Source organism: Rhodococcoides kyotonense (assembly GCF_900188125.1).
Lineage (GTDB): Bacteria > Actinomycetota > Actinomycetes > Mycobacteriales > Mycobacteriaceae > Rhodococcoides > Rhodococcoides kyotonense.
Genome location: NZ_FZOW01000002.1, coordinates 171,278 through 556,604, shown reverse-complemented (window position 1 = coordinate 556,604; position 385,327 = coordinate 171,278). Strand labels below are relative to the sequence as shown.

Sequence of the window (385,327 nt, the reverse complement as noted above, 5' to 3'; positions counted from 1 at the left end):
TTCACTGCTCGCTCACGTTGCTCGGGCGGGTAACGCTTCGACATGTGCTTCATCCTTCACAAAGGACGAAGCGGCATCAAACCCGAGACGGTTCATCTTCCTAGCTGGCTTGGACAAGACGTCGACGATGACGTCGACTTGATCGCAAGCGCCAGAAAGTCACTTGCCCAGTCGCTGCGTGGCCTAGACCTCGCTGCGTCCCTCCCCGGTTTGATCGACCTGCGGTTCTCCGGAGGGGATGTCCTTGAGGGTGGATCCTTAAGCGCAGATATGAGCAGCCTGATCAAGAAGTTTCAAGCTGAGCTGCAAGCTGCAATGCCTGCTGTGCAGGCCGAATCGGGAGCAGCGGACCTCAGCATTTCAGGAATCAGCGAAGGTAGTGTTGTCGTCCACCTCAGACCTCGCATCGCGGGACCAGCTGACCAGTCCCTGACACCCCATCTGATGCCGGATGCATTCGAGGAAGCGTTAAGTACCGTCCTCGGCCTGCACGACGACTTTGAACAAGGAGACGCGTGGGCAAGTCTCTTGCAAAAACCTGACGCCCTCCTCGAATCAGTTCGAAAGTTCGTGGTAGCGCTCGACGAGTTTCACGCCGATGTGGAAGTTGACGCATTTGTCACCAACGGCGATCGACTGCACTCGTCGCTGACGAAGCGTGGACGTTCTGATGCGATCAGATTCTTCGCACACCGAGAGAAACTCTTAGACAATCAGGTCATCGCGGGCAACGTGCGAGGCTTGAGCGATGCTGGATGGATCGAAATCGTCAGCCCGGGAAGAAGAGGAAAGCGGCGCATAAAGGATGTCCCAGCAGACCTTCTAGATAGCGGGAAGTTGGCGTACGGAAAATACGTCCGCATCAAAGTTTCAGAGCAAACTGCTTCCAAAAAGAAGTCCATCTACCGGTTTAAAGAATTGCTGACAGGCGACGAAACAGGCATCGCTGAGTAGCGACAAGCGTAGCCACCCTCATCTCCACTCGGGAGATCTGCGCGATCGCGATGTCGTCGCTGTTGCGAGTTGCCGACAGCACAACCTGCGGCTTGCCAACACAACTAAACGCTCCACCGACAAGTTCCGCGCCTGAGCGAGTTGGACCGTGCAACCAGGTGAGACCACCCACGATCACCCACGTCCAGAACCAGCAGTTATTTCGAGTTGTGTCAATATGTGTCACTCTCGCGGCTGTTCGAACGTCCATTCACGTCCGACACCACCTCTGACCAGCACCTCGATGGTGCCCCCAGTCGGACTCGAACCGACACTGTGCGGATTTTAAGTCCCTAGAAGTGGATCCACCTGAACTTCAAAGGACTCGATATTTGTTTATTTACAACAGCTTTCGTACATCAACGTCCGAACCCATACATCTCCGAACGTACCGACTTGTGACACCCTCGTGACACCGAACTGCGCCCTTGCTGATCGCTTCGAACTGCCCTGAACCGCCGCGGACCGAGGTGGGATGCGACGGACAGACGATCGCACTACACAGGAGAGTGGCAGCGGATCGTGTGACACCGACAATCGCCATCATTGCCCCCTATTCCGCTAGCTATCCGGATCACAGACCTCACGCCTTCAATTATGTGGTCTACCCGCCGATCCGACCCACAGTCACACAAGATCTGAAGCTTACCGTCCTCACCTACCTCGGCGCGTTGGAGAGATCCGATTGGCAGACAGCGCGCGCACTGTGCGCTGATACCGCAACCGTGTGGCACAACGACGGTAAGGGCGACGAGACTCTCGACGACTATTTCACCGGGGTACGCGGACAAATCAGTCGGTACGAATCGATCCGCTACGACATCATCCGTCAATTCTCCGAACCCGGCGGCGTCCTTCAGCAACACGTAGTCCGTGTGGTCGGCACAGACGGGACACGCGGTGGGATACACGCAGCCCTGCACTTCGGCTTCGACGACACCGGCCTGATCACTCGCATCGAGGCGTACGCCAACTACATCCCCGACGACCGGAGCAGCGCTGGCCCGGCATCCCGTTCATGATCTTCGATGGTCGACGACTGCCGGAACCGGCGTAGCCTTCTCACTTATGGTGTCGACGTCGAACAGTCCGTTGGGTGAGTTCCTGCGCGCGCAGCGCGGTCGGATGACACCGCAACAAGCAGGGCTCGCATCAGTGGGCGGACGCCGAGTCCCGGGTCTGCGCCGAGAAGAGGTCGCCGTACTCGCCGGGGTGAGCGCGGACTACTACGCCCGTCTCGAGCAGGGGCGCGAGCGTTCACCGTCCGCTCAAGTCCTGGATGCACTGTGCTGCGCGCTTCGCCTCGCGCCCGATGCATCCGATCACGCCTTTCGACTCGCCCGGTTGTCGCCCGAAGTGTCACGTACCGACGACATCGTCGACCCAGAACTACTGGACACGATGGACGCGTTTCCGTATGCGGCGGCCTATGTCACGAATGCAGCGTTCCGTGTGCTCGCCGCGAACACCACCGCGGCAGCACTCATCGCCCCGGTGCGGCGAGACGGCAACATCTTGAGCACGATCTTCCTCGACCCCGTCGCTCAGGAGTACTACGCCAATTGGGACGACGTATCACGAGCAGCGGTGAGCGCGTTACGTTTTGCAGGTGGGTTCGTGCCTCCGCATCCCGAGGTCACTGCCCTCGTCGCCGGTCTGTACGAAGACAGCCCCGCCTTCCGCGGACTGTGGGACGACCAGGCAGTCGCAGGACTATCGATGACCCGCAAGACAATTCGCCACCCCGACGTGGGGACCATGGAGTTGAGATACCAGACCTTCGACGTACGAACCTCGCCCGGCCAGCAGCTGACAGTGGCTACCGCGGCCGCCGGATCCCCCAGCGCCGACGCACTGGCACTGCTGGGGACGGCCGCTGCAGCACGCCAACACACGTCGACGTCCTGACATCAATGTTCGAATGCACTTGCGCGTCAACAGATCATTCGGATGTCACAGGTCGACTATTCGAGTGTCGGCGATGGTCCCGGCGAACTCGTATCCGAAAAGATCTGCCGGAGTCCGGAATCCGGAAGTGCGTTCCCCGGCCAGGACGCGGCGCGCTGCAGCGATCGCAGCCAACGGTGTGAACGTGTATCCGTTGACAGTGTCGAGGATCGCGCTCACGACCTGCCCACCGCGCCCAGTCACCGTCACCGACGCCTGATACCGGTTCACCTCTCGTTCCTCCCGAGTGGGACCGTCGGGCAAATCGGCAAGATCACCGTCGGGAAACGCATCGCCCGAAACATGAACGTAGGTATCGATATTGGGCGCATTCGTACTCTTCCACAGTGACACCAGATCTGGGAGCGTCACCGGGAAACACGTTGCAGGCCCGTCGCCGAAATCGAACATCCGTGTGCTCCAAGGATCCTGCTCGACCAACTCGCCGCTTACCCGATGCAGACACTGCGCCGTCAGATTCTCCGCCGCGCTGATCGCAGATCCGCGAGACATCGATCCCGCGACATGCAGAGCAATACTCACATGGTCGACATCCCCGTCGACACCTCGGGCAGCATGCCCGGCGAGGGAGCCGAGCATCGCCACACTCCCTCCACTACCGGGCAGCAACATGACCCCCGCCGTCACCGCCTGGGACTCGAGCGTGCCGGCGAGGTGATAGCTGTCGAGTTCGGCCGCGACGTCGAGATAGTCGACGCCGACGCGAATTGCGGCGGTCATCAACGGTTCTGCCGTTCGTGCGTACGGCCCCGCACAGTTCAGGAGGACTCGGATACCGCCCAGCGCGCTGTCGATCTCGGAAGGATCGTCGAGACCGAAGACCCGGTGCTCCAGGCCCAATTCCGCAGCGAGCGCGGCGAGAGTGTCTTCGGTGCGCCCAGCGAGTACGGGATTGAGCCCCGCCGCTGCAGCTTCCGTGGCCGCCATCCGTCCGGTGTATCCGGTCGCGCCGTAGATCATCAGTGTGTTCATGGTGCCGCGCTCGTGGTCAGATGACATAGCCGCCGGCGATCTCGATCGACTGCGCGTTGACCCAGCGGCTGTCGGAAGACAGAAGTCCCGCGATGGCGTCGGCGACGTCGGCTGGTTCTCCGACACGGCCGAGCGCTGTCTGCGACGACAGCAAAGCCTCGAATTCGTCGTTCAAGCCGCCACCGAGCTCGGTACGAATAGGGCCAGGCGCGACGGAGTTCGCTCGAATTCCTCTCTCCCCCAATTCTTTCGCCAAGTATCGAGTGAGGACTTCGAGGCCGCCTTTGAAGCTGGCATAGGGCGCTACCCCGGCCGTGGCGACGCGCGATGTTGCGCTGACCATGTTGACGATGTGCCCGCCGTCGGCGATCAAGGGCTCGAGCGCCTGAGTGAGAAAGAACGGCCCCTTCAGATGGACCGCGAACAGACCGTCGAACTCCTCTTCGGTCACCGTCGTGAAGGGGTGGTACGCGCCGTAGCCCGCGTTGTTGACCAGATAGTCGAAATCGGTTCGGCCCCACGTATCGATCAACGTTCGAGCGACCGTGTCCCGGAACGCAGGAAACGACGAAGCGTCCGAGACGTCGAGTGCCAGCGCCACAGCACTACCGCCCGCGTCGACTATCTCGGCGACGACCTTCTCCGCCGACACCGGGTTGTTGTTGTAGGTGAGGATGACGGCGAGTCCGCGGCGGGCGCATTCGAGTGCAGTGGCGGCACCGATGCCGCGGCTACCACCGGTGATCAGAACGATATTCACGTGGAACTCCTCTAGAACTTCTTCATAGATGGTTGTGTCGCAATCGGTGTGCGACCGATCGGCTACGACTCAACCCCGACTTCGAGACGGGAGGAAGGGTGCATCAGCCTGGGTGCGCCGCACCCAGGCTCGCAGACCCTTCCCCGCGGTCGACCCACCAACGAGGCTGAGCATCATGACTCACACCATCGACGACGCCTTGCTCACGAAGTGGATCGAAGCGTACGTACACGCGTGGTCCACCAACGACCCCGACGACATCGCAGCACTGTTCAGTGCAGCAGCGGAATATCACGAAACACCCTACGAGACAGCATGGATCGGCCGTGACGCCATCGTCGCGGGGTGGCGCAGCCGCTGGCCCTGGCAGAGCGGCGGATGGACCTTCGAATGGACGATCGCGTCCATGTCACCCGGACGGGCGACGGTGACGGGACTCGGGCGCTACCGCGAACTCGGCGACTTCGACAACGTGTGGACCCTCGAGTTCGACGACGACGGACTGTGCAGCAGGTTCCATATGCTCAACGAGCAGTCAGCGTGAGAACGCTGCGGAGACTGGGTGCGCTGCACCCTGTCTCGATGCTCATCACCCGCGTACCGTCAATTCGATGACGGACGACAACGATCTCGGGCAGTTCTTGCGCGCGCAGCGGGCCCGGATCACACCCGTCGATGTCGGCCTTCCACTGGTCGGATCACGCCGTGTCGCAGGGCTTCGACGTGAAGAGGTCGCGGTCCTGGCCGGTGTCAGCGTCGACTACTACGCCCGACTCGAACAAGGCCGCGAACGAGCACCCGCAGCGCAGATGATGAATGCGATCTGCGTCGCGCTGCACATGGGAATCGATTCCCGCAGAATCGCATTCAGGTTGGCACGGTTGACTGCGCCCCAGGTCGTAACGGAAGCAGTCGACCACGAACTACAACAGATGTTGGACAACCTTCCGACCGCCGCCGCCTATGTCGTGAACCCGGCCTTCCGCGTCCTCGCTGCGAACCGTGTCGCAACCGCATTGATCGGCGCCGACCAGTACGACCAGACGTTCCACTACGTCTTCACACATCCTGCCGCACACCACTATTTCCTGAACTGGGATACCGTCGCCCAAGCCGCAGTCAGCTCACTGCGGTCGGCGGCAGCGCACCCATCACCACACCCGGAGGTCACCGCGCTGATCGACCGACTCGGCCGAACAGGCACCTTTGCCGCCATGTGGAGCGACCCCAACATCGCGGGAGTGACCATCCCCGACATGAAGATCAACCACCCCGACGTAGGGCGAATATATCTGTCCTACCGCACATTCGACGTCCGAGGCGCCCCCGGTCAGCAACTGATCGTCGCCACCGCCCTTGCAGGATCACCGAGTGCTGACGCGCTGGCACTCCTCGGGACGATCGACGCCACCCGCAACCTTCGACATCCCGAACCTACGAACGGAACATCATGACCGACAACACAATCCATCCCATCTCCCTCGATTCTGCGCGGGACCGCGCCCTGGAAGTGAGGGCCCTGTACGAGGTACTCGAGCAGCGTTTCAACGGAAAGACCTGGACCCTCCACGAGCTCATGATCGGCTTTTCTAACGACGTCGGAACCATAGGGAGGCTTCTCCTGGCGCACGACGGCACCTGGGAGATCGACGGCGACGTCGACGAACAGCTGAAACACAAACTCGCCGAATCATTGTGGTGGATATTCGTTCTCGCCGATCGACTCGACATCGACATGTCCGACGCCTACAGCGCCACCATGGATCGAATCCACGCAGGACTGGCAGCCACCGTCGGAAACGAAGGAAGCTCGTAACTCCATGACTTCAGCAGAAGCTTTCCCGGCTCGTGTACTCGCCGTCACCTTCGACTGCCCCGATCCGCGCGAACTCGCCCGGTTCTATCAGCAGGCTGTAGGTCTGCCCATATCCACACAATCGGACGACTTCGTTCTACTCGGAGACCTGGACGGGACCGGTCTTGCGTTCTACCGGCTCGATACATACCAGCGCCCGACCTGGCCATCGCCGGGAGTCGAGAAACAAGCTCACCTCGAACTCGGCGTCGACGACCTCAACACAGCGCAAAAACGACTGGTCGTATTGGGCGCCACCGTGTCCGACGACCAGCCTGCCGACCCCAACCGCCGGGTCCTGACAGACCCTGCGGGACACCCGTTCTGCATCACACAGATGTCCAGTAGCGGAAAAAATAAAGGTACGCATCGGCGAAGATGCCATGGTTCGATGATGGTCCCATGGTCTGGTCCGAGCGTAACGATGTCGTCGAGCTGGGTTGCGGAGGATCGGTCGGCACGGGCGTGGATGCTGGGTCGCTGATCTCCTCCTCGCGCGCTGGGGCTGCGGTGAGGGTGCCCAGAAGGTTCAACGTCTTTGCCGACGCCAGTTCCGGCGACACGTGACGGACACCAATAGCATGCCGCTGGACAGGTCGATGTCCAGCTTTTCGCGCAGCGGGTTCATCGTATCGACCTCGGGATGAATCAGGTGACTGATTCCGTTGCGGCCATGACCGACTTCGACCCAGGCCTAGCGGTTCCGAAATCGTCCACTTCGAACACCGGCAGGAAGCCCTGACACGACAGCCCGAACAAGAGGGCGCGGATCACGTGCCGACCCTGTCGAATACCTATGGCAGAGAGGATCGAAGTAGACTGGTCGCTCGGTAACTGGACGCTTCGGTGTCCGCGCGTCCAGCAGCAGGCGCGCCACACTCGTATCCGCGCGCCGTGTGCGCGGCGGGTCCTTGGTGAAGAAAGCACACGCCTGTGACACATACCCCTGAACGGAGCAGTGCCGACCGGTCTTCGGACTTCACGGCTCAGCTCGCCGAATTCGCCCGCTCACTACGCGATCTACGGCGGTCGATGCCCAAGACTCTCGACGAGATCCTCTCCTCCGCGATCACGTTGATCGACCACGCCGACAGCGGCGCCATCGCCACCGTCGACAAAGGCACCCGGACGATCGTCGCCTCGACCAGCGACCTCGCCGAGAAACTGTGCCGACGCCAATACGAGATGAGTGAAGGTCCTATCCTCAGCGAAGTCCGCCACCTCGACGTCGTCGTCGCCGATGACCTCGACGTGGAGGCGCGGTGGCCACATTTCGCGTCCGCTGCCGTCGACGAAGGCATCCGGTCGCTCGCTGCGTTCCAGCTCTACAGCAACGGCGACGACGTCGGAGCACTGGTGCTCTTCAGCACCACCACCCAAGCATTCGACCCCGACGCGATCGTCGTCGGCGAAGCCCTGGCCGCGCACGCAGCGATCGCGATGCTCGCAGTCCGCGACGGCGAACAGTTCCGGGCCGGGCTCGCCTCACGCGACATCATCGGCCAAGCCAAAGGCATGATCATGGAACGCTACGACGTCGACGCAGTGCAAGCATTCGACTGGTTGGTGACCCTCTCGCAGCAACAGAACATCCCACTCCGCGCCATCGCGCAGTCCCTCGTCGACGCCGACCACCCCACCACACCCAGAACATCCACCACCTGAGCCAGTCCGACCTGTCGTCCGGTGTTTCAGACCCGGTACAGCGAGGCAACGATCGTCATCGGCGCCGCCTGTTCACCCCTGCGCGATCACCGCGCGGCGGCGTTGTCGAGACACCGGCAACGCCGCTCCATTGCCTCTCGGGTGTGTTTCTGGACTTCCGTATCTCGGTCCCATGGACACCGAGAGCATCGAACTACGCTGTTACCCACGGGTGTTCGGTAATTGCAATGACGGGCACACTGCGGGAGTTTCGGCCCGCACCCACCGGGTCCGCCCTCACCAACGCCAGACAGGTGCCGTTATCGTTCCGTTGCCGTTCGGATTTCGTACCGTGATGGTTCGGGAAGTGATCCGGAGACGTTCGCTTGGCAAGATCCTTCTCGACGACGGTGGACTGCGCAGTCCACCCTCGACATATGTGTGTGTAATCGTGCGAAGGAAGGGGCCACTCATGACCACTGCAACCGTGGTGTTCCACGACGATCTCGTCGACGTATCGGACGCAACCCGGCGCTACGGTATCGACGTCGAGAAGTACTCCCCCGCCTACACGGTGTTGCGCCTGCGCGGTGAGTTCGACATGACGACACTGGCCGAGCTGACCGACACCCTCGCCGACCTCGCGGCCGGTGACGCGGCAACGGACGTGGACCTCTCCGGTGTCACGTTCCTGTACTCCGGCGCAGCCAATGCGCTCATCGACGCCGCCCACGATTCCCACGGCAGGCTGCGCTTGTTCGCACCGAACCGAGCGGTAGAGGTAGTGTTCACCGCCCTCGGTGCAGCACAGCTGCTCTCGGTACCTACGTTCGCCTCCGCCTGGCAGTCTCATGCCGCCTGACACCGAAACAGCCTCACAGTCATCACGTTCGGGCGAGGCTACTGTCGACGACGCTGTCCACGACGGCGCTGTCGAACGCGTGCCTGCGACAACGGTTCTGGTGGACTCACCACTGTGGCCGACCTACGCGTATCTGTCACTCGCCCTGATAGCACTCGTTGCGGCAATCGTTCTCGCGGCAACAAGCCTGGTGGTGCGGGCAGGCGCCGCTGCTGTCGCGTGTGTCGTAGCCGCGGCCATGGGACTGCTCCGCTACCGCAGACTGCGGTAGTGGAGCCCGCCCCTACCTCACCTGACGTCGAAATCGACATTCGAGCTGTAAACATTCTGGGCCGCAACATCATCGAACGGGTGGTGAAGGCAGTATTCGATGCCCAAGCACTCCGCGATCACCGCGAACTATGGCTTTTCTGCTCCGCTGCGTGTCAGTACGAGGGCGGTGCCTCCCACGGCGATCACCGAGATGGCGATGGCGATCGAGGACCATCCTTCGCTGTGCCAGTACACATCCTGCAGCGTGATCAACAGAGCTGCCTCGTCGACGATCAAACCGAGAGCGATACCGAGCGCAATTCCCATCCAGGACCGCGCTTTCGGGCTTCGATCGACCAACCCGAACACCGCAACCGCTGCCAGCAGCAGGATCCCCCACAGATAGTGATGCAGATGCACTCCGCCGGCGCTGACGTCGCCGACGTTGCTGGTGTCGATCTGGATCAACCAGGTGACCAGACGCGCGCCACCGAAGGTAAGCGTGAACGCCAGCCACGCCAACACCACACCCCGTCGCGCCGGGTCGACCTGCCGCAGAGTCCGCGGGAACCGGACACGCTGCGGCGCGGTGTCAGGCACGGGTGCTTCGCTTCACCCAACCCCACGCAGCGGTCGCCACGAACAGCACGATGCCGACGATCGCCAACCACAACAACCCTTTGACGACGAAACCCAGAATCGCGAACACCAGCCAGAGAACGAGAAGAAAACCTATGAGTCCTAACATGACTCGATCCTAGACCGCCGCCGAAACGCGCGCGCCCAGCACCCGCGACGGTGCAGGCTCACATGAGGTGCTTCGGGTCGGACACCGACACGCGATGCCCGTCGGCATCGAGCCGGTCGATGACCTCTGCCAGCAGTGCCCGGGCAGCGTCGTCGACGGCCCGGACATGCTCGAAGGACAACTCGATCCGGTGACCGTCGGTGAACCCGGCAGTGAGCTCGGCAAGAATCGACTCCGCCCCCGCGAACCGCAGATCGCCCTGCAGTTCGAACACCGTCGCGTCGTCTCGCTGCTCGATCGACCGGACGGCCGATTGCCCAGTGGCGCTGGTGTGCATCATGTGTAGTTCCAGATCGCGCGAGAGCCGTTCGAACACAGCCACACCGCGGACACTGTTGCCGTGATCATTCAGCCGAGGTGAGATGACCGCGATACCGACCTGGCCCGGCAGGACACCGATGATCGCCCCTGCCACACCGCTTTTCGCTGGAATGCCGACGCTCGACATCCAGTTCCCGCTCCCGTCGTACATCCCGCACGTGGCCATGGTGGCCAGAACATGCCGGGTGATCCTGGCATCGAGGAGCCGATCACCTGTCGCGGGATCGATGCCGCCGTTCGCGAGCACCGCCGCGATCGTCGCGAGATCACGGCAATTGGCGGAGATCGCGCACTGGCCCGCGTATCCCTCGACGACGTCGAGGGGATCGGCGCCGAGCTTGTCGACCGCACGCAGCAGATGTGCAATGCCGGTGTTTCGGTCATCGCTCGCCAGTTCCGCCCGCCGGACCTTCTCGTCGATCTCGAGTTCGCGGCCGGCGAGCGCGCTGTGCACGGCGCGGATTCGCTCGACACGGTCTATCGCCGACTCGGCGCGGACCATCGAATGCACGGCTAGAGCGCCTGCGTTGATCAAGGCGTTGCGGGGCCGCCCGGTACCGGGTTCCAACGAGATCTCGTTGAACGAATCGCCGGACGGTTCGACGTCGACGACGTCGAGCACTGTGTCCAGTCCGTGATCGTCCAACGCCAACGCGTAGGTCAACGCTTTGGAGATGGACTGGATCGAGAACTCTGTGCCGGCGTCACCTGCGGTGTAGAGCGAGCCACCGACCGTCGCCAACGCGACACCGAAGACCTCCGGGTCGGCAGACGCCAGCACGTCGTTGCCGGTCGGCACAGCACCGCCGTCGAGGTGAGCGCACTCTCGCAGCACTCTGTCCAGATACTGGCAAATCGGTGACTGCATCAGAGGCGACATTCGCTGCAGCTACCCACCCACGGCCCCATCGAATCCAGTACCCAGAACCCTGTGCGGCACAACGACACTCCACCCTCCCCTGCCGACGGTCGATCGTCGCTCCGTCCGCAGCCTTCCTCGCCTACCGCGGTCCAGCACACGCACAGTGTTTCCCGAATGCAGGGCCGGGTAAGCAGATCGGCATGACTTCCACCGAGGATCGTTCCGCCGGCGCCGCGAAAGTCGCCGAGCTGATGAGCGAATCGAAGCTGTGCATGTTCACCACTACCGGACGCGATGGGCACCTACTCTCGCGCCCGATGGCGCTGCAAGAGACCGAGTTCGACGGCGACCTGTGGTTCTTCGCCCGCAACGCCTCCCGCAAAGTACAAGACGTGCGCGCCGACAGCTCCGTCAACATCTCCTTCCAATCCGGAACATCCTGGGTATCCCTCTCCGGCACAGCAGAGATCGTCGACGACGAAGACAAGAAGAAGGACCTGTGGAACAAGGCGGCCGCGGCCTGGTTCGACGGCGGCCCCGAATCGGGCGAGGTGGTCCTGATCAAGGTCCACGCCGAAGGCGCCGAATACTGGTCCGCCCCAGGATCGAAAGTCTCCACACTGATCGCCTACGCGAAATCGCGGATCACGGGCGAGAAGCCGGATGTCGGCACCAACGACACCGTCGACCTATAAACCCAAAACTATTGCCACTCCCTGGAACCGAAAGACAGTATCTATGACCGACGAACTGCCAGGCACGCAGTTTCACGCGCAGGTGACACAGGACGGACAGGTGGTAGTGATGACCGTCGACGGAGAACTCGACATATCGACCGTGAACGACCTCGCCGCATACGCGCAACCGGTCGCAGCATCAGCGAACGACGGACTGGTCGTCGACCTGACCGGGGTGCGGTTCCTGTCCTCGAGTGCGATCACCGAACTCGTACGTACCCGCGACTCCCTACCGCCAACTGCGGTGATGGCGCTGGTAGCGGTGAACAATCGTGTGGTGCAACCGATCCGGTTGTCCGGCATCGACCGCATGATGGCGACCTTCGATGATCTCCCCGCCGCGGTGGCCCACGTCCGCGGCCACACGCAGGCGGCACCGTCATGACCGGCAACACGGCAGACGACGCCGGCGCACATCGGTGGACCTACAGCGGCCCGGCCGTTCCGGAGGCTGCGACCACCCTGCGGCGCCGGATCCGGCACTGGGCATCCGACCTCAGCGTGCCCGAGACGGTCGTCGACTCGATCGAACTGGCCACCTACGAAGCGCTCGCCAACGTCGTCGAACACGCCTACACCCACACGCAGGATCGCGGGGAGATGACGCTGACCGCGATACACGAGCAGGACACTCTCACCGTCACGATCGCCGACACCGGGACCTGGCAGCCCCCCACGCCGACACCGGACCGCAGCCGCGGCCTCGCCCTCATCGACGCCGTCAGTGACCGCGTCGAGCTCGAGAGCACCGAGGCTGGCACCGTGGTGACCATGGCCTGGACATTGTCCGCAGTACCTGCACCATGACTCGGCGACGCAGACATGTGAACACAGGCGAGGTGGACCGGTGCACCCCCGGACCCGAGTCGTCGACGCGCGCGAGCGCACGTGGTGTCCTGGTCGGTGATGTCGACAGGAAGGCACGTGAATTCTGATGTCAGGCAAGCACACTCGGACAGACAGCCAGGAAGACGGTACACCGACCGACGGCGACAGGTCCCTCACCGATCCGACAGCAGACATCGTGCACCTGGTCGACACCGCGCAGCTCGTCGAGACGGCCCCGTGCGGGATTCTCGTCGTCGATGCCGACTCCGAGATGGTTCTCTACGTCAATTCCACGTTGCTGGATGTGGTGGGGCGTAACCGAAACGACATCGTGAACACAGTTGCGGCGCAGTTGTTCACCGACGACAGCGTCGAAACCCTCTCGATGCTGATCGCAGCCGCCGCAAGCACGGACGGTCCCCCCATCGGAGCCCCTGCCGCCCTGCACATTCCGGAATCGACGGCGGGGCTGCCCGTCTCACTGATGGCCAACCGGCACCACACCAGCACCGGCGGCGCAGTCGTGACGATCTCGGTGCACTCGAACGCCGACCGACTGATCCGAGAGAGCGCGTTGGTGTCGGATCGCGACATCGCGCACGCCGCGCAAGTCGACGCCGAAGCCGCCCTGGGACGCACCCAACTCGCACTCGGTGAATCCGAGGACGCGCGTAAGACCGCCGAAGCCGAACGCACCCAGATTCAATTGTTGGCGACGACCTTGCAGCGCACCCTGCTGCCACCGGTCCTGTCCGCGCCCACTGGACTCGACGTCGCCGGTTTCTACCATCCCGCCTCGCTCGACGAGGTCGGCGGAGACTTCTACGATGTCTTCCCCCTCGACGCGGTTACGTGGGGCTTCTTCCTCGGTGACGTCAGCGGCAAAGGCGCCGGCGCTGCCGCGGTCACCTCACTCACCCGCTACACCCTGCGCGCGGCCGCAGTATTCGACCGCGACCCGATCGCCGTGCTGGAGAACTTGAATACTGTTCTGCACCACGAATTTCGGGGCGATGACCCACGGTTCTGCACCGTCATCTACGGCACCATCACCCCCACCGAGACCGGGGCGGTGATCCGACTCGCGAGCGGCGGCCATCCACCTGCGCTGCACCTGCGCGCCGACGGCACCGCCGACTACGTGCACACCCACCACGGGCAACTCGTCGGCGCCTTCGCAGACGCCCACTTCACCTCCGCGTCCATCACCCTGAAGCCTGGAGATGTCCTGGCGCTCTACACCGACGGTCTCACCGAAGCCGTCACCGGACCCGGACGGGCCGCTACGACGACGACGGAGCCCTCGAAGCCTTCGCGGCCGCACAGGCACCGACCACCGCACACACCATCATCGACCACCTCGCCGAACTACTCGCGAGCTTCGGCAAAGGTCTGCAAGACGACGTCGCCCTGTTGGCCCTCGGAGTCCCCGCCGGTGAACCGAGTTGAGCGGAGACAGGGGCGTCAGGATCAAGAATCGCGGCTGCCGCGCAGGCGTCAGACCGCCGCTACGTCGGGCGTCAGCGGGCCGAGGAACTCGGGGATCAGCATGTCGGCTCGCACGAGGAACGAGTACGCGCCCGCCCCGGCGACCTCGTTCTGCACCAAAACGAGACCGTCATCGCGCACATCCGCAACGGTCACCAGGACGGTGGCGGCACCTGCGGTGAAATGACAACGATCTCCGACATTCATGGCTCGTCCATACCCGCGTTCACCTCAGTTCAATCGCAGCCGGACACCGCCGCTGCGGATTCGACTCCTGAGGTACGGATTTCCCGGAGGGTGCACAATCGTCTCACGTCGCGCGAAAGGCGCTAGTCACGATGGCCGATGTCAACGACACGTCCAACGGGCTGCATCCCTTGCCCCCAGCATCCACTGCGCGGCGTCGATCGGCATCACCCGCGTCCACAGGGCCGCTGTCTACCCGCCGACATCGTGAAAGGACCACTCTCGGTGAGACGGTTCACGCCCGCATGCACCCGTGCGAGACAGGGACTGGGTTCTCGGTTCAGAGGTGCGCATCCCGCCCGAGCATCAGTGGACGCAATGGCTGTCGACATTCTCGCTCGCAGAGTGCGCGCGTGCCGTGTCCGGGTTTGCCGCACGCTCGATCGGGTAGCCGCAGCGCAGCTCGGCAGTTGAGACCACAGCTCGGAGTCAGCACCGGTGAGACGTCTTCGACTGTCGGTGCGGACGCTTGCAGTACTGTTCGCTGCCGCGCGCCGCTTACAGTACTGCTGGTGTTCCCCACCCGGCGAGATGCACGACGGTGAAGCCCATGCTCGTCCACCGATGCCGGTGTGCCACAGCTTTTCCCGCGCGTGGCGATCGCCGCCGACGCCACAGATACCGTGCGACCACCGTACAGCCGGGACTCGGCCACCTGAACCAAATCGGTGTACGACACTGGCAGCGGCCGTGTCGGTGCTTCCGGTGATCGCGCTGCTGGTGTTCGTACTGCAGAACACCGAGCACGCGCGCATCGAGTTCCTCGGCGTCAACCTCGACATCACGCAAGGATTCGCAATACTGTTTTCGTCGGATTCCTGGTGGCCGTGCTCGGCAGTGCCGCACTGCGGCCGCGGCGTCTACTGCGCCGCCACTGACACCGTCCACCGCCATACACACTCCGTAGATTCCGCTGTTGCGATCGTGGCGCAACAGTATGCGGCTGCGGTTCACGCGTACGGGTGAAATCGGGTGTGATGCAGCATCGTTGCGCCGAGAACGATCAGCGCCACTGCCCCGCCCGCCAACGCGACGTGCGCTCGCGGAACCCAGAGATCCAAAACAAGGATTTGCCACGCCACCCACGCGATGACCACCACGCCGATCGCGCCGGCAGCCGCAGCCGCCTCGGGCACGTCGACCAACACCGCGGCCGCGCAGATCAACGGAACGATTCCGAGCGCGATCAACACGAACATCCCCGAGACCAGGAAATCCCAACTGTGCCACGGCGGCAGCATGTCCACCCGCAGACCCAGCGAGCGACCGGTCGGATCGGACACCAACGACATCCCGTTGAACAGGCCCGCCGCCCCGAGGACAACCAGAATCACCGCGATCGACAGCTTCCTCACCGGCGAACTCACGTCACAGGTGAGCGCGAGGTGGCGGCGCGGTACAGCACACGAGAATTCGCGCCCGCCCACCCACCGACCGCGGGCACCAGGAACGGCGCGAGCGCAGTACCCAGCAGCACTCCCGCGAGTGCGAACGCGGCCACCGTCGCAGCGATCGAGGCGAACCACCGCCCCATCGAAGCCATGGCGGCAGGTGCGATCGCCGGGAACCGCGGCGAGATCGACAGAGTGCGCACCGCGGACAGGACTGCCCACACACCCGCTACGGCCACCGCGCATGCGAGGACCGCGACACCGACCTCCCGAACCGTCCAGTCGACGCCCGGATTGCCGAACAGTGCCGCATACGGCGCTCCCCCGAACCACGCCGCGGCGTAGAAACCCACGTACAGCCGAAGGATCGAACCGAGCAGATGCGGTGACTCGGTGCGCTCGGCCATAACCCACCGTATCCCTGCGTACGTACAGACCGGTCCGGTTGGCCACCCCACCACGGTGTTGCGAGCGCTCGCTGGCTCGGCTGGGGACTGTGACCTGAGGCCCATCGCGGTCACGGCTGCTCTATCGGTGCGGTGTCCGGACAGATGGTTCGGTCCTCGGTCGTAGCCGCGGGATGGGTGTGCCGGCGCGATTTCCGCCAGGTACCCACAACGAACGGTTCAGGCTTGGCCGCCTGCAACAGTGTCACCACTGCCCGGCCGGCATGATCTGCCCCGCCGACCACCTCATCACCGGACAACTCGTACCGGCGACCGCCCACCAACACCGCCACCATCAGCAGGCTCCTGCTGGTGACGGTGTCGTCGAGAACGAGGTCCCACGCCTCGACCTGCTCGAGGTCGCCGATCTCGCGCCGCATGTCGTCGGGATCGGACCACAGCACCACGACATACGGACTGTCGGTTTCACTAAGCAGATACCGATCGACGTCGGCATCGAAGCTGACCCGGAAGCCGAACGGGGCGGCGAGCGCATCGAGCTCCGACGCTGTCTCCACAGGTGTCACGTAGCCAGTCCTTGCCGTGACCCCCAAAAATGGCGACCGACGATGAACTCGGTCCAGGACACACTAGCCCCGACGGTGACGCCGCGGATACCTATCACCACAACGATCGCCGCGGGTGTAGATTCGGGCCAGGTATTCCACCCCCAGGAATGCCGACTCAACCTGCTGTTCTTGCAACGTCCCGACATCGGCGGCGCAGGTCTGGCCGAATCGAGCCAGCCATGACCAGACCATCAGTCCACGCATCCGGATTCGGCCTCCCCCGTGGCCCGGTCGGCACTACGTCCGATGAGTGAGGATCCCTGCCCTCGACTCGACGTCGACTCACCAGCATTGCCTACGGTAGAAGCGCTGGTGCGCGCCACATCTGCGGCGGTCGGTGCCGACGGAACCGCGATCTCCGTGATCACCGGCGACAGGAACGTCGTGGACTTGGTCTATGCGACCGACACCACAGCCGCACGCATCGACGAACTTCAATTCACCATCGGCGCTGGACCGTTCCTCGACGCACTCCACGCCCATACAGCCGCCCGGGCATCGCAACCGATGTCCGACCTCGAAGACTCGACCGTCTCGAGTGCATGGCCGCTGTTCGCCGCCGAACTACGCAGCGAGCTGAACGTACGCCGCGTCCTGGCATATCCGATCACCGCCGACGGAGTCCTACTCGGAGTGTTGGAGTCCTACCGCCGGGGCCCCGATCCGTTCACGGCAAACGAACTCCATGCCGGCCACTCGTTGGCCGAGGAACTCGGCGACGCACTACGAAACGACCTGAGCGCATACGTCATGGACGACCTCACCGAACCCAGCGCCAGTGACCGCAGCTTCCGGTCACCACGCACCGATGTGTACATCGCCATCGGCATGCTCGCCGCCCGCCGCGGCACCACCGTCGTCGACACCAGCGCCGCACTGCGCGCATACTCCTACGCGATGTCTCAGTCGATCACCGCACTTGCCGCCGACATCGTCCATCGAGGACACGACTTCGACGCCAACTGGTGAACCGAGGACCGAGGACGGACGACGAGTGTGAGTGCAGACCGAACTCGGCGACCCACCGTCACTGCAGGAACCGTTGTGACCATGACATCGACCCAACGCACTCCTGCCGGATTCTCGTTCGACCGTGATCGGTTGCCAGCTGCCTCTCACCGTAAGCGCAGTTACCGCACCGTCAAGATGTCTTGACGCATTAGCGATTGACACCGTTCAGCGAACCGCATTTCGGGGTGTCGGGCTGAAGTGGCGCTTCGGCACCGAACCACGTACCGGTGGACATCGTCGCCACCCGGCGGCGCAGGTGCGCCGGGTGCCCTCGGACCGAGACGACTCGACTGCTTTCGCAATCAAGTCCACGCACGTCGGCTCACGTCCATCTGGACGCTCATGAGGCAGTTGTGACAGCGTTGTGACACCGAACGCGAACGGCATTGAGCCTCAGGGCCCTGACCTGCGGAAATGAAATATCCAGCGCTCGAAATCCACGAACTCCGCGGATCTGAAATCCGCTGCCTCAGTGGTCCACTCAGATCCGTGGTTGGCCGCTGAAGTCCACGATACCACCCGAAAACCGCTGTCCTGGTCCAAGATTCTGGATCCATATGGACTTCAGTGCCCCCAGTCGGACTCGAACCGACACTGTGCGAATTTTAAGTCCGCTGCCTCTGCCAATTGGGCTATAGGGGCGACCTCGGTCCGAAGACCGCGTCGGCCATCTTATCGGTCCCGCCCTACCCCGGGATCACCGGCGGCACAAAGTCGAACGTGGTCCCGAGCAACCAGACGAGCAGAAGCACCACCGGGAAGTGAAAGATGAACTGCAAGAACGTGAATCCGATCAGATCCCGTGCCCGCAGACCGAGAACTGCCAGCAACGGCAGCATGAAGAACGGGTTGATCAGGTTCGGCAGGGCCTCGGCGACGTTGTAGATCTGGACGGTCCAGCCGAGGTTCATCTGCACGTCCGTCGCGGACTGCATAACGTACGGCGCCTCGACGAGCCACTTGCCACCACCGGACGGCACGAACAACCCGAGCACGACGGTGTAGATCGCAATCACGACGGCGAATCCCCCGCCGCTGCCGATGTCGGTGAAGAAGTTCGCGAGATGCTCGGAGATCGTAACGCCTCCCCGGCCCTCGGCTTTCGTCAGAATTGCCGCCATCGCCGCGTACAGCGGAAACTGCACGAGGATTCCCGCCGTCGCCGGTACTGCCTTGGCTACGGAATCGAGGAACCGCCTGGGCGTTCCGTGGAGGACCAGTCCGAGCATGAGGAACACCAACAGATAGCCGTTCAAGCTCGACACAACAGACAGCACCGGCAGCGTCAACAGTTGCGACACAAGCCAACCCAGCGTCATCGCGCCGGCGAACCACGGCAGGATTCGGCTGTACTCGAGCCACTCCCCCGGCCTGGTGCGTGGCGCGGGTTCGGCGACGGTGTCGTCGAGATTCACGTCCATCGACTCAGCGGTCTTGATCGCTTCGCCCTTCGGCGCCGAGAAGTGCGCGATGACGACGGTCAGCACTGTGATGATCAGGCACGTCACCAACGACTGCCACGTGAAGATCGTCTTGCCGAAATCGAGCACACCGGTGATCTGCAACAACGCCGGCGGCAACGAGCTCGCCGTCGCCTGGAGTTGCGCGGCGGACGACGACATCCCGAGCGCCCACACAGCACCCAGACCCATGAACGCGGCTGCGCCGAGTGCTCGGTAGTCCACGCGAAGATCGGTACGTCGGGCAATCGCTCGGGCCAGCAAGCCACCGAACACCAAACTGAGTCCCCAGTTCAGAAACGACACCGAGCACGACAGCAGCGCCACGAAACTGACTGCGCTGCTGGGTGAACTGGGGACCAGGGCCAACCGCGTAATCAACCGAGCAACCGGCGGCGACGTCGCCACCACGTAGCCGGTGAGGACCACCATCGCCATCTGCAGCGTGAACGCCGTCAGGTCCCAGAAACCGTTACCGAACGCGTCGACGACATTCTGCGGCGACGACCCGTTGGCGAGTGCTGCGACTGCCACGACGACAACGCCTGCCAGGGCGAAGATGTACGCGTCGGGAAACCATTTCTCGGTGGCGCGGGCAAGAGCCTGCGCCGCACGAGCCAAACCCTTCTCGGCCGGTGCCTGCGTCGTCGTCATCTATGTCCCTCGCTTCGGAAGTTGTGACCCCCAGCACAGAGTTCACCGAAAGACTGTCCGATGCAAGACACATCGCCGCAGGCGACGTCTGCAAATATGCAGCTTCGCTACCCGTGCGTGCATAGTTTGCGCAGAGACCAACTATGCACGCACGGGTGGCGGAGCCGCACTCATGGCGATACCGTCGAGAATGTCGTGCTCACTGACGACGAGCTCGTCGATGCCTGCGCGCCGGGCGAATTCGTCGGCGAGCGCCAGAGTCACGAGCGAGCCACCGCCTATGACGTCGACCCGCCCGGGATGCATGGGGCCGAGAGCTGCACGCTCGTCGTGTGTCGAGCGAAGCAAGCCGTCGCAGACCTCACGCAGCTTCGTGAAGGAGATGCGCGACAGGTGAATTGCGTCGGGATCGTACTGCTCGAGTCCGAGACCAAGTGCGGCAAGAGTTGTCATCGTTCCGGCGACTCCGACCCACGTCTTCGCCTTCTCGACCGGCACCGCATCGAAGGCAGCCTGCAACCGTTCACCGGCGAAAGCCTGTGCGGCAGCGATCTCTTCGTCGGTCGGTGGATCGGACGGCAGGCACCGCTCGGTCAGTCGAACACAGCCGATGTCCGCGGAATACGCCGCCTCGACTCCCCCGGCATCGCCCAGGACCAACTCCGTCGAGCCACCGCCCAGGTCGACGACCACGAAAGGCCCACCGTCGAAACTCAAGTCGCCGATGGCACCGGCAAACGACAGACGCGCTTCCTCGTCACCGGTGATGACCTCGGCAACCGACCCGGACACGATCGGATCCAGAATCTCGCGCGTCATCGAGAAGAAATCCTCGCGGTTCGACGCGTCGCGAGTGGCCGACGTCGCGACCATCCGCAGCGCCGTCACGCCCGCCGAGCGAATGATGCCTGCGTACTCCTCCAGAGCGACCCGTGTGCGCTCGATCGCCTCGGGTGCAAAGGACCCCGTTGCGTCGACACCTTGCCCCAGCCGTACGACGCGCATCTCGCGGGAGACGTCCGTCAGGACACCGTCTTCGATGTCGGCGACGAGAAGCCTGATGGAATTGGTACCGCAATCGATCGCCGCAACCCGAGTCATGCTGTCTCTCCGCGCAATTCGGCGATGGTAGGCCAGTCGGCCGGAATTGCGGTGCCGCGCAGACGATTTTCGGCGGCGAGCGCAACGGACTCGTCACCCAGCGGATTCAAGCCGGGACCCTTCGCCAAAGAATGAGCGATGAGCACGTGCAAGCACTTCACCCGGTCGGGCATACCGCCGCCGGTGAAATCCGTTCCGAGAGACTCGATCTCATTGCGCTCGGCGAGGTACGACTCGTGGGCACGTCGGTAACCGGCGGCCAGGTCCTCGTCCTCCGACAGCCTGAGAGTCATCTCCCGCATCACCCCGGCAGATTCCTGACGGCTAGCCTCTGCCGTCAGACGCGGATCGGTCAAGTAGTAGAGCGTGGGGAACGGAGTGCCGTCGGGCAGCTTCGGCGCTGTCTTGACGACCCCGGGCTTTCCGTCCGGCGACCTGTACGCGATCTCCAGAACGCCACGCGGTTCACGTCCGAGCTGGGCTGCAACAGCGTCGAGATCTTCTTGCGAGACTGCCGAGCTCACCCGACCGGCCCTCCTTCTAGTGCTGGTGCAGGCGCAGGAACGATCGCCGGAAGCGGTGTCGTCTCCGGTTCGTCGCTCGGCTGTGGCTGCACTGCCGATTCCCAAAGATCCCTGTACCAGGGACCCTCGGATTGTTTGGTTGCTTGTTCTTCTGCGTCCGACTTCGCGACGTCACCGGGGAGCTGCACCGTGTACGGCGTCTCTCCCGGCATCACCCAGAACAGCCGGGTGCGCGCTTCGGCGGCGATGCGTGCCGGTTCGTTGAGCTGAGACTTCTCCAGCTCGAGATTTCGGACGTCGTTCTGCAGCCCCTCACGGTCGGCCAGAACCTGCGAGAGTTCCGCGCGTTGCGAGAAATAGGTGCGTAGCGGCATCGCGAGCGTCAGCGCCAAGGCACAGACGACGACGGCCAGAACGACCGCCCGTCCCGTCGACAAGCCCAGGAACGTACGGTCCTTGCCAGACGCACGGGCGCCGACGCGTCGTGGCGCGGCTTTTCCGGCGACGACGGCGTCGCGCGCCTGATCGGACGGTTCCGGCGCAGCGGCACCGGAGCTGTGTTGGTCTCCCGACGCAGCCCCGGTCTGCCGAGTGCGGGCGGTCGACGAGCGACCCGGAGGCCGGGGATCACGTCCACCTGGACTGGTCCCCGGTCTCCCTCGCCGCGCCGCCATCAAACCAACTCCGCCTTGTCGCCTCGAAAAGAGCTATCCGTCGTAATTGAACCGGGGGAAAGCCAGCTCGCCGGCGTAACGCGCCGCGTCGCCCAGAGCTTCTTCGATTCGCAGCAACTGGTTGTACTTGGCGACGCGCTCGGAACGAGCGGGTGCACCGGTCTTGATCTGGCCGCTGCCGACGGCAACTGCCAGGTCGGCGATGGTGGTGTCCTCGGTCTCGCCGGACCGGTGGCTCATCATCGTCTTGTAGCCGTTGCGGTGTGCGAGATCGACGGCGTCGAGGGTTTCGGTGAGCGTGCCGATCTGGTTGACCTTGACCAGCAGCGCGTTGGCGGCGCCCTTGACGATGCCGTCTTCGAGACGCTCGGGGTTGGTGACGAACAGGTCGTCGCCGACGAGCTGAACCTTGTCACCGATCTGCTCGGTCAGTGCGACCCAGCCGTCCCAGTCGTTCTCGTCGAGCGGATCCTCGATCGAGACCAGCGGGTACGCGTCGACCAGCTGGCCGTAGAACGCGGACATCTCCTCGGCCGACTTGGTCTCACGCTCGAAGGCGTAGCCGGTGCCTGCGGTGTAGAACTCCGTTGCTGCGACGTCGAGAGCCAGCGCGATGTCCTGGCCTGGCTTGAGGCCGGCCTTCTCGATCGCCTCGAGGATCAGGTCGAGAGCTGCCTTGGTGCCGGCCAGGTCGGGAGCGAAACCACCCTCGTCGCCGAGACCGGTGGACAGGCCCTTGGCCTTCAGCACGGACTTGAGCGAGTGGTAGACCTCGGCGCCCCAGCGCAGGGACTCCTTGAAGGTCGGTGCGCCGATCGGCGCGATCATGAATTCCTGGACGTCGACGCCACTGTCCGCGTGGGCGCCACCGTTGATGATGTTCATCATCGGCACGGGCAGGATGTGCGCGTTCGGTCCGCCGAGGTAGCGGAACAGCTCGAGGCCTGCAGACTCGGCAGCAGCCTTGGCGACGGCCAAGGACACACCGAGAAGCGAGTTCGCGCCGAGGCGGGACTTGTCCGGGGTGCCGTCGAGGTCGAGAAGAGCCTGGTCGACGGCGCGCTGCTCGATGGCGTCGAGGCCGATGACGGCCGGTGCGATCTCGTCGAGAACTGCGTTGACGGCCTTCTCGACGCCCTTGCCGAGGTAGCGATCGCCGCCGTCGCGAAGCTCGACGGCCTCGTGCTCACCGGTGGATGCACCGGAGGGAACTGCCGCGCGGGTCAGAGTTCCGTCGTCCAATGCGACCTCGACCTCGACCGTGGGGTTGCCACGGGAATCGAGGATCTCGCGAGCTCCGACCTGCTCAATGATGGCCACGAATGCATCTCCTTGTAACGGGGGCGGGCTGATAAGTGCCGGGTGTCAGACTAGCCGCTCGCCGACGACGGGCGCATGTCACTACGCTCTCGTGCCGACCGAGTAGGCCGCGGCCGCGTCACGGACGTCGCGCAGATAGACGCCGGACTGGTTGTAGGCCATCAGCGCACGCTCCCAGCCTTCGGGAGTGGCGAGGTCACCACCCCGTGCGCAGAGATACCGAGCAGCGGTGAGTGCCGCGTCGTCGAGATTGTCGGGGTCGGGCATGCCGTCACCGTTGGCGTCGACACCCCACTTGCGCCACGTCTCGGGGATGAACTGCATCGGGCCCATCGCCCGGTCGTGGACCGGGTCGCCGTCGAGCAGGCCGCCGTCGGTGTCCGGGATTTCGGCGACGCCCGGGCCGCCGTCGAGCGGGATTCCGCGGATCGGGGGCGAGACGGTGCCGTCGGGCGCTACGGACGAGCCCTGATACGTGCCGTGCCTGCTCTCGATGTAGCCGATGCCCGCGAGCGTCGTCCATGCGATTCCGCAGTCGGGCGACGTCGCGGCCATGATCGCCGCCGCATGGGCGTATGCGGCAAGCGCGGGTGCCGAGATGTTCAGTTCCGACGATTGCGGCTCGGCCCACGCGAGCAGCAGGTCTGCTGTGCGGCCTGGCGCGTTGAAATCGATGACGGGCACCGGCGTTCCCGGACCGGGCGGAATGCCTTCCGGAATCTCACGCGGCGGTTCCGAGGAGCCACACGCAGCCGCCACCAGCGCCACCGACACGACGGTGAGCACCCACCTCAGTCGGTTCTTCACTCGGTCCATCCTGCACACCAAAAGTAATAGAAACCTAAAGCTAGACGTATGCGCAGGTCAAAGCAGGTTTGTTCCCGGTTTCAGGGTGTATGTTGCTCTCAACCGCATGAGGGTCGCCTACCCTTGTTTATTCGTTCAGGAGCACCAGACGTTGTCCGTTCTCGCCGCCGCAGGATCCGCTCCGTCGATCGCCACTCAGACGTTCGGAAGCGGACTCATCGGCCTCCGCGAAGGCCTCGAAACCGGCATCGTCGTCATGATCCTCGTGGCGTTCCTGGTCAAGGCCCATCGTCGGGATGCACTGAAGTGGGTGTGGCTGGGCGTCGGCATTGCAGTGGCAATGGTCGCGATCATTTTCTTCGTCATCCACTTCGGCACGTCGACCGTCACGGGCCTGACCGCCGAGATCATCGCAGGCATAGCGTCGCTCGTCGCCGTCGCAATCGTCACGACAATGGTTCTGTGGATGCGCACCGCGGCCAAGGACATGTCCGGCGAGCTCCGCGGCGGGATGGAACGCGCACTGGCCGTCGGACCGATCGCTGTCCTGACGCTGTCGTTCTTCGCCGTCGGGCGTGAAGGCGTCGAGACGGCCTTGCTCATGGTCGGCTACGCCGAGAACACCCACGGCAGCCTGTGGCCACTGCTCGGCCTGCTTCTCGGTATCGTCGTCGCCGCGTTTCTGACGGTCCTCTTGTACTTCGGAGCTATCCGCATCGACTTCGCCAAATTCTTCCGATACACCGGTATCTTCCTCATCGTCGTCGCCGCGGGCATCCTCGCGTACGGCATCCGCGCCTTGCAGATCGGCGGGCTACTTCCCGGCGGCAGCGCAATCGCGTTCGATATCACCGCGCAGTACGACGCATCCAGCTGGTACGGCACCGTCCTCGCCGGCATCTTCAACTTCCGGCCCGAACCGACCGTGCTACAAGCGGTCAGCTGGGCTGCATACCTCGTCATCGTTCTGTTCCTCTTCCTTCGGCCGGTTCGTGTTCCCGAACCGGCACTCACCTCATGAAAGGCGTCGTCTCGATGCGTCGTACCACTTACGCTCTGGCCGCGATCGCGGTTCTTCCCCTGGCGCTCGCCGGTTGTACGGAGAAATCCACGTCCGACGCGAGCGCCGAGGACATTGCGGTCGCCGCGACGGACACCACATGCGACGTCGCGAGTACCGAAGGCAAAACAGGCAATTCGACGTTCCAGATCACGAACAACGGAAGCAAGGTCACCGAGTTCTACGTCTACGGTGAAGGCGACCGCGTCATGGGCGAGGTCGAGAACATCGGCCCCGGCCTGACGCGTCAGCTCATCGTCGCCCTCCCCGACCCCGGCACCTACCAAACCGCATGCAAGGCAGGCATGGTCGGCGACGGTATCCGCGCCGACTACGTCGTCACCGGCGATGCGGTACGCCAGGCCGACGAGAACGGCCTGCTCGAGGAGGCCGCGTCGGGATACAAGCGGTACGTCGTCAGCCAGGTCGACGCATTGCAGGAGACGACGGCTCAGTTCGTTGCCTCGGTCAAGGCCGGCGACATCGAGGCCGCCAAGGCCCAATTCCCCATCACGCGTAGCTATTACGAGCGTATCGAGCCCGTCGCCGAGAGCTTCCCCGACGACCTGGATCCCCGCATCGACCTTCGTGAGCCCGACGTCGAGCCCGGGGATACCTGGACAGGCTTCCACCGAATCGAGAAGGACCTGTGGGCCCAGGGACTGCAGCCCGACACGAACGCCATGGCAGATCAGTTGCAAGCCGACATCGCCGAGCTGGCCGAGAAAGTGAAGGCCGACGACTTCACCGTCGATCCGATCCAGGTCGCCGGTGGCGCACAGGGATTGCTCGACGAGGTCGCCAAGACCAAGATCAGCGGTGAAGAGGACTTCTTCTCGCACACGGACCTGTGGGATTTCCAAGCCAACGTCGACGGTTCGCAGGCAGCCGTCGCCGCGGTGCGTCCGATCATCGATCAGAGCGATCCCGATCTGGGTACTTCGATCGACGCACGCTTCGCAGAGCTCGATGCGGAACTCGCGCAGTATCGTCAGGGTGACGGTTTCGTCTTCTACGACACCGTCACCGAACCCCAGCGACAGGCGCTGTCGAACAAGATCGACGCACTGTCGGCAGAAGTGAGCCAGGTACAGGGTGTCGTTGCAGGACAGTAATTCTCGGCGCTTCTCCCGGCGGCAGCTGTTCGGCGCCGCCGGGGCAGGCGCTGCAGTGGTCGGCGCAGGAGCGGTCGGGGCTTTCGCTGTTGCCGATTCCGGCGATGCGCCGTCGGACATCGTGGATTTTCGCGGTGACCATCAGGCCGGCATCGTCACCCCGGCGCAGGACCGAATGCATTTCGTGGCGTTCGACATCACGACCGACTCTCGTGACGAGTTCGTTGCACTCCTTCGCGAATGGACGGAGATGGCGGAGCGACTGACCCGCGGGGAGGAGACGTTCGAGGGCGGCGCCGTCGGCGCAGGCGAATACAAGCCGCCGTCGGATACCGGTGAAGCCCTAGGCCTTTCGGCGTCGTCATTGACGTTGACGATCGGGTTCGGGCCCGGGCTGTTCTCACGGTTCGGTTTGGAGGGTTCGCGGCCGGCTTCGTTGGCCGACCTGCAGCATTTCCCCGGTGACAATTTGGATCCGTTGCGATCGGGTGGCGACCTGTGTATTCAGGCGTGCGCTGATGATCCGCAAGTTGCTGTCCACGCAATTCGGAACCTGGCTCGGGTGGGCTTCGGCACCGTGTCGGTCAAGTGGTCACAGCTCGGGTTCGGGCGAACGTCGTCGACCTCGACGACGCAGGCCACGCCCCGAAACCTGTTCGGATTCAAGGACGGAACGGCCAACTTGAAGGCAGAGGAGCCGGGACTTCTCGACGATTTCGTGTGGGTAGGTGACGGCGATCAGGACTGGATGCGTGGAGGCTCGTTCCTCGTGGCCCGTCGAATTCGGATGCTCATCGAATCCTGGGATCGCACGGTGTTGAACGAGCAGGAACGAGTCATCGGACGTAGCAAGGGATCCGGTGCTCCACTGGGCCTCCAGGACGAGTTCGACGACCTGGACCTCGATTCCAAAGGGCCGCACGGATTCTTGATCGACGAGGACGCGCACGTGCGGTTGGCGTCGAAGGAAGAATTGGGCGGCATTCAGATCCTGCGTCGGGGATACAACTTCACCGACGGATCCGACGGTTTCGGCCACCTCGACGCCGGCCTCTTCTTCATCGCATACTGCCGCGACCCGCTGACCCAGTTCGTGCCCATGCAGTTGGCCCTGGCTCGCAAGGATGCGATGAACGAGTACATCCAGCACGTCGGATCGGCGGTGTTCGCTTGTCCCCCGGGGTTGGGTGAGTCGGAGTATTGGGGTTCGACGTTGTTCGGCTGATCCCCTCGATCGCTTGAATGGTCCATTCATACGGTCAGATAGCTTCCGGGGTTCATCCAAGCGATGAGTTTTGCGACGCTACCGGGTCTACACCCCGTCCTTTCACGATCGACCACGGGAGCGCACGTGCCACAGCTACTTCGGGTCCAGAACTTCAACGTCTCCAGCGATGGCGTCGCGGCGGGGGTGAACCAGAGCTTGGAGAGCCCGTTCGGATTCGACCACTCGGGCATGTTCGCGTGGTGCGGTGCGACCGCGAGCTGGCCGAACCGTACGGATCCGGGCGGCACCCGCGGACTCGACGACTACTTCACGCGGGACTTCGCCCACAACATCGGCGCAGAGATCATGGGTCGAAACAAATTCGGATACCAACGCGGACCGTGGGAGAACCTCGAGTGGGAAGGCTGGTGGGGTGACGAACCGCCCTTCCACACCCCCGTTTTCGTTCTCACGCATCACGAGCGTCCGTCCATCACACGCGGCGAGACGACGTTCCACTTCGTCGACGCAGATGCAGCCACGGTGCTCGGCCAGGCACGGGAAGCAGCCGACGGCCGTGACGTGCGCCTGGGCGGAGGCGTCACCACTGTCCGCGAATTCCTCGACGCGGACCTCGTCGACACCATGCACATCGCCGTGTCCGGCGTCGAAATCGGATCGGGGCTGAAGCTCTGGGACTCCCCCGACGAGCTGAACGACCGCTTCGAACACGAGGTCGTGCCCAGCCCCAGCGGTGTGACGCACCACCTGTTCTGGCGGAAGTAGGCGGGCCGGCGTTCGGCCCCCGACCCACCCGCCCCTCGCCCGACCACCCGCCCGACCACCGCTTGAATGGTCCATTCATACGATCAGATGGCTTGAACGGTTCATCCAAGCGGGACGGGGGCGTGCCAGGTCCGGAGCGAGGGCGGCCCTCGGTCACTCAGAGTGAGCAAATGTCACATTCGCTCCGGAACAGGGGGCGGGCGAAGAAGGGGCGGGCGAAGAAGGGGCGGGCGGAGAAGGGGGCGGACGGAGAAGGGGCGGGCGGGCGGAGAAGGGGCGGGCGGAAGAAGGGGGGCCTACTTCCGGCCCCAGTTCTCTATCCACTCGATCGCGGTGAGGTTTCCGGGCTCGGCGCCGTGGAGCTTCGCGGACTCCTCGGCACCCCGGACGCGTCGGGCGAAGTCGAGGACGTTCCGGCGCAGCAGGTCTTCCGCGCTCTCCCCGCCATGACTGTGGTCGGCGCCGATGTGGACGGTCCGCAACTCGTCGGGCACGAGTTCGTCGGGCAACCCTGCTTTCGACGCGCGCCCGACGACCTTCTGCGCCAACGCGAGTGCGGGTTGCGCCATCGCGATCCCGTCGAGGCAGGATCCGCGCGCCTTCTCGGCCGCCTTGCGTTCCTCCCACGCCTTCTCCTGTGTTGCGACGTCGATGGGCCCCGTCGACCCGTCGGTCAGATGAGGCGTGCGGTGCGTCAACTTGGCCACCAATCCGGCCGCCACGTCATCGACATCGAACGAGTTCTCGGCGGCATCCTGCGCGATCCGTGAGTGGAACAGCACCTGCAGCAAGATGTCCCCGAGCTCTTCCTTGAGGTCGACGAGGTTGCCGCTGTGAATCGCGTCGAGCAGTTCGTAGGTCTCTTCCAGCAGATAGCCGCTCAGCGACGCGTGGGTCTGCTGCGCTTCCCACCCACCGATGGTGCGCAGGCGATCCATCAGCACCACTGCCGCGATCAGGTCGTCGCCCGGCAGCTTCGGTGACTCGACGACGCGATCGCCGCGCCTGATCCGTTCCAGCACTTCGGGATTGCGCGGATCGGTGCTGACGAGCACGCCGGCAGAACCGTCGGCCCGTGCGGTGCCCGAGAACAACCACCTCGTCCGGACCGGGACCTCCTCGGTGAATTCCACTACACCACTCAGGAATTCGATCGCCTCCGCCGGAACCATCGTCGGCCGAACCGGATCGAGCAGCACTACCGTCATCACACCCCCACAGTCTGCTCCAACAACACCGACCGAGACGGCTTACCGTCCAAGGACAAGATCAAGTCGGCGATGAACTGGACCAGTTCTACATCGCGCACTCGGGCGGCGCCGACGCCTCCGCCTTCGACGCGTGGCAACGGAAGCTGCACGACACCCGTCGTGGCTCGGTACTGCGCATTCGGGTACAGCCGCTTGAGGCGGATCTGCTTCGAGTCGGGCAGGTCCATCGGCGCCAGCTTGACCTGTGTACCAGCGACGTTGATGTCGGTGAGCGCATATTCCTTGGCGATGAGACGAAGCTTCGCGACCGAGACGAGCCTGCCCACTTCCTCCGGAAGCGGACCGTAGCGGTCGGTCATCTCGTCGATGACTGCTCCCATCGACTCCGAATCGGTTGCCGCAGCGAGCTTTCGGTACGCCTCGAGCCGCAGTCGGTCACTGGTGACGTAGTCGGGCGGGATGTGCGCGTCGACCGGCAGATCGATGCGAACCTCCTTGGGTGCCTCGTCCGTCGAGATCGGTTTGCCGTCGGCCGCAGCACGATATGCCTCGACGGCCTCGCCGACCAGTCGGACGTAGAGGTCGAAGCCGACACCCGCGACGTGACCGGACTGCTCGGCACCGAGAACGTTTCCGGCACCACGGATTTCGAGGTCCTTCATGGCGACGGCCATACCGGCTCCGAGGTCGGAGTTCTGCGAGATCGTCGCGAGTCGGTCGTACGCCGTCTCCGTCAGAGGCTTCTCCGCCGGGTAGAGGAAGTACGCGTATCCGCGTTCGCGACTACGCCCGACGCGTCCGCGCAACTGGTGCAGCTGCGACAGTCCGAGCGAGTCACTGCGTTCGACGATCAACGTGTTGGCGTTGGAGATGTCGAGACCGGTCTCGATGATGGTGGTACACACCAGCACGTCGGTCTCTCGCTGCCAGAACCCCTGCACCGTCTTCTCCAGGGTTTCCTCGTTCATCTGTCCGTGCGCCGTCGTGACACGGGCTTCCGGAACGAGATCTCGAATTCGCTTGGCTGCCTTGTCGATCGAGCTGACGCGGTTGTGAACGAAGAACACCTGGCCATCGCGCAGCAGTTCGCGTCGGATAGCGGCGGCGACCTGCTTGTCGTTGTACGCACCGACATACGTCAGGACGGGGTGACGCTCCTCGGGCGGCGTGAGGATGGTCGACATCTCACGGATTCCGGCAAGGCTCATCTCCAACGTACGAGGGATAGGTGTCGCGGACATCGTCAGCACGTCCACGTGGGTACGCAGCGACTTGATGTGTTCCTTGTGCTCGACGCCGAATCGCTGCTCCTCGTCGACGATCACGAGGCCCAGGTCCTTCCACGTGACACCGGTCTGCAGCAATCGGTGCGTGCCGACGACGATGTCGACGGTCCCGTCCGCGAGGCCCGCCATCACTTCCTTCGAATCCGAGCCGTGCGTGAAGCGGGACAGACCCTTCACCGTCACGGGGAACGACGCCATGCGCGCCTGGAACGTCTGCAGATGCTGTTGCGCCAGAAGGGTTGTCGGCACCAACACGGCCACCTGCTTGCCGTCCTGCACAGCCTTGAACGCCGCGCGGACCGCGATCTCGGTCTTGCCGTACCCGACGTCGCCGAGAATGACGCGGTCCATCGGGACGGCCTTCTCCATGTCGGCCTTGACCTCGGTGATGGCCGTCATCTGGTCCATCGTCTCGGTGAAACCGAACGCGTCCTCCATCTCGCGCTGCCACGGTGTGTCCGGCCCGAACGCATGCCCCGGCGCTGCCTGACGCGCGGCGTACAGCTGCACGAGCTCGCCCGCGATCTCTCGAACTGCCTTGCGCGCTTTGCGTTTCGTGTTCGCCCAGTCGGATCCGCCGAGCTTGCTGAGGGCAGGCAACTCTCCACCGACATACCGCGAGAGCTGATCGAGCGAGTCCATCGGAACGAACAGACGATCACCGGGATGGCCACGCTTGCTCGGCGCATACTCGATGACGAGATATTCACGACGCGCACCGCCGACGGTGCGTTCGATCATCTCGACGAACCGACCGATGCCGTGCTGATCGTGTACGACGCTGTCGCCTGCGACCAGCGCGAGCGGGTCGACCTGATTCCGCCTCTTGGCGGGCATCTTTCGGCCTTCGGCCGCGGTGACGCGGTTGCCGGTGAGGTCGCTCTCGGTGACGACCACGAGTTGCGCGTCGGGCAGAATCAGTCCTTCGTGCAGCGAACCACACAGCACGCTGACGACGTCGGGAAGCGGCTCGGCACCCGAATCGATGTGCGCCGCAGGGACATCCGCTTCGCCGAGTCGCTCGATGATACGTGTCGCCGTGCCTGCTCCTGCGACAGCGATGACGGCACGCCCACCCGTCGACACATGCGCCCGCAGCATCGCGAACACACCTGCCAGCAGTTCCTCGGAGCCACGGACCTCCGGCACACCCTCGACGGCGAGCTCGAACTCGTCGTCGCCACCGGATGCCAACGGGCTGACGGTCCACCACGGTCGGCCCTGCGCCTGCGCGGATTCGCGAACCTGGCGCAGCGAGCGATACGCGGACGCACCGAGATCCAGGCTGACACCGCCCAGGCTGGTGGTGTCGAGCGTCGACGTGTCCAGTGGGGCGGCGCCGCCGACCGACGCCGCCGTCCACGACGCTTCCAGGAATTCCTGCCCCGTGCGAACCAGATCGGTTGCGCGCGTGCGGATTCGCTCCGGATCGCACAGCAACACGTGGGCACCGCTCGGCAGGATGTCGGCCAACAGTTGCAGTTCGCCCGGCTGCAGCAGCGGCAGCAACGCCTCCATACCCTCGACCGGGATGCCTGCGGACAGCTTGTCCAGCATCTCGACCAGAGCTGCGTCCGCTTGATTGTCCGCACTCAACACGGCGGCACGGTCGCGGACCTCCTGCGTCAGAATCAGCTCTCGACAGGGCGGTGCGATGACGGCATCGACCTGGACGTCGGCCAACGATCGCTGATCGGCGACGGCGAACGCACGGAGTTCGGTGACCTCGTCACCCCAGAATTCGACGCGGACCGGATGATCGGCCGTCGGCGAGAAGATGTCGAGAATGCCGCCGCGGACCGCGAACTCACCACGCTTGCCGACCATGTCGACACGGGTGTAAGCGAGCTCGACGAGCCGATGGATCAGGCCGTCGAAGTCGGTCTCGACGCCGACCTTGAGGGTGACCGGCTCGATCTCACCGAGCCCGGGAGCCATGGGCTGTACGAGTGAACGAACCGTCGTGACGATCACCTGAAGCGGCGGGCCGTAGTCCTTGTCGTCGGGGCGCGCGAGCCGGCGCAGCACCTCGAGCCGCCGCCCGACGGTATCCGCGCTCGGTGACAGACGTTCGTGCGGCAACGTCTCCCACGACGGGAACTGCACGACCGAGGTGCCGAGAATCTGTTCGAGTTCACCGGTCAACTCGTCGGCTTCGCGACCGGTGGCCGTCACGACGAGGACCTGAGCACGATCGGCGATCGCCGCCGCGACGAACGGCCGCGCAGCATTGGGGGCGACCAACGTGCGCTCGGCCGCACCCACCGCCTCGGCCACGGATCGCAGAGTCGTGTCCGCCAGTGCCACACGCGCAAGGCCCGACAGGTGAAGCGAGGAATCGGAAGGCAACTGTGGGGCTCCTGAACGAGATCGGCACGACTGTTGACCCGGCATCTACCCCGCACGCGAGGTAGGGAAACCGGCGACCGCGCTCGATCCTATCCGGCTGGACCCGACGCAGCCGATCTAGTGCCTGATGACCCGTCGGGCAGCGAACTCGCGGAAGTACTCGAGCTTGCCCGGCGTGACGAGCGACGGCAGCAGGTAGTACCAGAGACGCTCCATGCGCGACGGCAGCTCGGCCGTGTTGGCGGTGGCCACCGCGACCATGTGCACGCCCGTCAGGATCTCGAGGACGAGCGACCCGATCGTGCGTGAGTCGGCCGTCGAGTCGATGTCGCCCTGCTTGATGGCCTTGGCCGCCAGCGCGTCGAACGCGTCGCTCCACCCGGCCATGACGTTGCCCTGGGTGCCGCGGTAGTCGCCGATCTGATGGCTGAGCCGCAGCATGGCGGACACCATCGGATCACTGACCGACAGGTCGACCACGATGTAGGAGATGCCGATGGCAGCCTCGAGAGCCGGAATGCGGCCGTCGTTGAACTGCCTGCACGCAGTCGTCAGACGGGTGTTTCCCTCGTCGATGACCGCGCGGGCCAACTCTTCCTTCGACCCGAAGTGGAAGTACAGAGCACCCTTGGTGACCTGAGACTGAGAAATGATTTCGCTGAGACTCGCGTTCGCGTAGCCGAGACGCAGAAAAACGTTCGCTGCGCCCGCCAAGACGGTGTCGCGAGTGATCTCGGCGCGGGCCTGTCTGACCATTGGATCCGCCTTCGCAATACTGGGCCGCCACTGCGCAAATTACGAACGAACGGTACCACCCAGTGGCTTTACGGCCTCGATCAACTTGCTTCCGGTCCGAACAATAAACGCCTGAACGTGTGACGTGCCTCTCACTGCTGTGAAAGCGACTGTACTCGCTCTTTTGCTCGCAAGAGTGAAAATGGACCGCTCATTCTCCGCCCAATTGCGGTGCAGCCTCCAGATTGGTGAGACCGTTCCAACACAGATTGACGACGTGCGCGGCAACCACTTCCTTGGGCGGCTCCCGCACGTCGAGCCACCACTGGGCCGTCATCGACACCATTCCGACGAGCGCCTGCGCGTACAGCGGTGCAAAACCAGCATCGAATCCGCGACGCGTGAAGTCGCCGGCAAGTATGTGCCCGACCTTGCTGACAGCATCGTTGAGCAGCGACGAGTACTTGCCGTCCGCAGCGGCGACGGGTGAATCTCTCACCAGGATGCGGAAACCGTCGGTGCGGTCCTCGACGTACGTGAGCAGGGCCAATGCGACGCGCTCGACGCGGACCCGTGACCGGTTCTGCTCGAGCGACGACGTGATCATCCACAACAGCGTCGACATCTCGCGGTCGACGATGACGGCGTACAGCCCTTCCTTGCCGCCGAAGTGTTCGTAGACGACGGGCTTCGAGACGTGCGCTCGTCCCGCGATCTCCTCAACCGACGTCGCCTCGTATCCGCGCTCTGCGAACAGCGACCGCCCGATCTCGATCAACTGCTCCCGGCGCTGCGTACCGGTCATCCGTACGCGCGGCGGACGCTCGGGCTCGGACATATCGCCTCCCACGGTTGTGGCTCGTCCCCCGACCGTCGCGGAGCCTCGCTCACGAGCCTAATGGTGCGTCCGACACGTTTTCGCAGGAGCGGTTCGACGGACAACCACCTCTCATGCAAGACTCGTTGCGCTCGGCGGTGGAGCCGTGGCTACGTAACCTGGGATACCGGGTTCCGATGGCCGCAAGAAACCGCTGGTCGATGATCCGCCGTGGTGTAATGGCAGCACCTCTGATTTTGGTTCAGATAGTTCAGGTTCGAGTCCTGGCGGCGGAGCGAAGAAGCCTTTGGATCAGTTATGCGCGATTTTCGCCGAGGAGCTCAGTTGCCAGTGCAAACCGCCGTGGTCGTTCTCGCAGCGGGTGCAGGGACCCGAATGCGGTCGAAGACTCCGAAGGTTCTTCACGCACTCGCCGGTCGTACGATGCTCGCCCACGCTCTGCACGCGGCAGCCGACCTCGGCCCCGACCATCTCGTCACCGTCGTCGGCCATGACCGCGAACGCGTCACCGAAGCTGTCGACGAACTGAGCGTCGAACTGTCGCGCACGATCCACACCACCGTCCAGGACAGGCAACTCGGCACCGGCCACGCTGTGCAGTGCGGCCTGAAAGCGCTGCCCGACGACTTCGAGGGCACCATCCTCGTCACTGCTGCCGACGTCCCGCTGCTCGACGGCCACACTCTCAAAGCTCTGCTCGACGAACATCTCAGCGCTCCGACCAAGGCCGCCGCGACGATTCTGACCTTCGTCCCGGCCGACGCCAACGGGTACGGACGCATCGTGCGCACCGACGACGGGGAGGTCGGCGAGATCGTCGAGCACTCCGACGCCACCCCCGAGCAGATCTCGATCACCGAGGTCAACTCCGGCGTCTACGCGTTCGACGCAGCAGCACTCCGCGCGGCGCTCGGCAAGATCAGCACGCAGAACGCGCAGCACGAGCTGTACCTCACCGACGTCGTCAAGATCAGCAAGAGCAGCGGACTGTCCGTCTACGGCACGCAGCTCGCCGACCCCGACCTGGTCATGGGCGTCAACGATCGCGTCCAGCTCGCCCGCGTGACCGCCGTCCTCAACCGCCACATCGTCGAGAAGCACATGCGCGCGGGCGTGACCGTCGTCGATCCGTCGACGACGTGGATCGACATCGACGTCACCCTCGGTGCGGACGTGCGACTCGAGCCCGGCGTACAACTGCTCGGCAACACGCACATCGGCGAGGATGCCGTCGTCGGTCCCGAAACGACTCTGCGCGACGTCGTCGTCGGCGACCGTGCATCCGTCGTACGCACGCAGGCAGAACTGGCACACATCGGGCCCGGCGCAACCGTCGGGCCCTTCGCATATCTTCGCCCGGGCTCCGAGATCGGAACCTGCTCCAAGGTGGGAACGTTCGTCGAGACGAAGAACTCCACCATCGGCAACCATTCCAAGGTTCCGCACCTCACCTACGTCGGCGACGCGACCATCGGCGAACACTCCAACATCGGAGCGTCGTCCGTCTTCGTGAACTACGACGGCGTCAACAAGTCGCGGACCGTCGTCGGCTCGCACGTACGAACGGGATCGGACAACATGTTCGTCGCACCCGTTCGGGTGGGTGACGGCGCCTACACCGGAGCAGGAACTGTGCTCCGCAACGATGTACCACCGGGAACGCTCGCCGTTTCCGCTGGTTCCCAGCGCAACATAGAGGGCTGGGTCGAGAAGAAGCGACCGGGGACGGCGGCAGCAGACGCTGCCGCACGAGCCCTGGCCGCCGAGTCGCAAGAACCGAAGGACGGCGAACAGTAGTGACCACCCCAAACTGGATCGACAACCAGAAGAACCTCATGCTCTTCTCGGGTCGAGCCCATCCGGAACTCGCGCAGCAAGTGGCGAAAGAACTGGGGATCGAAGTCACCCCTCAGACTGCGCGTGACTTCGCCAACGGCGAGATCTTCGTTCGCTTCGAGGAATCGGTTCGTGGATCCGACGCATTCGTGCTGCAGAGCCACCCGTTCCCGCTCAACACGTGGCTGATGGAACAGCTGATCATGATCGACGCGCTCAAGCGCGGATCGGCCAAGCGGATCACCGCGATCCTGCCGTTCTACCCGTACGCCCGCCAGGACAAGAAGCACCGTGGCCGCGAACCCATCTCAGCTCGCCTCGTGGCCGATCTGCTCAAGACCGCAGGCGCCGACCGCATCATCACCGTCGACCTGCACACCGATCAGATCCAGGGCTTCTTCGACGGCCCCGTCGATCACATGCACGCACACAGCCAGCTCGCCGAGCACATCCGCGGCAAGTACAGCCTCGAGCACATCACCGTCGTCTCCCCCGACTCCGGCCGCGTCCGCGTCGCCGAGAAATGGGCGGACAGCTTCGACGGCGCTCCGCTCGCGTTCATCCACAAGACGCGTGATCCGTTGGTGCCCAACCAGGTCAAGTCGAACCGCGTCGTCGGTGACGTCGAAGGCCGCACCTGCATCCTGATCGACGACATGATCGACACCGGCGGCACGATCGCAGGCGCCGTCAAGGTGCTCAAGGAAGCCGGTGCCGGCGACGTCGTCATCGCCGCAACCCACGGTGTGCTGTCCGACCCGGCAGCAGAGCGCCTCGCGAACTGCGGAGCCAAGGAAGTCGTCGTCACCAACACCCTGCCGATCACCGACGACAAGCGCTTCGAGACGCTCACCGAGCTGTCCATCGCACCGCTCCTCGCCCGCACCATCCGCGAGGTCTTCGAAAACGGTTCCGTGACAAGCCTGTTCAATGGTTCTGCTTAGAACAACTGGGTCGTTCCGCAGGCTCCACTCCCGCGGCTCCGCCTAGCACCAACAGCCCGAGCGGTATTTTTCCTTTCCGCCCCGCCACTCTGCCCCTGGTCGGATGAGCTTGATCACTACGGTGATCGAAAAGCGCAGTTCGACCGGGAGGGGGTGTGCGGGGCGGCTTGCGTTGTGCCCTAATATGGTTCGTCGTGATCGACGCACAAATCCTGGACAGCCCGGCTGCAACTTCTACCGTCCGAATCGCTCGTTGGACCCCGGGAGGGTGCGTCTGGTGCGGAAGCACCGACTCGATCGAGGACTATCGGAACGAGCCTCGCTGCAGCCTCTGCCGCGACAAAGAATCCATCATCGACGAGGCCAAGCACTTCATCGGAATGTACGGTCTGCGCCCGCTGGGCGGCACGCTTGCATCCGACGACGACGAAGAGCGTGAGTACCGCGTCACCGCTCGCGACGCACGTGCCGTGCTCAACAGCATCCGCCTCGAGAAGCTCCCCGATCCGGCCGCAGTCCGCAAGGCGTTGCGCCCCAGGGCTGCTGCTGCCGTCGCAGCGCCGCGTGTCGCGCCTGCAGGCACGTCCTCGTCGGCTCCCGCCAAGTCCGCGCCGCCGAAGAAGTCTCAGGCAGGCGTCACCGGCATCGACATGATCGAACTGCAGTCACGCGTCCAGAAGCTTCTCGTGCAGCTCACCGGAATCGACGAGCAGATCACAGCCCTCGACGGTCAGCAGAGCCTGCCCGCCCGCGCGCGGCTCAAGGATCTCGACAAGCAGCGCACGACGGTCCTGACGACCCTCGCCGCTCTCGAGAAGGCTCGTCGCCGCACCAACTGATCCCACCGTCACGCAAATGCATATGCATTTGCGTGACGGTGGGCGTTGTCGGGGGACGCCAGTAGGCTGGCCGGGTGTTCAGGTCGCTCACGCGCTTTCAGATCGTCGTCGACGTCGGTTTCGCCCTCGCCTTCACCGTTCTGTTCTTCGCTGCCGCAGTGGAACACAACGGCGTAGGCGCGACCATCGTTCTGCTCGGATACGGTGTCGCACTCGGCCTCCGCCGACTCTCCCCCGTCCTTGCGCTCGGACTGTCCTGGATCTGCGCGATCGGCCAGATGGCCGCCGGCCTCGGCACGCAGGCAGGCAACATCGCGATCCTGTTCGTGTTGTTCGCAACCGCCGCGTACGGTTCCCCCCGCCTGAGGAAAGTCGGACTCGCCTCGGTCGTGCTCGGCGGTGTCGTTGCAGCTCTGTTTCTCACGTTCGTCGGTGGCGACCAAGGCTTTCTGTACGAGGGCACCAGATCTGTCGGTGAGTACACCCGTCAGCTGCTGATCGTGCTCGTCGGATCGTGGGCGGTGCTCGGGCTGTCGTGGTCGCTCGGTCGTATCGCGCTCGCGAACCGAACATCGATCGAAGAGAAACACCAACGCGCGCTGGCCGAAATGGAGCAGGCTCAGGCGCTTCAGGACGTCGCCGTAGAACACGAGCGCAACCGCATTGCCCGCGACATGCACGACATCGTTGCTCACTCCCTCGCGGTCGTGATCGCACAGGCCGACGGCGCGCGGTACGCACGCGTCTCGGATCCCGAATCCGTCGACACTGCCCTCTCCACCATCTCCACCACCGCCCGCGACGCACTGCGCGACGTCCGAGGAGTGCTCGCCCAACTCCGGCACAACACGGACGACGCGCCCGCAACCGAATCGCAGGACCTGTCCACGCTCGTCGAACGTATGCGTACCGCGGGGCTGCGCATCGACTTCGACGGCCCCGGTGACACCTCCGCGCTCGGCGCGGGTGGCCAACTCACGCTGTACCGAATCGCACAGGAAGCATTGACCAACGCACTCCGACACGGAGATTCGTCGCACGCCGTCTCGATGAGCCTGACGTGCGACGACGCGGGCACGACGATGACGGTCCGCAACCGCGTGCGCGCCGCGGAGAGCACCGGCGGGCACGGGCTGATAGGAATGCGTGAACGCGCGGCATTGTCGGGCGGCACGCTCACGGCAAGTCTCGACGAAGGAGTATGGACACTCGTGGCACGACTCCCCGCAGCGGAAATCCAGGTCGGTCCTGCAGAGCCCACTCCCGCCGAGGTCGAACGATGACACCCATCCGCGTCGCACTCGTCGACGACCAGCAACTCTTTCGTGCGGGCATCAGGATGCTCGTCTCGTCGCAAGCCGACCTCGAGTTCGTCGGTGAAGCGGGCAACGGGCGCGAGGGCGTGAAGTTGGCCGCGTCGGCGTCGCCCGACGTCGTGCTGATGGACATTCGTATGCCCGTGCTCGACGGGATCGCAGCGACCGAGGAGATCGTCGCAAGCTCCGCCACTCCCCCGAAGATCGTGGTGCTGACGACATTCGACCTCGACGAGAGCGCGGCACGTGCCATCAAAGCGGGTGCGAGCGGTTTCGTGCTGAAGGACGCGGACCCCGAGTTTCTCCTCGCTGCGATTCGCACCGTTCATGCAGGCAATTCGGTCATCGCCGCGTCGGCGACCACTGCTTTGCTCGAGCACTTCACGGAAAGACCTGCAGCGCCGGTGATCCCGGAGCCGTTCACTCGACTGACATCCCGTGAACAGGAGATCTTCCGCCTGGCGGCGAAGGGGATGAGCAACTCCGAAATCGCCGCGGGTGAGTACCTCAGCGAGGCGACGGTGAAGACTCACATCAGTCGGATCTTCACCAAGCTCGACGTCCGCGACCGAGTTCAGCTGGTGGTGTACGCGTTCGAGCACGGCCTGGTGCGGTGACGCGCCGTAGCCGCACGTCATCCTCGAGATGTACGAGGTCTGGACTGCAGCCTGATTCTTTCGCGGCCGCGTACTCTTAGCGTTTCAGGCATGACACACACGCTTCCACCCGTCGCTCGGGTACACCAGGTTCGCAAAAGCTACGGAGACACGACGAACACCGTCCATGCTCTCGACGGCGTGTCCCTCGACATCCATCGCGGCGAGTTCACCGCGATCATGGGCCCGTCGGGCTCCGGCAAGTCCACGCTGATGCACGTCATGGCCGGACTCGACTCGGTCACATCGGGACAGGTCACTCTCGCCGACACCGACATCACCGATCTGGGCGACGACGCCTTGACCGAATTACGGCGTAGGCAGATCGGCTTCATCTTCCAGTCGTTCAATCTCGTTCCGACACTGGACGTCAGGGCAAATATCATGTTGCCGTTCGAACTCGACGGTCGCGCGCCCAGCGCGGCGGAATCGTCATGGGTCGAGCATCTGATCACGACGCTCGGCCTCGGCGCACGGACGGACCACCGGCCGCATCAGCTGTCCGGTGGCCAACAGCAACGCGTCGCGATCGCTCGTGCTCTCGGTTCCCGTCCCCATTTGGTCTTCGCCGACGAGCCCACCGGCAACCTCGACTCCCGAACCGGACGCGAGGTGCTGTCGCTGCTCGCCGCATCGGTGCGCGAATACGGCCAGTCGATCGTGATGGTCACGCACGACCCCGTCGCCGCCGGGTACGCCGACCGCATCGTCTTTCTCGCCGACGGGCATGTCGTGGACGAGCGTCGCCGGTCGACGCCAGAGCAGATCTCCAGTTTCATGCTCGCGATGGAGGCGGCAGCATGAGGGCCATGACGAACTCGTCCGGACGACGAGATCACGGTGCAAGCATTCTGGTGACTGCGTTGGCGTCGTTCTTCGGTGTCGTACTGATCCAGGCAACTGCGTTCCTGCTCGACATCTTCGGCGACGAGGGGGAAGGTTCGATCGCGATCGCGCTGTACTGCGTCGCGATGGTGTTCATCCTGCTGGCGTTGTACGTCGCCGCGGTGGTCACGGCCAACACCTTCGGGGCCATCGTCGCGGGCCGTACGAAAACCATTGCGCTGCTGCGACTTCTCGGTGCGTCGGGGCGCGAGCTCCGTCGGTCCGCGTCGCGAGAGGGCTTGTCGGTCGGATTGTTCGGCGCGGCGGTCGGTCTTGTGGTCGGCGTGGCGTCGAGTCATCTCGCCCGGGCACTCGCCGTATCGGCCGGCAAGCTACCCGACGTCGCCTATACGACGCTTCAGCCCCTGGTTGCGATGCCCGTCGTCATCGTCGTCGGGACCACGTGGGCCGCGTCGTACATCGGGGCGAGGCGCGTCCTGGAGGTGACGCCTATCCAAGCGACCGGCACCGTCGTCGAGACTCCTGGAGTGGCTGCATCCCATCGACGGGCGCGAACGACGTTGGCCGTCGTCCTGATCGCGGGCGGTGTGATCCTGCTCGGTCTCGGTGTCGTCATCGGAACCATCACTCCTGCAGGTGTTCTCGTCGCGTTCGCCGGCGGGGCCGCGTCGTTCACCGGGGTCATGGTGGGTGCACATCGAATTGTGCCGTGGCTGCTGCGGCTGGTCGGGCGACTGCTCGGTGGTTCGCCGTCGGCACGGCTCGCCGCAGCCAATGCCACGCGATACCCGGAGCGGAGTACGCGAACAGCGTTGGGGCTGTTGATCGGTGTGACGCTGGTCGTGACGTTCGCAGTCGCGATGTACAGCTACCGGGCGATGCTGGAGAACGAGTTCAGCGCGGAATCACTCGACCAGGTCCTGACGGTGACCGTCGGCATCATGACCGGCTTGATCGGATTCTCCGGCGTCATCGCTGCGGTCGGAATGGTCAACAACCTGTCGCTCAGCGTCATTCAGCGGACTCGTGAGCTGGGATTGTTGCGCGCACTCGGGTTCACGCGCAAGCAGATTCGCGGGATGATCATGTCCGAAAGTGCGCAGATGGTCGTCGCGTCGATGGGCTTCGGGTTGCTGCTCGGCATCGTCTACGGGTGGGCCGCGGCGCAGTCGCTGCTGGGATCGATCGCACAGTCGGGAATCACGCTGCCGACGCTGCCGTGGGCGGTCATCGTGGGCACGGTGTTGTGCGCAGCAGCACTTGCGTTGGTCGCGTCGCTGGCCCCTTCGCGTCGAGCGAACACGATCTCGCCGGTCGTCGCCCTCGCCGATGCGTGAGGCGGGAGTGGGTCAGCGCCGCCGGGCCAGGATGAGCGCGAACCGCTCCTGCGAATCGGTCCAGAATTCGTCGACACCGAACCCTGCGTCGGCGAGTTCACGTTCGATCCCGTCGCGCCGGAACTTCGCCGAGATCTCCGTGCGCAGTTCTTCGCCGTCCTCGAACACCACGTCGAGGTCGAGGTCCTCGATGCGTACGTGCTGCGTCCCGTCGGCGCGGAGGCGCATCTCGATCCATTCGTCCTCGGCGTTCCACAGCGCCACGTGCTGGAACTTCTGCGGATCGAAGTCGGCTCCGAGGCGCGTGTTGAGCACCGACAACACATTCGCGTTGAATTGCGCTGTGACACCGGCCGAGTCGTCGTACGCCGGAACCAGCACATCCGGATCGATGACGAGCCCGACGCCGAGCACGAGGAATTCGTCGGCCACCAGGGCGCCTGCGATGTCCGCAAGGAAGACCTGCCGCTCCTCCGGCACGAGGTTGCCGAGCGTGCCGCCGAGGAACGCGATGGTGCGCCGTCCGTCGGCAGGCAAATTCTGCAGCGTGTCGGTGAAATCGCTGACGATTCCCTGCACCTCGAGCGAGGGAAACTCCTGTGAGATCTGCGCGATCGCCCCGGTCAACGCCGACGGTGAGACGTCCTGCGGCACGTACTTGCGCAGCGACCCATGCTTGGTGCCCGCGGCGAGCAACAGACGTGTCTTCTCCGACGACCCGGACCCGAGCTCGACGAGAATGGCCGCATCGGTGCGTTCGGCGATGTCGTAGGCATACGTTTCGATGAGTGCCCGCTCGGTGCGCGTCGGGTAGTACTCGGGCAGCTCGGTGATCCGCTCGAACAGATCGCTCCCCGCCGCGTCGTAGAACCATTTGGGCGACAACCACTTCGGCGACGCCGTCAGCCCCTGTCTCACATCGGTGCGGAGATCCTCGAGCAACCGCTCCGGTGAGATGTGCACGTCGAGTGCGGTGTCGGACATGGTTCTCCTTCAGTCGAGGTCGGTGATGTCGACGCTGCCGGGATTGGCGCAGACGAACTTGTGATCGCCGATCGGATTCCAGCGGGGGTCGTCGTCGAGGGGCTCGGATGCAATGGTCACCGAATCACCGGTGTCGAGCACGGCGAGCGAGTGATACACGGTGGTGGCGTAGAGGTTCCGGCCGTCGCCGAGCAGGAGGTTCAATCGCGGGTTCGGCGACGCTGCCAGCACTCGGGACGCAAGCTGTCGCAACGCTTTTTCGGGTTCGTGGTCCTGGAAAAGACGTTTCAGAACGACCCACAGGACCGCGGAATCGGTGGGTGCGGGGAGTGTGAGCAGGTCGCGCGTCGGGATGTCCGACGCGAGTTCGACCAACACGTCCGGGAAGCCGAACACCACCCCGTTGTGACTGAAGGCCCACTGCTCGTCCGTGAACGGCGCGCACGCGGTCCGCTCGATGGGCATTCCGACGGTGGCGGAGCGCACCGCGGCAACCACTGCGGTCGATTCGACGTCGGCCAGGGTGTTGTCGATTGCCGGATCCGACCAGATGGGCATCGCGTTGCGGTAGGAACCCACGCCCCTCGGGCCCCACCACGCCGCACCGAAACCGTCGGCGTTGATGGTGCCACCGCCGCGCATGTCCTTCGGCGCCCACGACTGGACGCGCAACGAGTTGGCGCCTGCCGTCAGGACGTCGGCGACGCCGCGGGCAGGCCCCAGATAGCCGAGGTGCCTACACATCGACTACGTCTCGCGCACAACGGATTCCGGCGAATATCTGCCTGCGTATCGGATGGTCCCAGTTGCGGAACGTGCTGCGACAGGCGACCTCGTCGGTGCCGAACGAACCACCGCGCAGCACACGATAGTCCCCACTCCAGAACACCTCCGAGTACTCGGCGTACGGGAACGCCTCGAAGCCCTGGTAGGGCTCGAAGTTCGACGACGTCCACTCCCACACGTCGCCGATCAGCTGCTGAACACCCTGCGCCGACGCGCCGTCGGGGTAGGCGCCGACGTCCGCCGGTTCGAGGTGGCGTTGGCCGAGGTTCGCATGGGTCTCCGTCGGCTCGGCATCGCCCCACGGATACTTGGACACCGAGGCGGTCGACGGGTCGAATCGGGCCGCTTTTTCCCATTCCGCTTCGGTGGGCAGCCGTTTGCCCGCCCACGTCGCGTATGCCTCTGCTTCGAAGAAACAGACATGCACGACAGGCTGATTCGGGCGCACCGGTGCCGTCACACCGAATGCCCGACGCCACCAGCCGCCGTCGGCGTCGCGCTCCCAGAACTGCGGTGCACTCAGCCCCTCGGCGCTCCGATGCGCCCACCCGCGTTCGCTCCACAGCTCGGGGCGCTCGTATCCGCCGTCGTCGATGAACGCGGTGTACTGGGCATTGGTGACCGGCGCGACGTCGATCGCGAACGTGGGCACGTACGTCGAGTGTGCGGGCCGCTCGTTGTCCAACGCCCACGGATCGAGGGACGTGCCCATCGAGAACTCGCCTCCGGCGATGACGACCTCTCCCGACGCGGGGACTCGTGCAGGCGGCGGCGACGGCGCGGTCAACACCGCGGGCCCGACGCGCAACTGGTGCGTCGCCAGCATGGTCTCGTCGTGCTGCTGTTCGTGCTGGGCGATCATGCCGAAGGCGAATCCGTCGCGTTCGAGCCTGCGCCCACCCAGCGGACTCGTGTCGAGTACGTCCCACACCTTGTCGCGGACCGTCGACACGTACGCGCGGGCCTCGTCGGGAGACAACAACGGCAGGGCCGGTCTGCTCGACCGGGAGTGTTTGAACGCGTCGTACAGCTCGTCTATGTCCTGGCGGACCGGCTCACGGCCGCCGACGTCGCGAACGAGCCACAGCTCTTCCTGGTTGCCGATATGCGCGAGATCCCATACCAGCGGGCTCATCAGCGGCGAATGTTGTGCGATCAGATCGTTCTCGTCGACGCACTGTGTGAGCGCTTCGCTGCGCGCGCGACTGCGCGACAAGACCTTCTCGACGGTGGCTCTCAATTGCTCTGTTTCGCTCACACCGGCTCCCTGTCGGTCGAAGGTCTGGTGGTCGATGACGTGGGTATATCGCCGCGGCGACATCGCTCGGCGGCGAGGAACAACGACTCGGCGTGATCGGTCGAATTCTCCGCGGCGAGGCGCAGAAGATCCTCGGCGACGCGTCGAAACTCGGCGTCGGCCAGGCCGTATCGGGCCGCATCGATCCAGCGCCCCGACGTATCGAGCGCGCTTCGATACGCCGACTCCACGACGTCGGGATTGGACAACAGGGCGTCGAACGCGGCAGCGGGAACGACCCACTGGTTGTCCGGCTGGGCGTCGAGATAACGGACTTCGAGATGACCACATGCTCGGACATGCGGAAAGAGCGTCGTGAGGTGGTACTCGAGATCGGCGACGGTCGGGCGGCGTCCGATTCGGCTCTCGTCCGCGATCCACTCCGCGAACGACATACCCTCGGGTGCTTCCCAATTCTCCGTGTCCCCGCGAATACACAGCAACGGCACGTCGAGCGCCCATCTCGCGTAGTCGGAGATGGGATCACCGGTGCTGGGAACGTCGGTGCGCGAGCCGTCCAACTCGAGCCACGTGCGCATGCGCTGCGACGCCCACCCGTCGTCCGGCGCGCCGTGAAGCTTCGGGGAACACGCGAAGGCGGCGACGAAAGCGGGACCGATCGTCTCCAGCATCCGCCAGCGGCTGGTGACGTCGGCACGATCGGCACCGGCGTCGACGCTGATCTGTGCGGCTGCGGTGTTGCACATCATCAACTTGCCGTACGGGCCGATGGTCGTGAATCGGTTCTCCATCGCGCAATACCGCGGCAGAACCAGCAGGCGGTGTGCGGCACGGTCGGCATCCGCAGGCACCGACGACAGTGTGACGCTGTGGGCTCCGAGCAGTACGTCGACGAATCGTGCGTCGGCATCGAGTGCGTCCTGTAGTTCGCGCACCGAAGCGTACGGAGAGCTGGAAAGTTCTATCTGGCCGCCGGGTTCGACTGTGACGGCGCTTCCCCCTGGCAACGGCGAGGCGGGTGAATCGGGTGAAATGCTGCGCGGCGCGTACTCCCCCAGAGCGATCGCGAGATGCGCGAGCGACGGCCTGTCGCCGTCGGCGGTATGCGTCAGAAATTCGAGTTCGGCGCCGATGAGCTGCGGTGGCCCCAGCTTGAAACAGACACTTGCGACATATGCCTCGGCCGCTGGGCGCGAGGACAATTCGAGGGACTTCTCGTTGGACGACATGGGAGCCTCCTAGCTCTCGTCCCCACTACCCCGGGCGGATTCCGCGGAAACGCCGGGTTGATCGCTCCCGAACCGCTTCCCGTGTGAAAGCCTGTCTTCGACACTAGCCACGAGTCCACCACAGTGCACCGACAATGTCCGTCTCCGGAAGGCTCCGACATGTTCGACCTGGACAGAATTCGTCGAGATACCCCTGCCGCCGCGACCGCCGTGTTCCTCGACAGCGCCGGGTCCTCGTTGCCGCCGGACCCCGTCGTTGAGACGGCCGTCGCGCATCTGCGTCGGGAAGCGGTCGTCGGTGGCTACCGCGCAGCAAACGAGCGAATGTCCGATCTGTCCCGTGTCAAGACGTCGATCGCGGCGTTGATCGGGGCACAGGCGTCGGACATCGCGTTGAGTGACAGCGCAACTCGCGCGTGGAGCGATTTCTTCTACTCGATTCCTCTGAACAAGGGCGACCGAGTTCTACTGTGCGAGGTCGAATACGCGAGCAATGCGATCGCGGCGTTGCAGCGGGCCGCGGCGGTCGGCGCCGTCGTCGAGTTCGTGCCGAGTGATCCGAGTGGGCAGATCGATCTCGACGCATTCGAGAAGATGCTCGACGACTCGGTCCGAATCGTCTCGCTCGTGCATGCCCCGACCAACGGCGGACTCGTCAATCCGGCGCGTGAGGTAGCCGAACTGGCTCACCGCCACGGCGCGCTCGTGCTGCTCGACGCGTGCCAGTCGATCGGGCAGATCCGCGTCGACGTCGAAGAACTCGGAGTCGACGCCCTCAGCGCGACAGGCCGAAAGTGGCTACGAGGTCCCCGCGGCACCGGCTTTCTGTATCTGCGGCCCGAACTGGCCAGTTCGCTCGAACCGCCCGCGCTCGATCTGCACAGCGCCCAATGGACGAGCGAGAACGAGTACCGCCTCGCGCCCGACGTCACACGATTCGAGTTCTGGGAGTGCGACGTCGCAGCCCGGCTGGCGCTGGGCACAGCCGTCGACTATCTGCTCGACATCGGGATCGACAACGCGGCCGAGGCGATCTGCGAGCGTGCCGACTACCTGCGCGCGGCGTTGCGGAGCGTCGACGGCGTGACCGTGCACGACCTCGGTGAACGCAAGAGCGGCATCGTCTCGTTCACCGTCGACGGCAAGGCACCGACCGACGTCCGCGACGCGTTGGCGGAGAAGAACGTGACGGTGACCGTCAGCCACCGGCGCTCGACGCTCGTCGACATGACACAGCGCGGGCTCGACGCCGTCGTCCGGGCGTCGCCGCACTACTTCGTCACGTTCGATCAGCTCGACGAGATGGTGAAGGCACTCCGCGACTTGTGAGCGAACAGACCGGCTATGTATTTCCATTCACATACGGCGAGGCCGGCCACTACCGTGCCCAACACCGCCGGCCACGTGATTCGGTCGTCGAACATGATGTAGGCCCACACCATCGTGGTTCCGGGTGTCAGATAGAGCAACGCACTGGCCCTGGTGGCGCCGCTGCGCCGGACCACGAACATGTACGTGCCGTACGCACCGAACGTCGACAGCACAACGAGCCATACGACGGCCGTCCAGAACCCCGTGGTCGACGGCGGCGTCACCTCGCCGGTGACGACGTTCCACGCCATGAACAACGTCGCGGCAACTGCACCTTGGATGCACATCGCGAGCGGAATCGGCTCGCTCGTCTGCATTCTCCGTTCGAGAACCGTGCCGAACGACAGCGACAGCATCCCTGCCAACGGCAGTAGATATGCGGGCCACGACGCAGTGCCGCCGCCCAGATCACCGGCGACGACGATGATCACGCCGCCGAAACCGACGGCCAACCCGATCGCGCGCCTGCGCTCGAACGATTGCCCGAGCACACGCGTCGACAGCGCTGCGACGACGAGCGGTTGCATCGCGGCGACCAGCGCGGACGTCCCGGCCGGCACTCCGGCACCCACGCCCGCGAAGATGCACGCGAGATAGAGGAACTGGCTGAAGAAACCGAGGACGGTGTGTCTGCGCACGGCTGTCCACGTCGGGCGCAGGCCGCGGAACCAACACCACAACCCGAGTACGACGACGGCGCATACGTACCGCCAGCCGAGCAACGTGTGCGCCGACGCGTGGGCGGTGCCCAGTTCGGCCCCGATGAATCCGGAACTCCAGAGGACTACCAGTGCAGTGGCGGCGATGGCGTCGGTTCGCGTCATACCTGTGAGGTAACCATACAGGTCTGTATACTTGCAGTGGACCTGTGAGAGGAGACACATGACGAAGGCGCTCACGCCTGCGGGCGAACGCATTCTGACCGTCGCGAGCGCACTGTTCTACGAACGCGGCATCCGAGCCGTCGGCGTCGACCTCATCGCCGACGAGGCCGGCACGACGAAGAAGACGCTCTACGACCGCTTCGGCTCGAAGGACGGTCTGGTCATGCGGTACCTGGAACGCCGATACGAGACGTGGTGTGCGTTCGTCCTCGACTTCCTGGACGCGTACGAGCCCGGTCCCACACGCGTCCTCGGGGTCTACGACGCGCTCGAGGCGTGGATGCGGGACAACCACCGCGGCTGTGGATTCGTCAACGCGTTCGCGGAGTACGGCGGCACCGACCACCCCTCACTCGAGGTGATCAGGTCCGAGAAGGACTGGACCCGCGCGCTGTTCGTGCGTCTCGCGACGGAGGCCGGTATGGCGTCGCCCGACGACCTGGGCCTCCGTTTGTCCCTGCTCCACGAGGGTGCCGTCGTCATGTCCACTGCCGGACAGCGCGACGACGCCATCGAGGTGGCTCGTGATGTCGCGTCGCGCCTCGTGAGTGGCAATGTATAGCCCAGTACACATTTCTGCTCACGAGGAGAGTCGTGTAAAGTACTCCGGGTTGTCTCGGCGAGGGTAGATCCCCACAGGAACTACCGTGATCGACGCGGCTCGGCCCCTGGCCTTGCTCGTTCGTGTCTGCCCCGACGAAGCCAAGTCCACCCAGTGATCCAGGAGCCATTCTTCATGTCGAGCGAAGCAAACAACCTCAAGGCGATCGTCCGCACCGAATTCGGCAAGGGCGCTGCACGTCGCACCCGTCGTGACGGCCAGGTCCCCGCAGTTCTGTACGGACACGGCACCGACCCGCAGCACCTCGCGCTGGACACCCGCGCATTCGCTGCTGTTCTGCGTAACCACGGCACCAACGCCGTTCTGACCCTCGACATCGACGGCTCGGAGCAGATCGCGCTGACCAAGTCCGTCGTCGTGCACCCGATCAAGCGCAGCATCGAGCACGCCGATCTCCTCGTCCTGAAGAAGGGCGAGCGCGTGTCCGTCGAGGTCAACGTCGTCGTCGAAGGTGACGCTGCTGCCGGAACGCTCGTCACCACCGACTCGACCGTCGTCGAGATCGACGCCGACGCGCTGTCCATCCCCGAGTCGATCACCGTCTCCGTCGAAGGCGCCGAGGCCGGCACCCAGATCACCGCCGGTGGCCTGACCCTGCCGTCCGGCGTCACCCTGGTGTCCGACGCCGAACTCCTGCTCGTCAACGTCGTCGAGGCTCCGTCCGAGGAAGACCTCGAGGCAGAGGGCGAAGGCACCGAGGACATCTCCGAGGTCGGCGAGGCCGAGACTCAGGAAGAGGCTGCTTCGGACGACTCCGAGAGCTGATTTCTCCTTCTCTTCCGACGCGCCGTTCCCACACCGGGAGCGGCGCGTCGTCGTTTCTCGAGTCGATGGGAGCATGGACACCGTGAATTCGGACAACGCGCTGATCGTCGGCCTCGGCAACCCGGGGCCTCAGTACGACACCACACGCCACAACGTGGGTTTCATGGTCGCCGATGTGCTGGCGGCCCGCATCGGCGCCACGTTCTCGTCACACAAGAAGTCGAATTCCGATGTCGTGCAAGCACGTTCGAACGACCGGTCCGTCGTCGTCGCGAAGCCGCGGACGTTCATGAATCTGTCCGGGCAACCCGTCGCGGCTCTGGCACGGTTCTTCTCCGTCGAACCCGGCAACATCATCGTGATTCACGACGAGCTGGACATCGACTTCGGCACGATCCGGCTCAAGATCGGCGGTGGCGAGGGCGGCCACAACGGTCTGCGATCCATTTCGCAGCACTTGTCCACGAAGGACTACCAGCGCGTACGCGTCGGCGTCGGACGGCCTCCCGGCCGAATGGACCCCGCGTCGTACGTTCTGAAGCCGTTCTCCGCGGCCGAACGCAAAGATCTCGGTGTGATCTGCGAGGAGGCCGCCGACGCGGCCGAGTTGATCTTGCGCGTCGGGCTCGAGGCCGCACAGAATCAGGTCCATCCCCGCTCGTGAGTGTTTATGTATAGCCCTCTATACATAAACACTCACGAGGGCGTCAGCCCAGCAGCGCCGCCGAATTCGACCGACGCAACTTGCCCGACGACGTCTTCGGGATCGACCCCGGCCCCAGGACGGCCACGGTCCTCGGACGCACTCCGACCTCCGAGTACACCGCATGCACCACCTCGTGCTCGATGCGCTTGACCTCGTCGGGATTCTGAAAATCGTTGGTCTCCACGGCAACTGCGAAACTCTCGCGCTTCTCACCCGCGTCGAGCCGGATCGCGACGGCATTGCCCGGGCGCACGCCCGCCACCGAACCTGCGGCACGCTCGATGTCGGTGGGATAGATGTTCCGGCCGCCCATGATGATGACGTCCTTGATGCGACCGCAGACGACGACCAGACCTTCCTCGGTGAAATAGCCGATGTCGCCGGTGTCGAGCCAGCCGTCGCCGTCCTGAGTCGCAACGGGACCGTCGACGGTGATGTAGCCGGGCGTGACAGCTTTGCCCCGCACCTCGATGATGCCGACGCCGCGCGGGGTGAGCACCTGCCCCTCCTTGTCGACGACGCGTCCCTCGAGGTTGGGAACCATCTTGCCGAGCGTCGCCAGCCGTCGGACATTGCCCTTGGTCGTCGGAACTGCACGACCCATCGCTTCGAGGAGATCGGCGTCGACGACGTCGAGTACCTGACCTTGCCCCGGGTCCGGAATGGACACTGCGAGAGTCGTTTCCGCCATCCCGTACACCGGAGCGAGAGCGTGCGGATCCAGACCGTACTGCCGACCCGCTTCCGCCAATGCGATCATCGTGTCCGGATCCACGGGCTCGGCGCCGTTCCATGCGTACCGCAGCGTGCTGAGGTCGAGATCCAGGTCGTCTTCCGCCTGACGCAACCGTCGCGCAAGCAGTGAGTACGCGAAATTCGGTGCAGCCGTGACAGTTCCGCCGTACTTGTGAATCAGCTTGGCCCACAACAGCGGTGACCGCAGGAAGTCGAGCGGCGTGATGCTGACGACCTCGGCACCGACCTGCATCGGCACCGTCAGGAAGCCGACCATCCCCATGTCGTGGAACAGCGGAAGCCAACTGACCATGACGTCGGAGTCGACGTCGAACTTGATCCGGTCGATCATCGCGTACGCATTGACGTAGAAGTTCTCGTGCGTGATGCGCACCGCCTTCGGCGAACCGGTGGATCCGGACGTCAACTGCTGCAACGCGATATCGGACTCCTCGGTCGGTATCGGGTCGACGTCGCGGCCGTCGTGCATGTCCTCGATCTTCAGTACCGTGATGCCGCGCTCTTCCAGAACCGGCGCAGCGATGTCGAACGGCGCTCCGAGGACGACCGCCTTCGCTTCGATCATCTTCACGACGGTTTCGGTGTCCTCGCCCCACACCGCGAGGTCGGTCCGCGGCGTCGGTTGGTGCAGCATCGTGACCGAGCCACCGCGCATCCAGGCCGCCTGACATGCGGGCGCGATATCGACCGGCTGACCGGCGAGAATGCCGATCGCGTCGCCGTGGCCGATCCCCGAATCGGCGAGCGCGCCCGCCATCCGCCGTGCGAGGCCGTGAATTTCACCCCACGACTGCCGCAGCGCCTCGTCGGGCTCACCGGTGACGAGTCCTCGTCGACTGCTGCCCGCCGTGGCGAACATTTCTTCGGTGAACTTGCTCATGCAGTTTCCTCCGTCGCAGACGCTTCTCTAGGCTATTCAATCCATGTACGGACGGGAACCGTTACCGCCTACGCCCTCCGAGTACCCTGGTACCGGCAACAAACCCCACTTCACCCAAAAAGAGGTTCGCTTGAGTACGCCCGATTCGGTCGAGACCAGCACTACCCCTACCGAGTCGGTTCCGAAGAGCGTGCACAAAGAACTTGACGGCGAGGTCGCTCGCCGTCGTACGTTCGCCGTCATCTCCCATCCCGACGCCGGTAAGTCGACGCTCACCGAAGCGCTCGCTCTGCACGCCCGTGTCATTTCCGAGGCGGGCGCCATCCACGGCAAGGCCGGACGACGCTCGACGGTGTCGGACTGGATGGAGATGGAGAAGGCCCGAGGCATCTCGGTCAGTTCGACGGCACTGCAGTTCAACTACCAGGTGGATCCCACCGTCGACGAGATCAACGTGATCAACCTCGTCGACACCCCCGGACACGCCGACTTCTCCGAGGACACCTACCGCGTGCTGACGGCCGTCGATGCGGCGGTCATGCTCATCGACGCAGCGAAGGGCCTCGAACCTCAGACGCTCAAGCTGTTCCAGGTGTGCCGCCAGTTCGGTATCCCGGTCATCACCGTCATCAACAAGTGGGACCGGCCGGGCCAGGCGCCGCTGGAACTGCTCGACGAGATCGAGCAGCGCATCGGCCTGACGCCGACGCCGCTGTACTGGCCCGTCGGTATCGCCGGCGACTTCCGCGGCCTGCTCGATGTGCAGGCTGGCAACTACATCCGGTTCACTCGCACGGCCGGCGGTGCGACCATCGCACCGGAAGAGCTTCTCGACGCCGACGCCGCACTCGCCCGCGAGGGCTCGGAGTGGGAGACCGCGCTGGAAGAGAGCGAGTTGCTGACGTCGAGCGGCCAGGCGCACGATCAGGAACTGTTCCTGGCCGGCCAGACGTCGCCGGTCATCTTCGGCTCGGCGATGCTGAACTTCGGCGTCCGCCAGATCCTCGACACCCTCGTCGCACTCGCGCCCGCTCCCGGCCCGCGCGACGACATCAAGGGCGGAGTCCGCGAGGTCACCGACCCGTTCAGTGCCGTGGTCTTCAAGGTCCAGGCCGGCATGGACACCGCGCACCGCGACCGCCTCGCGTTCATGCGCGTCGTGTCGGGTGTGTTCGAACGCGGCATGGTCGTCACACACGCTCAGACCGGCAAGCCGTTCACGACGAAATACGCACTGACGGTGTTCGGTCGCGAACGCACCACGGTCGAGAACGCATATCCCGGTGACGTCGTCGGCCTCGTCAACGCGACGGCCCTCGCCCCGGGACACACGCTGTTCACCGACAAGAAGGTCGAGTACCCGCCGATCCCGTCGTTCGCGCCCGAGCACTTCGCGGCACTGCGCGTCGACAGCGCGGACAAGTACAAGAAGTTCCGACGCGCGGTCGAGCAGATGGACTCGGAAGGCGTCGTACAGGTGTTGCGCAACGACATTCGCGGCGACGCGTCCCCTGTGCTCGCTGCCGTCGGGCCCATGCAGTTCGAGGTCGTCACGGCCCGCATGAAAACCGAATTCGGCGTCGACGCCCGGCTCGAGCCCCTCGGGTACTCCGTCGCGCGACGCACCGACGCGGAATCTGCCGTCGAGCTCGGCCGTCAGCGCGGCGTCGAGGTGTTCACGCGCACCGACGGCGCACTGCTCGCGCTCGTCAGCGACAAGTGGCGCCTGCAGTACCTCGAGAAGGAGATGCCGGAACTGACGCTCGAACCGCTGGTCGCCGCAGGCGAATAGTGCTGATCCAGCTGCTCGACGCGCAGGTCTCGATCTTCGGTCACGCTATTCTCTGGCGGGAAATCGTCGGAAACGGCTTCGGTTTGGCATCGGCGATCGGTGGGATGCGACGCCTCGTCTGGGCGTGGCCGGTGGGCATCGTGGGCAACGCGTTGCTGTTCACGGTGTTTCTCGGCGGGGTGTTCCACACGCCGCAGGCGCTCGACCTGTACGGGCAGGCGGGACGACAGCTGCTGTTCATCGCAGTGAGCGTCTACGGCTGGTGGCGGTGGTCTCGCACTGCACGGACACACGCCCGCGCCGTCATGCCGCACTGGGCATCCACACGCGAACGGGTCGCGATGGTCGTGGTCATGGCCGTCGGGACCGTCGGTTTCGCGCAGCTCTTCGAGTATCTCGGCTCCTACGGAAAATGGGCCGACGCATGGATCTTCACCGGATCGCTGCTCGCGACCTTCGGAATGGCACGTGGGGTCACCGAGTTCTGGCTCATCTGGATCTGCGTCGACGCCGTCGGTGTTCCACTGCTGTTCAGCGCGGGTTTCTACCCGTCGGCGGTGCTGTATCTGGTGTACGCGGTTTTCGTTCTCTGGGGCTTCACGACGTGGTTTCGGATACAGAACCGGAAAACTGATAACAAAATCACCCCGTAAACAGACGAAGTGTTATTCTTCCGGAGTCCGAACGGGCTTCGAGTACGTTTCATGCTCGATGCCGAAGGGTTCACGCTGAAGACTCGGGGTTGAAGATGACACAGGGATCCAGCTATCCGCTGGCGGGTATCAAGATCGGCCAGGCACCTGCCCACCGATTGACTACGCCTACTCCCAAATTGGCTGCGGGCGTCTCCGCAGTGAAGTCCGATTCCCCGGAGTCCGTAGCCGAGACATCCTCTTCGGTGCCCGCAGAAGTGTCGCTCGACAAGGTGAGGCCCGAGGTGTCGGGCGAGGACACAGTGAAGTCCGAAAAGAAAAAGGACGACCACAGCACCACGAACGAGCAGCCATCCAAGGAATCGAACGAGGTTGAAGTGACCAGTAGCGAGCAGATCTCCGAGCACGGCCTGCCCACCAACGGCCGGTCGAGCACGCATGCATCCAGTAGCAGCACGAGCTCGTCGTCGAGCATCGGCCGCAGCGGCGCACCGGACCGTCGAACCGCGATGGGCGTCGCATCGGTACGTATCGCCGGGCGCTTGACGCAGAACGAACTAGGCAGCCGCACCGGCGACATCCGCACACCCGATACCTCCGTCGGCCCCGATGAGCTGCTGCAGCTTCTCGGCGAGTACCTCGTGTCCGGCGGTCTGCAGAACCCGGAAATTCACGTGCGCTCCAACGGCCAGACCATCGTTCTGGACCTGCTGAACCCTGCCAAGGGTTACCGCTGACCCCTCCCCCGGGGGATGTGGACCTTCCAGGCCGAGGGGGCAGGAAGGTCCACTCCTCGGTGGCCGCTACTCGCGCCGTTCCAGCCGCGTCGGTGTCGCATCGCGCGGAATGTCGGCGCTGGTGCAGGGTCGCTCGTCTGCGGTGAACCACCCGCGATAGTGGAACAGCCGACCGAGCATCGGTGACGTGACGTCGATCTGGATACGGTGCCGCTGCTCGGTCTCGTCCCACCATTCACGACCGACAGTCGTCGCAGACAGTAGGTGTGGCGTCGGTACCCCGAGCACCTTCGGAGCGCCGCTTTCCAGGACGAGCCCACCGTCTTCGACACTGCACGTCGTGCGTACCACCATGTCCGAATGAAACCCCAGATAGTCCACCGCGACACCGGGTTTCGACGGCGTGACCATCACCGAATTCATGCCCTGCGGTGCGCCCACGAACGAGAACCGCCGGACGAAAGCGAGAGTCTCGCGGCCGATGTCGTCGACGTACGCGTAGTTGACGATCGTGAACGGCACGTCCCGACCCTTGCCTGCAGGGAACAACCCCCGTCGCGCGCCGAGCCACAACATCGGCGGCGGCACCAGCGGCGAGTGCGTCATCTCTTCCATGACCCCGACGCCCACCTGACATCGCTCGTCCGACGACGACAACCCGAAGCGCCACTGCACCTTCGGGTGGAGGTCGTCGAACTTCTCACCCAGAGCCGTGCGGACCACGGACGTCATCGATGGGGCCACCCTCTCACCGTAGCAACCCCATGTGTGCGTTTATACATAGCCGACTATGTACAAACGCACACATGGCTCAGTCCAGTTCGGCCGCGAGCTCCATCCACCGCTCCTCGGCGACGTCCTTGTCCGCGAGGACTTTCTTCAGCTCGGCATCGAGTTCGAGGAGCTTCTTCGGATCGGTTGCCGCCTCGGTCAATTCGGCGTGCAGCGCGATCTCTCGGTCGGACAACCTGACGACGAGCTTCTCCAGCTTGCTCAGCTCCTTGCGCGCGGCGCGCTCCGACGCTGCGTCACGCACGGCACGCCTGACGGGGCCACCGGTCGTCAGTGAATCCGGCGTCGCCTCCGCGGCCAGGACGGCCCGCCGACGCAGGTATTCCTCGATGCCTCCGGGAAGGTTGGTCAGCTTGCCGTCGCCGAACAGAGCCCATGTCGAGTCACAGATGCGCTCGATCAGGTACCTGTCGTGACTGATCACGACGAGCGTGCCTGCCCAACCGTCGAGCAGATCCTCGAGCTGTTGCAAGGTGTCGATGTCGAGATCGTTGGTCGGCTCGTCGAGCAGTAGTACGTTCGGTTCGGCCATCAACACACGAGTGAGCTGCAGCCTGCGTCGCTCACCACCGGAGAGGTCACCGACGGGAGTCCGCTGGCGTGCAGGCGTGAAGCCCAGCCGCTCAGCAAGCTGACCCGCCGATATCTCCTTGTCCCCCAGCGTGATTCGTTCGGCGACCTCTTTGACCGCTTCGAGCACCCGAAGATTCTTCGGCAGGTCGTCCAGCTCCTGCTTCAGCCAACCGATCTTGACGGTCTGCCCCTGAATGCGCTTGCCCGCAGCCGGTTCCAATTCGCCTGCGAGAGTGCGCAACAGCGTGGTCTTGCCGGAACCGTTGACACCGACGAGTCCGACGCGCTCTCCCGGCGCCAGACGCCACGTGAAGTCCTTGACGAGTTCTCGGCCGTCGGGGGTTTCGAGACGCGCATCTTCGAGTTCGATGACGACGCGTCCGAGTCTGCGGGTCGCGAAGGATGCCAGTGCCACGGAATCGCGCGGCGCCGGGACGTCGGCGATCAATGCTTCCGCGGCCTCGATGCGGTACTTGGGCTTCGACGTGCGCGCAGGGGCACCGCGGCGCAGCCACGCGAGCTCCTTGCGGGCGAGGTTGCGTCGACGCTCCTCGGACGCATCGGCCTGACGCGACCGCTCGGCACGCGCGAAGACCCAGTCGTTGTAGCCGCCCTCGTATGCTTCGACGCGGCCGCCGACGACTTCCCACGTCTGATTCGCGACGGTGTCGAGGAACCAGCGATCGTGAGTGACGACGACGAGCGCGCTGCGACGCGAGACCAGATGCGCGGCAAGCCATTGCACGCCCTCGACGTCGAGGTGGTTGGTGGGCTCGTCGAGCGCGAGGAGATCGAGATCCTGAACGAGCGCCGCGGCGAGCGCGACGCGTCGACGCTCACCACCGGACAGATTGTCGATCGGCGCGTCGAGACCCGAGCTTCCTGCAGGACCGAGATCGGCAATTCCGATGCCGGTCAGAATGTTTCGGACTCGCGAGTCACCGGCCCACTCGTGTTCGGCCATGCCGAGAGGATCGAGAACGACCTGCCCGACGGTCGATCCCGGCGGCAGCACGCCACGCTGCGTCACGACGGCCATACGGAGACCACCGACACGACTGACGCGTCCCGAGTCCGGCGGCTCGACACCGGCGAGCACCTCGAGCGTCGTCGTCTTGCCGCCGCCGTTGAGGCCGACCATTCCGATGCGCTGGCCCTCCTGCACGCCGAGGGACACGCCGTCGAGAAGTGGCTTGACGCCGAACGACTTCGAGACGTTTTCGAGGTTGACGAGATTGACCATCAGGAAAAACCAATCGATTCACTAGTAACGACACGAGCGCCGGGAACCGGACCACTCGCAACACGCACGGTGCGGCACACGCCCGCACCGGATAGCTCGGCGCCGACGGCGACCGCAGATTCGGAGTCGGCACACAGGAAGGCACACGTCGGGCCCGAGCCCGAGACGATGCCCGCCAGCGCACCCGCCGTGACGCCTGCGCGCAACGTCCGACGCAGTTGCGGGAGCAACGACACCGCGGCGGCCTGCAGATCGTTGCCGAGCAGCGGCGCCAACGCCTGTGCGTCGCCGGAGGCAAGCGCATGCATCAGCTCGTCGGGCCCGCCGATGCGTGGCGGTGAGCCCTTTGCGCGGAGCTCGTCCAGTTCACGGAACACCGCAGGGGTCTGCAGGCCACCCTTCGCCAGCGCGAGCACCCAGTGAAAAGTGTTGCGCGACAGCACCGGGAGAAGCTTCTCACCGCGCCCGGTTCCGACGGCCGTGCCGCCGTGCAGCACGAACGGCACGTCACTACCGAGCTTCGACGCCAGGTCGGTCAGCTCTTCACGCGACAGGTCCAGCTCCCACAGCGCGTTGAGCGCGACCAGCGTGGCCGCCGCATCGGTGCTGCCACCGGCCATCCCGCCTGCGACGGGGATGCCCTTGTCGATGGTGATGTCGACGAGCGGCTCACGCCCCACTGTGTCGGCGAGCAGAGCGGCCGCCTTCCACACGAGGTTGCGCTCGTCGGTCGGAACCTCGGACGCATTCTCGCCGCGCACGGAGACCCTCAGCGACGTCGCGGGTACGACCGATACCTCGTCGGACAACGACAACGCCTGGAAGACCGTCGTCAGTTCGTGATAGCCGTCCTCACGCAGGTCACCGACCGACAGGTGGAGGTTGACCTTCGACGGAGCCCGAACGACGACGGGACTGGGCACGACTGAGAGCACGAGAGTCCACAGTAGTGGAGAAATCCTGCCTGCATTCTTCCGGCAGTCCTTTTGCGGACGACAGTCGTCCGCGATTGCTGGAATCATCGGTTCTATGCGGGAAACATCGGCACGACTGCTCAAGCTTCTGTCGCTGCTCCAGACACGACGCGACTGGGCAGGCGCGGACCTTGCGGATCGACTGAACGTGACGCCGCGGACGGTGCGACGTGACGTCGACAAGCTGCGCGAAATCGGCTACCCCGTCAGCGCCACCTCCGGCGTCGGAGGCGGGTATCAGCTGGGTGCGGGCGCCGAGATGCCACCACTACTGCTCGACGACGACGAAGCACTCGCCGTCGCGTTCGGGCTGCAGAGTGCGGCGGGCGGATCGGTCGCAGGAATCGGGGAGGCGTCGCTGCGGGCACTGACCAAGTTGCGCCAGGTGATGCCGTCGCGCATCCAGAATCGGCTCGACGCGTTGCGCATCGACGTCGTCGAGCGGCCCGCGCGCTCGGCTGTCGATGCGTCCGTTCTCGCAACGGTGGCCGGGGTCTGCCACAACCGTGAGCGGCTGCGCTTCGACTACCGCACACACGACGGCACCGAGGCGCGGCGCGAGGTGGAGCCGTACAGCCTCGTGCGTGCGGGGGCCCGCTGGTACCTGCTCGGGTGGGACGTCATGCGCGAGGACTGGCGCTCGTTCCGCGTCGACCGCATGGAACCGAAGATCCCGACGGGTCCGCGATTCGCACGACGCGAGCTGCCCGAAGGCGGTGCGGCGGCCTTCGTCGCGAAGGGCATCAACCACGCGTACACCCAGGTGAAGGCACGGATTCTGCTGCACGCGTCGATCGAGACCATCGCGCCGATGGTGGACCAGGACTGGGGCACGCTCGAATCGGGAACCGAGGACACGTGCACCATCGTGCTGTCGGGCGATTCCCTGCAGTCGATCGCGCGCTGGCTGTACGCCTTCGACACCGACTTCACCGTGCTCGAACCGGCATCGTTGCGTGAAGAATGCCTGAAGGTCGCCGAGTGGCACGCGCGGGTCAGTGAGCGATACCGGGCGGGCATCGCTTGAACGTGCGGTTCAAGCCATCTGATCGTATGAAAGGACCATTCAAGCGGTGGTGCCGGCCAACCTGACATACGCCGCCGCGTCGAGAGTCTCCCCGCGCGCCGAGGGCTCGATCCCCGCCTCCCGCAACCGGCGCTCGGCCTCGACGGGCGACCCCGCCCATCCGGCGAGCGCAGCGCGTAACGTCTTGCGGCGCTGCGCGAATGCGGCGTCGACGACGGTGAACACCCGCTTGCGGTGCTCGTCGTCCATGGACCACGGCGGGTCGTCGTAGCGGTCGATGCGGACGAGTCCCGATTCGACCTTCGGCACCGGCCAGAACACCGAACGACCAACGGACCCAGCACGTTTGACGGTGCCGAAGAAGTTCGCCTTGACGCTGGGGATGCCGTAGATCTTGCTGCCCGGGTCGGCGGCGAGGCGGTCGGCCACCTCGGCCTGCACCATCACCAGCGCAGTGCGCAGCGACGGCAGCTCCGAGAACAGGTGCAGCAGAACCGGAACCGCGACATTGTAGGGCAGGTTCGCGACCAACGCCGACGGTTCACCCGGAATGTCGGAGGCCTTGACCCGAAGTGCATCGAACTCGACGACGGTCAGCTGGTCGGCCTGCGACGGCGCACGTTCGGCGACGGTCTGCGGGAGCCGGGCCGCAAGCTTCGGGTCGATCTCGACGGCGACGACCGCGTCGGCGACATCGAGGAGCGCAAGCGTCAGCGAGCCGAGACCGGGGCCGACCTCGAGAACCGTGTCGGCTCCCCCGACGCCCGCCGACGCGACGATGCGTCGCACGGTGTTGGCGTCGTGCACGAAGTTCTGGCCGAGCGTCTTGGTAGGACGGACGTCCAACTCGGCGGCGAGAGATCGCACTTCCGCGGGCCCGAGCAGCGCCGCGGGTTCCCTCACATTTTCTGGCACTTCGAAAACTCTACGCACTGGCTAGCGGTAGCCGAGACGGCTGGTGCATGCGGGCCATGCGCCCCAGCCCTGAGACTTCTGCGTCACCGACGCGATGGCGATCTGCTCCTCACGCGTCGCGAGGTCGGCGCGCGGTGCGTACTTGAGTCCGCCCTGACGTTCCCAGGTGTTCTGGTCGAACTGCACACCACCGAAGAATCCGTTGCCGGTGTTGATGGCCCAGTTGCCGGTCGCCTCGCATTGCGCGAGCGCATCCCAGATCGCCCCGTTCTCGACGGGAGGAACCTCGGTGCCGGGCTTCGCGCCGACGCGCACGATCTTCGGCTGCGCCGGAACCTTCACGTCCTCGGACACCTTCTCGCGTCCGACTTCCTCGCCGTTGACGGTGTTGATGTTCCACGTGATGTCGGAGACGCCGGGCGAACCCGGATTCTCGACGACGGTCTTGCTCATGTTCATCGTCGGATCCTCGATGCGCTGCTCGGGAGCGGCGACCTCGGTGGTTTCCGACTTGGTCTCGGTGCGGTCACGAGTCACGACGATCTCGGCGCCGTCGGCGACTTTCTCGTCGGGACCAGGAGTCACGGTATCGGCCTGCTCGAGCGGCATGCCTGCTTCTTCGAGGAACTCACGGACCGTCGGAGCGGCCAGCGTCAGAGCCGCGGGAGCAGCGGCGCCGTCGACGACCGAGGCCTGCTTCGGCAGCGCGACGTCGAGTGTCGTTCCTTCGAGCGGCAGTCGCTCACCACGTGACGCGGATACGTGCACGTCCTCGGCGAGATCCATCTGCGACAGCGCCTCGTCGACGGTCAAAGCCGTCGTCCAGATCTGCTCTTCCTGGCCGTCGATGGTCACGTTCAGCTCACGTGCACGCCGCAGCACGACGGTTTCGCCGTCGGACAGCTCGGTGTCACCCGACGGCGCGACGAGATCCTTGTCACCGGGGGCGTATCCGGCGGCCACGAGAGCTCCGTTGACGTCGGACGTCATCGTGCTGAGGGAGATCGTTTGGCCGTCGACGTCGATCGTCACCGTCTTGTGACGCGCGACCGCAACGGCGCCTCCGACGATCAGGGTGGCCAGCAATGCGGCGACGACCAGGTACAACGTCAACGACCTGGTGGAGTTGAGGCGAGCAATACTAGACACAGACAGTTCCTGGAGTCGAGAGCGTTACCTGTTCGCGAAACGCCCGGCGGCTGGATCACGGTACGGTAACGAATCGATGGACATCCTGCAACCTCGCGTGCGGCTGCGCCGCCCGTGCGCGGAGAGTTTGCGCGGAGACCAACTACTCACGCACGGGCGCGAAGCGCATACACCCGCTCGGCATTGGCAGTGACATGACCAGCGAGTTCGACGGGGTCCTGCCCGCGGATCTCGGCGAGGGCCCGCGCGGTGTACGGCAGGCAGTACGACTCGTTCGGCGCCCCGCGGAAAGGATGCGGCGTGAGGAACGGCGCATCGGTCTCGACGAGCACTTGGTCGTCGGGAATGAGTACTGCCGCCTCCCGCAGCGCGTGCGCGTTCTTGAAACTGACGGTCCCGGACAGGCTGAGCACATACCCGGCGTCGATGCACTGCCGCGCGATCTCCGGTCCCGACGAGAAGCAATGGAAGATGACGGTGTCCGGGGCGCCTTCGTCTTTCAACAGAGAAAGCAGATCCTCGTCAGCCTCCCTGTTGTGGATCATCAGTGGCTTGTCGAGGCGCTTGGCGAGATCGATGTGCCAGCGGAAGCCGTCGTGCTGCTCTTCCACCGTCGCGCAGCCCTCCAGCTTGCCCGGCCAGTAGTAATCCAGACCCGTTTCGCCGACTGCAACCACCCGAGGATCCGCCGCGAGCCTGGAAATCTCGGCCTTCACGTCGTCGGTCAGCACGTTGGCGCGTGTCGGATGGATCGCGACGGCCGCCCAGACCCGCGAATCCCAGTGGGACGCGTCGACGGCGAAGCGCGCGGCATCGAGGTCGTCGGCCACTGTGACCACACGCCCGACGCCGACGGACTCGGCTCGGTCGAGGATCTCGGAAACCCCTGCAGCATCACGGGCACCACACGCGTCGAGGTGCGTGTGGGCGTCGACGAGGCTGTGCAGTGGCTCGGGCAAAGGTGGCGCGGGACGTTCTCTGGTCACGCCGATAGAGTAGGCGCCACCATGACTGCGCCAGCTGATGCCTCACGGCCCACCTTCTACGTCACGACCGCGATCGCGTACCCGAACGGTGCCCCGCACATCGGGCATGCGTACGAGTACATCTCGACCGACGTCATCGCGCGTTTCAAGCGCCTCGACGGGTACGACGTCATGTTCCTGACGGGTACCGACGAGCACGGCCTGAAGATGCAGCAGACGGCCGTCAAGGAAGGCGTCGACGTCCGTGACCTGGCCGCGCGCAACTCCGAGGTCTTCCAGCAGCTGGACAAGACGCTCGACATCTCCTACGACCGGTTCATCCGCACTACGGACGCGGATCACCACGAGGCGAGCAAGGCCATCTGGGCCAAGATGGTCGAGCGCGGCGACATCTACCTCGACACGTACGCCGGCTGGTACTCGGTGCGCGACGAGGCCTTCTATACCGAGGGCGAGACGGCGATCGCCGAGGACGGCGCGCGCATCGCCACCGAGACGAAGACACCGGTCGAATGGACCGAGGAGTCGACGTACTTCTTCAAGTTGTCGGCGTATCAGGACAAGTTGCTCGAGCTGTACGAAACGCGCCCGGAGTTCATCGCGCCGGGAACGCGTCGCAACGAGATCGTCTCGTTCGTCAAGAGCGGACTGAAGGATCTGTCAATTTCGCGGACCACGTTCGACTGGGGCGTCCAGGTCCCGGACAACCCGGAGCACGTCATGTACGTGTGGGTCGACGCGTTGACCAACTACCTCACCGGCGTCGGCTACCCGGATGCCTCGTCGGAGAAGTTTCAGAAGTACTGGCCGGCGAGCCTGCACATCATCGGCAAGGACATCACGCGGTTCCACACCGTCTATTGGCCCGCGTTCCTGATGTCGGCGGGTATCGAGTTGCCGCAGCGTGTGTTCGTGCACGGCTTCCTGAACAACAAGGGCGAGAAGATGTCCAAGTCGGTCGGCAACGTCGTCGACCCGTTCACGTTGGTGAACGAGTTCGGCCTCGACCCGCTGCGGTTCTTCCTGCTGCGCGAGGTGTCGTACGGCCAGGACGGCAGCTACTCACCCGAGGCCATCGTGACCCGCATGAACGCGGACCTGTCCAACGAGCTCGGCAATCTGGCGCAGCGGTCGCTGACGATGGTGGCCAAGAACCTCGACGGCAAGGTCCCGACGCCCGGTGCATTCACCCCCGACGACGAGGCGTTGCTGGCGCGCGCCGACGCACTCCTCGACATCTGCCGTCGTGAATTCGACGTCCAGGCACTGCATTCCGCGCTCGAAGCGATCTGGTCGGTGCTCGGTGAGACCAACCGATACTTCTCGCAGCAGGAGCCGTGGGTTCTGCGCAAGACCGATCCGGACCGCATGGCGACCGTTCTGTACGTGACGCTCGAGGTACTCCGCATCGTCGGCATCCTGGTTCAGCCGGTCATGCCCGGATCCGCAGCGAAGATCCTCGAACTGCTCGGCAATCCGGCGCACCAGTTCAGCGACATCGCGACGCGCATCGTGCCCGGCGAGTCGCTGCCCGCGCCGTCGCCGGTGTTTCCGAAGTACGAACCCAAGACCGCTTGAATGGTCCTTTCATACGAGTAGATAGCTGTGGTGGCGCTTTCAAGCGAACAGACCCATCGCTTGAATGCGCCATTCATACGAACAGATAGCTAGCAGGGTCCATTCAAGCGGAAGTGGACACCGCCTTCTCCAACTCCACCAACGACTCCTCGAGGTGCGTGAGCATCCGCTGCAGGTGCGGGACGCTCCGCCGGCACCCGATGAGCCCGAAGTTCAGCGAATCCCCGTTGCTGGCGACGGTGATGTTCAAGGCCATGCCGTCGCACACGATCGACGCCGGGTAGATGCCGTCGAGCTTCGCGCCGTTCCAGTACAGATCCTTCGGCGATCCGGGCACATTGGAGATGATGACGTTGAACGGCGGCGGCGTGTTCCTGACGAACCCTGGCACGGGTCCGAACAGCAGCGGCAACATCGTCACCGCGCCGAATGCCAAGGACTCCAACGTGTTCAGCTCACGCATCATGTCCTTGCCTCGGGTCGTCGACCGAGTGATGCGCTGAAGCCTGGCGAGCGGATCGGCCTCGTCGGTACCCAGGTTGCACAGAATCGTCGTCACCGAATTACCGGCCGAACTGTCTCCCGGTTTACGTAACGACACGGGAACCATTGCAATCAAGGGCGATTCGGGCAGCGCGTCCTCGTCGATCAGATAGCCGCGCAGAGCTCCGGCACACATGGCGAGCACGACGTCGTTGATCGTGATGTCCAAACCTTCTGCGACGGTGCGCATTCGGGCGATCGACCACGTCTCGGCGGCGAATCGCCGTGCACCGCCGATCGGAACGTTGAACATGGTCCGGGGCGCGCGCAGCGGCAGCTGAGCACCTTCGTCGCGCAAGGCACGCAACCCGATTCGCGCGGCGGCCGGCGCAAAATCGAACAGATCGCCGACGAGCGCGAGCCCCTGGCCGACACGTTCCGTCACCCCCGGCACCGGCTTGTCGGGTTTCACACGGAACAGACTCGGATCCCACGTCGCGACGCCTGTGCGGTCGTCCGGATCCTCACTGAGAGTGTTCAGCATGAGCTTCAGGGCGGACACTCCGTCGACCAGCGAGTGATGAACCTTGGTGTAGAGCGCGACCCTGCCGTCGGCGAGCCCTTCGACGATGTACACCTCCCACATGGGTCGGTATCTGTCAAGAGGCGTACTGTGGTTCAGCGAGAGGAATTGGAACAATTCTCGAATCCTCCCGGGAGACGGAAGCACCACGCGCCGGACGTGGTATTCGAAGTCGATGTCGGTGTCACGCGACCACGCGATCTTCCCGACGACGTCGACAGGCCTGCCTGGCCGCTTGCGAAAAAGCTCGTGCACTTCGCCGCTGGTGAAGCTGCGCTGCATCTCGTCCGCGAGATCATGCGCCTCACCAGCAGGAACGAAGAGTTGGAGACCACCGACATGCATGGGATGCTCTCGCGATTCCGCAATCAGAAACATGGATTCGGTAACGGGCATCAGGGCCATGTGCGATCACCTTTACGCGTAGTTTGCATCACGGTGTGACATCGAACACGACCTTACGTTTAGAGGACCTAAGTCACGGGCTATTGTCCGTTACTAGGAGTTCCAAGCAACTGCAGATCGGAGGCGAGGACGATGAACAACGTGCTCACCGCTTTGACACGGTCGGAGTACACCCCGGCCACCTACACGTCGAGCAGAATCGACATGTCCAGCGGAAGCCTGCCGTCGAAGGCGCTCTCCGCATATCTGCAGCTCACGGTTCGGCCCTTCCTGTCCGTCTGGGCCAAGACGGCTCACCTGCCGTGGCCGATGCACGTCGTCGACTACGCCGGAAAGTTGGTGCCGCCGGTGAAGGGCACCCGGTGCCGACGCGTCGAACTTGCCGAATGTGGGGCCGAATGGGTCGCCGCCGACGGCGTCTCCGAGGACAACGTCGTGCTCTACCTGCACGGCGGCGCGTTCGTCTGTTGTGGCCTCAACACGCACCGTCGCCTCGTATCCAGGGTCTCGCAGAGCGTCGACGCACCGGTTCTGTCGGTGGACTATCGGATGATGCCGAGAAACCCCATCTCCCATGCGGTCGAGGACGGCGTCGACGCGTACCGCTTCCTGCTCTCGTCCGGCTACCGCCCCGACCAGATCTTCATCGCGGGCGACTCCGCCGGCGGATATCTGGCGTTCATGGTCGCGTTGACGCTCGGCACGCTCAATCTGCCCAAGCCTGCGGGAATCTTCGTCATGTCGCCACTGACCGACATGGACCCCACGCGCAAGATCGAGCACGAGAACGCGTCGAAATGTGCGGTGTTCCCGGCCGGCGCGGTACCCGCGTTGACGATCATGGCCGACCGCGTCGAAGCCAAGATCGTCGTCGAAGGCAAGCGCGGCCCGCGGGTGTCCCCCGTCGACGCCGACCTGAGCGGCCTGCCGCCCGTGCTCATCCAGGCCGGTTCGTCCGAAATGGTGCTCGCCGACGCCGAATTGATGGCCATCCGCCTCGAAGAAGCAGGCGTCGAGTGCGAGCTCCAGGTGTGGGAGGACCAGGTCCACGTCTTCCAAGCCGCGGACTTCCTCCCCGAGGCGCGTCGGGCGATGATCGAAATCGGCGAGTTCGTGCGAACACACAGCGCGTTCGACGCCACCTTCAGCACCGCCTGAGTAACGTTGCAGGCATGGCAGTAACAGGAAACAAAGAGGTCGACATCGAGGCCGAACCGGCAGCCGTTCTCGAGGTCCTTGCCGACGTCGAGGGCTTGCCTTCGTGGTCACCCGTCCACAAGAAGATCGAGGTCCTCGACCGCTACGACGACGGGCGTCCCCACCACGTCAAGATGGCGGTGTCGATTCTCGGCATCAACGACGAGCAGGTCGTCGAATACACGTGGTCGGACACGAAGGTGTCGTGGGACCTCGTCGAAGGCTCGCAACAGAAGTCGCAGCACGGCGAATACACGTTGACGCCGACGGCCAAGGGCACGCACGTCGCCTTCTCGCTCACCGTCGACCCGAAGATCCCGGTCCCCGGTTTCCTGGTCAAGAAGGGCACCAAGACGGTACTCGAAGCCGCGACGGAAGGCCTACGGCAGCAAGTCGTCGGCTAGTTCTCGCTCCATCCGGTCATTCCGCAGGCTCCGCTCCCGCCCTCGCCTGGAGCACGGCCTCGTACAGCTCGCGCTTGCTGACGCCGCCGACCGCCAGTTGGGCACATGCGTCCTTCAACCGCATGCCCGACGCGACGAGCTCCTCGACGTCGCCGATCAAGTCCTCCGGATCCTGCACGACGCGTTGCGCCCCGGCGAGTACGACGGTGATCTCACCGCGCACACCGTCGGCGGCCCACGCGGCGAGTTCGCCAAGGGTCCCGCGCTTGACCTCCTCGTAGGTCTTGGTGAGCTCGCGGCACACCGCCGCCCGACGGTCGGGGCCGAGCACTGCGACGGCGTCGGCGAGACATGCTTCGAGACGATGGGGTGCCTCGAAGAACACGCAGGCGCGCGGCTCTGTCTTCAGCTGCTCGAAGAACGTGGTGCGCTGGCCTTGCTTGCGTGGCGGGAAGCCGTCGAAACAGAAGCGCTCCACCGGTAGCCCGGACAACGCGAGGGCCGTCGTCACCGCCGACGGTCCCGGTAGGCACGTGACCGGCAGATCCTGCTCGACGCATGCCGCGACGAGCCGGTAGCCGGGGTCGCTGACCGACGGCATGCCCGCGTCGGTGACGAGCAGGACCTTCTTCTCTTCGCGCACGGCCTCGACGAGCATCGGGAGGCGGTTGGCCTCTACCTGGTCGTAGAAGCTGACCACCTTGCCGGTGATCGTGACCCCGAGCGCCGACGCCAACTGCTTGGTCCGACGGGTGTCCTCAGCTGCGACGACGTCGGCGCTCTCCAGCGCGTCGCGCAGTCGCTGGGACGCGTCGCCCACGTCGCCCATCGGGGTGGCAGCAAGAATCAGCATGCTCCCATCGTCCCGCACCACTGCACGCCGCCTACGATCGGCATGTGACCTTGTTGACCGAGCGCTTCGTCGTCAGTCCCGGTCCGACGTCTCGGGGGGACGATGTGTACCGCGACGACGATCGTCGACGGGGCTGGATCGTCACTCTCGTGCTGACGGCCGTCGCCGCGATCACGCGGTTCGCGATGTTGCGCTACCCGACCGACGCGGGCACGCCCGTCTTCGACGAGAAGCATTACGCGCCTCAGGGATGGCAGGTGTTGACCGGCGGGGGCATCGAGGACAATCCCGCGTACGGGCTCGTCGTGCATCCGCCCGTCGGGAAGCAGTTGATCGCCGTCGGCGAGGCGATCTTCGGCTACAACGGCTGGGGGTGGCGGTTCTCGGCTGCACTCCTCGGAACGCTGTTGGTACTGATCGTGATTCGCATCGTGCGACGGTTGGCGCGGTCGACGCTCGTCGGTGCGATCGCCGGCATTCTGCTGATCGTCGACGGGGTCACGTTCGTGTCGTCGCGCATCGGCATGCTCGACATCTTTCTGGCCTTCTTCGTGACCGCGGCGATGGGATGTCTCGTCGTCGATCGTGACGATGTCCGAGCACGGATGGCGACCGTGCGGCTCGAAGGGCGAATAGGCGCAAGCGATTTCGGACCACGCCTGGGCGTGCGGTGGTGGCGGTTCGGCGCAGGAATCCTGCTCGGGCTCGCGTGCGGCACCAAGTGGTCCGGCATCTACTTCATCGCGTTCTTCGGATTGCTCTGTGTCGCATTCGATCTCGCAGCGCGACGCGCCACCGGTGTACGACGACCATGGGCCGGCACCGCCGTCCGCGACATCGGACCCGGCCTGTATGCACTCGTCGTCATCCCGCTGATCGTGTACTTGTGCACGTACGCAGGGTGGTTCGCGAGCGAGAACGGCGTCGATCGCCATGCCGTCGGGAATCAGATCGGTACGGGTGGGCCGTTCTCGTTCGTTCCGGGCGCGCTGCGTTCGCTGTGGTACTACAGCGGCAACGTGCTCGAATTCCACTCGGGGCTGACCAACTCGGCGGGCAACCACCACCCGTGGGAGTCGAAGCCGTGGACGTGGCCGATGGGCCTGCGCCCCATGCTCTATTACTTCGCCGACGGCGAGAACGTGCAGGGCTGCTCGGCGACGTCGTGCGTCAAGGCGATCATGCTGATCGGAACCCCGGCCATGTGGTGGCTCGCGGTGCCGATGCTGTTGTGGTGCATGTGGATGATGTTCGTGCGGCGGGACTGGCGCTTCGCCGTCGTGCTGACCGGATACGCTGCCGGCTTCCTGCCGTGGTTCACCACGTTGGACCGTCAGATGTACTACTTCTACGCAGTCGCGCTCGCCCCGTTCATGGTGATGGGGTTCGCGCTGATACTCGGGCAGATTCTGGGCTCTGCGCGGGCCTCGGCCGAACGTAGAGGGACGGGCTTGTTGCTCGTCTGCCTCTACGTCGGCCTCGTGATCGCCAACTTCATCTGGCTGTGGCCCATCCTGACGGGCATGCCGATCACGCCCGAGACGTGGCAGCAGCAGCTGTGGTTGCCGTCGTGGCGCTAGCGCGCCACGTGCACGAAAATACATAGCCCCCTATGTATTTTCGTGCACATGCGCTACCGCGCCTTCGCGAAACTCGTCTTCCCACCGAACACACCGTCGAGACTGAAACGTCCGGCTCCGACGGCAGCGAGCAGCAGCGAGCCGACGCCCAGAGCGAGAACCAGTTCGTAGCCACCCTCGGAGACGAAGACGCCCAGGTCGTAGTGCACGAACAGGAATGCGCCGAGCATGTCGAGGAACAGCAGAATGCCGATGATCGGGGTGAAGATGCCCGCGACCAGTGCGATGCCGCCGATCAGTTCGACGAACGTCGCGAAGTAGGCGGACACGGCGGGCAGCGGGACGCCCATTCCTTCGAAGCCGGCTTTGGTGGCGTCGAGACCGTTGGTGTTGAGTTTCTGCCAGCCGTGGGCGATGAAGATGATGCCCAGGCCGATCCGGGCAACGAGGGTTGCGAAGTCACGGAAGATGGTCGAGTTCATGAGAAATCCTTCGGGCACGGCGATGAGACCCGACAACCCTGACATACTCTTGTTGAAGCGTCAATCTAAAGCGCGTTCGAGAAACTCTCGCACCCGCGCGTCGGACAGACCCAGCGCCCGAAGCTCCGTCACGTACGCAATCGCAGCCCGCGCCGCGCTGTCCTCCGTAGGATCTCCGCCCGACGCGATGAACGTCCCCAGCCGACCACGGGCCTCGATGACGCCCTGCGCCTCGAGCTCCTTGTACGCCTTCGCGACGGTGTGCGGGGCGATCTGCAGTTCCTCCGCGAGCCCCCGGACGGTCGGAATCTTCGTCTCTGCAATCAGTTCACCGTTTCGCACCTGCTCGAGAATCCCGGCGCGAAGCTGTTCGTACAACGGAGTCTTCGACGCCGGGTCGAGGTGAAAGCGCATGTGAAGAACCTACGCGAGCTACACGCCTGCGACCGCGTCCGCGACGGGAGTGTCACCGGAGGTCAGCATGAGCGTCTTACCGATCGCGGACGGCGTGTCCAGCAACGCCGCGATCACGTGTGCGACGTCTGCACGTGGCACAGTTCCCCGTTCGAGCGGCGGCTGCGACAACTTCACGTGCCCGGTCGGGTCGTCGTCGGTCAGTCCACCCGGGCGAACGATGGTCCACTCAAGCTTGGTACGCGCCTTGAGATCCTCTTCCGCGGCAGTCTTGGCTGCGATGTACGCCTTCCACGTGTCCTCGGCGTCGTCGGCGACGGGTTCGCCTGCTCCGAACGAGCTGACCTGCACGAAACGCTTCACGCCCGCCTTCTCGGCCGCGTCGGCGAGCAGTACCGACGCCGCGCGGTCGACGGTGTCCTTGCGCTCGATTCCGCCGGACGGTCCCGCTCCGGCGGCGAACACGGCCGCGTCGGCGTCGTGCAGGAGGGCGGCGACGTCGTCGACCGATGCGGTTTCCAAGTCGACGACCTCGGGCAACGCACCCAGTGCTGCGACGGCATTGCTGTGATCGGGGTTGCGGATCAACGCCACCGCCCGATCACCCTGAGCAGTGAGCACCTCCGTCAGCTGCTGGGCGATCTTTCCGTGTCCTCCGGCAATCACTACTCGTCGATCAGTCATTGCTCTCGCCTACCCGACAGACACGATCGACAAACAATGGCAGCATCTACGGACATGACCGCGATCATCTATCACAACCCCCGCTGCAACACCTCCCGAACGGTGCTGAAGATGATTCAGGAAGCCGGGATCGAGCCGACCGTCGTGAAGTATCTCGAGACACCGCCGACGAAGGACGGGTTGCGCAAGCTCCTCGACGACGCCGGTCTGAAGCCGTCGCAGGCCATCCGCACGAAGGAAGCCGTCTACAAGGAATTGGGGCTCGCCGACAAGTCCGACGACGAGCTGATCGCTGCGATGGTCGACAACCCGATCCTCATCGAGCGTCCGATCGTCAAGACGGACAAGGGAACTGTCCTCGCGCGTCCGGCGGAGAAGGTCACCGAGGTCCTATGACATGTGCACGAAAATACATAGCCCGCTATGTATTTTCGTGCACCTAGGCGCTGTCCCGAGAAATCGGGCACGACATACACCGCGGCCCACCCCGGCCGGAGCCGAGTTCCGATCCGCTGATCTCCAACACCTCGATGCCCGACGCGGCCAGCCGGGCGTTCGTCTCGACATTGCGCTCGTAGGCGACGACGACGCCGGGAGCAAGCGCGAGGGTGTTGTTGCCGTCGTCCCACTGTTCACGTTCAGCGGTGACGTGATCGAGTCCGGTGTCGATGACGCGTAGCTTCTCGATGCCCATGGCATCGGCCGCGGCTTCGAGGAACGGATCGGCGCCGCGGATGCGGACTCCACGATCCTCGCGGTGAATCGTGAACGCGGACAGGGTATCTCGTATCGCCGGGTACATGACGACGGCATCGGTGTCGACCATCGTGCACACGGTGTCCAGGTGCATCGAGGCACGCTCCTGAGCGATGGGCACCACCAGAACCGTGTGCGCGAGGTCGTCCTCGAACAGGCTGCGCGCCAACGCTTCCGCGCCCGCTGGCGTCGTACGCTCCCCGACGCCGACGGCGACGACACCCGGCGACAACAGCAATACGTCTCCGCCCTCGACTGGGGCCGTCCGCGATTCGTAGGCTCGCCGCACGCCGAGGAACCGCGGATGGAACGCGTAGATCAGATCGGTCAGCGACGTCTCCCTCAGCCGCGCGGGCAACGCGAGCGACGTGATCGCGACACGATTGCGAATCCAGAACGACGAGTCGCGCGTGAACAGCAGGTTGGGCAGCGGATCGATGACGAAGTCTGCGCCGTGATGCATGCGACGCACAAGTGATGCACCACCGATCTCGGGCTGGCCGGTCTCCGCGGCCAACAGCTCGTCGAACGTCATGCCCGCCATGAGAATCTGGGCGAGCTCGGGCGCCGGGATGCCGCGCAGGTGCACGGCCAGATCGTGGGCCAACGCACGTCCGAGTCGGCGCTCGTTGACCGCGGCGGAGATGCCCTGCATGCGCGCGGCGCCGCTCGACGTCAACGACTCGGTCAACAGATCCGACAACAACAGCACCTCGACGCCCCGGCCGCGCAGCAGATCCGCGAACGCGTCGTGCTCCTGCTGCGCTCGGTCGACCCACGGCACGCCGTCGAACAGCAGTTGGTCGTTGTTGCGTGGTGTGAGGCGTCTGAGCTCGTCACCGGGCCTGTGCAGCATGACGGTTCGCAGCGTTCCGACTTCCGAGTCGGCGCCCAGTTGTGCAGTCATCGCTCCATGATGCGCCTGTGGCGCCCGAGTGTGGGGACTGGCGGTACAGATCGACTATCCATCCCACGGGTGACGCAGGCGCTTACCCTCGAAGAATGCCCATGCCCGAATGGACTGTCCGCGAACTCACACCCGGCCAGCTGTCCGACCGCAGCGGAGTTGCGGTGTCCGCGCTGCACTTCTACGAGAAACAGGGCCTGATCACCAGCCGACGGACGTCGGGCAATCAGCGCCGCTACCACCGCGAGACGCTACGACGCGTCGCGTTCATCCGGATCTCGCAGAAGGTCGGGATCCCCCTCGCCGACATTCGCGACGCGTTGGCCGAGCTGCCGGAGGAACGCACGCCCACCAAACGAGATTGGGCGAAACTCTCCGGCCGCTGGCACGACGACCTGGAGCATCGCATCGCGCAGCTCATCCGCCTGCGCGACGACCTGACCGGCTGCATCGGCTGCGGATGCCTGTCACTGACGAGTTGCACCTTGGCCAACCCGCAGGACGAGCTGTCCAAGAAGGGTCCGGGCGCGCGGCGGTTGGACGTCGACCTATGACCGCGGGCGCAGCAGCTTGCTGAACTGGTCGTTGGCCTTCTGCATCACGAACTCGTAGGGCGGTGCGAACTTTCGCGCCCACCAGTATCCGAATCGGATGTCGCCCGACGAGTACACCAGGTAGCGGTTCTTGCGGATGCCCGTCAGAATCGCGTCGGCCACTTTCTCCGGGGAGACGGCGCGTTGCTCGAAGCGTCGCTGCAGCTTCTTCACGCGAGGGTCCTCGCGGTCTACGCCTGCGATCTCGACGGTGTCGACCAGCCCGGTCTTGACTCCACCCGGAACCACGAGGCTGACGCCGATGCCGTGCCGTTTGAGGTCGTAGCGCAACACCTCGGATGCGCCTCGGAGCCCGTATTTGCTGGCACTGTACGCGGCGTGCCACGGCAACGGGATCAAACCGGCCGCCGACGAGACGTTCACCAGATGTCCACCGCGCCCGGCCTTCACCATCGGCGGCACGAAGTTCTCCATCACGTGGATGGGCCCCATGAGGTTGACGTCGACCATCTTCTTCCAGTGCCGGTGCTCGAGATTCTCGATGGTCCCCCACGCAGCGACCCCGGCGACGTTCATGACGATGTCGAGGCTGTCGACCTTCTCGTGCACCTCGGTCGCGTATGCGGTGACGGCGTCGAAATCGGACACATCGAACGCCTTCGACGACGCCACCGCGCCCCCGACGGCGGCGACGGTGTCCTTCAACGACGCCTCGTCGATGTCGGTCAGGTACAGCTCGGCGCCTTCGCGTGCTGCCGCCAGAGCGGTCGCGCGGCCGATTCCGCTGCCGGCCCCCGTGATGAATGTCTTCTTGCCGCGTAGATTCGTGATGGTCATACTTTTGACTCGTCCCCCTGCTCTCGAACAGATCGACTCTTCACTGCACGATACGCGGCGGGCGGGCCGGAGCACCGGAGGTTACATGGCGATCGTCTCGAAAGGCTTCCACGGCAAGCGCCGTGGGAACGACGGCCGGATTCCGCCCGGCCAACATCTGACGACGGATTTCCCTGTGCTGTCGGCAGGTCCCACGCCGCGCGTGAGTACCGACCGCTGGGAGTTCACGATCGTCACGGAGATGGGCGAGAAGCATCGATGGAACTGGCAGCAGATGCGGGCGTTGCCGAACGACAAGCCGATGGTGGATATCCACTGTGTGACGACATGGTCCAAACTCGACACCCGATGGCGTGGCGTCTCACTCGACACCCTGCTCGACGGAATCGACACGGCGGCAACGCATGTCATGGCACATGGATACGACGGCTACACCACCAACCTCCCGATGAGCGAAATACGCGGTGGTCGTGCGTGGCTCGCGTTCGAATTCGGCGGCAAGCCGCTCGGGCCCGAACATGGCGGTCCTGCACGGCTTCTGGTACCGCATCTGTATTTCTGGAAGTCGGCGAAGTGGGTGAACAAGCTGACGTTGATGATGCGCGACGAGCCGGGATTCTGGGAACGCAACGGCTATCACGACTACGGCGATCCCTGGCAGGAACAGAGGTATCAGGGAGATTGAAATGGCTCGTGGCGACACTGATCGACAGACAGGCAGAGACGGCCAGCGCAGTGACGCTGACATTCGACGTCGACGGCTGGCCCGGACATCTCCCCGGTCAGCATGTGGACGTACGCCTGACGGCCGAGGACGGCTACAGCGCGCAGCGCAGCTACTCGATGGCGACGCCTGCCGACGGCAAGACCGTCGTGCTGACCGTGCAGACCGTCGACGACGGTGAGGTCTCGCCGTACCTGACCGATGTTCTCGAGGTCGGCCAGCAGGTGGAGGTGAAAGGCCCGATCGGCGGGTGGTTCGTGTGGGAGTCCGCGGATGCGGCGCCGGTGTTGCTCGTCGCGGGAGGATCCGGCGTCGTGCCGTTGATGGCCATGATCCGGGCGCGGATCGACTCGAGATCCGCGGCGAAGTTCCGGCTGATCTACTCCGTGCGCTCGCCGGGCGAAGTGATGTACGCGTCGGAACTCGCGGCCCTGCCCGACGGCGTCGAGGCTCACGTGCGCTACACCCGGGACGATCCAGGCGGGCAGCCGGGGCGATTGACGACCACCGACATAGCCGACCACGGATGGCCGTCGAGCATCGCCCCGCGGTGTTTCGTCTGCGGGCCGACAGGGTTCGTCGAGACGGTCGCGGACATGCTCGTCGAGCAGGGGCACATGGCGTTCCGAATCAAGACCGAACGCTTCGGCCCGATCGTGAGCACCGAAGAACGCTAGAGACGCTTGCTCATCTCTTCGCGGTAGTCGGCGATCGTGCGTTCTATGTTCGCAGCATCGGTGTCGGCGCCACGCTTGCGAGCATCGTCGGCCCGACTCTGCAGGGTGCCGATCGCTTTGCGAAGTTCGGCGTCGGACATTCTGTGATGCGTGATTGTGTGCTCCATGTCACACAGTGTCCGCCCGACGCCGACTCCCCGCAACCGACCTGGTCGCTACACGTTGATCGACGACGCCGGAACGTCGGCGGGAACGAAACTCGACAGGCTACGAGCAGCGAATTCGCGGAAGTAGCCGAGCTTGTTCGGCGGCACGAGGGACGGAAGAACCGTGTGCCAGACCTTCTCCATGCGCGACGGTGCCGTCTCCAGCGTCGACTGCGCCTCGGACACCATCAGAACGCCGGCCAGCATCTCGCACACCAGCAGTGCAGCGTTGCCCGAATCCAGATGATCGGCGACGTCACCGTGCTCGATGGCCCGATCGAAGAGGTGCTCGAAGATGTTCCCCCACGTACCGAACACGCTGCCCCGGGCGGTCTCGGATCCGTCGATCTCCATCTGCAGGCGGTACATGACACGCACGAGAGGGTCCGACGCCGCGAGCTCGAGCACCGAGTACGAGATGCCGATGACCGATTCCAGAGCGGGAGAGCGGCTGTCGACCAGGCCTGCGCATGCCGTCGAGACACGCTCGTGCCCTTCGTCGACGATCGCCTTGGCAAGTTCTTCCTTGGACGCGAAATGGAAATACAGCGCGCCCTTGGTGACTCCGGACTGCGCAGACACCTGACTCAATGTCGCATTTGCATGTCCGACTTCGAGAAAGAGGTCGGCGGCCGCGCGCAGCGCTGCCGCACGTGTTGCTTCTGCCCTCAATTGCCTAACCATGTAGCTTCACCCCTGCTCAGTTGCCTGTTTGACACCGACGCCGCCATGCTGTGATCAGTCGTGGCCTGGGCGAATCCGTAGTCTCGAACTTCGCCGAACCTGCCGCCTGTCCGGTTGCGCGAGATAATAGTAACCGCAACGAACCAATCTCCGTGATCCAGAAGTGACAATTGGGCCGCTTAATTGCCATTTCACATAACGATCGAAATAAAAAGTTCCACTTCCCCAGTTTTTGTAACGACTTCGATGTCCTCTTTGTATGCACGGAATATAGCGCCCGATTCCGTCGCCTCCTCGGCCTGCGCCCAGACGTCCTGGATCGGATCACGCAACGTACCGCTCGGTTCGAAAACGGCGTACACGCCGCTGGGAACCTCGAAGAACACATCGCCGACGGGCACATCCCCCGGCGACAGATACTTGACTGCCACGACAGCGTTGTAGATGCCGTGCTCGTCGGGAACGAAGACGGTGGTGACATCCACGTCGCCTGCCGACCGCTCCCGAATTCGCTCACGCAGGAACCGAATCAACTCACTGTTGCTGATATCGGCGCCTGGAGTGACGCGAGGCGCGACCAATCCTCCGAACAACTCCGCGGGCCTCGCGGTCACTCGATGCGTCACGCCTTGTATCCCGTCTGCTCGATCGACAGGTACAGGTCGATCTTGTACGCATGCGGGTAGTACTCGTAATCCGCGGTGAACGTGCGCGTGATCTCGCCTTCCTCCTCGGCATGGTCGATCTGCTTCCACAACCGCGTCATGATGTCGGGAAAATGGCCGACGGCCGAGAACTTGGCATATTTAGCGCGCGGGACTTTCGCGACAAGGTGTCCACGCGTCACCTGACTCAGCGCGGAACACTGATATCCGACGATTTGCGTGTTGTAGGAACCGATTCCGGGCGCGAAGTCCGTGTAGATCGACGCGAGCGGGCCCGGTATGTCCTGATTGAGTACCGACGACCACGCCACATCGAGGGCTGGATCGTTCAGCCTTCCCAAAGCCCGTTTAGGGCTACGAACCGGAAGACCGGCGACCCACGTTTCCTCGAGGTCGACAATCTCGAAAGCCATTCACACTCCACGTAGCATCTTTGCGCCGTACAACCGAGGTATCGCCCCGTGCTGGACCACACACTCCGATCACCGATGCTACCGGGCCTGATGCTGCATCGTTCTCATCACCCGCAGCATGTCACCGTGGTGTACTTGGCCAGCGACTTTTTCGTGTGCACCGCATTCGAGGAGAACCAGATGGGCCGAACCACACGGATGCCCTCCCGCTGGCCCATCTTCACGGTCGTCGCCATCGCGATCGCAACACTGCTCCTCGGCGGGTTCGGTGGCAGTTACCAAGGCAAGCTCGGCGAAGTACAGAAGAACGACAACGCGTCGTACCTCCCGGGTTCGGCGGAGTCGACCGTCGTCGCACACGAGTCCGCCGACTTCCTGCCGGTGCAGTCCATCCCCGGGTTCGTGTTGTTCGATCGAGGCACCGGCCTGACCGACGACGACAAGAGTGCCATCGAGGACGCGCGTCGCCAGATATCCGGTATCGACGGCGTCGACGGCCAGGGCATGACTCCGCCACAGTTCTCGGCCGACGGGCAGACGGCTGCTCTGTACGTGCCGCTGGTGGCGAAAGCGGACGGCGTCGACGTCGCCGGTGACGTTCTCGCCGCCACCGAGGAAAACGTCGTCGAGACTGCCCATGCTGCCGTGCCCGACGGTGTCGACGTGCTTCCTGCCGGCCCGGGCGGGTTGCTGGTCGCGTTCATCGACGCGTTCGCTGGACTCGACGGCGCATTGCTCGGCGCGGCCCTACTGGTGGTGATCCTGATTCTGTTGGTGGTCTATCGATCGCCTGTGCTGTGGGTGTTCCCGATTCTGTCTGCCGTACTCGCCGTCGGGTTGGCGTCGCTCATCATCTACTACCTCGCCAAGCACGACGTTCTGACGCTGACAGGTCAGAGCCAGGGTATTCTCTTCGTTCTCGTCATCGGCGCGGGGACGGACTATGCGCTGCTTCTGATTTCGCGCTATCGCGAGGAACTGCACGTGTATCCGAGCAGGTTCGACGCGATGATCAAGGCGTGGAAAGAGTCCGCGCCCGCCATCCTCGCATCCGCGGGCACGGTGATCGTCGGACTGCTGTGTCTGATGTTCTCCGAGCTGAATTCCAACAAGAGCCTCGGTCCGGTCGCCGCGATCGGAATCGCATGCACGGTCCTTGTCATGATGACGTTCCTGCCGGTCGCACTGTCTCTGTGCGGCAGGTGGGTGTTCTGGCCGAGGCGTCCCGAGGTCGACCATGCAGCCGATCTTGCGACGCACGGACTGTGGGGACGCATCGCCGACGCCGTCGGATCCCGGTACCGGCCCGCCTGGATCGGCGCGACGGTCCTGCTACTGCTGTGCCTGGTGGGTATTACCAGTCTCGACACCGACGGCTTGACCACCACCGAGAGTTTCACCAACGAGCCCGACGCCGTCGTCGGTCAGCAGTTGTACACGGCGAAATTCGACCCGGGCACCGGCGCTCCGGCCGTCATCGTCACCGCGCAGGATTCGGCCGACGAGGTCATTCGTGTCGCCGGGCAGACCGAAGGTGTTGCGCAGGCACCCGGATCCGTCTGTGTACAAGTCGATTTCGCGAAGCTCGCCGATCTGATCGCCACGGTCGGACCGTCAGCGCTTGCAGGACAGACGGGGTGCCCGCCGCCGACGCTGCAGGTACAACCCGTCGACGGGCGAATCCTGATCAACGCGACGCTCGCCGACGCGCCGGACTCCCCCGCCGCACTGGACACCGTGGAGCGACTGCGCGCCGCACTGCACCCGATCGACGACACCCTGGTAGGCGGTAATTCGGCTGCGACGCTCGACGTGCAGGCGGCGTCGGTGCACGACCGGAATCTGATCATCCCGATCGTGCTGGTCGTCATCTTCGTCGTGCTGTCGATTCTGTTGCGCGCGTTGCTGATTCCGTTGATTCTCATCGCGACGGTCGTGCTGTCGTTCGCGGCGACGCTCGGTGTCAGCGGCTGGATGTTCACGCACGTGTTCCACTTCGCCGGCGCCGATCAGTCGTTCCCGCTGTTCGCGTTCGTCTTCCTCGTCGCGCTCGGCATCGACTACAACATCTTCCTGATGACGCGCGTCCGCGAGGAGACGCTCGTTCACGGAACGCGCCCGGGCATTCTGCGTGGACTCGCCGTCACGGGTGGAGTCATCACGTCGGCAGGCGTCGTCCTGGCCGCCACATTCGCGGTGCTCGGGGTTCTCCCGCTCGTTTTCCTCGCCGAAATCGGGTTCGCCGTCGCATTCGGGGTTCTGCTGGACACCATCGTGGTGCGCAGCATCCTGGTTCCCGCACTGTCCTACGACATCGGGCGGGCGATCTGGTGGCCGTCGGCGTTGGCTCGGAGTGCGCCGAAGTAGTCCTGGGAAAAACCACCATGCGTTGGTTCCCGGGTAGTGCCCTGCCCCAAGAGACAAGAATTCATACAACGAACCGCATACACGGTCGGCTTCCATGCGGTACTAATACTCATGGTTGGTCGGCACTCGGCAAATCAACCGGTCCACACGCTCCATCCACTGAAACAAGGGGTTTTCCGAATGGATCTCGCAGCTATCATCTCCAGCTTCCTCGCGACCGGCAGCTCCACCGGAAGCTCTGCCTCCGACATTCCGATCATCGAGCTGCTCGGTGCCCTCGGATCGGGTTCCGCTTCCTGATCTCACACCGAACGCAAACAGGCCCGGTCGACACTGTCGACCGGGCCTGTTTCTCGTGGTGGAGCTGAGGGGAATCGAACCCCTGACCTTCTCGATGCGAACGAGACGCGCTACCAACTGCGCCACAGCCCCTCACGGCCCAAGACCGCTGCGCAACAGTATCAAAACACCGCGTGTTCCACGAAACCCGGGGTGATCTGTCGCGTAGCTGTGGCGAGATCTACTTCGGTGCCGTAACAATACTTCTGGCGTCGGTCGACCGGCCGTCGCCGAAAGCTCGGTCCCCCCTCAACACGGTTCAAGGAGCATTGCCAGATGGACTTCTTCGCATTCCTCACCACACTCTTCTCCACCGGCAGCTCGTCGGGCAGCAGCGCGCTCGACACCCCGGCACCGCCGGTCATCCTCAACTGACGCTGGACGCAAAAACACTGCAGGCCTGGTCTTCGGGAGAAGACCAGGCCTGCAGTGTTTTCGGTGTCGGTGGGTCAGGCCCCCGAAGCCCGGCGGATGTCGTCGTGCACCGGTGCGGGCTGCTGGAACGGCTCGTCGTAATGGTCCAGATGCTCGAACTCGGGATCCTCGTCGTCGATCTCCAGAACGACGGCTCCCGGCCTGCGTAGGCGCTGCGGGACGAGCCTGAGCTCCTCGTCGGTGCGGGATTCGACGCCGAGGCGCGAGCGGCCCATCCGGTTCATGCGTCGACGACGGATCTCCTGCTCGATCTGCACCTGACGGCGAAGGTAATAGAGGTAGCCGACGAGCGAGACGACCGACAGACCGCACAGCCACCACAGCATCGTCGAGATGATGACGGCCAGTGCACCGGTAGTGATGGCAGCGAAAACCAGTCCGAGGACGGCACGTTGGCGGAACGAGTATCTGGCGGCACGGGCGATGGCATCTGCTTCGGGATCGAAGCCACCGCGTCCACGACGATTCGGAACGTAGTCACGCTCGTCCTTCTCGTCCAGATCGGTGTCCTCGGCTTCTGCGTGAGTGTCCATCGGGTCCTCCGCGTCGATTCTCGGTGCTGTGCGCCCGAAGACGACACTGGCGGGTGCCGATACTCGCTCGTCGTGTTCGGGTCGCCAATCTGGGTCGCTCGCATGCCCTGCAGCTGGGCCGCGAGCGGGCTTCTTGCTGCCGCCACGATGCAGAACCCGCGTGGCGAGTGCCGCGTCGGACGTCTGCATGATGCGCGGCCGCTTGCTCATCATCATCGGGAGCAGGACGAACAGCCAGATGGCGACCAGACCGATCCAGATGATCGAGTTGGGCATTCCGGCGTTCCTTCCCTCTTCGTCGGCTGCGGCAAAGACTGACCTGATCAAGGCTATGCGGATACCCCAGCGGAACCGGGTAGACGCGCCGACATCGAACTACACACACGTCACTTTAGTCACATGCGTCTCGAGTCTGCAGGAGCGCATGGGCCTCATGTCCCAGTTGTGCCCCGACGAACCGGATTTCCTGATGAGACGACGGCTACTGGTGCATCAGGCCCAGGCGGCTCGGCCCGTCCGAACGAGGCGATCGGCGACGGTCGCCTGCACCTCGTCGACAGTCATCGCGACGAGAAGGTGATCACGCCAGCGGCCGTCGACGTCGAGGTAGTTGCGCAGCAGCCCCTCCTCGCGGAAGCCGACGTTGCGCAGAACCGCTTGGCTGGCGAGGTTTTCGGGACGCACGGTTGCTTCGACACGATGCAGACCGACGGCACCGAAACAATGGTCGAGCCCGAGCGCCAACGCTGCCGTGGCCACACCCCGTCCGTTGACGTCCTTCGCCACCCAGTAGCCGATCCACGCCGATCGAAGCGCCCCGCGCACGATGTTGCCGACGGTGATCTGACCACAGAATTCCCCGTCGACCTCGATGGCCATCGGAAGCATGTGGCCTTTGCGCGCCTCGGACTTCAGCCCCGAACACAGCGCGGGCCACGACGAAATGTGGTGGCGGGCATCCCAGGAACCCTCGCCCGTCGGCTCCCACGGTTCGAGATGCTCGCGGTCGCCGAGTCTCAACCGACTCCAGGCGGCGGCGTCGCGCAATCGGACGGGCCGGACGGTGACAGTGCCCGCAGCAACGGTCAGGGGTCCAAGTTTCGCCGGCCAACCAGGGTGGCTCGACCACGTGCGCGGCATCTGTCGATATTACCCAGGTGACCGAATGTCACCTTCGCTCACTCCGATCCGCCCGCCAAGTGACCGAATGCCACCCTCGCTCACTCTGAGTGACCGAATGCCGCCCTCGCTCACTCTGAGTGACCAAATGTCACATTCGGTCCGAAAAAAGAGTCCGCACCTACCCCCGCTGAGCCAAGAAGGACACGTCAACTTCCTCACCCGTGCGGACTTCGGTCACATCCGGATCGATGACGACGAGGCAGTTGGCTTCGGCGAGTGTCGCGAGCAGGTGCGACGACGCCCCGGGCGCCCCGCCGAGCGCCTGGACGAGATATTCGCCGGTGCCCTCGTCGCGCATCAGTTGTCCGCGAAGGTATCCCTTGCGATCCTCGATCGACGTGATCGGTGCGACGGTGCGTGCGGTGACGGTACGACGCATGGGCTGCCGGCGTCCGAGTGCGATACGAATCAGCGGACGCACCATCACCTCGAACACGACGAGCGCACTGACGGGGTTCGCGGGCAGCAGGAAGGTCGGCACTTCGTCACGTCCGAGCTGTCCGAATCCCTGTACGGATCCGGGATGCATCGCGACGCGTTCGACTTCCAGATCTCCGAGGTCCGAAAGAGCCTCGCGGACACCGTCGGACGCGCCTCCGCCGACAGCGCCTGCGATGACGACGATCTCGGATCGAATCAGCTGACCTTCGACCACCTCACGCAGTCGCTTGGGATCGGTACTGACGATGCCGACACGATTGACGTCCGCACCCGCGTCACGAGCAGCAGCTGCCAACGAGTAGGAGTTGACGTCGTACACCTGGCCGGGGCCTGGAGTCCGGTCGATGTCGACGAGTTCACCTCCGACGGAGATGACCGACAACCGCGGACGGGGATGGACGAGCACCTTGTCGCGCCCGACGGCAGCGAGCAGACCGACCTGTGCCGCACCGATGATGGTTCCCGACCGGACCGCGACGTCACCGGGTTGCACGTCGTCGCCGATCTTGCGGACGTAATCACCCGACCGCACCGGACGGAAGACCTTGACGCGTGCATGCCCGCCGTCCGTGCGGTCGAGGGGCAGCACGGCGTCGGCGAGCGTCGGCAGCGGCGCACCGGTGTCGACGCGAACGGCTTGACGAGGCTGCAGCCGGATCGGTTGCCGCGAACCGGCCGTCACCTCGCCGACGACGGGCAGCGTCAGATCGATGCGCTCGTCGTCCTCGTTGCGGAGGTCGGTTCCGGCAGCCGAGACGTCGACGCTACGAACCGCATAGCCGTCGATGGCCGCCTGATCGAAGCCGGGCAGCGGCCGCTCGGTGACCACTTCTTCTGCACAGAGAAGACCTTGCGCTTCCGAGATCGCGACCCGAACAGGCCGTGGAGCAACCGCCGCAGCAGTCACCCGGGTCTGCTGATCCTCAACCGAGCGCAATGTGGCCCTTCCTCTATCCGGTCAAACGTCGGGCCTACTCGTAGGTTGTGAGTTGAGGCGCCCAATCGTCGCTCAGACGCTCGGTCAGCCACTCACGCAACGCAGGACCGTAATCGTCACGTTCGAGAGCAAAGTCAACCGCAGCTCGAAGGTATCCCCCGGGATTTCCGAGGTCGTGTCGGGGTCCACGATGTACGACGACGTGAACCGGGTGGCCTTCGGCGATCAGCAGCGCGATCGCGTCGGTGAGCTGAAGCTCGCCTCCGGCGCCGGGCTCGATGCGTCGCAACGCGTCGAAGATGGCCCGGTCGAGCAGGTAGCGCCCCGCGGCGGCGAACAGCGACGGGGCGTCCTCGCGCTTGGGCTTCTCGACCATGCCGGTGACCTTGAGCACGTTGGGGTTGGCGGCGTCGGGAACGGTCTCGACCGAGAAGACCCCGTACGACGAGACGTTCTCCTCGGGAACCTCGAACGCGCACAGCACAGTTCCGCCACGCTTGGCGCGCACGCGAGACATGACGTCGAGGACGCCGCGAGGCAGGACCAGGTCGTCGGGCAGCAGAACGGCGACGGCACTTTCGTCGTCGTCGAGAACTTCCTCCGCGCAGGCGACTGCGTGGCCGAGCCCCAGCGGCTCTGCCTGGACGACGGATTGGACGTCGAGCAGCGCGGGTGCGACGCGCACCTTCTCGAGCATCTTGAGCTTGCCGCTGGCTTCGAGCTTGGTCTCGAGCACGAGATCTTCGACGAAGTGGGCGACGACGCCGTCCTTACCGGGCGAAGTGACGATCACAAGACGCTGCGCACCGGAGTCTGCGGCCTCGCCTGCGACGAGCTCGATTCCGGGGGTGTCGACGACCGGCAGCAGTTCTTTCGGGACCGTTTTGGTCGCTGGCAGAAAGCGGGTTCCCATTCCGGCTGCAGGAACGATTGCCGTCCGAAAATGGCGTGCTGCTTCTGTCGCGGCTTCTGTCATGCTGCCCACCCTATCCGTGGTTTCTGCGGATCTGCTCCGCGTGTACCGACTGTCCCCTGCTTGCCTACACTCGAATCCATGCCTCTGGAGACCCCGTGACGCCGGTTTCGAAACAGGAATGGCGTCGCCGAATCGTGGCATCTCGCCGCTCCGTCGATGCCGACGTGCGAGTCGCAGAATCATTGAAACTTTGTCACGCCGCCGCCGATTCGGCGCGCGGAACCGCTGCGGTGGCGGCGTACGTGCCGGTCGGCAGCGAGCCCGGTTCACTCGATCTGCTCGACGCGTTGCGCCGGGAATCGAGCGTCGTCATGGTGCCTGTAGCGGGCGAACCAGGCCCGCTTCACTGGGCAGAGTACACAGGCCGGGACAGCTTGAAGGCCGCTCGTTACGGTTTGCTCGAACCGACCGGGGAGATACTGGACCCAGCGTCGGTGAGCAGGTGCGATGTCGTGTTCATTCCCGCTCTTGCAGTCGATCTTCGGGGCGTTCGCCTGGGCCGGGGCGCTGGGTTCTACGACCGCACTTTGGATCTCGTCGGAACGGGTGTTCCGGTCGTCGCGGTGGTCCGTGATGGGGAACTGGTCGACGAACTACCGGAAGAACAGCACGACCGCCGCTGCTCGCATGCACTGACCCCGTCGCGTGGACTGGTGTCGCTGTCCGGGGAATAGACGTCCGAATCGCTGTGTTGGCAGTCAAGACTGTAGAGTGCTAATGCTCTCTCTTGTCAGAGAAAGTTTTCAGCAGTTTTTCGGCACACCATGGTCTCGACCGAGCAGGGCGAATTCTCTTGGTGACCAGTGGACCAGCGCGGAGGAACATCGATGCCCACATATTCATACGCTTGCACCGAGTGCGACAACCGATTCGACATCGTTCAGTCGTTCAGCGACGACTCGCTGACGGTATGCCCGCAGTGCACCGGCAAGCTGCGCAAGCTCTTCAACTCCGTCGGCATCGTGTTCAAAGGCAGCGGATTCTACCGGACCGACAGTCGCGGCGGATCGAGCACGGCCAGCGAAAGCGCCGGCGAATCCAAGAGCGACAAGGCGCCTGCGAAGACCGAGTCGAGCACGTCCTCTTCGGCTTCCACCAGCAGTTCTTCGAGCTCGAGCACGTCATCCTCGACGCCGTCCGCCGCTGCTGCCAGCTCCTAGTTTTCAGCGTTCTCCACAGGCCCCGGCGTTATCCACAGCCGGGGCCTGTGGCGACTGATGGGTAGGCCTTCGCCCGCTAGCGTGTCGCCATGCCTCAGCGACCGCCGCGCCTCGACGCCACCCTGCTCGACCGAATCATGCTTCGACCTGGATGGACCCGCACCGCCCTGGTTCGACGCATCACCGCGGGCGGGCTCGCGCTGGTCGCCGTCGTCCTGTTCGTGAAAGACGCGTCGCCGACGGACCGGGTGGGGGTCGTCGTCGCAGCCCGTGATCTGACGCCGGGCACGCCGCTGACGGACGCAGATGTCGTCGTCGCGGATTTCGAGCCGGCTTCCGTCCCGTCGGGGGCACTCACCGACATCGCCGACGCGACGGCACACACTGTCGCAGGCCCGATTCGAGCCGGTGAGCCTCTCACCGACGTTCGATTGCTCGGTTCTCGCCTGGCGGCAGCTGCGCTCGATTCGACGGACGCCAGAATCGTGCCGATCCGGCTCACCGATGTGGGCGTGACGGACCTTCTGCGCGAAGGCGACACCGTCGACGTTCTGACCGTCGGAGGCCCAGACGATCAGGCAGCACGAATACTGGCGTCGCGATCGATCGTCGTGCTCGTCTCGCCGAAGGACGCGCGAGACCGCGGCAGCGACCGCGTGGTGTTGGTGGCCATGCCACCGGACGACGCGACGACCGTAGCCGCCGCGTCGCTCGTCAGTTCACTGACAGTGACGTTCCATTGAGAGTGTCAGCCGATGCTGAAGGGCTGGCCCCACAGTGTGACGGTGGACGTCACGGTGTCGGTTTCGATGGTGACGTCGACGTACGAACGCGCTTCGGCGAACCCTGCGCAACCCGAGACGCTCAGCGTCTCGTCGGCGTACGTGAATCCGCCGCCGTTGCCGTCGAAGTCGAAGTCGTTGTCTACCTGGGTGGCGACGTCGACCCCGTCGATCGTGGCCGTGGTCTCGTCGCCGACGAGCTTGACGTCGTTCAGCTGACCGGGAGCGAGATCGAGGTAGAGGCCCGCACCGATGTTGTACGTATTGGGCTGCGTGCGGTCGATCCGCGGAATCGGCAGGTACGGATCGAGTTCCGCGGTGTTGCCCTGTCCGAACGACGCGCCGACGCCACCGCCGATGCCTGCACCGAAATCGACCTGGCAGCCGACGAGGAAGCCGGGCTCGATGGTGCCGCCCGTGGCATTCGACGTCTCGACGGTGTAGTTACCGGTGACCCAAACGTTGCGCTGAGTCGGCGTGCCACCCATCGACGGCGAGATCAAGCCGCTCTGGCCGAAGCCCTTCACCGTGACCGTGGTGCCGTCGATGAGTGTCTTGGTGATCTCGTTGTCCGGCAACGGCACGAACGTGTCTGCACTGGCTGCGCCTGCGGACCAGAAACCGATGGCGACGGCACCGACCGCGCCGATGGCCGCCATCCGTACGGCCGCGGTCATGTTGTTCTTCAACGTCTTGGTGTCCCCTCGTGAGGTGTGTGCGAAGTCTGCGGAGCGCGGTCGTCAGCCGATGCTGAACGGCTGGCCGTACAGAGTGCCCTTGTAGCGGTAGTTACCGGTCAATTCGAGGGTGGTGTACGCACGTGCCTGCGCGTATCCGCCGCAGTTCTCCACCGAGATGCCGACATCCTGGTACTGGATAGCCGTCGTTGCGCCCTTGACGTCCTTCGACGCGATCTCGACTGCGGCGACCTCGCGGTCCTGCAGCGGGATGTTGAAGTCGGCGCCGCCTTCGATCGTGTTCTCGGTCCATCCGGCACCGCCGATGAGGAACGGGATGGGGAACAGCGTGATGATGTTGGTGTTGCCGCCTTCGATGCCCGCGCCTGCTTCGAGGCCGAGCTCGAGATCGGTCATGTCGAGCTGGCAGCCGACGAGGTAGCCGGTCTTCAGCGTGCCCGTCGAACCTTCGGGAACTTCAGCGAGAGCAGTGCCGGTGGCCCAGGCGTTGCGGTTGAGACCGTTGAATGCGATCTGCGGGGCGACCTTGGCGGACTCGTCGAAACGCGCGATCTTGTAGGGGCCCGCGATCTTCTCGCCTCCCGGCAGCGGGACGAACGTCTCGGCGTTGGCCGCACCCGCCGACATCAGTCCGATGGCCATCGACGCTGCCGCACCGAGCACGGCGATGCGGCCGAACCTGCGCAGCGCCGAAAAACGAGACACGTTCATGGTTCCCCTTAGCAGCATGAATCCGACTGCCCCAGCGAAGAAGCGAGGCATATTCTCCGGGAAGGATACGGGACGAATCAGCAATAGTCATTGACAAAGGACGAGTATTTTCGCGGCGTTCGGTGAATACCTGCACTTTCGAACAGGTACGCCTCATCCATGCTTCGACGGCATGTGTGGGCTAGCCTCGTTCGAACGACCGATATCTGGGAGGGTTCATGCTCAAGGGCTTCAAGGATTTCCTACTCCGCGGAAACGTCGTGGACCTCGCCGTCGCAGTGGTCGTCGGCGCTGCGTTCACGGCGATCGTCACCGCGTTCACCACCAACATCGTCAACCCACTCGTCGCTGCGATCGGCGGATCCAACGAGTACGGCTGGGGATTCCAAATCACCTCCAGCCCAGAGACTTTCATCAATGTCGGTGCTGTCGTGACGGCTGCGATCAACTTTGTCATCATCGCCGCCGTCGTGTACTTCATCCTGATTCTTCCGGTGAACACGGCCAAGAAGCGCTTCGTCAGTCAGCCCGAAAAGGAGCTGAGCGACGTCGACGTCCTCGTCCAGATCCGGGACATCCTGGCCGGCGGAACCGACGTCGGACGCAAGCTCTCGACGCCCGCCGACGACACCGGCGGCAGCGGCGAAGCCATCGGGGACACCGACGACACGAGCAGCGGACAGCACGCGAAACCGTAGAGCGTCCATATAAACCGAAAGCCCGCTTCTGCCGATTTATCCGGCGGAAGCGGGCTTTTCGTTGTACTCGAAAGTCGATCAGTTGAATTTCTGCAACGGAAATTCCGAAAGCTCGATCGACGAACCGTCGGCGTCGCAGGAGTTCGCTACCGCAGTTGCATTGTCGACGAGCGCCTGGCCCGACTCACTGTCCGGCTCGGTCAGTTCGAGCGAGTCGGCCGGCAGTGCTGCCACGAGCGTCGTCAGGCTGTCCTTGACGGAATCCGACGCCTTGTCCGCGGACGCCGAGAATTCAGCTAGTGCAGCATCCTTGTCGGCCTCCCACTTGTCGACCCCCTCTGCGCTACCAGGACCGGCCTCCGTCAGGTCGACGAGGTTGTTGTAGGCAGTCGCGAACTCGGCGCAGACTTCCGCGTTGGCACCCGCAGCAGAGTCGCTGCCGGAATCGCTACTGCTACAGCCTGACAAGGCCACAAGCGCGGACAGTGCGACAACCGAGATCAAAGTCGAGCGCATGAAGTATCAGCCATTTCTCGTGCGGTCTACATCTGACGACGCTTACACACGGATCCTAAAGGGAACAGGGACACACAGATCGGGCCCGCCCGGAGAATTCCGGACGGGCCCGATCATTTTGTCAGCGCCTGGGCGCTGAGATGAAGCTCAGATCAACCGATCGAGATCAGTTGAAGGTCCACGGCTGGCCGTAGGTGACAGCGATGTCGCCGGTGGAGCTGGTGACCGACACGTACGGGCGGACGCGGACGTTGCCGAGGATGCCGGTTGCGGTGCCGTGCAGGTTTGCGACCTGGATGGTTCCGCTCGGGCCGGTTGCGTCAGCCGAAGAGGTGGTGATGTCAGCCGAGTCGTTGATGACTGCGTAAGCACCTTCGGACTGCACGACGCCGGGGCCGGGCTCGAGGGTGATGTTGCCGGTAGCAACGGGGAGGAGCTCGATGTCAGCTCCAACGCTTCCGCTCGCGCCGTCTGCAGCGTCGAGACCGACCGAAGCGCCGACCGACGGGGTGGCCCAGTCGATGGACAGCGATCCGCCGAGGCTGGCCGGGTAGCCGACCTGGTAGCCGATGGCTACGGTGCCCTCGAAGTCGTCAGCGTCAGGTCCGGTAACTTCCCAGCCTGCAACGCCGTTGGCGAACCACTCACGGGTGAGCGGGTTGCCGTCCAGCGGAGGAACGCTGTTGAGGAACGTGTCGGACAGCGTCACGGTGATGAGGTTGCCATTGGCATCCACAACCGAGTTGGTGCTGTCGACAGCGGCGGACGCGGTACCCGTACCGAGCACCAGGCCGACAACCGAAGCGCCGGCAACAACAGCAGCGCCCATGGACTTCAGTCCACGGCTACGCCGCGGCTTCTGGATCTCCGTCATTTACTTCCTCATCATGTTCAGTCCCAGCGCGTTCGCACGGGAAGCTTGTGGCTTTCACCCTCAGGGGCCAGTCGGCAGCTATGCCGAAGGTTCCCGAGCAGAACTAGATCCTGGGATCGCGTTCGTAGTAGTCCGACATAGGGGCTCGGAGCGTGTTGTCCACGCCCTTGCTGCCGAAGCTGAGGGGAACATTAGAGGAGTTGCCGGATCGTGACAATCCCTACGATCGGGTGTCGTACATGGCCGAATCGTTATGTGTTTCCTGCGTGTGAACGGTTTTCACACCATACTTGCGGGTAACCTGCATCACAGACCACCCGGTCGTTTCCGTTCCGTTACAAACCTCACCGCCAGGGATAACGGCTTTGAAGTGGGCAGACGTTCCGTTTACACCCAGCAACGTCGCGGCGCCAGTATGTTTGAAAGTTCTTTTAATCAGGCTGATCCGAATGCAGGCGGCATGAAGGCAATGCTTCGGGTCGCTAACACCAGGTAAACGATCGCCCAACATCGATGTGATTTACATTCCCAAATGTGTTGTGGATCACATCAGATGTGATGTGGGGGACGCTCTCGGTCGAACCAGTCGTCCGACGTCGACTCGTCACGGCCGGCTCGTTCGTCACCCGTCGTCTCGGGTAGAACGTCACCGAATATGCGAGCGAGCCGGGCCCGATCGATTCGGGCCCGGCTCTTCTCGTCTTCGTTCTCGTCTGCCATCAGGCGACCTGGTCAGGCATCGAGCCCGGACAGGTCTGCGATCACCTGAGCGGCCAGCGGCGACAATGTCGCCATGCCGTCGCGAATAGCCGCGCGCGACGACGCAAGGTTCACCACGAGGGTGCTACCGGAGACACCAACGAGGCCACGTGACAGTCCTGCGTCCATCGACCCGGCGGCGAGGCCCGAGGATCTGAGAGCCTCGCTGATACCGGGGATCTCGCGGTCCAGGATCTCAGCCGTCACATCCGGAGTCACGTCGCGCGGGGACACACCCGTTCCCCCGATCGACACCACGAGATCCACTCCACCGATCACAGCGGTGTTGAGCGCATTTCGAACGTCCACCTCGTCCGACGTGACTGCAACGACCCCGTCCACCAGGAATCCTGCTTCGGTGAGTAGTTCCGTCACCAACGGGCCGGTCGAATCCTGTCCATTGCTGTGCGCGGTGCGGTCGTCCACGATCACGACCAACGCTCGGCCGGCCAGCGGTGCCTCTAGTTCCATACTGCTCACCGTAGTAGTAGCCCCGTGCGCGGTCTCACGCTGTGCGTAAATCGTTGCAACAGTGGCGAGCGCGTCGGTATCCGTATCCGACAACATCAGCGCCCACCGGGGAAGCCGGGGATCTGGAACGGCGACTGCGATTCGGTCGGTGCCTGTACTGCCGCCGTCTGTGGCTCAGCGGTTCCCAGCGTCACATCGACGGTCTTGTCGCTACCCCCGTCGGTGTAGGTGATCTTGACGGAGTCGCCGGGTGCGTGCGAGCGCACGGCCGCGATGAGTGCGTCACCGCTCGAGATCACGCGGTCGTCGACCTTGGTGATCACCGCACCCTTGGGGATTCCCGCGGATGCAGCCGGGCCGCCTTCGGTGACCTCGACGACCGTCGCGCCGTTCGCATCGTCCTGCGAGGGCACCTGCACGCCGATCATGGCCTGGGTCGCCTTGCCCGTGGTACTCAACTCGTCGGCGATGCGCTTTGCCTGATCGACCGGGATCGCGAAGCCGAGGCCAATGGAACCGCTTTGCGTTCCCGACGACTCACTGCCGCCGAGAGTCGCGATCGCGGTGTTGATGCCGATGAGCTGACCGTCGGTGTTGACGAGCGCGCCACCGGAGTTGCCCGGGTTGATCGCCGCGTCGGTCTGGATGGCGTCGATCACGGAATTCTGGTTGCCCGACTCACCACTGGTGGACACCGGACGGTTCAGCGAGGACACGATGCCCGTCGTCACGGTACCGGCGAGCCCGAGGGGCGAGCCGATCGCGACAACCTGTTGTCCCACTTGAAGATTCGACGAGGTACCGAGCTCGATCGGCGTCAGGCCGGTCTTGCCCTCGACCTTGATGACGGCCATGTCGGACACTGCGTCGGCGCCGACGAGCGTGGCGTCGGCGGTCGATCCGTCCGAGAAGGCAACGGTCAGTTTGCCGTTCGCGCCCGCACCGGTAGCGACGTGATTGTTGGTGAGGATGAGGCCGTCGGAAGACAGGATGACTCCCGAACCTTCGCCTTCGGCCTGGCTGCCCTTTACCTGGATCTGCACGACGCTGGGCAGGACCTTGTTGGCGACGGCCTGGATCGACCCGTCAGGGATGTTCGCAGCCGGCTGCGCGGCAGTGACCGTCGAATTCAGCGAATTGGTCGCGGAACCAGTGCCATTGGCGTTGTTGGTCGCCAACGCGCCTACCGCACCGCCGATTCCGCCACCGACGAGAACGAGAGCGATTGCTCCGGCGACCAGAGTGGTTCGGCCGGGCCGACTCTTGACGGCAGCGGGCGCCTGCTGGACGGGCTGATGACTTTGAGGAGCCGCATGCTGCTGGTTGTACCCGTAGTTCTGCTGATACGGATTGTGGCCGTAAGCGGATTGACCGAATTGTCCGGCCTGCTGGCCGTATCCGCCCTGCGGAGCATGCTGCTGCGCCCCGAACTGCTGAGTTGGATGCTGATCGGACTGCTGCGGAGCGGGGTTCTGCTGCGTCGGATGCTGCTGAGTGGACGCAGAGTCGTTCTGCTCAGGGTCTTTACGATCGTCGGTCATCTGCTTGTCGCTTCTTTCAGTAGAAACCCCGTCTCGATGTACGAGGTCGCCCGCCTTGTTACCGACTACCTTGCCGTGCGGGACTGAGAGCGCGCTGAGACTGAGCTATCAGTTTGCCGAGACTGTCCCGTCCGTGATGACTGCACCTTCACCAGGTAGGACGATTCGGATCAAAGCCCCGCCTCGGTCCGATACCTCGACGCCAATGGTGCCGCCGTGCTTGACGACGACCTGCCGGACGATCGCGAGGCCCAGTCCGGAACCAGGCATCGAACGAGACGCCGTCGACCGGTAGAAGCGCTCGAAGACCAGCTCACGGTCCTCTTCGGGAATGCCAGGGCCTGCGTCGTCGACAGTCAGCTCCATCAAACCGTCGCCGATCTGACGCATCACGACTCGGACCTCGCCGCCGCTGGGACTCCACTTCGCAGCATTGTCCAGAACGTTCAGTACGGCGCGTGACAGCCCCGCCTGATCGCCGTACACGAACCACGGTTCGAGCACCGCCTTGAAGTCGATCTCGTTGCGACGACGTCGGGCGCGCTCGAGACTGCGTTCGATGGCATCGGCGAGATCGACCCGCTCGTATACGGTTTCGGGTGCATCCTCGCGGGCGAGGTCGACCAGATCGCCGACGAGCGTGGACAGTTCCTGGATCTGCGCGACGACGTCGGAACGCAGCTCGGCCATGTCCTCGTCCGGAATCGACGGCGCGCCGGGGCGTCCCGACGCGATCAACAACTCCATGTTGGTGCGCAGCGACGTCAGCGGCGTGCGGAGCTCATGGCCGGCGTCGGCCACGAGACGGCTTTGCCTGCCGCGCGATTCGGCCAGAGCTCGAAGCATCGTGTTGAAACTCTCGGTCAGCCGGGCCAATTCGTCGTCGCCGGTGACCGGGATCGGTGTCAAGTCGTCCGTGCGCGCAACTCGCTCGGCGGCAGCGGTCAATCGGGCGATCGGGCGCAGACCTGTCCGGCCGACTGCCATGCCGGCACCCGCGGCAAGCACGACACCACACCCACCGACGACGAGCAGCACCCAAGCAAGTCGATCGAGCACTTTCCCTGTGGGCGAAAGCCTTTGAGCGATGACGATCGCACTACCGTCCACCGTGCGTTGGCTCAGCACACGCTGTCCGTCGACCGTGCGAAGAGAGCTGTCGGCCTCGCCCTTGGCGACAGCGATTTCCTCGTCGCCTATCGGCACCTTCGAACCCGGCGGCACGTACTTGGTCAGGTCCGGAAAGATCAGCGCGACCGACACGTCGGTGCTGTAGAGCGTTGCGCCCGCGACGTAACGCGGGTCGAACGTGACGACGTTGCTGTTGATCAACGCGTCCGCGCGACTGCGCAATTGATTGTCGACGTCGCCGTACAACGCACGGGAGACCACCGCGTACGCGGCGATCGCCATCACGGCGACCGCGATGGCGACCACCGATGCAGCGAGAAGCGTGACGCGCCAACGCAGCGAGACCGACCTGGTCAACGGCATGGGCGGACGCATCGCTGGATCGGTGGTGAGGGGGCCGGCAGGCCGACGTCCGAATGGAGCAACCATCACGGAGGCGTCTCGCGGAGAACGTAACCGACACCGCGGACGGTGTGGATCAGACGAGATTCACCCTCTGCTTCCGTCTTCCGGCGCAGATATCCCACGTAGACCTCGAGTGCATTGCCCGACGTCGGGAAGTCGTAGCCCCACACCTCCTCGAGAATGCGGCTACGCGTCAACACACGACGTGGGTTCATCATGAGCATCTCCATCAGCGAGAACTCGGTGCGAGTCAGGCTGATGGACCGGTCTGCGCGCGTCACTTCACGGGTGACGGGGTCGAGCGAGAGATCGGCGAATTCCATCGCTTCCGATTCTTCGCCTGCCTCCATCGCCGTGCGGCGAAGAAGTGCACGAAGTCGCGCGAGCAACTCTTCCAACGCGAACGGCTTGGGGAGGTAGTCGTCGGCTCCGGCATCGAGCCCTGCCACACGCTCGGACACCGAGTCGCGGGCCGTGAGGACCAGGATCGGCAGATCGTCACCGGTGCTGCGCAGTCGACGACACACTTCGAGGCCGTCGAGACGCGGCATCATCACGTCGAGAACGAGGGCATCCGGCCGGGCCGCAGCGATCTTCTCGAGTGCATCGAGACCGTCGACTGCCAACTCGACGGTGTACCCGTTGAAGGTGAGGGACCGCCGAAGCGAGTCACGGACGGCTCGATCGTCGTCGACCACCAGAATGCGCATCGTTACAGTTTGGCCCGACGGACTGAGATATGTCTGAGAGGGGTCTCCTACTCGGCTGGCAAACGCCGAGCCAACGGAAGATTCCACCGTCTCCACAACGCAAGAATGCGCAGGCCGGTGGCAAGTACTGTGCCGACGACCAGGCCTAAGTTCTCGGGCAAGCCCACCGCTGCGACTGTCGCAACCGTCGCCGAGCCGAGCAATGCGGGCACGGCGTACAAATCACGACGCAACAACAGCGGCACCTCGTTGACCAGGATGTCGCGAATGACACCACCGGCTACTGCCGTCGTCGCACCGATCAAGCAGGCGGCCAGGGAACTGCCGCCGCTGTCGAGGGTGATGCTCGCGCCCGTCGCCGCGAACAAGCCCATCCCGAACGCGTCGAACAGCAGTACGCCCTTCCACACCCGGCTCAGCGCGGGATGCGCGACGAACACCAGCAGCGACGCCGCCAATCCCACCGTGATGTTCGGCCACCGGTCGAGCGACGTCGGCGGATGGATGCCGAGCAGAACGTCCCGGATGATGCCGCCGCCGATGCCCGTCGTGATTCCGACGACGCAGACGCCGAACAAGTCCAGACGCTTCTTAACGCCGATCAGCGCGCCCGACGCAGCGAACACCGCGATACCGACATAACCGAGCACATCAACGAGCACCGGGTAATGGTCGCACTTGACTCGTTCGTTACCGAATTAGGCAGTGTCGGTTTCGGATGGATCAACCGATCCGCCGACGCACGAAGTCGATACGGACCTGGAACCAGGTTCCCAGCGTATTTCAGGCTTCTTCCAAGGTATCGAGACAACCATTGTCTCGTAAGCAAACATCCACGAAAGGACACGAAATGCGCGCATCGTTCAAGAAAGCCTTCGCAGTGGTTGCCGCGACGGGAGCAATCTCGCTCGGAGGCTCCGCTGTTGCCCATGCAACCGACCGAGCACAGGTCCCCGATGTCGCCGGAATGACTATCCCCCAGGCAACAGAGGCATTCTACGAAGCCGGATTCGACAACGTCACTGCGAATGTTCCCGACTCACAGGATCCGGTCATCGGAACGAATTTCCAGGCTGGTACTTACGTCAACGAAAATGCCTCGATCCTGTTGATCGTGCCGAGCCGATGAGGTGATGGCCCGAGGACAGTCCAATCCCCTCGAAAGTCGCTCTCGTGATGAACTATTCGACGAGCGCGCGCTGTAACTCGCACCCATCCTCACAACGAACGTCTCCGTGATCGACCGGATCTGACAAGGTCCGGTCGATTCTCGTTTCACGACGACAGTTCAGGTCCTTTCGATCGCGCACTTGACGCATCCGTGACCGCCCGAAGCAGATCGGTACGGGTTTGGTACCGGCTTTCCAGTCATGTTCCCCGGACGTCGAGGCAAGGATTGTCTCGTAGGTAAACGCCGATGGAAGGAGGCGACATGCACGCGTCGATAAAGAAGGCCGTCGTATCGGTAGCTGCCGCTGGAGCAATCTCGGTGGGAGGTCCAGCCGTCGCGTTCGCTGCCCAATTGGAGGTCCCGAACGTCACAGGAATGACAGCGAACGAAGCAAGAGAGACCCTCTACCAAGCAGGATTCGACAACGTAATCGGAGACAACGCCGATTCGACGCATCGCGTCACGGGTACGAACCCCCGGGCCGGCACATACGCCGACGAAGAAACAACGATCATCCTGATCGTCCCGAGCGACTGAATCACCGGGCCCGAAGACCTGATTGCCCGATAGTTTGCTCGACATGTCACGTCCGGCCCTGCAGGCCCAACTTGTGGGCAATCACGACCTCGCCGTAACCGAATGGAACCGGACCACCGTCGGTGGCGTCTAACCTTTCGACGCTTGACCGACGGAGGGGGTTCGATGCAGCGGCGCTGGCTGGCGTTGGGTGTGGTGGTTCTCGTCGCCGGGTGCGGTGGCGTCGATGGCGCAGCGGTCCCCCAAGCCGCGCCGGACCCCTGGGATCCCTGCAGCATCCCGACGGAGGCCATCGCGGCGACCGGGTTGGGTACGGAGGTCGTAGAAGCGGGCTGGGGTGAGGGCATATCGATGCCCGATTGGGAACGTTGCTTATGGCAAGGACCGGCAACAGACCCCTGGTACTACTTCGGCGTTCTGCGATCCGCCTCGATCTCCATCGAAGAGCTACGTGCCGATCCACAGGTTGCAGACGCAGCGGACATCAATATCGAAGACCGTAGGGCCGTACGTTTTCACACCACGATCGCCAAGCCCTCTGAAAGGTGCGAACTCGCCCTGTCTACAACGGGCGGGCTACTTCGGCTTTACGTGAGTGTCGCGGGCGGCTCGGTTCCGCGACAGAACCCGTGCGATGTCGTTGTCCGTCACGCCGAGGATCTGCTGCCGAATTTCCCATCGAAACCATGAATTCATTGGAGACACAATGCCACCGAGTACGCCTGGCCCGAAGTCGCTGTGGGGGTCGCTGGAATCAGCTGCCGATAGTGGGGACCTCTACCTGAACGCCGAGGCCGCCGCACGGTGCCATGAAGCTTGCACCGACCATCTGGTGAAGCTTAGAGCCCACAAAGAAAAAGCAGAGACTTTGACGGCAGTGAATGGGCTGGGCACTCTCCCATCCGGAATCGCACTTGCGCAGAGGTTTTCGGAGAAGGCAGCGGGCGGACCGAACAACCTCGTCGATGTACTACAGAGTCACATCGATGTGGTCACAGCGATGCAAGCGGTCTTTCAGAAGTTCTTCGACGCCACGACCGACACCGATCAAGCCAATGCCTCAGGAATCGCAGCTCCGGGCGGAAATTGATAACGGGACTGCCGTCGTCGCACAATTCTCATTCGATTTACTGATCCTCATTCGATACATCGAATGAGGATTTGGAATCGACGTGAAGATCGGGCGCTGGACAGGCCGAAAGCCCCTCGCAGCCCATCACCCCGCCGCAACCTGCGCCCGGCTACAGCTCCTGCAATCGGACGGTCCCGTCGTCGTCGATGCTCCACCCCGGGTTGTGGCAGATTTCCCACAGCAGCCCGTTCGGGTCCGCGAAGTGGCCGTGATACCCACCGAACGCGGCCTTCTGCGGTTGCTTGACCAGCGTCCCGCCGGCCTGGACTGCTCGCTCGACGATGGCGTCCACCTCCGCCGGACCGTCGACGTTGTGTGACAACGTCAAGCCGCCGACCTTGGCAGGTCCGCCCACGTGACCGAGGTCCTCGGTGAACTTCTGCGCGTCGAACAGCCCTAGCACCAGTCCGGGCCCGATCTGGAAGAACAGAATCTCGCCGGGCACGTCCAGGAGAGTCGACCAACCGAGTCCGTCACGGTAGAAAGCCCGCGCAGCATCGAGGTCCGGGGTCGCGAGCGTCAAGAAGTGAATGCGCTGATCCATCCACCCATTCTGACGCCTCCCGCCCACATCTGGCAGGCTTTGAACTGGAAGACCTTCTACAGAACAGGGTGAACAGTTGCCGATCGTCGACAACGCTGTCTACGTCGACGGCGTCCGAACCGCCGACCCCGAGAGCCTCGACATCACATACGAAGTGATGCGCGAGCGCAAAGGCATGGCCTGGATCGGGCTGTACCGACCCGAACTGGGGGAAATCAACTCGGTAGCAGCTGAATTCGGACTCCACCGACTCGCTGTCGAAGATGCCATTGCCGCGCACCAGCGACCCAAACTCGAACGGTACGGCGACCAACTGTTCGTCGTGCTGCGTCCTGCCCGCTACATCGACGAAACCGAGAAGGTCGAGTTCGGCGAACTGCACGTCTTCCTCGGGCCAGATTTCGTCATCACCATCCGTCACGCGGAGTCACCCGAGCTGGGCACGGTGCGCAAGCGACTCGAATCCACTCCTGAGTTACTGACGCAGGGAACCCAGGCCGTCCTCTACGCGATCCTCGACCAGGTCGTCGACGAGTACGAACCAGTCGTGCAGGGACTGCAGAACGACATCGACGAAATCGAAGACCAGCTCTTCTCACGCGATCCCACCGTGTCGCGCCGGATCTACACGCTGTCCCGCGAAGTCACTGAATTTCAGCGTGCCGCAGCCCCTTTGGTAGCGATGATCGAGTCACTGAAACGCGGCGAGGACAAGTACGACGTCGACATCGAACTTCAGCGCAACCTCCGCGACGTCCTCGACCACTGCGTTCGCATCACCGAACGCGTCGAAGCGTTCCGCGTCAACCTACAGAACGCACTGCAAACCAATGCGACTCTCGTTGCGCAGCAGCAGAACGACGAGATGCGCGCGATGACGCAGGTCAGCCTGGATCAGACCGAGCAGACGAAGAAGATCTCGTCCTGGGGTGCCATCCTGTTCGCTCCGTCGCTGATCGCCGCAATCTACGGCATGAACTTCGACGACATGCCGGAGCTCAAGTGGCACTTGGGGTATCCCATGGCGCTGCTGATCATGGTGCTGTGCTCGAGCCTGCTCTACGTGGTGTTCAAGCGTCAGAAGTGGTTGTGACGGTTACGTACCCTTCACGTTCAGGATCTGACGCAACTCGTGCTCGACGGTCACGAGATCGACCGCATCCTCCATGACGACGTCGATATCCTTGTAGGCGTCGGGGATCTCGTCGACGAACTCCTCGCCGTCACGAAACTCGATGCCCACCATCCTGTTCCGCAGATCGTCGACGGTGAAACGCTTACGAGCCTCGGTCCGCGAGAACCTCCGACCGGCGCCGTGCGGAGCCGAGCACAGTCCTGACGCACTCCCCTTTCCGACGACGACGTACGACCTCGTCCCCATCGATCCGGGAATGATTGCTTTGACGCCGTCGTGCGCGTCGACGGCCCCCTTACGCGTCAGCCAGACGTCCTTGTTCCCGTGCTTCTCCTTGACGGTGTAGTTGTGATGACAGTTGATCCGTTCGATTTCACGGTGGTCGTCGGTGCCCATCCACGTCGCGAACACGGCCCCGAACCGATCCATCATCTCGGCCCTGTTGAGGTACGCGAACCGCTGCGCCCACCTCAGATCCTTGATGTACCGCCCGAATTCGGGTGTGCCCTCGGGGAGGTATGCAAGATCCTTGTTCGGCAGATCGATCCACCACTGTGCGCACAACCGCTGCGCGACGGCGATGTGCTTCTTCGCGATCTTGTTGCCGACGCCACGGCTACCCGAATGCAAGAACAACCACACGACATCCGTTGTGTCCAAACATAATTCAAGGAAGTGGTTGCCCGAGCCTAGAGATCCGAGCTGCTCCCGCCACTTGGGCGAGTGCGTCAAGTCGACGTCGTTCGACGCAGCAAGACCTTCGAGCTCGGCCAGCTTGGACGCTGTGAATTCCCAGTCGCCGATACCGCGGTTGTAGTTGCCCATAGACAATGGAATGCTTGCTTCGATCGAGAGGCGCAGATCGGCAAGGTTGCGGCCCGCGAGGTCGGACTTCGCGAAAGACGTTCGTACCCCGATCATTCCGCACCCGATGTCGACGCCGACCGCAGCTGGAATCACTGCACCCAACGTTGGAATCACGGTGCCGACGGCACTGCCCATTCCGCTGTGCGCGTCGGGCATCAGCGCGACGTGTGGATGAACGAACGGCATGGATGCGGTCTCCCGCGCCTGCTCCAGAGCGTTGTCGTCGAGATGCGACGCCCAATTGAGCAGCTTCGAGCCCACCTTCTTCGGGGGCATGGTGTTTCCTTTCTGCCCCCGGCGATCGGGAGCGCTATTCGAACAAGTGCTTCACGAACGGGATCGAATCAGCCTGCGACTGAAGCAATGCACCGCTGTGGTCGGTCGGGTAGGTGTGCAGAGTGACGTCCTGCCCGTTGGCCTTCATCTGCGCGACCAGCGAAAGGGCCGCCGGTGCAGGCACATCCACGTCCGTCAGACCTTGGCCGATGAATACTGGTCGGTCGTAGCCGCTCGTCGGCACGCCCATGTAGTCGTTCACCAGTCCGTAGAAGTTCGGAATCTGATTCAGCGGTTTGGCGAACAAATCACCCGACACCACACCGCCGAACTCTTCCTCCGCGTCCAGCACACACAACGTTTCGGATGTGTCGACGGCAGCTCGACCTTCCTCGGTGAGGTACGAATCGATGTCGACCTCTGGATGCGCCGTCCGCAGACCCGACAGGATGTACAGCAGATACGTCGTCAGCGCTTTGCTCGCCCGGACCGGTAGGACGCCGGGACCCAGTGGCAGCAAAGCCAATTCGATATTGGCCGGCACTCCGGTGCCGACGGCACCGCGGTAGTCGAGTTCGGGTCCGCCGAATTCCGTCGCGTATCTGGCCGTCGTGATCGCCGCGCCGCCACCTTGAGACTGGCCGACGACGACCCACTTGTTCGACAGGGAGGCGTCGACCTCTCGTGATGCTTTCACCGAATCGACAACACTGTGGGCCGAGACCTTGCCGTCGAGATACGGCATGAGCCCTGGAGTGCCCAGGCCGACGTAGTCCGTCGCGGCGATCGCGTATCCCTGAGCCAGCCAGGTACCGAGGTATTGACGGTCGCGCTGAGCGTCGGCAGGTCCGATGAGCGAGGGCGCGCAGTTGTCGTCGAGGCCTGATGTTCCGTGAGCCCATCCGATCACGGGCCAGCCGCCGTCGGGCGCGGTGCCTTCGGGGACGAAGAATGCGCCGGTCGAGAGCGCGGGCTCACCGTTCGATCCGATGGTCCAGTACGTGATGCGCTTGGCCTCGGCAGTGCCGGGAAGCCACAGATCCGACGCCAGGGCCTCGACTGCGACGACGGTGCCCGGCGTGCGATCGGCCTCGTCCGCAGACGCAGCGACTGCCGTCGACGTGACGACGAGCAGCGTCAGAGACGCGACGAGCGCGGACCGAAAGGCAGCGAAACGAAAGACAGAGGCGATTGGCACTTCGACACACTAACGGCAGACACGCACCCCCTGCGAGGCCTTTTCGCACGCGGCGACCAGTTGCATCCTCGGCGGTTTTGTGCTCCACGTCTCAAATTGAGACGGATGAGACGCAGATCACGGTGTTCAATCAGCAACACATCTTCCCGACAAGGTCGGCAACCCCGCCGCCCTCGCATCCAGGAGGCGCACTTTGAGCAGGCAGAGCCTTACCAAGGCACACGCGAAGATCTCCGAGCTTACGTGGGAACCCACGTTCGCCACCCCGGCAACTCGCTTCGGCACGGACTACACGTTCGAGAAGGCACCGAAGAAGGACCCGCTCAAGCAGATCATGCGGTCGTACTTCCCGATGGAGGAAGAGAAGGACAACCGGGTCTACGGCGCGATGGACGGCGCGATCCGCGGCAACATGTTCCGCCAGGTCCAGCAGCGCTGGCTCGAATGGCAGAAGCTGTTCCTCTCGATCATTCCGTTCCCCGAGATCTCCGCGGCACGTGCAATGCCGATGGCGATCGACGCCGTCCCGAACCCCGAGATCCACAACGGTCTGGCTGTGCAGATGATCGACGAGGTCCGGCACTCGACGATTCAGATGAATCTCAAGAAGCTGTACATGAACAACTACATCGACCCCGCCGGGTTCGACATGACGGAGAAGGCTTTCGCCAACAATTACGCGGGCACCATCGGCCGCCAGTTCGGTGAAGGATTCATCACCGGTGATGCCATCACCGCCGCGAACATCTATCTGACGGTCGTCGCCGAAACCGCGTTCACGAACACGTTGTTCGTCGCGATGCCCGACGAGGCAGCCGCCAACGGCGACTATTTATTGCCGACGGTCTTCCACTCGGTGCAGTCCGACGAGTCCCGCCACATCTCCAACGGCTACTCGATCCTACTGATGGCACTCGCCGACGAGCGCAATCGTCCACTGCTGGAACGTGATCTGCGGTATGCGTGGTGGAACAACCACTGCGTCGTCGACGCGGCCATCGGCACGTTCATCGAGTACGGCACCAAGGATCGTCGCAAGGACCGCGAGAGCTATGCGGAGATGTGGCGCCGCTGGATCTACGACGACTACTACCGCAGCTACCTCATTCCGCTCGAGAAGTACGGCTTGACGATCCCCCACGACCTGGTCGAGGAGGCATGGAACCGGATCACCAACAAGGGCTACGTGCACGAGGTCGCCAGATTCTTCGCGACGGGATGGCCGGTCAACTACTGGCGCATCGACACCATGACCGACAAGGACTTCGAGTGGTTCGAGCACAAGTACCCGGGCTGGTACAGCAAGTACGGCAAGTGGTGGGAGAACTACAACCGCCTCGCCTACCCGGGCCGTAACAAGCCGATCGCGTTCGAGGAAGTCGGCTACCAGTACCCGCACCGCTGCTGGACGTGCATGGTGCCGGCTCTGATCCGCGAGGACATGGTCGTCGAGAAAGTCGACAACCAGTGGCGCACTTATTGTTCCGAAACCTGCTACTGGACCGACGCGGTCGCGTTCCGGGGCGAGTACGAGGGCAAGGACACCCCGAACATGGGCCGACTCACCGGTTTCCGTGAGTGGGAAACGCTGCACCACGACAAGGATCTCGCCGACATCGTCAAGGATCTCGGATATGTCCGCGACGACGGCAAGACGCTCGTCGGGCAGCCGCATCTCGATCTCGATCCGAAGAAGATGTGGACGTTGGACGACGTCCGCGGCAACACCTTCCAGAGTCCGAACGTGCTGCTGAACCAGATGTCCGACGCGGAGCGGAAAGCGCACATCGCCGAATATCGCGCCGGCGCGACCGCGCCCGCCTGATCCAGGCCCGGTGGGCAGCGCCCGAACCCCTCGGCGCTGCCCACCGTATCCAGCGTGATCGACACATCCACTTCAGGAGACCCTCGTGGCCGACACCCACCGCATCACGTTCGAACCGGTCGACATCGAGATGGACGTCCACGAAGACGAACACATCCTCGACGCGGCATTCCGACAGGGCATCCACCTCATGCACGGCTGCCGCGAGGGCCGCTGTTCGGCCTGCAAGTCGTTCGTGCTCGACGGCGATATTCAGATGGAGAATCACTCGACTTTTGCGTGCAACGAAGCCGAAGAAAACGATGGATTCGTATTGCTCTGCCGTACAAAGGCTTACAGTGACTGCACGATCGAACTGCTCAACTTCGACGAGGACGAACTTCTCAATGGAATTCCGATTCAGAGCGTCACCACCCGTGTCGCGTCACTGGAATCGGTCACCGGCGACATCGTGGCATTGCGGCTCGAGCCCGTCGAACCGGCCGTGTTCGACTTCAAACCGGGTCAGTACGCCGACCTACGAATACCCGATTCCGACGACGTCAGATCGTTCTCCATGGCGTCGACACCCTCGACGCCGAACAATGTCGAATTTCTCATCAAGAAGTATCCCGGTGGCAAGTTCGCCGCACTGCTCGACGACGGGATAACCGTCGGCGACGAGATCGACCTGACTGGACCGTACGGCACGTCGACTCTGAAGGACGGTCACGTCCTGCCAGTGGTGTGCATCGGCGGCGGTGCAGGCATGGCCCCGATCCTGTCGTTGGTTCGGCATATGAGCGAGACCGGGAACACCCGGCCGGTTCACTTCTACTACGGTGCCCGGACACCGAAAGATCTGTTCTACGTCGACGAAATCCGTTCGCTCGGTGAATCTTTGGTCGACTTCACGTTCGTCGCATGTGTGTCCGATGCAGCAGGCGCACAGTCGTCGGGCGCAATTGCCGTCGAGGAAGGCAACGTGACCGATGCAGTAGACCGCCTCGAACCGTCCATAGCGAAGTCGGAGGTCTACCTGTGCGGGCCTCCCCCGATGGTCGACGCAGCACTCGAACTCCTCGACGTCCGAGGCACGCCGTCCGACCAGATCTTCTACGACAAGTTCACCAGCCCGGCGTTCGACTGAAACGAAAGAGGCCAGACATGACCGCATCCCCCGGGGCGAAGCAGCGCAGCTTCCCCACGATCGAGTTCACCGACTCCGAAGCCGGAGCGCTGGACTTTCCCAGCTCGAAAAGCCGGAGCTACAGCTACTACACCCCGGCCAAGCGTCGGGCGACGATGTACGAAGACGTCACCGTCGACGTGCAACCCGACCCCGACCGGCACCTGACGCAGGGCTGGATCTACGGATTCGGCGACGGCCCCGGCGGCTACCCGCAAGAGTGGACGGCTGCCAAGTCGTCGAACTGGCACGAATTTCTCGACCCGAACGAGGAATGGGATCAGACCATCTACCGCAACAATTCTGCGGTGGTGCATCAGGTCGAACTCTGCCTGAGCAATGCGAAAAGAGCACGCGCATACGACGGCTGGAATACCCCGTGGCTCAAGTTCATCGAGCGCAACCTCGGAGCGTGGATGCATGCCGAGAACGGTCTGGCCCTGCACGTGTTCACATCGATTCAGCGGTCGGGCCCGACCAACATGATCAACACGGCCGTGGCGGTGAACGCTGCGCACAAGATGCGGTTCGCTCAGGACCTCGCGTTGTTCAACCTCGATCTATCCGAGGCCGATGTCCCGTTCGACGGGTCGGCCCACGTCGAGGTGTGGAAGAGCGCTCCCGAATGGCAGCCGACGCGAGAAGCCGTCGAACAGCTCACCGCGGTGCCCGACTGGTGCGAGTTGCTGTTCGCGTCGAACATCGTCTTCGAACAGCTCGTGGGTTCACTGTTCCGTACCGAATTGGTGATGCAGATTTCCGCGCGCAACGGTGACTACATCACGCCCACGATCGTCGGCACGGGTGAGCACGATTACGACCGCGACCTCTCCTACACACGCACCCTGTTCCAGCTGCTGACACGAGATCCCGAGCACGGCGACGCCAATCGCGCGCTGTTCGGCGAATGGATGTCGGTGTGGGTGCCGAGATGCCTCGACGCCGCCCGTGCCCTGCAGCCGATCTGGTCGCAGCCGGCCGACAAGGCCGTCACGTTCGCGTCCAGCCTGGACGCCGCAGTCACGAAGTTCACCGTTCTCCTCGAATCCCTCGGCCTCGACATCCCCAAGGAGTTGGCACGATGACCATGCAATTCGGATCGTCCACGGAATTCTCGAACATGTGCGGCGTCACGCTCATGAACACCCCGGTGGGACGCGTCGTCGCCGACGTGATGGGCGCCAAGGACGGCGTCGAACTCACCGAGTACCCGTCGATGATTCGTGTCGACGGCACCAAGCTGCTCTCGTTCGACTACGACGAGCTGACCGACGCTCTCGGCCAGGAGTTCGACGGCTCGGTATTCGAGGAGATCAGCTCGACGCACTACGGCCGAATGGTCCATCTCGACGACAGGACAATGCTTTTCGCCAGTCCCGAGGATGCAGCCGAGTACATCGGGTTCGACCTCGCCGAGATTCCCTGACGCTCTCTCACGAAGGGAACTTCGACATGCACGACGAGAAGACGCGAGACATGTTCCTGCGCAACGCACATCGGGCTGCAATGGAACGATCGATCGCCGCACACCTGGATCGAACAGGCGAAGGTGTCGAGCGGATTCCGACACTCACGCTCCGCGACGTCAGACACGAGAGTCACACCACGACGCTGCTCCAGCGGCGTAGCGCTCTGGGTCTGAGCATCTGTCCCAACAGCCGGATCTTCGTCGACGAACACGGCAAACCTATTTCGCTCGAACAGATTTCGCTGCACCTCTGAGGGAACTTCGTCACCACACCGCTTCGAAAGGAAATACGATGGCCAAGGAATTGCGGTTCAACACCGAGGCGCGCGCCCTACTGGAACAGGGGGTCGACGCCCTCGCCGACGCGGTGAAAGTGACGTTGGGACCGAAGGGGCGCAACGCCGTACTCGAGAAGCTCACCGGGCCACCGACCATCACCAACGACGGCGTCACCATCGCACGTGAGATACAGCTGCGAAATCCGTTCGCCAACATGGGTGCTCAGTTGGTGAAGGAAGTCGCGATGAAGACCAACGGCGTCGTCGGCGACGGCACGACGACGGCGACCGTTCTGGCGCAGGCGATGGTGCGCGAAGGACTGCGAGCCGTCGACGCCGGCGCGAACCCGATGAGGTTGCGACGGGGAATCGAGACCGCTGTGTCCGCCGTCGTCGGGTCACTGCGCGCACAGGCGGTGGACGTGGTGGGCAGCAACGATTTGCAGCGAATCGCCACGTTGGCGGCCAGCGACGACGAGGCGATCGGGCAGTGCGTCGCCAAAGCCGTCGACTACGTCGGAAAGTCCGGAATCGTCACGACCGAGGAGAGTGAAACACTCGGCATGGCAGTCGATGTCGTCGACGGCATCGAGTTCGACCACGGATACATCTCCGGCTACATGATCACCGACCCGGAGCGCGCCGAAGCGGTGCACTACGACCCCGTGATCCTGCTGACCAACAAGAAGATCAACCAGGTGCAGGACATCATGCCGAGCATCGAGGCGGCCAAGCGCGCCGACCGTCCGCTCGTCGTGGTCGCCGAAGACGTCGACGGCCCCGCGCTGCAGTTGCTCGTCGGCGGCAACATGCACAAGACGATGCAGTCGGTCGTCGTCCGAGCTCCCGGTTTCGGACACCGGCGCGTCGCCGAACTCCAGGATCTGGCCATCGCTCTCGGAGGTCAGGTGATCGCCAAGGACACCGGACTCGAACTGTTCGAGGTCACCGTCGACCAGCTCGGATCGTGCGAGAAGATCACCGTCACCGAGCACGCCACGACCATCGTCGGGGCGCGCGGGGACCAGAAGCTTCTCGACGCCCGCGTCTCGCAACTGGAAAGCCAGCTCGAACGCACCAAGATCGACGGCGACCGCGACAGTCTCGAACTCCGGATCGCACGCTTGACCGGCCGCGTTGCCGTCGTCCGTGTGGGAGGCGCGACCAGCGTCGAACTGAAGGAGCGGATGTTGCGCGTCGAGGATGCTGTTGCGGCGTCGAGGGCAGCGTTGGAGTCCGGCATCGTGTCGGGTGGTGGAACCGCTCTGGCTCAATCACACCGAGCGCTGGCCGACTTGGAGCTGACCGGTGACCAAGCCATCGGAGTGGACGTCGTACGCAAGGCACTGGCCGAGCCGCTCCGTTGGATTGCCATCAACGCGGGCTTCGAGGGCGACGACGTCGTCGACGTCGTTACCGACCTACCGTTGGGACACGGATTCAACGCTCTCACAGGCGAGTACGGCGACATGTTCGACGACGGTGTCATCGATCCGTTCAAGGTCACACGCGCAGCTCTCGAGAGCGCCGCTTCGATTGCGGCACTGCTGATCACGACCGAAACGGCAGTCGTCGAGGAAGTTCTCGGCAATCCCGGCGCGATCGTGGCACCGGGCTTCGGCGATCTCGCGGAAGGCATGGTCCGGCCGTCGAACATCTACTAGTCGGAAGCAGGCGATGGCGTCTCTAACGCCATCGCCTTTCCGTGTGCGCACTTCGGTGGCAGCCGGATGATGGAAAACGAGTCGGAAATCGTTTTTCTCCACTAAAATCGGTGGCGCGTACGACTTTCCCTTTATTCGACACGATGGCATGTGAGTTCGCAGATTCGGACAGTGCGCTCGATGTGCAGGCGGGGATCAATGGGCAACCACATACCAGGGCGGGACCTTCGCAAAGCGCGCGAGAGGTTCTTTGCGGACCAGCAGTTCGACGAGTCGGTTCGCGATCCGATTTCCTTCTCCTGGGAACGATCCCGTTCGCTCAACGTCCACCCGGACCGCCTGAGCTTGCCGTACGTTCGCGACCCTGACCTCGACAGTCCGCTGGTCGTCGCGGCCGATCCGGTACTTCGTCAGCTCGCCGACGGGCTGGTCGACGAGCCGGTGTCGGTGATCCTGACGTCCGCCGACGGAGTAGTGCTGGACCGAACGACCGGGAGCGGGGAACTGATCAGGCGGCTCGACACCGTCAATCTCGCTCCCGGTTTCAGCTATTCCGAACAATTCGCCGGCACCAACGGAATCGGAACCGCACTCGAGACTCGGCAACCCACCCTGGTGTCCGGGGCCGAACACTACGTCGAGGATCTGGGCGGACTCGTCTGCGCGGGCGTGCCGATCATCCATCCCATCAGCGGAACGGTCGTCGGCGTTCTCGACGTCACCGGATGGGTCGACGACGGCGCCCCGCTGCTGGTCACGTTGGCTCGCTCTGCCACCGCGCAGATAGAGGGGCGCTTGCTGTCGCAGTCGAGCGAGGAGCAGACCGCACTGCTCAACGCCTACCTCCGCGCGTGTCGACGCTCGCCCCAAGTCGGAGTGCTCGCTCTGGGTGACGACATCGTGCTGCTCAACAAGAGACTGCGCAGGGCGCTCGCTCCCCAGGATCAGGCTGCCGTCGTCGAACACGCAGCCGATCTGACCAACGGCGCCGGAAGCCAGTACGTACTCACTTTGCCGGGCGGACAGTCGGTTCGGCTGTCACGGGCGATGGACACCACCCTGTCCTCGCGTCGGGGAATGGCGGTGTATCACGCGTATCTCATGGGGCCGGTCACGACGCACATCGCCGTCGACAGGGCCAAAGCGCTCCCCGGGATCGTCGGCGACAGCTCGTCGTGGAGACACAGCTGTCAGCAGATCGCACAGTGTGCCAAACAACAGGAATGGGTGGCTGTGTCCGGTGAACCGGGAAGTGGCCGGTTCAGCATTCTCAAAGCATCTGCGATACAGCATATTTCGACCAAGACGGTCTTCTTCTCCGCGATCGGCCTCATGGAGGCGGACACTATGCGCTCGCTCGAGTACGAGCTGGAGCAGGACGGATTCAGTGTCATCATTCGCGACGTCGACGAATTGCCCGACGAGCAACAACGTTCCATCGCCGACATCGTTCAGGGACGCGAACACGCAGGCTGGATCGGAGTGACGATCGGCGCAGGGGCGGACCGAAACGACAGCGACGCCCTCGTACTCCCGTTCTTCGCCCACACCGTGCACGTGCCTGCTCTCCGGCACCGCATCGAGGATCTGCACAAACTGATCCCGTACATCCTTCGCCAGCTCAGCCACGGTCGCGAATTGACTCTCTCCCACGCAGCAATCCGACAACTGACGAAGTACAGCTGGCCGGGCAACGTCGCCCAGTTACGCGAGATACTGCAGGAAATCGTGCAGAACCAGAGGTCGGGCACAGCCGACATCGACAAGCTGCCCCCGATCACCCGGTCCCTGAGCCGTCGAACGCTCACCCCGATGGAAGCGCTCAACCGAGACGCCATCGTGCGCAGCCTCGAAAGCAACGGGGGAAGCAAACAGGCCGCGGCCGATGCACTCGGCATGTCGCGGGCCACCATCTACCGGCGGATCCGCGAGTTCGGCATCGATCTCTGACCTCACCGGCCAGGAGCCTGGTCACGTTAGGTGAGCGAGGGCGGCCTTCGGTCACCCCGGGTGAGCGAGGGCCCCATTCGGTCACCCCAGCTGAGCGAGGGCGGCCTTCGGTCACCCCAGCTGAGCGAGGGCCCCATTCAGTCACTTCAAGTGACCACATGTCACATTCGCTCACAACCATGGCCAGGGGCAACCAGACGGCTAACTCGGGTCGTACGCGCCCGTTCGTACGGCCTTGACGAGCCGGCGCGGGACGCGGAAGTCCTGACCCCCCACACGGACGGTCACGAGATCCGGTGCGACAGCTTTCCACTGCGCCCGACGGCTCCTGGTGTTCGAGCGGGACATCTTCCTCTTCGGAACGGCCATGGCTCAGGCGTCCTTTCGTGTGCGGCGCCCGTAGCGCTTCTCGAACTTCTCGACGCGGCCCTGGGTGTCCATGATGCGGGCGGCTCCGGTCCAGAAGGGATGGGATTCGGAGGTGACGTCGACGATCACCAGCGGATAGGTGTTGCCGTCTTCCCATTCGACTTCGCGGGTCGATGTGATGGTGGAGCGGGTGAGGAATTTGCTTCCTGTGCCCGCGTCCTGGAAGACGACCGGATGGTAGTCGGGGTGGATTCCTGGCTTCATTCTGTTGCCTCTCTGGATTGCTCCGAATACGGAGATTCTGTTGTCTCGCAGGGATCTTCGTGGAACTGCCCGAACGGGTCGTTCCACGTTGCCCACCGATTGGGAGTGAGCATTTCGTCGTCGGACACCAAGGCCCACTGCAGTGTTCGGTCGATCTCCGACGGGTCGGCCGCGTGCACCAACACCACCATCGAGGTGTCCCTGTCACCGAACTCGTCGTCCCACCGCAGTGCCGCCATCGCACGACGCGTCGTGTCGACCTGGTCCTGTTCTTCGGGAGTCATTGCAGCGAGCCACTTTCCGGCGCTCGCGACGCGTAGTCCCCCACCGGCGGATTCGATCCACAGGGCCTCGTCGGGTTGTGTTGCGACCCAGGCTCGTCCGCGTGCGGTGACGACTCCGTCGAGCAGAACGTCGATGGCCTCGTGCAGGCGCTCAGGATGGAACGGCCTCGTGGCAGTGAATTCGACGAGCGTGACCCCGCAGTCGGCCGTCAACGGCGGCTGTCCCCGCAGCAGCGGCGAGAACGCGTCGGAAATCTCGCCGCGACGCGCATCGAACGGCACCGCAGCGAGCAAGGCTTCCGCGTCGAGCGTGTCACCAGGTCCCGCCCAGGCGACGGGTGCCCCAGGTGCAAGACGCGTGAGAACGGCGCCGAGTTTCGCGCGTTCCCAGCCGTCGACCTCCGGCCCTGCAGAGACGACCAGCGCGTCGGCGTAATCGACCTGTCCGACGACGAGTTGTGCGACGGTCCGGTCGTCGTCTCCGCTCGCGACGATGCCGCGGTCGGCGAGGGCGTCGTCGCCCGAGGCGTCGGCGAGCCATGTCGACGCGTCGAGGCAATCGACGACCGCGGAGATGCGCACGTCGCGGGACGCCGACCCGTCGACCTGACCGACAACACCGGCGACGACGACGTTCTCGATCGCCCAGCAGAGCGCCTCGGGTTCGAGGGCGGGGTCCATGGCGACAACGATGCGGTCGATCGAGCTGCGCCGGGCGAGTTTCCTCAGCAACGGCAGCAGATCCTCGCGGAGCGTGCACGACACGCAGCCGTGCGCCAACTCCAGAATGGTCTCGCGAGGACTTTCGCCCGCCGCATAGAGAGTTCGCCGGACGACGCCCTCGTATACGCGGCTCAGATCATGTCGGACGGCGACGGTTCCCGGTGCGAGCAATGCCGTCGTCACATCCTCCATGGCCCCCGTCCAACCGGACACGAGCACGAGTGGTGTGCGACCGTCCACGAGAAATCCCTTCTATCGACAACGATTGTCATTTCGTACAGATGCACGCTACATTCGAATCAACGCTTTGTCGAAAACGATTGTCACAACCGCTAGAGAGGAACGCGCATGTCCGCGCACTGCCAGGTGACGGGGAGGAAGCCGGGGTTCGGCAAGTCCGTCTCGCACTCACACGTCAGGACCAGCCGCCGCTGGGATCCGAACATCCAGAAGAAGACGTATTTCGTTCCGAGCCTCGGCCGACGCGTCACGCTGACGCTCTCGGCGAAAGGCATCAAGACGATCGATCGTGACGGCATCGACGCCGTCGTCGCGAAGCTCGTCGCACGAGGGGAGAAGTTCTGATGGGCAAGAGCACCGACGTCCGCCCGATCATCAAGCTCAAGTCGACCGCAGGCACCGGGTACACGTACGTGACCAGGAAGAACCGTCGTAACGACCCCGACCGCATCGTGCTGAAGAAGTACGATCCCGTCGCCCGCAAGCACGTCGATTTCCGAGAGGAGCGCTGATATGGCGAAGAAGTCGAAGATCGCGAAGAACGAACAGCGCAAGGTCGTCGTCGCACGCTGGGCGGCACGTCGGAGCGAACTGAAGGAGATCATTCGTAGGCCCTCGACACCCGATTCCGAGCGCGCCGACGCTCAGGCGGCACTGCAGCGTCTGCCGCGCGACGCGAGTCCGGTACGATTGCGCAATCGTGACGCTGCGGATGGACGTCCGCGCGGTCACCTCCGGAAATTCGGACTGTCTCGTGTGAAGGTGCGCGAGATGGCTCACCGGGGGGAGCTGCCAGGCGTCCACAAGTCGAGCTGGTAAGGGAAAAGGTACGCAATGGCAGTCAAGAGAGCACCGTCGAAGAAGGTCCGCGCAGAAGCAGGCCGTCGACCGAAGAAGAACCCGCTGAACGCCGCCAAGGTCACCACGGTGGACTACAAGGACATCAACCTCCTTCGCCAGTTCATCTCCGACCGCGGCAAGATCCGTAGCCGTCGCGTTACGGGCCTGACCCCGCAGCAGCAGCGTCAGGTTGCCGTCGCCGTCAAGAATGCTCGTGAGATGGCGCTGCTGCCGTTCACCAGCCGCTAGAGACTCTGTACAGAAAGGCCACACACCACTGGGTGTGTGGCCTTTCTGCGTAAGCACTAGAGTTAGCTCGCCACTGCAACCGAGCCCAGAATCGAGAACCCCAAGCCCTCATGTCCGGTGTTCTCGAGGGTTTCACGGTCATCTTCATCGTCATCGCGCTCGGGTATGTGCTGGCTCGTCGAGGGGTCCTCGGCCCGCACGGGCAATTCGTACTGAGCCGCCTCGTCTTCTACGTCGCGACGCCCGCGCTCCTGTTCGTCACGCTTGCGACGTCGGATCTGGCCGTCATCCTGTCGCCGATTCTCGTCGTCGCCGGAGTCACGGCGTTGGTCGTCGGGACGATCTATTTCGTCATCGCCAAGGTCGTGCTGAAACGTGCGGTCCCGGAGGCGACGGTCGGCGGGCTCGCGTCGTCGTACGTCAATGCCGCCAACCTCGGTATCCCGATCGCGGTCTTCGTCCTGGGTGACGCCAACTTCGTCGCGCCTCTCCTGCTGTTCCAGATCATGGTGTATTCGCCCTTGGCGCTGACCATCTTGGATCTGTCGACGATGGGCAAGAAGGCGTCGATCCGCAACATCGTCGTGACGCCGTTCAAGAACCCGATCGTGCTCGCCGGCGCGGCGGGACTGCTGTTGTCGATCTTCGGCATCGAGCTTCCCGAAGCGCTGATGCAACCGTTCGATCTCGTCGGCGGCGCTGCGGTACCCGGTGCGCTGTTGGCGTTCGGGCTCTCGCTCCACGGGACTCGGGTCCTGCAGAAGGGCACGAGTCCTCGACGCGACGTGGTCATCGCGTCGTCGCTCAAGATGGTCCTGCAGCCGGCACTCGGGTTCGGAATGGCCGTCGCTATGGGCCTCGAAGGCCACGAGCTCTTCGCCATCACCGTCATCTCCGCACTGCCGACCGCACAGAACGTCTTCGTGTTCGCCAACCGCTACAACCGCGGTGTCGTCCTCGCGAGGGATACCGCCTTCGTCACGACGCTCATCTCGATCCCCGTCATCGCCTTGGTGACGGCTTTCCTGGCCTGAGCGGATACTCACCATGTCCAAAGGTTCTACTCAGCTGCCGGCGCTACGTTGGTGGCATGAGGTTAGTGGCTGCGGGACTCATGCTGTGTGTCCTGCTCGGCGGCTGTAGCAGCCAAGCGGCATCCGACGACTCGGACGCCGATTCGACGACGAGCAACGCCCCCGCTGCGCTGATGCACACCCCGAGCGCACCGCCCGTCCCCGTCGAGGTTCCGGTCGGTGAAGTCGGCACGATGTTCGACTCCACTCCGGGGTTGGTGCGTGCGACGTCGACGCCGTTCGAATCGTGGAGTCAGATCTCCCCCAACACCATCGCCATTCACTTCGTCACCGGCACGCCGGAGTGCTACGGCGCCGAAGCGCAGGTCACCGAAACGGATTCGGAAGTGATCGTCGCGCTGCGTACGGGAACTCTGCCCGAGGCGGCCGACAAGGCCTGCATCATGGTCGCCGTCTACGGAACGATGCAGATGACGCTGCAATCGCCCGTCGGCGACCGCGCTGTCGTCAACGCTGCCTGAGAGTAATCTGCTCATCGTGACCGATGAGCTACCGGACAGACACCGCGCCGACGTTCGTGCGGCAGACGCCGATCGAGCACTCGTCGCGAAACTCCTGAGCGACGCTCTCGCCGACGGCCAGCTGACTCTCGCCGAATACGACACCCGTACCGCCGCCGCGTACAAGGCCAAGACGTACGGCGAATTGGATGTGCTGACCGGCGATCTCGCTCTCCAGCCGCTCGCGGAATCCGTCGGCGGCCCCGATCACGAGCGAGCCGTCGCGATCATGAGCGGCTTCACCCGCAAGGGCGAATGGACCGTTGCACGACGCGTCGACGCCATCGCCTTCTGGGGCGGCGGCGAGTTCGACTTCAGACAGGCCCGATTCTCGGCCCACGAAGTGACCCTGAATTGTGTCGCCATCATGGGCGGCATCGACATCACCGTGCCGTCGACCATCGGTGTCGAAGTCCGCGGCGCCGGAATCATGGGCGGATTCGATCACCTCAGCCAGACCGCCGCCCCCAACGCACCCCACCTGATCGTCACGGGGTTCGCGTTCTGGGGCGGCGTCGGCATCAAGGTGAAGGACTAGGCCTTCTTGCGTCGCTTCAGATAGTCGCTGACCACCGCGGCGCCGAGTCCGTCGAGATCGGGCGCGATGACGCGTCCGCCGACGCGCTCGGCCATCCTGTCGACGACGCGCGCCAGCCCCGGATCGTCACCGAGCCGGAAGATCGTCACCTGCGCACCGAGCTTGGCGATGGTGTCGAGTTCTCGCACCGTCAGCCCGAGTGTCCGCGGATGCGGCGGGTAGTCGAAGAACGCATGCCCGTCCGGTTCCAGATGGGCCGTCGGCTCGCCGTCGGTCACGATCAGCACGACGGGCTGTGCGTTCGGGTGCCTGCGCAGATGCCTGCCCGCGAGCAGCAGCGCATGATGCAGGTTGGTGCCCTGGTCGTAGGCGCCGTCGAGGCCCGCCAACTCCGATGCGGTCAACTTCTGCGCGTGCCGACCGAATCCGATCAACTGCAGATCGTCGCCCCGAAAGCGCGTGCTGACAAGATGATTCAGTGCGAGCGCGGTCCGCTTCATCGGAACCCAGCGACCGTCCATGACCATCGAGAACGACGTGTCCACCAGCAGTGCGACGGCTGCCTGCGTCCGCGTCTCGGTCTCACTGATCTCGACGTCGGTGACCTGCAGCTGAACAGGGAACGTCGAGCCCTCGGCGGCCGTCCTGAGCACCGCGTTGTTGACCGTACGTGTGACGTCCCACGGCTCGGTGTCACCGAACTCCCACGCACGTGACGCACCGGTGGGCTCCCCCATCGCGCCTGCCTTGCGCGTGTCTCGCTCGCCGCCGCGTCGGGAGATCTTGCCAGCGACGTCCCTGAGCGCCGACTGCCCGAGCTGACGCATCGCTTTCGGCGACAGACGCCATTGCCCGTCGGCGCCCTTGTCCATGAAACCCTGCTGCTGCAGGGCTTTTTCGAGGTCCGACAGCGTCTTCGCATCGGCAGCAGCCTCGGGGCCGAGCTGACGCAGCAACGCCTCGGCGTCGATGTCGTCGAGCGCGGCACCGTTGTACTGCTGCGACAGTTGATTTCCCAGATCTTCGAGCTCGGCGATGTCCTGTAGTGCGCCGGTGCCGTCGCCGAGCCCCATGCCGTTCTCTCCGCGGAAGTTCTGCGACCCGTCCCAGTCCTCTCCCGGCCTGGCCTGCTGCAGGTTCTGGTCGAGCTGGTCGAGCTGACTCAGCAGTTCCGAATCCCCGAAAGCCTGCTGCGCCAACGCATCCAACTCGGCGCGCTGCTCCGGGCTGAGTGAATTCCGCAGCCGTTGGGCGGCTGCGGCACGCTGAGCCAACGCGTCGAGCAGTTCGTCGATGTTCTTCGGGTTCTCGGGGAAGTGCTGACCGTGCTTGCGCATGAAGTCGTCGAACTGCTGGTCGGTGTCCTCACCCCGATTGTGCTTGTCCAGCAACTCGTTCAGGTCTTTCAGCATCTCGCTGATGGCCTGGCGATCCTCGTCGGTCGCACCCTCCAGCGCCTTCTTCATGCCCGCGAACCGCTGGTCCAGCATCTCGCGTCCGAGCAGATCCTTGATCTTCTCGTAGTTCTCTCGTGCTTCCGACGAGCGCCAGTCGTAGTCGGCGAGTTCCTGGACGGCCTGTGCAGTCGACGGCGACAGGTCACCGATCTGCATCTCCTGGAAGCGGGCGTCGTCGTCGAGTGCTCGGGCGAGCGTCTTGCGTTCTTCGAGCACCGCCTTGTCGAGCAGCTCCCGAACTTCCTGCAATGTCCCGTCGAGATTGTTCTTGCGCAACAGATCTCGTCGGCGGCGGTTGGCTTCGGACGCGAGGTCGTCGAGACCCCGCATGCTGTCGGTGCCGCGCCTGAGCATTTCCTGCATCGCTCGACGCGGCGATGCACCCTCGAGGACGTCGTTGCCGATCGCGTCGAGCGCTTCTCTGAGGTCGACCGGAGGGGCCAGCGGATCAGGTCCCCCGTGATATCGCCCGTATCTGCTGGCCGGCATCAGCTGTACACCGTCTGTCCGTCGTCGTCCGGGTCCTTCGCGATCCGACGCGCCAGGTACAGCCCTTCGAGCGCCAATTCCGTTGCAGCAGCACGCTCCCCGTCCGACGACGCGTCGAGGCGGGTCGCGATCTCGTCGAGCACCTCGAGGTCCGGCAGCTCACCGAGCAGTGCCTTCGCGGTGATCCGATCGCCGGTGACGACCGGTTCGCCTTCCTCGATCGCGGTGACCAGGGGCGCCAGATTGATTCCGCCGAGGCGATCGCGAACGGTGTCGGCGGTCGCGCGTCGTAGAAGGTGCTCGAGAACTTCCACCTCACGGCCTTCCTCGCCGGATTCGAACTCGACCTTGCCGCGCAGCACCTCGATGACCGTTCCGAGGTCGACCGGGCGGGCGACCGCATCTCCCTCACCGAGAACGGCAGCGCGGTGAACTGCAGCGGCGGCGACGGTCTCGGCTGCGGCGATGGCGAAACGAGCCGAGACGCCCGAGCGTTGATCGACCGACGGCGACTCACGCAGCAAGCGCGTGAACCGAGCCAGAACCTCGACGAGGTACGACGGAACCGTCGCAGGCAGCGTTGCCTCCTGCTCGATGACGGAGACCTCGTCGTCGAGCTCGTGCGGGTAGTGGGTGCGGATCTCCGCGCCGAAGCGATCCTTCAGCGGCGTGATGATGCGTCCGCGGTTGGTGTAGTCCTCGGGGTTGGCGCTGGCGACGAGAACGACGTCCAGCGGCAGACGCAACGTGTACCCACGGACCTGGATGTCGCGTTCTTCCATGACGTTGAGCAGCGACACCTGGATGCGTTCGGCCAGGTCGGGGAGCTCGTTGATCGCGACGATGCCCCGGTGGCTACGAGGAACCAGCCCGAAGTGGATGGTCTCGGGATCGCCGAGGCTGCGACCCTCCGCCACCTTGACGGGGTCGACGTCGCCGACCAGATCGGCCACCGACGTGTCCGGCGTCGCGAGCTTCTCGGAGTACCGCTCGCTGCGGTGACGCCACTCGATGGGGAGACTGTCGCCCAGTTCGTTTGCCTTCCGAATGCTGGCCGGAGTGATGGGTTCGTACGGATGCTCGCCGAGCTCGGAGCCCGCGATGACCGGGGCCCACTCGTCGAGAAGCAGGTTGAGTGTTCTGAGGAGTCGAGTCTTGCCCTGCCCACGTTCACCGAGCAGTACGACGTCGTGACCAGCGAGAATGGCTCGTTCGAACTGCGGCAGCACCGTCTTGTCGAAACCGAGGATCCCCGGCCACGCATCCTTGCCCTCACGGAGGGCGTCGAGCAGATTTTCCCGGAGTTCTTCCTTGACCGAACGCTGCACGTGTCCGGACGCGCGCAACTCGCCGACGGTGGTGATGCCAGGTTTGGTAGAGGTCACTTCACCACGCTACGAGTGTTCGCAAGTTTGTGCACCCCATCGCTTCCGCCGAGATCGAGGTTATGTCACGAATTTCGACGTTTTGGGGTCTTAACTTCGATCTCGGCGAGAGGGCTAGCACACACTCGCACGGATCTGCTCGGTCGGATGCAATTGGGGATAACTAATTTTCTTATCCACAGATTGCACTTCGACCGGTCAGGCCGAGTTCTTCTTTGTGATCGTATCCGCATGGACAATTCGCCATTCGTCGGATCCGATGCGGTGAAGGACGGAATCTTGACCCGGTCCGAACTACGTCGAGACCACACACGAATCTATCGGGATGTCTATCTGCCGCGGGAGTGCACGCTCGACGCCCTCACACGGGCTCGGGCGGCGTGGATGTTCTCGCGCGGGCACGCTGTCGTCGCAGGTCCGAGCGCCGCGGCAATTCACGGTTCTCGCTGGATCGATGCCGACCACACCGCCGAACTGATCTGGCACGAGCATCGTCAACCGTACAGCGCCATACGCATCCGAGCGGACATCCTGGCTGCCAACGAACTACAAGTGGTCGACGGTATTCGGGTCACCACGCCTGCACGTACCGCGTTCGACCTCGGCCGTCGGGGGAAGTTTGCTCGCGCACTCGAGATGGTCGACGCACTGTGCAACGCAACGGGATTGAGCCCGGCCGCTGTGTCCGTACTCGCGGAAAGCCACCGAGGAAGCCGCGGCATCGTCCAGTTACGGCAAGTTCTCGAGATTGCGGACGGCGGCGCCGAGTCACCGCAGGAATCGCGGTTGAGGCTGCTGGTACTCGACAGTGGTCTACCTAGGCCGACGACTCAAATCGAGGTTCGCGGCTCGGATGGTCGAGTATTCGCGCGGATCGACCTCGGTTGGGAGAGATGGAAGATTGCAATCGAGTACGACGGTGAGCACCATTGGTCGAACCCGGCACAACGTGCCTGGGATATCGAACGCACATATCGATTGGAGCAACTCGGATGGATTGTCATCCGCGTCAGCGCCCTCCAACTGCGGAGAGACCCCATGGGGGTCATGTCCCGCATTCGCGGGGCACTGCTAGCCGCTGGCGCGCGCATCTGACTAGCCGCCGAGATCGAAGTTACGTTCCGAAATTCCGAGAAATACGTGCATAACTTCGATCTCGGCGGGGGGGGGGCTAGTGCGCGAAGTGGCGCGAACCCGTGAGGTACAGAGTCACGCCTGCGTCCTGGGCCGCGGCGATGACCTCGTTGTCGCGGACGGATCCGCCGGGCTGCACGACGGCCTTGACGCCCGCGTTGAGCAGGACCTGAAGGCCGTCGGGGAACGGGAAGAACGCATCGGACGACGCGACCGATCCCTCGACCCGGTCACCCGCGCGCTGAACAGCGAGGTGCGCTGCGTCGACACGGTTGACCTGACCCATGCCGACGCCGACGGACGCGCCGTCCTTGGCGAGCAGAATCGCGTTCGACTTGACGGCTCGTCCTGCACGCCAAGCGAATTCGAGATCCTTCAGCGTCTCGGCGTCTGCGGGCTCACCGGCTGCGAGAGTCCAGTTGGCCGGGTTGTCGCCCTCGGCGTCGATCGCGTCGCGCTGCTGCAGCAACGTGCCACCGGAGATCGGCTTGAGCTCGATGCCCGTGGCGGACGGCGGCGTCGCCAGCAGAACGCGAACGTTCTTCTTGCGCTGCAGAACTCCGAGTGCGCCGTCGGCGTACGACGGTGCGACGACGACCTCGGTGAAGATCTCGGCGACCTGTTCGGCCATCTCGACGGTGATCTCACGGTTGGCCGCGATGACACCGCCGTATGCGCTGACCGGGTCGCACGCGTGCGCCTTGCGGTGCGCCTCGGCGATGTCCGCCCCGACGGCGATGCCACAGGGGTTGGCGTGCTTGATGATTGCGACGGTCGGAGCGTCGTGGTCGAACGCTGCACGCCATGCGGCGTCGGCGTCGGTAAAGTTGTTGTACGACATCTCTTTACCGTGCAGCTGCTCGGCCTGCGCGATGCCTGCACCGCCCGGAGCGATGTACAACGCTGCAGCCTGATGCGGGTTCTCGCCGTAACGCAGAACCGCCGACCTGTCCCAGGTTCCGCCGACCCACTCTGGGAACTGCGAATCGGCGTCGGACACGAGAACGCTGCTCATCCACGACGCAACGGCGACGTCGTATGCCGCAGTGTGCTGAAATGCCTGCGCTGCAAGCGAAGTGCGCTCGGCGAGGGTGAAGCCGCCACCGGCGACAGCACTCAGAACATCGGAGTAGCGCGAAGGATCCACGACGACAGCGACCGACGGATGGTTCTTCGCCGCGGCACGCACCATGGACGGCCCGCCGATGTCGATCTGCTCGACGCACTCGTCCGGCGTCGCGCCACTGGCAACGGTCTCGGTGAACGGGTACAGGTTGACGACGACGAGCTCGAACGCCTCGACGCCCAGCTCCTCGAGCTGCTGCAGGTGCTCGGGGCGTCGGGTGTCCGCCAGCACGCCGGCGTGCACGCGCGGGTGCAGCGTCTTGACGCGTCCGTCCAAGGTCTCCGGGAATCCGGTGAGATCCTCGACCTTGGTGACGGGGATGCCCGCGTCGGCGATCTTGGATGCCGTCGATCCCGTGGAGACGAGAGCGACGCCTGCCTCGTGCAAGCCGGTGGCGAGCTCGATCAGTCCAGTCTTGTCGTAGACACTGACCAATGCACGCCGCACTGCCTTACGTTCACTCATCGCCTTATCTGAGCCTTTCGTCCATCGGAGACAACACCTCGGGCAGCTACGGCTGCGATCACGTCGACCAACAGCCTGCGTTCCACAGTTTTGATTCGCTCGTGCAGCGACGCCTCGTCGTCGTCGCTCTGCACGGGTACAGCTTCCTGAGCCAGAATCGGCCCGGTATCGACGCCGGCGTCGACCAGGTGAACCGTCGACCCGGTCAGTTTGACGCCGTGCTCGAGCGCATCCCGGACCGCGTGCGCACCGGGGAACGACGGCAGCAACGCGGGGTGCGTGTTGACGATGCGGCCCGCGTACGCGCCCAGAAACGTCGGTCCGAGGATTTTCATGAAGCCGGCGGTGACGACGAGATCCGGCTCGTACTTCGCGACGGTGTCCGTCAGCGCGGCATCCCACTCCACCCGGTCCGAGTAATCGCGCAAGCCGACGCGGAAATGGTCGATGCCTGCAGTGTGCGCATGGCGGGCGGCGTCACAATCGCGATCGACACCGACCGCGACGATGCGAGCCGGGTAGTCGTCGTGCGCTGCACCGATGAGTGCCTGCAGCAGCGAGCCCGTCCCCGAAGCGAGGACGACGACTCGTGCCGGGTGCTCATGCGAGGCAGTCAGCGCAGTTCTCCTGAAATCGTCGGGGGACGCCCAGCTCGTCTGGTGTGCCGGGGTCAACCAGGAGAGTAGTCGCTACTGCTCCGACCCCCGGCAAGCAGGTCCACTCTCGAGTGGCCGCCGACACGTCCGCGTGCCGCGGCGTCGGGTGGAGAAAACTCCACCCCGAATCCGCCCTCTGGCTCCCTGTGTCCACGCCGTCGTCGCCCATAGCGTCGACTCATCGGCCCAGCCACGACTTCGAGGAGCATGCGATGGATCTTGCAGTACATGTGGACGGAGTGACCAAGTCCTACGGTTCCGGCGACAACGAGGTTGCCGCGCTGCGAGGTATCACCGTCGGATTTCCGCACAGAACCTTCACGGCCGTGATGGGTCCGTCCGGATCCGGCAAGAGCACGCTGATGCACTGCGCCGCAGGGTTGGACACACCGGACTCGGGCCATGTCACCGTCGGTGGACACGACCTCGCCGGTCTCGACGACGTGGCACTCACCGAACTCCGCCGAGACACCATCGGATTCGTGTTCCAATCCTTCAACCTTCTGCCGACGCTGACCGTCGCGCAGAATATCGAACTGCCCCTGCGGCTCGCGCGTCGCACGATCGACCGAACGCGAATGATGAAGGTAGTCAACGCAGTCGGACTCGATTCCCGCGTCGATCACTTGCCCGACGAGCTGTCGGGCGGTCAACAGCAACGCGTTGCCATCGCCCGCGCTCTCGCCACCGAGCCGTCCGTCGTGTTCGCCGACGAACCGACCGGCGCATTGGACACACGCACTGCTGCAGACGTCTTGGCACTCCTGCGCGAATCGGTCCACTCGAACGGACAGACCATCGTCATGGTCACCCACGACCCGGTCGCTGCCTCGTACGCCGATCGCGTCGTGTTTCTCGCCGACGGCCGGCTCGTGGGCGAGATGTACCGTCCGACGGCCCGTGCCGTCGCCGACAGGATGACGCACCTGGACACCGACGTGGCTGTCGCAGCAGGAGGGCTCCGATGATCCGGCTCGTACTCGCTTCGCTGAGATACCGCATCACCTCGTTCGTCGCGACGTTCCTCGCCTTGTTCCTCGGCGCCGCAATCGTCATGGCCTGCGGCGGGTTGATGGAAACCGGGGTTCGTGCCGCGGTTGCGTCGGACCGATTCGCGTACGCGCCCATCGTCGTCACCGGCGTACAGACTCACGCCGGAGTCGCCCTCACCGAACGGGTCCGCATGGACACGTCGATCGTCGACCAGGTTTCCGCGGTGCCCGGTGTTGCCGACGCGATTCCGTCCCGGTCTTTGCCTCCCGCCGTCCTCGTCGACCGGCGCATCGACTCCGTCGGTGTGCTCACCGAGCCCGGCGCCGACACCGCCGCCGTAGCATCCGCGATAAGCACGGCATTGGGAAGCAGCGCAACAGTTCTCACCGGTGAGAACCGAGGGCTCGCCGAGTTCCCCGACGCACTTGCGAGCCAGCGGACGTTGACCATCCTCGCCGGCATCTTCGGCAGCTGGGCCGTGATGATCGTGGTGTTCGGCGTCGCCTCGATGCTGAGCCTGTCGCTGGGACAACGCCAACGTGAGATGGCTTTGCTGCGAGCCATCGGCAGCACCCCGCGTCAGGTGCGCCGCATGATTCTCGGCGAGACAGTACTGCTGTGCATCGTCGCGACGGCACTCGCGGTGACCCCTGGCTTCTTCCTCGGCCGTTTCCTGTTCGGCCAACTCGCCGCCAGCGGAATCGTGTCCTCTGCCTTGATATTTCACCAGGGACTGATCCCGGTGATCGTCGGTATCGTCACCGCGATGGCTGCGGCGATCGCAGCGACGCTCGTCGCAGGACGCCGCGCCGCCAACACGAAGCCGCTCGCCGCTTTGTCCGAAGCCACCGAGCCGACGCGGTGGCTCACTCGTCCACGGCTCGTACTCGCCGTGCTGTTCCTGGCGTCGGGAATCTCGATGTCCGTCGTCACGGTCGCCGTCATGGACAACGGCCCCATCCTTGCGAGCACCGCAGGCCCGGCGTCGGTTCTCGTCGGCATCGGACTCGCCTTGCTCGCACCGGGATTCATGAAGGCCATCGTGGTGGTCGTCGGATGGCCCGTGCGCATCCTCGCGGGGCCCGCCGGATTTCTCGCGGTCCACAACGCTCGCATACGCAGCATCCGAATGGCCGGAGCCGTCGCACCGATCGTGTTGCTCATGGGTATCGCCGTCGGCACGCTCTACATGCAGAGCACCGAGAACGCAGTCAAGACGGAGGCCTTCGCCTCCACTCTCCTCGCCGATCTCGTCGTCACGAGCGGTGGGTTCGCACCAGGCGTCGTCGACGAGATCGCGACGCTCCCCGGAGTTGCCGGGGCGTCGGAATTGGTGACGTCCGACGGCTTCGTCGACGGCCCAGGCGGTGGCTCGGACTTCGGGTTCCGTGGTGTGACGGCTGCGGGCGCGAAGGACACGATCCGATTCGACTCGACAGCCGGTTCCGTCGAGAACCTCACGGGTGACAGCGTCGCGATCTCGGAGAGCCAGTCGGAAGACTTCGGAGTCCAGGTCGGCGACACCCTCGGTCTCCACCTGGGCGACGGTTCGCCGCTGAGCACCACCGTCGTCGCGATTCACGCCGACGATCCGAACGACCCGAGCCTTCTGCTGCCCGCCGACGTGCTCGCAGCGCACACGACACCAGGACTGGCTCAGCAGATTCTCGTCCGCGCAGAACCAGGGGTCGACCAGCAGACTCTGCGTGCGGACATCTCCGCGCTGGCGCCCGGGGCAACTGTGTCCGACCGGGCATCGCTGATCGGCGACAACACCCGCGTCCAGCAGATCCTGGTCTCGGCCAACTACACCATCGTGGGGATGATCATCGGCTACGCGGCGATCACGGTAGTCGGCACCCTCGTCGCCGCGACTCGAAAACGGTCCCGGGAGTTCGGACTTCAGCGACTGACCGGATCCACTCGTCGCCAGGTACTCGAAATGCTCACTGTCGAAAGCGGATTCGTCGTCACTACCGCGGTGGTTCTCGGGACGGTGGCGGCATCCGCGACCACGATTCCATACAGCCTGGTCAAGAGCGGGTCCGTGGTGCCGTCCGGATCGCCGATGATCTACATCGGTGTCGTGGCGCTGGCGGCCGTCCTGACGATCGTCGCGACTGCAGTGCCTGCATGGCGAGGTATGGCACGACCCGCGGTCGAGTCCGTCAGGCGCCCCGAATGACGCCCACTCTGGCACGATGACCGGAATGGGCCACCGAATTCGGCGCGCCGGACGCGCGATGCTGGTGGGTGTCGCGCTCGCCGTGCTCTCCCAGATCGGTCTGTTCGCAGCCCTGTTGGCCGCCGTCGTTCTGATTCTCTGCCTGGCCGGTGTCGGCCTCGTCCTGCTCCCCGAGTCGATGATCGTGGTGCGGTGGGTGTGTGCGATCGGGCGCCGGCTGGCGACGCACTCGGGTGTTCCCGTCGACGATCCGTATCGCCCACCGCCGGACACCTCTCGTGGTCGGGTGCGCTGGATTCTGACGGACCCTGCCACATGGCGCGACCTCGCGTGGTTGGTGCTCGGCGTTCCGGTCGGTCTGCTCATGTTCCTTCCCGCCGCCCTGCTCTATTACGTCGGTGAGGGAATCGTTCTTGCCGCTGGTCTGTGGCAACCGATTCACGACGCAGGATACGGTCGCTGGTACGGGCCGATCCACATCGAAAGCCATCTCGATGCCGGGCTTGCTGCAATGACTGCCGTGCTGTTCTTCGTCGTGTGGACGTACTTCGCCCCAGCCATGGTTCGTGCGCACGCTCTGTTCACGCGTTCGTTGCTCGGTCCCACCAAGGCCGCAGCTCTCGCCGCTCGAGCGCGTCACCTGTCCAGAACCAGAGACGACGTCATCGATTCCGGCGCTGCCGAATTGCGACGTATCGAACGCGACCTGCACGACGGCGCCCAGGCACGGCTCGTCGCCATCGGGATGACACTAGGGGCTGCGGAGCGAACCCTCCACGACGACCCCGACGTCGCACGCGAGCTGCTGGCCGCCGCGCGCTCGTCGTCCGCTGCTGCACTGACCGAACTCCGTGATCTGGTGCGCGGGATCCATCCGCCGGTGCTGGCAGAACGCGGATTGGTGGACGCCGTCCGCGCCCTCGCACTATCCAGTCCGTTGCCGATCGCCACCGTCGCGACCATCGAGGGCAGGCTCCCTCGGCCACTCGAATCCGCCGTGTATTTCGCCGTGTCGGAGCTCGTCGCGAACACTCTGAAACACGGCGACGCCACCGATGCGACCATCACGATGACACTCGCGTTCGACACACTGCGCGTCCGCCTGCAGGACAACGGTTGCGGCGGAGCATCATTCGACACCGGATCCGGACTCGCAGGCATCAGACGGCGCCTGTCGGCATTCGATGGCACCATGACACTCGACAGCCCGCCGGGTGGACCGACGATCATCGAACTGGAGGTGCCGTGCGCATCGTCGTCGCCGAAGACCACCTCCTCCTGAGGCAAGGTCTGGTCGCGCTGCTGCAGTCCTACGATTGCGATGTCGTCGCTGCAGTCGACACCAGCGAGAACCTGGCCGAGACGATTCTCGAGACTCGACCCGATCTCGCGATCCTCGACGTCCGGTTGCCACCGACATTTTCCACCGAAGGTCTACAGGCAGGGTTGACTGTTCGCCGTTCTGTGCCTGCGTTTCCGATCCTCGTGCTGTCGCAGCACGTGGAGCAGCTCTACGCGAGAGAGCTTTTGTCCGACGGCAACGGTGGCGTCGGCTATCTCTTGAAAGACAGTGTGCTGGAACCGGATCAGTTCATCGACGCGGTTCGACGCGTCGCTGCGGGCGGTACTGCGATGGACCCGGCCGTGATCGCCCAGTTGATGGCGCGACGCTCGCGCGACCGCCCCATCGACATGCTGACCTCACGCGAACGCGAGGTGCTGGGATTGATGGCAGAGGGGTGCTCGAACACCGCGATCGCCGGCCGTCTCGTCGTCAGCGAGGGCGCCGTCACCAAACATATCGGCAACATCTTCGGCAAGCTGACGTTGGAAGCCGACAGTGTCACGAATCGTCGTGTGTTGGCCGTGCTGGCCTACCTCGACGCCGGCTGACGCAGTTCTCTCGTCACGACTTGTTGCCGTCGTCCTCTGTTTTTTCGATGTCTTCGGTGGTTTCTGCGTCCACGACCTCGGCCTCTTCGTGCGCTGGATCTTCGGGTGCCTGCTCGGGCGGATCCACGACGTCCGGTTCGTCCACGACCTCGGCTTCGACGACTTCCTCGGTCTCTGTGTCGTGGGACGGCAGCGCGTCGGGCTCCGGGACCACCTCGGCGTCGACCGCTCTTTCCTCGTGCACGACGGGGGCGGCGAGGGCGGCCACGGGCTCGTCGGGAGGTGTCTGCTCGTGGGTCGGCGTACCGTCGTCGAGCTGCTTGGAACCGCCTCGCCAGGCGGTGATCGCTGCCGAGACCGAGCCGACAACGGCGAGCCACGCGAACGTGAGCAGTCCGAGGGACCAGACGGTGACCTGGACCGTTCCGAACGTCCCCAGGTCGCCGCCCGCTGCGTAGCCCAACAGAAGCGTCACGATGCCGACGACGGCCGAGCCGAGCCACACCGACGACAGTGCGTAGTGGACGTCGACCGTGCGGTGCGCACAATCGCGCCCGAGCAGTGCGCCGGCAGTCAACGGAACCACCAGCATCAGGAACCAGACGGTCTGCGCGCTGCCTTCCGGAAGCACGGCCAGTACCGGCAACGGCGGAACCGGTCCCCCGGTGGTGCTGAAGATGCTGACCGCGACGTCACCGACATGCGCCTCGGATCCGACCGCAACGGCAAGCGATCCGAGCACGACGTTCGGAAGATACAGAATCGACAGAATCGTGAGACCGAGCGCGCCGACGACACCGTTGCCCGCGGTGAGCAGCATGTCCGTCGTCGACCAGGATGCGAGCAGCGACGCGAGAACGATCCCGGCGGCACCCGCCACCAACACCATGGACGCCCGGATCGTCGGACGTACCGTGTCGCGTACCCAGTCGGGAAGAGCCTGCACGACGTCGGACTTCCACGTTCCCATCGCGACGCCGACGCCTGCGGCAATCGCGTGCACCGCGGCGACCCAGACGAACGCGACTAGAGCGTTGGGACTCGAAAGGCCGATGGTTCCCGACGCGTCGGCCGCCACCGCGAGGGCGACTGCTGTCACCGACACGGGCCCGAGAACAGCAGCACCGACGATCATCGACACAGTCCGACGGGACGACGTCTCGTCCACGGCAGCAGCTACTCCACGCGCGACGGTCAGCATGAAGACGAGGGTCGGCAGGAGAGGCAGGACGCCGAGCGCAGTGCCCGAAATGCTCATCGGGACTTGATGAACCGCGAACCACAGGCCGGCGATGGCACCGAACGTGCCGGTCAACTCGCTGTTGACCGACACAAGGGTGACGAGGACCAGGGCGGCGAGCGCCGCGATCAGCACACCTGACTTCCTGAAACCGATACGCGCCAGCACGCGCGACTGGTCCGGCGTCAGGATTGGGGTGCGCCCGGTCGCGCGGGGCGTACGCGTCGTTCGCCGCTTCTCGTGGTTCAGTAGAGCGCTCATCGGCTACGAGCGTTGCACTAACCCGTGAGCCGATCGGTCAGGCGCGCCGGTTACTTCTGTTCGTCCTTGTCCGGAGTCGTCCCGAAGGCCTGAGTCGGCGCACTGTACGGGGGCTGATCGGAGCCCGACTCGTCGTCGCGATCCGACTCGGGAGGAACCGCATGCTGGGCAGCACCCTGCCCGGATGCTCCCACCGGAGGCTGGCCGTACTGGTACTGGCTGTACGGGGAATTCTGCGAAGCCGGACCGGTCAGACCGCTCGAACCCGGCTGCGACGACTCACCCACGGGGTACCCGAGGCTGCCGGTGGTGTTCTGGGTGCCGGACGGACCGGAATACGTGGGAGGGGCGTAACCACCCTGGCTCGGCGAACCGTAGGACTGCTGGGGCTGGCCGTAGCCGTAGCCCTGCCCCTGTGGATTCTGGCCCTGCGGGTTCTGTGCCTGGGGGTTCTGTGCCTGGGGGTTCTGCTGACCGTATCCCTGGAACGGATTCTGCTGGCCGTACGAAACAGGCTTCGGTGCAGGCGCTTTCAAAATCTCGGAGGCGAACAACGTTGCTGCGACGGCCGCAGCGGTCTGCAGGAATCCGAACACCAGCACGGTGAGGGCGCCTGCTCCGAGACCGATCGAACTTCCGATGCCGCCGTTGTTACCGATGTTGAACGCCTGGAACACGAGAACGATCCACCCGGAGAACGCCAGCGCCGCCGAGATACCGAGGGTGTTCGGCTGCTTCGGCAACAATCCGACAGCAGCGACGAGGCCCGACGCGAACAACAGCGCAATGGACGTCGGATCACCGTTGCCGGGCAGGAAGAAGTTGTTGGCGATGTCGAACGCCGAGTACTGGCCAGCAAGACCGGCGAACAAGTTGACGATGCCGAAGGCCACGACCACGAGCGTCAAGATCCGCGGAAGCGGCGACGGCTTGGCGGACGCCAGCACCGGGTTGTACGAACCGGATTGCGGCGTGTGGCTGGGCTGATTCTGCTGGCCAGGCTGGCTCGGCTGACCGGGCTGCCCGGGTTGTGAGTACGGGTTCTGCGAGTACGGGCTGTGCCCCTGCCCGTAGGAAGGCTGCGAGTAGGGCTGACCGTACTGGGACTCGGGGTTGTGCTGCTGAGGCGACGAGCCTGGGGACGATCCGTATCCGCCGTATCCACCCGATCCGTATCCGGGTGAACCGGCGCCACCAGAGCCTGGGCCCTCGGGTGAATAAGTCATGACACACTCCTCGAAACGAAAAAATCGGGTCCGTAGACCAAACTAGTCTACGGACCCGACAGGGTGGACGGCCGCAGAAATCAGCCTGCATCCACCAACGACGGCGTCGACGCTTCCAACTCTCGTACGAGCGGGAGAACGTTCGCGCCGAAGTACTCGATCTCCTCCTGGAAGTGCAGGAAGCCGCCGAGAATCAGGTCGACGCCGCGTTTGCGGTACTCCACAATGCGTTCCGCGATCTGCTCGGGTGTGCCGATCAGTTGACTTCGGAATCCGTCGTTGTACTGGACGAGGTCGTCGAACGACGAGTCGGACCACATCCCCTTCCCGTCCTTCGTCGACGAACCTGCTTGCTGCACAGCGCTTCTGAATCCTTCGACGGCAGGCTTGTTCGCCTTGTCCACGATCTCGCGGAGCGTGTCCTTCGCTTCTTTCTCCGTGTCACGGGCGATGATGAATCCGTTGAGGCCGAACTTGACTTCGCGGTCGTTTTCACGAGCGATCCGCCTGATGTTGTCGAGCTGCTCGGTGACGCCGTCGAAATCCTTTCCATTGCTGAAGTACCAGTCCGAGTATCTCCCCGCATTCTCCTGCGCCGCCGACGAGTTACCGCCCTGGAACAGTTCGGGATTGGGGCGGCCCGGTGAATTCAGCGGCTTCGGCTTCAACGTGAAATCGTGGATACGGTAGAAGTCACCACGGAAGTCGACGTCGTCCTCGGTCCATATCTTCCGTAGTACCTGCAGGAATTCGGCGCTACGCCGGTATCGCTCGTCGTGCTCGAGCCATGGTTCGCCGAGATGCGTGAATTCGTCCTTGAACCAACCACTGACGACGTTGACGGCGAACCTCCCGTTCGACAGGTGATCGGCCGTCGCACCGAGTTTGGCGAGGACGCCGGGCTGCCACAATCCCGGATGAACGGCGGCAATCACCTTGAGTCGCTCGGTTGCGAGCAGAAGGGCGAGACTGAAACTCGTCGACTCGTGTTGGTACTCCGCGCCGTAACTCGCTTCGTAACGCACCTGACTGAGCGCGTACTCGAACCCGTTGTTCTCGGCCGTTTGCGCGAGCTTCTTGTTGTACTCGTAGTCCCAACTGGTGCGCTGCTCGATGTCACTCGTCACCAAACCGCCACTGACGTTGGGCACCCAGTATGCGAATTTGATTGCGTCTGAGATTTTTTCGGTACTCATGTCTCTCCTAGATGTGGCTGCGCCACCCGTGCGTGCATAGTTGGTGCCGGCACCAACTACGCACGCACGGGTGCGTCAGCGCAATTACGAATACCAGGTCGGCTCGGGCAACTCGCCGGTCAGGACCCAGCGACCCACCTCGCGCCGCTTGTAGGCGACGGGATCGTGCAACGTGTGCGTACGAACGTTGCGCCAGAAGCGATCGAAGCCGAACTTGCTCGCCGTCGCCCGCGCCCCGAGAGCTTCGAACACCGTCGACGTGATCTCGAGCGCCACTTCCGACGCACGCGCCTTCACAGCGGCGACGCGGACCTCGTGGTCACCTCGCTGCTCCGGCGTCACATTCCAGGCGTCCTCGTGGATCTCGTTCGCTTCCAACGCAACTGCGTCCGCAAGCGCTTCGACGGCCCAGAGCTTGGATGTCAGGTCACCGTAGATGTCGATGATGTACGGCTCGTCGACGGCCTTGTCCACAGTGCTGTGCAACCATGCCCGCGTCTTGTCCTTGGTGTACGCGGCGGCCTCTTCGAGCGCACCCCTCGCGATACCGAGGTAGAAGTTGACGAACACCAATTGGATGGTCGGCACGTTGAGTGTGTTGTAGACCCGCGGCTGAAACTGCTTGTCCACGAAGCCCGCTGCGCTCGACCAGTCGACGCGAACCTTGTCGATCGTGACACTGCCACTTTCCGTTCGACGCTGGCCGATATTGTCCCAGTCGTCGTGGAACGTCAGGCCCTCGATGTTCGACGGGACGATCGCGAACACGTGCGCGTCACTCCCACTCAGTGCCCCTTCGAGCACGGTGACGTCGGAAACCCGGCTGCCTGTCGAGAAGGTCTTGGCACCCTCGAAGACGATCGTGTCACCCTCGTCGGTGACGACGACGTCACTGTCCCGCGGATTGACCGCACCGCCGAAGAACCACTTGTTCGACGTGGCGTCGGCTTCCACGGCCTCGATCTGCTCGGGGGTCCCGACGAGACGCGCAGCCCAGAACCACAGCAGGTGGTAGCCGAGCAGCTGGCCGATCGACCCATCGGCAGCGGCGACGCGGCGGATCACCTGGTACGCCGTCGGCCAGTCCTGTCCGCCACCGCCGTGTTCGACGGGTCCCAACAGTGTCACGAGGCCCGAATCCTTCAGAAGCTGAACCTCGTCGACCGGCGGGGCATCGCCCTTGTCACGAGCGACGGCATCGACCGCGAGCAGCTGCGCCACCTCCCCCGCCCGCGATATCCAGCCGTCGGGGGACGTCGGTGTGTCCGGCCAATCCTTGGTCAACGCTCGATTCTCGGTTGTTGTCATGCGAGCCAGTGAAACTGTTACGCGGAGTAATGAACACAGTTGCGTTCAGCGTGATTTTGAGACGATTCTTCAGGGACCGTGAAGTTGGGCTTCACGGTCCACGGTTCCCCGACCGCTTGAATGTCACATTCATACGGTCAGATAGCTACCCGGGTCCATTCAAGCGCCCGGGTTGCCGACCAACGCCGCCACCCGCTCGGCCAGGTCGCGGACGGGTGTTCCGGTCACCCACCGGGTTGTCGACTACGAACAAGAGCCGAATACAGACCGTTCACCTGCGAATACGGGCATCAGCAGACCTACCGCGTGCGTGTTTTCGAGCTCCAAACCATTTTTGTGACTTATCTCGAGAAACTTCGTTTTGCACCGTAACGTTGCACAACATGCGCCGATTTAAGTGACGCAAACCACATACCGGTGGGTCTCCCGCCTTTCACCAAGGACGTCCAATGCGCACATCCCTCCTCGCAACATTCGCAGTTGCCGGCGCACTCGCTGCAGCAGTCGTTGCACCGGCAGTGTCCAACGCGGCCGACACTGTCGTGACCTTCACCGTTGCCGGCGGCGCCCTCAACATCACCGCGCCCGCAAACCAGACCCTCACCGTGACCGGGAACCAGGCGACAGGCGGCATCACACCCGTCGTCGTCTCGGACCAGCGCCGAGGAATCAACGGCTGGACGGCATCCGCTGTCAGCACGGCATTCACCAAGCCCGCGCCCGATCCGGCCTCGATTCCGGCAACCGCAGTGACCTACCAAGGTTCGCTCCCAGCAGTCACGGGCGTCGCGATCGTCACGCCGTCGTTGTTGCCGGTCGTGCTCGACACCACCAAGAGTGTTCAGGTCGCCACCGCAGTCGTCGGCGCGAACACCGCAACTTGGACGGGCAACGTCACCGTCACGCTTCCGAACGACGTCGTCGCAGGTGTGTACACCGGAACCATCACGCATTCGGTGGCTTGATCCGCACATGTCACTCGATCGGGGATTGGCGGCCGGAGTCCTGGCTCTGCTGACGTTCGCTTCGGCGATCGTCGGCCAGGCTCCGGCAGCCGCACAAGAACCAACTGCCCCAGTGCCCGTCGGAAGCGTCGGGATCCGGCTTCTGGAAGCTCCTGTGTCGCTGCAGGACGACCCACGGGCACTGGCGTACATCATCGACAACCTGCCACCAGGAACGACGATCACCCGTCGTATCGAGGTCAGCAACAGCAGCGATCAGGAGCAGGCGATCTCCCTGTACCCTGCTGCCGCCTCGATCGCCGACGGGGGTGACGGCTTCGAAGTGGCCGAGGACCGCACCGCCAACGAACTGACCACCTGGATGACAGTGGAGCCGACCGACGTCAGCCTCGCGCCGAATGCCGCCGCCGAGGCCGTCGTGACGATCGCCGTGCCCGCCGACGCACCGGAAGGTGAGCAGTACGCCGTCGTGTGGGCCCAAACAGCAGGCGCGCCGAATGCCACGGGTATTCAGAACGTCAGCCGCGTCGGGATCAGGACCTACCTGTCGGTCGGACCGGGAAACGGACCCCCGGCCGACCTAGAGATCGACGGAGTCACTGCCGCACGCAACGCCGATGGTGCACCGACCGTCGTTGCGTCCATCTCGAATACCGGCGGTAGAGCGCTCGACCCCAGCGGCACGATCACCCTGTCCGATGGGCCTGGCGGAATCTCGACGGCCCCCACGCAAGGATCCGGCGGATCCATTGCTCCCGGGCAATCGGGCGAGATCACCTTCGCACTGGACTCGGCACTACCCGCGGGCCCGTGGCAGGCGGCCGTGTCGGTCGCCAGCGGTCTGGTGAACAAGTCGACGACCGTGGATCTGACGTTCCCCGAACAAGGTTCGGCCGCTGCGACCTCCTCCGACGGCATCCCGTCCTGGCTGTGGATCGTGGTTGCAGTGGTCGTCGTCGCACTCGTAGCCGGGGCTGTGCTGGCAGTTCGGCGACGAAAGGCAAACTGACGTGAAGTCTTTCGCCACCGCCGTGGTCCTGACGGTCATGCTCACCACGGCACTGTCCCCTCTCGCCGCCGCCCAGCCGGCGGCGGGAGTGGGCTGTGTCGACGTGGTCACGACGACCACACCGGTTCCGACGCCCGTCATCGAGACGACGGACCCACCGATACCGTGCGAGCCTGTCGCCACCGAAAGCCCCTCTACAGCAGCAGTTCCGACGACCGCGGTGCCGACAACCGCCGTACCGTCGACAACACCGCCGACCACAGCAGCACCGACGACCGCAGTGCCGACGACAGCGGTTCCCGCCGCCACGACGACCTCTCAGGTCCCGACAGTCCCAGTTTCGACACTGCCGGCTCCGACGACCCCTGTTCCGACCGTGCCAAGTCCGACGCCTGCAGTTCGAGCCGCGGCTCCTGTTGCGGCAGCAGCGGATCTGCTGGATATCGTCGTCCCATCGGCGATGACGGGTCCGGCGACGATCACTCCCGGCACGACGTGGACCGGGACGATGAGCATGAACGTCCTGGGCGTAGGCACAGGAGGCTGGAAGTCGAACGTCAGCTTGTCCGCCATCCGCGGCAACACGACCGGACGAGTCATCACACCGACCTCGGCGACCTATTCCGCGCCGAGTTCCGTCTGCACTCTCGGTGTCGCCGGGACCTCCCCTGCCGCCAGCGTCGCGTTGACGAGCACACCAGTCTTGGCGAAAAGTGGTGGTGCGCTGTGCCTCACGAGCTGGACCTCGACGGTGTCCATCGGCATTCCGTCCACCAACGTCATCGCCGACACCTACCGTGCGACCCTGACGCACTCGGTCTACTGACCTCCGACCGCTTGAATGTCACATTCATACGACCAGATAGCTACCAGGGTCCATTCAAGCGGACGGCCGGGACGCAACAACCCCCGCCACCCGCTCGGCCAGTTCGCGGACGGGGATTCCTGTCGCCTCGGATACCCGGTGGAGATCGTCGTGCTCAGGCTTCGCCCGGTGAGGACCGATCTTGACGCGGACGGTCATGCCCTCGATCTCCACGTCGGTCCATCGGCGCGGCAGGGTTCGGCGGTCGACGATGGTGCGCCGGACGCCGAGGGTTCCGGTCTCGGCCACCAGTCGCTCCTCGACGCTGCCCGCTACGTGCCGGGCGCACAGGGCGGACACCGTATGCATCGGCCGACCCTTCTTACCGATCGCCGGCGAGATCCACGCGTCGGCAGCGCCTGCCTCGAGAAGCCTAGGGATCAGTTCACCCAGGACCTCTCCGGTGACGTCGTCGAGGTTGGTCTCGAGCACGACCATCGCCTCGACCGGATCCGTTTGCGACACAGGGGTTCCCAGCACTGCCGTCAGATCATTGGGCCGTCCCGGGGTGTCTCGACCACCTGCGCCGTATCCCACCGAGTGCATCGTCATCGCCGGCACCGGGTCGTACCGAGCCCCGGACGTCGCCAGCAATGCAGCGCCCGTCGGGGTCACCGTCTCGGTATCGGTGTCGACGCCGACCACCCGTGCACCACGCAACAACCCGAGCGTCGCGGGCGCGGGCACCGGCAACAGACCGTGCGCCGCGTGCGTCTGACCGATCCCCAGCCCTACTGGCCCCGAGTACACGGCGGTGACGCCCAAAGCTTCCAAAGCTGCTGCCACTCCGACGGTGTCGACGATCGTGTCGACGCCACCCAACTCGTGCAGGTGCACTTCTTCGACCGTGGAGTCGTGAATCTTCGCCTCGGTCTCGGCCAAGGATCGGATCGCGCGCACAGCGAAGTCCGAAACCTCCTCGGGCACAGCTCGTGCCGCCATCTCGAGCAATTCCGACGCGTGCCGCGCGGGCACGTGCTCGTCGACAGTCACGACGGCGTGTGTTGCGCGAACACCTTGCCTCTCGACCGACTCTGTGGTCACACTCCATCCCGTGATACCGGTCGATTCGATCGCTGCCCTGACCTTGTCGATCGGCGCACCCAGATCGAGCAGCGCACCGAGCATCATGTCACCGGAGACACCCGCGATCGGGTTGAGCCACAGAATCATTCGTTCGAACCGGTTCTCGTGAAGGACTTGGAGAGTCGGAAAGCAGCCATGGCGGCACCGAACCCCGAATCGATGTTGACGACCGTGACGCCCGCTGCGCACGATGTCATCATGGCCAGCAGCGCGGTGACGCCGTCGAGTGCCGCGCCGTACCCGGTGGATGTCGGTACTGCGATCACCGGCCCTGCAACGAGGCCTCCGACGACGCTGGCCAGCGCACCTTCCATGCCGGCGACGACGACAACGGCATCGAAACTGCGAATCGCGTCGACACGCGCCATCACGCGGTGGATACCGGCTACGCCGATGTCGCGAATTTCCTTGACCGACATGCCGATTGCAGATGCGACAGCAGCGGCTTCCGCCGCCACGGGGCCGTCCGCAGTGCCGGCAGTGACGACGCCGAGCGTGAACGCGCCCGGTGATGCACTTCGCCAGAACAGCACGCGGCCGAGCGCGTCGTACGCCGAACCCGGCACCGCATCGCCGACGACGGCAGCAGTGTCCGCGGATACCCGAGTCACCAGGACCGGCCCGGAGTTGTTCTCCAACAACGATTCCACGATCGCCGCGATCTCGGCATCGGTCTTACCCGGTCCGTACACCACCTCGGGAAGTCCTTGGCGGCGTTCGCGATCCAGATCGACCGTGTAGTTGGCCTCGCGCGTCATCGAACGACCGGCGTCAAACTGAGCAGCGCGTTCATGCTGCCACTACGAAGCCCTCGGAGGTCCAGAGATCCGAACACGAACCCGGCCCGATCCAGAATACGGAGAATATCGTCGCGAGAGTCGAAGGCCGCAGCCATGTCTCGCTCGGCGACCTCCACTCGGGCGAGGGTGCCGTCGGCATGGGTACGCACGCGGAGCTCGCGAAACCCCAGATCGTGCAGCGCCTGTTCGGCCTGCTCGATCTTCCCGAGCACCTCGGCCGTCACCCGGTCCCCGTAGGCGATGCGCGACGACAGGCACGCCGCCGCGGGCTTGTCGGCGGTCACCAGACCCCACGATGCACTGATGGCACGCACGTCGGCCTTGGTCAGTTGCGCGTCGACCATCGGGGCGATCGCACCACGCTGCGCCGCGGCAGTCTGCCCGGGGCGGTGGTCACCCAGATCGTCCAGGTTGGTTCCGAGCGCCATGGACGCACCCATCATCGTCGCCAACGGCGTCAACGCGTCGAACAGCGCAGTCTTGCAGTGGAAGCACCGATTTCCGGTGTTGGCCACGTACTCCGGGTCGTCCAGTTCGTCGGTGCAGACCTCGACGTGCGCGATGCCGTGCTCACGTGCGAATCGGCGGGCCGAGGCGCGTTCCGACGCAGGCAAACTGGCCGAGACGGCAGTCACCGCGATCGCACCGGAGCCGAGCGCACGATGCGCTGCCATGGCGAGCAGCGCGGAGTCCGCGCCTCCCGAGAATGCCACCAACAGCTTCGTTTCCTGGGACAACCGGGTCAGCAGCCGATCGGCGGGCGCGCTCACTCCGCCACGTCCGACAGGTACGGAATCGTCTGCGGGCCTTCGGGAAGGACACATACACGTGCATCCGGGCCGACGCGGAGCAGTTCTTCCTCCACCGCTGCAGCGATGTCCTCGACCAGGAACAGATGAGCCGTCTGCAGCTCGGCGTCGGACAGGTAGGTGGTGTGCATTCCGACACGTGCCTTCGCGAGAACTCGTGCGAGCACCTGAACCTGCCACTGGTCGGGCACCGTCTTCTCGCGCGCCGAGATGGCAGTCAACAACTCCGCCGGCGTCGGCTCGGAGGCGAGTACCTCGCGGAAGGAGCCGTGGTCGGGGAACCCGTCGCTGCATTCGGCAGCGCAGATGATGAGTCCACCGGGTTTGACCACCGTTGCGGCCGCGGTCATTCCCTTGACGGCCTGGTAGACGCTCTGGTCGAGAGGAAATCCCGAGTTCGTCGTCACGACGACGTCGTAGAGCTGGGGCACCGGCACCATGGACAGTTCTCGAACCACCTCGCGAGTGGTCTCGTGCATCGTCAACAGTTCGCCACCGAACGCGGCGACGACCTTCTGCTCACGGTTGAGCACCACGTCGAACGCGAAGTCGACGCCGGTACCCGACGCGATGGCTCGAACGTCGTCGTGCACCGGGTTGCCCTCGCACACAGCCCACGTCGCGTTCTCGCTCCCGATCCGCGCCGCGTTGTGCAGCGTCAGGACGGTGTCGAGTCCAGCGAGACCGGGAGCTACCAGCTTCGGTCCACCACTGAATCCTGCGAAGAAGTGCGGCTCGACGAAACCGGTGGTGATCTTGATGTCGGAATCGACCCAGTGGCGGTTGAGCCACACCGGCACACCGTCACCGTAGGTACCCATCCACTTCAGCGAATCGTCGTCGCGTGCATCGTGATTGATGATGCGCATGGTGTCGACGAGTTCGTCGCCGAGCATGATTCGAAGTTCTTCATCCGTGTTGCCACGATGGGTACCGGTGGCCACCAGGATCGTGAAATCGTCCTTCGTCGAGATTCCCTCGAGCTCGGCGAGCAACGCTCGCACCATCAGCTCACGCGGCTGCGGTCGCGTCAGGTCACAGAGTGAGATCGCAATCTTCTGACCAGGTTTTACGACCTCACGCAGCGGCGGTCCTGCAACGGGCTTCGCAAGCGCCTCGCGCAGAACGGCCGGAACATCCTCGGCAGCGGCTTGATAGGTCGGCGCGACGACAGTGGTGCGGTCTTCCGGCAGCTCTACCGTCAGACCTGTTCTGCCGTAGGCGAGTTCCACCGGGATTCTGGACTCGGCCATCACATCTCCTCGTTCTCGTGTTCATGGTGCACGCGGCGGGCGAACTCGCCCCTACCGCGGCCGAATGGGGCAGCCCAGGAATAGGCTGCCCCACGCGGGCTTTCGATGGCTGTGTCTACGACGCTACCTGGATCGCTAAGGAACCATCCAGCCGAGGACCGGCGTGGACTGCAGCACGATCAACACCGTGATGACTGCCAGCAATCCTAGGCTCCACGGAAGCAGCTTGCGGAACAGCGTACTTTCCGACCCTGCGACTCCCACCGCGGCCGACGCGACGGCGAGGTTCTGCAGCGAGAGCATCTTGCCCATGACACCCGCCGAGGAGTTCGACGCGGCCATCAGCGTCGCCGACAGGCCGGTCTGTTCGGCTGCAGTCACCTGCATGGCACCGAACAACGAGTTCGACGACGTATCGGAACCGGTCAGTGCGACACCGAGCCAGCCGATGATCGGCGACAGGACGGCGAAGAAGACACCGGTGGAGGCCAGCGCGAGTCCGAGCGACGTCGTCAGGCCCGAGAGGTTCATCACGAACGACAGTGCCAGCACCGACGTGACGGTCACGATGGTCCACTTGAGCTGAACGAGAGTGGCGCCGAAGGTACGAAGTCCCTGAAGCGGCTTGATCTTGTAGATACCCATCGTGATGATGCCCGAGAGCAACAGCAAAGTCCCGGTTGCTGCGAGGTGATCGAACTTGAATTTCTGCGCAGCAACTGCATTTCCGTCGGCGTCGACCACGTCGAGGCCGGGCCACTGGAACGTCGTGCTTCCGATGCCCACGAGGGCGGACTTGACGGCAGGAATCTGCGCGATCGAGAAGACCGCGATGACAACGAGATACGGTGCAGCCGCCATCAGAACGTGTGGGAGCGGCGGACGCTTGACCACTGCCGCGCCGGTGACCGCCGTTGCCGTACGGGACGATCCGACGCCACCGCCGTCGGAGATTCCTTCGGTCGGGGTGTGGTCGTCGTCCGTCGGTTCCGTCGTGGAGATGACTTCCCGCGGCTGCCAGATGCGCAGGAATGCAAGAACTGCCACGATCGTCGCGACGGCGGCGAGCACGTCCGTCAGTTCCACTGCAATGAAGTTGGACACCAGGAACTGAGCGAGACCGAACACGAAGCCAGCGACGAGCGCTACGGGCCAGGTCTGCTTGACTCCGCGCTTTCCGTCGACGAGGAGAACGAGCAGCATCGGCACGATGATCGCCACGAGCGGCGTCTGACGGCCGGCCATGCTGGACAGTTCCATCAGGTCGATTCCCGTGACGCCGTTGAGGGCGATGATCGGAGTACCCATGGACCCGAACGCCACCGGCGCGGTGTTGGCGAGCAGACAGATGACCGCTGCCTTGATCGGGTTCATGCCCGTCGCGATCAACATCGCCGCTGTGATGGCTACCGGAGCACCGAAGCCGGCGAGCGACTCGAGCAGCGCGCCGAAGCAGAAAGCGATGAGTACGGCCAGGATTCGGAGGTCGTTGGAGATGGACCGGATGGTCGTACCCAACGTCTCGAACCACGGAGTATCAGCGCTGAGTCGATAGATCCACAGGGCGGTGATCAGAATCCACAGGATGGGAGTCAGCCCGTAGGTGACCCCGGCCGTCGCAGCGGCGAAGGTCTGCCCGATCGGCATCCCCCACACGGCAACAGCCAGGACCAGCGCCACGGCTAGCCCGCTCAGAGCCGAATATTGTGCTTTGACGCGAAAGACGCCGAGCAGCACGAACATCGTGACAAGGGGGACGGCGGCGATCAAGGCCGACAAGGCCAGGGATCCACCGACGGGATCGGTTATCTGCTGAAACATCAGATCTCTTTCGATGTCTTTATCGGACTGTGCGGGAGAAGGTTCCGTACAGGGATGCAATGTGAGACGCGGAGGCGCGAATCAGTTCGGTCGTGTGCCCGCTCATCTCATCCAAGGTCGACGGGCCGGATGCTATGGAGAACGCTGCCGTCACACCGGCGTCCAGACCCTGCTTCGGGTCGAGGAGCACGCGCCCCGCCAGTACGACGACCGGACATCCGGACGGTACCGCACTCGCGACTCCCGCAACTACCTTTCCGTTCAACGACTGTGAATCGAACGAACCTTCGCCTGTGAGAACGAGATCCGCATTCTCGACCAATTCGTGGAATCCGACTGCTCCGAGTACGAGTTGGGATCCTGGAAGGAATTCGGTGGTGAGAACCGTCGACAGCGATGCAGGCATACCGCCTGCCGCACCGGCGCCGGGAAGAGCGGTCGCGTCGATGCCGGTCGCGTCGGCGAGGACGGACGCAAGGTTCGAGAGACCGGAGTCGATGCGCTGCACATGATCCGGGCTCGCGCCCTTCTGCGGCCCGAATACCGCTGCAGCACCGCGACTTCCGAGCAAAGGATTGTCGACGTCGAGGGCGACGCGAAACCGAACGTCGGTTGCATGCTCATGCAAGCCGGTCAGGTCGACCGAGCGAATATCGCTCAATCCTTGTGCCCCGTAAGCGACTTCGGAACAGTCGGCGTCCAGGAACTTCACTCCCAGCGCACGAACGAAACCGGTGCCACCGTCGTTGCTCGCCGACCCGCCGATGCACAGCAGGATGTCCGTCACACCCTCGTCCATCAATTTCCGCGCGAGAATCCCGACGCCGAAGCTGTCGGCGCGCATCGGTTGCAATTCGACGTCGGACACATGTGGCAGTCCGTTCGCTTCCGCGGCCTCGATCACCCCGGTCGTGCCGTCGCCGGAGACGGCGACGCGGGCCGTGCGGGGCCGTCCGATGGCGTCGACGGTGTCCACTTCACGAATCTCCGCGTTCAACCCCGCCGCCAGCGCATCGAGCGTCCCCTCGCCACCGTCCGCGAGCGGGCATTCGATCACAGTTGCCGCCGAACCCAGGACGTCTCGAACTCCGGCCGCCATTGCTGCAGCCGCCTCGGCGGCAGTGCATGTGCCCTTGAACGAGTCCGGAGCCGTGACGACCACGTAACTTTTCGTCATCTCTGTAGGCTAGGTCACAGGTCGTCCGTCAGATATAGGCCTGCCGCACACAGTTTTACTGAATCTTGACCCAGTTTCTGGGCGTCACGCACTGTCGTGATGCGCCGCCACGGACTCCGCAGTCAGCGCGATCCGCATGGTGACAGCGTCGTCGAACCTTCGGAGATCGAGTCCTGTCAGCGATTGAATGCGATTCAACCGCTGCACGACGGTATTACGGTGGGCATGCAACGCCGTTGCGGACGCGACGACCGACAGATCGTGATCGAGGACGACGGCCGCCGTGTGTCGCAGGGTGCCCGACAGCGGTTCGAGCGAACGGTAGGCACTGTCGATCGACAGCTCGTCGGCCTGCTGCCCCAGCAGGATCTCGAGATCGAAGCGGGCGATGTCGTGCACCTCGCCGTCACCGAAATGCACTGCCCGCGTGACGATGTCGAGCCGTCGCGCATCGATTGCGAGTTCTTGCGTTGTCGCAGAACGCCTTCCAGCGACCACCGTCGCACGGCGGGACTGCAGCCGATCCAGAACGACGTCACGTACACCTGCTCCGGCGCGGCCGATCAGAAACCAGGTGACACCCGAGCGCTCTATTCCGACCACGTGATCGAGACCCGCGATGCTCGCACGCAACCGACCCGACGGCGCATCGGACCCGGCGGTGTCGAACGCCGCAAGCAAACTCCACGGGGGCTGACTGGGACGACCGACGTCGCTCAGGACGGAACCCACACGCGCCTCGCCGATCCTCGGCTCACTGATGAGCGCGTTGAGTAAGTCCTTCAGCGTGGATTCACGCCAGTGCGAATCGTTGAGCTGCTGCTCCTGCCGCAGAAGCAATGTCACGGTCAGAACCACCACTCGCGCAAGAGGTTCGACGCTCGACGGCTTGCCGGTGACTCCGACGACACCCACGGCGTCGCCGTCGACGACCAGCGGTACGTTCACTCCGGCCTTCGCCTGCTCACGATCCCTCTCGATACGGACGATGTCGCGAGACTCGAGCGCGGCGATGGCACCGTCGTGACTGGTACCCAGCCGCGTCGGGTCCGCCGACGCGATGATGATGCCGCGGTGATCCATGATGTTGACGTTGTGCGCGACGACGGGACGCACCTGATCCACGACTCGTTGTGCCAGTTCCGCGCTCAGCATGGCGATCACCTCCGCTTGAATGTCGCATTCATACGATCAGATGGCTACCAGGGTCCATTCAAGCGGGCCCGGGAACGTACGCGGGCCAGGAATCGCAAGCGGGCCAGGAAACGAAGAAGGGGCCCGCCGACACTGCGTGCCGGCGGGCCCCTTCGGGAAGAACTGCTTACTTCACGGACAGCGATTCCAGGATCTCGCGAGCCAGTGCGGCGGTCTCGGACGGCGTCTTGCCGACCTTGACGCCTGCGGCCTCGAGAGCGTCCTTCTTCGCCTGAGCCGTTCCGAGCGAGCCGGAGACGATGGCGCCTGCGTGGCCCATGGTCTTGCCCTCGGGAGCGGTGAAGCCTGCGACGTAGCCGACGACCGGCTTGGTCACGTTGGCCTTGATGTAATCGGCTGCGCGCTCTTCCGCGTCGCCACCGATCTCACCGATCATGACGATGAGCTTGGTCTCGGGGTCAGCCTCGAACGCCTCGATGGCGTCGATGTGCGTCGTGCCGATGACCGGGTCTCCACCGATGCCGATGGCGGTCGAGAATCCGAAGTCACGGAGCTCGAACATCATCTGGTAGGTCAGCGTGCCCGACTTCGAGACCAGGCCGATGGGGCCGGTTCCGGAGATGTTGGCAGGCGTGATGCCGACGAGAGCTTCACCCGGGGTGATGATGCCGGGGCAGTTCGGGCCGATGATGCGAGTCTTCTTGCCCTTCTCCACGTTGTAGGCCCACGCGAACGCGGAGTCCTGCACCGGGATGCCCTCGGTGATGACGACGAGCAGCGGGATCTCCGCGTCGATCGCCTCGACGATGGCGTCCTTGGAGAATGCCGGCGGGACGAACGCGATGGAGACGTCGGCGCCGGTCTTCTCGATTGCCTCTGCGACAGAAGCGAACACGGGAAGCTCGATGTCGTTGCCCTGCGCGTCGACATGCTTGACCGTGGTTCCGGCCTTACGTGCGTTGACGCCACCGACGACATTGGTGCCTGCCTTGAGCATCAGCGCGGTGTGCTTGGTTCCCTCGCCACCGGTGATGCCCTGGACGATGACCTTGTTGTCCTTGTTCAGAAAGATAGACATGGTTTCCTCTACTTCGCTGCCAGCTCGGCGGCCTTGTCGGCGCCTTCATCCATGGTTCCGGCGAGCGTCACCAGCGGGTGCGCGGCGTCGGCGAGAATCTTTCGTCCCTCTTCGACCTTGTTGCCGTCGAGGCGGACGACCAGCGGCTTGTTGGCGTCGTCGCCCAGCTTCTTCAGCGCGCCGACGATGCCGTTCGCAACTGCGTCACATGCGGTGATACCACCGAAGACGTTGACGAACACGCTCTTGACCTGCTCGTCACCGAGGATGACGTCGAGGCCTGCAGCCATGACCTCGGCCGAGGCGCCGCCACCGATGTCGAGGAAGTTGGCGGGCTTGACGCCGCCGTGTGCCTCACCGGCGTATGCGACGACGTCCAGCGTGGACATGACCAGTCCAGCGCCGTTGCCGATGATGCCGACCTGTCCGTCGAGCTTGACGTAGTTGAGGTCGTTCTCCTTGGCCTTGGCCTCGAGAGGATCGGCCGCGTCCTTGTCCTCGAAGTCAGCGTGGGCCTCGTGGCGGAAGTCTGCGTTCGCATCGAGCGTGACCTTGCCGTCGAGCGCGAGGATCTGGTCGTCCGGGGTGCGAACCAGCGGGTTGACCTCGACGAGAAGCGCGTCTTCCTTGATGAAGACTTCCCACAGCTTCTGGATGGTCACCGCAGCGGCGTCGAGCACCTCGGCGGGAAGCTTGCCCTTTTCGGCGATATCACGAGCAAAAGCAAGGTCGACGCCCTTGACGGCATCGACCGGAATCTTCGCGAGTGCGTCCGGGTTCTCCTCGGCCGTCACCTCGATCTCCACGCCACCCTCGACCGAACACATCGCGAGGTAGGTGCGGTTGGTGCGGTCGAGCAGGAAGGAGATGTAGTACTCCTCGGCGATGTCGGAAGCTTCTGCGACGAGAAGCTTCTTGACGACGTGGCCCTTGATGTCGAGCCCGAGAATGGCTTCTGCGTTCTCGGTGGCTGCAGCGACGTCCTTGGAGTACTTGACGCCACCGGCCTTGCCGCGGCCTCCAACCTTGACCTGCGCCTTGACCATCACTGGCTTGCCGATTTCCTCGGCAATCTGTGTTGCACCCGCAACCGTGTCGGTGACACGGCCTGCGGACGTGGGTACGCCATGCTTGGCGAACAATTCCTTCGCCTGGTATTCGAAGAGATCCATCAGCTCACCGTCTCGTCTACGTTGACGCCCGCTCAAGGGGTGTGAGCGGGTCCGGTCATCGACTTTATCCACGTGCCCGACGGCTCCATCGCCCGCCCGGATGGTATGTGGTCTATCTCACCGGGACGCGGCATGTGTCCCACGTCTCACTGGGTGCGTCGTCGAGCCGAAAGTACCGCTGCCACACCGAGAATCACGACGGCGAGACTTCCGGCCACCACACCGGGACCGACCGACGGGTCTGTCGCACGCGCGGAAGTGAGGGGCCATCCCGTCACGTAGACGATCATCGCGACGGATCCGCCCGCGAGCAGCGCGGCACCACGCGTCGGCCTCGCTCGAGACGCGACGACGGCTGCGATCACCACGGTGACCGCAAGCGCGAGTTGCCCCCACACGTCCCATCCCCACGGGAGCTCGGTCACGGAGGCCGCGGTCACGTCGGCGCCTCGATACAGCGGCAAAGCCAGACCGATAGCCGCGACGACGGCCCCCGACAGTGCAACCGATCCGACGACGCGATCGGCTGTCACTTCGGACGTGTCGACATCGTCACGCTCTGCACTTCCCGCCGACAGAGTCGCAGCGCCGCACACGACGGCCGCGACGACGGCAACGAGGATCGCGATCCCGCCGGTTCCGACCTCGATCCCGGTGATGTCGGTCGCGAGCACGACCGACTGCAGAACACCGGCCGACGTCATCACGACGGCCACGCTCAGCACGCCGAGCGCCGGCCTGGCCGTGGCTGCGAACAAAGAGAAGAACAACGGAACCGATGCCACGACGAGTACGAACCCTGCGATGACGGCCGTGCGTGTCGCGAGAATCGTCGGCGACGGTAATCCGTCGGGCACGACGAGAACCGGCAGCAACCCGCCTGCGATCGACGCCACGCCCGAGACGACACCCGCGGCCCCCGCGACGACGTGCCACCGCGTCGTCGACGCTTGTCCGTCACCGAGCCCGGGCCGCCTGATTCGATCCGCGGTGGCGCGCCGATCACGCGCGGCTGCGGCGGGCAGTGCTGCACCTCCGGCAACGAGAAGTACGACGGCAGCGACGGCGCCGACGACCGACCCCGGCGAAACCTCGATCCCCGGTCCCGACGACAGTCCCGCGACGACCCTGGATCCGAGGATTCCGAACAACGCCGCCCCTGCGCCGAGCAGTGCGCCCGAGGCCACGACGGGTGAGATCGACGCCAGAGCCGCCGCCGCGACGACCAGAACGGCCAGCGCGACGAGGGCCGAACCGACTGCCGTCGTCCACGGCGACGCGATGACCGCAGGCACGAGCACGATCGAATCCGTGGACGCGAACGGCGGAACGAACAAAGCCCCGGCGCCGACGACGGCAGCAGCAACGACCGACACCGACAGAAGCGCGCCGATGCGGGCTGCGGAGGCGCGGCCGGTCAGATCCGGGCTGGCCGACTCCCCGTAGCCGTCGTCGAGAGAGGCACGTCCGACGGCAATCCAGCCCGACACCCCACCGACGACGGCCAACGCGTGCGCTGCGAGAACCAGATACGCGCCGACGCCCGGCTCGAGAGCGGCCGCCGTGACGGGACGGAACAGCTCGAGACGGTTGGCGTCGATCGGATCGAGCATCAGGCCCACGTCGAGAACAGTCAGTCCGAGAGCAACGGATCCGTACCCGGCCGTCAGCGCCCCGGCGAACGCCGGACTACGAAGCAACGACACCACCGCACCCACCGCGACGACGACGAGCGGAACCACCGACACGATCGCCGCGGCGACGACGCCTCCCTCGGGGGCGCGACCGGACTGCGAGGTGACGGTGTCGGCCGCATTCGCTGCCAGTGCGATCAGGGCCGCTGCCGAGACGAACGCTGCCGCGGCAAGAGCGGGAGGACGGGCACTCTTGTCCCCTACTGCGGAGCCCTCGATGACTCGAGGAGGAACTTTGCCTGATCCGTGGATCTGAGATGGGGACGCCACACAGGAGACGCTATCGTTCGTTCTCGGGAACTCCGATCACGTGTGCCGCGTTTCGACAACGGGATCGTGGGTACTCGCGGGTTGTCGGAGACCCCAAGCGTGTCTCCGCATTTCGCCTGTTCGCATTGTGAGCCATCTCACATATAGGACCATAGGCCCCGTAAAACTTGCGCCGGTCGCAATCGTTTCGTTACCGTCTGCCGAGTCTTAAGTCACGAGCAGATCACGAAACGGAGGCCGCAGGTCTTGTCGCAACACCGCGCGTCCTTCACCGCCAGCCGATTCGTCAAACCGGCAGCGGTCACCGACAGCGCACCTGCTGTCTACTCGCCCGAGACCGTGTACTCCCAGGAGACCGTGTACTCGCGAGAGACCAGCTGGGGTTCCGAGACCGAAGACCTCGAGTCCACCGGGTACGACTACTTCGCCAGCAGCTACGGCTCGGCCGAGAGCTACCACGACTCCGAGCTCCACACCGTCGCCGACGTGCAGATCGATACCGTCACCGAGACCATCGCCGCCGTTCCCCGCAAGGGTGGAGCGCACCGCATCCCGACGCCACCCACCGCACTCAAGGGCCGTGCCGCGGTCCTCGCAGTCGCCGCCGGTGCAGTCGTCGCAGCGGGTCAGGCCGTCGTGGATCACGAATCCACCACACCGAACACCTCCGAGGAAGTCGCACTCGCGGCAGGCGCAGCACCTGCAGCCCCCGGAATCGTCGCCACCGCAGCCCCCGAGGCCGCGGAATACGCAACGGACACCACCGAGACATCACCGTCGTCGGCGCCGCAGATCCTCAACGTCGCGAACCCGGTCGATCTCAGCCAGTTCAACGACTTGCTCGCCAAGGGCCAGCGCTTCAGCGAGGAACGCGCTGCACGCGAAGCAGCGGCACGTCGCCCGCTGTTCGTACTCCCCGCAGTCGGCACGTACACCTCCAACTTCGGCACTCGCTGGGGCGTTCTGCACGCCGGTGTCGACATCGCCAACTCCATCGGTACGCCGATCCTCGCAGTCGCCGACGGCAAGGTCATCGACGCGGGACCTGCGTCCGGGTTCGGCATGTGGGTTCGCCTGCAGCACGCCGACGGCACCATCACCGTGTACGGACACATCGACAGCGCAAACGTCACCGTCGGCCAGGAAGTCATGGCAGGCGACCAGATCGCGCGCATGGGTAACCGTGGTTTCTCCACCGGCCCGCACCTGCACTTCGAGGTCCACCTCCCCGGCGAAGCCAAGATCGACCCGCTGCCTTGGCTCGCGTCCCGCGGCATCAGCCTCGGCCCCGAACAGGACTAGTCACTCCCGTTCGCTTCGCCCAACCTTTTTTCGCCCACCTCCGTTCGCCCCTCCTTTCGCCCCCCTTTCCGGAGCGAATGTGACATTCAGTCACTCAGAGTGAGCGAAGGCGCCATTCGTTCGCCCACCTCCTTTCCGGAGCGAAGGCGTCATTCGCTCACTCACGGTGAGCGAGGGCGTCATTTAGTCACCCACAGTGAGCGAAGGCGCCATTCAGTCACTCAGAGTGAGCGAATGTGACATTCAGTCACTCACAGTGAGCGAAGGCGCCATTCAGTCACCCACAGTGAGCGAGGGCGCCATTCGCTCACCCGAGCCACCCCCGGTCCGAGCGCGCGGAACTACAGCTTGGTCATCGGCACGCCGCCGATCAGCATCATCTTGACTCGTCCGGACGTTCCGAAGTCGACGAGCACCATCGCGGACGTACCGCTGCCCGTGGACTCCAGGACCGTTCCGAGACCGTACTTGTCGTGGTTCACGCGGTCGCCGACCGCCAGGACCAGGGTGTTGTTCTTCGCCCGGGCGGCACCGAAGCTGGGAGTGGACTGGGCTGCACGACGGTCGTCGTAACCGCCACCGAAGCCGCGACCGGCACCGAATCCTCCGCCGCCGAAGCCACCGCCGCCGTAACCCGGCCGCCCTCCACCGATTGCTCGGCCGGACACACCTGGATCCTCACGCTTCCACTCGATGAGCGACTGTGGGATCTCTTGTAAGAAGCGTGATTCGGGATTGTTGATCGGCTGGCCCCACGCCGAGCGCATGATGGCCCGCGTGACGTACAACCGGTGACGTGCACGGGTGATGCCGACATACGCGAGTCTGCGCTCCTCGGACAGCTCATGCGGGTCGCCGAGCGCACGCATGTGCGGGAACTGACCGTCCTCCCAGCCCGTCACGAATACGACCGGAAATTCGAGCCCCTTGGCTGTGTGCAGCGTCATCAGCGTGACGACGCCTGTGCCCGAGTCCGGGATCTGATCGGTGTCGGCTACCAACGACACTCGTTCGAGGAAGGCTGCGAGCGAACCGGGCTCGGGAGTTCCTTCCTCGACTTCCACCTCGATATCGGACTCCGCCTCGACGGCTGCCAGATTACGGGCTTCGGACGTGAATTCGCGTGCGACGCTGACCAATTCGTTGAGGTTGTCGAGGCGTGCGCCGTCCTGCGGATCGCTGCTGCCTTCGAGTTCGGAGCGATACCCCGTCTGGTCGAGCACGGCTTCGACGACGTCACCGATGTCGGCGATGTCGTTGCCGTCGCCGTCTGTCCTGCCGAGGACGACCCGCAGTTCGTCGAGCAATTCGAGGAACTGCCCGATCAGCTTCTGCGCACGCGAGTTGAGAAGGGCGACTTTGCCGTCCGCCGCGTCGTGCAGCGCTTTGGAGAAACTGATGTCCCGCTGCTCCGCATGGACGGCGACGCATGCCTCGGCGCGATCACCGATTCCGCGTTTCGGGACGTTGAGAATGCGCCGCATGCTCACGGTGTCGTCCTCGTTGGAGAGCACGCGCAGGTATGCGACGACGTCGCGAATTTCCTTGCGCTCGTAGAAGCGCACGCCGCCGACGACTTTGTACGGCAGCCCGAGACGGATGAAGATCTCTTCGAGCGCGCGTGAGGAGTTGTTGGTGCGGTAGAAGACCGCAACCTCGTCGTAGCGCACTCCCTCACCGTCGACGAGTCGATCGATTTCGGACGCGACGAACGACGCCTCGTCGTGCTCGTTGTCGGCGACGTAACCGACGATGAGCTCACCCTCGCCGGAGTCGGTCCAGAGGCGCTTGTCGCGCCGTCCCGTGTTGCGGGAGATGACGGAGTTGGCTGCCGACAGGATGTTCTGGGTGGAGCGGTAGTTCTGCTCGAGCAGGATAGTCCGCGCGTCGGGGTAGTCACGCTCGAACTCTTCGATGTTGCGAATGGTGGCGCCACGAAACGCGTAGATGGACTGATCGGCGTCACCGACGACGCAGAGCTCACCCGGGTCGATCGTGCCTTCGAGCGCCCCGTCGGAGTCCTCACGACCCACGAGCTCTCGGACGAGCATGTACTGGGCGTGGTTGGTGTCCTGGTACTCGTCGACCAAGACGTGACGGAAGCGTCGACGGTAGTACTCGGCGACCTGAGGGAACGCCTGCAGCAGCCCGACGGTCTCGCCGATCAAGTCGTCGAAGTCCATCGCGTTGGCGGCACGGAGGCGCTGCTGATAGTGGCCGTAGACGCGCGCGATGAGCTTGGGAAGCTCGACCGTCTCCTTCTCCGCGTCCGCTGCTGCGTCCTCGGGGCCGATCAGTTCGTTCTTCAGGTTCGAGATGTGTGTGGCGAGCAACCGTGCCGAGAACTTCTTGGTGTCGATCTGTAGATCCTTGGAGATCATCGTCAATAGACGACGCGAGTCGTCGGCGTCGTAGATCGAGAAGTTGGAGTTGAGCCCAGGAAGCAGCGACGCCTGGCTGCGGAGGATGCGCACGCAACTGGAGTGGAACGTGGAGACCCACATGCTGTTGGCCCGTGGACCGACGAGACCTGCAACACGTTCACGCATCTCGGCTGCGGCCTTGTTGGTGAAAGTGATGGCCAGAACCTGGCCGGGCGACACTCCGCGCTCCGCCAACAAATAGGCGATACGACGCGTCAGCACCGCCGTCTTTCCGGACCCCGCACCTGCGACGATGAGCAACGGCGACCCCGAATGCACCACAGCCTCGCGCTGCTGGGGATTCAACCCCTCCAACAGCGCTTCCGACTTGCTTCTACCTGGCACGGGGACAACCTGAAGATTCGTGTTCATCGCGCACCCAGATTACCGGTGGGGACCGACACGAAGTTACCGGTGAGAATGTCCGGCGAACAGTCGACTTTCATAGGCGGCACACAAGTGGCAAACTGGATCGGTGATCGAAACAGCCGTTCGTCGCCGCCTCCTGATCTCGGTCGAGCTACCAGCGACGCGACAAGGGGATTGTCGATAACAGTGCCCGCCCCGAGGTCCTCTTTTCGACGAGGATCCGGGGTTCTTTCATGTGACCGCTGCGACTCCCGTCCACGCACCCGCGTAACGGTGTCGAACAAGGCAACGATCCACGATGTGACACTAGGAGAAGAAAATGGCATCCACCAAGCAGAGTGACTCCGAATCCACGTTGCCGACGACCGAGGCCGAGATCGATGATCTTCGCCACGAGATCGATCGCCTGGACGCCGAGATTCTGGCAGCCATCCAGCGCCGTACCGAGGTCTCTCAGTTGATCGGCCGCACTCGCATGGCATCCGGTGGTCCTCGCATGGTCCACAGCCGCGAGATGAAGGTCCTCGACCGCTTCAGCAGCCTCGGTCAGGAAGGCCACACGCTCGCCATGCTTCTGCTCCGCCTCGGCCGCGGACGCCTAGGCCGCTAGACCCTTCGAGGGCTCGTTGTGCATGGCGGCTCCATGCACAACGAGTTCCCTGCTAGGTCAGCGCGATGTACTTGGTCTCCAAGTACTCCTCGATCCCCTCGCTTCCGCCTTCACGACCGAAGCCGGAAGCCTTCACACCACCGAACGGCGCGGCCGCGTCCGAGATGACTCCGCGGTTGACGCCCACCATGCCGCTGTCGATAGCGTCGGCGACGCGTAGCGCGCGATCCAACCCTTGTGTGTAGATGTACGACGCCAGTCCGAACTCGGTGTCGTTGGCTGCGTCGATTCCTTCTTCCTCGGTGTCGAACCCGATGATCGGTGCCACCGGGCCGAACACCTCTTCCTTCAGGATCCGGGCATTCGCCGGCACGTTCGTCAGCACCGTCGCCGGGTAGAAGTAGCCGTCTCCGCCCGGTGCCTCGCCGCCGAGGGCGACTGTCGCGCCCGCACTCACCGCGTCGTCGACCAGTTCTTGTACCTTGCTCAACTGGTCGGCGTTGATCAGAGGCCCGAGTTTCGTATCAGGGTCGATTCCGGGTCCTAGTGTGAAGGTCTTCATCTTCTCGACGAGCTTCGCGGTGAACTCCTCGCGAACACTGTTCGCCACGTGGAAACGGTTCGCGGCGGTACACGCTTCACCGCCGTTGCGGAGCTTGGCCAGGATGGCACCATCGACTGCCGCGTCGATGTCCGCGTCGTCGAACACCACGAACGGTGCGTTGCCGCCGAGTTCCATCGACGTCCGCAGCAGGCCGCCCGCCGATTGTTCGACGAGCGTGCGCCCGACCTCGGTCGAGCCGGTGAACGTCAGCTTTCGCAGCCGCGCATCTTCCAGCAGGGGCGCGCTGACCGCGCTCGACTTCGACGTCGTCAGGACCGACAGAACACCGTCGGGCAGACCTGCTTCGGCGAAGAGCTGAGCGAGGAACAGCATGGTCAGCGGAGTTTCACTCGCAGGCTTGACGATGATCGTCGAACCGGCAGCCAATGCCGGACCGATCTTGCGGGTTCCCATCGCCAACGGAAAGTTCCAGGGCGTGATCGCCAACACGGGCCCGACGGGCACCTTCGTGACCAGGATCCGGCCGTTGCCAGCGGGAGCAGGGGTGTAGCGGCCACCGATGCGGACGGCTTCCTCGGCGAACCAGCGAAAGAATTCTGCACCGTACTTGACCTCGGCCTTGGATTCGGCCAGAGCCTTGCCCATTTCCAGAGTCATGACGGCGGCGATGTCGTCGGCGCGGTCGGTGATCTTCTCGAAGACCGTGCGGAGGATCTCGCCACGCTCACGCGCAGGTGTCTTGCCCCAGGACTTCTGGGCCCCGGCCGCCGCGTCGAGCGCTTTGATCGCGTCGCCTGCACTGGCGTCGGCGACGCGAGACAACGCCTTTCCCGTCGACGGATCCCTGACCTCGAACGTCGCACCGTTCTCTGCGTCGACCGCGTGGCCGCCGATCCACAGTTTCGGCGGAATGGATTCGATGAGCTTGGCAGTGTCCATACCTCCAGTCTGCCCGTGCCGCGCGCCCAGCAAACGAGAAGACGCGCACACGAGCGGCCCGCCCACTAGGGTTTGTGGATATGAGCAGTGACATCACGGGCAGCGAGGCCTGGAAGAATCTGAAGGCACACCACGCGTCCATCGGCGAGACGCACCTGCGAACTCTGTTCGACGACGACCCGGAGCGCGGTCGCGAGTTCACACTCACCGCTGCGGATCTGCACATCGACTACAGCAAGCACCGGATCGATCGTGAGACCGTGTCGCTGCTCGTGGAACTCGCGCGGGCAGCGGACATCGAGGGACGACGCGACGCGATGTTCTCGGGTGAGCACATCAACACCTCCGAGGACCGCGCGGTGCTGCACACCGCTCTGCGTCTGCCCGCCGATGCAGAGCTCGAGGTCGACGGCCAGAACGTCGTGGCCGATGTTCACGAAGTCCTCACGCGCATGGGGGAATTCACCGATCGCGTGCGGTCCGGTGAGTGGGTCGGTGCAACCGGCGCGAAGATCGAGACCGTCGTCAACATCGGTATCGGTGGCAGCGACCTCGGACCGGTCATGGTCTACCAGGCCCTGCGCCACTACGCCGACGCAGGCATCTCGGCGAAGTTCGTCTCCAACGTCGACCCCGCGGATCTCGTCGGGGCCTTGGACGGGCTCGATCCGGCCACGACGCTGTTCATCATCGCATCGAAGACGTTCTCCACTCTCGAAACGCTCACCAACGCAACTGCTGCCCGACGCTGGCTCGTCGACACACTCGGTGAGGATGCCGTCGCCAAGCACTTCGTCGCCGTGTCCACCAACGCGGAACGCGTCGCCGACTTCGGTATCGACACCGCCAACATGTTCGGCTTCTGGGACTGGGTCGGCGGCCGGTATTCGGTGGACTCGGCAATCGGGCTGTCGGTCATGACCGTCATCGGAAAGGACGCGTTCGCAGAGTTTCTCGACGGTTTCCACCGCGTCGACGAGCACTTCCGTTCCACACCGCTGGCCGAGAACGCGCCGGTACTGCTCGGCCTCATCGGCCTCTGGTACAACAACTTCTTCGGCGCGGAAACCCGTGCAGTGCTGCCGTATTCCAATGACCTCGCACGCTTTCCCGCGTACCTGCAGCAGTTGACGATGGAGTCCAACGGCAAATCCGTCAAGGCCGACGGGTCCCCCGTCACCACGTCGACGGGCGAAATCTTCTGGGGCGAGCCGGGAACCAACGGACAGCACGCCTTCTACCAACTGCTGCACCAGGGAACACGACTGGTCCCGGCCGACTTCATCGGATTCGCCGAACCCACCGACGATCTCCCGACGCGCGACGGCACCGGCAGCATGCACGACCTGCTGATGAGCAACTACTTCGCGCAGACGCAGGTCCTCGCATTCGGCAAGACCGCCGACGAGATCGCAGCGGAGGGAGCAGCGTCGGATGTGGTGCAGCACAAGGTGATGCCGGGCAATCGGCCGTCGACGTCCATCCTCGCTCCGAAGCTGACGCCGTCGGTCGTCGGGCAGCTCATCGCACTGTACGAGCATCAGGTGTTCGTCGAGGGCATGGTGTGGGGCGTCGACCCGTTCGATCAGTGGGGCGTCGAACTCGGCAAGACCCAGGCACTCGAGCTCACGCCCGTCCTGACCGACACCGAACCTCCTGCACCGCAGTCCGATTCGTCGACCGACGCTCTGGTCCGGTGGTACCGGGACCAGCGGGGACGCGCGAAGTAGCGGGGCGCGGCGGCCGTTCAGACTCGGGCGAGAATGGCCGCCGTATCCACACCGGTCGGCAGAGTGCCGAAGGCACCACCCCAGTCGCGGGCCAACCGGCTGGCGCAGAAGGCGTCCGCGACGGCAGGGTCACCGTGCCGCACGAGCAACGCACCCTGGAACACCAGGGCCATCAGTTCGACGACGCGTCGCGCGCGGTATTCCATGTCGGAACGGTCCGACAACTCCTTGCCGAGGAGGGAGATGGCGTCGTCGAGGCGGGAATCTGCACCCTGCGCGTGCCCGACCTCGGTGAAATACGCCTCGACGCAGTCCGGTTGTTTGGCAAGTGCGCGAAGGGAATCGAGCGCGGCTACGTTCCCTGACCCTTCCCAGATGGACATCAGGGGCGACTCCCGGTACAGCCGGGGCATGCCCGACTCCTCGACGTACCCATTGCCGCCGAGACATTCGAGAGCTTCTGCTGCATGCGATGGCGCACGCTTGCAGACCCAGTACTTGCTGACCGCCAGTGCAATTCGACGCAGTTCGCGCTCCTGAGCATCGCTGGATCGATCAGTGGCCCCAGCGAGCCGCATCATGACCGTCGTCGCGGCCTCCGACTCGATGACCAAGTCCGACAACACGTTCCGCATCAAGGGCTGGTCGACCAACCGAGCACCGAACGCCGATCGATGCCGCGCATGGTGCACTGCTCGGACAGTCGCGTTCCGGATTCCCGCGGCCGAGCCGATGACGCAGTCGAGACGCGTCATGTTCACCATCTCGATGATCGTCGGGACCCCGCGGCCTTCCTCGCCGACGAGCCACCCCGTCGCACCGTCGTATTCGATTTCGCTCGACGCGTTGGACTTGTTCCCCAGCTTGTCCTTGAGTCGTTGCAGGACAATGCGATTGCGAGTTCCGTCGGGCAGCACTCGCGGGAGCAGGAAGCACGACAGCCCACCGGGTGCCTGAGCCAGCGTCAGGAACATGTCCGACATCGGCGCCGAGGTGAACCATTTGTGCCCGACGATGGAATACGTTCCGTCCGAGGACGGTACAGCCGTCGTGGTGTTGGCACGAACGTCGGAACCGCCCTGCTTCTCGGTCATCGACATGCCTGCGGTCAGCCCGCGTTTCTTTGTCGGCACCCGAAGCCCGAAGTCGTAGTGAGTCGACGCCAACAACGGCTCGTAGACGGACGCCAACGACGAATTGTGCCGCAGCGCAGGCACGGCGGCGTACGTCATCGAGATCGGACACATGTGTCCCGCGTCCGCTTGGCCCCACGCGTAGAACTTGGCCGCTCGCGCGACGTGGGCACCGGGGCGATCACACTGCCACGGCGTCGCGTGTAGCCCGTTCGCGACGGCGACGGACATCAAGTCGTGCCAGTGGGGATGGAACTCGACCTCGTCGATGCGGTTGCCGTAGCGGTCGTGCGTGTGTAGCACAGGGGGATTCTCGTTGGCGAGACGTCCCCATTCCTGCGCCTCGACGCTTCCGGCCAGTTCGCCCAGTTCCCGCAGGTCCGCCGACGCCCACCCGGCGCCTTCACGTTCGAGTCCCTCCAGCAAGGAGGCATCTTCGGACGTGTCGTACGGAAGCAGGTCCGGGACCTGGTTGAACACCTCGTGAGTCGTACTCATGAGCGAACTCCTAACGAGCGGAGAGCGAAGGCGACAAGGCCGGGGACGACGTCCGGAGCATCGCCGGAACGATCGGGGCTGAGCGGGCCGACCAGAACTTCACCGACAGCGCCGACGAGCCCGGCCGCCGCCAGATCGGCATCCTGTTCCGGAACGTCACCGGCAGCGATACCGGCGGTGATCGCACCCGCGATGGCGTCGGTGAAGCTTCGTCGGAAGACCAGCCGCTCGGCGTCGACGGCAGCATCGACGGGTTCGGCGAGAAGCGCGTACGCCATGGTTCGGTTCTTCATCGCTCTGCCTGCGAAGGTCTCGACGATAGCAGTGACGCGTTCGACAACGTTGCCCTGCGACCCGGCGTCGGCGACAGCTCGGACTTCCCGCCCACACACCTCACGAAAGAGGGCGACGACAAGGTCGGACTTGCTCTCGAAATGCGAATAGACACTGCCCGCCGACACGCCGGCTGCCGCGGCGACCGAGGCGATCGACAGGCCTTTGTAACCCTGTGTGGACAGCACCTCGACGGCAGAGGCGAACAACTTCTCGCGCCCGGCGTCGAGTCGAGCTTGCACGGCGTCCGTGCGGCGATACGGCATATCAAGGATTGAAGCATTGATTCATTGCTTCGAGCAAGGCCTCGTGAGTACCGTCGACACCATGGCAGTGAGGATCGAACGTTCGGGCCCCGTCACCACCGTCGTGCTCTCGCGTCCCGAATCCAGGAACGCTGTCGACGGCCCGACTGCCGCGGAACTCGTCGCCGCCTTCGAGGAATTCGACGCCGACGACGACGCGGCCGTCGCGGTCCTCTGGGGAGAGGGCGGAACATTCTGTTCCGGGGCCGACTTGAAGGCACTCGGCACCGAACGGTCCAATCACGCAACCGAACACGGCGACGGCCCGATGGGCCCGACGCGCATGCACCTGTCCAAACCGGTCATCGCTGCGGTGTCCGGATACGCGGTGGCGGGTGGACTCGAACTGGCACTGTGGTGCGATCTGCGGGTCGTCGAGGCCGACGCCACGCTGGGAGTCTTCTGCCGCCGATGGGGCGTACCCCTGATCGACGGCGGCACCGTCCGACTCCCTCGCTTGATCGGCCAATCCCGAGCAATGGACCTGATTCTCACAGGCCGAGCCGTCGACGCCGACGAAGCACTGGCGATCGGGTTGGCCAACCGCGTGGTCCCCGTCGGGCACGCGCGTCGGGAGGCCGAATCTCTCGCGAGCACCCTGGCGGCCTTCCCGCAGACATGCATGCGCCAGGACAGACTTTCGGTGCTCGAGCAGAACGGACTGGACGAAGACGCGGCCATCGTGGGCGAATTTCGGCACGGCGCACTCTCGATGGCGGCCGACGCATTGGACGGTGCACAGGCCTTCGCCGCGGGCGCCGGTAGGCACGGTGCACCGACACCGTGAGCTCGGATCGCCTGTCCGTCATCGACGAGATCTTCCTGCGCACGCATCGCGGCTACGGTATTCCGATCGTCCTGCAGGGCATTCTTCGGAGCGACGACTCCGTACCACGCGTGGAACTTGCTGCCGTGCATGCCAATCTGGCCATGGGGCGGCTCGGCCGTCGGGTGAAAACGCCGTCGATTCCCGGTGCGCGAAAACGATGGATTCCCTCGACCGACACACTCCCCCTGACTGTCGACGACGGCCGGATCCCGGAATCCGGCGTCCTCGACTGGGCGGATATGCAGGGCGATATCGACCTCGATCCCGAGTTCGGACCCGGGTGGCGACTGTCCGCGACGACGACGCGAGGCGGTGGAACCGTCGTGTCGCTCGTGTGCTCCCACGCACTCGCCGACGCCGCAGGCCTGATCGACGCTGCAGCACATGCCTTCTCGGGCACAGCGCCACAACAACATCCACGTCGAACGTCGGATCTGGCCGACGCCGTGAAACTCGGAACAACGGTCACAGTCGGCTCCGTGCGCGCCATCACAAACCTGATCGCCGACGCCGAATCACGACGACAGCTGGCATCGCATCTGAAAGCCTCGAAACCAGCCGCTGGACGCGATACCGCCATCACCACAGCGGTATTCGACATCGGTCGGACGGTGAGCAACGCCGAATTCATCACGGTCGTCGGTGACATCGCAGTCGAGCTCGGACTGACGCCCCCTGCTTCGGTCAACGTACCGTTCCGTTCGAATACTCCGGGCGCCAACAGGATCGGCATGGCCACCATCGACGTCGCGCCAGGAGACACCGTCACCGACATCAAGGCAGCCTGCAAGCGAGCCTTTGCGGACCCGGCTGGAGCACCAGCCGGATTTCCGGCGGAGACTGTCCAGCTGTTGCCCGACCACCTCGCCGCATCGTTGACGGCGTCGGCAGCACGCGCAGATGTCCTGTGCTCGAACATCGGTCGTCTTCCCGACGCGGTGACGTCCATCGGGCCACACCGAGTCGTGTCGATCGCGACGAGAGCGATCCATCCCGGTGCACATCCGGCAACCACTGCCACGCCGTTGTCGGCTTACCTCGCGACGATTGGCCAGGGGTGCACGCTGTCCCTCGTCGGCACCGACGCAGCGCTCTCCGCCACGTCCGACCGACTGAGCCGTGCTGCCGGCGCAGTACTGACGCGCAGACAACTCGATGCCCGATCGTGGAGATAGGACTACCGTGAACGCATGAGCGAGCACGACATCCACAGCAAAATCGAGCAACTGGTCGCCACCGAGCACAAGCTGCGGTCGCAGATCGAGGCCGGCGACGTCGACCCCGGTGACGAAAAAGCCGAACTGGCATCCCTCGAGCGTGCGCTCGACCAGTGCTGGGACCTGCTGCGCCAGCGACGCGCACGCCTGGACGCGGGGCAGAATCCCGACGACGCGCACGCGAGCAGCGTCGAACAGGTCGAGCACTACCTGCAGTAAGTCACACGAGTCGGTCGGTCAGCGCGTTGGGCAGGAAGCGCAGGGCCACGTCGATGCTCCGCCACTTCAGACCCGGAAGCGCCGCCCGACGCGTTTCCTTCTCGATGGCGTCGACCATGGCGGTGACGCCCTCGTCGAGCGTGGCGGTCATCGACGACGCGTCGCCCGCTTTCGCGGACATGTCGGTGGCGATGAAACCGGGCAAGAGCGTCGTGACGGCGATGTCGGTGCGAGCCAGTTCGGTAGCCAGCGCCTCACCGAGTGCTGCGACGCCGGCCTTGCTCGCGGAGTAGACGGCTTTGGGGCCGGGGAGTCCGCGGTCGGCGCTGATGGACGACACCAGCACCAGGTGGCCGTGCTTCTGCGCCCGGAATATCTCGAGCGCAGCTTCGGTCTGCGACAGCGCTCCGACGAAATTGGTTCGGGCAGTAGCAAGATTGGCGTCGGCCCGCCCGCTGCCGATCTTGGCGCCTTTGCCGAGTCCTGCGTTGACGACGACGCGATCGAGACCACCCAACTCGTCGCGCAGCTCGCCGAAGACGGTCACGACGGCATCGTGATCGGTGACGTCCAACGCACGCACGGCGACGCGGATGCCCGGGTTCTGCGCGAGCAACTCATCGCGCACGGTCTCGAGACGATCCACCCGACGGGCACACAGCGCCACGTCGCGTCCCATCGCGGCGAAGCGTCGTGCCATCTCCTCCCCCAGGCCCGAACTCGCCCCGGTGATCAGAATCTTCTGTCTCCTCTGCCCCATGGCCGACGAGCCTATGCCACTCTGGAGAAATGACCTTGAACAGCACGGACGAATTCGATGTCATCGTCATCGGCGGTGGACCGGTCGGTGAGAACGCCGCAAGTTATGCGATCGCGGGAAGCGACCGCACAGCCGTCATCGTCGAACACCAGCTCGTCGGCGGCGAGTGCTCGTACTGGGCATGCATGCCCAGCAAGGCATTGCTGCGGCCCGGCGAGGTGCTCGACACTGCGCGCAACATGCCGGGCGTCAAAGAACTGGTCGGCGACGCCTCGCTCGATGTCGAGGCCGTGCTTGCGCGTCGGGAATCGTTCACTCATTCTCTCGACGATTCATCGCAGGTCGAGTGGGCCGAGTCGGCCGGGATCTCGGTCGTGCGTGGTCATGGCCGCATCTCCGGCGAGAAGACGGTCGATGTCGACGGCCGAACACTGACCGCGCGACATGCGGTCGTCCTCGCGACCGGAACCACCGCGTCGGTCCCGAACACACCTGGCCTGCGCGACGCACTGCCGTGGATCTCGCGCGACGCCACCAACATGCACGAGGTACCAGGCCGCGTCGCCGTCATCGGTGGAGGCGTCGTCGCCTGTGAGAGTGCGACGTGGTTGCTGTCGTTCGGCGCCGAGGTGACGATGATCGTGCGCGGGTCGTCGTTGCTGGCGAAAGGCGAGCCGTTCGCGAGCGAGCTCGTCGCGGATGCACTGCGTGAGCGCGGCGCAAAAATCCTGTTCGACGCCGATCTGCAGAGCGTGTCCCGGCCGGACGCACAGGACACCGGCGTCGGGAAAATTCATGGCGGGCCGGCGCAGCTGACGGTCGGAGGAGACACCATCACCGTCGACGAGATCGTCGTCGCTGCAGGCAGGAAGCCCACCAGTGGCGACCTCGGATTGTCGACGATCGGGCTGGAAGACGGCGCGTCCGTCGAGACCGACGATCATCTCGGCGTTCCCGGCCTGCCGTGGCTGTATGCGGTGGGCGACGTCAACGGCCGCGCGCTGCTCACCCACATGGGCAAATATCAGGCTCGCGTTGCAGGCGACGTCATCGCAGCACGCGCCGACGGGACGCCACTCGACGGCAAGAAATTCTCGGCGACGGCCGATCACGGGCAGATTCCGCAGGTCGTGTTCACCGCGCTCGAGGTCGCGGCCGTCGGGCAGACCGAGAAGGAAGCCCGCGACGCGGGAATCGACGTCGAGATCCTCAGTGCCGACATCGCCGTTGCCGGTTCGTCGCTGCAGCAGGACGACTATTCGGGCCATGCCCAGTTGGTGGTCGATCACGCGAAGGACATCATCGTCGGAGCCACGTTCGTCGGGCCCGGTGTCGCCGAGTTGGTCCATGCCGCAACGGTTGCCGTGATCGGAAAGGTGACGCTCGACGACCTGTGGCATGCTGTCCCGTCGTACCCGACGGTCAGCGAGGTGTGGCTGCGACTACTCGAATCACGTCGCGGTTAGGACGGCGATAGCTCACACTGTCCGCATGGACACGCAGCGGGGGTTCGAGCGGCTCGTCAATTTCAGCGATGCCGTGGTGGCCATCGCCGCGACATTGCTGATTCTGCCGTTGGTGGACATCGCCGGCCCGAGCGACGGCATCACCACATGGGACCTCATCGGCGAGCACAGTGCCGAGATATTCGCGTTCGTGCTCAGTTTCGTCGTGATCTTTCGACTCTGGCTGACGCACCACGGAATCTTCCGCGATCTGACCGGCTATACGATGCCCTTGGCGTGGGCCAACTTCGTGTGGCTGCTCAGCATCGTGTTCCTGCCCTTCCCAACGAAACTCATAGCGGAGAAGAACGGATTCGACCCGAGCGCGACGTCTCTGTACGTCGGCACCATTGCGGTATCGGTCGTCGCGATCTTTCTCGTGGAACTGGTCATCGAGTTCAATCCCGACATCGCCCCCTACAATTCCGGGCGAAGTCTTCTCGGCGGTTCCATCACAGCGGTTCTGATGCTGATCGCGTTCGCGTTGTCGTTCACCGTCGTCGGATTGTGGTCGATGTTCGCCCTCGCGCTCGAATCTCCTGTCCATCGCCTCATCGACCGCCGTAGACGCTAGATTGGACGAGGTGAGCACCGAAACCGGATCGAAGCAGCAGCCATTGTTGGTGCTGGGCAAGATCACCGAGATTCTCGACGCGTTCTCGTTCGACCGTCCGTCGATGACGCTCGGTGAGATCCAGCAGAGCACAGGTATTCCGACGTCGACGGTGCAGCGGCTCGTCACGAACCTCGTGTCCCAGGGATTCCTCGACCGAGCAGGCGACCAGATTCGTATCGGTGTCCGCATGGCCTATTGGGCAGCCACGGCAACGAAGGATCTCGATGTTCTGTCCATCGTCAACCCGGTGCTCAAGGAGATGCGCGACATCACCGGAGAGACCGCATGCTTCTTCCGTCCGGAACAGAATTACCGGGTGTGCGTCGCAGTCGCCGAGACGACGCACGCACTGCGCCGAGACATGTACGTGGGCAAAGTGATTCCGTTGAACGTCGGGTCCGCGAGCCGGGTACTGCTGGCGTACGACGCCACGCTGGCGGAACGCATTCTGTCCGGCACGCTCGAGCAAGTGACTGCCGACTCGATCACCGAGGCCGACACACTGCGCGCGGCCGTCGACAAGGCACGCGCCGACGGGTACGCGATCACCACCGGGGAGCGTGAAACCGGTGCGTCGGGACTGTCTGCGCCGGTGTTCGATTCGGCGACGGATGTCATCGGCGCCGTGACCATCAGCGGCCCCACGCTACGAATGCCTCTGTCGCAGTGCGAGGAATGGGTGGATCTGCTCGTATCGCATGCCGAGCAGATCACCCGTACCCTGGGCGGCCGCTACCCGGCCTGACCCCACGCCTCTGGATTGACGGGATGCGGCGGCAGCGATCCGGTGGCCATCGCCGCCGCGTTCTCCGCACACAACCTCGCCATCTCGGACCTTACGGCCACCGTTGCGCTGCCGACATGCGGCAACAGAACGGTGTTCGGCAGACCGGCCAAGCCAGGAGCCAATTCCGGCTCGGCTTCGTAGACGTCCAATCCTGCTCCCGCGATGACTCTTTCGCGCAACGCCGTCACGAGTGCTGCCTCGTCGACGACGGGACCACGGGCGGTGTTGATCAGAATCGCCGTATTCTTCATTGCGTGCAACACGCGATCGTCGACGAGGTGGTGCGTCGCTTCACTCAGCGGAACATGAAGCGACAGAAAATCACTCGTCGCGACAAGCTCTTCCCATGCCACGTGTTCGACGCGTCCCGCGAACTCACCCAACTCTTCGTCGCTCACCTCACGGTCCGACGGAGGGCGCGGGCAGAACTTGACGGTCATGCCGAACCCCAATGCGCGACGCGCCGTCGCTCGTGCGATCCGACCGAACCCCGCGAGCCCGAGCACTCGGCCCGACACGTCCGTGCCGAGCATGAATTCCGGCTTCCATCCGGTGAATCCACCGGAGCGGACGAGATTGTCGGACTCGATGGCCCGCCGCGCCGTCGCCAGCATCAGCAGCAGAGCGATGTCGGCCGTCGAATCCGTCAGCACCCCAGGAGTATTGCCGACGGTGATCCCGCTCGCCGTAGCCGCGGCGACGTCGATATTGTCGAACCCCACTGCGTAATTGGAAATTCCGACGAGCTTGGCCGACGCGAGCAGTTCGGCGTCGAACTTGTCCCGCAGTTGCGAGACGACGACGGAGTACTCACCGGACGCACATCGTTCGGCGAGCCCGTCGTGATCGAGTTCGAGCAGCTCCACCTCCCCTGCCGCGGCGAGGATATCCATGCCGGGATCGGGGATACGCGTCGTGACGAGGATCTTGCTCATATGACCCACTCGAATGCCGCGGCGTTCGACCGCGCACCCTGAACGGTTTTGGAGCGCATGGGCTCACCCAGCTCGGCGAGGAGTTTCTCGGATATGTCGACCATGGTGGCAAGCGTATCGGGCTGGAACCAGTCCGGCCGCGTCGCGAACAAGATATCTTCGCTCGATGTGTTGCCGCTGGCGCCGGGAGCGAAGGGGCAGCCTCCGAGGCCGCCGAGTGAACCGTCGACCAGCGTGGCTCCTGCGGTGATGGCTGCGAGCGTGTTCGCGACGCCGAGACCCCAGGTGTCGTGGCCGTGGAAGACGATGCGGCGCTGCGGGGTTTCCTGTGCGACGCGGGTGATCAACGACGACACCTGCACAGGGACGGCTTGCCCGAGGGTGTCGCAGATGACGATGTCCGTTGCCCCATGGGCACGCTCGTCGCGCGCGATGTCCAGCACACGGTCCTGCGGTACCTGCCCCTCGAACGGGCAGGTGAACGACGTGGCGATGCACAACTGAATCTGCCCGTCGACACTGCGCGTGATCTCGACGGCCTCCGGCATCGCGGCCAGACTCACTTCCGTCTCCCGGCCGATGTTCGCCTTGTTGTGCGAATCCGACGCCGAGAAGCAATATTGGAAGTTGCGTGCGCCGGCGGCGGCAGCCTTCTCGATATGCCGGGGTGTGGCCACCCAGACCCAACACTTCTCGAGCTCCTCGGCGGTCAACTCGCCAATGACCTCCAGGGTGTTCGCCATCGGCGGTACCAGATCTCCGCGCGCCATCGAACCGATCTCGAGCGACGGAACACCAGCCGCCAGAAGGCCTCTGGCCACCTCGAGCTTTCTTTCGGTGGACAGCAGTTTTCCGGTGAGCTGCAAGCCGTCGCGCAGCGTCACATCACGCAACTGCGCTTTAGGTTCGAACTCGTACATCAGGCGTCCTCCCTGCCCAGTAGGTCTCGCAGTACTTCTGTCGTATGTTCTCCCAGATCCGGCCCGACGGAACGAATCGGAATCGAACGGTCGCCGATGACGGGAACCACCCCGACGAATCCGACGTCGGCAGGCTGTTCGCCTCCCGTGTCGACGGCGAAGTGCTGGATCATGTTGCGCGCGTTGTACTGTTCGTCGGCGACGACATCGGCTGCAGTGTAGATCGGGCCGGACGGCACCCCGGCGGCGTCGAGTTGCTTCAATGCCTCGTCGCGAGAACGCATTCCGGTCCACGCGCTGATCGCGGCGTCGAGTTCGTCACGGCGCTTCCAGCGTCCGGCGTTGGTGGCCAGCTCGGGATCTGCACCGAGGTCCGGACGCTCGATCGTGTCCATGTAGCGCTGGAAGATGGCGTCGCCGTTGCCTGCGACGACGATCGAGTGGCCGTCGTTGCACATGTAGGCGTTGGACGGTGCGATCCCTTCCATCCGGCCGCCGGTGCGTTCACGTTCGACGCCGTAGGCAAGGTAGTCCGGGATCAACGATTCCATCATCGACAGAATCGATTCGTTGAGTGCGACGTCGATCGACCGCTGTTCCAGCGACAGTCCACCTTTCGCTACTTGGCGTTGGAAAAGTGCCATGACACAACCGAATGCGGCGTACAGACCGGCGATCGAATCGCCGATCGATACACCCACACGGACAGGCGGACGGTCGGGATCACCGACCAGATTGCGGAAGCCACCGTACGATTCGGCGACGGCGGCGAAGCCCGGCCGCTCCGACATCGGCCCGGTCTGCCCGAATGCCGAGATGCGGGTGATGATGAGATCGGGGTTCTTCTCGCTGAGAGTTTCGGGCGACAGACCCCACTTCTCGAGTGTTCCGGGTCGAAAGTTCTCGAGCACGATGTCGCATTTCGCGGCGAGATCGATGACGTCCTGGCGGCCTTGCTCGGTACGCAGGTCCAGCACGATGGACTTCTTGTTCCGGTTGATCGTGCGATACAGCATCGAGGTCGTTCCGGAGTACAGACGCCAGTTGCGCAGCTCGTCGCCGGTGCCGGGGCGTTCGACCTTGATGACTTCGGCACCGAAATCCGCCAGCATCCTGGCCGCGGTCGGTGCGGCGATGTAGTTTCCGAGTTCCAGAACTCGGACCCCGCTCAGTGGGAGTGCATTCATGTCCAATTACCCTCTCAGAGAACCCAACTCATGGGCAGGATCAGCAGAATCGCGACGACGGACGCGACGGAGACGCCGACCGAGCATGTCTTCAGTGTGCCCCTTGTGCTCTGCCCCATCAACGACTGCAGCAGCCAGAACGTATTGCTGGTGACGTGTACCGCGAACAGCGAACCTGCACCTGCGGCCAGCGCGATGAACACCGGGTCTAGGCCGATCAGCGGCGCGACGGGCGCGAGGATGCCCGCCGACGTGATCGCCGAGATCGTCACCGAGCCGACGGCGATGTGCAGGGCAGCCGCGATGACCCACACCATCAGCAACGGCGCTGCAGTGCTGGCGGTGAAGTACTGTCCCAGGATCTCGCCGAGTCCCGCTGCCTTGATCATCGCGGCGAGCGAACCGCCGACGCCCGTCAGGATGAGAATCTGACCGCTCTCGGCGAAGCCGCGACCCAACGCCTTCTCGACGCGTTTCTGGCCGACGGTGTAGCGCGCGATCAGGCAGGTTCCGACAAGACCGATGAGTAGTGCGATGACCGGGCTCGAGATGAATTCGACTATCGGAATGGAGATTTCGGCTACTTCGAGCACTGCGCCGGTCGCGATGAGAAGAAGGGACAAGAGCAGCGGGGACAGCAGTACGACGAGGCGGGTCTCTTTTTCGACGCGTACTGCCTGCGCGACCCCGCCGGATCCGGTGGGCTCGTCCTCGACCTTGTCTTCCTCCAGTTCCGCGCCGTCGGGAGTGGAGCCTGCGGAATGACCCAGTGAGATGAATTCCTGCTCGTCCTTCTCCTCGTTCCACCAGCCGCGCCGGAATGCGAACGTCATGATGGCAATGGAGATGACGACGACGGGAACGATCAGGATCAGCCCGTAGATCATCATCTTGCCCAGTGGCACACCGAGGAGGCCCGCAAGTGCGAGGGCAGCGACGCCGGGAACCATGAACACGATGCCGCATTCGAGGCCGATTGCCAGCGCCGTCGCCATGCGGGCGGTACCGAGTTTGCCGATTTTCGGCGCCAGGTTGCGTGCGAGCGGTGCCGAGATGACCAGCAGAACGTCGAGGAAGATCGACTGGAGCACCGTCGCAATGGTCAGCGACAGCGCGTACGGAAGCCGCTTGGGGCCGAACGTCTTCAGCAGGGTTCCGACGAGGCGTTGAATAGCCTTCATCTCCTGCAGTACGGCGCCCATGAGCACGCCGAATGCAATGAGGAGCCCTACCTCGGCCATGATCTCGCCGAAACCTCCGGTGATGGTGTCGACGGTGGTCGACACACCGAGTTTCGTCGCCAACCCGAGGTAGCCGGCGCCGAGGACCAGTGAGACGACGGGGTTGAAATGGAACCGGACGATGAAGACGACCACCGCCAGGACGGCTATCGCCGTATGGATCACGATCCACATATCGGACATCAGGGTTCTTTCCACGTAGTGAGAGGCGCCATCCCGCGCGCCCGAGTGTGACGAGCCACACCTTCGCTCACATTATGGGCATAGATTCACTTCATGGGCAACAGTGCGGCTCCGCCCGTGCGTGCAAAGTTGGTCCCCGCCCCAACTACGCACGCACGGGTGGCGTAGCCGCACCCGGCTGGGCTCGCTTGACCTGATCGGCAGCTTTCGACGCATCCAACTCGACCGGCGAGCGCACGATCACGTTCCCGACCCGCAGAATCCCGTCGTTCAGGGGTTCCGTTCGCAGGCCACCTCGACCGATCAGCGCCTTGCGCGCCCCGTCCACGACCATCGTGTCCATCCAGGCACACGGGTGAGCAGGGCGACCTCCGCGGAACCGGACCGGACCGTCACCGGAATCCAGTTCGAATTCCAGACCGCGCAACGGGTCGAGCTCCAGACCTCGTACGACGACGTTGCGCCTGGCCACTGCCGTGTCCGGCATGTCCGTCGCCAGCACGTCGCCAACGGCTTCCCATGCCTCGACGGCCAGGAACGTCACCGCCGCCTCGGTGTGCGCTTTCACGCCGAAGAAGCGGTCCCCGCGAATGCCCTTGCCCGCGACGACGTCCACTCGATCGACGAGATCGGTCCGCACGTCGTCGGCCGGGCCATCTTTCGACCGACCGAAATACGCGTGCGCCGGCGACACCAGAAGCTGCAGAATTTCCGCGCGATACTCGAACACCATGCCGTCGAGTCTCCACTACGTACACTCGTCGCCATGGCTTTCAACACCAGAATCGCCACGTCGGACGGCGTCGTCGAGGGCAAGACGGTGGGCGATCTCGTCACCTGGCGAGGGATCCCCTACGCAGCGCCTCCCGTCGGTCCCCTTCGCCTGCGCGCGCCGCAGCCTGCTCTGTCGTGGAACGGCGTGCGCGACGCGACCGAGTGGGGCAATGCCTCGGTCCAGCACAAGCGCGGCACGATGCTGTCGATCGGCAAGTACCAGCCGTCGAGCGAAGACTGCCTGACGCTCAACGTGCTGGCACCAGGACGACCCAGCGCGACGCCGCGGCCGGTCATGGTATTCATCCACGGCGGCGCCTACACGCTCGGCACGTCGGCGACACCGTTGTACGGCGGCGGCTCTCTGGTTCGTCGGTCGACGAAGGACGGCGACGGCATCGTCTACGTGTCGATCAACTACCGGCTCGGTGCGCTCGGTTATCTCGACCTGACCCAGTTCTCCACCGAGACAAGGCAGTTCGACTCCAACCTCGGGCTGCGCGACCAAGTGGCCGCCCTGGAATGGGTCCAGCGCAACATCTCCCAGTTCGGCGGCGACCCCGCCAACGTGACGGTCTTCGGCGAATCCGCGGGAGGAAACGCCGTCACAACGCTGTTGGCCACCCCCGCCGCGAAAGGCCTGTTCGCACAGGCGATCGCCGAGAGCTCGGCGCCGGGCCTCGTCGGCACGCACGAGAACGCGACACTCTGGGCAACCGAGTATCTTGAATTCCTCGGCGGCGACGACCCGGCACACGCACTCGACACCGCAGACGTCACCCAATTGGGCCGTGCAGGAACCAAACTCGCCCTGACTGTCGCGACACGAACCCCGGGTCTGCACCCGTTCGGACCCGTCGTCGACGGGGACTATCTACCGCAGAATCCGCTCGACGCATACGTCGACGGCACTGCACACGACGTTCCGTTGATCATCGGTACCAACGGCCGCGAAGGCACGTTGTTCCCCAAGGTGCTCGACGCGTTGCCCACCAACCCGGAACGCATCGACAAGCTGTTCGCACTGACCGACCCCGACGCCAAAGCCGTTGTCACCGAAGCGTATCCAGGATACCCGGGCGAGAATGCAGCAATCGACCTCGGCGGCGACTTCACGTTCTGGAAGCCGTCGCTGGAAGTCGCGGAAGCGCATTCGCGTCGGGCACCCACGTACAGCTATCGCTTCGATTTCGCGCCGCGCATCATGCGACTGCTCGGGCTCGACGCGACGCACGGCTTCGAACTGTTCGCCGTGTTCGGCATCGGTGCAACCGCTTTCGGAAAGGCGATGACGCTGCCTGGCGGACGGAAGGCGTTCGCCGAGGTCACCGAGCAGGTGCAATCGCACTGGCTCGAGTTCGCACGCACAGGCGCGCCGTTGCCGTCATGGCCGAAGTACGACGAGCAGAGCCGCGAGACGGTCATATTCGACAGCCGCACCCGCGTGCAACGAGATCCCCGACGCGACCGTCGTCGCGCCTGGGAGGGCTACCGCGGGTACGCGAGTCAGAAGACGGAACCGTCCCCTACTTGAGCAGACGCGACATGCGGCGGTCGGCGAGAATCTTGCCGCCCGTCTGGCACGTCGCACAGTACTGAAAGGAACGCTCCGCGTAGGAGACCTCGCGGACCGGGTCGCCGCAGACGGGACACGGCAGGCCTGTTCTGGCATGTACCCGCATCCCGGACCGCTTCTCCCCCTTGAGCCTCGCGGCGTCCTGTCCCTCCGACCGGGCCACCGCGTCGGCCAGCACGTCACGCATGGCCCGATACAGAACCGAGACGGATTCGGCGTCCAGCTTGCTGGACGACGCGAACGGCGACAGTTTCGCCACGTGCAGTATCTCGTCGGAGTAGGCGTTACCGATGCCGGCGAGAAGCGACTGGTCGACGAGTGAGGTCTTCAGCCTGGCCGTCGTGCTGCCGAGGATCTCCGCGAACTCGGGTTCGGTGACGGCCAGCGCGTCGGGACCGAGTCGAGCGATACCAGGGACTTCCTGGGGATCGTGCACGAGCCACACGGCGAGCCTCTTCTTCGTCCCCGCCTCGGTGAGGTCGAAGGCGGGTGTCGACCCCTCCGGCGTGAAGAAGTGCACCCGCAGCGCAAGAGGCCCCTTGCCGGGCTTCGGGGGTGCGGCACTGGGGTTGTCCGTCCACCGCAACCAGCCGCCGCGGGACAGATGCGTGATGAGCCACAGGTCGCCCGCCTGCAACGCCAAATGTTTGCCGAAGCGCGCGGCATCGGTCACATCGCGCCCCTGCAGGACGGTGATCGGAGGGTCGAACGTCTTCAACACACTCAGCGCCGCGATGTCGATGCGGCCGACGACGGATCGCACAGCATGCTCGCGTAGAAACCCGGCGAGCGCTTCGACCTCGGGTAGCTCAGGCATGGCCCCATTATGCGGTCCCGAACCGCTTGTGCACGGGATATAGACTGGCGACCATGGTTTCAACCCCGTACGAGGATTTGCTGCGGCTCGTGTCCGAGACCGGCACCGCGAAGTCGGATCGCACCGGCACGGGAACCACCAGTATTTTCGGGCATCAGATGCGCTTCGATCTGTCCGAGGGTTTCCCTCTGATCACGACCAAGCGAGTGCACCTCAAATCTGTCGTGTACGAGCTCCTGTGGTTCCTGCGCGGCGATTCCAACGTCGGTTGGCTCAAGGAACACGGCGTCCGGATCTGGGACGAGTGGGCAGCCGAAGATGGAGAGCTTGGGCCGATCTACGGAGTGCAGTGGCGGTCGTGGCCCACCCCGTCGGGTGAGCACATCGATCAGATCACCCAGGTTCTCGAGACGTTGAAAACCAACCCCGACTCCCGACGCATGATCGTCTCGTCGTGGAACGTCGGCGACATTCCGCAGATGGCCCTGCCGCCGTGCCATGCCTTCTTCCAGTTCTACGTCGCCGACGGCAAGCTGTCCTGCCAGCTCTACCAGCGCAGCGCGGACCTGTTCCTCGGAGTCCCGTTCAACATCGCCAGCTACGCCTTGCTGACTCACATGGTCGCGGCTCAAGCAGGCCTCGGCGTCGGTGACTTCGTCTGGACGGGCGGTGACTGCCACATCTACGACAATCACCGCGAGCAGGTCGCCGAACAGCTGGCCCGCGAGCCGTTCCAGTATCCGACTTTGAAACTGGCACAACGAGATTCCATCTTCGATTACACGTTCGAGGACATCGAGATCGTCGACTACCAGCACCACCCCACCATCAAGGCGCCGGTGGCAGTGTGACGAAGATCGGACTGATCTGGGCACAGACGGTCGACGGTGTCATCGGCGACGGCAACACCATCCCGTGGCGCGTTCCCGAGGACACCGCTCATTTCAAATCGACGACGCTCGATCACCCGGTCGTCATGGGCCGCAGGACGTGGGACTCGCTGCCACCCAGGTTCAGGCCGCTGCCGGGCCGGCGGAACATCGTCGTGACGCGAAATCCGGACTGGCAGGCCGATGGCGCCGACGCGGTGTCCAGCGTCCGAGAGGCCTTGGACTCGGTCGACGGCGACACCGTGTGGATCATGGGCGGTGGCGAGATCTACCGAGCCGCAATGCCGTTCGCGACAGAACTTCAGGTGACCGAGATCGACCTTCCGATATCCGGAGACACAGTCGCGCCGGATATCTCGAGCGAGTGGGTCGCATCGCCGGGCGAGTGGCAGTTCTCGCGTCACGAGTCGACTCGGTACAGGTTCGTGGAGTACGGCAAGGCTTACCGAACCAGTTGATCTGCACGGACTTTCGTCGACTCCGCTCTGCACGAAAGCCCGATTGGGTCATACTGGGCTCATGGACAAGAAGTCACTCACCGCCCTTGCCCGACAACAGCTCAAACTCGCCGTGGGCGCGTCGAGTGGCCGCAGTTCGCAGACCGTCTACGGCGGCCATCAGCGGCACCTGCGTCAGACCGTCGTCGCACTGGCCGCAGGCAACAAGTTGGCCGAGCACGACCTGAGCGGTGAGTCGACCGTGTTCGTGCTGAGCGGCAAACTCGAGCTCGTGAGCGGCGAGAAGTCCTGGAAGGGTTCGACGGGCGATCTTCTCGTGATTCCCGACGCCCGGCACAGCGTCGAAGCGATCGAGGACGTCGCGTTTCTGCTGACCGTCGCCGTCTAGCTCCCCGGTCCGCGGACCACCATGACCGGGCAGTCCGCAGTGTGGATCAAGGCGTAACTGGTGGACCCCAGCAGCATTCCGGTGAAACCGCCCCGACCGCGGTGACCGACGACGATCAACGACGCTTCTTCGGACAGCTGACTCAACACACGCACCGGACGATCCTGCGCGACGACGCGTCGCACCTCGACGTCGGGATACTTGTCCTGCCATCCGGCCAGGCTCTCCGCGAGCAACGCCTCTTCCGACGCCTCGATGGACGCCCACTCGCGTGGGACTCCCGAGATCTGCGCAAGATTCACATCCGACCAGACGTGCACCGCGACGAGTGGTGAATTACGTTGCGCTGCTTCGTCGAACGCGACACCGACAGCGCTCTGATTCTGCGCGGACCCGTCGACACCGACGACGACCGGACCGTACGCGGGCGGCCTACCGTCGATACTGCGGCCGCGAACCACGACGACGGGCGCATACCCGTGAGCGCACAGCGCCACGGCCGACGACCCGAGGACGCCGGAGTCCGACTCGCCGAGCCCGCTGGCACCGAGCACGATCGCCTCGCGGGCCTTGGATTCGGCCATCAGTACCTCGACGACCTTGCCGTCGATCGCCTCGACGACGACGTCGAACTCGGGCCGCTCGACGCTTTCACGCGCCAGAACCTCGGCGGCCACCAAACGAGAACCCGCCACTGCGCGGAATTCGGCGACCTCGTCCGCGACGAGATGCGCCGGCGGGTCGACGGCGATGACGATTCGCAGAGTCCACCCGCGTGACGCGGCAGTCCGAGCGGCCCAGACAACGGCTCGGTCGGCGGATTCGGACCCGTCGATTCCGACCACGATCGTGTTCTTGCCTGTCACGAGCCCGCCTCCCCGTCGAGATCGGATGTCCGGCCTCAGGATAGACGACACACGCGAAAGGTGCCTCTCTCCAGTTTCGGCCGGAGAGAGGCACTTCACCCACGGACCCCCCGGGGTTCTGTTGTTCGCGCAGCTAGGATGCGCGAAGTCTTCTGGCCTCGAACGACGTTGCCTGCGTCTCGAGGTCGGCCAGGAAATCGGACAGGATCTCCGCACTTCGAGCGCCCAGTTCGAGGTCACTGCGCTCGAAGAAACGCCAGTACGCCAACGCCGGCCGTACCACTTCGTCGATGTGGCGCCTCAGGTCGTAGATTCCGTGTCGCTCGATCAGCATCGAACTGCGTTCGAAGCCGGGCAGACCGCTCCCGGGCATCTGGAAGTTCATGATGACTTCGGTGACGACTGCCGCCGTCTGTGCGGGCACGATTTCGAAAGCGGCCGCGGCGACGCTACGCAGGAACTCGACCTGACGTTCCTGATCGGACACGATGCGGCCGAGCAGAGCACTGGCGACGGGGTCGGCGCACTCGATCGCCGCGTTTCGGTGACTGACCATCGTCGCCATGACGTCGATGGTTGCGTGCGCTATCGAACGGAGAAGGTGATCGCCTTCCATCGCCGACGCGATCCCCACGGTCATGCATTGGAATCGAGCGCGGTCGAGCGCAATGGGATCGACGCTGCGAGTGGCGACCAGATAGTCCTCGATCGCCGTCGCGTGGCGCGATTTCTCGTCGGACCATGCCGACGTCCACGACACCCATGCGCTGTGGACCGCGGGCGAGGAGACCGACTGATGATTGTTGTGCGTGAGCAGCGTCGTCACCAGCGCAGCTTTCGCGGTCTCGGTCAGCCTGGAACGTGGTGCGCTCCAGAACAATTCAGGTTCGACATAGTCGGACGAGACCCAGATCGTCGATGTGTCGATGTACTCGCTCAGCTTCATCTCGATCGTCGGCTCCAACTCTCGGAGCAGCGTCAGTTGACTCACCTGTCCGCGCACGTTCTACCCCCTGAATCGATGGTCGTCGCCCCCTGGTCCGTGCTTCGGCGTCGTCGGATCCGCACCGTCAGAACGTAGGCGCCGGAACACCACGCTGGGAACCGGATTTCGATTGTTTAGGCAATGTCGCAAGGCCCCTCACCGTCAGTTGAGAGGCTTCACAAGTTGTTTCGGCGTACCTCTGGATAACGCGTTGATAACAACCTATGATCGAGTCCGTTAAGGGGGTCGGAAACAAACTCGAGGTACGAAACAGGGGAAATTTCGTCGAAGTTTGAATACGAAATCACGTGAGTGAGCAATAATACGCACCGGTAACTTTGTTTCCGCCAGACCTGAAGTTCCTACACGAAGGGCTGATCTGTGACCGTTCACAACACGACGAGCCTCGGAATCATGGTTGCGGGCGAGCCTGCATCTGCTCCGCTTCGCGACTTCCGTGCCGTGGCGAGGCTGCTCGTCGGCCACTTCGCTGCCAACACTCCGTGCGGGTCTCTCCCGGGCGAGCAACTGCACGGTGACGTCACCGAATTCACCGTCAAGTGCATCAGTATCGCAGTACAGATGCTCGACGAGCGCCGCGCTCCGAACGACGCCGACCTGGCGGAACTTCGAGCAAAGGCGAGCCAGTGGGCACGCGAGGGTGTCCCCCTCGAATCGGTGCTGACGGTGTACCACGAAGGCATTCAGATCGGCTGGAACCTGGTGTCCAAACGAGCTGGCGACGGGGATGCGAAGAGCCTCATCGAAGCAGCACGCGTGTTCGTCCTGCTGTCGGAGAAGGTGTCGATCGCGGCGTCGAAGAGCTACGTGGAAGAGCTTCAGGCAGTTGCGAGCGAGCACCACACCGCGGCACACACACTGGTGTCCTCGTTGCTCAGCGGCCACAACGCGGTGTCGTTCGCACGCCAGAGCGGAATCGAACTGGCCGACAGTTACCTCGTCCTCGCGTTGTCCGTGCCACCGCATCCCGACGAGAACGACCCGGCCATCCAGAAGACCGTCGCTGCCCGTCGAAAGTTGCGCCGCGTGCAGGCGGAGCTGGCCACCGTCTGCGGCCGAACGCCACTGTCCATGCTCAGCACCGAAGGTGGCACCGTCCTCATTCCCGGTGTGCACGACGAGGAATGGGTCGAAGCGCTCGTGCACCGGATCAGCACGGCAGCCGAGGTGCCGGTCACCGCGACCGCGGAACAATCGGCAATCGCCGACATCCCCACCGCCGCCGACCAGGTCCACGAACTACTCGTACTCGCGCACCAGTTGCATCGCCCGCCTGCCCTGTACCGCATGGACGATCTGGTGCTCGAGTACCAACTCACGCGACCCGGGCCGGGTCGTCGGCACCTGCGCCAGATTCTCGAACCGCTCGACGCATCACCCGAGCTGCTCGAGACGCTGGAGATCCACATCTCACACGACCTCAACCGGCAGCGTTCGGCGCGCCAACTGCACCTGCACACCAACACCGTCGATTACCGGCTCAAGAGAATCGCGCAGCTCACGGGGTTCGACCCCACACGCCCGTCGGGCATCAGGCACCTGCAGGCAGCCCTGGTCGCCCGACGTCTCGAGGCATCGCAGGGAGCCGCGTAGACAGTCGCGGGAATAGTCCCGGACGGCATACAGTTACACACGCTGACGGTGTTCGATCCATGCCCCGGGTACCAACACATTGCCGCTTCGAGCGGCCTCCTGCCGAGAGGCGCACTGGCGGACACTGTCACCGAGGAACCGCCCACACTCGTGTGGGCGGTTCTTTTCGGTTCAGGTGGGTCGCGAGACCTCGGCGCCGGGAACGTCGTTTCCATCGGGTACCCTGACCGTGCGCCTTCGTAGCTCAGGGGATAGAGCAACCCTCTCCTAAAGGGTAGGTCGCAGGTTCGAATCCTGCCGAGGGCACCACATCTAGCCGCAGTTGGAGCTCCTGTGAGTCCCGGTTCACGGGACCGAATCGACCCCACCAGGCCTGAAAGGCGCGTGATTGACGCGTGAGCTGGGAAGTTATCCGTCCTCGCCAACGTAACCATCTCCACCGGCTCGCCGGGGTCGGTAGCTACGCTTCGGTCGCGGACCTACCAGGTCGGCCCGGAATCGGCGAGTGTCGGCGGCAGTAATCGACGCGACGGCCCGCGTGGCGAAGGCGTCTGCGATGTAGCGCCTGTAGACGGCTTCGGTCTCCCGGGCATACCTCGGCTTCAACGACCCAGCCAACTCCTCGAAGTACTGCTGGGCGAATTGCCTGATCTCCCAGTCGCAGTTCCGAGGGCGACGCAGCAACTACTTTGTGCCGGTGAGCGTTTAGATCGTCGCAGTACTCCCGGGCTACTTCCTTCGAGCAGAACGGGTGTTGTCGGTTGACTTCTCTGACTCGACCACCGGGCCGAGCCGCACCGAAGGGGATTGGTCGCCCGTTCTCGTCGCTTGCCTTCTCGGTCCACCGCGCCCGATACGACGAGACGGGCTTGCCACCCCTGATGCGGTTGCCTCCGGCGATAGTGCTGCGCTACCGAGGCCACCTTCAACCCACAAACTCACCGCAACATGAGACCTGGTTGCCATCTGACGCTAATCGAACCGTCCCGTCACACCAATTGGCCAGGGTGGTCGTGAAGTCTTCCCAACTTCAACAACGATTGCCAACACGGCACTCTTTTGCTAAATTCGAACATGAGTTCGAGAGATTGGGGGATCTCGTGGGGACAGTCGATGCCGTTGCGGTTGTCGATACACGACTCACAGCAGCAGAGGTGCTGGCATTCGCATCCCGAATACAGCAAGCGATCGACCTGGCCGATGCGGCAGCAGGTATCGACCTGATCTCCGCGCTCGAGACTGTCAAGAGCGCCTGCGCAGCAGTGCAAGCAACCGCAACCGACGCTGTGGCGACAGCTATCGCGACCACACGCCGTGAAGCCGGTCTCCCGAAGGCACAGTGGCACAAAGGAATTGCTTCACAGATCGGACTGGCGCGCCGTGAGTCTCCGAACAAGGGCGGCAGATTCCTAGGACTCGCCCAGTCATTGGTTCACGAGATGCCACATACTCACCAGCGTCTACTGGCCGGCGAGCTCAACGAGTGGCGGGTAACTCTCCTCGCACGCGAAACCGCATGCCTGACGGTGGAGGATCGGCGGGAGATCGACAAGCGACTGTGTCAGGATGTCGGCACGTTGAAAGGCCTCGGCGACAAAGCAATCGAGGCCAAAGCTCGTGCCCTGGCTGCGGAACTCGATCCTGCATCGGTCGTGAAGAAGCGCGCGAAAGCCTTCTCGCAGCGGCGCACCAGTACTCGTCCACAGCCCGATTTCATGTGCCAGTTCACGACGCTGACTTCCATGGATCGTGCAGTGGCTATGTGGGCGACCCTGAAACGCGACGCCGATTCGATGGTGGGCGTCGGCGAAGAGACTCGGACGCGAGACCAGATCATGGCCGACCTCGCCTACCAACGCATCACCGGCGCCGCGTCGGCGAAGGCCGGCGCGCAGGTGACGGTCAACCTCGTGATCTCCGACGACTCGCTGCTGTCGAACGGAGGCAACCCCGCCCACCTCGCCGGATACGGCGACATTCCGGCGCCTATCGCACGACATCTCGTCCGCGAGGCGTCCGAGGCCGACAGCACAGTGGAGTTACGCAGGGTGTACGCCGCTCCTGGGACCGGAGCGCTCACCGCGATGGAATCCAAGTCGCGGCGCTTCCCCACCGCGTTGGCCAGGCTGATCGACATCCGCGATCGAACATGCCGAACACCGTGGTGCGACGCGCCGATACGACATCACGACCACATCAGAGCGCACGCCCGCGGGGGTGAGACCAGCGCCGACAACGGTGCAGGGCTGTGTGCGGCGTGCAATCACGCCAAGGAGGCCGAAGGCTGGTCGTCGGCACCCCGTCCCACGAAGTACGGCGTGGTGCACGTCTACGATTTCGAGACCCCGACCGGGCACCAGTACAGCTCGGAGGCACCGCCGATGCCGGTGGTCAAGCATTACGTGTCGTTCATCGAACACGACATCCACATCGACCTTCGGGCCGCGTGAGTGCCTGATGCGTCACTCGGGAATGGAAAGCCCCACCGCACCCGTTACACTGAACGATGGCGCGCGTAGCTGCTCGTCAGACGTCGTGGAATGCTTCTACTTCCGCCCGGCTCCGGCCGCGTTGTCCATGTGCACCCTGCACAGGCTTTTCTTACGGCGATCGATACTGCCCACCGGCAGTCTCGCCACCCTATGCATTCTCGGGCTGCCGCCCATGGGTGCATTACCCTGCCCGAAAGGCGCATCACCCTTCATGACTACGTTTGCTTCGTTCGGCGTGCCGACCGCACTCGCCGAAGTTCTTTCCGCTCAAGGCAAGACCGAGCCCTTCCCCATCCAGGCAGACACCCTGCCCGACACGCTTGCAGGACGCGACGTCCTCGGGCGCGGTAAGACCGGAAGCGGCAAGACCTTGGCGTTCTCCATCCCGATGGTCGCCCGCCTCGCCGACAGCGCGAACGGACGCCGCCGCGCAGGTCGTCCCCGCGGACTGATCCTGTCGCCGACGCGTGAGCTGGCCACCCAGATCGCCGCCGCGATCGAACCGCTCGCCGCTGCCTATTCGATGAAGGTCACCACCATCTTCGGTGGTGTCTCGCAGAACCGTCAGGTGACCGCACTCAGTGCAGGCGTCGACATCGTCGTCGCGTGCCCCGGTCGACTCGAAGATCTGATGAAGCAGCGCTACGTCAGCCTCGAGAGCGTCGAGATCACGGTCCTCGACGAGGCCGACCACATGGCCGACCTCGGGTTCCTCCCGGGTGTGACGCGAATCCTCTCTGCCACACCGGCGAAGGGCCAGCGTCTGCTGTTCTCCGCAACGCTGGACAACGGTGTCGACAAGCTCGTCAAGCGATTCCTCACCGATCAGGTCACCCACTCGGTGGACGAAGCCACCTCACCGGTTGCGGCCATGACGCACAACGTGTTCGAGGTCGACGGCGTCGAGGCGAAGAAGAAGCTCGTCCACACCCTGGCGTCGGGGACGGGTCGTCGAATCCTGTTCATGCGCACCAAGCATCAGGCACGCAAGCTTGCGAAGCAGTTGACGGACGCCGGAATTCCGTCGGTCGATCTGCACGGCAACCTGTCTCAGTCGGCACGTGACCGTAACCTGCTGGCGTTCTCGTCCGGTGATGCACGGGTTCTCGTCGCCACCGACGTCGCCGCCCGTGGAGTGCACGTCGACGATGTCGCACTCGTCGTGCACGTCGATCCGCCTGCCGAGCACAAGGCGTACCTGCACCGGTCCGGTCGTACCGCGCGTGCCGGAAGTGCAGGTGACGTCGTCACCGTCGTGCTGCCGGAACAGCGTAAGGACACCGCAGTTCTGTTGCGCAAGGCCGACATCAAAGTGACGCCGATTCGCGTCACCTCCGACTCACCCGAGGTCGCTCGGCTGGTCGGCGAGCGCGCGGCGTATGTCGAGCCAGCCCCCAAGGCTGCACCGCAGCCGCAGCGACAAGCCAAGCCGCACAACGGTTCCGGACGTGGCGGAAATGCTCGTGGCGGTAACCCGCGCGGACGCTCCAGCCGCGGGTCCGGTACGGCAGCCACTGCCGGTGGCGACGGACGTCAGCACGCAGCCGGCGGAGGCCGTCGCCGTCGCCCGGCCGGACCTGCAACGAGCCAGCGCTCACGCTGACTCGTCGGTCACAGGGTTCGTGCGTAGCAGAGCGACGTCGGCTCCGCTGCGTACGGCCCGAACGCGTCGATCTGTGAATAGCCTTCGCGTTCGTAGAACCTGACGGCATCGGGTTGACCCGATCCCGTTTCCAGCTTGAGGACGCGGATCCCCCGGATGCGCGCCCACGTCTCGAGCTCGCGGAGGATGGCGACAGCAGCGCCTCCTCCGCGCTCGGCGGGGATGACGTACATGCGCTTGATCTCTGCTTCGCCGTCGCCGAGCAAGCGAAGTGCGCCACACCCGATTCCGACCGTATCGTCGTCGCGCGCGACGACGAAGACCGCGATGTCGTCGGCGCTCGGCGCGACGCCCGGTTCGTGACTGCTGTTGCCGTACCGCGCATCCAGTTCGGCTCGTTGAGCCGCACGCAATTGGGCGCCGACGGGCGTGTCCCAGTTTTCTTCGTCCACGGTGATCACTGCTGACGCCTCTCTCGTTGTGCAGAGTCTATGCCGCTTGCTGGCACACTGAACAAGTGAGCGAGAACCCCCGTGTCCGAGACAGGCCGTCGGTACTGACGCCTGCCGAGTTGGCCACGGCAGCGGTCATGAGCAGCTTCTCCGTTGCGTTGTCCGTCGTCGCGATGGTCGTGCCCCTGGCGACCGCATTGCAGATCGTGGCCGCGGTGCCGATGGCGGTCGTGGCGCAGCGTCACCGCACGCGAGCGCTCGTATCGGCAGCGGTCGCGGGCACGCTCGTCGCGTTCGTCGCGGCAGGCACGACGACGGCCATCACGGTGGCGACGTCGGCACTGCTCGGCGGCATGGTCGGGCGGGCGAAGCGTCGAGGGCACGGCCTGTTGTCGGTCCTGGGTACCGCGTCGATCGTCGGTCCTGCCCTCGGATTGCTCACCGTTCTCGTGCTCTGGATTCTGACACCGCTCCGAACGCTGTTTCTTCGGACGATCGAGAACACCATCGAAGGCGTCGCGCGGCTGATGTCGCGAACCGATGTTCTCGTGTCGACGGCCGACGTCGTACGGTCGAGCGTCGGCGCCGTGATCGACAACTGGTGGTGGTGGATCCTCGGCACGATGAGCATCAGCATCATCGGCGCTGCCCTGTTCACGTGGCTCATTCTCGGGGCCGTTCTCGACCGGCTCGCGACCATTCCCGTCGTCGACCATCTGCCTTCAGGCGGTGACGGTGAGATCGGCCCGCTTCCGATTCGTTTGCACGACATCCGTTTTCGATACGACGGTGCGCACGTCGATGCGTTGCACGCTATCGATCTGACCATCGACTACGGGGAGTTCGTGGCCGTCGTCGGGCACAACGGGTCCGGAAAGTCCACGCTCGCCAGAATCCTGGCCGGCCGAACGCCCACGTCGGGCACCGTCGAACGCCCAGGCATCGCCGGTCTCGGGCAGGTGGGTGGCACAGCCGTCGTGCTTCAACGCCCGGAAAGCCAGATCCTCGGAAGCCGAGTCGCCGACGACGTCGTCTGGGGTCTCGCGCCCGATGCCGACACCGACGTCGAGGCCATTCTCACGGAGGTCGGTCTCGCCGGAATGGGTCCACGTGAAACCGCGTCGCTGTCGGGCGGAGAGATGCAACGACTCGCAGTGGCCGCGGCGCTGGCCAGACGCCCCGCGTTGCTCATAGCCGACGAAGCGACGTCGATGGTCGACGCCGACGGCCGAGCCAGCCTCGTCGCGTTGCTGGCCGGTCTACCGAAGCGTCATCGAATGTCGGTTGTCCTTGTCACGCACCAGGAATCGGAGACGACCGCTGCGGACCGCGTCGTACATCTCGACGGCGGCAGACAGGTCGAGCACACCCCCGGATGGATGCGTGCCCGCTACCTCGACGACACGACCACCTTCCGCGCCGGCGCACCGCTGCTGAATCTCAGCGACGTCGAACACACCTACAACCGCCGCACACCGTGGTCGCAGAAAGCCCTCAACGGCCTCGACCTCACCGTGCGACAAGGTGACGGCATTCTCGTTCTGGGCGGCAACGGATCCGGAAAGTCCACGCTTGCTTGGATTCTCGCCGGATTGACAACCCCCTCGACCGGAACCGCGATGTTCGACGGGTCGCCGATCTCCCGCGACGTCGGCGCCGTAGGTCTCGCATTCCAGCATTCGCGTCTGCAACTCCAACGCCGGACCGTGTCCGAGGACATCGAAGCCGCCGGTGGCCCCGAAGTCGGTTCCGCACACGTGGCCTACGCGATGGACGCCGTTGGCCTCGACCGCATACTGGCGGGACGCGACATCGACTCGCTGAGCGGCGGGCAGATGCGTCGCGTCGTGATCGCCGGCCTCATCGTGAACAAACCCCGAATCCTGGTGCTCGACGAGCCACTCGCCGGCCTCGACCCACCGGGCCGCACCGAGATCATCGGAGTACTCGGCACTCTTCGGCATCGTGGAATCGCGATCGTCGTCATCTCCCACGACGTCGATGGCATGGACCGGGTCTGTGACAGGACGATCGTGCTGGGCGGCGGGCGCATCGTGTCCGACGAATCGAGAAGAGGAGTGTCGTCGTGACAACCGTTGTACTGCGTCAGGTTCCGCGGTCGTCGCCGATCCATCGCCTGTGGGCCGGAACCAAACTGATCTGCGTCCTGATGCTCAGCATTCTGTTGGTGGTCGCGCCGACGTGGCCTGCGATCGGTGTCATCGTGGGGTTGCTCGTCGTGACCGCGGTCGTCGCGCACGTGCCGCCGACGGCGATTCCTCGTCCGCCGATCTGGATCTGGGGACTGTTCCTGATCGGCGCGCTGATCAACGCCCCACTCGGGTTCGATGCGGTGCTGCTGTTCCTCCGTGCGACCGTGTTCGCATTCGTCCTGTTGGGTGCGTCGATGATGCTCGGCTGGACCACGTCCATGAGCGATATCGCACCCGCCGTCGCGGTGCTCGGCTACCCGCTGAAGAAGCTGAGACTGCCGGTCGACGAGTGGGCGGCCACCGTCGCATTGTGTCTGCGTTCGCTTCCACTGCTGATCGAAGAGATGCGCGTCATGATGGCCGCACGTCGACTGCGACCTAAATCGGTGCTGAACAGCGCTGCCGACAATTCGATCGTGGACCTCGTCACCGCGACGATGTCCATCGCGATCCGCCGCGCCACCGAGATGGGAGAGGCCATCACCGCTCGCGGCGGAACCGGCCAGATCACCGCGTACCCTGCTCGCCCCCGTCTGCCCGACGCCATCGCCCTCGGGATCGTCGTGTTGTGTTGTGTCGCAGGCATCGTCCTCACGATCATGCTGGGCTGACGCTTCCCGTTGCCGAATCGCGACGCGTCGTGCATCATCACGGCGTGCCCCACAATCGCCGCGCTCTGTCCGCCGCGCGTGCGAGCGCTGCCCTGATCACCGCCGTCATCGCAGCATCCTGCGCAACGGCGGACACCACCCCGGTCGCCGAGCAGCCATCCGAAACACCCGCGTTCACGAAGATCCCACCGACGTCGGCGGTGTCGACGTGTGGTCCAGGATCGGGTGCGACGCTGACCGACGGCGTACTGACGATCGCGACCGACGACCCGGCGTATTCGCCGTGGTTCGCCGACGACGATCCTTCCAACGGACGCGGATTCGAAGGAGCCACGGCACGCGAGATCTCACAGCGACTCGGCTACGGCGAAGACCAGGTTCGATTCGTGCGCACACCGTTCGCCGACGCGCTGGCGCCCGGCCCGAAGCCCTTCGACTTCGACATCAACCAGTTCACCATTCTCGGCGAGCGCCGCGAGAACGTCGACCTGTCGTCGCCGTATTACGCTGTCGCGCAGGCCGTCGTGGCCATGGCGGACACGCCTGCTGCCGCAGCGACCGACCTCGCCGGGATCCGGAGTGCCAGGATCGGCGCGCAGGCCAATTCCACCAGCTTGCAGTCCATTTCGGCCACCATCGGGGCGGCACCGACGGAATTCGACACCACCGACGACGCCAAGTCCGCATTGCAGAACGGCGATGTCGACGCCATCGTCGTCGATTTCCCGACGGCATTCCAGATCACGTCGTCGGATGTCCCGGGAAGTGTTGTGGTCGGCCAGTTTCCGCAGCCGAACGAAGTCACCGAATTCTTCGGAGTAGTGCTCGAGAAGAACAGTCCGATGACACCGTGCGTCAACGGTGCCATCGATTCGATGTACGCCGACGGAACAGCCGACGAGCTTGCACAGACCTGGCTGGGCAACATCACCGGCGCCCGGGTACTCGAATAGGGACTACTCCCCGCCGATGCGCTCGGTGCGTGAGTTGAGAGCCTTGACGAACACCTCCGGGATGTCGCGCGGATCCTCGGCGATGTAGCTCGTGCCGCCCGTGGCGGCTGAAATCTTCTGTAGAGCAACGGGATCGGCATCGGTAGTGATTCCTACGGTCACGATCACGACAGGCCGAACCGGATCCTGCTCGCGTTGCAGAGTGGCGATCAGGTCGTCGAGGCTCGGACTCCCGGCGTCCTCGTTGGCACCGTCGGTGAGAATGATGACGCTGTTGACGAAATTGGGGTCATATCCTTCCTTGACTCGGCGGAACGCGGCGAGAGTGGTGTCGTACAAACCGGTTCCGCCACCGACGAGTGACGGCATCGTGCGGATCGCAGACAGAATCGCCTCGCGCTGCGGCAGGCCGTTCACGAAGTTGGTCACCGGACCCAACGGCACCAGTTCGCGGAAATCCTGACCGTTGCCGCCGAGGTTGATGGAAAACGCCCACAACCCCATCTCGGTTCGGTCGCTGAACAGCGAATTCGCGCCGAGGCTGGCATCGACGGTCAAGGCGATACGCGTCGAATCACCGGATTGTGCTGCCATGGAACCGGATACGTCTTCGACGACCAACGTGCGCAAAGGCAGAGCGAGAACTGCCCAGTCTCGCAACGTCGTTTCGATCGCCAGCGGATTCTTCAGTTCGAGCGAGGCGACGGATCCGACGCCTTTGCCGTCGGGCAGCGCGGTTCCGTTGGCCTGGCGGAACCCCGCGGCCGACAATGCGTCCGTGGCAACGGTTCCGGACAGCACCGACGACAGCGACGCACCGGCGTCCTTGACGCGGTCGTACTCGAGGCCCGCGGCCGCCGTGACCGCCAGCGGATAGTTCAGGAAGTAGCTTCCGGTCGGCGGCACCGATGCGGTCAACGGCGCAGCATCGTGCGCGGCGTTGTATGCCTCCAGACTCTGCTCGGTGGAGACGCTGCTGCCGCCGTCGGACGCCACCTGTGCCACGAGGTCCGCGACGTCGTGGGGCGTATCGGCGATGCGCCCGAAGTCCTGGGCCATCGGAACCAACGCCGCAGATACCGCATTGGCGTCGGAGATGGCGACCTCCGATTCGGCGAGCGCCCCGAGAATCGACGCCAACGACGCGCTGCTCGTGAGAGGGTCACCGATCCGCTGACCCTGCGTCTGCAACACCTGAAGCCACGTGGCTGCAGGCGCGGTCGAGGCATCCGGAGTGACGACGACCGGCAACGTGTTCGCGACGGACGACTTCGCCAGCTCGGGCAGAGCACCCGTGGAACGCAGCGTCTTGAGCAGCCACAACGTGGAGTCCGGGATCCACAGATCGGGACGGTTCTCGTTGGCCCCGGCCAGTTCCGCCGCGGTATCGGTGGGCGCCTCGGCGCGGATCTCGAAGTCGGCGCACCCTCGCGCGACGTCGTCGGTCTGCGCGAGGACGTCGGTGATCACCGGGGCGATCGTCGGATCGACGGCAACGGAGACCGTCTCGACGCCGTCACATCCAGCGGAGCTCGCTCGTACCGCCTGAACGCCGAAGTAGCCGCCGACGACGACAACCACGGCGACGACGACGATGGCACCCCACCTGTAGGCGGGATTCGCACGCGTCCCTGTTCCGTGGCGCCCCGACATTCTCCGTAGTCCCCCAACCAGTCAGTAGCAAACGGCTCACCCAACCTAGCCGCTGAATCAGCGACCGGACCTGCTTTTGAGAGCATTCACAAACACGTTGGGGATCTCGGCGGGATTTCGCGCGAGGAAGCTCGTACCGCCGGTGGCCGCCGAGATCTGTTGGAGAACTCCGGCGTCGGCGTCGTCGGTGATGCCGATGGTCACGACAATGACCGGCTTCGTCGGGTCCTGCTCGGCACGCAGGGTGGACAACAGTTCGTCGAGCGAGATGCTGCCGTCGTCTTCGTTCGATCCGTCGGTCAGGATGATGACGCTGTTGATGTAGTCGGGGTCGTATCCGTCCTTGACGGTCCGGAACGCGGCCAGCGTGGTGTCGTAGAGTCCGGTGCCTCCGCCGACGAGGCCGGGAAGAGCCCGCGTCTGCTGCAGCAGGAGATCGCGCTGGGACGTGCCGTTCACGTTCTCGTCGAGGCGCCGGATGGGAACGAGCTCCCGGTAGTCCTGACTTCCTCCGCCGAGTCCGATGGAGAACGCCCACAGTCCGAGAGCAGCGTTGTCGGGAAAGAGCCTGTTCCCGGTTTCGCTCGCCTGCACGGTCAGCCCGATGCGAGTGTCGGCGCCCGCGCTGTAGCCCATCGACCCGGACACGTCTTCCATGACGAGCGTGCGCGACGGCAGCGCCAGGACCTGGTAGCGCTGCAACGTTGCTTCGGCCGTCTGCTGGTCCGCGATGGTCAACGTTGTGACATCACCCAAACCGCGGCCGTCGCTGAGCGAAGTCCCCTCGGGCGCTCGAAAGCCGGCGTCGGACAATGCGGACAGCCCGGGCTCCGATGCCAACACGTCGGCGACGGCACGACCGACCGCCTTGGCGCTGTCGTGTCGTTCACCTGCGGGCTCGGTGACGGCCAACGGGAAGTTGAGGAAGAAGCTGCCGGTGGGAGGAGCCGTCGCCCCGAGTTCGGTGCCGGTGTCCTTCTGGTACTCGATGAGCGACTGCTCGGAGACCACCGCGACACCGCCGTCGGCCGACATCTCGTCGAGCCGAACGACGGGATCCGCTTCCCCACGGGTAGCTGCCTGCGCCTGCGCGATGGGCACGAGCGCGGCGGACACCGAGTCGACCGCGTCGGCGTCGCTCCCCGCTTCGGCCAACGCACCCAGGATCGCCGCGTCGGAGATCGTGTTGCTGAGCGGATTTCCGATCCGCAGTCCTTTGAGCTGCAACGCGGTGAGCCAGGTGTCGAAGAACGGAACCTCGTCCCGACGTGCGGCGATCACCGCCGGGGTACTCGCCACCGACTGACTGGCCAGATCGACGAGGGCGCCCGTCGCGCGCACGGTCTTGCCGACCCACAGCGACGAATCCGGAATCCACAACGCCGGCGCGTCCGAGCCCTTCGACACCGCGGCCGACGCGTCGGCGGAGTCCGTGGCCGTGACCTCGACGGAGCCGCATCCGAGTTCGTCGGCCGACTTGCCGTCGAGCACGCTGGAGACGACGTCGGCAATCGCCGGATCCGCTGCCAGGGTGAACGTCGACGGGTCGGGGCAGTCCGAACCGAAGGCCTTCTGCGCAGCGAAGACGCCGCCGCCGATCACGAGGAGGGCCACGACTGCGACGACCCCGTATTTCACGAGTCCCGTCGACCGGGGCGCGCTACTCGGTGCGCTGTGTCTTCCTGGCATTGCGGAACCTCTCCGTAGTGAGCGAGAGGCAGACTCCCGCTGTGCGGTTGGCGGCGGTAGTGCTCAGCTGCTCCGGGGTGGGTGGTTGGTGGGTGCGACTCCTATGAGTACAGGGACTCGAAGGTCTTCAGCGACTTCTCGATGTCACCCTTCAACGCACGCGCGACGCCCGATCCGATCGGCCCGAACAGCGGGGCGCCACCGAGATCGATGTCGAGACTCAGATCGGATCCCCCGCTCTTGCCCGGTGCGACGGACAGTACGAGGCCGATCTTCACCCCGCCCTTCCCACTTCCTTTGAGTTTCAACTTCTTCGGCGGGTCGTAGCTCTCGATGGTCCAGCGAACCCGATTACGCATGCCTTTGACGCTGGCCACACTGTCGAGAGTCGTTCCGGCAGAGAGTTGTTCGGGGAGCTCACCGCGCCACGCCTCGTGAATGGACAACCACTTGTCGTACTCCGAGAGGTCGGACGCATGTGCCCACGTCGATTCGGGGTCGAGGGGGACGTTGACGGAAACCTTCAGCTTGGCCACGCAGGGATAGTAACCACACGCACCGAACCGCCCGTGTGAGGTATGACTCGCACGGGCGGTCGGTCCTGTGACAGTTCCCAGTCAGGGCGGTCGGTTCAGTGTGCGGAGGCCTTCTCCGCGCCGATGCCGGTCAGCGATCGAACTTCCATCTCGGCCTGCTTCGCCTTGTCTTCGTTGTCCTTCGACAGCAGAGTTCCGACGATGCCGAGCACGAAGGCCAGAGGGATGGACACGATGCCCGGGTTGGACAACGGGAACCACGCGAAGTCGGAGCCGGGGATCATCGACGTCTTCGATCCGGAGACGGCCGGTGAGAACACGATGAGCACGAGCGTCGAGATCAGGCCGCCGTACATGCTGCACAGTGCGCCGGTGGTGTTGAAGCGACGCCAGAACAGCGAGTAGACGATGGTCGGCAGGTTCGCGGCCGCGGCGACGGCGAATGCCAGCGCGACGAGGAACGCGATGTTCTGCCCGTTCGCGAGGATGCCGAGTCCGATCGCGAGGATTCCGATCACCACTGCCGTGATGCGCGAGACCTTGACCTGCTTCTTCTCGTCGACGTCGCCCTTCTTGATCACCGACGCGTAGATGTCGTGTGCGAACGACGCCGACGCGGTGATCGTCAGGCCTGCGACGACGGCGAGGATCGTCGCGAACGCAACCGCCGAGATCACACCGAGCAGCACGACGCCGCCGAGTTCGAACGCGAGAAGCGGTGCAGCAGAGTTCTGCCCACCTGCCGACGCGAGGATGCGATCCGGTCCGACGATCGCCGCGGCACCGTAGCCGAGCACGAGAGTGAAGAGGTAGAACGCACCGATGAGCGCGATGGCCCAGACGACGCTTCGACGAGCTTCCTTGGCCGTCGGCACGGTGTAGAAGCGCATGAGAACGTGTGGGAGACCGGCAGTTCCGAGCACCAGTGCGATACCGAGCGACAGGAAGTTGAGCTTGCTCATGTTGCTGCCGCCGTACTGAGCACCGGGCTCGAGCACGTTGGTCGCTGCAACTGTTTCGCTTGCCGAACCGGAGATCGTCTCCTGAGCGCTACCGAGCAGCTCGGACAGGTTGAAGCCGAACTTCGCGAGCACCAGCACCGTCATGAACAGTGCACCGGCGATGAGCAGGACGGCCTTGATGATCTGCACCCATGTGGTGCCCTTCATGCCGCCGACGAGGACGTAGACGATCATCAGGACGCCGACGACGGCGATGACGATGGATTGTCCTGTGCGATCGGAGATGTCGAGCAGCAGAGCGACGAGCCCACCCGCGCCTGCCATCTGCGCGAGGAGGTAGAACAGCGACACCGTGAGCGTCGACAGCGCTGCGGCAGTACGCACGGGGCGCTGCTTGAGACGGAAGCTCAGCACGTCGGCCATCGTGAATTTACCTGTGTTGCGGAGCAATTCGGCGACGAGCAACAGTGCCACGAGCCACGCGACGAGGAAGCCGATGGAGTACAGGAAGCCGTCGTAACCGTAGACGGCGATGGCTCCCGCGATGCCGAGGAAGCTGGCCGCGGAGAGGTAGTCACCGGCAATCGCGACGCCGTTCTGTGGTCCGGAGAAGCCACCACCCGCGGTGAAGAACTCCGACGCCGTCGCGTTCTTCTTCGACGCGCGGATGACGACGAACATCGTGACGGCGACGAAGGCACCGAAGATCGCGATGTTGACGAGGGGTTCGCCGACGGTGGTGTCGGCAGTTTGGGCGAGAAACGTGCCGCTCATGCCTTGGCCTCCTGGGATGCGATCATCTCGTTGCGGAGCGCCTCGGCGCGCGGGTCGAGTTCACGGTTCGCGAATTTCACGTAGATGCCCGTGATCGCGAAGGTCGTGACGAACTGCCCGAGACCGAGGAGAAGGCCGACGTTGATGTTGCCCCACACCGGGGTGGACATGAAGTCGTGTGCGTAGTTGCTCAGCAGCACGTAGACGATGTACCAGATCAGGAAGAACGCGGTCATCGGAAAGACGAAGCTGCGCAGGCGTCGTCGCAGTTCCTGGAACTCCGGGCTGGCTTGCATGTCGACGAACGCCTGTGCGTCCGGGGGTGTCGTGTCCGGTCGTGTCACCTTCGTTGCTCCCTCTTCTACTCGTCACGGGCTGTGACTCGGAACTGAGAGATGACGGTAGTGAGAGGCGCGTCACAAGAGAATGCAGTGGCGCCGATCACACGGCAAACTGCTCGACCGTGCGACGAGCGGTCGCCGGGCGACGGTGAACGGGCTTACAACTCGCGCTCTCGGTCGCGTCCCATATCGAGCCGTTCGGGGGCGTGCAGCCTCGTGAAGATACGGCCGACGTCGGCGGGAACGGACCTCGCCGTCAGCTTGCTGACGGCGATCATCAGCACGAACGCGAGCGGAACACTGACGGCCGCCGGATACCCCAGAATCGCGGCAGGCCAGCCGGACCACACGGCGTCGGACACTCCGAACACCGACAGCGACGCGGCGGTCAGCGACACGAGACCACCGCCGACCAGACCCGCTGCAGCACCGGCGGCCGTCAGCCCACGCCACCAGATCCCCAGAACGAGCAGCGGACACAACGTCGACGCGGCGACCGCGAAGACGAGGCCGACCGTGCGTGAAAGATCGAGCGAGACCACCCCGAGCGACAACGCCAGGGGAACGATGCCTGCGAGGATCGCCGCGACCCGGAAGTCACGTACTCGGCCGCGCAGCACATCGGTACTGAGGACTCCGGCGATGCTGACGAGCAGGCCCGACGACGTCGACAGGAACGCCGCGATCGCACCCGCCGCGACGACGGCAGCGAGCAGCTGGCCACCTACACCCGACAGCACCGAGCCCGGTAGCAGCAGCACGGCCGCATCCGACGTGCCGGTGATGGACAGCTGCGGTACGTAGAGCCTCGCGAACACACCGAGCAGCGTCGGGAACAGATAGAACATCCCGAGCAGACCCAGGACCGTCAGCGACGTGAGCCGCGCAGCGCGGCCGTCGGGGTTCGTGTAGAAGCGGACGAGCACGTGTGGAAGTCCCAGCGTGCCGAGGAACGTCGCGAGGATCAGCGAGTAGACCTGATACAGCGGGTGTGTGCCGCCCAGCCCCCAGCCGGGCTGGGCCCACTGCCGATCCGTCGTCGGCGATCCCGCGACGACGGGGACGGGCGAATCGGCATCGAGAACGAGCGTCGTGCCGTCGCCGAGTTCGTGGGTGCCCTCGTCGAGAGTGATGCGCCCGTCGGCGGACTGCTCGTCGACGGTGCCGCGCACGGTCACCTCGATCGGCGAATTCACTTGAACCAGAACGTCGGTGCTGATCTCGACGGTCGTCTCACGGTCGACGGTCGGCGGCGCAGGGCTGCCGACCACACGATCGTCGGCATAGAAGTGCACTGCGAGGACGACGGCGGGCACCGCGACGGCCGTCAGCTTGAGCCAGTACTGGAACGCCTGCACGAAGGTGATCGACCGCATCCCACCGCCGACGACGTTCGCGATGACGATGAGTCCGACGACTGCCGCGCCGACCCAACTGGGCACACCGAGCAGAATGTTCAGTGTCAGGCCTGCGCCCTGGAACTGCGGCACCAGATACAACGCACAGATGATGACGACGACGAACATCGCGAGCGTGCGTAGACGCCGTGAGCCGAGCCGGAACTCCGCGAAATCGGGAACGGTGTACGCGCCGCTGCGCCTGAGCGGGGCCGCGACGAACAGCAAGAGGCCGAGGTAGCCCGCGGTGAACCCGATCGGATACCACAGCGCGTCGGCGCCGTATTTCGCGATGAGTCCGGCGACACCGAGAAACGAAGCGGCCGAAAGGTATTCACCGGAGATCGCGGCGGCGTTCCAGCGCGGTCCGACGCTACGCGACGCGACGAGGAAGTCCGACGTCGTGCGCGCCAGGCGCACTCCGTAGACGCCGATCGCGACGGTGGCGACAGCGGCGAGCACCAGCGCCGCCACCGTCACCCACGGCACGGTGTCCATGTCAGTCGCCGTCCATCTAGTCGTCCACGAGGTCGACGAACTCGTGCTCGTTGCGCTCGGCCTGCCGCACGTACACCCATCCGACGAACAGCAGCAGCGGATAGACCGCGACACCCAGCACGAGCCACGGCAACCGGATGCCGAACAGGGTGGCGTCGGAGAACGCCGGGACGACGAGCGAGACGAGCGGAATGGCGAACAGCACGGCCAACGTCAGCAGCGCCAACCGAATCGACAGCAGCAGCTGTGCGCGAATCAGGCCACGGACCATGGCGTCGCCGACCTCGGTCTGCTCCTGCACCTCGACGCGTGTCCGAACCATCCGCGCCCCGCGCCGACCGGCGAGAACGACGCGTTCTCGCTTGCGCGGGCCGGTCACCGACTCGACCAGGACTGCAGCGGGCCGCGGACCAACCGGTCCTTGAGTTCACGTGTGTGTCGTCGGCTGACCGGTAGTTCGACGGCAGGCAGGTCGCCGTCGGCACGCAGGCACACCACCAGACCCGAACCGACGGTGCGTATTCCGGTCACGAGCGTCAGCGACACCAGGTACGAGCGATGCACTCGAAGGAAACCACTACTCCCCCAACGGCTTTCGAGCGTCGAGATCGGAATTCGCACGAGATGCGAACCCGACGTGGTGTGCAGTCGCGCGTAATCGCCTTCTGCCTCCACCCACCCGACGGTCGACCGCCCGACGAGCGTCGTGGTTCCGCCGAGCTCGACGGGGATGATCTCGTCGGATGAGGCCGACTCCGGAGCCTCGGCTCGCTTGCCGGACGCGATGATTCGGCGCAGCGACTCCGTCAGGCGTTCTTCGCGAAGCGGCTTCAGCAGGTAGTCGACGGCACCGAGATCGAATGCCGCGACGGCACGATCGTCGTGTGCCGTCACGAACACCACGGCCGGTGGACGGCTGAAGTTCGCGAGAATGCCCGCCAACTCCATGCCGTCGAGGCCGGGCATGTTGATATCGAGGAACACGGCGTCGACCGCAGGCGCCTGCGGTCCGACGGGGTGCTGCAACCGTCGTAGCGCGGTTGTCGCGTCGGAGGCGGTGTCGACCTGTGCGACGCACTCCTGCCTGCTCAGAAGGTAGGCGAGTTCGTCGAGGGCAGGCTTCTCGTCGTCGACAGCAAGCACCACCAGAGCAGTCGACGACGGGTTGTCCACGGACCTCATCGTGCCAGATGCCCCCGTCATGCTCGGATACCTGCCCGAAACTTCGGAACTCGCATGCTGACCTTCGTTCCCGCGCCCGGCGCGGTGTCGACGACGAGTCCGTAGTCGTTGCCGAATGCGGCACGCAACCGGTCGTCGACATTGGACAGTCCGACGTGGGCGCCTTCGTCGACGGTCAGCGAACCCGAGCGGAGAATGTCCGGGTCCATGCCGACGCCGTCGTCCTCGACGCTGATGAGGCAGTCGGTCCCCTCATCGGCCGCGACGATCGTGATGGTGCCGCCGCCTGCCCGCCCGGACAGACCGTGACGCACCGCGTTCTCGACGAGCGGCTGCAGGGCGAGAAACGGCAGGACCACGCTCAGCACCTCGGGCGCGACCTGCACCGTGACCTGCAACGAATCTCCGAACCGAGCCCGTTCGAGCGTCAGGTAGCGGTCGATGTTGCGTAATTCGTCCGCCAGCACGGTGAACTCACCCGCGGTCCGGAACGAATAGCGGGTGAAGTCCGCGAACTCGAGCACCAGTTCGCGTGCCCTGTCCGGATCGGTGCGCACGAACGACGCGATCGTTCCGAGTGCGTTGTAGATGAAATGCGGGCTGATCTGGGCACGCAGTGCACGCACTTCGGCGCGATCGAGACGCGCGCGCGACGCGTCGAGCTCGGCGAGTTCGATCTGCCCACATGCGTACCGGGCGACTTCCGAGATCGCCCCGAGCATGCCGGGTCCCGGCACGGACGTCGTCACGGCACCGAGAACGCCCACGACACCGACGTCCTCGATCAGCAACGGTTGGGCGATGACCGCGCGAACCGGGTGGTCGGCGCCGAGCGGATACGACAGCAGTACGCGTCGCTCCCCCTCGCTCGCGCGCGCCGACGCGTCCAGAAACGCGGCGGCCAGTTCGTCGTGCGGGCCGTTCCACGTCAGGAGTGTGCCGTCGGCGTCGGCGATCCCGAGCGCATCGCTGCCGGTCAGGGCGCGCAGATACGGTGCTGCCTCGGACGCGGATTCGAAGTTCAGGCCTCCGCGCAACGGTCGTGCCGCCAACGAAGCCGTATGCAGCGTCGAGTGGACGGCACGTTCCTCGGGTGTCGTCAGTGCTCGACGGCCACGGAAACTGATCAGTGCGATCACCGCGACCGCGCACGCCAGGATGACGGCGAACCAGACGATCGCAGAACTCACTCGGGCTGCCGCTCGGACTTCCTCACGAACCACGACGGCTCGCCGCGGCTGGTGCGCTCGGTGGCGTCGGGAAGTGCCATGCACAACGCACGCACCATGTCGAGTACCGCCGCGGCCTCCGGCGTCGGTCGATCCACCATGGTCCTCACCCTCCTGAGCAGGTGTTCGGCGCGGGCACGGCCGCGAACCGGTCGGTCAGCCACGACACCCCGAACGGGATCGCGGCTTGGTCGGAATGACCTTGCCCCGGCTCCCGCCTGACTTCGACGACGTCGCCCATCGAGCATGCCCTGGCAATGGCGTCCTGTGTCCACTTCGGGTCGATCAACTGATCCTGCTCGCCCACGAGCGCCGCCAGCGGAACCGTCGTCGACGCACGGGGAAGCGCGACGGACTGCAGCCACTCCTCCATGCGCACGCGCGAGGTTTCGGTGCTCGGGGCGGAATCGTTCGACGTCAGAAGCGTCGCGGCCTCGGCCTTCTGCACTCCGAGCAGATCGGTACAGGCGGTGAGTGCGCGTTGTTCGCTACTCAGCACGCCTCGGACGTACTCGGATCCATCCACGTCGGGCTCCCGATACTGCAGACCGTTCACGAGGAACGGCGTCAGCAGCGACTGCGGCAACGTCGGTGTCGCGCCGACACGGTACATCGGGCTCAGATCCAACACCGGGGACAGCCCCACTGCGCCGACGAGGTCGAGCCCGTCCCGATAGTCTGCCCGCTCCGCAGCCGACCAGACAGCTTGTCCGCCTTGCGAATTGCCGATCGCACCCCACCGCGTTCCGGCCTCGGGTACGACGGCACGCGCGGCACGAACCGCGTCGACGACGTTGTAGGCCGCCGCGTCGGGATCCAGGTACGGGTGCGGCCCGCCGGTTCCGATGCCCTCGTAGTCGGTGACGGTGACGACCATGCCTCGTTCGAGGAACGGCGAGACGATTCCGATGGCTCCCAACAGATTCGGATACAACGAGGGCGCGCATTCGTCGGTCACCCCGGTGGTCCCGTGTCCGACGGACACGATCGGCCAGCCGCCCTCCGGCGGTTCGCCTTTCGGTACGAACACCACGCCGGACACCTCGGTGCCTCTGGTTCCGTCGGCCGACGTGGACCGATAGACGACGCGCGTCGCGGTGGCACCGAGAACACGCACCGCAAAATCCAAGTGGCCCATGGGTGTAGACGACACGAGTGCACCCCGCTCGTCACCGGTGGGCGCGGGCGATGCCGGCGGTGGCGTCGGCTGCGTCGTGTCCGCGTGTGGCTGAGCACAACTCGTCAGAACCAGGGCGGTGACGCACGCTACTACCGCGCGCCTCACCGGATGCGCCGTTCGATCCGCGCCTGCGCTGCAGCCTCTTCGACATCCAGACCGTCGAGAATCTCGCGTAACACTTCGTCGTCGAGCTCACCGGAGTCACGCGCCTTGACGAGCGCGTTCCGCTGCGCGACCAAGACGTTTCGGCGCAGAGTGTCGAACAGGGCACCTGCGGCGGCGATACGTTCCTCCTTGTCCTCGGTTTCCTCGGCGTCCAGACGGGCGCGCACGGAGCGACGCACTCTCTCCAGCACGGCATCGACCGCTTCCTTGCTCGCACCGGGAACACCGTGTGCCGCAGCGTCGGTCAGGCAGGATTCTGCGGCGGAGCGGGAGATAGCCCGGGCAAGGGTGTGCTGCTCGTCGGTCTGTTGTTGCTCCAGCGGGTCGGCGACGTCGAGGCGCCGAATCAACAACGGTAGCGTCAGGCCCTGGATCAGCAAGGTGCCGACGGCGACGACGAACGCAACCGCCTGAATGACGGCTCGGCCGGGGAACACATCGCCCGCGACGGTCGCGAGCGGCACACCGGACGCGGCAGCGAGGGTGACGACCCCGCGCATCCCTGCCCACGACAGCACCAGGTTCTGTTTCCACGTCAATCCGAGTGCATCGGTCTTCTCGGAGTTGCTTCTTCTCAATGCTTTTCGGACCACTGTGCGCCGACCCGTGTTGACGAAGATCCACGCGGGCCGCACTGCGATCACGACGACCAGAATCAGCAGCGCGTACGCGAAGATGTGCAGCACCGGCAGACCGTTGCGCTCGACTTCACGAATGACGGATTTCAGCTGAAGGCCCATGTACGCGAACACGAATGCCTCGAGAAGCAGATCGAGCGTCGGCCAGACCTGCCGTTCCTGGATACGCGTCGTGACCGGGACGTCGGCGGTGACTCGGCCGAGCACGAAACCGGCGGTCACGACCGCGAGCACGCCCGACGCGTGGATCTCCTCGGCAGCGAGGTACGCGGTGAACGGCAGGACGAGTCCGAGCACGGTTTCGAGTGCCGAGTCCTGGATGCGTGAACGCACGAAGCGAACGACTCTCGACAGAATGAGCCCGACCAGAACGCCGCCGACGATCTCGTACAGAAAGAACAGGACCGGCGAATCGATCGCGATCTTCTTACCGGTGACCGACGCGACGGCGAGTGTGAACAGTGTCAGCGCGGCCGCGTCGTTGACGAGGCTTTCGCCCGTGAGGATGGCCATCATGCGCGACGGCAGGCCGAGCTTGCGGCCGACGGCGACAGCAGCCACCGCGTCGGGAGGTGCGACGACGGCACCGAGGACCAGCGCTGCACCGAGTGTCAGCTCGGGTACCAGCCAGTTCGCGAAGTATCCGACGGCCAGCGTCGTGACGACGACCATGACGATTCCCAGCCGCAGGATGTGGCCGAGGTTCTTACGGAAGCTGACGAACGAGAAGTCGAGAGCCGCCGAGTACAGCAACGGCGGCAGAACGACCCCGAGGATGAGTTCGGGTGCCAGCGTCACGTGCGGGACGCCGGGGATGAACGACGCGATGGACCCGACCGTCACCAGCACCAACGGGACCTGCAGGTCGAGACGCTTCGCGAAACCGGCCACCGCGACAGCGGCAATCACCACGAGTAGAAGAATCGGTCCGTCCACACGTAGATGATGCGCTACCGCGCCTGTGCGTGCGTAGTTGGTCGTGGGACCAACTATGCACGCACAGGCGGCGCAGCCGCACTACTTGTCCGGAATTGCCTTCTTGGCTGCGTCCTGGACCTTGTCGACCTTGTCGGCGTACTTGCCGCCGGTCTTGTTGTCGATGAAGTCGCCTGCCTTGTCGACCGCGTCCTCGATCTTGTCCGAGTTCTCGGCGGCGGCCTTCTTGCCCTTGTCGACGAGACCCTTCAGATTGTCTGCGAAACCCATGATCGCTCCATCTCGTACGTGGTTGTGTCCGACTTCGAAAGCTTACTGCGCACTGCCCGCGACAGGCATCGCACCGAAGAGACGTCGCTTCTCGCCGTGCAGGGCGGCACTGATCCACCACGCCGCTTCCACAGCGACGATTCCGACGGCACCGATGACGATGGCCGTCGTCGTCATCGCAATGTTCGACGGGTCGAGTTTGAAGAACGTCCGGCAGAACGGGATCGTGAACAGCAACAGGTAGCCGAGCACGGAACCGGCGAGCAGCACGATCTTCCACCACACGTAGGGCCTCGCGACGACGGCGAGCACCCACACCGCGATCATGATCAGCGTGATCAGGGCCGTCGTACTGGCTTGTGTGACTTGGGCTTCCGTCGCGTTCGGGCCCTGGTAGGCCAGGAGGTACGACACGAACGTCGCGGTGCCGACTATCAGTCCCGACGGCACGGCGAGTCGCATGACGCGGGGAACGAATCCGGTGCGGGCGCGTTCGTTGTTGGGCGCCAACGACAGAACGAATGCCGGGATGCCGATCGTGAACCACGCCGCGATGGTCACGTGCCGCGGCAGGAACGGATACGGCAACGGTTCGAAGTGGAACACCTGCGACAGCACACCCGAGATGCCGATCAGGAAGGCCAGCAGCACGGAGTAGACGGTCTTGGTGAGGAACAGATTCGAGACGCGTTCGATGTTGCCGATGACACGTCGGCCTTCACCGACGACGTACGGAAGCGTCGCGAACTTGTTGTCCAGCAACACGATCTGCGCGACGGCTCGCGTCGCCGCACTTCCCGAGCCCATCGCGACGCCGATATCGGCGTCCTTCAGAGCGAGGACGTCGTTGACGCCGTCGCCCGTCATCGCGACGGTGTGGCCTCGCGACTGCAGAGCCCCGACCATCTGACGCTTCTGATCCGGTCGGACGCGACCGAAAGTGGTGGAGTTCTCCACCGTGTCGGCCAACTGATCCGTGTCTTCGGGCAGGGTACGTGCGTCGATCGGGCTGCCGGCGAGACCGAGCGAGCCCGCGACCGCGCCGACGGACACCGCGTTGTCGCCGGAGATGACCTTGACCGCAACGGACTGGCTCGCGAAGTAGTCGAGCGTCGAGCGGGCGTCGGTGCGTACCTTCTGTTCGAGCACCACCAGCGCACGCGGCGTGACGACCCCGGGCGCCGAGTCGTCGTCGACGGGTAGGTCGCTGCTGGCGAGCAGCAGCACGCGCAAACCGGCCGAACCGACCTCCTCTGCCTGACGTGCGATGTCGGATTCGGGCTCGAGCAGCACGTCGGGTGCGCCGAGCAACCAGTTGCCATGCTCGCCGTACGACAGCCCACTCCACTTCTTGGCGGAGGAGAACGGTGCGACAGCGGTCTCGGTCCAGTTCGGGTCGTCGGGAAACGCTTCGGCGATCGCGAGCACGCTGGCGTTGGGCCGAGGGTCGTCGTGCGCAAGGGCTGCGAGTACCTGTGCCATGAGGGCACCGTCGCCGTCCTCCACGACGCGCAGTTCGGACAGACGCATGCCGTTCTCGGTGAGCGTTCCGGTCTTGTCAGCGCAGACCACGTCGACGCGCGCGAGCCCTTCGATCGCGGGCAGTTCCTGCACGAGGCACTGACGCTGCCCGAGCCTGATCACACCCACGGCGAACGCGATCGACGTCATCAGCACCAGGCCTTCGGGAACCATCGGCACGAGAGCTGCGACCATACCGTTGAGCGCCGGGCCGAGCGACTGACCGCTCGAGAACAACTGGTTGTAGATGATCAGCGCACCCGCCGGAATCATCAGGTAGGTGATGAACTTCAGAATCTTGTCGATACCGCTGCGCAGCTCGGAATGCACGAGCGTGAACTTGCTGGCTTCCTCGGCGAGCCGAGCGGCATAGGCGTCGCGACCGACCTTCGTCGCCCGGTACGCGCCGCTGCCCGACACGACGAAGCTGCCGGAAAGCACTTGTGCGCCAGTGGTTTTGTGAACGGCATCGGCTTCGCCGGTCAACAGCGATTCGTCGACTTCGAGGCTTGCCGTCTCGATGATCTCCCCGTCGACGACGATCTGATCACCGGGACCGAGTTCGATGACGTCGCCGAGCACGACCTCGTCGGGCGCGACTTCTCGCGCCACGCCGTCGCGTCGTACCACGGGTTTGCTCTGGCCGACGATGGCCAGCTCGTCGAGCGTCTTCTTCGCACGGATTTCCTGGATGATGCCGATGCCGCTGTTCGCGACGATCAGCAGGCCGAACATGCCGTCGACGATCGATCCGGTCGACAACACGATCAGTAGCAACACTCCCAGAATCGCGTTGATTCGCGTGAAGACGTTGCCTCGGACGATGTCCTTGACAGACCGGCTCGCGCGAGCCGGAACGTCGTTCGATTTCCCCTCGGACCGAAGCTGCGCGACCTGCGCCTCGGTGAGCCCCGATTCCCTCTTGTCCATCTCGACCGACATGGTGGCTAGCCTAATCGGGTCGGGTCACCCGAGCCGCGCCCACCAACGATCGTCGGCGACGCCATGCGCGACGTCGATGCGCTGCCCCGGCATCGGCACAGCCGTCGTGACTCCTACTTCTTCGGCTGCGGCCTTCAACCGGACGATCGGCTCCGACCACGGATGGAACGCGAGGTTGAACGTGGCCCAGTGCACCGGAACGAACACGTTGCCGCGCAGATCGAGATGCGCACGGACCGCTTCCTCGGGATTCATGTGGATGTCGGCCCAGCGTGGGTCATAGGCACCGACCGGCAGCAGCGTCAGGTCGAACGGCCCGTACTTCTCACCGATCTCGGTGAACTTGGCGGTGTATCCGGTGTCGCCGCCGAAGAACACACGATGCTGTGGGCCGGCGAAGGCCCACGACGCCCACTGCGTCAGATCGCGTTTCAGGCCTCGACCGGAGAAGTGCCTGGCCTCGGTGCACGTGACGGTCAGGCCGGCGATCTCGGTCTGTTCGTCCCAGTCGAGCTCGACGATGCGGCTCTCCGGAACACGCCAACGCCGCAGGTGCGCACCGATTCCGATCGGCACGACGAACGGCGCGTCCTGCAGGCTCGCCAGCTGTTGAATGGTCGCCTTGTCGAGGTGGTCGTAGTGGTCGTGCGAGATGACGATCGCATCGACTGCCGGAAGCGCGCGCAGCGGCAGCGGCGTCGGGTGCAGCCGTGCCGGTCCGAGAGTGCGCGACGGCGAGACGCGGTTGCTCCACACCGGATCGGCCAGAATCCGCCGACCGTCCAACTCGATCAGGACCGAGGAGTGTCCGTACCAGGTGACGGCCGTTTCGCCGGCATCGGCAGGGGCGATCGTCGGCGCAATGGGAACGGGTCGCTGAGGCTTGCCGAGGGCACGGCGCTTGCGGAACGACGTCAGAATCGACTCGTCACTGCCACCGGTGAACGACGAACTGGGCTCGGTGTTGTGGAACCGCCGGTCCCGGTAGCGACTGGAGTTCGCGGCGTACGGCGCGATCTTGGCGGTACCGGCACCCAGCTGCGTCGGCAATCCCCACGCGGCACGCGTCAACCATGCGGCTGCAGCGACGCCCAACGCGATCGGCACGATCGATTTGCTACTCACGCCGACCACAGTAGGTCAGTCCGGGACTCGAGGGCGTGGTCACGACGCAGGTCCGCGCGTGCGAGGCGCTGACGTGGACCGACGCGGACTCGGTGTTCTCCGACGGCGTAACGCGACTCTGCGTGGTCCGGGCTCCGCGGCACGGAAGTAGAATTCGGGCCGTCGCTTTTGCTCTGAAAGGAGATCGCACCCAGTCATGACCACCGAACAGCGGGAATTTCAGGCCGAGACGCGCCAGCTCTTGGACCTGATGGTTCACTCGATCTACTCCAACAAGGACAGCTTCCTTCGCGAGCTGATCTCCAACGCGTCCGACGCGCTCGACAAGCTGCGTCTCGAGTCCTACCGGGACAAGGATCTCGATGTCGACGTCTCCGACCTCCACATCGAGTTGGACATCGACAAAGAGGTCCGCACACTGACCATCCGTGACAACGGCATCGGCATGTCGCGCGACGAGGTCATCGATCTCATCGGCACGCTCGCCAAGTCCGGTACCGCGGAGGTCCGCAAGAAGCTCAAGGAAGCCAAGGACGCCGCCGCGTCGGAGGAGCTGATCGGCCAGTTCGGCATCGGCTTCTACTCCACGTTCATGGTGGCCGACAAGGTCACACTGCTCACCCGTAAAGCGGGCGAGAGCGCGGCGACGCGATGGGAATCGTCCGGCGAGGGCACCTACGAGATCTCCGACGTCGACGACGCCCCGCAGGGCAGCTCGATCACGCTGCATCTCAAGCCGACCGACGAAGAGGATCACCTCTACGACTACGCGTCGGAATCGAAGATCAAGCAGCTCGTCAAGAAGTACTCGGACTTCATCGCGTGGCCGATCCGCATCGACGTCGAGAAGCGCGTCAAGTCAACGGACGAGGACGGCGAGGACACCGTCACGATCGAGACGGAAACCGTCAACTCGCAGAAGGCCCTGTGGACTCGCCCCAAGGACGAAGTGTCCGAGGAGGAGTACAAGGAGTTCTACAAGCACGTCAGCCATGCGTGGGACGAGCCGCTCGAGGTCATCCCGTTCAAGGCCGAGGGCACGTTCGAATACCAAGCGCTGCTGTTCATTCCGTCGCAGGCACCGTTCGATCTGTTCATGCGCGAGGGCAAGACCGGCGTGCACCTGTACGTCAAGCGCGTCTTCATCATGGACGACTGCGAAGAACTCATGCCCGAATACCTGCGCTTCGTCAAGGGTGTCGTCGACGCACAGGATCTCTCGCTCAATGTTTCACGTGAAATCCTGCAGCAGGACAGGCAGATTCGCGCGATCCGTCGCCGGCTGACTCGCAAGGTCCTCTCGACGATCAAGGAACTGCAGACCGAGAACGCCGAGAAGTACAGCACGTTCTGGTCGCAGTTCGGCAAGGCGCTCAAGGAAGGCCTGATCGCCGACAACGACAACCGCGAGACCATCCTCGGGCTGTCGTCGTTCGAGTCGACTCACTCCGAGTCCGGCGTCACGACGCTCGCCGAATACGTCGACCGCATGAAGGACGGCCAGGAGCAGATCTACTACATGACGGGCGAAAGCCGTCAGCAGATCGAAAGCTCCCCGCACATGGAGGCTTTCAAGGCTCGTGGCCTCGAGGTTCTTCTGCTCACCGACTCGGTCGACGAGGTGTGGGTCGGCAACGTCCCCGACTTCGACGGCAAGGCATTCCAGTCCATCTCGAAGGGCGAGGTCGACCTCGACACCGAGGAAGAGAAGAAGGAAGCCGAGTCCAAGCGCGAAGAGCAGGACAAGGAGTTCGAGGGCCTGCTGACATGGATGACCGAGACCCTCGCCGAGGACGTCAAGGAAGTTCGCCTGTCCTCACGCCTGACCACGTCGCCCGCATGCGTCGTCGGTGACGAGTTCAGCTTCTCCCCGCAGCTCGAGAAGATGTACAAGGCGTCGGGCCAGTTCGTTCCGACATCCAAGCGCATCCTCGAACTGAACCCGACCCACGACCTCGTGACCGGGCTCAAGAAGGCACGGGAAGAGCGCAGCGAGGACGCATCCTTGGCCGAGACGGCCGAATTGCTCTACGCCACGGCACTTCTCGCCGAGGGCACCGAGCTGAAGGATCCGGCCAAGTTCTCACGTCTGCTGGCGGATCGGTTGACGCGGACGGTGTAGGGGGCTTCGCCCCATGTGCACGGAAATACGTAGCCCGCTATGTATTTCCGTGCACATGCTCGGCGAAGCCGAGCTTGTCCAGCGCGGCGAGATACGCGTCCGCGTCGAAGTCCGGCACCAGTGCCGACTGCAGGATGTACCCCTGGCACAGCCCGACGATGATGGGCGCGACCGCACGGGCGCGCTCGTCGGCATCGTCGAAACCCTTGTCCGCGAACCACACTCGTAGGTAGCGCTCGTACAACCCGCGTAGCTCGAGCACCACGGGAATCACCGTCGACGTCTCGCGCGGCTCTGCCGCAGCCGCCGCCCATATCTGCACCAGAATGCTCGGATTCCCGACGTCGCGCGTCATCCCGGCCAGGAACATGCGAATGACGGCCTGCGGCGGAGGTAGCGGATCCTGCTTCTCCAACCCGTCGAGGTCCTCCGACCGGCTTTTCAAGACGTCCCGCGTCACCGACAGGATCAGGTCCTGCTTGTTCTTGAAATAGCTGTAGATCGCCCCTGCGGACAGACCGGACTCGGCGATGATGTCCGACATCGACGTCCGCTCGAATCCAGCGCGCGAAAAGCATCGCATCGCTGCGTCGATGATCTGTCGCCGACGCTCTTCGCGGTGATCTTCGCTGACTTTGGGCATCCGCCCATATTAAAAACGAAGGCTCGTTCTTGACAACCGGCCCGTACGAGCGTTTTATAAAGAACGATTATTCGTTTTATTTAGGAGCCGACCATGAAGCCCACCACCTGGCCACGTGCCGTCGCCATCGCACTTGCCGGCGCGGCGGCGCTCGCCGTCGTCGTCCTCGCGTTCCTGTGGCCATCCGTCACGTCGAAGGTCCACGAGATTCCTGTCGCCGTCGTCGGCGATTCACCTGCTCTGACCAGCCAGTTGTCCGAGACGTTCGACGTCAGCACCGTCCCCGATCGTGCTACGGCCGTCGCGCAGATCGAGGCACGCGAGGTCTACGGCGCCGTGATTTCCGGACCCACGCCAGAGGTGCTGACCGCCTCCGCGAACGGAACCGTCGTCAGCCAGGTGTTCTCGGGTGTCGCATCGAAGCTCGGTACGACGGTGACCGACATCGTTCCACTGGCATCGACGGATGCCCGCGGCGCAGGCCTGTCGGCGATGGGATTTCCGCTGGTGATCGGCGGAATCGTGGGCGGCGTGATCATCTCCATGCTCGTGAAGGGCGCGGGGCGACGACTGCTCGCCACCGCGATCTACGGCGTCGGCGCCGGGATCGTCGTCGCCGCGATCACGCAGGGATGGTTCGGAATGCTCCAAGGTGCCGTTGTCCCGAACGTGGCTGCCGCCGGTTTGTCGGTGCTGGCAGTGAGCGCACTGATCGTCGGACTGACGTCGATCATCGGCCCTGCAGGCATCGGCGTCGCGGCCATCCTGATGATGTTCATCGGAAATCAGATCTCGGGAGCCGCGCAGCCGTGGCAGTTCCTCCCGCGGCCCTGGGGCGTCGTCGGACAGTTCTTCCCGCCTGGAGCGGGCGCGACGCTGCTACGGAATCTGTCGTACTTCCCGAACGCCGCTACTGCTCAGTCGTGGCTGGTGCTGGCCGCGTGGGTCGCGGCGGGCGTCGCATTCATGGCGATCGGGCACCGCAGAATGCAGGCCTCGACGCGTTCGGTGGTGCGCGCCTCGTCCGTCGACGAGCCGGAGCGTGTTGCACTATAGGCACCTACGGCCTATGTGCACGAAAATACATAGAGGGCTATGCATTTTCGTGCACGTGCGCTACGCGCTCAGCAACGCGAAATTACTCAATTCGGCGCGCAACTGATTCATCGCCCGGTGCTGAGCCACTCGAACCGCTCCGGCTGTCATTCCCAGCGCCCTACCGGTTTCCGGGGCCGTCATCCCCCACACGACTCGCATCAGGATGATCTTCCGGAGCCGCGGTGCGAGAGTGTTCATCAATCTCTGTGCGTCGCTGTGTACTTCGGAATCCAGAGCGTGTTGTTCGGGTCCGTCGTCGGTACTCGGCTCGTCCGTCACCAACTCGAGCGAATACGAGCGTCGCAGAGCAGCTTTCCGGCCCGCGTCGGCCAGTTTGTGCGACGCGATGCCATATACGAACGCCAAGAACGGTTTTCCGAGATCCCGATACGTCGGCACCGCGGTCACGAGCGCCAGACAGACTTCTTGTACGACGTCGTCCGCAGACACGTCCAGATTCGCGGAACGTGCTGCGCAATAACGCTTCAGGTACGGCCGCACCAACGCGATCACCTCGCCCAGAGCGACCTTGTCCCCGGCCACGGCCAGCGGCACCTGCGCGTCGAGTGCATCGACGACGTCGAGATCTGCCATCGCTTCGTCCTCCCTGCTTCTACTCCCCTGTGTGTAGTTCGATCCTGCGGTGGCGGAGGTTTGGTCGCCACCCACCCCAGGGTGAACAAATCCACCCCGCGGGTGATACGCGGCAAGTCGTCGGGAGGGTTCGAAGATGCCCACGCGTCGAGCAGAGTTGTTGTCGTAACGCATCGACAGCTAGAGGCGAAACCCTCTACACCAGCAGACATCGGAGGGCCATCATGATGCAGCGGACTCGTGGACGGAGCACAGTGGTCGCCGACGACGGCACGGCACTTGCCGTCTGGGAGTCGGGCAACCGGGATGCATCGATGACCGTCGTGTTCGTGCACGGGCATTGCCTCGCGAAGGAATCGTGGGCCGACGTGCAGGACGAGCTCACCGGCATCTGGGGTGAGGACGTGCGCATGGTGTCCTACGACCATCGCGGGCACGGCGGCTCCGGAAGCGCGGACCCCGCCACCTACACGATCGAACAACTCGGCCGCGACCTCGCCGCTGTCATCCGGACGACGGTTCCCGAGGGTCGCTACGTCGTCGTCGGGCATTCGATGGGCGGTATGACGGCCATGGCCTACGCCCGTCAGGAACTCGGCGAACTCGGTGACCGCCTGGTCGGGGTCGGGCTCGTCGCAACGGCTGCGTCGGGCCTCGCCGAAGAAGGCCTCGGGGCGTATCTCGCCCACCCGCTGGTGTCGATGTTCCAGACCGCGGTGCACCGGGCCCCGTCGATCATGGACCGTTCGAAGCGTCTGAGCAGGGGAATCTGCGGGCCGATCGTTCGCTCAGCGGGCTACGGATCACGACGCGTCAGCCCTCGCGTCGTCGCGGTGGCGACGGCGATGTTGAACGAGACGTCCGTTGTGACGATGGCGAGCTTCTTGACGTCGCTGCACGATTTCGACGAGTCGGAGAGCCTGGCCGCGTTGGCTGTCGTTCCGACGTTGGTGCTGTGCGGGTCCGACGACGTCATGACACCGATGCGGCATTCGGAGGCGATCTCGCGCCACCTCCCGGCGGCGCGCCTGGTCACCGTCGAGAAGGCCGGTCACATGGTGGTGCTCGAGCGCGCCGGGGAGGTCGCCGACGCCATCGCGACACTCGTCGAACGCGCGACGGCCGACACTCGAATGCTAGAGGTCGCGCTGTGAGATGACCCCGCTCTGCAGCGCCCGCTCGGCGAGCCGGACACGCTTCTGATTCTGCGGCAGGTCCTCGACGCCGAACTTGGCGAACAACACTCGTAGATGCGTCTTGACGGCGTCGACGCTGAGGAAGATCTCGGTGGCGATCTGCTGGTTCGACGACGGGTTGGCGAACGTCGCGTTGTGCTTGTAGGGCCGGCACAGTGCGACCAGCACGGAGCGCTGAGTTTCGGTGAGGGAGCGCGTATTCGGCATTTCGGCGGCGATACGCGTCGCCTCGTCGCCGAGACCGGAGAAGTCGTGGAACGTGAGCAGCGAACTGCCGATGCGGATGGTGTCGCCCTGACGCAGGCTACGTCGCCCGGCCAGGCGATCACCATTGACGAACGTGCCGTTGCGGGACAGCCCGTCGTCGACGACGGTCCAGTGCGTTCCCATCCATTCGATGGCCGCGTGCAGGCGCGAGACTTCATGATCTTCGGGAAACGAAATATCTGCGTGCGTGGATCGACCGATGGTGAGACGGCTGCGATCCCGCGACAGCGTCACCTCGTGCCGCACGCCGCCGTGGCCTTCGTATTGAAGGCGCGGATCCTCGTATTCGACCCCACCCACCGCTACATCCTGCTCTCCCCGACTCGATGAGAGCAAGATGTAGCGGGGATTCGGCTACTTCTTGACCGGCGGGGCGTTGAGCAGGGTGATGAACTGCTGCGCGTTGGCAGCTACAGCGCCCAGTCCGCCCAGGGCGGTACCGGCGAGCGAGGCGGTCGATCCGAGCAGCAGCGCGCCGCCGATGCATCCGGCGATCGGGCCTGCTCCGAACAGCAGAGCAGCGGGAGCCGACACGACACCGGCCGCGACCGCACCGAGGAGGCATCCACCGACGAGTCCCGTTGCGGCACCGAGGAATCCGCCGACCGATGCCGACAGGCTCAGGTTGTCCTTGACGCCTGCGACGGCGGCCGGCAGATCGACCTGCTGGAGTCCGGGCAGCTGAGTGGACACGGGCGTAGCAGCGGCGGGCGTCACGTCGGCCGTGAGGACTGCGTGGTTGCCGTCGATGTCGGCTGCGACGGGATGGGCGAACCCGTCGAACGCAATGGACAGGGGCACCGAGTCCACCAGGGCGCCGCCGGCGTCGCGGACGACGAGGTGGTTGTCCTCGTTGCTCAGGCTTCCGGCCGTGGTGTCGACGATGACCTGGCCACCGTTCTGCGTGACGTTCCAGCCGACCGGCGCCGGGGCTGGAGCCGGGTCCGCGTAGGACGTTCCCATTGCGGTCGTCATGGCCGCGATGACCAATGCCGACGTGGCTGCGAATTTTCCGATCTTCATGTTCCCCGTCTTCCGGTGATGTACGTGCGCACCCGGTCGGGTGCGGCGCAAACGTACGGGGGAAAAGGGGTCCGACGTCTTGCCGATGCGAGTACCGGAGAAGGCCGTTTCGTTAACAGAGTCGCAGAGTTACACCAAAGGGACAGAACGGATTTGGCAACATTCAACTATCGGTAATGACCACCCTACTACTTCCCGAACAAACCGGGTCCCTTACCGCCGCCGTGCCCGACCGCGAAGTCGTAGGCGGACTCTGCGTGCTCGTGCTCGTCGAGGCCGTCCGCCTCGTGTTGAGCGTCCGCTCGAACACCCATGACCGCCTTGATGCCGAGCGCGATCAGAGCCGTCACGACGCCGGTGTACGCCATCACGACGACGACCGCGACGAACTGGACCCACAGCTGATGGAATCCACCGCCGTACAGAAGGCCGTCGACACCAGCGGGCATGTGTGAGCTGGCGAGCAGACCGATCATGAGGGTGCCGACGATTCCTCCGACGAGGTGCACGCCCACGACGTCGAGCGAATCGTCGTATCCGAACCGGTACTTCAGACCGATCGCCAGTGCACAGAGCGCGCCTGCGGCGATACCGATGGCGGCCGCGCCGATGGGCGTCACCGATGTGCACGACGGAGTGATCGCCACGAGCCCGGCGACGACGCCGGATGCAGCACCGAACGACGTCGCCTTGCCGTCGCGCATCTTTTCCACGACGAGCCACGCGGCCATGGACATCGCACCGGCACCGAGGGTGTTGACTAGTGCGACGGCAGCGACACCGTCCGCGGCCAGAGCGGATCCTGCGTTGAAGCCGAACCACCCGAACCACAGCAGACCCGCCCCGAGCATGACGGCAGGCAGATTGTGCGGACGCATCGGATCGCGCGGCCACCCGGCCCTGTTGCCGACGATCAACGCGAGTACCAGACCTGCCATACCTGCGTTGATCTCGACGGCCGTTCCGCCGGCGAAGTCGATCGCACCCAGCTTGTTGGAGATCCAGCCGCCGAACGTGGACGTGAGGCCGTCGATGGAGAACACCCAGTGCGCGACCGGGAAGTAGACGAGGGTCGCCCACAGCGCTGCGAAGACGACCCACGGCACGAAGCGCATGCGGTCCGCGACGGCACCCGAGATCAATGCGACGGTCACCATCGCGAATCCGGCTTGGAACGCCGCGAACACGAGCGCCGGAATCGCGCCGACGAGTGGGATCGAGATCGCGTCACCCGAATATGTGCCGCCGAGCAGATCCTGTAGGCCGGCGAACTGCAGCGGATTGCCGATCCAGCCACCGATGATGTTGTCGCCGAACACCATCGAGTAGCCGAAGACCAACCACAACAGCCATACGACGGCAATCGCCGACAGGCTCATCATCATCATGTTCAGCACGCTCTTGGACCGGACCATGCCGCCGTAGAAGAACGCCAGCCCCGGCGTCATCAACAGGACCATCGCCGTGCATGCCAGCAGCCATGCGGTATCGCCCGTGTCGGGCGCGCCGAACGTCATCGACCCAGGAACTTCGGGGCGCGCTTCTCGTTGCGTGCGCGTCGAGCTTCCTTCATGTCCTCGCTCGTCCAGGCTGCACCGAAGGCTTCCCACTGCTGAGGCGTCGGATCGTCGTGGGTGCCGTCGTCGTTGAAGACGAGTTTGAGGTGCCGCAGCGCCAGCGGCGCGAGCTCGGTGATCGACGCGGCCCATTCCTGCGCCACCGCCAGATCACCGCGCTTGTTCGCGAGACCACTGATGTAAGCGCGTTCGGCGTCGAGCCGCTCGCCGCCCATGAGGATCGTGCGCGCGACGCTGCCGCCTGCGAGGGATGCGAGTCGCTTGATCGTCCAGTTGTTGACCGCGATGCCGAGACGAGTCGACGGGATCTCGAAGAACGCACCGTCGGCGACGACGCGGAGGTCGCTGGCGATGGCGAGCTGGGTCCCTGCCCCGACCGCGGGACCGTTCACGGCGGCGATGACCGGAATGGGCGCACCGTCGACTGCGCGGAGCAGCAGTTCCAGTGCCTCGGGGAACTCCTGGGCGAAGTCGTCGCCGCCGAGGTCGGCCCCTGCGCAGAAGCTCGATCCCTGCCCCGTCAGGACCACGACCCGCGCGTCCGATGCGACCGCATCCTCGATCCCGAGTCGCAGAGCTGTGCACAGCTCGGTGTTCAGTGCGTTGCGTCGCTCCGGACGCTGGAGTTCGAGGGTGACGACCGCGCCCTCACGTGTCTGTCCGATCATGGCTCCAGACGTTACTCATGGGTACGAAGGAACGCTGCTCGCGGGCTGATCTACTGGTGACGTGATCACCTCGGACATCGCTGTCATCGGAGCAGGACAGGCGGGTCTGTCGGCCGGGTACCACCTGCGTCGTGCAGGCCTCTCGGTCGGCGACGGATTCGTCATGCTCGACCGCGCACCTGCTCCCGGCGGAGCCTTCAGTACCGGTGGCCGTCGCTGACACTGAGCACGGTCAATCGTGTACACGACCTGCCCGGCTTGGAGTTCGCGGACACGCTGACCGACGAAGCACCCGAAGCGGTGATCGCCGCCGAGGCCGTGCCCAGGTACTACCGGATCTACGAGGAGAAGTTCGACCTCCAGGTGCGACGACCCGTCACCGTCTCCGTCGTCTGCGACCGTGAACCGCGGTTCCGGATCGAGGCAGGCGACGTCGTCGTGTCGGCACGTGGGGTGATCAATGCGACGGGGACCTGGGAGAAGCCGTTCATCCCTCGCTACCCCGGTGCCGAGACGTTCCAGGGCAGGCAGCTGCACACCAAGGACTACACGACGCCCGACGAGTTCGCCGGCAAGCACGTCATCGTCGTCGGCGGCGGCATCTCGGCCGTGCAACAGCTCGACGAGATCTCGCAGGTCACCTCCACCACGTGGGTGACGCGTCGGGAACCGGTGTTCCGCGACGCCGACTTCGGCCCCGACGCGGGCCGCGCGGCCGTCGCGATGGTCGAAGAACGCGTGCGCGCCGGATTGCCGCCGGGCTCGGTCGTCTCGGTGACGGGACTGCTGCTCACCGATCGATTGAAAGCGGCCCGCGAGCGAGGGGTTCTGGAGCGTCGGCCGATGTTTTCGTCCATCGTTTCCGATGGTGTTCGCTGGGAGGACGGCTCTTTCGTGCGCGCCGACGTCATCCTGTGGGCCACTGGGTTCCGCAGTGCGCTGGACCATCTCGCGCCGTTGCGGCTCCGAGGACACGGTGGCGGGATCGTCATGGACGGTCGGCTCGCCACCCGGGTCGCCGCCGACCATCGCGTGCACCTTCTCGGCTACGGGCCGTCCGCGAGCACCATCGGCGCCAACCGCGCCGGGCGGGCTGCGGTATCGGAGTTGCTGGAGACCTTGGGCTGATCCCCGCCGAGTCCGCACTTATGCAGGGAAAAACGGCCAATTCATCTGCATAAGTGCGGACTGAGCACGGTCAGTAGCTCCTCACTGATCACGAAAACCGAAAGGGCAGTCATTCGCGACGTCGCTGCCTACATTGCCTACCCGGACGGCCTGGCGGAACCGGGAGTCAAGAGAGACAATTCTGGCAACGCCGGAGACTCGGAGACCACACGATGACCACCGCCGAACGCCGCACCAACAGCAGCCCGCGATCACGCAGGGTACGTGCTGCCGCTGCGCGTGCATACATCGTCACCGCCGAGTACGACAAGGTCGAGGTTCCTCAGTGGATCCGGGACGTCGCCGAGGGCCGAGACATAGAGCCTCGTCAGAAGAGTTGACGCTATGGCTAGATAGTTGTTTCGTAAGAACACATTCGACCCTGCGTCAACAACTATCGGGCACTCATGAGCGGGGCATCGAAAAGCAGAGCGGCCGCAGCGTCGGTACGTATTGCATCGCCGGTCGTGTAGCGGTCAGGAGCAGCCCCCGGACCCAGACCACCCATCACGCCATCAGCACATCGGTCGGATTCGGTGGACACAATGTGGCACTCACGTTCGGGAAAGCATGACGTGATTGCCCGATAGTTCGGGTCAGAAGTCACATCCGGCCCTGCAGCACTAACTATCGTGCAACCACGACACCTACTTACTTGACACCTCGAGTACCAGCTAAGAATTTCAACCAAATCGCCCACTTCTGCACTCGGTGTCATATACCTTACTTCTCATGTCCTCCACATCGGACATCCTGCCGCGAAACGCACTGCGCCCCGGCGGGCGAAACGTTTTGCGCTCGTACTGTTTTCACCTACCGAACAAGGAAGTTCGAACATGGGAAAGCTCGACGGGAAAGTAGCATTCATCACCGGCGCGGCCCGAGGTCAAGGCCGCAGCCACGCGATCAGGCTCGCCCAGGAGGGCGCCGACATCATCGCGGTCGACATCTGTGAGCAGGTCGGGACGGTCGGATTCCCCCTCGCCACCGAGGAGGACCTGGCACAGACGGTGAAAGAGGTCGAAGCCCTCGACCGCCGGATCGTCGCAACCAAAGCCGACGTCCGCGACACCGCAGCGCTGAAGAAGGCCGTCGACGACGGGGTCGCCGAACTCGGGCGCCTCGACATCGTCCTCGCCAACGCGGGCATCGTCAGCTTCGCACCCGTCGAAGACCTGACGGACGAGATGTGGGACGACATGCTCGACATCAATCTCACGGGCGTGTTCAAGACCGTCCGCGCGGCGCTGCCGCACATCAAAGCGGGTGGACGCGGTGGCTCGATCGTCCTGACGAGTTCGACCGCGGGCATCAAGGGCCTCGGCAATCTGGCGCACTACGTCGCGGCGAAGCACGGCGTCGTCGGATTGGTGAAGACGTTCGCAAACGAGTTCGCGCCGTTCGACATTCGCGTCAACTCCGTGCACCCGACATCGGTGAACACCGACATGATCCACAACGAACAGACATACAAGACTTTCCTGCCCGACAATCCGAACCCACAGAAGGAAGACGCGGCAAGCGCATTCAGGTCGCTCAATGCGCTGTCGGTCGACTGGGTCGAACCCGTCGACATCTCCAACGCCATCGCGTTCCTCGTCTCCGACGACGCCCGGTACATCACCGGCGTCCAGCTTCCCGTCGACGCAGGGTCGGTGATCAAATGACCGGCAAGCTCGAAGGCAAAGTCGCCTTCATCACCGGTGCCGCCCGGAGCCAGGGGCGTAGTCATGCCTTGCGATTGGCGCAGGAAGGCGCCGACATCATCGCCGTCGACCTGTGCGGGCCCGTCGACACCATCGAGATGTACCCGGCTGCAACGGAAACCGACCTCGAAGACACGGTCAAGCAGGTCGAAGCACTCGACCGCCGCATCGTCGCTACGAAGGCCGACGTCCGAGACTCGGCGGCTCTGAAGAAAGCCCTCGACGACGGGGTCGCCGAACTCGGCAGGCTCGACATCGTCCTCGGCAACGCAGGCGTGTTCGAGATCGCCCCGGCGCTCGACATCACCGACGACGGTTGGCAGAACATGATCGACGTCAACCTGACCGGGGTGTGGAACACGTGCAAGGTGGCGCTCCCCCACCTCATAGCGGGCGGGCGCGGTGGTTCGATCGTGTTGACGAGCTCGACCGCAGGGCTGAAGGGCACACCGAACACCGTCCACTACACCGCGACCAAGCACGGTGTCGTCGGCATCATGCGGACGCTCGCAAACGAATTCGGGCAGCACAGCATTCGCGTCAACACGGTCCATCCGACCGGCGTGGACACCGTGATGATCCAGAACAAGAAGACATGGGGACTGTTCGCGCCCGACGACCCGAACCCGAGTCGCGAGAAGGCCGAACCGATCTTCGCGACGACCAACACCCTGCCGATTCCGTGGGTCGAGCCCATCGACATCTCCAACGCGATCGCGTTCCTGGTGTCGGACGAGGCCCGATACATCACCGGCGCAACACTTCCCGTGGATGCCGGGTACACGATCAAATGACTGCCACACTGTCGATCGTCGAGATTCGCCGCCGTATCGCGGCGAATCTCGTCGGTCGTGACCACGAACTGGACCTGGTGCTGGCCGCCGTCGCGGCCGGTCGAGACATGCTCATCGAAGGCCCGCCCGGAACCAGCAAGAGCACACTCCTCGGGGCGATCACCGCAGAGTGGGGTATCCCGTTGCTGTTCGTCGAGGGCAATGCGGACCTGACACCAGCGCGAATCGTCGGACACCACAATCCCGCTCGTGTGCTGCGCGAGGACTACAGCGAGGACAACTTCGTTCCCGGACCGCTCGTCGAGGCGATGCGCACCGGTGGATTCCTGTACGTCGAAGAATTCAACCGCGCACCCGAGGACACCCTGAACACGTTGTTGACCGCAATGGCCGAGCGACGCATCACCATTCCGCGCGTCGGTACCGTCCAGGCGCTTCCGACGTTCCGCGTCGTGGCATCGATGAACCCGTACGACAACGTCGGCACGACGCGTCTGTCCACGAGCGTGCACGATCGGCTGTGCCGCCTCGCCATCGGGTATCAGGACGCCGAATCCGAGCGTGGAATCGTCGCGCTACGAACGGAATCGGATTCTCTGAGGCTCATCTCCGATGCCGTTGCGATCACCAGGGCGACGCGCGAACAGGACGACATCACCCAGGGCAGCAGTGTGCGAGGGGCGATCGATCTGACTCTCGTCGCACAGCAGCTCGCGGACCTGCGAGCGGTATCGATACCCGACGTCCCCGACATCGCGCCGCCCCGCGACCTTCCGCAGGACTACCAGACAGTGATGCTCGACGCGGTACTCGTGGCCCTGTCGGGTCGCATCCACGTCGACGAGACAGCCGACGCCACACCGGAAATGATCTTGCACCGAATCTGGGAGGACCATTTCGTACTGAATCCAGCTGCCGCAGCACCTGGTTGAAGAGCCGTCGAAGCCGACTCCCCGGTGCGCAAGCCGGGGAGCGGTAAGACGTCGGGAACTCTGAAACCGTTGCGCCGCAAGCCGAAGCACCTCGACGAGTCCCCGTCGTTGTTCAAGCCCGGCGGCAGCGGATCCGTTCTGATTGTCGACGGCCGCAGCAGGACAGGAAAGGCGACCGGCGAGAACAACCCGTCGGCCCCCGGTTTCACCGAGGAATCCGGCGAGGTGATTCCGCTGCGCGACGCGACCGACGAGGAGTCGACGGCGGATGCCGCCACCCGTATGCGTGCACGAAAGATCGCTGCCCGCTTGGCAGTTAGACGTCCGCGCCGCGATACTCGTGCCCGACGCGGGATCGGTGATCTGACGTCGTTGCGCTACCGCGACGGATCCGACGAGGTCGACATGGATCGAACCATCGACGTACTCGCGGCGAACCCGTTCCCCGAGGACGACGACATCGTCGTGCGAGATCGGTTGCACACCAAGCGATCGGTCGTGCTCGTCGTCGACATCTCGGGATCGATGAAGGGAGAACGCGTCAGGACCGCCGCTGCGACGGTCGGAGCTCTGGCCGGCGAGATGAACCAGGACGACCTTGCCGTCGTGGCATTCTGGTCCGACGCCGCAGTACTCACGCGGTTCGGCGATCCCATGACGCCGCTGGGCATTCTCGACACCATTCTGCGTATCCCCGCCCGCGGCCTGACGAACGTGCAGTTCGCCCTCGAGACGGCGGCGGGACTGTTACGGAACGTGTCTTCGCCCGACAAGCGGGTTCTGTTGTTGTCCGATTGCGTCCACAACGCCGGGCCGGATCCTCGCTACACGGCCGCGAAGATCGCGCGTCTCGACGTCCTTCTCGACACCTCGGGCGAGAACGATGTCGAATTGGGACGCGACCTCGCTCGCCTCGGGCGCGGACGGATCCGCACGGTCCGCACCTACCGCGACGTCGGACCTGCGCTGACGGCCTTCTTCGGCGGCTGACCGTAGACGCGTCGGTAGTCGGCCTCGAACGTGCGCCTTCCCACCAGCCTCCACGCGATGCGGGCAGGCAGAGGACTCCGCGCGAGGAAGAAGGCACGCTCCTCGCGCGTGGCGCTCAGCAGAATGTAGCCGAGTATCACCAACATTCGATCCTTCGGAATCGCGTCGGCGCGGACTCTCGGTGACCCGGATCTACTCGGCCTCGCACTGAATGCACTGTGGAACCTGGTCCCAGCCGACCTCGATCCTCGACGACGACGGCAGATCAGCATCGAAATGATCGAGCTCGGCACCTCACACGATCGACCGGTGTTCGCGATGATCGGCCACCACGGCGCGTTCCTCGCCGACGCCGCCGAGCGTCGATTCGACTCGATGCGACACCATCTCGAAGACGAGATCGCGCTCGCCGAACGCTACAGCTGGCAGCAATCACTCGCGACCTGTCACGTCGCACGGGGAATGCTCGCGCACGCATCCGGTGACATCGAGACTGCGCACCGACTCTTCGACGAAGGCGGCGCCGCGATGCGCGCGTCCGTCGCCGTCGACGCCGAGGCCATCCACGCTCTCGCTTACGTCACGACATCCTTCTCGACAGGGACTCTCGGCGCATTCGAACCAGGCTTGCGCATGCTCTACGAGCAGTACCCTTCCATCGCGGCCGACATGCTCGCTCTTGCACTGGCCGAGCTCGGACGACGCACGGAGGCGCGTCGAGTACGACGAGCTGCAGGCCCGATTCGACACGATTTCTTCGAGTCCCTGTTCCTCGCGCTGCGGGGAACAGCCGTGCTGGAGACCGGTGAACTGGACGAGGCCCGCACGGTCTACGCCTCGCTGAGCAGATTCTCCGGCCAGTTGGCCGGGATGGGGACCGGCGCATACGTGGTGGGCCCGGTCGACACCGTTCTGGCGCGCCTCGCGGCAGCTCTCGGTCATCACGGTGACGCAGAATCACACCGCGAGAACGCGATCGACCTTGCCCGAGCCTGGGGAAATCCGATGTGGATCGAGGCTGCTACTAGAAAGCCGCAAGAACACTCCAAGTGAGTCGGCTCAGTCTGTGCGCACCACACAGACGAAGGAGCTGGAATGAGTACCTTGCTCGGCAGACTCGGCGCGATCTGCGCCGCCCACCCGTGGCGCACGATCGCGATCTGGATCGTGTTGCTCGCCGCCACCGCGTCGGCCGCTGCCACGTTCGGCGGCCAGATGCAGGACAACTACCACGTGGAGGGCCTCGAATCGATCGCGGGCAGCGACCTGCTCGCCGAACGATTTCCCGACCTCGCCGGGACCGATGCTCGGGTCGTGGTGCACAGCGACGAAACTCTGGATCCAGACGTTCTCGACGCGTTACGTACCCGGCTGGAGAAACTGGACGGTGTCGGCACTGTGTCGCCCGCGCGCATGTCCCCCGACGGCGACACGGCACTGGTCTCGGTCCAGTACCGCATCCCGGTCACCGATTTCGCCGACACCGACGGCGTCGACGCACTGCGGTCCGCAACTGCACCACTGGAAAGAGAGGGTCTGCAGGTCGAATTGGGTGGTCAGGTCGCCGAAAACATCAGCAAGCCAGGTGGAGCGGCCGAGGCAGTTGGCATCCTCGTCGCAGCGGTCATCCTGCTGGTGGCGTTCGGATCCGTTGTCGCCGCGGGACTTCCGATTGCGGTAGCGATCGTCGGCGTCGGGATCGGTTCGGCGATCGTCGTCGTTCTCGCGTCGTCAACGGAGATCAGCTCGATGGCACCGACCATCGCGACGATGGTGGGCATCGGCGTCGGAATCGACTACGCGTTGTTGCTCGTCACTCGATTCGCCGACTATCTTCGATCGGGTCTATCAGTCGAAGACTCTGCAGCACATGCCAATTCGACGGCAGGAGTATCCGTCGTGTTCGCCGGTACGACGGTATTGCTGTGCTTGCTCGGCCTTCGACTGGCAGGCTTGCCGGTCTACGCGTCGATGGGATACGCGACGCTCGCCGTCGTCGGTTCCGTGATGCTGACGTCGATCACGCTCGTGCCCGCGCTCTGCGCATGGGCGGGACCGCGCGTGTTGCGGAAGAAAGCGACGATGCCCGACGGCCCGTCGCGCACCGAGCGATGGGCACGGATGGTGTGCCGAAAGCCCGTCGTATGGACCCTCGCCGCAGTCATGCTGCTCGCCGTACTGGCCGCACCTGTCCTCGACATGCGGATGTGGCCGCAGAACGCTGGGACGCAACCGACGTCGAACACGACGAGGCTTGCGTACGACTTGATCGACGACGAATACGGCCCAGGCGCTAACGGTCCGTTCATGCTTGCCGTCGATCTTGCGCAAGCTTCTCCGGCCGTAGTGGCAGACACGCTGTCCCGGGAACCCGGCATCGCCACCGTGGGGACTCCGCTGATCAACCCCGCCGGTGACACCGCGGTGGTGATGTTCGAACCCACTACCGGTCCGAGCGACGAAGCGACAGTGGCTCTGCTCCACCACCTTCGAGCCGAGGTACTGCCGCCCGGGGTGATCGCGACCGGTGTGACGCCCATCTTCTCCGACATCACCGACAAGGTCGCCGATCGGATCTGGATCGTCATAGCCTTCGTCGTCGCACTGTCGGTCGTTCTGTTGACAGCAGTGTTCCGATCCGTCGTCGTCGCCCTGAAGGCCGCAGTCATGAACCTGCTGTCCGTGGCCGCGGCGTACGGCGTCATGGTCGCGGTGTTCCAATGGGGCTGGGGCACAGAGCTGTTGGGGCTACCGTACGCAGTACCCGTATCGAGTTGGGTACCGATCCTGATGTTCACGATTCTGTTCGGTCTGTCGATGGACTACGAAGTGTTCCTGCTGTCCCGGATCCGCGAACTATGGCTTCGATCCGGCGACCCTCACACGTCGGTGGTCGATGGTGTCGCGTCGACCGGCCGCGTGATAACCAGCGGCGCAGCCATCATGGTGGCCGTGTTCCTCGGGTTCGCGATGGATTCCGACGTCACGATCAAGATGATGGGAGTCGGACTCGCCACAGCAGTGCTGGTCGACGCAACGGTCGTGCGCATGGTGCTCGTTCCGTCCACGATGACGCTTCTGGGACAGTGGAATTGGTGGACGCCGTTCAGGAACCCAACTCGTCGACGACATATTTCGCAAGAGATCCCAACCGAGCACGCTCCGGCATACGCGTCGGGACATTCAGAGCGTCCAGGGGGGCCGACGTGACCGGTCCGACGCAGATGGCGGCGACGGGACCCCTTAGCGCAGTGAGGAATTCGTCGAGAAGTCCGTTGTCCTTGGCTGTCGACAGCAACGATGCGACGGCCGGGGCGCTGGTGAAGGTCACGGCGTCGACCTCGTTGTTCAAGATCTTCGCGAGAAGGTCGATCAACGGCTGCTGATCGACCGGCCGGATCCAGCGATAGACGGGAATGGCGCGGACGTCGGCGCCGAGTCGTTCGAGGGATTCGCTGAGGTGAATGGTCGGTTCCCATTCGGTGATCGTGCCGTGAAGTTGCACTGCGACGTCGACGCCGGCGATACCTTCCGCTTCGAGATGGTCGGCGACTTCCTGGGATGCTTCGGTCGTCGGCGACCAGACTTCGCGCAGGCCTGCGCCGCGAATTGCGCCGCGCGCCTTGGGACCTCGTGCGATTATGCGCGAGGACCCAAGTGCCGCAAGCAGTTCGGTGCGGTTGTTCCATCCCTCGGCGGCGTCGAGCCAACCGCGAAAACCGATGCCGGTACTGATGACCGTCAGCGCGGGAGGATCGGCGATGATGCCGTCGGTCTTCTCGCGAAGATCCGAGTCGTCGAGCAGAGGGAGTACGTGTATCGCAGGGACGTGTACGGTCTCGGCGCCGCGGCGCTCCAGCAGCGTCGCGAACTCGTCCGCCCGCCGCTCGGCCGTCAGCGCAATCGTCTTACCCGACAGTGGTCCCATGTCGGACAGAATACGGCCCCGCCGCGTAGAACGGCGGGGCCGCCACTGATGACTAGCTGCTGAACTTGTCCGGATCCGGGCCGGTGCGGCCGTCGGGCGCGTCGAGAGCGTTGATCTGCTGGATCTCGTCGTTCGTCAGCTCGAAGCCGAAGACGTCGAAGTTACTCGCGATGCGCTCGGGAGTGACCGACTTGGGGATCACCACGTTGCCGAGCTGGATGTGCCACCGCAGGATGATCTGGGCAGGAGTGACGCCGTGAGCGTCGGCGATCGGCTTCAGAGCCGGCTCGTCGAGGACAGTGCCCGACCCGAGTGGGCTCCACGCTTCCGTCGCGATGCCCTTCGAGGTGTGGAACGCACGCAGTTCCTCCTGGATGAGGCGCGGGTGCAGCTCGATCTGGTTGACGGCGGGGACCTCACCGACCGCGTCGATCAGCTTCTCGAGGGTAGGAATGGTGAAGTTCGAGACGCCGATGGAACCTATCCGGCCGTCGGCCTTGAGCTTCTGGAACGCCTTGAACGTGTCGATGTACTTGTCACGGTCGAGCTGCTGCCAGTGGATGAGGTACAGATCGAGGTAGTCGAGGCCGAGCCGCTCCATGCTGGCGTCGAACGCAGCGAGCGTGGAGTCGTAACCCTGGTCGTCGTTCCACAGCTTCGTGGTGACGAACAGCTCGTCACGCGCAATGCCGGACTCGGCGATCGCCTTACCGGTGCCGGCCTCGTTCTGGTAGATCTTCGCGGTGTCGATGCTGCGGTAACCGACCTTCAGAGCCTCCGCCACCGCGTCGTGTGCGCCGTCGTCGGGGACCTGCCATACGCCGAAGCCGAGCTGAGGAATCGCGTGTCCGTCGTTCAGAACGATCGTCGGGACAGTACTGGTCTTCGGTGAAAACGTCATACTCCAGGCCAACCGACAACGCCCCTCGTCTATTTCCGGGGATGTGGAAGACATACTTGTCCACGTGACTGCCACGCTCCGCATCGATGACCTTGCCGCATTTCACGGCGACCGCACCTTGTTCTCCGGGCTCGATCTCACCGTGACGGAAGGCGACGTCATCGGCCTGGTCGGCGCGAATGGCGCAGGTAAATCGACGCTGCTGACGCTCCTGGCCGGTGTCGGAAGCGCCGACTTCGAAGGCGATATCTACACGAGCCCGCCCGACGCGACCGTCGGCTATCTCGCGCAGGAACCCGACCGCATCGACGGGGAATCCGTGCTGGACTTCATCGGGCGACGCACGGGCGTCACAGCTGCCGAGCAGGCGATGAACGACGCGGCCGAGGCACTCGGGTCCGGTGATGGCGACGATCTCTACACGCCTGCATTGGAGAAGTGGCTCGCTCTCGGCGGGGCAGATCTGGCCGAGCGGACTGCGAAGGTGCTTGCCGACCTGGGACTGGACGTCGACGGATCGGCCTTCATGACGTCGTTGTCCGGCGGTCAGGCCGCGAGGGCAGGGCTCGCCGCCATCCTCCTCGCGCGGTACGACATCCTTCTGCTCGACGAGCCCACCAACGACCTCGACCTCGCCGGACTGGAACAGCTCGAACGATTCGTCGTCGAGACCCGCGCCGCGATCGTCGTCGTCAGCCACGATCGCGAGTTTCTCGCGCGGACGGTCACCGGCATCGTCGAGCTGGATCGTGCCCAGCGACGCATCGACGTATACGACGGCAGCTACGAGTCCTACCTTGCCGAGCGGGAGATCGCACGTCAGCACGCACGCGAGAAGTACGACGAATTCGCCGATACCAAAGCATCGTTGGAGTCGCGCGCACAGATGCAACGGAACTGGATGGAATCCGGTGTCCGTAATGCGCGGCGCAAGGCGACCGACAACGACAAGATCGGCCGCAAGACACGAGCGGAATCCACGGAGAAGCAGGCAGCGAAAGCCCGTCAGACACAACGCCGTATCGAGCGGCTCGAGGTGGTCGAGGAACCACGCAAGGAATGGGAACTGCGGATGGAGATCGCGACCGCACCTCGAAGCGGCACCGTCGTCTCGGTTCTGAGTGGGGCCGTGGTGCGTCGCAGCTCGTTTGTTTTCGGCCCGGTGACGACACAGATCGAATTCGGTGACCGCGTCCTGATCACCGGTGCAAACGGTTCGGGCAAGACCACACTGCTGTCCGTGTTGCTGGGCAAACTCACGCCCGACGAGGGAAGCGCATCACTGGGATCCGGCGTCGCGATCGGCGAAATCGACCAGGCGCGTGGCCTTTTCACCGGGTCTGCGACGGTGTCTGCATCCTTGAGTGCCGCGGTTCCGGACTGGCCCGACGCCGACGTGCGTACATTGCTCGCGAAATTCGGTCTGCGGGGCGACGACGCATTGAGGGAGGCGTCGTCGCTGTCGCCCGGCGAGCGGACGAGGGCCGCTTTGGCATTGCTTCAGGCGCGCGGGGTGAACCTTCTCGTTCTCGACGAACCGACCAACCACTTGGACCTCCCCGCGATCGAGCAACTCGAACGGGCTATGGAGAACTTCGAGGGCACTTTGCTGCTCGTCACGCACGACCGGCGGATGCTCGACACCGTCCGCGCGACCCGGCGCTGGGTCATGGACGGCGGGCAGCTCACGGAGGCTTAGCCCTTTCACACAAACGCATATGCATGTGCGTGTTAGCTGCGGTTGACAGATCGTTGGGTTTATACAACACTTTGTTCCATGAGCCCCATAAAGCGTGGTACCACGCTCCCGATCTACAACCGGGTGGGAGTTCTGCGGGCCGAACGCAAGATGAGCCGCGCGCAACTGGCACAACTCGTCGAGGTCAATCCACAGACCGTGGGCGCCCTAGAACGAGGCGACCACTACCCGAGCCTCGACCTCGCGATGCGAATATGCGACGTCTTCGATCTCCCCATCGAAGCCGTCTTCTCACGTACGGAACTCGGACCACTCTCCGCCGAATTGTTTCGAAGGGCACCATGAGCACCGTCGAACCCACCATCCTCACCCGATACCAGGACTATCGGACCCGGCGATTCCTCGAGAACGACGCGAAAACCCGTCACTGGCTACCGAAGTGGCGAACACAGCATCGCCGACGGATCCTGGCCGTTGCCGTTCTGTCCATCCTGTTCGTCCTCCTCGCCCTGTCGATCGCATCCTTGTTCTGGAAGTGGGCACCGCTGGCGTGGGTTCCCGCCACGCTCGCATTTCTCGTGCTCTGGACGATGCTGCAAACCGTGTCCGGTCGCCACAGTGACGCACCCGTCGGGGCGCTCGACGAGTGGGAAGTGCAGCAGCGCAACGAGGCTCGGTCGATCGGCCTGACCGTCACGCAAGGACTGGTCCTCACCGCAGTCATTGCGCTGGTGATCCTGTCCACCTCCGTCGACAACGACCGACTCGCCTACGCGGGCGGCCTCTGGACACTCATTGCTTTGTTGACCGGAATCTGCTCTCCCGCAATTATTCTCGCCTGGATTACTGCAGATCCCGATCCCGACGACCTCTGAAGTACCCGACACGAAAGGGCACCATGAGCACCCTCACGATCGACGACATCTCGAAACGGTACGGCGACAAGATTGCCCTCGACTCACTGAGCTTCGACGTACATCCCGGCGAACTCGTCGGCTTCGTCGGCAGCAACGGCGCAGGCAAGACCACGACGATGCGCATCGTTCTCGGTGTGCTGTCCGCTGATTCGGGGCAGGTCCTGCTCGGCGGCAAGCCTGTCGACCTCGATGTCCGACGCACCATCGGTTACATGCCCGAGGAACGCGGCCTGTACCCGAAGATGAAGGTCGGCCCACAGCTTGCGTATCTGGCCGAACTGCACGGACTTTCCGCCGACGACGCGAAGTCCGCTGTCGCGAGATGGACCGAACGCCTCGGGATCTCGGAACGCCTGAACGACACCGTCGACGCCCTCAGCCTCGGCAATCAGCAGCGTGTGCAGCTCGCCGCCGCACTCGTCCACGACCCCGCCGTTCTCGTGCTCGACGAGCCGTTCTCCGGATTGGATCCGGTCGCCGTCGACGTCATGAGCGAAGTCCTGCGCGAAAAGGCGTCGTCCGGTGTGCCGGTGATCTTTTCGAGCCACCAGCTGGATCTGGTGCAGCGCCTGTGCGACCGCGTCGGCATCATCTCCGGTGGTTCCATGAAAGCCGTCGGCACCGTCGACGAACTCCGAGGCTCGGGTGACGCCCAGCTGCAGATCCACGCCCCCGGCGCCCAGGAAGGTTGGGCCGACACCATCCCTGGCGTCACACCGATCAGCCACTCCGACGGCCGGACGGTGTTGAGCGTCAAGCCAGGGACCGACGACCAGGCCATCCTTCGCTCCGCACTCGCCACCGGACCGGTACACGAATTCTCCTTCCACAAGCCGTCGCTCAGCGACTTGTTCCGAGAGGCAGTAGCATGAGCCATCAAGTGTCGTCCACCCGCGCGATCGGCCTGATCGCCAAGCGCGAGTTCACAGTTCAGGTGATGAAGAAGAGTTTCGTCATCAGCAACGTCATCATCCTTGCCGTCATCATCGGCGGCATCTTCGCCTACTCGATCTTCTCCGGCGGCGACGACGAGGACCGCGACGTCATCGGCGTCGTGGGTGGTGGACAGATCGCGACGGTCCTCCAATCCACTGGAGAAGCCGTCGGGAATCCCGTGGAGGTGCGTGAGATCTCCGACGCGGCCACGGCGCGTGCCGACGTCGAATCCGGCGATGTCGCAGTCGCTCTCGTCCCCGAAAGCGCAGGCGCATACACCGCGATCACCGACTCCGAACTGGAGGGCACGCTCCGCGCGATCGTCGAAGGCAGCGTCCAGACCCAGGCGATGAACACTGCGTTGGACGCGCAAGGCGTCGACCAAGCCGCTCTTGCATCCGCGACTGCCAACGCGACTGTCACCGTCGAGGCGATCGATCCCCCGGATCCCGAAGCAGGACAACGTGTTGCACTGTCCCTCGCCGCGGTGTTCGTGCTCTACGCCCAGATCATCGGATTCGGCATGTACGTCGCGATGGGTGTCGTCGAGGAGAAGTCGTCGCGCGTCGTCGAATTGCTGTTGTCGACGGTTCGGCCGCTGCAGTTGTTGTGGGGCAAGATCATCGGTATCGGCGCGGTCGGCATACTGCAACTCGCGGCGTACGGCGCGGCGGGGGTCGGGGCCGGACTGGCCACCGGGACACTGACTGTCACCGGTACAGCCCTCAGTGTCTTCGCCAGCACGCTCGGTTGGTTCGTGCTCGGATTCGCGTTCTTCGCAGTGCTGTACGCGGCCGGCGGGTCCATGGTGTCGCGCCAGGAGGACGTCAATTCGACGACCATGCCACTGTTGCTGCTGATCATGGCGATGTTCTTCTCGGCGTTCTACTCCGTCGGCGATCCCGAGAGCACACTCAGCAGTGTATTGAGCTGGATCCCACCGTTCTCCGCGGTCATGATGCCGCTACGGATCGCAGCAGGCGTCGCGCCGGTCTATCAGATAGTCGGCACCGCACTGATCATGGCGGCCACCACGGCGGCGTTGGCCGTCGTCGCCGCGAAGATCTACCAACGTTCCATTCTGCGTATCGGCAAGACCGTCACCTGGAAGGAAGCGTTCGCTCGCTAAGCTGCGAATCATGAGCACACGAACATCCGCTGCCGAGATTCTCGATGCCGTTCTCGACGGCGGATCGTTCGTGTCCTGGGACCGACCCCCGCTCGATGTCTCCCCCGGGCCTGCCTACGCCGCGGATCTCGCCAAAGCCAGGGCCAGGAGCGGCGTCGACGAGTCGGTCCTGACCGGCACCGGGTCGATCGACGGCCGCCCCGTCGCGGTCGTCGCCTGCGAGTTCGCGTTTCTCGCCGGATCCATCGGTGTTGCGGCAGCGGAACGCATCGTCACGGCCATCGAACGAGCGACCGTCGAGAACCTGCCACTGATCGCGTCCCCGACGTCGGGAGGCACGCGCATGCAGGAAGGGACCCTCGCGTTCGTACAGATGGTGAAGATCGCCGGCGCCGTCACGACGCACAAGAACGCGGGCCTTCCGTACCTCGTGTATCTGCGTAATCCGACGACGGGTGGCGTCTTCGCGTCGTGGGGTTCGTTGGCGCACGTCACGTTCGCCGAGCCGGGTGCCTTGATCGGATTTCTCGGTCCACGTGTATATCAAGCGTTGTACGACAAGCCTTTTCCCGACGGCGTCCAGACCGCGGAGAATCTCTACCACCACGGCGTCATCGACGGTGTCGTCCCACTCGACAGTCTCCGGCACCTGCTCGTGCGGGCGCTGCGGGTGGTCAGCGGCGACACCGACGCGCCAGCCGAACTCGAGCCAGCGCCGACCGATATCCCCGAGCATTCGGCGTGGCATTCGGTCGAAGCGTCACGTCGCGAGGACCGTCCGGGGGTTCGAGAGCTACTCGAACACGCTGCGACCGAACAGGTTCCACTCAGCGGCACAGGTCAGGGCGAGTCCGACTCGACGATCCTGTTGTCGCTCTGCAGGTTTCGAGGAATCTCGTGCGTCGTGTTCGGCAACGATCGCAGCAGTCACAGTGTCACCGCGACGATGGGCCCCGGCGCACTCCGAGAAGCGCGTCGAGGCATGCGGTTGGCCGAAGAGCTGGGCATTGCACTGGTGCTCGTCATCGACACGTTCGGCGCCGCACTGTCGAAGGAAGCGGAAGAAGGCGGACTCGCTCCCGAAATCGCGCGCTGCATCAGCGATCTCGTCACCGTCGACACACCGACCGTATCCGTACTGCTCGGCCAGGGCACCGGCGGCGGTGCGCTGGCACTACTCCCCGCCGACCGCACACTGTGCGCCCAGAACGCCTGGCTCGCACCGCTGCCGCCCGAGGGCGCAAGCGCGATCGTCCACCGGGACACCAGCCACGCTCCCGATATGGCCGAGGCACAGGGCATTCGATCGGTCGACCTTCTGCGCGACGGTATCGTCGACGCCATCGTTCCCGAGCATCCCGACGCCGCCGAGGAACCCGTCGACTTCTCGTTGCGCGTGGCGACCGCGATCGCGCGGGAGTTGCAAGGTATCGCGAGCGTCGAGGATCGCGTCGCATCTCGCCTCGAGAAGTACCGACGTTTAGGGGTTCGGGAGTACCGCGACTGACTGCACATTATCGACGCGAATCGACGGGATTCCGCCACTTCGGCCCGATACCGTGCACTCAGTTGCGCGGAAGAGTACGACTGGACGAATTGATCGACTTCCGACGCCGCCGCACCACGGTGATGATCTCGTCGACGACGCTGTCGAGGTTCGCCAGCACCGTCGCGGCCGAATAACGCAGCACCAACCACCCGTCGAGGACCAAAGTGTTCTGCCGTCGGCGATCGTTGTTGAATGTGGCAGGGTCGCTGTGGAACTCGCGCCCGTCGATCTCGACGATGACGCGCGCTCGGAAATCGACGAGGTCACCGTAGAACGGACCCACCCTCGCGTTGATCTTCATTCGAAAATTCCGGGCGGTCAAGGCGCGCGCCACGATTCGCTCCGGTTCCGAGCTGGTACCGGGGCAACAGCGGCGAAGCTGCTCGCGAAGGGCAGCCATCCCCTTCATCCCTGCGGATACATCGCAGATCTCCGCAACTCGTCGCCAAGGAATTTGTGTGCCGATCGCGGCATCGAAGAACTTCTCCAGTTCCAGCTTCGGAAGAACCGCAGCAACATCGACGAATGCCTGCTCGATCGCGACGACTCGAAACCCTCCGTACGTTGCGACGGTCGGCAGCGTCCGGCGATAGATGCGCACCCAATCGGGGGAACGTGATTGCCCCGACGGGTCGATCGTGAATTCGACGCGCTGCGGTTCGTAGTCGATCAGCCCCCATAGCCAGGCTGCGGTCGTGTGACTGGCCACCGCATTCGGCTTCCACAATGCGACGGCCCGGCACAGATCCTTGTAGTCCGGTTTCTCGGTCGCATAGATCTCCGGAAGCAGACGGATCAGTTCGCCGGACTTCACTCGTCGGGAAATCACACTTCGACTCATCCCCGACTCCATCAGTTGTGCCGCTGTCATTACCCCCATGACGAACTACCGTCGCCTATCGAGGCTCCTGGCGGTAGAGGCAAATCGAGGCCTGTGGACAGCCCGCGACTGGCTGCACAGTATCGACGCACATCGACGGGATCCCGCCAGTTCGGGCCGATAATGTGCAACGACTGCCCCGGGGATAACCCCGATCCGTACCCACATGCAACGTCCGCAGACATAGGGTGGCCGATATGAGCGGCGAGTACAGGACGGCCTTCGACAGCAGCATCTCCGATCGCGAAGGGTTCTGGCTCGAAGCAGCCGAACACGTCACGTGGGACACGCCACCGACCACGGCGTACGACGGCACAGGCTGGTTCCCGGATGGCCGGCTGAACACGTGTTTCAATGCGCTCGACCGCCACGTCGAGGCGGGATACGGCGACGGCATCGCGCTGATCTACGACTCGGCGATGCTCGGCACGACGCGGTCGTACACCTATGCCGAGCTGCTCGAACAGGTCGCGACGTTCGCCGGGGTGCTCACGAAACAGGGCGTCACGCGCGGCGATCGGGTCGTGTTGTACCTCCCGATGATCCCCGAGGCCGTCGTCGCAATGCTGGCGTGCGCGCGGATCGGCGCCGTGCACTCGGTCGTGTTCGGTGGCTTCGCCGCCAAGGAACTCGCGGCCCGGATCGACGACGCCGAACCGAAGCTGATCGTCACCGCGTCGGGCGGTCTCGAACCAGGGCGGACCATCGAGTACCTACCGATCATCGAGAAGGCACTGTCTCTGTCATCGCCCACACCAGTCATCGTCAAGAAACGCCCCGAGATACCCGCGGAGCATTCGTGGCTGGACTGGGACACCGAGATCGCCGACGCCTCTGCCGCCGAACCGGTTTCGGTGCAGGCCACCGACCCGCTGTACATCCTGTACACGTCGGGAACCACCGGCAAACCCAAGGGCGTCGTACGCGACAACGGTGGTCATGCCGTCGCACTGACGTGGTCGATGCGCCACATATACGACGTCGGGGCAGGCCAGGTCATGTGGACGGCGTCGGACGTGGGATGGGTCGTCGGACATTCGTACATCGTCTACGGTCCGCTGCTCGCCGGTGCGACCACGGTTCTGTACGAGGGCAAACCCGTCGGGACTCCCGACGCTGGCGCGTTCTGGCGCGTCATCGCCGACCATGGCGTCCGCGCGCTGTTCACGGCGCCGACGGCACTGCGCGCGATTCGCAAAGTGGATCCGCACGCGGCAGAGCTCGAGAAGTACGACGTCTCGTCGCTCGAAACGCTGTTCGTCGCCGGTGAGAGGCTGGACCCCGACACGTACGAGTGGATCAGTGCCACGTTGGATCGCGCCGTCGTCGACCATTGGTGGCAGACCGAGACCGGCTGGGCCATCTGCGCGAATCTTCGTGGTGTGGAACGTCTTCCGATCAAAGCCGGATCGGCGACGGTTCCCGTGCCGGGCTTCCAGGTCGAGATCCTCGACGCGACGGGCACGCCGGTCGAGGCAGGCACCGAAGGCAACGTCGTCGTGAAGCTGCCGTTGCCACCGGGCACGCTGGTCGGGCTCTGGAACGACGAATCGCGTTTCCAGCGTTCGTATCTCGATACCTTTCCCGGCTACTACCTCACCGGGGACTCCGGATACATCGACGCCGACGGCTACGTGTTCGTCCTCGGCCGCAGCGACGACGTCATCAACGTTGCGGGACATCGCCTTTCGACGGGATCGATGGAGGCCGTCGTCGCGAGCCACCCGGCGGTTGCGGAATGCGCGGTCATCGGCATCCACGACGACCTGAAAGGCCAGCGCCCGAGCGGATACGTCGTGCTGAAGTCGGGAGAAACGATAGAGGAAGACCAGTTGCGGACCGAACTCGTCGCGATGGTCCGCGATCAGATCGGTGCGCTCGCGACGTTCCGTGACGTCACGGTCGTCGGCGCGCTGCCGAAAACGCGCTCGGGCAAGATCCTCCGCAAGACGATGCGGCAGATCGTCGCGGGTGAGGAGTACGGGGTGCCGTCGACCATCGAGGATCCGGCGGTGCTGGACGCTTTGGCAGAGCGGCTACGCCGGTCGTGAGTGAAAATGTATAGCGGGCTATACATTTTCGCTCACATAGGCGGGAACTCGCGCAACCTTGTCCGAAACCCGCGCGAGAATAGTGCCCACCGCACCCTAGTCTCAGAGGCATGACCCAGCTCGATACCCGCCCGAAAACCGACCTTCTCGCCCTCGGCGCCGTGACGGTCACCGTGCTGTCGTGGGCGTCGGCGTTCGTGGCGATTCGCGGCGTCGGGACGTCCTTCGGCGCAGGGCCTCTCGCGCTCGGCCGACTGCTGATCGGCACGGCGGCCCTCGGACTCGTCCTGCTCGCCCGCAGAACCTGGGTCAAACCGAACCGCACGCAATGGCTGCAGATACTCAGCGTCGGAGTGTTCTGGTTCGCGATCTACAACGTTGCACTGAACGCCGCAGAACAGCGCGTCGACGCGGGGACCACGTCGATGTTCATCCAGATCGGCCCTATCCTCGTGGCCTTGTTCGCCGGACTGATGCTCGGTGAAGGCTTTCCGAAATGGCTCGTCATCGGCGCCGCGATCGCGTTCTCCGGAGCCGTCATGGTCGGCGTCGTCACCGCAGTCACGACGACGGACACCACCAGAACCGACGCCGACGCGTTGGGCATCGCACTGTGTCTCGTGTCGGCGGTGACGTACGCGATCGGTGTCCTCAGCCAGAAACCGGTACTCCGTAGCGTTCCCGGCCTTCAGGTCACATGGATGGCCTGCGCGATCGGGGCACTGTGCACCCTGCCGTTCGCACCCGCGCTGGTCGACGACCTGAGCCACGCATCGGCGGGCGCCACCGGTGGGCTGATCTACCTCGGCCTCGTCCCGACGGCGCTGGCGTTCAGTACCTGGGCCTACGCCCTGTCACGCATGAACGCAGGCCGGCTTGGCATCACCACGTACGCCGTCCCGCCGCTGACGATCCTGATGGCGTGGGCACTGCTCGGTGAGGTCCCGCACTACCTCGCAGTCCTCGGTGGCGTCGTCTGCCTCGTCGGCGTCGGACTTTCGAGACGGAAATGATGGGTCATTCCGCAGGCTCCACTCCCGGCGTTAGAGGGACTTGAACCTCGCGATCGCCACTTCCCTCTCGTGCTTGTGATCGACGATCGGCTCCGGATACTCCTTGGGCCGACCGTCTTTCAGCATGTGCACGGCCTTACCTTCGACGCCGCGCAGCTCGGGTACCCAGCGCCGCACGTATTCGCCTGTGGGATCGAACTTCTCGCCCTGCGTGATCGGATTGAACACCCGAAAGTACGGCGACGCATCGGTTCCCGTCCCAGCCGTCCACTGCCACCCGTGCTGATTGCTGGCCAGGTCCCCGTCGACGAGTTGGTTCATGAAGTACCGTGCACCCCGCCACCACGGAAGGTGTAGATCCTTGACCAGAAACGACGCGACGATCATCCGGACCCGATTGTGCATCCACTTCTCGGATTCGAGTTGGCGCATACCGGCGTCGACGATCGGAAAGCCGGTGCGTCCTTCCCGCCACGCCTCGAACAGGATGTCGGCCTGCTTGCCGGTGTCGAGGTCGATGCCGTCGAACTTCTTGTCGTAGTTCTCGCGAGCACTGTCGGGTCGTTGAAAGAGTATGTCCGCGTAGAAGTCTCGCCACGCGATTTGCCGCCGGTACGCGGCACTGCCCTCGCTGCGCAACGTCGACAGATCCTTCAGCATCGTGCGCGGATGGATGTTGCCGTACTTGAGATACACCGACATTCGGCTCGTCGAGTCGAGGTCGGGGCGATTACGCTCGTCGTCGTACGCCGCGATGCGATCGAGGAATTCACTCCACGCGTCCAGCGCCGCCTTCTCGCCCGCAGGCGCGTCCGACGCATCCTTCTCCGTCGGAATCTTCACGCGCCTCGGCACACCCGTCACGTCCGACGGATCCACCCATGTCACCGACGTCTTCGCCGGCCCGCGCCAGCCATGGTCCATCCACTGCCGAAAGTACGGAGTGAACACCCGATACGGTTCACCGTCGTTCTTCGTCACCCGACCCGGCGCGATGGCATACGGCGATCCCGTCGCGTGCAACGACACATGCTGCCCGACGCGTTCGTCGCGCGCATGTCCGTACGGCCCGTAATCGGCGCTGATGTGAACCTCGTCGGCATCGACCGCCTTCGCGACCTTCGGAACCACCTTCTCCGGGTCACCCTTGACGACGAGCAACCGCCCGTCCATCTGCTCGTCCAGCGCGGCGAGGCTGCGAAACAGGAAATCCCGACGCGGCCCACCGGACGGCTTCAGTAGTGCGTCGTCGAGAACGAAGAGCCCGAGCACCGGATCGCCCGACTCCGATGCGGCCCCGAGAGCGGGGAGATCGGCCAGTCGGAGGTCGCGTCGAAACCACATCACAGGCATGGCATCAGTCTTACCCGAGGGTTTCTCAGAGAAACGCCACACTTGCCACACAGTGACCGCAGAATCCGCTCCTACCTTGAGAAACACGAGCACGAAAGGAGCAGATCATGAAGAGCACACAGAGGTTCCCCGGAGCCCAGTCACTGGTGAACAGCACCTGCAGCTTCGAGACGTACTACCAGGCCCTGTACACGCAGGCACCCGCCGTCGCATGGTCGTTGGACACGGACATCTCGCGCAGGAGCGCGCTCGAGGAGTTCTTCGCGAAAACGCCCGAGGAACGACAGAAGACCGTCGACAGCTGGGCTGCCTAGGCACAATGGGGCTGTGCCCGATACTGCGCCGAACAGCCCCGCAACTGTCCTCGTCGTCGACGACGACGAGGACGTCCTGTCCTCGCTGCAGCGCGGACTGAGATTGTCCGGCTTCACTGTGATCACAGCGCCCGACGGCGCAGCAGCACTCGGCGTCGTCTCCGGCCAGTCCCCCGACGTCGTCGTTCTCGACATCAACATGCCCGTCCTCGACGGAGTGAGCGTCGTCAAAGCACTGCGCGCGATGGGCAACGACATCCCCATCTGTGTGTTGAGCGCCCGGTCGTCGGTCGACGACCGGATCTCCGGCCTCGAATCAGGGGCCGACGACTATCTGACCAAACCGTTCGTCCTCGCCGAACTCGTCGCGCGCGTCAACGCGATGCTTCGACGACGCGCCGCCGCGCCGGTGCCCGAGCCGTCGGGCGCCGGTCCGTCGTCGGAGATCGTGGTCGGCGCGCTGTCGGTGGACATCCCCGGCTACCGCGCCCACAGCATGGGCCGCGAACTCGACCTCACCAAGAGAGAATTCGAACTTCTCGCCGTACTAGCGAGGAACAAGGGCGTCGTCCTGACGCGTGAGCGGTTGCTCGAGTTGGTGTGGGGCTACGACTTCGTCGCCGATACCAACGTCGTCGACGTCTTCGTCGGCTACCTGCGCCGAAAGATGGAATCCGGCGGCGCGAGCAGAGTCCTGCACACCGTGCGAGGCGTCGGGTTCGTTCTGCGGGACGCATCATGAGGTTGTCGCTGCGTCTGCGCGTCGCCGCCGCCACCGCGCTCGGGGCGACGATCGTCGTCGCGTCTCTTGCCGTCGTCACCTCGGTGGCCATCTCACGCAACAACGTCAATCAGCTCGACGAGCGTCTGACCACGGCATCCCAGGCCCTCGTCCCGAACACCGCGGTCCTCGAAACGTTTCTGAATCAGCTGTCGTCGGCGTTCGCCGTCACGATCCGGACCGGCGACACCATTCGCGCGTCGACGCCGATCCAGCTGCCCGATCTCCCGGAGGGATCACAAACCGTCGACGTCGACGGGCAGAGGTTCCGTGTCTACACCACGACGACGACATCTCTCATCGATCTGTCCATCGCGATCGGGGTTCCTGCCATCGAGGCGCAGCAGGTCACCGACGAGCAACAGCGACTGGTCCTCTTCATCGGGCTCGGCGCGATAGCCGTGTCGACCGGACTCGGTTGGCTGTTCGGTGGTCGAGCGGTCAAACCGTTGGTCACTCTGACACGGCAGGTCGGCGCGCAGCCACCGATCCCGCCGGGCACGAGGACCGGGGTGAAGGAAGCCGACGAACTCGCCGTCGCGATCGGCGGAATGTTGCAGCGCGTCAACGACGCTCAGGAACGCACGAACGACGCGCTGGCAACCGCGCGTGATTTCGCGGCAGTGTCGGCGCACGAGTTGCGCACGCCACTGACCGCGATGCGCACCGACATCGAGGTGTTGCGGACACTCGACCTGGAACATGCTCAGCAGCAGGAGATTCTGCGTGATCTCGAACGAACCCAAGGCCGCGTCGAAGCAACGCTCGGCGCGTTGGAACGACTGGCCTCGGGCGAGCTGCAGAGCGACAGTGACCGCGTCGACACCGACGTCGTGGAAATCTCCGACGTTGCCGCGCAGGACGCGATGCGGCAGAACCCCGATCTGACCGTGCGCATCGAGTCCGAGCCCTCGGTGACGATGCCTGCCCTGCCTGCGGGTCTGCGACTGGCGCTCGACAACGCGATCATCAACGCCGTCCGGCACGGGCGCGCCGACCAGGTGGTCATCTCGATCTCGCGGTCCGACGCGCAGGTGCGCATCACCGTCGACGACAACGGATCCGGAATCCCTTCGCCGGAACGCACCTCCGTGTTCGAGCGGTTCTACCGCGGATCGGCCGCCGCCAAGGGCGGGTCGGGACTCGGGCTCGCTCTCGTCGAGCAACAGGCGGAATTACACGGTGGCACAGCCTATTTCACCGACAGTCCACTCGGAGGGGCTCGATTGGTGCTCGAGTTGGGTGCGGCTGCGCCGCCCGTGCGTGCATAGTTGGTCCAGAGGGGAACTACGCACGCACAGGTGCCGCAGGCGCATCACTGTCGAGAAGATCGTCGACGTCGACCGACTTCGGATTGTCCAGCACGTAGGCCAGCCGTTCCCGGTCGAGCTCGCCTGTCCACCTGGCGATCACGAGGGTTCCGAGACCGTTGCCGGACAGGTTCGTCAGCGCACGCCCCTCGGACATGAAGCGGTCGATGCCGACGATGAGCGCGATGCCTGCGACCGGAATCACTGAATCGAACGCCGTCAACGACGCCGCGAGCGTCACCAGACCAGCACCGGACACACCGGCCGCGCCGTTCGACGAGATCAGCATGAACACCAGCAGACCGATCTGAGTCCAGATGGGCACGTCGATGCCGAAGGCCTGCGCGATGAAGATGGCACCCATCGACATGTAGATCGCGGTGCCGTCGAGGTTGAACGAGTATCCCGTCGGAATGGTCATGCCGACAACGTGTTTCGGCGTACCAGCCGCCTCCATCTTGGCCATCATGCGCGGCAGGACGGTTTCCGACGACGACGTGCCGAGCACGATCAACAGCTCGTCCTTGATGTAGCGCAGGTACTTGAAGATGCTGAAGCCCGCGAGGCGGCAGATCGGTCCGAGTACGAGCGTCAGGAACAGAATGCACGTCAGCCAGAACGAACCCATGAACGTGGCGAGCGAGCCGAGGATCGCGCTGCCGTGCTCGCCGATCGTGAATGCGATACCGCCCATGGCACCGAGCGGCGCGACCCACATGACCAGCTTGATGACGCCGAACATGATCTTCGCGAACGTGTCCAGCGCGCTGACGACCGGCGCCGCCCGCTTGCCGAGCATCGTCACCGCGACGGCGACGAGGATCGCGAGGAGAAGCACCTGCAGCAACATGCCGTCGACGAATGCACTGGCGAACGAATCGGGCACGAGATTCAGAATGAACCCGGTGAGACCGGTACCGCTCGCTTCGCCCGCCGATTCGATCGTCCCCGCGGCCGCGGACGAGTCGAACGAGGCGACGTCGTAGTTCAGTCCGCGTCCAGGCCCGATGATGTTGACGACGACAAGACCGATCGCGAGAGCGAAGACCGTCGTGACGTTGAAGTACATGACGGTCTTGAACGCGAGTCCACCCGCCTTGGCGAGGTTGCCCATGCCCGCGATGCCGACGACGATCGTCGCGAAGATCGTCGGTGCGATCACCACCTTGACCAGCTTGATGAACAGATCCGCCATCCACTTCATCTCCGACGCGACGCCCGGTGCCGTCAGGCCGATGACGATTCCGATGCTGATACCGACGAGCACCCAGAAGTAGAGCTGGTGGTAGAACCGCTTTCTCTTGACGGGTTCGCCCGTCTCGGTGGTGTGCGACATGGATCCAACATCTCGCAGTGGCGCCCGTCACATCAAAATTCATGCGTAGATTTGAGGTGAATCTGACATTCAGGACATCGGAGGACCGTGAACAGACGCTCGCTGCTGCTCGGGGCGTTGGGTGTCGCGGCCGGTGGCGTCGCGTGCTCGCGACCCGCGATTCCCGACGTCGGCTCCCTCCGGTTGGCTACCGGACCGGCAGGCGCGACGTACCGCGAAACCGGCACCGCGCTGGCGGACCGGTGGAACGCGGTGCTCGGACGAGAGGTCGTGAGCATCGTCGAGACCGACGCGGCCGTCGACAACGCTCGTATGCTCGACGACCGCGCCGTCGAACTCGGATTCGTCAATTCCGACGTCGCCGCGCCGTACCGAGACAGATTCGTCGCCCTGTTCCGCGTCTTCGATTCGGTGCTGCACCTGGCGGTGAAGATCGGCGGACCCGTCAGGACACTGCAGGATCTTCCAGGACGACGAGTGGCCATGGGGCTCACCAACTCCGGCACCCGATTCACGGCGCAACGCCTACTGGGCGCGGTGGGCATCGACGTCGCTCCCCTGTCGTACGGTCAGAACGAGGCAGCCGACGCTCTGCTGCGCGACGAGGTCGACGCGGTGTTCTCGCTGACCGCCATGCCGACGCCCGCGATCGACGGGCTGGTCGCGGCGTCCTCGAGCAGCGGACGCGGTATCGAATTCGTCGACCTGACAACCGAAACCGACCAGGTACAGACCGCCTTCCCCGGCGAATACCTCCCCGTCGTGATCTCGGGAACCGTCTACCCGGGTGTGCCGTCCAGCCGAACGTTCGCGGTACCGACACTCGTGTTGGTACGCAACGACTTTCCGTTCGACCTCGCGAAGTTTCTGACCCACCACACGTTCGACAGCGCCGAAGCTCTGTCTGCGAATCGTCCGGAAGCAGACCAGATCAACCCGCGCACCGGGGCGGCGACGACACCCATGACACTGCATCCGGGATCGGCCGCGTGGTTCCGCGAACACAAGCCGTGATCTCACACCTGCGGTAGTCGAACCGTAGCCACCAACCCCGTGGGCGATGCCTGCCGCAGCTCCACCGTGCCTCCGGCGTCGGCGACGACATCGGTGACGATCGCCAATCCCAGCCCTGTCCCGTCGACGTTCTGATGCCGCGGCGCTCGCCAGAATCTTCCTGTTGCGGAGTCGATCTCGTCGGATGTGAGGCCGACACCGTCATCGACGACCTCGATGACGCACCAGCTGTCCTCGAGCGACGACCGTACGGCGACTGTGGTGCCGCCGGACAGTCTCGCCGCATTGGACACCAACTCGTCGAGTACTGCGACGAGCCCGCCGGGAGGCTGACGAATCACGCTGTCGGGCAAGTGTGGCCCGTCGACGACCAATGCCATACCCACATCGCGAGTCATGATCTCCCAGTGCGGAATTGCCACCTCGTACACACGACCGACGGTCCACGCATGCTCGTCGGGAATCGGTTCTCGCGAGGCGGCACCGAGCATGGACTCGAACGTGCGCCCCAGCTCGACGGTTTCGGCGATCGCATCGTCGTGTGCTTCTCGCGCATCACCGTCGCGCAGCCACGGTCCGAGGTTCTCGACGGACAACCGTAAGCTGGCCAACGGATTTCGCAGCTGATGCGCCGCGTCGGAGACGAACGCGCGTTGCCGCTCCATGGAACGCTCGACGGTGCCGACCATCGTGTTGAACGACGCCGACAGTTCACGAAGTTCGGGCGGGCCTCGATCGACGTCTGCTCGGGCACCGAGATCGCCGGCCCGCACTTGCACTGCTCGACGCTCCAGTTCGCGAACCGGCCGCATGATCCAGCGCGTCAGCGGCCAGAGCCCGGCGATCAGCCCTGCCACGGGAACAAGCAGAACGAGGAGCCCGATGGTCCACTGCGACAGGCTGTTCGCGCGCAGCTTCGCCGTCGATGCTTCGATCACCACCACCGCGGTGACCTGAGAATCCCGGCCCACGGGTTCGACGACGCGCAACGGTCCTGCCGTCCGCGGGAACACCGTCGGAGCCTCCGATACGCGGCCACCGGCGAACGCTCGTCGTACCTGGCCCACGAAGACGGCATCCTCGGGCAACGCGAGCCCCGGATCGTGAAGGACCAATCCATCGAGCCCGATCACCCACACCGACGAGCCGTACAGCGCTGCATATTCGGACAGCTCGGCATCGAGTCGCGTGTAGTCGCTCGCTTCGACGGCCGCATCGACCAGAGTGGCGAACCGCGTGGCGTCACCGGTTCGGTCGATGAACACTCTCTGCGTCGACCGCTCGCTGACGAGTACCGCGTACGGAATGCCCACTCCCAGAACGAGAAGCACGATGACCGGAATCAATCCGATCATGATGCGGCGTCGCACTCAGGCTTCCACGGACAGGGACTCGAGGCGATACCCGACGCCCCGGACCGTGGTGATCGACGCGGCCGCACCGAGTTTCGTTCGCAGTGACGCCATGTGCGTGTCGAGTGAACGTGTAGCACCTTCCCACGTCGACTGCCAGACCGAGGTGAGAATACGATCCCGTTCGACGACCGATCCTGCTCTCTGCGCCAATAGCACCAGAACGTCGAATTCCTTGCGCGTCAACGTGATCGGTTCGCCGCCGGACGTCACCTCGCGGCATTCGCGATCGATCGCCAGAGGCCCGTGCGTGATGACGCCCTTGGGCTCGGGAAGGGTGGGGCCGATGCGTCGTAGCACGGCGTCGACACGTGCCGTCAGTTCGGCGATTCCGAAAGGTTTGACGAGATAGTCGTCGGCACCGGCGCGCAGTCCGCGCACTCGATCCGACACCGCGCCTCGCGCGGTCACTGCAATGACACCCGTCGACGGATGGTCGCGGAGCATTCTGATGACGTCGACACCATCCCCGTCGTCGAGACCGAGGTCGACGAGCGCGACGTCGTACTGTCGTTGTGCGACGGCGACCCGCGTCGAGGCGACGCCTGTCACTCGTTCGACATCGAAGCCCTCGGCGCGCATCGAGCGACTGAGGGCTCGGGCCATCCGATCGTCGTTCTCGACGATCAGTGCCCACATCTGCAGCTCCGCCACCGGTGTGCGCATAGTCGGTCGCTGGACCTACTATGCGCACACGGGCGCCGAAGGCGCATTACTTGACGTCGAGCAGATCGATCACGAAGACGAGGGTCTTGCCGGAGAGCCGGTGACCCGCGCCTGCGGGGCCGTATGCCAGCTCGGGAGGAATGGTCAGCTGACGCCGTCCGCCGACCTTCATGCCGGGAATGCCGTCCTGCCATCCCTGGATGAGGCCCTGCAGCGGGAACTGGATCGACTCACCGCGGTTCCACGACGAGTCGAACTCCTCACCGCTGTCGAACTCGACGCCGACGTAGTGGACCTCGACATTGCCGCCGGGAACAGCTTCTGCGCCGTCGCCCTCGACCAGGTCGACTACGACGAGATCGGTGGGCGGTGGGCCTGCTTGAAACTCGATAATTGGCTTCGTCACGGGTCCCACACTACGTCGCGACTGTCAGCCGATCGGCTCAGCCATGCGAATTACATCGTATGCGCAGGTCAGCACGTTGCCCGTCGCCGCGTCGGCCATCTCGACCTTCCACGCCTCGGCGAACTGGTCGACGCCCGGGTGCATCGAGATGGTGCCCGAGATCAGGATGGTGCCGCGCTTGAACAGACCGCGCTCGCGGAGGACGTCGAGCCAGTACTTCGGCGCGAGCAGATCGGCGAGTGAACCGGTCTGGATCGGGGTATCGCCGACCCATGCCTTCAGGGTGATGTCATCGATGCGATCGGCGACGTCGGACAGTCGCCACGCTGCGGATCCGAGCACGTCGGGAGACGCGTTCTTGCTCCATGCAACGCTGTGTACCTCGAGGTCGCGGTCGGTGTGGTCGCACGCGACCGTCAGCAGGACATCGTCGTCGGTGTCGCCGAGGATGACCAGTGCCCACTCGGCCTCACCGGACGTGCGACCGTGCTGGACGTGCACGGTGTCGGTCTGCTGTGCCAGGTAGGGCGAGATCGGGTACATCGCGGGCGTGACGGTCGGCGCGGGAACGCCCAGCTCGGCCAGCTCGGCGATGTGGTGCGCGACCTCTTCCTGGTTGCGACCCGCGTATCCCGCATTGAGGAGATTCAGCGGTTCGACGGATTCGGTCGTCCCGTCGGGCAGCGTGAAAGTGAGCATGAGTGAGGACCTCTCCCGTTACTTTTTTGTTTCCGATACGCCGAAAAGCTTGCGCATACGTCTTGTATACAGCAAGTATGGAGAGCGATCAACGGATCCACGTGATTCCAAGCACATCGAAGGAGTTGCCATGACTGCGCAGACAGTCGACAAGAAAGGCCTGGCGAAGGCATTCGCCGCGAGCCTGACCGGGACGGCATTGGAGTGGTACGACTTCGCCGTCTACTCGGCTGCCGCCGCACTGGTCTTCCCTCTCATCTTCTTCCCGGACAGCGATCCCCTGACCGGAACCCTGCTGGCGTTCTCGACTTACGCGGTCGGGTACATCGCTCGTCCTGTCGGCGGTTTCGTCTTCGGACGACTCGGCGACGTGATCGGGCGTAAACAGCTGCTCGTCATCACCTTGTTGCTGATCGGTGTCACCACCTTCGCGATCGGCCTCATCCCCGGTTACGACACGATCGGCATCGTCGCGCCGATTCTGTTGGTGACGATGCGCTTCGCGCAGGGTGTCGCCGTCGGCGGTGAGTGGGGCGGCGCCGTCCTACTCTCGAGCGAATACGGCAATCCGCGTCAGCGCGGATTCTGGTCCTCGGCCGCTCAGATCGGACCGCCTGCAGGCAACCTGCTCGCGAACGGTGCACTCGCAGGACTGACGCTCGCGTTGACCGAAGAGCAGTTCGAGTCCTGGGGTTGGCGTGTTGCGTTCCTCTTCTCGGCCGTTCTCGTCGGCTTCGGACTCTGGATTCGACTGAAGCTCGAAGACACCCCGGTCTTCAAGGCTCTCCAGGAAAGCGGCGACCGATCCGAGGCACCGATCAGCGAAGTCTTCTCGACGCAGCGTCGCCCACTGATCGCCGCGATCCTCTCCCGCATCGCGCCCGACGTCATCTACGCACTGTTCACGGTCTTCTCGATCACGTACGGCACGCAGAAGCTGGGCTTCGAACGCAGTGAAGTCCTCATCGCGATTCTGGTCGGCTCTGCGTTCCAGCTCGGATTGATTCCGCTGGCCGGTGCGATCTCGGACCGCATCAACCGTCGTCTCGTCTACGCTGTCGCCGCAGTCGGCGGCGTCGCGTGGAGCGCGATCTTCTTCCTCATCATCGGCGGAGGCTCGCTGCCGCTGCTGATTCTGGGCGTCGTCGTCGGACTTGCGTTCCACTCGTTCATGTACGGACCGCAGGCAGCCTTCGTCACCGAGCAGTTCACGGTCCGGTTGCGCTCGACGGGCAGCTCGCTCGCCTACACCCTTGCCGGCGTCGTCGGTGGTGCGATGGCACCGCTGATCTTCGTGTTCCTTCTCGACAAGACCGACAGCTGGGTGCTCATCGTCGGCTACGTCACGATCGTCGGAATCCTGACGCTCATCGGACTTGCATTGGGACGCAACCCCGATCGCGCCGAAGAAGAAGAGTACGAGGTGATCTCGAACGCTACGCCCGCAGCAGGATCTGCAGCGTGACCTCGAGATGATCGTCGATAGCCCGATGCACGTCGCGTTCGTCGCCGCTCTCCAGAGCGGCGACGATCGCCTCGTGTTCGGTGCAGACGTTCTGCTGCCGGTCGGCGGCGGAGAACAGTGCAGTCAGACCGACCCGCAGCTGTCGAGCGCGGAGCCCCGCGTACGTTCTCGACAACAGATCACTTCCTGCCGCGTCGATCAGAATCTGATGGAACTTGCCGTCCAGGTCGATGAAATCCTTTGCAGCATCGGCAGTTCGGATGTCGGCGAGGACCTCCTGCTCGGCGAGCACCGAACGCATCGCCGACGCGGGCGCCTTGCCTGCGTTCAGCGACGTCGTCGCCGCATGACGCTCCAGCACCCCGCGCAGGTCCATCAACTCGTCGATCTGACGGCCCGACATGGCGGGGACGTGAGCACCACGTTTCGGTACCATCTCGACCAGACCCTCCGCCTGCAACATCAGCAGCGCTTCGCGAACAGGGGTGCGAGACACGCCGATTCGCGTCGCGAGATCCTGTTCGTTGAGGAAGGTGCCGGTCGCGGCGGGCGAAGTGAGCACCTGATCGCGCACGAAGACGTAAGCCTTGTCCCTACCCGACAGCGATTGCATACGATATGTATACCTGTCGGCGCCAGATGAAACCAGGAGTTCTTCTATGAGCACCACCGTCCGAATCAGTCTTGCCCAGGTCAACAGCGGCACCGAACCGGCCGAGAACCTGAAGATCATCGACACCCACGCGCAGGCCGCGAAGGACGCGGGCTCCTCGCTCGTCGTGTTCCCCGAAGCCATGATGCGACGCTTCGGCGTGCCGCTGCGTGGCGTCGCAGAACCCGTCGACGGACCGTGGGCCGACGAGGTCCGCGAGATCGCACGACGACTCGACATCACGATCGTCGCAGGCATGTTCACCCCGGCCGACGAGGGCCGCGTCGGGAACACGTTGCTCGTCACCGGCCGCGGCATCGACGCCAGCTACGACAAGATCCACCTGTTCGACGCGTTCGGATTCGCCGAGTCCGACACCGTCGCGCCGGGCCAGGATCCCCTCGTCGTCGACATCGACGGCATCAAGGTCGGCTTCGCCACCTGCTACGACATCCGCTTCCCGGCTCTGTTCCAGAAGCTGGGTGACCTCGGGGCCGACCTGATCGTCGTCGCGGCATCGTGGGGAGCCGGGCCGGGCAAGGTCGAGCAGTGGTCGCTGCTCGCTCGTGCTCGAGCACTCGACTCGACGGCCTTCGTCGCCGCCTGCGATCAGCCCGAGCCCGAGAACGCGGAAGGAACCGCGCCTCTGGGCGTCGGACATTCAGTTGTCAGTTCTCCGCTCGGCGAGATCCTCGGCGAGCTCGACGCCACACCTGGCCTGCTGACCGTCGACATCGACACCGTCGTCCTCGACGGCATCCGTGAGAAGTTGCCGGTGCTGGCGAACCGTCGCCAGTTCTGACTCTCCCGGCGTAGGAACGAAGAAGCCGCCCACCCCCTAGCGGGAGTGGGCGGCTTCTGTGGCTCTGCTAGCGCGCGGACAAGTCCTTGTAATCGCGCTCGGTGTAGCCGGTGTAGATCTGACGCGGACGGCCGATCTTCGTGGACGGATCCTCGTGCATCTCGCGCCAGTGCGCGATCCAGCCCGGGAGACGGCCCATAGCGAACAACACCGTGAACATGCGCGGCGGGAAGCCCATCGCGCGGTAGATCAGACCGGTGTAGAAGTCGACGTTCGGGTACAGCTTGCGCTCGATGAAGTAATCGTCGGTGAGCGCGGTCTCCTCCAGCTTGAGTGCGATGTCGAGGAGCTCGTCACCGTTGCCCAGCTTGTCGAGGATGTTGTGCGCGGTCTCCTTGACCAGCGTCGCGCGCGGGTCGAAGTTCTTGTAGACGCGGTGCCCGAAGCCCATGAGCTTCACGCCGTCTTCCTTGTTCTTGACCCGACGCAGGAAGTCGGTGGCGTCGCCGCCCTCGGCCTTGATCTTGTCGAGCATCTCGAGCACTGCCTGATTGGCACCGCCGTGCAGCGGGCCCCACAGAGCGTTGATGCCGCCCGAGATGGACGTGAACAGGTTGGCGTCCGACGAACCGACGAGGCGAACCGTCGACGTCGAGCAGTTCTGCTCGTGATCGGCATGCAGGATGAGCAGCATGTCCAGGGCGCGCACGATCTCGGGATCGACCTCGTACGGCTCGGCCGGGAAGCCGAACGTCATACGCAGGAAGTTCTCGACGAGGCTCTTCGAGTTGTCCGGGTACAGGAACGGCTGACCGACGGACTTCTTGTAGGCGTACGCCGCGATCGTCGGGAGCTTCGCCAGCAGGCGAATGGTCGACAGCTCGACCTGCTCCGGATCGTTGGGATCCAGCGAGTCCTGGTAGTACGCAGACAGTGCATTGACCGCGCTGGAGAGCACCGGCATCGGGTGCGCGTTGCGTGGGAAGCCGTCGAAGAACCGCTTGAGGTCCTCGTGCAGCAGCGTGTGCCGACGGATCTTGTCGGTGAACTTGTCGAGCTGGTCCTCGGTGGGGAGCTCGCCGTAGATCAGCAGGTAGCTGACCTCGATGAAGCTGGACTTGCCGGCCAGTTGTTCGATCGGGTAGCCACGGTAGCGCAGGATTCCCTGGTCGCCATCGATGTACGTGATAGCCGACTTGGTCGAAGCGGTGTTGACGAAACCACCGTCGAGAGTCGTGTAACCGGTCGCAGCCAGCAGCTTTCCCAGTTCGATGCCATCATTGCCTTCGGTCGCCTTGGCAATGGACATGCTGTGTTCGCCACCTGGATAGGTGAGGGTGGCTTTGGCGTCATTCTCAGCGGGCACGAATGGTCCCTCTCGAACTCGTGTAACGGACACGTACTTAAAACGGACACTTCTGTAGTCGATAGAGAAACTAGTCTCTCGGCGCCTCGGACGCCCACGGAGGGTCCGCACCCGGGCGTGAAACCGTGATGGCTGCAGCCCGAGCAGCGAAGCTCAGTGCTCGCTCCCAATCTTCCTTACTCATGTCACGAACGGCGCTCGATGTGACAATGGTCTCCTCGTTCAAAAATTGCAGTAAAGCTCCGTGCACGGTGTCACCAGCGCCGATGGTATCGACGACGTCCACGGATACTCCTGGAACCGAGATTTCTTCCGACGCACGGAACACCGACAGACCGTCGCCACCGCGCGTCATCACCACGGCCGACACACCCGCGGCGAGCCAGTCGTCGACCGTCGTTCCCTCTTCGCCGAGTCCGAGCCAATACGAATCGTCCTCGGAGACTTTCAGGATGTCGACGTCGGGAAGCCACGATCTGAATCGAGTCCGAAAGCCGTCGGCAGTGATGTCGCCGCTCGTGCTGTCGATCGCCGCGGGACGGATGTTGGGATCCAACATGGTCAGCTTGCCCGCGGCGTGTGCACGCTTCAACAGGTTCGCGTACACCGATGCACCGGGTTCGTACAGCAGTGACAGCGTGCCGAACGACAGTGTGTGGACGTCGTCCGGAAGATCACCCGGATCCTGGACGAGTCGGTCCGCGGTGCCGTCGGCGTAGAACGAGTACTGCGCGCTGCCGTCCGACGCGAGGGTGGTCATCGCGAGCGTCGTCGGCTCGTCTCCGCGCTGAACCCACGAGGTGTCTACGCCTGCATCGTGGAGACTCCCGAGGATCTGCTCGCCGAACGGATCCGACGACACCCGAGAGAGGAACGCGACCTTCGAGCCCAGCCTGCCGATCGCGACCGCGACGTTGAACGGTCCGCCACCGAGTTTCGGCGACAGCAACGGACCTTCGTGCACCGGCACGAGATCGACCAGTGCTTCTCCACACACGAGGATCGTCATGCGGCGCGATACTCCATTCCCCACGAACCGGTCCAGGACTTGCCCGGTGCCAGTACCAGCAGATCGATGCCCGAGTTGAACGCGTCGGGCGGGCATGTCATCGGTTCGATGGCCAACGCGCGTCCACGATCCGGATACGCCTGCTTCTTGGCCGGATCGGCCGTGAACACCTGAATCCAATCGAATTCTCGGTCGGTCCACAACACCGTTGCGTTTCCGTCGGGGCCGGTGAGAACGTGGCGCGCCTTGCCGTCCTCGTCGGGCACTTCGGCACTGAAGGGTGTGTCGAGCCAGACGCCCTTCAAGGATTTCGCGTTGGTGAAGTCGTACTCCGTGTCGGCTGTCGGTACCGACGGTCCCGTGGGGAGGTTGCGCTTCGGATCGAGTTGCAGCCGTGTGCCCGCGGACAGTTCGAGGGTGCACTCGTCGAGCGGAACGTCGCCGACGCGTACGAACGAATGGAAACCGATCCCGAACGGCGCGTCGGTGTCGCCGTCGTTGGTCGCCGACGCGGTCACGACGAGACCGTCGTCGGTCAGTTCATGCGTCACGGTGAGCGAGACCTTGTACGGCCATCCCTTGTGCAGTCCGATGTCGATCGACTGCTGCACCTTCGCGTCGGAATGCTCGACGAGAGTCCATTCCTCGCGTCGAACGAATCCGTGACTCGCACTGTTGCGTTCCGGCTCGGTGATCTCGAGTTCGTGATCGACACCGCCGAACGTGAACTTCCCGTCGGCGACGCGGTTGGGCCACGGCGCGAGCACGAGACCCGCCGACAACGGCGGCTTCTTCCCGAGTTCCCATGTTTCGGTGAGCGGCGAACCGTCGTATTCGAGCGCGCGCAGTCCCGCACCGACCCCGGCGACTTCGGCGCGATAGTTACCGCTCGTCAGCAAGTAATTCTGTGCGTCAGTCATGCTGCCCATTGTCCACCCTCGAGACGCGATATCGAACGAATGCGGGAAGTGCGACCGCAGCGATCACGACTCCGACGACGACGAGAACCCCGCCACCTGCGGCCGCAGCAGCAGTACCGACCATGGCCGCGCTCGCGCCGTGCAGCACGTCACCGATTCGCGGGCCTCCCGCCACCACGACGATGAACACTCCCTGCAGACGGCCACGCATGTCGTCGGTCGCAACCTGTTGGAGCATCGTGCTTCTGAATGCCGCAGAGATCATGTCGGCGCCACCGCCGAGAGCGAGGAACGCCACCGCGAACCACAGCGCGATCGATACCGCTCCGCCCGTTGCCATTCCGACACTCACACCGAATCCGACCATCGCCAGTCCCCACACGACGATGCACACGATGACCGCAAGTCCCTGACGCCGGACACGCGGCAACCATCCCGAGAACACACCGCCGAGAACGGCTCCGGCCGACAGCGCCGCGAACAACAACCCGAGAACGAGCCCGCCCGACGCCGGATCACCGAACGTGTCATGCGCGATCTGCGGGAACAACGCGCGAGGCATGCCGAAGATCATCGCGATGATGTCGACGACGAACGATGCCAGCAGCACCTTCTGCGTCGCCAGATAGGTGAATCCTTCGATGACCGAACGCAATCCGGCTTTCCTGCCCGCTTCGGCCGGAGGAATCTTCGGCAACCGAACGACGGCCCACAATGTCGCGAACAGGGCGATCGAGTCGACGAGATACAGCGTCTGCAGCCCCGCGAGCGGAATCATCGTGCCCGCGATCAGAGGACCGGCGATAGCGCCGAAGTTCATGACCGTCATGTTGAGCGAATTCGCGGCAGGCAACTGGGACCCCGGCAGCAACCGCGGGATGATGGCACTGCGCGTCGGCTGATTCACGGCGAAGAACGCCTGTTGAACGGCCAAGAGACACAACACGACCCACACGTTGTTCAGGTCGGCGAACGCCTGCAGCCACAGCAGCGTCGACGTCGTGATCAGACCGACTGTCGTGATGCTCAGCAGCGTACGACGATCCATGACGTCGGCGAGCGCACCGCCCCACAACCCGAACACGATAAGCGGCACCAGTCCGAACACACCCGTCAGGCCGACATACGCCGAACTGCGTGTGATCTCGAAGATCTGTTGCGGCACAGCGACGATACTGAGCTGAGCACCGATGACGGTGACGATGTTGGCGACCCAGAGTCTGCGGTACGCCTTGTTCTTCAGTGGTGTCGTGTCGGCGAGTACGCCTCGTAACTTGTTCTTCTTCAGCGCTTCGGTCACGGCTGGAGGCGCTCCACCACTGCCGACGCGACCGTCAGGCGAATCCTGTTGTGCAGCCGATTCGTTCGGCCCTGCCAGAACTCGACGGTAACCGGGGCGATTCGGAACCCACCCCAATTCGGCGGTACCGGAACGTCTGTGCCGTCGAACCGTGCGGTCACCTCGACGAGCGCCTGTTCGAGTTCGGCGCGCGAGCCGATGGTCTTCGATTGATCCGACGCCCACGCACCCAACTGCGAGCCACGCGGACGCGTCGCGAAATATTCTGCTGTGATCTCGGCCGACACCTTCTGCACCGTTCCCCGGATCGTCAGTTGACGCTCGATCCCGATCCACGGAAACGTCACCGATGCATATGGGGTGCTTCCCAGGTGACGGGCCTTGTCGGAGTCGTAATTGGTGTAGAAGACAACGCCGTCCGCGTCGAGGTCCTTGCACAGAACCGTGCGCGTGGACGGATGGCCCGCGTCGTCGACCGTCGCCAGAACCATCGCGTTGGGCTCCGGAATATCAGCGGCAATCGCGTCGGACAGCCACTGCTGCGCCACCGGATGCCAGCCGTTTCGCACGGCTTCGACGTCGAGGTCGGTGTCTTCGCGGTAGTCCACACGCATGTCCGCGAGGGGTCGTCTGTCATTCGGCACGTACCCGAACGTTACTCCCGGGTACGACCCGATACAGTTCTGACCAGGCAAGCCCCCGCGCGAGTCGCACGGCTACAAGGAGAGTCCTAAGGTCATGGCTGTTCAACAGGTACCCGAAGATTTCGTCAGCGGCCTCGAAGGTGTGGTCGCGTTCACCACCGACATCGCCGAGCCGGACAAGGACGGCGGCGCACTGCGTTACCGCGGCGTCGACATCGAAGACCTCGTCGCCAAGCGGGTCACGTTCGGCAACGTCTGGGCACTGCTCGTCGACGGCCGCTTCGGCCCAGGCCTGCCGCCGGCCGAACCGTTTCCGCTCCCGATCCACACCGGCGACGTCCGCGTCGACGTCCAGGCAGGCCTGGCGATGCTCGCCCCCATCTGGGGATACCAGCCGCTGCTCGACATCGACGACGCCACCGCCCGCGACCAGCTCGCCCGCGCGTCGGTCATGGCACTGTCCTACGTCGCCCAATCCGCCCGCGGCATCTACCAGCCCGCCGTGCCGCAGAAGAAGATCGACCAGTGCGAGACCGTCACCGCACGGTTCATGACCCGGTGGAAGGGCGACCCCGACCCCGCGCATACCGAGGCCATCGACGCCTACTGGGTCTCCGCTGCCGAGCACGGCCTGAACGCGTCGACGTTCACCGCCCGCGTCATCGCCTCCACCGGCGCCGACGTCGCCGCCTCGCTCTCCGGCGCGATCGGTGCGATGTCCGGCCCACTGCACGGCGGCGCCCCGGCCCGCGTGCTGCCGATGATCGAAGAAGTCGAAAAGACGGACGACGCCCGCGCACTGGTCAAGGGCATCCTCGACCGCAAAGAGAAGCTCATGGGCTTCGGGCACCGCGTCTACCGCGCCGAAGACCCCCGCGCCCGCGTGCTGCGCGCGACGGCCAAACGCCTGAACGCCCCTCGCTACGAGGTCGCCGCCGCGCTGGAGCAAGCCGCGTTGGCCGAGCTGCGTGAGCGTCGCCCCGACCGCGCCATCGAGACCAACGTCGAATTCTGGGCCGCGGTCATCCTCGACTTCGCCGAGGTACCCGCGCACATGATGCCCGCGATGTTCACCTGCGGCCGCACGGCCGGCTGGTGCGCGCACATCCTCGAGCAGAAGCGGCTCGGCAAGCTCGTCCGCCCGGCAGCCATCTACACCGGCCCGGCGCCCCGCAAGCCCGAATCCGTCGACGGGTGGGGGCAGATCGTCTAGTGCAGCTGCGCTGCCCGTGCGCGGATAGTTGGTCTCCGTTGTAACTACGCACGCACGGGTGGCGAAGCCGCATCGACTAGCCTGTACGTGCCATATTCACCAACGCCCGTTTTCTCCCCGACGCTTAGGATGCGCTGCTCACATGGCCGATTTGCCGATCATTCCCGCTGACCTTCTGCCCGCCGACGGACGTTTCGGCTGCGGACCGTCCAAGGTTCGCCCCGAGCAGCTGCAGTCCCTGGTCGACGTCGGTGCATCCGTGTTCGGCACGAGTCACCGCCAGAAGCCCGTCAAGGACGTCGTCGCTCGCGTGCGCAGTGGCCTTCGGGACCTGTTCAGCCTGCCCGACGGTTACGAGGTCGTCCTCGGCAACGGCGGTACGACAGCGTTCTGGGACGCGGCCGCGTTCGGCCTGATCCGCGAGAAGTCGCTGCACCTGACCAACGGTGAGTTCAGCTCCAAGTTCGCATCGGTCGCCAAGAACAACCCGTTCATCGGCGATCCCATCGTCGTCAAGGCAGAGCCGGGCAGCGCCCCTGAGCCGACGTCGGATCCGTCCGTCGACCTCATCGGGTGGGCACACAACGAGACGTCGACGGGTGTCGCCATTCCGGTCAGCCGTCCTGCCGGTTCCGAGAACGCCCTCGTCGCCATCGACGCGACGAGCGGTGCAGGTGGTCTGCCGGTGAACGTCGCCGATTCGGACGTCTACTACTTCGCCCCGCAGAAGTGCTTCGCCGCCGACGGTGGCCTGTGGATCGCTCTGATGAGCCCGGCTGCGCTCGAGCGCGTCAGCGAGATCCAGTCGTCGGGCCGCTGGGTTCCGGACTTTCTCTCACTGCCGATCGCCATCGACAACAGCAGCAAGGACCAGACGTACAACACGCCTGCGCTCGCGACGCTGCTGCTGTTCGCAGACCAGATCGAGTGGCTCAACGGAAACGGCGGCCTGGACTGGGCCACCAAGCGCACGGCCGATTCGTCGTCGCGCCTCTACACCTGGGCCGAGCAGAGCGAGTTCGCGACGCCATTCGTCCAGGATCCGGCGCACCGCAGCCAGGTCGTCGGCACGATCGACTTCGACGAGAAGATCGACGCAGCTCAGGTCGCCAAGATCCTGCGTGCCAACGGCGTCGTCGACACCGAGCCGTACCGCAAGCTCGGACGCAACCAGCTCCGCGTCGGCATGTTCCCGGCCATCGAGCCGGACGACGTCACCGCACTGACGAAGAGCATCGACTACGTGGTGTCCACACTGAACTAGCAGCCGGCTCACAGCATGGGCGCTTCCTTCGAGAGCTAAAGTAGTTGGTATCCGCAACTATCTCGAAGGGAGCGCCCGTGCGTGTTCTGGCACCCCTTCTGCGACTGAAGGTCACCATCGCCTACTTCGCACTCGCTCTGTCGGCGACTGCGTTCCTCTCACATCTCCACCCCCGAGCGCAGTGGCACGTCCTGCTCGAGGCGAGCACCAACCTCCGCAACCTGGGCGACGGCCATGTCGGCACTCTCGTCGCGAGCGCGTTCCTGACCGACGGTGAACCGAACTGGCTGTGGCTCGGCTCGATCGCGGTCCTGTTCGCTGTGGCCGAGTGGGTGTCGGGGTCGACGCGTTTCCTGTCGACGTTCGTCGCAGGCCACGTCGGCGCAACAGCACTCGTCGCGCTCGGCCTGTTCGTCGGCATTCACGCGGACTGGCTGGCCGACTCGCTGGCAGTGGCCGTCGACGTCGGCGTCAGCTACGCGGCAGCCGCCGTGGCCGGGTCGATGATTCGCTACCTACGCCGTCCGTGGCGTCTCGCATGGGCGTCGGGATGGATCGCGCTCGTCGCAGCCGCTGCGGCGTTCGACCCGTCGTTCACGGCATTCGGCCATACCGCGGCACTGTCGATCGGATTCGGCCTCGGCTGGCTGTACCTTCGTCGCGACGCAAAGCGGTTGATCGACAATCGATCCCGCGTCGCGACTCTCTCCCACCCCACGCAGACGCATGTGCGTTCGCGTGGCCGGTGGCATCCCTCGCAGGCTCGTTCGGCTGCGGTCGAACCTGTGCAACGGCAGCACTCGATGACTAGTCTGTGACAGCGGAAGAGCGTGTCGGAGACCCGGCGAAGATCACGAGTGGATTACTGTCGAGTGCGGACGATATCGCGAGTCGGCGCGATGAGGAGGTCAAGGTGCGAGATCTACACGTGGTCGGTCTCGAACCCGATGGGCAGTACGTGATCTGTGCAGATCCCAAAACCGGCGACAAATTCCGGCTTCCGGCCGACGACAAGCTCCGCGCTGCCTCCCGCGGTGACATCGCTCGTTTAGGACAGATTGAGATCGAAATGGACAGTTTGCTCAGGCCCAAGGAGATCCAGGCTCGAATTCGCGCCGGAGCCACCGTCGAACAGGTCGCAAGCGATTCCGGTATGGCACTGAGCCGCGTCGAGATCTTCGCCCACCCCGTCCTGCTCGAGCGCTCCCAGGCCGCATCGATGGCCCAGGCAGGTCACCCGATGCGCGCCGACGGACCCGCGGTTCAGACCTTGTCCGAGGTCGTCACCCAGGCATTCCGCGCTCGCGGGCACAGTCTCGACGAGGCCGCGTGGGACGCATGGCGCGATGACGACAACAAGTGGGTCGCCCAGCTGAAGTGGCAGGCCGGACGCACCACCAACAAGGCGCACTGGCATTTCATGCCGGACGGCCACGGCGGCACCATCACCGCGCTCGACGACGCGGCATCCGAGCTCATCGATCCCGACTTCGGCCGTCAGCTTCGTGGTCTCGCTCCGGTGCGTGCACTGGAGCCTGCTCCCGAGGAAGATCCCCAGCAGTCGTTCGACGAGTACTACGGAACCACGGCGGACAGCGAGATCGAAGCGGCCGTCGAACCCGAGCCGCAGCCCAAGACCCCGGAACCGCGCTACGACGCGTCCGCACCCAAGAAGGACAAGAAGGGCAAACCCTCGATGCCGTCGTGGGAAGATGTGTTGCTAGGTGTCCGTTCCAGCGGCCACAGCTGACATCGGGGAGGGTGCAGGCAGTGGGGGCCAAAGCATCGACCATCTGGTACGTGGACGCGCCTGATCCGATTTCTGTTCTGCGCCAGAGCAGTTCGTCGGATCCGGACGCGGCGACGGCGCTCGTCGGTAGTCTGTTCTCGGACAAGGTTGCCGTGCCGACGCAGCAGGCGCCGATCTCCAAATGCGCCGCAGTGGATGTCGACGAGGTCGCGGTCGGTAGCTACCCGGGCATAACCGTCGTCTGTAGCACCCGCATCGCCGACGCCTCACCTGCATCGCTGTCCGAGTACTGGTCCCGTCCGTTGGCGTCGGAACGCACGTATCTGATCGCGACCGACCCCGAGACTGCCTGGGGTGCATTCGCGTACTGGGAGCGCGGATCTCTGCGACGCTCGTTCAGCGCGACACCGATCTACATATACGAGGACATCGGCCTGCCGCTGGTGTGGGAGCGGCCGTTCTGGGCCGGGGAGCACCCGCTGATCTACCCACCGGGAGTGCTGCCGGATCCGCAGTCGCTACCGTTCCATCCGCAGGAGTTCGCCGAAGCGGCCAACGCTCATTGGCTCGGCTTCCGCTACACCGGCGCTCCCAGAGGCGACGAGTTCGATCCCAATTCACTACCGGTGTCGGGCTTTTCGCTGTACACGCCGGGCGACGAACCCACCGCGGCGCCTCCCGCGCCCACCCCGCCGGAACGTTCCTTCAAGCGCTGGTGGCGACGGAAACCCCCAGCGCCACGAAGCTGAGAACGGCGCCGACGCTCGCGCCGTAGACGAGCCATCGGACGGTAGGCGTGTGACGCCACCGCAGAACGGTCGGCGCCGCACCACCGACCACGACGAGGTTGATGCCGATCGCCAGGAACACGTTGACGGCAGCGAGCTCGAGGCCGAAGGCGGTGAGGGCCGTCCCGACCAGCACCGCCGCGACCGCTGCTACCGGAATACCGGTGTAGAGGACACCGCCACCGGTCACTGCAGCCGCACCCGCTCGTAGAACGCCATCGCAGCAGCGGTGGCGACGTTGAGCGAATCGGTACCCGGCGCCATCGGGATTCGAGCCCGAACGTCCGTGGCGCGCATGGCATGTTCGGTCAGCCCTGGACCCTCGGCGCCGAGCAACAATGCCACCTTCTCGCCCGTCATCGCCTCGGCCAACGGGATCGCCGACGGGTTGGGCGTCAGCGAGATGGTCTGAAATCCGTTGTCCCGCAGAATCTTCAACCCACGAGGCCAATCCGGAACACGCGCGAAGGGCACCCGCAGAACATGGCCCATCGACACACGCACAGCTCGTCGATACAGCGGATCCGCGCACGCCGCACCGAACAGCACCGCGTCGGCGCCGAGCCCTGCTGCGTTGCGGAACATCGACCCGAGGTTCTCGTGATCGTTGACGCCCTCGAGTACGACGACCGTGCGCGCATCCTTCAGCACATCGGCCAGGTCGAGTTCGGGCGGTCGGTGAGCGGCGGCGAGCACTCCCCTGTTCAAGTGGAAGCCGACGGCTTCGGCCATCACTTCTGCCGTCGCGCGATAGAACGGAACGTCCACGTCGTCGAGACGCGAGCCCATCTCGGTCAACCGACGGTCCACGCCGAGAAGACTGATCGGGGCGAACCTCGACGACAGCAGTCGTTCGGCCACCAGAACGCCTTCGGCGATGACGAGCCCTTTGCCGTCGGGCAGGTCCGGTCGGCGGTCGGAGGAGTTGAGATCGCGGAAGTCGTCGAGACGCGGATCGGCGGAGTCGTCGATGTCGATTACGTGTACCACGTGTCCATCTTGGCAGGGTGTGAAAAGCTCGACTGTGATGAGTACCGATGACACGATCACGATCAGAACAGCGACCGACGACGACTGGAGTGCCGTAGCCCTCCTCGACGCGCACGCATTCGGCGAACACCAGAACTCCGAGGATCTCGCCGAGACGCAGATCCTGACGAGTTCGCAGCACGTCGTCATGGCGTGGCACGGCGACACTCCCGTCGGCGTCGCGATGCACTTCCCGATGTCGGTGACGGTCCCCGGTGGCGCACAGGTCGAGGCGTCGGGTGTCTCGTGGGTGTCGGTGGCCCCGACGCATCGCCGACGCGGGATTCTGCGTCGTATGTTCACGAAGCAGCACCGGAAGCTGCAGGACGCGGGCGCGCCGCTGTCGCTGCTGACCGCGAGCGAAGCCACGATCTACGGACGCTTCGGTTACGGCCCGGCCACCGAGGAGCATCGCGTCGTCGTCGATCGGCGGTTCGCGCAGTTCCACGCAGGCGTACGGCCGGTCACCGGCGTGCGGCTCGTCGAATCGACGGAGGCGTCGACGCTTCTGCCGGAGATCTATTCGCGCTGGCAGCGCCGTACTGCGGGTGCACAGCCGAAACCGCCGATCCGCTGGGAGCGTTTCTTCGCCGACCGCGAGAACCGCAGGCAGGGCCTCACCGAGCTGTTCTTCATCGTGCATCCCGACGGCTATGCCGCGTACCGTCGCAGCGAGACCGAGAGCAAGATCGTCGTGCAGGAGTTCATCGCCGTGACGGACGACGCCTATGCCGAGCTGTGGCAGGTACTCGCAGGCGTGGACCTCGTCGACACCATCGAGGTCAACCAAGCCCCCGACGAGGCCCTTCCGTTCCTGCTGACGAGCAACCGGCTGCCCAAGATCACCGGACATCACGACGCATTGTGGTGCCGGATCATGGACGTGAAGGCCGCTCTGGAAGCACGCACGTACGGCGTCGACGCGCAGTTCGTGCTCGAGGTGGACGACCCGTTCCTCGACGCAGGCGGGACGTTCGACGTCACGATCACCGCGGGCCGGGCCACGGTGACGCGCACCGAGGCCGCACCCGACGTCACACTGAAGATCGACGTGCTCAGCTCGCTGTACTTCGGGCAGCATCGGGCAACGCGATTCGCGGCGGCCGAACGACTGTCGAGCCGTGACGCGGATGCGCTGCACACCGTCGACCTCGCGTTCTCGACAGACCGCTCGCCGGTGATGGGCTGGGCCTTCTGACCACTGCTGCAGACCCCGCTCGCGCCCTGACATTTGTCATCTCCGACCCGTGACGGTGTCAATCCGACCGATGATGCCGTGCACTACCCGGCCGTCCTCGAACCGGCGATGCTTCTATGCATGAAGCAACCGGATGAAGGAAACCTGTTCACGGACTTGATGGAGTTCGGTCCGGCCCCGACGATGGCCCGCGAAGTGGTCGTCATTCTGATCTCGCTCGCCCTGATCGGAATCGTCTTCGCGATCGTCGGACCGAGTGTGCTGGTGTTCGTCGCTGCCGCAGTGGCATTCGTGTTCCTCGGCATTCGTTTCGCGCTCGGCCTGCGTGGTTGGAGCCGGTCATGAGCATGATCGAAGTGTCGAACATGACGCGACGCTACGGCAGCGGAAAGACGGCGTTCGAAGCCGTCAGCGCGCTCGACCTGGTGGTCGAGGAAGGCGAACTGTTCGGCCTCCTCGGCACCAACGGCGCAGGCAAGACGTCCACTCTCGAAGTGATCCAAGGGCTTTCCCGACCGAGCGAGGGCACGGTGTCGATCATGGGTCTCGACCCTGTCCGCGACCGTCGGGACGTTCGGCCGAATCTCGGCATCATGCTGCAGAAGGGCGGTCTGCCTTCGGACCTCACCGCTTTCGAGAGTCTGACGATGTGGGCCGGAACGTGCAGCGATCCACTCCCCGTCGCCGAGGTTCTGGAACGTGTCGATCTGACGGACCGCGCGAGCACGCGCGTGAAGTTCCTGTCCGGCGGCGAGCAGCGACGCCTCGACCTCGCATGCGCGATCATCGGACAACCTCGCGTGTTGTTCCTCGACGAGCCGACGACGGGTCTCGACCCCGAAAGTCGCCGGAACACGTGGTCTTTGATCGAGGATCTCAAGCGCTCCGGTGTCACGATCATGCTGACCACGCACTACCTCGACGAGGCCGAGGGCCTGGCCGACCGGCTCGCGATCATGCACAAGGGACGCGTCGTACGCGCGGGCACGGTCGAGGAAGTGGTGGCCGACCATCCCGCCAGCATTCGTCTCGATCTACCAAATGTCCCTCTACCCGAATTACTTTCGGCCACCGTCGATGTGGAGGACGGCAAGCTCGTCATCAGGACCGGGGAACTGCAGGACACCTTGACCGAACTGATGCTGTGGGCGCAGCGATCGGGCGTGCGCATCCACGGCCTCGACGCCCGTGCTGCGTCGCTCGAGACCGTGTTCCTGTCCATTGCAGACGAATTCGACCAGCGACAGGAGATTTCGGCATGAGCACTTTGACCACACTGTCCCGCAGCGAGTTCACACTGCTGATCCGTAACCGAGTGTTGCTGTTCAACGCGTTGATCATGCCGCTGCTCTTTCCGATCGTCATTCTGGTGATCGGCCGCGACGACGGACTCCCCGACACCGTCGTCTCGGGAGCCCTGGAAGTCTTCGCCCTGTTCCTGCTCGTGTTCCTCGTGTACTACAACTTGCTGTCCGCGTATGCGACACGGCGAGACGAATTGGTACTCAAGCGACTTCGCACCGGCGAGGCCACCGACAACCAGATTCTTCTCGGCCCGGCCGTACCGTCGTTCGCACTGACTGCCATCCTGACGATCGTTCTGACGGTGATCATCGCCGCGCTCGGCGGCGGACTCCCGGTCAACCCTGTCCTGTTCGTCGCCGGACTCGGCGGCGGCGCAGCGATGTTCGCGGCGCTGGCGCTGATCACGTCGTCGTTCACGCGCAATGCCGAGGCTGCCCAGATCACGAGCCTGCCGGTCATCCTCATCGCGATGGCAGGTACCGGGTTCCTGCGCGGCATCGTGCCCGAATCTCTCGACAGAGTCCTCGATCTGACACCGATGGCTGCCGTGCTGGATCTCGTGAACCTCGGCTGGCTCGGCACGACCGATCCGGAATCGGCACCGCTCACCGTCGTCGAGACGTTCTCCCCTGCCGTGATGCCGCTGGTGGTCGTCGCCGCATGGATCGTCGGATCGATCGTCATCGCCAAGACGCACTTCCGCTGGGAACCGCGTGCGTGAATCTGGAAGGGTAGGCGACATGGAACTGCGCCGTTACCTCGACCCACGGACGACGTGGCAGGACACGACCGAGGTCGACAAGGTCCGGCTCTACACCCGCCAGTCGTTCATCACCATCATCGTCGCGCTCGCCATCGCATCGGTGACCGAAACGATCTCGAACAGCGAATGGCTCGCTGCCGTCGCGATCGTCGCGAGTTGTATCGCGACGATCGTCACGATACGACGGCTACCGAAGTTGGGCGGGACCGATCACGGCGACGCGCGCCTGCCGCTGGCGATCGCTTTCGCCACCGGAATCGCGGCAGGAATCGCCGGCCAGGAACCTCAGCTGTGGCTCTGGGTCCTGCTGATCGTGTCCATTCCGATCACCGCGATGACGACCCTCAGGATCTCGATGGTGCTGGCGGTGGTCGTCGGGGCCATCGCCGCCGTCACGTTCTCGGGGATCCTCGCCGGCATCGTCGCGTTGTTCATCGTCGCCGCGATGGCAGGAAGCGTGCATCTGTCGATCTGGCTGCTGCGCATCGTCAACGAGCTCGACGCGTCGCGTCATGCAGCGTCGGCACTGTCGGTCGCCGAGGAACGACTGCGGTTCTCGCGCGATCTGCACGACGTCGTCGGCCGGGCCCTGTCGGCGATCGCCGTCAAGAGCGAGCTCGCGGCGACGCTGTCGCGGCGGGGCGACGACCGAGCCGCCGCCCAGATGGACGAGGTCAGGGACCTTGCCCACCGATCCATGACCGAGGCGCGGCAACTGGCACGCGGCTACCGACAAGTCGATCTCGTCGCCGAGATCGACGGCGCGCGTTCACTGCTCGGCGCTGCAGGCATCGACACGGAGACGGTCGGCTCCGCCGACGTCATCGACCCGGCCTACACCGAGGCCGCGGCGTTTCTCGTCCGCGAGGGCGCGACCAACGTCCTGCGCCATTCCGACGCCACGTGTTGCCGAATAAGCTTCGGCAAGAACAGCGTATCGATGACCAACGACCGACCGCACAGCAACGGATCGAAGGACGGCACGGGAATCACCAGCTTGAAGGAACGGCTGGCAGGGGTCGGCGGTACCGTCGACGTCGCCTGCACGGCAGACGAATTCACGCTGTCGGCGACGTTCCCGTCTACGGTGGAATCATGATCCGTGTACTGCTCGCCGACGACGAGAATCTCATCCGCACCGCGCTGGCGACCATGATCGCACTCGAGGACGACATCGAGATCGTCGCGCAGGCCGAATCCGGCGAAGAGGCCGTCGACGCCGCGAAGACGCACGCGCCCGACGTCGCGGTGCTCGATCTGCAGATGGGCGGTATCGACGGGATCGAGGCGGCAGGGCAGATCGCCGCGGCTCTCCCGTCGTGCGCTGCCATCATCGTCACCAGCCACGGCCGTCCCGGCTATCTGAAGAAGGCGCTGGCGGCCGGGGTGCGCGGCTTCCTTCCGAAGACCACGTCCGCGTCGACGCTCGCCGAGGTCGTGCGGACCGTGCACGGCGGCGGTCGCTACGTGGACCCGACACTGGCTGCCGAGGCCATCGGCGCGGGTGATTCGCCGCTGACGCCCAGGGAGGCAGACGTTCTCGAATACGCCGCGGACGGTGCGTCGATCGCCGAGATCGCGCAGCGAGCGCACCTGACCCAGGGCACGACGCGGAACTATCTGTCCGCGGCGGCCGCGAAACTGGGTGCGGCCAACCGTCACGAAGCCTGTGCCGTTGCCCGACGCTACGGCTGGATCTGAGATCGGCGCGGCTCCTCGGAACGGGCCGTTCCCACCTCGACGGCCTGCTCGGACGCGTCGCACACGCGGCTGCGTCGGACCTCCATGACCGGTAGCCGCAGGCGGTCGGTGCCCCGGACCAGTGTCACGCGCAGCTTTCCCCGCCTCATCAGATAGACCCCCGCCACGACGCCGGTCGCGAGCGAGACGATGCCGCCGAACACCAGTGGCGCCCGCGGGTCGAGAACGTCTGCGAGCCAACCGAGAACAGGGCTGCCGAGCGGCGTTCCGCCGAGGAAGCAGAGCATGTAGATACCCATGACGCGTCCACGCATGTCCGACGGCACCGACATCTGCAGGATGTTCATCGCCGACGTCGTGAACGTCAGTGTCAGCGCACCCGTCGGGACGAGCAGAATCGCGACGAGGACGTAGTTCGGCATCAAGCCGACGAGAAGCTCGAACGCACCGAAGGCGATCACGGCACCGATGAACAGCCGAAGTCGCGGCGAACTGGTCCGTCGTGCTGCGAGGGTCGCGCCCGCGAGGGTTCCGACCGCCAACGTCGTCGACAGCAAGCCGTACGCGTCGGCGCCACTTCCGAACGAATTACGTGCCAGCACAGCGAGGCTCAGCGGGAAGTTCAGCCCGAACGTCGACACCATGAAGACCGTCGCCAACAGCACCCGGAGGTCGGGCCTGCCCCATACGTAAGCGAAGCCTGCACGCACCTGACCTTTCGCGCGCGGTGCAGGTTCGACGCGGTACAGGTCCTTGGCACGCATCGCCAACAGTGCACCGAACACTCCGGCGAAGGACACCGCGTTGATCAGGAACACCCACCCGGTGCCGATCAACGTGATGAGGACGCCCGAGACCGCCGGGCCGATGATGCGCGCCGAATTGAACGTCATCGAATTGAGCGCGATCGCGTTGGACAGCGTTTCCTTGCCGACCATCTCGATGGTGAACGATTGGCGGACAGGCGCATCGATCGCCGACGAGCAGCCGAGCACGAACGCGATGACGTAGACATGCCAGAGTTCGACGATGTTGCCGACGTCGAGCACACCGAGGACAAGTCCGCAGACGGCAGCGAAGGCCTGCGTGATCATCAGGAGCTTGCGTTTGTCGTAGCGGTCGGCGAGCACGCCACCCCATACCGACAACAGCAACGTCGGCCCGAACTGCAGGGCCATGACGATGCCGACGGCGAAGCCGTTTCCCCCGGACAGGGTCAGTACGAGCCAGTCCTGTGCAACCCGCTGCATCCACGTCCCGACGAGGGACACGATCTGCCCGGAGGCCCACAAACGGTAGTTGCGTGTTCGCAGCGCAGCGAACATCGACGGAGCAGTAGGCACTCTTTACATACTAACCCTGGGTAACGATCTACTCCGAGTCGCTCACCAGAGCACCGATGATGTCGACGGCATCTCGCAGGACGGCCAACTGTGCACCGTCCAACCCCTCCAACTGAGCCGTCATCCACGCTTCACGCGCGCTGGCCTCGTCTGCGATCAGCTCCTTGCCCGCAGACGACAACGAGACGATCACCTGACGGCCGTCGGTGGGGTGCGGAGTGCGCACGACCAATCCGAGCTCGGCCAACGACGCGATGACGCGCGTCATCGAGGGCGGCTGAACCTTCTCGCGCAAGGCGAGTGCCCCTGGCGTCATGTCCCCTTCTCGGCTCAAAGTCGCAAGAGCCGACAGCTGAGTCAACGACACCTGCGAATCGACTCGGCGCCCCCTGAGATGGCGAGTCAATCGCACTACGGCGAGCGAGAGATCGCTCGCCAATTCACGGTTGTCCTTAACGCTGTATCCCGACGTCACAGCGGAGAGATTACGCCTAGAGACGCCTGAAGGCTCACGTAACCGCGTCAGTGATGGGTCCGACGACGAAATATGCAACGAACAGCGCAGCGACGACCCAGAGCAAGGGATGTACCGATTTCGCTTTCCGGGCACCTACCGCGAGTACGACCCAGGTGATGAAACCGACTCCGATCCCGTTGGCGATGGAGTACGTGAACGGCATGACGACAATGGTCAGGAACGCAGGAAGCGCGATCTCGAACTTCGTGAAATCGATGTCGCGGACCTGCCCGATCATCAAGGCACCGACGACGACCAGGGCCGGAGCTGCGGCCTCGATCGGCACGATCGCGGTGAGAGGCGTCAGGAACATCGCGGCGAGGAACAGCACGCCGGTGACGACGTTCGCGAGTCCGGTTCGCGCGCCTTCGGCGATGCCCGACGCCGATTCCACGAACACCGTGTTCGACGACGCCGATGCGGCGCCGCCTGCGATCGCGCCGGTGCCCTCGACGACGAGAGCCTTCCCGATGCCGGGCAGCGTGCCCTTCGAGTCGACGAGGTTGCCTTCCTTGCCGAGTCCGGTCATCGTGCCCATCGCGTCGAAGAAGTTGGCGAGCACGAGCGTGAAGACGAGGAGGCTGGCCGCGAGCACACCGATGCGAGTGAAGGCACCGAACAGATTCACATCACCCACGAGCGACAGATCGGGAATCTGGAAGAGGTTGTCCGGCAGGATCGGCACGCTCAGGTTCCACCCCTTGGGGTCGACGCCCTGAGACGGTCCGACATCGGTGAGCGCTTCGATGATCGCCGCGACGCCGGTGGTGACGACGATGCCGATCAGCAAGCCGCCGCGCACCTTTCGCACGACCAGGACGCCCATCAGCAGCACACCGAACACGAACACGGCCGTCGGCCACGACGCGATGGACCCGTCGATGCCGAGCGCGACGGGAACCGTCGTGCCTGCGACGTCGGGGATGCGGCGGACGAAACCGGAGTCGACGAGACCGATGAAGGCGATGAACGCACCGATGCCTGCTGCGATCGCGGCCTTCAATTCCGCTGGGATGGCGTTGAACACGGCGGTACGGAAGCCGGTGACCGCGAGCAACACGATGATGATGCCGTCGATGACGACGAGTCCCATTGCCTCCGGCCAGGTCACCTGCGGCGCGATCGTGACGGCGAGCAGAGTGTTGATGCCGAGACCCGCGGCGATGCCGAACGGATAGTTGGCGACGATGCCGAACAGGATGCTCATGAACCCGGCGACGAGAGCCGTCACCGCGGCCACCTGAGAGACCGGGAGAATGTTGCCGAGTACGTCCGTCTTGGCCGCCGCGTCATCGGGCGAGAAGCTGCCCAGGATCAGCGGATTGAGGACGACGATGTAGGCCATCGCGACGAATGTGACGAGACCGCCACGTACTTCGGCGCCGACGGTGGACCCGCGTTCGGTGATCTTGAAGTAGTTGTCCAGCAGCCGGGACGAGAAAGCCATGGGGGTAACCTACATTCGTGGACAGGCAGAACGTGAACAGGGAGACGGTGCTCAGTCCGCGCCTGACGGATCCGGCGCCGGTACTCGCTGTCGGAATCCTCGCATGGATCGTCGCCACCGTCGTAGTCGTCCTGAGCGGCGATCGCTGGGCATTCGCAACGACGACCTGTTGGACCGGAATCGTCGTCGGCGTCCTCGGTTTCACGGTGTTCCTGGTCCAGCGTGCGGCAGCGCGACGCGGCAGCAAGACCGCACAACGTGGCCTGTCCTAGTAACGGCGGTCATACCGACGCGCTGACGTGCGGAAATTCACCTGGCATCGAGGTTGAGTAACACAGATTTAACGTGGAGTATCGGTTATGTCAGTTCATTAGCAACATCGATTCCCGAAAGCAAGGCCATGAAGCTCGTTTCGCAGTTCCGTACCCGCCGCAACCACGTTCGTTCGCTCCGCGCTCTCTACGCCCGCGCGCACGCCGTTTCCAGCCCATCGATGCGCGACGAGTTGCTCGTCATCGCTCAGCGAAGCGACTTCGCGCGCTAACAGCCACCGCGGCTGCACCCCAGATCACCCCGAACAACCAGCCTGCCAACACGTCCGTCGTCCAGTGCGCACCGAGATAGATGCGCGAGAAGCCGATCAGCAACGACGCGACGGCAGGTAGGGCAAGTACCACCGGATTCCGAAGCCACGACACGGTCGACCGCCACATCAGCGCGGTCACCGTCGTGGCCAGGATCGCCGACATCATCGCGTGCCCCGACGGGAACGAATGCGACGTGATCTCGACCAACCGGTCGGGAATCAGCGGACGATCCCTCGAGAAGTACAGCTTGAGCAGATTCATCAGGGCATAGCCGGTCAGCATCGACACGGCGACCATCACTGCATCGGTCCGTCGACCTTTCAGCGCAAGTGCAACCGTCGTGATCGTCGCGAGTACGGACATCGCGAACGTGTTGCCGATAGTCGTGATCACCCAGAACACGTCGGTCAACCACGGCACCCGGTGCTCGACCATCCAGCGAAGGACTTCACTGTCCACGCGGTCTCCCCCAACTCTCGTCGTGGTGAGTGATGCCGTCGTCCGTCACCCACGACGCCACTCGACGCTCCCCCTCGACGGCACCCGTCAGTCGAACCACCAATTCCCGATGTACGACGACCCGGCCCACCGGTAGCTCGGACTCCGACGCCGCGAAGGCGAGTACCGCACCGGCTTCCCGGTCCCACGAGCTGACTCGGCCGACACCGACGACCTCACCGTGAATCGACTCCGACGCGGTGCGCACGTCGAGGATCGACGCCAGTGTCGACGCCGTCGCCATCGAGGACACCACGGCAACCTCCGCGGGCACGACGCCCACGAGCCACGGGCGATCGACGACGACCGCATCAGCGGGATCGATCAGCGCACCCGACACGGCCCGTACCTCGTCCGGAACATCGAGATCGTCGAGTTCGACGGCACCCGACGCCACCGCGTCGGCGACGAGCCGATGCGTCCGCGCGATCACGGCAGGACTCGGAGTGCGCGCCGGGTCGGCCAGTCGTTCCAGAAGCAGCCCGGCGAACTCGGCGCTGTCGCACACCGACGGTGCCAACGCCGCACCGATCGCATCCGCGACAGGATGATCGAGTGGATCGAGCAGACCCGCGAAGGTGACGTCGGATGGCGCTCGGTAGCTCCCCAGTCGGTGACCGTTCACGACGGCATGCCTGCGCAGCCACCACGCCGTATACCCGTCGCGGTCGTCGAGCGCGGCGAGAGTCGTGCGATCGCCGGCCAATTCCGACAGTGCCTCCGCCCAGCGGCGCTCGTCGACCAGATCCAGATCGCGGACGGCCACGAGAGTCTCCGGATCTTCCCGCAGCGACGCCCACCACGCGTCCTCGTCGGCGAGGTCGTGATCCGGTCCGGTCGGCAGTTCCTCGGTGACGACGCCGAATCCCCAGCCGACACCGACTGCACGCAGGGCCTCGGCACCGAACTGTTCGACGACCGAGCCCGCGACGACACCGAACGGCGAGTCCTCGGACAACAGGTTCACCAGTGGCGCATCGGGAAGCACCAGCTCGTCGGCGGCACGCAGATCACCCGAAAGATCCTCCAGCGGTAGCGAACCCAGCCACGACGGCAGATCCCGCAGGCCGCTCGCCAGCGACAACACGGTGTCGGCGAGTTCGCGTACGGCATCGTCGTCGTCCCAGTCGAGCTCGTCGAGCACGACCTGCAGCGCCGGATCGGACACGAGCTCGGCCGGCGTCGCCTCCGTCGCACCCAGGCGAATCAGCAACGGAGAGAACGCATCCGGGTGAACCAACCGTGCCCAGTGCACTCCCTCGACGCCCTGTGCCCCGACCGCGACGACCGTCGTGCGCGGGCCTGTCACCGTTCGCCCGTCCGACAACGGAACAGGAAGGGCCGCAAGCTCTTCCGCAGCAACCCCGTCGGTCACGAGCGGGGCCGACGCGTCGTACAGCCGGCGCCACCAGGACGGCTCGTGCGACGTGCCGGAGAGCATGTCGGCCAACCTCGCCAACCCGATGCGATGAACGTTCACTGCTGCGAGCGCCGGACCGTGCCGCGGCCCAGACACCGACGGCGCCGCGAGATCGGGCATCACAGGAGCGAGCACGGCAGCGAGTTCGTCGGTCAGACCCGGCAACACGATCGCGCGCGACGGGACCAAATCCGTGCCGTCCGCACCGGGAAGCCATGGCGTCGAGGCGGATTCGCGCACGATCTGCTCGCGCAGGATGCCGTCGACCTCACTGCGCGCGAACCCGGGTTCGGGAACGAACAGCGGACGCGACGCCGGCGGAAGTGCGGCGAGAACACGGCCGTAGCCGTCCGCGATGCGCTCGACGGGTGCGCCCGGCAGGATTCGCCGCCGGTCCGGTTGCATCGGCACGTCGGCGATCACGATGGCAGGCAACGACAATTCCTCGTCGGACCGCGTCGGCGCCCGCAGGACGTCCTTCGCAACCGGGACCGGAACACCGTCGATCATCGGTGCAAGCCACCGAGCCCGCTCGGTGCGGAACTGCCACCAGGAAAGATCCCCGATGGATACTTCCTCGGCACCGCCGTCGACAATTCTCGTGCTGCGGAGGAAGCGCTCACCGCCGATCTCGATCGACTCCAGCGCGTCGAGTTCCAGAAGGAGGTCGACGGCCTCGGCCCTGAAGGACTCGAGCGCGACGTCCGCGTCGCGCAGGACGATCTCCGACGAGAAGCCCTCTGCCGGTGCGATATTCGTCGGCCACGCCAACCGCAGGACCGGCACTCCCGCGTCCGGGACGCTCGCCCCGGCATCGGCGAGAACCCGCGCCGTCCGGTCGGCGCTGAACACGATTCCACCTGCAGCGGAACGGAACTCGATCTCGCCGGACACCGAACGTACGGCGGTGAATCCGACGCCGAAGCGACCGACACCCGACGTCTTCGCCGACGCACGCAGCGCCGTCAGCGCATGCACACCACCCACGTCGAGAGCGGCTCCCGTGTTGGCCACGTGCAGGGCGTCGCCATCCATCCACACCCGCAGATGCCCTGGGACACCCGCCCGCGATGCTGCATCGGCGGCGTTCTGCGCCAACTCCGTCAGCAGTCGGTCACGGTAACCGGAGCGAACCAGATCGGCCTCGGTCGACGCGTCCTCCCGAAGCCGGGTGGGCGACGACGTCCACGCCGACACCACCCCGGCACGAAGCGCCTCGGTGTCGAAAGGATCGCTCAGTCCGTCGATTGCGGCTCCTGCGGAATGACGTCCAACACGGCGTCGTCGAACGGTTCGAACTGCGGAGATCCTGCACCGGTTCGCAACTCGGTGTCCGAGTGTGCGCCACAACCGTATTCGGCGTGCACGACGCGTCCGTCGGCGGCGAACTCGTTGCCGCACACACCGAACGCGGCCGACAACGATCCGGCGATCGGCAGGTAGAACCCACACAGCCCACACGTCGACGGCGCGGCCTTCGCCATCTCGCTGTCCGGGCCGAATTCGCCGTCGTGCCAACGCTCGGCCGCGTCGAGGCGTCCTTCGCGGCTGGGGACCTGCGTCCGGCCGAGGCCAAGTTCGTACGCGACGTCGTCGACCTCCGGGTCGCCCGTCGCGACATACCCCGGTACGAGCCGAGGGTCCTGCTGACGGGGAGGCAGAAGGTCACCGGGTCCGAGATCGCCGGGACGGATGCGCTCGTCCCACGGCAGCCACTCGGGTGCAACGAGAGCGTCGGGTCCTGGCAGCAGCACGAGCTCGCTGATGGTTGCCGTGTCGGCATCTTCGGGCGCCGCGACGACGACAGCCCACTGCCATCCCCGGTAACCGGGCAGGTCGCTGACGAAGCGATGGGTTGCGGCGCTGTGGTCCTCGGCCGTGACGCCGAGGTACTCGCCGACGCCGCCTTCCCCCAGATCGACGATCGCCTGCCGCGCCGATTCCGCGGCGTCGGCGAGCACGGGACGAATCCGATCGTTCTCCGTCTGGACGCGCTGAGGCTGTTCGAGCTCTGGTGACGATGCGAAACTCACATATCCATAGTGCCGCATGTCGTCGAAAGCGCCCAGTTCGGGCCTGCCATGATGATCCGATGACCGTCCCTCTCCGCACAGCGCCCTGCGCGGTAGTCGTGGCGGCACTGTTGGTCGGCTGCTCCACCGAACCGACCGAGCCCGAGCCGACCACCGTCACATCGTCGACCGTGCGGGTGGTGGCGACGACGCCGCACGACGTGTCCGCATTCACCCAGGGCCTCGAGATCTCGGGCAACGAGCTCTACGAGGGCACCGGCCGCACCGGGTCGTCGTACGTGCGGGTGACGTCGCTCGACACGGGTGAGGAGCTGCGACGCGTCGACCTGTCGTCCGAGTATTTCGGTGAGGGCCTGACGGTCTCCGGCGACACCGTCTGGCAGATCACGTGGCGCGACGGTGTCGCATTCGACCGCGATCCGGCCACGCTGCGCGAACGACGACAGGTGAACTACGACGGCGAAGGCTGGGGACTGTGCGACGACGGCGATCGCCTCGTCATGAGCGACGGGTCGTCGACGCTGACGCTCCGTGACCCCGAGACGTTCGACGAGACCGGCTCGGTTGCGGTGACCATGGACGGTGAGCAGCTCGGCAACCTCAACGAACTCGAATGCGCCGACGACGGTTCCGTCTACGCCAACATCTGGCAAAGCTTCGACATCGCCCGGATCGACCCCGACACCGGCGTCGTCACCGAGATGATCGATGCGTCGCCGCTGTGGAATTCGATGACCGCGGACGAACGCGCGGGCGCCGACGTCCTCAACGGAATCGCGCAGATACCGGGCACCGACCGATTCCTCGTCACGGGAAAGCTGTGGCCGACGATGTTCGAGGTGCAGTTCACACCCCAGCCGTGAGTCGGTGTCATCGCGGCTCCGAGTTTTAGGACAGAATTGATCTCGTGACCGATCCCCGACACTCCGATACCCCTCCGGGTGAGGATCACCCGGGATTCGACAACTACCGCCCTGCGCCTCGTCAGGCCAGCAGGCGGACTCCGTTGCCCCCGCTGCATCCCCCGACGCCGCCTCCAGGAAAAGGCAGCGGGCCGAAGCCGCCGCCGATGCCACGCAAGCTGACGGTCACCCGCGTCGCCGCGATGCGCAGTCGCGAGCTGACAGGCAAAGGCATCGGCGCGTTCCAGCGTGCCGCCAAGGCCGACGGTGCCGACAAGTCCGGTCTGACAGCACTGACGTACGCGACTATGGCGAACTTCGCGTCGGACGCGGCACTCGCCGTCGCACTGGCGAACACGCTGTTCTTCTCGGCGGCCACCGGCGAGGACAAGACGAAGGTCGCGCTGTACCTGCTCATCACGATCGCGCCGTTCGCCGTCATCGCACCGCTGATCGGGCCGATGCTGGACCGTCTCCAACATGGTCGACGCATCGCGCTTGCCACGTCGTTCGTGCTGCGTACGACGCTGGCGATCGTTCTCGTGTTCAACTTCGACAGTTGGGTGCTGTATCCCGCAGCGCTCGGCATGCTCGTGCTCAGCAAGTCGTTCGCCGTGCTCAAGAGCGCGGTGACACCGAGGGTGCTGCCGCCGGAGATAGACCTCGTCCGCGTCAACTCACGGCTCACGGTGTTCGGGCTGCTCGGCGGCACGATCGTCGCAGGCGGTATCGCGGCCGCGATCGCGTGGTTGGCCGGGTCGTCGGGAGCGCTGTGGTTCGTCGCTGCCGTGACGGTGTTCGGCGCGTACCTGAGCATGCGCATCCCGTCGTGGGTCGAGGTCACCGAAGGCGAAGTGCCCGCGACGCTCAGCTATCACGGCGACGACGCCGCCACCGAGGTCATCCGACGCGAGAAGCAGGCAGTCGCGCCGCCGAAGAACCGTCGTCAGCCCTTGGGCAAGGCCGTCATCGTCGGGCTGTGGGGCAACGGGACGATCCGCATCCTCACCGGGTTCCTGACGCTGTACGTCGCATTCGTCGCCAAATCGGAGACCGAACACGAGCCCATCAAGCAGGCCGCGATGCTCGGACTCGTCGGAGCGGGCGCCGCGATCGGCAACTTCGCGGGCAACGCCGCCGGTGCGCGCATCAAGCTCGGCAGGCCGGCGATCGTCGTACTGCGCTGCACTGCGGCGGTGACAATCTTCGCGATCATCGCCGCCATCACCGACAGCCTGCTCACGGCCGCACTGGCCGCGCTCGTCGCGTCGTGTGCAAGTGCACTGGCGAAGGTCTCTCTCGACGCTTCCCTGCAGTCCGACCTGCCGCCCGAGTCCATCGCGTCGGGATTCGGGCGTTCGGAGACCGTTCTGCAGCTGTGCTGGGTCCTCGGCGGAACACTCGGAGTGCTGCTGCCGACCGAGTACTGGCTGGGTTTCACCGTCGTGTCGGCGTTGCTTACGATCGGTCTCGTGCAGACCTTCCTCACCTACCGAGGGAAGTCGCTGCTGCCCGGCCTCGGCGGAAACCGACCCGAGCACGCCGAGCAGACCTTTCCCGACGCCGCCACCCGACAGAACGTGAGCTAAGTGAACCTCGCACCGAAAACCAAGAAGATCCTGGCAATCGGGGCGGTGGGAGCCGTCGTCGTGGTCGTCGCGTTCGTGGCCGTACTCGCTCTTCTCATCCGAGACGCACCATCGCACCGACCGACCATCACCGCGTTCGCCGACGGCCGGACCATCGACGTCCAGCCGTACCTCTACTGCCCGGTCGATCAGCCGCTGTGCGGCAGCGACGGCGAGAGCGTCACGCTTCCGGTGCGCGAAGGTCGACCGCTACAGCTGTCGCTGCCGAACGAGATCTCGTCGGCGCCGTGGATCCTCGCGGCCGTGTACTCCGACGAGTCCGGCGCCGACGCTGTCGAGTCAGACACGTTCTACCTGCCCGACACCACTCCGTCGGTGACGGTGCCGCCGGTCGACGACCAGGGGCGCGCGCTGCTGGGCGTCGAGGTCCGACTGCCCTCGGGTGTCATCGACACCGACACCCAGCAGGAAGAGATCATCAGCCACGCGATCTGGTCGATCGCGACGACGCAGCCGAGCTAGCTGTCGAGCTCCCGGGCCACCGCGCGTACGACTTCCGACATCTTGTGCGCGGTCTTGCGGTCCGGGTACTTGCCCTTGCGCAGATCCGGCTGAATGGTCGCCTCCAGCAGCGTGATCATGTCCTCGACCATGCCGTGCAGCTGATCAGGAGTGTGCTTGCGCTCGACCGGTTCGCGGCGATTGCCGGTGTTCTGACGCACGGACGGGGCAGGCTCGAGCACCTTCAGCGTGAGCGCCTGCGGGCCGCGTCGACCGGCAGCCATGCCGAACTCGACCTTCTGACCGGCCTTGAGGCCCTCGACACCAGGAGGCAGCGCAGACGAACGAACGTAGACGTCCTCGCCGTCTTCCTGCGAGAGAAAGCCGAAACCCTTGTCGACGTCGTACCACTTCACCTTGCCGGTCGGCACTGCGCTCACCCGTCCATTCGCTCGAAGTCCTTCAACACAGCTTTCGCGCCCCACAGAGAACGTAGGACGCGAATACTGCAGTCTACAGCGGTGGGGATGCAGGGGGCACCTGGGTTTTCGCGGGCCGGGAGTCGAGCCTGCAGCAGCGACACCCATATTGTTGAGTGCGTGCCCGAGCCAACTCGTTCTCACAGCAACACGCTGCTTCGCGTCGCGCTGACGATCTTCGCCGTCGGATTGCTCGCGATCGTGGCGATCTTCGCCGTCCCGGCGATCACCCACGAACAACCGCCGCTGTGGCTTTATCTGACTGCAATGCTGGCGTCGCCCCTCGGCTTCGTTCTGGCGATAGTCTTTGCCCTGATGTCCGGTAGACGTGCGAGGTAGAGGGGCCGACAAGTGCGAGTGATCCTGAACATCATCTGGCTGATCTTCGGCGGCTTCTGGCTCGCGCTCGGATACTTCGCGGCGGGCATCGTCTGCTGCATCCTCATCGTCACCATCCCGTTCGGCATCGCGTCGTTCCGCATCGGCGTGTACGCGCTGTGGCCGTTCGGCAAGACCGTCGTCGAGAAGCCGACATCGGGAGTGGCGTCGGTGATCGGCAACGTGATCTGGGTGATCGTCGCCGGCATCTGGCTCGCGATCGGTCACATCGTCACGGCCGTTGCGATGGCCATCACCATCATCGGCATTCCCCTTGCCATCGCGAACCTGAAGATGATCCCGATCTCGCTGATGCCGCTCGGCAAGGACATCGTCGACGCCTGATCACTCCAGCCCCTCCCGCCCCATTCCGGATTGGTGTGACTTCAATCACATAACAGCGGGGTAACGGAAGGGCAACGGGCGGGCGTCGTCGATGCCTCAGCGCCGCTAGCTGCAGATTCGCCGAACCACCCCTCGAGGGTGCAGTGCGACGTCCCCGACACCCCACAGAACCGACAGTTACCAAATGGTGACACTCCGCCGGAAGTTCAGTACGGTCGTCAGCGGCTGAGAAACTTCAGCCGAAACCGATCCCGCAGCGCCAAACCTCGTCCCGCGGACATCGGACCCTCGACGAACACCCAGGGGACGAGGACGGGGGACCCACACGTCCTCTCGGATAACCGGAAAGCACTGTCTCGGCAGCGTTTTCCTTGGGGTGAAGCCTTTTTTCTCGAGGAGGAAAAGGCCGGGCTACCTCTCAGCCCGAACCCGACAGCTGACCTCGCAGGCGCCAGTGGAGAGGATTTCAACTCGTATGAGCGGACGTCATCGCAAGCCGACCACCACCAGCCGCACCGTAGCCAAGGTCGCCGTCACCGGCGCAATCATGGGCACCGCGGGCATCGCCTTCACCGGCACCGCCAATGCAGCACCTGATTCCGACTGGGACCGTCTCGCTCAGTGCGAAGCAGGCGGCAACTGGGGCATCAACACCGGCAACGGTTTCCAGGGTGGCCTGCAGTTCTCCCCGAGCACCTGGACCTCGCACGGCGGCGGACAGTACGCAGCTACCGCGAACCAGGCCAGCCGCGAAGAGCAGATCGCCGTCGCCGAGAAGGTTCTCGCGTCGCAGGGTTGGGGCGCATGGCCCTCCTGCTCGTCGAGCCTCGGCCTGAGCAGCGCGCCCACCGAGCGCAGCGTTCCGGCATCGCCGCAGTCCGCTCCCGAAGCACCCAAGCTCCCCGACCTGACGTCCATCCCGACTGTCGACGGCACCGCCGAGGTCATCGACGGCATCACCACTGCCGTGCAGACCATCACGAACGACCCGCAGATCACGTCGTTCATCCAGGACGCCACCAAGGGCATCCAGCTGGATCCGCAGCTCGTCGAGTTCTACCAGGCGAACAAGGCATTCCTGCCTCAGTAAGCCCCATACATACGAGAAAGGCCCCCGAGATTCTCTCGGGGGCCTTTCTCGTGTTGCTGTCCGTCGACCAGCGTTACCGGTTGACGACGGTCACCGGATGCGCGTACGGCAGCTGGTCCACCGGCAACGGGAACTCCGTCTCCTCACCGAACGGGGACAGGCCTCCCGAACGAGAGGACGAGAGCTCGGTCACCGCGTGGTCACCACGAGCGGTTTCGGGCCAGCCTGGATCGACATAGGGCTTCTTCGACTTGTTCACCATGTGCCCATTTTGACACCTGCGCTGCGGCGTACACCAGCCCAGGTCACTAATCTGTTAAGCAATGACCGATACAGCAGTGCCTCCGGACCTTGCGGCGTGGCTGAAATCTCGTACCGACACCGAGCTCGTCACTACCTTGACGCTGCGGCCGGACCTGACCGTACCGCCGCCCGGGACCGTCGGCGTGCTCGCCGGACGGGCCGAGCAGCGAGCCTCCATCCTGCGTGCCGCCGACACTCTGGACACCCTCGGATTGACCATCCTCGAGATGCTCGCGATCGAGGGCGCACACGAGATGCCGGTCACGCGAGCACAGCTGGATGCGATCATCGCCAAGCGCGCGACCGCGAAGGCCGTCGACCGCGCCCTCACGGCACTGCGTGAACGCGCTCTGATCTGGGGTACGACGTCGCTGCGCATGGTTCCCGCCGCCAAGGACGCCGTCCCATGGCGAATCGGCCGCATCCTCGACGCCACCGAACATCTCACCGCCGAGCAGATCACGCAGGCCCTCGCCGGTCTCGACGACAGCGAACGGGGCCTGCTCGAGACACTGGCCCGGTCGTCGCCCACCGGCCGCACCCGGGACGCTGCACCCGACACACCACCGGACAGGCCCGTCCAGAAGCTCCTTCGCGCCGGTCTGCTCATCTGGCTCGACGAACAGACCGTCGAACTCCCCCATCAGGTCGGCCAGGCATTGCGAGGCGAGCCGATCACCGACCCGACCTCCTTGGCACCGCCCAAGCCTGCCGGCACCAAGCTCACGGCGGCCGACGTCAACGCGGCCGCGGCAGGCGAGGCACTCGAGCTGATCAGGCACTGCGCGGCGATCGTCGAAGCGCTGTCGGACACGCCCGCTCCCGCGCTCAAGGCCGGTGGACTCGGCGTGCGCGAGATCAAACGCATCGCGAAGGTCACCGGCCTCGACGACGCCCGCGTCGGATTGCTCGTCGAACTCCTCGCGGCCGCGTCGCTCATCTCCAGTGGCACCCCGGACCCGCTGCCCAGGAACGACTCCGGCGAGGACTACTGGGCGCCGACCTCGGCCGCCGACTCGTGGACGACGGCAACGACTGCGGCCAGGTGGCACACGATCGCGTCGGCGTGGCTCGAGCTGCAGCGGGCGCCGTGGCTGATCGGGATGCGCGACCCGAACGACAAGCCCGTCGCCGCCCTGTCCGAAGAAGTGCGCTCGCCTGCCGCACCGCGCGACCGGCGGACGATCCTCGAGTACCTCGCCGACCTCGGCACGGGCACCTCGGCGGGAGAGATCGACGTCTCGCGAGGCCTCGCGTGGCGTCGACCACGCTCGGCGGCTCGGTTCTCACCGCGTCCGGTCTCGCGCATGCTCGCCGAGGCGACGGCGCTCAGCATCGTCGCGCGCGGCGCACTGTCCACACCGGGTAAGGCTCTGCTGCACGGCGGCGACGCCGAGGCCGAGATGCGCGACGCACTGCCCGCGCCGATCGACTACATCCTCCTTCAGGCCGATCTCACGCTCGTCGCGCCCGGGCCGCTCGAACCGGACCTGTCGGACCGGATCGACCTCGTCGCCGACGTCGAATCCGCCGGTGCCGCGACGATGTACCGCATCACCGACGCCAGCCTGCGTCGCGCTCTGGACGTCGGTATGTCCGCAGCCGAACTGCACTCCCTGTTCGAGGTGCACTCCCGCACTCCCGTACCGCAGGGCCTCACCTATCTGATCGACGACGTGGCACGCAGGCACGGCAGGCTGCGCGCGGGTGTCGCGTCGTCGTTCGTGCGATGCGAGGACCCGGCGTTGCTGGCCGAGGTGCTGAAGTCGCCCGCGGCCGAGCAGCTGGCTCTGCGCGCACTTGCTCCGACGGTCGCCATCTCGCAGGCACCGCTGGCGGAGGTCATGTCGTTGCTGTCGTCGGCCGGGTTCGCGCCGGCGGGCGAGGACTCCAGCGGCGCGATCGTCGACCTGCGATCGCATGGTGCCCGGGTACCTGCCCGACGTCAGCGACCGACCTACCGCAACCAAGCAGTCCCGACCGAGGAGCAGCTCGGCAAGCTGGTCACCGAACTGCGCGCAGGCGATCGCGCGGCCTCCGCAGGAGGGAAGACCGTCCGCTCGGATGGCACCCGCGCTACCGGCTCGGCGACGATGGCGCTGCTGCAGACGGCGGTCAAGGTGCGTCGCAGCGTGTCCATCGGGTACGTCGATGCCCAAGGTGTGGCGTCGCAACGCGTCGTGGATCCGGTCAGTGTCGGAGGGGGTCAGCTCGACGCGTTCGATCCGGCGACAGGAGTGGTCCGGCGGTTCACGCTGCACCGCATCACGTCGGTGGCGTTGGTCGAGTAGGGGGCCTTCGGCCCATGTGCGTAGAAATACATAGAGGGCTATGTATTTCTACGCACATGCGCCGGAGGCGCCGGATGTGGACAATGGAGAAGTTGCGCTCTTTCATGCGCGACACGTAGTTCTCTAGGAGGAACCGGTGACCGACGGACCCTTGATCGTCCAGTCCGACAAGACGCTGTTGCTCGAGATCGATCACCCGCAGGCCGGCGAAGCTCGCGGCGCCATCGCCCCGTTCGCGGAGCTCGAGCGCGCGCCCGAGCACGTCCACACCTACCGCATCACCCCGCTCGCGCTGTGGAACGCCCGAGCCGCGGGCCACGACGCCGAGCAGGTCGTCGACGCGCTCGTGAACTTCTCGCGCTACGCGGTTCCGCAGCCGTTGCTGGTCGACATCGTCGACACGATGGCTCGGTACGGGCGCCTGCAGTTGGTGAAGAGCCCGATCCACGGACTGTCGCTGATCAGCCTCGACCGGGCCGTGCTCACCGAGGTCATGCGACACAAGAAGATCGCACCGATGCTCGGGGCCAAGGTCGACGAGGACACCGTCATCGTCCACCCCAGCGAGCGCGGGCACCTCAAGCAGATGCTGCTGAAGATCGGCTGGCCGGCCGAGGACCTCGCCGGGTACGTCGACGGTGAAGCACACCCCATCGACCTCGACCAGGAAGGCGGCCACTGGTCGCTGCGCGACTACCAGGAGATGGCAGCCGACTCCTTCTGGGCGGGCGGCAGTGGCGTCGTCGTGCTCCCCTGCGGTGCAGGCAAGACGATGGTCGGCGCGGCAGCGATGGCCAAGGCCAAGGCGACGACGCTCATCCTCGTCACCAACACCGTCGCGGGCAGGCAGTGGAAGCGTGAGCTGATCGCGCGTACGTCGTTGACCGAGGAAGAGATCGGCGAGTACTCCGGCGAGCGCAAGGAGATCCGGCCGGTCACGATCGCCACGTACCAGGTGATCACGCGTCGGACGAAGGGTGAGTACAAGCACCTCGAGCTGTTCGACTCCCGTGACTGGGGCTTGGTCATCTACGACGAGGTCCATCTCCTTCCCGCGCCGGTGTTCCGCATGACGGCCGATCTGCAGTCGCGTCGGCGCCTCGGCCTGACCGCGACGCTGGTCCGTGAGGACGGCCGCGAAGGCGACGTCTTCTCCCTCATCGGGCCCAAGCGATACGACGCACCGTGGAAGGACATCGAGGCACAGGGCTGGATCGCACCGGCCGAGTGCATCGAGGTCCGCGTGACACTGACCGACGCCGAACGCATGTCGTACGCCGTCGCCGAACCTGAAGAGCGCTACAAGCTGTGCTCGACGGCGCATACCAAGATCGCCGTCGTGAAATCGATCCTGGACAAGCACAAGGACGCTCCGACGTTGGTGATCGGCGCCTACCTCGACCAGCTCGACGAACTCGGCCAGGCGCTCGACGCGCCGGTGATCCAAGGATCGACGAGAAACAAGGAACGAGAACTGCTGTTCGACGCGTTCCGACGGGGTGAGATCCAGACGTTGGTGGTCAGCAAGGTCGCCAACTTCTCCATCGACCTTCCGGAAGCGTCTGTGGCAGTACAGGTTTCGGGAACGTTCGGGTCACGCCAGGAGGAAGCGCAGCGCCTGGGACGCCTGTTGCGTCCGAAACACGATGGTGGACAAGCGCATTTCTACTCCGTCGTCTCGCGCGACACCCTGGACGCGGAATACGCGGCACACCGTCAGCGCTTCCTGGCCGAGCAGGGGTACGCGTACCGCATCACCGACGCGGACGACATGCTCGGTCCCGCAATCTGACACCGCGTGCTAATAATGGGCGTGTGCGCCAATTCCAGTTTCCGGTCGATGTAGCCCACGCCCATTCGGTGAACGAGACGATGGCCGACGTGCGCAGGCTTCGCGTGTCGGCCATCGTGACGGCTGTGGTGTTGATCGCCGCCGGGATCTGGTTCTTCTGGCTGGCGCATCCGTGGTCGTACATTCTCGGAGCGGTGTTCTTGATCACCGCGGCGACATCGCTGTGGGTGACGGTGTGGGCTCCGCGCAAGGTCGGCACCGTCGAGGATCTGTATGCCAAGGGCGGACTGGTGCCTGCGGTGATCTCCGAGAAGCGAGCGCGTGGAGTGACGTTGTTGGCACTGATCGACATCGCCAAGCCCGGTTCCGAGACGAAGCATTACGCGCTGGTCACCCGCAGCATCCGCTCACTGCCCGGTCACGAATTGGTGGAAGGCGAGCTCGTGCCGTCGATCTCCGTTCTCGCCGACCGAAACAAGAACACGATCGGCGACACGTGGCAGATGGTGTCCCCGATGCCGATCGCGTGGGGCACGAAGGACAAGTCGATCATCGACCGAGCCACGTCCGAGATCACCGAGGCGGAGTGGGCGCTGCTCGTCGCGAACATCGGCCTGTCCCCCAAGGTTCGTGAGGCCGACAACCAGCAGTTGCTCATCGACCCTCACGACCTCGAGTAGAGCTGTTACGACAGAGCCGGGATGACCTCGCGCTCGAACAGTTCGATTCCGGAGCGGTCGTAGGCCGCCTCCGGGAAGTAGAAGATGCCGTAGCCGAGGCCCTTGGCCTTCAGTGCCGACAGGTTTTCGACGATCTGCTCCGGAGTTCCGACGCCGGGCAATCCGCGGAACGCGTTCAACGCCGCGTCGGCCTTCTCGGCGCCGACGTACTTCGTCAGACGGTCCTGCAGCTGGTTCAGCCGATCCTGCACCTCGGCTTCGGTGGAACCGATCGCGACGTTGTAGTTCGACGACCGAACGATGGCGTCGAAATCACGCCCGACGGCGGCACAGTGCTGCTTCAGCAGTTCCGACTTGCGTGCGAACCCGTCGGGGGTGCCGTCGAAGTTGGTGTAGTCGGCGTACTTGGCCGCGATCTTCAGCGTCACCTTCTCACCGCCGCCGGCGATCCACAGCGGAATTCCGCCGTCCTGCAACGGTTTCGGCCACACGCGTGCGCCGTCGACCTGGTAGTACTTGCCGTCGAACGTGGCCGAGCCGGTCTCCCACGCCTGCTTGAAGATCTGCACACCCTCGTCGAGCGCGCGGAGGCGGTCGCCTGCCGCAGGGAATCCGTAGCCGTAGGCACGCCACTCGTGCTCGTACCACCCCGCACCGATGCCCATCTCGACGCGACCCGCGGAGATCAGGTCGACCGTCGCTGCCACCTTCGCGAGGTACGCGGGGTTGCGGTAGGCCATCGCGGTGCACATCTGACCGAGTCGGATGCGCGACGTCGACGCCGCGAACGCCGACATCAACGTCCAGGCCTCGTGCGTCGCCTCCTCCGTCGGTTCCGGAACGGTGTGGAAATGGTCGTAGACCCACAGTGATTCCCACGGGCCGGAGTCGGCGGCGGTCGCGAGATTCCGCATCACGTCCCACTGTGCGGAGGGGTCGATACCGACCAGATCGAGTCGCCAGCCTTGAGGAATGAACAGTCCGAATCGCATGGCGCGAATCCTACCGACCAAGTAGACAATCTATTCTGGTGGCCATGAGCACGAGCACGCTCGCCGACCGGTTCCAGTCCCACCGCGGCCATCTTCTGGCCGTCGGATATCGAGTCACGGGAAGCGTCGCGGACGCCGAGGATGCGGTCCAGGAAAGTTGGCTGCGTCTGTCGGCGGCCGACGCGTCGGCGATCGAGGATCTGCGTGGTTGGCTCACGACGGTCGTGGCGCGCCTCTGCCTGGACCGCCTCAAGTCGGCGACGGTGCGGCGCGAAACCTATGTGGGACAGTGGCTTCCGGAGCCGATCGTGTCACCGCTCCACACCCCGGCGTCGGATCCGTTGGACGTCGTGGTCGCCGACGAGGACACGCGGCTCGCGGCCCTCGTCGTTCTCGACACCCTCTCCCCCGCACAGCGCGTCGCATTCGTTCTGCACGACGGTTTCGCCGTCCCGTTCGCCGAGATCGCCGACGTTCTCGACGTGAGTACCGCCGCAGCACGGCAATTGGCGTCACGCGCGAGGAAGCAGGTCGACGGGGCGCCGTCCGCGGTGTCGGACGCCGAACACGACGCCGCCGTCACCCTGCTCATGACGGCAATGGCGAGCGGTGACCTCGACCGCGTCGTCGCCGCGCTGCATCCCGAATGCCGAACGATCGGCGACAGCGGTGGTACGACGCGTACCGCGGTGCAAATCGTGCACGGCCCGCGAAACTGTGCCCGCTTCTACCTGGGGTTGGTGGCCAAGTACGGCCCCGAGACGTTGACGGCGATGGTCCCCGCGTCCGTCAACGGGCAGTTGGGCTACTTCTCCCACGGTATCGAAGGCGAGGGCGGATTCCCGTCCCGAGCAGGTGGTTTCACCGTCCGCGACGGCCTGGTCTGGGCGTCGTACGACTTCGCGAACCCGGCGAAGCTCAGGGGTGTGACGGCACCGAATCGGCCCACGGAACCCGACACGTCTCCCCCGAACCGAAACCCTGCTCGGTGATCCCGAGCGAGGAGTTGATGCGCGCTCTCATGTTCTCGAGGCCGATCTGATAGGTCAGCTCGACGACACCTGCTCGCCCGAACCGACGTTCGAGATCCGCGACCTGCTCGTCGGTCACGGACACCGGCGTCGACGTCATCGCGTCCGAATACGCGATCGCCGCTCGCTCGTCGTCGGAGTACTTCGGCGAGGTCGCGTACTCGTCGATGTCTCGAAGTCGATCGACGTCGAGACCGTCGAGACGCTGGATCATCGTCCCGAAGTCGACGCACCACGAGCATCCGAGTGTCCACGCTGCTCGATAGACGGCGAGCTCTCGGACACTCACGGGAAGCCTGGTCGACGCCTTGTCGGCCGCGAGTTCGCTGACGCTGGAGGCGAAGAACAGCTTGGGATGATGCGCGAAGACAGCGAACGGTTCCGGGACCTCACCGAACATTCGCGCCGCTGCCTTGTACGCCAGCCGCACCGGTAGGGACGCGTTCTCCGGGGTGACGGGTGGGATTCTCGTCATGACTACTTCTCCTCGATAGTGATGGCACCTACCAATCGGACGAGTCGGGCGCCCGAAATGTGACCCGACCCTGATAGGGCCGGGAGTGGAGCCTGCAGGAACGACCCGGATAGGCTGGGAGTGGAGCCTGCAGGAACGACCCGGTTAGGCTGCAGGAATGTCCGTCGCGCATCAGAGCCGAACCGTGGAGCGCCTCCGCCCCTTCGGATCCACGATCTTCGCCGAGATGACGGCGCTGGCGCTCGAGAAGAACGCCGTCAACCTCGGCCAGGGCTTTCCCGACACCGACGGACCGGCATCCATGCTCGAGGCCGCCCAACATGCGATCGCCGACGGCCTGAATCAGTACTCGCCCGGTCCGGGCCTTCCGGTTCTGCGTGACGCTGTGGCCGCGGACAGGAAGCGGCGCTACGGCATCGACTACGACCCCGCGAGCCAGGTGCTCGTGACGGTCGGCGCGACGGAAGCGATCGCGGCGACCATTCTGGGTTTGGTGGAACCGGGCGAAGAGGTACTGCTCATCGAGCCGTACTACGACTCGTACGCCGCTGCCGTCGCGCTCGCAGGCGCACGCCGAAAGACCGTTTCCCTCGTAGCCGACGGCACCGGTTTCGCACTCGACCCGGACGCCCTCGAACGAGCCATCGGCCCCGACACGAAGCTCTTGATCGTCAATACCCCTCACAATCCCACCGGGACCGTACTGAGCCGCGGCGAGCTGGTACGCATCGCCGAGATCGCGTGTGCGCACGACCTTCTCGTCATGACGGACGAGGTCTACGAACGCCTGACCTTCGACACTCCGCATACCTCGCTCGCCACGCTTCCCGGCATGTTCGAGCGCACTGTGACGGTCTCGAGTGCCGCCAAGACGTTCAACGCAACCGGATGGAAGACGGGCTGGGCGCTCGGCCCTCGTGACCTCATCGACGCAGTGCGCGCGGCCAAACAGTTCCTGACGTTCGTCGGGGGCACACCGTTTCAGCCCGCCGTGGCGCACGCACTGACTCACGAATCCGACTGGGTCGAGAATCTGAGGGTCGGCCTGCAGTCGAAGCGAGACCTGCTGTCCTCGGCCTTGACCAAAGCCGGTCTCGACGTGAAGTCCAGCAGCGGAACATATTTCGTGTGCGCCGACATCGCTGGAATCGGCGAGACCGATGCGCTCGAGTTCTGCCGAAGCCTGCCCGACCGCATCGGTGTCGCAGCTGTACCGGTCACCGCGTTCGTCGACCATCCCGAACCGTGGAAGACGTTGGTACGCTTCGCGTTCTGCAAGAAGGACGAGGTCCTCGCCGAGGCAGCCGACAGACTTCTCGCCCTGTGACCCGATGAGCGCCCGCACGATTCCGGCCGGGTTCGTCGCCAAGGCTGTCTCCCTCGCCGAAAGTGGCGGCGTCGACCTGTCGTATCCGCTGTCGATCGCAGGAATCGGGCACGACATTCTCGACGATGCGCACGGACGCCTGACAGCGGAACAGGTCACGGTGTTCACGCAGGCGGCGTGGCAGATCACCGACGACGAGCTGTTCGGCCTGGCCTCGACACCCATGCGCCGCGGCAGTTTTCGCGTCATCTGCCTGACTCTCATCCATTGCCCCGATCTGTCCACAGCTCTGGTGCGCATGGCCGAGACGACGCGTGTCGTCTCGGGGATGCCGCCGATGTTGATCACGCGCGGCGACATCTCGACCCGCCTGACCATCCCGCCTGCCGACAACAGCCACCTGCCCGAGGCCGCACGGGAGACGGCCGGGCAGTTGCTCACCGACTTCCGCATGGTGCTCGTCCATCGATTCGCCGCATGGCTGATCGGTGGGCGTGTGAAACTGCATTCGGTGGAGTTGCCGTACGAGATGACCGATCCGGCGACAGGCAAGTTGTACGACCGGATGTTCGGTGCCCGCGTGACGTTCGGAGCGCAGGCGGCGGCCCTGGAATTCGACAACTCCGCGATGCGAGCGCCCATCGTCCAGACCGAGGACACGTTGGCGGACTACCTACGCGAGTCGCCGAACCTGCTGTTCACTGCCCGGGATTACGACAGCACCGCGTCGTCGCAGGTCCGCAGGGCCTTGGAGCTCGGCCTGCAGAGCCAGGCGCCGGGCACGGACGACATCGCCCGCATGTTGTCCGTCAGCACCGCGCATCTACGACGCCTCCTGCGCCAGGAGGGAACGTCCGTCAACCAGATCCGCGAGGAAGTTCTTCGCGACGCAGCCGTGTCGGGTCTCAGCCGCGGCGACTCCGTCGACGACATCTCCAGCAAACTCGGGTTCTCCGAACCGTCGGCGTTTCGTCGGGCCTTCAAACGGTGGACCGGCCAGACTCCAGGGTCGTTTCGCTAGGTCAGACAGAACTCGTTGCCCTCGGGATCGGTCATCGTGATCCAGGTGTACGGGCCCTGCGAATCTCGATACAGAATGGTCGCCCCCTTCTCGACCAGAGTCTGGGCGACCGTCTCACGCTCGTCGCCCACTTGGATGTCGAGGTGCTGACGATTCTTGGCGGTCTTGGGCTCAGGAACGGATTGGAACAGCAACCGCGGACCGCTCGGATTGGCCGGGTTCGCGATGGCGGCGCCGACCTTCCACACCAGATTCCCCTCGAACACCGTGGTGTCCTCCTCCTGTGCGTGGCCTTGCTCGACCATGCTGCGGATGAAGTCTCCGTCCGAGGGTTCGACCTGCCACCCCATCGCCTCGGCCCACCATTTGGCCTGCTCGTGAGGCTTTTCGCAATCGATCGTGACCTGTACGTCGTATGCCATGGAAGACACCATAAGCCGCCGCACCGACAGATGTTCGGATTTTCGCTGGAACATATGTTCGAATCGAGCTAGGCTAGCCGACATGAGCGTGGAACTACAGGGTTCGCTGTTCACCGATGCCGCCGAGGATTTCGGGCCGCTCGGGTCGTCGGTGACGCGGCGGACACTGACCCGTGGCGCCTGGGTCGACGTCCGACCGGGATGGGCCGGTTCGGTCGACTTGTTCGATCGATTGGTCGACGGGGTCGACTGGCGAGCCGAGCGACGCCAGATGTACGACCGAGTGGTCGACGTTCCCCGGCTCGTACGGTTCTACTCCGAATCCGAACCATGGCCCGAACCGGCGATGTCCGAGGCCAAGAGCGCATTGGACACGCACTACCGCAGCGAACTGGGCGAACCGTTCGCGACCGCCGGATTGTGTTACTACAGAGACGGATCCGACAGCGTCGCCTGGCACGGCGACAACATCGGCCGCAGCGCGGTCGAGGACACGATGGTCGCCATCCTCTCCCTCGGCGCGACGCGACAGTTGATGCTCAGGCCACGCGGGGGCGGCGCGTCGCTCAAATTCACTCTCGGACACGGCGATCTGATCGTCATGGGTGGATCGTGCCAGCGCACGTGGGAACATGCGGTGCCCAAGAGCACCCGCGCGACCGGGCCACGCGTCAGCGTGCAGTTCCGGCCGCGCGGCGTTCGTTAACCGCGCCTACGTGTCACGGCGTCGGCGAGTGCGTCCAATTGTGTTGCGGTGGTGTCCCAGTCGAGGCAGGCATCGGTGATGGACTGCCCGTAGGTCAGATCCTCCTTGTGGCCCAGGGTCAAATCCTGACGTCCTGCCACGAGGAAGCTTTCGAGCATGACGCCGCTGATGCCGTGCTCACCCTCGCCGACGCGTCGGGCAACGTCGGTGACGACGTCGACCTGCTTGTTGTGGTCCTTGCGGCTGTTGCCGTGGCTGGCGTCGATGACGACACGCTCGGGCAGGTTCGACTTCCGCAGGCGTGCAACGGTGTCGGCGACGGACTCCGCGTCGTAGTTGGGTCCGTCGGTGCCGCCGCGGAGAATGACGTGGCAGTCCGGGTTGCCGGTCGTGCGGATCAACGCAGCCTGGCCGTCGAGATCGGTGCCGGGGAACACGTGGCTCGACGCGGCCGCGCGGGTCCCGTCGACCGCGACCTGGATGTCGCCCTCGGTCGAGTTCTTGATGCCGACCGGCATCGACAGCGCGCTGCAGAGCTGACGGTGCACCTGACTTGCGGCGGTGCGCGCGCCGATGGCGCCGTAGCTGACCAGGTCCGCGATGTACTGCGGGGTGATCGGATCGAGGAATTCGCATCCGACCGGCAGACCGAGTGCGGAGATGTCGACCAGCAGCTGGCGTCCCACACGCAGGCCTTCGTTGATGTCGAACGAGCCGTCGAGGTGCGGGTCGTTGATCAGGCCCTTCCAGCCGAGCGTCGTACGCGGCTTCTCGAAGTAGACGCGCATGACGATGTGCAGTCGATCGCCCAGCTCGGAGGCCTTCTCGGCGAGCTTGCGCGCGTACTCCATCGCGGCGGTCGTGTCGTGCACCGAGCACGGTCCGACGACGACGATCAGCCGATCGTCACGCCCGTCGAGGATGTCGACGACACCGTCGCGTCCGCGGCGAACGGTCGCCGACACTGCGTCGTCGGCTGCATGTTCGCGGCGCAGCAACGACGGCGCAACCAGAGGGCTGATGCTGATGGTGCGCTGATCGTCCAGATCCGTACTGGCAGGGGTGATGTCGATAGTCATGAGAACACTTTCTGTTTCTCAGACCGACTCTCGGAGAGCTCCACTCACACGTCGAGCCGGTCTGCATCCGGCTCGTGGGGTGGGGTCTCAGCGCATGGCGTCGCTGGCTGACCCACCCGGGGCCGGCCTGCTAAACCAAAAATACGTGCGCTGCATGAGCAAGACCGTAGCACGGTGTTCGCGAGTGCCGTGCGCGCACTCGTTGCTGTACTCGCCGCCCATACCGTCACGCGGTCCACCACGACGTCACGCGGTGATACCACTTCGTGTTTCGGCGAGGAGACGCAGCGATGGCTCGACCAGGTGTCTGCGGTTCGTCTGCCTCACAGCCAGAGTCACGTCGAGACGGTGTCGAACCGTCGTCATCCAGGCTGCGAGCGGCTATTTCACGTCGTTCGACGGCACTCGGCGGCCGTCGGACCGAGATTCCAACTCCGGTCAGAATGTCGAGATCCAGATCCCATACGAGGCCCGACGCTCGGCGCCACACGACGAACGCGTCGTCGATGTGGCGTCGCGCTTGCGCAGGTGTCTTGCCTGTGACCGTCACGAGATGGTCGAACGCTTCGCGCTCTTTCCCCGTCACTTGGGCGAAGCCGTAATGAGTGACGCGATGGCAGTCCGTACACAGGCAGATCAACCTGGCGAGCCTCTGCGTCCGCGCTATCCAGTCGTAATCCCACCGTTCGTGGACTTCGAGCCATCGGTCGACGTGCCTGTCCGCCTCCGCGCCACAGATCTCGCACTTCATTCCTGCCCGCCTGGTGATGGTCCGGCGAAGACGCTCCCAGTCTCCGGGCTCGACACACGATCGGACGTTGGTGAACCAACAGGTGTCGGGAATCAGATCGACGAACAAGCCGTCACCGAGAGTTCTGTCCTCACCCGGTAGAACGTCCGGAATCTCGGGACGAGCGGCCCATCGTGCGAGTTCCTCGATTCCGGCCCGCGGCGCGTACCAGCGCTTCGCAGTCGGATCCCACCTCGCACCTTGTTCTTTGGCCAAGTCTTTCTCTGCGTACGCGACGTCCAACCACAGTCGTTCGACCACTGCTGCCCCCCAGCTCGCGGATTTCACTTCGTCCCGACAGCGGAGAACCCTAGTGGCTGGGTCCGACATGTCGTCCGAAGCAGGACTCGACGCGAACATGACGCAGAGGTCAGTCAGCTTGCGCGAGCAGCCGCGTCATGTTGGCTTTCAGCGCGTCCGTCAGCTCCGGATGCCGGGCCGTGAACTGGGCATCGAGCTCGGCGACCACCTCACCCGCGCGAGTCAGCAGCTCCTCGCCGTCGGCCGTGACCCGCAGCGTCGACGCGGACCCGGCGTGCGCGGTGGCGTCGTCGACAAGGCCCTTGTCCTTCAGCGCGGCGACTGCCGTGTGGGCGCTCTGAACGGTGATGCGGGAGCGCCTCGCGAGTTCGCTGAACGAGATGTCCGGGGTGCGACGGATGTGCCCGAGCAGGCCGTACTTTCGCGTCGTCAGGCCCAGTGGCTTCAATCCCTCGTTCAACTCGGCATCCCAGATGCGGCTTGTCGTCAGCAACATGATCGTCGGGCTGAACGGCGGCACGTCGGGCATGGAGGAAGGCTACCGATTCACACAGACGCCACGTGCACCTATGCTCATGCCTGCAGTTGGTTCGCCCAGCGGTCGTGAGGAGCCCCGAAGACCGCAGACGGTGACGCAAGAGGGAACCCGGTGTGAATCCGGGACTGTCCCGCAGCGGTATGCAGGAACGACCGCCGTCATATGCACTGGAGAAGCCTCTCTGGGAAGCGACGGCCAGTAGATGCGACCTTCTATTCAGGTCGCGTGCCTGCGAGTCCGAATACCTGCCTTCTGTGCTGTGCACGCCGTGTGCAGCGGTTCACCGCCTCGTGGAATGGGCGAGTAGACCTGCAGCGTGTTCTTCCATGGGCTCACTCAGGCTTCTCGCGCGCTCGGTGGTGATCCTCCCATCTGATGCACCTTGGAGACAGACGAAGTGACATTCGAATTCACCGCCACGGTCCTCGGCTCCCCGCGGATCGGTCCGAAACGAGAGCTGAAGAAGGCCGTCGAGTCCTACTGGGCAGGGAAGATCGACGCCGCCGCTCTCGAATCGGTGGCCGAGACACTCCGTAGGGAAAACCTGAAAGCCCTGGTCGCTGCAGGCCTCGACTCCGTCCCGGTCGGCACGTTCAGCTACTACGACCACGTCCTCGACACCGCCGTACTACTGGGCTCACTGCCCGAGCGCGTGCAGCACATAGCCGACGAGAAGGACCGCTATTTCGCCGCCGCGCGAGGCAACGACACCATCGCGCCGCTCGAGATGACCAAGTGGTTCGACACCAACTACCACTACCTCGTGCCGGAGATCTCGTCGACGACGACGTTCTCGCTGCATCCGCAGAAACTCCTCGACGAGCTGAAAGAGGCTCGGGCACTGGGAATTCCCGCTCGACCCGTCGTCCTCGGGCCCGTCACGTTCCTACTGCTGTCCAAATCGATCGACGACGCACGCCTGTTGGATCGCCTCGAGGACATCCTCCCTCTCTACGCGGACCTGCTGAAGCAGCTGGCCGACGCAGGTGCCGAGTGGATTCAGATCGACGAGCCCGCCTTGGTGGCAGACCGGACGTCGGACGAGATCGATTCGGCCAAGCGCACATACGACTACCTCAGTGCCCTGGAGACCCGACCTGCCATCTTGCTCGCGTCGTACTTCGGGGATCTGGGCGGCGCACTGCCGGTGCTCGCGTCGACCGGCATCGAGGGGTTGTCGATCGATCTGACTGCGCCGGGAACAGTCGAACAGGTTGCTGCGGTTCCGTCGTTGGCGACCAAGAGGATCGTCGCCGGCATCGTCGACGGCCGGAACGTCTGGCGAACCGATCTGGATCGATCTCTTGCAACGCTGGCGAGTCTGCTCGGAAGCGTCGGATCCCTTGCTGTGTCGAGTTCCTGCTCGCTGCTCCATGTTCCGTACACGCTCGACGGTGAGGACGGGATCGCCGATCCGCTACGGTCGTGGCTCGCGTTCGGCTCCGAGAAGGTTGCCGAGATCACCGTTCTGGCGCGAGCGCTACGTTACGGCACCGACGCCGTCGACAGCGAATTGTCCGCAGCCCGAGCAGCATCGGCGACGCGTCGCGCCGACCCGAGGTTGCACGACGCGTCGATCCGGGCCCGCCTCGACGCCGGATTGTCGGTGGATCGCAGTTCCGCCGAGGAACGGCGTCGGTCCCAGACGTTGGGTCTGCCGCCGTTACCTACCACCACGATCGGCTCCTATCCGCAGACCACACGGATTCGTGTCGCACGGGCAGCGCTGCGGAACGGCGAGATCGACGAGGCCGAGTACCTCCGTCGCATGAAGGCCGAGATCACGGAAGTCGTTGCACTGCAGGAGAACATTGGGTTGGACGTGCTCGTGCACGGCGAGCCGGAGCGCAATGACATGGTGCAGTACTTCGCCGAGCAGCTGAACGGGTTCGCGGCGACGACGAACGGATGGGTGCAGTCGTACGGTTCTCGGTGCGTTCGGCCGCCCATTCTGTTCGGCGACGTCAGCCGAACCGGTGCGATGACCGTCGACTGGATCACCTTCGCCCAGTCGTTGACCGACAAGCCGGTCAAGGGAATGCTGACCGGGCCGGTGACGATTCTGGCGTGGTCCTTCGTCCGCGACGACCAGCCGCTCTCGGAGTCCGCCGACCAGGTCGCACTTGCGATCCGCGACGAAACCGTCGACCTGCAAGCTGCGGGCGTTCGGATCGTCCAGGTCGACGAACCCGCTCTGCGCGAGCTGCTTCCGTTGCGGGCCAAGGACAAGGAGCACTACCTTCGGTGGTCTGTGCGGGCGTTCAAGCTGGCCACATCCGGTGTCGCGGACTCCACTCAGATCCATACGCATCTGTGCTACTCGGAGTTCGGTGAGGTCATCGATGCGATCGTCGCACTCGATGCGGATGTCACGTCCATCGAAGCGGCGCGTTCGCACATGGAGGTGCTCGACGACCTCAATCGCGTCGGCTTCGACCTCGGAGTCGGACCCGGTGTCTACGACATCCATTCACCACGTGTTCCGGGCGTCGACGAAATCGCGGAGTCGCTGCGCGCGGCGTTGAAAGCGGTTCCGGCCGAACGCCTCTGGGTCAATCCCGATTGCGGTTTGAAGACTCGCGGTGCCGCCGAGGTCGAGGCGTCGTTGCGGAATCTGGTGGAGGCGGCGCGTTCCCTACGTGAGTGAAAATGTATAGCCCTCTATACATTTTCACTCACGAGGCGTAGCCCTTCGTTCAGCTTCACCATCGCTGGTAGAGCCTTCTCGACCGCCCGTCGCTCTGCGGGCGTGAGCTGACCGATCTCGGCCGACAGCACCTCGATCCGGCGATCCGTGCGACGCTCCCGCCGGGCCGTTCGTTCTTCGTTCACGCGGAGTACGACGGCTCGGCCGTCGGTCGGATCGGGGTGACGGTCGAGGAGACCCTTGTCGACCAGGGTTCGAACGAGAGTGCTGACGGTGTTGTGCCGGAGTTTCAGACGGGTGGCGATGTCGCCGATCCGACTGTCGGGAAACGCCAGGACCGTACGCACTACTTCAGCCTGCGCCAACGGGAGTGTCTCGTCGGTTCCCGACTCCGGCAGATGTGCGCGCAACACCCGACGAAGGTCGAACGCCGCGTCGAGCACTCCCCTGGCCAGATCGTCGTTCGAGTTACTCACGACACAAAACTATATCTGACACAGATATTGTTTTCCTCGCCGGAGTCAGGATAGCGTTGCCTCACCTTGCTCAGCAATCTCGCACGAAGAGGCACCGTGAAACGCGCACTACTCCTTTCGATCGTCACCGCCGCCGTCGCACTCGCGGCTGCATGCGGCACCACCGAACCAGCCGCGACCAGCTCGCCAACCCCGACCCCGACCACTGCAGAATCCGCAGCCCCCGGCCCTACCGGAGTGCCCGACGGCATGGGCTCCCCTGGCGTCGACGACGGCGTCTTCCCCCGCACCGTCGGGCATTTCGGCGGAACCACCGAGATCACGGCCGAACCGAAGCGCATCGTCGTCATCGCGACGGGGCAACTCGACAGCATCCTGACCTTGGGCGTTCTGCCGACCGGCGTCGCGTACGGTGACGGCGCCGCGCTCGTTCCCGACTACATCGCGAGGGAATTTCCCCAATACGCTTCACAGATGGCCGAATTCGTCGACGTCGGACACCGTCAGGCACCCGATCTCGAAGCCATCGCAGCCCTCCAGCCCGATCTGATCCTGGCGAACAAGGCCGCGTCGGAGGACAGCTACGGAACATTGTCGGCAATCGCACCGACCGTCCTCACCGAGGGCACCGGAGTCAACTGGAAGCAGGACTTCCTCCTGCTCGCCGATGCCGTCGGCCGGACCGAGCAGGCACAGTCGTTCATCGACGACTTCGTCTCGCGTGCACACGATCTCGGGGACTCGCTTCCGGACGAGCCGACGGTCTCCTTCGTCCGGTTCACCGCAGATCGCGCACGAGTCTTCGGCGTCCCGTCGTTCGCCGGCTACATCGCATGGGACGCGAACCTCGCCCGCCCCGAGAGCCAGCAGTTCGACAAGACCTCACAGGACTTCAGCGAAGAGGAGATCAACTTGGCCAACGCCGATTGGGTTTTCGTCGGAAGCCAGCAGTCCGACGCCGGCTCCCGGGCCGAGCAGTACACGACGAATCCTCTGTGGACCGGAATGAGCGCGTCGACCGAAGGCCACGTCGTCTCGGTCGAGGACGACCCGTGGTACCTCAATGCCGGGCCGACGGCGGCGACGATCGTGCTCGACGGTCTGGAGGAAACCCTGCGCTGACGCACCTGTGCGTGGAGAGTTGGTCGCCGTACCAACTCTCCACGCACGGGCGGCGAAGCCGCAACTAGGTTGCGCACAACATAAACGTGCACTACCGTTCTTCAGGTGACCAACGAACTCGCACTCGACCGTCAGGTGTGCTTCGCGCTGTACTCCGCATCGCGGGCTACCACCGCGGTGTATCGCCCGATGCTCGAGCGGATGGGCGTCACGTATCCGCAGTACCTCGTGCTTCTGGTGCTGTGGGAGAAAGACGGACGAGGAGTCCGCGACATCTGCGCCGAACTCGATCTCGACACCGGAACCCTGTCGCCGCTGCTCAAGCGGCTCGAGAACCTGGGCTTCGTCGAGCGTCGACGCCTCACGACGGACGAACGACGCGTCGAGATCTATCTGACGGAAGCCGGAAGTGCACTACGTACCGAGGCACTCGACATTCCGAAGGAACTTGCCGGCAAGACCGGAATGACCGTCGAGGATCTCGAACATCTACGAGATTCGCTGGTCAAGCTCACCGACGCGCTCCACACCACGAAAGGGTGACTACTTCCATGAAGACCATCTACACCGCCGAGGCCCTGGCTACCGGCGAAGGCCGCAACGGCCACGCACGTACCTCCGACGGTCTGCTCGACGTCGAACTCGCCATTCCTGAGGCCATGGGCGGCAACGGCCAGGGCACCAACCCGGAGCAGCTGTTCGCCGCAGGCTACGCGGCGTGCTTCCACTCGGCACTGCAGCTGGTCGCCCGGCAGAACAAGGCCGACGTCACCGATTCTGCCGTCGGCGCGCGCGTCGGCATCGGCCCGAACGATCAAGGCGGCTTCCAGCTCGAGGTCACTCTGGAGGTGACGCTGCCGAACCTCGGCCGCGACGAGGCTCAGGCGCTCGCCGACAAGGCCCACGAGGTGTGCCCGTATTCCAACGCGACTCGTGGCAACATCGACGTCACCGTGACGGTCACCGAAGACTGAGAGGCCGAACACCATGCAAGCCAAGGAAATTCATCTCGCATCCCGTCCACACGGTGAGCCGGTCACGGACAACTTCCGCACCGTCACCACCGATCTGCCCGCGCTGGAGGACGGCCAGATCCTCGTCCGCAACACCGTCATGTCGGTCGATCCGTACATGCGCGGACGCATGAACGACGTGAAGTCGTACGTCCCGCCGTTCCAACTCGACGCGCCGCTCGACGGAGGCGCGATCGGCGAGGTCGTCGAATCCCGTTCCGACGCAATCGCAGTCGGCGACGCCGTGTCACACGGTAAGGGCTGGCGCGACGCCGCGGTCGTCGACGCCAAGTCGGTGCGCAAGGTCGATCTGGACAAGGCGAAGGCGTCGGCGTACCTGGGCGCGCTCGGCATGACCGGTCTGACGGCGTACGCCGGGCTCACCGCGGTGGCGCAGTTCGAGGAGGGCGACACCGTGTTCGTCTCCGGCGCCGCCGGTGCCGTCGGCTCGCTCGTCGGGCAAATCGCCAAGGCGCTCGGTGCATCTCGCGTCATCGGCAGCGCCGGTTCGCCCGCGAAGGTGGCGCGCCTGCTGGAACTCGGCTTCGATGCGGCATTCGACTATCACGACGGTTCGGTGAAAGAGCAACTCGCACAAGCTGCTCCGGACGGCATCGATGTCTACTTCGACAACGTCGGCGGTGATCATCTCGAGGCAGCGATCGCGTCGGCCAACAAGTACGCCCGATTTGCGTTGTGCGGAGCCATTTCTCAGTACAACGCGACGGAACCGACTCCTGCACCGCGCAACCTCGCTCTCGCCATCGGCAAGGAGCTGACACTGAAGGGCTTCATCGTGGGCTCCTACGGTCAGCTGTCGGGCGAGTTCTCCGAGAAGATGGCGCAGTGGCTCGCCGACGGCGTCGTCGAGTGGGACGAAACCGTCGTCGACGGGCTCGAGAACGCGCCGCAGGCATTCATCGGCCTGCTGCGCGGTGAGAACACCGGAAAGATGGTCGTCACCATCTGATGTCGGCCAGTGGCACGGCAGCTACTCGTCGTGCCACTGGTAGGTCACTCCGGTCAGCTCCTCCGATTTCTCCCACAGGCCGGCGGCCACGGCCCGATCACGAGCTCGCGCACTGTAACCCACGATCCTCGGGTACCCCCGCTGTTCGAACGGACCGTCCGGGCCGATGTACAGCCCGCTGGTCACGTCGGGTGACGTCGCGGCGTACAGCTCGGGCAGCGCACCCATCTCGGCGCTCTGCGCGAACAGCCGATTCCCGACGCCCAACACCTTGTCCTGGATCGACTCGGTGTGCGCCTGCAGATTCGTCCGCGCGTAACCTGGATGAGCCGCAAGCGATTTCACGGAAGACCCGGCCGCCGCAAGACGACGATCCAGCTCGAGCGCGAACATGAGGTTTGCGAGCTTGGACTGCCCGTACGCTGCCCATCGACGGTACGGTCTGCGGTCGTAGTTCACGTCGGTCAGGTCGATCTTTCCGATCTGATGCAGTCCACTCGACATCGTCACGACGCGGTCGGTGATGCGCGGCAACAACAAACCGGTCAGCGCGAAATGGCCGAGGTGATTGGTGCCGAACTGCATCTCGAAACCGTCGGACGTTCGGCGACTCGGTATCGCCATCACACCTGCGTTGTTGATCAGCACGTCGACGCTCTCGACCGTGTGCGCGAACTCGCGCACCGACGTCAGATCCGCCAGATCCAGCCGACGCGCATGCACGCGCGGCCCGATACTCCGCGCGACGGAATCGCCTTTTCGAGTATCTCGACACGCCAGTACGACGTCGGCGCCAGCCGCACCGAGGGCACGAGCCGTCACCTCCCCGAGCCCACTGTTGGCCCCGGTGACGATGAAGCGTCGGCCGGATTGATCGGCGATGTCGGATGCGGTCCACGCGCCACCTGCGGTCATCGCTCGAGCCTAACGCCGTCCCCGACTAGCGTGAGCTGATTACGGCGGCGCGATTCATCGGCGGGCGATCCGTCGCCATCAACGACCCGGTGACCGAGTGAAACGGGTCGTGTTCGGATCCGAACACGACGTGATCGACTGCCGAGTCGGCGATTCCCAGCCTGCCGAACATCGTCGCGATGATCTGACGGCTCATCATCGCGAGCTCGGCCGTCGGACGGTTCCGATGCGCGCGCACGCCGAGGTTGACCTGACCGATCGCGTCGATCCCCAGTCTGTCGTACGTGTCGAGCAGAATCCCGATCTCGACGCCGTATCCCGGCGCGAACGGGATCGACGTCAACAGCTCCCGCGTTGCGGCATATTCACCACCCAACGGCTGCAGCACGCCCGCCAGTTCCGGCCGCAACGAGGACAGCAGCGGCCGCGCGACGAGTTCGGTGACGCGACCGCCTCCGTGCTCGGTGGCGATGCCGTCGACACGTAGTGGCCGACGGTAGAAGCCCTTCACGAGCTGCACACGAGTGCCGAGCAACAGCGGTCCGAGCAGCGACGGCACGAAGTCGGGGCTGGGATCGACGAGGTCGGAATCGACGAACACGACGATGTCGCCCGTCGTCGCCGCGAGCGATCTCCACAGCACCTCGCCTTTCCCCGGCCGCGGCGGCACGTCGGGCAGTACGTCCTCCCGCGAGACGACCCGAGCCCCGGCACGACGCGCCTCGGCGCCGGTGGCGTCGCTCGAACCGGAATCCACGACGACCAGTTCGTCGACGAGGCCGCCGAGGAGCGGAACGATCGACGAGACGACGCCTGCCACCGTCGCTTCTTCGTTCAGCGCAGGCAGCACCACCGACACCGTGCGGCCGCCTTTGGCCTCGACGAGTTCGGTCACCGACCACTCGGTCGCCCGCCACGAATGTCGAAGAAGCCCGGGACTCACTGCGCCACGCCCATCGCCGACGCCAGCAGCGGCCACGAGTCGTGCATGTCGTCCTGCCAGTAGCCCCACGAATGTGTGCCCGAGTCTCGGAAGTTGTAAGTCGCTGCGATGCCGAGGGAATCGAGCCTGGTCTGCAGCTGCCGTGAGCAGCGGTCGGTGGCGGATTCGATGAGCGCGCCCACCGCGAGTTGCTCGACGAGCTTGCTCGGGCTTCCACCGACGTCGGGACCGCTCAGCGTATCGAGCGGTCCCGGCAATCCCGAACCGCTCGAGACGTAGATCGCTGTTCCGCGCAACTTCTCTGCATTCACGTAGGCATCGTGGTCCACCCAGGCCGGATCGTCGTCGGGCCCCCACATGTTGAGAGTGCTTCCGCGACCGCGCATTTCGACGACGGATTTCACGTAGGCCCGACCCAACGGATCCGACGTCATCGCACACCCGCTGTACGACGCGGCCCCGCGATACAGTCCGGGATGTTCGATCGCCAACTGCAACACCGACGTTCCCGCCATCGAAATACCCGCGATCGCGTTCACACCGTTGCCGCCGAATTCGGTATCGACGACGGGTGGCAATTCCCGGCCCAGGAACGTGGACCACTTGTTGCGTCCGAGAACCGGGTCGTCGCGGTACCAGTCGGTGTAGTAACTCGCTTCGCCTCCGGTGGGAACGACGACGTTGACCTGCTTGTCGCGGAAGAAGTTCGACATGTCGGTGCGGTCGAACCAACTGCTGCCGCCGAGACCGCCTGCCGCGCCGTTGAGCAGGTACAGCGTCGGCGCCGGGGTGTTCGGGTCTGCGGCACGAAGGACCGTCAGCTCGATCGATCGGTCCATCGACGGCGAGTACACCTCCACCGTGACGATGCGGTCGGAAGGTGCTGCGGCAGAGGGCGTTCCGAAGGAGACCAAGAGCGTGCACGCCACGACCACGGTGACGATCGAGGACATGACGGAGCGATACGGCATTTGCGAAATGCTATGTCGACGTCGGCGGCAGATACGGCGCCCGACGGCAAGTCTGTCAGAAGTCGGTGTGCGCCGTCGTGAACGTTGGGGCCATTCACAACACGAAACATGCGACGTCGGGGCCTCTGCCCCACCATGATTGACGGCGCGCGGGGGCACATCGGAGCTGCGCACTCATTCTGCACGTCGCTCACGAAAGAAGGTTCGCGTGGTCAGTTTCGGACTCATCGGAGAGTGGAACCCCGTTCCCGGACACGTCACGACCTGGAAGCCGACTGCCGAATCCATTGCCCGCGTGCATGCTGCCCCGCCACACCCGGTACCGCCGTCGCACATTCAGGAGGAGTATCTGAAGTCGGCATACCGTAACCGCGACTCGGGCTTCAGGTTCTCGCGACTGTGTCTGGTCACCTTCGACATCTTCGAGCCGTTGGACCTCGACGCGATGACGCAGGCGATCAACGGCTTCGTCCGGCGACACGACACGTTCGCGAGCTGGTTCCACACCGACGAGGACGGCGTCGTTCGCCACGTCACCGACCCGGATGCCATCGAGCTGGTTCCGACCTATCACGGCGACTTCGACAGTCGGGAACGCCTACGCGAGCACGTCCAGGACACCACTCCTGGTCCGACCAGTTGGGACTGCTTCTCGTTCGGCGTCATCGACCACGGAGACACCTTCACCGTCTATGCGGGCGTCGACCATCTGAACACCGACGGCATCTCCCAGGCGCTCACGTTCTTCGAGCTCCGCACCCTGTACACCGACGCCGCAGCGGGCACACTGAACGTGCAGCCGTGCATGGGCAGCTACCTCGAGTACTGCACACGCGAACGCGAGGCGAGTGCACAACTGACGCTGGAATCACGCGAGGTCCGCACGTGGATCGACCTCGTCCGCGCAAACGGCGGTGATCTGCCGACCTTCGCACTGCCCCTCGACGCACGCACGGACGAGTACACCCGTTCCGAAGTCCGAGACATCCCTCTGTTCGACAAGGGCCTGGCGGAGGCGTTCGACGAGGCCTGCGAGCGCGCGGGCGCCAAGATCACCGGCGGCATCTTCGCAGCCGCGGCGATCGCCGAATACGAATTGATCGGCAAGGAAGGCTATCTGGGGCTCACCCCGAAAAGCACACGTACGACGCCTGGCGAGTTCGGCGCGATCGGATGGTTCTCGAGCCTCATCCCGGTGCACTTCACGGTGTCGGGAACGCGCACGTTCTCACACCTCGCCGGTGTCGCACAGCGTGCGTTCGAAGCCGGAAAGCTCCTGTCCGACGTCTCCTACCACCGCGTGCTGGAACTCGTCGCACCCGACAGCGGGATCACGACGCAGCCTGGATGGTCGGCGCCGATGATCTCGTATGTCGACGTGCGGAAGCTCCCCGGCGCCGACATCGTCTCGAGCGTCAACGGTGGACTGTTCGGCAATCAAGGCAGTTCCGACGAGGTCTACATGTGGATCAACCGCTTCGAAGACCACACCGGTGCGACGTTCATGTTCCCTGGCACCGACGTCGCACGCGAGTCCATCCAGCGCTATTTCGATGCCATCGGCGAGGTCTTTCTGTCCGTCGCACGTACCGGTGACTACTCGTTCGCGGACTCGGTAGAGGGAAGGACCGCGTAATCGTCGTGACGTCGACTCGCCACATCGCCCGCCGCAGGCTGTGCGCATGTCTGGTGGCGGTGTTCATGCTGATGATCGACGTCACGATCGTCAACGTGGCGCTGCCGTCCATCGCCGACGACATCGGCGCCGACGCCAGCGCCCAGGCTCTGATCGTCTCGTCGTACACACTCGCGTTCGCGTGCACGCTCCTGACCGGCGCGTGGCTCGGAGGTCTGATCGGTCGTAGAACGGTATTCGTCTGCGGCATGTCGGGTTTCGTCGTCGCATCGATTCTGTGCGGCTCCGCGTCGTCGCCCGAACTTCTCGTCGCCGCGCGCGTGGCGCAAGGAATCGCGGGCGGACTCGTGTCGGGCCAGACCGTCGCGGTCATTGCGTCGTCGTTCCCTCGCGCGCGCCACAGCGTCGTGTTCGCACTCTACGGTGCGACGGCGGGAGGCGCGGCCATTCTCGGCCCGTCGATCGGCGGAGTACTGGTCTCTCTCGATCTCTTCGAATGGGGCTGGCGGACAGTGTTCTTCGTCAACGTCCCACTCGGACTGGCGGCACTCGTGATCGCCGCGTCCAGCCTGTCCGACGCCAAACCCGCCGCCCTGCCGCGCTTGGACCTTCGCGGTGTCGTGCTGTCCACACTCGGCCTGGTTCTGCTGGTCCATCCGCTCGTCCACAGTTACCGCCACGGATGGTCGACGACGACGATCCTCACTCTCGTCGCGTCTCTGGGATTCATCGGATTGTTCGTGATCCACGAAATACGCTGGTCCCGGGCGAATCACGAGCCCATGCTGCGGCTGGAGTTGTTCCGGCGGCGCACGTTCGCCGTCGGATGTGCGTTGTCGATTCTGATGTTCGGCTCGTTCACCGGGTTCTTCTTCACGGTGTCGCTGAGCCTGCAGTTCGGGCTGGAGCTGACACCGATGCGCACCGGACTCGTCACCGTTCCCTTCGCGGTCGGCGCGGCACTGTTCTCCGTTCTGTCACCGATGTTGTTCGGGCACATCGGGACTCGCATGTTGCCGCTCGGGTTCGTACTGTTCGGCGTATCGATGATGTGCTTCGCGGCGGTGTCCTACCACGAGTCGACCGCGACAAGCCTTCTGGCGCTGGCTGTTCCGTTGTTCGTCGGCGGCGCAGGCATAGGCGTGTTCGTCGCTCCGCTGCAGACGACCATCGTCTCCGGCACGGACTCGTCCACGGTCGGTTCCGCGTCGGGCATCATTCCGACGGTGCAGCAGGTCGGCCAGGCCGTCGGGCTTGCGTTGATCGGTCTCCTGTTCTTCCACCGTTTGTCCGAACTGACCCCGTCGGTGCCCGCGGGCAGCGTCGGATGGGACGCGGCCCAGCCGTACGTCGTCGCGCAACGCCACGTCTTCTACGTGCTCTCGGCGGTGGTCGCCTGCGCCGCACTGCTGGCACTTGCCCTCCCCAAGAGGGTCGGCAGCCTGCCCGAAGTCCCCGTCACCGTCTGATCCGCCCCACACGCCAGGAAAAGGACCACCGTGCGCACTCGTCTCACCGCAGTCTTCGTCGTCGTCGCTGCGACATGCGCCCTGCTCTCCGGGGCGCCTGCCGCGGGCGCCGACCCCGTCGCACTGTCCCCCGACCCGGATGCCTTCTATTCCGCGCCGCCGACTATCGGTGACGCAGCGCCCGGTGACGTGCTGAACAGCAGACGCGCGGACGACCCCCGCTATCCGAACACCGACATCTGGCAGATCGCATACCGCTCGACGAACTCCGCCGGCGACCCGATCGCGGCGGTCATGACCGTATTGATGCCGCGTGGCCGAGGCGAGGGGACACCGCTGGTGTCGTACCAGGCGATCGTCAACGCGTTGGGAACCAAGTGCGCCCCGTCGCACGGCTTGTTCTCCGACGAGTTGATCGAGGCTCCCGCCGTCTATCTGGGCATGGTCGCCCGGGGGTGGGCCGTCGCCGTGCCCGACTACCTCGGCCCGACGGCCGCGTACGGCGCCGCCAAGATGGCAGGTCAGGTGACGCTCGACGGAGTACGCGCAGTGCAGCGGTTCCAGCAACTCCCACTCGCCGACTCCCCCGTGGGCCTGCTGGGCTACTCCGGCGGCGGCCTGGCGACGTCGTTCGCCGCCGCGCTCGCGCCCAGCTATGCGCCCGAACTGAAGATCGCGGGCATCGCCGAAGGCGGAATCCCGTCGGACCTGGCCCAGATCGCTCAGAATCTCGCCTACAGCCCGCTGCCGCATCCAGGTTTCGGCATGGCGATGGCCGTCGCGCTCGGCCTGGAACGCGAATATCCCGACCGCTTCCCGATCACCGAGAATCTCAACGACCAGGGAATCGCACTGCGCAACAAAATGTTCAACGAATGCCGGCGGTCCATTCTCATCGACGGTGCATTCCACAGCGCCAGGGATCTGACGACGGCCGCATCGCTCGCGGAGACACCGAGCGCGCAGGAAGTGCTGCGCGAGAACAGTGTGGCCTTCTACGACGGCATTCCGACGGCACCCCTGTTCGTGTGGCAGGGAGTCAACGACTTCATCGCGCCGTTCCAGCCCGTCCGCGACATGGTCGGTCGATACTGCGCGGCAGGCGCCAGCGTGCAGTTCCGTGGATACCCAGCGGCCGAACACTTTTCGGCCACCGTCCTCGGCCTCCCCGAGGCGTACCTGTGGTTGGACGCCAGGTTCCGAGGTGAGCCGGCAACCGGCAACTGTTGAAGCGGATAGGCTGAGCGCCATGGCCCGCGCTCCCCTCCCGATACGCAACGGCCTCGGACCGACTCGCGTTCGCATGCCCGACGAGCAGTCGTCGTCGACCGTTCTGGGGTACCTCACCGGCCGATTTCCGCAGGACGCGGACCGTTTGCGCGAGAAGGTCGCAGGACGCGAGGTCGTCGACGCCGAAGGGACTGCGATCGACGAGAACACCCCGCTCGTGCCGCGCGCCGACATCTACCTCTACCGCGACGAGCCGGTCGAGCCGGTCGTGCCGTTTCCGATCGAGATTCTCCATCGTGACGACAACCTGGTGGTGATCGACAAACCGCACTTCCTTGCGACGACGCCACGCGGTGCCTACGTGGCGAGATCGGCTCTGGTCCTGCTCCGACGTGAACTCGACATGGCGGATCTCAGTCCGGCGCATCGACTCGACCGACTCACGGCGGGCGTGTTGATCTTCACTGCGCGGCCGGAAGCCCGACGCGCCTACCAGGATCTGTTCGCGCAGCGGACCGTCGAGAAGGAGTATCACGCCGTCGCTCGATTCGATCCGAACCTCGAGTTTCCGCGGACCATCCGCAGCCGAATGATCAAGGAGCGAGGAGTACTTCGCGCCGAGGAGGTCGACGGGGAACCCAATGCGGAGACACGCGCCGATATCCTCGAGACCGACGGTGTCCATGCGCTCTATCGACTGCGTCCGAGAACCGGTCGCACACATCAACTTCGGTTGCACATGAGTTCGCTCGGAGTTCCGATCCTCGGCGACAATTTCTATCCGGACTTCTACGATGTACCAGGCGACGACTATTCCGCGCCGCTGCAGCTCCTCGCTCGGTCGATCGAATTCGTCGATCCGTTCACGAACGAACGTCGAACGTTCACCAGTACCCGGTCGCTGACACTTTATTCGGGCATCGACAGAACATCGCCGTGAGATGCGTTGTCCTCGGCGATTTCCGCGGTTCTGACAGTGATTCGATGCGACAGGACCGCCATGGTGAACAATCCGATCGCGACGTTGAACAGAGCCGCGAATCCTTGCTGCGCGAAATCGACGAGTGCATTGAGCAACGTGAAGATCAGCGCCGCGATTCGCAGCATGCGCAGCGGCCACAGTTTCCTGTTTCGCAGCGCGACGACCGAGGGTAGCGACAGTGCGAACGTCAGGCACGAGGACACGAACAGAATGCCGCTCGCAATTCCCATCTTGTCGATGTCGATCGTGGTGTCCTCGGAATCGAAATGCAGGTCGCCGAGCACCAACTGCACGATGCCGAAGACGACGCCGACGAACGACGCCAGCGTCATCGCCCACGCCACGACCGGCACCCACCGTGGGCTCTTGAAGAACCCGGGTATCAAGCGCGGAAGCACGTTCCGGGCGTCGTAGAGTCGCGCGCGGCCGGGCCCACAGTTCTCGAGCAGCAATCTCAGACCGTCGACGGTCCGGGTCTCGGCTCCCTCTGCTTCGGCGCGATCGACCATACGCAACGCCCATTCACGCCGATGCTCCGGCAGCCCGTGCGCGACGCCTTCCGCGGCGATGAGAGCAGCATTGGCGAGCGTTTCGTCGCGGGACGGCCGACGTGCGTCACGGACGACTCGATTCCCGACGAGAACGACGACGACCAGTACGTACATGATCTCGGCCGACGGCCCGTAGAAGTAGTCGTTGTCCTTCGTGACGAACTTGCCGACCTCGTCGAGGAACAGGCCGAATCCGATTCCGCCGAGCACGACCGCGAACGTGCGCACACCGAAGCCGATGAACATCCAGCCCGCCAGCAGTGCCAGCATCATCGCGGCACCACCCCACAACGCGTGCGCGATATGCAAGGTGCCACCGCCGACCTGGGGATAGCCGGTCAGTTCGAGGTACAGGCGTGTGACGAGAATCGTCGCGATCGCAATGATCATGAACGCTTCGGCGGTTGCACTTCCGTAAGCGTTGCGCAGTATCCGCGACCGTCGAACCCGGACGGTCGACGACGCGACATCGGTGGCCACCGCACAAGTATGAGCGCCTCACCCGTCCGTGCGGTTCGTTTCCGCGGCACCGGTGTTCGGACTCGAAAGCTACGATCACCCCCATGAAGTTCCGAAAGCTCGCGATCACGTCCGGCTTGTCGCTCGCACTCGTTCTGGCAGGCTGCAGCGCCGACGACCAGGCGGATGCGAATCAGACGCTCGACAACGCGGCAGGTTCGGCCAGCAGTGTCGCCGCCAGCGTCGGCGAGCAGGCGGGAAATCTGTTCGACGACGCCAAGGTCCAGGCCTTCGTCGTCGCATTCCGCGCGCAGTTCGGAGCCCTTGCCGAGAACCGCGACGACAACGCGATCAAGGCATTGTTGAACAGCACGTGCGTCGAGATCGCGAGCGGCACCGACGAGTCGGCCATCGTCTCCGAACTCGAGGTCGAGGCGGCGTCGGGTGATGCCCGTCCGTCGACCGAGCAAGCTCAGCGCATCTACGACCAGGCAAAGCTCGCCTGTAGTTGACAAATCGGTTTGCTGAAACTGCAATAGAGAGATGAGCACGCCCGAGCAGGAGATCGACGACGTCATCGCAGGGGTCGGCCCACGCCTGCGACGCCTGCGCAACGAACGAGGTACGACGCTCGCAGCTCTCGCCGACACCACCGGCATCTCGCTGAGCACCCTGTCGAGGCTCGAATCGGGTGACCGCAAACCGAGCCTCGAACTGTTGCTGCCGATTGCCCGCGCACACCAGATCCCGCTGGACGAACTCGTCAGCGAACCACCCGTCGAAGACCCCCGAGTCAAGGGCACACCTGTCCGTCGAGAGAACGTCACGATCCAACCGCTGACGCGTCGCCCGGGCGGCATGCAGGCCTACAAGATCGTCGTCGACCCCGTCCGGTCCGAGCCGTCACCTCGCGTCCACGAAGGGTACGAGTGGCTGTACGTCCTCAACGGAAAGTTGAGGCTCGTGCTCGGTGAACACGACATCGTCATGAAGCCCGGCGAGGCCGCCGAGTTCGACACACGCGTCCCACATTGGTTCGGCGCTGCCGACGGTAATCCCGTCGAATTACTCAGTCTGTTCGGCCCGCAGGGTGAACGAATGCACGTTCGCGCCAAACCAACCGAGTCTTAGTGCGTCGGCTACTTTCCCGTCGGTGACGTATGGCAGAGTGAGCGACCTCTGAGGCGTCGAGAGTGAACTGCGTCTCAGAGTCGGCTGGTCCGATTCCGTCCACCACCACGAACTCGCAAGGAACGTTCATGACAGACAGAACTCCCGATACAACGGCGTCTCGGGGACCCGCTTCACGCACCGATGTGGACATCGCGACGGGCGTGCTCGTCGGAGTAGGCGGCGGTAGCGTCGCGGCGGCCGTCGACGACTTGTTCGCCACCGCCCGCGACAACCGCGTCAGCCTCTTCGAGCTGGCGCGTGCGGTCATCACCTTGGCCGAGGGCAAGGATCGCGGCGATTCCGACACTCGCCGAGTCGCATTGGCGCGCTGGGGCTCGCTGCTCGCGGCACGATCAGCGTCGGAAAACAGTGTCTCCGCGTAACTCGGGAAAACGCGCCGTCATCTTGTCGATCTGACGGTACATCTCGTACAGCTCCAGTCGCAGCGTGCTCGCCTGCGACTCGAGCTCCCGCGCGCGTGTCAGCGCTTTGTCGGCACGCGCGCGGAACGCACGAGCTTGCGCGATCTCGATGGACGTCGTGCATTTCTCGATGTGCTCCGCGAGCCCTGCAGCGAAAACACGCGCTTGAGCCAGGTTGACGTCGTAGTTGTCGTCACGCGGTGTGTCTGCACGCGATGTGTCGTCGATGAGATCGTCCTAGGTTCGTCAGAAGGTATTCGGTTCGATCCGTGAATGACCCGCGGAACACAATACGCGGCAACGCACGTGGCCCTCTCGCGCCCTACGAGAACACGAGAGCCAGCACGACGGACGCCGACGTCGCCGCGATCGCGACGATGATCAACGTCGCGACGATTCGCTGCCGGAAAGGCCGACCCGAGCCCGCCGTCGCATCGCCGGACGTCGGAAACGCGTCGTCGAAGAAATCGTCCGTGTCGACGCCGAGTTCGTCGAAGTAGATCGTGTCGCGTGGGGGGACCCACTCCTGTCCGGTGCTCCGAACCGCGGCCGTGAGTCGCAGGAGACGCTCCTGGGCCTGTACGGGGTAGTACTCCGACGGTGCATTGATCGGGAGGACGCGCGCCAGCCCGATGGGCGACGGGTGCCGAGCCTCGAGCGCAGCGAAAGCTGCCGATGCAGTGGGGTCGTCGTCGGTCTTGCCCGTCAGGAACCACGCCGCGCCCGCGGCAGCGCGATCGCCCATCAGTAGGTGTGTGTAGGCGAGAAGCTCGAGAATGGGTTGCGACGCCGGGGCAGTCCTCAAGGCGGCGTAGAGCCGGTCACGCGCCGCGGCGTTGTCGCCTCTCGCGAGATCGCTTTGCGCGTGTTCGATGACGTCCACCGAATCAGCGTAGGCCGGGAGTCGCCGCGATGCCACGTTCGCCACGACTCGGGCTATGGCCACTTCGCGAATGTGATTCGGACTGCTGGGTTTTCGATTCCGAGCCACGTGTGGGCTGCGCGATATCGGGAAGAATATGTTCGCCGTGAATTTCGGCGGATGCGCATCGAATACGACAGCGCGACTACGAATTGTGGTGGCCAGGGCCGGGATCGAACCGGCGACCTTCCGCTTTTCAGGCGGACGCTCGTACCAACTGAGCTACCTGGCCGTGCGGCACCGGTGACAATGCCAAAGCCGACTTCGGAATTCCCACAACTCTCGAAACTCCGATGCCGGCCTGTTGCGCTACCCACCGGGAAACCCGGTGCTACCGCACGCAAGTCAGATACTTTCGTATCGACTTTGCGACCCTGACGGGACTCGAACCCGCGACCTCCGCCGTGACAGGGCGGCGCGCTAACCAACTGCGCCACAGGGCCTTGCTCGAATTTCATCTCTGAAATTCACTGCCGCAAACCTTAGCAGATGTTTTTTCTGCTTCGAACCGCGGCGGCCTGCAAGAGACTGCTGTACTGCTGGCCGGTTTGTCAATTCCGACCGTGTCCTACCGTACCCCCTACGGGATTCGAACCCGCGCTACCGCCTTGAAAGGGCGGCGTCCTAGGCCGCTAGACGAAGGGGGCCCGCCGGATTGCTCCGGCGCTACCCTCAACGGCGTTCCGTTGGGAGCTGGGATAGCTTAGGACACTTCTCTCGGAAAACTCAAACCGGCAGGTCAGAGGCATTTTCGACGACCGCGGCGGTGTTCTCGGGCCATCCGTGGGTCCGCCACCGATCCAGCCACTGTGGTGTTGCCATCGCGAACAGGACGACCTCGAGCGATTCCTCGAACATCGCGCGGAGATCGCTGCTGTCGGCGATGAGGTCCGCCATGTACCGCTGACCGGCAAGCGACGCCGACAACACCCTGATGAACTTCTCGGGGGCGAACTCGGCCGAGAGGTCACCCGTGGACTGAGCCCGACGGGCCAGCTCCAGGCCTGCCATTCCCCACACTCGTCCACCGCCGGACTGGACCTCGCTGTAGAACTCGGGCTCGACGATGAGACGGAACTCCGCTCGAACGATGACGTCCGCCTGAAAACCACGGGCGATGTCGTCGATGATCCCGTGGATCACCTCGAACGGGTGCAGCGTCGAGTTCTTCCACCTCTCGGTGATCGCGACATATCTGTCCAGGGCTGCGCTGAGCACCGCCCTCGCCAGGTCTTCCTTCGACTGGAAGTGGAAGTACATCGCGCCCTTGGTGGCGTTCGAGCCTTCCAGGATGGTGTTGACCGACGCCGCCGCATACCCGCGCCGGGCGAACTCCGATGCCGCGGCCTCGACGATCGCTGCCCGGGTCCTACGTGCGCGCTCTTGTTGTGCCATTGCTTTCCGTGCCCTCCGAACCCACGCGACCCGCTTCTATCTGCGGGCGTACCGCAAATTCGAGCCTACTTCACCGGAGCACGAAATGACCGGCCTCCAGCTTGGAAGTCCCTGATAAACCGGGAATCGGACAATTCGAAGGACCGCAACAAACAATCCGAGTGGTATGCTCTGTGCGGCTCGAGTGCGCTGCAGGGGGTGCGCACTCGGGTCGCCCCTTTCCGCCGCGCACTCACTTCCTGCGGCACTGGCCCCCGATTCGCGCCTCGCCCAATTCTGCGCTGGCGACGTCCAAGCAAATCTCACATCGGCGACACCGGATCCCGCGAACGCTGCAGCGGAAAACGGGCCGTCGGCCCGGTTGTCCACCGCATTGGACCGAAACGACAGGAAACCCGAACTCATGACTGTCGAGCGGTATCGACAGAGGTAATTGAACTCCGAATTACTGTCTCGGATAATGGAATTGACATCCTCACGATCGATTTCCATACCGGATTCCGAATACGGTGTGCCACAACATACTTCGGCACAGAATCTGCACCGAGAGCCGATAAACCCCTACCTCCGAATGAATTTCGTCCCAGGCTCCAGATAACAGTTCGAAATCGACACGGACCATGTTTCACACACCGCATCGAAGTGCATTTATTGTGATCTAGAACACATCGGGTCGACGACGACTACGAATCCAGGTGAGAGCATGTCCCGCGCACAACTCTTAACCCGTTCGGCAACAACGATTCTCGCTCTGTGCCTCGTTCTGGCATCCCCGCACACGGTCGACGCGGATCCATTGTCGGACTTCGTGTCGCCTCCCCAAGACCCTTCCTTGGCCGAGCCGACGCCGTTGGGCGAACCGTGGTTCGATCCGCCCGAAGGTTACGAACAGCTCGCTCCGGGAACGGTTCTCGATACGCGGGAGGTCACCGTCGGGCCGCTCATCACGCCGACCAGGTCGACCCAGATCCTTTTCCGCTCCACCGATTCCAAGAATCGCCCTGTCGCAGCCGTGACGACTGTGATCGTCCCCACCGCCCCGTGGACCGGACCCGGCCCGCGTCCGGTCGTCGCGTACAACATGGCGATCGACTCGCTCGGAAACACCTGCGCGCCGTCGTGGACCATGCCACGCGGAATCGCACCGGAAATCGCTGCGGTGCAACTGTTTCTGGCGAAGAACTATGCCGTCGTCGTCACCGATCATCAGGGGCCTCGGCAGGCCTATGCCGCCGGCCGTATGGCAGGACACGCCGTCCTGGATGCGTTGCGCGCCATGGTGAATCTGCCGCAACTCGGGCTGCCACACGAGTCACCCATCGCGATCACCGGGTACTCGGGCGGTGCGATCGCGTCGGGCTGGGCAGCTCAGCTAGCCCCCAGCTACGCCCCGGACGTCAACCTTGTCGGCACTGCGTTCGGCGGCGCGCCCATCGACTATCGAATCCTGTTGCGTTCGATGAACGGATCCAACGCCGCGTCGACGCTGTTCCTCTCGGCCGCCATGGGAGTCGCCCGTGAGTACCCGGAGATGTTCCAGCTCATGAACGCCAACGGACTGCGCCTGACACAGATCGCCAAGGACATGTGCATCTACCTGTTGGCACCGGGCGGCCTGGTGGCACCGATACCGGTTCAAGCACTGTCCGACATTCCCGACGTCGACAGAACTCCCATCGCCGAGGCGATCATCGCCGACACCCGCATGGGTGGCGATCTCGCACCGACGACGCCCGTCTTCATCTATCAAGGACAGCAGGAGTTCTGGATCCCCCGCGAGGGCGCCGAAACCTTGTACGACGAGTGGTGCGCGCACGGCGCGAACGTGCGGCTCGAGGAGTACGTGGGTGAACACCTCGTCGTCGCGCTCTCCGGACTACCTGGTTCGCACGCGTGGATCGACGACCGTCTCGCAGGTAAGCCTGCACCCGAAGGCTGCAGCAGCTTCGGGCGATAGCGAGGCAAGGGGGTACCTCGCTCGACCCTCGATGTGCACCATTACACTTTCGATCCGCGCCCCTATAGCTCAGTTGGTAGAGCTACGGACTTTTAATCCGCAGGTCGTAGGTTCGAGTCCTACTGGGGGCACCATCCTGACCAGGCAACTCCTGGTCAGAGGCGGTATCCGAGGCTTCAAGATCACCCGAAGTGGTCACCGAATGGTCACGGACGGTTTCCTGCAACGCCTGGTCACGGGGTTTCCGAGGCACCAGACCGGCTGCCGCCTCGGCTGCTTTCGACCCGACACCCTTGAGCAGATGCGAGTACGTGTCCGCGGTGATCGCGATCGACGAATGCCCGAGCCGCTTCGACACGACAGCGAGCGGAACATCGGCCGCGAGAAGAAGGCTGGCCTGTCCGTGCCTCAGATCGTGCAGGCGGATCTCGCGTAGCCCGAGGGTCCGGCAGACCTTCTTGAAGCGCTCTGTGACGCTCTGGGGCGGTATCGGCGTGCCGTCCTCGCGGGCGAAGATCAACCCGTGATCGGAGTAGCCGCTCCCCCACGCCATCCGCTCGGCATCCTGCGCGAATCGGTGCGCCAGCAACACTCCAGCAGTCTGCTCGTCCAGGTCGACGACGCGGTCCTCACCGGACTCGGTCTTCGGCTTTCCGAACTGAAACTGCCGGTGCTCGCCGTGGCAATAATCACACTCGATTCCGGTGCCGTCGACCTCGACGAGTTGCTGCCGAACCGTGATCACCTTGTTGATGAGGTCGACGTCGTCCCATCGAAGGCCGCACATCTCACCGCGCCGCAGGCCCGTCATCGCGGACACCTCGAACAGCGGACCCAGCCGCTCACCTGAGACGTGATCGAGGAACGTGCCGAGCTCGTCGACCTCCCACGGCTTCACCTTCGGCCGCCGAGCCTTCGGTAGCTCCAGATTCTTCGCTGCGTTGAACGGCACCAGGTGCTTCGCCTGCGCCGATGTCAACGCGCTTCGCAGTGTCGCGTGGATCCGGCGGATGGTGGCCGCGCTGCGAGGCTTCGGGTTGCGTCGTTTCCCCTTGCTGATCTTCGCGCCGACGGCCGGCGCCGATGGCGGCTCGGCGAGCGCCTGGAGCATCTTCTCGATGTGGTGGCCCCGGAGGTCACCGAGTCGGAGCCTGCCGAGGTGCGGGATCAGGTAGGAGTGGACGTGCTGGGTGTAGCTACGGAGCGCGGTCGGGCGCATCCCCGCTGCCTTCTTCGCCTCCAGGAACGACAGCAGGTAGGCCTCGACGGTGAGCTGCCGATCGTGGGAGACCTGGCCGTTTCCGACGGTGACGAGGAACTTCGCGAGTTCGGCCTCGGCTTCGTCGCTGGTGCGGTACCCGGACTTGCGGACCTGCTGGCGTTTGCCTGTCTCGGGGTCGATGCCGATGTCGACGAGGAACGTCCAGGAGCCGTGCGGTTTGCGGCACGACTTCCGACGTCCACGCGCGTCGTACTCGATGGGGCATTTGCAGCGCTTGGAGACAGAACCCTTCACGGTGTCACTCCTCGTCTCGCGCAGGCGTCGGCTTGAACAGGAACTTCGTCACCTTCAGTGCGTTGAGCTTCGCCCAGGCCTCGTCGAGACTCTCCGAACTCGCTGTCGCAGATGCCGTTACAGCTGCCGTGTGCGCGATCGCTGCCTTCAGTTGCGCGATGGCAGCGTCGAGCTGCTCGTCGCTGTCCTGCGCCGCGTAGGCGCCGTGAGAGAGCTCGAACATCCGGGACGCTTCGATCGACTCACCAGTCGGTAGCTCGATCGAATCGACCGTGGGTGGCAGCAGGAACAGGTCAGACACGCTGGTGTTCAACACTTTCGAGATCGCGATCAGTTCGACGGCGGTGAAGGATCGGCCGCCCTGCTCGGCCGTAGATACCGCCTGCCGACTCCACGCGCGACCGAGGAGCGGCTCAAGTGCCGCCCCGAATTCTTCCTGCCGCATCCCGGCCGACTTTCTTGCCTGCCGGACGCTCTCCCCTACTACGGATTCGATCTTCAACGCTTCTCCCCGTTCGACTTAATGACAGGCTCAGCATGACATGGTTTCTGACTGTTGACAACACTTAGCACCAGGGTTACGTTCTTACATGACAGTCATTACATGCCTGTCATTTACGGATACGGCCACCTCACAGGAGTGAAAGTGATCAAACGCAACTGGACAGAACAGGAAGTCAGAGCGCTCGGCGTGCGAACCGACGTCCCAACCGCCAGCTCTGTTCTCGGACTCGGTCAGGTCAAGGGATACGAGTTCGCGAAGGCAGGCAAATTCCCCGTGCCGGTCCTCCGAATCGGACGGCGCTACATCGTCCCCGTCGCTGGACTGCTCACCGCTCTCGGCATCGAAGCCGATCAGCGCCAACTCACCGCGTGAGCTGCGGACAAAAGAAAACCCCCGACGCAGTTCCGCGGGTGCGACCGCAAGAACGCCGAGGGCTCGAATCCACCACCACCCCGCCAGAGCAATAAGGAATTCACATGGCAGCGTATACGAACCGCACCGAAATAGCAGGCCTTCGAGCAGCCACCGGTGGACCGATCACCGCGCTCACCCGCGACCTCCTCGACGACAACACACCAACCGTCGAGTTCAACATCTCCCTGTTCGCGCAAGCCGACACCGAGAAAACCGCCTGGTTCCACCAGAGCGACAACCACGGCGAACTCGTCCACCAGTGGAGTCTCACCCCCGACCGCGCACACGACCTCGCCATCGAACTGTTGCTACAGGTCACCCGCGCCCGAGAAATCCAGCAGGTAGAGCAGGCCAAGGGAATCGATGTGACACTCCCGGACGCGTATGTCGTCGAAGTGGACCACGCCGACCTCCTGGAGGTCGAGTAACCATGCCAGACAACAACATCGAGGGCTGGGTGACAATCCAGATCGCACCCGCCTACCGCATCGTCATCGGAGAACGGAACCCCACCCCGAAACCGAAACCATCCGGTGGCTACTACGAGAACGACCCTTTCCCAGGAGAATTCGCGACATTCTGGTTAGTTCAAGAGCTCCGATCGGTCGACGGCCAAACCCTTCCAGCGCCGTACACGACACGCGTCATCCCAGGCCACATCGTCAACAGTCGGATCGAGCCCATCGACCTGCGCACCCACAAGGCTTGGGAGTTCTGACCCTTGACCAAGACGAACGGCGCGAACCCCCTTCCCTCCTCCCTCTTCTCACTCGGAGAGGGAGGAGGGGCGGGCGCTGTCGCACAAGCATTTCCAGGCGCCACCCCCGACGAGATCTTCGCGGCCATCGGCGCCTGGATGGTTCAGCAGAAGCAGGGCACACACGACGAGAACGTCGCAGCCGAAGCCGACCGCCTCCGAGTCCGCGAGGACGCGAAACTCCTCCTCGCAGCCGAGCAGTCCGCCGACGGAACACCACGCGTCCCGCTGAAAGAACGACTCCTCTCCGTCGCCGGACTCAGCACCCTCGGCGCAGTCGAACCACTCATCCGCGGCGTCATCTACCGCGACACCCTCGCCCAACTCTCCGGCGCACCAGGCTCCTACAAATCGTTCATCACATGCGGCATGGCCGGAGCACTCACCACCGGCATGAGCAACTGGGAAGGCCACCGAATCCCACGCCGCGCCAAAGTCGTCTACGTCGCAGCCGAAGGCGCATCTGGCCTACGAGCACGCTTCATCGCCTGGTGCGAGCTCGCCGGAGTCGACCCAATCGAACTCGAAGACTGGCTCTACGTCCTCCCCTGCCCAATCCAACTCGGCAACCTCGTCGACGTCACCGAAGCCGTTGACCTCGTCAAGGAAATCGAAGCCGACCTCCTCATCCTCGACACCCGCGCCCGCTGCACCATCGGACTCGAAGAGAACTCAGCGACCGAACAAGGCCGAGCCATCCACGCCGCCGAAACCATCCAAGCAGCAGCCGGATGCACTGTCCTCTCCGTCCACCACAGCTCACGCGCCGGAACCGCAGGACGAGGTAGCAACTCCTGGGACGGCGCCGTCTGGTCCGACCTCCGCCTCGAAGGATCCGAACTCATCGCGAAGATCCACGTCGAGAAACACAAAGACGTCCCAGCAGGCATGGACTACCACTTCAAGCTCATCGAGCACGTCGTGAGCAGCGCAAACATGCCCGAAGCCTCCGAGGATCAGCGCCACACACTCGTCGTCGTCGGCAACGACGGTATGTCCGCAGGAGGAGTCGGGACAAACCTCCTCGCAGTCGAGAAGAACGCCGCCCGCATCGTGGACATAATGCGGACAAACAGCACCGCAGATGGACTCTCCGGCGCAACGCTTCGCGACCTCTCAGTCGAAGACGGAATCAAGCGCACCCCTTACCACAACGCGCTAAAACTCCTGCAAGAGCGCGGGACCCTGCGCAACATCGGCTCTGCGAAGCGCACACACTTCGTGCTCGCACCCGTCGATCTGAACGGAGGCGACGACAACTAATGTCCCGAATATCCCAACTATGTTCCGGCTATATCCCGACCGCCGTTGAATGTCCGTCCCGCTCTCCCTCTCTAGGAGAGCGGACAACCGGGACAAACACAGACACCGACACTCCCGGTGGACTCGCGCGCAGCACACACAACACCGCCACCTCGCCAACACACCACCACCTCGCCAGCGAGCTTTGGTGGACCCGCGCGCGTGTGCATGTGCGCGCACGCGTGGTAGTCGACGCCGCCGATTTCTGCTTGGGTTCTGGGCGTCGTCGTTCGCGCCGGTGTGACCACGGTGTGACCACTCGACTTGTGAGCTGCGGTTTCGGGTCGCTGATCGGATATCAAATCCGCAGGTTGGTGAACGTGTGAGCGCATTCGACGAGCTCGTAGCCAGTCTCACGGTCGGTCCACCGCTGCCGGGTGCGCTCTGCCGAGGAAGCGCGCCGATGTTCGACAACGACCTCGACGGCGAGAACGTCACAGCGAAACGTCAACGCCACCAGGCGGTCGTGCAGATCTGCCAGGCCTGTCCCGCGCTCGAAGCCTGCCGAGCCTGGAGTGCCGTCGAACCCATGTGGCGAGTAAACGGCGTCGTCGGCGGCGAGATCCGAGCCCCGGCCGGAAGCGAAGCAAGCGCGCCGAGAGGCGTGACCAAAGGTATCCGCGCCAACACCTCAACCAGGAGAACGACATGACAGACACCACGCCCACTACCGCGCCGAAAGCCTATGAGGACCTCGCAGCGCTGATCACAGCTGTCGACAACGAAGACCGCGACGGGATCCAGATGATGCTCGCGGCGCTGTCGATCGACGAATTCGAGGAACTACGCGTCGCCGCTGTCGAAGTCCAGCGGCACCACCTGTGGATCTACGCGCGAGTCCACGACGAATTGAACCGATCTCTTAACAACGACCAGATCCAGGAGGACACTCATGGCGCTTAACGTCGGCGAGCTCGTCGCCACCCTCACCGTCGACGACGCCCGCTTCACCCGAGCGATGGACGACGCCACCGAGCAATCCGCGCGGATGGCCGATGCAACCCAGACTGCCGGCCGACGGGCATCGACGGCCCTCACCGAGGCAGCAACGTCCGCTGACCGCGTCACCACCTCGGCGCGGCAAGCCCGCGAAGCTACCGAGCAGATCGGATCGGGAGCGCGCGAAGCCTCGAATGGGTTGAAGCGCATCGACGCGACTGCCCTGACCGCGATCGTGCGCGGCGCAGATGATGCAGCAGATCACCTGAAGACCCTCGACAAGTGGCAGCTCGACGCCCTCATCAAGGAAGCGAACCGCGCGGGCCAGAGCATCGGAGACGAGGTCCGTCAGGGCGCATCCCACGCCGAGCGGTCCCTCGCGCAGCTCGACGGCCAAGGCCTGCAGCGGCTCATCCGTGAAGCTGAGGAAGCACGCCGCGGATTGAACCGGGTCGCCGACGCTGCTGAGGACGCGACAGAGGACCTCTCCGATGTCGGTGGGGACTCCGGTGGCGATGCGGGCGGGAACTTCCTGGCAGGGTTCTCTAACGCGATTTCTGGTATCTCGTCGAAGGCTGGTCCGGTCGCGGGTTCGATCCTCGGTGTCGCCGCCCTCGGTGTCGGTGCGGGCATCGCGCTCGCTGCAGCGATCAAAGAGGGCATGGAGAACGAGCTCTCTCGCGACATCTTCCAGGCTCAAACGAAGACGACCGAGGCTCAGGCAGCGAAGTTTGCTCGCGCGGCCGCAGAAGCGTACTCAGACGTGTTCGGTGAATCGGTGGAGGCGAACCTGTCGACGCTGAAACTGTCGCTGCAGAACAACATCATCGACCCAGGAGCAAGCCAGAGAGACGCCGAAGCTGTCGTCGCGAATCTGGAAACCATCTCGCAGGCCTTGGACGGTGAAGTGACGACGTCGGTGCAGGCCGTCTCTGCGCTGATGTCGACAGGCCTCGCGGCGTCGGCGCAGGAAGCGTCGGACATGATCGCCAACGCGGTCGGTGGCTCGGCGAACAAGGGCGAGGATCTGCTCGAAGTGATCAACGAGTACTCGGCGGGCTGGAAGAACGCCGGGATCTCGGCGGAGATGGCGCTCGCGTTGATCGAGCAGTCGACAGACAACGGTGCGTGGAACGCTGACGTTGCTGGTGATTCGTTGCGCGAGTTCGGGCGTCGGGTGTCGGAGGAGGGCGAGACGATCGTCTCGACGCTCAACGACATCGACCTGAACGGTGAGGAGATGTTCGAGGCGTTCAAGGCTGGCGGCCCGGACGCGAACAAGGCGTTCGATCTGGCCTTCGACACCATCTCGAAAATCGAAGACCCGGTGAAGCGAAACACGGCCGCAATGGGTCTGCTCGGTGACACGTCCGGTGACTTCATTTCCGTTCTGACGCAATGGGACCCGTCGAAAGCACTCAGCGACTTCGGCGAGTTCGAAGGCGCTGCAGGCAGGCTCGCGGCGACGATGGGAGGCAACGACGCGACCTCCGTCGAAGGCGCCTTCCGATCCATCTCGACCGTCGTCGACGGCTTCAAGGCTGGGCTCGCCGAGGCTTTCGGGCCACAGATCGCTGAGTGGGCGAACAACATCAGCAACAACCGCGCTGGGGTCATCGACTTCTTTATCGGCGTCGGCAACGCCGGCTTCGACGCAGGCGAAGCCGTGCTGCGATTCGTCGAGGGCGGCCTCCGCGGTCTCGCCGAATTCGCGGGGTCAGCTGCCGAGGCTGGCGCGTCGTTCCTGGACATGGGCGCGAACATCCTGTCGGTCGGCGAGTCGATCCCTGGCTTCGGTGCGGTCTTGGGCATCGCGACGGACGGGGCAGCGGACAAGCTGCGTGCTCTCGCGGACACCACCCGCAACGGAGGCGACGCGATCGACAGCACACTCACCGGCGCTGCCAACGCCATCAACGACACCCTCATCCCGGCCCTCCAATCGGGCAGGGAGCGCTTCAACGAGTTCACCGGGGACATGAAGCTGTCTGCGGCGTTCAACGACGAGTCCGCGAAGGTGGCGTCCACCATCGCCGGAATCGGCATCGCAGCCGACGGCACCACCATGCAGCTCGAAAACTTCAACGGCCAGATCGACCACACGAACACCGCGCAACACGAGATGGACCTCGCGGCCCGCGGCCTCGCCGACGGATTCCGCGAGCAGGTGCGCACCGGCCTGGAGGCAGGCAACACCGTCGAGACGTTGACCGGTCAGTACCAGGGCAACCTCGACACCCTCCGCGAGCAGCTGATGGCGACGGGCATGTCGAACCAGGCCGCGAACGACTACATCAACACCCTCGGTCTCACGCCTGATCTCGTCGAAACCCTCATCAAGCAGCCCGGTATGCCCGAAGCGCACTACGCGCTGGATGTGTTGAACGACAAAGTGATTGGCGTCCCGGACGCGAAGTCCGTGGTGGTGTCTGCGTTAACCGATGAGGCACGCGACGAGCTGGAGAGCTTCGGCTTGAAAGTCAAGACACTGGAGGATGGTTCGGTGTCGATCACGGCGGACACCGAGGAGGGCCAGCGGATCATCGAGGAGTGGCGCAACCGTCGCCGCACTCTCGAAGTGACGGTCGTGCCGAGGACGGAAGCGCTTGCGGCACAGGGTTTGCCGACGGACTTCATCGGCCCGGTCAACGTGGTGCAGAACGCTGACGGGGCGTTCACACCGAAGAACGCGAACGCGCACATCACGACTAAGCAGATCACCACGTACGGCGAGCCCGAGACCGAAGGTGAAGCGTACGTCCCGTTCGCGCTGTCGAAGCGTGCTCGCTCGGAGCAGATCCTCGCGCTGACTGCGCAGCACTTCGGCCTGGGGCTGGTTCGGATGGCCGACGGCGGGATCATCGAGGGCGGCAAAGAGGCTGCGATCGCGTACGCAAAGGCTCACGACGATGAACCGTACGTCTACGGGGAGCTGGACTGCTCGGGCTACCAGTCGGGCATCTACAACAAGCTGACCGGCAAGAACGTTCGGTTCACCACGGACTCGGACTTCGCCGCGCTCGGCTTCGTGAAGGGTTTCGACCCGAACGGATACACGATCGGCACGAACGGCGGCGTTGGCATGAACGGCCACATGGTCGGCCAATTGTTCGGCGTCAACGTCGAGTCCGGTGGCGACGGCATCCAGTATGGCGGCCCAGCGCAGTCACCAGAGAACTTTCCGATGATCTGGCATCTTCCACTGTCGGGTGGCGACGACCCGAGCACGGAGAAGCTGAGCGGTTTCAACGCCGAGAACGATCCGGACGGTTCGAAGGCGTTGGCTGCCGGTGAATTCACCGAACGGTATCGACTCGCTCACGGCGTCGAAGAGGACCGGGTCGGTTTCGGGATGTCGTCGTCGGGTGTCGGTCTGTCGACGGACGGCGACCGTGTCTTCGTCACGAACTGGCCCGTCCAGCTCGGCGGCAAGGACGAACGCGAGCCGATCCTCACAGCAGGGTTGAAGGTGTTCGCGAACGGCGGATTCGAAGACCACTCACCGGTGATTGTCCGGGGCGGCGATGTGCGCATGTTCGGTGAGCCGGAGACCGAGGGCGAGTCGTACATTCCGCACGCCGGTTCGAAGCGTCCTCGCGCGACGGGCATCCTCAACCAGACCGCGAACAAATTCGGCTACCGGCTCGTCCCGATGGCCGACGGTGGGCTCACCGGGTTCGGTGGCTACCAACCGGACTCGGACCGGCCGACGCTCGACATTCCGTTGAACGGTCATGGCGTCTCGGCGAACAAGGCCCGCGCGAACGCCTACGCGCTGGCGGCGTTGGGGATCGGCGGATTGAACACTCTCGCATCGGGATTCGACGCGAAAGGCAACTTTACCGGCCAGTTCGACACAAGCTCGAATTCACCGGCGTTCATCGAGGCTGGACTTAGTGACCTTCTCACCAAGTTGGACGAGCTCATCGCGGCTGCGAAGGATCCGGCACCGGTCGACGTCCAGGTCGACATCGACCAAGGGTCGCGGACCGCGAACATCTCGATCATGAAAGCGGGGTTGGGATAACGGAAGTGACCACTGCGTGACCACATGTTCTTCGACCTGCGGGCAAGCGACCCGCATCGGACTCTCAATCCGCAGGTCGAAGAACGACCCGGCTAGACACTCGAGATTCCGCTACCACACTGGTAGAATGAAATCAATTGCAGCACAAGCGATTACAGGAGATCGAACCACATGACGACAACCCAGAACGTTCGCCGCATCACAACCAGCGCCGACAGCAGCGACCCGGACTCGCGGAACTACAGCCGCCTCGGATACGTCGACAACGACGGCGTCTACCACTTCAGAGACGGCTCCACACTCCCCACCATCGGGGTGACGCTCGTCGTCGGCGAGGACGGCACACCCTCGACAGTGCCCACCCCGGACGGAGAGCGGCCCGAGTGGTCCGCGCAGCAGCGACTCCACTGCGTCGACGCCGAACTGCAGGACGCCTACGACGCCGGCCGCATCGAATGAGCGGCCTCGGCGAGAGCATCGCAGCGCACTACGAGAAGCAGCACGCGCAGATCGAGCAGGACGCCAGCGAGGACCAGGCGGCCGCGAAGGCCGCTCACCCGGAACCTCCGACGAGCTTCCACGACGCGACGAGCCGCATGGTCGAGAAGATGCACCGCATCGCAAACAGGAAGAGAGACAACAACAATGGCTGACGCAACAGTGAGTCAGGTAGACGGCGAGATCCGCGAGGCGCAGGCCGCAATCGACGCCCTCGAACAGGCCGTGACGAAGGGTGACGACACGGTCACAGCCGAGTCGGTCAGCGAAGCGAGGAGCCGCCTCAGTTTCCTGCAGCTCCGTCGCCGTGGCGCCGAGCACCGGGAGCGGGAGGACAACGAGCGGGCACGCCGTCAGGCCGTCGTCGATGCCTACGCCGAGCGGGACGAGTTCTACACCAACGGCACAGCGCCAGCGAGGGAGGCGTACGCGGCACTCGTCGACGCCACCCGCGCGTTCCAGGTGGAGGTGCGGAAGATGTGGGCCGCGCACGCCAGTCTCGGCGCACAAGCGGTCGAGCTGGGTGTCGAGCTGCGTCAGGACCTCCGCTGGGAATTCGACTTCTCCAGCTACGTCGACGAGGACGGCCACACGTTCGCTCAGGCCGCGTTCAAGGAGGCATCCGGGCAGGCCCTTCCGCGCCCACACGGATTGCACGACGCCGCCACTCACACGGGTCATGCCGAGCAGACTGCACGCGAGGAGAGAGCGGAACGCGAGCGGCAGGCGAAGTTTGAGGCCAGCTACGAGACGCACAGTGACCATCCTGTGACCACGCAGCTCGCTACCAGCTGAAACACCACCCGAATCGGATCCTTGATCCGCAGGTTCCAACCCTCCAGGAGACTCAGTGGCGCTCGATCCGAGCGACGGCCGCGACATCGCCAACGGTGTCGCGGCCGTGTACGAGACAGCCGAGCTCGCGCTGCTCGCGAAGATGGCCGACCACCTCGCAGTCGACGTCGACAGAGAGGACTGGGCGCGACGGCAACAAACGGAGCAACTCAAGTTCCGCAACGAAGCTCGCGCGATGCAACGCCAGCTCCAGGACACCGGTGTGCAGGCGATGGGACACGCGGTCACCGGCGCGGCGAAGCTCGGCCGTCGAAGCGCTGACGAGGATCTCGACGACAACGCTGTCGCTCCCCGCGCGGGCGGACCACGGCATGAGGATTTGCCGCCGAGCGTTGCGAAGCGTGCCCGGTTCGAGATGGGTGAGGTCGCCGACGTGACAGCGAAGATCACGACGGCGTCGGACAATTTGTACGTCAAGGTGAAGATGAATGTCGAAGCGCGGCACAACGCGAACCCTGGTGGTCTCCGGGTCGACGCCGTCCAGCAGGCCCTCGACGTTCTCACTGCCCGCGGCATCACTGGGTTCCGAGACAAGGCAGGACGGAATTGGACGCTGGCGACGTACATGGAGATGAAGTCGCGGACGGTCGTGAATCAGCAACTCATCGACTCGCACACCGATCGGATGAAGGAGCGCGGGCAGACGCTTCTCGTCGTGTCCTCGCATCGCAATCCGGCGCCGCAGTGCCAGCCGTACGAGGGGCAGGTGCTGAGCCTCGACGGGGAGGAAGGCACGGTCACGAGGAAGAACGCTGCAGGCCCTGGCACCGTCGACGTGAAGATCAAGGCAACGCTGGAAGATGCTCGCGCGCAAGGGTTTCAGCATCCGAACTGCACGCACGCTGTCTCGGCGTTCATTCCCGGTGCGTCACGCACGTTCACCACCGAGCCCGACCCGGAGGGGTACGAGGCGACTCAGCGGCAGCGGGCCATGGAACGCGCGATCCGCGACACGAAGCGGAAGCAGGCGACCGCGGTAACCCCGGCAGCGAAGCGAGCCGCCACCGAGAAACTGAGAGCGCAGCAGAAGGCGATCAAGGACCACATCGAGCAGCACAATTTGAAGCGCCGGCCGAAGCGGGAGCGCATCGATCTCGGTTACACCATCGGCGACGTCGACCCGGATGGCATCTTGCCTCCGTTGCCCAAGCCGAAGCCGAAACCCCCGACGCCGAAGCCTGCTGTCACACCGAAACCGAAACCAGCAGCCAAGCCGAGACCTGAGGCGAAACCCGAACCAGCGCAACGCCTTTCCGATCAGACTCGGGAACTCATTTCCGAGGCTCAGACGACGATGCCGAAGGATCGGATGGGGTGGCTCGACACGACGCTCCGCTACCCGCGCGACAGCAACGGCGCGAAGCTCGTCCCCGAGAAGCTCGCACGACACCTGGACTCCACCCTCGCGGTCGGCAAGGCGATCCGCGACGACGCGTTCAAGGTGATGGCGAACGACGTCGAACTGGTAGCGCTGAGGAAGGATCTCGCCACCGCGGACTACCTGACCACGTCGCGGCTGGTGAAGAAGATCGCTGTCCGCGAGTCGGCGATCATCCGCGAGACCCTCGCCGAGGTCCGCGACTTCGGCGGCGTCCAGCAGTCCGCGCGACTGTCCTCGCTGGACCTGGCGGAACCGGGCACCTCCGACGGAATCGCAGCGCTCCGTCGAGCTGAGACGCTGTTCCCGTCGGACTGGTTGCGGGTGACGTCAGCGAATCAACTCAACGTCGGGTCGGCTGACCGCGCGTTCTACCACGGGACGCACGACTACATCGCCGCGCCGAGCAAGGATTATCTGCCTGGCTATCGAGGCGCGTTCGACTCGTACCCGGATGAGGTGATGGCGCACGAACTCGGGCACCGCATGGAGAAGATGATCCCCGGCCTGACCCACCTCGAATACGCGCTCGTCCGGTCGCGGTCGACGAAGAATGGAACGCTGGAGCCGCTGACGCAGATCTATCCGAATCAGCCTGGCTTGGAAGGGGAGGTCGGGTACGCCGATCAGTGGGAGAATATCTACGCGGGCAAGTCGTACGCGAAGGACTCGCAGTCCGATCCGGCGAAGGAAGCCGCTGAGGCGTTCCAGGTAGGTTTGCAGGACACGTTCGGCCGGAGCTCACTGGGTGGGGAGTTCGACAAGTCCAACCAGCTACAGGAATTCGTGATTGGAGTGATGGCGCTGTTATGACATGGAAAGTGATTTCGCGGACCGATCCGACTCGATGGTTGGAAGGCGCCGACGACCTGGAGTTCACCGCCGATCCGGAGACGACGTCGGCGCTGTCCGATCTTGCGAACTACAGCTACCTGCTCACTCCGACAGGCCCCGGACAGTCCGGCGTCCGCACGCCGTCTGAGCTGCTCGGTGCGGCGTGGAATCTGATTCCGGCGCCGTCGGTGACCGGTGATCATCCTGGCTATCCGGCGTTGCCACCGACTGTTCCGGGCGCGGCGTACTAAACCTCGACTAATGTAGAGGTTGGTTTCTTCTCCTGGGAGCACCAACAGTTTCGGCCCCACCCTCGCGCATCGGGTGGGGCCGAAACTCGTTGCAGCTCAGTGACCATCGCGTGACCACTGCAGCCCTCACCTGCTGAAACACCACCTGAATCGGATGTCTGATCCGCAAGTCATCGACGTTTCGTCTGCCCCGGCATCCGCCGCTGCAATCGTCGACGAGAACCGAGCGTCAACCCAGCCGGATCCTTGGCCCGACCAGCAGAAACGTCGGTGTGAAGGACGCCCGATTCGAGTCTCCGCAGAATCGCGCGGATCTCACTTATGGCCGCCGCCACTTCACTCTCACGCATCTTCATGTCAAGTTCTGCGCGTGCTAGGCCGACGCTCCGCTCGATCGTTACCGGCTCGGACGGCAGCTCATCCACCCCGAGGTAAGCCGCGACATCGGCTCGGCGCCACTTCAGCCGACTGGTACTGCCGCCCATCTTCAGCGCCTTCGAGTACAGAGGGTGAGTGTTCCGGTTGTTGCGGATCGTTCCGGCCGAGACACCGAGAATGCTCGCAAGCTCACCGATCCCCATCAGCGAGGGATTGGCTGTCACTTCACGTCGTCAGGTTGTACGCGGCCGAGACATCCGTTCCCTGACCTGCATTCAAAGTTGCTCGGTCGTGGTTCGGCCGTGAAGTTCCATCCGGAGATGGTGTTGTAGTAGCGCCAGAGCGGCTCACCGCACTGAATGCAAGGCACGTTGGTTCGTCTAATCTCTCTCCGCATCCCCATGCAGAAAACGGTATACAGAACCACCGACAAAAACGTTCGTGTGATGTAGACAACCACTGATCCATATACCCCGAGACCAGAAAGAGGTAGCTTTGAGTGATGAAGCGGACCACCAGCACCACGGCAGCGATTCGACGCGCCCGGGCGCGGGGCGTGGACACGATGGCTATTCAGCCGAGACGGATGTTAACGGCCCAACGCCGGCAGGAAACCTCGGCAGAGTCGATAGTCAAGAAGGCAACCAAAGTAGTCAGCGGCACGAGGATCCGCTAGTCGACGAAGAGAATGTTGTCGACGTCGTCGATGACATTCTCGAAGGTGAGTTGACCGAATCTGAGGTATCGGAGCAGATCCGACTTCAGCAGCGCTGGAAGGCTCCGTTACCGCCTCCAGCTGCGCTCGCTGCTTATGAGCGTGTTCTTCCTGGCGCAGCCGATCGTGTGCTCTCGATGGCGGAACGCGGGGTAGGCATCCGTGAGGCACGGCAAGGGACCATTCGCGCTGCAGTAGACGGCCAAGTAAGAGTAGAGGTCACCGTTGCCGAGGCGGACCGAGACTCTTTGAAGCGTGGTCAGTACTTGGCTACCGCGGTGTCGGCACTTGTTTCAGCCCTCGCGTTTGCGGGCATGTTCCTCACCCCCTGGGCTGCAGTCGGATTCGCGGTGCCGCTTGCTCAAATAGCCTCGACTCTTGTGCGCACGGTCTCGGACGGACACAACCCCTCACGCGATAGCGGAGGCAAGAAGGCGGACGAAAACGGGGAGAAGGATTCCTCGCCGACCGAAGATTAGCCCGCGCCTAGCTGTCCGCTGACGTGGCCACAAAGTGGTCACAGAGGAACCGTGTGACCACGTCAGCAACCATCACCAGCAGTCAGCGCACACCCTCCCCGACCAGCATCTACTGTCTCTCACTGGGTTTCACCGTCATCGGGTGTCACGGACTCGTTCTGACTTTTAATCCGCAGGTCGTAGGTTCGAGTCCTACTGGGGGCACCACGTGTGCGTCTGAGCACATCCAGTTAATCGTCAGCACCGCTGCATTTCCGTCTGCGTCGTCGCGCCACAGAGCCGGTCACGGATGACGATTACACGTCGATCAGGCGACGAATGAGTCGCGATCGGCGACCCGAGATACCCATATCGGGCACACTTCGGCGAGGAACGCACAGCACATCGACAGGGAACGTGCAGCATTTTTCCGTTATGCAGTCGTACACTCGGTAACGGTTCGAGAACGGGGAACGAATCTGCAACGGGGGAAGAACTCCGAAGTACCAGCCGGTAACCATGGCGCGCGATGCAGCTCGACGCGAGCGCAACGCGAAGTTACGGTGCCGTAGGCTGGGTCCGGTTATCCGCAATGTCTGGAGGCAATGTAATGGCGAGGGATCTGACACAGCTGGAACTGCTTCAAGAGCTGGTTCCTGTTGCGGAAGACAACGTGAACCGCCACTTGTCGATGGCCAGGGAGTGGCATCCACACGACTACGTGCCGTGGGACGAAGGCCGCAACTTCGCCGCACTCGGCGGCATCGACTACGACCCGGAGCAGAGCCAACTGTCCGAGGTCGCCAAAGCCGCGATGATCACCAACCTGCTCACCGAGGACAACCTGCCGTCCTACCACCGCGAGATCGCCGAGAACTTCTCGCAGGACGGCGCCTGGGGCACCTGGGTCGGCCGCTGGACCGCCGAGGAGAACCGCCACGGCATCGTCATGCGCGACTACTTGGTCGTGACCCGCGGCGTCGATCCCGTCGCACTCGAAGAAGCCCGCATGATCCACATGACCAACGGGTTCGCCTCACCCGCCGGATCGCAGACAGGTCTGCTGCATTCGGTGTCGTACGTGACATTTCAGGAACTCGCGACGCGTGTCTCGCACCGCAACACCGGCAAAGTGTGCGACGACCCCATCGCAGACCGCATGCTGCAACGCATCGCCGCCGACGAGAACCTGCACATGATCTTCTACCGCAACATCAGCGCGGCAGCACTCGACATCGCACCGGACCAGACGCTCGACGCGATCGCCGACATCGTCATGAACTTCCAGATGCCCGGCGCCGGGATGCCGAACTTCCGACGCAACGGCGTGCTCATGGCCAAGCACGGAATCTACGACCTGCGTCAGCACCTCGAAGAGGTCGTGTGGCCCGTGCTGCGCAAGTGGAAGATTTTCGAGCGCGAGGACTTCACCGGCCGCGGCGAGAACAAGCGCGAAGAACTCGGAGCGTTCCTCGAGGACCTCGAGAAGCAGGCCACCAAGTTCGAGGAGATGCGCGACCGCTCGCTCGCCCGTGAGGCAGCAAAGGCGGACAAGCAGGCTTCCTGAGGGCTCTGCCGGTTCCATCACCATCACTTTCAGAAGGCTCTTTTTCGATGACATTGCGGATCGGTTCGCTCGAGCTGCACAGCCCGGTTGTTCTCGCCCCCATGGCGGGTGTGACCAATGTGGCGTTTCGCACTCTGTGCCGCGAGCAGGAAATCGCCCGCGCAGGCAGCACGTCGGGTCTGTACGTCTGCGAGATGGTCACGGCACGTGCCCTCGTCGAACGGCAGCCCGCGACGATGCACATGACCACCTTCGGCCCTACCGAGACGCCTCGGTCACTGCAGCTGTACACCGTGGATCCGGACACCACGTACGCCGCCGCGAAGATGATCGTCGACGACAACCTGGCCGACCACATCGACATGAACTTCGGCTGTCCCGTGCCGAAGGTCACGAAGAAGGGTGGTGGTGCAGCGCTGCCGTACAAGCGTGCGCTCTTCCGACGGATCGTCGCCGCCGCGGTGAAGGCGACCGAAGGCACATCCGTACCGGTGACGGTGAAGTTCCGCGTCGGCATCGATCCCGAACATCACACCCACCTCGACGCAGGGCGCATCGCCGCCGAAGAAGGCGCCGCAGCGGTCGCGCTGCACGCCCGCACCGCATCCCAGCGTTACTCCGGGACCGCGGACTGGAACGAGATCGCGCGTCTGAAAGAGCATGTGACCGACGTTCCGGTTCTCGGCAACGGTGACATCTTCTCGGCGTCGGACGCGGTGCGCATGATGGACGAGACCGGGTGCGACGGCGTCGTCGTCGGTCGCGGCTGCCTCGGACGGCCCTGGCTCTTCGCCGAACTCAGTGCACGTTTCGCCGGACGTGCAGAACCGACGCCACCCTCGCTCGGCGAGGTGGCCGTCATCATTCGTCGTCACGCCGAGCTGCTGGCCGACCATCACGGCGAGGACAAAGGCCTTCGTGAGCTGCGCAAACACGTCGCCTGGTACCTACGCGGCTTCCCCGCGGGTTCCGATCTCCGTGTGCAGATGGCGCTGGTCAAGACACTGACCGAACTCGACGACCTCCTCGGACGCCTCGATCCGGACGTTCCGTTTCCCAAGGACGCGGAAGGCCCGCGCGGGCGTCAGGGTTCGCCGGGCGCGGTGTCGCTCCCCGAGGGATGGCTCGACGATCCGGAGGACGATCGGGTCCCGGTGGGCGCCGATCTGATGCATTCCGGAGGCTGACCTGCTTCGACGGTTCACGCCGTTGTCCGAAGTGGACCGAAGCCGTTTCGTCAGTATCATGGCTGGGATCGCCTGACTCGGCGAGCAAGAGATTTCGCCAGGAAGGCCAGGAACAAATTCGTGGGTGACGATCGGGATCCGGGCCCGCCTGTGCCTGAAGGCCGGGCGCCCTGGGAGCGGCCGATCTCCCGCGTCCGACCGCAGTCGTCCGAGCGTGCTCCCACTCCGCCTCCACCTCGCGCCCCTGCCACTCCCGCCGCTCCCGAAGCCGACGAAGAGCCTGCAGCAGACGACGGCCCTCGTGACGGTGGACGGTTGAGCCGCCTGGTCAAACGAAATCCTCGAACAACGGCAGGTGTGTCCGTCGCGGAGTTGATGGGCAAGATGGCCGACGACGATGCGCAGTCGGCCGCGTCACCGGCGTCGCCCGAGCGACCCGACGTCGAAGCACCCACCGAGAAGATCGATCCGATCACCGACCGGACTCCGCCCCCGGCTCCCGCCCAACCCGAAGCCGTCGGCGTCCCGGCCGAGCAACGTCCCGCTCTCACACGGCTCGCGATGAGCAAGGTGCGACGACGCAAGCGCGTCAGGAACGTCGCCCGTGGGTTCGTCTCGATTCTCGCGATTCTCTCCGTTGCGCTCACGGGCGTCGTCTGGGGCTATCTGCGCAGTACAGACCGCGGATTCGCCCAGGTGGCCGCACTCGATCCCGATTCCACCGACGTCGTCGACGCTGCAGGCCAGTACGGCGACGAGACGTATCTGATCGTCGGAACCGACACTCGTGCGGGCGCCAGCGGCGAGATCGGCGCCGGAACGGTCGACGACGCAGAAGGCGCGCGTTCGGACACCGTCATGCTCGTGAACATTCCTGCCGACCGCAGCCGCGTCGTCGCCGTCTCGTTCCCTCGCGATCTCGACGTCACACGTCCCGAGTGCGAGGCATTCGACAACGACACGAACACCTACACCGACGAGACGTATCCGGCTGCCGACGGCGACAAGCTCAACGCGACGTATGCGCTCGGCGGACCGAAATGTCTCGTCAAGACGATTCAGAAGATCTCCGGCCTGAAGATCGGCCACTTCGTCGGAATGGATTTCGCCGGCTTCGAATCGATGGTCGACGAGATCGGTGGCGTGGACGTCTGTACTCCGCAGCCACTCGTCGACGGAGAACTGGGCACCGTGCTCGCCAACACCGGTGAGCAGCGCATCGACGGGCGAACTGCCCTGAACTACGTCCGCGCACGGCACGTCGACTCCGAGGGCAACGGCGACTACGGACGCATCAAGCGTCAGCAGAGGTTCCTGTCGTCACTTCTGAGGTCGGCACTGTCCAACCAGGTTCTGCTCGACCCCGGCAAGTTGAACGGGTTCGTCAACGCGTTCACCAGCGACACGTTCGTCGAGAATGTCAAGACGCAGGATCTCGTCACACTCGGACGGTCGCTGCAGAACGTCGATGCAGGCGCAGTCACGTTCCTGACGCTTCCGACGTCGGGCACCAACGACTGGGGCAACGAGATCCCCATGGACGACGCCATCTCCGCCATCTTCAGCGCGATCATCAACGACGAACCGCTGCCCGGTGAGGAGCGTGAGGAAGCGGCGCCGACGTCGGCGGCACCTCCCCAGCAGACTGCCCCCGTCCTCGCGGTCGACCCGACGACGGTGTCCATCCAGGTGTCCAACGCATCCGAGACTTCCGGGATGGCCGCCACCGCGTCCGAGGAACTGTCGACGTACGGGTTCCAGATCGTGGGTGTCGGCAACTTCGTCGGCACTGCAGCTCAGACCGTCGTTCGCTACTCCCCCGGACAGGAATCGGAAGCCGCGACGGTTGCGTCGGCGATTCCGGGTGCCGTCGTGGAAGAGGGTCAGGGACTGGACAGCCTCGTCGAGGTCGTGCTCGGCGCCGACTACCCCGGCTACACCACCGCCCCGACGACGTTCGGTGAGCCGATCGACGTCACACAGGTCCAGGGCAGTACCGAGTCCGCACCTCTGCCTGCAGACCTGGCATTCACCAATGCCGCGGACGACACCTGCGCTTAGCTCGATCCATTCATACCCCGTTCACTCCGGGGTCCATGACTCGATGTGTGTGACCCACTAAACTTCGTGGTTATGCGCGTCGCCTACAACGAACAGATGAACGAGTTGGCCGATCTCCTCGGTGAGATGGCCACTCTGGCCGGATCCGCGATGGAAACGGCAACCCAGTCCCTTCTCCAAGCCGATCTGGTCCTTGCGGAACAGGTCATCTCCGACCACGACAAGATCACCGACCTCAGTGCGATCTGCGAGGAGAAGGCCTTCTCGCTCCTCGCTCTCCAGGCTCCCGTCGCGGGAGATCTGCGTTCGGTGGTCTCCGGCATTCAGATCGTCGCCGATATCGACCGTATGGGCGCTCTCGCCCTGCACGTCGCGAAGATCACCCGCCGCCGCCACCCCAACCACACGTTGCCCGAAGAGGTCAACGGATACTTCGCAGAGATGGGCCGCATCGCCGTCCAGCTCGGTGCGTCGGCACGCGAGGTACTCGAGACGCGGGATCCCGAGCGGGCTGCCAAGCTCCGCGAAGAGGACGAGGCGATGGACGATCTGCACCGCCACCTGTTCACCGTCCTGATGGACCGTGAGTGGAAGCACGGTGTGGCCGCTGCCGTCGACATCACGCTGCTCGGACGCTTCTACGAGCGCTTCGCCGACCATGCCGTCGAGGTCGGACGCCGAGTCATCTTCCTCGTCACCGGTGAACTCCCGACCGAACTGAACACCACGCACCTACCGAGCGCCTGACTTCGACCGAATGTCACATTCGGTCACTACCGGGATCCATCCCGCCGGTGACCGAATGTGGCCATACGGTCGCTCCACGTGATCGCATGTGACATTCGCTCCGAGGTCGGACCGACACGGTCGCCGCCGCGCACGAAAAACCCCCGGACACGGTGTGTCCGGGGGTTTTCTGTCGATCGTGTCTATCCGAAGCGGCCGGAGATGTAGTCCTCGGTCGCCTTCTGCGACGGGTTGGAGAAGATCTTCTCCGTGTCGTCGATCTCGATGAGCTGACCGGGCTTGCCGGTCGCCTCGAGGTTGAAGAATCCGGTCTGGTCGCTGACGCGGGCAGCCTGCTGCATGTTGTGCGTCACGATGACGATGGTGAAGTCCTTCTTCAGCTCACCGATCAGATCCTCGATGGCGAGGGTCGAGATCGGGTCGAGAGCCGAGCAGGGCTCGTCCATGAGCAGGACGTCGGGCTGCACCGCGATGGCGCGGGCGATGCAGAGACGCTGCTGCTGACCACCGGAGAGGCCTCCACCAGGCTTGTCCAGACGGTCCTTGACCTCGTTCCAGAGGTTGGCGCCCTTGAGCGAACGCTCGGCGACCTCGTCGAGCTCCTTCTTGGACTTGCCGCCCTGCAACTTCAGGCCTGCCACGACGTTGTCTCGGATCGACATCGTCGGGAACGGGTTGGGGCGCTGGAACACCATACCGATGGTGCGACGGACACCGACGGGGTCGACACCGTTGCCGTAGATGTCCTCGCCGTCGAGCAGAACCGAACCTTCGACGCGGGCACCAGGGGTGACCTCGTGCATGCGGTTGAGCGATCGGAGAACCGTCGATTTGCCGCAACCGGACGGACCGATGAAGGCGGTCACGCCGCGCGGCGGCACCGCGAGGGTGACGTTCTGGACGGCGTGGAACTTGCCGTAGTAGATGTTGACGTCTTTGAGGTCGAGACGTTTTGCCATGGTCGGCTCCTGTGATTCGCGAGCAGGGAGAGTCTGGGTCGGTCGAGCAGGTCTAGACGTTCTTGGGCGAGAAGAACTTGGAGACCAACTTCGCGCCGATGTTGAGCAGAGCAATGATCAGGATCAGCGTCAGTGCTGCTCCCCACATGCGCTCGGAGGTGAGCGCGCCGGTTCCTGCCTTCTGCAGGTCGACCATCATGAGCGGCAGTGACGTCTGCGGCCCCGAGAACAGGTTGAAGTTGATCGCCGTCGCGGATCCCACGAGGATCAGGACCGGTGCGGTCTCGCCCATGACGCGGGCCAGCGCCAGCATGATGCCGGTCACGATGCCGGACAGAGCCGTCGGGACGACGATCTTGGCGATGGTCTTCCACTTCGGCACACCGAGTGCGTACGACGCCTCGCGCAGGTCCTGCGGCACGATGCGCAGCATTTCCTCGGCGGATCGGACGATGACGGGAATCATCAGCAGAACCAGAGCGAAGGACACGGCCAGGCCGGAGCGTTCGAATCCGAACGTCGCGATCCACAGCGCGTAGATGAACAGAGCGGCGACGATGGACGGCACACCGGTGAGGATGTCGACCATGAACGTGGTCGCTTTGGCGAGTCGAGTTCCTGCGCCGTACTCGACGAGGTAGATCGCGACGAAGATACCGATCGGGATCGAGATGAGTGCGCAGAACAGGCCTTGCGTCAGTGTTCCGACGATGGCGTGGTACGCACCGCCACCCTCGATGAACTGGGTGATGCCGGCCTGGGAGTTCTGCCACCACGCCGGAGCGACGACGGCGGAGAGTCCCCGCGAGATCACGGTGAAGAGCACCCAGACCAGGGGCACGAGAGCGATCAGGACAGCTGCGCTGACCAGCACGGTGGCCATCGCGTTGGAGAACTTGCGACGGGGACTGACGCCCTTGAACGTCGGTTCCTTGACCGGACGATCCATGGTTGCGGTCATGGCCTAGTCCTTCTTTCCTGCGATCGCGGCGCGTGCGCCTGCGTTGACCACGAAGGTGAGTACGAACAGAACCAGGCCGGCAGCGATGTAGGCACCTGCCTGCAGCTGGTTGTTGAACTCACCGGCGGCGAGAGCGATCTTGGTCGCGAAGGTGTTGCCACCGTCGAACAAGGTCCATCCGAACGTCGACTGTGTACTGCGGATGATGATGTAGAGCGCGATGGTCTCACCGAGTGCGCGGCCGAGTCCCAGCATGGAACCGCTGACGAATCCGGACTTGCCGAACGGAATCACCGTCGTACGCACGACCTCCCATCGCGTGGCGCCGAGGGCGAGAGCTGCCTCGATCTGGCCACGGGGGGTCTGAACGAACACTTCACGGGTGACCGCGGCGATGATCGGGAGAATCATGACGGCGAGCACGATGCCGCCGGTGAAGATGGTGCCGCCACCTGCGATCGACACCGAGCCGGTAGCGAAGAGCGGGAACCAGCTCAGGTTCTCGTTGAGCCATTCGGCGAACGGGCTGATGGCAGGGGCGAGAACGTACAGGCCCCAGAGACCGAAGACGATGGACGGCACGGCCGCGAGAAGGTCGATGACGTAGCCCAACGGGCCCGCGACCTTCTTCGGTGCGTAGTTCGTCAGGTAGATCGCGATGCCGAGCGCCACCGGCATCGCAAGGATCAGCGCGAAGATCGACACCGTCGCCGTCACGAGGAACAGGTCGCGGATACCGAAGATCATCGCGGACGTGTTCGAGGTGTTCCACTGACCGTTGTAGGTCAGGAAGTTGACGGTGTTGTTCTGCAACGCGGGGATCGCGCGCCACAGCAGAAAGATGCCGATAGCGGCGATGAGCGCGATGATGAAGACACCCGAGCCCGTGGCGAGGGTGGAGAAGATCCTGTCACCAGGGCGAACGACTGTGCTGCCCTTGGCCTTGTTGTCCGGCAATTGCTTGGGTTCTTCCGTTTTCCGCGGCGCCCCGCCTGCAGAAATGCTCGCCGCAGATGGACCGCCGGTGATCGATTGGGTGTCGCTCATACCGCTCACGTCTCTCGGGTGGTGGTTGACGACGGAGGTCCTGCCCGACGCCACGGCCGCTATGGCCGTGGCGTCGAATCAGGCTCTCGTCTCATTGAATCAGGCGATGGCGTCGATCGCAGTGACCAGACGCTCCTTGAAGGACTCGGGCAGCGGAACGTAGCCCGCTGCTTCGAGGCCCTGCTGGCCTTCGTTTGCCGCGCTGAGCAGGAACGACTTGACTGCTGCCGAGGTGTCGGCGTCGTAGCCCGCAGAGCAGACGATTTCGTAGGTCGCGAGAACCAGCGGGTAGCTGTCGGCTGCGTCGCTCGCGTAGAGAGCGTCGATGTCGATGGCGAGGTCGTTGCCCTCACCGGAGAACGTGGCGGTGTCGATGGCGGCACCGGCCGTCTCGCTGTTCAGCTCGACCGGTCCGTTGCCGAAGTCGACGGCAGCGGTTCCGAGGCTTTCCTGCTCGGCGAAGCCCTTCTCGACGTAGGTGATCGAGCCCGGGGTTGCCGCGACGGCCTGTGCGACGCCCGAGGAACCGTTCGCACCCTCACCGACGCCACCGGCCCAGTCGGAGCTGTGGTCGAGGGTCCAGGCCTCGGGAGCGGCAGCCGTCAGGAAGCGCTGGAAGTTGTCGCTGGTGCCCGAGGAGTCGGAACGGTAGATCGGCGTGATCGGGGTGGTCGGCAGCGTCGCGCCCTCGTTCAGTGCGGCGATGGCCGGGTCGTTCCACGTGGTGATCTGGCCGTTGAAGATGCGAGCCGCGACCTCGGGGGTGACGACCAGGTTGTCGACACCGTCGAGGTTGTAGGCAACGGCGATGGGCCCGAACACGAGCGGGAGGTTCCATGCCGGGTTGCCCTCGCAACGCTCGGCCGCCTGAGCTGCCTGCTCGTCCTTGATGGTCGAGTCGGAACCGGCGAAGTCGACGAGGCCTGCGACGAACTGCGTGCGTCCGTTACCCGAACCGCTCGTCGTGTACTCGACGGCCTGCCCCGCGCAGACGCCGGAGTAGATGGACGTGAAGTTGGACATGGCGTTCTGCTGAGCGGAGGATCCCTCACCGGTCAGCGGGGACTTGCCCTCGCACGTTGCCGACGACTCGGTGCCTTCGGCCGACGTTACGTTCGAATCGCTGCCACATGCAGTCAGCAGCATTGCGCCGACCGCGACTGCGCCTACGAGAGATGCGCTGCGCTTGAGCTTCACCTGTTTCCTCCGAGGAATCTTGAGCCGTTCCACGACCCGAGCCTGTCGACTCGAATCGTGGGATTGAAGGTGCCGGCCTCGAGAGAACCTCGCACCGGGCAGCATCGGAACCACCCAGAGGAGAACGTAGGGGCAGACGGTTGACGGCTACCCCCAGCTTGGTGAACGGGAGATGAACAGCTGGGCTGTATGTCCGGTTCTAGCCGCGCGAGTAAGCAGCGTCGACGTGAAACCGTGTGAAACCGAGCCGCTCGTAGGTATGAACGGCGGCCGCGTTGTCGGCCTCGACGTACAACAGGACGGCGCCGAGCTTCCGTCCACGCAGGTAATGCAGGCCCGCGAGTGTGAGAACCCGCCCGAGTCCGCGTCCTTGCGCGGCCGGGTCGATGCCCACCACGTACACCTCACCGATCTCGTCCTCGCCTGCCTCGGCGGGATGAACCTTGGTCCAGTGGAACCCCAGCAGCGTGTCGGTGCCCTCTTCGAAGGCCAGGAAGACTCCCGCGGGATCGAACCAGTCCTCGGCGCGACGCTCGGCGATGTCCTTGTCGGTCCATCCGCCTTGCTCGGGATGCCACGCGAAGGCTGCGTTGTTGACACGCAACAGTTCTGCGTCGTCCTGATGCCCTCGGTAGGTACGCAGCGAAACACCGTCGGGCACAACGACATCCGGAAGCTCGGGCGACGCGAGAGGACGTCGCATCTGCAGCAGTTCGCGTGCCACCGTCAACCCGAGGCTCGACGCGACGGCCCGCGCAGGCGCGAGATCACCATGCGCCCAGACTCGGGCGCCGTCGCCGCCTTCGGCGAGAGCACGCTCGACGAGCGCGCGGCCGACTCCCCTACCCCGGAACTCCGGATCGACGACGACCTCTGCCATCGCAGGAGAGCTCTCACTCGACGGCGACACGCCCGCATATCCGACGACGGCTGCCCCGTCCGTGACGACGAGGTGCACCACGTCGCCGTCCGAGGACACGGCCTTGACCGCCTGCTCGGAAATCGGGGCCGTGCCGTCTGCTGCCGTCGCGCGCGAGACGATCAGACGGATGGCTTCGGACGTGGCCGAGGCGATCGCCCCGGACTCGGTCCGGGCGATGTCGAACGACACTGTCACCTTCTCTACGCTGTGCTTCCGTTTGCCGAGCTGTATTCGATGTCGTCACCGTCGTGGCCGTCGACGAAATCTTCGGTCGTGGTGTCGGCGTCGGGCACGATCGCGCCGCCCTTCGAGTTCCGGCTCGGCCTGACCGCCTTGTATCCGACGTTGCGGACGGTGCCGATGAGCGACTCGTACTCGCTACCGAGCTTCGCGCGAAGGCGTCGGACATGCACGTCGACGGTCCTGGTGCCACCGAAGAAGTCGTAACCCCAGACCTCTTGCAGCAGCTGTGCACGCGTGAACACGCGGCCGGCATGCTGCGCGAGGTACTTGAGCAGCTCGAACTCCTTGTACGTGAGATCGAGTGGGCGCCCGCGCAGGCGCGCGGTGTAGGTGCCCTCGTCGATGACGAGTTCGCCGAGCGTGATCTTGCCGGACGCCTCAGGGCTCGCGACGCCGCCGGAGCGACCGACGAGAAGCCGCAGACGCGCGTCGAGTTCTGCCGGCCCGGTACCGGGAAGCAGGATGTCGTCGAGACCCCATTCCGAGTTCACCGCGACGAGACCGCCTTCGGTGAGCACCGCGACGACCGGAATGGCCGATCCGGTGCTGCCCAGGAGCCTGCATAGTCCGCGCGCAGCCGCGAGGTCGGTCCGCGCATCGACCACCGCTATGTCCGCCGAGCCTGCTTCGAGAAGCGAGGAAACCTCGGTGGGCGCGGGCCGCACGTGGTGCGCCAGGAGCGCGAGCGACGGTAGAACAGCCTCCGGATTCGGATCGGAGGTCAGAAGCAGAAGCTCCACACCGCCTCCATTTCTTGCCGCTGTCGTGCCGAAATCGCATCGAGTCGACGTGTCAGGTCACCAGCACACCCGGGACCGAGTGAGCTGCTTGTTCAGGGGTTCAGACTAGCGTGCCCGCACCCACCTCCGTTCAACGCAGTGCCCGATTCGTCGGTCACAATGGTCGAATGCGGAAACTGATCATCGGTCTCGTGAGCCTGCTCGCGGTTGCCCTCGTCGTCGACTTCGGCGCCGCCGCCTACTCCGAGTACCGAGTCTCGCGTGCCATCCGCGAAGGTGGGGATCTGCCGTCCGATCCCCAGGTGACGATCCATGGATTCCCGTTCCTGACGCAGGCTGTGGACGGGAGATACCAGAACGTGGAGATCCGAGCGCAGGACGTGCCGAACGACTACGTCCGCGCGACCACCATCGAGGCCAACCTTCGCGGCGTGGCCATCCCACTGTCGGACCTCGCCGACGGATCGGTGCGTACCGTTCCCGTCGAGGAGCTCGACGGACGGGTACGCATCGACGCAACCGATCTCGGGCGCTTCCTCGGCATCGTCGACCTGCAGGTATCCGCTCCCCCGGCCGACAAGTCGGACGGCACGGGCGGCTCCGGAGGGTCGGGTATGACGACGAACGGCGGCGTCGTTCTCACGGGAACCGTGCCCGTCGGACCTGTCGAGACGTCGGTCAGCGTGCAGGCGAATCTGATTCTCGACGGAGACAGTGTCGACATCGTCGCGAGCGACTTCTACTTCGGGCCCGAGGGCAGCGCCGACTTCTCGATTCCCGACGCCGTGAAGCCTGCCGTGCTCGGCCTGTTCACCAAGACGATCGACCGCCAGACACTGCCGTTCGGAATTCTGCCCACCGACGTCTACGCGGAGGGCTCGCAGATCGTCATCGAGGGCTCCGCGGAGAACCTGACGATCGATCTGGACCAGATCGACGCGTCATGATCGGAATCACAGTTCTCGTCGTCGCGCTGGCCGTCGCGACCGCCGTCGGACTGTTCGTCCGATCGCGGTCGGGTCGCGTCCGGAGCACCGACGCCCAACCCGAGTCACCGGAGTTGCGTGGCCTTCTGCTCGACGCGGGCGCGACTCTCGATACGCCGACGATCCTGCATTTCTCGGCGGACTGGTGCGGGCCATGCGCTGCCGTGCGTCGCGTCGTCGGGCAGGTACTGAGCGACACCGACGGGCCGGCGGAACTCGAACTCGACATCGACGCGCATCCCGAGCTCGCTCGCGAATTCGGCGTGCTGTCCCTACCAACGACATTCGTCCTGGACCGCACGCTCACCCAGCGTGCACGGATCTCCGGCGTCCCGACGGCAGCGGCCCTCCGATCGGCCCTGGTCGACCTGTAGTTTCGGCTGGTCGTGTTGTCCGGTAGCATGCTTTCCGTGTTCTCCCGCCACGAGCTGATGCTCACCAGTCGCCGCACGGTCGATCTGTGCCGACTGGGCGGTTGTTGCTGTCGCTGCTGCTGATCGTCCGAACGCCGGTGCGTCTGTGCACCCTGGCCCGAAGTTCGAGATGACCCACGCGAACGTCGTTCGCCTCTGCCTGCCGATTGCCCGTTCTCACAACGAACGCTGGAGCACGTACACATCATGTCTTCCGATACCCGTTCCACCGTCGACCAAGTCGACGTTCGTGGTCCACGGTTCGCCGCCTGGGTCACCACCGTGGTTCTCGCTGCAGTGCTGATTCTGTCGGTCGTGTCGCTCACGGCCGCAGCAGTACTGCTCGCGGTACAGACTGTCGTCTTCGCCGTCGGCGCCGCTCTCGGCCCGCGGCGCAGCCCGTACGGCCGCATCTTCGCGGCCGTCGTCGCACCGCGGATCTCTGCCACGTCCCAACGCGAGCCCGTCGCTCCGCTGAAGTTCGCGCAGCTCGTCGGGTTCCTCTTCGCCGCCGTCGGCGTTGTGGGCTTCGCGCTCGGCCTGTCGGTTCTCGGTACCGTCGCGACCGGATTCGCACTGGTCGCGGCGTTCTTGAACGCGGCATTCGCGTTCTGTCTCGGCTGCCAGATCTATCCACTCGTGGCACGACTGCGGACACAATCCGCACGTGCCTGACCGCTCGACCCACCACTGACCGAAGTAAAGAAAGATCGAAAGGAAACCCATGGCCCGCTCCGACGTCCTGGTCTCTGCCGACTGGGCCGAGCAGAACCTGAATGCCCCGAAGACCGTCTTCGTCGAGGTCGACGAAGACGCAAGCGCCTACGACGGCGGTCACATCGAAGGCGCAGTGAAGCTCGACTGGCGCAAGGACCTTCAGGATGCCGTTCGCCGCGACTTCCTCAACCAGGATCAGTTCTCCGACCTGCTGTCGGCCAAGGGCATCTCGAACGACGACACCGTCGTTCTGTACGGCGGAAACAACAACTGGTTCGCCGCCTACGCGTACTGGTACTTCAAGCTCTACGGCCACAAGGACGTCAAGCTCATCGACGGTGGCCGCAAGAAGTGGGAACTCGACGGCCGCCCGCTGTCGAAGGACGTGGTGACCCGTGAGGCCGCCCAGTACCGCGCAGAGGCTCCCGACCTGTCGATCCGCGCATTCCGCGACGAGGTCATCGACGCCATCGGCAACAAGAACCTCGTCGACGTGCGTTCGCCCGACGAGTTCTCCGGCAAGATCCTCGCTCCCGCTCACCTTCCGCAGGAGCAGGCTCAGCAGCGTGGACACGTTCCCGGCGCCATCAACATCCCGTGGAGCACCACGGCCAACGAAGACGGCACGTTCAAGGACGACGACGCCCTCGAAGCCCTGTACAAGGAAAAGGGCTACGAAGAGGACAAGGCAACCATCGCGTACTGCCGCATCGGCGAGCGTTCGAGCCACACCTGGTTCGTGCTCAAGGAGCTGCTCGGCAAGTCGGATGTCAAGAACTACGACGGCAGCTGGGTCGAATACGGCTCTCTCGTCGGAGCACCCATCGAATTGGAGGTTCACTGATCATGTGTGGCGCACCCGTACAGGGCCAAACCATTCCCGCAGGCGTCGACGTCGAGAAGGAGACGGTCATCACCGGCCGCGTCCTCGCGTCCGACGGTGAGCCGATCGGCGGCGCATTCGTGCGTCTGCTCGACGGCACCGGAGAGTTCACGGCCGAGGTCGTGGCATCCGGAACCGGCGACTTCCGCTTCTTCGCAGCTCCGGGCAACTGGACGCTGCGCGCACTGTCGTCGTCCGGCAACGGACAGGCCGACATCGCCCCCGAGGGCGCAGGCATCCACTCGGCAGATGTGACCGTCGGAGTCTGATTCACACTCGACACCGAAAGAGCCCCACACCTTCTCGGAAGGTGTGGGGCTCTTTCGTTCCTGTGGCTGGCGAGGCCCTCGGCTCAGCCCTGAACCGGCTGTGGCGCCGTGTCGGACACCTCGGGTACCTCGCTGTAGTGCGGCGGGAAAGTCCCCTCGGGCACGATGCCGAGTGACTCGAGGAACGCCCCGAGATCGCTGTCGCGGGTTTCCGTGCCCGGCGCAGGGACGATCCGAGGCGCAGACGTGGTCTCGGGCAGCGGCTCGACGGTCACGGCGTCCTCTGCGGGCGCCGCATTCTCCGCTGCAGTGTTCTCCGCTGCCGCATTCTCCGCTGCCTTGCGCTCGCGCTCGGTCTTGGCCAGGTCCGTGATCCAGGCGACGATCTTCTCGCTCTCCCACTCACGGTCGTCGTTCGGATTGTTGTTCCAGTAGAAGAGGTGCTGGAGGAATCCGATGAAGATGTACGGCTCGACGACGACGTCGACGATGCCCTTGTTGTTTTCGACGAGTCCTTCGCCCTCGGCCCGCAGCTTGTTCCGCACGGTCTCGGCGCCGGGACCCATGGCCCAGTTCAGGTCTGCGAGAAGCTGATCCGGACTCAGCGCGTCCACTGCGGCAGCCTCGTCGACGTCGTAGGACTGATCGGACACCTTCAGCAGAACCTCGAGCAACGTCTCGTCGGATTCGAGCCAATCCTTGTTCGTCGCGATGTCGATGATCGCGCGAGTGGCGATCGACGCGACGGTCCGACCGAAGTCCGAGACCGTCTGCAGCGGGTTGAGCACGGTCAGACGCATCTGCCCCAGCACGCCGAGTGCCAGATTCAACGCCAGGATGTTGTCCGGGGCGTCGCATGCGAGGTCGTACGGCCGGCACGACCACGTCACCTTGTCGTTCAACGTGCCGTAGTCCCTCGGGGCCTGGCCCTGGAAGCCGCCGCCGGACGGGCCCGGTTCGTCGAAGTTGGGGACTCCTGCGGGACGGTACGGCGCTCCGATCATGACGACGCCCGCGATGTCGTCGCCTGTCACCAGAGCGTTCGGATCACGATGCCCGAGTTCCAGAGCCGCACGTTCGACGACCTCACCACCGACGCTGTATCCGAGGAGCACGAACTTCGTGGCGTCGCCGCATTTCGTCTTGTACTCGTCGAGAAGACGATTGGTCGACGCGACACCGTCGACGACCGACTGCTGGTACGTCTCGACGTCGGACAGAACGCCGACGCCGTACGTCGACGGGTACGGAACGTAGAGCCATCCGACTGCACCGGGGCTACCTGCGTTCGTCTGCCCCACCGGAAGTGTGACATTCCCCACCCAGTTCGAGGCGACCGATCGCGGCTCCTCGTTCAGCGGGTCTCGGTCCGCATCGGAGTCGGTCGCACCGGATACCGCCAGCAGCAACACATCCGGGCATTCCTGCGCGTAGTTGTTCGGATCGATGTTCGGCTCGTCCGACGAACCGGTACCCGACGACCCGCTGGCCGACGACCCGGAGTCCGGAGCCGCAGAAACTGCTGGTGAAGCCACCAACAGAACAGTCGCGGCAAGTGCCACGGTCGCGGACAGCAACGAGCCGGCCCGTAATCGGCTACGCATTGATTCAGATCCTTCCCCAGAATTCGAAACTCTCGAACACGCCAGTAGCGCCGAGCATTTCGCACCCCGTGCCCGACGCCACGAGGGAAAGGTACCGTGTCGAACGGCAAATCGAGACAATCGAGGGCCATCGAACTACGCGCTCGGCCATTCGTTGGGAAATGACACTATTGCGCGCGTCATAGCGGGACCGCGCTGTGGCGAGTGACTGCCCTGGGTCTAAACTGGCCGTCGTGGTCATCTTCTTCGAGGTCCTTCTGGCGCTTGCTGCAGTCGCCATCATCGCGTTCTCGCTGTACGTCGTCTACCGCTTGGTCACCGACGAATCGTGAGTGATCGCGCCGCCGACGAACCGGACGAGACACGGTCCGCCAACGAGGCGATCGCCGAGGCAGCCGAGAAGTTCGCGTCGACGTCGACGCGCAACATTCCGACGCTGCCCGATCTGCCGCACCCCGAGGACACTGCGAACCTGCGGCTCGGTCCCGATCTGAACCCTGCCCTGCTCGCCCTGCTGCCGCTCGTCGGCGTCTGGCGCGGCGAGGGTGAGGGCCGCGATCCGGAGACCGGCGTCGAGTACGGCTTCGGGCAGCAGATCGTCGTGTCACACGACGGTGGCCCGTACCTCGGATGGGAATCCCGGTCGTGGCGTCTCGACTCCGACGGCAACTACGCCCACCCCGATCTGCGTGAGGCCGGTTTCTGGCGCGTCAGCGGCGGCGAGGGCGTCAAGGGCAGCGAGAACGAGGAAGTCCTCGAACTGCTGCTGACACACAGCACGGGCGTCGTCGAGCTCTACTACGGGCACGCGATCAATCAGTCGTCCTGGGAGCTGGCCACCGACGTGGTCATCAGGTCCACGTCGGGAGCCCTCGTGGGCGGTGCGAAACGTCTCTACGGAATCGTCGAGGGCGCGGACCTTGCCTACGTCGAGGAGCGCATCGGCGCCGACGGCGAACTCGCACCCCGTTTGTCTGCGCGCCTCTCGCGCTACATCGGCTGATCGCTCATACACGCGAACGACCCCCGAGCCTTTCCTGCTGGACTGCAGGTCCCGGTCGGACGGACCGGGGGCTCGGGGGCCGGGTAACTGCCGTGGATTCGCTCGCCGCGTGCGCGGGGGTGAATCCGTCAGCGACAGCGGCTAGCTGGCAGCCACCTCACGCGTCCTAGAGTTCTTCAACTTCAGACCACCTCCTCTCTCGTGTACTCAACAACGTACGCGGAGATTCGTTGCTCGGCAAAGGATTATTCGACGCCGGATTCTCGGCGGGCTCGGCGAGGTCCAACACCTGGTCAGCGCAGGTCTGTTCGGGCAGCTGGTGGGTGACGAGGACGACGGTGCGCCGCGCGTCGACGAGGCCCGAATCGACATCGAGCAACGACCGCAGCAGCTGAGCACCGCCCGTGTCGTCGAGGTGTTCGGTGGGTTCGTCGAGCAGCAGGACCGACGCGTCGGACAGCAGCGCTCTGGCCAGCAGGATGCGTCGTCGCTGGCCACCGGAGACAGCCGTCGCACCGCCGTCGAGGGTCGTGTCGATGCCGTCCTCCAGGCCGTCGATCCACTGCCCGAGCCCGACTTTTTCCAGGACTGCGCGCGCCTCGTCCGCATCGACGTCGCCCCGTACGACGCGCAGGTTCTCGAGGATGCTGGTCTCGAAGAGGTGCGCGTCCTCGGCGAAGAACGCCGCGTCGCCCAAGACGACTGTGCCCGAAACCGGCTGCAGCAGGCCGGCGAGCGTCATCAGCAGTGTCGTCTTGCCGACTCCGCTCGGCCCGACGACCGCAACGCGCGATCCTGCGCACAGCTCCAGATTCACAGGCCGGGAGACCACCTGGGATCCCGGCCAGCCGCACTGCAGCTCGGTTACTCGGCGGTGTTCTCCTGCAGCTGCTCTGCCCTGCCACTGCGGCCGGTCGGCCGCGTCGAGCAGGGCGACGATGCGCGACGCCGACAGCCTCGCTCGTGTCAGCGCAGTCGCTGCGGCAGGGAGCGCCGACGTCGCCTCGAATGCCGCGAGGGGAACGAGCACGATGATCGCGAGGGCCATCGGTGTCATACCGCCCGCTGTGCCTCCGCTCGGGCCGTACAGCCCGATTCCGACGAGGAGCGATCCCAGCACGGACGCACCGATCGACAGCGGCAATACCGCGTCCGCGAATGCACCGGGCGTCGCCGCTCGATCCCTCGACAGGACGCTGCGCCGGTTGGCCGCCGCCGCCTCGTCGAGCGTCTCGCGTAGCCGACCCGCGACGCGGAGCTCTGCTCCATGATCGAGTGCGCGCACAGCAGCTTCGGCGAACCGCGAGCGGGACTCCACGCCTTCCGATTCGTCGATCGACGCCGATCGTGCTGCGAGGGCAGGCGCAAGGACGCCGGCAATCAGCAACGCCACCAACAGAATTGCAGATGCGCCGATCGACACGAACGCCAACACCCCGACCGACGCCACCATCAGGATCGCCGACACCAGTATCGGAACGATCGACTTGACGACGACGTCGCCGAGTACGTCGACGTCCACTCCGGTTCGCGTCATCAGATCGCCACGACGCACGCCCGCTGCTGCTGCCGGATGTCCGCTCGCGAGTCGTTCGTACAACCGTGTGCGCGCCGACGTCATGCCGCGCAGCGCCGTATCGTGCGTCGCCAATCTTTCCAGATATCGGAAGACGCCTCGCGAAATGCCCAGGGCCCGAACAGCGACGACGGCGACGGTCAGATCCAGCACCGGAGGCATCTGCCAGGCGCGCGTGATGAGCCATGCCGACACCGCGGCGAGCGTCAGCGCACTACCGAGCGTTGCCACACCCGCGGCCACCGACAGCGCAATCCTTTTCGGCTGCAGCTCCAGCAACGCAAGAGCGCGTCGGAGATCGTGAAAGTTCATCTCGAGCGCACCTCCACGACGACGTCGGCGCAGTCCAACACCGAACGTCGATGTCCCACGATCACGACGGTGCGGCCCTGGGCTGCCAGGTCACGAATCGACAGAAGCACCGTCCGTTCACTGTCCGCGTCCAGGTGAGCCGTCGGTTCGTCCAGCAACAGCACGGGCGCCGACGACGTCAGAACACGGGTCAGGGCAAGCCGTTGGCGCTGCCCGAGGGACAACCCGAGCCCGCCGGTTCCGACGACCGTATCCCAGCCCGACGGCAGCTCGTCCAGTACGGAATCGAATCCCGTTGCAGCACACACCTTCTGCAACTCTTCGTCGGCAGGGCGGTGGCCGGTGAGCGTGAGATTGTCGTCGAGTGTTCCCGGCAGCAGAACCGGATGCTGCGGGAGCCACGCGACCTGATTCCACCACGACTGCTGGTCGACGTCGGACAGGTCGACGTCACCGATACGAACATTACCCGCCGTCGGAATCGTCAGCCCTAGAATCACATGCAGCGCAGTCGATTTGCCCGCACCGTTGGGACCGGCCAGGACGGTCACGATGCCGGGACGAAGGACCGCGTCCAGGTCGTGGGGCGCCGAGCGGTCCCGGGCGTCGGCAGAGATTCCGGTGAGCGTGATCGCCGTTCCTGCAGCGGCGACCGCCTCGGGCCCCGACGACACCACGACCCGCCGATCGAGCACGCCGAACGCCCTCGCGGACGCCGCAACACCGTCCTCGGCCGCATGGAACTGCGCGCCGACACGACGAAGAGGCACGTAGACCTCGGGAGCGAGAACCAGCGCGACGATGCCGGCTTCGAGTGCCATGTCGCCGAAGACCAACCGGAGTCCGATGCTGACCGCGACGAGCGCAACACACAGCGTGGCAAGCAGTTCCAGCACCATCGACGACAGGAACGCGATGCGCAGCGCCCGCATCGTCGCGTGGCGGTGTGCCTCGCCGAGTGCCCGAATACGTGCGGCTGGCCCCCGTTCACGGCCGAGGGCACGCAGCGTCGGCAGTCCGGCGATCAGATCGAGCAGCTGCGCGGACAGCCGGGTCATCGACGCGAGCGTCTTCTCCGCCCGGCCTTTCGTCAGCAGTCCGATCAAGATCATGAAGATCGGGATCAGCGGTAGGGTCACGATGATGATCAACGCCGATGTCAGGTCCTGAAAGAGAATGACCACCAGCGTCAACGGCGTCATGGTGCCCGCGAGGATCAACGACGGCACGTAGCCGGTGAGATACGGCGCAAGTCCACCGAGTGCACGCGTCGCGATCGTCGCGACGTCGTTTCGCTCGGACGCGAGCACCCGCGGATCACCGTGCGACGCGGCGTCGACGACGTCGTTCTCCAGTTCCTCCACGACGCGCGACGCGGCTCGATGACCGTATCTCGACTGGAGCCACGTACTCGCCGTGCGAACGACGATGGCGCCGAACAGAATCCACAGTTGAGCCGACCAATCCTGCAGCGCGCGTGCGTCGGTGGTGATGACACCTGCGAGGACCTTCCCGATCATCAACGCCGATGCGATGATCCCCGCAGTGTCGACGATCGACAGCACGACCGTCAGGACGAGATACCGTCGCGCAGAACGTGAGTAACGCCAGAGCCGAGGGTCGATCGGGCCGCGCGACGGTGTCTCGGTGGTGGTCATCGCGGCCGACTCACCGACAATCCGATCGAGTCCGGGATGTGTGCCGTCGAGATGCGCTTGCGGAACACCCAGTACGTCCACGCCTGGTACCCGATGACGACGGGAGCCATGAATGCAGCTGCCCACGTCATGACTTTCAGCGTGTACGGGCTCGACGACGCGTTGAAGATGGTCAGACCGAACGCCGGATCCGTGGTCGACGGCATGACATTCGGGAACAGCGAACCGAACAGCAGCACCACGACCGCGACGACGGCGACCGTCGTGAAGACGAAGGCCCAGCCCTCACGAACGCGGGCAGTGAGGACGACGACGGCGATCAGCGACACCGCGGCGATTGCAACCATGATCCAGGTCCAGCTCTTGCCGTAGGCGAGTTGCGTCCACAGAGCGAACCCTCCGCCGACGACGACGGCCGGGATCGACAGGCGCACGGCCATCTTCACCGCGTCCTCGTGCACGTCACCCGCTGTCTTCAGTGCGATGAACACAGCCCCGTGCAGCGCGAACACCAGCGCCATCGTCGCGCCGCCGAGCAGAGCGTACGGCGACAGCAGGTCGAAGAACCCTGCCGTGACTTTCTTGTTCTCGTCGATCGCCACCCCGCTGATGATATTCGCGAAGGCGACGCCCCACAGTACGGATGGGACCCATGATCCGATTCCGATGCCGAGGTCGCAGCGTCGGCGCCAGACGGGATCGTCGATCTTGCCGCGGTACTCGATGGCACAGATGCGCAGAATCAGGGCCACGAGGATCAGCAACAGCGGAAGGTAGAAGCCCGAGAACAACGTCGCGTACCACTCGGGGAACGCCGCGAACAGCGCCCCGCCTGCGGTGATGAGCCAGACCTCGTTGCCGTCCCAGACCGGGCCGATCGTGTTGAGAACGGCTCTCCGACGCTTCTCCCCCATCTCCTGATCCGCATGTGGCTTGGATGGGTCGTTCCGCAGGCTCCCCTCCCGGCCGAAGATCGGCATGAGCATTCCGACGCCGAAGTCGAAGCCTTCGAGCACGAAATAGCCGATGAACAGTACTGCGATCGCGAGAAACCAGAATTCCTGCAGTCCCATGACTTCTCCCTAGTACGCGAACGATAGCTGGGCGGAGTCGTCGTCGTCTTCCGACTCGTCCGTGGCGTGTGGATGCGCGTCGTGTTCGAGTGGTCCTTCGATCACGTAACGCCGGATCAGGAAGAACCAGACTGCGCCGAGCGCGGCGTACAGCACCGTGAAGGTCACGAGCGACGCGACGACCAACCCGACCGGATGATCGGACACGCCTTGGTCGACGGTGAGCCTGATCTGATCGATACCGTTCAGATTCGGTGCGACGACCCAGGGTTGACGACCCATTTCGGTGAAGATCCAGCCTGCACTGTTGGCGAGGAACGGAGTCGGGATCGCGGCGAGGCTGAGCCACGAGAACCATCTCTGGTTCGGGATGCGTCCGCCTCGGGTGACCCACAGACCGGCCAGTGCCAGCAGCGCCGAACCGGCGGCCAAGCCGATCATCATGCGGAATGCCCAGTAGGTCACGAACAGGTTCGGTCGATAGTTCCCTGGCCCGAATTGTTGCTCGTATTGTTCCTGCAGTTGGTTGACGCCCTGAACCGTTGCCCCGAAGTCGTTTTCGGCGAGGAACGACGTCAGACCGGGTATCGAGATCAAGTGTTCGACCGACTCGCAGTTGTTGTGCGTTCCGACCGTCAGCAGCGAGAAAGAGGCTCCGGTTTCGGTGTTGCACAACGATTCTGCCGACGCCATCTTCATCGGCTGCTGCTCGAACATGAGCTTGCCCTGGACGTCGCCGGTGACGGCGAGAGCAACACCCGCGACGATCATGACGGCGAACGACAGACGCGCCGCAGGACGAAACATACTGCGCGAGTTCTCGTCTCGGCCCTTACGTGCCTCGCGAACCATCCACCAGCCCGAGATGCCCGCGACGAACGTCGCCGCCGTGAGGAACGCGCCTGCCACCGCGTGCGGGAATGCCGCCAGCGCAGTGCTGTTGGTCATCAGCTCCCAGATGCTCGTCAGCTCGGCACGGCCGGTCTCGGGGTTGTACCGCGCGCCGACCGGGTGCTGCATCCACGAGTTCGCAGCGATGATGAAGTACGCCGACGCGTTGACACCGATCGCGACCAGCCAGATCGTCGCCAGATGCACCAACCGAGGCAGTCTGCCCCACCCGAAGATCCACAGTCCGAGGAACGTGGATTCGAGGAAGAACGCAACGAGCCCTTCGAGCGCGAGTGGAGCGCCGAACACATCACCCACGAAGCGGGAGTACTCACTCCAGTTCATCCCGAACTGGAATTCCTGCACGATGCCGGTGGCAACGCCCAACGCGAAGTTGATCAGGAACAGCTTGCCGAAGAACTTGGTCAGTCGATACCAGGAGTCCTTCTTGGTGATCACCCACATCGTTTGCATCGCAGCGACGATCGGTGCAAGTCCGATCGTCAGCGGAACAAGAATGAAGTGGTAGACAGTCGTGATTCCGAACTGCCACCTCGAGACGTCCAAGGCGTCCATGAGCTACTCCGAACTCGCGGGAGGTAACGACAAGTGTTACCGCTACAGGGGCTGCTGCAGCGAGTTCGATTGTACTACTACGCGTAGTAGTAGCTCAAGAGTCGACTGCCTCACCATCGGCCGTCTCGATGGCCAGATCGACCATCGAACGCACGTCCTCGGCGATCTCGGGAGTGCCGAGCGAGACCCCGTTCAGCGTCACCACCCGTGCCGCGAGCGTGATCGACGAGACCAGCCAAACACCATCTGCCGCAATCAGATCCGCAGGATAGACATCGGCCCGCTCACAGGTGAATCCCTTGTCCTCGGCAACGCGGAACAACGCGTCGACGGTGGTGCCGGCGAGGATGCCGTGCTCGGCGGGCGGTGTGACGAGAGTCTTACCGCGAGCGAGCACGACGGTCGACCTCGGGCCTTCCAGAACGCGCCCCTCGCTACTGGTGTAGATCACGTCGTCGGCGCCGTTGCGGGCTGCGTGGCGCAATGCAGCCATGTTCGTCGCATACGACAGCGTCTTCGCACCGAGCAGCTGCCACGGAGCATCGGCCGCGAAGTCCACCGAATATCCGCGTGCCAGCGTGATCGCGGCCACGCCGTCGGCGCGAGCTTTCGCGATTCGCTCGTGCAGCGGACCGACCGTCGCGAACCCCGTCGGATCACCGCCGCTCTCACGCCCCCGGCTCAGAACGAGTCGCAACACACCTTCGTCCTGCGTCAGCGAACCCCATTCGTCGACGGCGTGCGCGACGACGAGTCGCCAGTCGTCGAGATCCGGCGTCGGCAGGTCGAGTGCCGCGGCCGACGCCGTCAGACGAGCCAGATGCGATTCGACGCCGCACGGCACGCCGCCGCGGACGAGAATCGTCTCGAAGATTCCGTCGCCGCGCACCGCAGCGAGATCGTCGGCGCACAGAAGCGGTGCGTCCGCGTCGTGAACCTGTCCGTCGAGGGTGACAACTACGCGTTCCGACATGGGAGCAGCGTAGTGGAGGCACTTACTTGTCGGACGTACTCCTACTATGGAAGCTGTGTCCGATATTGTCGCGATCTCACCGAGCCCTCTGCTCACTCTTCCCGACGCCGTTCCCGCTCCCGAGGATTCACTCGATCATGCGGTCGCGTGGCACTACGGCAATCCGTTCGGCGAGCAGCGCGATGCGACGTCGGCTGCCGCGGTCGTCGACCGATCTCACCGTTTCGTCATCGCCATCTCGGGCGAGGAGCGTTTGACCTGGCTCGACACCATTTCGAGCCAGCTCGTGAAGACCCTGGCCGACGGCACGTCAGCCGAAAATCTGTCACTCGACGTCAACGGACGCATCGAACATCACTTCGTCCAGACCGACATCGGCGGTGTCACCTGGATCGACACCGAGGCCGCGTCGGGACCCGCTCTGCTGTCGTTTCTGCAGAAGATGGTCTTCTGGTCCAAGGCTGAGCCTCGCGACGGCAGTGAACTCGCCGTGCTGAGCCTCCTGGGGGCTTCTGCGCACGGCGTGCTCGAGGCGGTCGGCGCGCCCGTTCCCGAGAGCGTGTACGACGCGTCTCCGCTCGACGGCGGCGGCTTCGTCCGGCGGATGCCGTGGCCGGGCGCCCACGCGTTCGATCTGCTGGTTCCCCGGGCATCTCTTGCATCGTGGTTCACGACGCTGCGCGACGCGGGAGCCACTCCGGCAGGCACCTGGACGTACGACGCAATACGTGTCGAATCGCTGCGTCCCCGGATCGGCGTCGACACCGACGAGAAGACCATCCCGCACGAGGTTCGGTGGATCGGCGGAATCACCGAGCACGGCGCCGTCCACCTGGACAAGGGCTGCTACCGCGGACAGGAGACCGTGGCACGCGTCCACAATTTGGGGAGGCCGCCGCGTCATCTCGTGCTTCTGCATCTCGACGGATCCGCGGACGGGCGTCCTGCAACCGGGGATCCGGTGACCGCGGGCGGACGGGCCGTCGGACGTCTGGGTACCGTCGTCGATCACTTCGAACTCGGACCGATCGCGCTCGCGCTGCTGAAACGGACCATCCCCGTCGACACCGAGTTGGTCGCCGGGCCGTGCGCGGCGTCGATCGACCCCGACTCGATACCGAGCTACGACGACGTGCAGGCAGGCCGCGCGGCCGTGGATCGCCTTCGCGGCCGATGACAGGCCGTGTCGAGGCCGTCTGCGTCGTGCACGCGGACGTTCCTCTCGGACGTCGCGGTGTCGGCGACTCTGCCATCGACAAGCGACCCGTCACCGGGCCCGTCGTGATCGGCGAGCTCGGCTTGGCCGGCGACCGCAGCCGCGACACCAAGTTCCACGGCGGGATCGACCAGGCTGTCTACGCATACGACGATGCGGAGGCTCGGCGATGGGCGTCGGAGCTCGGCCGCGATGTGCCGCCGGGCTGGTTCGGCGAGAATCTGCGAACGTCCGCGGTGGCCGTGACGGATGCGGTCGTCGGATCGCGGTGGCGCGTCGGCACGACGGTGCTCGAGGTGACGATTCCGCGGAATCCCTGCGGAACGTTCGCTCGCTGGACGGGAGAGCCGCGGTGGGTACGCAGGTTCACCGAACGCGGGGACGTCGGCGCGTATTTGAAGGTGATCGAGGCCGGCTCACTGGCGGCAGGTGACACCGTCGTCGTCGAATCCGTTCCGGACCACGGAGTCACCGTGCGCGACCTCTTCGAGGGCTCCGACGTCGACGGCCTGAGGCGTCTCCTGGAGACGCCGAATCTTGCGGTGAAGGTCGAACGCGACGTCAGGGCGGCTCTGGGAATCCGAACCAAATCGTGATCCTTACCCGAACTCAGAACATTTATGCTGGTAGCTACCGTGCAGACGCTCATTGAGATGAAGCGAACAGGCGCCACATGGACTCCGTATGAGCATCCGAGCCATTCGCGCGCTAGAGTGTGTGCCAGGAAGAAATACCAAATCTAACGGGGCGCCCAAATTTCCCCAGGCCGCCCCGCAAGTCCGCGAGGGGGCAACGCCATGGGCCGAGGCAGGGCTAAGGCAAAGCAGACAAAGGTCGCTCGTGAGCTGAAGTACAGCTCGCCGACAACGGACTTGGAGAGTCTGCAAAGAGAGCTCTCCAATGGTTCGTCCAACTCCCACCGTGGCGGTATCACCTCAGACTCGGATGGGTACTCCCGAGTCGAGGAAGACGAGTACGAGGACTGGCGACGCTGACAAGCGATACATAACGACTGAGGGGGAGCCGCAGCGCGGCTCCCCCTCAGTCGTTGCTGTAATTGCCTTCTCAGAAGCGTGGGTGGTTACCCACCAGGAACGCCCGCTCGGTCTTGTCCGTCTTGTCCGACGACTTCTTGACCGTTCCCAGGGTCCAGCAATCGATGTGGCGTGCCGTCAGCACGGCAAGTGCACGGTCGACGTCTTCCGGTGCCACGATGGCCACCATGCCGACGCCCATGTTGAACGTCTGCTCCATTTCGGCACGCTCGACGCGTCCGCGCTGGGCGATCAGCGAGAAGACCGGGGCCGGGCTCCACGTCGTGCGATCCAGCTCGGCGACGAGCCCTGCCGGCATCACGCGGGAGAGGTTGTTGGCCAGTCCACCTCCGGTGACGTGGCAGAAGGTGCGCACGTCGGTCTCCGCTGCGAGCGCGAGGCAGTCCTTGGCGTAGATCTTGGTGGGCTCGAGCAGTTCCTCGCCCAGCGTGCGGCCGAACTCCTCGACGTGCCCACCCAGGTCCATGTGGTTGATCTCGAGCAAGACCTTGCGTGCAAGCGAGTAACCGTTGGAGTGCAGACCCGACGACCCCATGCCGATGACGACATCGCCGGGACGAACACGGTCGGGTCCGAGTACCGCGTCGGCCTCGACGACGCCGACGCCTGTTGCCGACAGGTCGTAGTCACCGTCGGCCATCAAACCGGGGTGCTCGGCCGTCTCACCGCCGAGCAAGGCGCAGCCTGCGATGACGCAGCCTTCAGCGATGCCCTTGACGAGCTCGGCGACCATCTCGGGTACGACGCGGCCGACAGCGATGTAGTCCTGCAAGAACAGGGGCTCGGCACCGCACACGACGAGATCGTCGACGACCATGGCCACCAGGTCGAGGCCGAGGGTGTCGTGCTTGCCGAGTGCCTGCGCAACGGCGATCTTGGTGCCGACGCCGTCGGTGGACGCGGCGAGAATCGGCTCCTTGTAGTCACCCTTGAGCGCGAAGAGGCCGGCGAATCCACCGAGGCCACCCATGACCTCGGGGCGCGAGGCCTTCTTCGCAAGTGGCGCGAAGAGTTCGACTGCGCGGTCGCCTGCTTCGATGTCGACGCCTGCCGCGGCGTAGGAAGCACCGCCCGAAGATGCTGCGTGGGGTGGTCGGGAATCCTCGGTCATGCGGCTCCAGCCTTGTACTCGTGATCGTTGCGCGATATGCGCGCGCAATTGCGCTCTAACGGTACCGGAGGCGACTAGCCGCTGGACAGGCGACTTCGTCGCACGTGCGTGAAAATACACAACGCCTTCTGATCGCTTCGCTGGCTACGCTCCTGTCCCGCTATGCATTTTCGCGCACATGGGGTTGTTTCCAGATTTAGTTAGTTCGCGTAACGTTCTAGTTGCATCGACTTGTCGGTCGGGGGACCACGATCGAGGGAGGCAACATGTGCGGAATCACCGGATGGGTGTCCTACGGACGCGACCTGCGCAGCGAGAAGGCAACGCTGCAGGCAATGACGGACACCATGGACAAGCGCGGGCCCGACGACGAAGGTCTGTGGACGTCGCAGCATGCGGCGCTGGGACATCGACGACTCGCGATCATCGACATCCCGGGCGGCCACCAGCCCATGACGTCGACCAGGCCCGACGGCACCGAGGCCGTCATCGTCTACAGCGGAGAAACCTACAACTTTCGCGAACTCCGAGGAACACTGACGAACACCTTTCGGACCAGCAGCGACACCGAGGTCGTCCTGCATGCGCACGAGGAATGGGGACAGGGAGCCGTCGAGCAGCTCAACGGAATGTTCGCGTACGCCCTGTGGGACTCGCGCACCGAGGAGCTTCTCCTCGTCCGTGACCGCCTGGGCGTCAAGCCGCTGTACTACCTGGAGACCGAGGACGGCGTCGTGTTCGGTTCCGAACCGAAAGCGATACTTGCCAATCCCCTCGCATCGCGGAACGTAGGGATCGACGGACTACGACGGCTGCTCGGCTTCGTGGCGGATCCGTCGAACGCCGTGTTCGACGGCATGAAAGAGGTCCCGCCGGGCCATGTCGTGCGCGTCACCAAGCAGGGGCTGCAGGAGACCAGATACTGGGGTCTCGACGACCACGAGCACACCGACGATCTCGACACCACGATCGCGACCGTGCGGGAGTTGTTGAACGACACGGCTTCTCGCCAGCTCATCGCCGACGTCCCGCTGTGCACTCTGCTGTCCGGCGGCCTCGACTCCTCTGCGCTCACCGCGCTTGCCGCACAGCAACTCTCGGCGGCAGGCAAGGGCGCAGTCAGGTCCTTCGCGGTCGACTTCGTCGGGTACGCAGACAACTTCGTCGCCGACGGTCTGCGCGATGCACCCGACACCCAATTCGTGAAGGACGTCGCTCGACATGTCGCAGCGGATCACCGCGACATCGTGCTGAGTAACGACGACCTCCTCGAACCCGCGCACCGTGCCGCCGTTCTCGCTGCGCGCGACTACCCGGGCCTCGGCGACATGGACACGTCGCTCTACCTGCTGTTCAAGGCAGTTCGCGAACAGTCGACCGTCGCATTGTCGGGTGAGTCCGCCGACGAGGTGTTCGGCGGCTACGCTGACTTCCACGATCCGAAAGTCGTTGCAGCCGAAACCTTCCCATGGCTCGCCGGCTCGATGGCACAGGGCCGCGATTCGACGTCGCCGTTCTCGCACGATGTCCAGCGCCAGCTCGACATGGAGGGTTACTACGACGACCAGTACCGTCGCGCTCTCGCCGAAGTACCCACTCGGCCCGGTGATGTCGGCCTCGAAGCACGGATGCGGCAGATCTCCTACCTGTACCTGACGCGCTTCCTGCCGCTACTGCTCGAACGCAAGGACCGGATGAGCATGGCCGTCGGACTCGAGGTTCGTGTGCCGTTCTGCGATCACCGACTGGTGCAGTACGTGTTCGGAACCCCGTGGGCGTTCAAGACATTCGACGGCAGGGAGAAGAGCCTTCTGCGCGCGGCAACGAAGGATCTGCTTCCGGAGTCCGTCGTGCAACGCGTCAAGAGCCCGTACCCGAGCACACAGGATCCGCAGTACTCGAAGACCATTCTGCAGGAGCTCGGTTCGGTACTCGACGACTCGAACGCTCCGATCAGCGCGCTGCTCGACCGCACCGGCGTCGAGAAGATCCTCGGGGCGCAGGACGACCCGCACGCGCGGCACGCGGCGGAACGCGTCGTCGGGATCAATTCCTGGCTGGCGGATCACACGCTGTCCCTGTAGGCGACTTCGTCGCACGTGCACGGAAATACATAGTGGCCTATGTATTTCCGTGCACATGGCCTAGACGGTCGGGATCGCCGCGAGCAGCCGTTTCGTGTACTCCTCCTCCGGGGACCGGAGGATCTTCCACGGCGTCCCCATCTCGACGAGCCCGCCGTCCTTGAGCACCGCGACCTGATGCGACACCCGATCGACGACGGCGAGATCGTGGCTGATGAACAGGCACGCGAAGCCGAACTCCTGTTGCAGGCCCTCGAACAGATCGAGCACCGCAGCCTGTACGGACACGTCGAGCGCCGACGTCGGTTCGTCGGCGACAACGAGATCCGGCTGCAGCGTCAACGCGCGAGCCAAACTGATGCGTTGACGCTGCCCGCCGGACAGCTCGTGCGGGTAGCGCTTCTCGGTGCCCGACGGCAGTTGCACCGCGTCGAGCAGTTCTTTGGTCCTTGCCGCGATGGCGTCGCTGTTTCCGTACTTGTGCACCACCATCGGTTCCGCGATGCATTGCCCGACGGTCAAGCGCGGGTTGAGTGACGTCGCCGGGTCCTGGAAAACGAACCCGAATCGCTTGCGCAACGGGCGAAGTGCACGCTGCGACAGACCGGAGATCTCCTGCCCCATCACCGTGACGGTTCCACTCGTCGGCTTCTGCAGTGCTGCAACACATCTGCCGATGGTGGATTTTCCCGAGCCCGATTCGCCGACGAGTCCCAGTGTCTCGCCGCGATGAATCCGGAACGAGACGTTGTCGACTGCGCGAAACGCCCCGGCCCCCACGCCACCCGCGAACTGCACGACGAGGTCGACGACCTCGAGTACTGCCTCGCCTTCCGTGTCGACGAATTTGTCGGAGGCAGCGGGTGAAAGCTTCGGAACCGCGGCGAGGAGCTTCTTCGTGTACTCCTCCTTCGGAGAATCGAAGAGTTCCCGCACCGGCGCTTCCTCGACGACCCTGCCCTGGTTCATCACCACGACTCGGTCGGCGAGGGTGGACACCACACCCATGCTGTGGGTGATGAGTACGATCGCACAGCCAAGGCGGTCTTTGAGATCCCTCAGCAGGTCGAGGATCTCGGCCTGCACGGTGACATCGAGGGCGGTGGTCGGTTCGTCGGCGATGATCACCTTGGCCTCGCACGAGATTGCGATCGCGATCATGACGCGCTGCTTCTGCCCACCCGACAGTTCGTGCGGATAGTACCCGAATCGTTTTTCGGGACTGGGCAATCCGACCATGGTGAGCAACTCGATCGCGCGCGCTTTCGCGGCCTTCTTGTCCAGCCGCTTACCTCCCTCACGCGGGTGAGCACGCAAGGCTTCGACGATCTGAAATCCTATGGTGAACAAGGGGTCCAGCGCACTGCCGGGTTCCTGGAAGATCATCGAGATCTTCTCGCCCCGAAGCTTTTCCCACGCAGTATCGTTCAACGCCGTCACCTCGGTTCCGCCGAGGACGACGCTGCCGGATACGTGCGCGGTGTCCGGCAGCAACCCGATCGCCGAGCGGACACTGACGGACTTACCCGATCCGGACTCCCCGACGACGGCAAGCACCTCACCGGCCTGCACCTCGAACGACACCGACTTGACTGCGTCGACGTCACCACTGTCGGTCGCGAATGTCACCGACAGTCCGTCCAGGGACAGTGCGCTCATGCCTTCACCCTCTTCTTACGGGTACGGAGAAGCGGATTCATGGTCTCGCTTGCGCTTTCGCCGACCATCGTCATGCCGAGAACGATCAGCACGATGCCGAGGCCGGGGAACACCGACGTCCACCAGATGCCGTTCGAGATGTCCGGTAGTGCCTTGTTGATGTCGTAACCCCATTCCGCCGCCGACGTCGGTTCGATGCCGAACCCGAGAAATCCGAGTCCCGCGAGAGTCAGGATCGCTTCGGCAGCGTTCAACGTGATGATGACCGGCAGAGTCTGGATCACGTTGGACAGGATGTGTCGGAACAGGATTCGGACGGTGCTCGCCCCCGTCACGCGGGCTGCGTCGACGTACGGTTCCGTCTTGACCGCCACCGTCGCATTGCGTACGACGCGAAAGTACTGCGGCACGAAGATCGCCGTGATCGCGATGGCGGCAGAGGCGATTCCGCCGAAGCTGCTCGATTGCCCTCCCGCCACGACGATCGAGATGACGACGGCGAGCAGCAGCGACGGGAATGCGTACATCGCGTCCATGAACAACACGAGCACTCGGTCGAACCACCGACCGATGTATCCCGACGCCAATCCGAGCGGCACGCCGATCGCGATGGACAGGATCAACGAACTCGCGATGACCATCAACGCCGTTCTGACACCGTAGATCACGCGCGAGAGGACGTCTTCGCCGCGCACCGATGTGCCGAACCAGTGTTGCGCCGACGGTGCGGCCTGCCGTGCGAACTCGGTACCGCCGTCGCTGGTCTGCGAGAACCCGTACGGGGCGAGCAGCGGCGCGAACACCGCGGCGAGGAGGAACATCGCCATCAGAACGAGCCCGACGACCAACGTTGCCCGTTGCACTCCTGACGTCGAGCGTACGAAGGCAACTCCGGGGAATCCGCGTCGATGCGGTCGGGCGCTGTCGACCTCGCTCAGTACCACTTCGGTGCTCATCAGAACCTCACTCTCGGGTCGATGAGTGCGACGATGGCGTCGGTGAAGAAGCTGACGACTGCCACCACCAAAGCCAGGAACGTCACGATTCCCTGTACTGCTACGAAGTCTCGCGCGCTGAGATAGTGCGCGAGCTCGTACCCGAGTCCTTTCCACTCGAACGTCGTCTCGGTCAGCACAGCACCTCCGAGCAACGTTGCGATCTGTAGTCCCATGACCGTGACGATAGGAATCATCGCGTTTCGGAACGCATGTCGCAGTGTGACAGTTCGGCTCCTGACGCCGCGTGCTCGCGCGGCCTCGACGTAGCCGGACTGCAAGGTCTGCAGCAGGTTGACGCGAACGAGCCTGAGAAAGACTCCGGCAGTGAGCAATCCGAGAGCCACCGCGGGCAGCACGGCATGTTTCAGCACGTCACCGGTGTACGCGGGTTCGCCGTACAAAATCGAGTCGATCAGCAGAATGTTGGTCTTGGGTGAGACGTTCTGCAGCGCGAGTTCGACATTGGTGCTCGCGCGTCCGGCCACTGGCAACCACCCCAGCCTCACCGCGAACAGCAGCTTGAGCAGCATGCCGACGAAGAAGACGGGTGCTGCGTAGGCCAGGATCGCGAAGATGCGCAGCGACGCGTCGCCGAATCGGTCGCGATGCGTCGCGGCGAAGAATCCGAGCGGCACCCCGACCACGAATGCGACGAGCAACGCCCAGAACGCGAGTTCCAGTGTCGCAGCGCCGTTCACGAGGAGGACGTCGGCGATCTCTCGGTTGTCGGTCGCGGACGTGCCGAAATCACCGGTGAGCAACCCTCGCAGGTACTCCCAGTACTGAATGAGGATGGGTCGGTCGTAGCCGGCCTCGGCTTTGCGTTGCGCGATCTGCTCGGCGGGCAACCTGCCACCGAGTGCCGCCGTGATCGGATCGCCGATCACACGCATGAGAAAGAAGACAACGGTGACGAGAATCCATGCCGTCGGGATGATCAGCAGAAACCTGATCCCGAGATAGCGGGCGAGCGCGCCGTACCGTGACGGCGCGCTCACCTGCTGCGACTGCTTCTCCGCACTGCCGTCTACCTCGCCGACCGGCGTGGTAGTCGACACCGGGTCAGCCCCGGGCGAGTGGGGTGAAACGGAACTTGAACGACGCATCGAGAGTGTCGTCGACGCCGCTGATCTCGTCCGTCGAGACGGCGATCTGCTTGCCTTCCAACAACGGAAGCGTCGGGATGTAGTTCGTTGCGAGGAGCGTCTGGATCTGTTCCAGGATCGCGTTGCGTGCCGCAGGATCGGCCGTCGTACGTTCCTGATCGAGCAGTGCGGTGATCTCCGGGCTCTCGAAGTGCGACTGCAGGAAGTTGTCCGGTGCGAAGAACGGCGTCAGGTAGTTGTCGGCGTCCGGGAAGTCCGGGAACCATCCCAGCTGATAGACCGGGTACGCGTCGGCGACACGCTCTTTGGTGTAGGTCGTCCACTCGGTCGACTGCAGGTTCACGTTGAACAGGCCCGTCCCATCGAGCTGGCTCTTGATGGCGGCGTATTCCTCCGACGAGCTCGAACCGTAGTGATCGGGGTTGTACTGCAGGTTCAGCTGTACCGGGGTGGCAATGCCTGCGGCACTGAGGAATCCAGCTGCTTCGTCCTTGTTGGGCACTTCGCCGTACGTGTCGCCGAAGGCGGGCGTTGCTCCTTCGAGGCTGCCGGGCACGACGGAGTACAGCGGTGTGTATGTGCCCTTGTAGACGCTGTCCGACAGAGCCTGGCGGTCGACGGATGCGGCAATTGCCTTGCGTACGGCCAACTTCTGCTCGGGAGTATCACCGGGCATGGTGTTCATGTTGAACACCATGTAGCGGCTTTCACCGCCCGGCCCCTCGTGGACGGTCAGTCCGTCGACCGCACCGAGAGAGTCGATGTCCGTCGGAGTCAGTGAACGCCAGGCGACGTCGATCGCCTTGTTCTGCATGTCGAGCTTCAGATTGTCCGAGCTGGTGTAGTACTTCAGCGAGATGTTCTTCGTCTCCGGGGCGCCGAGAATGCCCTTGTAGTCACCGTTGGCGGTGAAGCTGACGAGTGCGTTCTTGTCGTAGCTGCCGATCGAATACGGTCCGGCAAAAGGCTTTCCGCTGACGACGGCCGCGTCGTCGAGCACTGCGTCGGCGGGGAACACCGTCTGATCGACGATCGGGCCCGCGGGCGTCGCGAGGATCTGCGGGAACGTCTGATCGTTCGGGGTCTTCAGTGTGAACTCGACGGTCTTCTCGTCCGGCGTGGCGATGCTGTCGAGGTTGGTCAGCAGCGAGGCCGGGCCGTTGGGATCGTTGATCGCGACTACACGGTCGAACGAGAACTTCACGCTCTCGCTCGTCAGCGCGTTGCCGTTGGCGAACGTCAGATCGTCCTTCAACGTACAGGTGTAGACGGTCGGCTGCGTGAAATCACAGCTCTCGGCCGCATCCGGTTCGAGCTCGGAGCTGCCAGGCGCGAAATTCATCAGGAACGGATAGACCTGGTTCATGATCATGAACGAGCCGTTGTCGTACGAACCAGCGGGATCGATCGATGTCACCTGGTCGGTTGTGCCGACCGTGATGGTGTCGCCGCCGCCGTCTCCGGACGACGACGCACCGTCGTCGGTGCGTCCCGAGCCGCATGCGGCCAGGGTCAGAACGGCAACGGATATCGCTGCCACTCCGACGATCTTCTTACGTTGCTGGGAACTGCGACCGTTGCCGGGCGACAGGATCATCTGCATGCCTCAATCTGTTCGGTTGTGTCCTTGATTGTTCCGGACAGTACCGATCAGCTGTTTCGAATATGTGGCAAACAGGAAACCTGACGAAATATTTTCCGGCGCAGGCCGTTACATACCCTACGGTCGGCTGAGCGCACTCACGTTGGCGTTGCCGGACTCCACCGTCTGACCTGCAGCGGTTGCCAACAAACCTTCGAGAACGTGCTTCCCCAGTGCGTTGTCCGCGGGCAGATCGATCGGGTACTTCCCCGTGAAACATGCAGTGCAGAGCCGAGATTCCGGCTGCTCCGAGGCTGCGATCATGCCTTCGGTCGAGATGTACCCGAGGGAATCGGCACCGATTGCCTGACGCACTCCCTCGAGAATGCCGTCGGCTGCGTCGACACCGTTGGCGATCAACTCTGCGGGAGACGCGAAGTCGATACCGTAGAAACATGGCCAGCGGACGGGCGGCGACGCGATACGGACGTGGATCTCGAGCGCGCCGGCTTCGCGCAGCATGCGGATGAGCGCACGCTGGGTGTTACCTCGCACGATCGAGTCGTCCACCACGACAAGCCTTTTGCCCCGAATGACCTCTTTGAGAGGATTGAGCTTCAGCCGAATACCGAGCTGACGAATGGTCTGCGACGGCTGGATGAACGTACGGCCCACGTAGGCGTTCTTCATCAGGCCCTGGCCGTACGGAATGCCTGAACCCTGCGCGAATCCGACGGCAGCCGGAGTACCGGACTCGGGAACCGGAATGACCAAGTCTCCCTCGGCGGGATGCTCCTCGGCCAGACGGCGACCGATCTCGACGCGCGTCGAGTGCACCGAACGTCCGCCGATGACACTGTCCGGGCGAGCGAGGTACACGTACTCGAACACGCAGCCCTTGGGCTCGGGAGCGGCGAAGCGCGAGGAGCGAACTCCATCGGCGTCGATCGCCAGCAGCTCACCCGGTTCGATGTCACGGACGAACGCGGCGCCGACGATGTCGAGCGCTGCAGTCTCGCTGGCGACGACCCACCCTCGGTCGAGACGGCCGAGCGACAGCGGACGAATGCCGTGGGGGTCACGGGCGGCGTACAGCGTGTGCTCGTCCATGAACGTCAGGCAGAACGCGCCCTTCAACGTGGGCAGCAATTCCATCGCAGCCTGCTCGATGGTGCGATCGGCGGCCTTGTGCGCGAGAAGCGCGGTGACGACATCGGAGTCCGACGTGCCGTTGCCCTGCAGACGGTCGCTGATCAGGCCTTCGTCACGCGCACGTGATGCCAGTTCGGCGAAGTTCACGAGGTTGCCGTTGTGGCCGAGCGCGATGCCCGTGCCCGCAGTGGTGGTACGGAAGATCGGCTGAGCATTCTCCCAGGTCACAGACCCACTGGTCGAGTAACGGCAATGTCCGACGGCGACGTGCCCCGGCATGGCGCCGAGGGTCTGCTCGTCGAAGACCTGACTGACGAGGCCGAGGTCCTTGAACACCAGCACCTGGGAACCGTCGGACACCGCGATACCCGCAGCTTCCTGGCCTCGGTGCTGCAGTGCATAGAGCCCGTAATACGAGAGCTTGGCCACATCCTCCCCCGGTGCCCAGACTCCGAAGACTCCGCACTCTTCCCGAGGTTCGTTTTCGGGTTCGTCTACGGGCTTGCCTACCAGAAGATTTGGACTGTCAACCGACAACTCGGCAGAGGTCACAGCACTGCTCCCTTGGGGGACGGGGCGGGGGGCTGTACCCAGTCTACGGGCACACGAGTCGATCCAACGCATCGCGGGCCTGCGCCATTCCCGAGTCGGACACTCGGCGTCCATCTGTCGTCCATCAGGCCCGCAGGATCGGCAACCAATGCCCCACTTCGCCCGCGCGGCTTCCCGACGCGGTGATCGATCCGTCCTTCAGCGCGTCCTCGAATTCCTTGACGCCGGTAGCGACCTCCAGCCAGGTCCGCGGATCTGTCTCGACGACGTTCGGCGGCGTTCCCCTCGTGTGCCGTGGTCCGGTGATGCACTGCACCGCGACGAACGGCGGCACCCGCACCTCGACGCTCGATCCCGGCGCGATCTGGGCCAATGTCCGTGCGGTCGTGCGGACGGCGTCGGCGAGGGCTGCCCGCGGCGGCTTGTCGAGGGACGCGTCGCGCACCCAGTCGGCGACGGCCAACACGGCCACGCGGACTTGTTCAGGGGTGACGGTCTTGGTCGGAGCCATGGAATCAGCTTATGACGGTGTCGTCGTTGCCCAATAGTTGCCTCTGTGGGGCCGATCCGACCCTGCGGACCGAACTATCGGGCACTCACGTCACGAGCGCGAACAGCCAACACCGCGCCCGACGCGTTCACCGCGTAATGCAGCAGCGCGGGCGCGAGAACGCTGCCGCTCCGACGACGAAGCCACGAGAACAACACCCCTGCCAGAGCCGTTCCGACCACTGTGCCGACGACCGAGTCCCCTGCCGCGCGAGCTGGATGGATGTGCCACAGCCCGAAGAAGACCGGGGAGAGCGTGGGCGATACGGCGTCGAACACGACTCGAAAGACCAGTTCCTCGCAGACGACGGTGCCGACGGGGATGCGAAACAGCACCCACTCGGCGAGGTTGTCGTCGGACGGTCGCACTCGACGAGCCAGCGCAGGAACAGACGCGACGACGACCGACGCCACAACGGGAACGGCAGCGGCGGCAAGACCCCACCCGAGTCCGCTGCGCCATCGCGAGAGACCGAGGTCGACACGAGCGATGCGACTCAGACCCAGCCCGAACGCCGCATTCACCACCGCCCGACGACGGGGCGAGAGATCGAGCGCAGGCACCAGAACCGTGCTCCACGCCGTGGTCGACGCGCCCAGCAGGACGACTCTCACTTCTCCGGACCGTCCCGACCCGCGAACTTGTCCATGACGGAACGGACCTTCTCGGTGTCCGCATCGGTCCATCCGTCGGGCGCGGCGACGGCGACCCACCCGTCGAGAACGAGGGTTCCGTAGTTGTGCCCGTGTCCGTCGGGAACTCCTGCTGCGTTGGTCAGATCGGCCGCGACCTGCCAGAACGTGACGATCGGGAACCACCGCATGTCCGGCAGCCGGTCGGGTCCTGGCGCCTCGGACAGCCAGTCGGGCCTCTCGAACAGCAGGTCCGGTGACCACCACACGACGGGATCGGATGCGTGCTGGACGTACAGAACCCTCGGGCTGAGCCATGGTTCGGATTCCGGTGGAATGCCGCTGGAGTTGTCGGCGAACCGCACGACGAGACCGTCTGCATAGACCGGGCGCACCTCCGGACTACCCGGGTCCCGGCGGTCCACGAACTGCGACCACAACCGGTTCGCGTTGGGAGGGCCGACCCACAGGACACCGTCGACGCTTTCTCGAATCTCGGCGAGCCCGTCGAACGCCCCTTCCCCTGCCTGCGTGCCGAGGCTCTCGCCGTAGACGTAGAGCCGAGGACGTGTCTCCTCCGGCTCCTGCAGCCACCGCTGACGGACCTTGTCGATCAGCGCCTTGCCCGCCTCGGCTGCCTTGTCGCGTTCGGCGAGAAACGAGATCCAACTCGGCAGATAGGAATACTGCGCGGCGACGGTGGCGACATCTCCGCCGAACATGAGCTCTTCGGCTTCGATGGCCGTCGGATTGACCCAACCGGTGCCCGTCGTCGGGACGACGACGAGTGCCTGTCGCTGGAATGCGCCGGTTCGCTCGAGTTCGCGAACGACGATGTCGAGGCGTTCGTCCTGTGTGTCGGCGGTTTCGAGGCCCGCGTAGGCGCGGATCGGTTCGAGGGCGGGACGGCCGAGGCCGTCGGAGATCTCGTCGGCGGTCAAGCCGCTGGAGACGAAGTTCCGCCCCTCGAATCCGAGGCTGTCCCACGGAGCCAACGATTCCGGGCTGCCCGACCGCTCCGGACGCTGGGGCTGCTCGGCGCCGTCGCGAGTTTCGTTGTTCTGCAAGCTGAATGCCGAGTTGGTGACGTCGGACACCGCTCGTAGCAGCACGCCCTGCACGAGCGCGATGACCAGCACGACGATGACGATCACGCCGATGACGTTGGCGACCTCGCGGGGCATCTTGACGATCTTGTTGATCTGACGAGCGAGGAAACGCACCAGGTCTCGTAGCACCCGCATGCCGGAGATGAACAGTGCCGCAACGCCGATGCTCAGCGCGCCCGTCCGGAAGTAACCGGTGGTCGTCGTCCCTTCGGCGTCCATCAGCGCTGCGAGTTCACGCTGCCAGCCGGCCGACAGATACAACATGTACAGCGACGCCAGAACAGCGATCGGGACGATCGCGAACTTGATGTACAGCTCGACGCGACGCGGCAACGGCCACCACGACTTGCTGTCGAGGAACCATCGCCGTGCCGCCCACCCGACCGCGACGCCGAAGCCGTATCCGACTGCGGCGTTGATGCCGCCGATCAGGCCTTGGAACAGCCAGTCACGTGGCAACAACGACGGCGTCAGCGACCAACAGAAGAACAAGGCACTGAACGCGATTCCGGTGAAGTCGAGTTTCAGCAGCCCCCACAGCCACATGACGAAGGGATGCTTGTCGGGGGAAGGTACCGAGAACTCGATCGGGAGCCGGTAGTGCGAGTGCGCGTGCTCTACCTGGCTCACGTCCGATCGTGATGCCTCCGATACCTCTCCCCCAGGCATCGGCTTACCCGAAGAGTGTGGGAAGGGTGCTCTCGAAGGTTTCACGGAGTTCGGTCATGGAGACCGAGAACTGGCCCTGAACTTCGATGTCGTCCGCGCCTTCGTCGACGACGCCGATGCGCGTCCACGGCAGACCACGGGCGGTGCACATGCCGGTGAAGCGAGTCTCTTCGGTACGCGGCACGGCGACGAGCACACGACCGGAGGACTCGGAGAACAAGGTGACGAACGGATCTGCACCCTCGGGAAGCAGTATGCGGCAACCGGTTTCACCAGCCAACGCAGCTTCGACGACGGCCTGAGCCAATCCGCCTTCGGACAGATCGTGTGCGGCGCTGATCAATCCGTCACGCGATCCGGCGAGCAGGATGTCCGCGAGGAGCTGCTCGCGTGCGAGGTCGACCTTCGGCGGAACGCCTCCGAGGTGATCGTGCTCGACCTGGGCCCAGATGGATCCGTCGAACTCGTCGTGGGTGTCGCCGAGCAGGATCAGCGTCTCGCCGGGCTCGAGGCCGAGGCCCGTCGGGATGCGACGATGCACGTCGTCGATGACACCGAGCACGCCGACGACCGGAGTCGGGAGGATCGCTTCGGATCCGGTCTGGTTGTAGAAGCTGACGTTTCCGCCGGTGACCGGAATGCCGAGGGTGACGCATCCGTCCGCGAGGCCGCGGACGGCCTGGTGGAACTGCCACATGACGCCCGGATCCTCGGGGGACCCGAAGTTGAGGCAGTTGGTGACGGCCTTGGGCGTCGCACCGGTGACGGCGACGTTGCGGAACGCCTCGGCCAGCGCGAGCTGCGCACCCTGGTAGGGATCGAGCGCGGTGTAGCGGCCCGACGCATCGGTGGCGAGCGCGATTCCGCGGCCGGTCTTCTCGTCGATGCGAATCACACCGGCGTCAGCGTTCTCGGCGAGCACGGTATTCCCGCGGACGTAACGGTCGTACTGCTCGGTGATGAACTTGCGGCTGCACAGCTGCGGGCTGCCGATCATCTTCAGTAGCGTGGCCTTCAGCTCGTCGGGCGTTTGCGGACGTGTCAGTGACGCAGTGGAATTCGCGACGAGCGCGTCCTGGGTGTCGGGACGCTGTACCGGACGGGTGTAGACCGGGCCTTCGTGTGCAACGGTCTTCGGCGGTACGTCGACGACGGTCTCGCCGTGCCAGGTGATTTCGAGGTTGTCGCCGTCGGTGACCTCGCCGATGACGGTCGCGAGCACGTCCCACTTCGCGCAGACGGCCATGAAGGCGTCGACGTTCTCGGGCGTGACCACGGCGCACATGCGCTCCTGGGACTCGCTCGACAGAACTTCTGCCGGAGTCATTCCGGTGGCGCGCATCGGGACCTGCTCGAGCGCGATGTGCATGCCGCCGCTACCGGCGGATGCGAGTTCGGAAGTGGCGCAGGACAATCCGGCACCGCCGAGATCCTGGATTCCGACGACGAGCTTGTTCGCGTAGAGCTCGAGACACGCCTCGATGAGCACCTTCTCGGTGAACGGGTCGCCCACCTGGACCGCAGGGAGTTTCTTCCTGCCCCCACCGGTTTCGTCGCCGTCGAAGGTCTCCGACGCGAGAACGGACACGCCGCCGATGCCGTCGAGACCTGTGCGAGCGCCGAACAGAATGATCTTGTTGCCCAGGCCCGACGCGAATGCGAGATGCATGTCCTCGACGCGCATGACACCTGCGCACAGGGCGTTCAGCAGCGGGTTACCGGCGTAGGAGGCGTCGAACACGGTCTCGCCGCCCACATTGGGGAGGCCGAGGGAGTTACCGTAGCCGCCGACACCGGAGACGATGCCGGACAGGACGCGGCGCGTGTCGGGTGCGTCTGCAGCACCGAAACGCAGCTGGTCCATGACGGCGATCGGACGCGCACCCATGGCCATGATGTCGCGGACGATGCCGCCGACGCCCGTCGCGGCGCCCTGGTAGGGCTCGACGTACGACGGGTGATTGTGACTCTCGACCTTGAACGTGACGGCCCAGCCGTCGCCGACGTCGACGACGCCCGCGTTCTCGCCGATGCCGGCGAGCATGGACTTGCGCATCTCGTCGGTGGTGGTCTCACCGAAGTACTTCAGGTGCACCTTGGAGGACTTGTAGGAGCAGTGCTCACTCCACATGACGGAGTACATCGCCAGCTCGGCGTCGGTAGGCCGACGGCCGAGGATCTCTTTGATCCGGGCGTACTCGTCGTCCTTGAGTCCGAGTTCCTTGTACGGCTGCGCCACGTCAGGTGTGGCGACTGCGGTTGACACTGTATCGACGGACACGAGGAGTGGGTCCTTCCCTGGAGCGAATTGCCGAGGTCAGTCTATCGGTGCAGGCCGACAGGACTAAATCAGTAGTGGACCTTTGTGCGAACATGGCCGAATGGACATCCCTTTGACCGAGAACGATCTGGACGAATCGGGCGTCATCACGCCTCAGATGGTGGTCAAGGGTGTTGATATCCCCATGAAGGCCGTCGTCTGCTTCTTCGCCGAGGTGATCGAATCCATAGCGGGCAAGGGCAAGGCGAGGGTGTTGTCCGTCCTGCGGTCCGAGCATGGCGAGCACCCCGTCTACGAGGTCGAACGCGGCGGCGAGCGCCTCGCGGTGTTCCATCCCGGCGTCGGTGCGCCGCTGGCGGCGTTGTTCCTGGAGGAAGCGATCGCGCTCGGATGCTCGGAGTTCGTCGCCGTCGGAGGCGCGGGGGCGCTGACCGACGATCTGGGTATGGGCCACGTCATGGTCGTCGACAGTGCCGTGCGCGACGAGGGCACGTCGTTCCACTACCTGCCACCGGGCCGGGTCGTCGACGCCGATCCCGACGGTGTCGCGTTACTGCAGCAGGTACTCACCGAAGCCGGTATCGATCACGTGACCGGTCGCTCGTGGACCACCGACGCGCTGTACCGCGAAACCCGCAGCCGGGTGTCGCGGCGCGTCGACGAGGGGTGCCTGACGGTCGACATGGAGGCGTCGGCGTTCTGCGCCGTCGCGAAGTACCGAGGCGTGCACTTCGCGCAGTTGTTGTACGCGGGCGACTCGCTGGCCGCCGACTGGGAACATCGGGGCTGGACAAAAGCAGGCACCGTCCGTGAGCAGTTGTTCTGGCTCGCGGCCGATGCCTGCGTGCGCTTCGCGCCCGTGCGCGGGTAGTTGGTCTCTGCTGTAACTACCCGCGCACGGGTGCCGCAGGCGCCAGGAAGGCCGCCAGCGCCTCGGAGTACGCCGTGATGTCCGACGCCCCCATCAGCTCCCGCGAGCTGTGCATGGCGAGCTGGGCAGCTCCGACGTCGACGGTGGAGATGCCGGTGCGCGAGGCGGTGATCGGACCGATCGTCGAGCCACACGGCAGATCGGCGCGATGCACGTACCGCTGCAGCGGAACCCCGGCCTGATCGCAGGCGAGCGCGAAAGCACCTGCACCCGCGGAATCCGTTGCGTACCTGAGATTCTGATTGACCTTGAGCACCGGGCCGCCACCGAGCTCGATGCGGTGCGCGGGCTCGTGCCGATCCGGGTAGTTGGGATGCGTCGCGTGCGCCATGTCGCCCGACGCGCAGATCGATCCCGCCATGGTGCGCAGGAATTCCTCACGGCCACCGCCCCTTCCGAGGACGATCCGCTCGAGCACCGTGTTCAGCAAGTCCGAGAAGGCGCCACGATCGGACATGCTGCCGACCTCCTCGTGGTCGAACAGTGCGAGCACCGGGGTGACGTCGGTCGGGTTCTGCACTGCCGCCAGAAGGGCTTGCGTTCCGGCATAACACGTTCCCTGATTGTCCAGCCGTGGAGCGCTGACCAATTCGCCCTCGACGCCGACGATCGAGCTAGGCGCCAGATCGTGCGTCATGAGTTCCCACCCGAGAATTGCCTTCGGGTCGACGCCTTCACGCTCGGCCACGTACGAAATGAACGAGCGCGGTGAATTGCCCACTCCCCAAATGGCATTGACGTGTCGCTGCGGATCGAGCGTGACGCCCTTGCGGTCCTCGGACAGGTGGATCGCCAACTGCGGAACCCTGAGAATCGGTTCGTCGACCTTCACGAGCACCTCACGCAGCGCACTACCGTCGCGAACGCTCAACCTTCCCGAGATTCCGAGATCTCGGTCGAGCCAGGAATTCAGCCACGCGCCGCCGTACGGTTCGAGTCCGACCATTTGCCAGCCTGCGGATTCCAGATCCGGGTTCTGCTTGACCCGCAGGTTGGGGCTGTCGGTGTGACCGCCGACGATCCGGAAAGGGCCTGCAGGAGCGGAGCCTGCGGAACGACCCGACCGGTCGTGCTCGGTACTCCAGGCGACGAGGGATCCGCCGCGGATCAGGTAGTACTTTCCCGGCTCGGTAGGCCACGCATCCGTCTCCTCCACGCGAACGAATCCGGCCTCTTCCAACTGCACGGACACCGTCCGACACACGTGGAAGGGCGACGGGGAGACGTCGACGAAGTTGCACAGACCGGCAGCAGAAGCAGTGGAAGGCATGGGAACCATTGTGGCAGCCGCCGCGTCGAACAGACCAAGGAGCCAGAGACAACCGGGGGGACATCATGAACGAAGTGGCCGAATCAGCATCCAGGGCAACCACAGTGGCGATCATTCGCAGAAAGGTGTTGATCGAGCTGAAGCGTCGGGGCGCCCACGCGACCAAGGTGGACGAGCTGACACTCAGACTCGATTCGGGCGGCTATCTGGGGTTGAACAACCTGGTCGACCGCTGCTTGAACGCTCCGGTCTGGCACTGGGGCGACTGCGTCGAGGCGCACGTGACCACCATGCTGGAATCGCAGCGGCTCAGTGACCTGGATCGGCTGATGGCCTTGCCCGACGAGGAGTTCTACATGCGCCTTCGTGAGCGAGTTGCGCCGCTGGGCAACCTGCCGAAACCCGAGGCCTTCACCTATTCGCACCCACTGGTCGACGCGCCGAACTCACCGCGTCGGGTACTCAACCTGACCTTCCCCGACCTTGCGTTGACCGTCAACGACCAACTCCTCGAGAACCGCGACATCGACGCTGCCTGGGCATTCGGCCGCGAGAACACCGCGGCGATGGTGTTCGACGATCACGAATCTCTGATCAAGGACGACATCGCCATCGACGTGTGGCGGGGCGATTCGATCTACTTGGCGTCGAAGGTGGCCGACATGCCCACGCTGATCGCGGGTCATTTGGGCGACGCGCCGTTCGGGGTGTTGTTCGCGATTCCCAGCGCGTACGAGATCGACTACTTCCTGCCACGGGAGTACGACCACACCGTCCGCGCTGCCGAACTCATGGCCGGTCTCGCGCCGATGCTGGCGAGGAACACACCCAACCCGTTGTCGACTGAGCTCTACTTCTGGCGAGACGCCGAGTACTGCCAGGTGACCGGTGGCTCGTCCGCAGAACTGTTCGCACAGACACTCGCCGAACTCCCCTCGTGAGTGAAAATGTATACGTGAGTACACATTTCCACTCACGACGGGTTATGCGTTGACTACCGCGTCCAGCGCCGAGTAGAAGATTCCGAGACCGTCGTCGCTCGGGCCGGTGAGTGGCTCGGTGGCGTGCTCGGGGTGCGGCATGAGCCCGACGACGCGGCCGTCGGCCGAACTGATTCCGGCGATCTCACGCTGCGAACCGTTGGGGTTGGACCCGCTGTAACGGAACACGACGCGGCCTTCGCCTTCGAGCTCGTCGAGCACGTTCTGTGGAGCCTGGTAGCGGCCCTCGGCGTTCTTGACCGGAATGAGGATCTCGGCGTTCTTGTCGTAACGCGACGACCACGCGGTGTCGGTGTTCTCCACCTTCAGCCACTGGTCGCGGCACACGAAATGCAGACCCTCGTTGCGCGTCAAGGCGCCGGGCAGGAGACCGACCTCGCACAGAACCTGGAAGCCGTTGCAGATGCCGAGGACGGGCATGCCGCCTTTGGCTGCGTCGACGACGGACTCCATGACGGGCGCGAACCGGGCGATGGCACCTGCGCGCAGGTAGTCACCGTAGGAGAAGCCGCCGGGGACGACGATGGCGTCGACATTCTTCAAGTCGGCGTCGGCGTGCCACAGGCTGACGGGCTCGCCGCCTGCCAAGGTGACCGCGCGGGAGGCGTCGACGTCGTCGAGAGTTCCGGGGAAGGTAATGACACCGATGCGGGCGCTCATGCGAGTCGGGTGACCTTCCAGTCCTCGATCACGGTGTTCGCGAGAAGCGATTCGGCGATCTTCTCGAGCTCGGCGTCGTCGACACTGTCGTCGACTTCGAGCTCGAAACGCTTGCCCTGACGCACGTCGGACACTCCGGCGACGCCGAGGCGGCCCAGCGCGCCCGCGATGGCCTGACCCTGCGGATCGAGAATTTCGGCCTTGGGCATGACATCGACAACTACTCGGGCCACGAGGAAGCTCCTTGGAAAGAAAATTACCGGCAGGTGGGAGTTTACGCAGGCCCTGCGGCAGTCGCGAAACTGCGCATACTGTGGAGCGCATGCGACTGACACACTTCGGACATTCCTGTGTACTCGTAGAACTGAACGGCACGACGGTGCTCTTCGATCCCGGCAACTTCTCGCACGGCTTCGAGGGCATCACCGGACTCGATGCGATCCTGATCACGCATCAGCATCCGGACCACGTCGATCTCGAACGACTTCCTGCTCTGCTGCAAGGAAATCCGGGTGCAGCGTTGTACGCGGACCCGATGACCACGTCGCAACTCGGCGAGCGATGGACGGCCACGCACGCCGGCGACGTCTTCACCGTCGGTGGCATTCAAGTCACCGGCGTCGGGGGTACGCACGCGGTGATCCACCCCGAACTTCCAGTGATCGACAACACCGGCTACCTCCTGGGCACCCCCGAGAATCCAGGGCAACTCCTGCACCCGGGTGACTCGCTGTTCGTCCCGGAACAGAAGGTCGACGTGCTCGCGCTGCCGACGGCAGCGCCATGGTCGAAGCTGTCGGAGAACGTCGAGTTCCTGCGCGCGGTCGCGCCGCGAGCGGCGTTCCCGATCCACCAGGCCGTCGTCGCCGAGCACGCTCGCGGCATCTATTACGGGCGATACAAGGACATGGCGTCGGACACCGAGTTCCGCACGTTCGACGAGGAAACCAGCGTCGAGATCTAGTCCCCATGTGCACGAAAATACATAGCCCTCTATGTATTTTCGTGCACATGCGCTCGCGCCTTCAGGCCGCCTTGTAGATCCTCCGCACATGCTCGTACACGCCGGGCTGAGCTCCGCTGTACAGCGCGAGGTCGATCGCGTCGATCATCGCCTGGTGTGGTCCGCTACGGCTCAATTGCTTTGCGCTGACGGCCAATCGGACCAGGCCACCTCGGCGGGCCGTCCGGCCGGCGCCGATGACCAGCGCTCGACACCACCACGGCTCGGTCTTGAATCCTTCTCCGATGCCGAGAACGCGGCCACGCTGCACCGAACCGGTTTCGAGGTCGTGCAGTGCGCTCACACCGGCGATCATGCGGAAGCCGGCGTCGGGCAGTGCGGACACGGCCCCAGGCGACGCGACCCACCGCGGCGCGGCGAACACTCGCGTCCGCAGCCCGATCTCTTCCATGACGCGGTCCGCGGCCATCAGTCTCAACCGGGCCTCGTGCCGGGGCAGGGTGGCGAACTCCGCTCGTCGACGCTTCGTCGCGGCCTGGTCGTAGCCGTGCAGCACGATCGCGTCGCCGTGATCGCGACGGTTCCGCAGCCAGTCCTGCGTGGCGTCGTCCTGCGTCAGTCGGTATTTGTCCTTCAGCCGTGGCGCGACGAGAAGAGACATCGCGACGCCACGCTTGTCGAGTTCTCGGGCGAATTCCGCGACGTTCTCGCAGGTGTCGTCCCTGATTCCACTCACCGACACGATCAGTCGTCCAGACATGCCGCGAGCCTCGCACACCGGGGTGAACGAGGCTCGACGGTCGTGTGGCGCCTGGCTAAACGGCGATGGTTTCCTTCGGCAGGATCTTGTCGATGGCAGCCAGGACCTCGGGCGCATCCGGTTCGGTGCGCGGACGGAAGCGGTTGGTGACGACGCCGTCGGGCGAGATCAGGAACTTCTCGAAGTTCCACTGGATGTCGCCTGCAGCGCCTTCGGCGTCCTCGGTCTTGGTGAGCTCGGCGTACAGCGGATGCCGGTTCTCACCGTTGACCTCGATCTTCTCCATCATGGGGAAGGTGACGCCGTAGGTGGTGGAGCAGAAGGTTTCGATCTCCTCGGCGGTGCCGGGTTCCTGACCGCCGAACTGGTTGCACGGGATGCCGATCACCGAGAGGCCCTTCGACGCGTAGTCGGTCGCCAGCTTTTCGAGAGCGGCGTATTGGGGTGTCAGGCCGCACATCGACGCGACGTTAACGACGAGGACTGCTCTTCCTGCATATTCATCGAGCGAGGTGGGCGCACCGCCCAGCGTGGTGATCCCGATGTTCTGGACTTCAGTCATCACCCGAACTTACCTGTGAGTTGGCCGGGAAGGGGAACGGCCCCGCTTGTAAGCGAGGCCGTTCACCTGTTTTTCCGAACCGGGCGCCGGGGGGATTCGGCAGCGCCCGGCAGGTCTCACGCTTTCGCGTTTTCCTTCTCGAGTGACGTCCGCTTGTCGTCTTCCGGGAGATGGTCGTCGACCATGGTCTCTTCGTCGAACGGCAGGCCGCCGTCGAGCACGGTCTTGACGCGGGACGCGTCGATCGTCTTGGTCCACGTTCCCACCAGCAAGGTTGCAACAGCGTTGCCGGAGAAGTTCGTGACCGCGCGGGCCTCGGACATGAACCGGTCGATTCCGACGATGAGGCCGACGCCGTCGAGCAGCTCGGGTCGGTGGCTGGAGAGGCCGCCTGCGAGGGTCGCCAGGCCTGCACCGGACACGCCTGCTGCACCCTTGGACGCGATGATCATGAACAGCAGCAACGAGAACTGCTCGGGGATCGACAGCGGCATGTTCATGGCGTCGGCGATGAAGATCGACGCCATCGTCAGGTAGATCGCGGTGCCGTCGAGGTTGAACGAGTAGCCCGTCGGGACGACGATGCCGACGGTGGTGCGCTCGACACCGACGTGCTCCATCTTGGCGATCAGACGCGGAAGAGCCGACTCGGAGGACGACGTAGCGACGATCAACAGGTACTCGCGGGCCAGGTACTTGACCAGCTTGAAGATCGAGAATCCGGACACGAAGCGCAGGATCAGGCCGAGGAAGCCGAAGACGAAGATGAAGCAGGTGATGTAGAACGCCAGCATCAACGTGCCGAGCTGGATGACTGCGTCGAATCCGGTCTTGCCGACGACGCCTGCGATGGCACCGAATGCGCCGATCGGGGCGAGCCACAGGATCATCGTGAGGATGCGGAACACGAGCTTCTGCACCGACGCGACACCCTTGAGGATGCCTTCACCCTGCTTACCCATGGCCTGCAGTGCGAAGCCGACGAGAATGGCGACGAAGAGCGTCTGCAGCACCGAGCCCGCGGTCAGCGACGATACGAGGGTTTCGGGGATGATGCCGGCGATGAAGTCCATCGTGCCGCCCGCCTCGTGGGCGGTATCGGCGAGCTTCAAGCCTGTGTCGTTGGCCGTGATGTCCAGACCGGTTCCCGGCTGGATCAGGTTGCCGACGACCATGCCGATGCCGAGGGCGATCGTCGACATGCCGATGAAATAGGCAAGTGCCAGGCCACCGACCTTGCCGACGCTGGCCGCTGCTCGGACCGAGCCGATGCCGAGGACGATGGTGCAGAAGATGACCGGGCTGATCATCATCTTGATCAAGCTGACGAACAGCGTTCCGAGAACCGCGAGGTCCGACGCGAAGTCCTTCGCCGTCAGACCGACGATGACGCCGGCGACGACCGCGATGATCACCGCGATGTAGAGCCAGTGCGTCTTGTCGCGCTTCTTCTTGGGTTCGGGAACCGGGTTGCGGTTTCCGTCAGCATCGATGCTGGTAGTCATTGGTATGTCCTTTGTGACTAATGGAGTGAGTTGGATCACGCCTTGCTAGAGGACGATGCTGGTAGATGTCGTGACCGATGTCACGAATACGTTCATTCTGTTCACAGGTTCGAGTAACGAAACGAGGCACGGAACGTGGCCAAGCGCCCGACGAGCGTCGCCGGACAAGTTCTTGTCCTGCAATTGGTCGTCATGGCCGTCATCGTGCTTGCGGGCGGCATCCTCACCGTTCTGAATGAGCGCTCCAACAGCGACGACGCGACACGACGCGAGGTCATCGCGATCGCCGCCAGCATCGCCAACGAACCGTCGACGCCGATCGCCATCGCATCGAACGACCCGACGGCGTATCTGCAACCGGAAACCGAGAAGATTCGCGGCATCACCGGCGTCGACTTCATCGTCGTGATGGCGCCGGACCGCACGCGATTCACGCACACGACCGTCGACCTGATCGGCAAACCGTTCTCCGGCAACATCGATCGCGCGCTGCAAGGCGAGACGTTCACCGAGACGTACGTCGGTTCGCTCGGACCGTCGATCCGCGCGGTCACGCCCGTCACGGACGGCAGCGGGACGATCGTCGGCCTCGTGTCTGCAGGTGTGACGCGCGAGAAGATCAGCGACCAGTTCGTGTCAGGGTTGCCGCTCATCATCGGGGTCGTCATCGCTGCGTTCATCGTCGCCACCATCGGTTCGATCGGGTTGAGCAGACGGCTTCGACGCCAGACTCTCGGCATGGCACCGGACGAGCTCCGATCGATGTACGAGCATCACGACGCGGTCCTTCACTCCATCAGCGAGGGCCTTCTCGTGTTCGGAAAAAAGGGAAGTGCCGCGATCGTCAACGACGAGGCCAGGCGCCTGCTCGATCTTCCCGACGGTCCGGTACGGCGGGAGGATCTGCCGGAATCGTTGCAGCAGTTGCAATCCGGTGCCGTACACGGCGAACTGCACGTGACCGACACCCGCATTCTCGTCGTCAACCAGGATCCCGTGATGTGGGAAGGACACCGACTCGGCGACGTCCTCACTGTCCGCGACCGCACCGAATTGCAAGGTGTCATGGGCGAACTCGACTCGGTGCGCAGTTTTGCCGAGTCACTGCGATCGCAGGCGCACGAATCGGCCAACCGCCTGCACACGGTCATTACGATGGTCGAACTCGGACGCCCGCAAGAAGCGGTCGAATTCGCGACAGCCGATCTCGAGCTGTCGCAGCATCTCATCGACCGACTGATGGGGTCGGTCAACGAACCCGCCCTCGCCGCTTTGCTGCTCGGAAAGGTCAGCCAGGCCGCCGAGCAGGGCGTCGAACTGACCGTCACCGAGGACACCGCGCTCGATCACGCGGGAGTCGTCACTCCGCGGGAATTGGTCACGCTGGTAGGCAATCTGATAGACAATGCAATCGATGCGTCGAAGGAAGCCGAACAGCCGTGGGTCGAAGTGACCGTTCGTGATTCGTCGACCGAATTGCTGGTGAGAGTCTCCGACAGTGGTCCGGGAATGCCCGCCCATGTACTGGAAACCGCACTCACACGGGGGTACTCCACGAAGTCGGGCTCTCGAGGCCTCGGCCTTGCGCTCGTCACGCAGGTCGTGAAGCGCTATCACGGATCGTTGACGTCGGAAATCACCTACGGCTCGGTGCTCACAGCCAGGATCCCCCTGTGATCCGGGTTCTGATCGTCGAAGACGAGGTGCTGATCGCCGAGGCTCACAAGAACTACGTCGAGCGTGTCCCCGGGTTCACCGTCGTCGGCATGGCGCACAGTGGATCGGCCGCGTTGCGCGCCGCGAGCGAAGCAGAGGACCCGATCGACCTGGTGCTGTTGGACATCGGCCTGCCCGACTCCAACGGTATCGACGTCGCGGCGGCCCTCGGTGGCCTGCGACCGAGTCCCGACGTCATTGCCATCACGTCGGAGCGCGACCTGTCCGTCGTGCGTTCGGCCGTCGCACACGGCGTCGTGCTGTATCTGTTGAAGCCGTTCACGTTCGCGGCGTTCCGCGACAAGCTCGAACGATACCGAGAATTCCACGACGCCTTGCCTGCGGGCGAGAACGCGGCGAGCCAGCGAGACATCGACCGCGCGATGTCACACCTGCGTACCGCCGACGAGAAGGCGTCGTCGCCGAAAGGCATTGCGCCGCAGACGATGGACGGGGTCACCGCCATCGTTCGCGACGCGCCCGGCGGCCTCAATGCATCCGAGGCCGCCAAGCTCGTCGGAGTCTCCCGTGTGACGGCGTGGCGCTATCTCGAGCGCCTCGCCGACGACGGACTCGTCACGCGCAACACCGAATACGGCCGCGCCGGGCGGCCGCAGGTGCGGTACGTGTGGCGCTAGCGCGCATGTGCATAGAAGTACATAACCCTCTATGTATTTCTATGCACGTGCGCCGGAGGCGCCGATTATCCACGCGTACTCGAACGCCGCTTCCTTCCACTTCTCGTACCGACCGCTGACGCCGCCGTGTCCGGCGCTCATCTCGGTCTTCAGCAGCAGTTCCGAGTCGCCGGTTTTCGTGGCGCGCAGGGCCGCAACCCATTTGGCAGGCTCGACGTACAGCACGCGGGTGTCGTTGATGGACGTGATCGCGAGAATCGAGGGGTAGTCCTTGGCCTCGATGTTCTCGTAGGGGCTGTACGACTTCATGTACTCGTACACCTCCTTGTCCGCCAACGGGTTTCCCCACTCGTCCCATTCGATGACCGTCAGCGGCAACGACGGGTCCAGGATGGACGTCAGCGGGTCCACGAACGGAACGTTCGCGAGGATGCCGTTGAACAACTCCGGCGCGAGGTTGGCGACGGCACCCATCAGGAGCCCGCCCGCACTGCCGCCGTCGGCGACCAGATGTTTCGGTGACGTACGTCCACTCGAAATCAAATGCTGTGCAGCAGAGACGAAATCGGTGAAGGTGTTCTTCTTCGTCAGCGTCTTGCCGTTCTCGTACCAGTGACGGCCCATTTCACCGCCACCACGGACGTGGGCGACGACGAACACGATGCCGCGGTCCAGCAGCGACAATCGCGCGACGGAGAACGCAGGATCCATCGATGCCTCGTAGGATCCGTAGCCGTACAGCAGCGTCGGAGCAGGCCCGTCGGGCACGTCCTTGCGTCGCACGATCGACAGCGGGACCCGCGTGCCGTCCGACGCGACCGCCCAATCACGGTGCTGCACATAGTCCGACGCGTCGAAGTCTCCGAGTACGGGCTGCGACTTACGAAGCAACAGCTCCCCCGTCGAGAGGTCGTAGTCGTAGACCTGCCCCGGCGTGATGAACGACGTGTACGCCAGGCGCAGCAACGGCTGCTTCCACTCCGGGTTGGATCCGGCGCCGACGGCGTAGAGTTCCTCGTCGAATTCGAGCTCGTGATAGTCCCCGTAACCCTCCTCACCCAAAGGCCAGATCGCCAAGCGCGTCAACGCTTCTCGTCGATAGCCCAGGACCAGGTGGTCGGCGAACGCGTCGACGTCTTCGAGACGCACGTCCTCGCGGTGCGGGATCAACGTCGTCTGCACCGACGGGTCGTTCACCGGCGCGTCGGCGAGGATGAAGTTCTCGGCCTTCTCGCCGTCGGTTCCCCATCCGTCGACGGATCCGTTGTGCAGGATGAGGAATCGATCCTCGCCCTTCACGACGGCGTGCTCGACGCTGTATTCGATGCCTTCGACGCGCGGGAGTACGACGCGGAACTCGCCTTCGGGGTTCTCGGATTCGAGAACGAGGCACTCGGAGGTGATCTTGGAGCCGACCCAGATCAGGAGGTACTTCTCGCTGCGCGTCGATCCGAAGCCGACCCAGTAGCTCTCGTCGGGCTCATGAAAGACCTTGACGTCCTGCTCGGTCGACGTCCCGAGCTTGTGACGCCACACGGTGTCGGGGCGCCAGGACTCGTCGACCGTCTGATAGAAGACATATCCGTGATCCAGCGACCACGTCGCGCCCGGGGCGGTCTTGTCGATGACATCGGGGAGCATCTCGCCGCTACGCAGATCCTTGAACCGCATCGTGTAGCGCTCGTCGCCCTCGGTGTCGGTCGAGTAGGCCAGCACATTGCCGTCGTGGCTGATCGAGAACGCACCCAACGAGAAAAACGAATGTCCCTCGGCTTCGACGTTGGAGTCGAGCAGAATCTGCTCGTGCGGCACCTCACCGGACAACGACGGAGGCGTCCAGTCGTCGGGAGAGTCGACGGGGCACCGGCATTGGAGGCCGTAGGACTTACCCTCCTGCGTGCGGGAGTAGTACCACCAGTCCCCCATCCGCGTCGGCACGGACAGATCGGTTTCCTGCGTCCGAGACTTGATCTCGTCGAAGATCGCCTCGCGCAACGGCTCCAGATGCGCAGTCTGCTGCTCGGTGTACGCGTTCTCGGCTTCGAGGTACGCGATCACCTCGGGGTTGTCCTTGTCGCGCAGCCATTCGTAGTTGTCGACGAACGTGTCGCCGTGATGTGTTCGCTCGAGCGGAACGGTCTTGGCGGTGGGTGGAACGAGTGTCACGGGCGTACCCAATCGTCGAAGTTCAGGCCCGAAATGCGTTCGTAGGCCTCGATGTACCGCGCGCGCGTCGATGCGACGATGTCGTCGGGCAGCGGTGGGGGCGGTGTGTCACCGTGGCGATCCCAGCCGGATTCGGTCGTCAGCCAGTCGCGTACGAACTGCTTGTCGAAGCTCGGCTGAACGCGGCCCTCTTCGTACCCCTCCAATGGCCAGTAGCGGGACGAGTCGGGCGTGAGAACCTCGTCGGCGAGCACGAGGTTGCGGTCGGCGTCGAGACCGAACTCGAACTTGGTGTCGGCCAGAATGATTCCGCGGTCCAGTGCGAAGTTCGCGGCACGCGAATAGATTTCGAGTGTGTCCTCGCGCAGCTTGAAGGCGAGTTCCTCACCGACCTTGTCGACGACGGCAGCGAAGTCGACGTTCTCGTCGTGCTCCCCGAGCGCGGCTTTCGCCGCAGGCGTGAAGATCGCCTCGTCGAGCTTGCTGGATTCGACGAGCCCGTCGGGCAGCGCGACGCCGCACACCGCGCCGGTGCGCTTGTAATCCGAGAGCCCGGAACCGGTCAGGTACCCGCGCGCAACGCATTCGATGGGCACCATCTCGAGCTTCTTGACGACGAGAGCGCGGCCCAGCAGTTCCTCCGGAATGCGCTCGTCGCGTGAATCGCCTGCCAGGTGGTTGACGCCACCGAGCTCTTCGAAGAAGAACACGCTCATCGCCGTCAGGACGCGGCCCTTGTCGGGGATCGGTGTGTCGAGGACGTGGTCGTAGGCCGAGATGCGGTCGCTCGCGACGAGGAGCAGATGGTCGTCGTCGATGACGTAGAGATCGCGAACCTTGCCGCCGGCCAGGTGCTGGTAGCTGCTGAGTTGTGGACGCACGGAGACAACCCTATCTGGGTCGCGATGCAGGTTCTGCCCACGTCGGGGAAGAATGGTTGGTAATGGCAACGAATCAAGAAGTCGCAGACGTCGGTTTCCGCTCCGAGCGCGGGCCGGTTCTGATCGCTCTCATGCTCAGCACATCGCTCGTCGCGCTCGATTCGACGATCATCGCGACGGCCGTGCTGACCATCGTCGGCGATCTCGGTGGCTTCAGCCAATTCCCGTGGCTGTTCTCGATCTACCTGCTGGCCCAAGCCGTGTCCGTCCCCATCTACGGCAAACTCGCCGACCTGTTCGGACGTAAGAAAGTAATGCTGTGGGGCATCGGGGTGTTCCTGCTGGGTTCGATCCTGTGCGGCCTCGCCTGGTCGATGCCCGCGTTGATCGCCTTCCGTGCAATCCAGGGGCTCGGGGCGGGCGCAGTCCAGCCGATGTCGGTGACGATCGCCGGCGACATCTACACGCTGCAGGAGCGCGCCAAAGCGCAGGGTTATCTGGCGAGCGTGTGGGCGATGTCGTCGGTGGCCGGTCCCGCCCTGGGCGGCGTGTTCTCGGAATTTCTGTCGTGGAGGTGGATCTTCTTCGTCAACATTCCGCTGTGCGCGCTGGCTGCGTGGATGCTGATCAGGCGGTTCCACGAGGGGGACATCCGCCACGAGCGTCCGAAGATCGACTACCTCGGCGCCGGATTGCTGACCGTCGGCGCCGCAGCCATCCTGCTCGGACTGCTCGAAGGTGGCCAGTCGTGGGCATGGGCGTCGCCGATCAGTATGTCGATCTTCGTCGGTGGCGTCGTCGCGCTGGCGTTGTTCACGTGGCAGCAGACGCGCGTGCCCGAGCCGATCCTGCCTCTGTGGGTGTTCACACGACGGGTTCTGGTCGTCAGCAGCCTCGTGTCTCTCCTCGTCGGCGCGATCGTGCTGGGGCTCACGTCGTACGTCCCGACATTCGTCCAAGGCGTCCTCGGCACCGGGGCGATCGTCGCGGGCTTCGCATTGGCGACGCTGACGCTCGGCTGGCCGATCGCAGCATCGCTGTCGGGCAGGTTCTATCTACGCTTCGGCTTCCGCGCGACAGCGTTGACGGGCGGGACCATCGCCGTGATCGGCACCGGCCTCGCGACGCTGATCGGCGCCGACGCACATATCTGGATGATCGCCGCGGTGTGCTTCGTCGTCGGCCTCGGCATGGGTCTGATCGCGAGCCCGACTCTCATCGCGGCGCAGTCGTCCGTGGAGTGGGAAGAACGTGGCGTCGCAACGTCGACCAACATGTTCGCCCGGTCCATCGGCAGCGCGGTGGGCGTCGCCATTTTCGGGGCGATCGTGAATTCCCGCGTCTCCGGCGACCCGGAACCCCAACAGCTGTCCGACGCCATTCATCTGGTCTTTCTCGGCGTCTTCGCGGCGGCGGTGCTGATGCTCCTCGCGGCGGCATTCATGCCCAAACCCCATGTGCGTGAAAATGTATAGAGGAGTACACATTTTCGCTCACGACCGGTTCACCAACCCACGCGACACGAAGTCGACAGTCAACGCGACGGCCAGAGTCTGAGCGAGCAGAAGGCCCGTCAGCACGAGGATCTGAACAGCGCCCGCCTGAATGGCAGAACCGCTCGCCAGCAGAACACCGACGAACGCCCCCGGCAGAGTCACCAGTCCGACGGTTCGGGTTTGGTCCAGTCCCGGCAGCAGCGCGTCACCCGCCGTCGGCCTGACGACCTCTAGCCGTGAATCACGTTCGCTCAGACCGAGACTGAGCGCAGCTTCCACTTCGCCGTGACGATCGGACAGTGCATCGAGGGCGCGGCGAGCCGACAACGACGTCGCGGTCATCGTGCCGCCCAGAATGATGCCGCCGACGGGAACGATTGCAATCCCCTCGGCAGGAACAACTCCTGTCACAAGACACAGAGGTACGACGACGCCTATGCCGACGGCAAGCGGGACCGTCAGCCACAGCCCCGATCGCCCGGCCTCGGATCGCCTGATCGACGTGAACGCGGCTGCCGCGAACATCACGACCAGCACCAGCAGCGACGACCACAGGTGTGCCAACGCGGCGGCCAGGATCAGCGAGACGGCAGCCAGCTGAAGAAAGCCCCTGAGCGCTGCGGCGGGAACGGTGGCCACCCGGCCGATCGCAGACACCCGATACACCAGCGCAGCGAGCAGAACCATGACGACGCACAGCACGGCCAGTGGGATGCCGGGCTGGGCGAGGGAAGAACTCATGTGCATGAAAATACACAGCGGCAGGAGTGGAGCCTGCGGAACGACCCTGAGGCGCTATGTATTTCTATGCACGTGCGACGAAGTCGCCTACAGCCCCACGCGCTCGAGCATCGCGTCGAATTCCTCGCTCGCCTCGGCTTGACTACGGCCGGCCTCCAGCGCGCCGTTGTACACGGCCAATGCCTCTTCCTGATGCTTCTTGTACTTCTCGAGCCACTGTTCCGAATTCGCGCGCCAGTACCCGATGATCTCGAATTGCGTTACGGGATAGCCGAGTTCCTTGCGGAAGTACTTCCGCACGACGCGCGACGACGACGCCTCGCCGGCAAACCAAATGTAGCCCTCGCCCTCCGGTAACGCCCATTGACGTACGGCGTCGTCGAGCACACTCGCCGAATCACCGTTGCCGGAACCGATTCGCCAGTCGTAGGTGACGTCGCCTGCTGTCTCGAACTCCTGGATGTCTCCGCGTTCGAGCACCTCGACGATGGCGTGTGCCCGTGCGCCGGACGGCAATTCCTCGATGATCCGGCCGAGCCCTGGCAACCCGGTCATGTCCGCGACGAGCAGTTGCCACCGCGCGGTGTCCGGAATGTCGTACCAGCACCGCGGCCGAGTCCACAGCAAGACCTGCCCGACGGTGGCGTTCAGCGCCCACGTGGCCGCGACGCCGCCTTCGTGCGCGACGAAGTCGATCACGAGAGTTCCTGCAGCCGAATCGAATCGACGAACCGTGTAGTTCCGGCCGTCCGGAACGGGGTCGACGTCGTGGTACCACCATTCGCCGTCGACCTCGGTCATAGCAGGCGGACGATCCTCACCCTGGCGTGCGAAGAACAGCGTCACGCACTCGTCCGGCTTGCCGATCGACACGTACTCGGCGACGTCGGCGCCACCGAACGTCACGCGGACCATGTGAGTGGTCAACTGCTCGACTGCGACTACTTCGGCGAAGTAGAAACCCTTGTCCGTCATCGTCCTCGTCTTCGGTAGTTCCAGGAGTGCTTGGTTAGCCTACGCTCACTCGCGCTGGCCGGCGCACGAGGACCTCTCGCGATCGATACGCCGACGGATGTAGCGCCACCGACGTCTCGGGCGTGCGGAATGCAACGGTGGCGCCGACGGACAGTCCTGCCACCAGCGCGGTGACCGCCTTGACCCCGGTTGCGCCCGCATCGATAGTCACGGTCGAACCAGCCCGGACGCGCGCGGAGGATGCCCACTCGGCGCCCGCCTTCACCAGGGATTCCCAGCACATGCGGACGTCCGATCCACAGCCGGAGAAGAATACGATCTCCCGCTGTCGCTCGTCGCTCGCCGACTCGGAGACAGCGACCAGGGTGTACTCGTCCGCGACGACAGTCGGCAGTTCCACGACCGCTGCCTCGAACAGAACGTCGTCGAGAACATGCTCGGTACGGACATGGCCGAGCACGACTGCGACGTCACCACGACGCATCCGATCGAGGACGACGTGCGGCATGTCGGTGTGACGAAGCAACACGACGGTCGCACCGAGGCTGTCGAGCGCGCACAGGACGACCGTGAACTCGGCGCCCCCGGCTACGAGAACCCCGACTCGCGATCCTCGGCCGACACCTGCGCGCCCCAGACATTCGGCGAGGTAGTGCGCGGCATCCGCCAGCGCCCCGTACTCGAGCTCACCGTCGACGGCGACGACGTCGGCAGGAACTCGGTCGAGAAGATGTGACAGCGCGGGCCGCACGTTCATTCCTCATCCTCACCCTCGGTCGCGTGCACAGAACGTGTCGAGTGTTGCACATAGGCAAGGCAACCTTAAGGCCACCGGCCGAACCGATCGGTCCGAAACGACATTCGAGGTTGAAGCTTGGAGCGTATACTCGAGGGCGTTACACGCTGGTACAACCTGTCACGACGCAAATCGAGGATCTCCTTCAGTGCCCACTCACCCGTCGCCGATCGTGCGCACCTCGAAGCCGGCCGACGAGGTGGAGGCGTTCCTCGATTCCTGTTCGGCCACCGAGTCGATGGCATTGCGAGAGATCACGTTCGCCGACGACCCGATCTCCACTGCGGAATTGGCGTCGCGGCTTCGTGTGTCACCCGACCATGCATCGAAGATCGAAAACCGTTCGCGCACCCGTGCATTCGACGCGTTGCGGAACAGCGCCGGCCTCCGTGAACTCGGCGACCGGATGCTGCAGCTGTCCCGTCCCGTCGCCGCGCTGTCACGGGCCGTACGCTCGACTCCCGAACTGTCCGAGATTCCGCCGTCGTTGCAGATTCCGTTGTGGTCGTTGATCTCTCGCATCGACGAACGGATCCGCGTCGAATCAGGCTGGGTATTGTCGGGCACATACGAGAGCGCCAGGGCGTTGCTCGTCGACACAGCGACGCGTCACGCCACGATCGACTCCGTCACATCCCTCTACGTCGTGGCGGAGTCCTTCGACATGCCGGCGGTCGAGCTCGCCGAATTCGCCGGCACCGCAGGCTATCGCGTCCTCGAGGGCCATCTCGTACCCCTCGACGTCTCGGTCGCAGGTCAGCTCGTATCGATCCTCGCACTGGCGGGCGCGCCGACGACGATGGCGCAACTGATGGAACGGATGCAGCCTCGACGCTCCGAATCGAGCGTCCGCAACGCGCTGGTCTCCGATGCCCGATTCACGAAGACCGACCGGACGCTGTGGTCGCTCACGCGATGGGCCATCGCACCGTACGTTCCGATTCACCGTCAGATCGCCTGCATCGTCGACGAGCGAGGAAGCATCGAGTTCGATCGACTCGTCGCCGAGATCAAGGGCTCGTACGACGTCAAGGAACACAGCATCCGAACCTACGCGTCGACAGGCGAATTCGCGATCGAGAACGACATCGTCCGCCGCCGCCGCCACACGTACACGCCCCGCAAATCACCATCGAAGACCAAACACCTGTATCGCGACGGCGGTGTCGTGCGGTGGCGTACGACGGTCAAGCCGATTCACCGGAAGGGCTCGGCGTTCAA

The 385,327-nt window shown here is 64.4% G+C and carries 379 protein-coding genes, 8 tRNA genes, 2 pseudogenes and 2 riboswitches (1 of these 391 only partly in view); of the genes and pseudogenes, 194 read left to right on the top strand and 195 right to left on the bottom strand.

From position 1 onward, the window contains the following. The first annotated feature begins 42 nt into the window (after positions 1-42). The 3 genes from CHB96_RS05525 to CHB96_RS05515 all read left to right on the top strand — a co-directional run bounded on the left by CHB96_RS05525 (position 43) and on the right by CHB96_RS05515 (position 2,901). On the top strand, positions 43-954 hold the full coding sequence (locus tag CHB96_RS05525; RefSeq protein ID WP_089243793.1) for a hypothetical protein: 912 nt from the start codon (positions 43-45) through the stop codon (positions 952-954). A 563-nt stretch (positions 955-1,517) separates the two neighbouring features. Further along, on the top strand, positions 1,518-2,015 hold the full coding sequence (locus tag CHB96_RS05520; RefSeq protein WP_217899923.1) for a nuclear transport factor 2 family protein: 498 nt from the start codon (positions 1,518-1,520) through the stop codon (positions 2,013-2,015). A gap of 46 nt (positions 2,016-2,061) precedes the next feature. After that, positions 2,062-2,901 carry a helix-turn-helix transcriptional regulator gene (locus tag CHB96_RS05515; RefSeq protein ID WP_089243791.1) on the top strand — a complete coding sequence of 280 codons (840 nt, stop codon included), beginning with the start codon at positions 2,062-2,064 and terminating at the stop codon, positions 2,899-2,901. A gap of 45 nt (positions 2,902-2,946) precedes the next feature. On the opposite strand, the gene CHB96_RS05510 is transcribed toward CHB96_RS05515, so the two are convergent. After that, positions 2,947-3,933, bottom strand: coding sequence for a saccharopine dehydrogenase NADP-binding domain-containing protein (locus tag CHB96_RS05510; RefSeq protein WP_089243947.1), 987 nt, complete (start codon positions 3,931-3,933; stop codon positions 2,947-2,949). 16 nt (positions 3,934-3,949) lie between these two features. After that, positions 3,950-4,693: an SDR family NAD(P)-dependent oxidoreductase gene (locus CHB96_RS05505; protein WP_089243789.1), complete on the bottom strand. Its 744-nt coding sequence runs from the start codon at positions 4,691-4,693 to the stop codon at positions 3,950-3,952. A 175-nt stretch (positions 4,694-4,868) separates the two neighbouring features. Between CHB96_RS05505 and CHB96_RS05500 the strand changes: the two genes are divergently transcribed. The 7 genes from CHB96_RS05500 to CHB96_RS05470 all read left to right on the top strand — a co-directional run bounded on the left by CHB96_RS05500 (position 4,869) and on the right by CHB96_RS05470 (position 9,325). Further along, the gene (locus CHB96_RS05500) at positions 4,869-5,237 is read left to right on the top strand and encodes a nuclear transport factor 2 family protein (RefSeq protein ID WP_089243788.1); all 369 of its coding nucleotides are present in this window, start codon (positions 4,869-4,871) and stop codon (positions 5,235-5,237) included. 67 nt (positions 5,238-5,304) lie between these two features. Further along, a complete protein-coding gene (locus CHB96_RS05495; RefSeq protein WP_089243786.1) occupies positions 5,305-6,147 on the top strand; it encodes a helix-turn-helix transcriptional regulator in 843 nt (280 codons plus the stop codon). Then, the gene (locus tag CHB96_RS05490; protein WP_089243784.1) at positions 6,144-6,509 is read left to right on the top strand and encodes a nucleoside triphosphate pyrophosphohydrolase family protein; all 366 of its coding nucleotides are present in this window, start codon (positions 6,144-6,146) and stop codon (positions 6,507-6,509) included. Before CHB96_RS05495 ends, CHB96_RS05490 begins: the two co-directional genes overlap by 4 nt. 4 nt (positions 6,510-6,513) lie before the next feature. After that, on the top strand, positions 6,514-7,032 hold the full coding sequence (locus tag CHB96_RS05485; RefSeq protein ID WP_176444148.1) for a VOC family protein: 519 nt from the start codon (positions 6,514-6,516) through the stop codon (positions 7,030-7,032). 449 nt (positions 7,033-7,481) lie between these two features. Next, positions 7,482-8,213 carry a GAF and ANTAR domain-containing protein gene (locus tag CHB96_RS05480; RefSeq protein ID WP_245865254.1) on the top strand — a complete coding sequence of 244 codons (732 nt, stop codon included), beginning with the start codon at positions 7,482-7,484 and terminating at the stop codon, positions 8,211-8,213. Between the two features lie 451 nt (positions 8,214-8,664). Beyond that, the gene (locus CHB96_RS29585) at positions 8,665-9,054 is read left to right on the top strand and encodes an STAS domain-containing protein (protein ID WP_176444147.1); all 390 of its coding nucleotides are present in this window, start codon (positions 8,665-8,667) and stop codon (positions 9,052-9,054) included. Positions 9,055-9,133: 79 nt separating this feature from the next. Next, positions 9,134-9,325, top strand: a complete 192-nt coding sequence (locus CHB96_RS05470) for a hypothetical protein (protein WP_141136437.1) — start codon at positions 9,134-9,136, stop codon at positions 9,323-9,325. A 128-nt stretch (positions 9,326-9,453) separates the two neighbouring features. Here the strand turns inward: CHB96_RS05470 and CHB96_RS05465 are convergent, their stop codons facing one another. The 3 genes from CHB96_RS05465 to glsA are packed head-to-tail and all read right to left on the bottom strand — an operon-like array spanning position 9,454 to position 11,303. Then, on the bottom strand, positions 9,454-9,906 hold the full coding sequence (locus CHB96_RS05465) for a hypothetical protein (protein ID WP_089243776.1): 453 nt from the start codon (positions 9,904-9,906) through the stop codon (positions 9,454-9,456). Then, on the bottom strand, positions 9,899-10,054 hold the full coding sequence (locus tag CHB96_RS29580) for a hypothetical protein (RefSeq protein ID WP_176444146.1): 156 nt from the start codon (positions 10,052-10,054) through the stop codon (positions 9,899-9,901). The genes CHB96_RS05465 and CHB96_RS29580 overlap by 8 nt, the downstream gene beginning before the upstream one ends. A gap of 58 nt (positions 10,055-10,112) precedes the next feature. Next, positions 10,113-11,303, bottom strand: a complete 1,191-nt coding sequence (gene glsA / locus CHB96_RS05460) for a glutaminase A (protein WP_089243945.1) — start codon at positions 11,301-11,303, stop codon at positions 10,113-10,115. 194 nt (positions 11,304-11,497) lie between these two features. Between glsA and CHB96_RS05455 the strand changes: the two genes are divergently transcribed. The 5 genes from CHB96_RS05455 (at position 11,498) to CHB96_RS05430 (ending at position 15,562) form a co-directional block, all read left to right on the top strand. Beyond that, entirely contained in the window at positions 11,498-11,992 is a 495-nt protein-coding gene (locus CHB96_RS05455) for a pyridoxamine 5'-phosphate oxidase family protein (protein ID WP_089243774.1), read from the top strand. A gap of 43 nt (positions 11,993-12,035) precedes the next feature. Beyond that, positions 12,036-12,419: an STAS domain-containing protein gene (locus CHB96_RS05450; protein ID WP_089243772.1), complete on the top strand. Its 384-nt coding sequence runs from the start codon at positions 12,036-12,038 to the stop codon at positions 12,417-12,419. Continuing rightward, positions 12,416-12,841 carry an ATP-binding protein gene (locus CHB96_RS05445; RefSeq protein ID WP_089243770.1) on the top strand — a complete coding sequence of 142 codons (426 nt, stop codon included), beginning with the start codon at positions 12,416-12,418 and terminating at the stop codon, positions 12,839-12,841. Before CHB96_RS05450 ends, CHB96_RS05445 begins: the two co-directional genes overlap by 4 nt. Positions 12,842-12,968: 127 nt before the next feature. Beyond that, entirely contained in the window at positions 12,969-14,537 is a 1,569-nt protein-coding gene (locus tag CHB96_RS05440; protein WP_245865252.1) for a PP2C family protein-serine/threonine phosphatase, read from the top strand. A 749-nt stretch (positions 14,538-15,286) separates the two neighbouring features. Further along, positions 15,287-15,562 (top strand): LapA family protein, encoded by a 276-nt coding sequence (locus CHB96_RS05430; protein ID WP_089243766.1) that lies wholly within the window; start codon positions 15,287-15,289, stop codon positions 15,560-15,562. Here CHB96_RS05430 and CHB96_RS05425 read toward each other — a convergent pair. From CHB96_RS05425 to CHB96_RS05415, 3 genes are all read right to left on the bottom strand, one after another. Next, positions 15,547-15,951, bottom strand: a complete 405-nt coding sequence (locus tag CHB96_RS05425; protein WP_245865250.1) for a hypothetical protein — start codon at positions 15,949-15,951, stop codon at positions 15,547-15,549. The genes CHB96_RS05430 and CHB96_RS05425 overlap by 16 nt on opposite strands. A gap of 8 nt (positions 15,952-15,959) precedes the next feature. Then, positions 15,960-16,394 carry a hypothetical protein gene (locus CHB96_RS05420; RefSeq protein WP_089243762.1) on the bottom strand — a complete coding sequence of 145 codons (435 nt, stop codon included), beginning with the start codon at positions 16,392-16,394 and terminating at the stop codon, positions 15,960-15,962. Between the two features lie 110 nt (positions 16,395-16,504). After that, a complete protein-coding gene (locus tag CHB96_RS05415) occupies positions 16,505-16,960 on the bottom strand; it encodes a hypothetical protein (RefSeq protein ID WP_141136436.1) in 456 nt (151 codons plus the stop codon). A 354-nt stretch (positions 16,961-17,314) separates the two neighbouring features. Between CHB96_RS05415 and CHB96_RS05410 the strand changes: the two genes are divergently transcribed. Beyond that, entirely contained in the window at positions 17,315-17,971 is a 657-nt protein-coding gene (locus CHB96_RS05410) for a GAF domain-containing protein (RefSeq protein ID WP_176444145.1), read from the top strand. Positions 17,972-18,581: 610 nt separating this feature from the next. Here the strand turns inward: CHB96_RS05410 and CHB96_RS05405 are convergent. The 7 genes from CHB96_RS05405 to CHB96_RS05375 all read right to left on the bottom strand — a co-directional run bounded on the left by CHB96_RS05405 (position 18,582) and on the right by CHB96_RS05375 (position 24,562). Then, positions 18,582-18,655, bottom strand: a tRNA-Leu gene (locus tag CHB96_RS05405). Between the two features lie 44 nt (positions 18,656-18,699). After that, the gene (locus CHB96_RS05400; RefSeq protein WP_089243756.1) at positions 18,700-20,127 is read right to left on the bottom strand and encodes a short-chain fatty acid transporter; all 1,428 of its coding nucleotides are present in this window, start codon (positions 20,125-20,127) and stop codon (positions 18,700-18,702) included. A 141-nt stretch (positions 20,128-20,268) separates the two neighbouring features. Next, complete coding sequence (locus CHB96_RS05395; RefSeq protein WP_089243754.1) at positions 20,269-21,228, bottom strand: Ppx/GppA phosphatase family protein; 960 nt, start codon at positions 21,226-21,228, stop codon at positions 20,269-20,271. Further along, positions 21,225-21,752: a DUF501 domain-containing protein gene (locus CHB96_RS05390; protein ID WP_089243752.1), complete on the bottom strand. Its 528-nt coding sequence runs from the start codon at positions 21,750-21,752 to the stop codon at positions 21,225-21,227. Before CHB96_RS05390 ends, CHB96_RS05395 begins: the two co-directional genes overlap by 4 nt. Further along, positions 21,749-22,426, bottom strand: a complete 678-nt coding sequence (locus CHB96_RS05385) for an FtsB family cell division protein (protein ID WP_089243750.1) — start codon at positions 22,424-22,426, stop codon at positions 21,749-21,751. The genes CHB96_RS05390 and CHB96_RS05385 overlap by 4 nt, the downstream gene beginning before the upstream one ends. Positions 22,427-22,459: 33 nt before the next feature. Then, positions 22,460-23,746: a phosphopyruvate hydratase gene (gene eno / locus CHB96_RS05380; protein WP_089243748.1), complete on the bottom strand. Its 1,287-nt coding sequence runs from the start codon at positions 23,744-23,746 to the stop codon at positions 22,460-22,462. 81 nt (positions 23,747-23,827) lie between these two features. After that, entirely contained in the window at positions 23,828-24,562 is a 735-nt protein-coding gene (locus CHB96_RS05375) for a lytic transglycosylase domain-containing protein (RefSeq protein ID WP_089243746.1), read from the bottom strand. 142 nt (positions 24,563-24,704) lie between these two features. Here CHB96_RS05375 and efeU point away from each other — a divergent pair, with 142 nt between their 5' ends. From efeU to CHB96_RS05355, 4 genes are all read left to right on the top strand, one after another. Next, on the top strand, positions 24,705-25,574 hold the full coding sequence (gene efeU / locus CHB96_RS05370; protein ID WP_089243744.1) for an iron uptake transporter permease EfeU: 870 nt from the start codon (positions 24,705-24,707) through the stop codon (positions 25,572-25,574). A 14-nt stretch (positions 25,575-25,588) separates the two neighbouring features. Further along, entirely contained in the window at positions 25,589-26,728 is a 1,140-nt protein-coding gene (efeO, locus tag CHB96_RS05365; protein WP_176444144.1) for an iron uptake system protein EfeO, read from the top strand. Further along, the gene (gene efeB / locus CHB96_RS05360) at positions 26,709-27,953 is read left to right on the top strand and encodes an iron uptake transporter deferrochelatase/peroxidase subunit (RefSeq protein ID WP_089243740.1); all 1,245 of its coding nucleotides are present in this window, start codon (positions 26,709-26,711) and stop codon (positions 27,951-27,953) included. The genes efeO and efeB overlap by 20 nt, the downstream gene beginning before the upstream one ends. A 126-nt stretch (positions 27,954-28,079) precedes the next feature. After that, entirely contained in the window at positions 28,080-28,721 is a 642-nt protein-coding gene (locus CHB96_RS05355; protein ID WP_089243738.1) for a dihydrofolate reductase family protein, read from the top strand. Positions 28,722-29,017: 296 nt separating this feature from the next. Here the strand turns inward: CHB96_RS05355 and CHB96_RS05350 are convergent, their stop codons facing one another. The 4 genes from CHB96_RS05350 to CHB96_RS05335 all read right to left on the bottom strand — a co-directional run bounded on the left by CHB96_RS05350 (position 29,018) and on the right by CHB96_RS05335 (position 35,140). After that, the gene (locus tag CHB96_RS05350) at positions 29,018-29,929 is read right to left on the bottom strand and encodes a nucleoside triphosphate pyrophosphohydrolase (protein ID WP_089243736.1); all 912 of its coding nucleotides are present in this window, start codon (positions 29,927-29,929) and stop codon (positions 29,018-29,020) included. Continuing rightward, positions 29,929-33,612: a transcription-repair coupling factor gene (mfd, locus tag CHB96_RS05345; RefSeq protein WP_245865247.1), complete on the bottom strand. Its 3,684-nt coding sequence runs from the start codon at positions 33,610-33,612 to the stop codon at positions 29,929-29,931. Before mfd ends, CHB96_RS05350 begins: the two co-directional genes overlap by 1 nt. 72 nt (positions 33,613-33,684) lie before the next feature. Further along, positions 33,685-34,323: a ScbR family autoregulator-binding transcription factor gene (locus tag CHB96_RS05340; protein ID WP_089243732.1), complete on the bottom strand. Its 639-nt coding sequence runs from the start codon at positions 34,321-34,323 to the stop codon at positions 33,685-33,687. A 190-nt stretch (positions 34,324-34,513) separates the two neighbouring features. Beyond that, entirely contained in the window at positions 34,514-35,140 is a 627-nt protein-coding gene (locus tag CHB96_RS05335; protein WP_089243730.1) for a TetR/AcrR family transcriptional regulator, read from the bottom strand. Positions 35,141-35,344: 204 nt separating this feature from the next. Between CHB96_RS05335 and CHB96_RS05330 the strand changes: the two genes are divergently transcribed. From CHB96_RS05330 to CHB96_RS05295, 8 genes are all read left to right on the top strand, one after another. Then, a tRNA-Gln gene (locus CHB96_RS05330) sits at positions 35,345-35,415 on the top strand. A gap of 49 nt (positions 35,416-35,464) precedes the next feature. Then, positions 35,465-36,937: a bifunctional UDP-N-acetylglucosamine diphosphorylase/glucosamine-1-phosphate N-acetyltransferase GlmU gene (glmU, locus tag CHB96_RS05325; RefSeq protein ID WP_176444143.1), complete on the top strand. Its 1,473-nt coding sequence runs from the start codon at positions 35,465-35,467 to the stop codon at positions 36,935-36,937. Further along, positions 36,937-37,920: a ribose-phosphate diphosphokinase gene (locus tag CHB96_RS05320; protein ID WP_089243728.1), complete on the top strand. Its 984-nt coding sequence runs from the start codon at positions 36,937-36,939 to the stop codon at positions 37,918-37,920. The genes glmU and CHB96_RS05320 overlap by 1 nt, the downstream gene beginning before the upstream one ends. A gap of 194 nt (positions 37,921-38,114) precedes the next feature. Continuing rightward, a complete protein-coding gene (locus CHB96_RS05315; RefSeq protein WP_245865245.1) occupies positions 38,115-38,759 on the top strand; it encodes a hypothetical protein in 645 nt (214 codons plus the stop codon). Between the two features lie 74 nt (positions 38,760-38,833). Then, positions 38,834-40,042 (top strand): sensor histidine kinase, encoded by a 1,209-nt coding sequence (locus tag CHB96_RS05310; RefSeq protein ID WP_089243727.1) that lies wholly within the window; start codon positions 38,834-38,836, stop codon positions 40,040-40,042. Next, a complete protein-coding gene (locus tag CHB96_RS05305) occupies positions 40,039-40,692 on the top strand; it encodes a response regulator (RefSeq protein ID WP_089243726.1) in 654 nt (217 codons plus the stop codon). The genes CHB96_RS05310 and CHB96_RS05305 overlap by 4 nt, the downstream gene beginning before the upstream one ends. A gap of 90 nt (positions 40,693-40,782) precedes the next feature. Continuing rightward, entirely contained in the window at positions 40,783-41,535 is a 753-nt protein-coding gene (locus CHB96_RS05300; protein ID WP_089243724.1) for an ABC transporter ATP-binding protein, read from the top strand. 5 nt (positions 41,536-41,540) lie between these two features. Further along, positions 41,541-42,914, top strand: coding sequence for an ABC transporter permease (locus tag CHB96_RS05295; protein ID WP_245865242.1), 1,374 nt, complete (start codon positions 41,541-41,543; stop codon positions 42,912-42,914). Positions 42,915-42,926: 12 nt separating this feature from the next. Here the strand turns inward: CHB96_RS05295 and egtD are convergent, their stop codons facing one another. The 4 genes from egtD to egtA are packed head-to-tail and all read right to left on the bottom strand — an operon-like array spanning position 42,927 to position 47,171. Further along, positions 42,927-43,898 (bottom strand): L-histidine N(alpha)-methyltransferase, encoded by a 972-nt coding sequence (egtD, locus tag CHB96_RS05290; RefSeq protein ID WP_089243720.1) that lies wholly within the window; start codon positions 43,896-43,898, stop codon positions 42,927-42,929. 9 nt (positions 43,899-43,907) lie between these two features. Then, positions 43,908-44,642: an ergothioneine biosynthesis protein EgtC gene (gene egtC / locus CHB96_RS05285; RefSeq protein WP_089243718.1), complete on the bottom strand. Its 735-nt coding sequence runs from the start codon at positions 44,640-44,642 to the stop codon at positions 43,908-43,910. Then, positions 44,635-46,005, bottom strand: coding sequence for an ergothioneine biosynthesis protein EgtB (gene egtB / locus CHB96_RS05280; RefSeq protein ID WP_089243716.1), 1,371 nt, complete (start codon positions 46,003-46,005; stop codon positions 44,635-44,637). The genes egtC and egtB overlap by 8 nt, the downstream gene beginning before the upstream one ends. Next, the gene (egtA, locus tag CHB96_RS05275; protein ID WP_089243714.1) at positions 45,939-47,171 is read right to left on the bottom strand and encodes an ergothioneine biosynthesis glutamate--cysteine ligase EgtA; all 1,233 of its coding nucleotides are present in this window, start codon (positions 47,169-47,171) and stop codon (positions 45,939-45,941) included. Before egtA ends, egtB begins: the two co-directional genes overlap by 67 nt. Positions 47,172-47,330: 159 nt before the next feature. Between egtA and CHB96_RS05270 the strand changes: the two genes are divergently transcribed. Continuing rightward, complete coding sequence (locus CHB96_RS05270) at positions 47,331-48,500, top strand: aminotransferase class V-fold PLP-dependent enzyme (RefSeq protein WP_089243712.1); 1,170 nt, start codon at positions 47,331-47,333, stop codon at positions 48,498-48,500. On the opposite strand, the gene CHB96_RS05265 is transcribed toward CHB96_RS05270, so the two are convergent. After that, a complete protein-coding gene (locus CHB96_RS05265) occupies positions 48,461-49,366 on the bottom strand; it encodes a DMT family transporter (protein WP_089243939.1) in 906 nt (301 codons plus the stop codon). The genes CHB96_RS05270 and CHB96_RS05265 overlap by 40 nt on opposite strands. A 58-nt stretch (positions 49,367-49,424) precedes the next feature. On the opposite strand from CHB96_RS05265, the gene CHB96_RS05260 reads away from it, so the two are divergent. The 3 genes from CHB96_RS05260 (at position 49,425) to pth (ending at position 51,477) form a co-directional block, all read left to right on the top strand. Beyond that, complete coding sequence (locus CHB96_RS05260) at positions 49,425-49,988, top strand: TetR/AcrR family transcriptional regulator (protein ID WP_089243710.1); 564 nt, start codon at positions 49,425-49,427, stop codon at positions 49,986-49,988. Between the two features lie 174 nt (positions 49,989-50,162). Further along, positions 50,163-50,813, top strand: a complete 651-nt coding sequence (locus tag CHB96_RS05255) for a 50S ribosomal protein L25/general stress protein Ctc (protein WP_089243937.1) — start codon at positions 50,163-50,165, stop codon at positions 50,811-50,813. 82 nt (positions 50,814-50,895) lie between these two features. After that, a complete protein-coding gene (pth, locus tag CHB96_RS05250) occupies positions 50,896-51,477 on the top strand; it encodes an aminoacyl-tRNA hydrolase (protein ID WP_089243935.1) in 582 nt (193 codons plus the stop codon). Between the two features lie 43 nt (positions 51,478-51,520). Here the strand turns inward: pth and CHB96_RS05245 are convergent, their stop codons facing one another. Continuing rightward, positions 51,521-53,155 (bottom strand): fatty acyl-AMP ligase, encoded by a 1,635-nt coding sequence (locus tag CHB96_RS05245; protein WP_089243708.1) that lies wholly within the window; start codon positions 53,153-53,155, stop codon positions 51,521-51,523. A 130-nt stretch (positions 53,156-53,285) separates the two neighbouring features. On the opposite strand from CHB96_RS05245, the gene CHB96_RS05240 reads away from it, so the two are divergent. From CHB96_RS05240 to CHB96_RS05230, 3 genes are all read left to right on the top strand, one after another. Beyond that, positions 53,286-54,947, top strand: coding sequence for a peptide chain release factor 3 (locus CHB96_RS05240; RefSeq protein WP_089243706.1), 1,662 nt, complete (start codon positions 53,286-53,288; stop codon positions 54,945-54,947). Next, the gene (gene pnuC, locus CHB96_RS05235) at positions 54,947-55,600 is read left to right on the top strand and encodes a nicotinamide riboside transporter PnuC (RefSeq protein ID WP_089243704.1); all 654 of its coding nucleotides are present in this window, start codon (positions 54,947-54,949) and stop codon (positions 55,598-55,600) included. The genes CHB96_RS05240 and pnuC overlap by 1 nt, the downstream gene beginning before the upstream one ends. Before the next feature lie 95 nt (positions 55,601-55,695). Next, on the top strand, positions 55,696-56,337 hold the full coding sequence (locus tag CHB96_RS05230; RefSeq protein WP_089243702.1) for a hypothetical protein: 642 nt from the start codon (positions 55,696-55,698) through the stop codon (positions 56,335-56,337). Positions 56,338-56,403: 66 nt separating this feature from the next. Here CHB96_RS05230 and CHB96_RS05225 read toward each other — a convergent pair whose 3' ends face one another. From CHB96_RS05225 to CHB96_RS05215, 3 genes are all read right to left on the bottom strand, one after another. Continuing rightward, a complete protein-coding gene (locus CHB96_RS05225) occupies positions 56,404-57,069 on the bottom strand; it encodes a DUF4166 domain-containing protein (protein ID WP_089243700.1) in 666 nt (221 codons plus the stop codon). A gap of 79 nt (positions 57,070-57,148) precedes the next feature. Continuing rightward, entirely contained in the window at positions 57,149-58,945 is a 1,797-nt protein-coding gene (locus CHB96_RS05220) for an ABC-F family ATP-binding cassette domain-containing protein (RefSeq protein WP_089243698.1), read from the bottom strand. After that, a complete protein-coding gene (locus tag CHB96_RS05215; protein ID WP_089243933.1) occupies positions 58,945-59,880 on the bottom strand; it encodes a 4-(cytidine 5'-diphospho)-2-C-methyl-D-erythritol kinase in 936 nt (311 codons plus the stop codon). Before CHB96_RS05215 ends, CHB96_RS05220 begins: the two co-directional genes overlap by 1 nt. Before the next feature lie 94 nt (positions 59,881-59,974). On the opposite strand from CHB96_RS05215, the gene CHB96_RS05210 reads away from it, so the two are divergent. Then, on the top strand, positions 59,975-60,946 hold the full coding sequence (locus CHB96_RS05210) for a helix-turn-helix transcriptional regulator (RefSeq protein WP_089243696.1): 972 nt from the start codon (positions 59,975-59,977) through the stop codon (positions 60,944-60,946). Positions 60,947-60,985: 39 nt separating this feature from the next. Here CHB96_RS05210 and rsmA read toward each other — a convergent pair whose 3' ends face one another. The 3 genes from rsmA to CHB96_RS05195 form a co-directional block, all read right to left on the bottom strand. After that, positions 60,986-61,861 (bottom strand): 16S rRNA (adenine(1518)-N(6)/adenine(1519)-N(6))-dimethyltransferase RsmA, encoded by an 876-nt coding sequence (gene rsmA / locus CHB96_RS05205; protein ID WP_089243694.1) that lies wholly within the window; start codon positions 61,859-61,861, stop codon positions 60,986-60,988. 21 nt (positions 61,862-61,882) lie between these two features. Beyond that, positions 61,883-63,010 carry a resuscitation-promoting factor gene (locus CHB96_RS05200; RefSeq protein WP_089243692.1) on the bottom strand — a complete coding sequence of 376 codons (1,128 nt, stop codon included), beginning with the start codon at positions 63,008-63,010 and terminating at the stop codon, positions 61,883-61,885. Positions 63,011-63,156: 146 nt separating this feature from the next. Then, positions 63,157-63,996 carry a TatD family hydrolase gene (locus tag CHB96_RS05195; protein WP_089243690.1) on the bottom strand — a complete coding sequence of 280 codons (840 nt, stop codon included), beginning with the start codon at positions 63,994-63,996 and terminating at the stop codon, positions 63,157-63,159. Positions 63,997-64,017: 21 nt separating this feature from the next. Here CHB96_RS05195 and metG point away from each other — a divergent pair, with 21 nt between their 5' ends. Further along, entirely contained in the window at positions 64,018-65,574 is a 1,557-nt protein-coding gene (metG, locus tag CHB96_RS05190) for a methionine--tRNA ligase (protein WP_089243688.1), read from the top strand. Positions 65,575-65,677: 103 nt separating this feature from the next. Here the strand turns inward: metG and CHB96_RS05185 are convergent, their stop codons facing one another. Next, positions 65,678-67,045 (bottom strand): WS/DGAT/MGAT family O-acyltransferase, encoded by a 1,368-nt coding sequence (locus CHB96_RS05185; RefSeq protein WP_089243686.1) that lies wholly within the window; start codon positions 67,043-67,045, stop codon positions 65,678-65,680. Between the two features lie 132 nt (positions 67,046-67,177). Here CHB96_RS05185 and CHB96_RS05180 point away from each other — a divergent pair, with 132 nt between their 5' ends. Then, the gene (locus CHB96_RS05180; protein WP_089243684.1) at positions 67,178-68,203 is read left to right on the top strand and encodes an alpha/beta hydrolase; all 1,026 of its coding nucleotides are present in this window, start codon (positions 67,178-67,180) and stop codon (positions 68,201-68,203) included. A gap of 14 nt (positions 68,204-68,217) precedes the next feature. Then, on the top strand, positions 68,218-68,646 hold the full coding sequence (locus tag CHB96_RS05175; protein ID WP_089243682.1) for an SRPBCC family protein: 429 nt from the start codon (positions 68,218-68,220) through the stop codon (positions 68,644-68,646). 16 nt (positions 68,647-68,662) lie between these two features. Here the strand turns inward: CHB96_RS05175 and rsmI are convergent, their stop codons facing one another. Continuing rightward, positions 68,663-69,499, bottom strand: coding sequence for a 16S rRNA (cytidine(1402)-2'-O)-methyltransferase (gene rsmI / locus CHB96_RS05170; protein ID WP_089243680.1), 837 nt, complete (start codon positions 69,497-69,499; stop codon positions 68,663-68,665). A gap of 104 nt (positions 69,500-69,603) precedes the next feature. On the opposite strand from rsmI, the gene CHB96_RS05165 reads away from it, so the two are divergent. Then, positions 69,604-71,079: a dolichyl-phosphate-mannose--protein mannosyltransferase gene (locus tag CHB96_RS05165; protein ID WP_245865275.1), complete on the top strand. Its 1,476-nt coding sequence runs from the start codon at positions 69,604-69,606 to the stop codon at positions 71,077-71,079. A gap of 53 nt (positions 71,080-71,132) precedes the next feature. Here the strand turns inward: CHB96_RS05165 and CHB96_RS05160 are convergent, their stop codons facing one another. Genes CHB96_RS05160 through CHB96_RS05150 form a run of 3 tightly spaced genes read right to left on the bottom strand, consistent with a single transcriptional unit; the run spans position 71,133 to position 72,659 of the window. Next, positions 71,133-71,561 (bottom strand): DoxX family protein, encoded by a 429-nt coding sequence (locus CHB96_RS05160; protein ID WP_089243931.1) that lies wholly within the window; start codon positions 71,559-71,561, stop codon positions 71,133-71,135. Between the two features lie 60 nt (positions 71,562-71,621). Continuing rightward, complete coding sequence (locus CHB96_RS05155; RefSeq protein WP_089243676.1) at positions 71,622-71,975, bottom strand: GntR family transcriptional regulator; 354 nt, start codon at positions 71,973-71,975, stop codon at positions 71,622-71,624. A gap of 18 nt (positions 71,976-71,993) precedes the next feature. Further along, a complete protein-coding gene (locus CHB96_RS05150) occupies positions 71,994-72,659 on the bottom strand; it encodes an NAD(P)H-binding protein (RefSeq protein WP_176444142.1) in 666 nt (221 codons plus the stop codon). A 54-nt stretch (positions 72,660-72,713) separates the two neighbouring features. Between CHB96_RS05150 and arsC the strand changes: the two genes are divergently transcribed. Next, a complete protein-coding gene (arsC, locus tag CHB96_RS05145; protein WP_089243672.1) occupies positions 72,714-73,055 on the top strand; it encodes an arsenate reductase (glutaredoxin) in 342 nt (113 codons plus the stop codon). Between the two features lie 43 nt (positions 73,056-73,098). On the opposite strand, the gene arcA is transcribed toward arsC, so the two are convergent. Next, positions 73,099-74,322 carry an arginine deiminase gene (gene arcA, locus CHB96_RS05140; RefSeq protein WP_089243670.1) on the bottom strand — a complete coding sequence of 408 codons (1,224 nt, stop codon included), beginning with the start codon at positions 74,320-74,322 and terminating at the stop codon, positions 73,099-73,101. Positions 74,323-74,417: 95 nt separating this feature from the next. Here arcA and soxR point away from each other — a divergent pair, with 95 nt between their 5' ends. Then, positions 74,418-74,876, top strand: coding sequence for a redox-sensitive transcriptional activator SoxR (gene soxR, locus CHB96_RS05135; protein ID WP_089243668.1), 459 nt, complete (start codon positions 74,418-74,420; stop codon positions 74,874-74,876). On the opposite strand, the gene CHB96_RS05130 is transcribed toward soxR, so the two are convergent. Continuing rightward, positions 74,871-75,713 (bottom strand): SDR family oxidoreductase, encoded by an 843-nt coding sequence (locus CHB96_RS05130; RefSeq protein WP_089243666.1) that lies wholly within the window; start codon positions 75,711-75,713, stop codon positions 74,871-74,873. The two genes, soxR and CHB96_RS05130, sit on opposite strands and share 6 nt — an antisense overlap. Positions 75,714-75,798: 85 nt before the next feature. On the opposite strand from CHB96_RS05130, the gene CHB96_RS29935 reads away from it, so the two are divergent. Together CHB96_RS29935 and CHB96_RS05120 are read left to right on the top strand one after the other, a co-directional pair. Further along, positions 75,799-76,398, top strand: coding sequence for a sulfite oxidase-like oxidoreductase (locus CHB96_RS29935; protein ID WP_089243664.1), 600 nt, complete (start codon positions 75,799-75,801; stop codon positions 76,396-76,398). 8 nt (positions 76,399-76,406) lie between these two features. After that, positions 76,407-77,114 (top strand): ferredoxin reductase, encoded by a 708-nt coding sequence (locus tag CHB96_RS05120; RefSeq protein WP_245865241.1) that lies wholly within the window; start codon positions 76,407-76,409, stop codon positions 77,112-77,114. Here the strand turns inward: CHB96_RS05120 and CHB96_RS29575 are convergent. From CHB96_RS29575 to CHB96_RS05105, 4 genes are all read right to left on the bottom strand, one after another. Then, the gene (locus CHB96_RS29575; RefSeq protein WP_176444141.1) at positions 77,111-77,281 is read right to left on the bottom strand and encodes a hypothetical protein; all 171 of its coding nucleotides are present in this window, start codon (positions 77,279-77,281) and stop codon (positions 77,111-77,113) included. The genes CHB96_RS05120 and CHB96_RS29575 overlap by 4 nt on opposite strands. Positions 77,282-77,329: 48 nt before the next feature. Continuing rightward, positions 77,330-78,004 (bottom strand): ScbR family autoregulator-binding transcription factor, encoded by a 675-nt coding sequence (locus CHB96_RS05115; protein WP_176444140.1) that lies wholly within the window; start codon positions 78,002-78,004, stop codon positions 77,330-77,332. Between the two features lie 191 nt (positions 78,005-78,195). Continuing rightward, positions 78,196-78,630, bottom strand: a complete 435-nt coding sequence (locus CHB96_RS05110; RefSeq protein ID WP_245865239.1) for an effector binding domain-containing protein — start codon at positions 78,628-78,630, stop codon at positions 78,196-78,198. Then, complete coding sequence (locus CHB96_RS05105) at positions 78,627-79,082, bottom strand: effector binding domain-containing protein (protein ID WP_089243660.1); 456 nt, start codon at positions 79,080-79,082, stop codon at positions 78,627-78,629. Before CHB96_RS05105 ends, CHB96_RS05110 begins: the two co-directional genes overlap by 4 nt. Before the next feature lie 180 nt (positions 79,083-79,262). On the opposite strand from CHB96_RS05105, the gene CHB96_RS05100 reads away from it, so the two are divergent. After that, a complete protein-coding gene (locus CHB96_RS05100; RefSeq protein ID WP_089243925.1) occupies positions 79,263-81,449 on the top strand; it encodes an MMPL family transporter in 2,187 nt (728 codons plus the stop codon). 356 nt (positions 81,450-81,805) lie between these two features. Here CHB96_RS05100 and CHB96_RS05095 read toward each other — a convergent pair. The 5 genes from CHB96_RS05095 to CHB96_RS05075 form a co-directional block, all read right to left on the bottom strand. Beyond that, positions 81,806-81,881, bottom strand: a tRNA-Ala gene (locus CHB96_RS05095). A 356-nt stretch (positions 81,882-82,237) separates the two neighbouring features. Continuing rightward, positions 82,238-83,032 (bottom strand): divisome protein SepX/GlpR, encoded by a 795-nt coding sequence (gene sepX / locus CHB96_RS05090; RefSeq protein ID WP_089243659.1) that lies wholly within the window; start codon positions 83,030-83,032, stop codon positions 82,238-82,240. Between the two features lie 216 nt (positions 83,033-83,248). Beyond that, positions 83,249-83,896 (bottom strand): GNAT family N-acetyltransferase, encoded by a 648-nt coding sequence (locus CHB96_RS05085; protein ID WP_089243657.1) that lies wholly within the window; start codon positions 83,894-83,896, stop codon positions 83,249-83,251. A 160-nt stretch (positions 83,897-84,056) separates the two neighbouring features. After that, the gene (gene glp / locus CHB96_RS05080; protein WP_089243655.1) at positions 84,057-85,316 is read right to left on the bottom strand and encodes a molybdotransferase-like divisome protein Glp; all 1,260 of its coding nucleotides are present in this window, start codon (positions 85,314-85,316) and stop codon (positions 84,057-84,059) included. Between the two features lie 34 nt (positions 85,317-85,350). Then, the gene (locus CHB96_RS05075; protein WP_089243654.1) at positions 85,351-86,292 is read right to left on the bottom strand and encodes a UTP--glucose-1-phosphate uridylyltransferase; all 942 of its coding nucleotides are present in this window, start codon (positions 86,290-86,292) and stop codon (positions 85,351-85,353) included. Positions 86,293-86,387: 95 nt separating this feature from the next. On the opposite strand from CHB96_RS05075, the gene CHB96_RS05070 reads away from it, so the two are divergent. From CHB96_RS05070 to CHB96_RS05060, 3 genes are all read left to right on the top strand, one after another. Beyond that, positions 86,388-86,966: a 5-formyltetrahydrofolate cyclo-ligase gene (locus CHB96_RS05070; protein WP_089243652.1), complete on the top strand. Its 579-nt coding sequence runs from the start codon at positions 86,388-86,390 to the stop codon at positions 86,964-86,966. A gap of 153 nt (positions 86,967-87,119) precedes the next feature. After that, on the top strand, positions 87,120-87,452 hold the full coding sequence (locus tag CHB96_RS05065) for an FmdB family zinc ribbon protein (RefSeq protein WP_089243923.1): 333 nt from the start codon (positions 87,120-87,122) through the stop codon (positions 87,450-87,452). Between the two features lie 89 nt (positions 87,453-87,541). Then, a complete protein-coding gene (locus CHB96_RS05060) occupies positions 87,542-88,195 on the top strand; it encodes an SAF domain-containing protein (protein WP_089243650.1) in 654 nt (217 codons plus the stop codon). 5 nt (positions 88,196-88,200) lie between these two features. Here the strand turns inward: CHB96_RS05060 and CHB96_RS05055 are convergent, their stop codons facing one another. Then, the gene (locus tag CHB96_RS05055; RefSeq protein ID WP_176444139.1) at positions 88,201-88,911 is read right to left on the bottom strand and encodes an MspA family porin; all 711 of its coding nucleotides are present in this window, start codon (positions 88,909-88,911) and stop codon (positions 88,201-88,203) included. A 63-nt stretch (positions 88,912-88,974) separates the two neighbouring features. Continuing rightward, the gene (locus CHB96_RS05050; protein ID WP_089243646.1) at positions 88,975-89,643 is read right to left on the bottom strand and encodes an MspA family porin; all 669 of its coding nucleotides are present in this window, start codon (positions 89,641-89,643) and stop codon (positions 88,975-88,977) included. A 218-nt stretch (positions 89,644-89,861) separates the two neighbouring features. On the opposite strand from CHB96_RS05050, the gene mscL reads away from it, so the two are divergent. After that, positions 89,862-90,341, top strand: coding sequence for a large conductance mechanosensitive channel protein MscL (gene mscL, locus CHB96_RS05045; RefSeq protein WP_089243644.1), 480 nt, complete (start codon positions 89,862-89,864; stop codon positions 90,339-90,341). A gap of 78 nt (positions 90,342-90,419) precedes the next feature. Here mscL and CHB96_RS05040 read toward each other — a convergent pair whose 3' ends face one another. The 8 genes from CHB96_RS05040 to CHB96_RS05010 all read right to left on the bottom strand — a co-directional run bounded on the left by CHB96_RS05040 (position 90,420) and on the right by CHB96_RS05010 (position 97,410). Then, a complete protein-coding gene (locus tag CHB96_RS05040) occupies positions 90,420-90,857 on the bottom strand; it encodes a hypothetical protein (RefSeq protein WP_089243642.1) in 438 nt (145 codons plus the stop codon). Positions 90,858-91,023: 166 nt separating this feature from the next. Beyond that, positions 91,024-91,731, bottom strand: a complete 708-nt coding sequence (locus CHB96_RS05035) for an MspA family porin (protein WP_089243640.1) — start codon at positions 91,729-91,731, stop codon at positions 91,024-91,026. Between the two features lie 549 nt (positions 91,732-92,280). Then, the gene (locus CHB96_RS29570; protein WP_176444138.1) at positions 92,281-92,451 is read right to left on the bottom strand and encodes a hypothetical protein; all 171 of its coding nucleotides are present in this window, start codon (positions 92,449-92,451) and stop codon (positions 92,281-92,283) included. 12 nt (positions 92,452-92,463) lie between these two features. Then, on the bottom strand, positions 92,464-92,961 hold the full coding sequence (locus tag CHB96_RS05030) for a MogA/MoaB family molybdenum cofactor biosynthesis protein (RefSeq protein WP_217899922.1): 498 nt from the start codon (positions 92,959-92,961) through the stop codon (positions 92,464-92,466). 95 nt (positions 92,962-93,056) lie between these two features. Further along, entirely contained in the window at positions 93,057-94,502 is a 1,446-nt protein-coding gene (locus CHB96_RS05025) for a S1C family serine protease (RefSeq protein WP_089243638.1), read from the bottom strand. Between the two features lie 108 nt (positions 94,503-94,610). After that, positions 94,611-96,062 (bottom strand): HAMP domain-containing sensor histidine kinase, encoded by a 1,452-nt coding sequence (locus CHB96_RS05020; RefSeq protein WP_089243636.1) that lies wholly within the window; start codon positions 96,060-96,062, stop codon positions 94,611-94,613. Then, positions 96,062-96,748: a response regulator transcription factor gene (locus CHB96_RS05015; RefSeq protein WP_089243634.1), complete on the bottom strand. Its 687-nt coding sequence runs from the start codon at positions 96,746-96,748 to the stop codon at positions 96,062-96,064. Before CHB96_RS05015 ends, CHB96_RS05020 begins: the two co-directional genes overlap by 1 nt. 47 nt (positions 96,749-96,795) lie before the next feature. Then, positions 96,796-97,410, bottom strand: a complete 615-nt coding sequence (locus CHB96_RS05010) for a trimeric intracellular cation channel family protein (protein WP_089243632.1) — start codon at positions 97,408-97,410, stop codon at positions 96,796-96,798. A gap of 188 nt (positions 97,411-97,598) precedes the next feature. Here CHB96_RS05010 and CHB96_RS05005 point away from each other — a divergent pair, with 188 nt between their 5' ends. From CHB96_RS05005 to CHB96_RS30030, 4 genes are all read left to right on the top strand, one after another. Then, a complete protein-coding gene (locus tag CHB96_RS05005) occupies positions 97,599-97,877 on the top strand; it encodes a PASTA domain-containing protein (protein WP_176444137.1) in 279 nt (92 codons plus the stop codon). A 303-nt stretch (positions 97,878-98,180) separates the two neighbouring features. Beyond that, positions 98,181-98,456, top strand: coding sequence for a PASTA domain-containing protein (locus CHB96_RS05000; RefSeq protein ID WP_176444136.1), 276 nt, complete (start codon positions 98,181-98,183; stop codon positions 98,454-98,456). A 144-nt stretch (positions 98,457-98,600) separates the two neighbouring features. After that, positions 98,601-99,146: a DUF3558 family protein gene (locus CHB96_RS04995; RefSeq protein WP_176444135.1), complete on the top strand. Its 546-nt coding sequence runs from the start codon at positions 98,601-98,603 to the stop codon at positions 99,144-99,146. Between the two features lie 187 nt (positions 99,147-99,333). Beyond that, positions 99,334-99,546 (top strand): hypothetical protein, encoded by a 213-nt coding sequence (locus CHB96_RS30030; protein ID WP_245865273.1) that lies wholly within the window; start codon positions 99,334-99,336, stop codon positions 99,544-99,546. A 151-nt stretch (positions 99,547-99,697) separates the two neighbouring features. Here the strand turns inward: CHB96_RS30030 and CHB96_RS04985 are convergent, their stop codons facing one another. Next, positions 99,698-100,132, bottom strand: coding sequence for a VOC family protein (locus tag CHB96_RS04985; RefSeq protein WP_089243622.1), 435 nt, complete (start codon positions 100,130-100,132; stop codon positions 99,698-99,700). Between the two features lie 76 nt (positions 100,133-100,208). Here CHB96_RS04985 and CHB96_RS04980 point away from each other — a divergent pair, with 76 nt between their 5' ends. After that, positions 100,209-101,225 carry a magnesium and cobalt transport protein CorA gene (locus CHB96_RS04980; RefSeq protein ID WP_089243620.1) on the top strand — a complete coding sequence of 339 codons (1,017 nt, stop codon included), beginning with the start codon at positions 100,209-100,211 and terminating at the stop codon, positions 101,223-101,225. A gap of 3 nt (positions 101,226-101,228) precedes the next feature. Here CHB96_RS04980 and CHB96_RS04975 read toward each other — a convergent pair whose 3' ends face one another. Together CHB96_RS04975 and CHB96_RS04970 are read right to left on the bottom strand one after the other, a co-directional pair. Beyond that, positions 101,229-102,410: an RtcB family protein gene (locus tag CHB96_RS04975; protein WP_089243618.1), complete on the bottom strand. Its 1,182-nt coding sequence runs from the start codon at positions 102,408-102,410 to the stop codon at positions 101,229-101,231. 34 nt (positions 102,411-102,444) lie between these two features. Next, the gene (locus tag CHB96_RS04970) at positions 102,445-103,602 is read right to left on the bottom strand and encodes a lipase family protein (RefSeq protein ID WP_089243919.1); all 1,158 of its coding nucleotides are present in this window, start codon (positions 103,600-103,602) and stop codon (positions 102,445-102,447) included. Between the two features lie 199 nt (positions 103,603-103,801). Here CHB96_RS04970 and CHB96_RS04965 point away from each other — a divergent pair, with 199 nt between their 5' ends. The 7 genes from CHB96_RS04965 (at position 103,802) to CHB96_RS04935 (ending at position 111,961) form a co-directional block, all read left to right on the top strand. Continuing rightward, on the top strand, positions 103,802-105,433 hold the full coding sequence (locus CHB96_RS04965) for a ferritin family protein (RefSeq protein WP_089243616.1): 1,632 nt from the start codon (positions 103,802-103,804) through the stop codon (positions 105,431-105,433). Positions 105,434-105,518: 85 nt separating this feature from the next. Next, entirely contained in the window at positions 105,519-106,562 is a 1,044-nt protein-coding gene (locus CHB96_RS04960) for a 2Fe-2S iron-sulfur cluster-binding protein (protein WP_089243614.1), read from the top strand. A 17-nt stretch (positions 106,563-106,579) separates the two neighbouring features. After that, positions 106,580-107,686, top strand: coding sequence for an aromatic/alkene monooxygenase hydroxylase subunit beta (locus tag CHB96_RS04955; RefSeq protein ID WP_089243612.1), 1,107 nt, complete (start codon positions 106,580-106,582; stop codon positions 107,684-107,686). Further along, positions 107,683-108,027 (top strand): propane 2-monooxygenase effector subunit MimD, encoded by a 345-nt coding sequence (gene mimD / locus CHB96_RS04950; RefSeq protein WP_089243610.1) that lies wholly within the window; start codon positions 107,683-107,685, stop codon positions 108,025-108,027. Before CHB96_RS04955 ends, mimD begins: the two co-directional genes overlap by 4 nt. A 26-nt stretch (positions 108,028-108,053) precedes the next feature. Beyond that, entirely contained in the window at positions 108,054-108,323 is a 270-nt protein-coding gene (locus CHB96_RS04945; protein ID WP_089243608.1) for a hypothetical protein, read from the top strand. Between the two features lie 38 nt (positions 108,324-108,361). Beyond that, positions 108,362-110,011: a chaperonin GroEL gene (gene groL, locus CHB96_RS04940; RefSeq protein WP_089243606.1), complete on the top strand. Its 1,650-nt coding sequence runs from the start codon at positions 108,362-108,364 to the stop codon at positions 110,009-110,011. Positions 110,012-110,209: 198 nt separating this feature from the next. Continuing rightward, complete coding sequence (locus tag CHB96_RS04935; protein ID WP_176444134.1) at positions 110,210-111,961, top strand: sigma-54-dependent Fis family transcriptional regulator; 1,752 nt, start codon at positions 110,210-110,212, stop codon at positions 111,959-111,961. 201 nt (positions 111,962-112,162) lie between these two features. On the opposite strand, the gene rpmF is transcribed toward CHB96_RS04935, so the two are convergent. From rpmF to mrf, 3 genes are read right to left on the bottom strand one after another with little or no spacing between them, the layout of a single operon-like run. Further along, a complete protein-coding gene (rpmF, locus tag CHB96_RS04930; RefSeq protein ID WP_089243604.1) occupies positions 112,163-112,330 on the bottom strand; it encodes a 50S ribosomal protein L32 in 168 nt (55 codons plus the stop codon). A 3-nt stretch (positions 112,331-112,333) separates the two neighbouring features. Next, positions 112,334-112,594: a type B 50S ribosomal protein L31 gene (locus CHB96_RS04925; RefSeq protein WP_089243602.1), complete on the bottom strand. Its 261-nt coding sequence runs from the start codon at positions 112,592-112,594 to the stop codon at positions 112,334-112,336. Continuing rightward, positions 112,591-113,841, bottom strand: a complete 1,251-nt coding sequence (gene mrf, locus CHB96_RS04920; RefSeq protein ID WP_089243600.1) for a ribosome hibernation factor-recruiting GTPase MRF — start codon at positions 113,839-113,841, stop codon at positions 112,591-112,593. The genes CHB96_RS04925 and mrf overlap by 4 nt, the downstream gene beginning before the upstream one ends. 108 nt (positions 113,842-113,949) lie before the next feature. Between mrf and rpmB the strand changes: the two genes are divergently transcribed. The 7 genes from rpmB to CHB96_RS04885 all read left to right on the top strand — a co-directional run bounded on the left by rpmB (position 113,950) and on the right by CHB96_RS04885 (position 117,062). Further along, the gene (gene rpmB, locus CHB96_RS04915) at positions 113,950-114,186 is read left to right on the top strand and encodes a 50S ribosomal protein L28 (protein WP_089243598.1); all 237 of its coding nucleotides are present in this window, start codon (positions 113,950-113,952) and stop codon (positions 114,184-114,186) included. Beyond that, on the top strand, positions 114,183-114,353 hold the full coding sequence (rpmG, locus tag CHB96_RS04910; protein WP_176444160.1) for a 50S ribosomal protein L33: 171 nt from the start codon (positions 114,183-114,185) through the stop codon (positions 114,351-114,353). Before rpmB ends, rpmG begins: the two co-directional genes overlap by 4 nt. 1 nt (position 114,354) lies before the next feature. After that, positions 114,355-114,660: a 30S ribosomal protein S14 gene (gene rpsN / locus CHB96_RS04905; protein WP_089243594.1), complete on the top strand. Its 306-nt coding sequence runs from the start codon at positions 114,355-114,357 to the stop codon at positions 114,658-114,660. A 15-nt stretch (positions 114,661-114,675) separates the two neighbouring features. Continuing rightward, positions 114,676-114,930 (top strand): 30S ribosomal protein S18, encoded by a 255-nt coding sequence (rpsR, locus tag CHB96_RS04900; protein ID WP_008719028.1) that lies wholly within the window; start codon positions 114,676-114,678, stop codon positions 114,928-114,930. A gap of 110 nt (positions 114,931-115,040) precedes the next feature. Continuing rightward, positions 115,041-115,964: an AEC family transporter gene (locus CHB96_RS04895; protein ID WP_089243592.1), complete on the top strand. Its 924-nt coding sequence runs from the start codon at positions 115,041-115,043 to the stop codon at positions 115,962-115,964. Positions 115,965-116,020: 56 nt separating this feature from the next. Beyond that, positions 116,021-116,485 carry a hypothetical protein gene (locus CHB96_RS04890; protein WP_089243590.1) on the top strand — a complete coding sequence of 155 codons (465 nt, stop codon included), beginning with the start codon at positions 116,021-116,023 and terminating at the stop codon, positions 116,483-116,485. A 16-nt stretch (positions 116,486-116,501) separates the two neighbouring features. Further along, positions 116,502-117,062 (top strand): DUF1707 SHOCT-like domain-containing protein, encoded by a 561-nt coding sequence (locus CHB96_RS04885; protein ID WP_089243588.1) that lies wholly within the window; start codon positions 116,502-116,504, stop codon positions 117,060-117,062. Here CHB96_RS04885 and CHB96_RS04880 read toward each other — a convergent pair. Next, positions 117,059-119,008 carry a vWA domain-containing protein gene (locus CHB96_RS04880; protein ID WP_089243586.1) on the bottom strand — a complete coding sequence of 650 codons (1,950 nt, stop codon included), beginning with the start codon at positions 119,006-119,008 and terminating at the stop codon, positions 117,059-117,061. The two genes, CHB96_RS04885 and CHB96_RS04880, sit on opposite strands and share 4 nt — an antisense overlap. After that, positions 119,008-120,393, bottom strand: a complete 1,386-nt coding sequence (locus CHB96_RS04875) for a sigma 54-interacting transcriptional regulator (RefSeq protein ID WP_089243584.1) — start codon at positions 120,391-120,393, stop codon at positions 119,008-119,010. The genes CHB96_RS04880 and CHB96_RS04875 overlap by 1 nt, the downstream gene beginning before the upstream one ends. Before the next feature lie 231 nt (positions 120,394-120,624). Between CHB96_RS04875 and CHB96_RS04870 the strand changes: the two genes are divergently transcribed. After that, the gene (locus CHB96_RS04870; protein ID WP_176444133.1) at positions 120,625-121,488 is read left to right on the top strand and encodes a PDDEXK-like endonuclease domain-containing protein; all 864 of its coding nucleotides are present in this window, start codon (positions 120,625-120,627) and stop codon (positions 121,486-121,488) included. A 76-nt stretch (positions 121,489-121,564) separates the two neighbouring features. On the opposite strand, the gene purH is transcribed toward CHB96_RS04870, so the two are convergent. Together purH and purN are read right to left on the bottom strand one after the other, a co-directional pair. Then, positions 121,565-123,118 (bottom strand): bifunctional phosphoribosylaminoimidazolecarboxamide formyltransferase/IMP cyclohydrolase, encoded by a 1,554-nt coding sequence (gene purH, locus CHB96_RS04865; RefSeq protein ID WP_089243582.1) that lies wholly within the window; start codon positions 123,116-123,118, stop codon positions 121,565-121,567. After that, positions 123,115-123,792, bottom strand: coding sequence for a phosphoribosylglycinamide formyltransferase (purN, locus tag CHB96_RS04860; protein ID WP_089243580.1), 678 nt, complete (start codon positions 123,790-123,792; stop codon positions 123,115-123,117). Before purN ends, purH begins: the two co-directional genes overlap by 4 nt. Positions 123,793-123,986: 194 nt before the next feature. Between purN and CHB96_RS04855 the strand changes: the two genes are divergently transcribed. The 4 genes from CHB96_RS04855 to CHB96_RS04840 are packed head-to-tail and all read left to right on the top strand — an operon-like array spanning position 123,987 to position 128,845. Further along, a complete protein-coding gene (locus tag CHB96_RS04855) occupies positions 123,987-124,742 on the top strand; it encodes an ABC transporter ATP-binding protein (protein ID WP_089243578.1) in 756 nt (251 codons plus the stop codon). Then, complete coding sequence (locus CHB96_RS04850; protein WP_089243576.1) at positions 124,739-126,952, top strand: FtsX-like permease family protein; 2,214 nt, start codon at positions 124,739-124,741, stop codon at positions 126,950-126,952. The genes CHB96_RS04855 and CHB96_RS04850 overlap by 4 nt, the downstream gene beginning before the upstream one ends. A 16-nt stretch (positions 126,953-126,968) precedes the next feature. Beyond that, complete coding sequence (locus CHB96_RS04845) at positions 126,969-128,234, top strand: sensor histidine kinase (protein WP_217899921.1); 1,266 nt, start codon at positions 126,969-126,971, stop codon at positions 128,232-128,234. Further along, complete coding sequence (locus CHB96_RS04840) at positions 128,198-128,845, top strand: response regulator (protein WP_089243574.1); 648 nt, start codon at positions 128,198-128,200, stop codon at positions 128,843-128,845. Before CHB96_RS04845 ends, CHB96_RS04840 begins: the two co-directional genes overlap by 37 nt. A 13-nt stretch (positions 128,846-128,858) precedes the next feature. On the opposite strand, the gene CHB96_RS04835 is transcribed toward CHB96_RS04840, so the two are convergent. From CHB96_RS04835 to CHB96_RS04820, 4 genes are all read right to left on the bottom strand, one after another. After that, on the bottom strand, positions 128,859-130,346 hold the full coding sequence (locus tag CHB96_RS04835; RefSeq protein WP_245865237.1) for a cell division protein PerM: 1,488 nt from the start codon (positions 130,344-130,346) through the stop codon (positions 128,859-128,861). 50 nt (positions 130,347-130,396) lie between these two features. Further along, a complete protein-coding gene (locus CHB96_RS04830; protein WP_141136435.1) occupies positions 130,397-131,572 on the bottom strand; it encodes a DUF5336 domain-containing protein in 1,176 nt (391 codons plus the stop codon). Between the two features lie 80 nt (positions 131,573-131,652). Next, positions 131,653-132,768 (bottom strand): dimethylsulfone monooxygenase SfnG, encoded by a 1,116-nt coding sequence (sfnG, locus tag CHB96_RS04825; protein WP_089243571.1) that lies wholly within the window; start codon positions 132,766-132,768, stop codon positions 131,653-131,655. A gap of 84 nt (positions 132,769-132,852) precedes the next feature. Continuing rightward, on the bottom strand, positions 132,853-134,076 hold the full coding sequence (locus CHB96_RS04820; protein ID WP_176444132.1) for an acyl-CoA dehydrogenase family protein: 1,224 nt from the start codon (positions 134,074-134,076) through the stop codon (positions 132,853-132,855). Positions 134,077-134,525: 449 nt separating this feature from the next. On the opposite strand from CHB96_RS04820, the gene CHB96_RS04815 reads away from it, so the two are divergent. The 3 genes from CHB96_RS04815 to CHB96_RS04805 are packed head-to-tail and all read left to right on the top strand — an operon-like array spanning position 134,526 to position 136,876. After that, positions 134,526-135,041 carry a hypothetical protein gene (locus tag CHB96_RS04815; RefSeq protein WP_089243568.1) on the top strand — a complete coding sequence of 172 codons (516 nt, stop codon included), beginning with the start codon at positions 134,526-134,528 and terminating at the stop codon, positions 135,039-135,041. A 7-nt stretch (positions 135,042-135,048) separates the two neighbouring features. Next, positions 135,049-136,050: a hypothetical protein gene (locus tag CHB96_RS04810; RefSeq protein ID WP_089243566.1), complete on the top strand. Its 1,002-nt coding sequence runs from the start codon at positions 135,049-135,051 to the stop codon at positions 136,048-136,050. 1 nt (position 136,051) lies between these two features. Further along, a complete protein-coding gene (locus CHB96_RS04805; RefSeq protein ID WP_089243564.1) occupies positions 136,052-136,876 on the top strand; it encodes a hypothetical protein in 825 nt (274 codons plus the stop codon). 54 nt (positions 136,877-136,930) lie between these two features. Here the strand turns inward: CHB96_RS04805 and larC are convergent, their stop codons facing one another. From larC to CHB96_RS04755, 10 genes are all read right to left on the bottom strand, one after another. Further along, positions 136,931-138,088, bottom strand: coding sequence for a nickel pincer cofactor biosynthesis protein LarC (gene larC / locus CHB96_RS04800; protein ID WP_176444131.1), 1,158 nt, complete (start codon positions 138,086-138,088; stop codon positions 136,931-136,933). Next, positions 138,085-138,759 carry a nickel pincer cofactor biosynthesis protein LarB gene (gene larB, locus CHB96_RS04795; RefSeq protein ID WP_089243562.1) on the bottom strand — a complete coding sequence of 225 codons (675 nt, stop codon included), beginning with the start codon at positions 138,757-138,759 and terminating at the stop codon, positions 138,085-138,087. The genes larC and larB overlap by 4 nt, the downstream gene beginning before the upstream one ends. Further along, the gene (gene larE, locus CHB96_RS04790) at positions 138,756-139,571 is read right to left on the bottom strand and encodes an ATP-dependent sacrificial sulfur transferase LarE (RefSeq protein WP_245865235.1); all 816 of its coding nucleotides are present in this window, start codon (positions 139,569-139,571) and stop codon (positions 138,756-138,758) included. Before larE ends, larB begins: the two co-directional genes overlap by 4 nt. Further along, positions 139,568-140,863 carry a nickel-dependent lactate racemase gene (gene larA / locus CHB96_RS04785; protein WP_089243558.1) on the bottom strand — a complete coding sequence of 432 codons (1,296 nt, stop codon included), beginning with the start codon at positions 140,861-140,863 and terminating at the stop codon, positions 139,568-139,570. Before larA ends, larE begins: the two co-directional genes overlap by 4 nt. 135 nt (positions 140,864-140,998) lie before the next feature. Then, complete coding sequence (locus tag CHB96_RS04780) at positions 140,999-142,684, bottom strand: L-lactate permease (RefSeq protein WP_089243556.1); 1,686 nt, start codon at positions 142,682-142,684, stop codon at positions 140,999-141,001. A 19-nt stretch (positions 142,685-142,703) separates the two neighbouring features. After that, entirely contained in the window at positions 142,704-143,861 is a 1,158-nt protein-coding gene (locus CHB96_RS04775) for a glycerate kinase (RefSeq protein ID WP_089243554.1), read from the bottom strand. Between the two features lie 84 nt (positions 143,862-143,945). Further along, positions 143,946-145,016, bottom strand: coding sequence for a sugar diacid recognition domain-containing protein (locus CHB96_RS04770; protein WP_089243907.1), 1,071 nt, complete (start codon positions 145,014-145,016; stop codon positions 143,946-143,948). 166 nt (positions 145,017-145,182) lie between these two features. Further along, positions 145,183-146,094, bottom strand: a complete 912-nt coding sequence (gene sucD, locus CHB96_RS04765; protein ID WP_089243552.1) for a succinate--CoA ligase subunit alpha — start codon at positions 146,092-146,094, stop codon at positions 145,183-145,185. A gap of 8 nt (positions 146,095-146,102) precedes the next feature. Next, positions 146,103-147,266, bottom strand: a complete 1,164-nt coding sequence (sucC, locus tag CHB96_RS04760; RefSeq protein WP_089243550.1) for an ADP-forming succinate--CoA ligase subunit beta — start codon at positions 147,264-147,266, stop codon at positions 146,103-146,105. Between the two features lie 146 nt (positions 147,267-147,412). After that, on the bottom strand, positions 147,413-149,230 hold the full coding sequence (locus CHB96_RS04755; RefSeq protein ID WP_245865233.1) for a hypothetical protein: 1,818 nt from the start codon (positions 149,228-149,230) through the stop codon (positions 147,413-147,415). Between the two features lie 246 nt (positions 149,231-149,476). On the opposite strand from CHB96_RS04755, the gene CHB96_RS04750 reads away from it, so the two are divergent. Then, complete coding sequence (locus CHB96_RS04750; RefSeq protein ID WP_089243548.1) at positions 149,477-150,532, top strand: M23 family metallopeptidase; 1,056 nt, start codon at positions 149,477-149,479, stop codon at positions 150,530-150,532. A gap of 341 nt (positions 150,533-150,873) precedes the next feature. Here CHB96_RS04750 and pcrA read toward each other — a convergent pair whose 3' ends face one another. After that, complete coding sequence (gene pcrA / locus CHB96_RS04745; RefSeq protein ID WP_089243546.1) at positions 150,874-153,327, bottom strand: DNA helicase PcrA; 2,454 nt, start codon at positions 153,325-153,327, stop codon at positions 150,874-150,876. 316 nt (positions 153,328-153,643) lie between these two features. Here pcrA and CHB96_RS04740 point away from each other — a divergent pair, with 316 nt between their 5' ends. After that, on the top strand, positions 153,644-153,934 hold the full coding sequence (locus CHB96_RS04740; protein ID WP_089243544.1) for a chorismate mutase: 291 nt from the start codon (positions 153,644-153,646) through the stop codon (positions 153,932-153,934). 52 nt (positions 153,935-153,986) lie between these two features. On the opposite strand, the gene CHB96_RS04735 is transcribed toward CHB96_RS04740, so the two are convergent. Then, positions 153,987-155,438, bottom strand: coding sequence for an NAD-dependent succinate-semialdehyde dehydrogenase (locus CHB96_RS04735; protein WP_089243542.1), 1,452 nt, complete (start codon positions 155,436-155,438; stop codon positions 153,987-153,989). 80 nt (positions 155,439-155,518) lie between these two features. Here CHB96_RS04735 and pgi point away from each other — a divergent pair, with 80 nt between their 5' ends. Then, complete coding sequence (pgi, locus tag CHB96_RS04730) at positions 155,519-157,168, top strand: glucose-6-phosphate isomerase (RefSeq protein WP_089243540.1); 1,650 nt, start codon at positions 155,519-155,521, stop codon at positions 157,166-157,168. Between the two features lie 17 nt (positions 157,169-157,185). On the opposite strand, the gene CHB96_RS04725 is transcribed toward pgi, so the two are convergent. Together CHB96_RS04725 and CHB96_RS04720 are read right to left on the bottom strand one after the other, a co-directional pair. Then, positions 157,186-158,799 (bottom strand): acyl-CoA dehydrogenase family protein, encoded by a 1,614-nt coding sequence (locus tag CHB96_RS04725; RefSeq protein ID WP_089243538.1) that lies wholly within the window; start codon positions 158,797-158,799, stop codon positions 157,186-157,188. Beyond that, positions 158,796-159,398, bottom strand: coding sequence for a TetR/AcrR family transcriptional regulator (locus CHB96_RS04720; RefSeq protein ID WP_089243536.1), 603 nt, complete (start codon positions 159,396-159,398; stop codon positions 158,796-158,798). The genes CHB96_RS04725 and CHB96_RS04720 overlap by 4 nt, the downstream gene beginning before the upstream one ends. A gap of 61 nt (positions 159,399-159,459) precedes the next feature. On the opposite strand from CHB96_RS04720, the gene CHB96_RS04715 reads away from it, so the two are divergent. The 3 genes from CHB96_RS04715 to CHB96_RS04705 are packed head-to-tail and all read left to right on the top strand — an operon-like array spanning position 159,460 to position 161,702. Continuing rightward, positions 159,460-160,224 (top strand): crotonase/enoyl-CoA hydratase family protein, encoded by a 765-nt coding sequence (locus tag CHB96_RS04715; RefSeq protein WP_176444130.1) that lies wholly within the window; start codon positions 159,460-159,462, stop codon positions 160,222-160,224. Next, on the top strand, positions 160,221-161,441 hold the full coding sequence (locus CHB96_RS04710; protein ID WP_089243534.1) for a hypothetical protein: 1,221 nt from the start codon (positions 160,221-160,223) through the stop codon (positions 161,439-161,441). The genes CHB96_RS04715 and CHB96_RS04710 overlap by 4 nt, the downstream gene beginning before the upstream one ends. A gap of 15 nt (positions 161,442-161,456) precedes the next feature. Continuing rightward, a complete protein-coding gene (locus CHB96_RS04705) occupies positions 161,457-161,702 on the top strand; it encodes a DUF2630 family protein (protein WP_089243532.1) in 246 nt (81 codons plus the stop codon). A 1-nt stretch (position 161,703) separates the two neighbouring features. Here CHB96_RS04705 and CHB96_RS04700 read toward each other — a convergent pair whose 3' ends face one another. Continuing rightward, complete coding sequence (locus CHB96_RS04700) at positions 161,704-162,462, bottom strand: SDR family oxidoreductase (protein ID WP_089243530.1); 759 nt, start codon at positions 162,460-162,462, stop codon at positions 161,704-161,706. 29 nt (positions 162,463-162,491) lie between these two features. Between CHB96_RS04700 and CHB96_RS04695 the strand changes: the two genes are divergently transcribed. Genes CHB96_RS04695 through CHB96_RS04685 form a run of 3 tightly spaced genes read left to right on the top strand, consistent with a single transcriptional unit; the run spans position 162,492 to position 165,328 of the window. Continuing rightward, a complete protein-coding gene (locus CHB96_RS04695) occupies positions 162,492-163,928 on the top strand; it encodes a dihydrolipoyl dehydrogenase family protein (RefSeq protein ID WP_089243528.1) in 1,437 nt (478 codons plus the stop codon). A gap of 25 nt (positions 163,929-163,953) precedes the next feature. Then, positions 163,954-164,541, top strand: a complete 588-nt coding sequence (locus CHB96_RS04690; RefSeq protein WP_176444129.1) for a TMEM175 family protein — start codon at positions 163,954-163,956, stop codon at positions 164,539-164,541. Between the two features lie 10 nt (positions 164,542-164,551). Next, entirely contained in the window at positions 164,552-165,328 is a 777-nt protein-coding gene (locus CHB96_RS04685; protein ID WP_089243901.1) for an IclR family transcriptional regulator, read from the top strand. Here CHB96_RS04685 and CHB96_RS04680 read toward each other — a convergent pair. From CHB96_RS04680 to CHB96_RS04660, 5 genes are all read right to left on the bottom strand, one after another. Beyond that, positions 165,316-166,305 (bottom strand): 2-hydroxyacid dehydrogenase, encoded by a 990-nt coding sequence (locus CHB96_RS04680; protein ID WP_089243525.1) that lies wholly within the window; start codon positions 166,303-166,305, stop codon positions 165,316-165,318. The two genes, CHB96_RS04685 and CHB96_RS04680, sit on opposite strands and share 13 nt — an antisense overlap. Then, positions 166,302-167,225 carry a hydroxymethylglutaryl-CoA lyase-like TIM-barrel protein gene (locus tag CHB96_RS04675; RefSeq protein ID WP_089243523.1) on the bottom strand — a complete coding sequence of 308 codons (924 nt, stop codon included), beginning with the start codon at positions 167,223-167,225 and terminating at the stop codon, positions 166,302-166,304. Before CHB96_RS04675 ends, CHB96_RS04680 begins: the two co-directional genes overlap by 4 nt. Continuing rightward, on the bottom strand, positions 167,225-168,412 hold the full coding sequence (locus CHB96_RS04670) for a CaiB/BaiF CoA transferase family protein (RefSeq protein ID WP_089243521.1): 1,188 nt from the start codon (positions 168,410-168,412) through the stop codon (positions 167,225-167,227). The genes CHB96_RS04675 and CHB96_RS04670 overlap by 1 nt, the downstream gene beginning before the upstream one ends. 14 nt (positions 168,413-168,426) lie before the next feature. Then, a complete protein-coding gene (locus tag CHB96_RS04665) occupies positions 168,427-169,836 on the bottom strand; it encodes a GntP family permease (RefSeq protein WP_089243519.1) in 1,410 nt (469 codons plus the stop codon). A gap of 145 nt (positions 169,837-169,981) precedes the next feature. Further along, a complete protein-coding gene (locus CHB96_RS04660) occupies positions 169,982-170,569 on the bottom strand; it encodes a molybdenum cofactor biosysynthesis protein (RefSeq protein ID WP_089243517.1) in 588 nt (195 codons plus the stop codon). 33 nt (positions 170,570-170,602) lie between these two features. Between CHB96_RS04660 and CHB96_RS04655 the strand changes: the two genes are divergently transcribed. Next, positions 170,603-172,144 (top strand): carboxylesterase/lipase family protein, encoded by a 1,542-nt coding sequence (locus CHB96_RS04655; RefSeq protein ID WP_089243515.1) that lies wholly within the window; start codon positions 170,603-170,605, stop codon positions 172,142-172,144. On the opposite strand, the gene CHB96_RS04650 is transcribed toward CHB96_RS04655, so the two are convergent. Further along, positions 172,137-173,003, bottom strand: a complete 867-nt coding sequence (locus CHB96_RS04650) for an Fpg/Nei family DNA glycosylase (protein WP_089243513.1) — start codon at positions 173,001-173,003, stop codon at positions 172,137-172,139. The two genes, CHB96_RS04655 and CHB96_RS04650, sit on opposite strands and share 8 nt — an antisense overlap. A 53-nt stretch (positions 173,004-173,056) precedes the next feature. Between CHB96_RS04650 and CHB96_RS04645 the strand changes: the two genes are divergently transcribed. The 3 genes from CHB96_RS04645 (at position 173,057) to CHB96_RS04635 (ending at position 174,739) form a co-directional block, all read left to right on the top strand. Then, positions 173,057-173,854 carry a thymidylate synthase gene (locus CHB96_RS04645; RefSeq protein ID WP_089243511.1) on the top strand — a complete coding sequence of 266 codons (798 nt, stop codon included), beginning with the start codon at positions 173,057-173,059 and terminating at the stop codon, positions 173,852-173,854. Next, positions 173,851-174,351, top strand: coding sequence for a dihydrofolate reductase (locus CHB96_RS04640; protein WP_217899920.1), 501 nt, complete (start codon positions 173,851-173,853; stop codon positions 174,349-174,351). Before CHB96_RS04645 ends, CHB96_RS04640 begins: the two co-directional genes overlap by 4 nt. Positions 174,352-174,412: 61 nt before the next feature. Next, the gene (locus CHB96_RS04635; RefSeq protein WP_089243509.1) at positions 174,413-174,739 is read left to right on the top strand and encodes a cupin domain-containing protein; all 327 of its coding nucleotides are present in this window, start codon (positions 174,413-174,415) and stop codon (positions 174,737-174,739) included. Here CHB96_RS04635 and CHB96_RS04630 read toward each other — a convergent pair. Both CHB96_RS04630 and CHB96_RS04625 read right to left on the bottom strand, forming a co-directional pair. After that, positions 174,736-175,605 (bottom strand): universal stress protein, encoded by an 870-nt coding sequence (locus CHB96_RS04630; RefSeq protein ID WP_089243507.1) that lies wholly within the window; start codon positions 175,603-175,605, stop codon positions 174,736-174,738. The genes CHB96_RS04635 and CHB96_RS04630 overlap by 4 nt on opposite strands. Before the next feature lie 133 nt (positions 175,606-175,738). Then, positions 175,739-176,608 (bottom strand): acyl-ACP desaturase, encoded by an 870-nt coding sequence (locus CHB96_RS04625; RefSeq protein ID WP_245865231.1) that lies wholly within the window; start codon positions 176,606-176,608, stop codon positions 175,739-175,741. Positions 176,609-176,971: 363 nt separating this feature from the next. On the opposite strand from CHB96_RS04625, the gene CHB96_RS04620 reads away from it, so the two are divergent. Both CHB96_RS04620 and CHB96_RS04615 read left to right on the top strand, forming a co-directional pair. Continuing rightward, positions 176,972-178,204, top strand: coding sequence for a PucR family transcriptional regulator (locus tag CHB96_RS04620; protein ID WP_089243505.1), 1,233 nt, complete (start codon positions 176,972-176,974; stop codon positions 178,202-178,204). 233 nt (positions 178,205-178,437) lie between these two features. After that, positions 178,438-178,513 (top strand) — tRNA-Arg (locus CHB96_RS04615). Between the two features lie 99 nt (positions 178,514-178,612). On the opposite strand, the gene CHB96_RS30365 is transcribed toward CHB96_RS04615, so the two are convergent. Further along, positions 178,613-178,888, bottom strand: coding sequence for a tyrosine-type recombinase/integrase (locus tag CHB96_RS30365; protein WP_089243503.1), 276 nt, complete (start codon positions 178,886-178,888; stop codon positions 178,613-178,615). A 416-nt stretch (positions 178,889-179,304) separates the two neighbouring features. On the opposite strand from CHB96_RS30365, the gene CHB96_RS04605 reads away from it, so the two are divergent. Both CHB96_RS04605 and CHB96_RS04600 read left to right on the top strand, forming a co-directional pair. After that, positions 179,305-180,654 carry an HNH endonuclease gene (locus CHB96_RS04605; RefSeq protein WP_089243501.1) on the top strand — a complete coding sequence of 450 codons (1,350 nt, stop codon included), beginning with the start codon at positions 179,305-179,307 and terminating at the stop codon, positions 180,652-180,654. Between the two features lie 253 nt (positions 180,655-180,907). Next, complete coding sequence (locus CHB96_RS04600) at positions 180,908-182,299, top strand: DEAD/DEAH box helicase (RefSeq protein WP_245865230.1); 1,392 nt, start codon at positions 180,908-180,910, stop codon at positions 182,297-182,299. An 8-nt stretch (positions 182,300-182,307) separates the two neighbouring features. Here CHB96_RS04600 and CHB96_RS04595 read toward each other — a convergent pair whose 3' ends face one another. After that, the gene (locus CHB96_RS04595; RefSeq protein ID WP_089243499.1) at positions 182,308-182,760 is read right to left on the bottom strand and encodes a GNAT family N-acetyltransferase; all 453 of its coding nucleotides are present in this window, start codon (positions 182,758-182,760) and stop codon (positions 182,308-182,310) included. Positions 182,761-182,816: 56 nt separating this feature from the next. Here CHB96_RS04595 and CHB96_RS04590 point away from each other — a divergent pair, with 56 nt between their 5' ends. The 3 genes from CHB96_RS04590 to CHB96_RS04580 are packed head-to-tail and all read left to right on the top strand — an operon-like array spanning position 182,817 to position 186,528. Continuing rightward, positions 182,817-184,841 (top strand): ABC transporter ATP-binding protein, encoded by a 2,025-nt coding sequence (locus CHB96_RS04590; protein WP_217899919.1) that lies wholly within the window; start codon positions 182,817-182,819, stop codon positions 184,839-184,841. After that, entirely contained in the window at positions 184,838-185,575 is a 738-nt protein-coding gene (locus CHB96_RS04585) for an energy-coupling factor transporter transmembrane component T family protein (protein WP_089243497.1), read from the top strand. Before CHB96_RS04590 ends, CHB96_RS04585 begins: the two co-directional genes overlap by 4 nt. Before the next feature lie 44 nt (positions 185,576-185,619). Next, positions 185,620-186,528: an ABC transporter substrate-binding protein gene (locus tag CHB96_RS04580; protein WP_245865228.1), complete on the top strand. Its 909-nt coding sequence runs from the start codon at positions 185,620-185,622 to the stop codon at positions 186,526-186,528. A gap of 3 nt (positions 186,529-186,531) precedes the next feature. On the opposite strand, the gene CHB96_RS04575 is transcribed toward CHB96_RS04580, so the two are convergent. From CHB96_RS04575 to CHB96_RS04510, 15 genes are all read right to left on the bottom strand, one after another. Next, positions 186,532-188,181, bottom strand: coding sequence for a VWA domain-containing protein (locus tag CHB96_RS04575; RefSeq protein ID WP_089243495.1), 1,650 nt, complete (start codon positions 188,179-188,181; stop codon positions 186,532-186,534). Positions 188,182-188,238: 57 nt separating this feature from the next. Then, the gene (locus CHB96_RS04570; RefSeq protein WP_176444128.1) at positions 188,239-189,870 is read right to left on the bottom strand and encodes a VWA domain-containing protein; all 1,632 of its coding nucleotides are present in this window, start codon (positions 189,868-189,870) and stop codon (positions 188,239-188,241) included. Between the two features lie 101 nt (positions 189,871-189,971). Beyond that, a complete protein-coding gene (locus CHB96_RS04565; RefSeq protein ID WP_089243491.1) occupies positions 189,972-190,406 on the bottom strand; it encodes a type II toxin-antitoxin system Rv0910 family toxin in 435 nt (144 codons plus the stop codon). Between the two features lie 95 nt (positions 190,407-190,501). Further along, positions 190,502-192,142, bottom strand: a complete 1,641-nt coding sequence (locus tag CHB96_RS04560; RefSeq protein ID WP_089243489.1) for a monocarboxylic acid transporter — start codon at positions 192,140-192,142, stop codon at positions 190,502-190,504. Beyond that, a complete protein-coding gene (locus tag CHB96_RS04555; protein ID WP_089243889.1) occupies positions 192,139-192,438 on the bottom strand; it encodes a DUF485 domain-containing protein in 300 nt (99 codons plus the stop codon). Before CHB96_RS04555 ends, CHB96_RS04560 begins: the two co-directional genes overlap by 4 nt. 203 nt (positions 192,439-192,641) lie before the next feature. After that, positions 192,642-194,378 carry a sodium/solute symporter gene (locus CHB96_RS04550; RefSeq protein ID WP_089243487.1) on the bottom strand — a complete coding sequence of 579 codons (1,737 nt, stop codon included), beginning with the start codon at positions 194,376-194,378 and terminating at the stop codon, positions 192,642-192,644. Between the two features lie 16 nt (positions 194,379-194,394). Next, positions 194,395-194,700, bottom strand: a complete 306-nt coding sequence (locus tag CHB96_RS04545; RefSeq protein WP_245865268.1) for a hypothetical protein — start codon at positions 194,698-194,700, stop codon at positions 194,395-194,397. 53 nt (positions 194,701-194,753) lie between these two features. Beyond that, positions 194,754-195,560, bottom strand: coding sequence for a LytR/AlgR family response regulator transcription factor (locus CHB96_RS04540; RefSeq protein ID WP_089243887.1), 807 nt, complete (start codon positions 195,558-195,560; stop codon positions 194,754-194,756). A gap of 17 nt (positions 195,561-195,577) precedes the next feature. Continuing rightward, positions 195,578-196,738, bottom strand: coding sequence for a sensor histidine kinase (locus CHB96_RS04535; protein ID WP_245865266.1), 1,161 nt, complete (start codon positions 196,736-196,738; stop codon positions 195,578-195,580). 8 nt (positions 196,739-196,746) lie between these two features. Continuing rightward, positions 196,747-196,890, bottom strand: a complete 144-nt coding sequence (locus CHB96_RS29565; RefSeq protein WP_176444117.1) for a hypothetical protein — start codon at positions 196,888-196,890, stop codon at positions 196,747-196,749. 5 nt (positions 196,891-196,895) lie between these two features. Then, complete coding sequence (locus CHB96_RS04530) at positions 196,896-198,041, bottom strand: lipase family protein (RefSeq protein ID WP_442978055.1); 1,146 nt, start codon at positions 198,039-198,041, stop codon at positions 196,896-196,898. 29 nt (positions 198,042-198,070) lie between these two features. Then, positions 198,071-199,708 (bottom strand): Na+/H+ antiporter, encoded by a 1,638-nt coding sequence (locus CHB96_RS04525; RefSeq protein WP_089243479.1) that lies wholly within the window; start codon positions 199,706-199,708, stop codon positions 198,071-198,073. Positions 199,709-199,789: 81 nt separating this feature from the next. Continuing rightward, the gene (locus CHB96_RS04520; protein ID WP_089243477.1) at positions 199,790-199,978 is read right to left on the bottom strand and encodes an antitoxin; all 189 of its coding nucleotides are present in this window, start codon (positions 199,976-199,978) and stop codon (positions 199,790-199,792) included. Between the two features lie 42 nt (positions 199,979-200,020). Continuing rightward, positions 200,021-202,441: an HAD-IC family P-type ATPase gene (locus tag CHB96_RS04515; protein ID WP_089243475.1), complete on the bottom strand. Its 2,421-nt coding sequence runs from the start codon at positions 202,439-202,441 to the stop codon at positions 200,021-200,023. 24 nt (positions 202,442-202,465) lie between these two features. Beyond that, the gene (locus tag CHB96_RS04510; RefSeq protein ID WP_089243885.1) at positions 202,466-203,566 is read right to left on the bottom strand and encodes an MBL fold metallo-hydrolase; all 1,101 of its coding nucleotides are present in this window, start codon (positions 203,564-203,566) and stop codon (positions 202,466-202,468) included. Between the two features lie 196 nt (positions 203,567-203,762). Between CHB96_RS04510 and htpG the strand changes: the two genes are divergently transcribed. Then, entirely contained in the window at positions 203,763-205,688 is a 1,926-nt protein-coding gene (htpG, locus tag CHB96_RS04505; RefSeq protein ID WP_089243473.1) for a molecular chaperone HtpG, read from the top strand. A 37-nt stretch (positions 205,689-205,725) separates the two neighbouring features. Here the strand turns inward: htpG and CHB96_RS04500 are convergent, their stop codons facing one another. Further along, positions 205,726-206,331 carry a TetR/AcrR family transcriptional regulator gene (locus CHB96_RS04500; RefSeq protein WP_089243471.1) on the bottom strand — a complete coding sequence of 202 codons (606 nt, stop codon included), beginning with the start codon at positions 206,329-206,331 and terminating at the stop codon, positions 205,726-205,728. 93 nt (positions 206,332-206,424) lie between these two features. On the opposite strand from CHB96_RS04500, the gene CHB96_RS04495 reads away from it, so the two are divergent. Continuing rightward, entirely contained in the window at positions 206,425-207,387 is a 963-nt protein-coding gene (locus CHB96_RS04495) for a hypothetical protein (RefSeq protein ID WP_089243469.1), read from the top strand. A 60-nt stretch (positions 207,388-207,447) separates the two neighbouring features. Here CHB96_RS04495 and shbA read toward each other — a convergent pair whose 3' ends face one another. Beyond that, positions 207,448-208,023: an RNA polymerase sigma factor ShbA gene (gene shbA, locus CHB96_RS04490; RefSeq protein ID WP_089243467.1), complete on the bottom strand. Its 576-nt coding sequence runs from the start codon at positions 208,021-208,023 to the stop codon at positions 207,448-207,450. 224 nt (positions 208,024-208,247) lie between these two features. On the opposite strand from shbA, the gene CHB96_RS04485 reads away from it, so the two are divergent. Beyond that, entirely contained in the window at positions 208,248-209,177 is a 930-nt protein-coding gene (locus CHB96_RS04485) for an alpha/beta fold hydrolase (protein WP_089243465.1), read from the top strand. Here CHB96_RS04485 and CHB96_RS04480 read toward each other — a convergent pair. The 4 genes from CHB96_RS04480 to CHB96_RS04465 all read right to left on the bottom strand — a co-directional run bounded on the left by CHB96_RS04480 (position 209,160) and on the right by CHB96_RS04465 (position 212,754). After that, positions 209,160-209,786: an FHA domain-containing protein gene (locus CHB96_RS04480; protein WP_089243463.1), complete on the bottom strand. Its 627-nt coding sequence runs from the start codon at positions 209,784-209,786 to the stop codon at positions 209,160-209,162. The genes CHB96_RS04485 and CHB96_RS04480 overlap by 18 nt on opposite strands. A 54-nt stretch (positions 209,787-209,840) precedes the next feature. Beyond that, complete coding sequence (locus CHB96_RS04475) at positions 209,841-210,509, bottom strand: DUF8020 domain-containing protein (protein WP_089243461.1); 669 nt, start codon at positions 210,507-210,509, stop codon at positions 209,841-209,843. Positions 210,510-210,697: 188 nt separating this feature from the next. Further along, complete coding sequence (locus CHB96_RS04470; RefSeq protein WP_089243459.1) at positions 210,698-212,026, bottom strand: ammonium transporter; 1,329 nt, start codon at positions 212,024-212,026, stop codon at positions 210,698-210,700. Beyond that, complete coding sequence (locus tag CHB96_RS04465; protein ID WP_089243457.1) at positions 212,023-212,754, bottom strand: enoyl-CoA hydratase; 732 nt, start codon at positions 212,752-212,754, stop codon at positions 212,023-212,025. The genes CHB96_RS04470 and CHB96_RS04465 overlap by 4 nt, the downstream gene beginning before the upstream one ends. A gap of 61 nt (positions 212,755-212,815) precedes the next feature. On the opposite strand from CHB96_RS04465, the pseudogene CHB96_RS04460 reads away from it, so the two are divergent. The 6 genes and pseudogenes from CHB96_RS04460 (at position 212,816) to CHB96_RS04440 (ending at position 218,343) form a co-directional block, all read left to right on the top strand. Continuing rightward, positions 212,816-213,882 (top strand): annotated as a pseudogene (locus CHB96_RS04460) (NAD(P)-binding domain-containing protein). Between the two features lie 212 nt (positions 213,883-214,094). Then, entirely contained in the window at positions 214,095-214,262 is a 168-nt protein-coding gene (locus tag CHB96_RS29560) for a hypothetical protein (protein WP_176444126.1), read from the top strand. A gap of 495 nt (positions 214,263-214,757) precedes the next feature. Then, positions 214,758-215,588 carry a mycofactocin-coupled SDR family oxidoreductase gene (locus CHB96_RS04455; protein ID WP_089243455.1) on the top strand — a complete coding sequence of 277 codons (831 nt, stop codon included), beginning with the start codon at positions 214,758-214,760 and terminating at the stop codon, positions 215,586-215,588. Beyond that, positions 215,585-216,421, top strand: coding sequence for a mycofactocin-coupled SDR family oxidoreductase (locus CHB96_RS04450; protein ID WP_089243453.1), 837 nt, complete (start codon positions 215,585-215,587; stop codon positions 216,419-216,421). The genes CHB96_RS04455 and CHB96_RS04450 overlap by 4 nt, the downstream gene beginning before the upstream one ends. Then, on the top strand, positions 216,418-217,353 hold the full coding sequence (locus tag CHB96_RS04445) for an AAA family ATPase (RefSeq protein ID WP_089243451.1): 936 nt from the start codon (positions 216,418-216,420) through the stop codon (positions 217,351-217,353). Before CHB96_RS04450 ends, CHB96_RS04445 begins: the two co-directional genes overlap by 4 nt. Before the next feature lie 69 nt (positions 217,354-217,422). Then, a complete protein-coding gene (locus tag CHB96_RS04440; protein ID WP_089243883.1) occupies positions 217,423-218,343 on the top strand; it encodes a vWA domain-containing protein in 921 nt (306 codons plus the stop codon). On the opposite strand, the gene CHB96_RS04435 is transcribed toward CHB96_RS04440, so the two are convergent. Then, complete coding sequence (locus CHB96_RS04435) at positions 218,298-218,489, bottom strand: hypothetical protein (RefSeq protein WP_089243449.1); 192 nt, start codon at positions 218,487-218,489, stop codon at positions 218,298-218,300. The genes CHB96_RS04440 and CHB96_RS04435 overlap by 46 nt on opposite strands. Before the next feature lie 163 nt (positions 218,490-218,652). Between CHB96_RS04435 and CHB96_RS04430 the strand changes: the two genes are divergently transcribed. Together CHB96_RS04430 and CHB96_RS04425 are read left to right on the top strand one after the other, a co-directional pair. Continuing rightward, positions 218,653-219,396 carry a tetratricopeptide repeat protein gene (locus CHB96_RS04430; RefSeq protein ID WP_141136434.1) on the top strand — a complete coding sequence of 248 codons (744 nt, stop codon included), beginning with the start codon at positions 218,653-218,655 and terminating at the stop codon, positions 219,394-219,396. Positions 219,397-219,438: 42 nt separating this feature from the next. Continuing rightward, positions 219,439-221,553, top strand: coding sequence for an MMPL family transporter (locus CHB96_RS04425; RefSeq protein WP_089243445.1), 2,115 nt, complete (start codon positions 219,439-219,441; stop codon positions 221,551-221,553). Here the strand turns inward: CHB96_RS04425 and CHB96_RS04420 are convergent. Further along, entirely contained in the window at positions 221,450-222,271 is an 822-nt protein-coding gene (locus CHB96_RS04420; protein WP_176444125.1) for a uroporphyrinogen-III synthase, read from the bottom strand. The genes CHB96_RS04425 and CHB96_RS04420 overlap by 104 nt on opposite strands. A 52-nt stretch (positions 222,272-222,323) precedes the next feature. Then, positions 222,324-223,172, bottom strand: a complete 849-nt coding sequence (locus CHB96_RS04415; RefSeq protein ID WP_089243442.1) for an aldo/keto reductase — start codon at positions 223,170-223,172, stop codon at positions 222,324-222,326. Between the two features lie 64 nt (positions 223,173-223,236). Between CHB96_RS04415 and CHB96_RS04410 the strand changes: the two genes are divergently transcribed. From CHB96_RS04410 to CHB96_RS04385, 6 genes are all read left to right on the top strand, one after another. Next, positions 223,237-224,871: an ABC-F family ATP-binding cassette domain-containing protein gene (locus tag CHB96_RS04410; protein WP_089243881.1), complete on the top strand. Its 1,635-nt coding sequence runs from the start codon at positions 223,237-223,239 to the stop codon at positions 224,869-224,871. Positions 224,872-224,949: 78 nt separating this feature from the next. Then, a complete protein-coding gene (locus CHB96_RS04405) occupies positions 224,950-225,216 on the top strand; it encodes a helix-turn-helix transcriptional regulator (protein ID WP_089243440.1) in 267 nt (88 codons plus the stop codon). Beyond that, a complete protein-coding gene (locus CHB96_RS04400) occupies positions 225,213-225,746 on the top strand; it encodes a hypothetical protein (protein WP_089243438.1) in 534 nt (177 codons plus the stop codon). Before CHB96_RS04405 ends, CHB96_RS04400 begins: the two co-directional genes overlap by 4 nt. 23 nt (positions 225,747-225,769) lie before the next feature. Further along, positions 225,770-226,660, top strand: coding sequence for an ABC transporter ATP-binding protein (locus tag CHB96_RS04395; RefSeq protein WP_089243436.1), 891 nt, complete (start codon positions 225,770-225,772; stop codon positions 226,658-226,660). After that, complete coding sequence (locus tag CHB96_RS04390; RefSeq protein ID WP_089243434.1) at positions 226,657-227,853, top strand: ABC transporter permease; 1,197 nt, start codon at positions 226,657-226,659, stop codon at positions 227,851-227,853. The genes CHB96_RS04395 and CHB96_RS04390 overlap by 4 nt, the downstream gene beginning before the upstream one ends. 10 nt (positions 227,854-227,863) lie before the next feature. After that, entirely contained in the window at positions 227,864-229,360 is a 1,497-nt protein-coding gene (locus tag CHB96_RS04385) for a carboxyl transferase domain-containing protein (protein ID WP_089243432.1), read from the top strand. A gap of 58 nt (positions 229,361-229,418) precedes the next feature. Here CHB96_RS04385 and CHB96_RS04380 read toward each other — a convergent pair whose 3' ends face one another. Further along, entirely contained in the window at positions 229,419-230,243 is an 825-nt protein-coding gene (locus tag CHB96_RS04380) for a DUF559 domain-containing protein (protein WP_503658028.1), read from the bottom strand. A gap of 236 nt (positions 230,244-230,479) precedes the next feature. Between CHB96_RS04380 and CHB96_RS04375 the strand changes: the two genes are divergently transcribed. Further along, the gene (locus tag CHB96_RS04375; RefSeq protein ID WP_089243428.1) at positions 230,480-232,333 is read left to right on the top strand and encodes a propionyl-CoA synthetase; all 1,854 of its coding nucleotides are present in this window, start codon (positions 230,480-230,482) and stop codon (positions 232,331-232,333) included. A 110-nt stretch (positions 232,334-232,443) separates the two neighbouring features. Then, positions 232,444-233,346, top strand: coding sequence for a DMT family transporter (locus tag CHB96_RS04370; RefSeq protein WP_089243426.1), 903 nt, complete (start codon positions 232,444-232,446; stop codon positions 233,344-233,346). A gap of 30 nt (positions 233,347-233,376) precedes the next feature. On the opposite strand, the gene CHB96_RS04365 is transcribed toward CHB96_RS04370, so the two are convergent. Then, positions 233,377-234,699 (bottom strand): cryptochrome/photolyase family protein, encoded by a 1,323-nt coding sequence (locus tag CHB96_RS04365; protein WP_089243424.1) that lies wholly within the window; start codon positions 234,697-234,699, stop codon positions 233,377-233,379. A 107-nt stretch (positions 234,700-234,806) separates the two neighbouring features. Here CHB96_RS04365 and CHB96_RS04360 point away from each other — a divergent pair, with 107 nt between their 5' ends. From CHB96_RS04360 to CHB96_RS04350, 3 genes are read left to right on the top strand one after another with little or no spacing between them, the layout of a single operon-like run. Beyond that, positions 234,807-235,013, top strand: a complete 207-nt coding sequence (locus tag CHB96_RS04360; protein WP_089243422.1) for a hypothetical protein — start codon at positions 234,807-234,809, stop codon at positions 235,011-235,013. Between the two features lie 13 nt (positions 235,014-235,026). Beyond that, entirely contained in the window at positions 235,027-235,755 is a 729-nt protein-coding gene (locus CHB96_RS04355; protein WP_089243420.1) for a response regulator transcription factor, read from the top strand. Then, positions 235,752-237,065, top strand: coding sequence for a sensor histidine kinase (locus CHB96_RS04350; RefSeq protein WP_089243418.1), 1,314 nt, complete (start codon positions 235,752-235,754; stop codon positions 237,063-237,065). The genes CHB96_RS04355 and CHB96_RS04350 overlap by 4 nt, the downstream gene beginning before the upstream one ends. A gap of 16 nt (positions 237,066-237,081) precedes the next feature. On the opposite strand, the gene dctA is transcribed toward CHB96_RS04350, so the two are convergent. After that, the gene (gene dctA / locus CHB96_RS04345) at positions 237,082-238,440 is read right to left on the bottom strand and encodes a C4-dicarboxylate transporter DctA (protein ID WP_089243416.1); all 1,359 of its coding nucleotides are present in this window, start codon (positions 238,438-238,440) and stop codon (positions 237,082-237,084) included. An 87-nt stretch (positions 238,441-238,527) separates the two neighbouring features. Here dctA and CHB96_RS04340 point away from each other — a divergent pair, with 87 nt between their 5' ends. Next, complete coding sequence (locus CHB96_RS04340) at positions 238,528-239,454, top strand: TAXI family TRAP transporter solute-binding subunit (protein ID WP_089243414.1); 927 nt, start codon at positions 238,528-238,530, stop codon at positions 239,452-239,454. 2 nt (positions 239,455-239,456) lie between these two features. Here CHB96_RS04340 and CHB96_RS04335 read toward each other — a convergent pair whose 3' ends face one another. Genes CHB96_RS04335 through CHB96_RS04320 form a run of 4 tightly spaced genes read right to left on the bottom strand, consistent with a single transcriptional unit; the run spans position 239,457 to position 242,637 of the window. Next, a complete protein-coding gene (locus CHB96_RS04335; protein ID WP_089243412.1) occupies positions 239,457-240,824 on the bottom strand; it encodes a HAMP domain-containing sensor histidine kinase in 1,368 nt (455 codons plus the stop codon). Further along, positions 240,825-241,532, bottom strand: a complete 708-nt coding sequence (locus CHB96_RS04330) for a response regulator transcription factor (protein ID WP_245865224.1) — start codon at positions 241,530-241,532, stop codon at positions 240,825-240,827. It abuts the gene before it with no gap. Between the two features lie 46 nt (positions 241,533-241,578). After that, complete coding sequence (locus tag CHB96_RS04325; protein ID WP_089243410.1) at positions 241,579-241,938, bottom strand: FKBP-type peptidyl-prolyl cis-trans isomerase; 360 nt, start codon at positions 241,936-241,938, stop codon at positions 241,579-241,581. A gap of 24 nt (positions 241,939-241,962) precedes the next feature. After that, positions 241,963-242,637: a DUF2848 domain-containing protein gene (locus tag CHB96_RS04320; protein ID WP_089243408.1), complete on the bottom strand. Its 675-nt coding sequence runs from the start codon at positions 242,635-242,637 to the stop codon at positions 241,963-241,965. A gap of 130 nt (positions 242,638-242,767) precedes the next feature. Between CHB96_RS04320 and CHB96_RS04315 the strand changes: the two genes are divergently transcribed. Continuing rightward, entirely contained in the window at positions 242,768-244,102 is a 1,335-nt protein-coding gene (locus tag CHB96_RS04315; protein WP_089243406.1) for an MFS transporter, read from the top strand. Here the strand turns inward: CHB96_RS04315 and CHB96_RS04310 are convergent. Beyond that, complete coding sequence (locus tag CHB96_RS04310; protein ID WP_089243404.1) at positions 244,074-244,715, bottom strand: GntR family transcriptional regulator; 642 nt, start codon at positions 244,713-244,715, stop codon at positions 244,074-244,076. The two genes, CHB96_RS04315 and CHB96_RS04310, sit on opposite strands and share 29 nt — an antisense overlap. Positions 244,716-244,761: 46 nt before the next feature. Between CHB96_RS04310 and CHB96_RS04305 the strand changes: the two genes are divergently transcribed. Beyond that, a complete protein-coding gene (locus CHB96_RS04305; RefSeq protein WP_089243402.1) occupies positions 244,762-245,556 on the top strand; it encodes a carbon-nitrogen hydrolase family protein in 795 nt (264 codons plus the stop codon). 67 nt (positions 245,557-245,623) lie between these two features. On the opposite strand, the gene CHB96_RS04300 is transcribed toward CHB96_RS04305, so the two are convergent. The 5 genes from CHB96_RS04300 to pdxH all read right to left on the bottom strand — a co-directional run bounded on the left by CHB96_RS04300 (position 245,624) and on the right by pdxH (position 250,765). Further along, on the bottom strand, positions 245,624-246,922 hold the full coding sequence (locus tag CHB96_RS04300; protein ID WP_089243400.1) for a citrate synthase: 1,299 nt from the start codon (positions 246,920-246,922) through the stop codon (positions 245,624-245,626). 70 nt (positions 246,923-246,992) lie between these two features. Further along, on the bottom strand, positions 246,993-247,931 hold the full coding sequence (locus CHB96_RS04295) for a carbohydrate kinase family protein (RefSeq protein WP_089243398.1): 939 nt from the start codon (positions 247,929-247,931) through the stop codon (positions 246,993-246,995). After that, positions 247,928-248,860, bottom strand: coding sequence for an aldose 1-epimerase family protein (locus CHB96_RS04290; RefSeq protein ID WP_089243396.1), 933 nt, complete (start codon positions 248,858-248,860; stop codon positions 247,928-247,930). The genes CHB96_RS04295 and CHB96_RS04290 overlap by 4 nt, the downstream gene beginning before the upstream one ends. After that, entirely contained in the window at positions 248,844-250,151 is a 1,308-nt protein-coding gene (locus CHB96_RS04285; protein WP_089243394.1) for an MFS transporter, read from the bottom strand. Before CHB96_RS04285 ends, CHB96_RS04290 begins: the two co-directional genes overlap by 17 nt. Continuing rightward, on the bottom strand, positions 250,148-250,765 hold the full coding sequence (pdxH, locus tag CHB96_RS04280; protein ID WP_089243392.1) for a pyridoxamine 5'-phosphate oxidase: 618 nt from the start codon (positions 250,763-250,765) through the stop codon (positions 250,148-250,150). Before pdxH ends, CHB96_RS04285 begins: the two co-directional genes overlap by 4 nt. A 124-nt stretch (positions 250,766-250,889) precedes the next feature. Here pdxH and CHB96_RS04275 point away from each other — a divergent pair, with 124 nt between their 5' ends. The 5 genes from CHB96_RS04275 to CHB96_RS04255 all read left to right on the top strand — a co-directional run bounded on the left by CHB96_RS04275 (position 250,890) and on the right by CHB96_RS04255 (position 255,771). Then, the gene (locus CHB96_RS04275) at positions 250,890-252,008 is read left to right on the top strand and encodes a citrate synthase 2 (protein ID WP_089243390.1); all 1,119 of its coding nucleotides are present in this window, start codon (positions 250,890-250,892) and stop codon (positions 252,006-252,008) included. A gap of 142 nt (positions 252,009-252,150) precedes the next feature. Then, complete coding sequence (gene serC, locus CHB96_RS04270) at positions 252,151-253,272, top strand: phosphoserine transaminase (protein ID WP_089243388.1); 1,122 nt, start codon at positions 252,151-252,153, stop codon at positions 253,270-253,272. A gap of 77 nt (positions 253,273-253,349) precedes the next feature. Next, complete coding sequence (locus CHB96_RS04265) at positions 253,350-254,090, top strand: rhomboid-like protein (RefSeq protein ID WP_245865221.1); 741 nt, start codon at positions 253,350-253,352, stop codon at positions 254,088-254,090. Between the two features lie 95 nt (positions 254,091-254,185). Then, entirely contained in the window at positions 254,186-255,022 is an 837-nt protein-coding gene (gene sepH, locus CHB96_RS04260) for a septation protein SepH (RefSeq protein WP_089243877.1), read from the top strand. Between the two features lie 20 nt (positions 255,023-255,042). After that, entirely contained in the window at positions 255,043-255,771 is a 729-nt protein-coding gene (locus tag CHB96_RS04255) for a DUF6928 family protein (RefSeq protein ID WP_089243386.1), read from the top strand. Here CHB96_RS04255 and CHB96_RS04250 read toward each other — a convergent pair. Both CHB96_RS04250 and CHB96_RS04245 read right to left on the bottom strand, forming a co-directional pair. Continuing rightward, entirely contained in the window at positions 255,728-256,000 is a 273-nt protein-coding gene (locus tag CHB96_RS04250; RefSeq protein WP_089243384.1) for a DUF2537 domain-containing protein, read from the bottom strand. The two genes, CHB96_RS04255 and CHB96_RS04250, sit on opposite strands and share 44 nt — an antisense overlap. Continuing rightward, entirely contained in the window at positions 255,997-256,800 is an 804-nt protein-coding gene (locus tag CHB96_RS04245) for a TrmH family RNA methyltransferase (RefSeq protein WP_089243382.1), read from the bottom strand. The genes CHB96_RS04250 and CHB96_RS04245 overlap by 4 nt, the downstream gene beginning before the upstream one ends. A gap of 37 nt (positions 256,801-256,837) precedes the next feature. Here CHB96_RS04245 and CHB96_RS04240 point away from each other — a divergent pair, with 37 nt between their 5' ends. From CHB96_RS04240 to CHB96_RS04215, 6 genes are all read left to right on the top strand, one after another. Beyond that, on the top strand, positions 256,838-258,037 hold the full coding sequence (locus CHB96_RS04240; RefSeq protein ID WP_089243380.1) for a GNAT family N-acetyltransferase: 1,200 nt from the start codon (positions 256,838-256,840) through the stop codon (positions 258,035-258,037). Between the two features lie 120 nt (positions 258,038-258,157). Then, entirely contained in the window at positions 258,158-258,382 is a 225-nt protein-coding gene (locus CHB96_RS04235; protein WP_089243875.1) for a hypothetical protein, read from the top strand. Then, positions 258,379-259,299 (top strand): ABC transporter ATP-binding protein, encoded by a 921-nt coding sequence (locus tag CHB96_RS04230; protein ID WP_089243378.1) that lies wholly within the window; start codon positions 258,379-258,381, stop codon positions 259,297-259,299. The genes CHB96_RS04235 and CHB96_RS04230 overlap by 4 nt, the downstream gene beginning before the upstream one ends. Next, a complete protein-coding gene (locus tag CHB96_RS04225) occupies positions 259,296-260,063 on the top strand; it encodes an ABC transporter permease (RefSeq protein WP_089243376.1) in 768 nt (255 codons plus the stop codon). The genes CHB96_RS04230 and CHB96_RS04225 overlap by 4 nt, the downstream gene beginning before the upstream one ends. 19 nt (positions 260,064-260,082) lie before the next feature. Beyond that, positions 260,083-261,204 carry a sensor histidine kinase gene (locus CHB96_RS04220; RefSeq protein ID WP_089243374.1) on the top strand — a complete coding sequence of 374 codons (1,122 nt, stop codon included), beginning with the start codon at positions 260,083-260,085 and terminating at the stop codon, positions 261,202-261,204. Next, positions 261,201-261,806: a response regulator transcription factor gene (locus CHB96_RS04215; RefSeq protein ID WP_089243372.1), complete on the top strand. Its 606-nt coding sequence runs from the start codon at positions 261,201-261,203 to the stop codon at positions 261,804-261,806. Before CHB96_RS04220 ends, CHB96_RS04215 begins: the two co-directional genes overlap by 4 nt. Here the strand turns inward: CHB96_RS04215 and CHB96_RS04210 are convergent. From CHB96_RS04210 to CHB96_RS04200, 3 genes are read right to left on the bottom strand one after another with little or no spacing between them, the layout of a single operon-like run. Next, entirely contained in the window at positions 261,791-263,131 is a 1,341-nt protein-coding gene (locus CHB96_RS04210; protein WP_176444156.1) for an MFS transporter, read from the bottom strand. The two genes, CHB96_RS04215 and CHB96_RS04210, sit on opposite strands and share 16 nt — an antisense overlap. 46 nt (positions 263,132-263,177) lie before the next feature. After that, the gene (locus tag CHB96_RS04205) at positions 263,178-263,624 is read right to left on the bottom strand and encodes an Rv0880 family HTH-type transcriptional regulator (protein WP_089243368.1); all 447 of its coding nucleotides are present in this window, start codon (positions 263,622-263,624) and stop codon (positions 263,178-263,180) included. Positions 263,625-263,658: 34 nt separating this feature from the next. Continuing rightward, positions 263,659-265,113, bottom strand: coding sequence for an NCS2 family permease (locus tag CHB96_RS04200; RefSeq protein WP_089243366.1), 1,455 nt, complete (start codon positions 265,111-265,113; stop codon positions 263,659-263,661). A 17-nt stretch (positions 265,114-265,130) separates the two neighbouring features. Between CHB96_RS04200 and CHB96_RS04195 the strand changes: the two genes are divergently transcribed. Next, positions 265,131-265,385 (top strand): DUF2530 domain-containing protein, encoded by a 255-nt coding sequence (locus CHB96_RS04195; RefSeq protein WP_176444124.1) that lies wholly within the window; start codon positions 265,131-265,133, stop codon positions 265,383-265,385. Positions 265,386-265,625: 240 nt separating this feature from the next. On the opposite strand, the gene CHB96_RS04190 is transcribed toward CHB96_RS04195, so the two are convergent. Genes CHB96_RS04190 through CHB96_RS04180 form a run of 3 tightly spaced genes read right to left on the bottom strand, consistent with a single transcriptional unit; the run spans position 265,626 to position 269,669 of the window. Then, positions 265,626-266,159 (bottom strand): phosphatase PAP2 family protein, encoded by a 534-nt coding sequence (locus tag CHB96_RS04190; protein ID WP_089243364.1) that lies wholly within the window; start codon positions 266,157-266,159, stop codon positions 265,626-265,628. Next, positions 266,149-268,818, bottom strand: coding sequence for an ATP-binding protein (locus CHB96_RS04185; protein ID WP_245865219.1), 2,670 nt, complete (start codon positions 268,816-268,818; stop codon positions 266,149-266,151). Before CHB96_RS04185 ends, CHB96_RS04190 begins: the two co-directional genes overlap by 11 nt. Positions 268,819-268,853: 35 nt before the next feature. After that, positions 268,854-269,669, bottom strand: coding sequence for a DUF3027 domain-containing protein (locus tag CHB96_RS04180; RefSeq protein ID WP_089243362.1), 816 nt, complete (start codon positions 269,667-269,669; stop codon positions 268,854-268,856). Positions 269,670-269,710: 41 nt separating this feature from the next. Here CHB96_RS04180 and CHB96_RS04175 point away from each other — a divergent pair, with 41 nt between their 5' ends. From CHB96_RS04175 to CHB96_RS04165, 3 genes are read left to right on the top strand one after another with little or no spacing between them, the layout of a single operon-like run. After that, positions 269,711-270,514, top strand: coding sequence for a glutaminyl-peptide cyclotransferase (locus CHB96_RS04175; protein WP_089243360.1), 804 nt, complete (start codon positions 269,711-269,713; stop codon positions 270,512-270,514). A gap of 44 nt (positions 270,515-270,558) precedes the next feature. Next, complete coding sequence (locus CHB96_RS04170; RefSeq protein ID WP_176444123.1) at positions 270,559-272,142, top strand: MFS transporter; 1,584 nt, start codon at positions 270,559-270,561, stop codon at positions 272,140-272,142. Further along, the gene (locus tag CHB96_RS04165; RefSeq protein ID WP_089243358.1) at positions 272,143-272,664 is read left to right on the top strand and encodes a DUF2771 domain-containing protein; all 522 of its coding nucleotides are present in this window, start codon (positions 272,143-272,145) and stop codon (positions 272,662-272,664) included. Here the strand turns inward: CHB96_RS04165 and CHB96_RS04160 are convergent. Continuing rightward, entirely contained in the window at positions 272,661-273,074 is a 414-nt protein-coding gene (locus tag CHB96_RS04160; RefSeq protein WP_176444154.1) for a cold-shock protein, read from the bottom strand. The genes CHB96_RS04165 and CHB96_RS04160 overlap by 4 nt on opposite strands. Before the next feature lie 168 nt (positions 273,075-273,242). Here CHB96_RS04160 and CHB96_RS04155 point away from each other — a divergent pair, with 168 nt between their 5' ends. The 3 genes from CHB96_RS04155 (at position 273,243) to CHB96_RS04140 (ending at position 274,935) form a co-directional block, all read left to right on the top strand. Next, complete coding sequence (locus CHB96_RS04155) at positions 273,243-273,461, top strand: hypothetical protein (RefSeq protein ID WP_089243354.1); 219 nt, start codon at positions 273,243-273,245, stop codon at positions 273,459-273,461. A gap of 12 nt (positions 273,462-273,473) precedes the next feature. Beyond that, positions 273,474-273,845 carry a YccF domain-containing protein gene (locus CHB96_RS04150; protein WP_089243352.1) on the top strand — a complete coding sequence of 124 codons (372 nt, stop codon included), beginning with the start codon at positions 273,474-273,476 and terminating at the stop codon, positions 273,843-273,845. 279 nt (positions 273,846-274,124) lie between these two features. Beyond that, positions 274,125-274,312, top strand: a riboswitch (cyclic di-AMP (ydaO/yuaA leader). 8 nt (positions 274,313-274,320) lie between these two features. Beyond that, a complete protein-coding gene (locus tag CHB96_RS04140) occupies positions 274,321-274,935 on the top strand; it encodes a transglycosylase family protein (protein ID WP_089243350.1) in 615 nt (204 codons plus the stop codon). Positions 274,936-275,008: 73 nt separating this feature from the next. On the opposite strand, the gene CHB96_RS04135 is transcribed toward CHB96_RS04140, so the two are convergent. After that, the gene (locus CHB96_RS04135; RefSeq protein ID WP_089243348.1) at positions 275,009-275,197 is read right to left on the bottom strand and encodes a hypothetical protein; all 189 of its coding nucleotides are present in this window, start codon (positions 275,195-275,197) and stop codon (positions 275,009-275,011) included. A gap of 61 nt (positions 275,198-275,258) precedes the next feature. Here CHB96_RS04135 and CHB96_RS04130 point away from each other — a divergent pair, with 61 nt between their 5' ends. From CHB96_RS04130 to CHB96_RS04120, 3 genes are all read left to right on the top strand, one after another. Next, complete coding sequence (locus CHB96_RS04130; protein WP_089243346.1) at positions 275,259-277,529, top strand: helicase-associated domain-containing protein; 2,271 nt, start codon at positions 275,259-275,261, stop codon at positions 277,527-277,529. A 136-nt stretch (positions 277,530-277,665) separates the two neighbouring features. Then, a complete protein-coding gene (locus CHB96_RS04125; protein ID WP_089243344.1) occupies positions 277,666-279,321 on the top strand; it encodes a DNA repair helicase XPB in 1,656 nt (551 codons plus the stop codon). 23 nt (positions 279,322-279,344) lie between these two features. Next, positions 279,345-280,001, top strand: a complete 657-nt coding sequence (locus CHB96_RS04120; RefSeq protein WP_245865217.1) for a DUF3239 domain-containing protein — start codon at positions 279,345-279,347, stop codon at positions 279,999-280,001. A gap of 5 nt (positions 280,002-280,006) precedes the next feature. On the opposite strand, the gene CHB96_RS04115 is transcribed toward CHB96_RS04120, so the two are convergent. After that, a complete protein-coding gene (locus CHB96_RS04115; protein WP_089243340.1) occupies positions 280,007-280,993 on the bottom strand; it encodes an LLM class F420-dependent oxidoreductase in 987 nt (328 codons plus the stop codon). A gap of 44 nt (positions 280,994-281,037) precedes the next feature. Between CHB96_RS04115 and CHB96_RS04110 the strand changes: the two genes are divergently transcribed. Next, on the top strand, positions 281,038-281,985 hold the full coding sequence (locus tag CHB96_RS04110; RefSeq protein ID WP_089243339.1) for a sigma-70 family RNA polymerase sigma factor: 948 nt from the start codon (positions 281,038-281,040) through the stop codon (positions 281,983-281,985). Here the strand turns inward: CHB96_RS04110 and CHB96_RS04105 are convergent. Continuing rightward, positions 281,912-282,499, bottom strand: a complete 588-nt coding sequence (locus tag CHB96_RS04105; protein WP_089243337.1) for a carboxymuconolactone decarboxylase family protein — start codon at positions 282,497-282,499, stop codon at positions 281,912-281,914. The genes CHB96_RS04110 and CHB96_RS04105 overlap by 74 nt on opposite strands. Positions 282,500-282,656: 157 nt before the next feature. Here CHB96_RS04105 and CHB96_RS04100 point away from each other — a divergent pair, with 157 nt between their 5' ends. Together CHB96_RS04100 and CHB96_RS04095 are read left to right on the top strand one after the other, a co-directional pair. Then, complete coding sequence (locus CHB96_RS04100) at positions 282,657-283,826, top strand: pyridoxal phosphate-dependent aminotransferase (protein WP_089243335.1); 1,170 nt, start codon at positions 282,657-282,659, stop codon at positions 283,824-283,826. 4 nt (positions 283,827-283,830) lie between these two features. Continuing rightward, positions 283,831-284,847, top strand: coding sequence for an AraC family transcriptional regulator (locus tag CHB96_RS04095; RefSeq protein ID WP_089243333.1), 1,017 nt, complete (start codon positions 283,831-283,833; stop codon positions 284,845-284,847). Here the strand turns inward: CHB96_RS04095 and CHB96_RS04090 are convergent. Continuing rightward, positions 284,844-285,269 carry a VOC family protein gene (locus CHB96_RS04090; protein WP_089243331.1) on the bottom strand — a complete coding sequence of 142 codons (426 nt, stop codon included), beginning with the start codon at positions 285,267-285,269 and terminating at the stop codon, positions 284,844-284,846. The two genes, CHB96_RS04095 and CHB96_RS04090, sit on opposite strands and share 4 nt — an antisense overlap. A gap of 82 nt (positions 285,270-285,351) precedes the next feature. Between CHB96_RS04090 and CHB96_RS04085 the strand changes: the two genes are divergently transcribed. Next, positions 285,352-285,975 carry an alpha-ketoglutarate-dependent dioxygenase AlkB gene (locus tag CHB96_RS04085; protein ID WP_089243329.1) on the top strand — a complete coding sequence of 208 codons (624 nt, stop codon included), beginning with the start codon at positions 285,352-285,354 and terminating at the stop codon, positions 285,973-285,975. Here the strand turns inward: CHB96_RS04085 and CHB96_RS04080 are convergent. From CHB96_RS04080 to CHB96_RS04070, 3 genes are all read right to left on the bottom strand, one after another. Beyond that, positions 285,972-287,054: a 3-deoxy-7-phosphoheptulonate synthase gene (locus CHB96_RS04080; protein ID WP_089243327.1), complete on the bottom strand. Its 1,083-nt coding sequence runs from the start codon at positions 287,052-287,054 to the stop codon at positions 285,972-285,974. The genes CHB96_RS04085 and CHB96_RS04080 overlap by 4 nt on opposite strands. Before the next feature lie 226 nt (positions 287,055-287,280). Continuing rightward, positions 287,281-288,105, bottom strand: a complete 825-nt coding sequence (locus tag CHB96_RS04075) for a DUF5710 domain-containing protein (RefSeq protein ID WP_089243326.1) — start codon at positions 288,103-288,105, stop codon at positions 287,281-287,283. Between the two features lie 109 nt (positions 288,106-288,214). Then, positions 288,215-288,634: a MarR family winged helix-turn-helix transcriptional regulator gene (locus CHB96_RS04070; RefSeq protein ID WP_089243324.1), complete on the bottom strand. Its 420-nt coding sequence runs from the start codon at positions 288,632-288,634 to the stop codon at positions 288,215-288,217. Positions 288,635-288,674: 40 nt separating this feature from the next. Then, positions 288,675-288,910, top strand: a riboswitch (cobalamin riboswitch). A 130-nt stretch (positions 288,911-289,040) separates the two neighbouring features. Here CHB96_RS04070 and metE point away from each other — a divergent pair. Next, on the top strand, positions 289,041-291,290 hold the full coding sequence (gene metE / locus CHB96_RS04065; protein ID WP_089243322.1) for a 5-methyltetrahydropteroyltriglutamate--homocysteine S-methyltransferase: 2,250 nt from the start codon (positions 289,041-289,043) through the stop codon (positions 291,288-291,290). A 14-nt stretch (positions 291,291-291,304) separates the two neighbouring features. On the opposite strand, the gene CHB96_RS04060 is transcribed toward metE, so the two are convergent. Then, the gene (locus tag CHB96_RS04060) at positions 291,305-291,766 is read right to left on the bottom strand and encodes a MarR family winged helix-turn-helix transcriptional regulator (protein ID WP_089243320.1); all 462 of its coding nucleotides are present in this window, start codon (positions 291,764-291,766) and stop codon (positions 291,305-291,307) included. 96 nt (positions 291,767-291,862) lie between these two features. On the opposite strand from CHB96_RS04060, the gene CHB96_RS04055 reads away from it, so the two are divergent. The 4 genes from CHB96_RS04055 to CHB96_RS04040 all read left to right on the top strand — a co-directional run bounded on the left by CHB96_RS04055 (position 291,863) and on the right by CHB96_RS04040 (position 294,871). Beyond that, positions 291,863-292,888, top strand: coding sequence for an ABC transporter substrate-binding protein (locus CHB96_RS04055; RefSeq protein ID WP_089243318.1), 1,026 nt, complete (start codon positions 291,863-291,865; stop codon positions 292,886-292,888). 105 nt (positions 292,889-292,993) lie between these two features. Beyond that, positions 292,994-293,431, top strand: coding sequence for a MarR family winged helix-turn-helix transcriptional regulator (locus CHB96_RS04050; protein ID WP_089243316.1), 438 nt, complete (start codon positions 292,994-292,996; stop codon positions 293,429-293,431). A gap of 8 nt (positions 293,432-293,439) precedes the next feature. After that, complete coding sequence (locus CHB96_RS04045) at positions 293,440-293,862, top strand: organic hydroperoxide resistance protein (protein ID WP_089243314.1); 423 nt, start codon at positions 293,440-293,442, stop codon at positions 293,860-293,862. Between the two features lie 13 nt (positions 293,863-293,875). Beyond that, a complete protein-coding gene (locus CHB96_RS04040; RefSeq protein ID WP_089243312.1) occupies positions 293,876-294,871 on the top strand; it encodes an NADP-dependent oxidoreductase in 996 nt (331 codons plus the stop codon). Between the two features lie 21 nt (positions 294,872-294,892). Here the strand turns inward: CHB96_RS04040 and CHB96_RS04035 are convergent, their stop codons facing one another. The 3 genes from CHB96_RS04035 to CHB96_RS04025 are packed head-to-tail and all read right to left on the bottom strand — an operon-like array spanning position 294,893 to position 297,700. Beyond that, positions 294,893-295,786 (bottom strand): oxidoreductase, encoded by an 894-nt coding sequence (locus CHB96_RS04035; RefSeq protein ID WP_089243311.1) that lies wholly within the window; start codon positions 295,784-295,786, stop codon positions 294,893-294,895. Positions 295,787-295,811: 25 nt separating this feature from the next. After that, positions 295,812-296,729: a glucosyl-3-phosphoglycerate synthase gene (locus tag CHB96_RS04030; RefSeq protein ID WP_089243868.1), complete on the bottom strand. Its 918-nt coding sequence runs from the start codon at positions 296,727-296,729 to the stop codon at positions 295,812-295,814. After that, positions 296,726-297,700, bottom strand: a complete 975-nt coding sequence (locus CHB96_RS04025; protein WP_089243309.1) for an alpha/beta hydrolase — start codon at positions 297,698-297,700, stop codon at positions 296,726-296,728. The genes CHB96_RS04030 and CHB96_RS04025 overlap by 4 nt, the downstream gene beginning before the upstream one ends. A 208-nt stretch (positions 297,701-297,908) precedes the next feature. Between CHB96_RS04025 and CHB96_RS04020 the strand changes: the two genes are divergently transcribed. Genes CHB96_RS04020 through CHB96_RS04005 form a run of 4 tightly spaced genes read left to right on the top strand, consistent with a single transcriptional unit; the run spans position 297,909 to position 302,975 of the window. After that, positions 297,909-299,336 (top strand): condensation domain-containing protein, encoded by a 1,428-nt coding sequence (locus CHB96_RS04020; RefSeq protein ID WP_089243307.1) that lies wholly within the window; start codon positions 297,909-297,911, stop codon positions 299,334-299,336. Positions 299,337-299,341: 5 nt separating this feature from the next. Then, positions 299,342-300,805, top strand: a complete 1,464-nt coding sequence (locus CHB96_RS04015; RefSeq protein ID WP_245865215.1) for a DHA2 family efflux MFS transporter permease subunit — start codon at positions 299,342-299,344, stop codon at positions 300,803-300,805. A 30-nt stretch (positions 300,806-300,835) separates the two neighbouring features. After that, positions 300,836-302,035 (top strand): lipase family protein, encoded by a 1,200-nt coding sequence (locus CHB96_RS04010; protein WP_089243303.1) that lies wholly within the window; start codon positions 300,836-300,838, stop codon positions 302,033-302,035. Positions 302,036-302,054: 19 nt separating this feature from the next. Next, positions 302,055-302,975 (top strand): pseudouridine synthase, encoded by a 921-nt coding sequence (locus CHB96_RS04005; protein WP_089243301.1) that lies wholly within the window; start codon positions 302,055-302,057, stop codon positions 302,973-302,975. Here CHB96_RS04005 and CHB96_RS04000 read toward each other — a convergent pair. Beyond that, positions 302,945-304,048: a hypothetical protein gene (locus CHB96_RS04000; RefSeq protein WP_089243299.1), complete on the bottom strand. Its 1,104-nt coding sequence runs from the start codon at positions 304,046-304,048 to the stop codon at positions 302,945-302,947. The two genes, CHB96_RS04005 and CHB96_RS04000, sit on opposite strands and share 31 nt — an antisense overlap. Before the next feature lie 83 nt (positions 304,049-304,131). Here CHB96_RS04000 and CHB96_RS03995 point away from each other — a divergent pair, with 83 nt between their 5' ends. From CHB96_RS03995 to CHB96_RS03985, 3 genes are all read left to right on the top strand, one after another. Beyond that, the gene (locus CHB96_RS03995) at positions 304,132-304,539 is read left to right on the top strand and encodes a hypothetical protein (protein WP_245865213.1); all 408 of its coding nucleotides are present in this window, start codon (positions 304,132-304,134) and stop codon (positions 304,537-304,539) included. Between the two features lie 31 nt (positions 304,540-304,570). Further along, complete coding sequence (locus tag CHB96_RS03990) at positions 304,571-305,158, top strand: helix-turn-helix domain-containing protein (RefSeq protein ID WP_089243297.1); 588 nt, start codon at positions 304,571-304,573, stop codon at positions 305,156-305,158. Positions 305,159-305,286: 128 nt separating this feature from the next. Then, positions 305,287-305,583, top strand: a complete 297-nt coding sequence (locus tag CHB96_RS03985; RefSeq protein WP_245865211.1) for an ANTAR domain-containing protein — start codon at positions 305,287-305,289, stop codon at positions 305,581-305,583. A gap of 361 nt (positions 305,584-305,944) precedes the next feature. On the opposite strand, the gene CHB96_RS03980 is transcribed toward CHB96_RS03985, so the two are convergent. From CHB96_RS03980 to CHB96_RS03960, 5 genes are all read right to left on the bottom strand, one after another. Beyond that, positions 305,945-306,505, bottom strand: a complete 561-nt coding sequence (locus tag CHB96_RS03980; RefSeq protein WP_089243866.1) for a DUF6584 family protein — start codon at positions 306,503-306,505, stop codon at positions 305,945-305,947. 194 nt (positions 306,506-306,699) lie between these two features. Further along, positions 306,700-306,776 (bottom strand) — tRNA-Phe (locus tag CHB96_RS03975). 137 nt (positions 306,777-306,913) lie between these two features. Next, positions 306,914-306,987, bottom strand: a tRNA-Asp gene (locus tag CHB96_RS03970). Positions 306,988-307,118: 131 nt separating this feature from the next. Then, positions 307,119-307,191: transfer RNA gene (locus CHB96_RS03965), tRNA-Glu, on the bottom strand. 79 nt (positions 307,192-307,270) lie between these two features. Then, the gene (locus tag CHB96_RS03960; protein ID WP_089243293.1) at positions 307,271-307,939 is read right to left on the bottom strand and encodes a TetR family transcriptional regulator; all 669 of its coding nucleotides are present in this window, start codon (positions 307,937-307,939) and stop codon (positions 307,271-307,273) included. Positions 307,940-308,642: 703 nt separating this feature from the next. On the opposite strand from CHB96_RS03960, the gene CHB96_RS03955 reads away from it, so the two are divergent. Further along, positions 308,643-309,896, top strand: coding sequence for a lipase family protein (locus tag CHB96_RS03955; RefSeq protein ID WP_089243291.1), 1,254 nt, complete (start codon positions 308,643-308,645; stop codon positions 309,894-309,896). 58 nt (positions 309,897-309,954) lie between these two features. After that, positions 309,955-310,030 (top strand) — tRNA-Lys (locus CHB96_RS03950). A gap of 221 nt (positions 310,031-310,251) precedes the next feature. On the opposite strand, the pseudogene CHB96_RS03945 reads toward CHB96_RS03950, so the two are convergent. After that, positions 310,252-311,412 (bottom strand): annotated as a pseudogene (locus CHB96_RS03945) (site-specific integrase); the annotation flags it as partial. Positions 311,413-311,416: 4 nt separating this feature from the next. Continuing rightward, positions 311,417-311,914, bottom strand: coding sequence for a helix-turn-helix transcriptional regulator (locus tag CHB96_RS03940; RefSeq protein ID WP_141136433.1), 498 nt, complete (start codon positions 311,912-311,914; stop codon positions 311,417-311,419). Between the two features lie 102 nt (positions 311,915-312,016). On the opposite strand from CHB96_RS03940, the gene CHB96_RS03935 reads away from it, so the two are divergent. From CHB96_RS03935 to CHB96_RS03880, 12 genes are all read left to right on the top strand, one after another. Further along, a complete protein-coding gene (locus CHB96_RS03935; protein ID WP_089243287.1) occupies positions 312,017-312,289 on the top strand; it encodes a hypothetical protein in 273 nt (90 codons plus the stop codon). Positions 312,290-312,393: 104 nt separating this feature from the next. Next, positions 312,394-312,759 (top strand): hypothetical protein, encoded by a 366-nt coding sequence (locus CHB96_RS03930; protein ID WP_089243285.1) that lies wholly within the window; start codon positions 312,394-312,396, stop codon positions 312,757-312,759. 2 nt (positions 312,760-312,761) lie between these two features. Beyond that, positions 312,762-313,049, top strand: a complete 288-nt coding sequence (locus CHB96_RS03925; protein ID WP_089243283.1) for a hypothetical protein — start codon at positions 312,762-312,764, stop codon at positions 313,047-313,049. Between the two features lie 3 nt (positions 313,050-313,052). Next, positions 313,053-314,351 carry an AAA family ATPase gene (locus CHB96_RS03920; protein ID WP_089243281.1) on the top strand — a complete coding sequence of 433 codons (1,299 nt, stop codon included), beginning with the start codon at positions 313,053-313,055 and terminating at the stop codon, positions 314,349-314,351. A 361-nt stretch (positions 314,352-314,712) separates the two neighbouring features. Next, positions 314,713-315,042 carry a hypothetical protein gene (locus CHB96_RS03915; RefSeq protein ID WP_089243279.1) on the top strand — a complete coding sequence of 110 codons (330 nt, stop codon included), beginning with the start codon at positions 314,713-314,715 and terminating at the stop codon, positions 315,040-315,042. Beyond that, positions 315,039-315,293 carry a hypothetical protein gene (locus CHB96_RS03910; RefSeq protein WP_089243278.1) on the top strand — a complete coding sequence of 85 codons (255 nt, stop codon included), beginning with the start codon at positions 315,039-315,041 and terminating at the stop codon, positions 315,291-315,293. The genes CHB96_RS03915 and CHB96_RS03910 overlap by 4 nt, the downstream gene beginning before the upstream one ends. Then, positions 315,283-319,356: a phage tail tape measure protein gene (locus CHB96_RS03905; RefSeq protein ID WP_089243277.1), complete on the top strand. Its 4,074-nt coding sequence runs from the start codon at positions 315,283-315,285 to the stop codon at positions 319,354-319,356. Before CHB96_RS03910 ends, CHB96_RS03905 begins: the two co-directional genes overlap by 11 nt. A gap of 171 nt (positions 319,357-319,527) precedes the next feature. After that, on the top strand, positions 319,528-319,815 hold the full coding sequence (locus CHB96_RS03900) for a hypothetical protein (RefSeq protein WP_089243276.1): 288 nt from the start codon (positions 319,528-319,530) through the stop codon (positions 319,813-319,815). After that, positions 319,812-320,009, top strand: coding sequence for a hypothetical protein (locus tag CHB96_RS03895; RefSeq protein WP_089243275.1), 198 nt, complete (start codon positions 319,812-319,814; stop codon positions 320,007-320,009). The genes CHB96_RS03900 and CHB96_RS03895 overlap by 4 nt, the downstream gene beginning before the upstream one ends. Continuing rightward, positions 320,002-320,649, top strand: a complete 648-nt coding sequence (locus CHB96_RS03890) for a hypothetical protein (RefSeq protein WP_089243274.1) — start codon at positions 320,002-320,004, stop codon at positions 320,647-320,649. Before CHB96_RS03895 ends, CHB96_RS03890 begins: the two co-directional genes overlap by 8 nt. Before the next feature lie 55 nt (positions 320,650-320,704). Further along, entirely contained in the window at positions 320,705-322,900 is a 2,196-nt protein-coding gene (locus CHB96_RS29930) for a phage minor capsid protein (RefSeq protein WP_217899918.1), read from the top strand. After that, complete coding sequence (locus CHB96_RS03880) at positions 322,897-323,172, top strand: hypothetical protein (RefSeq protein WP_089243273.1); 276 nt, start codon at positions 322,897-322,899, stop codon at positions 323,170-323,172. The genes CHB96_RS29930 and CHB96_RS03880 overlap by 4 nt, the downstream gene beginning before the upstream one ends. Positions 323,173-323,342: 170 nt before the next feature. Here CHB96_RS03880 and CHB96_RS03875 read toward each other — a convergent pair whose 3' ends face one another. Further along, complete coding sequence (locus CHB96_RS03875; protein WP_141136432.1) at positions 323,343-323,774, bottom strand: hypothetical protein; 432 nt, start codon at positions 323,772-323,774, stop codon at positions 323,343-323,345. Between the two features lie 271 nt (positions 323,775-324,045). Between CHB96_RS03875 and CHB96_RS03870 the strand changes: the two genes are divergently transcribed. From CHB96_RS03870 to phoU, 5 genes are all read left to right on the top strand, one after another. Then, positions 324,046-324,744: a DUF2335 domain-containing protein gene (locus tag CHB96_RS03870; protein ID WP_176444122.1), complete on the top strand. Its 699-nt coding sequence runs from the start codon at positions 324,046-324,048 to the stop codon at positions 324,742-324,744. Positions 324,745-325,333: 589 nt separating this feature from the next. After that, positions 325,334-326,290, top strand: a complete 957-nt coding sequence (locus CHB96_RS03865) for an acyl-ACP desaturase (RefSeq protein ID WP_089243271.1) — start codon at positions 325,334-325,336, stop codon at positions 326,288-326,290. A gap of 47 nt (positions 326,291-326,337) precedes the next feature. Then, positions 326,338-327,477, top strand: coding sequence for a tRNA dihydrouridine synthase DusB (dusB, locus tag CHB96_RS03860; RefSeq protein ID WP_089243270.1), 1,140 nt, complete (start codon positions 326,338-326,340; stop codon positions 327,475-327,477). Between the two features lie 120 nt (positions 327,478-327,597). Continuing rightward, positions 327,598-329,538, top strand: a complete 1,941-nt coding sequence (locus CHB96_RS03855) for an LCP family protein (RefSeq protein WP_089243269.1) — start codon at positions 327,598-327,600, stop codon at positions 329,536-329,538. A 72-nt stretch (positions 329,539-329,610) separates the two neighbouring features. Further along, positions 329,611-330,285 carry a phosphate signaling complex protein PhoU gene (gene phoU / locus CHB96_RS03850; RefSeq protein ID WP_089243268.1) on the top strand — a complete coding sequence of 225 codons (675 nt, stop codon included), beginning with the start codon at positions 329,611-329,613 and terminating at the stop codon, positions 330,283-330,285. Between the two features lie 182 nt (positions 330,286-330,467). Here the strand turns inward: phoU and pstB are convergent, their stop codons facing one another. The 6 genes from pstB to CHB96_RS03820 all read right to left on the bottom strand — a co-directional run bounded on the left by pstB (position 330,468) and on the right by CHB96_RS03820 (position 336,354). Beyond that, positions 330,468-331,244, bottom strand: coding sequence for a phosphate ABC transporter ATP-binding protein PstB (gene pstB, locus CHB96_RS03845; protein ID WP_089243267.1), 777 nt, complete (start codon positions 331,242-331,244; stop codon positions 330,468-330,470). Positions 331,245-331,296: 52 nt separating this feature from the next. Then, complete coding sequence (pstA, locus tag CHB96_RS03840; RefSeq protein WP_089243266.1) at positions 331,297-332,205, bottom strand: phosphate ABC transporter permease PstA; 909 nt, start codon at positions 332,203-332,205, stop codon at positions 331,297-331,299. 3 nt (positions 332,206-332,208) lie between these two features. Continuing rightward, entirely contained in the window at positions 332,209-333,252 is a 1,044-nt protein-coding gene (gene pstC, locus CHB96_RS03835) for a phosphate ABC transporter permease subunit PstC (protein ID WP_089243862.1), read from the bottom strand. Between the two features lie 99 nt (positions 333,253-333,351). Further along, positions 333,352-334,449: a phosphate ABC transporter substrate-binding protein PstS gene (gene pstS, locus CHB96_RS03830; protein WP_089243860.1), complete on the bottom strand. Its 1,098-nt coding sequence runs from the start codon at positions 334,447-334,449 to the stop codon at positions 333,352-333,354. Positions 334,450-334,648: 199 nt separating this feature from the next. Continuing rightward, positions 334,649-335,524 (bottom strand): mycothiol synthase, encoded by an 876-nt coding sequence (mshD, locus tag CHB96_RS03825; protein WP_371828986.1) that lies wholly within the window; start codon positions 335,522-335,524, stop codon positions 334,649-334,651. A gap of 47 nt (positions 335,525-335,571) precedes the next feature. Then, positions 335,572-336,354: a winged helix-turn-helix transcriptional regulator gene (locus tag CHB96_RS03820; protein ID WP_089243264.1), complete on the bottom strand. Its 783-nt coding sequence runs from the start codon at positions 336,352-336,354 to the stop codon at positions 335,572-335,574. A gap of 167 nt (positions 336,355-336,521) precedes the next feature. On the opposite strand from CHB96_RS03820, the gene CHB96_RS03815 reads away from it, so the two are divergent. From CHB96_RS03815 to CHB96_RS03795, 5 genes are all read left to right on the top strand, one after another. Further along, positions 336,522-337,301 carry an LmeA family phospholipid-binding protein gene (locus CHB96_RS03815; RefSeq protein ID WP_089243858.1) on the top strand — a complete coding sequence of 260 codons (780 nt, stop codon included), beginning with the start codon at positions 336,522-336,524 and terminating at the stop codon, positions 337,299-337,301. Beyond that, complete coding sequence (locus CHB96_RS03810) at positions 337,298-337,714, top strand: thioredoxin family protein (protein WP_089243263.1); 417 nt, start codon at positions 337,298-337,300, stop codon at positions 337,712-337,714. Before CHB96_RS03815 ends, CHB96_RS03810 begins: the two co-directional genes overlap by 4 nt. Positions 337,715-337,960: 246 nt before the next feature. Further along, on the top strand, positions 337,961-338,428 hold the full coding sequence (locus CHB96_RS03805) for a DUF4395 domain-containing protein (RefSeq protein WP_089243262.1): 468 nt from the start codon (positions 337,961-337,963) through the stop codon (positions 338,426-338,428). Positions 338,429-338,477: 49 nt separating this feature from the next. Next, a complete protein-coding gene (locus CHB96_RS03800; RefSeq protein ID WP_089243261.1) occupies positions 338,478-339,314 on the top strand; it encodes a sulfurtransferase in 837 nt (278 codons plus the stop codon). A gap of 2 nt (positions 339,315-339,316) precedes the next feature. Next, positions 339,317-339,622 (top strand): DUF1416 domain-containing protein, encoded by a 306-nt coding sequence (locus tag CHB96_RS03795; RefSeq protein WP_089243260.1) that lies wholly within the window; start codon positions 339,317-339,319, stop codon positions 339,620-339,622. An 83-nt stretch (positions 339,623-339,705) separates the two neighbouring features. Here CHB96_RS03795 and CHB96_RS03790 read toward each other — a convergent pair whose 3' ends face one another. Continuing rightward, on the bottom strand, positions 339,706-341,226 hold the full coding sequence (locus CHB96_RS03790) for a cutinase family protein (protein WP_089243259.1): 1,521 nt from the start codon (positions 341,224-341,226) through the stop codon (positions 339,706-339,708). A gap of 382 nt (positions 341,227-341,608) precedes the next feature. On the opposite strand from CHB96_RS03790, the gene CHB96_RS03785 reads away from it, so the two are divergent. Continuing rightward, positions 341,609-342,229 (top strand): heme-binding beta-barrel domain-containing protein, encoded by a 621-nt coding sequence (locus tag CHB96_RS03785; RefSeq protein ID WP_371828985.1) that lies wholly within the window; start codon positions 341,609-341,611, stop codon positions 342,227-342,229. A gap of 166 nt (positions 342,230-342,395) precedes the next feature. Here CHB96_RS03785 and cydC read toward each other — a convergent pair whose 3' ends face one another. The 5 genes from cydC to CHB96_RS03760 form a co-directional block, all read right to left on the bottom strand. Further along, positions 342,396-344,117: a thiol reductant ABC exporter subunit CydC gene (cydC, locus tag CHB96_RS03780; protein ID WP_089243257.1), complete on the bottom strand. Its 1,722-nt coding sequence runs from the start codon at positions 344,115-344,117 to the stop codon at positions 342,396-342,398. Continuing rightward, positions 344,114-345,775, bottom strand: coding sequence for a thiol reductant ABC exporter subunit CydD (cydD, locus tag CHB96_RS03775; RefSeq protein ID WP_089243856.1), 1,662 nt, complete (start codon positions 345,773-345,775; stop codon positions 344,114-344,116). The genes cydC and cydD overlap by 4 nt, the downstream gene beginning before the upstream one ends. Next, on the bottom strand, positions 345,772-346,848 hold the full coding sequence (gene cydB / locus CHB96_RS03770; protein ID WP_089243256.1) for a cytochrome d ubiquinol oxidase subunit II: 1,077 nt from the start codon (positions 346,846-346,848) through the stop codon (positions 345,772-345,774). The genes cydD and cydB overlap by 4 nt, the downstream gene beginning before the upstream one ends. A 9-nt stretch (positions 346,849-346,857) precedes the next feature. Then, positions 346,858-348,315, bottom strand: a complete 1,458-nt coding sequence (locus CHB96_RS03765; protein WP_089243255.1) for a cytochrome ubiquinol oxidase subunit I — start codon at positions 348,313-348,315, stop codon at positions 346,858-346,860. Positions 348,316-348,409: 94 nt separating this feature from the next. After that, positions 348,410-349,288: an aminodeoxychorismate lyase gene (locus CHB96_RS03760; RefSeq protein ID WP_089243254.1), complete on the bottom strand. Its 879-nt coding sequence runs from the start codon at positions 349,286-349,288 to the stop codon at positions 348,410-348,412. Positions 349,289-349,334: 46 nt separating this feature from the next. On the opposite strand from CHB96_RS03760, the gene ygfZ reads away from it, so the two are divergent. The 3 genes from ygfZ (at position 349,335) to CHB96_RS03745 (ending at position 351,499) form a co-directional block, all read left to right on the top strand. Beyond that, a complete protein-coding gene (ygfZ, locus tag CHB96_RS03755; RefSeq protein WP_089243253.1) occupies positions 349,335-350,465 on the top strand; it encodes a CAF17-like 4Fe-4S cluster assembly/insertion protein YgfZ in 1,131 nt (376 codons plus the stop codon). Then, positions 350,462-351,100 (top strand): MOSC domain-containing protein, encoded by a 639-nt coding sequence (locus tag CHB96_RS03750; RefSeq protein WP_089243252.1) that lies wholly within the window; start codon positions 350,462-350,464, stop codon positions 351,098-351,100. Before ygfZ ends, CHB96_RS03750 begins: the two co-directional genes overlap by 4 nt. Positions 351,101-351,301: 201 nt before the next feature. Beyond that, complete coding sequence (locus CHB96_RS03745; RefSeq protein ID WP_089243251.1) at positions 351,302-351,499, top strand: DUF3073 domain-containing protein; 198 nt, start codon at positions 351,302-351,304, stop codon at positions 351,497-351,499. A gap of 70 nt (positions 351,500-351,569) precedes the next feature. On the opposite strand, the gene purM is transcribed toward CHB96_RS03745, so the two are convergent. Continuing rightward, positions 351,570-352,670, bottom strand: coding sequence for a phosphoribosylformylglycinamidine cyclo-ligase (gene purM / locus CHB96_RS03740; RefSeq protein ID WP_089243250.1), 1,101 nt, complete (start codon positions 352,668-352,670; stop codon positions 351,570-351,572). A 266-nt stretch (positions 352,671-352,936) separates the two neighbouring features. Between purM and asnB the strand changes: the two genes are divergently transcribed. Further along, complete coding sequence (gene asnB / locus CHB96_RS03735) at positions 352,937-354,754, top strand: asparagine synthase (glutamine-hydrolyzing) (RefSeq protein WP_089243249.1); 1,818 nt, start codon at positions 352,937-352,939, stop codon at positions 354,752-354,754. A 60-nt stretch (positions 354,755-354,814) separates the two neighbouring features. Here the strand turns inward: asnB and CHB96_RS03730 are convergent, their stop codons facing one another. The 9 genes from CHB96_RS03730 to purL form a co-directional block, all read right to left on the bottom strand. After that, positions 354,815-356,413, bottom strand: coding sequence for an ABC transporter ATP-binding protein (locus CHB96_RS03730; RefSeq protein ID WP_089243248.1), 1,599 nt, complete (start codon positions 356,411-356,413; stop codon positions 354,815-354,817). After that, complete coding sequence (locus CHB96_RS03725) at positions 356,410-357,369, bottom strand: ABC transporter permease (RefSeq protein WP_089243247.1); 960 nt, start codon at positions 357,367-357,369, stop codon at positions 356,410-356,412. The genes CHB96_RS03730 and CHB96_RS03725 overlap by 4 nt, the downstream gene beginning before the upstream one ends. Further along, the gene (locus tag CHB96_RS03720) at positions 357,369-358,469 is read right to left on the bottom strand and encodes an ABC transporter permease (RefSeq protein ID WP_371828981.1); all 1,101 of its coding nucleotides are present in this window, start codon (positions 358,467-358,469) and stop codon (positions 357,369-357,371) included. Before CHB96_RS03720 ends, CHB96_RS03725 begins: the two co-directional genes overlap by 1 nt. A 4-nt stretch (positions 358,470-358,473) precedes the next feature. Continuing rightward, a complete protein-coding gene (locus CHB96_RS03715) occupies positions 358,474-360,114 on the bottom strand; it encodes an ABC transporter substrate-binding protein (protein ID WP_176444151.1) in 1,641 nt (546 codons plus the stop codon). Between the two features lie 123 nt (positions 360,115-360,237). Beyond that, complete coding sequence (purF, locus tag CHB96_RS03710; protein WP_089243244.1) at positions 360,238-361,803, bottom strand: amidophosphoribosyltransferase; 1,566 nt, start codon at positions 361,801-361,803, stop codon at positions 360,238-360,240. A gap of 124 nt (positions 361,804-361,927) precedes the next feature. Next, positions 361,928-362,314, bottom strand: coding sequence for a sterol carrier family protein (locus tag CHB96_RS03705; RefSeq protein ID WP_089243243.1), 387 nt, complete (start codon positions 362,312-362,314; stop codon positions 361,928-361,930). A 74-nt stretch (positions 362,315-362,388) separates the two neighbouring features. Next, positions 362,389-362,967 (bottom strand): CPBP family intramembrane glutamic endopeptidase, encoded by a 579-nt coding sequence (locus CHB96_RS03700; RefSeq protein ID WP_089243242.1) that lies wholly within the window; start codon positions 362,965-362,967, stop codon positions 362,389-362,391. Beyond that, positions 362,964-364,763, bottom strand: a complete 1,800-nt coding sequence (locus tag CHB96_RS03695) for an alpha/beta hydrolase (protein ID WP_089243241.1) — start codon at positions 364,761-364,763, stop codon at positions 362,964-362,966. The genes CHB96_RS03700 and CHB96_RS03695 overlap by 4 nt, the downstream gene beginning before the upstream one ends. Positions 364,764-364,767: 4 nt before the next feature. Then, positions 364,768-367,044 carry a phosphoribosylformylglycinamidine synthase subunit PurL gene (gene purL, locus CHB96_RS03690; RefSeq protein WP_089243240.1) on the bottom strand — a complete coding sequence of 759 codons (2,277 nt, stop codon included), beginning with the start codon at positions 367,042-367,044 and terminating at the stop codon, positions 364,768-364,770. Between the two features lie 100 nt (positions 367,045-367,144). Here purL and CHB96_RS03685 point away from each other — a divergent pair, with 100 nt between their 5' ends. Next, positions 367,145-367,915, top strand: a complete 771-nt coding sequence (locus CHB96_RS03685; RefSeq protein ID WP_245865210.1) for a nucleoside phosphorylase — start codon at positions 367,145-367,147, stop codon at positions 367,913-367,915. Between the two features lie 16 nt (positions 367,916-367,931). Here CHB96_RS03685 and CHB96_RS03680 read toward each other — a convergent pair whose 3' ends face one another. Next, positions 367,932-369,245 carry a M18 family aminopeptidase gene (locus CHB96_RS03680; RefSeq protein WP_176444121.1) on the bottom strand — a complete coding sequence of 438 codons (1,314 nt, stop codon included), beginning with the start codon at positions 369,243-369,245 and terminating at the stop codon, positions 367,932-367,934. A 65-nt stretch (positions 369,246-369,310) separates the two neighbouring features. On the opposite strand from CHB96_RS03680, the gene CHB96_RS03675 reads away from it, so the two are divergent. After that, positions 369,311-370,186, top strand: coding sequence for a hypothetical protein (locus CHB96_RS03675; protein WP_089243238.1), 876 nt, complete (start codon positions 369,311-369,313; stop codon positions 370,184-370,186). Between the two features lie 42 nt (positions 370,187-370,228). Here CHB96_RS03675 and purQ read toward each other — a convergent pair whose 3' ends face one another. Next, entirely contained in the window at positions 370,229-370,906 is a 678-nt protein-coding gene (gene purQ, locus CHB96_RS03670; RefSeq protein WP_089243237.1) for a phosphoribosylformylglycinamidine synthase subunit PurQ, read from the bottom strand. Continuing rightward, positions 370,903-371,139, bottom strand: a complete 237-nt coding sequence (purS, locus tag CHB96_RS03665; protein ID WP_068424943.1) for a phosphoribosylformylglycinamidine synthase subunit PurS — start codon at positions 371,137-371,139, stop codon at positions 370,903-370,905. The genes purQ and purS overlap by 4 nt, the downstream gene beginning before the upstream one ends. 89 nt (positions 371,140-371,228) lie before the next feature. On the opposite strand from purS, the gene CHB96_RS03660 reads away from it, so the two are divergent. Beyond that, on the top strand, positions 371,229-371,870 hold the full coding sequence (locus CHB96_RS03660) for an MBL fold metallo-hydrolase (RefSeq protein ID WP_089243852.1): 642 nt from the start codon (positions 371,229-371,231) through the stop codon (positions 371,868-371,870). 61 nt (positions 371,871-371,931) lie between these two features. Here CHB96_RS03660 and CHB96_RS03655 read toward each other — a convergent pair whose 3' ends face one another. The 3 genes from CHB96_RS03655 to CHB96_RS03645 all read right to left on the bottom strand — a co-directional run bounded on the left by CHB96_RS03655 (position 371,932) and on the right by CHB96_RS03645 (position 374,697). After that, entirely contained in the window at positions 371,932-372,630 is a 699-nt protein-coding gene (locus tag CHB96_RS03655; RefSeq protein ID WP_089243236.1) for a DUF2334 domain-containing protein, read from the bottom strand. Between the two features lie 55 nt (positions 372,631-372,685). Next, positions 372,686-373,195 carry a glutathione peroxidase gene (locus CHB96_RS03650; protein WP_281254389.1) on the bottom strand — a complete coding sequence of 170 codons (510 nt, stop codon included), beginning with the start codon at positions 373,193-373,195 and terminating at the stop codon, positions 372,686-372,688. 113 nt (positions 373,196-373,308) lie between these two features. Next, the gene (locus CHB96_RS03645) at positions 373,309-374,697 is read right to left on the bottom strand and encodes a cation:dicarboxylate symporter family transporter (protein ID WP_089243234.1); all 1,389 of its coding nucleotides are present in this window, start codon (positions 374,695-374,697) and stop codon (positions 373,309-373,311) included. Positions 374,698-374,889: 192 nt separating this feature from the next. Here CHB96_RS03645 and CHB96_RS03640 point away from each other — a divergent pair, with 192 nt between their 5' ends. Together CHB96_RS03640 and CHB96_RS03635 are read left to right on the top strand one after the other, a co-directional pair. Beyond that, positions 374,890-376,374 (top strand): sensor histidine kinase, encoded by a 1,485-nt coding sequence (locus CHB96_RS03640; RefSeq protein WP_089243850.1) that lies wholly within the window; start codon positions 374,890-374,892, stop codon positions 376,372-376,374. Beyond that, a complete protein-coding gene (locus CHB96_RS03635; RefSeq protein ID WP_089243233.1) occupies positions 376,371-377,051 on the top strand; it encodes a response regulator in 681 nt (226 codons plus the stop codon). The genes CHB96_RS03640 and CHB96_RS03635 overlap by 4 nt, the downstream gene beginning before the upstream one ends. 39 nt (positions 377,052-377,090) lie before the next feature. Here the strand turns inward: CHB96_RS03635 and CHB96_RS03630 are convergent, their stop codons facing one another. After that, the gene (locus CHB96_RS03630; protein ID WP_089243232.1) at positions 377,091-379,217 is read right to left on the bottom strand and encodes a S9 family peptidase; all 2,127 of its coding nucleotides are present in this window, start codon (positions 379,215-379,217) and stop codon (positions 377,091-377,093) included. Beyond that, positions 379,214-380,098 (bottom strand): phosphoribosylaminoimidazolesuccinocarboxamide synthase, encoded by an 885-nt coding sequence (locus CHB96_RS03625; protein ID WP_089243231.1) that lies wholly within the window; start codon positions 380,096-380,098, stop codon positions 379,214-379,216. The genes CHB96_RS03630 and CHB96_RS03625 overlap by 4 nt, the downstream gene beginning before the upstream one ends. A 62-nt stretch (positions 380,099-380,160) precedes the next feature. On the opposite strand from CHB96_RS03625, the gene CHB96_RS03620 reads away from it, so the two are divergent. After that, positions 380,161-381,573: an MDR family MFS transporter gene (locus CHB96_RS03620; RefSeq protein WP_089243230.1), complete on the top strand. Its 1,413-nt coding sequence runs from the start codon at positions 380,161-380,163 to the stop codon at positions 381,571-381,573. A gap of 18 nt (positions 381,574-381,591) precedes the next feature. Here CHB96_RS03620 and CHB96_RS03615 read toward each other — a convergent pair whose 3' ends face one another. The 3 genes from CHB96_RS03615 to CHB96_RS03605 all read right to left on the bottom strand — a co-directional run bounded on the left by CHB96_RS03615 (position 381,592) and on the right by CHB96_RS03605 (position 384,067). After that, entirely contained in the window at positions 381,592-382,335 is a 744-nt protein-coding gene (locus CHB96_RS03615) for an ABC transporter permease (RefSeq protein WP_089243848.1), read from the bottom strand. Positions 382,336-382,422: 87 nt separating this feature from the next. Beyond that, positions 382,423-383,310: a siderophore-interacting protein gene (locus CHB96_RS03610; RefSeq protein WP_089243229.1), complete on the bottom strand. Its 888-nt coding sequence runs from the start codon at positions 383,308-383,310 to the stop codon at positions 382,423-382,425. Between the two features lie 34 nt (positions 383,311-383,344). Next, positions 383,345-384,067 carry an AMP-binding protein gene (locus CHB96_RS03605; protein ID WP_089243228.1) on the bottom strand — a complete coding sequence of 241 codons (723 nt, stop codon included), beginning with the start codon at positions 384,065-384,067 and terminating at the stop codon, positions 383,345-383,347. A 187-nt stretch (positions 384,068-384,254) separates the two neighbouring features. Between CHB96_RS03605 and CHB96_RS03600 the strand changes: the two genes are divergently transcribed. After that, positions 384,255-385,327 carry the 5' portion of a hypothetical protein gene (locus CHB96_RS03600; protein ID WP_089243227.1) on the top strand. It continues 427 nt past the right edge of the window, so 1,073 of the gene's 1,500 nt are visible here — the first part of the coding sequence; the start codon lies at positions 384,255-384,257; its stop codon lies off the right edge, out of view.

What these genes read in the sequence shown, in the direction of transcription:
- CHB96_RS05525 (WP_089243793.1), top strand. Translation starts at nt 43, where the DNA reads ATGTGCTTCATCCTTCACAAAGGACGAAGCGGCATCAAACCCGAGACG.
- CHB96_RS05515 (WP_089243791.1), top strand. Translation starts at nt 2,062, where the DNA reads ATGGTGTCGACGTCGAACAGTCCGTTGGGTGAGTTCCTGCGCGCGCAG.
- CHB96_RS05510 (WP_089243947.1), bottom strand. Translation starts at nt 3,933, where the DNA reads ATGAACACACTGATGATCTACGGCGCGACCGGATACACCGGACGGATG.
- CHB96_RS05500 (WP_089243788.1), top strand. Translation starts at nt 4,869, where the DNA reads ATGACTCACACCATCGACGACGCCTTGCTCACGAAGTGGATCGAAGCG.
- CHB96_RS05495 (WP_089243786.1), top strand. Translation starts at nt 5,305, where the DNA reads ATGACGGACGACAACGATCTCGGGCAGTTCTTGCGCGCGCAGCGGGCC.
- CHB96_RS05490 (WP_089243784.1), top strand. Translation starts at nt 6,144, where the DNA reads ATGACCGACAACACAATCCATCCCATCTCCCTCGATTCTGCGCGGGAC.
- CHB96_RS05485 (WP_176444148.1), top strand. Translation starts at nt 6,514, where the DNA reads ATGACTTCAGCAGAAGCTTTCCCGGCTCGTGTACTCGCCGTCACCTTC.
- CHB96_RS29585 (WP_176444147.1), top strand. Translation starts at nt 8,665, where the DNA reads ATGACCACTGCAACCGTGGTGTTCCACGACGATCTCGTCGACGTATCG.
- CHB96_RS29580 (WP_176444146.1), bottom strand. Translation starts at nt 10,054, where the DNA reads ATGTTAGGACTCATAGGTTTTCTTCTCGTTCTCTGGCTGGTGTTCGCG.
- glsA (WP_089243945.1), bottom strand. Translation starts at nt 11,303, where the DNA reads ATGCAGTCACCGATTTGCCAGTATCTGGACAGAGTGCTGCGAGAGTGC.
- CHB96_RS05455 (WP_089243774.1), top strand. Translation starts at nt 11,498, where the DNA reads ATGACTTCCACCGAGGATCGTTCCGCCGGCGCCGCGAAAGTCGCCGAG.
- CHB96_RS05450 (WP_089243772.1), top strand. Translation starts at nt 12,036, where the DNA reads ATGACCGACGAACTGCCAGGCACGCAGTTTCACGCGCAGGTGACACAG.
- CHB96_RS05445 (WP_089243770.1), top strand. Translation starts at nt 12,416, where the DNA reads ATGACCGGCAACACGGCAGACGACGCCGGCGCACATCGGTGGACCTAC.
- CHB96_RS05440 (WP_245865252.1), top strand. Translation starts at nt 12,969, where the DNA reads ATGTCAGGCAAGCACACTCGGACAGACAGCCAGGAAGACGGTACACCG.
- CHB96_RS05420 (WP_089243762.1), bottom strand. Translation starts at nt 16,394, where the DNA reads ATGGCCGAGCGCACCGAGTCACCGCATCTGCTCGGTTCGATCCTTCGG.
- CHB96_RS05400 (WP_089243756.1), bottom strand. Translation starts at nt 20,127, where the DNA reads ATGACGACGACGCAGGCACCGGCCGAGAAGGGTTTGGCTCGTGCGGCG.
- CHB96_RS05395 (WP_089243754.1), bottom strand. Translation starts at nt 21,228, where the DNA reads ATGACTCGGGTTGCGGCGATCGATTGCGGTACCAATTCCATCAGGCTT.
- CHB96_RS05385 (WP_089243750.1), bottom strand. Translation starts at nt 22,426, where the DNA reads ATGGCGGCGCGGCGAGGGAGACCGGGGACCAGTCCAGGTGGACGTGAT.
- CHB96_RS05375 (WP_089243746.1), bottom strand. Translation starts at nt 24,562, where the DNA reads ATGGACCGAGTGAAGAACCGACTGAGGTGGGTGCTCACCGTCGTGTCG.
- efeO (WP_176444144.1), top strand. Translation starts at nt 25,589, where the DNA reads ATGCGTCGTACCACTTACGCTCTGGCCGCGATCGCGGTTCTTCCCCTG.
- CHB96_RS05350 (WP_089243736.1), bottom strand. Translation starts at nt 29,929, where the DNA reads ATGACGGTAGTGCTGCTCGATCCGGTTCGGCCGACGATGGTTCCGGCG.
- mfd (WP_245865247.1), bottom strand. Translation starts at nt 33,612, where the DNA reads ATGCCGGGTCAACAGTCGTGCCGATCTCGTTCAGGAGCCCCACAGTTG.
- CHB96_RS05340 (WP_089243732.1), bottom strand. Translation starts at nt 34,323, where the DNA reads ATGGTCAGACAGGCCCGCGCCGAGATCACTCGCGACACCGTCTTGGCG.
- CHB96_RS05335 (WP_089243730.1), bottom strand. Translation starts at nt 35,140, where the DNA reads ATGTCCGAGCCCGAGCGTCCGCCGCGCGTACGGATGACCGGTACGCAG.
- CHB96_RS05305 (WP_089243726.1), top strand. Translation starts at nt 40,039, where the DNA reads ATGACACCCATCCGCGTCGCACTCGTCGACGACCAGCAACTCTTTCGT.
- CHB96_RS05300 (WP_089243724.1), top strand. Translation starts at nt 40,783, where the DNA reads ATGACACACACGCTTCCACCCGTCGCTCGGGTACACCAGGTTCGCAAA.
- CHB96_RS05295 (WP_245865242.1), top strand. Translation starts at nt 41,541, where the DNA reads ATGACGAACTCGTCCGGACGACGAGATCACGGTGCAAGCATTCTGGTG.
- egtD (WP_089243720.1), bottom strand. Translation starts at nt 43,898, where the DNA reads ATGTCCGACACCGCACTCGACGTGCACATCTCACCGGAGCGGTTGCTC.
- egtC (WP_089243718.1), bottom strand. Translation starts at nt 44,642, where the DNA reads ATGTGTAGGCACCTCGGCTATCTGGGGCCTGCCCGCGGCGTCGCCGAC.
- egtB (WP_089243716.1), bottom strand. Translation starts at nt 46,005, where the DNA reads ATGTCGCCGCGGCGATATACCCACGTCATCGACCACCAGACCTTCGAC.
- egtA (WP_089243714.1), bottom strand. Translation starts at nt 47,171, where the DNA reads ATGTCGTCCAACGAGAAGTCCCTCGAATTGTCCTCGCGCCCAGCGGCC.
- CHB96_RS05270 (WP_089243712.1), top strand. Translation starts at nt 47,331, where the DNA reads ATGTTCGACCTGGACAGAATTCGTCGAGATACCCCTGCCGCCGCGACC.
- CHB96_RS05265 (WP_089243939.1), bottom strand. Translation starts at nt 49,366, where the DNA reads ATGACGCGAACCGACGCCATCGCCGCCACTGCACTGGTAGTCCTCTGG.
- CHB96_RS05260 (WP_089243710.1), top strand. Translation starts at nt 49,425, where the DNA reads ATGACGAAGGCGCTCACGCCTGCGGGCGAACGCATTCTGACCGTCGCG.
- CHB96_RS05255 (WP_089243937.1), top strand. Translation starts at nt 50,163, where the DNA reads ATGTCGAGCGAAGCAAACAACCTCAAGGCGATCGTCCGCACCGAATTC.
- CHB96_RS05245 (WP_089243708.1), bottom strand. Translation starts at nt 53,155, where the DNA reads ATGAGCAAGTTCACCGAAGAAATGTTCGCCACGGCGGGCAGCAGTCGA.
- CHB96_RS05230 (WP_089243702.1), top strand. Translation starts at nt 55,696, where the DNA reads ATGACACAGGGATCCAGCTATCCGCTGGCGGGTATCAAGATCGGCCAG.
- CHB96_RS05225 (WP_089243700.1), bottom strand. Translation starts at nt 57,069, where the DNA reads ATGACGTCCGTGGTCCGCACGGCTCTGGGTGAGAAGTTCGACGACCTC.
- CHB96_RS05220 (WP_089243698.1), bottom strand. Translation starts at nt 58,945, where the DNA reads ATGGTCAATCTCGTCAACCTCGAAAACGTCTCGAAGTCGTTCGGCGTC.
- CHB96_RS05210 (WP_089243696.1), top strand. Translation starts at nt 59,975, where the DNA reads ATGCGGGAAACATCGGCACGACTGCTCAAGCTTCTGTCGCTGCTCCAG.
- metG (WP_089243688.1), top strand. Translation starts at nt 64,018, where the DNA reads ATGACTGCGCCAGCTGATGCCTCACGGCCCACCTTCTACGTCACGACC.
- CHB96_RS05185 (WP_089243686.1), bottom strand. Translation starts at nt 67,045, where the DNA reads ATGGCCCTGATGCCCGTTACCGAATCCATGTTTCTGATTGCGGAATCG.
- CHB96_RS05180 (WP_089243684.1), top strand. Translation starts at nt 67,178, where the DNA reads ATGAACAACGTGCTCACCGCTTTGACACGGTCGGAGTACACCCCGGCC.
- CHB96_RS05175 (WP_089243682.1), top strand. Translation starts at nt 68,218, where the DNA reads ATGGCAGTAACAGGAAACAAAGAGGTCGACATCGAGGCCGAACCGGCA.
- rsmI (WP_089243680.1), bottom strand. Translation starts at nt 69,499, where the DNA reads ATGCTGATTCTTGCTGCCACCCCGATGGGCGACGTGGGCGACGCGTCC.
- CHB96_RS05160 (WP_089243931.1), bottom strand. Translation starts at nt 71,561, where the DNA reads ATGAACTCGACCATCTTCCGTGACTTCGCAACCCTCGTTGCCCGGATC.
- CHB96_RS05155 (WP_089243676.1), bottom strand. Translation starts at nt 71,975, where the DNA reads ATGCGCTTTCACCTCGACCCGGCGTCGAAGACTCCGTTGTACGAACAG.
- CHB96_RS05150 (WP_176444142.1), bottom strand. Translation starts at nt 72,659, where the DNA reads ATGACTGATCGACGAGTAGTGATTGCCGGAGGACACGGAAAGATCGCC.
- arsC (WP_089243672.1), top strand. Translation starts at nt 72,714, where the DNA reads ATGACCGCGATCATCTATCACAACCCCCGCTGCAACACCTCCCGAACG.
- arcA (WP_089243670.1), bottom strand. Translation starts at nt 74,322, where the DNA reads ATGACTGCACAACTGGGCGCCGACTCGGAAGTCGGAACGCTGCGAACC.
- soxR (WP_089243668.1), top strand. Translation starts at nt 74,418, where the DNA reads ATGCCCATGCCCGAATGGACTGTCCGCGAACTCACACCCGGCCAGCTG.
- CHB96_RS05130 (WP_089243666.1), bottom strand. Translation starts at nt 75,713, where the DNA reads ATGACCATCACGAATCTACGCGGCAAGAAGACATTCATCACGGGGGCC.
- CHB96_RS29935 (WP_089243664.1), top strand. Translation starts at nt 75,799, where the DNA reads ATGGCGATCGTCTCGAAAGGCTTCCACGGCAAGCGCCGTGGGAACGAC.
- CHB96_RS29575 (WP_176444141.1), bottom strand. Translation starts at nt 77,281, where the DNA reads ATGGAGCACACAATCACGCATCACAGAATGTCCGACGCCGAACTTCGC.
- CHB96_RS05115 (WP_176444140.1), bottom strand. Translation starts at nt 78,004, where the DNA reads ATGGTTAGGCAATTGAGGGCAGAAGCAACACGTGCGGCAGCGCTGCGC.
- CHB96_RS05105 (WP_089243660.1), bottom strand. Translation starts at nt 79,082, where the DNA reads ATGGCTTTCGAGATTGTCGACCTCGAGGAAACGTGGGTCGCCGGTCTT.
- CHB96_RS05100 (WP_089243925.1), top strand. Translation starts at nt 79,263, where the DNA reads ATGGGCCGAACCACACGGATGCCCTCCCGCTGGCCCATCTTCACGGTC.
- sepX (WP_089243659.1), bottom strand. Translation starts at nt 83,032, where the DNA reads ATGCCCAACTCGATCATCTGGATCGGTCTGGTCGCCATCTGGCTGTTC.
- CHB96_RS05085 (WP_089243657.1), bottom strand. Translation starts at nt 83,896, where the DNA reads ATGCCGCGCACGTGGTCGAGCCACCCTGGTTGGCCGGCGAAACTTGGA.
- CHB96_RS05075 (WP_089243654.1), bottom strand. Translation starts at nt 86,292, where the DNA reads ATGACAGAAGCCGCGACAGAAGCAGCACGCCATTTTCGGACGGCAATC.
- CHB96_RS05065 (WP_089243923.1), top strand. Translation starts at nt 87,120, where the DNA reads ATGCCCACATATTCATACGCTTGCACCGAGTGCGACAACCGATTCGAC.
- CHB96_RS05060 (WP_089243650.1), top strand. Translation starts at nt 87,542, where the DNA reads ATGCCTCAGCGACCGCCGCGCCTCGACGCCACCCTGCTCGACCGAATC.
- CHB96_RS05055 (WP_176444139.1), bottom strand. Translation starts at nt 88,911, where the DNA reads ATGACCGCGGCCGTACGGATGGCGGCCATCGGCGCGGTCGGTGCCGTC.
- CHB96_RS05050 (WP_089243646.1), bottom strand. Translation starts at nt 89,643, where the DNA reads ATGAACGTGTCTCGTTTTTCGGCGCTGCGCAGGTTCGGCCGCATCGCC.
- mscL (WP_089243644.1), top strand. Translation starts at nt 89,862, where the DNA reads ATGCTCAAGGGCTTCAAGGATTTCCTACTCCGCGGAAACGTCGTGGAC.
- CHB96_RS05040 (WP_089243642.1), bottom strand. Translation starts at nt 90,857, where the DNA reads ATGCGCTCGACTTTGATCTCGGTTGTCGCACTGTCCGCGCTTGTGGCC.
- CHB96_RS05035 (WP_089243640.1), bottom strand. Translation starts at nt 91,731, where the DNA reads ATGACGGAGATCCAGAAGCCGCGGCGTAGCCGTGGACTGAAGTCCATG.
- CHB96_RS29570 (WP_176444138.1), bottom strand. Translation starts at nt 92,451, where the DNA reads ATGGCAGACGAGAACGAAGACGAGAAGAGCCGGGCCCGAATCGATCGG.
- CHB96_RS05030 (WP_217899922.1), bottom strand. Translation starts at nt 92,961, where the DNA reads ATGGAACTAGAGGCACCGCTGGCCGGCCGAGCGTTGGTCGTGATCGTG.
- CHB96_RS05025 (WP_089243638.1), bottom strand. Translation starts at nt 94,502, where the DNA reads ATGACCGACGATCGTAAAGACCCTGAGCAGAACGACTCTGCGTCCACT.
- CHB96_RS05020 (WP_089243636.1), bottom strand. Translation starts at nt 96,062, where the DNA reads ATGGTTGCTCCATTCGGACGTCGGCCTGCCGGCCCCCTCACCACCGAT.
- CHB96_RS05015 (WP_089243634.1), bottom strand. Translation starts at nt 96,748, where the DNA reads ATGCGCATTCTGGTGGTCGACGACGATCGAGCCGTCCGTGACTCGCTT.
- CHB96_RS05005 (WP_176444137.1), top strand. Translation starts at nt 97,599, where the DNA reads ATGCGCGCATCGTTCAAGAAAGCCTTCGCAGTGGTTGCCGCGACGGGA.
- CHB96_RS05000 (WP_176444136.1), top strand. Translation starts at nt 98,181, where the DNA reads ATGCACGCGTCGATAAAGAAGGCCGTCGTATCGGTAGCTGCCGCTGGA.
- CHB96_RS04985 (WP_089243622.1), bottom strand. Translation starts at nt 100,132, where the DNA reads ATGGATCAGCGCATTCACTTCTTGACGCTCGCGACCCCGGACCTCGAT.
- CHB96_RS04975 (WP_089243618.1), bottom strand. Translation starts at nt 102,410, where the DNA reads ATGCCCCCGAAGAAGGTGGGCTCGAAGCTGCTCAATTGGGCGTCGCAT.
- CHB96_RS04955 (WP_089243612.1), top strand. Translation starts at nt 106,580, where the DNA reads ATGACCGCATCCCCCGGGGCGAAGCAGCGCAGCTTCCCCACGATCGAG.
- mimD (WP_089243610.1), top strand. Translation starts at nt 107,683, where the DNA reads ATGACCATGCAATTCGGATCGTCCACGGAATTCTCGAACATGTGCGGC.
- CHB96_RS04945 (WP_089243608.1), top strand. Translation starts at nt 108,054, where the DNA reads ATGCACGACGAGAAGACGCGAGACATGTTCCTGCGCAACGCACATCGG.
- groL (WP_089243606.1), top strand. Translation starts at nt 108,362, where the DNA reads ATGGCCAAGGAATTGCGGTTCAACACCGAGGCGCGCGCCCTACTGGAA.
- CHB96_RS04935 (WP_176444134.1), top strand. Translation starts at nt 110,210, where the DNA reads ATGGGCAACCACATACCAGGGCGGGACCTTCGCAAAGCGCGCGAGAGG.
- rpmF (WP_089243604.1), bottom strand. Translation starts at nt 112,330, where the DNA reads ATGGCCGTTCCGAAGAGGAAGATGTCCCGCTCGAACACCAGGAGCCGT.
- CHB96_RS04925 (WP_089243602.1), bottom strand. Translation starts at nt 112,594, where the DNA reads ATGAAGCCAGGAATCCACCCCGACTACCATCCGGTCGTCTTCCAGGAC.
- rpmB (WP_089243598.1), top strand. Translation starts at nt 113,950, where the DNA reads ATGTCCGCGCACTGCCAGGTGACGGGGAGGAAGCCGGGGTTCGGCAAG.
- rpsN (WP_089243594.1), top strand. Translation starts at nt 114,355, where the DNA reads ATGGCGAAGAAGTCGAAGATCGCGAAGAACGAACAGCGCAAGGTCGTC.
- rpsR (WP_008719028.1), top strand. Translation starts at nt 114,676, where the DNA reads ATGGCAGTCAAGAGAGCACCGTCGAAGAAGGTCCGCGCAGAAGCAGGC.
- CHB96_RS04895 (WP_089243592.1), top strand. Translation starts at nt 115,041, where the DNA reads ATGTCCGGTGTTCTCGAGGGTTTCACGGTCATCTTCATCGTCATCGCG.
- CHB96_RS04890 (WP_089243590.1), top strand. Translation starts at nt 116,021, where the DNA reads ATGAGGTTAGTGGCTGCGGGACTCATGCTGTGTGTCCTGCTCGGCGGC.
- CHB96_RS04880 (WP_089243586.1), bottom strand. Translation starts at nt 119,008, where the DNA reads ATGCCGGCCAGCAGATACGGGCGATATCACGGGGGACCTGATCCGCTG.
- CHB96_RS04870 (WP_176444133.1), top strand. Translation starts at nt 120,625, where the DNA reads ATGGACAATTCGCCATTCGTCGGATCCGATGCGGTGAAGGACGGAATC.
- purH (WP_089243582.1), bottom strand. Translation starts at nt 123,118, where the DNA reads ATGAGTGAACGTAAGGCAGTGCGGCGTGCATTGGTCAGTGTCTACGAC.
- CHB96_RS04855 (WP_089243578.1), top strand. Translation starts at nt 123,987, where the DNA reads ATGGATCTTGCAGTACATGTGGACGGAGTGACCAAGTCCTACGGTTCC.
- CHB96_RS04850 (WP_089243576.1), top strand. Translation starts at nt 124,739, where the DNA reads ATGATCCGGCTCGTACTCGCTTCGCTGAGATACCGCATCACCTCGTTC.
- CHB96_RS04845 (WP_217899921.1), top strand. Translation starts at nt 126,969, where the DNA reads ATGACCGGAATGGGCCACCGAATTCGGCGCGCCGGACGCGCGATGCTG.
- CHB96_RS04835 (WP_245865237.1), bottom strand. Translation starts at nt 130,346, where the DNA reads ATGAGCGCTCTACTGAACCACGAGAAGCGGCGAACGACGCGTACGCCC.
- CHB96_RS04830 (WP_141136435.1), bottom strand. Translation starts at nt 131,572, where the DNA reads ATGACTTATTCACCCGAGGGCCCAGGCTCTGGTGGCGCCGGTTCACCC.
- sfnG (WP_089243571.1), bottom strand. Translation starts at nt 132,768, where the DNA reads ATGAGTACCGAAAAAATCTCAGACGCAATCAAATTCGCATACTGGGTG.
- CHB96_RS04820 (WP_176444132.1), bottom strand. Translation starts at nt 134,076, where the DNA reads ATGACAACAACCGAGAATCGAGCGTTGACCAAGGATTGGCCGGACACA.
- CHB96_RS04815 (WP_089243568.1), top strand. Translation starts at nt 134,526, where the DNA reads ATGCGCACATCCCTCCTCGCAACATTCGCAGTTGCCGGCGCACTCGCT.
- CHB96_RS04810 (WP_089243566.1), top strand. Translation starts at nt 135,049, where the DNA reads ATGTCACTCGATCGGGGATTGGCGGCCGGAGTCCTGGCTCTGCTGACG.
- larC (WP_176444131.1), bottom strand. Translation starts at nt 138,088, where the DNA reads ATGATTCTGTGGCTCAACCCGATCGCGGGTGTCTCCGGTGACATGATG.
- larB (WP_089243562.1), bottom strand. Translation starts at nt 138,759, where the DNA reads ATGACGCGCGAGGCCAACTACACGGTCGATCTGGATCGCGAACGCCGC.
- larA (WP_089243558.1), bottom strand. Translation starts at nt 140,863, where the DNA reads ATGGCCGAGTCCAGAATCCCGGTGGAACTCGCCTACGGCAGAACAGGT.
- CHB96_RS04780 (WP_089243556.1), bottom strand. Translation starts at nt 142,684, where the DNA reads ATGTTTCAGCAGATAACCGATCCCGTCGGTGGATCCCTGGCCTTGTCG.
- CHB96_RS04775 (WP_089243554.1), bottom strand. Translation starts at nt 143,861, where the DNA reads ATGACGAAAAGTTACGTGGTCGTCACGGCTCCGGACTCGTTCAAGGGC.
- CHB96_RS04770 (WP_089243907.1), bottom strand. Translation starts at nt 145,016, where the DNA reads ATGCTGAGCGCGGAACTGGCACAACGAGTCGTGGATCAGGTGCGTCCC.
- sucD (WP_089243552.1), bottom strand. Translation starts at nt 146,094, where the DNA reads ATGTCTATCTTTCTGAACAAGGACAACAAGGTCATCGTCCAGGGCATC.
- sucC (WP_089243550.1), bottom strand. Translation starts at nt 147,266, where the DNA reads ATGGATCTCTTCGAATACCAGGCGAAGGAATTGTTCGCCAAGCATGGC.
- pcrA (WP_089243546.1), bottom strand. Translation starts at nt 153,327, where the DNA reads ATGAACACGAATCTTCAGGTTGTCCCCGTGCCAGGTAGAAGCAAGTCG.
- CHB96_RS04740 (WP_089243544.1), top strand. Translation starts at nt 153,644, where the DNA reads ATGGCATCCACCAAGCAGAGTGACTCCGAATCCACGTTGCCGACGACC.
- CHB96_RS04735 (WP_089243542.1), bottom strand. Translation starts at nt 155,438, where the DNA reads ATGGACACTGCCAAGCTCATCGAATCCATTCCGCCGAAACTGTGGATC.
- pgi (WP_089243540.1), top strand. Translation starts at nt 155,519, where the DNA reads ATGAGCAGTGACATCACGGGCAGCGAGGCCTGGAAGAATCTGAAGGCA.
- CHB96_RS04725 (WP_089243538.1), bottom strand. Translation starts at nt 158,799, where the DNA reads ATGAGTACGACTCACGAGGTGTTCAACCAGGTCCCGGACCTGCTTCCG.
- CHB96_RS04720 (WP_089243536.1), bottom strand. Translation starts at nt 159,398, where the DNA reads ATGCCGTATCGCCGCACGGACGCCGTGCAAGCTCGACTCGACGCCGGG.
- CHB96_RS04715 (WP_176444130.1), top strand. Translation starts at nt 159,460, where the DNA reads ATGGCAGTGAGGATCGAACGTTCGGGCCCCGTCACCACCGTCGTGCTC.
- CHB96_RS04705 (WP_089243532.1), top strand. Translation starts at nt 161,457, where the DNA reads ATGAGCGAGCACGACATCCACAGCAAAATCGAGCAACTGGTCGCCACC.
- CHB96_RS04700 (WP_089243530.1), bottom strand. Translation starts at nt 162,462, where the DNA reads ATGGGGCAGAGGAGACAGAAGATTCTGATCACCGGGGCGAGTTCGGGC.
- CHB96_RS04695 (WP_089243528.1), top strand. Translation starts at nt 162,492, where the DNA reads ATGACCTTGAACAGCACGGACGAATTCGATGTCATCGTCATCGGCGGT.
- CHB96_RS04690 (WP_176444129.1), top strand. Translation starts at nt 163,954, where the DNA reads ATGGACACGCAGCGGGGGTTCGAGCGGCTCGTCAATTTCAGCGATGCC.
- CHB96_RS04680 (WP_089243525.1), bottom strand. Translation starts at nt 166,305, where the DNA reads ATGAGCAAGATCCTCGTCACGACGCGTATCCCCGATCCCGGCATGGAT.
- CHB96_RS04675 (WP_089243523.1), bottom strand. Translation starts at nt 167,225, where the DNA reads ATGTACGAGTTCGAACCTAAAGCGCAGTTGCGTGATGTGACGCTGCGC.
- CHB96_RS04670 (WP_089243521.1), bottom strand. Translation starts at nt 168,412, where the DNA reads ATGAATGCACTCCCACTGAGCGGGGTCCGAGTTCTGGAACTCGGAAAC.
- CHB96_RS04665 (WP_089243519.1), bottom strand. Translation starts at nt 169,836, where the DNA reads ATGTCCGATATGTGGATCGTGATCCATACGGCGATAGCCGTCCTGGCG.
- CHB96_RS04660 (WP_089243517.1), bottom strand. Translation starts at nt 170,569, where the DNA reads ATGGTGTTCGAGTATCGCGCGGAAATTCTGCAGCTTCTGGTGTCGCCG.
- CHB96_RS04655 (WP_089243515.1), top strand. Translation starts at nt 170,603, where the DNA reads ATGGCTTTCAACACCAGAATCGCCACGTCGGACGGCGTCGTCGAGGGC.
- CHB96_RS04650 (WP_089243513.1), bottom strand. Translation starts at nt 173,003, where the DNA reads ATGCCTGAGCTACCCGAGGTCGAAGCGCTCGCCGGGTTTCTACGCGAG.
- CHB96_RS04645 (WP_089243511.1), top strand. Translation starts at nt 173,057, where the DNA reads ATGGTTTCAACCCCGTACGAGGATTTGCTGCGGCTCGTGTCCGAGACC.
- CHB96_RS04635 (WP_089243509.1), top strand. Translation starts at nt 174,413, where the DNA reads ATGGACAAGAAGTCACTCACCGCCCTTGCCCGACAACAGCTCAAACTC.
- CHB96_RS04600 (WP_245865230.1), top strand. Translation starts at nt 180,908, where the DNA reads ATGACTACGTTTGCTTCGTTCGGCGTGCCGACCGCACTCGCCGAAGTT.
- CHB96_RS04575 (WP_089243495.1), bottom strand. Translation starts at nt 188,181, where the DNA reads ATGTCGGGGCGCCACGGAACAGGGACGCGTGCGAATCCCGCCTACAGG.
- CHB96_RS04570 (WP_176444128.1), bottom strand. Translation starts at nt 189,870, where the DNA reads ATGCCAGGAAGACACAGCGCACCGAGTAGCGCGCCCCGGTCGACGGGA.
- CHB96_RS04560 (WP_089243489.1), bottom strand. Translation starts at nt 192,142, where the DNA reads ATGAGCGGCACGTTTCTCGCCCAAACTGCCGACACCACCGTCGGCGAA.
- CHB96_RS04555 (WP_089243889.1), bottom strand. Translation starts at nt 192,438, where the DNA reads ATGCAAGCCAGCCCGGAGTTCCAGGAACTGCGACGACGCCTGCGCAGC.
- CHB96_RS04550 (WP_089243487.1), bottom strand. Translation starts at nt 194,378, where the DNA reads ATGGACACCGTGCCGTGGGTGACGGTGGCGGCGCTGGTGCTCGCCGCT.
- CHB96_RS04545 (WP_245865268.1), bottom strand. Translation starts at nt 194,700, where the DNA reads ATGGTTCGGACACGCGTCGAGGTGCAGGAGCAGACCGAGGTCGGCGAC.
- CHB96_RS04540 (WP_089243887.1), bottom strand. Translation starts at nt 195,560, where the DNA reads ATGAGGTCCGTGGACAACCCGTCGTCGACTGCTCTGGTGGTGCTTGCT.
- CHB96_RS29565 (WP_176444117.1), bottom strand. Translation starts at nt 196,890, where the DNA reads ATGGTGGATCGACCGACGCCGGAGGCCGCGGCGGTACTCGACATGGTG.
- CHB96_RS04520 (WP_089243477.1), bottom strand. Translation starts at nt 199,978, where the DNA reads ATGGGTTTCGCAGACAATCTGAAGGGTCTCGTCGACAAGGGCAAGAAG.
- CHB96_RS04515 (WP_089243475.1), bottom strand. Translation starts at nt 202,441, where the DNA reads ATGTCGGTCGAGATGGACAAGAGGGAATCGGGGCTCACCGAGGCGCAG.
- htpG (WP_089243473.1), top strand. Translation starts at nt 203,763, where the DNA reads ATGACCACCGAACAGCGGGAATTTCAGGCCGAGACGCGCCAGCTCTTG.
- CHB96_RS04500 (WP_089243471.1), bottom strand. Translation starts at nt 206,331, where the DNA reads ATGCCCAAAGTCAGCGAAGATCACCGCGAAGAGCGTCGGCGACAGATC.
- CHB96_RS04495 (WP_089243469.1), top strand. Translation starts at nt 206,425, where the DNA reads ATGAAGCCCACCACCTGGCCACGTGCCGTCGCCATCGCACTTGCCGGC.
- shbA (WP_089243467.1), bottom strand. Translation starts at nt 208,023, where the DNA reads ATGGCAGATCTCGACGTCGTCGATGCACTCGACGCGCAGGTGCCGCTG.
- CHB96_RS04485 (WP_089243465.1), top strand. Translation starts at nt 208,248, where the DNA reads ATGATGCAGCGGACTCGTGGACGGAGCACAGTGGTCGCCGACGACGGC.
- CHB96_RS04475 (WP_089243461.1), bottom strand. Translation starts at nt 210,509, where the DNA reads ATGAAGATCGGAAAATTCGCAGCCACGTCGGCATTGGTCATCGCGGCC.
- CHB96_RS04470 (WP_089243459.1), bottom strand. Translation starts at nt 212,026, where the DNA reads ATGACGTTCGGCGCGCCCGACACGGGCGATACCGCATGGCTGCTGGCA.
- CHB96_RS04465 (WP_089243457.1), bottom strand. Translation starts at nt 212,754, where the DNA reads ATGATCGGACAGACACGTGAGGGCGCGGTCGTCACCCTCGAACTCCAG.
- CHB96_RS29560 (WP_176444126.1), top strand. Translation starts at nt 214,095, where the DNA reads ATGACCACCGCCGAACGCCGCACCAACAGCAGCCCGCGATCACGCAGG.
- CHB96_RS04455 (WP_089243455.1), top strand. Translation starts at nt 214,758, where the DNA reads ATGGGAAAGCTCGACGGGAAAGTAGCATTCATCACCGGCGCGGCCCGA.
- CHB96_RS04450 (WP_089243453.1), top strand. Translation starts at nt 215,585, where the DNA reads ATGACCGGCAAGCTCGAAGGCAAAGTCGCCTTCATCACCGGTGCCGCC.
- CHB96_RS04445 (WP_089243451.1), top strand. Translation starts at nt 216,418, where the DNA reads ATGACTGCCACACTGTCGATCGTCGAGATTCGCCGCCGTATCGCGGCG.
- CHB96_RS04435 (WP_089243449.1), bottom strand. Translation starts at nt 218,489, where the DNA reads ATGTTGGTGATACTCGGCTACATTCTGCTGAGCGCCACGCGCGAGGAG.
- CHB96_RS04425 (WP_089243445.1), top strand. Translation starts at nt 219,439, where the DNA reads ATGAGTACCTTGCTCGGCAGACTCGGCGCGATCTGCGCCGCCCACCCG.
- CHB96_RS04420 (WP_176444125.1), bottom strand. Translation starts at nt 222,271, where the DNA reads ATGGGACCACTGTCGGGTAAGACGATTGCGCTGACGGCCGAGCGGCGG.
- CHB96_RS04415 (WP_089243442.1), bottom strand. Translation starts at nt 223,172, where the DNA reads ATGACGTTTTCACCGAAGACCAGTACTGTCCCGACGATCGTTCTGAAC.
- CHB96_RS04405 (WP_089243440.1), top strand. Translation starts at nt 224,950, where the DNA reads ATGAGCCCCATAAAGCGTGGTACCACGCTCCCGATCTACAACCGGGTG.
- CHB96_RS04400 (WP_089243438.1), top strand. Translation starts at nt 225,213, where the DNA reads ATGAGCACCGTCGAACCCACCATCCTCACCCGATACCAGGACTATCGG.
- CHB96_RS04395 (WP_089243436.1), top strand. Translation starts at nt 225,770, where the DNA reads ATGAGCACCCTCACGATCGACGACATCTCGAAACGGTACGGCGACAAG.
- CHB96_RS04390 (WP_089243434.1), top strand. Translation starts at nt 226,657, where the DNA reads ATGAGCCATCAAGTGTCGTCCACCCGCGCGATCGGCCTGATCGCCAAG.
- CHB96_RS04385 (WP_089243432.1), top strand. Translation starts at nt 227,864, where the DNA reads ATGAGCACACGAACATCCGCTGCCGAGATTCTCGATGCCGTTCTCGAC.
- CHB96_RS04380 (WP_503658028.1), bottom strand. Translation starts at nt 230,243, where the DNA reads ATGAGTCGAAGTGTGATTTCCCGACGAGTGAAGTCCGGCGAACTGATC.
- CHB96_RS04375 (WP_089243428.1), top strand. Translation starts at nt 230,480, where the DNA reads ATGAGCGGCGAGTACAGGACGGCCTTCGACAGCAGCATCTCCGATCGC.
- CHB96_RS04370 (WP_089243426.1), top strand. Translation starts at nt 232,444, where the DNA reads ATGACCCAGCTCGATACCCGCCCGAAAACCGACCTTCTCGCCCTCGGC.
- CHB96_RS04365 (WP_089243424.1), bottom strand. Translation starts at nt 234,699, where the DNA reads ATGCCTGTGATGTGGTTTCGACGCGACCTCCGACTGGCCGATCTCCCC.
- CHB96_RS04360 (WP_089243422.1), top strand. Translation starts at nt 234,807, where the DNA reads ATGAAGAGCACACAGAGGTTCCCCGGAGCCCAGTCACTGGTGAACAGC.
- CHB96_RS04350 (WP_089243418.1), top strand. Translation starts at nt 235,752, where the DNA reads ATGAGGTTGTCGCTGCGTCTGCGCGTCGCCGCCGCCACCGCGCTCGGG.
- dctA (WP_089243416.1), bottom strand. Translation starts at nt 238,440, where the DNA reads ATGTCGCACACCACCGAGACGGGCGAACCCGTCAAGAGAAAGCGGTTC.
- CHB96_RS04330 (WP_245865224.1), bottom strand. Translation starts at nt 241,532, where the DNA reads ATGCGCACACCGGTGGCGGAGCTGCAGATGTGGGCACTGATCGTCGAG.
- CHB96_RS04320 (WP_089243408.1), bottom strand. Translation starts at nt 242,637, where the DNA reads ATGCTCACTTTCACGCTGCCCGACGGGACGACCGAATCCGTCGAACCG.
- CHB96_RS04315 (WP_089243406.1), top strand. Translation starts at nt 242,768, where the DNA reads ATGACTGCGCAGACAGTCGACAAGAAAGGCCTGGCGAAGGCATTCGCC.
- CHB96_RS04310 (WP_089243404.1), bottom strand. Translation starts at nt 244,715, where the DNA reads ATGCAATCGCTGTCGGGTAGGGACAAGGCTTACGTCTTCGTGCGCGAT.
- CHB96_RS04305 (WP_089243402.1), top strand. Translation starts at nt 244,762, where the DNA reads ATGAGCACCACCGTCCGAATCAGTCTTGCCCAGGTCAACAGCGGCACC.
- CHB96_RS04295 (WP_089243398.1), bottom strand. Translation starts at nt 247,931, where the DNA reads ATGACGATCCTCGTGTGTGGAGAAGCACTGGTCGATCTCGTGCCGGTG.
- CHB96_RS04290 (WP_089243396.1), bottom strand. Translation starts at nt 248,860, where the DNA reads ATGGGCAGCATGACTGACGCACAGAATTACTTGCTGACGAGCGGTAAC.
- pdxH (WP_089243392.1), bottom strand. Translation starts at nt 250,765, where the DNA reads ATGCGTGTGGACTACCGCGAAGACACCGACCTCGACGTCGAAGCCGTG.
- CHB96_RS04275 (WP_089243390.1), top strand. Translation starts at nt 250,890, where the DNA reads ATGGCTGTTCAACAGGTACCCGAAGATTTCGTCAGCGGCCTCGAAGGT.
- serC (WP_089243388.1), top strand. Translation starts at nt 252,151, where the DNA reads ATGGCCGATTTGCCGATCATTCCCGCTGACCTTCTGCCCGCCGACGGA.
- CHB96_RS04240 (WP_089243380.1), top strand. Translation starts at nt 256,838, where the DNA reads ATGAGTACCGATGACACGATCACGATCAGAACAGCGACCGACGACGAC.
- CHB96_RS04235 (WP_089243875.1), top strand. Translation starts at nt 258,158, where the DNA reads ATGAAGCAACCGGATGAAGGAAACCTGTTCACGGACTTGATGGAGTTC.
- CHB96_RS04230 (WP_089243378.1), top strand. Translation starts at nt 258,379, where the DNA reads ATGAGCATGATCGAAGTGTCGAACATGACGCGACGCTACGGCAGCGGA.
- CHB96_RS04225 (WP_089243376.1), top strand. Translation starts at nt 259,296, where the DNA reads ATGAGCACTTTGACCACACTGTCCCGCAGCGAGTTCACACTGCTGATC.
- CHB96_RS04220 (WP_089243374.1), top strand. Translation starts at nt 260,083, where the DNA reads ATGGAACTGCGCCGTTACCTCGACCCACGGACGACGTGGCAGGACACG.
- CHB96_RS04215 (WP_089243372.1), top strand. Translation starts at nt 261,201, where the DNA reads ATGATCCGTGTACTGCTCGCCGACGACGAGAATCTCATCCGCACCGCG.
- CHB96_RS04210 (WP_176444156.1), bottom strand. Translation starts at nt 263,131, where the DNA reads ATGTTCGCTGCGCTGCGAACACGCAACTACCGTTTGTGGGCCTCCGGG.
- CHB96_RS04200 (WP_089243366.1), bottom strand. Translation starts at nt 265,113, where the DNA reads ATGGCTTTCTCGTCCCGGCTGCTGGACAACTACTTCAAGATCACCGAA.
- CHB96_RS04180 (WP_089243362.1), bottom strand. Translation starts at nt 269,669, where the DNA reads ATGCGGCACTATGGATATGTGAGTTTCGCATCGTCACCAGAGCTCGAA.
- CHB96_RS04175 (WP_089243360.1), top strand. Translation starts at nt 269,711, where the DNA reads ATGACCGTCCCTCTCCGCACAGCGCCCTGCGCGGTAGTCGTGGCGGCA.
- CHB96_RS04140 (WP_089243350.1), top strand. Translation starts at nt 274,321, where the DNA reads ATGAGCGGACGTCATCGCAAGCCGACCACCACCAGCCGCACCGTAGCC.
- CHB96_RS04135 (WP_089243348.1), bottom strand. Translation starts at nt 275,197, where the DNA reads ATGGTGAACAAGTCGAAGAAGCCCTATGTCGATCCAGGCTGGCCCGAA.
- CHB96_RS04130 (WP_089243346.1), top strand. Translation starts at nt 275,259, where the DNA reads ATGACCGATACAGCAGTGCCTCCGGACCTTGCGGCGTGGCTGAAATCT.
- CHB96_RS04115 (WP_089243340.1), bottom strand. Translation starts at nt 280,993, where the DNA reads ATGCGATTCGGACTGTTCATTCCTCAAGGCTGGCGACTCGATCTGGTC.
- CHB96_RS04110 (WP_089243339.1), top strand. Translation starts at nt 281,038, where the DNA reads ATGAGCACGAGCACGCTCGCCGACCGGTTCCAGTCCCACCGCGGCCAT.
- CHB96_RS04105 (WP_089243337.1), bottom strand. Translation starts at nt 282,499, where the DNA reads ATGACGAGAATCCCACCCGTCACCCCGGAGAACGCGTCCCTACCGGTG.
- CHB96_RS04100 (WP_089243335.1), top strand. Translation starts at nt 282,657, where the DNA reads ATGTCCGTCGCGCATCAGAGCCGAACCGTGGAGCGCCTCCGCCCCTTC.
- CHB96_RS04095 (WP_089243333.1), top strand. Translation starts at nt 283,831, where the DNA reads ATGAGCGCCCGCACGATTCCGGCCGGGTTCGTCGCCAAGGCTGTCTCC.
- CHB96_RS04090 (WP_089243331.1), bottom strand. Translation starts at nt 285,269, where the DNA reads ATGGCATACGACGTACAGGTCACGATCGATTGCGAAAAGCCTCACGAG.
- CHB96_RS04085 (WP_089243329.1), top strand. Translation starts at nt 285,352, where the DNA reads ATGAGCGTGGAACTACAGGGTTCGCTGTTCACCGATGCCGCCGAGGAT.
- CHB96_RS04080 (WP_089243327.1), bottom strand. Translation starts at nt 287,054, where the DNA reads ATGACTATCGACATCACCCCTGCCAGTACGGATCTGGACGATCAGCGC.
- CHB96_RS04070 (WP_089243324.1), bottom strand. Translation starts at nt 288,634, where the DNA reads ATGCCCGACGTGCCGCCGTTCAGCCCGACGATCATGTTGCTGACGACA.
- CHB96_RS04045 (WP_089243314.1), top strand. Translation starts at nt 293,440, where the DNA reads ATGAAGACCATCTACACCGCCGAGGCCCTGGCTACCGGCGAAGGCCGC.
- CHB96_RS04040 (WP_089243312.1), top strand. Translation starts at nt 293,876, where the DNA reads ATGCAAGCCAAGGAAATTCATCTCGCATCCCGTCCACACGGTGAGCCG.
- CHB96_RS04035 (WP_089243311.1), bottom strand. Translation starts at nt 295,786, where the DNA reads ATGACCGCAGGTGGCGCGTGGACCGCATCCGACATCGCCGATCAATCC.
- CHB96_RS04025 (WP_089243309.1), bottom strand. Translation starts at nt 297,700, where the DNA reads ATGCCGTATCGCTCCGTCATGTCCTCGATCGTCACCGTGGTCGTGGCG.
- CHB96_RS04005 (WP_089243301.1), top strand. Translation starts at nt 302,055, where the DNA reads ATGGCCCGCGCTCCCCTCCCGATACGCAACGGCCTCGGACCGACTCGC.
- CHB96_RS03995 (WP_245865213.1), top strand. Translation starts at nt 304,132, where the DNA reads ATGAAGTTCCGAAAGCTCGCGATCACGTCCGGCTTGTCGCTCGCACTC.
- CHB96_RS03990 (WP_089243297.1), top strand. Translation starts at nt 304,571, where the DNA reads ATGAGCACGCCCGAGCAGGAGATCGACGACGTCATCGCAGGGGTCGGC.
- CHB96_RS03985 (WP_245865211.1), top strand. Translation starts at nt 305,287, where the DNA reads ATGACAGACAGAACTCCCGATACAACGGCGTCTCGGGGACCCGCTTCA.
- CHB96_RS03960 (WP_089243293.1), bottom strand. Translation starts at nt 307,939, where the DNA reads ATGGCACAACAAGAGCGCGCACGTAGGACCCGGGCAGCGATCGTCGAG.
- CHB96_RS03955 (WP_089243291.1), top strand. Translation starts at nt 308,643, where the DNA reads ATGTCCCGCGCACAACTCTTAACCCGTTCGGCAACAACGATTCTCGCT.
- CHB96_RS03935 (WP_089243287.1), top strand. Translation starts at nt 312,017, where the DNA reads ATGCCTGTCATTTACGGATACGGCCACCTCACAGGAGTGAAAGTGATC.
- CHB96_RS03930 (WP_089243285.1), top strand. Translation starts at nt 312,394, where the DNA reads ATGGCAGCGTATACGAACCGCACCGAAATAGCAGGCCTTCGAGCAGCC.
- CHB96_RS03925 (WP_089243283.1), top strand. Translation starts at nt 312,762, where the DNA reads ATGCCAGACAACAACATCGAGGGCTGGGTGACAATCCAGATCGCACCC.
- CHB96_RS03910 (WP_089243278.1), top strand. Translation starts at nt 315,039, where the DNA reads ATGACAGACACCACGCCCACTACCGCGCCGAAAGCCTATGAGGACCTC.
- CHB96_RS03905 (WP_089243277.1), top strand. Translation starts at nt 315,283, where the DNA reads ATGGCGCTTAACGTCGGCGAGCTCGTCGCCACCCTCACCGTCGACGAC.
- CHB96_RS03900 (WP_089243276.1), top strand. Translation starts at nt 319,528, where the DNA reads ATGACGACAACCCAGAACGTTCGCCGCATCACAACCAGCGCCGACAGC.
- CHB96_RS03895 (WP_089243275.1), top strand. Translation starts at nt 319,812, where the DNA reads ATGAGCGGCCTCGGCGAGAGCATCGCAGCGCACTACGAGAAGCAGCAC.
- CHB96_RS03890 (WP_089243274.1), top strand. Translation starts at nt 320,002, where the DNA reads ATGGCTGACGCAACAGTGAGTCAGGTAGACGGCGAGATCCGCGAGGCG.
- CHB96_RS03880 (WP_089243273.1), top strand. Translation starts at nt 322,897, where the DNA reads ATGACATGGAAAGTGATTTCGCGGACCGATCCGACTCGATGGTTGGAA.
- CHB96_RS03865 (WP_089243271.1), top strand. Translation starts at nt 325,334, where the DNA reads ATGGCGAGGGATCTGACACAGCTGGAACTGCTTCAAGAGCTGGTTCCT.
- dusB (WP_089243270.1), top strand. Translation starts at nt 326,338, where the DNA reads ATGACATTGCGGATCGGTTCGCTCGAGCTGCACAGCCCGGTTGTTCTC.
- phoU (WP_089243268.1), top strand. Translation starts at nt 329,611, where the DNA reads ATGCGCGTCGCCTACAACGAACAGATGAACGAGTTGGCCGATCTCCTC.
- pstB (WP_089243267.1), bottom strand. Translation starts at nt 331,244, where the DNA reads ATGGCAAAACGTCTCGACCTCAAAGACGTCAACATCTACTACGGCAAG.
- pstA (WP_089243266.1), bottom strand. Translation starts at nt 332,205, where the DNA reads ATGACCGCAACCATGGATCGTCCGGTCAAGGAACCGACGTTCAAGGGC.
- pstC (WP_089243862.1), bottom strand. Translation starts at nt 333,252, where the DNA reads ATGAGCGACACCCAATCGATCACCGGCGGTCCATCTGCGGCGAGCATT.
- CHB96_RS03815 (WP_089243858.1), top strand. Translation starts at nt 336,522, where the DNA reads ATGCGGAAACTGATCATCGGTCTCGTGAGCCTGCTCGCGGTTGCCCTC.
- CHB96_RS03810 (WP_089243263.1), top strand. Translation starts at nt 337,298, where the DNA reads ATGATCGGAATCACAGTTCTCGTCGTCGCGCTGGCCGTCGCGACCGCC.
- CHB96_RS03805 (WP_089243262.1), top strand. Translation starts at nt 337,961, where the DNA reads ATGTCTTCCGATACCCGTTCCACCGTCGACCAAGTCGACGTTCGTGGT.
- CHB96_RS03800 (WP_089243261.1), top strand. Translation starts at nt 338,478, where the DNA reads ATGGCCCGCTCCGACGTCCTGGTCTCTGCCGACTGGGCCGAGCAGAAC.
- CHB96_RS03795 (WP_089243260.1), top strand. Translation starts at nt 339,317, where the DNA reads ATGTGTGGCGCACCCGTACAGGGCCAAACCATTCCCGCAGGCGTCGAC.
- CHB96_RS03790 (WP_089243259.1), bottom strand. Translation starts at nt 341,226, where the DNA reads ATGCGTAGCCGATTACGGGCCGGCTCGTTGCTGTCCGCGACCGTGGCA.
- cydC (WP_089243257.1), bottom strand. Translation starts at nt 344,117, where the DNA reads ATGAACTTTCACGATCTCCGACGCGCTCTTGCGTTGCTGGAGCTGCAG.
- cydD (WP_089243856.1), bottom strand. Translation starts at nt 345,775, where the DNA reads ATGACCACCACCGAGACACCGTCGCGCGGCCCGATCGACCCTCGGCTC.
- cydB (WP_089243256.1), bottom strand. Translation starts at nt 346,848, where the DNA reads ATGGGACTGCAGGAATTCTGGTTTCTCGCGATCGCAGTACTGTTCATC.
- CHB96_RS03765 (WP_089243255.1), bottom strand. Translation starts at nt 348,315, where the DNA reads ATGGACGCCTTGGACGTCTCGAGGTGGCAGTTCGGAATCACGACTGTC.
- CHB96_RS03760 (WP_089243254.1), bottom strand. Translation starts at nt 349,288, where the DNA reads ATGTCGGAACGCGTAGTTGTCACCCTCGACGGACAGGTTCACGACGCG.
- ygfZ (WP_089243253.1), top strand. Translation starts at nt 349,335, where the DNA reads ATGGAAGCTGTGTCCGATATTGTCGCGATCTCACCGAGCCCTCTGCTC.
- CHB96_RS03750 (WP_089243252.1), top strand. Translation starts at nt 350,462, where the DNA reads ATGACAGGCCGTGTCGAGGCCGTCTGCGTCGTGCACGCGGACGTTCCT.
- CHB96_RS03745 (WP_089243251.1), top strand. Translation starts at nt 351,302, where the DNA reads ATGGGCCGAGGCAGGGCTAAGGCAAAGCAGACAAAGGTCGCTCGTGAG.
- purM (WP_089243250.1), bottom strand. Translation starts at nt 352,670, where the DNA reads ATGACCGAGGATTCCCGACCACCCCACGCAGCATCTTCGGGCGGTGCT.
- asnB (WP_089243249.1), top strand. Translation starts at nt 352,937, where the DNA reads ATGTGCGGAATCACCGGATGGGTGTCCTACGGACGCGACCTGCGCAGC.
- CHB96_RS03730 (WP_089243248.1), bottom strand. Translation starts at nt 356,413, where the DNA reads ATGAGCGCACTGTCCCTGGACGGACTGTCGGTGACATTCGCGACCGAC.
- CHB96_RS03725 (WP_089243247.1), bottom strand. Translation starts at nt 357,369, where the DNA reads ATGAGCACCGAAGTGGTACTGAGCGAGGTCGACAGCGCCCGACCGCAT.
- CHB96_RS03715 (WP_176444151.1), bottom strand. Translation starts at nt 360,114, where the DNA reads ATGATCCTGTCGCCCGGCAACGGTCGCAGTTCCCAGCAACGTAAGAAG.
- CHB96_RS03705 (WP_089243243.1), bottom strand. Translation starts at nt 362,314, where the DNA reads ATGGCTCCGACCAAGACCGTCACCCCTGAACAAGTCCGCGTGGCCGTG.
- CHB96_RS03695 (WP_089243241.1), bottom strand. Translation starts at nt 364,763, where the DNA reads ATGCCTGGGGGAGAGGTATCGGAGGCATCACGATCGGACGTGAGCCAG.
- CHB96_RS03685 (WP_245865210.1), top strand. Translation starts at nt 367,145, where the DNA reads ATGGACATCCCTTTGACCGAGAACGATCTGGACGAATCGGGCGTCATC.
- CHB96_RS03680 (WP_176444121.1), bottom strand. Translation starts at nt 369,245, where the DNA reads ATGCCTTCCACTGCTTCTGCTGCCGGTCTGTGCAACTTCGTCGACGTC.
- CHB96_RS03675 (WP_089243238.1), top strand. Translation starts at nt 369,311, where the DNA reads ATGAACGAAGTGGCCGAATCAGCATCCAGGGCAACCACAGTGGCGATC.
- purQ (WP_089243237.1), bottom strand. Translation starts at nt 370,906, where the DNA reads ATGAGCGCCCGCATCGGTGTCATTACCTTCCCCGGAACTCTCGACGAC.
- CHB96_RS03660 (WP_089243852.1), top strand. Translation starts at nt 371,229, where the DNA reads ATGCGACTGACACACTTCGGACATTCCTGTGTACTCGTAGAACTGAAC.
- CHB96_RS03655 (WP_089243236.1), bottom strand. Translation starts at nt 372,630, where the DNA reads ATGTCTGGACGACTGATCGTGTCGGTGAGTGGAATCAGGGACGACACC.
- CHB96_RS03645 (WP_089243234.1), bottom strand. Translation starts at nt 374,697, where the DNA reads ATGACTACCAGCATCGATGCTGACGGAAACCGCAACCCGGTTCCCGAA.
- CHB96_RS03640 (WP_089243850.1), top strand. Translation starts at nt 374,890, where the DNA reads ATGGCCGTCATCGTGCTTGCGGGCGGCATCCTCACCGTTCTGAATGAG.
- CHB96_RS03620 (WP_089243230.1), top strand. Translation starts at nt 380,161, where the DNA reads ATGGCAACGAATCAAGAAGTCGCAGACGTCGGTTTCCGCTCCGAGCGC.
- CHB96_RS03615 (WP_089243848.1), bottom strand. Translation starts at nt 382,335, where the DNA reads ATGAGTTCTTCCCTCGCCCAGCCCGGCATCCCACTGGCCGTGCTGTGC.
- CHB96_RS03610 (WP_089243229.1), bottom strand. Translation starts at nt 383,310, where the DNA reads ATGACGGACAAGGGTTTCTACTTCGCCGAAGTAGTCGCAGTCGAGCAG.
- CHB96_RS03605 (WP_089243228.1), bottom strand. Translation starts at nt 384,067, where the DNA reads ATGAACGTGCGGCCCGCGCTGTCACATCTTCTCGACCGAGTTCCTGCC.